The organism is Pelistega europaea (genome assembly GCF_013133775.1).
GTDB lineage: Bacteria > Pseudomonadota > Gammaproteobacteria > Burkholderiales > Burkholderiaceae_B > Taylorella > Taylorella europaea.
Window position 1 is genome coordinate 1 of sequence record NZ_JABGBO010000001.1, and the last position, 346,523, is coordinate 346,523.

Here is a 346,523-nt window from a genome sequence, read left to right on the forward strand (position 1 = left end):
TTAAGAATGTTGATGATTTGACTTTCGCTAGTGCGTTTGCTCATGGTAAAACTCCTTTGAAATAAGTTTACGGTAAAGTTCAAAAAAGTTCTACTTTCTTGTTGTCTTAATTTAGGGGATGGCTACACCCCCCTTTATCATTGATTTCAGCCATTCGGAAATAATGCGTTTTAAGATTATTGTTAGAGCCTAATGCAAAAAGGATGTGTTTATTATTCATCATCACAATATTATGAGGATGAATATATTTTTCTTTTTGCTGAAAAGCATATTCAATAATAGGAAATCCATGAAAAGTTAAATAATTTTCTTCTTCATCATAAGTTTCATCACTAGCGCCAATAGAAACTTGATGGTGATAAGTCAATTTAGAATTCATTGAAAAACCTTGACCATCACATGCCAAAGAAGGTGTTTGGGGTATATCAAGATGGTGACTTATATTTTTAGATTGTAAAATACGACATATTGGATTTTTCACTATATCGAAATTTTGAGTAATAATTTGCTGAACTTCTTGTTTAGTAGGCGGTGCCCATCCACCAACAGAGAAATTTTCTAGAGGATAAACCCCTTTTGGCACTGTATCAGGAATAGTATCAGCTTTGATATTTTTCGTATGTCCTACAGAACCTTTTATGGCTGTAGGAGGGTCCTTTTGTTTCCAATAGGGTATTGTTTCAGTAGTGGATGCTGTTTTGTATTTCCATATTCTATTATTATTTTCCGGATTAGGTATTATTGCATCTGCCCAACCAACAAGAGAAATTTTTCCTTCCTTATTTTCAAACTCCCAGTGAAAATTTTCTTTAAATTCAAAAGTTATTTCAGCCATACAGTTTTCATTTTTATGATTAAAAAAAATCTTCATCATGATTACCATTAGTCGTTTTATAGTATTGTTTATCAAGTAATCCAGTGATTTTCTTAATCATATTGGGAACGCTAGCTTCTGAGCTGTTTGGTCCCCCTTTGATATAGATATAAGAAGGGCCACAGTGCCAATTATCATAATAACCTGAAGCATAGATAGTTAAATCTTCTTTTTGAGAATTAGCGACTTTGGTTGGTTTTTCTATTTCAGCTAGAGCATTGGTTTGCAAAATAGGTAGTAAGCAAAGCCATAATGGAAATTTCATTTTTGTCTCCCTTTCATAATATTTTCAGATTGTAAATGATATTTTTGAATAAATCCTCGTAAAAAGAAAGAAGGTATTTTAAATATATTTAGCACGCATGATTGAGTGAAATAAATGAAATTGGTATAGTAGATGTAATCATTAACTTTAGAAGGTGAACATAATGACATATGATAATAACAACGTATTTGCGAAAATCTTACGTGGTGAACTTCCCTCTTTTAAAATCTATGAAGATGAAAAAACTTATGCCATGATGGATATCATGCCCCAGTCTAAAGGTCATCTGTTAGTTCTTACTAAAGAGCCTGCTCCGACTTTTTTTGACTTGTCTGAAGATGGTGCCAAGGCGTGTATTGCTACAGCTAAAAAGATTGCTCCTGTATTGATGAAAGTAACTGGGGCAGATGGTTTAGTAGTATCACAATTTAATTATGAATGTGCAGGTCAAACCGTATTTCATGTGCATTATCACTTAGTACCACATTATATTGGTCAAAAAGTGAGTGATCATGCACGTCAGCAAGGTAATATGGAAGAAATTAAAGCATTAGCAGAACAGCTGGCAAAAGCATTAGCAGATTAAAATTTTTAAAAGAAAAATATAATACAAAAATGCTCCTTGGCGAAAATAAAATTGTTTAACCAAGGAGCATTTGGTGAAGATTAAATGCACAAATAAGCATTTTCTAGCAATCAACCCCCACAGTACTAGCAATCAACCCCCACAGTACTAGCAATCAATCCTATAGTACTAACAATCAATCTCAGCAGTGCTAGCAATTAATCCCTATGGTTTAGCAAATTATTTTAGGGTTGTTTGTTGAGACATAGCTTGTTTGATTTTTTGATCTGTTTTGTATTGGCTTAATGCATAGACAGACCAAATAGCAGCCGGAATCCAACCAATTAATGTTATCTGTAGAATAAGGCAAATAATGCCAGAGAAAGGTTTGCCAATCGTAAAAAATTGAAGCCAAGGTAATAAAAGGGCTAAAATAAGTCGCATGATTATTCCCAAAAAAATTCAGTATTATCGAAAATAAATTAAATCACCGCAATTTTGCTTTTGGGTGAAAATGGGAGAGTTTATGAAAAAATTGCTCTCCCCTTTTATTAGAGGTTTTATTGTTTAGATTTTAAAACAAAAACAACTAATTCTAATTCAAAAGACATAGAATAGAGAAGATATTTTAGGAATAAGCATCCTGGGTAAAATTCTAACAAATTCTGTTCTGATCTATGCCTTTTAGGTTGTTATTAATATTACTTTCTAGAATTGCAAATAATCGTTTTTTAGCTTCTTCTGTTGCCCAGGCAATATGAGAGGTAATAATTAGATTGGGATGATTGAGTTGCAATAATGGGTGGTTTTCTGATGGGGGTTCTTCGCTGAGAACATCAGCCCCAAAACCGAATAATTTTTCTTTTTTTAGTGCCTCTATCAATGCTTCTTCATCGATAAGTCCACCGCGAGATACATTTACTAGAATGCTGGTAGGCTTCATCCAAGATAAGACTTCAGCATTAATAATTTTTTGGGTAGAGGGATTTAAATCACAGTGCAGGGAAAGAAAATCGGCTTGTCGAATAGATGTTTCAAAAGGAACAAACCCTTCTTGACATGTTTCACCCTTACGTGCACTAAAAATTACTTTCATACCAAATGCTTGTGCTTTTTTTGCAAGCGATTGTCCAATTTCTCCTTTCCCTATAATTGTTAAGGTTTTTCCTTGTAGTTCATACATAGGAGCAGTAAAAAAGCACACTTTTTGGCTGCGAGACCAATCTTTAGAAATCACATTTTTGTGTAGCACATTAAATTGACGGGCAAGATTTATCATCAACATAAAAGCATGTTCGGCAACGGCATCGCCAGCATAATGATGAATATTACATACTTTTACTCCTCTACTTTGTAATAAAGGAATATCAACATGGTTGTATCCTGTTGAGGATAGTGCAAGAAGTTTTAGATGAGGATTGTTATTTAGGACCTTTTCATTAACAATAAGACTACTAATAATTAATACATCTTGGTTATGTACTTTTTGTTCAAATTCTTCTTGTGTTAAGTTGTCGAATTCCGTGTAATTTGTTGGAAAATCAAAGTTAAAACGGAGTGGTAATAGCACAGATTTTTGTGCACATGTAATATTTAAAGTATGCATTATTTGCTCTCTTATAACACGCTACAATCAAACCTATTTTTGCATAAGATATTTCATCATACCTTGTAGATTGAAAAAATATTAATAAAAAAAAACCTAATTAATAACAAGGAAAATGAAAATTGCCTTAATACAGATTTGATTCATACTGTTAGCAATTAATTAGTTGAAGATTGGCCCATAAAAGCCGTTTTATCAAAAAAGGAATTGCTATGAAACATACTCGTATTCGTACATTTAATACAAAAGATACTTATCCAGAACAAAATCTAGATAACGACTTATGCCAAACTGTTGTGGCACAAGGAAAAATGGTTTTTTTAAGAGGTCAAATAGGCCAAAATTTAGACACTTCTGAAAGTGTATGTATAGGAGATGCAGAAGGGCAAGCTGAACAAGCTATGGCAAATATTAAAATGCTTTTAGAAGAAGCTGGAGGAGAGTTAGAGGATATTTGCAAAATTACTATTTATATCATTGATCCACGTTATCGTGAGAAAGTGTATCGCGTAGTGGGTAAATGGTTAAAAGGTGTTTATCCAGTATCAACAGGTATTGTTGTCTCTGCTTTAGCGAGACCAGAATGGCTAGTGGAAATTGATGCAACAGCAGTGATTCCAGGCTAATAAAATACCCATCTTACCTTACAAGATGGCATTATCTCTCATAAAAAGCGATTGATTGACTTATAGTTAGTCAACGAAATGGGGAAATTGTTCTTACTATAAAGGATAAGTTATGACTTTTTCTATTATTGCACGCTGTAAAAAAACAGGGCAATTCGGGGGTGCTATTTGCTCGTCATCTCCTGCGGTGGCGGCAAGATGCCTACAAGCTAAGGCAGGAGTTGGTGTAGCTGCCTCACAAAATATAACAGATCCGCATCTGGCTATTGTGATGTTGGATATGATAAAGTATGACATAACTCCTGAAGAAGCCATCAATGAATTAGTGAAAGATACAGAGTTTATTGAATATAGACAACTGTCTTTGATTAACTCAGATAAAAAACCCTCTGCTTTTAGTGGACAATATACCTTGGGGGTCCATGCCCAAAGTATAGGGGATAATGCCGTATGTGCAGGTAACTTACTTGCTAATGAGACAGTCCCTCAACAAATGTTGAGGGCTTTTGAAGCAGCAGAAGGTAGTCTTGCAGAAAAACTCATGCAGGCATTAAAAGCAGGTGCTGAAGCAGGAGGAGAAGCGGGACCTATTCATTCGGCAGGGTTAATGGTTGTTGATAAAGTACCATGGCCAGTGATTAATCTTAGAGTCGATTGGTCAGATAATCCCATAACAGATTTATATCAGTTATGGAAATTATATGAGCCACAGGTAGAAGATTATGTCATTAGAGCCTTGAATCCAGCTAATTCACCGAGTTATGGCGTCCCTGGTGATGAATAGTTGATAATTTAAGGATGTCCCGTGTTAAGCCGTATTTCATTGCGCCAAATGCAATATTTTGTTGCGACAGCAGAAAGTGGAAGTATTATTATTGCTTCTGAAAAAATACATGTTTCTTCGCCGTCTATTTCTGCGGCCATTGCGCATATTGAATCCGAGCTACAGGTACAACTCTTTATACGTCAACACGCAAAAGGACTTATTTTGACCCCGATTGGGGAAAAGGTCGTACAAGAATGTAAGTTAGTTTTGGATCAAGCCAACAAACTTTATTCTTTAGCAGCGGATTTTTCAGGATCTATTCAAGGTCCTTTAAGGTTAGGTTGTTTTACTGCTTTTTCTGCCATGGTATATGCTGAAATTATTCATGGTTTTAGTAATCTATATAAAAAAGTGACTTTAACCTTATGTGAGGATGATCAGCTAGTATTACTAACTAAACTCATCAATAATGAATTAGATGTGGCATTGACCTATGATTTAAATATTGATGAGGATTTAATACATTTTGAGCCATTGGCATCCTTACCTCCACATGTATTAGTGAGTGAAGCCCATCCATTAGCCAATAATGTAGCCGTTAGCTTAGAAGAGCTAGCAGAAATTCCCATGGTCTTGCTTGATATGCCTTATAGCAATGATTATTTTATTTCTCTTTTCCGTAAACATAAGTTAAGTCCACAGATAAAGTATTCTTCACGATATGTGGATGTTGTTCGGTCAATGGTAGCCAATAATTTGGGATATACCATATTGAATGTGCGACCAAGAAATAATTATTCATTAGATGGAAAAAGACTGGTTAGATTGCGTCTCTCAGGAGAGCATAGACCCATGCAGCTGGGACTTGCTACTGCAAAAAATGCCACACTGAATACAGTGACACAGGCCTTTATCAGCCGTTGTAGAGCTTTTATTTCTAACCAGTATATTCCGGGAATGGCTGACAGCAGATTTTATGACCCTCATATTAAACAAAAATTTGATGATGAAATTGATGAATGATAGCGTAGAGTTACTTAAACAACTCATACAGTATGACACAACCTCCTATAAGAGCAATTTGGATTTGATTCAGCATGTCAAAAACTTATTAGAGCAAAATGGTATTACTGTCACCCTAAATTTTAATGAGGCTAAAAATAAAGCGAATTTATTGGCAAGTATTGGTCCTTTACAAGAAGCTGGCATCTTACTCTCAGGTCATTCTGATGTAGTACCCGTAGAGGGGCAACAATGGGATACTCCACCTTTTCAAGCAGTTCTAAAAGATCAGAGAATATATGGCAGAGGTACTGCGGATATGAAAGGATTTTTGAGCTGTGCTATTGTTGCTATGCTAAAAGCAAAAGTTAAAAGGCTTACAAGACCATTACATTTATGTATTTCTTACGATGAAGAAATTGGTTGCATCGGTGTAAGAGGTATTTTAGATCATTTAACACAAACTTTAACTCCCCCATTATTTTGTGTTATTGGTGAACCTACAATGATGCAAATCGCTCTAGCTCACAAAGGAAAAGCTGTCTTTAAGGCTAGATGCTGTGGGCAGGAGGGGCATTCCGCCTTAGCGCCTCACTATACTAATGCTATTCATGTTGCTAGCAGTCTTGTACAAGCTATTCAACAAGTTCAGGCTTCTTTACAAACTCAAGGACATCAAGATCAAGGGTATGATGTGCCCTATTCTACGGTACATGTAGGAAAGATTGCAGGAGGTAGTGCCTTAAATATTGTGCCCAATGCTTGTACTGTTGATTATGAAATTCGCTATTTAGCACAAGATAATTACCAAGATATACAAAAGAATATTACTTCTCATATTGCAAAGGTATGGGAGAATTATGTTGACATTGAGGAAATCAATCAGTACCCAGGATTAGCAACATCAAGAACTATTCAAGCTGTAAAGTGGCTACAGGATGTTTTACCAAAAGATACCTCCCTAGGCAATATTTCTTTTGGTACAGAGGGAGGGCTATTTCAAGCAGCCCTAAACAGTCCCGTTGTTGTATGTGGGCCAGGAGATATTGCTGTAGCTCATAAGCCCAACGAATATGTGGATATTGAGCAGTTAGCACGTTGTGATGTGTTTTTAGAAAAATTGATAGCAAGTATTGCTGCTTAACATGATAGCCATGCTGAGTGGTGAAAAGTGTTGTTTTGAATAGCAAATATCGAATCATAGCTTAGATAGATTAAAAATTTATCTAAGCTATTTTTTATGGTGTAAGAAAAGCCTTTTGAAATCAGAAAATTATTCTTTCATAAAAGTGGTTTTGAAAAACTGCATCATTGCATCAAATCTTCAAACTTCATTATTCAGACGATTTCCGTTATAACAAAACTATTGACATATTAAAAAGGAGTTTTTTTATGGAAATGGATTGGGGCTATGCGCTAGGACTGTTGTGGGACAAAAATTTTTGGTCTGCTACATTAACAGTCATAGAGCTCAGTATACTGGTTTGGCTAATTGGTATCCTATTAGGTTTTTTATTGGCTTTAGCAAAGCAATCGAAATTTAAAGTACTAGCCTACTGTAGTGAGTTATATATCTGGTTTTTTAGAAGTTTGCCGCTATTAGTATTATTGGTATTTGTGTATAACTTACCACAGATTCTTCCATCAACAAGTGTAGTTCTAGCATCTCCTTTTATTGCAGGATTGATTGCCATGACATTAAGTGAAGCAGCATATATTGCGGAAATCCATCGAGGGGGCTTAAATTCTGTACCTAAGGGGCAAATTGAAGCAGGTAAAGCATTGGGGATGAAATATGCGGGTATTCAGCGGCTAATTGTTATTCCACAAGCTTTTCGTATTGCCTTGCCTTCTTTGGGTAATGAATATGTCTCTATTGTAAAACTCACTTCTTTAGTTTCTGTGATTTCATTAACAGAAATTCTTTTGGTAGGACAGAGGTTATACACACAAAATTTCTTGGTTTTAGAAACCATGTTAGCTGTGGCTTTTTATTATGTGCTTATTGTGACAGTATTTGGCTGGCTAATCCATTATTTTGAACAGCGCATTGATATTACCAAAAAAAATCCAGGGTTATTGAGCAAAACTGATCCTTTGCTTCATCTACCCAAAGCGGCTATAGGCATGCGTAAATTAATTAGCCCTGCGAAACAAGGGGAATATGCTTTGGAAGCTATAGACATTCATAAGTCTTATGGAAATCACGAAGTGCTTAAAGGCATTAATTTAAAAGTAAAATGGGGTGAGGTTATTTCCATTATTGGGCCGTCAGGATCAGGTAAAACAACTTTTATCCGTACGTTAAATGGCTTAGAGTCCTTGAATAAAGGAACGGTTAATTTGCTTGGGCAACCTTTCTTGAAAGATCAAGACATCACAGAGCGTTCCCCAGAGTATAAAAATCAAATTATCCATGTAGGTATGGTTTTCCAAGGATTTAATTTATTTCCCCATAAAACAATACTGGAAAATGTGATGTTGGCTCCTCTTTATCATCAACGAGGTTCCTTATTAGATTGCAAACTTAAAGCAATGGCGATGTTGGAGAAAGTCGGGCTAAAAATGCATGCTAATAAATATCCACATCAATTATCTGGAGGGCAACAACAAAGGGTTGCTATTGCACGAGCCCTGGCTATGGATCCTGATGTGGTGCTGTTTGATGAACCGACTTCAGCTTTGGATCCTGAGCTTGTCAATGAAGTCTTAAAAGTGATTGAAGAGTTGGCAAAGGAAGGACTAACAATGATTATTGTGACACATGAAATGCGATTTGCATTTCAAGTTTCTGATCGAGTTGTATTTATGGAAAATGGTCATGTGGTTGTAGATGATAAACCCGATGTTCTACAAAATATGGCACATGAACGTTTACAGCAATTTATTCATAATAATCAAAATTAAACCTGTTGTTTATTCATAATTTTATTTTTTAGATAAAATTTTCTTCAGAACCCTTCTTATGATTTGAATCAAAGAAGGGTTTTTATTTGACTTTAACAATATGCCAATTAGATAAGAAAGAGCAGAAAAACAGTGATATTGCCATTCTTACTAAAATATTAATTATTGATTAAAAAAATCCAAATTGGATTCTTTTTTCATAAGGTCTATAGTCAATCATAAGGAATTTTCCATTATTCACTCACTCTAAGAGGTGCACTTATGTTGACTTATGCCAAAACGCTATTTCCTATGCTGTTGCTGCCTTTTTTATTAACAGCTTGTAATGATGAACAGTCTTCTAAAGAAAAAGTTGCAGAGACAGCTCAGACTCAACCAGCAGCAGAGAAAAAGGTTATTAATGTGGGGTCTGATATGACTTTCCCTCCATATGAGTATCTAGAAGATGGAAAGCCTAGCGGTGTCGATATTGAAATTATGAATAAGATTGCTGCCTTGGATGGTTCAGAAGTGAACTGGATGGATACAAGATGGGCAAATTTAATTCCTGGATTGAAAGGTAAAAAATTTGATGTGCTATTTTCTTCTATGTATATCACTAAAGAGCGCCTAGAACAGATTGACATGATTCCTTATTATAAAACGGATATTTCTTTGTTAGTGAGGGGTGATGCAACAATCGCTCCTAAAGGACCGGGAGATCTTTGTGGTTTAACGGTAGGAACCATGAAGGGAACAGCTTTTGCTAATCAAGTACAAAAAATTTCAAAAGAAGTGTGTGTTGATAAAGGAAAACCTGGGTTGACAGTAAGAGAGTTTGAAACCTCTCCTCAAGTAACACAGGCGTTGCTCGCACATGCTGTAGAGGTGCAATATGATGATGCAGCTGTCATGATGTCAGCTGTGAAACGATTGGGTGATAAAGTCAAAATCACCTCTACTGAAGAGTTTTTCCCCATTGTAGGTGGTATTGGAATTCGTAAGGGCGATACTGCCACTTATACCTTATTAAATGACGGTATAAAAAAATTAAAAGCATCTGGAGAATTCCAAAAATTATTATCTAGTTATGGCTTAAAAGAGCCTACTGAAGACGATATTGCAAACCTTACTAAGTAATTATTTTTTAGACCTATACCCCCATCATTAGGAGTGCATATTATGTTAAGCCAACAACAAATTGATAGTTATCATAAAAACGGTTTTTTAGTGGTAGAAAATGTTTTTTCTGCTGATGAAGTAGCTATTTTGCTTAAACAATTAGAAGCCTGGGTAGATGAAAGTCGCCAACATACTCAAGCTTATGGAGAAACTATAGATGGTCGTCCAAGATTTGATGTTGATCCAGTAGATCATCGTGCAGATCACCCATCTCTTCGACGTATTAGCTCTCCAACAGAAATTTCAGAGGATTATGCAAAAGCTGCTTTGCAATCAAAAATGGCAGAAATGGCAGGTCAATTAATTGGAGGAAGCGGCACTCGTTTTCATCATAGTAAGATTAATGCCAAATTACCTCATACAGCAACAACTGTGAAATGGCACCAAGATTTTCCTTTTACTCCTCATACAAATGATGATTTAGTGACTTGCTTATTGATGCTAGGGGATGTCACTGCAGATAATGGTCCTTTGCAAGTGGTACCTGGAAGTCATCGAGGGGAACTATATTCTCACTGGCAAAACGGTCAATTCACTGGCATGATTGAAGATTCTGTTGAGAAAGCACAATGTCAGACATATGAGTCTTGCATAGGGAAAGCAGGGACTGTTTGCTTCATGCATACGCGAGTATTGCATTCTTCTGCTGCCAACAATTCAGAGTTGCCTCGCAATCTTTTCATTACTGTTTATGCTGCTGAAGATGCTATGCCACTTGCTTATAATCCTTTACCAAGCAAGCATGAGGGAACTCTTGTATATGGTAAGGAGAGTGGATTAGTCAGAATGTCTGCTAACACTCTTAAATTGCCTCCTAAACCAAAAGGAGCCTCTTTCTTTGTACAACAAGCTGGTATGGAGAATTAAAGAATGTTAGAGCATGCAAGGCAGGATTTTGCCAGAGATGGTGTGGTTGTTTTAAGAGGCTTCTTTAAAGATTGGATTACGTTACTAAGAGAAGGTGTTGCTTATAACGAAAAAAATCCAGGGAAATGGTTTAGAAACTACACTCCAGATGTAAAAGATGGTCAGTTTTGGGGTGATTATTGTAATTGGGCTTCTATTCCTGAATTTAAAGATTTTGTAGAAAACAGTCCTGCTGCAAATATTGCAAAAGCAGTAATGGGGTCACAGCATGCTCGTATTTTTCATGAACATGTATTGGTAAAAAATGCAGGCGCTACCAAAATTACCCCTTGGCATCATGATGGACCTTATTACCCTGTGGCGGCAAAACAAACCTTAAGTATGTGGATACCTCTAGATCCTGTTGCCAGAGATTCTACTATTGAATTTGTGGCTGGATCGCATTTATGGGGTAAAGAGTATACTCCACAGAGTTTTAATGGTGAGTACTTCCAGCAAAGAATGCAAACAGAGCGTTTGCCTGATATTGAAGCTGAACGTGATAAATATACTATTCTAGGATGGGAGCTTGAGCCTGGTGATGCAGTAGCTTTTGATTATCTCACAGTACATGGTGCTCCTGGTAATGCTTCTCAGCAAGTAGCACGACGGGTAGTCTCTTTTCGTTGGTTAGGAGACGATGCTGTCTATGTTAACCGTGGTGGTAGGACATCCCCACCCTACCCCCATTTGGTAGATAAACTCCAGACAGGAGACCCACTACCTGATGAGGATTTTCCTATCATCGTATAGTACATGTTTTAATGTACTGCTTTAAACACGTTATGTTATTCCCCTAGCATAGCGTGTTTTTATAGCGAACCATTTTTTTAAAGATGGTTCGTTTTTTTTGACGCAAGCATTTTGTATATATTATTTTCGTTATTCTTACAGACTCCTTATAGTGTTGGTATGGCTGATTTTTTCATTCAGCCACTTTCGCTGAAAATACATTGAATAGAAGGAATCGTATGAAGACATTCGACAACAATTTTTATGTAGATACTGTCGTGGTAGGTGCTGGTCAGGCAGGAGTGGCAATGAGTGAACACTTAACAACACTGGGTATCTCACATGTTGTGTTAGAGAAAAATAGAATTGCAGAGGCTTGGCGTACACGTCGTTGGGATTCTTTGGTTGCAAATGGACCTTGTTGGCATGATCGCTTTCCTAATATGGAGTTTGAGGCTAATCAGGACAGTTTTGTGCATCATAATGAAGTGGCAGATTATTTTGAAAAATATGCTGCTAAATTTAATGCCCCTATCCATACAGGGGTTGAAGTGTTGAAAGTCACCAAGCGTGAAGGTAAAACAGGATTTGTAGTAGAAACTTCTGCAGGTACGATTTTTTCGGAGAGGGTAGTGTCTGCAACAGGAGCTTTCCAGAAAGCAGTAATTCCTGCCATAGCCCCAAAAAATCCTTCGTTTTATCAAATCCACTCTGATCAGTATAAAAATCCCCAACAATTGCCTGAGGGTGCTGTGATTGTGATTGGTTCAGGTTCTTCGGGGGTACAAATTGCTGATGAATTAAATCGTGCAGGAAAAAAAGTATATCTATCTGTTGGACCACATGAGCGCCCTCCTCGCCGTTACCGCCAACGAGATAATGTGTGGTGGTTGGGTGTATTAGGAGGCTGGGACTATATGAAGACAGATAAAGGGCCACTTAAAGGCTTAGCTGTGAGTGGTGCTCATGGTGGTATTAATATTGATTTTCGTCGTCTTGCTGAACAAGGTATTACATTAATGGGCATGACCAAATCTTTTGATGGTCATAAAATTTATTTCCAAGACGATTTAAAGGCCAATTTAGAAGCGGGAGACAAGGCTTTACTGACATTTTTAGATGATGCGGATGCTTATGTTGTAAGAAATGGTTTGGATTTACCTGAAGAGCCAGAATTAAGAACGATGTTACCGAATCCCGCATGTGTCGAACAGCCATTGTTGGAATTGGATATTCAAAAGGATAATATTGCCGCGGTGATTTGGGCTTCCGGGTTTAGTTATGATTATAGCTGGTTGCAGGTAGATGCTTTTGATGAGCGAGGATTGCCCATCCATAAGCAAGGGATTTCTCCTGAAAGAGGGGTTTATTTTGTAGGTCTTCCTTATTTGACAGGACGAGGTTCTAGCTTTATTTGGGGTGTTTGGCATGATGCGAAGCACATTGCTGAACATATCGATATTCAAAGAAAATATTTGGAATATCGTCCCTCATCACAAGGATAATCAATACATGCAGGCGATATATGCATGGTCGGTTTATAAAAGAGGTATCGATTTCGATACCTCTACTGCCGATGATTTTCTGAAAGGAAAAAATAATAAAAATTTTAGATCTAATCAGTGAATAAGTGATAGTATTAAAGAAAGAGGGAATAGGCGAAAGAAATATATATTTTCTGCTTTCTTGAAAATGTTAATAGGTTCTGCTATGGGCAGAACCTATCGTTTTTAAGTATAAAAAATAATAATTATTTAGGCATATAGTTAGTAATATCTTCAGCCGTAGGAGCTTGTAGACGATATTTTTGGACAAGTTGCTCATATACCCCAGAGGATTTAATGGCTTCTAATCCTTTGGTAAGCTTCTCTAGCATAGCTGTATCACCTTTGCGAACCGCTATGCCTCCAAGAATAGGGAAAAAAGAATCTGTAGAGCTAATAACGACACGCCCGTGGAGTTTTTCTGCTAAGCTTTGTGCAACACTCGTGTCGTCATAATGAGCATCGACTGCTTTTGCCAAGACAGCTTGAATACCCTCGGCTGAGGTGGTGAATTCGCGCACAGAGATGGCAGGTTTTCCTGCAGGAACACAAGTTTCTGTAGATATTTTGGCAAGTTGCTCTGGAAATTTGGATCCCTTGATAGAAGCGACTGTTTTGCCACATAAATCCATTTTTCCTTTGGGTTGATAGGCACTGTCTTTGGCAACAAGAACAGATTCTGTCGTTTTATAATAAGGTACCATATCTACAATTTTCAAACGTTCTGGCGTGATATAAAGCCCAGAGATAAGAATATCGAATTTATTTGCTCTTAAGCCAGAAATAAGGTTTGAAAATCTTGTATCAATAAAGTTAGCCTCATCACCAGATTGCTCAAGAATTTTACTCAATATATCAATATCGAAACCAGCAGGTTTGTTATTCTCCATATACTCAAAAGGAGGAAAGGTTGCATCTGTTCCGATATTGTAGGTTTTTGCCTCTACTACACCTGTTGCCACAATACTGCATGTCATTAATAGAGATGCTAGCAAGTGTTTTTTAGTGACTTTACTATTGTGCATAATGAATCTCCAGAAAAATCATTAGTAATGTCCCTCGTATTGGTTCGATAGGTGAAATAATGAGCCAAGGGGGTGTAACGATTAATATACAGGAGCTTGCCAGGGAAAGTAATTTTGAATTTCCTAGCCAGTTCTCTAAAAAAAACGATGTAGATAATGCTTCAAAATAGCCTAAACTTTCAGAAATGATATTTTAGGAGAATATGTGATGAAGACAGAACAGGAATTGCGGATAGATTTAGCAGCTGCTTTTAGAATTTTTGCTAAGTTGGGTATGCATGAAGCAGTTGCCAACCACTTTAGTGCTGCTGTATCTGCCGATGGCAAAAAATTTTTGCTAAATCCCAAATGGGTACATTTTTCTCAAATCAAAGCCAGTGATTTGATTTTATTAGATGCAGATAATTTGAGCGAAGAGGATTTACAAAAAGTAGATCCTACAGCGTGGTCTATTCATGGACAAATTCATCGATTAAGACCAGATATTCGAGTGGTCATGCACTTACATCCTATTTATGCGACCAGTATTTCTTGTTTAAAGAATCCTACTATCCTGCCTATTGAACAAAATAGTGCCCGTTATTTTAATCGAGTCTCTTATGATTTCCATTATGGTGGTATGGCGGACTCTGTTGCTGAAGGGCAACGGTTGGCAGCTTTGCTAAAAGACAATAAACGTTTAATGATGGGCAACCACGGTGTGTTGGTGGCATCTAATCATATTGGGGTGGCATTTGATGATATGTATACGCTGGAGCGTGCTTGTCAGATTTTGATTAATGCTTATTCGACAGGACAAACTTTACATGTTCTGAGTGATGAAGTTGCAGAAAAAACGGCACAAGACTGGGAGAAAATTGATGATTTTTGCATTGCGCATTTTGAGCAAATGAAAGCAATTTTGGTAAAAGAAGATCCGAGTTTTATGGAGTGATTGCCTTGATCTTTAAACCATTGTAAGTCCTAATCTTGAAATAAGGAAAAATATTGTACTGGTGCAGTTTTTTGTGCCAGTGCAGGTTGGACAGTAAAAAAGCCCAGTTTATTCAAACTGGGCTTTTTAAATCGTCTAAAAGCAAAAGAGATGCTTACAACACATTGACTACTTATGCGTCAAAATTTGCTCATTAGCCGCTTGTCGTAAATGACGTGTAATCCATTGCTGTTGAGCGATAGAAAGTACGTTATTGACAATCCAGTAAAGGACAAGACCTGCTGGGAACCACAACATCATCACCCCAAATACAAGAGGCATAATCATCATAATGCGTGCTTGCATAGGATCAGGTGGTGTTGGGTTGAGCTTCATCTGAATAAACATCGTAGCAATCATAATGATTGGTAGAATGAAGTATGGGTCAGCAACAGAAAGGTCGTGAATCCAACCCAGCCATGGGGCACCACGCATTTCCACACTGGCTAATAATACGCGGTATAGTGTTAAGAACACTGGAATCTGCAACATGATTGGCAAGCAACCCCCAAGAGGATTAATTTTCTCGGTACGATACATTTCCATCATTGCAGCATTTAGTTTTTGACGGTCATCACCATATTGTTCACGTAGAGCTTGCATACGTGGAGCCGCCTCTTTCATCTTGGCCATAGAGCGATAGCTTGCGGCCGATAATGGATAGAGGATAATCTTGATGATGATAGTTAGGACAACAATTGTCCAACCCCAGTTACCAATCCAGCTATGTAACCAGCTCATCAATTTAAACATAGGTTTAGCAATTAAAGTAAGCCAACCGTAGTCCACAACTAAATCAAGAGTAGGATCAATTGCTGCAAGGGCTTTTTGATCTTGAGGGCCAACCCAAAGCGTTGCTTTAGTATCGACTGTTTGACCTGCTGCGACAGCTCCTAAAGGCTCCACAGAACTAATCGCATAAAGATCTTTACCCGCCTTACGGATTTGGATATTGTGTTCTTTACCTTGTTCTGGAATCCAAGCTGTTACAAAGAAGTGTTGAATAAAGCTAATCCAACCATCGGGAGCTTGTTTTACATACTCGGCTGTGTTTTTATCGATTTCTTCAAAGGTAACTTTTTGGAAGCGTTCGCTATCAGAATAAACTGCCCACCCTGTATAAGTGGGTGCCATGTATAAGCCACCTGCAGGTTTGTGGTTATCACGAGTAATTTGCAAGTATTGAGAAGGGTTTTGAGTCGTATCACTAATGTTTTTGATACTGTCCTTTACATCAATGCGATAACTACCTTTGTGTAATGTGTAAGTGCGAGTGACCTCAAGCCCCCCTGATTCAGCTCGGAACACCACATCTAGAGAATCACCAGTTAGTGTTTTTTCTGATGACACTAAAGTAAAAGGCGTATCTTGTTTAGGATAAGCAGTGCCTGCAGCCCCTACCAAGCCACTTTGAACAGTATAAGTATTGTCACCAGTGCTTAATAAGACAGTAGGTTGCGTTTTGTCTTCGGCATCATGGTGGTCTAGCAATTCAGCACGTACGATTTGGGCACCAAGTGTGTCAAAGGTGAGATTAAATACGTCTGTGCTGATTTGAACCTTTTCAGAGGGCTGGGTGGCTGCATTGCTCACAGCAGGAGCTGTCGTTGCAGTTGGTGTTGCTCCATTAGATTGTGTGGTAGTCGCAGTCTCTACATGCTTAGGGGCATTATAGGATTGCCAGTTGCTCCACACCATAAATACAGAAAACAGAAAAATCATCCAAAGGATGCCACGTCTAATATCCATGTAAGTGATTCTTATAAAATGGTTGAGAAAGCCATAAGTTTAACCTAGAAAACGTCGTAACGTGATGTTATTTAGTTTTTTTAATCACAGGAGGTATAGGATCATGACCACCCTGACACCAAGGATTACATCGGCAGATACGGCGAGCCCCTAAATACACTCCTTTAAAAGGGCCATGTGCCTCAATTGCCTGCATTGTGTAAATAGAGCAGCTAGGAGTAAAGCGACAGGAGTTTCCCGTCCAAGGGCTAATGAAGTACCGATAAAACTTTATGGGAGCGATAAATAATTTTTTCAGCATAATCCACCTATTTTTGCCAACGATCAAATAGAGGCTCTACATCTTGGCGTACTTTTTGTCGAAGTTCTCGCAATGAGCAAGGGACGACCACACGATGTAGACGGACAACAAAATCTTTAGGAGGAAGTTGATGTCGTCTCTGACGAAAAATCTCTCGAACAACACGTTTAATCGTGCTACGAGTAACGGCACGTGGCGCGTTTTTCTTAGCAATCACAAGCCCTAAACGAGCCGTTTCAAGAGGATGGGTACTTTGATGTAAAGTGAACAAAGCCCCTCGAGTTACGCGCTTGTTGGAAAATACTGCTGCGAATTCAGAGGGGCGATGTAGGCGCGCCTCTTTGGGATAGTTGGCGCTAGACATGCTGAAAACCTAGAGGAATTATCCTATAGGTATTAAAGGCTTAAACAGCTAGGCGTTTGCGACCTTTTGCACGACGTGCGTTAAGAACGGCACGACCGCCACGAGTTTTCATACGCACACGAAAACCATGTGTACGTTTACGACGAGTAACTGAAGGTTGGAAAGTACGTTTCATGATAATCCCAATAAAGAGCTAATTTTGTTAATCTTATGGTGCCATACTAAAAAATGACGCTGTATAGGACACATTCTCTAGTCAGAACACCGAATAATCTTGGCTTTTTGGCTAGGTAAATATCATTAAACTATTTTTAAGAAAATAGTCACCCGGCCAGACAAATTGTTTAGCAAGCCCTACATTTCAACAAAAAAATTGTATTTAGTCAATAGGTATTTGATTTTATGCTAAAAATTATTCGAAAAGTGTCTTTTTTTTGTGTCAAAACAAGAAAATAGCTTGTTGATAACTTCTAATAACTTTAGATAGATGTGGATAACTTTTTGTGTTAGAATGGCTGTCCACTCAAAAGTTATAGAACAAAAAATGACTGAATTTTGGCAACAATGTATTAATCATCTCTCAAAAGGACTGCCTCCAGCTCAAGTGAAACAGTGGATTATGCCACTGTCTCCCATTGGATTTAATGAGGACGAGACAGAATTCCATATTTCCGCTCCCAGTGTCTTAAAACAGAATTGGGCTATGCGGTATTACGCGCCAGAGATTCAAAAGTTGATTAAAGAGAATTTTAATCACGATGTTAAGGTCGTTGTACTTATCAATAAGGCAGGCGCGACTCCAGTAGTAGCTACCCCTAGTGCTTCTCCAGCAGTTACCACCGCTTTGCCAACTACACCAGAAGCACCATCAATTACGCCTACGACTGCTGCTGTGCCTAAAGTTGAGACGTCTATGGTAGGTAATATTGAGGTTACTATAGAAGAAGATGATACGATTACTACTCAAACGCCTACTGATATTGTGCCGCCTTCGCATACCGCAAAGGCGGCCAAGGTACCTGGCATAGAAGACAATGAGATTTTTATTAGTCAAGGTGTGTTAATAGTCCCAGAGACTAAGCGTGAAGCCTATGCGGCAACTAATCTTAACCCAGCACATACCTTTGCTAATCTAGTTGTGGGGCATTCTAACGAGTTAGCCTATGCTACAGCTAAAAATGTTATTCGTAATTTGGGTAAAGTGGGTTATAACCCTCTGTTCCTCTATGCAAGCACAGGTCTTGGTAAAACGCATCTTATGCACGCCATTGGGAATGAGCTATTTAGAACAGGGCGTATTAAGAGTGCACGGTATATTCACGCTAATGATTACTATACAGAAATTGCTCAAAAAATGCGTAAGGGGGAGTACCTAGACTATCGCATGCAAGAAATGAAAGAATATGCTAATCTTGACTTGTTGCTCATTGATGATATTCAGTTTTTTAAAAATAAGGAACGCACACAACAAGAATTTTTCCATTTGTACGACACTATGGTGCGCAAGGGCAAGCAAGTGGTTATTAGCTCTGATACCTATCCGCAAGAATTAGCAGATATTGATGAGCGTCTTATCTCTCGTTTTAGTTCTGGTTTGCCGATTCAGATTGAGCCCCCAGAGTTAGAGATGCGGGTAGCTATTCTCATGAAAAAGGCTGAAAGTAAGCCAAATATTGTTTTGACTGATGAGGCTGCCTTTTTCATTGCTAAGCATATTCGTAGTAATATTCGTGAGTTGGAAGGCGGTCTACAAAAAGTAATGGCGTTTGCTGAGTTCAAAAGTTTCAAAGAAATCACTGTTGATGTGTGTAAAGAGGCCCTGAAAGATTTACTTCGGGTAGTCAATGGTTTGATTACTGTTGAAAATATTCAGAAAACTGTCGCAGATTTTTATAAAATGAAGGTTTCGGATATATACTCTAAGAGTCGTAAAGCAGAAAATGTTCGCTTACGACATATTGCTATGTATCTAGCCAAAGAATTGACGCGTAAGAGCCTGCCAGAATTAGGAGAGGCTTTTGGTGGTCGTGACCATTCAACAGTACATCATGCTGTTGAAAAAATTATTGAGCTTCGTGCAACAGATAGTAAGTTAAACCATGAGTTGCATGTTTTAAAACAAACCTTAAAAGGATAATGATGCAATTATTCCAAGCAAGCACAGATGCGCTATTAAAGCCACTACTTACGGTGGTTGGTATTGTGGAGCGTAAGACGACGATGCAAATTTTATCGAATGTTCTTCTCAAGAAAGAAGGCGATAAAATGGCATTTGTGGCCAACGATATGCTTATTCAGATTACCACGCATGCCAATTTTGGCGTGGGTGATGATGTGGAGTCAGTAACCGTTGCTGCACGTAAACTTCAAGATATTCTTCGTGCACTGCCTGCGGCTGGTCAGGTGAGTGCAAGCGTGACAGATCAGAAGATGACTATCCAGTGTTCTGGTAGCCGCTTCTCATTGCAAACACTGCCTGGCAAGAATTTTCCATTATTACCTATAATCGAGCAATGGCAACACAACTTTACGATGACACAAAGCTCTTTGCGTCGTTTGTTTAATATGATTCATTATGCTATGGCACATCAGGATATCCGCTTCTACTTAAATGGTATGTTGATGGTGTTGGAGCCTGGTCTGGTGCGTGCTGTTGCTACTGATGGACACCGTTTAGCACATGCTGCAGAGGATGTGGCTAGCGTCACTAGTGAGGCTAGTGTGATTATTCCCCGCAAGACTGTAGATCAGATGCTACGCTTATTAGATGACAGTGATGCTGAGGTTCAGATTAGTATTGCTGAGGGTCAAATCCGTTTTGTGTTCGGTGATGTAGAGCTGATTTCTAAACTGGTGGAAGGTAAGTTCCCTGATTATAAGCGTGTGATTCCTACCGACTATACTGTGCATCTACGTATTAATCGTGAAGAACTACTCCAAAACCTTCAACGTGCAGCGATTCTGGTGTCAGAAGATAAGTTACGTACGATTAAATTGCATTTTGGTGAAAATGTACTCCGTATCTCTTCTTCTAACCTAGACCAAGAAGAAGCGAAGATGGAGCTTGCATTAGACTACAATGGTGAGCCTATTGATATTGGCTTTAATGTGACCTATTTGTTAGATGTTCTTAACACTGCCAAGACAGAAGATGTCATTGTGTCACTTAAGGGTGAGTCTAATTCTCCTGTGTTGATTTCATTACCTAACCACGAACATTTCCGTTATGTAGTGATGCCTTTGCGTATCTAGGTAGAGGTTTGGTGAGAGTTATCACTATACCGAGATAACTCTTGCCTTAGCGACTTGGGTATTCTTTCGTCATTATTTTTTGCCGTCGTGATATTCAACGACGGTCTCTCATTTTTAAAAAAGCGTATTCATTATGACCGATTCTACAAATCAAGCAAATTATGGCGCCGATTCCATTAAGATGCTCAAAGGCCTTGAAGCCGTCCGTAAACGTCCAGGGATGTATATTGGAGATACCTCTGATGGTACAGGATTGCACCACATGGTATTTGAGGTGGTTGACAATGCAATTGACGAAGCTTTGGCTGGTTATTGTGATGATATCGTTGTAACTATTCACACCGATAACTCCATCTCTGTTCGAGATAATGGTCGCGGTATTCCTACTGATATTCATAAAGACGACGAGTATGGACGTAGTGCTGCTGAGATTGTGATGACTGAGCTGCATGCTGGTGGTAAATTCGACCAAAACTCTTATAAAGTCTCTGGTGGTTTGCATGGTGTGGGTGTGTCATGTGTGAATGCTCTTTCTGAATGGTTGCGTTTGACAATTTACCGCGATGGTAAGACTCATCAAATGGAGTTTCGTCGCGGCGAACGTGTAGAGCCACTTAAGGTGACTGGTGAGACAGATAAACGCGGTACTGTAGTGCGTTATCTTGCTGATGCGGAGATTTTCGGTAAGATTGATTATAGCTACGATATTTTTGCTAAGCGTTTACGTGAGTTATCTTTCTTAAATAATGGCGTTAGTATTCGTTTGGTAGATGAGCGTCAAGGTAAAGAGGAAAACTTCTCTTTCTCTGGTGGTGTTAAGGGCTTTGTAGAATATATCAACAAGAATAAGACGGTTCTTCATCCTAATATTTTCTACGTGTCAGGTAGTTCTTCAGCTAGTGGTACTGAGGTTGGCGTGGATGTAGCGATGCAATGGAATGATAGCTATGGTGAGCAAGTCCTTTGCTTTACTAATAACATCCCTCAACGCGATGGTGGCACACACTTGACAGGGCTACGTGCGGCGATGACGCGGGTGATTAACAAATATATTGCAGACAATGAATTGGCCAAAAAAGCTAAGGTAGAAACCACGGGTGATGATATGCGTGAGGGCTTGAGCTGCGTATTATCGGTGAAAGTACCTGAGCCTAAGTTTAGCAGCCAAACCAAGGACAAACTGGTTTCTAGTGAAGTACGAGCTCCTGTCGAGGAAGTAGTGGCTAATGCACTTGAGACTTGGTTGCTAGAAAATCCACATGACGCTAAGAGTGTTTGCGGCAAGATTGTTGAGGCTGCACGTGCACGTGAGGCTGCACGTAAAGCCCGTGAACAAACTCGCCGTAAGGGTATTTTAGAAGGGGCTGGTTTACCAGGTAAACTGGCTGACTGCCAAGAACGAGACCCTGCAAAATGTGAACTTTACATTGTCGAGGGTGACTCTGCTGGAGGTTCAGCAAAACAAGGCCGCAATCGTAAGTTCCAAGCAATTTTACCGTTACGTGGTAAGGTGTTGAACGTAGAAAAAGCTCGTTTTGATAAGTTACTTGCGAGCGAAGCAATTACTACGTTGATTACTGCATTAGGAACCAGTATTGGGGAAGAATTTAACATTGAAAAATTGCGTTATCACCGCATCATTATCATGACCGATGCGGATGTGGATGGAGCACATATTCGTACATTATTACTCACCCTACTCTATCGTCAAATGCCAAAACTGGTTGAGGAGGGACATGTCTATATTGCCCAACCACCACTTTACAAGGTGAAAGTAAAAGGTAGCAAAGTAGAGCGTTATCTCAAAGATGAAAATGAAGAAGCAGTCTTTATGCAAGAAATTGCATTAAAAGATGCAGGTATTAAGCAAGGCGACCAAATCATTGCAGATGATGAGTTAAAACAATACTTTGATCTCTATCTTTCTGCGGATCGCGTCATTAAGCGTTTAGCTCGTGTGATGGATGAAAAAGCTCTTACGGCAATTAGCGAGGGAGTCTTATTAGATCTCTCTAGTGAGGATTCGGCTCGACGTTGTGCGGCAGCTTTACAGGAAACTTTATTCGATCCATTGAATCCTAAGGCGGTGTCTGTGGAAGTGGAGTTTGAAGCAGACAGCAATAGTCACCGTCTTGTTTTACGTCGAATTCATCATGGTAATATTCGCATCACTCTCTTTAATAAAGACTTCATTGAGAGCAATGATTATCGCGTGCTTTCGCAGGCTGCGACAACTTTCAAAGGTTTAATTAAAGAAGATGCTGTTGTGTTCCGTGGTAAGGGTGAACATCCTGATGATTTAGCTATTAGTAGTTTCCGTGAGGCTGTGGTGTGGTTACGTCAACAAGCAGAGAATGCAGTGACTAAACAACGCTACAAAGGTCTTGGAGAGATGAAGGCCGAACAATTATGGGAAACAACAATGGATCCGGAAGTTCGTCGCTTGCTCCGTGTGCGTATTGAGGATGCGATTGCGGCAGATCAAATCTTTGAAACCTTGATGGGTGACAAGGTTGAGCCTCGTCGAGAGTTCATTGAGAATAATGCACTCATGGTTAGTGATTTAGATATTTAGTCTTCATTTTGTAGACTATCTTGGTACTTTTGATGGTCGGTGCTTATAAAGCTTCTTTAAGCAATTATTAGCAATGAAGATATGGTAAGGCCGACCATCAAAATATTACAGCAAAAAAAGTTTCTTTAACATAAAAAGTAGAGATGGGAATGCTCTCCAAGTGGGCAAAGAAGACTCTTTAAGTATCAGACCAGCGACGTAATAAATTGTGGTAGACACCCGCTAAACTTACAATACGTGGATGATCTGGTGCCAACTGTACCAGCTCTTGAATTGACTGGTCTAATTCATATAACAAGGCTCGCTGCCCATCATCACGCACCAAACTTTGCAACCAGAAAAAACAACTAATCCTGGCCCCTTTAGTGACGGGTTTCACCATGTGTAGGCTTGTTGCTGGGTAAAGAATTAAATGTCCTGCTGGTAGTTTTACTTCTTTCCTACCGTAGGTGTCATCAATGACCAGCTCCCCTCCCTCATATTCCTCAGGATTGGTTAAAAACAATGTCCCAGAAACGTCTGTGCGAACTCGCTCCTTGGTATGTAAATTAAATCGTATTGCTCCATCAATATGCATTCCATATGTACCACCACCCTCATAACGATTAAATAAAGGTGGGTAAAAGCGATTGGGTAAGGCAGCTGACATGAACGTATTGTTTTGAGTAAAAAGTTGAATAATTTCTTGTCCTAGCTGTAGTGCAAAAGGGTCATCTTCAGCTAGTTGTTGGTTATTTTTGACATGTATAGAATGTGAGCCTGCAGTGGCCCTGCCATCAACCCAGTTGGCATTGACTAATTTGTTGCGAATATAGGCGGCTTGTTCTGCCGTCAGAATAGGAATGTCTAGTAGCACAATAATAGCCTGTCAAAGAAAAATGATAAAAGATAGTGTATCGGAAAATTCGAGTGAAAAAGAAAACATTTGATTATATTTGTTGAAGAATATGGTCAGCATGTAAGCAGAATATAGATTCCCTCCCCTTTTGAAAGAGAGAGGGAATCAAAGAGAGTTGCTTTGCGTTAGAACTTGATGTCTGTTGAAAGAATAAATGTGCGTCCAGAGCCAGGAATAGCGAATTTTTGAAATCCATCTCTACTGGTGCTGACTTTCGCAAAGTATTTCTTGTTAAAGACATTGTTGACGTTCAGACGTAAATCTACGTTCTTATTAACGCGATAGCTAACAGCGGCATCAACCACAAAGTAAGCTGGTGCTTGGGCTGTTAAGTCAAAGCCTTTGTTTGTGAAATTACCTGCGCTAAATTGACGTTTACCGACGTATTGAACACCGACACTGGCATTCAAAGCTTCAGTAAAGGCGTAGGTTGTCCATAGATTGAAAGCGTATTTAGGTACGTTTTTGAGACGACCACCTTCGTTTAATGGATTTTCCTGGTTGCGAATAACCTTGCCATTAAGGTAAGTAAATCCAGCGTAGGCAGACCAACGATCCGTGATATTACCAGCAGCAGAAAGTTCTAAACCGCGTACACGTTCTTTGGTAGCATGTTGGACAATTTTATCTGGATTGTCGGGGTCAGTGTCAGTAGAGTTGCTGCGCTCTGTTTGGAAGATGGCTGCAGTAACGGCAAGATTGTTATTAAACAAATCCCACTTAGTTCCTAGTTCCCATGTCTTGGCTTTCGTTGGCGAGTAGTCATTGCCGCCACCACTGCGAGAGGCTGCACCAGCTGCTGATGGTTGAGTAGCTTGGCTATAAGATAAGTAGATAGAGCCATTCTCTACAGGTTTGTAAACAAGTCCTAAACGACCACTCCATACCGTTTCTTTCTGCGTGATAGCACGACCTTTGCTGTCTACTGCTCGACTACCATCTGCTGCATACCATTTTGCATGATAACGATCCATGCGTAAGCCAGCATCAATTTCCCATTGTGGGCTGAGCTTGATATTATCGTAGACAAAAAGACCAATATCTTGAACTTCAGTACCTGCTTTACTTGTACCTACGTTAAGTTTAGTAGGACCACTCCAGTAATCGGTAGGATTACGTACATCAATGACCATACGCCCTTTAGATGTATCCGGTAATGTGCGAGAGTATGGGCGATTGCGGTAGGTTTCTTGATACCATTCTGCACCGACAAGCATATTATGTTGTACGCTACCTGTGTTGAACTTAATATTTAAGTTAGTTTGATTGGCATAAGTCTCTCCGCGGTACTGGCTAGCAATAGAAGGAATACGAGCGGTAGCGAGATAGCCACTAGGGTAGGTTTCGGTAGTAGAAGCATAGCCCCAATAATCGCTAGTGTTGAATTTTCCTTTTTGGTAGCCTGTTGCTTTGATTTTGCCGACATTGAGTAATCGTCCTCCAGTCGCATAGGTTCTAAAACGATCAACACGCGACCATGAGAATGTATTAGAGACACGTACGTTATCAGAAAAATCATGCTCTAGCTTTGCTGAGAATCGTTGAGTTTTGGTTTCTTCCGAGTCAAAATTTTTGTTACCTGCCCAGAAATCCCAGTCAACGCCATTCATACGCTTACCAGTATATGCACTGACAGGTAAACCAAAGTCAGGAATATTCTCGTCTTTTTGATAGAAATAAGAGAGGTTCAAGCGAGTAGGAGTACCTAAACCAAAGGTAATAGAAGGTGCTACACCCCAACGTTTAAATTCAGTAGGGCCACGTCCTGCTACATTGTTCTTATGACCCATGACATTTAAACGGAAAGCAATGGAATCCGTAATTTTGTGGTTAATATCGGCTGTAGCTCGTTGGTAGTTGTCGGTTCCTACACCTAGATGAATATGATTGAAATTATCTAATTTAGGCTTTTTGCTGCTGAGGTTAATACTGCCACCTACAGCGGCGACACCTGTTTCAAAAGAGCCTGTACCTTTGAATACCGTCACATCTTCAAGGTTAAACGTATCTGTGCGAGTACTTAAGGCACTTTCACGGGTTTCGTCTACGGTCACACTTTGCTCTGCACTGAAACCTCGGATATTAAACATATCCCCCCAACCAGCGCCACCTTCTCCCATAGTAAATGCTACACCGGGCACATTGCGTAATACTTCTTGTAAGGTTTGAACCCCTTGTTCTTCAAGGACTTTTTTAGGGATGACCTGAATAGATTGCGGGGTATCTAATAATGGCTGATCAAATTTAGAGTGATTGACTGAATCTGTTTTGTAATTCTCACTTACTGCAGTGATTTTTTCTAGTTGGGTTGCTGTTTTTTCTTGTGCTGTTGCTGGCATACCAGCCAATACGCCAACGGTAATAGCAACAGTAGGCACCCATTGAGGGGCTAGTGTCGGCAAAGACTTCTTCGGTGGCATAAAAATTTCTCCCTAATAAATGAATCATCAATAAAAGCAAATGAAAATAATAACAATTATCATTAATAATTTAAAGTATATTGCATTATTTTGGTGTTATCTTGTATTTAAATTGCAACAACTATAACTAAGCATTTTCAGGAGCTATAAATATTACAAAATGCAAATTGATAATATTATTCAATAAAACTTTATTTTTCATAATGTTAGGTGGTTTTTATAGGGGGCTTAAGGAAACTACTGATTTTCTATACAAGACAAAAAGACGACAATAACAATCATTTTTATTGCGATGCGGTATAAGGATTTAAGATGTATTTTCCTCTTTTTGTTTACGGTACATTAAAGAAAGGTTTTGCCAACTATGCTCGGCATTGTGCTGGGGCAGTTAAAGTAGAAACCGCTTGTTGCTGGGGAAGACTATACTCGTTAGATGCAGGCTACCCTGCGATGGAGGTTCCACCACATACAATACAAGCGATAGGTTCTACAGCTTATGTGCTAGATGGTAAGCACAAGGGTAAAATGTTAAGTTTTGAACAGCCAGAGGGAGATTGGGATCAGGTACAAGGGGAGTTGATGTACTTTGCCCATCCAGACAAAGAGATTCCTCTGATTGATGAGCTAGAAGAATACCACCCTGATAAAAAAGATAATCTTTATGAACGGGTGTTTATTACAGTAAAGACTGAAGACGCACTAGTCAATGCATGGACTTATGTGATGAAGGATGTCAAAATGCCTGGGCATCGGGTTTGTCTAAATCAAGAGGGGGTGGCAGAGTGGACCAATAGTGACTCTGGCTATATTGGAGAAACACAGACAGCAGCATCTCTTTTATAGTATGGGGCTAAACTAAAGAAAAGAGCCCTTACCTAATAAAGAAAGGAGCCCTTACCTAACAACAAGGTTATACTGGCATGTTGTTAGGAGTATTTTGTACAATAGTGTTTAGGTTCACTTTTTTATTCTACGTTCATGTCCAGTGCCAACGATATCCTTTTTTTTGGTGATACGCATGGTGGATTTGCTCATTGCTTACATATTGTGGAGCAATTCAAACCAAAAGCGATTATCTTTTTAGGTGATTTACAGGCGCCAGCACCTTTGCACGAGGTGTTGGCTGATGTGATGCACCTGACACAGGTATGGTGGATTCCTGGTAACCATGATACGGATAGTGCAGAAGTATATGATCACTTATTTGCTAGTCAGTTAGTAGATAGAAATCTACATGGTAGAGTAGAAAATATCGCTGGTTATCGCGTTGCTGGTTTAGGTGGTGTTTTCCGTGGGCGCATATGGTCTCCACATCAAGAAACTTGGAATTTTTTCTCTCCCGAAGACTTTATTCAGCAAGCTCCAGACTATTTGCGATTTAGGGATGGGTTGGCACTCAAACAACGAAGCTCTATCTTTCCTGAAACCTATATGACATTGCGTACTCAACAAAGTGATATTTTAGTCACACATGAGGCACCATCCTGTAATAAATTTGGTTTTGCTGTCCTAGATAGACTAGCGCGGCAAATGGGTGTGAGAAAGTTATTTCATGGACATCATCACGATACTTATGACTACAGTGAGCACTTCCCACGTATGGGTTTTGAAACTTATGCTGTAGGTTATCAAGGGGTGACAAACCTTGCAGGGGAAATCATTCGTCCTGGCAATAATGACGGTGAGTATGGAAATCGAGTAGCAACTTTAAAGATGAATAATACATAGTGTTCCATCATTAATAGATGGGATATATCTTTAAGCAATGTAATTGTCTATCCCTAAGATTATTAAGCAAAAAGCAGAATGCATCATAGAGCATGCGTAAAATATTGCTTTACCAAGTCTAGTGTTTGCATGCTTTCAAAATAGCGCTCTTGCCGTGTTACAGGATCAAGAAAACGTATTGAGCGAGCGAGTAACTGTAATGGTTTCTTAAAGTTATCTGTGGCGCGAGCAGGAAGCAATACAGGATAAAACTCATCATGACAGATTGGCATTCTCAAGCTGTTCATATGTACGCGTAGTTGATGCTTCTTACCTGTGTGAGGGATTAGTCGATAATGGGCATAACATTCATTATGTTGAATGACTTCAATCAGTGTTTCGCTATTAGGAGGGATTGATGGGTCACTAGCCTCTTGCATGGTGAAGTATTGAGGACTTTTTTCAATATGACTGCAATGGGTAAGTGGAAAAGTCAACTCCTGACGCCAAGGAGCTACACATTCATAAACTTTGTGAATGTCTCTTCCCTGAAAAAGACTCTGATAGGCTCCGCGATAATCAGGGTGCATGCAAAAGAGTAATACCCCTGCGGTATCTCTATCTAAACGGTGCAAGGGTGAAATGTGATAGTTGTTAAACATCTTGCGTAAGCGAATCAATGCGGTCTCTTGTAAATAACGACCACCTGGAATGCTGGCAAGAAAATGTGGCTTATCGACAGCAATAAGATAGTCGTCCTGAAAAAGAACAGTTAATTCAAAGGGAACGGGTACCTCGTCTTCTACTTCACGATAGTACCAAAGCCAGGAGTCAGCAGGATAGACGCTGTCGAGTTGATAAGCAACCCCATGTTGATTCACCATATCCCCACGTGCTAAACGCATTTTGATAATATCTACATCCATATGAGGGAATCGATGCAATAAGAAGTCTAGTAATGTTTTCCAGTCCCCTTTTGGGATGTAAAGACGACTAGCACTAATACCTGCACGCACGGGAAGGGGATTTTTTACCATTGTTGTATATGTAATCAGTTAGAATAATCTTTTTTATGAGTTAGTTATCAATTCACGATGTAATGTGAATTGCGTGATGCCTTTATGCCAAAACCTTTAGTTTCTGTTGAGCATGTAAGTAAAAACTTTACCGTAGGACATGGGAAAACGGTCAAAGCTGTCTGTCATTTTAACCTACAAATCTACCCTGGTGAAACAGTAGGATTGGTCGGTGAGTCGGGCTGTGGGAAGTCAACTATCGGCCGTGTGATATTAGGCTTGTATCAGGCAGACGAAGGGCAAGTATTGATAGATGGTCAAAATGTGCATCACTTAACAGGCGATGCAAAAAAAGCCATGATTCGTCAAGCTCAGATGATTTTCCAAGATCCTTATGCAAGTTTAAATCCTCGTGCTACTGTGATGGAAATTATTGCAGAACCATTAGAAATTCATCAGCTATATCGTGATAAAAATGAGTTAAAAAATAAGATTCATGCCTTGTTAGAAGAAGTGGGATTGCGAAAAGAGCATGCGGATCGCTATCCTCATGAATTCTCAGGGGGGCAACGGCAGCGGATAGGTATTGCTCGAGCATTGGCACTTAATCCCAGGTTTATTGTGGCAGATGAACCAATCTCTGCATTGGATGTTTCTATTCAGGCACAGATTGTATTGCTATTGCAACGATTGCAGCGGGAAAAAGGGCTGACCTACTTATTTATTGCACACGACTTATCCATGGTGAAGTATATCTCTGACCGAGTGGGTGTGATGTATTTAGGTCATTTAGTCGAGCTGGCAGAGAGTAAGGAACTATACGAACAACCACTACACCCTTATACACAAGCATTATTATCAGCAATCCCTATTCCAGATCCTGCACTAGAAGATAGCCGGCAACGCATTGTCTTACAAGGAGAGCTTCCTAGTGCAATGAACCCTCCCAGTGGTTGTGTCTTTCATACACGCTGTCCCAAAATGATGACAAAATGCCAGCAGGAAGAGCCACTGTTTAAATCCTATGCTCCTCAGCATTTTGTGGCCTGTCATTGGGTAGAGGAGCAATTCTCGGGGAGACAAAGAGAGGCAAGGAATAGGATAGAGGGGATAGATAATCATCGTACAGAGCAGCAAGAGGATACCAGTTTTAGTGGAGAAAACCCATGAAACAATATATTGTTAAACGGTTTTTGATGATGGTGCTGACGATATTGATTATCGCTTCATTGACTTTTTTCTTAATGCATTTCATTCCTGGCTCTCCCTTTGACCAAGATCGATCTTTTAATGAGGCGGTGGAGCAGAACTTGCGTAGTTTCTATCGACTAGATCAACCGTTATATGTGCAATATTTGCATTATATGCAGTCGATTTTTACGCTTGATTTTGGACCGTCAATTAGTCACCCAGATACAACTGTAGTACAGTTTTTGGAGCGAGGTTTTCCAGTGTCGTTTGAGCTGGGAATCTTTGCTGTTGTTGTCGCTGTAATATCGGGTATTGCGTTGGGGGTGTTTGCAGCCTTAAAGCATAATGGCGTGATTGATTATCTTGCTATGGGGTTTGCGGTGTTAGGGATTTCTATTCCTAATTTTATTTTGGCGACCTTGTTAATCCAGGAGTTTGCTGTGAATTTAGGTTGGTTTCCTGCTGCGACATGGCAAACGCCTATGCATATGGTGTTGCCCATTGTGGCATTGGCGACTTCTCCTTTAGCCATTATTGCTCGGCTAACACGTGCTAGTATGCTGGAGACGCTGACTCAAGATTATATACGTACTGCTAAAGCGAAGGGATTATCTCCCTGGAAAGTGGTTGTGAGGCACGCTTTACGTAACGCCTTAATGCCAGTGGTCACTCTTTTAGGGACATTACTTGCTTCTATCCTCACAGGGACTTTTATTATTGAGAAAATCTTTGCTATCCCTGGGATGGGACGCTATTTTATTGACTCTATTAGTAATCGTGATTACCCTGTCATTATGGGAACAACGGTGTTCTACAGCACTGTCTTGGTAGTATTACTTTTTTTGGTGGACATGGTGTATTGCTTGCTAGATCCACGAATTCGTTTGGATAAAAAAGGAGAGTAAGATGAGTACGCCGCTACCTGATAAAACCATTCCTATTCCTGATGAGTTATTTCAACCCTATATGCCCTCTTCTCAAGCAGCAGTAGCAGATATTGTTCGCCCCAGTTTGTCTTATTGGTCAGATGTATGGCGACGGCTATGCATGAATAAGCTGGCTATGTTTGGATTATTTTTACTATTGGTGATGCTGTTGATGGCAATTTTTGCTCCTATGCTTTCCTCTCACTCGGTAACGGACCAATCATTAAGTGCACAAAATATTCCTCCCTCAGCTGAGTATTGGTTTGGTACAGATGATTTAGGGCGGGATGTGTTTGTGCGAACTTGGTATGGGGCACGTATTTCTTTATTTGTAGGTTGTATGGCGGCATTGATTGATTTTGTCATAGGGGTAAGCTACGGAGGCTATAGCGGTTATAAAGGAGGGCGTACCGATGCCATTATGATGCGTATTGTAGAAATTCTTTATGGTTTGCCCTATTTGTTGATTGTAATTTTGCTGATGGTCGTCATGGGACCTAGTTTATTGACCATTGTGGCAGCACTTTCAGTGACAGGCTGGATTGGTATGGCACGTATAGTGAGAGGACAAATTCTTCAGTTAAAGAATTATGAGCATGTGACTGCATCACGTTCTTTTGGGGCAAGTCCTTGGCGTATTATCCGCAAGAATCTGCTGCCAAATACGATGGGACCTATTATTGTGCAAATGACGTTAACTGTACCTAGTGCCATTTTTGCAGAGGCTTTTCTTAGCTTTCTTGGTTTAGGTGTACAAGCACCTTATGCTTCTTGGGGAGTGATGTCTAATGATGCATTGCCAGTCATTCTCTCGGGAGAGTGGTGGCAGTTGTTTTTCCCTGCCTTGTGCATTTCATTGACTATGTTTGCCTTTAATGTGTTAGGTGATGGATTGCAAGATGCACTAGACCCAAAATTGAGGAAATAAGATGGGTAAAGACACGTTGCTTAGCATTCGACATTTGTCTGTGAATTTTACGGTTTATGGTGGTACGGTTCACGCTGTACGAGATTTAAGTTTGGATATTCGCCGAGGAGAGACTGTTGCCATTGTGGGAGAGTCTGGTTGTGGTAAGTCAGTCACCTGTGCCGCTGTCATGGGCTTAATTAGTAAACCAAGTGGACATATTGTAGGTGGGGAAATTATATTTGATGGTCAGAATTTATTGAATCTATCTCAGCAGCAATTACGCACGATTCAAGGCAACCGTATTGCCATGATTTTTCAAGACCCTATGACGGCGCTTAATCCTACCCTAACAATTGGAGAACAATTAACGGAGGGTGTTCGTAAGCACAAAGGAGTGGACAAAGAGGCTGCTTATGCAAAAGCAGTTGAGATGCTGGAATTGGTGGGTATAGCAGAGGCATCTTCGAGATTAGAGCAATATCCGCATCAATTCTCAGGGGGTATGAGGCAGCGGATTGTCATTGCTATGGCGTTGATGACTGAGCCAGACCTATTAATTGCGGATGAGCCCACTACGGCACTGGATGTGACCATTCAGGCACAAGTGCTAGAGTTATTTGAGCAGATTCAAGCCAAGACAGGGGTGGCCATTATTCTGATTACCCATGATTTAGGAGTGGTGGCCAAGATAGCCAATCGCATTGCTGTCATGTATGCAGGGCAATGTATAGAGGAGGGTGATAGAGAGGATATTTTCTACCATACTCAACATCCCTATACCAAGGGGTTGCTCGCTTGTGTTCCTCGTTTGGATATGCAGGATGGATATTTAAAACCTATCGAGGGTTCTCCCCCTGATTTGTTTGCCCCACCCTTGGGATGTGGTTTTTTTGCTCGTTGTCAGTACAGGTTAAGAGTATGTGAGCAGTATCCTCCCTCTAGTTATGTTGTGCAAGATTGCCATAAGGTGTTATGCTGGTTGCAAGATTCGCGTGCAGGGTGTACTTTATGCGAATCATAAGCTAATCAAATATTCACGTTAATAGTGAGAGCATACTGTAGTGTAGAGCTAATGTTATTTTTGAGGTCTTTATGAAATCGTTTCGTTTGACATTGTTATCTTGTCTTTTAGGGATGTCGCTATCTTCTGCTTATGCAGAGACTACTTTGTATTTAAATAATTTGGATGACCCTACTTCACTTAATCCATCGCAGGGGTTCAACACAGTGTCTTGGGAGCCTTTGAATAACTTGGTAGAAGGGTTGGTGCGTTTGGACGCCAATCATGTCGCAGCACCAGCAACAGCAGAAAGCTGGGTGGTGAGTGAAGATGGCAAGACGTATACTTTTAAGCTACGTCCTAATGCAAAATGGTCTAATGGAGACCCTGTGACGGCAGAGGATTTTGTCTTTGCATGGACGGAGATGCTTAAGCCTGAAACGGCCTCTCCTGCAGCATTTTTAGCTTATGACATTGTAGGAGCAAAGGCGTTTAATGAGGGCAAGGGTTCTGCAGATGCATTGGGCCTTAAAGCTATCGACAACCACACATTAGAGGTCAAATTAGCAAATCCAAGTATTGCCTTTTTAAATATTATTACGAACCCTAATTTTGCCCCTGTTGATAAGAAAGTGGCGCAGACAAATCCAAAGTGGCATACAGAAGCGGCTACATTTGTGGGCAATGGTCCTTTTGCACTTAAAGAGTGGAATCATGCAAAGAACCTTGTGATGGTGAAAAACCCTAATTATTGGGATGCTGCTGCTGTCAAGATTGATAAAGTGGAATTTGCAATGGTAAGCGATTTAAATACCTCATTCCAAATGTATCGGACAGGAGAGCTGGATGCCATTCCTTCACCAATCCCTGCCACGATGTATGATAAGGTCAAAAATGGTAAGGATTTCCACCAAGCAGCGACAGCCGGGAGTTATTTCTTCCGTTTGCATACAAAAATGCCTCCTTTCCAAAACAAAAATATTCGCAAGGCTTTTGCCTTAGCGATTAATCAAGCTGATATTGCTAATTATGTTGTCAAACAAGGGCGATTACCTGCCTATGGGTTTGTCTCTCCCGGGTTTACTGGTCCTGATGGTAAAGACTTTCGAGCTGAGAGTGGGGATTTACTTAAGACAGATATAAAAGAAGCTAAAGCACTATTAGCCAAGGGCATGGAAGAAGAGAAATATCAGAATTTACCTGAGGTGACTTTAACCTATATTAATGATCCTACTGATAAGCGTATCGCTGAAACCATCCAAAATATGCTAAAACAAAATTTAGGTGTGGATGTTAAGCTGCAAAGTTTAGAGCGTAAAGTGTTCTTTGCTAAACAACGGGGGTTAGAACTGCAATTCTCACGTAGCTCTTTCCTTAATGATTATGCAGACCCTTATAACTCATTAGAAAGCTTTACAACTGGTTCAGCCTCCAATCGTACAGGCTGGTCTAATGCAGAGTATGATAAGTTGATAAACCAAGCTAAAGTAGCGACTGATGCTCAAGCACGTTGGAAAGACTTGTTGGCCGCTGAAAAGATTTTGATGGATGAAGCGCCTATTATTCCGCTGTACTTCTATAATCAATCTTACTTGGAAAGTCCCAAAGTCAAAGGAATCCTCCGTCACCCTGTTGGCTTTATTGATTTAAAACACGCAACTAAAGAGTAAGGTGTGAAGAGGCTCATCGGATGATGAGCCTTTTTTTCAGCTGTTCCTTTATATGCTTTAGTTCTACCAGTGCTTGATGTTTTTGAGGGCTCATAGGTTGGCGTGTTTGTTGTGGTTTTTGTGAAGATAAAGAGGGAAAATCACTGTCGTGAAAGTGGGGAACAATAGAGCGAGAAGTTGCTGCTAGAGCCTTATCTTGCAATAGTGCTGGAGATGGCAAATATAGGCTGAGATGTTTCTTTGCACGGGTGATGGCTATATAGAATTGGTGTCTAGCCAATTCACTGTGAGCCTGGCCAAATCCTTGTTGGTCGGCATGGTAAACCAATACACTATCATATTCCCTCCCTTTGGATTGACTAACGGTTACAAAGCGGATGCCTTCTCGCTCACTCCAACGCTTATGTAGTGTATTGGCACGTTCATGCCATTGTGCCAGTGTGTATTGATGCACACGAGCATCTTCTTTTAAGGCATCCCATGCAGCACGATTAATGCGATCGTATATGCGTTGAGAAGTTGCTGACCATAGACGGGTGTTTTTTTCAAACCAGCACATAATGTCATAAATCGTCTCATGCTCCCGATTGGGACCATTTTTCCAGAGGATTAAGGCCTCATAAAAGTCGTGTTGGTAAGCAAGTTGAGACGTATTTTGTGGAGAAGGTTTGCTTGTATTGCTTTCTGATAAATGAATATCAAAATACATGCGAATGGTTTGTAAAGAAGGCTTTTTTAGCATCTCTTGCTTAGCTGACTCAGGCAGTAGGCATTGAGGCAACTGCAAAAATTGTGCTAAATCAAAGGCAATATTTTTGATAACTTTGCTTTTGGGATCAAGCAAATAATCATAGCGCAAGACACATAGAATATTGAGGATAGCCACGCCAACTGAATGGTGGATACCAAGGGCAATTTTGCTTTTGCTATGCGTAAAAAAACTAAAAGCTGCCTGTAGCTGTGCCGGAGTATCTTGACTGATAACAACTGTTTCTCGGTGTATTTTTGCTAAATCTTGTTGTGTCACTTGAGTAATAACACTCTTGTGTGATGCTCGTGATGTGATAGGTCGTTGGATAATGGTTTGGGCTAGATTGGCAATCTTTTGGTCGTAGCGGTAGCTATGATTAAGATAACGAGTCTCGGCGTTGAGCTGACGAGAAAATTGGTCGAATACAAAGGCCGTATTGGTTCCACGCCATGCAAAGATATTTTGAAACCTATCTCCTACCGCAACCACGTACTTGGCGGATTTTGCTAAACGCAATAAAAAGCGTAATTGTAATGGAGTGGTGTCATGAAATTCATCAATAAACTGCTGTGTGTAACGTTGCCCTATTTTCTCAATAATCTCGCCATCTTCCACATATTGCAGCAAATCATATACAGCCTCACCTGGAGAACGAAAACCTTGTTCTCCGTAAGGTGTTGTGTTGGGTTGAGGTCCATCTTCCCACTCAAAAATGCTGCTATCATAATTAGATAAGGCGGGGTGCCAAGTTTCTCTATAGTTTTCATAAGCAGAAAACAAGCGACGAATTAAACGCCAATCATGATTGAGTTTACCGGCAAGAACTTCTTCTAGAGCCTCGTCATCATCATAATCAAACGCACATGATGCACGATAAAAATCAATATCATCCATCAATTCTTGCATTAATACAGATGAAGGAGATGGGAGATTAATAAATTGATTAGTCGCCTGTGCATAACTAATAAGTTGCTCTGCCACTTGTTCGTAGAGCATAGGAAGCAATTCTTTTTGGATGACGTCTCGATTGAGTATAAAACGAGTGTCTCCTAATTGATGTAATAGACGACAAGCAAAGCCATCAATCGTCTGCACAACTGCATTACGTACTTGGCGTTGTTCTAAATAGAGATTCAGAACATCACGACCTGTCCTGCTGAAGGTGAGCATCAATGCGGCACCGGGAATCCAGTGATCCCGTACATCATCGGCAATATAGGTGGTTTTACCGCTTCCAGCGACACCTTCAACAAGAATGGCTTTCACAGAGATTTATTGGCTTACAAATGCACGTTCAATTACAAAATCGCCCGGTGTTGAGGTATTTCCCTCTTTCATACCGCGCTCTTCGCACATGCGTTTAAGATCTGCCAACATAGCCGGACTACCACAAATCATGACACGGTCTTCGGCTGGATTTAATTCTGGCACGCCCAAATCTTTGAATAATTTACCAGTTGCAATATGATCGGTGATACGGCCTTGCGTACGGAATGGTTCGCGAGTCACTGTAGGATAGTATTTAAGTTGCTTACTTACCATCTCACCAAGGAATTCATGCTGTGGTAATTCCTTAGTGAATAAATCGTAGTAAGCTAACTCATTGACCTGACGTACCCCGTGTACAAGGATAACTTCCTCAAAACGCTCATATGTTTCTGGATCACGGGTAATACTTAAAAATGGAGCAAGACCCGTACCTGTAGCGAATAAATAAAGACGTTTAGCTGGCAATAAATAATCTAGTAATAAAGTTCCAGTAGGCTTACGTCCAATAATGATAGAGTCACCTGGTTGGATATGTTGCAAGCGAGAAGTTAATGGACCATCTTGTACTTTAATACTAAGGAACTCTAAATGTTCTTCATAGTTAGGACTGGCAATACTATACGCACGAAGTAAAGGTTTGCCATCTACCATCAAACCAATCATGGTGAAATGGCCGTTTTTAAAACGCAAAGCCTGATCGCGAGTTGTAGTAAAGCTGAATAAACGATCAGTCCAGTGATGAACTGTGAGAACTTTTCCTTCTAAGAATGCAGATGACATAGTAAAAATTTCCCTTGTTGGGTCACAAAAAATATTGACTGTATTTTACCTAATAAATAGGAAATTAGGGGTTAATCTGGATTGTAAATTGGACAAAAAAGGAAGTGGATTTTTATGGATGAGCTTATTAGTACACATAGTGATAAGAAAAAAATGAGATGGTGTATATTTTTTAAAAGAAATGTTTATAGGAATACTGTATTGATAATGTGGTTGATAGTTGTTGCTAGGAAAACCTAAAGGGGTAGCGGTGTCATCAGGTAGTTTAAATGTGAAAATAATTAAGAGTATTTACATATTGATATAGAATGTTGGTTATAGTATAGGTTGTTTTTTTTTTTTTTTAGATGTGGAGAGACAGATGTACCGTCAACTCGTTTGTGCTTTACTAGGTGCTGCAGTGAGTGTTGGAGCCTATGCTAAAGAGGTGATTAAGGTTGGAGAAATTAATAGTTATAAGACTATTCCTGCCTTTTTGGACCCTTACCGTAAAGGGATTGAATTAGCCGTAGAGCAAGTGAATGCCGAGGGAGGCATTCATGGAAAAACATTAGAAGTGATTATGCGTGATGATGGAGGCACCCAAAGTAACGCTATTCGTGAGGCACAGACTCTTGTACAACGCGATAAAGTAGACCTATTAGCAGGTAGTTTCTTATCACATATCGCTTTAGCAATTTCAGACTTTGCACAAAAGAAGAATGTATTTTTCCTAGCGGGTGAACCTTTAACGGATAAGATGACATGGGAAAAAGGCAATGAAAACACCTTTCGTTTGCGTGATTCTACTTATATGAAAGTTGCTATGCTGATTGATGATGCTGTGGCGTTGAAAAAGAAACGCTGGGCATTGGTATATCCAAACTATGAATATGGCCAATCAGCAGCAGAAACCTTTAAGAAAATGATGAAGGCGCGTCAGCCTGATATTGAGTTTGTAACTGAGCAAGCAACGCCATTTAATAAAATCGATGCTGGTAGCGTTGTACAAGCTATTGCTGATGCAAAGCCAGAAGCTGTCTTTAATGCATTATTCAGCACTGACTTAACTAAATTTGTGCGTGCTGGTAATACGCGTGAGTTATTCAAAGATATTCAGGTGGTGAGTTTATTAACAGGTGAACCTGAATATTTAGATCCGCTAGGTGCTGATACGCCGAAAGGTTGGATTGTAACAGGCTATCCTTGGTATGCGATTCACACCCCAGAACATGAAGCCTTTTTGAAATCTTACCAAGCAAAATTTAATGACTATCCTCGCCTTGGTAGCTTGGTAGGTTATATGATGGTACAGTCGTTAGCCGCTGGTTTGAAAAAAGCACCATCTACTAAAACAGAGGATTTAGTAGCGGCTTTTAAAGGTTTGGAGCATATGAGTCCAGTTGGCAAGATTACTTATCGGGCTATTGACCATCAATCTACGATGGGGGCTTATGTAGGGCGACTTGATGTAAAAGATGGCAAGGGTGTGATGGTGGATATTCGTTATATAGACGGGGCGAGTGTACAGCCTCCAGATGAAGAAGTGCGCCGTCTACGTCCACAGCAATAGTTGTTATGTCAGCCTTATTTGTGCAATTACTTAATGGACTCGCAAGTGCGAGTTCATTGTTCATGGTGGCAGTGGGATTGTCATTGATTTTTGGTGTCACCCGTATTGTCAACTTTGCTCATGGCTCTCTTTATATGGTGGGACTTTATCTTGCCTATTCTCTAACTCACTTATTTGGTGTAGAGAGTATATGGAGCTATGGCTTAGGTGTATTGTGTGCTGCTTTGTTAACAGGTTTATTAGGAGCAGTGATTGAGATTGTTTTGCTGCGGCATATTTATAAAGCTCCTGAACTTTTTCAACTTCTGGCGACATTTGCATTGGTACTAATTATTAGTGATGCGGTGTTATGGATCTGGGGGGCAGAAGACTTGTTAGGTACTCCTGTACCAGGATTAGAGGGTTCCATCAGTGTTTTGGGACGAGCTATGCCTATGTACAGTTTGGTACAGATGTTGATAGGACCTACAGTTTGGTTGTTACTGTGGTTTTTATTAAACCGTACTCCTTGGGGGATATATGTACGAGCAGCACAACAAGACAAGGAGATGTTAGGTGCACTGGGGATTAATCAAGCATGGTTGTTTACCAGTGTATTTGCATTGGGAGCTTTTCTAGCAGGGCTGGGAGCAGCACTAGAATTACCTAATGAACCAGCCAGTTTAAGTCTGGATATGCGTTTGATAGGAGATGCATTTGCTGTCGTGGTGATTGGCGGTATGGGTTCTATTGGTGGAGCTTTTGTTGCAGCACTGTCTATTGCTGAAGTCAAAGCACTAGCGAATTGGCTAGGCACTATGCAAGTGGCAGGGATAGCAATTAATTTTAGCCAGTTTTCGCTAGTTGCAGAGTTTTTCTTGATGGCATTGGTGTTAGTGATTCGACCTTGGGGTCTGTTTGGCAAGCCTCAAGAGAAGTCACGCAATTCTGCACCGATTGAACGCCCTCTTCAACCAGCTACTTTACGTCTAAAGGGGGTTGTGTCTGTTGCAATCGTAGTGGCAGTTGTCTTGCCTTTTTTGGGTGATGACTATGGAGTGATTTTGCTACAGGATGCCTTAATTGCCATATTGTTTGCTGTGAGTCTGCATTTTATGGCAGGGTTGACAGGTATGCATACCTTTGGTCATGCAGCTTATTTTGGTGTGGGGGCTTATGCTGCTGCTGTTTTTTCTCTGCAGCTTGCTTTTCCGATGGAATTGAGCTTACCCTTGGCTGCGATTGTTGCAGGGCTTTTTGCAGCAGTCTTTGCTTGGTTTTGCATTCGTTTGTCTGGTATTTATCTGGCGATGTTGACTTTGGCGTTGGCACAACTGTTATGGTCTATAGTGTATCAATGGGATGGTTTCACAGGTGGCTCTAATGGTTTAGTTGGTATTTGGCCAAGCGATTGGTTAGGTGAAGGATACACTTATTATTACTTTACATTAGTGATTGTTGTCCTGAGCTTGATACTCATTCGATGGATAGCCTTTTCTTCTTTTGGGTATGCCATGCGAGCAAGTCGAGATGCGGAATGGCGAGCAAGAGCAATTGGTATCCCAGTGCGTAAGGTGCGGTGGCAGGTATTTGTCTTATCTGGCTTTTTTGCAGGGCTGGCAGGGGCTTTATATACTTTTTCAAAGGGAAGTATTTCCCCAGAGGAGTTAAGTGTAGCTCGTTCTGTAGATGGTTTAGTAATGGTCTTATTAGGAGGGATTCAATCCTTGTGGGGGCCGATTATTGGGGCATTAAGCTATACCTTCTTGCATGATTTTATGATTAACCTTACTGACTATTGGAAAGCCCTATTAGGCGGTATTATTATCGTACTGGTGTTAATTTTCCCCATGGGAATGACGGATTTGCCCAGTATTGTCCAGCGTATATTCGGCAGAGGTCGGACTGCTGCTGGGGAAAAGATGCATTTCTAGAAAGGGGTATGGATGAGCTTACTTCAAGTAGAAAATATCAGTAAATCTTATGGAAACTTCTGGGCAGTCAATCAGGTGAGTTTCAGTCTAGAAGCAGGTCAAATGTTGGCACTTATTGGTCCTAATGGTGCAGGTAAAAGTACTACATTTAACATGATAGGCGGACAAACCAGAGCAGATAATGGGTGTATATGGTTTGATGCAAACTCACTGTCTACCTCAAAGAGAGAAGGGGCATTAACAGGCAAGGTAGATTTACTGGGTTTGTCCAGTGAAGAGATTTGGTCCCTAGGTATTGGACGCACGTTTCAAATTGCAGAAATCTTTCCTTCTTTAACTGTGAGGGAAAATGTGCAGTTAGCTTTGCAGGTTGCTCATGGCAAAGGTCTTGTATGGTGGAATAAAAGTTATCAAGACTATCAAGATGAAGCGGAGTCTTTATTGATTGATTTAGCCATGCAGGAAAATATTAATCGGGCTGCGAGTGAAATCGCTTATGGTGATGTAAAGCGATTAGAACTTGCTATGGCATTGGCTAGTCAACCTAAGTTATTGCTGATGGACGAACCCACTGCAGGGATGTCCCCTACTGAGCGTATGGAGATGATGGCACTGACTAAACGTCTTTCTCAACAGCGTGATATGGCAGTGTTATTCACTGAACATAGTATGGATGTAGTATTTACCTACGCCGATTATATTATTGTGATGGCGGCTGGCAATATTGTCGCCGCTGGTACTCCTAATCAAATCAAAGATAATCCGGTAGTGAAAGAAGTGTATCTAGGGAGCGTGGTAGTTGAGGACAAAGCTATTGTCCAAGCCTGACAGCAAAGCAAGGTGTTGAATAACAGTATGGCAATGGTATTTGTGGGTTAGCAGTCATGATGAATCAAGCAGAGATGGTGATTGATAGCAACGATAAAAGAATAGAGAATACTCCCTCTTCTTTTTCTCCTTTATTAGACGTACAACACTTACATGCGTGGTATGGTGGAGCACACATTTTATTTGATGTGAATCTACAGGTGGGAAGAGGTGAAGTTGTTGCTCTTATGGGAAGAAATGGAGCAGGAAAATCCACTACTTTGAAATCCATCATGGGGTTAGTTGACAAGACCCAAGGAGCGGTATTATTTCGAGGTCAGTCGATTCAAGGATTAGCACCCTATAAAATTGCGCGTTTGGGTTTAGGGTATGTGCCTGAGGATAGACGTATCTTTGCTGCACTAAGTGTGGATGAAAATTTATTCACAGGTAGACAGGCTCCACGAATGTGGGAGGATGGTACACCAGCAGCAAGTTGGACGCCTGAGCAGTTATTTACGCTGTTTCCTAATCTAGCAAAGATGCGGCAACGGCCTGGTACAAAAATGAGTGGGGGCGAGCAACAAATGTTAAGTGTGGCACGTACGCTGATGGGAAATCCTTATCTAGTGCTATTAGATGAACCCAGCGAGGGAGTGGCGCCTGTGATTGTGGATCAGATGAAGACGATGGTTCTGCAACTTAAGGCACAGGGTGTTGGAGTGTTATTATCGGAGCAGAATTTAGACTTTGTGTTGGCAGTGGCAGATAGTGCTTATATTTTGGAAAAAGGTGAGGTGAAATACTACGGCTCTATTACGGCGCTGAAAGCAGATAGGACATTAGCACAGCAATATTTAGCTGTGTAATGGTTTGGTTATTTTTTCAACATATACAAGTGGATGTATCAATAAGGCAATGAATATTATTTTAGAAATAAATTAAAACGATATTGATGGTAAAGGGTATAGAGAGGATATTGATTTTTGATTAAAATGAAAAACGGTTAAGCAGGTTTTTACTGGATTTTAAGATACCTCTAAAAGGTTTTGAGATGAGAATGTGAAAGCGATGAAAAAACATCAATATGCCGTAACAGTAGACTATATTGCTGATGCAGAGGGGAATGAGGTCAATCAGACCCTTCGGTTTAATGCTCCTAACCATGATAATATTTTTCGTATTATTGAGTTAACGCAACAAAGAGAGGGATTTACGCCTGAAATGGCACAAAGGTTTGCAGTAGGATTGAAACTGATGAGTGAAGTGATGTTAGAGAATAAAGATAATCCTTTGTTTCAGCAGCTACGCCCTTTTATGATGGAGATGATGAAGGTCATTAAAGGCAAAAATTAGTCAGACCTTATGTGAAGTAAGACGTATTATTTTATAGGAGATTTTATATGGATTTCATTAAGACGCGTGCCGCAGTGGCTTGGGCACCTAATCAACCTTTATCGATTGAAGAATTAGATTTAATGCCTCCTCAAAAAGGAGAAGTATTGGTGCGTATTGTGGCAACGGGTGTTTGTCATACGGATGCTTATACTTTGTCTGGTCAGGATTCAGAGGGTGTTTTCCCTTGTGTGCTTGGTCATGAGGGTGCTGGTATTGTTGAAGCAGTGGGTGAGGGAGTGACTGATTTTAAAGTGGGCGATCACGTGATTCCTCTTTATACTGCTGAATGTGGTAAGTGTAAGTTCTGTTTATCAGGTAAAACCAATTTGTGTTCTGCGGTGAGAGCGACTCAAGGTAAAGGCTTAATGCCTGATGGCACTGTGCGCTTTTTTAAAGACGGTCAGCCTATTTACCACTATATGGGAACCTCCACTTTTTCTGAGTACACCGTTGTTTCTCAGTACTCATTAGCGAAAATTCAGGATGAAGCCCCATTAGAAGAAGTATGTTTACTGGGTTGCGGTGTGACCACCGGTATGGGGGCGGTATTGAAAACCGCGAAAGTGAAAAAAGGTGATACGGTTGCGATTTTTGGTTTAGGAGGTATTGGGTTAGCTGCTGTTATTGGGGCAAGAATGGCAGGAGCTAGTCGTATTATTGGTATTGATATTAATCCTGATAAATACGAAAAGGCAATGAAACTTGGTGCTACAGAATGCATTAATCCCAAAGATTATGATAAACCTATCCAAGAAGTGATTATCGACATGACGGATGGTGGTGTAGATTACTCTTTTGAGTGTATCGGTAATGTGGATGTTATGCGTTCTGCTTTAGAGTGCTGTCACAAAGGTTGGGGTGAAAGCATTATTATTGGTGTTGCTCCAGCAGGTGCAGAAATTCGTACAAGACCTTTCCAATTAGTGACTGGGCGAGTGTGGCGTGGCTCAGCTTTTGGTGGCGTGAAAGGTCGTTCAGAGCTCCCAGGCATTATTGATCAATATTTAAAAGGTGAATTTGCTTTGAGTGACTTTATTACCCACACAATGCCTTTGGAGCAAATCAATGAGGCGTTTGATTTAATGCATGAGGGTAAATCTATTCGTTCGGTTATTCATTTCTAAGCGACTATGTTGACATTACTTTCCAAAAATAAAATGTTTGGTGGCTATCACGAACGGTATAGCCACTATTCAGAGACAACGCAGTGTCAGATGACATTTGCGATTTATCTTCCCCCCCAGGCAGCCACAGAAAAAGTGCCTGTGTTGTACTTCTTATCTGGGCTTACTTGCACGGATGAAAACTTTTCTACTAAAGCCGGGGCGCAACAATATGCCGCTAAATATGGTATTGCCTTGGTGATGCCAGACACTTCTCCTCGTGGAGAAGAGGTAGCCAATGATGTAGGGTATGACTTAGGACAAGGTGCAGGTTTCTATGTGAATGCGACACAACAACCTTGGGCAAAGCATTATCAAATGTATAGCTATGTGGTGGAAGAGTTACCCAAGTTGATTGAGGCAAACTTTCCTGTGAGTGATAAACGCTCTATCTTCGGTCACAGTATGGGTGGTCATGGTGCATTACAGATTGCTTTAAAGAATCCCCAGCGTTATCGTTCTGTGTCGGCTTTTGCCCCTATTGTTAATCCAATGCAAACCCCATGGGGACAAAAGGCTTTTCTAGCTTATTTAGGAGAGGATAAAACACTTTGGTCTCAGTATGACAGTACACAGCTGGTTGCGACGGTGGCGAATGCTGTTCCTATCTTGATTGATCAAGGTGATGCAGATGCTTTTTATCCCAAGGAACTCCAACCAGAGCAGTTTGTCTCTGCTGCCAAGTCTAATCATATTGCAGTTGATTTTTCACTGCAGTCAGGTTATGACCATAGCTATTTCTTTATTGCTTCTTTTGTGGAAAAACATATTGCTTTTCATCAACAGTTTTTGAAATAAGTGGGACTGCTTAACCCCTAAATGCCTTGTGACTATGGATTATAAATGGATACTCCATATCTGTGGTCACAAGGCTTTTCTTATATGATTCTCAGTATTTTCTTTAGATATATCCTGAATATTTATTTTTGGAAGTGAAGGTCCGAAGTTATACATATTGCAACTGTTGGCATTATCTTCTGTTTGTACAATCAATGGTTTTATCTCTTATATGGCGTGGTGAGTTTTTTAGGTATTGGTGAGGGGATTTTCAGGGTCGCCTACCAAGCCATGATGGCAGATATCGTTGATGATGCTGATTTACTGTCTGCCAATGCGGTGAATACCTTAAGTATGCGGCTATCATTGACGGTGGTACCTTTATTAGGAACGATGGCTTTTGTATCTTTTGGTGGTGTAATGTCTATGTCGATTGTGGTGGATTTATGCGGCCTATTTTTTAGGTGGAGTGGGAGTTGAGATATTTAATATTCCCTGGTTTACCGCTATTCAGCGTGAAGTTCCCAAAGATAAAATTGGACGGATTTCTGCGTTAGATTTTCTGGTCTCTTATGGTATGAGTCCTCTTGCTTTGGCGATTTTGCCCTTTTTTATTCAGTCCTTTGGGCAAATGTCTGTGTTGCTTATATGTGGAGGATTAACCATAACGAGTGCTTTATTGGCTTTGCTTGTTCCGGGAGCATGGTATATGCGAGATCCACGCAGAGAGCAACCATTGGGTAAGTGGGGGGAAGTAAACTCCTGTCTAAGAAAATAGGTGTAAATTCTATTGAAATTACACCTATAGAATCAATTAAAGCAACTTAAACGGTTAGGGATTGGTGGGACCTTTAACACCAAAGCGTGCTAGGAATGTTAGTAGACGATTGCTGACATCACTTGCCTGAAGTAGTGCATTGGCTTTATCAGTTGACTGCCCTAGTTTTAATGCTAGTCCCCATACTGGGATTTCTTCCCCATTAAAAGTAACCGTCTTTGTTGTAATGATGGGTTTACCTTTTTCAGGGGTTGCTTTTAATGTAAACTGTAAAACCCCATCTTTATCAATGGCCAACTCAGAGGCTATTAATGCTTGTGCTACATCATCAATGATAGCAACAAGTTCTGGTTTATCTTGGTCCGAGGGTGCTGCTAGTTGATGCTTTTTAGCAGTGATGGTTGCTACATCCATCAAGGTTTGAACTGCCCATGCTTTGGTAGCACTTAACTGTATATCGACATCTGAAATACTGTTAAGGAGAGCCTCTTCTTGGCTAGAGGCACTCAGTGGAGGCATTAAAAGTCCGATGTCGGCTTTGATATTGGCAGTACCGCCTGCATTTGTATGGATGATGGGACCGAATGTCACAAGGGGACTATCATTAAGCAGAGCAATACCCGCACCACTTAATGGCAGAATGTGAGGAGACATAATTTGTTCAGCGATTTCATCGCTATTTTGCCAGTTGTTTTGTATGCCCTGGCGGATAAAATCTACCAAAATATTGGACATGACTTTTGTGAGTTGACCTAAGGCATCTGAGTTAACTCGTTGAAACCCTATAGCGGTTTCAAATTGTCCAACAGCTGTGTCTAAGATAGACAGATTCTGCGTACTTGCTTGTGAACGAATATTGGTGATGTTGCCATCGTTATCTAATGTAAACTGACTATCAATAGGTGTTGCTCGTAATGAGAATACATCATTAATATCAATGAAGTAATCTTTGATTTTGCTTTTTGAGTGAATAGACAGTTTTTTGTCCTGCTGTCGTATGTCTGAAGATGAGGCATATTCGCTGGCTTTAGTGAGTAAAGAGATGTCTTTGTCACTTAATCTAGATTCAGAGCCAGATGAAAAGTCTTGTAAGTGGATGTTCTTAAAATCTTTGTCTGCACTGAATTCAAGTGTATAAGGGTTAATAGTAGAAGACTCAGTCACCCCATTTTCTGTAGTTTGCATTTTAAAACGAGCCGTGCTGAGTTTCCCTTTGAGCTGTTGATCATAGCCTAGAGAATATTCTATGAGTAATGGTTGATCATCTTTGGTAGAAGTAAATAACTGCTCTGTGTATTGGTTGCGAACCAAAGTAACCTTGCTATTGTAGCTAATAGGGGCAAAGTGTCCTTCTTTTAGATTGCTCCAAGGAAATGGTCCATGCTCAACATCATGCTGAAGAAATGGGATGTCATTACCTTTTTCATCTTTGATAGATACTATGTAATGACTAGCAAAAATACCTGATTTTTCTAGTCTAGCATCAACAGAATAGTTAATCCCAAGGCTATCATGAAGATAATGATTAAGATCAGCAACTTTTTGGTCAATATGTTCGTGTAACTTTGAGCCATGATAATTGCTGGCAATGGGATAGATGGCAGCAAGGGCGATAATGAGACCGCCAAAGAATGTCTTTTTACGCATGGAATTCCAATGTGAGTGAACAAAACGCCATTATAACCGTAAATAACAGATGGGTATTTTGAACACTTCTTGTAGAGGAAAAGAGACGGTTCTTATAAAAAATGGAGAACAAAGATTTAATCTATCAATCTATAGCAATACAGCATAGACTGCCTTTAAATATAAGCATAGGCTGGATAGAGAATAATTTCCCGTATCCAGATGCCTTTAGATGTATTAGAAAGTGAAAGAGTCACCCCCTTTAGGGACAGCAACTCGCTTAGTTAAATGGTGTTTGGTCACAAATTTACGCATGTCGTCACTACTGACCACGCAATGGTTTACAGCATCCATGTGAACAGTGATGATATTTGCTTTGGGCATGACTTTATACGCCTTGGCAACATCCTCAGTTCCCATAATAATACTACCATCAAAACCCGTTAGTTGGGCATACCCTGTATTCATGACAATGACCTCAGGCTGATAGGTTTTTAGGGCATGATCCACTTGGTAGGTCCAGATGGTATCACCCATGAGGTACATGGTTTTCTCTCCTTTGGCTTGTAGTACAACCCCCATTGCTTCACCTGCCATTTCAGCTAATTGGGGTATGGCATACATCGCATCAGTACCATGCTGTCCACCAACCTTACTTAACTTGACTTGCTTAAATTCGGTATTTTTACCAACTACACGTACATCTTTAAATCCTTGAGAACGAATAATTGTCGCATCTCCTGCATTTTGTACAAAGATAGGTAAATCTTTAGGGAGTTGCTGTTGTGCTGCTTCATCCCAGTGGTCTGCATGTGTGTGAGTCACAATGATAGCATCGACACCTTCTAAAAGTTTGTCTACTGACATAGGAAGGTCTACCATTGGACTGAATTCTTTTCACTTTGCTATTCCCCAGATGGTATTTTCCATTGCTGTAGATGGTCAACCACTATTTGAGGTGAAGACAGTGTCAGAAACCGCATATGTAGAAGATCAACGAGTAATGACATCTGCTGGAACGGCTGCAGGGCTGGATTGCTGTTTGGCAGTTGTGCGTAGTTATTACGGTGTCAAAATTGCTAATAAGCTAGCTAGGCTGTTGGTGATTCCTCCACACCGGGAGGGAGGGCAGGCACAATTTATTGAACAACCTATAGCAAGGAAAACCACCCGAGAAAATATCAATCAGGTACTGTTATCAATGAGAAAGGATTTAGCCAAAAATTATACCTTGGATACTTTGGCTACTCGCTTAAAGATGAGTCGTAGCACATTTATACGTCATTTCAGAAAAGCAACAGGGGTGTCGCTTAATCAATGGTTAATTGATTCAAGGTTGCAACAAGGAAGGGACTTGCTAGAAAGTACTCATATGACGGTAGAGGAAATTGCGGAGCGGATAGGCTTTCACTCGGCGATCTCTTTTCGGCAGCATTTTAAAAGGAAACACCAAATGAGTCCAAAGCAATGGCAAAAACAGTTTACTAGTCAGGAGAATACCTAAGGGGGATTGTCCTCAATGCAAGCAGGGGACATTCACCAGAAAGTGCTTCTTGATGTTTATGCAATGAATGCCTTTTTTCAAGAAGCAGCTATCTATTAACAGTTTGTTATTTTAAGCCTTTTTTTACCCCAAAACAGTGATCTAGTGTAGGAAATGTGCCTCCACGCACTTCTTCTGCATACGCTTTAACCCCCTCTCGAATGACGGCTCCTACATCGGCAAATTGTTTAGCAAATTTAGGGATACGAGGGCCGCTCAAATTCAGAATATCCTCAGCAACGAGAATTTGTCCATCACATTGAGGTGAGGCTCCGATACCAATAGTAGGGATATTGACATTTTCGGTAATACGGCGGGCTAGACTTTCTGCACTACCCTCGATAACAATAGCAAATGCCCCTGCTTGTGCTTGGGCAATGGCATCATTATAAATACGCTCTGCCATTTCTTCACTCAATCCTTGAGCTTTAAACCCACCCATAGTATTAAAATATTGTGGCATCAAACCAACATGTGCCATCACAGGGATACCGCGTTCGGTCAGAAAACGAGTGGTATCTGCGAGAAAAGCTCCACCCTCCATTTTTACGGCTTGAACATTACTATGCTGGAGAATATGGGCTGCGTTACGGAAAGCTTGCTCTTTGGACTCCTGATAACTACCAAAAGGCATATCCACCACCACGGCTGCTTGTTGTGTTGAACGCATCACAGCGGCACCATGTGCTGCCATTTGCTCAACAGTGATGGCTAGAGTATTCTCCATGTTGTACCCTACCATCGCTGTGGAGTCACCAATCAGGATTAAGTCTACAAACTCATCCAGAATGCGAGCAAAAGGTGCTGAATAAGAGGTGAGACAGACAATTTTTTGTTGTCCTTTCATTGCTGTGATTTGTGGAATGGTAATACGTTTAATATCAACATGAGTGCTCATGGCAAAATGTCCTAAGAGTAAAACTAAAGAGAAATAGAATACCCCATTTTTTAAGGACTCATGCCTGAAAATACTTATATAGCGGATTTTTGTAGAGAACTGCGGGGAAAATGGCAGTATTTTTACTTAAACATGCCGTGTCTAGGCAAGGGTCGTGATGCTGTTATTTCAGAGGATATTTCAGTTACAATATACGGCAAAATTTATGTATAACACATTTCATTTTTGGATGATACTATGACACAAGAAACACCATTAACAGGCGCACAGGCTCTATTGAATACCTTAATTGAGCAGGGTGTAGATACGATTTTTGGTTATCCAGGCGGTGCGGTTTTACCGTTATATGATGCTTTATATTCTGAAAAACGCATTCGTCATATTCTTGTCCGTCATGAGCAAGCAGCAGTACATGCAGCAGAAGGATATGCACGTTCAACAGGGAAAACGGGGGTAGTATTAGTTACTTCTGGTCCTGGGATGGCTAATACGACATCTGGCTTATTGGATGCTATGTGTGATTCTATTCCTGTGTTGTGTATCAGTGGTCAAGTGGCTACCAGTGCGATTGGCACTGATGCTTTCCAAGAGTGTGATGCAGTCGGTATTTCTCGTCCAGTCACAAAGTGGAATGCACAGATTAAACGTGCAGAAGATGTGGTCGGTTTGGTATCTAAGGCTTTTCAACTAACCAAACAAGGTCGTCCTGGTCCTGTATTACTGGATTTCCCTAAAGATATTCAAATGGCAACCATTCCTGCAAATAGTAGTGAGGTGGTGCCTTTGGAAGAACCACCACAAGTTTCTCCTTCCGTATTACAAGCATCGATTAAACGGGCGGCCTCATTAATCGTGAATGCTAAACGTCCCGTATTTTATGGTGGTGGAGGCTTGATTAATTCAGGCAAAGACGCTTGCGAGGTGTTTAGTAATTTAGTGAGTTATACCGGTGCTCCATGTACATTAACGCTAATGGCGCTGGGGGCTTATCCTGCTACTGATAAACAGTTTCTTGGTATGTTGGGTATGCATGGTACATTAGAGGCAAACCTTGCGATGCATGAAGCTGATTTAATAGTGTGTATTGGTGCACGTTTTGATGACCGTATTACAGGGCGATTATCAGATTTCTGTCCTCATGCCGTGAAAATCCATCTTGATATTGATCCTGCCTCTATTGATAAAGTAGTGCGTGCTGATGTGGCTCTTGTGGGGGATTGTTATGCCGTGCTAAAAGACTTATTTAATGAAGTGAAGTCGTTAGAACAAGATCCTCGCCGTATGGATGACTGGTGGAAGCGTATTGAGAAATGGCGTAGTAAACAATGCTTAGCTTTTACACCTTCTGAGGAAGTGATTTTGCCACAAGCCTTGTTAAGTGAAGTAAATCGCTTGGTAGCAGATCGTGATGCCATTGTCAGTACGGATGTCGGACAACATCAAATGTGGGCAGCACAATATTTGCAATTCAAACGCCCTAATCGTTGGTTAACTTCAGGGGGGGCTGGAACTATGGGTTATGGTATGCCAGCGGCTATTGGTGCGCAAATTGGTAACCCTGATGAGCTTGTGGTGTGTATCACAGGTGATGCATCTATTCTCATGAATATTCAGGAGATGGCGACAACTATGCAGCACCAAGTGCCAATCAAGGTGATTTTATGTAATAACCAACACATGGGTATGGTGCGTCAATGGCAAGAGCTTATTCATAGCGAGCGTTATAGCCATAGTTATAATGCATGTATGCCTGACTTTGTGGCATTGGCAAAAGCGTTTGGCTGGCAAGCAGCCACTGTATCTAAACCAGACGAGTTAGAAGCGGCGCTCTTGCAGTGTTTAAATGCGGACGGTCCTTATTTCTTGGATGTACGTGTACAAGCCCAAGAAAACTGCTTCCCTATGATGCCAGCTGGCTATGGACATCAGCAAGTGATGTTGTCGGAAGATACGTGGTATGTAGAAGAATAAGGCGAGTCTGTTGAATGATGATAAAAAAGCTTAACATCTTAGAAAAATGTTAAGCTTTTTTTAAGGGCGGTTAAGTCCACCATTGAACTAACCATAATGTGATTCCTGGGAAAAAAACTAGAAGGATAATACGAATTAAATCTGAACATAAAAAAGGGAATATCCCTCTGTAAGTGTCTCCCATTGGAACGTCACGAGCTAGACTATTAATAATAAAGAGGTTCATACCAACAGGTGGTGTGATAAGGCCAATCTCCACCACCATAAGTGCTAGGACACCAAACCAAATTGATTTGTCAGTGGCGTTTAGTCCCCAGAAATCTAAGCCTAAAATGATAGGTAGGAACACAGGGATGGTTAACAATATCATGGATAGGCTATCCATAACACAACCAAGAACGATATAAATAAGAATAATCGTAAATAGGATAACAAGAGGAGGAAAACCACTGCCAAGAACCCATTGTGCCATATTTGATGGGAGTTGTGATAGTGCAAAGAAAGCGTTTAGTACATCAGCACCCAATAGAATTAGGAAAATCATTGCTGTGCCCGATGCTGTATCAAAAATAGCTCGTTGGAATTTTGCAAAGTCTAATTCTTTGGTCAGGATGGCGAGGATAGCGACAGCTAAAGTACCAATGGCCGCTGCTTCTGTTGGAGTGAATATCCCGCCATAAATACCTCCCAATACTAGTAAAAAGATGAGTAAAATAGGCCATACTTGCTTGAGTAAAGTGATACGTTGTGACCATGATATTTGTTGGATTGCAGGGCCACTGTTTGGGACTAGACGCACATACATGAGGATGGCAAGGATATATCCACTTAAGGCAATAAGCCCGGGAATCATCGCTGCCATAAACATGACAGAGATATTTTGTTCCGCCAATACAGCATAGATAACCAGAATTACAGAAGGAGGAATGAGAATACCCAATGTGCCTCCTGCAGCTAAAGCACCTGTAGCTAGTGCAGGCGAATAGTTTGCTTTTTTTAATTCAGGCAAGGCTACTTGCCCCATAGTAGCAGCAGTAGCCAGTGAAGAGCCACAGATCGCACCAAAACCGGCACAAGCTCCTACTGCACTCATCGCAACCCCTCCTCGAAAGTGCCCGATAAATGCGTTGGTTGCCATAAATAATCTAGATGCCAAACCACCTTGTGATGCCAGATTTCCCATCAGCAAAAACAAAGGAATGACAGATAAGTCATAGACAGAAAAACGAGCAAATGCCATAGTTTTTAGATAGTTAATAAGAGGTAGCCAACCTGCTAAGCTAATATACCCTACCGCCCCTGCTACAAACATGGCAACACCAATATGAATACGGATAACCAGAAGAATAATGGCTAATAGCCCAACTAGTAAACTAATTGTTAAGGCACTCATCTCTTAACCTCGCAGAGAGCGTAATTTGATATAGGCAGTATATAGTGCAGTGAGACACAGCAAAGCAAATCCTGGTGCTATCGTAATATGTGCAATCCATTCTGGCCAACCTAGAATCATGGTGGTCGTTTTCCATTTGTAGGTACTGATTGCTCCTTCTGCACTGCGCCAGGTTAATAGTGCACTTACTATGGCGAGCAAAAGCGCTGCGATTAAATCTAAAGAGTCTTTGATAAGCGGGGATGCTTTTACTGTGAAGAAGTCAACAATTATATGGGAGTTTTTCATCTGAGCATAGGGTAGGAAAGCCGATATAGCTAGAGCACAAGCAATTTGTACCAGCTCAACATCTCCTGTGACGGGTTGATTAAATAGCCAGCGGCTGACAACACTAATAGTTGAAGTAATACAAATTGCTATCAGTAAAATAACAGCGATGAATGCTGAAATCTGAGACCAGCGTAGTAGGAAAAGTCCCAGTTTGTCGCGAGGTACAGTAGCTTCCTGTACCTCTTTTTGGATAGGGTTAATATCAGCCATGATTATTGATATTGATTAACGAGTTCTTTGGCTCTATCAAGAATCTTTTGTCCATCATATCCTTTGGCAGAGACTTCTTTCACCCAGTCAGCGCTAACTGTTTCACCTGCTTTTAGGATAGATTGAAAGCCTGTATCAGAAATCTCATTGACAGTGTTGCCATGATCCAGTGCTTTTTGTTTGGCTGCAGGTGCAGAGTTGTCCCATGCTTTTCCAATAGATGCAGAAAATTCTTCTCCAGAATTATTATCAATCACTTTTTTGAGATTGTCAGGCAGACTGTCATAGCGTTGTTTATTCATAGCGATGGTAAACAAAGCACTGTAAAGTACTGGGTTAGGGGTATTTACCTCGGAGTGGAATTTAGTCATTTCGTGGAGTTTAACAGTAGGTACTACTTCCCAGGGCAGAATATAACCATCGATAACACCTTTAGATAGGGCATCCGCCATTGTTGGTAAAGGCATAGATACAGGAGTTGCTCCTAGTGCAGCAAGTAGCTTATTAGTTAAGCGAGTAGGGGCTCGCATCTTGAGTCCTTGTAAGTCTTCGACACTATTAATGGGATGCTTATTGTTGTGGAAATGACCTCTATCATGGACATTAAAGGCAAGAGGTTTCACATTCTCAAAGTCTTTTTGACCGAACTCCTCGTAAATTTTCCATGCGACACGGCTACCGTTTTCTCCATTTTTAATGAGGAAAGGTAGTTCCATTACCTCCATAGAAGGAAATCTTCCAGCTGTATAACCTGGCAATGTAAATACAATATCTGCAACACCATCAGCAACCTGTTCTATAAGTTGGGGTGGTGTACCTCCAAGTTGCATAGCAGGATAGAATTGACAACTAAGTTGTTGTTCTGACTCTTGTGAAATTTTTTCGCACCAAGGCTCTAACACTTGCTTTTGAGCAAGTGCAGATGGAGGCCAAAAATGAGCAACTTTCAAAATAATATGTTCTTTGGATTTTGCATTAGTTGTTTGATGGGTGCTGGGCGACTCTTGTGATGCAGATGTGTTTTTTTGCTGTTCTGTGCTTGATGTCGTTTGTTGTGAGGTTTTTGATTCGTGAGAATCATCAGAGCAAGCAACTAATAACACAGAGGCAAGAAGTGTAAGGGTAAATTTATACATAATGTCTCCTACAAATTAATCGTTATTGGTATACCTTTAATTTACAGTGGAATATGTAACTTAGACAATCAATATTTTCTGATTTATTAATCAGTTTTTCTTATAAATAATTTATTTCTGAAATGAAAAAACAGGTCGAAAAATTAGCTCAAGATAAATAAATTTATCTGTATATCCAATGCAGATGTTTTGTTAAAATCAATGCGTCTTTATGTATAAATACTATACAATGCTCGGTTGAGAAGATTGTTGCTGTTTAATAAGGAATTAGCGTGGAACAAAGAACACAGCAGTTAGGGCGGTATGCCATGCTATGGCGTTGGCATTTCTATGCTGCTATTTTTGTAGTGCCATTATTAGTCATATTATCCTTGACCGGGTTGGTGTATCTATATAAAGCACAAATAGAGGCTTATCTTTATGCAGAGCAACTTTATGTGACACCACAAGAGAGTGGTAAAAAATCGTTGCAAGAACTTTATGCTATTGCACAAACAGAGCGCCCCAATACCCATTTTACTGTAGAGGTCCATGAGGCAGCTGACCGTAGTGCACAGTTTATCTATGCAGATGGTCAGGGCGGTAAGGCAAGTATTTTTATCAATCCTTATACGGGAGAGATATTGGCTGATATGCCCACTTTAAAGCAAAATGCAACCTATCTAGTAGGGATGGCACGACAAATTCACCGTAATCTTTTATCAGGGTCAAATGGACATATTGTGATGGAGCTTGCTGCTTGCTGGACCTTGATAATGATGTTTACTGGTTGGGGACTTTGGTGGGCTCGTAAACGTCGAGAGGGTTGGAAAGATGGTTTGCTCCCTAAGAAAAACGCTAGAGGCAGACCTTTCTGGGTGCAATGGCATAGTTTTATAGGTGTAATACTGTCCATTGGTGTGGTGTTCTTTGTGATGACTGGGATGCCGTGGACATCAGTGTGGGGCAGCAAGTTTAAGGAAATGGTCGCTGCTGTGAATCTAGGCTTTCCTCCCATTCCCGCTGCGGTGAGTGGGCATGAAGATCATGTTTCTGCAGCAAATCAAGAGGCAAAAGGTCAAACCATCAATGATAAGAAGCATGATGTCTCTACGGGAGGGACCCATCAGCTTCCAGCATTAGGTGAGCATGCTAATCATGTAGCGGTTGCAGGGAATCAACATGAGGATCATAACAATCATGTTTTGCCTAAAAAGATTGATGATTTGACTTTAGAAAATAAGGCATGGTCAGCGGGATTATTACCTATTCCTGAAAGTGAACATGGACATCAGCAAACGATTAGTTTGGATGATGTGACGAAGATTGCCAATGCCAACAATATTCAAGAAGATTATTCTATTGTTCCTCCAAAGAATGAGAAAGGGGTATATACCGTCTCTTATTATCCGAGTGAGCCAACCCTAGAGAAAGTGCTGAATATTGATCAATACACAGGTAAGATTATTAACCAACTTGCTTACAAGGACTATGGTGCTATTGCCAAGGTGATTGAGCATGGTGTTTATTTACACATGGGAACTTACTTTGGTTGGTTAAATCAGTTGATTTGTGCTGTATTAACGTTGGGCCTGGTGTTTGTAAGTATCAGTGGTGTGATTATGTGGGCTAAACGCAAAATCAAAGGTCGTCTTAGCTCACCTCCCCTACCTGTTGAAGTGCCATCTATGACCAAGTGGGTAGTGGGATTTGTGATTTTTGGTATTATCTTTCCGCCAGCAGGGTTAAGTATGTTAATCGTGTATGGGTCGGATAGGCTTTATATGAAATTAAAGCAAAGATAACAAGCACTAGATTTGATAGAATTAAACAGGCTACTGATAAAAATGCATCGGTAGCCTGTTTAATTCAAAGTTATTTGGATGGATTGAGTAAATTATTAAAAGAGTTTTTAAGTTGATCCATATCTTTCATGCGGTGTAAGTACGCTGAGCAAGTTTTTTCCTGCATGTCTTCATCCATTTTTTCTAACTCAGCGACCATGGTTTCTTTTGAAGGCAACATACTAGCTATTACTGATGCTTCTTTAGAGTCAAGCAACTCCTCATAAGATGCCAACATCTTTTCGCATGATTCAGGCATGCTACCACCACAACCTGCTAATAAGGCAATTACACCTGCAGTTACAGTAAATTTTAGTGCTTTCATACTGGTCTCCCATATTAAAATTAAGCACCATATTGTAACTTTATTTTTATAAATTTACATAATGGGGAAATTTTTTGATAAATAAAAGTGAATGTGACTTTAATAAGCAAATCTATCTTTTAGGGAGGTTAAGCAATATTGTTCGAGAATTGCAAGTTGACGCTCACGAGCACTTTTTTTAAAGCCCCCTACTTTTTTGGCAATGATAAGCTCATTTTTCATTGAGTGCTCCCATCCCACTAACTCTGTGACAGTGACTTGATAGCCACGGGCCTCTAATTGCAAACAACGGAGTACATTGGTTAAATGAGAGCCAAATTCTCGGGTATGAATGGGATGGCGCCATAATTCAGAGAGTGGTGTTTTACCTAGTGTTTGACCTTTCTCTTTGCGTAAAACGGAAGCCACTTCTGCTTGATAACAAGGCACTAAGACCATGTAGCGAGCATTATGAGCCAGACCAAAGCGGATGGCATCATCTGTCGCAGTATTACACGCATGTAAAGCAGTGACAATATCGATTTTTTCAGGTAATTCTGTGGTTTGAATCGACTCTTCAACAGTCATTGCTTTAAACGTCATGCCATGACTAAATCCTAAGCGATTAGCAAGCTCCTCAGATTTTTTGACCAAATCAGTGCGTGTCTCAATACCATAGACATGAGCATGTTCAAATTTTTTTAAATACAAGTCATATAGAATGAAACCGAGATATGACTTCCCAGCACCATGATCTACGAGATTTAGACTCCCTTTATGCTCAAGAATATCTGCCATTAAAGGTTCGATAAATTGGTAGAGATGATAAACCTGTTTGAGCTTACGCCGAGTATCTTGATTGAGTTTGCCATCGCGAGTGAGTATATGGAGCTCTTTGAGTAATTCAATACTTTGTTCAGGTTTAATCTCAGGAATGAGAGGAGTATCTGTTTTAGCCATGATATATAGTGGTGGTTAAGCAAGCGGTGATACCAATATAAGTGGCGATGCTAGTATAAGTGGTGATGCCAGTATTATAGCGGTATGTCTTACATAATGAAAATGAATAAATAGGAGGTGGTACCCAGCGAATGAATACTCCTCCTTAAAGAATCACACCGTCATTGAGAAAATACGGGTCTGTGGTTGTTTTCTTAGCATACGTAGGTCAAATGCCATACAGATATTGCGTGAGAAAACACGCCCAGCGGAGGTGATTTTAAGTCCTTTATCGCTAATCTCAATTAATCCATCACTTTCCATTTCTTTAAGACGTTCTAATACCTCAGGAAGCTCTTTAAACTGTTGCTCTGGTTTATCCCATTGGGTTTCCAGTAAGCACATCAAGTTAAGAATGTGGCGACGAATGACCAAGTCCTCATCATTTAGGATATGCCCACGAAAAAGTGGGAACTCATCGCGTGCAAGGCGTTCATAGTAAGGTTCGATTTCTTTCTCGTTTTGAGCGAAACCATACCAAGAGTCACCAATGGCTGAAGCACCTAGCCCTACCATTACTTGAGTTGATGAGGAGGTATACCCCATAAAGTTACGGTGTATGGTTTTATTTTGCATGGCTTGGTAAAGGGTATCGCTAGGGAGTGAGAAATGGTCCATGCCAATTTCTACATAACCAAGCTCTTGCAATAAGGCTTTGCCATTTTCATACAAGGCACGTTTTTCTTCACCAGAAGGGAGGTCATTTTCATCAAAACCGCGTTGCCCTACCCCTTTAATCCAAGGTACATGTGCATAAGAATAAAATGCTAAACGATCGGGTTTTTGGGTAATGGTACGGCGAATGGTGTTTTCCATTGACTTCCAGGTCTGGAATGGTAAACCAAATACAAGGTCATGACTGACGCTGGTATAGCCAATTTCACGCGCAATATCGGTGACGTTTTGTACATTTTCATAGGGCTGAATGCGATGAATGGCCTTTTGTACAATCGGGTCGTAATCCTGTACGCCAAAACTCACTCGACGAAAACCTAAGTCGTAGAGCGTTTGTAAATGCTCTCGTTTAGTATTATTGGGGTGTCCTTCAAAACTTAATTCAGGGTGCGCATCAAGCTCGGATGAATCAAAAATAGTGGAGAGTAATCGCTGTAAATTCTCTGGTTTAAAGAAGGTGGGTGTGCCACCACCTAGATGCACTTCTTTGATATGAGGTTTACGCCCAAATAGCTTGAGATACATCCCCCATTCTTTAAGGACTGCATCAATATAAGGCTCCTCTACTGCATGTTTTTTGGTGATGCGCTTATGACAGGCACAGAAAGTACAGAGGCTTTCACAGAAAGGTAAATGAATATAAAGACTAATCCCCTCTTTATCATTAGACTCTTCAAAGCTACGTTTCAAAGTCTTGAGATAGTTTTCTGTAGTAAAACTTGATTTGTCCCAATAAGGAACAGTAGGGTAGCTAGTGTAGCGAGGACCAGGAATATTGTATTTTTGAATGAGAGAGTTGTTCATCTTCTTGCTGTCAATTAAATTGTATTTTGAGTGTTATTTTACCAAACCGTTTTTATTGTAGGAAGCATAGGCCGTTTTTTTAGTAGGGACAAAATTAGGAGCTCAATGACAAAGGGTGTCTTAAAAATTTAAGTAGGTTCAAGCAGCTAATAAGCTCTACTCGAAATTTCTAAAAAAGCAAGATGACAAAAATGTCCTAGGATAAAAAGGTCCTATTTTATTTTTGGTCAAAATGTCTTATGTTGAAGTTTTGTAGTACTGTTGAATTAAAACAATCTCAAGGAGCGAGACAATGACACATCCTACACCGACACAGCAGTCTTCATCGACTACCAACCAGGCTTTACAAGGGGTGAGCCCATCAACTCAGGGGGGTGATAAAGATACAGCCACTGAAAATACTCAAGATAATCTAGAGAGTAATGTATCGCAGGCATCAGCATCATCTGAATTATCTGTCAATTCGACAAAAGATAATTCATCGCTAATGAGCATGAACGAAAGAATAAAAGTAGTGTTTATGCTACTTTTAGCTGGTATGTTGCTGTTAATCCCAACGCCTCTAGGGCTTTTTGTAATGATCTTTATCACATTGCCTAGTTGGATGCTAAAACTAGAAACAAAGACCGACATTATGATGACCTCTCCTGCTACAGGGATAGGATGGTTATTAGGTATTGGTTTATTAGCGTTTGCATTGGGGCTAATTAGTTGGTTTTTGGCGGCTATTTGGCATGGACTGAAAGAGGCAAAATTGCAGGAACAGCAACGAGTCCGATTGAAAAATAAATGCTGATTTATGGGCCCCCCCTAATCATGAGGAGTTGTATTTTTTATTGACTCTCTGTCCGATATTTTCTGAAACCACATAGCTAATTTGGGATGGGAGACTCTCCAATCTTTATTTGAAAAACGGAAATCTAAATATCCAAGAGTTGCAGCAGTAGCTATACAACCTGCATGAAAATGTTGAGAGTCTAGTAGAGGAAACCATTTGTTTTCTAAATCATTAAGCCCGGAATCAATTTTCTCCATCTGAGCGTTGTACCAGGTCTCCCAGAATAAATCCTTAGGTCTTAGGATATTTTCATAGCGACAAAGAAGGCATGCATCAAGAATGGAATCGCCTAATGCTTCTAACGTTAGAATCTCAAAATATTGAGTTTCTGGATAAAGGGAGGGGCCCTCATTTGCTAGCACTTTATCAATGTATTGGCAAATCACTCGACTATCAAAGAGTGCTTGATTATTCGGCAAAATTGCACAAGGAACTTTTCCAGATGAATTCTGTTTAACAATTTCTAAATCTCTATGAATAGGATGAGCAGAAGAAGATAAAATTTTAATTTTGTTAATAACATGTCGCTCATACGCTGTGATGAGGACTTTTCGAACATATGGAGATGCAGGCGAAAAGAAGAGTTGCATAGTTGTTACCTCATAAAAGAGTGGTTAGAAGTGATTATTAGAAACTTGAAGAAAAGTTGCATAGTTAGATTCATTGATATGACTAATCATATATTCAATAGCAAACAAGACGTGTTCTCTCATAATATTTTGTGCCCGTGTACCATCATCATTTTTAATGGCTCTAACGATACGATGATGATCATCGTGCGATCTGATTAGAATGTCTCTATCATTAAATAAAATGATACGGTCGGAAATTAAAGGAACACTGTAAATTTTGTCTAATGTTTCTTTCAAAATAGGATTTCCTGCATAATCCATTAGACACGTATGAAATTCAATATTCATCTTTTTATAGTCATCTTTCTTTTCATAAAAAGACTCATCTTTTAAGATTGAGTCTCCTATAAAAAGTAAGTGCTCTAAATTGGATATCTGCTTACTCGAAATGTTTTTTGTTGCTAATTTGCATGCAAGACCTTCTAATTCACTTCGAACAATGACGGCATTTTTTATTTCTTCGATAGAAAATTCTCGAACTTTGAATCCTTTATTGCTTTGATAGGACACTAGTCCAGAATTAACCAGGGTTGTTAAAACTGTACGAAGTGGTGTTCTGGACACATTAAACATTTCAGCTACTTTATCTTGATTAATCTTTTCTCCTGGCTTGAGTACTCCAGTAAGAATAGCTTCTTTAATCTCTAGCAGTAGATTGTCTTCTGTGGTAGAGGTTTTTTTCATGTTTTCTCCCTGTTATGGAAAACCCTAGCTATGCAAAAATGTATACATTTAATTATTATATACTAAAAATAATTCTATATAAACACAAAAATGTATACAAAGGAGGATTTATGCATCATCATTATTGCTTGGTTACTGGAGCCAATGGGGGCATCGGAAAGGAAACAGTTAAGCGATTGTTACGAGATGGATTTAGGGTATTAGCCACTGGGTTATGTTCTGATTTGGCGATAGATGATATTCCGTCACAGTTTCATCATGCACTTGTTGTTGAGGAGCTAGATGTACGGAAAGAAGATAAAGTGGTTGAGCTTTTTCAACGTTACCAAATCAATCAAGTGGTGAATATTGCAGGCATCTTATTATTTAAAGAAGATGGAACAAGACCATTAATTACAGAGATTTCTATAGATGAGTGGAATATCACCCAGGAGGTGAATTCTACAGGTACTTTTTTGTTACTGAGAGAATACTTAAAACATGTAAAACAACGCAAAATAAGAGATGGTCGTTTTGTCGCCATTTCTTCTGTGGCCGCACAATTGGGAGGGTATCGATCAAGTGCTGCCTATATTGCTTCTAAATCTGCTGTATTAGGTCTAATTAAAGCAGCCGCCCGAGAAGTTGCAGAGTATGGAGTGACTGTTAATGGTGTTGCTCCAGGATTAATTGATGCACCGATGTTGCACCAATCACTAAACCCTGAGCAGTATGGTGAGGTTCAAGTAAGTATTCCCCTACAACGTATAGGAACTCCTTCAGACATCGCAGGAGCAATTTCTTTCTTGTTGAGTAAGGATGCCTCATATATCACGGGTGCAATTATTGATGTGAATGGTGGCTACCGTATGCAGTAATTTAGATTTTCTGAAGGAGTTGAATATGAGGAAGTTTTTAAGCATGGTTGCTAATTGCTTGTCAATATTTTCTGCTTTTTCTGTATTACTCATGATGTTTCATATATTGATTGATGTATTAGGGAAATATTTTTTCAAAATGCCAGTCCCTAGTACAGCAGAAATTGTAGCGAATTACTACATGATTTCTACAGTCTTTTTTTCTTTAGCATATGTTGAAATAAAGAAGTCACATATTGCAGTAGATCTGTTATATGACAGAGTAGCAAATTCAATAAAAAACTTATTCGACCTCTTAGCCATTTTTATGACAGTGTTATTTTATTTGGGGTTAGGATGGTTTTCCTACGAATCAGCAATGCGTTCATTTGATATGAATGAAACTATTGATGGAATTTGGAGTGTTACTGTATGGCCAGCTAAGTTTATGTTACCCATTGGTTTAATAGTAGCTGCCTTTATTGCTATTTCTAATGTTATGAATAAGTCAGAGGCATAAGATGGATAGATTAGAGATTGGATTCATAGGTATCAGTGTCTTAATTACTCTAATTGCTTGTAGAGTACCCATTGGGGTTGCCATGGGAGGAACTGCTTTTGCTGGTATTTGGAGTATGATGGGTTGGAAACCAGCAATGGGTATAGCTAAAGCCGTACCTTTTCATTTAATAGGTGACTGGAACTTGTCTGCTATTCCTATGTTCTTATTAATGGGGTTTATTAGTGTAGAGGCAGGGTTAACAAGGGGCTTATTTGGTTCTGCAAGAGTATTATTGGCATGGCTACCAGGTGGATTAGCAACTTCAACGGTTATTGCCTCTTCTCTGTTTGCTTCTGCTTCTGGTTCATCAGTTGCTACATCTGCAGCTTTCGCAAGAATTGCTGTTCCTGAAATGTTAAAGAATGGTTATCATGCTGGTCTAGCAACCGGTTCTGTGGCAGCATCTGGCACTTTGGGGGCATTAATACCTCCTTCCATATTAATGATTATTTATGGAATGATTATGGATATCCCTATTAGTTCCTTGTTCATTGCAGGAATCATTCCTGGAATCTTGACAGCTATTGCTTTTGTTTTGTTTATCACTATTCGTTGTGTGTTAAGACCAGAATTAGCCCCAAAAATTCATGAAAGTTTATCAAAAGAAGAAATAAGCAGTCTAAAAGCAGATTCTTGGCCACTACCTGTTATTATTTTATTGGTGATGGGGGGCATCTTTTCTGGGGTATTTACTGCTACAGAGGCTGGTGCAGTGGGTGCTTTCCTTGCTTTTATGATTGCATTATTTCGCAAGAAATTGAGCTCAAAGATTTTAAGAACTGCTTTAGCTGATACAGCTAAAGGTACGGCAGAAATCTTTATTGTGCTATTAGGAGCCGCTCTTTTTGCTCGATTTGTTGGATTTTCAACTATCCCCTCATGGGTAGTGGATGTCTTAAATGGTTTCTCTGGAATGCAAGTGATTTTGGTTATTTGTATCCTATTTTTGATTATGGGTGCATTCTTAGAGTCTATATCCGTCATGCTTCTATGCTTACCTATTTTGCACCCAGTATTAGTTTCTTTAGATATTAATCTAATTTGGTTTTGTGTCTTGACGATTAAGTTATTAGAGATTGGTTTAGTAACTCCCCCGATGGGCATGAATGTGTTTGTGATTAAGTCAGCCATGGGAGATCGGGTGTCCTTGAGTGAAATTTTTAAGGGAGCATTTGGTTTTGTGGTTGTAGACTTAATCACTTTAGGAATCTTAATCATCTTTCCTTCACTTTCATTGTGGTTGATTAGTGTTATACCTCAATAAGGTAATTACTTTAATAAATTAGGAGACAGAAATGAAAAAATATATGGCAACATTTTTTATGACTCTATCTATGGGTGCGACTCAAGCGGCTTCTTATCAGGCGACAAATTGGATGGCACCATCCCATATACTTAACGGAGTTGCTTTTGAGAAATTGGCTCAAGATTTGAAAAAATCAACGAATGGAGAGATTGATTTTGAAATTTTTTCATCAGGATCTTTGGTTCCTGCTCAGACCACACTTTCTGCTGTAGGTGATGGAGTAGCACAATTAGGTGTTGTAGCTGCATCATATACGCCTTCGGAATTACCTTTGTCAGGGATGATTAATGATTTGGCTTTTGTGGCGACGGATGATATGGCTACTGCATTTGCTTTCACGGAATTATTATTAAAGAATAAGCGTCTTATTGATGAATATAAGAAGCATAATACAGTTGTGCTAGGAGGATATTCAACACCGACATATGTATTCTTATGTATGAAAGATGTGAAAGACATAAATGATATTAAAGGTAAAAAGATACGAACAAATGGTACAGCACAAAATGAATGGATCACAAAATTAGGAGGGATCCCTGTAGCAGTTCCTATGACTGATGTTTATTCTGGTTTAGAGCGAGGTTCAATTGATTGTACACTCTCTGATCCAACTAATTTGGCCACGGGGTATCGTTTCTGGGAAATTGCAAAATCTATTACAACATTAGAACAGGGTACTGCTCTAGGGGTGACGTATGTAGTGAATAAAGATTTTTGGCAAGAGATAGGTAAAAAGAATCGCCAATTATTTTTAAATGATGTGGCAAGAAATTTAGCTCGCACACAGATTGCATATGCACAGACTGTAGATATTGGAATGAAAGGGGCTAAGGAAAGGAAAATTCGAATTATTCAACCTGATTCAGGGATGGTAACTGCACTAAAAGAGTTTAGATCTAATATCATTGATGTTTATCCTAAACGTACCCAAACAGAAAGAAAAGTAAAAGATCCTCAAGATGTTGCTCAAGAATTCTTGCAATTACAGGAAAAATGGGTTGCTCTTTTAAATAAGATTAACCGATATAGTGAGGATGAAGTAACTCAACTATTAAAAACTGAGTTATATGCCAAGTTGGCTGACTCTTATGGATTGTGAGAAATGCAAGAAAGCAGAGGGTGCAGAAATGGATAATCAACAGATAGCTGTGGTGACAGGAGCAGGTTCCGGTATTGGAAGGGCAATAGCCCTTCGACTAGGGGAAGAAGGATATATAGTTTGTATAGTTGATCTTAATTCCCAAGCAGCTAAGGAGACAGAACTTCTATTGCGGCAAAGAAATATCAACGTTTTTAGTCATGTATTGGACATAACTAGGGAAAATGAAATTTCTGCTTTTATAGAGCAATTAGAGCGAGTGGATGTTTTGGTTAATAATGCTGGAATTTTCTCAGTTAAATCTTTTGAGGAATTAACGAATAATGATTTCCAACGGATGTATGAAGTTAATCTCATCAGTATATTCTCCTTGAGCCGACAAGTACTATCTAAAATGCCTGAATATGGGCGGATAGTTAATATTGCATCTAGGGCAGCCTTGGGGGCGCGTAATTATGCTCATTATGTTGCTTCTAAAGCCGCTGTCGTGGGTTTAACAAGAGCAATGGCCTTAGATTTAGCAAAATATAAAATTAACGTAAATGCAGTGGCTCCAGGTGTTATTCAGACACCAATGCTTTTGCAGCGTTCAGATATAAAAGAACTAATGGCACAGCAACCGTTAGGAAACCTAGGGGAGGCAGATGATATTGCACATGCAGTAGCTTTTTTTGCGGATAAGCGTTCTAAATTTATAACAGGACAGGTTTTGTTAGTGGATGGAGGACGCTCCATTGGTGGGACAATGGCTTTTTAGAGAGATTGGGAAATGTTGACAGATACACAGAGTACAAATGTCGCTATAGTAACAGGTGCTGGGCAAGGAATTGGTCGAGCTATTGTAGATAGAATGATTAGGGCTGGTATAACAATTATTGCGGTTGATCAGAATGAGGATGGGTTAAAGCAATTGCAATGTGAGCACGATAATATTTTTGCTCTGCAAGGAGACATATCTGATAGTGCTCTATTAGATGCCTTAGAAACATTGTTAACTAGCAATGGTTTGTCAGTCGATATTCTTGTGAATAATGCAGGTATAGCACGAGGTAGTCATGCTTTGGATACTTCTTTAGATGACTTAAGTCGTTACTTTGAAATTAATATTAAAGGAACATTTCAACTTTCTAAATTTGTCTTACCCTATATGTTACGTTCAGGAGGAGGCTCTATTGTCAATATAGCTTCTGTATTTGGGTTGGTAGGGGCACAAAATTCTGCCGGTTATTCTATGTCAAAAGCTGCTGTTATAGGTATGACTAGACAAATGGCAACGGATTTTGGCCCATCAGGAGTAAGAATTAATGCTGTTGCACCAGGATTAATAGTGACACCATTAACGGAAGCAAGGATAAAAACTGAATTATGGCGTCGGCAAATTATGATTGAACAGTGTCCATTACAACGAGCAGGGACGGTAGAAGATATTGCGAATGCGGTTTTCTTTTTAAGTTCCAAGGAAGCCAGTTTTATCACGGGGCATACTTTGGTTGTAGATGGAGGGTGGACACTGGGGAGGTATCCGAGAAAGGAGGCTATTTATGGAGAATGAAACATTACCGGAGAAGGTAGATGTGTTAATTGTGGGTTCTGGTGTGGCAGGATTAGCGACAGCCATTTCAGCAAAATATTTTGGTGCTCACCCCATAGTTATTGAAAAATCTGAGTATTATGGAGGTTCATCAGCTTTATCAGGAGGGGCAATATGGTGTCCAGCCAATCATTTGATGTGTGAAGCAGGGATGGAGGATTCTATAGAGCAAGCGAAGTCCTATTTGAGGCATGAATGTGGAGAGCTGTTTAATGAAGAGTTGGTGGATAGCTTTTTAAGGAATGCCCCTGAGGCGATTAGATTTTTTCATGAGCAAACTCACGTAAAGCTAAAGCACAGACCATTCTCTCCTGATTATCATCCTAATGTCGATGGTGCATTACAAGGAGGACGTGTTTTAGATCCTGAAGAGTTTGATGGGAGATTGCTAATGGATCGGTTGCATCAGCTGCGTCCTCCCATAAAAGAATTTACAGTTTTAAATGGCTTGCAGTTGGGTAGGCAAGACCTAGTTCATTTTACTAGGATGACTCGTAATTTTCAGTCTTTGCTTTGGGTTGTGAAAACAGTAATGAGGTATTATTACGATATAGCAAGGTATGGACGTTATACTAAGATAAAAATGGGTGCTGCTTTGGTTGCTCGTCTTGCGTATACTGCTTTTCAGCAACATATTCCTATTTTAACCAGGCATCATTTATTGAGAATTAATGACTCTACTGAAGGTATTGTGTCTGTACAGATACAAACTCCTATGGGTGAGAAAGAAATTTTTGTCTCAAAAGGGGTTGTGTTGGCGGGAGGGGGCTATCCTCATAATCAAGCAAAAAAAAAGGAGACATATCGTCATTTACAACAAGGTTTCGAACATTATTCAATGGCACCATGTAGCTCAACAGGAGATACAATACAGGAGGCGGAAAGAATAGGTGCTAAATTTTTGTCAACCAATTTAAATCCTGTTAGCTGGACACCAATATCTAAAATACCTCAGAGAGAAGGATATCGATATTTTCCACATCTCTTTATGGATAGAGCAAAGCCGGGGGTGATAGCCATTTCGTCTTTAGGTAAGAGATTTGTTAATGAGGCAGTAAGCTATCATGATTTTGTTCAAGAAATGCTAAGGAATTGTCAGGAAGAGGGAAGTACTTATTGTTGGTTAGTGTGTGATGGCCCAGCTTTGAGAAAATATGGGCTGGGTGCAGTTCCTTGTTTTCCTGGAAGAGTATCTCCTTATATAGAGTCAGGCTATTTAGTTGAGGCAAATTCTATAAGGGAGTTAGCTGAAAAGTTAAAAATAAATTATGATAGTTTAAAAGCCACAATTGATTGCTATAACGAGCAAGCAAAAAAAGGAGTTGATTTAGATTTTGGAAAAGGAGGAGATTCCTATCAGCTTGCTTTGGGAGATGCTGAAAATAAACCGAATGCTTGTTTGAGGCCACTTAGAAATAAGTTGTATGCAGTGCAGTTATTCCCTGGTGATATTGGTACTACAATGGGATTAGATGTTAATGCTAAGGGTCAAGTCAAGAATGGTTTAGGAGAAGTTATTCCCAAACTCTATGCCGTGGGAAATGATGCAAACTCAGTTATGAGTGGATCTTATCCTGGTGCTGGAATTACTTTAGGGCCAGCCTTAACTTTTGGGTATGTAGTTGGTAAGAGTTTAGGTTCTGGCGAGATATAATTTAACGTGTGTGCGCCGTAAATACTGAGGGTTTATGGCGTAATCAGCAAAAGATTTTTGAAATGGCTTGCTTTGTATTCGATTAATTTATCTCTTTTCTAAAATGGCTATTATTAATGTATCTTTTTGTTTATAAAAGGGTTTAAATTATATTTAAATAAATATTATAAATAATAAAAATTTCAATTATATTTGAAAGTTTATATAAAACAAGATATTATTTTGAATATAATTAAAATTTTAAGGAGTCGGAGATGTTATCTCTTATCCCTCGCAAATACTATCTTGAGAAAATCCGCCCTTTTATGCGTAAGAGCCTGATTAAGGTGCTCGTAGGACAGCGTCGTGTGGGTAAAAGCTATGTGCTCCATCAACTTATGCAAGAGATACAAGAAACTGAACCGCATGCCCACATTATCTATATCAATAAAGAAGATTTTCGGTTCAGTCATATCAAAACGTACGAGGATTTGTATCATTACATCCAAACGCAGAAAAAAAATCAGCAAAATAACTACCTTTTCATTGATGAAATTCAGGAAATTCCGCAGTTTGAATTAGCCCTGCGTTCATTACAGCTCGATGCTACTATGGATATTTACTGTACAGGGAGCAATGCACACCTACTTTCGCGTGATATTGCGGGGTATTTAAGTGGTCGAGCGATTCAGATAGATATTTACGGTCTTTCCTATCCTGAGTTTCTGATTTTCATGCAGTTGGAAGATTCTTCATCTGCATTTGAGTTGTATTTGAAGTATGGAGGTTTGCCTTATCTGCATCAGCTACCACAGGATGATAATGTTATCTTTGAATATTTAAAGAACATCTACTCAACGATTTTAATGCGTGATGTGGTGAATCGATTTTCTATCCGTAACCCCTTATTTTTGGAGCAATTAGCTTTATTTCTTGCATCGAATATCGGTAGTCTTTTTTCTGCTAAAAAAATTAGTGATTATTTAAAGTCACAGCAGTTAACTTCTTCTCCTTCTCAAGTTCAAACCTATGTGGATTATCTGGTCAATGCAATGTTAATTCATCGAAGCCAGCGTTATGACATAGAGGGCCGTCGCTTTTTCGATAGTGGGGAAAAATACTATTTTGAAGATTTAGGTATTCGTCATGCCCTTATCGGTTATCGTCCACAAGATATGGGTAAAGTATTAGAAAATACAGTTTTTCATCATCTCCAAATTGCTGGGTATCAAGTAAGTACTGGAGGACTTAAAACACAAGAAATTGACTTTGTGGCTAATCGACAAAATGAGCGTATTTATGTACAAGTCGCTCTATCATTACAAGAGGAAAAAACACTAGAGCGTGAGTTTGGTAATTTACTTAAAATTGCTGATAACTACCCTAAATATGTCGTTACTAAAGAGGCTTTTCATGGCAATACTTATCAGGGAATTGAGTGTATTGGAGTGAGAGATTTTATTAAGGGTGTGTTGGGGTTGTAAACCATGTCTCAAGAGCCAAGGCGAGGAGGATTTGCACTGCCGAAGTGACGAGTGTCTTGCCGAAGAGTTAAGGTTCGAGTGGGCAAAGAATCAAATACCAAAACTCGTGAAAAAATGCACTTATCCGCAAGAATTTCACGAACTATTGAGCATAAAAAAGAGGATGAATCTGTACCCATCCTCCTTTTAATACAATTACAGAGCAGCAGAATACTCTTCCCCTGGATTTTAGCTACTGCGCCTCACGATGAATCTATGATTTCTTTGTGCTTGATGCCCGAGCCTTGCGAGGACTAGCTGTGCGCTCTTCAAACTCAAAGCCTATTTTGCCTTTTTTGTCTAAGACTAAGAAAGCCTTAAACTTGCGATTGGTGCGATTAGAGACAAAGCCCTCCAGTAAGTCCGTCTTACCAGTTGTCAATAATTTTGCCATTTGCTCTTGCGGAATCTCTTGTTGCAAGATGACTTTGCCTGATTTGAAATCGCAAGGATTAGTTTCATTGGCGGACTGATCGCACACATAGTTCATGCCTACATCATAGACTTTCCCATTGGCGCATTTAGGACATTTGCCAATAGGCGTGAGGCGTGAAAAATCGACTTCCTCTTTTTCTTCTTGTTCATTTTGACCAAAATCAAACTCTAGTTTGTTGTCATCAGTGAGGCGCAAAATAGCAGAGAATGGACGACCGAGCTTGCTAATAAAGCCTGATAATGGACCAATGGTACGGTCATGTAATAACTGCTCTACTTCCTCTGTTTCAAAATTACGTCCACCTGGGTTTTTGGTAATAGAGAAGTCGCAAGAAGTACACGCATAGCGACGATAGTTTTCTTTGACTATGCCACCACAAGCAGGGCAAGGTGTTCTGAGCGTGACATAATCGCCAGGAATAGTGTCATGCTCATATTCTTTGGCACGTTTGACAATCACTTGTGTATTTTGTGCAATTTCTTGCATAAAGCGGTCACGGTCTAAAGTTCCTTGCTCAATTTGTTTAAGTTTATGCTCCCACTCGCCAGTCAACTCTGGGGAGGTGAGTTCTTTGATATTTAAACCATTTAAGAGTGTCATTAGCTGACGAGTCTTGGTTGTGGGGATTAGGTCCCGTCCCTCACGACGCAAGTATTGATCGGCAATCAATCCCTCAATAATCGTTGCACGTGTCGCTGGTGTGCCTAAACCACGCTCTGACATCGCTTCACGTAATTCATCATCTTCCACGAGCTTACCAGCCCCTTCCATGGCGCTTAATAAGGTTGCCTCGGTATAGTGTGGAGGTGGTTTGGTTGCATTCTCTGCGATGCGAATATCGTCTGTTTTAACTTGTTCATTGGGTTGTACAGGCACAAGAGTATCTTCCCCCTCTTGTGCTGATTTGCCGTAGACTTCTAACCAACCTGGTGAGACAAGGACTTTCCCTTCTGTTTTGAAGTGATGACCACTAACCACCGTGATGCGTGTGGTCACGCGATATTCTGCGGCAGGATAGAAGATAGACATAAAGCGCTTAGTGATGAGGTCGTAAATTTTGGACTCGGCATCACTAAGTTCTTTGGGCACTTGCAATGTAGGAATAATAGCAAAGTGGTCAGAGACTTTTTTATCATCAAAAATACGTTTGTTTGGTTTTACCCAGTTTTTGCTAAGAATATTTTTAGCAAAAGGAATATGCGCCTTGTTCATGGCAGAGCCACTGTTAGCGATTTCATTCAGTGTTTGTTTAACTGTATTCACGTAATCCTCAGGCAAATAACGTGAATCGGTACGAGGATAGGTGATCACTTTATGGCGTTCATATAGCGTTTGTGCCAACGCTAATGTTGTCTTAGCTGAAAAACCAAAGCGCGCATTGGCCTCACGCTGTAATGTAGTTAAATCATACAAGGCCGGTGAGGATTGAGAGAGTGGTTTGGTTTCTTCGGTGACATTACCATGTTTGTTACGGCATGCCATGACGATGGTTTTAGCCGCAGCCTCCGACCATAAACGACTTTCTTTTTTCTCTGGGTCATTAGGGTCTTTCTTAAAGTCTTTGTCTATCCAACGTCCTTCGTAGATGCCTGCAGCAGATACGAAACTAGCATATACTTCCCAATAGTCTTTAGAAACGAATTGGCGAATTTTCTGTTCACGATCATACACAATGGCTAAGGTAGGTGTTTGTACACGACCGATAGGTGTTTTAAAGAACCCACCATCTTTACTATTGAAAGCAGTCATGGCACGAGTACCATTAATTCCTACTAGCCAGTCTGCCTCAGCACGAGAGCGTGCAGCCGCCTCAAGAGGTTTCATACTCTCATCAGAACGCAGATGGTTAAACGCATCCAAAATCGCCTGCTTGGTCATGGATTGCAACCATAGACGTTGGATGGGTTTGTCTACTTTCGCATATTGAATGATATAACGGAAAATTAACTCACCTTCACGCCCCGCATCGCAGGCATTGATAACCGCACTGACATCTTTGCGTTTGAGTAACTTGACTAAAAGTTTGAGACGCTCCTGGGACTTCTTGTCTGTTGGTTGAATATCAAACCCTTTTTTAGGAATAGCGGGTAAATGAGTAAACGACCATTTGCCACGCACTACGTCATCTGGGTTAAACAACGTTAATAGATGTCCAACACTTGAAGATAAAACGTATTGCCCGTTTTCAAAATACCCATCGTGACGTTCAAAGCCACCTAAGGCACGAGAAATATCCTGTGCGACAGAGGGTTTTTCGGCAATAATTAAGGTCTTACTCATTGCATTCCTTGTGTTTGTTTCTAATAAAAATGGAATTGTCAGAAAATGTATTTTTTGGATAATACGAGAGTGAAGCCGCTTTTGGCAAGTGAAAAACAATAAAGTTAAGAATTAATCTAACGCTGATGATGCTTGAGGTAACAAGGATTTTATTGAAAATAATGAATAAAATCAAAGGTTTTTCTGGGTGAAATAAGATGAAATGGTTGAGGGATAAATTTTATTGGTCGGTTGGTATGTAGGCGAATTTAGTCTATGTACTTGTTGCATAGATGTAGAATGGACTATGAAGGGGCGCCTGTCCAAGCAAAGAGATATTGTATATGGAATTTTTAGTTGATTTTATTTATCACCAGCCACCAATGGTGTTGTTGATTGCAATGCAAGCCCTTTGGGTGATTTGTGTGGTGATGGGCTTAGGGGGAATGTTGGTGCGTGTGAAGGATACCGTACCGACCACTAGTCGTCATTTATTTTTGTGAGTCTAAAAGGAGTGACAAATCGAGCGGTCATCTGTGTGGCTTTAGGTGTGGTGAGTGTTTTGTGGATGGTAAACCATAAAGTGTCTCAGTATGAGGAGGTGCTGAACACTGGAGAAACGCTGGTGTTGGAATTGGTATCTCCGCTCCAATCTGAGGGGGCGCGAACAGGTAGTTTGGTGCTGAATTATCAAGTTTTGACAGCGTTTTTGCAGTATAAACAAACCCATACCACAGAAGAACAACGTGCACAGTTAATAAGAGATAAGGAGGATAATCTAAAGATACTGCATCAACAAGAGTTGTATTTATTGTTGAAAACGGATGATAAGGGAATCGCTAGATTTTGTGGCGTGAGTGATAGCTCCCCCAATACTTCTTCATGTGACCGCTGGGTTCGGGTAGTACAAAATATGCAGGGATGGCAACTGTCAGGACCACATCACTATTTTATTCCTAATGGTGTGGAGATGCCCCTTTCTACGTGGGTTCGTTTTTTAGGGGCGCGTTATGCACAATTTCGACAAGGGAAGGATGGGGAATTGTTGTTGGTGCAGTTGTTGGATGGAGGTTTGCAGCCTATCGTTGTGGAAAATTCTACCTTCACTGATTTGGCTACCGAATAATCGCCTGCTGCCATTAAGAAAGTAAGAAGCAAGAAGATGACAGGTAGAGGCTGTGGTCAAATAGAGGAGGGAGATAATACAGTGTTTTTGTAGAATGAATTGCCTTAATAAGCCATTAGGTGAACATTAATATATGTATACTATAATATCCAAAAATAGGCTAAAATAATAATTTTAGATATTATAGTATCTATTATTATGAAACTACAGTTGCACTCTTCCTATGATATTCAATTAGCTATGGCACAATATTTACGCTATAAGCGTAAGGAGAAAAAACTCTCTCGTCGTCGCTTGGCTGAGGTTAGTCTTGTTCCTGAGGCGACCATTAAGAAATTTGAACTCACGGGTCAGATTTCTCTACGGCAATTGTTGATGTTATGGCAGATTTTGGATGATCTAGATAGATTGTATGCTCTTACGCACCCTGAGCCTCCTATGCCTACATCGATTGAGGAGGTGTTAATGGATTCTCGTCCTGCTCGTCGAGTGGTGATGCCGAGATTACCTAGGAGTAAAAAATGAATACGGTGAAATTGGAAGTTTGGCGTACTTTATCTACAGCAGAGCGGGTCAAAGTAGGAGTATTGGCAAAAAATCAACAGGGCATTTTCTTCCAGTATGATGAGAGTTATTTAAATCAGTTTCCTCAAGGGAATTTATCACCTTTTAAATTGGTGTTTAATCGCAGTGTTCAACTCGCTCCTCGACAACTATTTGAGGGCCTACATTCTGTTTTTGCTGATAGTCTTCCTGATGGTTGGGGACGACTACTGATGGATAGAGTGTTTACTCAGCATCAAATCCCTCTTTTTACTATTTCTCCCTTAGAACGGTTAGCTTATGTGGGAGATACAGCTATTGGGGCACTGTCGTATTACCCCATTTCTGATTTCTCGTCTCAAAGTGACGAAACAATATTATTGTCTACCCTAGGTTTGGAAGCGCAGGCTATTTTTGATGGTCAGACCGATGAAGTACTTGGTGCCTTGGCTCAGGTGGGTAGTTCAGGAGGGGCTAGACCTAAAGCACAGGTGTTTTTTACAAAAAATGATGATGCGCATTGTCATACTAAATATCGTCCTCATGATGAGCCTTGGCTCGTAAAATTTACCTCTAAAAATTTGCCCCTACAGTATGATGAAGGATTGTGTGAGGCAGTTTATCTTCGCTTGGCAGAAAAAGCAGGGATTGATGTTCCTGTATGGCGTTTATTAGACGCACCAAAAAAATCAGGTGCCACACAGTGGCTAGCGACGAAACGGTTTGATTGTGTGGCAACAGAGAATGCACAACTAGGTAGAAAACATACTTTAACGATTTGTGGCCTATTAGAGGCAAACTTCCGTGAGCCATGTTTTGACTATTTGGATTTGATAAAAGTAAGTAATTTGCTATGCCAAGATATGCGTGCCGGTCAAATGCAATTTAGGCGAGCGATGTTTAATCTATATGCTCTCAACCAGGATGATCATACTAAGAATTTTGCATTTTTGCAGAATGATAAAGGAGAGTGGCAGTTATCTCCTTGCTATGATGTGACATTCAGTCCGTCCCCTTATGGTGAACACATGACCTCCTATGCGGGGTTTGGTAAATCCCCTCCATTGGCTGCTATTCAAACACTTGCGTATCAGGCCAATCTTGAATGGAAAGATGCTCTACTCGTCATTGGTGAAGTGAAAGACGCGATTAGTCACTTTGCGGTGTTCGCCAATGAGATGGGAGTTAGTAAGAAAGTCCAGAAAATCATACAGACGCAATTAAACCAACAGGCAAAACTCACCTATAGATAGTCGTTGTTTTAGCATATGGATTATGTAAACCGTTTTGCCCACTTTGCTACCGCTTGCTGCCAAAAGTCCTCAATATTCTGACTACTAAACCGCTCAAATCCTAAAGCTACCCACGCTTTTTCCAAACTCGTTAGGGCGTTAGCTGTGCTAATTGTCGGGGCATGATTTTGTTTAGAAAGTTTACGTCCCTGCTCATCGAGGATTAGAGGGACGCACAGCAAAGAGAGTATTGGCTAGTACCGGACGAGGGAAAATAATAAGGCATAGGTTAATGAAAAATATTCCCTATTCATAATAGCAGGCAATAGCGACAACTTGTGTCGCATAAGCATGAAAAACCAACATAATACGCAAATAAAATAATTTAATTTTGAAATGTTCTTTATTGTAAAAAATTTCATTGACTTTATTTTTTTTATATTCTAGGAAAGTCTTTTTGAATTTCATCGAACTACATTAGGAGGTAAGAATATGCCTAAGATTGTTTTGGGTAATGGTTGGTTTTGTGACGGAAAAGAACTTAGACCTAAGGTTGGCGCTACATGGGCGAACACATGGGTGTATGATGGCAAGGAAATCAAAACTAAAAGAGACTCTACATGGGCGAACACATGGGTTTACAACGGTAAAGAACTGAAAACTAAAAGAGATTCTTCTATAGAGAATACATGGGTGATTCAAGGTGGTACCATCAAACCAAAAATTAGTGCAACTCACGACACCACATATCAGCTAAACGGGCAACCATTGCTGGTGGCATTTGGACAAGCAGTGCTGCGTCTTTGGTAATTTATCCAACAGTTTCTAAAGAGGAGAGATTATGTCTAATATAGACGAGGAAAATCTATTTTTTTCTACCGTTGAGGGTGTGGATGTAAAAGCCATATATACCGAAGAGGGTCTTTTGATTTTAAAAGGTTCAAAGTTTCCATACGGTAACATTAAAGAGGCTAAAAAATATCAAGAAGGTTTTATTAAAAAAAGACATGAATTGTTAATTTCCGGCGATCTCATCAGAGAGGGGGATTATTGCATCTTCCCTAGAGACTTTTTATGTCGTCCCGGCTTGGCTGTCAATGTTATTTTTCTAAGAAACCGCACAGATAAGTGGACAGGCTTTAAAAGAGCAGATGGTACACCATTGCACGCTGTATTAAAAAAAGTACGTGATGTTGATGACGAGGAAGAGGAAACAACCATCTCAGAAGATACAGAACCACTGAAATTATATATGTGTGGTTCTCACGTAGAATGTGGAGTTGAGGAATTATCAAAACAGGAATTCGAAGAGTTTTGTAAGACTGCAAAGGAGGTCGGAGAAGATTATTTACGGAATGTTGCATATGGCGGACGCTTCTATTATAACTATTACACTCCCGAAACGGTGGAATTATATTTACCTAGTGATGATAAAGGGAGGAAATATCTTAACTTACCCTTTTTAGTGATACCTGTTTTGCTCGATTGGGGTTGTCTACTTGATGGTGAGGACATCAAGTGGAATGTTGTATCCAAACTGAATTGGAAAAGAGAAGAGGTAGAGCTTACATTGCCTACTGGTGTCACAATAGAAAAATTCTCTCCAAGAAATTTAGTGTGTTTTCCATCTTTCAAGCGTTTAGAGGATGGCCTATTCCTAGGTGTAGATAATTATTACTATATTTCACCAGATAAATTGAAAGAGATTATGCATCAACATCTGGATGAAATTATAGAATGTGTCGCTCAACTCAAAGTAAAATCTGATTGGGGTAAATCTGCACCGACATTCAAGGAGCTGAAGGAGCTAGCAAAACAGTACATGGATCCTGAGTATCTTTTCTACGATAATGGCAATAAGGATGAAGGCAAAGAGAGGGTAAAAGCTCTCAGACAAGAAGTGATTGACAATATCGCAAAAGTTACAAGTGAACGACCAGATGATAGCTTGAAGGGCAAATATGTTGATTATGATAGAGACGTCCGGTATGATGATATTGATGACGACATTGATGATATTGATGACGACATTGATGATGATATCGATGACGATATTGATGATGATATTGTTAATATTGCTAGTGCTCCTAGCAAAGATTTTGTTGTCCCAGAATCTTTGCTTAGTGCCTTAGAACCATATCAGGCAGAGTCAGATATGTTGGGTGCTGTAGATTCATATTTCGGCGGAGCCAAGGTAATGACTTCATGGAAATTTTACGAAGGTTATTTTGAAGCCAATGACAGTGATGGATATGACTATATCCCTAATTAGTTTGTCGTATAAGTTCCTCGGGGGGGGATATTCCCCCCCCTTTTTTTTGAAAAGAAATTTTTGTGGTAGATTTTCTACTCGTATTGTAGAGTCTAGGATAAATTCCATCACAAACAAATGACTCATAAAAACAGTTATAAGAGGTATTTCAATGTCAGTAAATCAAGTTCATCAGTCGACTGAGGAAAGAGAGAATGTTACCCATAATCACATTCTTTTTGGTGCACCCGGGACAGGTAAAAGCTTTACGCTCAATAAAAATCTTGAGGTATTGCTGGGGGATGATAAGGATACACATTATGAGCGAGTTACTTTTCATCCAGACTATTCTTATGCACATTTTGTGGGAACTTATAAACCTGTTATGGTGGGTAAATCCTCCTCGCAACCATTGGACGAGGAGGTTTTACGAGTAGTGTCCATACTAAAGGATACAAAAGATGCTAAAACAAAATATGAGGAGCTATATAAACTTTTTGAGGCAGGAGAATTTGAGGATGGGTTGTGGAGAATTCCTCTATTGGTAGGCATCGCTATGGGTAAAGCTGATAACGATAAAGAGTCTAAGGTTACAGTTAAGAACAAAAATGGCGAGGACTCAAAAAGTACGGTAGAAATAAATCACGGCAAGGCCATCAGTAAATACGTTCAGTTCGTATCAGATCAGCCAGAGAATACCTCCAATATCGCCTATGAATATGTCCCCGGTCCTTTTATGCGAGTTTATGTGAAGGCATTGAAAAATCCTTCTAAACCTCATGTACTTGTTATCGAAGAGATTAATCGTGCTAATGTCGCTGCTGTTTTTGGCGATATTTTTCAGCTTCTTGATAGAAATGACGAGGGTGCGAGCGTATATCCTATACAGACTTCTGAGGATATTAAACAGTATCTTGCCAAAGAATTATATGGTCGTAATCCGGAGGCTTATAAGACGCTTTGTATTCCTAAGAATATGTATATCTGGGCGACGATGAATAGTGCCGATCAAGGGGTATTTCCAATGGATACGGCGTTTAAAAGACGATGGGATTTTACATATCTGGATATTGATAATGGAGAAGAGCAGATTGCAGGGAAATATGTGCAACTGTCAGAGTCTCAAAAGATTGAATGGAATAAACTTAGAAAGGCGATTAACCAGTTTTTGATAGAAGAAAAAATCAATGAGGACAAGTTACTGGGCCCCTATTTTTTATCAAAGAATATTGTTGCACCAGAAGGTAAAGACATCAACCGAGAAGATTTTATTCGCGTATTTAAGAATAAAGTATTGATGTATTTGTTTGAAGATGCGGCGAGACAAAAACGCCAAACTTTGTTTGCAGGATGTGGTGGAAAAGCACTTCAGTATTCGGCGATATGCAAAGCATTTGATGAGAAGGGAGTCCATATTTTCCACGATAGTATTAAGGCTGCGATGGGCTTGTCGTCGTTATAGTGTGTATTGCAGGATCACATAAGAGCAGTATCTAAGAGGATGTTAGTCATGATTTCTGTGTTTGTGAAAGAACAACGACGATATCGATTTGATGAGCTATGTCAGGTATTTCATCAAACGCAGGAAGAGGCTATTCGCTTGATTCACAAACTTAAAGCGTTTGGTATTCTGAAGATGGTTAGGCCATCTAATAATCAAAAGGATATGTCAGAGCTATTGGACGATGATTGCGAAATTATTGACACTGAGAACGAAAGAGATTGCTTTTATGTCTTTGCCTTTGTTGGGGTGGCGGTTATAGGGGGATGCGTTTTAAAGTGTTACCCTAAATATTTGTCTGATAATCTTCAGCCTCATGAAGCGTTAAGTCAAGTACTTCAAGTTTTAAGTAAATACAAATCAAGTAAATATCAGTCGTTAGAAAGTAGCGAGGAGTCGCAACACCTTAACTTTCTCGCTACTATGCTTTTTTTGTTGCAAGATTACTATGAATATGGACTGTATAGTAATACAGAAACCATTATCGAAAACAACGGAGAAGGGGAAATTGTTTGGGATAAGACAGTAAATGAGACCTTCCCTATGCTCCTTAACCAACGTCCTTATTATATGGATTTAAGAACGAAAAGAAAAAGGACAAATGAAGAAGATTTTCTAAGGCTGTTGCATTCATGTGTTTTAACAAAAATATCGAATAAGCTCCAAACGCTTGGATTACTGTCCTTATTTGGGCTAACGGCAGTGGAGTTGACGGATATAGACTTAGAAGATTTAGGTGACACAGAATATATCCTGCATCAGATAGAGAAAGAACGACAGATTCAATTCAATACTCGGAAACAAAGATTATTAAAAAAATTGCATCTGTACCTGAGCCATGGTAATAGCACTTACGGTGATGATGGTTTTTTTGTTTTTGGGACAAACAGCTTTCATATGGTATGGGAGCACGTTTGCTCTCAGGTGATGAATAATCTGCTAAATGCTAATGTCGAAGATTTAACACTGCCCTCTCCCTTGCAAGAGGATAGGTATAAAGGGCTTACACTTAAAGAAGTGATTGAGAAGCCCTACTGGAGTGCAACACAGAAAACAGCAACAAGTACATTAGTACCTGATTTAGTGACAATTAAGCAGAATCAATTTATTATTTTTGATGCGAAGTATTATAGGCCAATTCTTGAGTTGGGCGAGCCCCCCAAGGGACAACCCGGTATTGAGTCCATTACAAAACAGTATTGGTATCAGCTAGCCTATCAGGAATTTATCAAGAGACATCAGTTTTCTGACGTTAAAAACTGCTTTTTACTCCCTACAGATGGTGATGCTATACAGGATAAGGGAACGGTATCGTTAGATATGTTCCAATCTTTGGGTTTGGTGGACATTCAGGTGAGACTTTTACCCGCCAAAATGGTATATGAATACTATTTAAGTGGTCAGAAAATGGATATTGACTTACTCAAATTATGAAGTGTATCGTAAGAGCGATTTTGGGTAGGCTTATAAACTTTTGTTTTAATGTTTAGATTGCGATGTTTATGGTTCCAGTGGCTTTTAAGTTAGAACTTTTGAGAAAGTCACTATTTTATGTTTAGAAACCGTTTTGCCCACTTCGTTATCGCTTGCTGCCAAAAGTCCTCAATATTTTGACTACTAAACCGCTCAAATCCTAAAGCTACCCATGCTTTTTCCAAACTTGCTAGGGCGTTAGCTGTGCTAATTGCCGGGGCGTGATTTTGTTTAGAGAGTTTACGTCCCTGCTCATCGAGGATAAGGGGTACGTGCATATAACGCGGATAGCTGTGTTGTAGCGAAAAATGATATGGAGCTACTGTTGTGTTTCCCTGTGGTTGATGATGGTGAGATAAACCACTTTGATAAAGATAATCATACAAACACAACTGTCGCTGGGTGGAGTCGAGTAAGTCCTGTCCTCGCACAATATCGGTGACGCCTTGATCCATATCATCAATAACCACGACTAACTGATAGGCAAATAAACCATCTGCCCTTTTGATAATAATGTCACCGATAGCGTGTTGAGGGTTTTGCGTTTGCCTACCTAACCAACGATCTTCAAAAGTCACTTCTTTGTCTGGCATGATTAAACGCCATGCTCTAGGTGGTTTGTTTGTCCCATGGCGACAAGTACCTGGATAGGGATATTGTCCATTTTCATGGAGTCCCAAGGCTATCGCACTATCGGCAATTTCTTTGCGTGTACATGAGCAACCGTAGACTAACCCTCGTGCTATCAATGCTTGAAAACACTCTTCATAACGTGCTAATCGCTGAGACTGCCAAATCACCTCCCCATCCCAGTGCATACCTAGTGTCTGTAATTGCTGCATAATCGCAAGGTCAGCACCTTCTACAACACGAGGGGTATCAATATCCTCAATACGCAATAACCATTTCCCATGATGAGCTCTAGCATCTAGGAAACTCGCCATGGCAGCGACAAGTGAACCATCATGAAGAGGGCCACTGGGACTAGGGGCAAAACGACCGATGTAAGGATTGTTCATACAGAAAATGTTATCAATAGGTGTGCTTAAATTTTGAAATAAAAGATGTGCTCTGGGGTAAATGCACGATACAATTATAAGACAACAAGGTTCAGTAATAGCTTACAATGAATATTTGGGAAATTATAAAAGAGGAATTGTTTGTTAACGTTGATTTTTCGAAAAAGTACTATTTGAGTAATTTTTTGTGTAAAATAAATTACTCATTTTGATTGTCGGGTGTTCACATGGATGATATTGCTTACTATAAATTGGAAAAGCAACCGTTGTTATTTGTATTGGCGGAGTTCAGATTTCCTGACGTTCTCAAGATAGACAAGTTCGTCCCTGATGTTCAAGAGTGTTTACGAGAACAATTGCCGTATTTTGAAGAACAACAATCCCAAAAGCTAACATTACAGCCTGATGGGATTAATATCACTGCAGTGCCACGATATGTTTTTACAAACAAACTACAGCAACAAGCAGTAGTGCTTGAATCTAATCGACTGTTCTGCGTTTCTAGTGTCTATAATCGTTTTGATGGATTCAAGTCCTTTTGCTCAAAAACTTTGAGAATTATAGAGGACATCATTCATCCCTCTGCCTTGCAAAGACTGGGATTACGCTTTGCGGATCTTGTCATGGATGACACAACAGGTGCAGATATCACTTCATATGTGAATTTCGATATTTCTTATCATGCTCATTTAGAAAGCATTGGTACTCTAGTTCGTAAAGCTAGTGAATTTGTTTTTCAGACAACAGAAGGGCATATGACCATACGAACTCTATATGGTAGCCATAATTTAAGCGTGTTGCCTGATGTTGGTCAGCTGCCGATTAAGCTTCCTGAAGTGGCTTCTTTTGCTAGCAAACGCATTATTTTAGATTTTGATCATGTTTGGGAAAGCATGACCAGAGATGAGGATATTAATTTTAGTGCACCACACATTGTTGACAAATTAAATGGTTTACATGCTTTATCCAGAGAATGTTTTTGGAATATCGTCACCAAAGAGGGGCTCCAGTCATGGAAATAATGCCTTCTTTATCTAGCTCTGGTGCACTTATTTGCTCTCTTGTCGTAGGGATTAGTATGCATGTCGGTAGTGGAGGTAGTGTATATGTCGCATCTTTATTGGCAGTAAATACAAAAGTGCTTTCTCAGGCAACGTTTGAAACAAAAGTTGCTCAAATTAAATTGGATGTGGAAAAACAGGTAAACTTTATTGAGACTGTTTTTTCTTTGAGCGAAGAAAAGTTAGCAGAATGTTTACAAGTAGAAAGAAAAACGGTTTATAACTGGAAAAAGAATAACCACATCCCTAGAAATAAATCACGTGAGAAATTCTTTAAGTTATATACATTAGCTAATTCTTGGCATAATTTAGGTTATCCCAGCGGTAAGATGCTTTCACAACAAGGCATTAGTAATCAATTACTAGAGATACTACCATCGCTGGATGAGGAGCGAATCCTCTTTCTAGGAAGAGCATTGATGCGTCAATTACCTCAAAATACCCCTTTATTATAGGTATCCATCATGCGTTCATGGCTAGAAGAACATAATTGGAGACAAGGCTCTTTTGTTAAGAGAGAAGACTTGGCAAGATTGCGTCTATTACTACCAGAATATTTTGGGGAAGACAGTAATATTCTGTTAATTGTTGCCTCACAGTCTTGTGATGTATGTGCTTCACCTGATACAGAGAAGTTTATTGAGTTTATCATTGCCAGACAAATAGACACATTAAATGGTAATTTAATGTACAACAAGCATCCTAGGTACTTACATATTAAAGCGCTTAATAATGAGGGTGAAAATGTAGAGAACATTTATTTAGAGCTTCGGGCGCATGAAAAAATTAAATTAAGCAAAGACGCAATTTACCAAATGATTCAGGCAATCGCTCCTGATATAGATATGGCCTTGGATGCTAAGACCTGTCAACAATTTGCAGATTGGCTAGCTGCTAGATATAATCGCCCTGCTTTGCCGACAGTTTTTGAAAATCGTTTTAATCAACAGTGGCAGAAAAGAAAACGAGAGAAAGATACGGAGAAGCTTAATGAGGATATCTTGGGTATATATGTAGATATCTATCCAGATAAAGAGTTAGAAGATAATGAATCCTACCAAGTTCAATTGCTTTTTCTCATTTCTGACTTTGCAGAACAAGATGAAAGTCTCAAGAAGGAAATTCGTGAATTGATGAAAAAATATGAAAATACTTTGCTTGATGCTGGTTGCGTTGTTTTAGCCTCTCAGATGGCAACTGAACAGAAAATTTCCGTGGCAACTTTTAGAAATTATCGTCGTTTTTACCTGGATAGCATGTCTTATAAAAATGAAACTCTTCAACCATTACATTATGGATAATAGAGTGCAATTATTACTTAAGAACAGAGTGTAGTGAGATAACTTATCGTAAGAAAAATAATCGAAGGAGTGATAGCAGGGACAGAACAAGAAGTACTAATGGCAGAAGGATAGGTATTAATACATGGTTATTATTTGATTATTATTGCCAGTTATGGGTGGATAATTATTTAGCAATATATACTGTTGATGAGGGGAATAAAACAGTTTATATCTTAACCATTCAATGTCAAGCACGTCAGACTTAGTGATAACAAGCATCCTTACAAAAAAACGTATACAATAGTTTTTATTTTGTCGCCTATTTATAAGGAGCGCTGCCATGGCATTCAATTTCGCTGATACTCAGTCATTGATGGATATTACTTCTCGTCCTGAGCTTGTGTTTGTTAAAGGAGAAGGTTCTTGGTTAGAAGATCACAATGGCAAGCGATATTTGGATGTTATCCAAGGTTGGGCAGTAAATTGTTTGGGTCATAATCCTAAGCCTATTGTAGAGGCGTTGAATAAGCAATCTCATCTTTTAATTAATCCCTCCCCTGCTTTTTACAATCTCCCCTCTATTGAGTTAGCTAAACGCTTAACGGGAGCGTCTGTTTTTGACCGTGTATTTTTTGCAAATAGCGGAGCAGAAGCCAATGAGGGGGCTATTAAACTAGCCCGTAAATGGGGGCAGAAAAAACGCAATGGCGCTTATAAAATCATCACCATGGATCATGCTTTCCATGGTCGTACATTAGCGACAATGTCCGCCTCTGGTAAAGAGGGATGGGATAAAAAATTCCCTCCTCAAGTAGATGGTTTCCCTAAAGCGATTTTGAACGATTTGGACTCTGTTCGTGCCTTAATTGACGACCAAACCGTTGCGGTAATGCTTGAGCCAGTACAAGGTGAAGCAGGTGTTATTCCTGCAACTAAAGAGTTTATGCAAGGTTTGCAAGAGCTTACTCGTGAAAAAGGCATTCTCTTTATCGTCGATGAAGTACAAAGTGGTTATGGTCGTTGTGGTGAGTTATTTGCTTATCAACACTATGGGGTTACCCCAGATATTATGACCTTGGGTAAAGGTATCGGTGGTGGTGTGCCGCTATCTGCTTTACTCGCACGTGAGGAGGTGGCTGTATTTGACCATGGTGACCAAGGGGGTACTTATAATGGTAATCCGTTGATGACGGCGGTGGGGGTGGCTGTTTTTGATACCTTAATGGCTCCAGGGTTTATGGATAGCGTTAAAGCACGAGCGGCACAACTTTCGGCAGGATTGCTTAAACTGTCAGATAAGTATGGCATGAAAGGCGAACGAGGTTTAGGTTTATTGCGTGCCTTATTACTCGATGGTGACTATGGTAATGAGTTAGTCGCTGCTGCTCGTGATGCAGTGCCAGAGGGGTTATTATTAAACGCTCCTCGCCCTAATTTGCTTCGCTTTATGCCGGCATTAAATATCACTAGTGAAGAGGTGGATTTATTGCTGGCTCGTTTAGACGATTTAATTGCGAAAGTGCGTAAATAAAGATTGCCTGCAAGCTCTGTAGAATTTCATTTCAATAGCATTGCGTTGGCTGGTTAGATTACATAGTTTATGCAGTTGTAGTGGAGATAGCAGAGTGGTGGAATAAAAAAGACCGTGATTCATGTAAGTCATCAACATTGTGATGATTAAGAGAATACGGTCTTTTTGTTGCTAAGAATCTTACTGTGTTAGTTTGTTGGTACTGCATCTGGTAAGATGGCATCCACGGATTCTTTTGATAACTTTAATCCTAAGGGAATGTCTATGACAGAAGAACGCATTGCAGCTCTTGAAAATGAACTTGATGAGCTAAAAGATTTAGTGTTAACGTTGGTGGAGAGTAATAATCAGTTAATGCTAAAACAACTTGCAGCTCAACAAGTCATTATGAGTTTATCGACCTTGGTCGAAGATAAAGCACAATTAAAAAAGGCGATTGTGCTTTGTCGAGATGACTACCTCCAGTATGCCGAGGAATCAGGAGAAGAGTCTGAGCTGACAGATGTCTATGAGAGTGCTATAGATGAATATTTAGATTTGTTATAAGCACTCCTTGCTTAAACAAGCCTAAACCTTGCTTATTTTCCCCCAAATCTTGCTTAATAATAAATTTTTATTATAAATCAATGCATTATAAGAAAAATTGAACCTTGCTTAAACAAGCCTAAACCTTGCTTATTTTCTCTCAAATCTTGCTTAACAAAAAATAATGTTTATAAATCAATATGTTATAAAGAATGTTTAGCCTTGCTTAAACAAGCCTAAACCTTGCGTATTTCATCCTATCGCATTTAAGCAAGACTGCAATGGATCATTTTAAATACGATTTAATTACTTGCAAAATCACATCAGTATCTTGTTGTCGTTTTTCTAATTCTGGCTCGTTAATTAAATGGTCGGTAATATGCCCCTCTATAACGGCTCCCATCAGCCCATTAACAGCCCCTCGAATAGCAGCAATTTGCTGTAAGACGGCGGCACAGTCACCCTCATTCATTAACTGTTTTTCTAAAGCAGCAACCTGCCCTTGAATACGTCTTACACGGGTTAAGAACTTTGATTTATCTTTGATGGTATGCATAGTTCAACTCCTTATAACGTATAAATATACCATATTTTTGTATACTGGGGGGTTGTATATTTATACTAGGGGGGAGTATAATAAATTCACTAAAATTTTATAGTGAGAAAAGCATGACAGAGTTCGCAACCCTTTTACAACAAGGTAATGCGTGGTTATTCATTCCTAGTGCTATTCTATTAGGTGCTTTGCATGGGTTAGAGCCAGGGCATTCCAAAACCATGATGGCGGCTTTTATTGTGGCGGTGAGAGGTACGCCTACTCAAGCGGCGTTGTTGGGCTTATCAGCGACAATCTCTCATACAGCAGTGGTATGGATTATCGCTATGGCAGGGTTGTATTTTGGACAGCATTGGAATGCCGAGACTTCAGAGCCTTATTTTCAACTTATTTCTGCGGTAATCATTATTGGGGTAGCAATTTGGATGTTATGGCGGACATGGTATGGACAGCATATAGGGTGTCACCATCATGACCACGAACATCACCACCATCATGACCATGGACACCATTGCCCCCATGAGCACGGTCATACACCTTGTCATGGACATACGCATCATGAGCATTCACACCATGATGGGCAAATAGCTGTACATCAAACAGAACATACTCATGAGATCGAACATCATCATACACATAATGATTTAAATTTATTAACTGAGGGTGAATATCAAGATGCACATGAGCGAGCACATGCAGAAGATATTCAACGTCGCTTTGCGGGTAGAGAGGTGACTACAGGTCAAATTGTGATGTTTGGTTTGACTGGAGGATTAATTCCTTGCCCTGCTTCTATTACTATTTTGCTTCTATGTTTACAACTACAAAAAATCACACTTGGCGCAACGCTTGTTTTATGTTTTAGTATTGGATTAGCCATCACACTTGTTGCATCGGGATTAGTGGCAGCATTTGGGATGCGGTATGCGGCAAAACGCTGGAAAGGTTTTGGGGAATTTACCCGCAAAGCCCCTTATTTTTCAGGTCTATTGATTTTAGCTATAGGACTTTATGTGGGGTATCATAGTCTTACTGTGATTATTCAATAGTACAGCTACATTTAGACCGATTTCTGCTAACTAATCGGTCTAAGAAAGCATGGCTAGTTTTTGTAAAAAAAGACTTCTTGATTAGGCCCTTAATATGATTGAGTTTAGGTAAGCTTGGCGATTCCCTGTCTTTTCCAGCCGCTACTCATCCCTCACTCCTAGTGATTATTTTACTTCTTCAAGAAAAATAATTACTCCTTCGGTATAACTATAACCATAACCAAAACCGTAGCTACCGCCTCCGCTAACTTTTTCGGTATCGCTTAAAAATCTGGGGGAGCTTGTAATTTTAGAGTCATCGTACTGATAGTTATATGCACCAGAAATGACAGGAGTAATGCAGACGACCCTGTAGCCCTTTTCTAACCATTCGTTGACTGCTTTGTCAATATCCTCTGACAACCGTGCTCCGTCAACTTCAGTATCTGAATATCCTACGATTTCAGTGGAATAAGTGGTGGTGTAAACTTTTTTCTCATATCCTAACCAACTTTTTTTGGTCTCACCTGTATCCACTTTCTGAGAAACTTCTTTGAATATAGGTTTGAAATGGGCTTGTACAAAAATTGTCTTCATCATACGAATTACCTATTAGCCATAATGTGTGCAGTAGAGTAATCAACACATTATCAGTCCATTGAAATGATGAAGCATTGTAGCATAGGGAGGGTAGATTCGTGATTTAGGGACGAAGAAAACAACCCTCCGCTCAAATGTTTTTGGAGGAGGGTTGTCGATATTCAAAGAGAAAGGTTATTCTCCCAACTTAATCAACTCTACACCATCAGTGACTTGATCTCCTACAGCATAGAAAATTTCCTCTACCCTACCATCTTTCGGAGAGGTAATAGTATGCTCCATCTTCATAGCTTCCATCACTAAAAGAGTTTGTCCTGCTTTGACAATATCACCAGCACTGACTGCTAGCGAAATAATCTTGCCTGGCATAGGAGCTACTAAACTACCACCATGATCTTGTTCATCAGCTGAATGATGCAAATCATCAGGGAGTTGTAGATGGGTGACTTTACCTTGGTCAAATACATAAGCATTTTCACCAGTCAATACAACGGACATCATAGAATTTACACCATCTAGCGTGATATGCGTGATAAAACGTCCACCATCTATTTCTACTTTCCAGACAAAAGGTAGCGTTTGCTCGCCCAAAGTGAATGTCCAGTCGCCGCCTACTCGCTGTAGCAACACGGTTCGACACTCGTCACCATCTTGTAAGTGGATAGATTCATTGAATACAGAGGCAACACGCCAGGTATCGTTAAAATCCCATGGATCTGCAGCTTGTTGGTGAGTATGTTTTGTTGCAGATAGCTGCCCTCGTTGGGCTAATAATGCAGCGATTAGATGGGCTACGACAGTAGTAGTAGCGGGTTGAGCTTTTGGTAATAACTGCTCTGAATTTTTCTCAATTAACCCAGTATCTAAATCTGCACTCGTAAAGGCCTTATTCGCAAATAAACGCCCCAAAAATGCCACATTAGTACTAACGCCAACGACTTGGGTTTCGGCAAGTGCTTGTTGCATACGGGCAATGGCTTGCTCACGGTCTTCACCCCACACAATAAGTTTAGCAATCATAGGGTCATAGAAAGGAGAGATTGTATCCCCTTGTCTTACCCCTCCATCAACACGGATAGCACCACTACGCTCAAATTTCACATGTTCAGGTAAGCGGAAAAATTGTAATTGACCAATAGAGGGTAAAAAACCATTGTCAGGATTTTCTGCATAAATGCGTGATTCAATGGCATGCCCGTGAATGCGTAAATCTTCTTGACGAGCAGGTAGTGCTTCGCCTGCGGCTACACGTAGTTGCCACTCCACTAGGTCATAGCCAGTAATCATCTCAGTCACTGGGTGTTCTACCTGCAAGCGAGTGTTCATCTCCATGAAATAAAAGCGACCATCTGGCTCAGCAATAAACTCTACCGTCCCTGCACCAACATAACCAACGGCTTTAGCTGCAGCCACGGCAGCTTCTCCCATCTGTTGGCGACGCTCTGCTGTCATACCTGGTGCAGGTGCTTCCTCGATGACTTTTTGGTGACGACGCTGCACAGAACAATCGCGTTCAAATAGATATACTGCATTGCCATGACTATCTGCAAATACTTGAATTTCAATATGACGAGGCTTACTCAAATAGCGCTCTACTAGTACTTTATCATCACCAAAACTATTAATTGCTTCACGTTTGCAAGAACTCAATGCCTCTTTAAAATCAGCTTCAGATGGGACAATACGCATACCTTTACCGCCACCACCTGCACTGGCTTTAATTAGAACTGGGTAGCCAATACGATTAGCTTCTTGTTGCAGAAAATCTGGGTCTTGATTATCGCCATGATAGCCTGGTACGAGTGGCACACCAGCTTTTTCCATTAGAGCTTTGGCCGCAGATTTACTACCCATGGCAGAGATAGATGATGCAGGGGGGCCAATAAAGACAATACCGTTGTCTGCACAAGCTTGAGCAAAGGCCTCATTCTCAGATAAGAAACCATAACCAGGATGAATGGCTTGTGCACCTGTGCGTTTGGCAGCTTCCAGAATAATATCGGCACGTAAGTAGCTTTGGCGAGGTTCAGAACCACCGATATAAACGGACTCATCACAAGCAGCAACATGAGCAGCATTTGCATCGGCATCAGAATAAACTGCCACAGTACGAATACCCATTTTGCGAGCAGTAGCAGCGACACGGCAAGCAATCTCACCACGATTGGCAATAAGGATTTTGGTAAACATAATTCTGACCTCTCATTAAATACGGAATACGCCAAACTTGGTGTCTTCAATCGGAGCATTAAGTGCAGCAGATAAACTAAGCGCCAATACACGACGAGTGTCTGCAGGTTGAATAATGCCATCGTCCCATAGACGTGCAGAAGCGTAATAAGGATGACCTTCTACTTCATATTTGGCACGGATAGGGGCTTTAAATGCCTCTTCTTCCTCCGCCGACCATGTTTCACCTTTGGCTTCGTATTGATCGCGTTTAATGGTAGAAAGTACACTAGCTGCTTGCTCCCCACCCATTACAGAGATACGCGCATTAGGCCACATATAGAGCATCCGAGGACCAAAAGCACGACCACACATACCATAGTTACCTGCACCAAATGAACCACCAATCAACACGGTAAATTTAGGCACAGAGGCAGTAGATACAGCTGTCACCATTTTGGCTCCATGACGTGCAATCCCCTCATTTTCATATTTGCGACCTACCATAAAGCCAGTAATATTTTGCAAGAACACCAGAGGGATTTTACGTTGGCAACATAACTCAATGAAATGAGTGCCTTTTTGGGCGGCTTCAGAGAAGAGAATTCCATTGTTAGCGATAATACCCACTGGCATTCCATGAATGTGTGCAAAGCCAGTCACTAGTGTTGTACCAAAACGCGCTTTAAACTCGTCAAATTCAGAGCCGTCAACAATACGAGCAATCACCTCACGTACATCAAAAGGTTTGCGAGTATCCACAGGGATAATACCGTTAAGTTCTTCTGGATTATATAAAGGCTCACGTGAAGGAATGATATGCAGCGGATTGTTCTTTTTAAGGTTGAGACGTGCTACTGCTTGACGAGCAAGCTCTAAAGCGTGTAAATCATTATTGGCTAGATGATCCGCCACACCTGATAAACGAGTGTGCACATCACCACCGCCTAAGTCTTCTGCACTAACCACCTCGCCTGTTGCTGCTTTTACAAGAGGGGGACCACCTAAAAAAATTGTCCCTTGGTTCTTAACAATAATAGACTCATCACTCATCGCTGGTACATAAGCACCACCTGCAGTACATGAACCCATCACTACTGCGATTTGAGCGATGCCCATAGCTGACATTTGCGCTTGATTAAAGAAAATGCGTCCGAAATGCTCACGATCAGGGAAAACTTCATCTTGGCGTGGTAAGTTAGCACCACCAGAGTCTACAAGATAAATACAAGGTAGGCGATTTTGCTGCGCAATTTCCTGTGCACGTAGATGCTTTTTCACTGTCATGGGGTAGTAGGTCCCCCCCTTCACAGTCGGATCATTACACACAATCATACACTCCACTCCCGATACACGACCGATACCCGTAATGATACCTGCACCAGGCGCTTCATTATCGTACATATCATGAGCAGCTAATGGGGAAAGCTCTAGGAAAGCACTACCTGGGTCGAGCAGGCGCTCTACACGTTCGCGAGGCAATAACTTGCCACGAGCTGTGTGCTTGTCACGTGCAGCTTGACTGCCACCAAGCGCTGTTTTAAGGAGTTGTGCTTTAAGGTCATCGACCTGTGCTTGCATACTTGCTGCATTGTCCAAAAAGGCCTGCGAGCGAGTGTTAATTTTGGATTGAATGACTGGCATAATAGTTCCGTTTTTATTCTAAAAAGCGAGGTTTTTTGTGAAACCTCAATCTCCAAAGTTATAAACCCTATAGGTGTTTGTGGAATACCGTATCCGTATAGGTAGAGGGGCTATTCACTATCCACTTACTGAATTGAGTAAGCTATTTAACATACACCGTATAGACGCAGGGATGTGACTCACTATCTACAGTTCTATCGGGTCTGTTTGACACCGTACCCATATAGGGTTTACTTAGTTACCAACAGATATACACCCATTTATTATCTGTTAGTTGAGAGAGCTTGTTCACAGAAATCTTTTAGTTGAACAAGCTCCTTTCACTAGTGTGGTTAGAGCATCTCTACTGCTAGGGCAACTGCCTCACCGCCACCAATACATAGGGTAGCGATACCTTTTTTGCCACTAGTTTTACGTAGCGCACCCACTAAAGTAGTGAGAATACGAGCACCAGAAGCACCGATAGGATGCCCAAGAGCAGTCGCTCCACCGTGAATATTGACTTTAGCGTGATCAAGATCAAGCTCTTTCATCGCTGCCATAGTGACAACAGCAAAAGCTTCATTAATCTCAAATAAATCCACGTCTTGTTTAGACCAACCTGCTTTATCTAAGCACTTTTGAATCGCACCAACAGGAGCTGTTGTAAACCAGGCAGGCTCTTGTGAGTGTTGAGAGTGGGCAACGACACGAGCTAATGGTTTTACCCCAAGTTTTTCTGCAGTGGAGGCACGCATTAAGACTAATGCTGAAGCACCATCAGAGATAGAAGAGGCATTAGCTGCTGTCACAGTACCGTCTTTCTTAAATGCAGGACGAAGAGTAGGAATCTTCTCTGGTTTGGCTTTAAGAGGAGATTCGTCTTTATCCACTACGGTATCACCATTACGACCAGAAATAGTCACAGGTACGATTTCCCACTCAAAGCTGCCATTAGCAATGGCCTCATTCGCTCGACGTAAAGATTCGATAGCATAAGCGTCTTGTTGCTCGCGTGTAAAGCCAAATTTATCGGCACATAATTCAGCAAATACACCCATAGCAGTACCCTTTTGGTAAGCATCCTCAAGACCGTCCAATGCCATATGGTCATACATCATTGAGTGTCCATAACGATAGCCTTGGCGAGCTTTGGGTAATAAATAAGGGGCGTTAGACATGCTTTCTTGACCGCCCGCTACAATGACATCGGCACTACCTGCCAATAGCATATCATGTGCTAGCATCACTGCTTTTAGACCTGAGCCACATACTTTGTGAATGGTTAATGCCCCTACGCTTTGCGGTAGTCCAGCACCTAGTGTTGCTTGGCGTGCAGGTGCCTGACCTTGTCCTGCTTGTAGGACGTTACCCATAATAACGTCTTGAACATCTTCTCCTTTGATGCCAGCACGTTCAACAGCAGCTTTAATGGCAATAGCACCCAACTCATGTGCTGCCAAACCAGATAAGCTGCCTAACATAGCTCCCATAGGAGTACGGACAGCAGAAACAATAACAACAGGATCTGACATAATAAATTTCCTTTAAAATGTTTACCTATCAGAGATAGGGTTAAGTTTTCTGTAATACCAGCATCAAGTATGAGTAACTATCAAGTCGTTGTGAAAGACTTCAATGCATCTACTATGCTTTAAGTGATAACGATACATTAAGACAGGGTAGAGGTATTACTTCGTTTCATTAAATAATTCACGACCAATCAGCATACGGCGAATCTCGCTAGTACCAGCACCGATTTCATATAATTTTGCATCGCGCCAGAGGCGTCCCACAGGGAATTCATTGATATAGCCGTTACCGCCAAGAATCTGAATACCTTCTCCTGCCATCCAAGTTGCTTTTTCTGCACAATATAAAATCACTGCAGCGCAGTCTTTACGGACTGTACGAACATGGTCTGCACCTGCTCGGTCGAGATTCTTTCCTACGGTATAGCAGAATGCACGGCAGGCCTGCAATGCTGTGTACATATCAGCGATTTTGCCCTGAATAAGTTGGAATTCACCGATGGATTGGCCGAATTGTTTACGGTCATGAATATAAGGAACGACAACGTCCATCACGGCTTGCATAATCCCTAGAGGGCCACCAGATAATACGGCACGTTCATAATCCAAACCACTCATTAAGACTTTGACCCCACCATTGAGCTCTCCCAGGATATTTTCTTCAGGCACTTCGCAATCTTGGAATACTAGCTCACCCGTATGGCTACCACGCATACCCATTTTGTCGAGTTTTTGCGCAATGGAGAATCCTTTGAACCCTTTTTCAATAATAAAAGCAGTGATGCCTTTAGAATGTGCTTCTGGTTCTGTTTTGGCATAGACAACTAATGTATCCGCATCAGGGCCATTGGTAATCCACATTTTGCTACCGTTAAGAATGTATTTATCCCCTTTCTTTTCGGCACGTAATTTCATGCTAACGACATCAGAGCCTGCACCGGGTTCAGACATAGCCAAAGCACCAATATGCTCTCCAGAGACTAATTTGGGAAGGTATTTTTGTTTTTGTGCAGGAGTACCATTACGGTGGATTTGATTGACACAAAGATTAGAGTGTGCGCCATAAGACAAACCGACAGAGGCACTAGCACGAGAAATCTCTTCCATGGCAATCATATGTGCTAAGTAACCCAGATTGGTGCCGCCATATTCCTCTGAGACAGTTAAACCTAGTAAACCCATATCACCAAATTTACGCCATAAATCCATCGGGAATTGGTCAGAATGGTCAATCTCCTGGGCTCGAGGGGCAATTTCTGCTTGTGCAAATTGTTGAATAGCCTCGCGAAGCATATCTAAGTCTTCGCCTAACTCAAAATTTAAACCAGGTAAATTCATGTTATCTCCTTTGTGTGGACAGAAGACTCTGTACCAAGTGTGTTATGTGAGGGTGAAAATCAATGATGCCATTTCACCATACTATATTGACACTTATTTTACTTCGATGTTGACGTTAACGTAAACATGGGGTTTACCAGTAGAAAACGAAACGAGCAGCAGTGTAAAAGTGGTTAAACCAAGAATAAGTTTGTCTCTGAGGGAAAATAATGTTTATATAGGACAAAGATTGCTTAGGCTCTTTTCAGCTATTTGGTTTTCTCTTGAGGCAATTCCTGTAATAGCATTAGGCACTGCTTTTCTTGATATTCAATCTCAACTAATGTCTTTTCCAGATCCTCTTTTTGTTGAACAAGTTGTTTTTTGTGCTTTTGCAGGGCATCGAGGTAATTGCGCAACTGTGATGTAGTACCGCCAGGACCATCATACATATCAATTAGAGAACGGATTTCACTAAGATGGAATCCTAGACGCTTGCCACGTAAAGCCAGCTTTAAACGAGTGCGATCACGGTGTGTATAAATACGCCTTTGCCCCTCACGAATAGGCGATAGAATTTGATGGTTTTCGTAAAAACGCAATGTGCGAGGAGTGACTTCAAACTCCTTTGCTAGTTCTGAAATGGTCCAAGTTCTCTGATTCATAGTGTAAATAATAGTTGATGCAGTTCAGTGGATATAGGGTTTATTCTCAATTTAAATCGCCGTAAATTTTTCTTGACGCTTACGAAAAGTTTATATTATATTGACCACTAATGACTTGACGTATACGTAAAGTCTGTATTATTTTGAAAGATAAGTCAAGTGTGAGTTTCCCTGATACCGCACACTAAAGGAGTGAGACCATGAACGATAACGAACGCCAACTGAGTTATCCTTTTGATGGACAAGAGCCAGCTGCTGGTTATGCATTGACCGTGGCTGAAGGGGTAAAGTGGATTAAAATGCCCCTGCCTTTTGCGTTAAATCATATCAATTTATGGTTACTTAAAGATGTCTATGAGGGAAAAGAGGGTTGGGCTATAGTCGACTGTGGTATTGCCAAAGACCCTGTCAAATCTTTATGGGAAGAGGTTTTTACTCATGAGTTAGAGGAATTACCAGTAACCAGGGTGATTGTGACACACATGCACCCTGATCATGTAGGGTTGGCAGGTTGGCTTTGTGCCAAATGGCAAGTTCCCTTATTTATGAGTATGACAGACTATATGGTGTCTCGCTTGTGGACAGTGAATGCAGTGGCTGGAGCTGGTACTGGGGGTGATATGGCAGTTGCTCATTTTGCTCGACATGGTTTGACGGATCCTGAATCACAAGAGAAAATCCGTGCTCGCGCTACTTACTATCCAGGTTTAGTGTCTATCCCTCCGACCTCTTTTCATCGTCTTGTGGATGGGCAATCATTACAGATAGGCCCCCACTCTTGGGAGCTAATTTCAGGCTATGGACATGCTCCTGAGCATATGGCCTTATTTTGCAAAACATTGAATGTATTGATTTCTGGAGATATGATTTTGCCCAAAATCTCAACCAATATCAGTGTGTTCGATTATGAGCCAGAGGCCAATCCATTGCCACTATACCTTGATTCCTTGCATAAATATGCACATTTGCCTGAGGATGTGCTGGTATTGCCTTCACATGGGCGTCCTTTTGTTGGGGTCCACGAGCGAATTAGACAGCAGTTTCAGCACCATGACCAGAGGTTGGCAGAGGTGTTAGCAATGTGTACTAATCCAGTAACTGTGACAGAAATTGTGCCAATGATGTTCAAGCGTGAACTAGACTTGCATCAATTGACTTTTGCAATGGGAGAAGCACTGGCTCATCTGCATGCCTTGTACTTTGATGGAAAGCTGAAACGCGAGGTTAGTGCGGATGGAGTGTATAGGTTTGTAATACCTTGATAGTATTAACTTAATTTTTTCACCTATAAAAACTAGCGGGTTTTATTGGCAAGTGAGGAACTCTTGCAACAAATAAACATCAAAAAACGTTGATGCTCCTTTTCCCCTACAGCACCATCGCATGTGCTTCTAGGGGGAGGATTGATCAGATTTTCAAATTTTTTTAGCTAAACCTAGTAATTCAGCTCTAGACAGTTACTGCCAGAACAACTTCACTGCTAATCCCACAAACACCACAACAGTGATGATGTTTAGCACTTGCTGTGCCTTGACTGATTGTTTAAGCATACGCCCAAAATAACCACTAAAAACAGCAATGCTACCAAACGTCAACAAGGTAGCCAGCATAAAAATAGCTGCTAAGCTAATTAATTGTTGTGCCTGAGGGATGGTTTTAGAATAAAGAAATTGAGGTAAGAAAGCAAAGAAAAATAATGTGACTTTCGGATTAGTGGCATTCATAAAAATCCCACGACGATAATATTGCCATAAATTCATCTTGGGTTGAGTATTATCGTCCCCCTCTTGTACCTCAATTTGCATGGGTTTGGATTTTATCGTTAGGTATGCAAGATAGAGCAAATAGCAAGCACCTACAACTCGCAAGATTAAAAATGCAGTTTCAGACTTGCTGATGAATTCGGCAACTCCTACAGTTACCAAAAATGTGTGGAAAAACAGACCAGAACACAATCCTAATACTATGACTAGCCCCACACGTGTACCATAAAGAGCACTTTGCAACAACACAAAAATATTATCAGGTCCAGGAGCAAGTGCTAATAAAACACAAATACCAAAAAAACTGAGGAAAATATCAATAGGCATGATAAAAAATACTGGTATACTTGACAAACAAGTAGCATCATATCGTTAATTGAACAATTTTTAAATAGGGTTGGTCATGACTCAATCATTATTAACAAAACTAGCACATTTAGGCACTGCCGTTTGTGATGAAGAACACCCCCGTGTACCTGTTGCTATTCCTTCTATGCGCACCAGTACCATTCGTTTTAATACCTGGGCAGATTTACAGGAGACTTACCGTCGAAATGCTGCCGGTGAGCGTATTGTGGGCTATGGGCGTATGGGTATGGATACCCATGAGGCACTTGAGCAGATTATGTGTGAATTAGAAGGTGGGATACGTGCTTTTTTAGCCTCCTCAGGGTTAAATGCAATCTCAATGGCTTTGCTGAGCTTGTTAAGTGCGGGTGACCATATGCTAGTGGCTGATTGTGTCTATGGTCCTGTACGTCAGATGGATAAAACAGTGCTTAGACGCATGAATATCAGTAGCACTTTTTGCAGTATGCGACGTCCAGAAGAAATTGAGGCACATATCCAACCCAATACTAAACTCATCTACATAGAGAGTCCAGGATCAGTGCTATTTGAAACACTGGATGTCCCTGCTATTGCGGCTATTGCCAAAAAACACAATCTTCTATTAGTCATCGATAACACTTGGGGGTCAGGTATCGCTTACCGTCCACTTAATTTGGGGGCTGATGTGAGTATTGTGGCAATGACAAAGTATGTTGGTGGGCACTCTGATTTGTTGATGGGTGCTGTTGTTGCTAAAGATGATGCTGTTATTAAACGAATTAACGAGAGTCAATATGCATTAGGTTTTTCTGTTAGTGCTGATGATGCATGGCTCGCTATTCGTGGTGTACGAACTATTGATGTCCGCATGAAACGCCATGCAGAAAATGCCTTAATCTTCTGCGGATTTCTTGATAAACAACCAGAAACCTTACAAATTTACCATCCTGCTTTTGCTAAAGATCCAAACCATGCCTTGTGGAAGCGTGATGCATTAGGCTCTAATGGCATGGTATCTGTTGCATTGAATTTAACTAAGCAGCAAACACAAGTGCTTGTAGACTCACTAGAATTATTTAGCATAGGATTTTCTTGGGGGGGATATGAAAGCTTAGTGGAAATGGTTGATACAGACATCATGGGAGTCCACGGGTATTGGAACCCTGATTTCCCAAGTCTTTTACGTTTACATGTGGGGTTAGAAGCGATAGAAGATTTGATAGCGGATTTTGAGCAGGCTCTTGCTAAGGCTCGAAATGTTTAGTTATCTCGCTTCATGTGTTGCTTATTGCTACAGTGAAGCTTCAACCACTGAGATGTAACGTATCATAAGCAACGCCCAAGTGAAATGAAAGTACCTTGGGCGTTGTCGAAAATACACAAAAAACAGTGGATAGAGAAAAAAGCCGTAGCTTATTTCTTCATTTCTTTGGCAAGGAGTTCCTTAACTACAGTAATCGCCTTCTCGTAAGTGCCTGTCATACCAGGGGAAGTAAGGTATTTACCGGCAACAGTGAAAGAAGGAGTTGCTCCAATCTCATATTGATTAGTCAATTCAGTAGCACGACGGACTTGGGTATTTACGCCAAAAGAATCATAAGCATCTTCAAATGCCTTCTTATCAACCCCCTGTTCAACAACCCATTCAACAATGGCATCACGAGTAAATAGGCGTTTCTTTTCTTGATGAATTGCACTAAATACTTTTTCATGCAAGTCAGGACGATTTAATGCCATCAAAGAATAAAATAATTGTTGCATAGGTTGCATAGCGGCATTAAATGCAACAGGTACCTGTACAAGTACTGCCCCTTCTGGGAGTTCTTTGGACAATTTCTCTACCAGGGGTTCCATAGCAGCACAGTGAGGGCAGGCATAAGAGAAGAACTCCAACACCTCAACCTTATTAGGTGTATGTGAAGGGAAAGCGGTATCGTAAGTGGTATATTGGGCTTCCTGGGCCTGAGCTGTCAAAGATGCTGCAACAAGACCAAAAGCAGGGATAAGTTTTTTAAGTGTGTTGAGAAATGACATAGTATTGCTCTTTTGAAAATCAAATATTTTTTGCATGATGACACAAAAATAAGGGGGCTAATAGAGTATATCCCCTAAGTTTTCTTTGTTTTTACTTCAACGCGTTTCTTGATAAGTGAAATGTTGTGTTTTTACCAAGAGTTATCTTGTTGGCGTAGAGTTGATACTGTTTGCTTTGAGTTGCTCTTGCGCCTCTTTGAGTGCCTTATCTGAGGCAAAAGGACCTAAACGCACTCGAAAAAAGTCCGCATTATCTACTTTGGATTTGACAATAGTGATATTAGTGAATCCTTGGAGTAACAACTGGGCACGTTTAGCATTTGCTTCTTCAGAATTTTTAAATGCACCTACCTGTAAGTAGGTAGGGATATAATTTTTGGACGCCTCTGACTTGTTAATATCATGAATCAAAGCTCCAATACGGTCTGGTTCGGTCTTGTTTTGCTTTGGTTTTGCTTGTTGGGACACAACAGGAGTATTGGGTTGAGGAGGTGTCGCTTGTACTACAGGTGCTGGCGTCACAACAGCTGCTACTGGAGCGGTAGGGGAGACCGGAGTAGCTGCTGCAGGAGCAGGTGTGGCAGGTGTAGGTGTTACTGGAGCCGTAGGAGTGGCAAGGGGGGTGACAGGTTTTGTCGGCTCAGTTGCCACTGTAGGTGGTGTAGATAGACGGGTGCGGAAATAATACGCACCCGCAGCAGCAATACCTAATCCAATAACAATACCAAAAATAATATATCCCAAAGGAGATGGGGCATTTTGTTGAGATGAGGTTTTGCGGGCCATAATCTACATTTGCTCCGGAGAAGAAACACCTAATAAATCTAACGCGTTGGCAATAACTTGGCGAGTACTATCTGCTAATGCCAGACGGGCTAATTTGAGTGCCTGATCATCGACCATGATACGTTCAGCGTTATACCATGAATGGAAGTCTGCTGCTAAATCTAATAGCCAGAATGCAATATAGTGTGGTGCTAAATCTTTAGCAGCAAGAGTAATCATATTAGGCAATTCTGCTAGGCGCTTTAATAGTGTGATTTCAGAAGGTGCTGTTAATAAGCTAATGTCTGCCTGATTCACTTGTTGAGCCAGCTCTGCACTATCTCGCAAAATTTTGCAAATACGAGCATGAGCATATTGAATATAGTAAACAGGGTTTTCTTCACCTTTAGATAGAGCTAAATCAATATCAAAAGAGAATTCAGTATCCGCTTTACGTTGAATAAGGAAGAAACGTACAGCATCCTGACCTACCCAGTCGATTAAGTCTCGCATAGTGACATAGGAGCCAGCACGTTTGGAAATTTTTACCTCTTCACCATTACGCATTACACGAACCATTTTGTGTAACACATACGAGGGATAATCTTTAGGAATACCCATATTCAAACCCTGCAAACCAGCACGAACACGAGCAACAGTGCCGTGGTGGTCACTACCTTGGATATCAATGGCATGGTGATAACCACGTTTCCACTTTGTGCGGTGGTAAGCAATATCTGGTACAAAATAAGTGTATCCACCTTCTTTTTTACGCATGACACGATCTTTATCGTCACCAGTGCCTAATTCAGTGGTACGTAACCATAATGCCCCATCTTGCTCATAGGTATGACCATTTTTAGTGAGAATGTCCACTACCTCTTCGACATATCCATCCGTGTAGAGAGAACTTTCAAGATAGTATTGGTCAAATTGTAGGTTAAATGCTTTAAGGTCTAAGTCTTGTTCACGACGTAGATAAGCCACTGCAAAACGACGGATATCCTCAAGATTATCTAAATCTCCAGAGGCAACAATCTCTTGTCCATCTGCATGGACAGTTTTTTGGGCTATAAAGTCATTAGCAATGTCGACAATGTAATCGCCACGATAACCATCTGCTGGGTAGCTAGGGTCATCAGGAGAAATCCCACGAGCACGGGCTTGTACACTCACTGCCAGGTTATGGATTTGATTTCCAGCATCGTTATAGTAGAACTCTCGATGAACCTTGTAGCCAGCTGCTGAGAATAGACGACAAATACAGTCACCTAATGCAGCTTGACGAGCATGACCAACATGTAGAGGGCCAGTAGGATTAGCAGAAACGAATTCCACCATAAGTGACTCACCATTGCTGGGAGATTTGGCAAAATTACCCCCTTGCTCTTGAATCTTGTTAATCACTTCTTGGTGTACGGCGGTTGTGCAACGTAAATTAATAAAACCTGGGCCTGCAATTTCTGCTGAAGCAAGGATTTCTTTGGCGCTAGGATTACTCATTAGTGCATCAACAATATCCTGTGCAAGCTCTCTGGGATTTCGTTTAGCAGGTTTTGCTAGTTGCATAGCGATATTACTTGCCACATCACCGTGTTCAGCTTGTTTGGGACGTTCTAGTTTGATAGTAGGGTTCTGATTGGGAAGCAGAGTATCAACTGCTTCAGCTAATAATTGACTTAATTGATGTTGAAGCTCAGGGAGCATAAGATATAACCAGTTAATGCCCGTATGTTAGGGCTTGTTTTGAAAAAGAAATAATTGCAATAATACCACAAAGATAGTGGTATATTCAGTGAAAAAAGGGGGAAAAGAGATGCATTTTGTTGTCTTTAAGATATAATTCCACAAAAAGGTAGTAAAAATAAGTAAAACATCATACAATTGATGACAATTGTCACTCATAGGGGGCAATTATTGCCAGAAAGGAGAATTAAATGAAGAGTAAATTGCTAAGTGTGCTACTGACAGCAGCGTTTCTAACTGCATGCCAAAGTGGTCAAGTGATTAACCCACAAACCGTTGCTCAAATCCAACGTCATGTAACTACTCAAGATCAAATCGTGGCAACTTTCGGGGAGCCTGATGAGGTTTTTGTAAATACAAAAATGGGTACTCGTACACTTATTTATAGATACAAAGATAGTAACGAAGGTCTACGTACAGTAGCAGCTATCGCAGGCGGTGCCGCTGGTGCTTTATTGGGCTCTCAAATTGGTGGTGGTTCAGCACGCTACTATACCGGTGCAGCAGGTGGTGCAGCAGGTGCTGCAGCCGCAGGAGCAATGATAACCACTCGCGAGAAGAACCAAGCCTTGACTGTTGTTGTGTCACTTAGAACTGGTCGTGTAATTGACTATAACTATGTAGAACACAACACTAAGAAAGCTGGGTTGCGTCCAAGTTCTGGTCCATCAAGCACACTGAACTAATTTTATCTGATTGCGCCATAGGATTTCGTCATTTTCGATGAGACATAGGGCGTGGACTGTAAAGTGGTTCTCATAAAATTGTTCATAAAGCCTATTGTGTATTCAGTCCTGAATATGTAGTAGTTGCGGTGTGAAATGTTTAAAAAGGAGTGGTATTAATAGCCGCTCCTTTTTTATTGTGTTTGTAGGAGCAATAAAGACAGGTTATTTACATTGCATATAGAGTTCAAGAGATTAGACTTACTTTTCTTTTCTGTATTTGTACGCAGTTTGGAAAAAACTACTGAAAGTAGATGCGGAATAGAAATAGTTCATCATCAGGTCTAATTGCGGAATAGAAGTAGTTTATCATCAGGTCTAATACAGAGCTTCCTAAAAGTTGGATGGGCGAACAGCTTTCACGGGCGACTTCCAATTAAGCTCCTGTTCCAGCCAAGCGATATATTTTTCAGCATTGAGCTTGCCATAGATGCTCACATCAGCCATTGTTAACTCTTCTGTCTTTGCCCATAAAAACTCAACTTCAGCAGCTTTGATATGCTCTTGGCGTATACGGTCACCTATATGAGGATTTTCGCCTTGTTTCTGATGTGCAACATTGGTGTTGGGCATTTGTAACTCCCTGTCTCTGACACGTGTGTTGCTGGGAATATTATTTGTTACTCCAGTGTAGGGATTGTGGGTGATGGGTTTAGCATATTCCCCATAAGTGTTATGCATAAAAGGATAACGAACTTCATCTAAACGCCCTTTTTGAGGGTCTGACCAGGTACGCCCTGCAGTGACTTTGATACTGTCCAGTGGTCGAAGTGCTACACCTATTTGTTGGGCTTGTGTGTATATCCATGCCAGAGGAATATCTCCTAAATCCCCATAGGCTCTGTCATGCAAAGAGGTAAAACCAGAGGCTAAATCTTGTAAATCACGTTTAACTAATACTCCTCCCAAATCACTATGATTGCCTAGGAAACCTTGCTCAACCACGTTATCTGCCCCTTGGTAGACAGTCAAAGGTAGGACACTACGATACTCGTTTAGGGCAATAGCATGGGCAATAATCTGCCACTCAGGAGCTGCTGTGTAGTCAACACGATGGTTGTAGACACCATTTAAACCAAGTTGAGCAACGGTATCAAATAAGCCGATAAAGCGTAAATCTACACAGCTTCGTATATCTTGAATGTGCTCCCGCCCATCTTCAACAATGGTCTCTTGATAAGTAAATAAACCATCCTTGACCAGTGTTCTGACATAATTAGAAAAGACCATCCCCATCATGGCTCCTCGCGAGAAGCCTACAATATCAATGGGGGTAATATCGGTAAAGTTGTTGTGCATGGTGCGCATATAATTGATAAAGTTTTGCTTTTGTTTGTCAATAATAAGACTAGCTGTTGTCCCAAAAAGAGCACCACCATGAGCATCATGTACACTTTCTCCTGGTATAGCTCCTGGTCCCTCTGTATAGAATTTAGGTCCTTGATAAAGTTGATAGAATTTCCACACATTGGTCTCGGATGCGGGATTGTTTGTTGTACCATCAAAAGCGAATAATATTAAGCCAGTAGGGTCAATAAATTGACGCGGCTGTTGGGCTACATAACCATAAGGGTCGTTCCAGGCGAGAGGGCCTAGAGGATCTGGCTCTAAATAATGTCCTGCCTCTGGGTCATATGTACGTAAATAATTATCATGCCAACCTGTTTCTGCATCAAAATATTGTCCTGGTTGACGCAGATTAAACTCAATATCACCAGTAAATTGGGTTGCTTTACCTGTTGGAGAATAGTAGGCAGCCCAGCGAATATTTTGTTGTTCATCACTGACCATGATGGGTAAGCCAAGATGATCATTGTGGATAAAGAAAGTAGCAGTAGATAATGTTTTACCTTCCTTGTCTAATAGAGATTCTGTGAAGGCTACTGGCATGATGCCGCGGTAGATATAGTGGCGTTGTTTTTTCACATTGGTATCTATGGCAGAAAGAGTTTCTACATCTAATTGGTTTCCTTTGTATTGAAAGTCAATGCGTTTGGTTTTGGTTATTTTTTGAAGGCGACGACCATAAGTGTCATAACGGTATTGGGCAATGATTTGTTGCCCTTCTAGGATTGTTTCAATACGGTTTTGTTTACCATAAAAGAGTTTCTTTTTATCTACAGTGAGAGGAAGTCCTTGCTTATCACGCAGGATTCTGGGATGTATGTTAATGTGATTAAAAGCATAGGCTTTACTACTACCATCGTTATTCCATGCATAGTAAAACAAGGTTTCTTTGATTGATTTTATGCGATTGGTTGTGGCAGCATTATATTGATTTACGGATGATGGGGGGAGTGTTTTGGTATGGTGCTGTTTTCTTGAGGAGAGTATCATTGTACTTGTTGAGGAGTTATCTTGATATTCTTTTGAAAAATTGGAGGGTATTTCCCCCTCTTTTTGTAGGGCTCCAATCAGACGGAAATTTTTATCGTAGAGATAATGGTTCTCGATTTGTTTATCAAGCAATAGAAAAAGAAATTGCTCTTTTTCTAATAATCCCTTGGTATTGTAGGCACGTGTTTGTATCCATAAAGGTTTTCCCTCTTTCTCTAAAACCAGTAGTTTGTGTCTATCTCCCCTGCTCATCTGTTTTAGATGAAGTCCATTTTTAAAGACTAATTGATCTTGTTGAAAGTAGGCTAAATCAGTGTCCTGCTGCGGTTGAGGTAATGCAATTTTTACCAGAGCAGGAGGTCCTGGGAGACGAGTTCCTGTAATCTGTGTATGCCATTGCTTAGCATACCCTTGCTCATCATAATCAAGAGTGACTTTATCCCAGGCTGGATGTTGGAAATCAATACGTTGCACTCTGCCTTGTGCATCACGGTAAAGGTTAAATCCATTAATAGACTGAAGTTGCCCCTTGGCATTATAGGTTGCACGTGTTCCTGTTGGGGGGCAGAGATGACATCCCATGCCACTAACCTCTTTAAGCAGATAATTTCCCCCTTTGATAATGCCTGTGATGCGTGTTTGATGTCCATGCTGGTCACGGATAATAGTTAGGCTCTCATCGTTTTCATTGATGGCTTGGCGAGCATAATGAATATGTAATTCATGTTCGTCAGTTAGAGCCTGAGAGGAAATATTAGGTAGTGTAGGTGCTAGTGCTGTATTTTTTGAACGACTATAAATGGCTTTTCCATCTGCTTGATAATGCCATTCATTGATACGCAGGCGTTGTTGCTGAGGAGTAGTCAGTGTAATACCTGTTAACCGATAAGGATTCCCTGCCTGATGTTGTGGCTCATATAAATACTCTCGCTGCCAGCCATCAGCACGCAGTACTTTGGTTAAGCGATAGTTGGAGAAGCCTTGGGGTATATCATAGCTATAGCGAAATATACCTACTGGTGTTTCAATATGGCTGATAAGGGGGGTACGGGCAGAGCTATCGTAGTAAAAGCGGATTTCCTCTTGTCGGTTATATACACGTTGGATGACTAGATGAGATGTTGGTTGTAGCGTATTTGGTGATGAGTTAGAAACTATCTGTGTGGGTGATGTCTGAGAGGGTATATTTTGTGAATGTGAAGTATCTGTTAAGGGTGTTGATACATGATTGTCAGACAAATGATTAGGGTTGAGAGTTAGTGTTTGATAATCGATAGAAATAGTGGGAAACCCAGCAATGATAAGCTGACGCAAGTAACCCTCTTTGTTAAATGTCCGGATGGTGCCTTCGGGAGTATGCCATTCCCATTCTTGCAGAGAATTTTGTTGTAGATAGCCTTGCTGAGGTATACGTGCCATTAGGCGAAGTTTTTTCTCTTGCTTTATGCCAGTTGAGTATGCATCGGATGTTTGCGAGTCAGATGAAGTAGCCGTTGTATTAGGTGTTTCAAACATGATGCGTTGACCATCGTCCAGCAAGATTTGCCAAGCCCGAGGGAGATGAAATAACCGAGTGTTGTAAGCATGGCTCCAACCTATGCCCATGGTGGTGCTTATAGGTGCCATGGCATTGTAATAACGGCTAAATTCTAGACCAGATAGACGCAATAACAAGTCTTGTTCATGTTGGAATTTATTGCCACTTATGAGGTGAATAGGATTACCAGCCCCCAGATTGAGGGTAGGCGCACGAGAAGTGCTTGAGCAAGGGTTGCCTGTTTTGGCTGGGGTACATAGGGTATTGTTCTCTGAGGAGGGCGGGATATTTGAGAGAGTATGACTGGGTGTACTCATCTGTAGTGGCGTTGGTGTATCTGTGTGCAAAGGCGAGGTAGTGCCTAGGGCAACCAAAGGGATAAACAAGACCAAGAGGCTGATAATCTGTTTCATATGGGGTCTCCTTGTTGGTATTTTTTGTGAAACATATAAAAGCGATACAATAGAAATTGTCGTGTTTTATCTGCCCGTTGAAAATGGGGGGTGAATGAATTTATCCATTAGGAGTTTTACTTATGTTGATTACTTTTTCTTCAAACTCAAGTGCAGATGTATTGATGTTGGATAAACATGCATTGGCAGTGCTTAAAGCATTAGGACGTGATTATGACAAGATGCCAGCAGAAGGGGTTATTACTCATGAGCAGTTAGCAAGTAGTATTGACGCTTTGGCTAAAGCGATTGCCAAGGACAAAGAGACACGTGCAGATTTTTATGCTGAACAAGAAGAACGAGAAGAGCGAGGAGAAGAAAAAATACACCCTGTTCTTGAGCCTGTGGATTTGGCACGTCGTGCTTATCCCCTTATGGAAATGATGAAGGAAGCTCTTAAAAAAGAAAAAGACTATGTGGTCTGGCGTAGTGCAAATGCATGGTAAGTATAACGGAATACTGCTCCTACATAAGCTTGTTTCTAGGTTGGTTATAGCAACTCAATAATGAGACCTAATAAATTCGCCCCAAAGTATCCCCCCATATTTATGGGAAATACTTTAGGGCAAAAGGGAGTGGACTATAGATAACTGTCTTATCCAGACCTAAGCCTTCCTTTCAAACAGGACTAGGCATCACCGTTATTAATATGGCGGTTAACAGCACTAAGCACCGCTAAGAATGATGCAGTCACAATATCCTTGTGAATGCCTACCCCAAAGCCTGTTGCAGACTCACCAAGACGGAGTTCTACATAGCATACTGCATTAGTTTTCTCGCCAGAACCTAGTGCGTGTTCGTGGTAGTCCATAAATCGAATAGGCAAGTTGAGTGCATCTACGAAAGCAGAGATTGAGCCATCGCCCTGACCAGTGACTGTTTTGATTTCATCACCGTTTTTGAGGGTTGCTTCAATACTAAAAGTACTTGACCCATCAGCATTCTCTGTAGTGTGAATCTTATGACTTACCAAGCTCCAAGGGGTTTTTTGGTCAAGATATTCTTTCTTGAAAATTTCGTAAACAGCATTCCCGTTGACTTCAGTACCTGTTTCATCGGTAACGCGTTGGATGGCACGGCTAAACTCAATTTGAAGGCGACGTGGTAAGTTCAATCCATGTTCATGCTCAAGAAGATAAGAAATACCGCCTTTACCTGATTGACTATTAACACGAATCACCGCATCGTAGCTACGTCCCAAATCAGCTGGGTCAATAGGTAAGTAAGGTACTTCCCATGGTTGATCTGCTTTTTGTGCAGCAAAACCTTTTTTAATAGCATCTTGATGAGAGCCTGAGAATGCCGTAAATACTAAGTCACCTACATAAGGATGGCGAGGGTGTACAGGAAGTTGATTGCAATACTCTACGGTAAGACGTACAGCATCAATATCAGAGAAGTCCAAACCAGGATGTACGCCTTGAGTATAAAGGTTAAGTGCAAGTGTCACCAAATCTACATTACCAGTACGTTCACCGCTACCGAATAAACAACCTTCTACACGATCAGCGCCTGCCAATAATGCTAATTCAGCAGCAGCTACAGCTGTACCACGGTCGTTATGAGGGTGTACACTAACAATGATGCTCTCACGATTTTTTACGTTTTGGCAGAAGTATTCAATCTGATCAGCGTATAGGTTAGGAGTTGTAGCCTCAATAGTTGCAGGCAAGTTAAAGATAATCTTGCGTTCTGGTGTTGCTCCCCATTCCTCTGCAACGGCATTGCATACATCAAGGGCAAAATCAGGCTCGGTGGTACTAAACACTTCTGGTGAATACTCGTAACGCCAATTAACTTCTGGATGTTGTGCCATAGCTTCTTTTACCATACGAGTACCAGCGACAGCAAATTTAAGAATATCCTCTTTTTCCATTTTGAAAACAATCTTACGGAAAGAAGGAGCTGTGGCGTTATACATATGGATAATGACGTTTTTAGCACCTAAACAAGCTTCGATTGTACGGTTGATTAAATCTTGGCGCGCTTGGGTAAGTACGATAATGGTGACATCATCAGGGATTAAACCACCATCAATCAAAGAACGTACAAAGTCAAAATCAGTCTGAGAAGCGGAAGGGAAACCAATCTCAAGCTCTTTAAAGCCAATTTGAATGAGTTGTTTGAAAAAACGCATCTTGCGCTCAACACTCATTGGTTCGATAAGCGACTGATTGCCATCACGTAAATCTGTACTCATCCAAATAGGCGGTTTAGTAATAGATTTACTAGGCCATGTACGCTCAGAAAAATCACGGTTAAACGGCTTGAAAGGGATATATTTGGAAGCTGGGTTAGAAATCATTTTACACCTGTCTATTTCTTATCCCAGTACACTAAGGGCTAGCCTAATTACGACACTGGGATTTAATTTTAAGAATCTAAAAATCCAAAGTGGCTAATAAAAGGCTGACGAGCACCACCAAAGCTCTAGGCTCGGCAACCGATCACTAGGTCTAGCAGTAGCAGAGAAGAATACGCACAAAGAGACGCATCGCTGAGTAAGCGATGGCTAAAATCCAAAGAGAATGTGTTAGTTTGCGTATCCATAAATCTTATTATGGACCTAAAAATAGGAAAAAATCAAGAGGTAAAAACCCGAAATTGTGAATTTAGAAAATAAAACGTTGTTTTTTAAACAAGAAAAGCCAGGCTGGGTTGCCTGGCTTAAATGCTTTATTTTTTATTGTCTTCCATATCCAAAGAAATATCTGAAAGCAATTTTTGTACGTCATCCAGTTGCTTCTTATCTGCATCTGTGAGTGTAGTTGTGGAGTTTGCCGCAGGCACAGCGGTCTCAGAGGATTCTGATTGTGACACAGAAGAATCCGTCAATGTTGCTGGTACATGAGCAGAAGTCTCTATTGCGGATAATCCCAATAAAGCACGTTGTTGACGAATCTGATTAATACGATTAGCTCGGCCAGAACGCAGCTCATGACGTGTATCATAAAGGTTTTTAATGGTGATAGGCTCCTTTTGATCCCCCCATACCCAGATAAGTACTTCCTTGGCACTTTGTGAAAGTTGAGGAAGAAGGTTTTCCATTACAGTTTGTTTGGGTACAATAGAGCCTGCTTTGTTCATGCTTTCTTCTAGGTAACTAGAAAGAATAAAATAAAGTACGATAGTGCCAATAAGCACAATTCCCCACCAGATGTATTTATTAATACTGTTGAGGTATTCTGTGATTTGAGTACTGTAATTTTTTAAGAAAGCATAGTCTTGCTGTGCACCAAAGTCTAATATCCAGTGGGCAATCCACGCCCAGAGGGCAATGGCGATAATAATCACCACTGAACGCAGAATAATGCGTGGCAAGGCTAGACGAAATAACGTTTTACTTAGTAGTGAAATATCGGATTTTTTTGAAGCTGATGGTGTCATAGGGATAATGTCAGTAAGTTTACGCCAAGGAATCACCGCCACAGTTAGCCAACAAATGGTGATGACTGTTCAACAACAGCAGTCATTAAAACTGTTGCAATGCTCATCACAGGAACTTGAGGTAGAGCTGAAAAAAACTCTACAAGAGAATCCTTTGCTTGAAGTCGAATCTGCCTCTTTTGACGAAGCGGATGGTGTTGCTGCGTCTACAGAAGACAACTCAGAGCTTTCAGACGAAGTTTATTTCTCTTCCTCGGATGAGGAAGATTATATTCCTGAAATGACTGCTCCTATTAGTTTACAAGATTATTTGCTGGAACAGTTAGGAACAAGCCAAGCAAATGATTTTCAAAAAATGATTATTAGCTATCTCATTGGTGATTTAGATGACAATGGTTATTTAAGTACCTCATGGGATGAGTTGCTTGCTTTGTTGGAGCAGGCTCTAGGACAAGAGGTTGTAGATAAAGAACAATGGTCTTTAGCCTGTGAGGAGGCATTATCTATCCTACAAGGCTTTGAGCCGTTTGGTGTGGGGGCACGTTCTTTGTCTGAATGCCTGTTGTTGCAGTTGGATGCTAGTCGATTGGCGTTTGAAGTGGATGAAGAGGTGTTATTCATAGCACGTACTATCTGTGAACGCGGACTTGAAGCATTGGCTCAGGCAAATTTACTGTCATTGGAGGAAATGACACATACGGATATTGAGCATATTCGTCAGGCACATCAGTTGATTAGACGGCTAGATCCTCGCCCAGGTAAACGCTATAGCACGCCAGAGGCTGATTTAGCAATTCCTGATGTGTTGTGTCGTTTAAAAGATGGTCGTTGGGAGCTTACACTTAATCCACAGGTACTGCCACGTGTGCGTATTAATCCAGAGTATGAGCAATTGCTTAGCGTCATGGATAAAAAGACATTAGCACAAAGCCCTGAACTGAATGAGCAACTCAAGCAAGCACGTACTTTTCTTACCCAGTTAAACCAACGTTTCGGTACGATTCTAGCTGTTGCGCAGACCATTATGCAGGAGCAATATGATTTTTTTGCACAAGGCCTATCAGGCTTAAAACCTCTAACGCTCAAAAACATTGCAGAACAACTTTCTTTGCATGAATCCACTATTTCTCGTGCCATTAATCAGAAATTTATTGCTACACCCCATGGCGTGTTTGAATTAAAACGTTTTTTTAGCAGTGGTTTAGCAACTCAAGAGGGGGAGCAGACCTCATCCACCTCTATTCAGCAACGCATCAAATACTTAATTGAGCAGGAATCTAAAGAAAAACCGCTATCTGACAGCAAATTAACAGAACTCTTAGCAAAAGAGGGTGTGGAAATTGCTCGTCGGACAGTGGCTAAATATCGTGAAGCAATGGGTATTCCTACAGCTTCTTTACGTAAAGCACAAGCTGTATTGACAGGATAAATACTGCCAGATAAAGACTACGGGTTTTGTTGTGAGTATCGAACAAGCACTCGGCATTGTTGCAAAAAATTACAAATTGGTTAGTAGAAACCTTAATGAGAGTAATTATTAATTGACAAAAAAAGAAAATAGTATAATAATCGTTCTCATTAAGAATTATTTATGGATAGGTATAGCCATGTTCGTGTGTGTTTGTAATGCGATTAGTGATAAAGCGGTTCGTGAGGCCGTTGCTAATGGTGCTCGCACTCTTGCTGACTTGCAAGCCCAGCTTGGCGTTGCAACCTGTTGTGGCTGTTGTGCGAGCTGTGCTGAGTCTTTTTTAGAGCCTCAGGTGGATGCTTCTGTTTTGCAGGCAACTGAAGTTTCTCCTCCCTGGAAAAAAGCAGCTTAATTTTAGTTAAGCCCTTTTATTTCGTCTAATCTAAATTAGAATAGTTATTATTCGTTTGATAGCTTTTATTAGAGCCATTCTTGAGCATTTTTGATGACTTGAGAGTGGCTTTTTAGCATGCTAGAATGGGTACCATCAGATTTAAGAGGAGCTTAATATGAAAGCAGCAAATGATGTAAATAAATTGCTTAATAAAGTACTTAAAATCGAACTTACAGCGATTAACCAGTACTTCCTCCACGCTCGTATGTTGAAAAACTGGGGTCTAGAAGGTCTAGGTAAGCATGAATACAAGAAATCCATCGAAGAGATGAAACACTCTGATGCGATTATTGAACGTGTATTCCTACTTGAGGGACTTCCTAATTTACAAGACCTTGGCAAGATTCGTATAGGTGAAGATGTAGAAGATATTATTGCCTGTGACTTGGCACTAGAGCATGACCTACATGCAGAGCTTAAGGCAGCTATTACACAAATAGAGCAAGCAGAAGACTTTGTAACTCGTAAGTTATTGGTTCATTTGCTTGATGAAAATGAAGAACAAATTGACTGGTTAGAAACTCAACAAGACCTCATTAAATCCATGGGCTTGGAAAACTACATCCAAAGTCAAATGGAAGACTGATTCTTCTGATGTTTTACCCATCAAAAAGCCAGACCTTGTGTCTGGTTTTTTTGTGTTCAATAAAAATCTGAAGATTTTGTTTAAGGACGGGATGATTAGTATCAGACGGGTAAAAGCATCAATCTCTAGGGAAAATATTCACGCTTTGAAAATCACTAAAATGGTGAATCTGCACTATTTTGTATAGATAAAATCATCAGTTAAAGCTATCACTCTACTACACTTTTAGTCAAAATTATCAAAATCTTCTTAAAAAATATGATGTTGTCGTAAATTTGTCATATTTCTCCCCTATGCTAGCAAAAACGCTAATACGCTTTTTATGACGAATGTAATATATTCTGAAGATAACAAATATATTTACTCGTATTTGTAATGTAAAAAATATTACACACCTTTAATTTGCATAGGAGATGAATATGCGCATTCTTAATAAGACCCTTTTCGCTGCGCTAACAGCTACAGCCCTGTCGTTGTCTATTAATGTAGCTAAAGCTGCTGATATTAGTGCTCTGGAAGCAGCAGCCAAGCAAGAAGGCGAGGTAAATAGTCTTGGTATGCCTGATAGTTGGGCTAACTGGAAAGACACTTGGGAGGACCTAAATAAGAAATATGGTCTTAAACACGTAGATACGGACATGAGTTCAGCACAAGAGATTGCTAAGTTTGATGCAGAGAAGAAAAATGCAACGGCTGATATTGGTGACGTAGGTGCTTCATTTGGTCCTATTGCTAAGAAAAAAGGTGTGACACTTGCTTATAAGACAAGCTACTGGGATGATGTGCCAGCATGGGCAAAAGATGATGAAGGTCACTGGATGCTTGCTTATACAGGTACTATCGCTTTCATTGTTAATAAAGAAACAGTAAAAGACATTCCTCGCAGTTGGGCAGATTTGCTAAAAGGTACTTATAAAGTGACAGTGGGTGATGTGAGTGCTGCTGCACAAGCCGTCAATGGTATCTTGGCAGCTAACTTTGCTTTGGGTGGTGATGAAAAAGACTTAACTCCAGCCCTTGAATTCTTTGCAAAATTAGCAAAACAAGGCCGTGTGGGTAATGTAGACCCTAGTATCACTAACCTTGAAAAAGGTGAGGTGGATATGGCAATTCTTTGGGACTTCAATGGTCTAAACTATCGTGACAAGATTGACCCAAAACGTTTTGAAGTGTTGATTCCTTCAGATGGTTCTGTGATGTCTGGTTACTCAACCATTATCAATAAGTATGCTAAGCATCCTAATGCAGCGAAGTTAGCTCGCGAGTATATCTTCTCTGACGAGGGTCAAATCAATCTAGCACGTGGCTATGCACGTCCTATTCGTGCAGAAAAGATTAAATTACCTGAAGATGTTGTAAGCAAATTGCTTCCTGCTGAACAATATAAGAGTGCACGTCCTATCAAGGATCCTGTAGCTTGGGAGAAAACTTCTAAGAAACTTCCTCGTCAATGGCAAGAGCAAGTTATTATGAATATGAAGTAATTGCTTGATGGGGAAAGGTAATGAAAGTAGTACTCGTGTTATTGGATGGATTGAACTACGCCACAGCAGACCGCTGTTTGGGACATCTTAAAGCACTTTGTCGCAAGGGATTGGGGCAGAGCTATATTGTACGCAGTGAGCTTCCAGCTCTCTCACGACCGCTTTATGAATGTGTCCTGACGGGGGTTACGCCGGTGGACAGTGGTGTCGTCAATAACCGAGTAGTACGCCTTTCTTACGAAAAGAGCATTTTTCATTATGCAACGGCAGCTGGTTTAAAGACTGCAGCTGCCGCCTATCACTGGGTGAGTGAACTCTATAATCGCGCCCCATTTGTGGCTCCACGTGATCGTCATACTGATGATGAGAGTTTGCCTATTCAACATGGGCACTTTTATTATGCGGATCAATATCCTGATTCGCATTTATTTGCTGACGGCGAGAGTTTGCGCTTGCGTCACAATCCAGATTTTTTATTTATTCACTCAATGAATATTGATGATGCTGGCCATGTTTATGGTCAGGATACTCGTCAGTATCGTGATTCTGCACGTGCTGTGGACAATATCATGTCGGATTACATTGCAACTTGGTTGGCAGAAGGGTATCAAGTGATTATTACTGCAGATCATGGTATGGATGATGATGGCAACCACTGCGGAGACTCTGATGTTGAAACTTTGGTGCCTTTCTTTGTTTTTGGTAGTGGATTTAGTTTAGATAGCCAAGCGACAATTAAGCAGACAGAGATTTGCGGCACGGTTTGTCAGTTGCTCGGGGTTGCGCATGACAAGCCATTTAGCAGTACTTTACTAAAAGGATAAATATTCATGAAAGGCAAAGGCATCGCTCTTTTAGTCTGTATACCCTTTGTAGTGTTTTATCTACTTTTCCAAGTGGCTCCTCTTATTTGGGTAGTAATTAATGGGTTTCAACTAGAAGATGGTGGTTGGGGATTAGAGAATTTTGAGGAGATTTTAAGCTCAAAATTTTATCTACAATCTATTCAGTTTTCTCTTGAAATTTCTGTTTGGTCAAGTTTATTAGGGTTGGTAATTGCTTTTTTAGGCAGTTATTCTCTTAGTGCTTTACGACCCTCCAAGTTAGGCGATTTTATTCTATCGTTTAACAGTATGACAAGTAACTTTTCAGGGATTCCACTCGCTTTTGCTTTTATTATCTTGCTAGGTGTTAATGGGGCTGTAAATATTTTTCTACGCCAAAATGGTTTTGATATTATTGATATTTATGGTAAAGAGGGTGTCATTATTATCTACACCTATTTCCAAATCCCATTGGCTGTATTGCTGCTCTATCCTGCTTTTGAAGTGTTACAAAAAGAATGGCAAGAGGCGGCAGAATTACTTGGTGCCAGTGTACTGACTTATTGGCGCAAGGTTGCGATTCCTGTGTTGATGCCTGCCTTATTTGGTACTTTGGTGATTTTATTTGCCAATGCTATCGGAGCCTACTCTACAGTATATGCTTTGAGTAGCGGTAACTTTAATATCGTACCTATCCGTATTGGTTCGCTGATTTCGGGTGATTTATTCCTCAATCCGTATATGGCAAGTGCACTTGCCTTTATGTTGGTGATATTAATGCTATTAGTGACTCTAGTACATCGTGTGGTATTAAGTCGCTATAACTACCAAGGAAAATAACCATGAAGAAGTTTAGCTTAAAAACCTATTACCATCAGTTGGTTGTTATCCTATTATTTTTGATTCTGCTCTCGCCTATTTTTGCTACTTTCTTGTATTCCATATCAACCTCATGGGGGGCGACTTTGTTGCCCGATGGACTAACTCTAGATTGGTATTGGAAGTTATGGAGTGATGAGCGTTTCTTGGCGTCTTTATGGCGTTCATTGTGGATTTGTTTTGCCTCCGTTTTTATCGCCATCTTATTTACTTTTCCAGTGATTTTCGTGACGAACTATTATTTCCCTCGTCTCAAGTTGCTGATGAATTTGGTGATTATCCTACCATTTGCAGTGCCACCAGTGGTATCTTCAGTTGGCTTATTGCAGCTATATGCAGATGATCCTTTGCCGTTGACTGGGACTCCGTGGATTTTGATAGGGTGCTATTTTATGATTGCCCTTCCCTTTATCTACCGCTCTATTGAGAACAATATCCAAGCGCTTAATATACGTGATTTAGTAGATACTTCTCGTTTGCTTGGATCCAGTACAGTGATGGCAATTTTAAAGGTGATTCTACCAAACTTACGTGATGGTATGTTGTCAGCGATTTTCTTGTCATTCTCCTTTTTAATTGGTGAGTTCTTGTTTGCCAATATGTTGGTGGGAGGGCAATATGAAACACTACAAGTTTACCTTTTTAATATCCGTTTTAAAGGTGGTCATTATTCAAGTGCGCTTGTTATTTCTTATTTCTTGTTGATTTTATTTGCCACCTTGATTGCGAACCGCTTTAGTAAAAAGTAGAGGTACAAAATGTCTTATTTGCAAGTTGCGAATCTTAATAAACACTATGGTGATAATGTCATTTTTCAGAACATTAATTTTTATGCTGAAAAAGGCGAATTTGTGACTCTACTTGGTCCTAGTGGTTGCGGTAAATCAACCTTGTTGCGTTGCATTGCAGGTTTGACTGATATTGATAGTGGTTCTATCACATTAAATAGTCGTGATATTACTCATATGTCACCACAAAAACGTCATATCGCTATGGTATTCCAAAGTTATGCCCTGTTTCCTAATATGACAGTTCAGGAGAATGTGGCCTTTGGTCTTAAAATGAAAAAAGTGCCTGATGCAGAGATTAAGCAACGTGTGGCACACATCTTAGAACTGGTGGAATTAGGGGCTTATGCCGATCGTTATACACATCAGTTATCCGGAGGGCAAAGACAGCGTGTGGCTTTGGCTCGTTCGTTGGTGACTAATCCTGATTTGCTACTATTAGATGAGCCTTTATCGGCACTAGATGCCCGTATCCGTCGCCATTTACGTGAGCAGATTAAGGCTATCCAACAAGAACTTAATTTAACCACAATTTTTGTGACCCATGACCAAGAAGAAGCATTGGCCATGTCAGACCGTATTGTGCTGATGAACCAAGGAAAAATTGAGCAAAACTGTGATGCAGAGACTCTATACCTCGAACCTGTTAGCCATTTTAGTGCTGGGTTTATTGGTAACTATAACATTCTATCTGCTCAAGAAGCGGGGCGTTTATTAGCACGTCCGATGGGGCATGATATTGCAATCCGTCCAGAGTCCATCCAGTTGACTATGGCTAGTCAAGAAAGTTATGGCGTGGGTAAAGTTGTTGATCGTAGTCTGCTGGGTAATATCATCCGCTACCGTGTAGCAGTACATGATATGGAGTTGCAAGTTGACTTATTGAATCTTTCTAAAGAGTCTATGCTACCTATAGGAGCATTAGTGAATTTACAAATTCAACAAGAGCAGATTCGTGCGTTGTAACTGATTAGTGCTGCTATAACTCTATTCTTGTGTAAACTTGTTTTGATGCTATTCCCTTATCTAAAGGGGGTACTGCTGCAAAATAGATGGAAGGTTTATCAAGGCACAGACAATTAGTACTAACATCACGATTTGACGGACTTTTTTACAAGGGTTTATCATAATTATCCTCAATATAAATGATAATCATTCTCAATTATATAGAAGGAATATAATTTTGACAACCCTTTTTTTGGATTATGTACTTTGCCAACATGCAACTTTCTTGATGAAGGTTTTTTACTTAAAGCCTCTAGTTTGCATACTCGTACATAAAAAATAGCCTTGAACTCACAAACTCAAGGCTATTAAATCTTCACAAAGGGTTTTAAGTATTCAACTGCATTAAAAATCTACAATAGTATAGTCTTATCGTGCAGGACAATCATCTACGCGTCCCCATGCCTTATTGGCACCACAATAGTGCTCACGAGTCTCACCCACACATCTAGCCCTATCAAAGAATCCTAATTGACGGCAGGCGGCCATCTCGCGTTGGAAGTCTGCTTGCCAGCCTGACACATTGTTATTTGGAGCTGGTTGTATGGTTTGTCCGATAGGACGAGTATTTACAACACGACTTGCAGAATCAGCATTAATCACTGAGTCTAAGATAAATGGAATAGAGTCTGTTTTATCTTCAGAGAGGTTTTCTGCTTTGATATGCCAGTCAATCTCAGGCATGGCTTCTGGCAAACCTATACGACCACTCATTAGTAATTGTGGAGGTTGGCGCATCAAAGGTACTCCATTTGCATCAACAGGGGGTGCTGGGTCATTCTCATTAATATTTGGAAGGTTGGCCTGTTTAGGAGCGTGAGCAATCAGCCAATCGCCTGTGTATAGACCACCTGCGGTTGCAATGCCTGCCAACACCAATAGAGTAAAAAGGAGTATACGCCAACTCATGATACCGTCCTTATACGTTAATCGTTATCGCGAAATACCTGACCGCCATGTTCACGCATGGCATGGAATTTAATATCAGGATTAAGTTCTTCGGCTACTCTTAATTGTGCCATAGAACTAACTAAAAAAGCAGGAGCATCGACCACATCATAGGCAATATGTTGTGCATTGCTTGCCATAAATTTACGTAAAGCAGCAGGGTTATCGCTAGTAAACCAACGAGCCATCGTGTAGCGAGAAGGCATTAAGCGTGCATCTACCCCATATTCTGTCTTAAGGCGATGAACTACCACCTCAAATTGGAGTTGTCCTACCGCACCGAGTAATAAGGCTCCACCTGCTGCCTCTGGTCGGAACACTTGAATAGCTCCCTCTTCACCTAGCTGTGTAAGACCTGTACGAAGTTGCTTGCTACGCAGAGGGTCTTTTACCTCTACTGCTTGGAATAATTCAGGAGCAAAAAATGGTAATCCCGTGAATTGCAAGTTCTCACCTTCTGTCAAGACATCCCCTAAGTGTAGTACACCATGATTAGGGATACCAATAACATCTCCTGCATAAGCCTCATCTAACAGCTCTCGTCGTTGTGAAAGGAAAGACACTACGTTATTAGGTCGGATTTCCTTGTTGGTACGACTCACTTTAAGACGCATACCACGTTCAAATCGTCCGGAACTCACACGTACGAAAGCCACACGATCGCGATGTGCTGGGTCCATGTTGGCTTGTACTTTAAACACTACCCCAGTGAACTTAGGTTCATCAGGCTCTACTATGCGTTGCAACGCTTGGCGAGCCCCAGGTTTAGGAGCCCATTCAACAAGGGTGTCTAACACTTCTTGTACACCAAAATTATTGACTGCTGAACCAAAGAATACAGGAGTCTGCTTACCTGCTAAAAATTCTTGGTGAGAAAAGGACGGTGCGGCTTCTTGGATAAGTTCAATTTCTTCTAAGGCCTTATCATAGTAGGAGCCGAATTTCTCTTTGATAATAGGATTGTGAAGCCCTTTGATAAATTCGCTATTCCCATCCAGACGCTCTTGCCCAGCTTGGAATAAACGCATTTGGTCATTGCGTAGGTCGAACACGCCACCAAAGTGCTTACCCATACCAATAGGCCATGAAAAAGGAATCGCATCCATGCCAAGGTGAGATTCGATTTCACTTAATAGGTCAAGAGGCTCTTTTACCTCACGGTCTAGCTTGTTGACAAAAGTGATAATCGGAGTATTACGTGCACGACAAACTTGCAATAGACGGATAGTTTGAGGCTCAATACCGTTAGCAGCATCAATCACCATGATGGCAGAATCTACGGCTGTTAATACGCGATAGGTGTCTTCAGAGAAGTCTTGGTGCCCTGGAGTATCAAGTAAATTAATCACACAGTCTTTATATTCCATCTGCATGACCGAAGAGGCAACCGAAATACCACGTTGCTTTTCAATTTCCATCCAGTCAGAGGCAGCATGACGGCTGGCTTTACGCGCTTTTACGCTACCTGCAATCTGAATCGCTCCTGAAAAAAGAAGGAGTTTTTCAGTTAACGTAGTTTTACCCGCATCAGGGTGAGAAATAATGGCAAACGTGCGACGACGAGCAACTTCTTGTGCTATAGACAATGACGACATTGTGAGTTAATCAATCCTAAACTATAAACGCTCTATTTTAAACGTTTAATGAGGGATAAATCACAGTAAATAGCGATTAAGTGTAAAACTCTGTGATTAGTGAGGAGTTGTGTCTGGACTCATTAACCCCATAAATACAGCGGCAGTAATAAACAACACCCCAAAAATCTTATTGAGAGCTGCTGCCCGATGCGGTTGACGCATAAATTTCATAATACGTGAAGCTAAACCAGTATATCCTGCCATAATAATCATGTCCGCTGCGACCAAGGTGGCACAGATGATGATATATTGAGGAATATGAGGCGCGTGCAAATTGAGAAACTGAGGAGTTACAGCAATTAAAAACACGGCTCCTTTGGGGTTGGTGAGGTTAACTAAAATGCCTTGGGTGATTAATTGTAAGGGTGATAGTAACAGTGGTTGAGTCTCATCAATTTTAATAATGGCAACAGGCGAGCGGTATTGCTTGTAGCCAAGATACAGTAGATAAGCGACACCTGTCCATTTCACAATCTCAAATGCGATGGGTGAAGTAGCTAGAATAGCACCAACACCAATTACACTGATGACATATTGAGCCGCATAACCAATAGCCAGCCCTACTGCATTCCAATAGCCTCTTCCAAAACCAAAGCGTAAACCTGAAGCCATTGAAGAAACAGCCCCTGGACCAGGTGATAAAGAAATCGCAAAAGATGCAAAGCATAAATTCACCCAGACTGCCCAAGTCATGCTGAACTCCAGAAATAAAGATAAAGACATTCACTATATAGGAGAGCGACATCATTTGGCAAGTGGTGGTACTATGATTGTGGTGAAATAACAAATAGGGATGGTATAGAAGAGGTTTGTTATACAATCGACCTCTACTCCCATGTAATCATCATAGATTATTATGACCTTATCAAGTGGTTTAGCATTTGTGTAATTGAAAAAAACAGATTAGACTGAAAAGGTGTTTAATAAGTGGTGCATTTTGCATAATAGTCATTGGTAGAATCGGTCTATATAGGTTATATAGGCGGTTTATGGGTTGTTACGCACCTGATGTGCTAGTTCTTAAGGAAAATATATGAAATTTTTACGTGTGTTAATGATGCTATTTATCTCAGTGATTCTATCTGGTTGTGGTTATAACCAGATTCAAACCTTAGATGAAAGTGTTAAAACGGCTTGGTCTGAGGTGCTTAACCAATACCAACGTCGTGCCGACTTAGTGCCTCAAATCGTTGCTAGCGTTGATGCGTATATGACGCATGAAAAAGATGTTTTAACGCAAGTCACTGAAGCGCGAGCTAAAGTGGGTTCGTTACAAGTTTCCCCTAATCGTTTACCTACTGAAGAAGAAATGAAGCAATTCCAAGCTGCGCAAGGTCAAATGACCTCGGCATTGTCGCGTTTATTAGCAGTATCTGAGAATTATCCTGATTTAAAAGCGAGTGGTTTGTTTAGCGATTTAAACGTACAACTTGAAGGAACAGAAAATCGTATCGCGACAGCACGCACTCGCTATATTCGTGAGGTACAAGCTTATAACACTTATATTCGCCAATTCCCTCAAGTGATTATTGCGAAGATTTTTGGCTATTCAGTTAAGCCCAACTTTGGTGTGGAGAATCAAGCTGAAATTATGAAAGCACCTAAAGTGCAATTTAGTAATAGCCCAGCAAAAGCACAATGATGAAAAAGACTTTCTTTAAATGGATGGGTGCATGGTTAATCAGTCTGTTGTTAGGCTGGTGTCATTTGCTTTTTGCGGCAGATGAGGTCCCCATCCCAGCATTGACGGGCTATGTTGTCGATACTACAGGAACACTGACTGCGAGTGAGCAAAAGGAGCTTATTACTAAATTAAAAGCCTTTGAAGAAGAAACAGGCTCACAAATTTTTGTCCTTATGATTCCTACTGTGCAACCTGAAACCATAGAGACCTATGCGGTGCGAGCTTTTGAGTCATGGAAAGTGGGACGTAAAAAGGTGGATGATGGTGTGCTTTTTGTAATTGCAAAAAATGACCGCCGTAATCATATCGAGGTCGGCTATGGCTTGGAGGGAGTGATTCCTGACGTGACTGCCTCGCATATTCTTAAAGACTACGTAGCACCTTTTTTTCAACGAGGGGATTTTGCTGGGGGTATTGATAGTGCTGTTACACAACTCATGCATCTCATCAAAAAAGAGAATCTTCCCCCTCCAGTTGCCTCTGAAGATGAGTTTGAAAGCTGGGAAGAGTATATTCCCTTTGTAATGGCTGGTGTTGTTGCTTTACTTATACATCCTCTTTTTGGTGCTATTGTATGTATTGGTATGGGGTACCCTATTCTGGCTATTGTTGTGTTTGTTGTGACGTTAATTATTCGTCGTCTTTTCGGCTTATCATTGTTTGCAGTAGGAAGTCCAGCAAGTAGAGGTCGTCGTTTTTCTCGTCGCAACCCCTGGGATGATTTTGGTGGTCGTGGTGGCGGCGGTGGCTTTGGTGGCGGCTTTGGTGGCGGCTTTGGTGGCGGCGGCTCCAGCAGTGGGGGCGGTTTTGGTGGAGGAAAAGGCGGCTCCAGTGGTGGGGGTGGTGCTTCTGGAAGTTGGTAAAAATCCATTATTAGCATCTAGGATGAAAAGTAGGAGTCTATCATTAGTTACTTAAATGATAGAATGAAGAGGATAGAGGCGTAGGAACTGTTATTTGTCGGAGGAGGTAAGCCTATATGATACCCGAATTTAAAATAAACATGACTTTACAATTTAAGTCTCTTCTCCCCTCCACCTCCCCTGCCTTTAAGCGTCGTCTACTGCAATTAAAAAATGCGTATATCATCGCCGAAGAAGAATACCACCAAACCTTAACGTGGCTAGATAATACAGCACTGCCCTTATCAGAGGATATGGAGGCGTTACTATGTTATGCCTATCTCTCTTCTCCCGAGGTACAAGCTAAGGTTGATAAAAATGTTTTTACACCAATGCTAGGAGAAGAAATACTGGCTCACCTACAACACTTGGCGAATCAAGACGTGTCATCTGCCCAATATTATTTGGGGCGGTGTTACTACGAGGGTGCGTCTATCCCAGAGAATAAGCGGCAAGCCTTTCATTGTATGTCATTGTCAGCAGCGCAAGACGAAGCAAGAGCGCAAGATTTTCTAGGCAGTTTGTATAATACTGGTGAGGGTGTTGCCCAAGATAAAGCCAAGGCTATGCACTATTACACCTTATCAGCTAATCAAGGGTTTATAAAGGCTCAATATCATTTGGGCTATATGTACGATCAACGCAAAGGCATGGTGCATAATAAGGTCAAAGCGGTTCATTACTATACCTTGGCGGCTGAACAAGGATTTGCTGATGCACAATTTTACCTAGCCGAGATATATGCTGGAGGAAAGGGTGTCGAGCGGGATCGTGTTAAGGCGATAGAGTACTATACCTTGGCGGCGAAGCAATCACATTTTGGGGCGAGAGAGCTTCTAGCGTATTTATATGCAAAATATGATGACTTGCTGGGATTCAGAGGAGATGTAGACATAGAGCATCTTTTAAATCAGCAGAGTCAACTGAACACCTATGTCACCAAGGCTCGGCAAGGTGATGTGACGGCTCAATATAATCTAGGGTGGTATTTGAGTACGTACAAATCAGAGTATGGTAGCGATAATAAGCTGGCTATTGAATTCTTAACACTGGCAACTCACCAAGGCGATGAGCAGGCGCAATGTTTATTGGGACTTTTATATTGGCAACAAGAATGTCCTCAGGCGATTGCACTTCTCACACCTCTTGCAGATAAGGGGAATATTGTCGCCCTACAAGTGCTTGCCCAAATATACTACAACGGCAAGCTCTGTGTTAAAGATTGGAAAAAAGCTTTTGATTATTTCTCGCGACTTGCGCAGCAAAAGGATAATCCTCGACAAATGTTGATGACGCTTTTGGCAGATGACGATAGTGAACCTACCATATTACTTCGTAACTGTGCGCCTACTCCAGGCCTTGATTATGTGCATTATGCTTTAGGGGTGATGTGTGAAAAAGGGCAAGGTACTGTACCAGATATTGCCAAAGCTGAATATTACTATTTATTGGCGGCAGAACATAAAAATCCTTTTGCTTATCTCGCCCTTGCGCGCTTGTATGAGAAAGGTGCAGGCGTAGAGCAAGATCAAGCTAAGGCGCTGTACTACTACCTGGTTTATGAAAACCATTGCCAGACTTATGAATTTGATAAGGGAATGTGTGGCACTCTCATGTTAGAACTGACACGTTTGTTTTTTCAAGAACCACGCATTATGCGTCATCAGGAGCGTGCCTATCAATATTGTTCACGATATCCAACGTGGAATACGAGAGGTGATCGAGATAAAGAGAATTATGCGCTGATGGAGAGTTATCTCTGTGTGATGTATGAGCAAGGCTGGGGAATTGCCCAAGATAGGAAACGTGCGGCGAGTTTATTAACTCCTCTTTCTCTTGCGAATGTGCAGCGAATACATCAAGATGCACTTCAAGGTTGTGTTTTGTCATTAAGCTATATGCACTATGCGGCGAATAATGGTGTGAGTGCATTGGCATATCGTCTAGGATTGATGTATTTATATGGTAAAGGAGTGGCGCAGGATAATAAGCAAGCGCTGCACTATTTATCACTCGTGAATTTACAGGAGAAGGCAGTAGCGGCATGCTATTTGTGTTTGATGTATGCACGTGGTATGGGAGTTGAGCAGAATCTTGATAAAGCGATGGATTTTTATCGATTTATCCAACCTCAAGAAGTCGCTTTACAAGACCTTTATGATGAGGCGGCAAGAGGGGAGCATTTTGCTATCGCTTTTGTAGATTTTATGGCGCAGCAGCAGATACATCCCTCTCAAGGGGGTTCTCTTTCTGCAAGGGAACAAGCTTTTAGAGAAGAACCAGTGCTTGCCAAGGAATTAGTTATTGCAAAAGAGCAAACCTCGACAGAGAAACAATCCCTTGCAGAGGAGCAAATGCTTGCGGAAAAATTGAGTGAGAAAAATTCGCAGGGCGACCAATATTTTTATCTTCTTGATTCTGTTGCAGACCGCTTTGATGCTTTTGCAATCAAGTACCCTCGTTTTTATGAAGAACAATATAATCAACTATGGGATAAGGGTATTCTTTTTGTGGAGGATTGGGATGATGATGAGAGAATCTTCTGGCATGAGTTAGGTGAGTTCTGCAGTACGTCTAAAACACAGATGTACTACCAACTTCCTCTATATATGTATAATGGCTTAGCCATTGTCGCCTACATCTATTTGCTTTCTGAGGAAAAGGCTGAAGATAAAGATGTTATTTTGAGGTGGTTGCAGTTTATGGCAAAGGAAGGGGAGGCTTTCTCGCAGTTTTTCTTGGCATTATGCTACTGTCATGGCGTGCATATTGAGCAAAATGAGCACAAGGCTTTTTTCTGGATGGAGCAAGCAGCGACAAGAATCTACTTAGCTGTGCATGAGATAGCACGGTTTTATTATGAGGGAATTGGGCATGCAAAGGATGAAGAAAAGGCGATGGCTTTAATAGAAGAGCTCTCCAGTGTGTATGTATTAACTGCCTCATGGTTTAATGCAATTGAAGCTCACAAAAAGCAGTGGAGTCGTAATGAAGAGACAACAGTCCCTCATGATGCACATAACTTTTCTGCTTATTGGGCTACTCGTCAAAGTAAGTTTGCCAACGCGCTGAAAAAAGCTGAGTCGGGGAACTTAAACGCCCAAATGGATGTGGTTGGTTTTTATATCAGAGGAAGTGGTGTTGAAGCTGATTTTGAGCAAGCTATTTATTGGTTAACCAAAGCGCTAGAAGAGCGATGGCCAGATGCACTTGCGAAGGTTTCTTCTCGTATGCAACTTTATGAGCAATGTGGCTTGGTTATTTTGTATGGAATTGATGGTTTTTATAAAAGTCAACTTATTGCTGAGCAATGTTTTGAGAAAGCAGCAGAGCAAGGTTCGGCGATGGCAACAATGTATTTGGGTATGTTGTGCCAACAAACATATCCTTGGAAAGCAAAGCAATTATTTGAGCAAGCATGGGAGAGCTATCATGCTCAAGCACTTGAGGGTTCTGCAAAAGCGCAATACGCCTTAGGGTTTTTATACCTTAATGGTATGGGGTGCCAGAAAGATGTTGAGCAGGCGATGTCTTGGTGGAATAAGGCGATTGAACAAAATTTTGACCTCGCCAAAGCGGCGATGGCTGCTTTGTATAGCGTATCTAATGAAGTGGAGCACGACTATCTTAAAGCGCGGTTTGTTTATGAGGGTGATGTGGACTGCACGATTTCTTTGCAAGATCTGATTTATCACCGCCCTTTCGGATGGGCTGCTATGGAGGATAAGTTTGTGGGGCAAGATGAAGTCATTCCGTTTTAAACATTTCAAAAAGGGTCTATATACTCCTTTGGGATAATCTATTTGTACAGTACATGGCTTCTGCTAAATCACCTTGTTTTCCTAATTCATACCTTTTCGTAAATTCATCAGCTTCCACAAACATATTCGCATCTTTTAAAGAATGAATAATGTGTGGAACAAGAGAATCATCATTCTTATAGGCTTGCATATAATAATCTAATGCCTTTACCTTATCTTTTGTTATGTATTTGCCTGTGGAATACATCAAGCCCAGATTAAACTGTGCGGTTGCATTCCCTTGCTCAGCAGCCAATGCACAATAATGAAATACTTGTTACTTATCTCCTTTGACAAAATCTCCCTCATAATAACATCTACTTATATAATACTGAGCTGCGGCTAGCCCTTGCTCTGCCAGCTGGTTTAAATGCTCCCAGAGGGCTTGGTTATGCGCTGAGACATGATTATCTGCTACTTGATTCTCTTCAGTTTGACTAGTAGGAATAGATAAATAGGTATAGCAGAGGAGGGCTTCACCATGCTGAGATAATGCCGCATCCGGATGCTCTACCCACCCCATTACTTCCTGATATTCCAACTCCCCTATGTTCTTATCTTTATATAACGTTGATAGCCGCTGTTTAAGAGCTTCTGGTGAGACTGCACTTATCCAATTACGTAACTGTGACATAGTATATAACTCCCATTTTTAGGTATTTATATGATATTGGTTAAAACGGATATTATGATGACGTATCTTCTTTTTCTAATTCCTGTAAAAGAGAACGAGCTTCGTCATTACCTTGATTAGCGGCTAGGCTGAGATAGTGTTTTGCTTGGTGTTTGTCTTGTGCGATGCCGTCGCCTTTGAGATACATATTACCCAGATTAAACTGTGCTGTTGCCTCCCCTTGCTCAGCGGCGAGTTGAAAGTAATGAGCCGCTTGTTCTTTATTTTGCTCTACGCCTTCGCCATTGTAATACATATTGCCCAGATTAAGCTGCGCAATCGTGTCACCAATATTGGCTTCATATTCTACTTCGTCAGGACGCTCTACAGCTTGTCTAAACCACTCTTTGGCTTGCTGCTGATTACCTGCTTCTAAATTCTTCACAGACTGCATTAACTGCGCTAGGCGATAGGTTTGTTTTGCTGATTCTACTAAAAGTTTATCCGCTTCCTCTTTATTAGGATTTTTAACTTCTTTACCTACCTCATGTAGTAAAGATAAAACATATTTTGCAATAGCGTGAATCCGAGCTGATTTCTCCAGCCAATCCATCGCTTCTTCTTTTTTTCTCTGCTGCTCATTGAGAGGAAGTTGAGAGTTTAATTGTTCTTGATATGAAGACGCAAATAATTCAAATTGGGCAGTCACCTCACCTTTTTCTGCATTTTGTTGCCTTTCTTCTCTGGCTTGCTGTGGATAATCTTGCCAATACATTTTTTCGAATTCTTTGGCCTCTGCAAACATATTCGCTAATTTCAAATTACGAATAATTTTTGGAGTTAGAGAACCATCATTCTTATAGGCTTGCATATAATATTCGAAAGCCTTTTCTTTATCCTGTGCGACGCCTTCACCTAAGAAATACATACTACCTAAATTAAACTGTGCATGAGCTAAGTTTTGGTTGGTAGCAAGTTGATAATAATATACAGCCTTTTTCTTATCCTGAGCTATGCCTTCGCCTTTGGAATACATATTACCCAGATTAAACTGTGCTTTTGTGTGCCCTTGCTCTGCGGCAAGTTGGTAGTAATGAACTGCCTTTTCTTTATCTTGTACTACTCCATCACCATTGTCATACAGCACCCCTAGCAAGTATTGGGCATCTACATCTCCTTGCTTAGCGGCGAGTTGGAGGTAATGAGCAGCTTTTTCTTTATCTTGTGCTACTCCATAACCATTGGCATATATTTCTCCCAGAAAATATAGCGCATCCACATTTTCCTGCTCAGCGGCGAGTTGGAAGTAGTGAATCGCCTTGGCTGTATCCTGAACAACACCTTCACCCTTGAAATACATCCTTCCCAGACCAAGCTGGGCTGTTACGTCTCCTTGATTAGCAACAAGTTGGCAGTAATGCGCCGCCTTTTTTTTATCCTGTGCGATGCCTTCGCCATAGTAATACATATTGCACAGATTGTATTGTGCATCTACATTTCCTTGCTGGGCGGCAAGTTGGTAGTAGTAAGCAGCCTTTTCTTTATCCTCTGCTACACCTACGCCCCTTTCATACATCCAACCCAGCTGATACTGCGCTATTGCCAAACTTTGCTCTGCAGCAAGTCGGCAATAATGTGCAGCTTTGGTTTTGTCTTGTGAGAAAACCTCGCCATTATTATACATTGTACTTAGATTACATTGTGCATATGCATTTCCTTGCTCAGCGGCAAGCTGGTAGTAATAGAAAGCCTTTTCTTTATCCTGTGCGATGCCTTCGCCTACATGATATAAATACCCCAGAAAGCCTTGTGCTCTTGCATCACCTTGCTCCGCCGCTAAGGCAAAGTAATGAAACGCTTGCTGTTTATCTTCTTTGACAAACATCCCCTTGTAATAGCACATACCTATATAATACTGAGCTGTGGCTAGTCCTTGCGCTGCCAGCTGGTGTAAATGCTCCCAGAGGGCTTGGTGATACGCTGAGACACTATCATCTGTTACTTTGTTTTCTTCTGTCTGGCTAGTAGGAATAGATAAATAGGCATAGCAGAGGAGGGCTTCACCATGCTGAGATAATGCCGCATCAGGATGCTCTACCCACCCCAATACTTCCTGATATTCCAACTCCCCTATGTTTTTATCTTTATATAACGTTGATAGCCGCTGTTTAAGCTCTTCTGGTGAGATTGAGCTTATCAAATTGTGTAATTGCGGCATGGTATATCGCTCCTATCTTGAGTGTTTATCTGATATTGGTTAAAACGGATATTATGATGACGTATCTTCTTTTTCTAGTTCTTGTAGTATGGCCTTGGCTGTGTCACTACCCTGATTGGCGGCTAGGCTGAGATAGTGTTTTGCTGTGGTTTTGTCTTGTGCGACACCATCACCTTCAAAATACATCATTCCCAACGAATATTGGGCATCAGAAAAACCCAAATTCGCAGCAACTCTGTAGCACTCTTTAGCCTTTTCTTTATTTTGTGCTATACCATCTCCTTTGTAAAACATATTACCCAGATAAAATAGCGCTTTTACATCATTTTGCTTAGCGGCGAGGTGGTAGTAAAGGGCCGCCTTTTCTTTATCTTGTATCACGTTTTGTCCATGATAATATATATTGCCCAAAATAAACTGAGCTCTCACATCTCCTTGTTTTGCATCCGCGGCAAGATGAAAATAGTGTCTTGCTTTATCATGATCTTGCATAATGCCATCACCACTTTGGTATATATTTCCCAGATTAACCATAGCTTCGACATTGTTTTGAGCTGCAGCTAGAGTCCAGTAATATATTGCTCTTTCTTTATCCTGCACTACACCTTTACCTTTATCATACTGCTCACCTAAAGTAAGCTGTGCAATCGGATCTCCAATATTTGCTTCATATGCTATTATGGTGGGACGCTCCACGGATTGTCTAAACCATTCTTTGGCTTGCTGCTTATCGCCTTCTTCTAAATCCTTCACAGACTGCATCAACTGTGCTAAGCGATAGGTTTGTTTTGCCGATTCTGTTAAAAGCCTATCGGCTTCCACTTTATTAGGATTTTCAACTTCTTTACCAACCTCATGCAGTAGAGATAAAACATATTTTGCAATAGCATGAATTCGAGCCGATTTCTCTAACCAACTTATAGCATCCTCTCTGCTGTTCTGTGACTCCTGTGGATGAAGTTGAGAGCTTAGATGTTGTTGATATGAAGATACAAACAGTTCAAATTGAGCTATCACTTCTTCATTATCTGCTTTTCTTTGTCTTTCTTCTTTCGCACGTTCTGGATAATCTTGCCAATATAGTTCCTCAAATTCATTAGCTTCTGAAAACATATTCGTTTCTTTTAAAGCTTGAATAATTTTGGGAGCTAAAGAACTATCGCTCTTGTAGGCTTGAGTATAACAACTCCGGGCTTTTTCCTTATCACGCTTCACGCCATCCCCATTTGCATACATATACCCTAGATTAAATTGTGCTCCTACATGTCCTTGTTCGGCAATAAGTTGGTAATAATACGCAGCTTGGGTCTTATCTTGTGCAACTCCTTCTCCATTGAAATACATCTCACCTAGTCGAAACCGAGCACGGGTAGTTATTCTTTGCATTTCTGTACCTACGTCCTTATGCCTTGCAATGAGTTGGTAGTAGTGAAAAGCCTTAGCTTTATTTGGCATAATGAGTCCACCACCTTCATCATATAACTTGGCAAGCGTATCTTGAGCATAGATAACATGATTATATGTATCTCCTTTTCTATCTGCTACCACGTGAAGACAATACAAGGCCTTTTCAATATTTTGCGTTACTCCACCTTCTCCATATAAAAATGTATTGAAAAACCTCATCATTGTGGCATAAGGAAAAAAACGGTGCTTAGCAGCGAGTTGATAGTAATGAAGAGCTTTTTCATAATCCTGTTTTATTCGGTCGTTACCGTAAAGATAGGCAGAAGCCAACCACTCTAGTCCTATCTCATCACCTAACTCACCCAAATATATAAGTGAGTCGATATGGTTGCTCTTATGATATTCTAGCTTTAACGCGAACAATGCCTTCTCATATCCTTGCTTGGCAGCGAGGTAGTAGTAATGAGCCGCTTTAGCTTTATCCTGTGGAACGCCTTCGCCTTTGGAATACATATTACCCAGATTGAATTGTGCTGTTTTATGTCCCTGCTTAGCAGCGAGTTGGTAGTAATGTGCAGCCTTGGCTTTATCCTGCTCTACACCATCGCCATTGTCATACATCCAGCCCAGATTAACCTGTGCAGTTGCATATCCTTGCTCAGCAGCTTGTCGGTAGTAATGTGCAGCCTTGGCTTTATCCTGTGGAACGCCTTCGCCTTTGGAATACATATTACCCAGATTGAATTGTGCACTCGCATCCCCTTGCTCAGCAGCCTGTCGGTAGTAATGTGCAGCCTTGGCTTTACCCTGCTCTACACCATCGCCATTGTCATACATCCAGCCCAGATTGAATTGTGCACTCGCATCCCCTTGCTCGGCAGCGAGGTAGTAGTAATATGCAGCCTTTTCTTTATCTTGTGTGACACCATCGCCATTGTCATACATCCAGCCCAGATTGAATTGTGCCCTCGCGTATCCTTGCTCAGCAGCGAGTTGGTAGTAATGCACTGCTTTGACTTTATCCTGTGGAACGCCTTCGCCATTGTTATACATCCAGCCCAGATTGAATTGTGCCCTCGCGTATCCTTGCTCAGCAGCGAGTTGGTAGTAATGTACAGCCTTGGCTTTATCTTGCTCTACCCCTTCGCCATTGTCATACATCACGCCCAGGTTACACTGTGCTTCTTTCAATCCTTGCTCTGCGGCGAGGTAGTAGTAATACACTGCTTTGGCTTTATCCTGTGCTACGCCATCGCCATTGTCATACATTCCGCCCAGATTGCATTGTGCACTCGCATCCCCTTGCTCGGCAGCGAGGTAGTAGTAATATGCAGCCTTTTCTTTATCCTGTGTGACACCTTCACCATTGGCATACATCACGCCCAGATTAAACTGTGCAGTTGCATATCCTTGCTCAGCAGCGAGTTGGTAGTAATGTGCAGCCTTGGCTTTATCCTGCTCTACACCATTGCCGAAGTAATACATCACGCCCAGATTGCATAGTGAAACTGCATTTCCTTCCTCTGCCAGCCATTTAGATACATGCTGGATAAGAGTTTTTGAAGCAGATTGGCTTAAATTACGCAATAATTTCTGAATCATAGTGCCTTTTCCTCTCATTAAACAGCGTAAAGCATAAGCTGTAATAGGCTTTTTTGGAAGCGTTTTAAATCAAAGTCGGCAAATCGTGAGGTATCCTTTTTCTCTAATCGGAGATAAAGGTAAGTATGCAAATAAATCTCTGCTACTTTAAGGTAATGAGCCAACTCTTTACGAGAGAACCTTAACTCATTAAAGTGTACAAATTCTGTTTGTGTATCCAGCATGGTTTGGTGATAATATTCAACCGCCTTATAGAGCTTATCATCAACATGTGCAAAACTTGCAGCCCCAAAGGCGTCATTGTTATTCGCTTTATCCAATGGGTAGTTTTGGAAAGGCACTATAGATAAGGCAACACGTGATTTGTAATACTCATTAATCCAAACACGTTCATGCTGCCCATCTTCGGTTAAGGTATTACGCGCTTGGTCTTCTTCGGCTTTTTGCTTAAAGAGTGCTAATTTATCCTCTATAAAGGCAATGCTTCCGCTGTGATGCTCTTCTTCTGTGCGCTGTGCATAGTGAATGGCTTCTTTGTTATATAGTTTGAGCCATTGTTGTTTAATGGTTTGAAGCGCATTGTCTATATTGACTTCTTGCCCATCATAAAGTAGTGCGCTCAGGTAGTGGAAAATCATCTCCCAAGTACTGCGAAGATTCTCTTGATATTTCTTTTCGACGGCACTATTAAACTCGCGATGGAAAAAGTTTAATAACTCTGCTTGCTCAGATTGAACCCGTTTTAAGAAAGGCAGTAGTGCAAAGAATAAGCGACTCCAGTACACGTTGGGCATTTTCTGCACTTGATCTTTAATATTCTGAGAGCAAACACTATTAGCCAAACCAAGAACAAATGCATTATCTGTTCCAGCATACCTAAAAGGGACATCTAATAAGGTGCGTATTTGATACTCGCTTAGACCCTCTTTGGTTTTTGCAAACCAGCATAATACACGACGCACTAGTTCTTGCTCATGGTGATATTTCTTCGATAGATTATCAATAAAATGTTGAACCGCACTTTGATTGCTATCACCAAGTGCATCTTCAGGGGGGGCATACCAAGAAGGCCAGTTCTTCACTTCTTGATGAATAATCTTGATAAAGAATGGCGTATTGACGTGCTGGTATTTCCGTGCAATAAAGTCTTTTTGTGCTTTAGTTAAGGTGCGTTGCTTACCTAGCCATAAAGAATATCCACCTGGAGTTGCCTTTTCGTCAAGTAGTTTATCAAGTAAATCTTCCCAACCATCAAATGCTGGCATGGCAAACTGTTGAGTTCTGTTTTTTAGTTTTTCGTAGTACTTGGTATCCTCCTTATAATTTTCATCCTTTAAGGCACTGATAACAACCTTTACGTGGGCTGGCAATGATGCAGGGAAAATATCATCTAAATAGTGAAGAGTATCTTGGGATAGATTTAATTGGTCTAGGGCATCAATAAAAATAACGCATGGATTTTTAATTTGTCCAAAGGAGCCTGAAATATTTTTACACGCGTCTTTCATAGAGGTGTCAGATGACAATGTAAAAGGGATGCCTGCCTCCTGAAAAATTGACTCGAATAAACTAAAAAAAGAGGATGAGGAGGCAGAAGCACCTACAAAACGAGTAATAATTTTAAGCGAAGGTTCTTGTTCTGCGTGTGTTGTAGGCGATGCTTTATTGTCTTCAGAATTTTGGAGAGGGACTGTTTGAATTTTCCTTAACTCATTATCTCTCAAGGATGCATTCAGATTTTCTGAAATGAAAGCCATCAACGCGGATTTACCACTACCGGAGGAGCCGTAGAGAAGGATTGGCTTATCTGCATCAGAAGATTTAACTTTATCCTGAATTTTTTCTCGAAGATTTCTCAGATTATTTGTTTCTACATAGGAAGCTATTTTCTCTTTAGCAAACTTTTTATGGATGTCAGTCTCACTTTTAATATTTCGGGTGATAGATTCTCGTAATTGCTGCTTGATACGCTCTTGAATAAACTGTATTAAATCATCCTCTAAAATAGAAAGGTAATCAGTTTCTTGTATTGTTCCTACTGTATTGGTATTATTGACAACGGCCTCATGAAGAGTCATCCCTTCTTTTTTTATTTTCTCCAAAAATTGAGTAGTACCGCTATCTCTTTGAGCAGAAGAATGGCGACAAAAGATAAACACATTATCTTTATACTGTTTTCCTGGTACTCCATATAGGAATTCAGCTTCTGTTGCAGATGTGGTGTAATACTTTTTCTTTTCATCAGTAAAATCACTTGCATCCAGTGCAATAGTCAAAAGTGCCCGGAGTACACTTTCAATAAATCTCCAGCGCCCAAAAGAATCAGACGATTGATACTGTTTTGCTCTTTCTCGTAGTCGATAAGCCACAGGTATTTGGTTCTCATCTTTTTGATACCATGCGCGTAAAAAATCAACAGAATCCGTAAACGATTGCTGTGTATCCCTAAAAGCACGTTCTATTTCATCTAACATAGTCTGTGTTAAGCCAGGCTCTTGTCTTAAACTTTTCAAACTATCATTTAGTATTTGTTGAAACGATGACGGTTTAATCAAAGAAGAAAGTATCTCAAACTCATCCTCTTTGATAAATGTAGGTAAAGGAACCCAGCCGTACCTATCACCTATCATTAACATAAAATTAGGGTAGGGATATTCGATACACCGTTGCACTTCGCTTAAACAAATTGCCATTGTTTGATGGTCTTTCTGCGCTTCTTCATTAATCCCCCAACGCAAATCAATCGGTTGGAACTCTAGTTGTACTTGATTAGAACTGAATTGAATCGGGGGCTCCATCAAACGCTGACGTTTAAATTCATCTTGGAGTAGTTGATTTATTTCTTGCTTGAAATCCTCCAACTCAAAAACTCCTTGCTGGCAAAAATTATCAATGGCGGGAAAAACTTTTTCGTGCAATATACGCCGCTCATTCTCAAAATCACTAAATGTTGATGATACAAAAAAACGAAAAGTAAGGCGCATCGTTATCTCCTACATAACCTTAACAATCACCCAATTAGGCTTTAAATTTAGCTTTAAATTTATCAATTTGAATTTTCATAAACCCATTATTAAAGGGGGTTAGATTTTTCACCATGCTGTAGCAGCGTAGAATGGTTTGTGCATCGTGTCCTTTGTAGGGTTTCATGTGTTGTTCAGAAAGTTTTTCCAATCCGTCCCAATCCACCAAACATGGATGTTGCTTGGTAATTTCATTTTTCTTCTTACTACTTTCATCTTTTTCATCATAAGGAAGTAAAGACCAACCATGAAGGTAATGAAATGCGTTCCAGCGTTTCTTTTCTACTTTAGCAAGCTTCTCAAGGTGTGCTATTCCAAGGTGGTCATAAATTTCTTTACTGCCCTCAATGCTATTCCACGCATCTTGTTTGCCGTGGGTGTACCAGTTTTTAAGGGTACGTATCTGCTCGTCGGAATGCTCAATCACTGTATCTGACCATAACTGGTTAATCACGGCTAATTTAAGCAACTGGTGTTCAGCTTGGAAAAAATTTGAACTTTGCGTAAAAAAGCTCAATGTATTCCATTGCTCTTCGGGAGTTTTTTTATCATTGTTATACCCATTCACCTCGTTATAGTCTGCATTCGCTATCTTTGCCATTTCATTAATCGGCTCTTGTACGATAAATTCGTAGGACATAATTTCTGTGATATGTCCAAAGAAATGGACTTGATAAGATTGGCCTCCACTTAAACCAGTTGCTTTTTGATAAATATCTGAACAACCATTGGTAATCACATTAGGAGACAACTGATCGACATAGATAAAAATCTGCTGACCTTGGGTGGCTTCGGGTATCTGTTGATGTAATTCAAAAGCAAAATTTCGCAAAATGGCATTCGCGTAAAAAAGGTTTTGCTGTGCATCATCATGAGCAAAAATAATCTGATGATATTTCATTAATAATGTCTTATTGGTGTAAAACTCATCAATGGCTTTAAACTCAATAAGCCAGTAATCTTTTAGTGTTTCACCTGCTGGTGCGGCTCTGAATAATTTAGGATACTGAATATAGAAATCATCTTCTGATTGTTTAGGATCGGTGCTAAAAATCGTTAATTGCAATGGTTGTCCATTGTAAAAATGCCCTAAATTGAGAATTCTATGAATAATCTGTAAACCTAATTGATTAGCACCCACAACGCAAATACGTAATGAGTGTCTTTTTTCTTCATCTGGAGTATTCTCTGGATCAGAGGTAATCGTATCTACATTTCCTCCTAGCTGATGCGTTAAAAATAAACAACGCGCCACGTTGGTATAAATATTAAAAGGGCGGATAGTTAATTCTTTGCGTTGATTCTTAGAGGAAATTAACTGTAAGTTCTCGGTATGTTGTAGATGAATATGTGCCGTAATCGTTTTTTCGACAGGGCTAACTTGCAATGCGCTTAATCTTTCCAACATGGCTAAATTCTGCAAGTCGTTATCAGATAGTAAGAAAATACGGCTGACTTTTTTGTTTTTTAGGAATTGTGAGTGCAAGGGGTCTTCTTCAATAGCAATCACGTTCATAAAGCCTTTGCCTCGCACGGCTGACTCTTTGATTTGGTTAAGCAAGTGAGGCTGCTCATGCTCAAAAATAACGAGCAAGTCTACCCGATTGCCATCACTCACTTTTTTATCTGCATTTTTAGCAAAAATATCTTCGCATAGCGTTGTACCATGTTTGCCCAACCCACAAATCACCACGATATTAGGCTTTTTAGAGGGAGGGAAAAACGCAAGATGATAAGTAATCCAATCATGAAATGGTTTAATGATGATGGATAGAGCGGTCAATCCTAAGCCTAATGGCATTAACCATAAGCAGAGCAGTAATAAGCCATTAAAATCCTTGTTTTCAGTACCAAAGTTACCAAACATAAAGGCGACGGTTTCATAAAGTAAGCTCTGCGGTGAACTTTGGGATCGCAAAGACAAACCCAGCATCGCCATAAAGAAAATCTGCGCATTGATAAAAAGTAGCTTATGCTGCTTTAGTTTTGTCTTGAAGGGTTCGACAAAATAATACAGTAATACAACCAGTAATATTTCTAATACTAAAAGAACTAATGACACAATACCTATCCTCCAAAAATTAGGTGTGCTATTAACCGCACTATACTAGATAGATATTACAGGAAAGAGACAAATTAATGAAAAAAATGTAGGATTATCTAACAAATTGCTTGGTGATTATTAAATTGCAAACTCAACTTCTCTAGTTTCGTAGGATTATCTTAAATATTGAGCCACAAGTTCAGGCATATATCCCTTTTGCATAAGAGCTGGCTGATTTTCTAGACCCAAGCGCTCGTAAACCTCTCCACCTATCCCGTCTAGTACTATGCCATTCTTCTCTCTAGTAGAGTCAATCGCAAATGTTTGGAACTTGAATTTTTTCGATATAGCCTCAGGAAAGTTTCGCTTCAAATTTTCTTCACTTTCCTTGTACATGACAGGGGCAGCAATGATAATATCGGAAATGCTATCGATATTAAGAGAATCTAATAAAGCAATCAAATTAGTACGGATAACGCAACTACCTGACACAATAGATTTGAGAATGACGACTCGTGAGCAACCATCAAAGCCATTCTGGATAAACCTCTGAGTGATAGGAGCCACACTTGAGCCATTAGGTAATGAGTAGTGGTGATTCCAAAAAATGGCTAACTTATAGTCTATCCCATACTCTTTAAGAGCATTGATATAGCCTGTTACCAGATAATCTGCATCCTCAGACGTAGCGACGATAAGGACTTTTTCATGAGATGCTGTTGCAAAAGGCAATCGCTTTCCTAGCTCACAACCCAAATAAGTCATTATTCTTCGATAAGACTCTACAGATGTACTTCTATCTGCTATTTCCGATAACCACGTTTGAACATCATCAGTGGCAAACTCAGTGAACTCTCGCGGATATGTCATAGTGACCCCCTACTACCAGAGGATAAAATAGCCAATTCAGTCAAAACCTTTATGATGTCTGGCATAGTGCTCGACGCTTGCAGTTTTGCTAGATTGTCAGCTTCCTCTAACGCTTTAATCAAAGTAGCACTCAGGGTAACCATCATCTCACCACACACAATCACCCCATTAGCTATCTTGCAACCCCGTGCTTCCAAAACTTCAACAACTTCTGCAGACAAATCCACATCAGCAATACTTATTGAAAATATATCGGGTTTAGACGATTTTAACACGTCTTCCCACCATTCTGACAAATTCTTTCTAAATTCTATACCGTCGTTATAAGGAGCTAACAACAATCGACAAGCAGTCTCATGCTGTGCAGAATCTGGACAAACTTGTTGTATAAGCATTTCTAAATTAGATTCTGGATTTTTTAATGCACTAAACCAATTTTCATGGCTAGGATAGTACCTGCAATCAACCGATATATTAGCTGGAATTTTATGCTTATTTTTCTCTACCGTTGCTTTATCGCTGCATACTAATATACTTTTTCCTTCTACTTTATGATACTTCTCATCCAACTTTGCTTGCAAATCAAATCTAATTTCAAGTTCCTCATTCCATGCTCCCTTAGTTGATGAGTTTTTAAGTTGATAATTGATGCGTTTGCCTTCTAAGATGACAGTCAAATCATCTACTGTAGCCCCCTCACTGTTAGAAAAAATAATCCCTTCTTGTTCCTTTTGACTAAATTGAGTAGAGTAGCTCAACAATTCATGTAAAGTAAATGACTTCTCATAAAAGTCTCCTTTCTTATGATTGTGATCTCCTTGGCAAATATTACGCAACAAACGAATTTCATTATCAGAGAATCCGTGGTCTTCTAAATCTGTATCACTGTACATACCTTAGTCCTCATGTATTCTGCTCAGAGTTTAACAAAAGATTTGAATTCTCAAAAGACAAAAACATGACAAATACATCCCTAGCACGATTTTCACAATCCCCTACATCCTCAAAAACCTCATCAACTCCGTCAGGCTTTTTTCCCTCTCATTATCCTCTTCAAATGTTTTATTCAACTTTGACCATTCAGGATGAGCGCGTGCTTGATTAATCGGCTCTGGCATACTGCCTTCTTGCCATTGTTTAATAGTAGATTGCTCAAGACGCACTACTTCTTGTGCGGCATGGCCTCGATGCTCTAGGGCATCAATCAGTTGCAGACCTCTCAAACCTAGTAAGCGAATCACCGCGTCGTCTACACCTAATTCCTCATAACCTTGGATTTTGCCAAGCAGGCGTTTACCCCATTTATCCATGCCTTGCCATACACTGCCCACAACCCCTCCAAGCAAGGCGGCTGCACCTAAACTTAATCCCCCTGTAAACACATCCACAGCCGCACCAGCCATAGCACCTGCAGCAAAGCCTTTGCCCACATGAATACCCATGTCTACAAGTGCATCGGGATTAAATAAATCCATACCCCAACGCTCCCCTTCAATAGGTAAGGACTGTTCAGGGTAATCTGCCGCAGAAAAACGATAATGCTTAAGTAAATCTTTAATAAATTGATTCTCTCGACCTCTCACCTGATTTTGAACAGAGTGCCACTGACGTTGCAAAGCTTCACTTTCTGTCTGGCTACTTACCTTAAATGCTGCTATATCAATTAGCATATCTGCTAGTAAGTGTAACGCCATCTTTTTACGTAACTCACGTTGTTGGCGGATGTTTTGTGCTAACTGCTCAAGGGCTTGTGAATGCTTGTCTAAGACCAGAGCTAATTTTTGATATAACTGTGCCTGCCCATCAATGGCGGGTGCAACGGTATCAAATTCGATGCTCATGTGAATACCTAAACGAGCCAAGGTTTCTCGCCATTCTTGTAGATAGTTATTTTCGCTATGGATAAAATTTAAAATTGCAATCAAGGGCTTTCCACAACGAGCGAGAATTGCTAATTCATCTTTGTGTTTGGCTAATATAGGGTCACGAATGTCGACAACGTATAATCCAGCATCGCTCACCAACATTTGTCGTAACACTCTAGCCTCTTGTTCAAAACGCCCTTTACTCTCGGGCGAGTCTAAAAAAGCTTCAATGCTGTCAGGACCATCAAGGCGTTGCTGGTGATAGTGGCTAAGCTGATCAAGATAATCGTATAAGCCAATACCATCCTCTAAACCTGGAGTGTCATATAGTTCAATGGCGGATTGTGCATTGACTTGTATACGCGCTCCTTCTACATGGCGAGTTGTGCCAGGAGCGTTTTGAATCTCACCAAAAGACCTATCTTCCAGCAGTGTTCTTAATAAAGAGGTTTTCCCTGTATTAGTATGCCCCACCACGGCTAAGCGTAGGTTGGCATGAGGTTTTATAGACTCATGTATGCTCTTGGCAGCGGTGAGAAGGCTTTCTTGAGGAGTGTGACTGTTATTCATGAGTGATGGTTGCAATAATTTTTATTCAGTTATTGTACTGTATCAGAGGGTGGTTGTAACCATGCGCTTAGTTGTTGGGGGTGATACCAAACAATCTCAGATGGCATCCCCATATCCCTTAATGATTGTTGCCACAATGCCAAGCGATTATTGTGCTTATCGGCATTGAGCAGGTAGATAGCTGTTTGTTGGGCATATTGGCTAATATCACGAATAAAGTAGGCGACTCCTCTATCAGGTGTTTGAGTACTATCACAAATAATCAACAACTGATCAATAGGATGTTGATTGAGTCGGGCGAGTAAGTGGTGACGCTCTTCTCTGGATTCGATATGGGTGATGGTTTGCTGTGATAGGAGAGAAGGTAATAGCATCTCTGGCGGTAAATCAATACTGACTATCAGACTATCTTGTTGTGAGGACAACATGGCATCATTGCGTGTTTCTGCTGAAGAATGATTGGTTTGCTGGAGTTTAGGCAACACATAATCGGGTTGAGGACTGTCGGGTTGAATCATCTCATAGGGTTGTAAACGTTTTATCAGGGCAAGGTAGCTAGTACTGTGGGTATTTAACTGTGTTTTCGAAAGGGTAGTACGCGCTTTGAAGAAGCATCCTAAAAAAGCGATAAGGCGTACTAAAACTCCCCAGATAACTAATTGCCCAGTCAACCATACCGACCAGATTTTGTGAGCATCAGGATTGAGTGCAATATGGTTGCTACTCTGTGCTACTAGTTCAGCATCTGGCATAGGAAAGCCTAAAATAGCAGGGATAAAACCCAAAAAGTGGGTGATAGCAACAAAGGCATTGGTAGATAAAATCGTAGTTTCCCAGCTAAAACTAAACTGTTTACCTGCCAATAGGGCGAGCCATGTAATCGTGGCGACACATAAAGTAATTAACCAAAATCCATGTGAAATAGTGCTGACTATCCAACGCATTCCCCCTTGTTGATTGCTTGTGGTAATAAACGATTGCATTGCCAATAAGGCATCATCACTACGTGCCATTTTACGACTTAACCAGAGCCAGCTTTTGCCAAGTAGGCTTTGCTGTTGCCAAGAGGCAAAAAAAGATAGCAACCATAGCAAGAATGTTATTCCATGTAATCCGAGTAATGCCACTAGCGCTAATAAAATATTAACGTGCTTTTGTTGATTATCTAATGCGCCGAAAGCTAATCCACAGCCTGTACAGATTGCCAATAACGCTAATAACCACAGAGCTACACGGGCTGCTTGCCCCCACTGTTGAATAACAGGGAGTAAACCATCACGTTGCGCTAACATCTGTGCACGGCGGATAACTTGGTAGTCAGTATCGTTGTGATGTGCCTTATCTGCAAGCAAAGATGCCATTACAGCCTGATCTTCAATCGGCCCATAGTGTGTTTCTTTTTGTTCTATAGCGGTGGCGACCCATAGGTCTTTAAATGGAAATCTGGACATGAAAGATTATTTCTGGTGACGCAAAAATTTGAGAATTTTAAACCAGAATACATTAACACATAATGCTAATAATACAAAGGCTGCTCCTAACCACTGTACCCATGTGAAATGCTCGTCAAAAGCAATACTGTTAGAAGCAAAACCAATAATGGGAATTAATAGCGTTAGTGGGGCAATTAGGGATACAGGGCGACGAGAAAGTAATTTTCCCCACAACACATAACCTACAAAAGTAGAGATATAAGCACCGTAAGCAATACCAATCCAGGCTTTATATGTCATGTGTTCGTAGCCGTGGAGAATGTATTCAGGACCATCAATAATAAAGCTAGCTGCCGCAAAAGCTGGTAAAGAGAATAGACTTCCCCATACCACAAGGCTAATCATATTAACCCCAGGCATCATTTTGATGGTGATATTACCCGTTGCCCAGAAAAAAGCACCTGCAATGACAGATAAAATCCCTGCTATTGGGAGAGCTGTCTCTGTGCTGGCGCCTTCAATGATTAGCACGATTCCAATAGCCGCAATAATGAAGGCGACAAAGATACCAAAGGGAATTTTTTCTTTAAAGTACGATGCAGAGAGTATTACAGTAAAAAATACTTGGATTTGTAATAGCAACGAAGTCATACCTGCTGCTAACCCAAAAGCGATAGAGCTGAGCATAAAGCTAAATTGCAGAAAGTTAATCGTCAATCCATAAGCTAGTACTGTTTTCCAGGGAGCTTTGGGGAATTTAACAAAAAACACAGCAGGAAAGGCAACGAGCACAAAACGCCAAAAACCGAACAATAAGGGAGGAATCTCGAACAATGCAAGTTTACTCACCAAAAAATTCATGCCCCACGCAAAAATGGTAATCAGGGCAAGTATCCAGTCTAAGAGAGGCACGGCTTTTCCCTTTATTTATCAAAAAGACTTAATAAGAATCCTAACCAAAACGGAGCTATCAAACTTAATAATACCCCGATATATAAGGCTAAAGGGATATAGTGATTGCTGGCTGCTTTTTTAATAATGGGCAAAGTCGTATCCATCGCTGTTGCACCTGCCACGGCTACAGAAGCGTTGGGCGATTTGGCCCCCAAGAAAAACAGCACAATAATAGAAAATAGTTCACGGAATAAGTCAGTGAGCAGTGCAACAGCGCCGTAGTACTCATTGAGTTTGGCTGATACCATAACCCCAGAGAGTGAGAACCAGCCAAAGCCGCCAGAGAATACGAGTCCATGGCGGATATCCATACCCATTAGCCATGCGATAGCAACTCCTGCAACAGAGGACGCTAGCATAATAGGGATTGGCATTAGTAATATACTAGGTCTGAGGGCCTTAAAATTCATCGGGGCATTGATAATATCCACGCCGATAATAAATAGCAAGATATAAAGAAATACCGTGGTAGATGGCATAAATGAAGTGTTCCAGCCAAGGTAAATCAGTAATTGGGCACCACAAGCACCAAGGATAATAGCTAGAAAGGCACAGGCACACTCCATCAGTACATGGGCAATGCCTAGATTAGAGGCTTGTTCTTGTTGCTGTACACGGTGCTTGGTATCATAAAGAAAATGAATGACAATCCATACTGTGCAGCTAATGCCGATGGAAAAGATGGTGGCTAATTTAAGAACATCTGCGACGCTTTTTAGGTTATTAAGCTCTAAGCCAAAGAAATAACCAATTGCAAATAGAAGTACCCAGACAAATGGACCAAGGGTACGAGCAATCATTTGAGAGAAAGGTTTAGGGAGAAATCGTCCTGCTACCATACCAATTAATACTGCAAGACAAATGGGCAAGAGCGAAATAAGAATATCCATGAAACAACAATCAAAAGGAATACAATCGAAAAGAGTGGTATTTTTAACCGGTAAAGAATCAATATATTAATAGATAAGCACACTCTTTTGTTAGTTTTAGAAAAAAGCTCATCAGATAGGTGCTGGTGGTAAACACGGTTGAAATTTCGTGCTCTTGTGCGAGAGAAATCTAGTGTTTTATCACCAGCAAGACCAATTAGCTATGCGAGTGTTTAATCAGTCAACTATCCAACACTAAGTAGCTTGTCCAGCTTTTCCTTTAATTGACTTTTGCAACCGTTTAACCACTCTTCACGTGTCATGCTATAGACCACACTATCCCGCAATGTGCCATCTCTACGAAGCATATCCCCTCGAATTACTCCGTCTTTTTTGGCGCCTAAACGCTCAATGGCCGCTTGAGAGCGAGTATTAATAATGTCTGTACGCCAACCGATAGTTTGTGCTTTTAAACTCTCAAAAGCGTAAAACATCAATAGATATTTTGTTGCGGTATTTGCAAATGTACGTTGATAAGACTGTGCATACCAGGTGTAACCAATTTCTAAGCGAGCGCATTCGGGTACGATATCGTAATAACGCGTGGTGCCAATCACCTTTTTGGTGCATTCATCAATGATTGTAAAGACTAGGGATTTCCCTTGGTGTTGACTGTCTAATGCTGTTTTAATATACTCTGCCTCTTTACCAGGAGAGGGTACGGATGTGTAGACTAAATTCCATAGTTCTCCATCTGCTGCGGCACTTGCCAGTCCTGGCTCGTGGGCAGGTTTGAGGGGCTGCAATGTGATGCCAAAACCCTCTAGTTGAACAGGGTGTAATGGCATCAAAAAAGGGCTGATTTGGCTCATTGAATATCCTTTCAAATGAAATTTTAATTTTTCTAATGGTAAATCATAGTTGTGTAAAAATCTATAAGCTATATAATGAAACCTTTGGTTACCGGTAAAAAGGAGATCGGAAATATGCGTTCAGTATTATTGGCATTGGGTTTGTCATTGGGGTTTGCGGCAACAGCTTCTGCGGCAACTTATGATGAAATTAAGTTTGGCACAGAGTCTGCTTATGCTCCATTTGAGTATAAGAATGAGAAGGGTGAGTTAGTTGGTTTTGATGTGGATGTTGGTAATGCCATCTGCGAGAAACTTAAGGCTAAGTGTACTTGGGTAGAGTTGCCTTTTGACTCATTGATTCCAGCGCTAAATGCACGTAAGTTTGATATTATTCACGCCAGCCTAACACATAATAAAGAGCGTGAGAAAGTAATTAACTTCTCTGAAAATGTATACGCCATTCCTACACAGTTACTTGCTAAGAAAGGTAGTGGTGTACTCCCTACAGTAGAGTCTCTTAAAAATCTGAAAGTAGGTGTACTTCAAGGTTCTGCTCAAGAAGCCTATGCTCGTAAGATGTGGGGCAAGAAAGGTATCCGCATTGTGTCTTACCAAGAACAAGACCAAACTTTTGTTGATTTAGTGGCCGGTCGTGTGGACGTGGCTCTTCTTGAGAAACCTAACGGTATTGCCGGCTTTTTATCTAAGCCAGAAGGCAAGGACTATGAATTTGTAGGCGAGCCATTGGTCGATCCATTGCTAGCTAACGAAATTGGTATGGGTATGCGCAAGAAAGATAAACAACTCAAAGCGGATGTTGATGCAGCAATTTTGGAATTACGCAAAGAAGGTGTCATTGCTAAATTAGCTGAAAAATACTTCCAACCTGGTGAGTTAGATTTTTTAGATAAAAAATAATGCTTGCAAAGTTGTAGACAGCTTGATGCATTGCTTCTGAGCTTAATTGTTCTGAGGCAATGCATTGGGCATATTGAATAAGTCTCTGAATAGACGTCTGGGAGGGGGGTGCATGAGGAGTCTCATGTGCTTTTCGTTTGTTCTTGTCATTACCGCCTGGTAATGAGGAAGGAGCCTTTATGGGTTTTGATGGTTATACTGGACAGGTATTAGTAGGAACAGTAGAAACAGTCCAGTTGGCGGTGCTTTCTCTGTTAGTGGCTTTTTTATTAGGATTGCTAGCGGCTTTAGGCAAACTTTTTGGTAATCTATTTTTTCGTACATGGGCACAGCTTTACACGACAGTGATTCGCAGTATTCCTGATCTTGTGCTGATGTTGTTGGTCTTTTTCGGGATTCAAGAGTTTTTAAACCTTATTACAGATACTTTGGGATTAGATCAACTAGATTTAGACCCTTTTGTGACAGGGGTTCTGACGATTGGGTTTATTTACGGTGCTTATTTTGCAGAGACCTTTCGAGGGGCCTTTTTATCCGTACCACGTGGTCAATTAGAGGCGGGTAAAGCCTACGGATTTACAAATTTTCAAGTGTTTAGGCGAATTCTATTTCCGCAAATGATGCGTTTTGCATTGCCTGGAATTGGTAATAACTGGTTGGTCTTGCTCAAGGCAACGGCACTAGTGTCTATCATTGGTTTAAGCGATATTGTATTGGCAGCCCAGCAATCGGGCCGTGCGACCGGTCAGATGTTCTACTATATCCTGATGGCAGGTATGATTTATCTTGTCTTGACAAGTCTGTCTAATATCGTGTTGTGGTATCTAGAAAAGAAATACTCTGTGGGTGTTAGGGAGGCTGACCTATGAGTGAAATACTAGATAACATCCTTATGGTATTAAATGAATACTGGCAGCCATTTATTTTTTGGGATGGTACTGAGTATTCTGGTTTGGCAGTGACATTATGGGTGCTGACCTTATCATTGTTATTTGGGTTTGTTCTTGCTTTGCCACTATCTATTTTGCGTGTTTCCAAGAAGCGTTGGATTAGTGGTCCGGTTTGGGTCTTTACTTACGTGTTTAGAGGTACTCCACTTTATATTCAATTATTGCTGATTTATAGTGGGGTAATCAGTTTAGATTTTGTAAAACAAACTCCTAGCCTAAATGATTTCTTTATGAGTGGTTATAATTGCGTGGTATTGGCATTTACGCTCAATACATTGGCATACACCATAGAGATTTTTGCAGGTTATATTAAGGCGACACCACATGGAGAAATAGAAGCGGCTTATGCTTATGGTATGAGCAAGTTTACGGTTTATCGTCGTGTTGTGTTACCTTCAGCATTACGTCGTGCCCTGCCTGCCTACAGTAATGAGGTGATTTTAATGTTACATTCAACCTCTATTGCTTTTGCGGCAACGGTGCCTGATATTCTTAAGGTAGCACGTGATGCAAACTCAGCGACTTACCAAACTTTTATCTCTTACAGCATTGCTGCAGTTATTTATATGTGTGTAGCATTTATTTTGGTCGGTATTTTTAGATTAATCGAGCGTAGAGCTTTGGCTTTTTTAGCTTACGAAAAGAAATAGGGCGATTATATGTTTAAGCTAGATGTACAAGATATTCATAAATCATACGGTGACAATGAAGTACTTAAAGGGGTGTCCCTACAGGCCAAAGCGGGTGATGTTATCGCCATCATTGGTTCAAGTGGCTCTGGCAAGAGTACTTTCTTGCGTTGTATTAACTTTTTAGAGTTCCCTGACTCAGGGGTTATTACCTTGATGGGTGAGACTCTTGAGGTGCAGAAAACCCCTAAGGGTCGTGCCCGTGTGGATGAAAAGAAATTACAGTCTTTCCGTACCAAGTTAGCTATGGTATTTCAACACTTTAATCTGTGGGCACATATGACCGCACTAGAAAATGTGATTGAAGCTCCTATTCATGTTCTTGGTTTGAGCAAAGATGAGGCAGTTAAACGTGCGCGTCACTATCTGCAGAAAGTAGGTTTGCCAGAGACAGTAGAGAAGCAATATCCTTCACAGATGTCTGGCGGTCAACAGCAGCGTGTTGCGATTGCGCGTGCTTTGGCGATGGAGCCAGAAGTTATGTTGTTTGATGAGCCAACCTCTGCTCTTGACCCTGAACTGGTGGGCGAGGTGCTTAAGGTAATGCAACAGCTTGCAGAAGAAGGGCGTACTATGATTGTGGTAACTCATGAGATGGGGTTTGCCCGCAATATTGCTACTCAAGTGATGTTTTTGCATAAAGGTTGTGTGGAAGAGCAAGGTACACCTGACGAAGTGTTTAATAATACCAAGAGTCCGCGTCTACAGCAGTTCTTATCAGGAAATCTCAAGTAAGGTATTGTTTTTTTGCTTAGATTGGGAGGTTATCTCATCAGGAGAATCCTCCCAATTTTGTTTTGGCTGTTTTTTTGCAGATAAAATACAGCCAATATCTATCTAGTGCTAGTTGAGACGTATAATTGTCAATCGTACAAAGCATTGTTCCAATGCATTTCCCCCTATGATTTTAATTTAGGAAGTTCTCGATGAACCTCATTACCGTCCTTTCTTTGCTGTGTTTAGGTTGTTTTAGTGGCTTTATGGCGGGTCTACTTGGTGTGGGAGGAGGTATGATTATCGTGCCTTTTCTGACACTACTGTTTACTATGCAGCAACTCGTTGTGCCTGAATATGTTGTACACTCCGCAATTGCAACAGCGATGGCAACGATTATCTTCACCTCTATGTCCAGTATGCGTGCCCATCACAAGCGCGGAGGAGTGATTTGGTCTATCGTAGCACAATTTACGCCAGGTATTATTTTGGGAGGATTTTTATCTGGAACGGTGATTTTCCGTTGGTTGGATATGGCATGGTTATCATTGGTATTTGCCGTCTTTGTGCTTTATTCTTCCTATAACATGATGTCCAATAAGAAACCTAAACCTAGCCGCCAGCTACCTGGTTGGTTTGGTATGGTGTGTGTTGGTGTCGGCATTGGTCTTGTTTCAGGGCTAGTGGGTGCTGGTGGTGGATTCTTATCAGTCCCTTTTATGGTGTGGTCTAATGTACCTTTAAAGAAAGCGGTATCGACTTCTGCTGCGATTGGCTTTCCTATTGCAGTGGCTAATAGCATTGCTTATATTGTAGGTGGCTGGAATTTATTAGGGATGCGTGATGGCATGATTGGCTATTTATATTGGCCTGCGTTATTGGTGTTAATTGCCATGAGTATGATTTTTGCTCCGATTGGTGCGAAGTATGCGCATACACTTCCTGTGGATAAGTTAAAGAAAATTTTTGCTTGCTTGCTTTTCTTTATTGCATTGATGATGTTACGTCAATCATTACAAGAATTTGGTTTTCATTTGCCTATTTAGGGGCTGAAGAGGCGAGCGAAAAACAGTTTTGTCTTGATAGAAGTTAAGGTCTTGCACCTCTGACGACCATGTGGGAATACCGAAAATCTGTAGTGGGATATAAGGTTTTTCTTGTAAACTTTTCTCATTAAGCCAATGTGATAGATAATGGTCGAGGGCAGTAATGTCTTGAGGGGTATAGCTGTGCGGAGCATCATCAACCCCCAAAGGCATTGGTGCTACGACCTCTAGCGGAATACGAATAGCATGTGCTGTAATGGCTTTATAGGGGTTGACCAATTTTTCCAATAAAGCATGACCAAAGACCATTACTTTGCTTTGTTGCCAGAGATGGCGTAACTCTACAAAGGCCTGTAGCCAATTTTTCCGAACAAGAGCCTCCCATAAAGCATCTGGGCAGCTAATCAAGAATCCGTTTTCATCCATAATGGTGAGCCTATCACGAATTCGTCCACGCTGTGTTGAACCTAATTGCTGGATTTGTTGCTGATGCAGTTGATTAAAGACTTGCTTGGTACGGGGAAAAAGAAACCAGCATAACCCATTGAAGAAATCGTGTAGTCCATCACGGGTTGGAATTTTATGTTGCTCAAAAATAAAAGATTCATAAGCAAAATTGGTGGGTAGGCTCGACTGGGCTACAAATGATTTCCCTAACACTTGGGTGAAGTAAGCAGGGGCTATCTGGTTAAGAAAATAGGCAACTTTACCCTCGGCAGGGACATTGTGGTCATCTAGGGTTGGTTGCTTGTCTATGATAGTAAATACAGCTTGGTTGTCCGTTTGTGACGTATAGCTGGAGTGGTTTTGCTGGGTTATCTCATCTTGTGAAAGAGGCAGGCGACTGGAGGTGAGATAGGATGGTAAGTGAGTAAGGTAATCCAGCCAGCCATGCCAATAGGGGGCTTGTATATCAATGGTATGTAGTGCGGATAAGGGCATAAAGAGTTTACTTGTCTTTAAAAGGAACTAAAGGCTCTTGCCCACCCCATGAACGAATAGGTACAGTTGAGATGCTATTAAATGGGGAACCGTCAATAATCTTTTCGCTAATCACAAGATAGACAATCGTGTTATTGGGTTTATCTATCAAACGATGAACATTAAGACCTTTAAACAAAAAACTCATCTTTTGGGTGAAAATCTTTTCTTGACGAAGAGGAATGGCCTTGCCGGCTTTCAGTTGACCTGATTGGCTGCAAGATAGTGAAAAACGAGAAGGATTTTCTGCTATGCCAAACGCTCCAGAGACTCCCCCCGTTTTGGCATAGGAAAGATGGCATACCACACCATCAATATCAGGGTCCTTAAAGGATTGTACGCAAACCTTATCGTTGTTGATAACTCTCCATGTGGTGCTAACACACCCGACCTCATCAGCATGAGCTATCGGTGCTAATGAGAATAATAAAACACAAAGAGCAAAGCATTGTCGAATAAACTTCATTTTAATCCCTTAATAACTAACAATAATAATGACACTGAAATACCAGGGAGTGAAAGTCACTACTTAAGCTATCAGAAACTATACTAAATTAACCTGTAAATTTCAAAAGCATCTTAGACTGGTAAGGATAGCCAATCGTTATATGCTTCTAGTATAACCTTGATATGTTTGTTTTGTTGTTGTGTGCAAGAAAACAGTAAAGAATGGCGTGTGGTAATGAAGTTGGTCTACAATAGCACAGGTATTGGTTGAAATTTACTATGCCAGAGACTGTTGTGCTGTGCGTTATGCATGGTGTGATGGTGGTCGTTTGTTTAGTTGTAGTGTATCAAAATAAGATGAGCACATTGGAAAAAGTTCGTATTGATAAATGGTTATGGGCAGCACGTTTTTACAAAACACGTTCACTAGCAGCAGATGAAATTGGTAAGGGGCGTGTATGGATTAATGAACAGTTGTGTAAGCCAGCACGTGAAGTCAAAATTGGGGATATGGTGAAAATCCGTCAGGGATATAACGAAAAAATCGTAATTGTTCGTGGTATTAGTTCGGTACGAGGACCTGCTCCAGTAGCACAGACGCTTTATGAAGAAACACCAGAAAGTATTGCTAAGCGTGAGTTAATGCAAGAACAACGTCGACTGGCTTATGAACCAGCCGATGCTTATACCAAGGGTCGTCCAACCAAGCGAGATCGCCGTGCTTTGGAGAATTGGCGTAAGATGTTTTAAAAATGGATATGTTTTAATGAGGTTTTAGGTGAGAACATTACGATTTTCTGCAGTATTAACTGTTTTTTTCTTTACGATATTGCCTGCCGTGCTGGGGTTTATCGTAGGAGCTGTCTTTTTTGTCTATCATCTTTTGAGCCATTTGGGTGGCGAATTGAGTGTAGAGAATGCTTTTCAAACCTGGCTATTAACGGTGATGCATGGGCTTGTCATGTATGCTATCCCTAGCTTTGTATTGGGATTGGTGATGCTGTTTTTATTAGATAAGGGTATTGCCAAGGCTAGATTTTTGTTTATTAGTCTTGGTGTTGCCGTTATTATGACGATTTGGGCTATCACAACAGTGGGGTTTGTTGGGCCTGTATGGGTGGTATTTGTGGTGGCCTTTCTGGGATGGATGTTTTTCTTGCCTTGGGTGACTGTGCCAATGGAACAACGCAAAGTACCTAGGGTTTTTGATGGATTATATAAATAATAGGGATTTTTGAATAATCATAGGATATTGCCCCATTGTCAGGGAGCTATATTGATTAAGCCTTTGTTGCTTGGAAATTTTCTCTAATTTTGTGGATAGAGTAGCTATGTGGGAACATTTTCACAATGCGTTTGTTTTTGGGCTTGCAGTTACTTTGCCTAGTGTTTTGCTGTTGGTGCTTGGTTGGTATTTGCGTCGCACTAAGCAAGTGGATGTGGATTTCTGCGATAAAGCGTCAAAAATTGTTTTCCGATACTCCATGCCCGCTTTGTTATTTTTCAGTATTTACAGCAACAAATCTGATTTTGCTAGTCAATTTAAACTCGTGCTAGCTGGTGTAATAGCGAGTTTTATTTTGTTTATTGGTGCAGAAATTGTGGCTCGTTATACCATTCGCAATGCAAGCGATAAAGGGGTTTTTGTACAGGGCGTTTTCCGTGCCAATACTATGATTATGGGATTGGCGTTTATCTCCAGTGCTTATGGGCAGGAGGGGGTGGCAATGGGAGCGGTCTATGGTGGTGCTATGACATTATTGTTTAATGTCCTAGCCGTTCTGACGCTCAGTCATGGCAAAGGGGGACAGCTTTCCTTTACTTTTGTAATGAAGCAAATTTTTAAGAACCCTTTAATTTTGTCGATATTGGCTGCCCTATTGTGTAAGTTTTTAAAAGTACCTGTTTCACCTCTTTTGGCAGAAACAGGGCATTATCTTGCAGTGATTTCGCTTCCTATGGCCCTAATTTGTGCTGGGGCAACATTGAATGTCCGCACCCTACTCAAGGTCTCCGATATTGCGCTATGGTCTAGTATTGGACGTCTTGTGGTGGCACCTATTGTAGGGGTGCTATGTGGCTTAGCACTAGGGTTAGAGGGGACAGAAATGGGTGTGCTTTACCTGATGAGTGCTACTCCAGTGGCAGCAGCAAGTTATGTTATGGCCAAGGCTATGGGGAGTAACGATGTGGCAGCTGCTAATATACTTGGCATGACAACTGTTGGAGCCCTCCCTATGGCTGCACTAGGTATTACAGTGATGAGATTATTAGGCTGGATGTAGGGAAGAGGCTTAATCTATATTCAGTGAACTGCTTTATGAGTATCTTATCGTGTAGAGGTAGGTTCGCCACAGTGCTTGGTTGGTTATCTCATAATGTCATAAAGTGAATGATAAAAATGCACCAAAATAGTTCAAAACCGTATTAAATGAAATATTTTTTTGTTGCGTGGCAGCAAAAAAGACTGACAAAATACCTAGGTATTTCCCTAGTTTATGTATTTTATGGCCCTTTTTCGGACATTTCCCATCTTTTCAAAAAAATTTTCCTATGTATAATCTGAAGCAAAGAGTGCTTGTAATCATTTGAAAGCACATCTTCCGATTTTTCTTTAGGGAGCGGTTATGGAAGAAATTAATGAGTTAGTGAATATCGTTAATGGCTGGGTCTGGGGCCCGTACATGTTGGTATTCCTTGTAGGTACTGGTGTTTATTTAACATTACGTTTGGTATTTATCCAGGTGCGATTGTTGCCTTATGCCTTGAGACAGGCGTTTGGTAAACATGAAGATGGAGATGATCACGAGGGTGATGTTTCCCACTTTGGTGCCTTGATGACAGCATTATCAGCGACTATTGGTACTGGTAATATTGCCGGGGTAGCGACTGCTGTAGTGCTTGGCGGGCCTGGTGCTGTTTTCTGGATGTGGGCGAGTGCTTTCTTCGGTATGGCAACTAAGTACGCTGAAGGTATTCTTGCAGTGAAATACCGTGTCACTAACTCTAAAGGTGAGATGAGTGGTGGTCCTATGTACTACCTTGAGCGTGGTTGTAACCTTAAATGGTTAGCAATTGCTTTTGCAGTTTTTGGTACTGTGGCATCTTTTGGTATTGGTAGTTCTGTGCAATCTAACTCTGTAGCAGGTGCCTTACACGCTTCTCTTAATGTTGAGCCTTGGATTACTGGTGTAGTACTTACTATCTTCACTGGCTTGGTAGTACTTGGTGGTATTAAAGGAATTACCCGTGCAGCTTCTGTTATCGTTCCTGTGATGGCAGTAGTTTATGTACTAGGTGGTTTACTTGTCATTGGTGGTGATTTAAGTGCTGCTGGCGCAGCTGTTGAGCGTATTTTCCACGACGCTTTCACTTGGGAAGCTGGTCTTGGTGGTGCACTTGGCGGCATGATTCGTTATGGCGTGGCTCGTGGCGTGTTCTCTAATGAGGCAGGTATGGGTTCTGCTCCTATTGCGGCAGCTGCAGCAAAAACTGACCACCCTGGTCGTCAAGCGTTGGTGTCTATGACAGGTACATTCCTAGACACTATCGTGGTGTGCTCAATCACTGGTATTATTCTTGTGATGGCAATGAATAACCCTGGCTTCTTAGCAGGTGACTTGAAAGGTGCTGCATTAACTACAGCTTCTTTCAATTTCTTGTTGCCAGGTTTTGGTGGTTATATTGTGACTTTCGGTCTTGTGTTCTTTGCTTACTCTACCATTTTAGGTTGGTGCTACTATGGTGAAAAATGTGCAACTTATGTATTTGGTGAAGGCTTCTTGCACACCTACCGTATTGTATATGTAGCGACTGTAATGATGGGTACTGTGGTAAGCTTAGACTTTGTATGGAACTTGGCGGATACTTTTAATGGTCTCATGGCAATTCCTAACTTGATTGGTCTAGTATTGCTTGCTGGCGTTGTTGTAAAAGAAACTAAAGACTTCGCAGAAAAACGCAAAAAAGGTGAGCTACCCTAATGTGCTAAAATAGCATCCGCATAACCAAAACAAAAGCCAGAATTTATGTTCTGGCTTTTGGCATATTATCTATTTGTATTTTCTTAGGGAGATTACATATGAAAGTTAGTCAGTTTTTCGAGGCCTATCTTAATGGTAGCCTAGTTAAACAAGTACTTGTTGCTTTAATCGTGGGCGCTTTGTTGGGGACTTACGCACCTGAGTTTGCTCTTAAATTTGAGCTTTTGGGGAATTTCTTTGTCGGTGCATTAAAATCTGTGGCGCCGATTTTGGTATTTATTCTTGTGTTAGCGGCAATTGCTCGCCAAGAGATGGGTACCTCGTCAAATATGAAGTCCATTGTGGTGCTCTATTTATTTGGTACCTTTGCTGCTTCTGTTGTAGGTGTGGCAGCCAGTTTCTTATTTCCTACAGAATTGGCTTTACCAAACCCAGAGCAAGTAGGTAGTGCACCTACTGGGATTTTAGAAGTATTAAAAACCCTCGTTTTTAAGATGGTAGATAATCCTATCAATGCAATCGCGACAGCGAACTACATCGGTATTTTGACATGGGCTATTCTGATTGGTGCGGCTTTACGTGTGGCTTTGCCTCATACTAAGACAGCTTTTGACGATGTGGCTACTGCGATTACTAAAGTTGTTCAATGGGTGATTCGTCTTGCTCCTATTGGTGTATTTGGTATTGTTTGCTCTACTGTGGCGACTACTGGTGCAGAGGGTTTATTAAGCTATGGTCGCTTATTACTCGTGCTAGTGGGATCTATGGTATTTGTGGCTCTAGTAATGAATCCTATCATTGTATGGTTCAAGATTCGCCGCAATCCGTATCCATTAGTTTGGACTTGCTTGGCTGAGAGTGGTGTGATGGCATTCTTTACCCGTAGTTCAGCAGCTAATATCCCTGTCAATATGAATTTGGCAAAGAAATTAGGCTTATCAGAGGAAACTTACTCTGTGTCTATTCCTCTTGGAGCAACTATTAATATGGCAGGTGCAGCGATTACGATTGCAGTATTGACCTTGTCTGCCGTGCATACCTTGGGTATTCAAGTAGATTTTTCCACTGCATTATTGTTGAGTGCCTTAGCCGCATTAGGGGCATGCGGTGCGTCTGGTGTGCCAGGTGGATCTTTATTGTTGATTCCTATGGCATGCAGTCTTTTTGGTATTAGCAATGAGTATGCGTCACAAGTAGTGGCAGTAGGCTTTATTATTGGTGTGATTCAAGACTCATGCGAGACTGGGCTTAATTCATCTACCGACGTATTGTTTACCGCAGCAGCAGATATTGCTGCACGTGAACGTCGTGCCTAGTTTTTGACTTTTTGCCATTTGGGGAGGAAAGTTATTAAGTCCTTTGTGAGCATCATGCATAGCCTCTGATGCTCATCAAAGACAGAGAAATTAGAACACTCCTGCTAATGCCGCGATAACTAATAAAATGCCTGTATGAATATTGGCATTAAACAGCATATGGCTCTGTGCAGGATTGTGAATATCAAATACTTTTAACTGCCAGAACAAGTGTACAGTGACAGTTGCCATAACAAAGTAGTATGCCTTTGCCATATCCATTAACCAACCGGCAATGACCCATAGCAAAATACTGACTATATAAAAACCAATTAACCAATAAATCCCTTTATCTCCAAAACGACGGGCTGTCGATTTAAGGCCTAGACGCTCATCGTCTCGAATGTCGGTGTAGGCATACAATGTATCATAGCCAATTTGCCAGGTGAGTGCGCCTAGCCACATCAGGATGCCTGCTAGTGGCAAAGTATTGGTTGTATCTGTCCATGCCATAAGCATTCCCCAGTTAAATGCTGCACCAAGCACGGCTTGTGGCCAGTAGGTGAAACGCTTACAGAGTGGGTAAATAATGACAAGAGGTACCACCGCCAATGCTAACCAACGACTATAAGGGTTGATAAAAAATAGCAAGGATGCTGCTAAAAGTAGCTGCACAATTAAGAAAATAATTGCCTGTGAGAGTGAGACCTGCCCACTTGTCAATGGACGAAAGCGTGTACGCTCAACATGTTTATCAAAGTCTCTATCCCAAATATCATTAATCGTTGACCCGGCGCTACGCATAAGCAAAGCCCCGAGTGAAAATACAATTAAACGCCATATATTGGGCAATCCATCTGCTGCCTGAATTAATGCTGCGATACAAGGAAATAATGTCAACCACGTTCCTACGGGGCGATCTAAGCGTGCGAGACGAGCATAAGGGCCCCAAGATTTGGGTAAATAACGCTCTACCCAGTCATTGGGTTTAATATCACTTAAATCAGTGGTGTCTTGTGTCATTATCGCTCCAGTGTTTTGTGTTAATTAGTTTGATATTGTACTGATTTTTGGTGAATTTCATACCCCTTGAACGATTTTTACTGTTTAACGAGTGGAATATCCAAGAAGGTAGGGGTGTAATGGGTATTTTTAAGAGAGCTATAAAGAACCTTTGGGATATAAGAAGACATATGCCTTTAAGGTGAATTGTAAGGATGGTGAACTTCGAGTATATAATAGGGGGCGGCTTAAGGAGACCAGCTAGGCTACAAGCTGATTGTTATCGCGGTAGCCTGAGTAGGCGGAACTCCATAAATATTGATAAAACAATAGGGGATTTACGAATAGTCAATATCTTCAAAATAATGTACAGTAGACACTTGGTGTCTTAGAAATTATATTAGTGATGAGTTGACACCTTTTAGTAGGAAATTTTATGTTTGAAGTAAAACAAGCAGATGCTTCACTAAATAAAGTAGAAACTTACCAATTACTTGCCGAGCAATTGCAGGCCCTTTTGTCTGGTGAACATAACTTAATTGCTAATGCTGCCAATATGAGTGCACTGGTCTATCATCAGCTTCCTGATTTAAATTGGTGCGGCTTTTATCTCTTTGATGGAACCGAGTTGGTGTTGGGGCCTTTCCAAGGTAAGGTGGCTTGCGTGCGAATTGCTCTAAATCGTGGTGTATGTGGTACTGCTGCAAGTACCTGTCAGACACAACTAGTGCAGGATGTGCATAGCTTTCCAGGGCATATTGCTTGCGATGCAGCTTCTCAATCTGAGATTGTAGTGCCACTTATCAAGAATGGTCAACTCATTGGCGTTTGGGATGTTGATAGCCCTAAACTTGCCCGCTTTGACGAGGAAGACCGTAAAGGCATGCAAACCTTATGTGAGGTTTTTCTCGCATCGTTATAAATTGACTTACAAGAGGGAAAGAAATATGTCAAGTACCACCGAAATTATCGCTACGGTTCTGTTTTTTCTAGCGATTATCCACACTTTTTCTGTACCAGTATTTGCACGCCTGGCCCATAAAGGGGGGGTGCATGCAGGTATTTGGCATTTAATGTCGGAGGTGGAGGCTGTTTTTGGTGTATGGGCAACAGTACTTATTTTCTTCATGGCAGCGAGTTCGGGGGTAGAGTCTGCCGTCTCCTATATGGATTCGCGTAACTTTACTGAGCCACTATTTGTTTTTGTTATCATGGTGATTGCTGGAAGTCGCCCCATTATTGAACTTGTCAAGACAATTGTGCGATTGCTGGCCAAAGTGCTGCCCGTGCAAACTGAGGTGGCAACTTTTTTTATTACTTTAAGTCTTGTGCCCTTGTCTGGCTCTTTAATTACGGAGCCAGCTGCGATGACCTTGGCGGCTTTGATGCTCAAAGAGGCATTTTTTGAGCGTACAGGTAATTTGCGGTTTAAGTACCTTGTTGTAGGCGTATTGTTTGTAAATATCTCTATCGGAGGGGTGTTGACCTCATATGCAGCTCCTCCTGTCTTAATGGTGGCACAGACTTTTGGCTGGGATACTGCTTATATGGCAACCCATTTTGGGTGGCGAGCACTTCTTGCTGTGATGATTAACTCATTAGCCGTTACTTTTATCTGCCGTCGAGATTTAGTGACACATGCTGTAGGTACTGGTCATGGGATTAATGATGCTGATGGTGATGAGAGTGATATACGTCCTCCAGTGCCTTTTATTTTGATGGCAATTCATACCTTGTTCTTGGTGACTGTGGTTGTTTTTGCTCATCATGTATCTATTTTTCTGGGGGTGTTGATGCTGTTTATCGGCTTTTGTGGAGCTTATAGCCGCCATCAAGACCCTTTAATGATTAAAGAAGGGTTAATGGTAGGGTTCTTCCTCGCTGGACTCATCATTCTTGGTGGACTTCAAAAATGGTGGTTACAGGATTTATTAGCAGGTTTATCTCCTATGGCCTTGTTTTGGGGGGCGTTGTCATTGACGGCTGTGACTGATAATGCAGCATTGACTTATCTCGGTTCCTTGGTCGATGGCACAAGCGAAGTATGGCGTTATATGTTGGTTGCAGGGGCAGTGACTGGTGGTGGTTTGACGGTGATTGCTAATGCGCCTAACCCTGCTGGTTTTGCTATCTTACGCACAACTTTCCCAGCAGAGGCAATTTCCCCCAAGAATCTTATTCTTGCGGCAGCGATTCCTACTTTAGTTGCTGCTGGTCTGTTCTTGTTGCCTGTGTAGGTGTTGCTCAAATACCATGAGAAGGTCATTTTTCGTGTTTTTTAAGAATTTCTAAACGCAGATAGTATTAAAAGCGTTAAAATAATAGGTTAGATTTTATTTTGACGATTTTGAGACAATGATGTGTGCATGCATACATAATCGTCTTTTTTGTTTTAGAGAGAATTAACGTGCCTATCTACGTTTACAAATGTTCAAATTGTGGGTGCACCAAAGAGATTCTACAAAAAATGTCGGATCCCCCACTTACCCAATGTCCAGAATGTCATAAAGACACTATGGTGAAACAAGTTACTTCCGCAGGCTTTCAACTTAAAGGCACTGGCTGGTATGTGACAGATTTCCGTGGTGGCAATTCTGGTGGTAGCGGTAGTTCAGGTTCAGATAGTTAATTATTATTGGGCATTGTCTTGTTTTAATAGACAGTGCAGATGTCCTTATTCATGCGTGGGGTAGCCCACATCAAATATTCGGAGCATATTCATGACTCGTACGTGTTATACAGGTGATGTAAACCTAGAGCATTTAGACCAAACGGTAACTTTATACGGCTGGTGTCATCGCCGTCGTGACCACGGTGGTGTGATTTTCGTTGACTTGCGTGATCGCGAGGGTTTAGCACAAATTGTTTTTGACCCAGATAATCAAGAAGCGTTCAAAATTGCCGAAGGTATCCGTAATGAATACTGCTTGAAAGTTGTTGGTTTAGTACGCCGTCGTCCAGAGGGTACAGTAAACCCTGATCTTAAATCAGGTGAGATTGAGATTTTATGTCGCAGCGTAGAGGTGCTCAATCCATCTGTTACTCCTCCATTCCAATTAGATGATGAAAATCTTTCTGAGACGATTCGCCTCACACACCGTGTGATTGATTTACGTCGCCCTATGATGCAAAACAACCTCAAGTTGCGTTACCGTGTTTCTATGGCTGTGCGCAATTACTTGGATAAGTTAGGCTTCATTGATATTGAAACACCTATGTTAACTCGTTCAACACCAGAGGGTGCACGTGATTATCTTGTGCCTTCTCGAGTACATGATGGTCAGTTCTTTGCCTTACCTCAATCACCTCAATTATTTAAACAAATGTTGATGGTGGCTGGTTTTGATCGTTATTATCAAATCACAAAGTGTTTCCGTGATGAGGACTTGCGTGCAGACCGTCAACCAGAATTCACCCAAATCGACTGCGAAACCTCGTTCTTAAATGAAGTGCAAATCCGAGAAATCTTTGAAGGCATGATGCGTCATGTGTTTAAAGAGGTTAAAGGAGTGGATTTGGTTAACCCATTCCCTATTATGACTTGGGATGAGGCAATGGCTCGTTTTGGTTCTGATAAACCTGATTTACGCGTGAAGTTAGAGTTTACAGAGTTGACTGATGTGATGAAAGATGTTGAATTTAAAGTGTTCAACAGCGTTGCTAACATGGCAGGTGGCCGCATCGTGGGCTTACGTATTCCTGGTGGTGCTGAGCTTTCTCGTAAAGAAATTGACGATTACACACAATTCGTAGGTATTTATGGTGCCAAAGGTCTTGCTTACATCAAAGTTAATGATGTTGCCCAAGGGCGTGATGGTCTACAATCGCCTATTGTGAAGAATATTCATGACGCAGCTCTTGCTGAAGTAATTAAGCGTACAGGTGCTCAAAATGGCGATATTATCTTCTTTGGTGCAGATAAGGCTAAAATTGTGAATGATGCCATCGGTGCTTTACGTGTGAAACTTGGCCAAAGTGACTTTGCTAAAGCACGCAGTTTATTTGAAGAGGGATGGAAGCCTTTATGGGTAATTGATTTCCCAATGTTCGAATATGATGAGGAAGAAGGTCGCTATTCTGCTGCTCACCATCCATTCACTAGTCCAAAAGATGGTCATGAGGACTTGCTAGAGTCTCATCCAGAAAAAGCCTATGCTAAAGCCTATGATATGGTGCTTAATGGTTGGGAAGTTGGTGGCGGTTCAGTGCGTATCCACCGAGCAGATGTTCAAAGTAAGGTGTTTAGCGCATTAAATATTGGGCCAGAAGAGGCCAAAGCTAAGTTTGGTTTCTTGTTGGACGCTTTACAATATGGTGCACCTCCTCATGGCGGTCTTGCTTTTGGTCTTGACCGTATAGTAACCTTGATGACTGGTGCTGAGTCTATTCGTGATGTAATTGCTTTCCCTAAAACTCAACGTGCTCAAGACTTGCTCGTACAAGCACCATCACCAGTAGATGAGAAACAACTACGTGAGTTACATATCCGTTTGCGTAATCCAGTAGATGTGAAATAAACTTTACCTGGTTATAAAAAAGCCTTTGTAATTATTACAAAGGCTTTTTGTTTTTAAACACTCTGACTTAATTGCTCCATCACTTGAGGGTTTTCTAGGGTAGATACATCTTGTGTTACCACTTCACCCTTAGCCAGTGAGCGTAATAAACGACGCATAATTTTACCAGAGCGAGTCTTAGGTAAGTTCTCACCAAATCGAATATCATCAGGCTGGGCAATCTTGCCGATTTCCTTGGCCACCCACGCCTTAAGCTCGGCAGCAACTTTCTGAGCCTCTTCACCTACTGGGCGTTCGCCTTTAAGCATGACAAAAGCAACAACTGCTTCCCCTTTAATTTCATGTGGCTTGCCAACTACAGCAGCCTCGGCGACAAGAGGATGAGCAACAAGAGCAGATTCAATCTCCATAGTGCCTAGGCGGTGACCAGAGACGTTAAGTACGTCATCAATACGCCCCATGATGCGGATATATCCTTTTTCATCGCGAGAAGCAGAGTCTCCAGCTAGATAAAGTTTGCGACCAAACTCATCAGGGAAGTAAGTAGATACGAAGCGATCATCATTGTTATACACTGTACGCAATAATGAAGGGAATGGGCGACGAATCACTAATGAACCACCATGACCTGTTGGTACAGAGTGTCCAGTCTCATCGACCACATCAACCATAATACCAGGCAATGGTAGTGTGCAAGAACCTGGAGTGATAGGGAATGCACCAGGAAGTGGGGCAATCATATTAGAGCCTGTCTCTGTTTGCCACCAAGTGTCTACAATTGGGCAACGAGAGCCGCCGACTTTTTCGTAGTACCACATCCACGCTTCAGGATTGATTGGTTCACCAACAGAACCTAACAGACGTAGTGAAGATAAATCAAATTTTTCTGGTAAGTCTGCCCCTAATTTAATCAAAGAGCGAATAGCAGTTGGTGCTGTATAGAATGTGGTGACTTTATGCTTTTCAATCATTTGCCAGAAGCGAGAAGCGTCTGGGTAGGTAGGAACACCTTCAAAGACAATCTGAGTCGCGCCTACTGCCAGTGGACCATAGCAAATATAGGTATGGCCAGTAATCCAACCAACGTCTGCTGTGCACCAGTAAACATCGTTGGGTTTGTAATCAAATACCCACATCATAGAGACGATGGCTCCTAGCAAATAACCGCCAGTATGATGTTCTACTCCTTTAGGTTTACCAGTAGAGCCTGATGTATAGAGAATAAAGAGAGGATCTTCGGCATTCATGACGGTAGGTTCGCAAACATTACTTTGTCCAGCGATAACATCATTCCACCATATATCACGCCCTGCATCCCAAGGAACCTCGGTCTCTGTGCGCTTAAGTACAATGACTTTTTCGACTGAGGTACAATCTCCTTCGCTGAGAGCCTCATTTACTGTTGCTTTAAGAGGAGTACGCTTGCCACCACGAACACTTTCATTGGCCGTAATGACAATTTTAGCTTCTGCATCTTGGATACGGTCTTTAAGTGCTCCAGCAGAGAAGCCTCCAAATACAACAGAGTGTACAGCCCCGATACGTGCGCAGGCCTGCATTGCTACTACGGCCTCTGCCACCATTGGCATATAGATAATGACACGATCACCTTTAGTCACGCCAAGAGACTTTAACCCATTGGCAAATTCACACACACGGTGATAGAGTTGCTGGTAGGTAATATGCTCACTACTACCATCGTCACGTTCAAAAATAATTGCTGTCTTATCCCCCTTGTCTCCCAAATGGCGATCCAAGCAGTTATAAGAGGCGTTAAGTTCACCATCTGCAAACCATTTAAAGAAAGGTGCACGAGATTCATCTAATACTTGCGTAAAAGGTTTATGCCAAGAAATGTACTCATTAGCCAAGTCACGCCAAAATCCTTCATAATCAGTTTCAGCTTTTTTGCACAAATCCTGATAGGTTTGCCAGTTAATATTTGCTTGTTTGACAAACGCATCGCTGGGTGCAAAAACACGTTCCTCTTTGAGGACTGATTCAATCGTAGACATCGTTGCTCTCCTATTATTAGACTCAGAATGCAAATAAGATAGATACCCGACTATATTGCTTTAGAATTAAAGCATCTGTAAATGAGTAATTACGCTAATGCTGGTGTAATAACGTTAACAAATTGCTTCATAATCTGCATTTTTATCCTATAAAACGGTATCATATAGCGTTAATTCGTATTTAGGAGACATATTATGACAACTGAACTTCAAACCTCTCTCAAAGGCAAAGTTGCGCTCGTTACTGGTGCAGCAAGCGGTTTGGGTCGTGAAATTGCGGAAACTTATGCTAAAGCAGGGGCAGCTGTAGGTGTGGCAGACCTTAATATTGATGGAGCTAATGCTGTCGCCGAGCAAATTAAAGCGGCGGGTGGTCAGGCCATTGGTTTAGCCATGGATGTAAGTGATGAAACTCAAGTGAACCAAGGTGTTGCTCAGCTTGTGCAAGCCTTTGGGGGGGTGGATATTCTGGTATCCAATGCAGGCGTCCAAATTATTGATCCTATTCATAAGTTTGAGTTTTCTCAATGGAAAAAGATGCTGGCTATTCATCTAGATGGTGCATTCTTAACGACAAAAGCGGTGCTTGAACATATGTATAAAGACAATAAGGGCGGTGTTGTAATTTATATGGGTTCAGTGCATTCACATTTGGCATCTCCTCTCAAGGCTCCCTATGTGACAGCAAAACATGGATTGTTAGGATTGGCTCGTACATTGGCTAAAGAGGGGGCTCCTCATAATGTACGCTCTCATGTGATTTGTCCTGGTTTTGTAAAAACTCCTTTGGTGGAAAAACAAATTGCAGAGCAAGCCAAAGAGCTTAATATCAGTGAAGAAGATGTGGTGAAAAAGGTCATGCTTGGTGGTACTGTAGATGGTGAGTTTACGACACCGCAAGATATTGCTCAGACAGCTTTATTTTTGGCAGCATTCCCTAATAAGGCATTGACAGGGCAGTCTGTGGTGGTAAGCCATGGCTGGTTTATGCAATAATTCTTCCGCAAAGAAGTGATGTTGGTGTGGGCCTCTTTGGAGGCTAACGTCATTAGTAATGGTAACCCAAGGTGCTTATCGATTATCAAGTATAGTTATGAGCATCTTGTTGTATTTTTTTGAATTATTAGATATGCGTTTAGATGACTGGCGACAAAGCCAAAATATTGAAGACCGTCGAGGTGAAAGAGGGACTTCTCGTGGAGGAGTCTCTTTTGGTGGTGGGCGTAAAATAGGTGTTGGTACAGTGGTACTCGCTTTGGCTGCGTGGTACTTTTTAGGTGTTGATCCTATGACGTTATTAAGTGGTGATTTTTCACCAACGGCCACTTCTGTTTCTACTTCTCGCTCTTCTGATGGTACACAGCCAAGTGATGCAGAGGGTGTGTTTATCGCTAAAGTATTGAGTACTACAGAGACTGTTTGGGGGCGTATCTTTCAGCAACAGGGCTGGGGGCAGTATCCTCAACCTACATTAGTATTGTATACAGGTGCTACACATAGCGCTTGTGGTACTGGTCGAGCACAGATGGGGCCTTTTTACTGTCCTGCAGACCAAAAGGTCTATCTGGATTTAAGTTTCTTCCGTGAGACAGGACAGCGTCTTGGTGTTAAAGGTGACTTTTCTCAAGGATATGTATTGGCTCATGAGGTTGGGCACCATGTACAACAGCTTTTAGGTTTATTGGATCAGTACCAGCGTGCCAAACAAGCCCGTCCAGAGCAAGCCAATAAAATATCCATACAATCTGAATTACAGGCAGATTGTTTTGCTGGGCTATGGGCACATGAATTAGCCAAGCAAGGTAATGTGATTGAGCAAGGGGATATCGAAGAGGCTATTGAATCAGCACAGGCTGTAGGAGATGATCATATTCAACGTAGTACCCAAGGTTATGTTGTGCCTGATTCTTTCACTCATGGTAGTTCTGCTCAACGGGTGGCATCGTTTACACGAGGTTTTAAAACTGGCGATATTTACCAATGTGGTCTAAAGAGGTAATAAGAGGTTTTGCTGTAAAAAGCAAGGCTGATTCACTAAAATGAAGAATTGCATTGGATGGACTCAAATAGATTTATTTACTAGTAGTTGTTTATGTCATTAGATCAAATTCTTTTTTATATTAGTGTATATGTGCCACCACTGCTTTTTGCTATTACATTGCATGAAGCAGCCCATGGCTATGCTGCACGTTATTTTGGTGATAATTCAGCCTATGCTGCTGGACGCTTAAGTTTGAATCCAGTCCATCATATTGACCCCATCGGGACGATTGCCTTACCGCTCATTTTTATTGTTATGGGTACTCCATTTATCTTTGGATGGGCAAAACCTGTACCGGTAGATATTGGACGCTTACATAACCCCAAGAGAGATATGATGTATGTAGCAGCCGCAGGACCATTGGCTAATCTAATGATGGCATTCTTGTGGGCAGTGGTATTGCGCCTGTTGATTGCGCTAGAGTTTGACTCTGAAGTGCTGATGAGTATGTGTATTTTTGGTATCAAAATTAATATCATTCTCATGCTATTCAATCTTTTCCCTATTCCTCCTCTTGATGGAGGTCGGATTTTAGTGGGGTTATTACCTATGCGAGCAGCCATCAAGTTGGCAAGTTTAGAGCCATACGGTATGTTTATTGTGGTGGCTTTATTGGCAGTAGGGGCTTTTGAATTTTTATTTAAAGACCTGTTTATTGGTATTATCAAAGTCATTTTCTATTTGGTAGGGTTGTGATTTCGGTACAATAAGCGAAGGATAGTGTTTTTTGCTAGAGTAATAATGACTTAATGGAACCAAGATTAATTTGGTTCATTGCCAGCTTTTTGGAATACAGATGACAACAAAAATATTAATTGTACGCTCTTCATCGCTAGGGGATTTGGTGTTCATGCTACCTGCTATTTCGGATATTGCGAAGCATGTTCCTGATGCCCAAATTGATTGGGTGGTCGAAGACGTTTTTAAAGAAATCCCATCATGGCATCCAGCAGTTCATCGTGTGATTCCTATCTCTCATCGCAAGTGGCGTAAGTCTTGGTGGTCCAAACAAGCCAGAGAGGGACGAGCAGCGTTTAAGAAAGATCTTCAAACGACAGAATACGACGTCATTTTGGATATGCAGGCATTGATGAAATCTGTGTGGGTGGTACGTCAGGCAAAAGGCAAAGTGCGTCATGGCTTGGATTGGAAGTCTGCTCGCGAGTCGTTGGCTTCTCTATTTTATGATGTCAAACATAAGGTAGAATTTTGGCAACCTGCAGTGACTCGCCAACGCTTGTTAGCGAGTTTAGCTTTTGGATATACCTATGATGGTCCCCCTGATTTTGGTCTCCAAGCCTTTACTGATGGTGTAGAAATTCAACCTTATGCAGTGATTATGCCATCCGCCAGTCGTGATGATAAGTTATGGCCAGAAGCAGATTGGCACGCTGTTTTTGATAGATTGACACAAGCAGGCTTACATCTGAAATTGCTAGCGGGCAATGAAAAAGAGACTTTACGTGCGCAAGCACTAATTGCGAATTATACGAATGCACAAGTGTTGCCTAGGATGAGTTTGACAGAGGTAGCACAGGTATTGGCACCAGCTCGCATCATGGTGGGATTGGACAGTGGGTTGACTCATTTATCTGCAGCACTAGGTCGTCCAACCATAGGTATTTATTCTGCTTCAACCCCAGTGAGAACTCCTCTAGTGGGCTCGGGATTTACCGCTAGCTTAGGGGATAGAGGTGTTCCTCCCTCTAGAGAAATTGTGTTGAATAAGTTAGAGCAGGCATTAGCAGAATGAATCAATTTTTTTATACATTGTTATTGCGAACTCTTAAACCTCTTGCACTGAAAGTACTTGAACGTAAGGCACAAAAGGCAGGAGGAAGTTGGGATATTCGAGGTTCAGAACGATTTGGTATCTATCCTCAGACACCCACTACTTTGTTAGATAGCGAACAGGATGATTTTCCTATTCATGGACATAGGTTTGAGTTTAAGCGACCAGTCTGGGTTCATGCAGTTAGTTTGGGAGAGACAAGAGCCGCTCATACATTTATTCGTATTTTGTTGGATCAGGGCTATCCTGTATTGCTGACACATATGACAGCAACCGCCAGAGTGCAAGGAGCAAGATTATTCTCTGAGGATATAGGAGAGGGTAGATTAGTTCAATCATGGTTGCCCTATGATTTGCCAGAGGCGGTGAATGGTTTTTTAGAACATTGGAAACCTCGCTGCGGTATCTTGATTGAAAGAGAGGTCTGGCCTAATTTAATTGATGTGGCTAGCAAGAAAAATGTTCCGATGATTTTAGCCAGTGCACGTTTATCAGATAATTCAGTTAAACAAGTCAAAATGATGGGGAGTGTACTTCAAAAGGCTTATCAACGCTTGTCACTTATCTTGGCACAAAGTCACCAAGATGCAGAGCGATTTATGGAGATTGGCTTGCCCAAACCGCAGGTAATCGGTAATTTGAAGTTTGACCTGAATGTGTCCACACAGCAGCAAATGATGGGGGTGCAGTTGCGCCAGCATTTACAACGCCCAGTTATTGTGATTGCAAGCACCCGAGATGGCGAGGAGCAGGTATTTATTCAAAATATTATTGCTGAGAGAACGGTGGATATGGTTGCGTCAGATGATGCCCCACAGACTCCTCTTTACGTGATTATTCCACGTCATCCACAACGTTTTGCTCAAGTGGATAGTCTGCTGCAAAAGTCGAATTTACGTTATGTGCGTCGTTCTGATAATCCTACGGATGAACAAATTAAACAAGTAGATGTCTTATTTGGTGACACATTAGGAGAGATGTTCTTCTACTATGGCATGGCGGATGTCGCAATTATTGGAGGGAGCTTCGGAGATTTTGGAGGACAAAATCATATCGAGGCTTGTGCAGTAGGAGTGCCTGTGATTGTGGGTCCACATACAAAGAATTTTGAAAAGTCCGTTAATGACGCCATTATTGAGGGAGCTGCTCGACGGACAGATAATGAACAAAATGCACTATTGTTGGCTAACCAATTGCTCAAAGATAATGCATTGCGGTTACAGATGGGCAAGGCAGGTAAACAGTGGTTGCAACTACATCAAGGTGTAAGTCAACGACTATTTGATATGCTATTGCCCTATTTATCGTGAGAGAAGTATGGAGTCTTTGTTTTTACCCAGTCCAGACTTGATGCAGGCCAGTTTGCGTAATAGTTTGGCAGAGTTTGCTGATGTAGAATGGTTGAGTCAAATTAACTCGACTAATGTTTTTTTAGTGCAGTCTGCCAAAGATACTACCCAAGAAAGTTTTCGTCCTGCCTTAATTGGCGCCCATTATCAAACTTCAGGCAAGGGGCGTCTCGGACGTAAGTGGGCAGGGGAATCTGGGGGGACTCTAATGTTTTCTTGTGCTTATGATGTCTTTTTAGAAGATGCTAAACTGCCTATGTTAGCTCCTGTGGCAGGTATTGTAGCTTGTGAAGAATTACGCAAAACAGTTGGTGATGCATTTGCCCCACGTCTCAGTATGAAGTGGCCTAATGATATTCAATATAACGATGCGAAATTATCAGGATTGCTTGTTGAAACTGTAAAGCCTAGTTTGGGTAGGCGAGGTGAGCAACATCGTGTGGTGGTCGTAGGAATGGGAATGAACCTCGCACATGCACGAGAGTTAAGTCAAAGTTTAGGTCGAAAAGTCGCTGACTGGACATCTGTTTTGCAAGATATGCATAAAGATGTGCAGCAGATGAATCAGTCCATGGCACTATTAGTAGCTCGTATTGCTAGGGCTTGGTATGAGGCATTTGCGGTATATGAGCGAGAGGGTTTTGCTCCTTTTGTATCTCGTCATCAAGTGATGGATGCTCTGTATGACAAAGTGGTCGACGTGTGGCAAGACGATAAGTTTGTGATGCGAGGAATTGCCAAGGGTCTAGATGATAAGGCACATTTGATTTTAGAGTTGAGTAATGGCCAGTTATTACCACTGTTGACGGGTGATATTACAGTGCGTGCATTAGAAAGCGACGATATGGGAGTTTGCTCAGAGCAATGACCTGACGAGCTAGCTGAGTTTGGTCCAAGAAAGGCAATATAGAGCAGTGTAGGGGCATAGGATAGCATGAAAAAAGGTTTCTTCTTGCTAATGGATAGCGGCAATAGTCGCTTAAAGTGTCGTGCAGTGGATGCATTATGGTCTCCCTCAAAGAGAGATATACAGCAGAATACAAAGAGTGGGTCTGCTGTATCTCATCCTATTTCTCAAGAATCCCTAGCTCATGCAACCATCCCTAATGATCAGTTAGTTAGCTTACAGGAAATACTTAAGCATTGGATAAGCACATTTGGTGAGATTGTGCAGGTCTATGCTGTATCAGTAGCCTCAGAACAGATAAGGCAGATAATAGAAACCCAGATAAATGCAGTTGGGGGATGTGTGCAATGGTTGCAAGTTGCACGTAGTGAACTAGGATTGCAGAATGCTTATGATGTTCAACAGATGGGAAAAGATCGTTGGTATGGTGTGTTGGGTGCGTATGTTCATCATGTTCAGCATTCGATGGAAAACCATGCTGTTATCAACAGTAAAGAAAAAAACAAGCTTGCAGGGGCTAACAATGCCTTTCTCTATATCAGCTTTGGTACTGCTACTACCATTGATGTAGTTGTGGGGCAGCAGTACTTAGGCGGTGTGATTTTCCCAGGTGTGCAGCTGATGCAACATAGCCTTTTTCATGGTACAGCTCAACTGCCAGAAATTCATTTGCATGAGAAGAGGGCGGATGTTTTTCCTACCAATACAGAAAAAGCGATTGAAAGTGGCATTGTGATTGCACAAGCAGGGGCAGTGTTGCGTCAAATCCAACGTGTGTATGAGCAATACCAAGTAGTGCCAACGCTGTATGTCAGTGGCGGAGCACGTTATGCCGTAATGCAAGAAATTCGACAAGCATATGCACAGTGGGAGGCTATGAGCAGTGTAGATGCGTTGCCTGCGCTACAAATCATCGAGCTCGAAGCCCCTGTGTTGGATGGTATACAGGCGTGGGTAGTAAACCATATTGACTAGCTATTGCCTACCGACATTATTGAACTGGACGGATAATAATTTCTGTGTCATCAGGCAACTGATGCAAGTGCTCTAACCCTTGTTCAAATCTACCGAAATAAATTAGTCCTCTCGCTTCACCGACGTTAGAATTATCCGTAAAGATGGCGATATTCCCCCACGGTGCATAATAAGTGAGATCTCCTTTTCTACCTGCATAGCTGCGAGGTGCATCCTTTGTAGATAAGCGTGAATCGAGATTGCCAATTTTTTCTACCCCGGCATAATTACTCAGTTTGAGTTTTAGGGGTAGTAGTTTATAAAAATCACGTGCGGTGGGATTATCCGCCAAGCTGGCAATGATAGATTGTTGTTTATTATGAGTTTCAATATGAATTTTCATAATGCTACCTTGGGAAAAAATAGGAGTAGGAAAAAGCATACTAGCCAGTAAAAAAACGCAGACATTGTTTTTTCATCATTTTTCTCATGACTTATCCTCATTTAGGATGTGATACTTTTTACTCGTAAAAAGACAAAGCTAAAACTTAATACCAAAAAGAGTAATGCACCAAAAACAGAAGCATTAGATCCGAATGTGGTAATAATTGTGCCACTAATCGTTGTGCCAAACATTGTGCCAAGATTGGCTGAGGTTAGAAATAAACCGTTGGTAAATTCAGGGGCTTCAGGTGCAGACTGAGTAATCATGTATTGCATATTGTTGGCGGCTATTCCAGCCAAGACACCAAGTAATAAGGTGATGATGGTTGTCAAAATAAAATTTGCTCCAAAGAAATAGAGAGCAATATATGCTATGAGTAAGGCTAATGGAATGATAATAATAGAAAGCATTGGAACTTTTGATAGCATTTTTCCTGCCAATGCATTGCCGATAATATTGGCCCCCCCATACACAAACAGCAATATACTGATAGTGTTGTAAGATAAGTGAGTAATTTCCTTAAAGAAATCAGCCATATAACTGAAAAAACCAAAAATTGCCCCGTTAATCAGTACAGCACTTATTACAGAATACCAAAGAATATTTTTCTTTAAGACCCTAAGTTGCGAGCTGTAAGATAGCTGCTGGGTTGCAGGCAAAGAAGGAACAAAGCAGATGGTTGCCAAAAGTACTGCTGCATTGAGCAACGCAAAAAATAGCATAGCCATCGACAAAGAGGTATTACTAGCAATAAATGATGTCACTGGCACCCCTAACACCATTCCTGCAGAAACACCGATAAATACACGGGAAATTGCTGTTGGGGCTTCTTTAACGCTGACAGAACTAGCTGCTACAGAAAATGCCATAGCAACATAGACAGGATGTAGGAGTGCAGGCAGGATACGGCAGGCAAGCAACACATTAAAATTGTCCGTTAGCATGGCGACAATATTGCTTGCTGTAAATAGACCAAGGGTCAGCACCATCGCATATTTTTTATTTATTCTTGAGAATAATAGAGGCAACACAGGTGCCGAGACAGCAATTGTTAAGGCGAATACGCTGACTACCCAACCTGCTTGCGGTACAGTGACATGAAATTCTTCCGCAATCAGGGGAATAATTCCTACCACTCCCATTTCGGTATTGATAATACTGAAAACACCGAGCGTTAAAATAAGTACCACAATAGTGTTAGAAACAGGATGAGTGTTAGAAACTGGATGAATGTTTTGGCTCATATAGTATTCGGTGAGTTTAATTTAGTTTGATGGTTTGCCATTATGGGGGTGCAGGTTCAATAAGAGTTCCTTAATATGGCTTTCTATCAACGGCAGAATAATCGTAGAATGAGCATATTATAGGAATTGAATTATTTCCAGTAAATTTATAAAATATTATTTCATAATTTCTATAAATGAAATAATAAAATGAATAATCGCTTTGAGGCTTTAACCGTTTTTTGTTCGCTCGCTGAGACTTTGCAATTTAAGGAAACTGCCAGTCGGCTTGCCGTTTCACCGCCTGTGGTTACGCGGGTTATTGCGGAGTTGGAGGATTACCTAGGTGAACCACTCTTTCAGCGTAATACTCGGCAGGTACGATTGACGGATTTTGGTGAGCATTTTTTGCCTGAAGCCCAAGCGTTGTTAGCACAAAGTGAACGCCTGTTTGTTTCGGGGAAGCAGCGGCAGGAGCGTGAAATGTCGGGACTGGTGCGGATTACGGTGCCAAGCTGGCGGATTAACGACAATATCTTGGCGAAATTATTGACAGCACTTGCGCCTTATCCTGAGTTGATTATTGATTGGCGTGATACGATGAGTAAGCTGGATACCGTGACCCACCGCATTGACATCGGAGTGCGTATTGGTTTGCAGCCGGATGATAAATTTATCGTTAAAAAAATTACGGACATTGGGGATGTATTGGTAGCCTCTCCAGCACTTATCGCACAGCTAGGTAAGCCAAGCTCGTTAGATGATTTAGTAACACGTTACCCTTTCGCCGCCCAAATTAACCCTAGCACAGGGCGTGCATGGCCTTTCCCTCTTAATCCAAGCCAAATACTCAAACCACATCGGATTAACTTCCTCTGTACAGATACCTATACGGCTTTGCAAGCGGTGTTACAAGGAAAATCAGTGGGCTTATTAAGCGATTTTCTGTGTGAACCTTATTTGCAATCGGGGCAACTCGTGCGGTTATTTCCTAAGGTGGATATTCAAAAGTGGCAGCTATTTCTATACCGTCCATACGAAACAGTGACACCACCCAGAGTGTTGAAAGTGTTTGAGGTGTTGGAGGGGATTCTAAAAGAGGAGTTTGGGAGAGTGGTGAGGGGGTGAGATTTTTGCTGAAAGATGACGATATAAATAAACTATTGATTTTTATCTTTGATTTGTTTATGCTATAATAATGGAATTGATGATGAGTTTTTTGTGCATCAAGGCTAAATTATTTTTAATTTTATAACTGAGTAAAATCTGAACAATTGTTTTTCTTTATACTTAAATTTTTTATCTAAACCAGTTTCTGGTACAAAAGAAATAAAACATTTTGAAACCTATCGAATACAAGAAGATACTTTCATCTCTCCTTACGAAAGTGCAGTGTCAGAGGTTGTAGACCGGGCAGCTAGGGATACCCAATCATATGAGTTACAATGTCTAACCCTGCAAGCATTGCCAGCATCAAGTCTGGGTCGTATTACTCGCCGTACTATTGATGCAAATTTTCAAAGAATTCTGCGTAAATTACGACATATCTGTATCCAATATAGAATGCCATGGAAGATTGCAAAAGTTAGAGAAAGTTTAGTGATTTCTCCTGATATCATCATTTGTATTGACACAGGACTTGAACCATATTTTTCACGGTTACCTAATTTTGAAAGTAGAGCTTTATATTCTGATGCTATTTCTGATTTTGAGATAGGACGCATCGGCTGTATGAGAGTTTTCTCTATTTTGGATTTGCAAGATACCTTAGGATTTAGCGGTAAGAAGTATCCAATCCTAATTATCCATAAGGAAAGTTTCTCTTCTGGATTATCGAATAACTTAGCAAATCTTAAATCTCAGTTGCGATCAATGATTAGAAGCAATTTTGATGATTTTGCAGGGGAAGGAATTGTTTCACTTAAATGTCATGTGAGCGTTAAAAATAAAGTTTTAGGGCAATTGGTGTTGACAGATCTTACTGTGCATGAAGATTAATTTGTCATTAACTACCTTTGTGATGTGTAAAACCCAATGATTCCGATAATCTTAAGGAGAAAGATATGGTGAATAATATCGATTTGGATAGTTATGCCCTATTGATTAGTAAAGTTTCTAGGATATTGGAAGGTTTATCTATTAAGCGATGTGAACCTCAAGTCGTAGCAGATTTGGCCAAAGGTTTATCTGTACCTAGAAATACACATAATTAATTCATTTATGCTATGATTAAATAACTTCCAACTCTTGGAAATTATTTAATCATGATTTTTACTCGTTTAATTATTGATAACTACTACTGCTTTGACAATACGGAATTGGATTTAACGATTAAACGTGAGGTCAAGTACAGTACGATTGAGCATGAGTTTTTAGATCAATGCCCATCATTTCGCTATAAGCGTGTTTGTATTCTGTCTGGTGCAAATGCGAGTGGGAAAACGTCTTTAGGTAATATCATGAATAATCTTCAGCACGCTTTATGTGCTGGACATTTTTCGGCTTTATCGGATCATATTAGTGATAAGTCAAAAGTGGCTTCGCTAAGTATTGAGTTTGTCACAACAAGCCAGAAAGCGCCTCGCATACACTTATTGAAGCTCATCAAAGAACCCAAGCATACTATTCCTGCTTTCGAGTACGCCAGCGTTCCGATAGGAAAACGAGATAGCAGTGCTAAGGCACGCCAAAAGGTAGAAAGTATTTTTAACAATCCACCGACAACCTCGACTCTTACCGACAAATGCTCGTATCTGTCTAGTCAGCACACATCCTCAGTGACTTTAATGGAGGACTTTTTTCAATCATTGAGAGACGACCTAAACTGGGGGTATTTGCTATCGGACACCGATTCGACTTCACTAAGCTTGATTGATGACTATGCTTTTCTGAATAAAAACATCCTCAAAGCAGTTCTTCAAACTTTTGATTCCTCAATTACCGAAGTAACTGAAAGTCGAGACGATACTGGTGTCAATGGTTATAGTATTAAGTTCATGAATAAAGATAGTGTTCTTATTGATCGAGAAGGTAAAGCAATCAATATGAACCGTCTATCAAAAGGGACTTATGACGCTATTCAAGTAGCAGGTTTTGTATCTTGGGTGATTGAGCAGCAGCATAGTAAGGACTCTTTTTCTTTCTTCATGGATGAAAAAATGGCGTATAGTCACTCGGAAATAGAGCAGGCTATTGTGAATTTAATCATTCAGAAATTGGGAAGGAATAGCCAATTCTTTTATACGACACACAATTATGATGTGTTGGATATGAACTTACCTATTCATTCTTTTGTATTTCTGGCAAAACAGCAAGACAAGGCTATCTTTGTTCATCCTGAGCAACAATTCAAAAAGAATGATCGTTCTTTATTGAACTACATTAAGAATAATGTCTTTAACACAATCCCCAACACAGGGCTTATTGACGAGTTAATAGATTATGAGTAAATCCAATACACCATCTTCTACTATCAAAATTCCTCGTGATAAGCCACGGGTTTTTATTGCTGAGGGAGAGACAGAAATAAAATTATTAAGCAGTCTGTATGAGGGAAAGACACGCAAAATTAATTTATGGAATCAGAAAATCTTGAAATTTCTGGCTAATATGAAAGGGAGTATTCTAATTATTGTTTACGATACCGATCAAATAGGTAATATCAACCGATTTAAAGAAAACCTCAATTTCCTCGACAAAAATCATATTCCCTACTATTTACTACAGCAGACGCTGAATTTTGAAGATGAAATTTTAAGAGGGACAAACTGTCGTTCTGTTGATGTTTTCTTTAATACAAATAGTCAAGATGAATTTAAGACAAAGTTTAATAATTGTTCAAATCCGCTAGAAGTGCTATCCAAAAAACAGATTAACTATTACAAGTTATGGCAGGGAGAGCATTTGGCTGACCTAATCCCCTGGAAGTCTAAACGCATCAATCATGCTCATTTAGAACATTTGATGAAACGCTCATAATTGTTTGGAATTATCATATTCATAAAATTGTTTCTTGAAACTATTTGTCTTGTTGTTGCAGAGGAGAGAATAAAATCCAGCAACTAGCTTACCCCCTCATCAACCGCAACTGCTTTTGAATAATCGCTTTTAGCATCACTAACTTTCCATGAAAAAAGTGCCCTGAATCTGGAATTACAGTAATCGGGAGTTGTCGGTCTTTGAGCCATGTATAAGCATCCGCCAGAGGAATCACATCGTCTTTTTCCCCATGCACTAACAAGGTGTCGGAGGGGAGTGTCACTTCACGATAGGAGAAGCGCCAGACACCGGGGCCTAATAAGATAAGTTGTGTTGGTAAAGAAAGGGATTCTTGGTCATTTACCCTATCCTCAATCTCAGCATACAACTGTGCAGCAACGGCTGTTCCAAAAGAAAATCCACCTAATACCCAGGACATACCTTGAAACTCTGTATGTGTTGCCAGAAACTGCTCTACCAACGCCAACATATCTAGCGTCTCACCATGAGCGTGATCAAAATTTCCCTCAGATTGCCCAACACCTCGGAAATTGGGTCGTAAAGCCACTAAGCCATGTTGCACGCAAGCACGAGCAAGCGTAGTGACAACCTTGTTGGTGTTAGTCCCATCAAATAAAGGGTGTGGGTGTAAGCATAATGCCCAACCAATAGGGGATGTATCAGGCCAATCAATAGCACATTCTATTTTTCCTGCTAAACCATCGAAAAAAACATTTTCTGTGTGCATAAGGTGAGCTCCTATTAGTATCATCGTTGTGGCCTATGTGGGCTTTGCTATTATTTGGCGTAAGAAGAGGTGTTATTTGGGGAGCTATTTGTTGCTATTATTCAAGCAACTACCATTTACTCGTTGGTAAAACGAATGGCCTGAGGACGGAACTCCGTTGGTGCTTTAGTATGGGCACCAATTTCTACTTCGCTGGGCTTAAACCCAAACCAACCAGCTCCTAGACCAAAAAGGAAAAGGTTAATAATGACCAAACCAAGAAAGAATTTAAACACAATAACATCCCAAAAGTGTATGCGAATATTGCCAATCAGAAAGATGCTGACACTATTCAGAAACATCGCTATTTTACTCTAACCTGCTGTATTTGGCGTTGTGTTTTTAACGATAAAACTAAACACTTTGTAAATTATTGAGGGCTCATCTATCATAAACCCCCTTTGGGCTTTTATAATGTTAGCGGTTTGTTAACTTCATAATTTCTCTATTGTATGTCTCGTAAACTTCCTATTATTTTGATTGCTGCTGTAGTAGTAGCAGGTGGCGGATATGCTGCTTTTAATGCGTTTTCTAATAAAAATGAAGTGACAGTGCCTGCTGGGGGTGCTGTTGTGGGTGGTATGGTCAATGCCTCTGCTGGGAGTGTTGGCTCTCCTGCAAGTGCTGTTGCAGTAAATACACCTGCAAATGTTTCCCGTTCTAGTATTGCTGTCACTACACCTGAAACGCCAACCGTACAAAGTTTTTCTAATGTTATCGTTCCAGCGGTTAATTCTAAAGCCTGGATGGTGCTTGATGTCACTAGTGGTCAGATTATTGCTCAACAAAATGCAGATGAGCGTCTATCACCTGCTTCTTTGACTAAATTGATGACAGCTAGTTTGGTATTTTCTGCATTGGATAGTCAACGTCTTAAATTAGATCAACAAATTACAGTGTCTGAACGTGCATGGAAAACAGGTGGTTCGCGTACGTTTATTAAGGTCAATACTCCTGTGGCAGTTGGTGACTTACTTCAAGGCATGATTGTACAGTCAGGTAATGATGCTACTGTGCAACTTGCTGAGGCTGTATCAGGTAGTGTAGAGGTATTTGTTGACCAAATGAACAAAGAGGCACAAGCCTTTGGTATGGTGAATACTCATTTTGCAGACCCCACTGGTTTACCTTCACCAGAGACCTATACCACGGTACGAGATTTATCGGTATTAGCGCAACATATTATTAAAGATCACCCATCTTATTATCATTATTTCAGTCAACAGGAGTTTACCTATAACAATATTCGTCAGCAAAACCGCAATGGATTGCTTTCACGCAATATTGGTGTTGATGGGTTGAAAACAGGTCATACGGATGATGCTGGGTATTGCTTAATTTCTACAGCATTACGTGATGGTCGTCGTGTTCTTGCCATTGTTATGGGTACCAAGAGCATGAAAGAGCGTGAGCAAATCAGCCAACAGCTCCTAGATTGGTCGTATCAAAATTTCGTAGACAATGTAATCGCTCCAGTAGGGCAGCCTCTACTTGCTCCTCGCATTTATGAAGGTACTGTTAAAAATGTTCAGTTAAGCGCCAAAAACGGGGTAGTAGTGACGGTGCCACGTGGCCAAGAGCAGAATGTACAGATGTTAACTCAATTAAAGCCAGATCTTGTGGCTCCTATTGCTAAGGGTGAAGTTGTTGGTGTTGTGCAGTTTGCCCTTAATGGCAAAATCATTAAACAAGATGATTTAGTTGCTCTCAATGATGTACCACAGGCTGGTTTCTTTAGTCGTATGTGGGACAAGGTTGTACGCATGTTCTAGTCTATGGCCCTCTATTCAGGAGGGCTTTACTATGTAAGGGCAAGCGTTGAGTTTTGTGACGTTGTCCTTATATTAGTGGATGATAGTTTGTATGGGTGCGTGTACCCATAGTTTTTTGTGTGTTATTAAAATGACTGATTTTTTTATTCAAGGTATTACTCAAGATTCTATTGTTTACCTTAACGGGGAGTTTATTCCTTTAAGTGAGGCCAAAATTTCTGTACTTGACCGAGGCTTCATTTTTGGTGATGGTATTTATGAGGTTGTACCAGGGTATAACCGTAAACCTTTTCGTCTTAAAGAGCATGTGGCTCGCTTGATGCGTAGTTTGGATAAGGTGAGTATTCAAACAGGTAAGGATGCCTCTTTTTGGGAAGATTTAATGCGTGGTATGGTTGAGAAATCGCCGTGGGAAGACAACTATGTCTACTTGCAGGTGACTCGTGGTGTAGCAAAACGTGACCATGCTTTCCCTAATCCTCCTGTTGCTCCTACTATTTTTGCCATGACATCCCCATTCAAACGATTAACAGAACAAGAGCGTACCGTGGGTGTTAAAGCATTAAGTTTTCCTGATGAACGCTGGTTGCATTGCGATATTAAATCGGTTTCATTGCTTGGTAATGTATTGGCTAAGCAATATGCTGTATCTCATGGCGTTCAAGACGTTGTGCAATTCAGAGACGGTTTATTGACAGAGGGTGCTTCAGCAAATATTTGGGTTGTTAAGAATGGTGTCTTACTAGCCCCTAAACGCGATAATCGTATTCTAGAAGGGGTTCGTTATCCTTTCTTAATGGAGCTGGCAGCTAAAGTTGGTGTGCCTTTTGAAGAAAGAGATATTACAAAAGCGGAGGTTGATAATGCTGATGAGTTGCTATTGACAGCAGCTATGCGTGAGGTAGTGGCAATTACAACCTATGATAACAAACCAGTTGGTGAGGGTGTTCCTGGCCCTGTGTTCTGGAAACTACGCAAAGCGTATGATGAGGTGTTAGCAGCACTATGAGTGACTTAAAAAATATTGACATTAATAATCCTTTTGGACTTAAGGAGATTCCTCCTGAAGAGTCTCTTATAGAGTATCCATCTGATTTTCCTATTAAAGTGATGGCTCACTCTCATCCTGATATTTTGGATATGCTAGAGGCATTGGTGCTAGAGCATGACCCTGTTTTTAACCGTGAGGCAGTGGTAATGCGCCCTAGTTCTAAAGGAAACTATATCGGACTGACCTTGATTGTGCGTGCAACTTCCCGTGAACAACTCGACAATATTTATCGTGCGTTGCATGCGCATGAATTGGTGAAGATTGTTTTATAGTTTTTGGATGTATCATTGATACACATATCCTCCGTGTGCAATGTCAATTAAGAGGTTTTCCTATTAGGCGATAGTGCTTGTAAAGGATGCTTCTGTCGGTGCATAACGGAGGTTTTTTGTTAATATGCAGGAAAATCTTTATGGGTATGGTGCAAATTAAACGAATAGAAGGGCTGGCGGACTATCAAGAAGTGTTTGATGCTATGCGCCAGTTTACTGCGCAACGTACGTCTGATACGCCTGATGAAATTTGGCAGGTAGAGCATAAGCCTGTGTATACTCTAGGGCAGGCTGGCAAGGTTGAACATATTCTTAATCCTCATGGTATACCTGTAGTTCGTAGTAATCGTGGTGGTCAGGTGACGTATCATGGGCCTGGTCAGGTAGTGCTTTACCCATTAATTAATTTGCATCGTCGGCATTTATTTGTTCGAGAGTATGTACAAACTTTAGAAGAAGCGGTAATTCAGACATTGGCGCAATTTGGTATTATGAATGCCCAACGCACGGATGGGGCTCCAGGCGTGTATGTACCATTGAAAAATGCAGCCTCATTACAATCAGATAAAAATATTGTTCACTCACCTTTTTCTTCTTCTCAAGGCGAACTAGCTAAAATTGCTGCTTTAGGGGTTAAAGTGAGCAATGGTTGTACTTATCATGGGGTGGCACTCAATGTCAAAATGGATTTAAGCCCTTTTTATGGTATTAACCCTTGTGGGTATGCAGGACTACCTACAGTAGATATGAAGACTATGGGTGTAGAGGCAGATTGGCAAGATGTGGCGGATAAGTTAACTAACCGTCTAGAGGCGTTGTTGTATCTTCGTTAGATAAAGAATGTTTGCTCAGTACATTGATGAATAAACAGCTCAATTATTAATCAGTGATAGCTCTTTGATGATAAGCATAGAGATGAGGGCGATATGTCTAATGTAGTTCGTCTAATGTGGTTAGGTGAATACACTGAGAAATAAAAAAAGAGGTGAATAAGATTTCACCTCTTTTTGAACTAATCATACCTTGATTTAGGCGACGGCAGTCAACACTTCATCAAGAATAGAAAGACCTTTTTGCAATTCTTCTGCTGTAATGATAAGAGGAGGAGCTACATGAATACGGTTTTCTGCAATAAATGGCAATAAACCCTTTTCCATGCATAGTGCTTTTATTTGATTCATCTGTGCAGGAGTAAATTTGGTTTTCTTTGCTGGGTCACTAACTAATTCAATAGCCCAGAATAAGCCAAGACCACGCACTTCACCGATAGTTTTATGTTTCTCAGCAAGGGCTTTAAGACCAGGGCCAAGAACTTCACTGCCCATTTTAGCCGCATTTTCTACCATCCCCTCTTCACGCATTGCATCAATGGTGGCAACAATCGCCGCCATAGCTAATGGGTGTCCAGAGTAAGTCAAACCACCAGGGAACATCTTGTCATTGAAGAAGTCGTTAATCTTCTCAGAAATCATCACACCACCGGCAGGAACATAACCTGAGTTTACACCTTTAGCAAAAGTGATTAAATCAGGTACGACACCCTCGTAGTGTTCTTGGGCTAACCATTTACCTGTGCGACCAAAACCTGCCATTACTTCGTCAAGGATTAAGACAATACCGTATTCATCACACAGCTTACGAACCCCTTGCACATAACCTGCAGGAGGAACAAAAATACCTGCTGTACCAGGAACACTCTCTAAAAGAATGCAGGCCACATTAGCAGGGTTCTCGCATTCAACAATACGACGTAAGTGGTGTAAAGCACGTTCGCACTCTTCTGCTTCATTGGTTGCCCAGAATTCTGAACGATAGAGGTAGGGACCAAAAAAGTGAACATGGTCGGTAGCAAACTCGTTATTAAAACGACGTGCATCACCAGTTGCATTAATAGCTGCACCTGTATTACCGTGATATGAGCGGTATCTTGAGAGTACTTTGCGACGACCTGTGTAGAGGCGAGCCATACGAATAGCATTCTCAACAGCATCAGCACCTGCATTGGTGAAGAAAACTTTTTTGAAGCCTTTAGGAGCGATTTCAAGAATTTTCTTGGCAGCTAAGCCACGAGTTGCATTGGCATGAGCAGGTGCAATAGTGGTAAGTAATTCAGCTTGTTTTTTAATTGCCTCAACAACTTTAGGATGTTGATGTCCAATGTTGGTATTGACCAACTGACTGCTAAAATCAAGGTACTGTTTCCCCTCAAAATCTTCTAGGTAGCAACCATGCCCTGTTTTAAAAGCAGCTGGTTTTAATTGGCTTTGTACAGACCAAGAATGAAAAACATAGTCCAAATCATTTTGGGCAACACTTTGATTTGTCTCGTGAGTACTCATACTCCTAACTCCTGTTGGTAAAAATAAGTCGTAAAGAAATATACTACGCTGTTTGTATGGGGTTTGACAAGAGGGTAATCAAAAAATTCCTGTCCTATGTGAAATACTCTCCCCTTTATATTGTGGAATTACCTGTATTGGTGCAGTAATGTAACTTTTTTGTTTTAAAGTTTCTTTTAGTTTTAAAGTTTCCCTGATAGACAGGAATAGGGGAGCATGATGGGAAACACCATGCTCCGATGCTAGAGGTGGTTTATTCTACCGTTACACTCTTTGCCAAATTACGAGGTTTATCCACGTCAGTACCACGTGATACGGCAGTGTGATAAGCCAGTAATTGCAAGGTTACGGTATGGAGAATAGGTGAGAGCTTGCCATAGTGTTCAGGCATACGGATGACGTGCATATTAGGACTGTTCACAATATGAGTATCTGCATCCGCAAATACATATAACTCACCGCCACGAGCACGCACCTCTTGCATATTGGACTTGAGTTTCTCAAGCAATTCATCGTTGGGTGCAATCACCACAACAGGCATTGCCTCTGTGACGAGCGCCAACGGCCCGTGTTTTAACTCACCGGCCGGATAGGCTTCGGCGTGAATATAACTGATTTCTTTGAGCTTTAAAGCGCCTTCTAAGGCGATAGGGTAATGCATACCACGTCCGAGGAAAAGTGCATTTTCTTTACTCACAAAACGATCCGCCCACGCCATGATTTGTGGCTCTAATGCGAGAGTAGCACTAATTGCTGTAGGTAGATGGCGTAATTGTTTAAGATAAGAATCCTCTTTTTCAGGTGCTAACGTCCCTTTGACTTTGGCTAAGCACATGGTGAGGATAAATAAGCCTACTAATTGTGTCGTGAATGCTTTGGTAGAGGCAACACCCACCTCAACACCTGCACGAGTGATATAGTTCAACTTACACTCTCGCACCATCGCACTACTGGCGACATTACAAATAGTGAGAGTGTTTTCCATGCCGAGACTGCGAGCGTGTTTAAGTGCTGCTAAGGTATCGGCCGTTTCCCCTGATTGTGAAATAGTGACAACAAGGGTTTTAGGATTAGGTACACTGTCACGATAGCGATATTCACTTGCAATCTCAACATTGACAGGGATTTTAGCGATAGATTCAATCCAATAGCGAGCCGTCATCCCTGCGTAGAATGAAGTGCCGCAAGCAAGAATAAGCACATTGTCAATGTCTTTAAACACTTGTTCAGCTTCTTTGCCAAATAAAGCTGGCACGATATTGTCAACATCTTGTAAAGTATCAGAAACTGCACGAGGTTGCTCGAAAATTTCCTTTTGCATATAGTGGCGATAAGGACCTAGCTCAGCGGCAGAAGTGTAAGCACTAACAGTATGTACAGCACGTTCAACGGGTTGCAAATCGGAATTCACAATCCATACTTTAGAGACTTGTAAGTCAGCAATATCACCATCTTCAAGGTAGATGATTTGATCAGTAGTACCAGCTAGTGCAAGCGCATCAGAGGCAAGGAAGTTTTCGTTGTTACCAAGACCAATCACGAGAGGAGAGCCTTGGCGAGCACAAATCACACGGTGAGGCTCTTCACGAGCAATCACGGCAATGGCATAAGCACCTGTCAAACGAGCGACTGCTTGTTGTACAGTGTCAAATAAATCACCATTGTAGAGGTGATTGATAAGGTGGGCAATGACCTCGGTATCGGTTTGACTTTCAAAAACAAAACCCTGCGCTGTCAATTCAGCACGTAGTTCCTCGTAGTTTTCAATAATACCGTTGTGTACTAGGCCGATACGTGGAGAACCCTTGTCTTGACCAGAAAAGTGCGGATGAGCGTTGTAGGTCGCAGGGGCACCATGAGTCGCCCAACGAGTATGGGCAATACCAGCAAAACCATGAATACCCTCTTGTTTTACTTGAGCTTCCAGTTCTGCAACACGCTTAGTACTACGTGTGCGACGGAGCTCTCCGTCCATATGTACAGCGACCCCACAAGAGTCATAACCACGGTACTCAAGACGCTTTAGACCCTCAACAAGAATAGGGGTAATATCTCTTTGTGCAATCGCACCAACAATTCCACACATAAATAACTCCTTACAGGAAAAACTTTCTGCTTATTGTGCATGAAAGCAGTGAAAAATAAAATCAAAAATCATGCATTTTCTTTTTAAATATTGCATTCGATTTCTTTGTGGAATATTATTTAAAATATAATTATTTTTATGAAATTAAATTTCATTATTGGGAAGAGGGAAAGGATGGGGCACGTTCAAGGTTGAGGCGTTTGCGTGTATGGTACGAACAAGGAAAAAAGATAGTGCCATGATTGTATGCGATTGATTTTCTAAGTTTTCATCTTGTGGAATGATGAGCGTATTAGGTATTTATCCTACTAGCGAGTAGGAAGTGTTTGCATAATTAAGAAAGTGTTGATGAAAATAGTTTGGTGAACAATAAGTCGATGAAAGGGGCGTGTTTGTTGTGTGCATGAGGAATGAGTAATGGATTTAGATGAATTAGATAAACGTATTTTGGAGCAATTACAAAAAGATGCTTCCTTGACTAATCAAGAGTTGGCGGAAAAAGTATTTGCTTCTGCCCCCACTTGCTTGCGTAGAGTGAGGCAACTTGAGCAAAAAGGGATTATTCAAAAACGTGTTGCTCTACTCGATGCCGGTAAACTTGCCCCTAGTTTGACGGCGATTGTGGAAATCAATTTGTTGCAACAATCGTCAGAGGTGTTTAGTGCCTTTGAAAAACTGTTGGTGAACGAAGCCGCCATATTGCAATGTTATCGAGTATCTAGTGGTCCAGATTTTATGGTGATATTACAAGTACCTGATATGAATGCTTACCATGAGTTGGCTAATCGTCTTTTTACCGCACAACATCAGGTACGAAATGTGAGGACGTTTTTTGCGACCCACCGCAGTAAGTTTGAGACGAGAGTGAGGGTGTAGGGTTACTCATTGATGGGATTTGTGTACTAGGTTTATTTATTGTGTGTCTATTGAACAAGATGAGTAAGGTGTAATATACATTATTTATTGGTCATTTTTTCAATCGGTAAGGCTACTCAGCCTGAATCTGTTGCAGGAAATCAAGAAATTCAGGTGCTAAAGCGTAGGCAACATTAACGCGTAAAGCAGCAGGATGGTTACCTTTTTTGTCTGGATAAAAAAGGCTTCCCGGAGCAAGGAAAATACTACGATCTGCTGCTTTTTGTGCTATATCGACATCATTTTGTGCACGAAGCTCTACCCATACATAATATGATCCTTCCGACCTGAAAGGGATATGTAATCCCAACTGGGTAAATTGGTGTACGGCTCTTTGTGTGGAATCTTCGACAAGTGATCTTAATCGCCTGATATGACGTAAATATTGACCATTTGTCATAATATTGTGTAGCCATCTTTCAAGGTAGTCTGAAGAGTTTACGATAGTCAACATTTTTATGTTGGCGATGGAGTTAATGATTTTTTCGCTACCGGCAATAAAACCGATACGAAAATTTGCCGACAGGGTTTTAGAGTATGTACCAATATAAATTACTCTATCAAGCTGATCTAGGGCACTCATTCTCGGGGAGTTGGCAGGAGAGAGGTCTGCAAAGGCATCATTTTCTACACAATAAAAATTAAATTTTTCTGCAATTTTTAGAATTTGATACTGTGTGGGAATATTTATTGCCCCTCCTGTTGGGTTATGTCCTAGAGTTTGTGTAAAAAATAATTTAGGTCGGTATTGAATGGCTTTTTCCTCTAATTCTTCTATATCAGGACCTGTCGTTAGACGGTTAATCCCAATATAACGGATATTGTATAAGCGCAGTTTAGCGAACAAAGGATAATAGCCGGGACTATCTACAAAGACGGTATCCCCTGCAGAGAGAAAGTTCTTAATAATGAGATCCATCGCATGGTTAGCTCCATAAGTGGTGATAATTTGGCATGGGGAGGCTTGAATGTTTCTTTCATAAAGGTGTTGAGAAAAAACTTCTCTAAGGGGTAAGAATCCCATGGGAGGTGTATAAGAGAACTTACTGTTGGTGGGAATTTTGATTCGCATGTCAAAATCAATTTGATCTATCCATTGTACAGGAGGGCGACCGTCTCCGACACGGATGTTTAGTGTGGGGTTGATTTGTTCTTTCAAAAGAGAGGCGGAATCCAGAGCTTGACGAATTCGAGGATGACTTTTCTCTTGAGAGATGATACGGTTTACTGGATAATTCACAAAATAACCAGATCCCGGCTTGGCTCTAATTACCCCTGAAGAAACGAGACGATCGTAGGCATCAACGACAGTGTTTTTGGATACGTTGAAGAAATCGCTAGCTGCACGAATAGACATAAGTTTTTGGTTGGGTTTGAACCGTTCTTGTTTTATTGCATCTTCAAAAAAGTTAACTAATTGATTTACCTTATTCATTATCTAAAAATGTCGCTTTGCACAAAACTGTACCTATAAATAAATAGGTACAGTAACTATTAAAAACATTATAACTGTACCTTTTCTATCAAGGTAAAACAAGTAAATATTCTAGTTATAACAAAGAATTCGAGACGAATTCTTTTGTTTTGAATATAAATTATTATGGAGACAGTTATGAAGCAAAATCGACGTTCCTTTCTAAAAAAAGTGGCTAGTACTTCTGTAGTGGGGGCTGGTGCATTAGCGTTTCCAGCTATAGCACAAGCACAAGATGCCGTGAAGTGGAAAATGCAATCGTTGTGGGATGGAGGAACTACACCACAAAAATTTGAGGAAATTTTTGTAAAGCGGGTAGCTGAGTTGACGGATAATAAATTTCAAATTCAGTTATATTCAGCAGGGCAATTGGTACCAGCTAATCAGGCATTTGATGCGGTGAGGGGTGGAGCATTTCAAATGATGAAAACCTTTGATGGTTACGAAGCAGGGAAAATTCCAGCCTTAGCCTTTACAAGTACAGTACCTTTTGGTTTTCCTGAATCGGATCAATACGAAGCTTGGTTTTATGAAAAGGGAGGTCTAGACTTAGCACGACAAGCTTATGCTCCTGCAGGACTTTTTTATATTGCCCCTACCGTCTATGGAGCAGAGCCTATTCATTCTAAGGTACCCATTAACTCCTTAGATGACTTCAAGAATAAGAAAGGTCGTTTTGTCGGACTAGCATCAGCGGTCATGGGTAAGTTAGGTGTATCGGTAACGCCGCTAGTGACTGCAGAAGTCTACTCAGCCCTAGATAAAGGGGTAATTGATTTGGCAGACCGGGGAGACTTGATGGCTAATTACGAATCCGGTCTAGCCGATGTTGCTAAGTATATTATTATGCCGGGTCCTCACCAGCCAACAACAGCAACAAGTTATGTTGCAAATAAACGAGCCTATGATGCATTACCTGCCTCTTTCAAAGCAGCGCTTGCTGTTGCTGCCAGAGAGGTTTCTTCAGCCTTACGTCAACATTATCTTGTCTCTAATAATGAAGCGTTAAAAGGTTTTAAAGAAAAAGGGGTAACTGTTAGTTCTCTGTCCATTGAAGATATTACAAAGGGCCGTGCTGTAGCAATTGAAGCATGGAAGGATGCAACCAAAAACAATCCTTTGGCGGTCAAAATGATGGAAAGCCAAATTGCCTTTATGAAAGAACTGGGTTTGCTGTAATCCTCAATAGGGTTTCTTGTTTGTCTTGAGGTGGACATGAGAAACCCTTTATTTCTAAGCAGATATTTTTATTGTATTGAGGGCAAAATGCTGGCATTAGTACATGGGTTTGTAAAAGTTGTGACGATGATAAATAAGAGCTTATTCTATTTATCGACAAGTTTGATTTTTGTTATTGTTTTTTCAATGATGTATGAGGTAGTTAGTCGCTATGTTTTTAATGCTCCAACTGTTTGGGGGTTGGAGTTAGCGACCCTTTTGTTTGGACCTTATTTTTTGTTAGGTGGGGCATACTTATTACACATAAAAGGTCATGTCAATCTGGATATTATTAAAAATAAGCTATCCCTCAGATTGCAAAAATGGTTAGATTTTTTCTCGTATGTAGTAGTGATTATCTTTTGCTCTATTTTATTCTATTACGCCTATCCTGCTGCATTAGACTCATTCCAATATGGAGAAACGAGTTTTTCGGCATGGAATCCTATTATTTGGCCAACAAAGTTTGCAATTCCTCTGGCATTAATCATGTTAGGGCTACAAAGTCTTGCTGAAATGATTCGATTATGTGTGGGGGATGAGGTATGAGTTCAAATGAAATTCTGATTGTCATGTTTTTAGGTTTAACCCTATTTATGTTCACAGGGCTTCCTATTGCCTTTGTGTTAGGTGGGTTATCATTACTTATTACCGTGACATTATGGAATGCGGATGCTGTAGTCATTTTGCTTTTACAGATTTTTGATACGATGAGATCAGAGTCCTTGCTGGGCATCCCCTTGTATATTCTAATGGCGGGTATTTTACAGCGCACGGGAATCATCGAAGAACTTTATCATGTGATGGAAATATGGTTCGGTAGGTTGAGAGGTGGGCTAGCAATTGGTACAGTGGTTATTTGTGTTCTAATGGCAGCAATGACAGGGGTTGTGGGGGCAGCAGTTACGGCTATGGCACTACTCGCAATGCCGGAAATGTTAAAGCGAGGTTATAACCCGGAACTTGTTACAGGGACTATTTGTGCCTCAGGAACATTGGGAGTTCTTATTCCTCCTTCTGTACTAACGATTGTATATGCGGTTACTGCACAGGTCTCTATTGGGAAAATGCTAATAGCGGGAATTACTCCCGGAATTGTATTGGCAGCATTGTACATTCTCTATATTTTGTATATGGCTTATTTTAAGCCCGGACATATTCCTGCCTCAGTACAGGGGGCTGTTCCCTTTTCACAAAAGATGAAAAGTCTTAAAGGTATTATTCTGCCTGCCTTATTGATTGCTTTGATTTTAGGATCTATTTTTACAGGGGCTGCGACTCCGACTGATGCTGCCGCTGTGGGAGTAGTGGGTGCATTACTGATTGGCTTATTTAAGCGCAAGTTAAGTTTCAAAAGTCTACAAGATGCATCTGTGGAAACACTTAAAGCCAGTGCTATGATTCTTTGGATCACGATAGGAGCAAAGGCTTATGTAGCCATCTTTACCGGATTAGGTGGGGCGGACACGCTACTAGAAATGATTAAGGAGCTTAATGTACATCCCTATGTAATTTTGGCATGCATGATGCTGATATTAATTTTTCTGGGAACGGTATTGGATGAAATTGGCATCATCTTACTGACTGTTCCTGTTTTTCTTCCTATTGTAAGAATGCTTGGATTTGATGAAATCTGGTTTGGAGTGCTGTTTGCAATCACAATTCAAACAGGATACATTAGCCCTCCTTTTGGTTATACCTTATTCTATATCAAAGGACCATTACCATCTCATCTTAATATGGGGGTTGTTTATCGTGGTGTTGTGCCTTTCTTACTGCTACAGATTTTGGCATTAATTCTTTTCGCGATGTTCCCCAACTTAGTCACATGGTTACCTAATCTAATGGAACTTAATTAAATATTCAGGAGACAATAAATGGATAAAAATTCACGTATTTCTGGTTTTCATAAATTGGGAATTAAAGGTCGATTAGCTGCAGTTCAGTCTTTTAGTCAACTTGATGAACAAACTGTGACCCTATATGAGAATACAGGTAATTTACCTGCTGAGTTAGCTGATCATCTGATTGAGAATGTGATTGGGACAATGAATATCCCAGTAGGAATTGCCACAAATATGAAAATTGATGGAGAGGACTACTTAATCCCCATGGCAACAGAAGAGTCTTCTGTTGTTGCTGCTGTGTGTAATGCTGCTCGTCAATGTTATGACAGTGGAGGATTTACCACATCAATGTCTGGGTCTTTGATGATTGCACAAATTCAGTTGGTTGATATACCTAATCCAGAGTATTGTAGGACGATTATTTTAGAGAGCAAAGAAAAGATTAAAGCCATATGTGATGAATGCGATCCTATCCTTGTGAAATTTGGAGGGGGATTCCAAGATGTTGAGGTTCGGGTGATTGATACACCATCAGGAGTGATGGTAGTTACCCATATAATCGTGGACACCAAAGATGCGATGGGAGCTAATGCGGTGAATACGATGGCAGAGAAATTAGCCCCTCATATTGAAAGTTGGACTGGAGGTAAAGTATATCTACGAATTTTGTCTAATTTAGCAGATAAACGTGTCGCTCGAGCACGAGCTATCTGGACCTGCGAAGCAATTGGAGGAGAATCAGTGAGAGATGGCATTATCAGCGCCTACCACTTTGCTAATTTTGATCCTTATCGTGCGGCCACACATAATAAAGGAATTATGAATGGGGTTTCTGCTGTGGTACTGGCAACAGGTAATGATACGCGAGCAGTTGAGGCAGGGGCACATGCTTATGCTGCTCGTAAAGGTTGTTACCGTAGTTTGACACATTGGGAGATGGATAAGCAAGGTAATTTGGTGGGTTCTATTGAAATTCCTCTGGCAGTGGGTTTGATTGGGGGAGCGACTAAATTACATCCTATGGCAAAAGCGAACTTAACTATTCTTGGTGTTAAAACAGCCAATCATTTAGCGCGGATTATTGCGGCTGTCGGGTTGGCACAGAATTTTTCCGCTATTAAATCCCTAGCAACGGTAGGTATTCAAAAAGGGCATATGTCACTTCATGCACAAAATATTGCTATGATGGCAGGGGCAGTAGGTGACGAAATTGACAAAATTGCACAAATATTGGTCACAAAATCGCTTGTACGTATTGATGTTGCCCAAGAAGAATTGACAAAATTGCGTGCTCTAGGTTAAACAACGTATTGAAAATAATTTTTCTTTAAATAAGCTCAAAGGTAAATTTTATAAATGCTATTTCCTACCAATGAGCTTTTTTCAATATGGAGGTTGTATGTTCACTCAAGAGGAAATTCAATATGCAATACACTTGCGTCATGATATTCACCAACATCCTGAATTAAAGTATGAGGAAAACCGTACTTCTAAGTTGGTGGAGAAAGAACTTCGGATGTTGGGATTTCAGGTTCAAACAGGTATCGCAGGGACAGGGGTTGTAGGACTTTTGCAGAGCGATATTCCCGGCCCTTGTATTGCTTTTCGCGCAGATATGGACGCCTTGCCTATTTTAGAGAAAACGGGCTTGGAGTATGCCTCTCAACATGATGGTAAGATGCACGCTTGCGGTCATGATGGTCACACAGCAACCTTGTTGTTGGCTGCTCGTTGGTTAGCAAACCATAGGGCAGAATTGAAGGGAACGATTAAACTCATTTTCCAACCAGCAGAAGAGGGAGGGAATGGGGCAGAAAAGATGGTTAAAGAGGGAGTGCTTGATAACCCTAGAGTAGAAGCAATTTTTGGTTATCATAATCGTCCCGGATTTCCAGCAAAATTAGTTTTTGTTAAGCCAAATAGTGCAATGGGGGGGAATGATACGTTTGATGTGACTATCAAGGGAAAGGCAGGACATTCAGCTATGCCAAGTTTGGCGATTGACCCCATCTATGTGGCGGCCAATATTGTGCAACAAACTCAGGGTTTAGTTGGACGAAGTAAGTCCCCCTTGAAACATGGTGTGATTACGGTAAGTCAGTTTCATGCAGGGAGTGCTGATAATATCATCCCTGAACAGGCAAATATTGTGATTAATATTCGAAGCGATTCCCCTGAAAGTCGGGAACAGTTGGCGGGACGTTTAGAGAATCTCATTAAAGGGAATTGTCTGGCTTTTGGAGCTGAGTACAGTATGGTAGCTAAACATTCTGTTCCTCCTTTGTGTAATCCTCCAGCATATGCAGATGTGGTGCTTGAGGCGACAAAAAAGGTGATGCCAGACCATCCTCTACAGAGACTTGATTATATGCCGACAATGGGAGCAGAGGATTTTGCGTTTTATTTGGAGCAAGTACCGGGTTGTTTCTTCTTCGTTGGTAATGGGGAGGATTGTGCCTATTTGCATAATGAAAAATATAATTTTAATGATGAAATTTTAAGTACAGCTGCGGGCGTTTTTGTTGGTTTGGCAAAACATTATTGCGGCATATCTGAGAGATAAGATATAGGGAGTTTTTATGGATAAATTTTTGAATTTTGTCGAAAGAGTTGGTAATCGACTGCCGCATCCATTCTTTTTGTTTGTCAGCTTATCAATTATAGTGATTATTGTTACTGCCATCTTGTCTTCTTTGGGGGTTTCTGCAGTGAATCCCAAAACAGGGGCTGAAGTCGTTATTAAAAGTTTACTGTCTACACAAGGTATTCAGTTTATTTTTACTAGCATGGTAACTAACTTTGTGAAATTTCCTCCCCTAGGTGTGGTGATTATTGCTATGTTTGGTATTGGCTTAGCTGATAAAGTGGGATTGTTGCCAGTTCTAATCCGTACTAGTGTGAGTAAGGTTCCCCGTTCTTTTCTGACTTTTACGGTATTTATTGTTGGGATTACCGGAAGTATTGCTTCTGATGCAAATTACATCATTCTTATTCCATTAGTAGCAATGATTTATCATTCGCTTGGTCGTCATCCTATCGCAGGAGCTGCTGCGGCTTATGGAGCAGCAGGGGCAGGATTTGATGTGAGTTTATTGGTTACTACAGGAGACGCCTTATTTGCGGGGTTGACAACAGAGGCAGCGAGACTTGTAGACCCTAATTTTTATGTCAGTCCATTGGACAATTACTTTTTCTCTGTAGCCTCCGTTATTTCTTTGGCCATTGTAGGTACTTTAATCGTTGATAAGTTGATTGAGCCCCGTTTAACACGGACGCTGACGATTGATCCTGATATTACAGTGGAAGCGCCAAGGGATTTGACTGATCTCGAGAAAAGGGGTCTAAGAAATACACTATGGGCAATGATTATTTTTTTTGCTTTAATTTTACTCATTGTATTACCTAGCTCCTCACCGTTACGTAATCCTCAAGGTGGTTTGGTGCCTTCTCCATTTTTAAAAGCTTTTGTGCCTATTTTATTTGGCTTTTTTATGACACTAGGCATCACTTACGGTAAGACTGTAGGGAAAATTACAAAGTTGTCTGATATTCCAGCGCTAATGCGAGATGCAGTTAAAGAGATGGCATCAACGCTAGTTCTATTCTTTGTGATTTCTCAATTTATTGCTTATTTTAATTGGTCAAGTTTGGGGCAGTATATCGCCATTCAAGGTTCAATCTTTTTGGAGCATACGCAGTTTACTGGTTACTCAATGATGGTTGCTTTTATCCTAATGAGTGCTGCGTTGAATATTTTTATGACCAGTGGCTCCGCGCAATGGTCATTGATGGCGCCTATTTTTGTTCCTATGTTGATGTTGGTGGATTACCATCCTGCATTTACTTTAGCCATGTTTAAAATAGGTGACTCTACAACCAACATTATTTCACCGATGAGCCCCTATTTCTCTGTGTGCTTAGTGTGTATGCAGAAATATAAGAAAGACTTAGGTATTGGATCATTAATGTCCATCATGTTACCGATTTCGATGGGCTTTTTGTCTATTTGGATTTTAGTGTTGCTGGCATGGGTATTCTTTGGTTTGCCATTAGGTCCGGGAATTTATCCGCAGTTATGATACTTATAATGTAGGAGGATAAGGGCAGTGCAAAAATAGCGAAAAATTTTTGACACTGCCCTGCGAGAAAGAAACTGTATTTCTGTGTTGCTCAATGGCTTATTGGTTTTTCTGTTGATATTTTTTGCTATTTAGTTTTGACTGCGTATCGGACAAGAACTTCTGCTTTAAACAAGCGCATTTTACCATTCAAAGCGAATTGTTGGATTAATAGGTAGAGTATTTTATGCACCTACTGTGGTGCAGTGCAGTAAGCCTGTCTCTTATGTCTGCGATGATGTGGATATGCCAATAGCAAAGCTTTCTTTTTAAGCAATCCACTTAGGTATTGCTGACGCAATGAATCCTCTCTACGATTAAGGAGTTCTGATAAGGCACTCAATGAAACGTACTGCTGTGAGCAGATGCTTAGGATGATTTTTTCCATGTCTACAGCAGACAGGCGTGTTTTCTCTCGAGCAGGTTGTGCGATAGAGAGAAGTTCTTTTTTGTATGCTGGAGTTAAATCTTCTAATTGATCTATAAGATAAGCATGATGTTGTAATGAGGTATCAATAGTACGTCCTAGGCTATCCCTAGGTACTTCCTTATCCCCTATCAAGGGGGTATTGTTATCCCCTATCAAAGCTACTTTTTGCTCTGTTTTTGGGGTGTTATCCCCTATCAAAAGTGCTTTTTTATGTTCCTTGTGTTGTTTTGTATAGCGTTGACTGGAGCCGTTCTTCTTTGTTAAAGATGTGTTATCCCCTATGCTCGGGTTGTTATCCCCTATCAAGGGGGTATTGTTATCCCCTATGCTCGAGCTATTATCCCCTATCATTGGGAGTGTATAAATCGCATAACGCCCTCCAGTGCTATTGAGTAGCTTTTGTCGAGTTAAGCGTTGAAGCATTTTCGATAAATCCGCTGGATGGCAAGAGAGATAATTCGCCAAGTAAGCGTGATCTACACCATGCTCTAGGGAGCTGAGTGCCAAAATTATACGTTCATCAGCACTGAGTCGTTGAAATTTTTCTCCTAGGAGCTCTTGTAAGTGAGACATCACCTCTTGGGGGAGATAGTCCGTCATTTTGAGTGTGAGTATAGTATGAAAACCAGGTTGGACTAATTCTTTAAATTCAGGCACTTGCCAGTGCTGATTTTTCCAGCTGTTAATGACTTTAGGAATCCCTGAACCGATTTGCTCGCCAATCCGAATCAGACGGAACATTTGATGCAAGGTTCGATTTCTGCAATCCGAATAACCTCCCTGCGTGGCAATCTCTAAAGGAATTCTCATCAATCCAGGATTACGGAATACAAAACGGTTGGGATATTTGGTGATAAGTACAGAGAGCCTATCATTGTAATCCGCATGAACCAATGTGTTGACCAAAGCCTCTCGTATCGCTTGATGCACAGGGGTATCATCTCTACGAAAGATACCATCCAACACAAAAGGTACTTTTAAATCTGCCGTTAGTTTACGAATCACCTTAAAGAAAAAGTCAAAGAGGTTGCCACTCCATGTTAAGTCGGGAACAACGCGATCTAGCCAACGAGCTTCATTGTTATCGTCTTTTTCATGGTAGTCCACACAATAATAGGGGAACACCTCCCAAATATGGTGGTGTTTACCAAACATAAGTAACCCAGCTTTGGTCAGTCCTAATTGCCCAGTAGCTCTATCATGACGGAAAGCATTGATACTGGTAAGAAACTCTTGGTCATCTAAGAGATTGCTAGGAGCATCAGGGTTGGCGTTTTTATAGTGTTGGCGGTAGCCTTTAATTGTTTGAGGGTCTAAATCGTTTAGACCAAAATTTACCAGAATTTCATCATCAAAACTCTCATAGCTTTGGTCGGCTAACAGACGCTTAATTTGGTAATCTGGAATTTTGTAGTCCCCACCGTGTTGACGAGCAAAAGTATTCCCTAGTGGATTACCGTTAATAAACACGGGTCTATCTTCTCGTCTGGCACGTTCGACACCGATAAAGAGCACCGTTTTCCCATTGATGTTTTTGGAGATAACATCGCTATCCTGAATAAGATTAACGCTGACTTTTTGAGGGTTGTTGACGAGATTAAAGAAGTCTTGTTTAAGTTGCTCTGAATTAGGAATGCCTTGAACTGTAAATGAACCGTCAGGGTTTTCTTTAACTCCGAGGACAATAATTCCACCGTTAGTATTAGCAAATGCACTGTAGCTTTCCCATAGGCTACGAGGTAGCTCCCCTTTGCCATTGAAGCCAAGAGCTAGTTTGCACTCAATATCAATGCTTTCTCGAAGAGAATCTAAATCCATCTCGTCAATAGCGTGGAGTAATTGTTTCACATGACTAGGCATTATTATTTGGAGTATAAAGAAAGTTATCTCCCGCTCTATTGGAGCGGTTTACTCACCATCGTTTGTATAGGGACAACATAAATAATCAACAAACGGGACTATCATAACACGATTATTGCTGTTCCAACTTCACCTAAGAGTAGTATTAGAAGAACGATAGTTTTGTTTTTTTACTCATCCGCCTCTTCCTTTTCCTCCGCCTCAGGTTCTTCGACTTTTACCAATAGTCGGTCGATACGGTGTTTATCCATATCCACCACTTCGATATAGAAATTCTGCCATGTGATGGATTCTGCTTCTTTGGGGATATGTCCTAACTGGTGCATCACAAACCCTGCAAGGGTATGGTAATGTTCCAACTCCTCATCAGGGAAATACAACTTGCTATTAAATACTTCACGGAAACGGTCTAGTGTCATAGTACCGTCAATCAACCATGAGCCATCTTTACGTTGAATCGCATCAGAATGTTGGTCTTCATTGATAGGAATACTATTGCCGACAAGCACTTTGAGAATATCACGGAGGGTAACAACACCCTCAACCTCACCATATTCATTGATCACAATGGCGATTTCTGAGCGATGTTGTTGTAAGGTCTCTAATAAGTCCATCGCACTGATGGTTTCTGGGACAAAGCGAGCAGGTTTCATCACCGCACGGATATCCGTAGGTTCTCCTCGGATTTGTTGCTCAAAAAGACTGCCTGCGTCAACAAGACCAATGATATTGTCTAATTCATTTTCGACAACAGGAAAGCGTGAATAAGGGCTATCTGCAATGACCGCTAACGTTTCTTCTAGTGGTGCATTAATATCAATGTAGTGTACTTCACTACGAGGGGTCATGATAGCCGCAATCGGTTTGTCATCAAGGCTTAATGCACGTGCTACGATTTCATGTTCGGTTTTTTCAAATAAGCCTGCTGTTGCACCTTCATTGAGAATGCCGCTAATGTCTTCTTCGGTGAGGGTATCGCTTTTCTGTCCTGACATCCCAAATAGACGTAGGATAAAGTCCGTACTGATGGACAGTATCCATACAAAAGGAGATACAATGCGTGATAGCCATGTCATGGGCAACGCAATAAACATCGCCACTCTTTCGGGGTAGTGCATGGCAATACGCTTGGGGACTAACTCACCAAGAATTAAGGAGGCGAGTGTAATACCAATGACCACAATCGCTAAGGATACTTGATATGCCGCATTGCCAAATACAGGCTCTAGCATGACCACGAGGCGAGAAACTAATGAGGCCTCACCAAACGCACCATTAAAAATACCGATTAAGGTAATGCCAATTTGTACCGTTGATAAGAAGCGACTAGGCTCGTCGGCTAGATTTAGTGCCGCTTTTGCTGCTTTGCTTCCTTCATCAGCGAGTTTTTGTAAACGCAAACGCTTGGAAGAAACGACCGCAATTTCTGACATAGCAAACAAGCCATTAATAAAAATCAGAAATAAAATGACAAATAAATCTAGCATGATGAGTAATGATTCTCCAGAATAATACCAGTAATATAAACCAATCAGTAGGGGCTTTTTTCCAAAAATGCGTAATTTTGGATTAAAAATATCAAAGCTAATTTTGTGACTAAAGGCATAAATTATTTATGTCAATATCAAGTATTGTCCCCATCAAATGCCCTAAATAGGCTGCTTACAAATCAGAGGAAATGTGTTGATTAAGGCATCAAAGGAATACTTACATTAACTGCTTGGTGTTGCTAATGAAAGCAAGGTGCTTATTTACCAGCAAACCGCGAAGTATTACGAATTAACCCCTCTTGTGCAGTACTTGCCAGCAATTCACCTCTTTGGTTATATACCTTACCAAAACAAAGGCCTCGGCCCCCATAGGCATTAGGGGACTCTAAAACATAAACATTCCATTCATTTAAGTTAATAGGGCGATGGAACCAAAGAGAGTGGTCTAGACTTGCCATTTGCAGTTTAGGGTCAAATGCACTTTGTTTATGCGGAAGTAAACTTGTAAAAATTAGGTAAAAGTCGCTGACATAAGCCAGAGCTGCCTTATGTAGTAAGGTGTTGTCTAAAGGAATTTCACCATTGGCTTTAAACCAGCAATAATTTTGGGCAGGATACTCCCCCGCCTTAATCAGACGGTCAGGATAGGCTGCACGGATTTCAATAGCATCACCATCAATGATATGACGTTTGACAATCGATTTGGGCAAAATATCCTGATATTTTTGGGCAAGCTCTGCTTCGCTAGGGAAACTATCAGGACCAAGCAGCCCCTCGGGCATTGCATCTTGGTGCTCAAAACCTTTTTCTGGTACTTGGTGGCTAGTTGCCATAGTAAAAATATGTTTATCGTTTTGGTAGGCAACAACACGACGGTTAGAGAAAGTACCGCCATCGCGCACGCGTTCTACTTCAAAACGAATAGGAATATCTACATCCCCAGGGCGGATAAAATAGCTATGTAATGAATGCACTTCGCGGCTAGGATCTACAGTAAGTGAACTGGCCATGAGGGCTTGTCCAAGGACTTGACCACCAAAAATTCGTCCAGAATTTAGTATATCTGTACTTTCACCTAAATAGATATCGGTGGAAACAGGCTTCAGTGATAATTGAGCCACTAATTTTTCAAAAGCTGTTGTCATTGTTGAGTAAGTAACAAAAATAAAAAGAATAGTTTGATTTTAATGTTTTTTGATGACAGACAATAGTATTGCTTCTTATTTTTACAAAACGAGAACAATTTTAAAACGAGTATTGCGTACTTGTGTAATACGGCAAGGTGTTTTGCAAGGCTTATACTGGCTACAACACAGATAACTTGTTTGGTAAGCTTAAAATAGGGGGAGAAAGATTTAGGTATCAGATAAGTATTGGGCATAGGGGATTTGGGTAGAGAAGCAATAATGATGGGCCAATGAGTAATCATCAAAGTTGGTAGAAATAGTTTTGCCAGAAAAGGTTTGTTTTTAAAGTCGGTCAGTAGATAGCTGTACAATAGACGTATAGCCTTACAGGAGTTTATTATGCTGGCAGAGAATTTTAAAAACATCCAAGAAAAATTGGCATTGGCTTGTCAGAAAGTTGGTCGAGACCCTGCGTCGGTGAGTTTGCTTCCTGTGAGTAAGACCTTTCCTCCAGAAGTCATTGCGGAGGCTGCTGCATTAGGCTATAGGCGCTTTGGGGAGAATAAGGCACAAGAGATGAAGCAAAAGGCAGAGGTGTTGCATGACTTGCATCTTAGCTGGGTTATTATTGGTCATCTTCAAACCAATAAAGCAAAAGAAGTAGCCAAATATGCGGATGAGATTCAATCGCTTGACCGTATAGACCTAGCAGTAGCTCTTGATAAACGTCTTCAAAAAGAAGGTCGTGCAATAGATGCGTTAATTCAGATTAAAAGTAGTACTGAAGAGACGAAAACAGGCATGCTAGCAGAGGAAGTCCCTGCGTTTTTACAATCTCTAAAAACTTTTGATACCTTACGCATTAAGGGGTTTATGACGATTGCAGAAAATAGTCCCGACCCTGAAGTAGTGCGATGCTGTTTCAGAGGAGTGAGTCAACTTGCAGAGAAAATGCGTCAACAAACTGGTATGGCATTACCTGTACTCTCTATGGGTATGAGTGGTGATTTTGAGCTAGCGATTGCAGAAGGTGCAACAGAGGTGCGTATTGGCAGCGCTATTTTTGGAGCAAGACATTATTCTGTTACTACTTAGAGTATGGTTAGGTAGTAGTCTTATTCTGTCTTGCATACTACTCGTCACGATACATACTCTTAAGTCGATTTAAGTCTAGCACTTGAATAGCCCCGTATTCCACACGGATAACACCTAACTCACCTAATTTTCTTAGTGCTTTGTTGGCTCGTTGACGAGATACACGTGCTAGGTAACCGATTTCTTCTTGGGTAATAGCTAGGCGTAAATCGGTGTTGGGATAGAGTTTCTGGTTAAACAGCTCTGCTAGGCAAGTGGTAACACGTCCATCGGCATCAAGCAGACGATCATTTTCAGTTCGCCCAATAAATTGGCTAACACGCTCATTGAGTAACTCAAGTAAGAAACGGTTAAATGGGATGCTATTGTCTAGTAACCATTCAAATGTTGCCAGAGGGAGTTTTGCAATTTTAGAATCTCTTAAGGCAAAAATATCGTAGCGACGAGTTTCTTTCTTGAGAAGGCTGCCTTCGCCTAACCAACCACCTGCAGGAATGCCTGTTAGAGAGGTGATTCGCCCCTCTGAATTACCAACAGATACCTTAATTAGCCCTTCTAAAACTCCTATCCAGTGCTGTGCTTTTTCTCCTTTTTTAGCAATCATCGTACCGGCAGGTGCTTGGATGATGTGCATGTCTTGACAGACTCTTTGTTGATGCTCAGGGGCTAGTAAATCAAACCATTGGGCGTGGTAATTAGTGAAAATACTCATAAGGACTTACCCTAAAAATAAAGTTAAATGTCATGCCTATGACATTTAGACTACATTTAATGGTTTAGTTTTGCAATTAGTATAAAAACTAATATTTAGGCAATAATTGGATACGACTAAAAAATGATTTTGTATCCATTGCTAGAAAAGGAGACAACACATGGCGAATGCTATGGAGAAAGACACTTTTCCAACATTGTTGTTAAAACACGCTACAGAGCGACCCAACCAAGCTGCAATGCGAGAAAAGGATTTAGGTATTTGGCAGATTTTTACATGGGCTGATGTAGCGGCACAAGTAAAGTCTGTTGCTAATGCATTTCTAGAGCTTGGGGTCAAAAAAGGTGAGCATATTGGTATTGTAGGTGAGAATCGACCTCGCTTATATATGGCGATGATGGCGGCACAAGCTGTTGGTGGTATTCCTGTTCCTATGTACCAAGATGCTGTAGCACAAGAGATGGTGCACGTGCTCAGAGATGCGGACTTGCGCATTGTTATCGTAGAAAACCAAGAACAAGTCGATAAGATGCTAGAAGTGCGTGAGCAAGTGCCAGCATTAAAACTTGTTGTTTACGATGATCCACGTGGTTTGCGCAACTATAAAGATGCGATGATTTGTTCTTTCGATGCGCTAATTAATCATGGTGATTTATATGCTCAAAAACATCCTGATGCGTATATGAATGCGGTTAACAGTGTGCAGCCAGAGGATGCTGCAGCGATGTTTTATACCTCAGGGACGACAGGTAAGCCTAAGGGTGTAGTATTGACACATGCTTCTTTGATTGACCGTGCACGTGTGATTGAGCGTATGGAGGGATTAACCAATAAAGAAGAGGTCTTGGCTTATTTGCCTCCTGCTTGGATAGGTCAAAATATGTTTTCTTATGCGCAGGCATTGACGACAGGATTTACTGTTAATCATCCAGAGTCACCAAGTACAGTTTCTATTGATATGCATGATGTGGGTCCGACTTACTATTTTTCTCCTCCTCGCGTGTTAGAAGAGTTGCTGACCCAAGTGACTATTCGCATGGAGGATGCAGGTAAGTTCAAAAAGTGGCTTTATAAAAACTGCATGGAATTGGCAAAGCGTGTAGGTACGCGAATTTTAGACAAGGAGGCAGTTAGTGTATGGGATCGCTTCAAATATATGATTGGTGATTTCATGATGTATGCCCCTTTGCGTAATGCTTTAGGTATGAGTCGTGTACGTGTGGCCTATACTGCAGGTGAGGCTATTGGTCCTGATTTGTTTACTTTTTACCGTTCTATTGGTATCAATCTGAAGCAGCTTTATGGCTCAACAGAAACATCAGTATTTGTATGTGTACAAAAGGATGGGCAGGTGCGTGCTGATACTGTCGGTGCACCTGTGGAAGGAGTACAAATCCGTATTGCAGATAATGGTGAGGTGCAGGTTAAAAGTCCTGGTTTATTCCGCGAATACTACCGTAATCCAGAGTCTACTGCAGAATCATTTACTGAGGATGGTTGGTATCATACAGGGGATGCTGGTTTTTTGGATACGCATGGGGATTTGAAAATTATTGACCGTGCTAAGGATGTCGGTCGTTTGGTGGATGGTCGCTTGTTTGCACCAAAGTATGTTGAGAATAAGCTCAAATTTTTCCCCTTTATCAAAGAGGCTGTGGCTTTTGGAGCCAACAAAGAATTCGTGACTGCATTCATTAATATTGATTTAGAAGCAGTAGCTAACTGGGCGGAGCGTCGAGGTTTGGCTTATGCAGGTTATACCGATTTAGCCTCCAAACCCGAGGTTTATCAATTAATTGGTGAATGTATTGATCAAGTTAATGAGGATGTATCTCAGGATGAGCAACTGGCAGGATTACAAATTCATCGGTTCTTAATTTTGCATAAAGAGTTGGATCCAGACGATGATGAGTTAACTCGTACTCGTAAGGTGCGTCGTAACTTTATCGCTGAGAAATATAAAGTGCTGATTGATGCCCTTTTCGAAGGAAAATCATCACAATATATTGAAACAGAAGTGAAGTATGAAGATGGTCGTAAAGGTAAGATTAGTGCGGATTTGAAGATTATGTCCGCTAAAGTGATTAACACAACAAAGGCAGCCTAATATGCAGCAAGTCAATGAAAAGAAAATCGGTGACGTTATCCTAGATATGCAGAGTATTTCGTTGTCATTTGGCGGTGTTAAAGCCTTAACGAATATCTCTTTTAATGTCAAAGAACATGAAATCCGTTCGATTATTGGTCCTAATGGAGCGGGTAAGAGTTCAATGTTAAATGTAATCAATGGGGTGTATACACCTCAAGAGGGTTCTATTGTTTTTGATGGGAAAACTTTTGAAAAAATGAGTCCGCGTCGTGCTGCTGAAATGGGTATCGCACGCACTTTCCAGAACTTGGCTTTGTTTAAAGGTATGAGTGTACTGGATAACATCATGAGTGGACGTAATTTACGCATGAAAAGCAGTTTGTTATCGCAGGCATTCCGTATTTTTGGTGCAGAGAAAGAGGAAATCGCCCATCGTGAATATGTTGAAAATATTATTGATTTTCTTGAAATCCAGGCCTATCGCAAAACACCTGTAGGGCGTTTGCCTTATGGTTTACAAAAGCGTGTGGATTTAGGGCGTGCCTTAGCAATGGAGCCTCGTCTGTTGTTGTTAGACGAACCTATGGCAGGGATGAATATCGAAGAGAAACAGGATATGAGTCGGTTTATCCTCGATGTAAATGACGAGTTTGGTACTACGATTGTACTTATTGAACATGATATGGGTGTGGTCATGGACATTTCAGACCGTGTAGTGGTATTGGACTATGGTAAGAAAATTGGTGATGGAACACCAGATGAAGTGCGTACGAATGAAGAAGTTATTCGTGCCTATTTAGGTGTAGAGCATTGAGGTCAATCATGGGATATTTTTTAGAAACATTATTTGGTGGTCTCATGAGCGGCATGTTATATGCGCTCGTTGGTTTGGGATTTGTACTAATCTTTAAAGCATCGGGTGTTTTTAACTTTGCTCAAGGGGCGATGGTATTAGTAGCTGCTTTGTCTATGGCGCGTTTTTCGGCATGGATTCCAGAGTGGCTAGGTATAGAGAGTTTGTTGCTTGCTAATATACTCGCATTTATCGTATCCGCCGTTTTGATGGTATTGATTGCGATACTGGTCGAGCGATTTGTTCTTCGCCACTTGGTTAACCAAGAAGCGACAACTTTATTAATGGCAACCCTTGGTATTAGCTATTTCTTGGATGGGGCAGGGCAGACCTTATTTGGTAGCTCAGTTTATTCCATTGATGTAGGTATGCCCAAAGACCCAGCCTTTGTATTAGAAAGTATGTTTGAAGGAGGGGTTCTTATTAGTTTAGAAGACTTAACTGCTGCTGCAATTTCAGCTATCTTAGTTTTGGTATTGGCTCTTTTCTTCCAATACACCACAACAGGGCGTGCATTGCGTGCTGTAGCAGATGACCACCAAGCTGCACAGTCTATAGGGATTCCTCTAAATCGTATCTGGGTTATTGTATGGGCAGTGGCTGGGATTGTGGCATTGGTAGCAGGCATTATTTGGGGTTCTAAATTTGGTGTGCAATTTACGTTGTCTACAGCTGCTTTGCGAGCCTTGCCGGTGGTAATTCTTGGAGGATTAACTTCTGTACCAGGAGCGATTATTGGGGGGTTGATTATCGGTGTTGGTGAAAAACTTTCTGAGGCTTACCTCGGTCCTTATTTTGGTGGTGGTATCGAAATTTGGTTTGCCTATGTATTGGCATTGGTGTTCTTGCTATTTAGACCCCAAGGCCTTTTTGGTGAAAAAATTATTGACCGTGTATAACCCATTCAAAAAGGAAAAGAGCTATGTTTTATCGTGAAAATGGTCAATTCAAAACAAGTTATCGCAGTGATCAACAGATTTTCCCTATCCTGCAGGACCGCGTTGCCATCCTCTTATTGATTGCAGTCGCCTTATTTGTAGTGCCTTTTGTGGCAACTGATTATTTCTTAAGTGGCATTTTGATTCCGTTTTTGATTTTATCGTTAGCTGCACTAGGGCTTAATGTACTCGTTGGCTATTGTGGACAAATTTCTATGGGTACAGGAGCCTTTATGGCGGTGGGTGCTTATGCGGCTTGGAATATTGGTGTGCGTATCCCTGAGATGCCTTTGATTCTTCAGATTCTGTTGGGGGGCTTCTTTGCTATGTTGGTGGGTGTAGTGTTTGGTATTCCAAGTTTACGCATCCGTGGACTGTATTTAGCAGTTGCTACACTTGCGGCACAGTTCTTTGTCGACTGGACATTCTTGCGAGTGCCCTTTTTTACCAATTACTCCACTTCAGGTAGTGTATCAGTGCCATTGTTAGATTTCTTTGGTTTGCCTATCCAAACACCGACACAGAAATATGTTTTTGTGTTGGTAATTGTGATGATTTTTGCACTGCTTATTAAGAATCTTGTACGTAGTGCTATCGGTCGTGAGTGGATGGCAATTCGTGATATGGACGTGGCTGCTGCTGTAATTGGTATTCGTCCTATGTATGCAAAACTAACAGCATTTGCAGTAAGTTCTTTTGTAGTTGGTGTGTCAGGTGCTTTATGGGGATATATCCATCTAGGTTCATGGGAGCCATTAGCCTTTGACCTTAACCGTTCATTCCAGTTGTTGTTTATGGTTATTATTGGTGGTTTAGGATCTATTGCGGGTAGCTTTTTTGGAGCAGCATTTATTGTGTTAGTGCCAATTCTACTCAATCGTATCCCTGCTCTGTTGGGGATACCATTGGCGGTAGATACAGTAGATCATATTCAACATATGGTATTTGGGTCACTTATCGTGTTTTTCCTAATTGTAGAACCGCATGGATTAGCTAAATTATGGAGTATTGCACGGGAGAAGTTACGTATTTGGCCGTTCCCACACTAGTAAGAGTTCATAACATAAACTGAATGAGTTGTATGGAGGCAGTTTGGTGAAAATGATTAACACTCTACAGCAGTAAATAGAGCAGTACTAAGTCAACATAATTGACAAAACCATTTAATTTTTAACAACCGAAATTGATTTCGGAGGAGACGATGATGAAAAAACATATTAAAGCCTTAGTTAGCGCTGTTGCTTTTACCACTTTATGGGGCGGTGTTGCTGTACAAGCACAAGCTGAAGAGATGGAACAATTTATTCCATTATTTACTTATCGTACTGGTTCTTTTGCTCCTTTGGGTATTCCTTGGGCTGACGGTAAGATTGACTACTTGCGTTTAGTTAATGCACGCGATGGTGGTATTAATGGTGTGAAATTGCGTTTTGAAGAGTGTGAAACAGGGTATGCAACAGACCGTGGTGTAGAGTGTTATGAACGCTTAAAGAATGCTTACGGTGGTGCCTCTGGTTTTGACTCTCAATCAACCGGTATTACATTTGCCGTTTCTGATAAAGCTCCACACGACAAGGTGGCAATTGAAACTGTGGGTTATGGTTTGTCTCAATCAGCAGATGGTCGTGTGTTTAAATGGAATTTCCCATTGTTGGGTAACTATTGGACAGCAGCTGATGTGATGATTCAGGATATTGCTAAGCGTGAGGGTGGTTTAGACAAGTTGAAAGGCAAGAAAATTGCTTTAGTACACCATGATTCACCTTATGGTAAAGAGCCTATCCCTCTTCTTAAAGCACGTGCTGAAGCCAATGGCTTTAAATTCCTAATTTACCCTGTAACAGCACCTGGTGTAGAGCAAAAATCAACTTGGTTAAATATTCGTAAAGAGCGTCCTGACTATGTCTTGCTATGGAGTGCAGGTATCATGACACCAACAGCGATTCGTGAGGCTCAAGCAACTGGTTATTCACGTGAAAAGATTTACGGTATTTGGTGGGCCGGTTCTGAGAGTGATGTACGCGATTTGGGAGCAGTAGCCAAAGGCTATAACATCATTACTATTCACAACACAGGAGACTCCAGTGGCAAAGTATATGATGATTTGAAAACACATCTCTTTGACAAAGGGCAAGCAAAAACCGATAGTGTAGGCACAATTGCTTACAACCGAGGCATGGTGATTTCTATGTTGCAAGTAGAAGCTATTCGTACAGCACAAGAGAAATTTGGTAAGGGTAAGCATATGACCCCAGAGCAAGTGCGTTGGGGATTTGAGAACCTTAACTTAACTGAGGAACGTCTCAAAGAGTTAGGGTTTGACAAGATGCTACGCCCAGTAAAAACAACTTGCGAAAATCATATGGGTGATGACTGGGCACGTATCATGCGTTGGGATGGAGCCAAGTTTGTCGAAACTTCTGACCAATGGTACCAAGCTGATAAATCTTTCGTAGATCCTATTATCAAGGCGGAAGCTGAGAAATATGCGAAAGAAAAACAAATCGAAATCCGTGATTGTTCTAAAGAACAATCATAGCCAAAGTGCCTAGAGTGGAATAGGGAGAGTGCTGTTATACCATGATAAATGGGGCAACTCTCCTTTTTCAGAGATTTTTTAGTTGTTTTCTCAGGAGGGGCGAGCTTGAGTGAAAATCGTCCCCCCAGGAATGTTTACCCTAAAAAATCCCCACCCTGGCAAATAGTGACAAATAAGGAAGTATTATGGAAAACACACAGACAGCCAATAATGTCCTATTAGATGTAAACGGTATTGAGGTAATTTATAACCATGTTATCTTGGTGCTGCGAGGCGTCTCTTTGGTGGTGCCTGAGGGCAAAATCGTGGCGTTGCTGGGAGCAAATGGTGCAGGTAAAACAACGACACTTCGTGCAATTTCAAATCTATTACGAAGTGAACGTGGTCAAGTGACTAAGGGAAATATTCTTTATCGAGGAGAACGAGTAGAGGATATGACACCTGCAGACCTTGTGAAACGAGGAGTAATTCAGGTCATGGAAGGGCGTCATTGTTTTGGGCACTTAAGTATTGAAGAAAACTTACTCACAGGGGCCTATACACGTAATGCTAGTAAAGGAGATATTGCAGCTTCCTTGGATATGGTTTACCAATACTTTCCACGTCTTAAACAACGTCGCAATAGTCAGGCTGGTTATACCTCTGGAGGTGAACAGCAAATGGCGGCGATTGGGCGTGCTTTGATGGCTAATCCTAATATGATTTTATTAGATGAGCCATCTATGGGTTTGGCACCACAGATTGTGGAAGAAATTTTTGAAATTGTGCGTGATTTGAATACACGCGAAAAAGTGAGTTTCTTATTAGCTGAGCAAAATACTAATATTGCACTGCGTTATGCAGATTATGGCTATATCCTGGAAAGTGGTCGTGTCATGATGGACGGTACTGCTGAAGAATTAGCAAACAATGAAGATGTAAAAGAGTTCTATCTTGGTTTGGATAGCGGTAATCGTAAGAGCTTTAGAGATACGAAGTTTTATCGTCGTCGTAAGCGTTGGTTAGCATAAAAGAGGGGTGATATGGCTAAAGATTTTTATGATGCTCAAGAGACACAATCTCTTGAGGCTAGAGAGCTGCATTTGTTTAGTGCTTTACGAGATAATTTGCGTCAATTATCAGAGAGGGTGCCTGCTTTATCCAAACAGGTGGAAGGAATTAATATCAGCACATTAAACAGTCGAGAGGATCTTGCTCAAATTCCAGTGATACGTAAATCTGAATTGTTGGCTGCACAGACCTCTCAGCGAAAGGCTTTGCAAAAAGCCGAGCAAGGTGATGAGATTAATCGTATTTTTGGTGGATTCTCTGCAGTTGGTTGGGGACAGGCTGCTAGAGTGTTTTCCTCTCCTGGTCCTATTTTTGAACCTGAAGTAGCACGTACAGATTATTGGCGTATGGCAAGAGCGGTATATGCAGCAGGTATTCGCAAGGGTATGTTAGTGCATAATGCGTTTGCGTACCACTTTACCCCAGCAGGTTCCATGTTTGAGAGTGCGGCTTTGGCAGTGGGAGCTACAGTATTTCCTGCGGGCGTGGGTCAGACAGAAATGCAGGTCAGTGCTATTCATGATTTAAAACCAAATGCTTATATTGGCACCCCGAGTTTTTTGCGAATTATTGTGGAAAAGGCTGCAGAGTTGGGGGTGGATATTTCTTCTATTAAGCACGCTTTATTTTCAGCAGAGGCATTCCCTCCTTCCTTACAAAAATGGTTTGCAGAAAGAGGGATTGATGGTTATCAAGCATATGGTACTGCAGATTTGGGATTGATTGCTTATGAGACTAAAGCTCGAGAAGGCCTAGTTATCGCTGAAGATATTATTTTAGAGATTGTTAAACCTGGTACCAATGACCCAGTGCCTGATGGTGAGGTGGGTGAAGTGGTGGTGACAACACTGAATCCAGACTATCCATTGTTGCGTTTTGGGACAGGAGATTTGTCAGTTATTATGCCAGGCACATCCCCGTGTGGGCGTACCAATAGACGTATTAAAGGCTGGATGGGTCGAGCAGACCAGTCTGTAAAAGTACGGGGAGCTATGGTACATCCTAGTTTAGTGGATAAGGTGGTAAAACGGCACCCTGAAATAAAACGTGCACGTTTAGTCGTGACAGGGGCAATGGGCAAGGATGAATTGAGTCTTTGGGTGGCAATGCATCAACCCCTGACAGAAGCATTGATACAAGAAATACAAGTCTCTATCAAGGAGTTTATCAAGCTACGCACTGATATTGTGCAAAAAACAGAGAATGAACTAAAAAATGACGGTATTGTGATTGAGGACGCAAGGTCTTATGAAGAAAGAGTTTTATCGGCAGAATGACACTTTTTGTTTACTCGCATGATATGGTCTAACACTTCTTTAGAAAAAACAGTTAGTATGAGCATTCATGGGCCTGATATATAGGTGCTGTGTAAATATAGAGAAATGGATTGCTGTTATACCAAAGGAGAGTTGGAATGCAATTAACCACAAAGGCTTTAGTATTATGTATTAGTGCTGCTTTAATGAGTGCTACACCAGTGTGGGCAGCCCCTGATTTAAGTGTATCGGATATACACAAATCTTCTGTTAACCAAGAAAATGCAAATGCATGGCTTGAGGTTGATGTAGCTGCTTATGCACGCAACCTAGAAGCCATGAAAAAACATCTTGCGGGTAAGGCGCAAATTTGTGCTATTCTAAAAGCTGATGCTTATGGCAATGGTATTGATTTATTGATGCCTGCCGTGATAGCACAGAATATTCCTTGCATTGGCATCGCGAGTAATGAAGAAGCACGTATAGCTCGCAAACATGGTTATAAGGGACGTATTGTCCGTGTTCGTACAGCAACGCTAGGTGAGATTCGGGATGGATTTAAATATCACATGGAAGAAATGTTTGGTAATCTCTCTCAAGCAAAAGCAGTAGACGCTTTGGCAGCCAAACAAGGTAAGAAACTTAAATTCCATTTGGCATTGAATTCAGGAGGGATGAATCGCAATGGTTTAGATTTGTCGATTCCTGGAGCCAAGGAGGACGCAATTGCTATGACACAATTGCCACATCTACAAATTGTTGGCATCATGACACATTTCCCGGTGGAAGACAAAGAAGATGTTAAAAAAGGATTGGCTATTTTTGACCAAGATTGGAAATGGGTAATCGACAATGCTAAGTTAGACCGTAGCAAAATCACGATTCATGCAGCTAACTCTTTTGTTTCGCTAGAAGAGCCTAATGGTTGGTATGATATGGTACGCCCAGGAGGTATTTTATTTGGTGAAACTGCTTATAACCGACCAGAGTATGAATATATCATGTCCTTTAAAACGAAAGTAGCAAGTGTGAATAGCTACAAAAAAGGGACTACAGTTGGTTATGATCGTACGTTTACATTGACGCGAGACTCGCGCTTGGCTAATTTGCCGTTTGGGTATTCTGATGGTTATCGACGAGTCTTTACCAACAAAGGGCATGTGTTAATTAGAGGACATAAAGTGCCAGTGGTAGGTAAAGTATCCATGAATACTACGATGGTAGATGTGACAGATTACCCTGATATTCAGGCTGATGATGAAGTGGTGATTTTTGGTAAACAGGCAGGTGCTGAAATTACACAATCAGAGGTAGAGGAAATTAATGGGGCTTTATTAGCTGACTTGTATACGGTGTGGGGAAATTCTAATCCTAAATTCCCTAAAATCAATAAAGGTATTCAACAAAAATAAGGTACATGATGATACGGTGAATGGACTTTCAAGAGTCCATTCACGTGTTTGGATATAGGTAATAAGGAGTATTGATGCATCCTCTTGTGTTATACCTAGAAAAAACTTATGTTAGCCCTTATGCGATGTCGGTGTATGTTGCGTTAAAGGAAAAAGAAATAGACTTTACAATTCATACGATTGATTTAGAAAAAGAAGAGAACAGACAGGATTTTTATATAGCAGTTTGTCCCACGGAAAAGATTCCCTGCTTGGAGTTGGCAACAGGGGAGTTTCTTTTTGAGTCTATGGCAATAACTGAATTTTTAGAAGATTATTACAACGATTCTAATCGGTGTCATCTTTACCCTAAAAATATCATAGATAAGGCGAAATGTAGAAGTGTGCAATCACTAGTAAAAAGTGATTTTCTCACGATAAAAAAAGAAATGCCTTCGACCACAGTGTTTGGCATTGACAAGCCAAACTTTAAGCACTCTGATGAGTTGGAAAGAGAAATCCAGAAGTTGATTCGGGTTGCTCAGTCTACCATTCAGCATGAATGGCTTACGGAAGTATGGAGCATTGCGGATTTTGATCTGGCTTTTATGCTTAATAGGTTAGCGAAGAACGGCATTCCACTAGACCAGAAACTATCAGATTATATTGAGAAAAACTGGTCTCTATCTTCTGTTCAAAGTTGGTTGACTCTTCAGAAAACTGCTCATTGATTTATTTTGTATTCTTTTTGCCTAGTAACTTATAAGCCTCAAACCAATCTTGCATAGGTGATAAGCCCATGCCTTTGGTTAAAGTACTATAACCAAGGCAAGCAACGGGATACTGAGCTTCTGGTTCTGTTTGAAAGAATAGTTGGAGAGAGTAATCTGCCATACGAGAGAAAGCACAAAAGATAGGGCTTTCTCCTACTTTCAAATGAGGCATGGCATGGATTGTTTTAGTGACACAACTGAGCTGATTGCCACAGGCCACTTTAATGTAGCGCAGAAGTTCGGAATGTTTAATTCCTTTTTCTTTCATTGACAAGCTCATACTCACCAAAGAATCCAAGGTTTGAGCTAAATCATCAGTTGTTTTAGTCTGTGCTGCAACCTGTAATGCGGTTAAATAGGGATTGGTAATCTCTTGTGAATGCATCGACATTTTATTTGGACAGCTTGAAGGCATTTCTAGTTTAGTCGTGCCATTGATGAGTTGCTCTCCTACAGTGACGAGTTGCTGAAATTGCTCTTCGGTGACTTGTTCAGGCGGTTGACAGACTATATCTGCGGGAGTAGTTGCAGTAGCAACAGAAGTGAATAGGCTGCTTCCCAGTAGGGTAAGGATGAAGAAAATCACTTTCATAAGGTGCATATACCATCTCAAAAAGTAGCAACCTAGATATTTTGCTTGGCTTGTTTTTTGATTTTGGTCTTTATCCGACTCTGTTTGAGTTGAGAAAGACGCTCGACAAATACTTTGCCCATCAAGTGGTCAAGCTCATGTTGGACACAGATAGCTAGCAAACCATCTGCATGAAATTCGTATTCTTCACCGTTTTCATTTAGGGCTTTGACTTTAACTTCAGCATGACGAGTGACTTTATCATAAATACCAGGCACAGATAAGCACCCCTCTTCATATACGGTCATCTCTTCACTGGTCCAAGTGATTTCTGGGTTAATCAACACACGCAGTTCATTACGCTCTTCGGATACATCAATGACTACTACACGCTCGTGAATATTGACTTGGGTGGCGGCCAAACCTACACCTTCTGCTTCATACATTGTCTCAGCCATATCTTTAACAAGTTGACGGATGCGATCATCAATTTGTGCAACAGGTTTAGCCACGGTATGTAAGCGAGCATCAGGATAATGAAGAATCGGTAATAAAGCCATAGTTGTTTTAATAAAATCAATAAGATGAAAACAGATTATAGCGGAATTGGTGGATAGATGGAATAAGCTGTGAGATTACTTCTTACAGAAGCAAACAGTTTTTCCATGTAGCTGTATAGTGTTTTCTGCAATTTAAAACTTTTTAGTGAGGTGCTGCTTGCCACTGAATTAATTGAAAAGGCTATAACGTCTAGGAAAAGAGAAATGGGGATTATAGAGTGAAATTTCAAAGCAAAGAGGAGGTCCTCAATGAGAAATGGGGAATACTCATATAAAGTGAGGAGGATGCTTTCATCCTTTCCTTGCTTGCTCAAAACAAATTGCTACGTATAATAGAGGACATTACCTTACAGAGGATAGTTATGCCTATTACATCACCCAATCTTTCTGAGTTACATGCATGGTTGCGGTTGACACTAGAGCCTGGCTTGGGTGCGGTGTCTGCTAAAAATCTTTTGATGCGTTTTGGTCTACCAGAGGCAATTTTTGAGGCCAAGATGGTAGATTTAGGGAGTATTGTTGGTGAAAAAATGGCATTGCAGCTCAAAGCACCTTGTAGTGAGCAAATTCAGTCCCATATTGATAAGACGCTTGTATGGTTAGAACAAGATGATCATCACATTCTTACGCTAGCTGATCAGTACTATCCTAAGCCGTTGTTAGATACCCATGACCCTCCTGTTTTGCTTTATGTAGATGGGCAATTAGCTGTTTTTGAGAAACTTGCTATGGCGATTGTAGGGACGCGTAATGCCACACTGGGAGGGGAGCAGAATGCGCGGGCATTTGGTAAATATATCGCACAACAGGATTGGTGTGTGGTGAGTGGTCTGGCTCAAGGAATCGATGGTGCTGCGCATGAGGGTGCTTTATCATCAGGCAAGGAGGCTGCTACTGTTGCGGTAATGGGGACTGGAATTAATCGAATCTACCCAGCACATCATCGAGATTTAGCGCTACGTATTAAGCATCAGGGGGCTTTGGTGACAGAATATCCATTAGATACCCGTGCACAGCCCTTTCAATTTCCTGCCCGTAATCGTATTGTTGCTGGACTTTCTAAAGGAGTAGTGGTTGTAGAGGCTGCTCAGCAGAGTGGTTCATTGATTACGGCACGTATGGCAGGAGAGATTGGCCGAGAGGTTTTTGCAATTCCAGGCTCAATTCACTCACCAGTTTCTCGAGGCTGTCATCAGCTTATTCGGCAGGGAGCAAAGCTTGTTGAAACAGGGCAGGATATTATCGAAGAGTTGGGCTATTTGGTGAGCAATAAAGCACCGCAACCAGATGAGCTTTCAAAAAAAGGGAATATCCCTATTGAGTTTCGACGTATATTAGATATGATAGGGTTTGATGCGACACCACTTACAGTCATCCAGCAGTCCTTGGGTCTTAGCGATGCTGAGTTAAGTACTACTTTAATGAATATGGAATTGCAAGGGTTGCTGGTACGCTTAGCTGATGGGCGTTATCAGCAGGTGCATGGGGAATAGTGTCAATACAGGAGTGCTTGTAATACTTATTCCTCCTCAACAGATATGGATTGGGTGCTGAGCAATGACTGCCTAGAGTATACCTTGTATTGTTGCCCTGAAGAGGGGTATTTTTGCACTCATAGCATATGTTGTTAATAGATTTTTAGTATACAGAAGAAAATAGGAGACTAAATGCAGGTTTCAAAAGTAAAAATTGTTGAAGTTGGTCCTCGTGATGGACTTCAAAATGAAAAAGAATTTGTTCCTACCGAGGTCAAAGTTGAACTTATTAATCGTTTAACAGATGCTGGCTTTTCTAATATTGAGTCTGCTTCTTTTGTTTCCCCTAAATGGGTGCCTCAGATGGCTGATGGTAGCGAAGTGATGGCACAGATTCAGCGTAAACCAGGGGTGATTTACTCCGCACTAACTCCCAATATGAAAGGACTAGAGGCAGCGATAGCAGCAAAAGCAGATGAAGTGGTGATTTTTGGGGCTGCCAGCGAGGCTTTTTCTCAGAAAAATATTAACTGTTCCATCGCTGAATCCATCGCTCGTTTTGCTCCTGTGGCTGAGGTAGCATTAGCCAATGGTATTCGTTTACGTGGAAGCATTAGCACATCATTTGGTTGTCCATATCAAGGAGAGGTTCCTGTGGAGTCTGTATTAGATGTCGTGAAGCGTATGCAGGACTTGGGAGTGCAGGAGTTTGATATTGCCGATACTATAGGGGTTGGTACTGCCAAACAAGTTTATGAAGTGATGTCACGGGTAACAGAGATTGTTTCCCCAGAACGTGTAGCAGGGCATTTTCACGATACTTATGGGCAAGCATTAGCCAATATTCTTTCATCGCTACAAGCAGGTATTCATATTTTCCACTCTTCTGTAGCTGGGTTGGGTGGTTGTCCTTATGCCAAAGGAGCTACAGGCAATGTAGCCACTGAAGATGTGTTGTATATGTTGCACGGCATGGGGATAGAGACTGGTATTGATTTAGACAAAGTGATTGAGGCAGGAGATTTTATTTCTCGTCATTTAAATCGCCTCAATGCTAGCCGAGTAGGGCGTGCAATTCTTAATAAACGTGCGAACTCTTCATGTAACTAGTTATTTACAGCTTTGTTTATAAAGGTTTTTGGCGTTTTGGTTGCTTATTTTGTCGTTGCGGTGAGGATACATCTAGTTTAACGATAAGTTTGAGGATTTTCTCAATCCGCATCGCAACTCACATTTAATACAGCCCGACGAGCTTTGAAATCAGAAGGTGATACTCCAAGCACTTGTTTAAACTGTCTTGTAAAGGCACTATGGTCACTATATCCACAGCGATTGGATATATCGGTAATGGAGTAATGCTTGCCCAGCAAATCTATGGCTCGTTCAATTCGTTTCTTTTGGATATACTGTGATGGAGTAATGCCAAAGAGTTTCTTGAATGAGCGTTCAATTTGTGCTGTGGACAGACCAGAGACACATTCTAAGTCTTGCATTTTAATAATATTTTCTAGATTGTTCTGAATGTACTGATTAATAAGGATAATTTTTTTATTCAGTGCAGGCTTATTATGATTATTAGTATCTATATCAATAGATGCTCCCATCATAGCAATAATATGGTTATTGACATCGTAGATGGGCATTTTATTTGTGATGCACCAACCAAGTTCCCCTGAAGTATAGATGTGAAGTTCAAGTTGATTGACGATACTTTTGCCTGTAGATAATACTGTTTCGTCTTGCTGGGTATATATTTTTCCCCATTCAGAGGAGAAAACACTTTCAGAGGTTTTTCCTTCAAGCTCTTGTGCCGATAGTTGTAGTCTACATAATAAGGTTTCATTGGCGAAGCAATACTCTGCTTGTGTATTTTTAACAAAAAATACAACATTAGTCAGGGTCTGGAGCATCGGAGCGAACAGGCGCAGACTTCGCAACAAGTCTTGTAAGTCTTTGGGGCGTTCAATTTGTTGGAAAGTGGACAAAGCATCAATTTTGGCTATATTCATGATAATTTCAGAGAAGAAACCAAAGCATCATTGTAGGCAAAGGAAAGTAAAATCTTTATACCTATATGGAAAGTATGACAATTTATCAAAGGAAGAATGAGTTTTGACAGTTCTGCTACTAAATTCTAAATAAAAGTATAAGAAACGGGAATTGCATAGCTTGCCACAAGGTAACGGAAAAATCATATGCTTTTTTATGGTGCAAATCAAACATTTTTCACTTGGCCTTCTGTCTTTACTTGCTCTTATTAGGGAAATCGATAATATCTGAATCCCCTTATAGATGGTGATTTTGAGAGTATTGGGCTGATTTCTACATTTATTTATCGAAAATTATCAAGACGATTAGAAAGTATTTTTGTATTGTTGCTCTATTGTTTTGCAAGGAGTGCATATGCTTTCTCATTATCAAAAACTTAAATTGATTGATTCCCATACGGGAGGAGAGCCTACCCGCGTTGTGTATGAGGGTTTTCCTACTCTGGAGGGGAAGACATTAAAAGAGAAACGAGACGATTTTGAAAAACGTTTTGATTATTTGAGGAAGTCTCTAATCTTGGAACCTAGAGGTGCAGATGTGCTGGTAGGGGCTTTGCTGTGTGAGCCAGAGCATGATGATTCTGTAGCAGGGGTGATTTTCTTTAACAACGCTGGCTATTTAGGCATGTGTGGGCATGGCACTATTGGTGTAATTGAGACTTTGCGTTATCTTGGCAGAATAGAGCCTGGCGTGCATCGGATTGATACACCTGTAGGAACCGTTGAGTGTACTTTACATGAAAATAATGAAGTCAGTGTGCGAAATGTTCCAGCTTATCGCTACAAGAAAGATGTTGTAGTCAATGTGGACGGTATTGGTGCTGTGACTGGTGATGTGGCATGGGGAGGCAATTGGTTTTTCCTTGTTAGTAATCATGGGCAACGTGTTGCTGCTGATAATCTTGAAGAGTTGACACACTACGCATGGAAGGTTCGTCAGGCACTAGATACACAAAAAATCCGGGGGGCCAACAATGGTCTAATTGATCATATTGAACTGTTTGCGGAAACTGAAACTGCGGATAGTCGTAGCTTTGTTCTTTGTCCTGGTAAAGCCTATGATCGCTCCCCTTGTGGTACTGGCACTAGTGCTAAATTAGCCTGTTTAGCAGCGGATAAAAAACTTGCCCCACAGACACAGTGGATACAAGAAAGTGTTATCGGTAGTCATTTCAAAGCATCTTATCAGTTAATGGAAGGAGACAATCAGCATATTGTCCCAACTATTACTGGTCGTGCTTATATCCATGCAGATAGCACCTTATTGCTAGATGACGAAGATCCATTTAAACATGGGATTGTGACGGCATGAATGAAACACAAACCTTCTCAGTAGCTGTTGTTGGTGGTGGTATTGTTGGTTTAAGCATTGCACTGACATTACAGCAAGCAGGTGAGCGAGTGGTTATTTTTGACAAAGATGCTTTAACCTCTGGAGCTTCTTGGGGGAATGCAGGACATATAGCCACTGAGCAAGTTTTTCCAATTGCCTCGTTGGCAACATTAAAACAAGTTCCCAAGATGCTGATGGATCCTTTAAGTCCTTTGCGTTTAGATTGGAAGTATTTGCCAACAATTTTCCCTTGGTTAATGCGGTTGGTGTGGAATATGCGACCATCTAAAGCATATGCCATTCATCAAGCCCTGAAAGTATTAAATGATAGAAGCCTTGAGGCTTGGCAACAGTTTGTACAACAGTGGGAATGCAAGGATTACTTGGCAGTCAAGGGGTCTTTACTTGTTACTGAAAAAACAGAAAATGTCCAAGTACTGCAATCTGAGGTGGATAAGTTCCAATCTATCGGAATAGACGCTCGGTGGCTTAACAAAGTAGAGTTACACGATAAAGAGCCTAATCTTCATGACAATTTATTGGGGGGTATTTTCTTTCCTCAGACTGGGCATGTGCACAATATTCCTCAACTTATGCAGATTTTAAAGAACAAGTTTTTGCAACTGGGGGGTACAGTAAGGGAACATACTGAGGTTTTGGATATACAGAATCGGAGTAATGGTTTAGCGGTGGTGGTGCAAGGAGACTCTATCCAGACAAAACGTATCATTATTGCCGCTGGGGCATTTTCCAAGAAATGGGCAAAGCTATTGACAGGTATTGATGTACCATTGGATACAGAGCGTGGTTATCACTTGATGCTTCCTTCTGCCCAAAATCTGCTTTCTATTCCTGTCACTAGTTATGAACGTCGCTTTATCATGACCCCCATGGATCAGGGCTTGCGTTTAGCTGGTACTGTGGAGTATGCAGGACTTGATGCTGCTCCAAATATGCCAAGGGCAACACAACTCTATACCTTGGCAAAACCATTATTGAAGATTCCGTTAAGTGCTGAAAATAGCCAACCCTGGATGGGTTTTCGACCTTCCATCTCAGATTCTTTACCCGTGATTGATAAAAAAGAGCAAGTGATTTTTGCATTTGGACATCAACATTTGGGTCTAACACAAGCACCACTAACAGCGCAGTTAGTGAAACAACTTTACTTTAACGAACCAACAGCTTTTGATCTTAATGCTTATCGTCTAGATCGATTCTAACACTAGGAGAATGATATGAATATTGAAGGTATTTTAGTGCCTATCGTAACGCCATTTACAGCTGACAACAAAATTGATGTGGTCAAATTAGAACAGCTTGTCAATGAGTTTATCGCTCGCAAGGTTACTGGTATCGTTGCTTGCGGTACAACAGGTGAGTATTATTCTTTCTCACCAGAAGAGCGTGAGATGGTACTTAAAACTATCCATAAAGCTGCTGCCGGTCGTTGTACCTTAATTGCAGGTATCAGTGATATGTCCACAGAGCTTGCAGCCAAGCGTGCAGTAGAAGCCAAGGAGTTGGGCTATGATGGATTGATGTTATCAGCACCTCCTTATAGCCTCCCATCACAACAAGGCATTATTGAACACTTTGAGTATGTTGCCTCTAAGACAGATCTTCCTATCATTATGTATAACTTTCCTGCTCGTGTGGGGGTTGCAATTGAATTTGAAACAGTAGAGTACCTTGCTAAGCATCCTAATATTGTGGGTATTAAAGAAAGTACAGGTAATTTTTCTAATGCCTTACGTATGTTGCAAGCAAAATTTGAGAACTTTGAGGTGGTATGTGGTTGTGATGATCAACCTCTAGATTTTTTCTTTTGGGGTGCAAAGAGTTGGATTGCAGGGGCTGCCAACGTATTTCCTGATGAACAAGTAGCTCTTTATAATGCTGCTAAAGCTAAGGATTGGGATAAAGCCAAAGCTATCCTTACTTCTATTTATCCTGCTTTACATTCTATGGAGTCTGGTGATTACAACCAAAAAGCAAAAATTGGTTGCCTACGAGGTGAGCTTTCTGCAGGAAAAGTAAGACTGCCTTTACATAATTTATCAGAGCAAGAAGCAAAAGAGTTTTTAGCATTGTTAAAGTAAGGAAGATATGATGAGTAAAACACAAGAAATTTTTGATTTAGCTGCCAAGGGTCAACTTTGGGCAGGACATCTAATTCCTGGTTATGTCACATCAGAGTCTAAACTCGAAACACGCACTCCCATTGATGATTCCTTAATTGGCTATATTGCTGATGGTGATGCTCATACAGTAGATGCGGCAGTCAAGGTGGCCAGACAGACTTTTGAAAGTGAAGTATGGTCTGGTTTGTCTCCAGTGGCTAGACGTGAAGTGATGATGCGTTGGGCAGATTTGATTAAAGAAAATGCAGAGGAGTTAGCTGCTTTAGATTGTATTGATGCTGGAAAACCTATCTCTGAATGTCAGAATACTGATATGCCAGCTACGATAGAAACATTTTATTTTTATGCGGAGTGTATTGATAAGCAGTTTGGCAAAGTAGCTCCTACAGATGATAGTGCTTTAGGTCTTATTGTATATGAGCCTATAGGGGTTGTAGGTACAGTATTGCCTTGGAATTTCCCTGCACAAATGTTTGCATGGAAAGTTGTGCCTGCTCTTGCCGCTGGTAATAGTGTGATAGTAAAACCAGCAGAGTTAACCTCATTGAGTGCCTATCGTATGGTCCAACTCGCTCATCAAGCAGGTGTTCCAGAAGGTGCCTTGACTTTGGTATGTGGTCTTGGTGAGAAGGTTGGTAAGGCTATCGGGTTACACAGCGATGTAGATATGGTGGCATTTACAGGTTCCACAGAGGTAGGCCGTTATTTTCTTGAGTATTCGGCCAAGAGCAACATGAAAGAAATTGTCTTGGAGTGTGGCGGTAAAAGTCCTCAAGTTGTTTTTGATGATGCGGATTTAGATAAAGCAGCGCCTTCTATTCTTGCTGCAGCATTTTGGAATATGAGTGAGAATTGTAGTTGTGGCTCTCGCCTTATTGTTGATGCCAAGATTAAAGATGCTTTACTTGAAAAATTAAAAGTAGGTTTATCAGCATGGAAATTGGGAGATCCTCGTCAGGCAGATGTTAACTTAGGCCCTATGGTTGAAAAAGCACATTTTGAGAAAGTGATGGGTTATCTTGATGTGAGTCAAAAAGAGGGTGGTAAGGTTGTTGTGGGAGGTAAAGTTCACACTGAATTAGGTAGTGGTTGGTATATTGAACCAACTATTATTGATGGAGTAACTGCAGATATGACCCTGTTCAAAGAGGAGGTTTTCGGCCCCTTACTTGCAGTGACTACTTTCACAACAGAACAAGAAGCGATTCAGTTGGCAAATGATTCTTCTTATGGTTTGGCAGCTTCTTTTTATACGCAGAATATTCACCGTGCTCATAAAGTTGCCAAGAAAATCCGAGCAGGCACTGTGTCTGTTAATGGGTTCTCAGAGGGTAGCATTGCTACTCCATTTGGTGGGTATAAACAATCAGGTTTTGGTGGTCGTGATAAAGGTATTGAGGCCCTAGAACAATATCTACAACCTAAAACAATTTGGTTTGTTGAATAAGCATAAATACTAAACAGGAGTACAACAATGGAATCAATTGTTAATAATATTGCAGGTTATATTTGGAGTGATGCACTGGTCTACTTAGCATTACTGGTAGGTTTATACTTTACAGTGGTGACTCGGGGTGTGCAATTTCGTTATTTTTCTGAAATGATTCGCTTATTAAAAGAGAAAAATACCTCTCACACGGGTATATCCTCTTTTCAAGCGTTTTGTATGTCACTTTCTGGCCGTATTGGTGTGGGTAATATTGCGGGGGTGGCAACAGCGATTGCAACTGGGGGACCAGGGGCGGTATTTTGGATGAATGTGATGGCATTACTAGGAGGTGCTAGTGCATTTATCGAATCTACTTTGGCACAAGTGTATAAAGAGAAAACAGGGTCAGAATATCGTGGGGGGTCGCCTTTTTATATTGAAAAAGGCTTGAAGTTAAAAGCCTTTGCGATATTTGTTGCTTTTGTAGTGTGCTTAAGTTATGGTGTCCTTGTTCCTGGTGTACAAGCCAATACCATTGCTGCCTCTTTTGAAAATGCTTTTAATCTACCAACGTGGGTAACCGGTGCTATTATTGTTGTTCTATTGGCATTCCTAATCTTTGGTGGTATTAAGCGTATTGCACGTGCTGCTGATTTAATGGTGCCTTTCATGGCTTTTGGCTATGTTATTTTCATGTTAATTGTGCTTGTTACGCATGTGGGTAACTTACCTGATGTGATTGCTGTAATCTTTAAGAGTGCCTTTGGGATTGATGCTGTTTTTGGAGGTATCGTGGGAACTGCTATTTCTTGGGGTGTTCGTCGAGCGGTATTCTCTAATGTGGCAGGCGCTGGTGAGGCGACTTTCAGCTCTGCTGCTGCAGAAGTTTCACATCCAGTCAAACAAGGTCTTGTACAAGGATTCTCTGTGTACATTGACACTGTAGTGGTATGTACAGCAACAGCGATTATGATTCTTTTAACTGGTATGTACAACGTGATTCCTCCTGGAGCAACTACACCATTGGTAGAAAATATGCCAGGTGTGGCGGCGGGTACAGCCTTTACACAAGCAGCGTTGGCGACAGTATTTGGTAATTTAGGTCCAATCTTTGTTTCTATTGCAATTTTCTTCTTTGCTTTCACTTGCTTGATGGCGTACTACTATATTGCAGAGACTACATTGGTCTACCTTAATAAGAAAATGGAAAGTAATGTGCTTTCATTGATTTTAAAAGTAGTATTCCTTGTCGTCGTATACATGGGGAGTGTGAAGTCTGCAGGGCTTATGTGGGGGCTTGGTGACATTGGTTTTGGTAGTATGTGCTACCTTAATTTAATTGCTATTGTGCTATTAACCAAACCAGCATTAGCAACCTTGAAGGATTATGATTATCAAAAATCACAAGGTATTGATCCTGTTTTTGATCCTCGCAAAGCTGGGGTGGATAATGCGGATTTTTGGATTGAGTATGCAGACAAAGCTGCTAAAAAGTAAGAAGATATATGAATGCCATTATATGTGATGGCACTGTCTATATAATGCAAAAGCGTGGTAGTTAAGGCTATCACGCTTTTTAAGTTTGTCGGCTTGTTGTTCTGAGGGCATAACTTCCCTTTAGTCGTTTTAACCAACAAGGGTGAAAGAAAGCGTGCCTCTTTCTAGGTAGATGGAGGCATGGGACGAATAGTCAGGATTTGTTCACTGCGTCCAAATGGTCCATGTATATCATGCAAGATTGAGCTTGTTAGACCTATACCATCATCGCCGAATTGTTGGACGGTTTCAAGTCCTAGCCAGGACCCTTTGGGAATACGATACATATGGATTTGTAAATCAAGGTTAGGAAAAGCCCAGTCAAAAGGAACTTGCTGTCGGGTTACGATACCATTTGCTGTGTCAACAAGTCCCATGAGTTTAGCAAAATCGCTAGTTTGCTCCCCCTCTACTAAAGTCTTATCTGTTGATAGCCAGACTAACCCTTTTCCCGGACGTCTATCAGGTGCTGCTCTGGGGCTTATTGATTGGATATAACCGCCTGGCCATATACGAATCCCATCCCATGGTTGTAGCTCAGAAGGGGAAGTGACAACCTTATCTTCTATTCCCATAATAGCACGTGTATCATGCATCACAATGCGCCATGCTCTTGCTACAATGCAAATTTTTCCCTGTGCACGTAATGTAGCCTCAATGAGTTCAATAGTTTTGCCGGGACGAATGGCTTTGGTTTCAATAGTAAATTGATCTAGATGGATTAAACCAAAAATATCAAAGCTAATGCGTCCAATGCGTAAATGAGGTTTGTGTTGAAACAGTTCTAATTCTCTGGCCAGAATACCACTAGCTGGCGCCATGTGCTGTTCATGAGGGTTCCAAGCCCCTTGTGCATGGACAGTGGGTTCATAAGTAGTGATGGTAGAGCCATCTGCTAGTACCTCATGAGAGAGGCGGCGATAGTAAGCATCTGTCATATAAAAAGTCTCCTGTGGGTTATTACTTTACGTTAACGTTAAGAGAAAAACAAGTAAGGGAAAACCTTAGGGGATAAGGGGGGTTATAAACCCGCCTATTAGGATTTTTTACAACAATTCAAAAATCTTTATTTATAAGAAAATTTTTCAGTCTATAAGTAAATGCGACTGTTATTTGTGATGAATATGACTTTTATGTCATGAACACATGCGAGTCATCAAAAAAATATAAATAGGTTTAACTATCTATCCATTAACCATATAGAAATGGTGCATTTGTTGAAAAAAGGAAAGTATAAATCTCGTAGAAATCCGCATATAAATTCCACTGATGTAGTAGAAAGAGTGGCATTTGTTAGCATACATTTCCTTACAAAAGAGGAGCGTTTGTATATGTTTTAGGAGAGTGTTATGCGAGACAAAATTGAGTGCGGTATCTTTTCTTTAGGATTGTTTGGTGAGTGGATTGACACTTTTATTGAACAAATACACCAACAAACAGATAAAATCAGGTTATTTAAAATTGATGTTGGCGTGTTTGTCCCATTAGATGCTTTTCAGGTGGGAGGCATGAGTTTTCCTCATCCCCAAGTGTTTCATGAACTATCTCTGGTTTTTGAACGCTATGATTGTATTATCATACCCATCACACCTGAAACCCTGATATGGACTCGGATTGTACTATCACAGCTACAGTCTCCATTGAAGTTTCCTCTCGTTGCTTTGTCGCATCGAGTGCAGCCAATTGCGTTTGTGGATATGGCAGGCAAGGGTATTAGTGATTATATCTTTGAGGGGGATAGTGCAATCGTATTGAGAGTTAGATTACTCAATGCATTGGGTAGACAGAAAACATTGCTGGCTCAAGAAAGATTAGTTACAACAGACAGAATAGGGGATGAACCTAGGCAAGAGGTTTCTAGTCGAGTTTTATCGTTCTTCGCTAATTTGCTTCAGGAAGAAAAAGAACGTAAACGGCGCAGAAGTATAGGATCTTCCCAGAGCAATAAAATTGAAAATGTAGATTATGCAGAAACATTTCAAGTGGCCAAAGCGAGGGTGGTGACAGAGTTCGAGAGAAAATATGTGGTAAATGCGTTGCGAGCAGCTAATGGTAATATTGCTGTTGCAGCACAGCGTGCTAATAAACACCGGCGAGCCTTTTGGGAGTTGCTGCGTAAATATCAAATTGATCCAGATGATTACCGCTAATAGGGTAAAATATGCCATTACACCCCAATGGTGACTATAGATGGTCAGCAAAGGGATTTATGTTACTTAACCGTTTTAGAAAATAAGGTTTTTATGTTTGCTCCACTAAAAAATGATACTTTCCTTCGTTCTTTGCAGCGTCAAAAAGTTGACTACACTCCTGTGTGGTTAATGCGTCAGGCAGGACGCTATCTCGCCGAATATAATGCGACACGTGCCAAGGCAGGGTCATTTTTGGGCTTAGCAAAAAATCCTGAGTTTGCTTGCGAGGTAACATTGCAACCTATTGATCGTTATCCGCTTGATGCAGCAATTTTGTTCTCCGATATATTGATGATTCCAGACGCCATGGGTCTGGGATTGGAATTCGTGGCTGGAGAAGGTCCTCAATTCGCTCATCCATTACGTAGTGAGGCTGATGTAGCCAAACTTGCTGTGCCAGATATGAATAAACTTAGGTTCGTATTTGATGCAGTAACCTTAATTCGCAAGGAGTTAAATGGGCGTGTACCATTGATTGGTTTTGCTGGTAGTCCTTGGACAATTAGCTGCTATATGGTTGAAGGGCAAGGATCTAAAGAATATCGCACCATCAAGACGATGCTATATTCACAACCTGATTTATTAAAACAGATTTTATCGGTGGCAGCACAATCTACTGCTCTTTACCTGAATGAGCAAATCAAAGCAGGTGCACAAGCCGTAATGATTTTTGATAGCTGGGGTGGTGTATTGGCTGATGGTAAGTACCAAGAATTCTCACTACACTACATTAAGCAAGTAGTTGATAGTCTTATTCGTACGCATAATGGTGAGCGTATTCCTGCTATTGTCTTTACAAAGGGCGGGGGTCTATGGGTAGAAGAGATTGCTGATATTGGTTGTGATGCAGTGGGTTTAGACTGGACAATGAGTCTAGGCAAAGCACGTCGCTTAACGGGGGACAAAGTGGCATTACAAGGGAATATCGATCCTATGGCTTTATTTGGTAGTTCAGAAGCTATTCGAGCAGAGGTTCGTCGAGTGATAGATGATTTCGGTCCTGTTGGCACTGGTGGTCATGTATTTAACCTAGGTCATGGTATTTCTCAGTTCACAAATCCTGACCATGTGGCGATATTGATTGATGAAGTGCATAACTACAGTAAAGCTATGCACAGATGATGAATAACGTTTGGGTTCGTGTTGCACTAGATGTACCTTTGGAGGCGGAGTTTGATTACCGTGTTCCCGAAGGTATGTCTGTCGCGCGAGGCCAGCGTGTCATAGTGCCTTTTGGTACTCAGAAGCATATCATTGGGGTGGTCACACACCTATTGTCACAGACAGATATTCCAGCAGATAAACAAAAGGACATCATTCAGGTACTAGATGACTTGCCTGCATTTTCTGAAAATTGGCTTGCCTTATGTGAATTTTCAGCACGATATTACTTGCGTCCTGTAGGAGAGGTGATATTGCCCGTGTTGCCTCCTCCGTTGCGTAAAGTGAGTGCTTATATGGGTAAGTCTGCTACTAGCCCTGTCGAGCGACTTGATAAAAAAATTCATCAGCAGCAACTTAAAGCTGAGCGTATAAAGCAAAAAGAAGAGCAAAAAGCAAAGAAGGAAAAATCTAGCATTGCCGATATTCTGTCTGCAGAGATGACGCATGCTACAAATATTCAGCTTAATGTAGAGCAACAGGTGGCGGTTGATACTATTAGTCAGACCCAAGGATACAAGACTTTTTTACTACATGGTATCACGGGTAGTGGTAAGACCGAAGTCTACCTCCATGTGATGCAACAAAAACTCTCTGAGGGTAAACAAGTCATTTTCTTGGTGCCTGAAATTAATCTTACTCCTCAGTTTGAGCAAATTCTACGTCAGCGATTTGAACCACTTTATGGAGAGCAAGCGATTGCTATTATGCACAGTGGACTTTCTGATGGAGAGCGTTTGCAGGCATGGGTTAATATGCAGCGTGGTGTTACAAAGGTTATTCTCGGGACGCGAATGTCTATTTTTGCCCCATTAGATAACCTTGGGTTGATTGTTGTAGATGAAGAGCATGATGCCTCGTACAAGCAGCAAGATGGGCTTCGTTATTCTGCTCGAGATTTGGCAGTATGGCGAGCACACCAGTTGGGCATTCCTGTCGTATTGGGTTCTGCGACTCCTTCATTAGAGTCATGGCAACAAGTGTTTACCCATAGATATACTAAGATTGCTCTAACACAACGTGCAAGTAGTTCAAGCTTGCCGCAGATTCGTCTTATCAATACGAAAAAAATGCGACTGAATCAGGGACTGTCACCTGATTTAATCAGTGCAATTGATGAACGCCTACAGCGTGGCGAACAGGCTATGGTGTATTTAAATCGCCGAGGGTTTGCTCCGGTATTGCGTTGTACTGCTTGTTCCTGGACCAGTGTTTGTCTGCGGTGTTCAGCTCATATGGTAATACATCAATCTGCAGGGCAAGTGCCAACTCTGCAATGTCACCACTGTGGATATACTGCACGTATACCTTTAAAATGTCCAGAGTGTGGTAATCAGGATTTGAGTGCCTTGGGTTATGGGACACAACGTGTCGAAGAAGTATTAGCCCAGACATTTCCACAAGCAAGGATTCAACGTATTGATGCGGATAGTACACGTCTTAAAGGAAGTGCAGCAAAATTATTTGAGCAAGTACATACTGGTGATGTTGATATTATCGTTGGTACGCAGATGCTAGCTAAAGGGCATGATTTCAAACGTTTAAGTCTTGTGGGTGTTTTGAACGCGGATATGATGCTGTTTAGTGGTGATTTCCGTGCTCCAGAGCGACTATTTGCCCAGTTGATGCAGGTGTCGGGGCGAGCAGGGCGGCATTTACGTGATGCAGAGGTATTAATCCAAACAGAGTATCCAGAGCATCATCTATATCAGTCCCTGATTCGACATGACTATGAGCAGTTTGTGGCGGATGCATTAGGTGAGCGTAAGGCTGCAGGACTGCCTCCTTTTGGACATCATGTGTTGATTGTGGCTCAAGCTCGTGCATTAGATGAGGCACTGGAGTTTTTGCGTGTGATTATTGATGTGGCTAAGGCACAGTTTGCTAATTATTTGGAGGGTGTTCAGCTTTACGATCCTGTACCCTTACGGATTGTGCGTGTGGCTAATATCGAGCGAGCCCAGCTACTAGTGGAGGGCTCCTCTCGCTCCGCATTGCATAGGTTTATGTCTCTTTGGTTAGCTGAAATTTATCAACACTATCGTTCACACAAGGTACGGTATTTTGTTGAAGTGGACCCATTAGAAATATAGTAATTATTATGATAGAGCATTTAGGTCTTAATCCTACACAAAAAGAGGCTGTTTTATATCTAGACGGTCCCTGCCTTGTATTAGCTGGTGCAGGAAGTGGTAAAACACGTGTTATTACCCAGAAAATAGCTTACTTAATTAACCAATGTGGTTATGATGCACGCTCTATTATCGCACTGACATTTACTAATAAAGCAGCCAAAGAGATGGTTGAGCGAGTTAGTCAGATTGTGGAGAAAAAGTCGGCTAAAGGTCTTACCGTCTGCACCTTTCACGCATTAGGGGTGCGATTTTTGCGTCAAGAAGCCAAGCATTTAGGCCTGAAAGAAAGTTTTTCGATTTTAGATTCAACTGATGCAGGACAGATTATCCAAGAAATGTTAGCGACTACGGATAAAGTGCGTATTCGTATTATCCAGCAACAAATTTCTTTATGGAAAAATGACTTGCTTTCCCCTGACGATGTTATCCCTGTGACCCCTGATGAGCGGGAAGCTCAGCGAATTTACCGCAATTATGAGGCGACGTTGAAAGCTTATCAATCCGTTGATTTTGATGATTTGATTCGTTTGCCTGTATTGTTAATGAGGGATAATGAGGAGGTAAGAGATCGTTGGCAAAAGCGAGTGAAGTACTTGCTAGTTGATGAGTATCAAGATACGAATGTGTGCCAATACGAGTGGGTAAAACTGTTGACAGGTTGGCATAATCGCTTTACCGCCGTGGGAGATGATGACCAGGCTATTTATGCTTGGCGAGGGGCGACAATAGAGAATCTTGCTAAACTCACAAAAGAGTACCCTAATCTTAAAGTGATCAAGTTAGAGCAGAATTATCGTTCAGTGGATACGATTCTGACAGCAGCAAATAGGGTGATTTCACATAACCCCAATCTTTTTAAGAAAACACTTTGGTCTACCTTGGGTAAGGGGGAGCCTATTCAAGTTATCAGTATGGAAAATGAAGAGGCAGAAGCAGAAACTGTGGGTATGCGTATTTCAGCAGCTCATTTTAATAAAAAAGCACAGTGGAAAGACTTTGCAGTACTTTATCGTGGCAACCATCAGGCACGTATCTTTGAGCAAGCATTTCGTCAATTACGTATCCCTTACAGTATTTCTGGCGGTCAAAGTTTTTTCGATAAAGCAGAAATTCGTGATATTTTGGCGTATATGCGTCTGATTGCGAATGAAGATGATGATCCTGCTTTTATCCGTTCTGTGACAACGCCTCGCCGTGGGGTAGGACAGACAACACTAACTCATTTAGGGGAGTTTGCAGTACGCAAACAATGCGGACTTTTTGCAGCAATTTTTGAGCCTGATGTCATTGAAGTCATTGCTGAGCGACAACTTAAGCCATTGATGGCATTTGCACAATTTATTCAGAATATCCAAGTAAGAGCCTCTAAGCCAGTTGAGCAGCAATTAGCCAGTGAGTTGCTTGATGAGATGATGGATTATATACGTTATGAGGATTATCTTTATGAGCATCATGATGATAGAGCAGCACAGTCACGCTGGCAAAATGTACTTGACCTTATTGAGTGGCTAAAACGTAAGGCGCAGGAGGAAGATATGCGCTTTATTGATTTAGTGCAACATATTGCATTGATTACCATGTTAGAACGCAATGAGCAAGAGCAGGAGCAAGATGCGGTGACGCTAAGCACACTACATGCCTCTAAAGGATTGGAGTTTCCTTATGTACATATGGTGGGAGTAGAAGAGGGCCTTTTGCCTCATATGGGGAAAGAAGACGAGTATGGAGATCCCAATAAAGACAATGAAGAAATGTATGTGCAACGTATCCAAGAAGAACGTCGTTTAATGTATGTAGGCATTACACGGGCTCAGTATGAATTAACCCTTACTTGGTGTAAGAAACGCAAGAAAAATCGAGAGGAATTAATCCGCGAGCCATCTCGTTTTATTGCAGAAATGGGGCTAGAAGATGGTAAGCAGACCATGAGTGACCCGTTTAAGGGAATGAGTGTAAAAGAGCGGTTGGCTCAACTTAAACAGATGCTAAAGTCATAATCTGCTTAACGCTTATTCATATGGCTAGTGATAAGGTTTGCTCAACAAATATTGAGTGACTGCACTTTAAAGGATGGGGGCTTGTTTGTCATGGACCCAGTTAAGTAGACTGTGTTGTAGAGATGAGCTTTAGTGTAGATGAGCAAAAACTACAGCTCTGCTACAATAGCATTTCTATTTTGATAAGGATATATGATGTCATTAAAAGCTTACCCATCTCCTAGTTACCTCCAACGACTCAAAATTGCTTTGCATTATGTGCTACCACAGCTAGCAATTACACGGGTGGCAGGATGGTTTGCCGAAAAAGAGTGGGGAGTAGTGACACATGCTGTTATTCGTCTTTTTGTGAAATGCTATAAAGTCAATCTATCCGAGGCGGAATATGAGCATCCGCAGGATTATGCTAGTTTTAATCAGTTTTTTATTCGTCCACTTAAGGCGAATGCACGTCCTATCGTAGCAGATGAAAAATCACTTTGCTTGCCTGCAGATGGTTGTGTGAGTGAGGTGGGCAAGATTGAGCAAAATCGTCTTATCCAAGCCAAAGGGCATCCATTTACGTTGGAAGCCCTACTTGCGGGTGATGAGGAGCTGGCTCAACTATTTATCAATGGACAGTTTTTGACAACATATCTTTCTCCTCGCGACTACCACCGTGTGCATATGCCATGTGATGGCACATTACGTAAAATGATTTATGTTCCAGGAGAATTGTTTTCTGTAAATCCGTTTCTCGCTCATCATATTCCTGATTTGTTTGCTCGTAATGAGCGTGTAGTTTGCATGTTTGATACAGCTTTTGGGCCTATGGTGCAAATTCTTGTGGGGGCAACCGTGACCGCCAGCATGAGTACAGTTTGGGCAGGGGTGATTAATCCGCCTCGGCTACAGCAAATTGTAGTACGCGAATATCCTAGCTCTGGGGATAGTGCTGTGAGGTTAAAAAAAGGTGAGGAGATGGGAGCCTTTCGTTTAGGATCAACAGTCATTAATCTCTTTCCAGAGGGGGTGATTGATTTAAATCTGAATTTACAGGCGGGAGAGCCTACAGTGATGGGAACGCTGTTGGGGAATATTAAAGAATAATAATGATACTAATAAAGCGAGGCAATTTTACTGCTTGTGAATAGTTGTGCATTTGCCCTGTTGTGGATGAAAGCAGTGAAATATATAAATCCAAAGGTATGCTTGATTAAGCATGCCATCGCATTATCAAGATATTCTGGTTATTAGTCCTATTTAGTGTTGTTTAGCATATGGGATTGTAAATGAACAATCGCTACACTCACTACAAAACCAACTACCGCAGGCATTACCCAACCCATACCAATATCATACCAAGACAAATAAGTATTTAAGTAGTCTAGCATAGTGCTAGGTAAGCCAAATGCCGTTTTCCATCCCTCAAGAATGCCTACAATCAAGGTCAACCCCATGGTGACTTGGTAGACGAGTTTATGCCCTTTAAACAATGAATGTAAAAAGCTAAGAAGAATAATCACCATGGTTAATGGGTAAAGTAACACTAATACAGGGACAGAAAATTGGATAATGCCGCTCAATCCCTTGTTGGCAAGTACACACGAAATTAGTGTAAATAAAATGGCAAAACCGCGGTAGGACAGGCGCGGATAAATACGATGAAAATACTCTGAGCAAGCGGCAATTAGACCTACAGAAGTACTTAAGCACGCTAGTAGGACAATCACTAATAACAGGACATTGCCTGCCGTACCCCAATAAAAAGCTGCTACTTGTGATAATACTGCTGCACCATTATTGAGAATACCAATCTGAGCAACACTACTGGCTCCCATATAGGTAACCATAGCATACACAATACCCAAGCATACTGCTGCTAATAGGCCAGCACCAATGGTCATGCGTAACAAAGGTTCTACTTGAGTGACGCCAGCTTGTTGCAAGGCTTCAATGACGATAATAGCAAAAACAAGTGAAGCTAATGCATCCATGGTTTGATAACCATCAACAAAACCTTGAATAAAAGGATGTGTTTGATAGCTTTGCTGGGCAGCTTGTAAGTCCCCCATGGGTTGAATGAAGGAGGTAATTGTTAAGATGGCAATGCTTAACAACAAGACTGGAGTTAATACTTTACCAATGCGATCAATGAGTTTCCCAGGGGACATGGCTAACCAATAAGCAATGGCAAAGAAAACCACTGAAAATAGTGCTAATGCCCACTCTTTTGACCATGACTCTCCAAGAAAGGGAACTACACCGATTTCAAAAGACACTGTTGCGGTCCTGGGCATGGCGAACAAAGGGCCAATGGATAAATACAATGCTATGGCAAAAAGTAGGCCAAAAGTAGGACTGACGCGTGATGCTAAGGTTTGTACATCTTTGGTACCAGAATAAGCCATAGCAACAATACCTAATAAAGGTAAACCAGCTCCTGTAGTGACAAAGCCCAAAATAGCAGGCAACAGCTTATCCCCAACTAGTTGCCCCATATTAGCAGGAAAGATTAAATTTCCAGCCCCAAAAAACAAGGCAAAGAGCATTAAGCCAGTTGCCACAAACAAAGATTGAATAGATTGTGTGGTTTTCATTTTTTAATCATTAGAAAAAGTTTCTAGTAGTGTTTTGCAACCACTTGCCTGTGTCTGCATTATTTTCGATGCATAGCATTGGTTAATGAGTTATTAGTCTGTCTAGTGCTTATCACCACAGCACATCTTTTTATTTTACCAAAAGGGTAGTTGTTGTGAACTATTTTACAAAAATGTTGTGCAGGTAAATCTCTCATTTCATCTTCTACAAAGCGTGGGTGCAAGTAGTATATTTTTACTTTAACTTGTACAAACAAAAGGAATTTTCTGTTGAAACGGCTTCGTGCTAAAATAGCCCCATCAGTCAAAATGGTTTGATTGACTTGCTTATAGAATTTATCACTATGAAATCTCCAGAACTACTCTTACCCGCAGGTGGTTTAGAGCGTATGCGTGCTGCTTTTGATTTTGGGGCAGATGCGGTTTATGCTGGCCAACCTCGTTATTCTCTCCGTGCTCGTAACAATGAATTCGTTCGCTTTGAGAAGATGAAAGAAGCGATTGATGAGGCTCATGCACGTGGCAAAAAATTCTTTGTGGCGAGTAATATTCTCCCACATAACTCTAAGCTCAAAACTTATCTTGATGACCTTGCTCCAGTGATGGAAATGAAGCCTGATGCATTGATTATGGCAGATCCAGGCTTAATTATGAAAACTAAAGAGCGTTGGCCTGATGCGGTAATTCACCTTTCTGTCCAGGCGAATACAACCAACTACTGGGGTGTACAATTCTGGCAAAAGATGGGTGTTGAGCGTATCATCTTATCACGTGAGTTATCACTAGATGAGATTGAAGAAATCCGTCAAGAGTGTCCAGATATTGAGTTAGAAGTATTTGTGCATGGTGCCTTATGTATTGCTTACTCAGGACGTTGTTTGTTATCAGGCTATTTTAATCAGCGTGACCCAAACCAAGGAACCTGTACAAATTCCTGCCGCTGGGACTATAGATTACACAATACTAAAGAAAGTGATGCTGGTGATGCACAGTTATTAGAGGGCTTTGATTTTAACCGTATGCAAGAAGAGGCAAATGCAAGTTTTGCTGCTTGTGGCGGTGCACCTCGTCATCCACTAGCTGACCAAGTGTACTTGCTCGAAGAGGGTAATCGCCCTGGTCAATATATGCCGATTATGGAAGATGAGCATGGTACCTACATCATGAACTCTAAGGATTTGCGAGCAATTGAGCAGGTTGAGCGTCTTGTTAAAATTGGTGTGGATTCTCTGAAAGTTGAGGGTCGTACGAAGTCAGTTTATTATGTGGCGCGTGTAGCTCAAGCTTATCGTCGAGCTATTGATGACGCTGTGGCTGGACGTCCGTTTAATCCAGAGCTGTTGGCTGATTTAGAGGGGTTGGCTAACCGTGGTTATACACCAGGCTTTCTAGAGCGTCACCAGACCCAAGAGTATCAGAACTACCTGCATGGTTATTCTGTATCAAAGCAAAGTCAGTTTGCCGGTATTGTGACTGATGTTGATGCCGAAGGTTGGGCGACTGTTGATGTGAAGAACCGCTTTGCGGTGGGTGACACACTCGAAATTATTCACCCTAAAGGAAACCAACTGCTAAAAGTAGATGTCATTGAAAAAGAGGGAGAGAATATTGATGTAGCTCCTGGTAATGGTATCCAAGTACGCATTCCACATATGCAGGGCAAAGAAAAAGCTATTCTTGCTCGCTTATTAGATGAACCTGCTAAAGCAAAAATCCAAGAGATGATTGCTGGACGTGCATAATCAAAATCTTAACCTGCTTTGTAAATGAACTGCCCCCCATAAGTTGGATACCAGCTATGGGGGGCACCTTATCAGAAAATATATTGCACAATATAAGATAAACACTGTATGGCACAGTCTGAATAGCCAGGGTAGCTAGTAGGTAACGATAAAGATTGAAGTAGTCTGTACCCATATTAGACAATGGGTATTTTTAAATCATTTATATGGCGAATAATGACCAATAAATCGTCGTTCTGGCTAAAGATATTATTCAACCTTTACTGGTTGGGTCAGAACCCAAATCTTGCGAGTGACAAACCAAAAAAACAGCAACGCTGCAAATACAAAAGCGGCCCCCACTTGTGCCGTGTGTAGAACCCCTAAATGGTCGAGCACTAGACTTCCCACAAAAGCGCCACCACCGATGCCGATATTAAAAGTAGCTGAGTAGGTTGCGGTGGCTAAATCTGCCGCATCTGCTGCAGCTTCTAAAATCTTGGACTGTAAGCTCATATAAATAAGGGTAATGGCAATTCCCCAGCAGAGAGCGACAAATATCACAGTAAAACTATGGTGCTGTGCTGGTTCAAAAAGCATCAGGCAAGCGGTCATCAGAGTGGCACCAATGGTATAGGTATGTGTGTTGGTTATACGCGATAGTCGGGTAAAAATAATGCTGCCGATAATACCTGCAATCCCCATCGTAAAGAGGACGATAATAGAGAATTCTTCACTAAAGCCCCCCACCTCACGCAAATAAGGAGTAATGTAGGTGTAAGCACAGAAATAGCCAGTAATTGTCACCATGGTAAGTAAAAATGCTTGCATCAAGGTGGGACGCTTAAGGAATAATGGTAACGAAGATAAATCCCCTGAATTACGGCTGGGTAATTTAGGTAAGCGACTTAATAATAGTATGGTGACGATAGTGGCAATGACTGCAATCAATGCAAAAGTAACGCGCCATCCAACATGTTGTCCGATTGCAGTCCCGAGAGGCACTCCTAAAACTGTCGCAAGGGAAGAACCTGTCACCATAAAGGCCAATGCTTTTGCTCGATTGCCCAAGGGAGCAAGACGTACGGCTAATGGAATCGTGATGGACCAAAACACAGCATGAGAACAAGCAATCATCAGACGGCTCGCCATGAGTGAATAATAAGACCAAGCAAACGCCGATAAAATATGTGCTGCAATAAATAGTACAAACAAACAAATGAGGAGCTTTTTGCGTTCCATCTTAGCTGTGGCAAGGGTAAGGGGTAGACATAAGACTGTCACAGACCATGCGTAAATAGTCATCAGGCGTCCTGTTTGTGATTCAGGGACGTGAAGTGATTCGGCGATATTAGGGAGCAAGCCGATAGGAATAAATTCTGTTGTATTAAAAATAAATGCTGCGAATGCGAATAACGCAATCACGAGCCAAGAGTCGTTTTCTGAAGTACGTGTAGCTGTTGGAGACATGGGTGATTGATTTATGTGAAATTGGCAGTTATAACGAAATTCCCTGAGGAGGACGCTCTATGGCGGCAAGGTGGTTATATGCCATGACAAAACAATGCAATTGGTCGCTATTATACTCCTGTTTTTTCAAGGTAAATGTTATAAATTTTTGCAGTGCATCAATTTGTGAATGATTGTCTCAGAAAGGGGATTTGTTGCATGCTGGCAATCCATTTGTGTTCACAAAATAGAAACGGCCATTTGTCCGAGTACTTTGTAAAACTTGTTGTTTATGGTGGAGGATGAGGGGCAGGCAGTATTCGTCACCAAGGGAAGCTGATTGTTTTTTAAGGGGCGAGAGTTAAAGTGGGTAGGATGGTGATAAACAAAGACGATAAAAAACGACGGAAATTCATTAAAGAAAAGGCGGTAGGCATTACAATAGTAGAATCAATGTATAAAGTTGTTAGGAGAAAAAGAATGAGTAATCCAAATTTACAAGTTTCTGCTGAAGTGAGAGCATTATTCCCTGATGTATTTAAAGCACGCCCTGTAGATAGTCATAAAGGTACATTTGGTTCCTTAGGGGTGATTGGTGGTGCGTCAGGCATGAGTGGAGCAGCTGTACTTGCTGGAACTGCTGCAGCTTATATGGGGGCAGGTAAGGTGTGGGTAGGTTTTAATCAAGATAGTCTGCCTATGCCTATTATTCCTGGACAACCTGAAATTCTGCTTGCTACTGCCAAAGAATTGATGCAGCGTAAAGATATTGATGCATGGGTAATTGGGTGTGGTTTTGGCTTGTCTGATAGCTCTGCTGAGTTATTGCGTCGTATTTTGTTGTTAGGTATCGAACGTGCTGAGCATAATGTTCCCATGTTATTAGATGCCGATGCGTTAACGCTATTATCTTTACATGAAGATTTGGCAGCATTGGCTAGACAATGTCCCTCTATCATCATCACGCCTCACGCTGCAGAGGCTGCACGATTGCTTCATGTGAGTACGGAATTGGTTGCAGCAGATAGAAAAACAGCTGTGAGTGCTTTATCTGATCAATATGGTGGTATTGCTGTACTCAAAGGTTATCAAACTTTGGTGGCAGATGGTGCTGCCGTTTATCAAAATAATAGCGGTAACCCAGGATTATCAACTGGTGGTAGTGGAGATGTATTAAGCGGTATTATCGGTGCTTTGCTTGCTCAAGGTATCTCGGCATGGCAGGCAACACGTGCAGGGGTATGGTTACATGGTGCTGCTGCAGACTATCTACGCGATTTACATGGTGGTGAGATTGGTATGCTAGCAGGTGAGTTGCCAGTTGCGGCACGTGCCGTAAGAAATGCAGGTGTGATACGAGTGAAGGGATAGTTGGTAAGGGGGATGTCTAACACCCTCCCAAAGATTGAAAGCTCCATACCGAGGGATAATTTTGGGTTGGGCAAAAATAAGACTGGTGGCCTCTCCGACAGGAATCGAACCTGTATCAAGAGCTTCGGAAACTCTTATTCTATCCATTGAACTACGGAGAGAAGAGGCTCTAATGTATCAAGAATGTGCCACTGATGCAACAAACTTGCCCCCTTTTCACTAAAAATTAGGCTATTTTTTAAGGATATACTCAAGAGAGCTTACCTATCACCTTGAGTAAAGTTATAATGCCAGCATTCTCTATTATTTTCTTATTTAATTAGGATTTTTTATGAGCGCTAACAAACCATGCCAAGCTTTAACTAAATTGGTCGTTGCTTTACTCGTTCCTGTATTTGCAATTATTGCTTTGGTGCATACTTTTAGTTCTAATGGTTCCGATCCTGCACAACTGACAGCAGAAGCGACAGACGAACGTATTGCTCCAGTCGCTTTATACAATACTGGTGCACCTGCTTTGGTGCTTGGTGGCGAGAAAAAAGGCCCTCTTACTGGCGAGGAAGTGTATAAAAAAGTCTGTATGACCTGTCATGAGGCTGGCCTTGCTGGTGCTCCCAAGAAAGGTGACAATGGTGCATGGGCTCCTCGTATTGCTCAAGGCGAAGATACTATCTTTAATCATGCTCTTCATGGTCTTAATGGTATGCCTGCCAAAGGTGGTGACCCAGGTCTTAGTGACTTAGAAGTTAAGCGTGCTGCTGTGTTCATGATGAACTCATCTGGCGGTAGCTTTGAAGAGCCCAAGGATGAAGCAGCGAAGTAATTAAGCTATATTGTGTGCTGTGGCTGGATGAGAGCTTCTATAGCACACCATAGCATTTGCTCCATGGGCAACCGATTTTGCCCTCTGCTTATAAAATAAGTCCTGCTAGTGTATTACGAGCAGGACTATTTTTTTACTAGGTAAAACATAGACTGGTCAGCATAGTTGCAAATCTCATTGTTCAAGAGTGATGCCAACCTATATCAATTTGCAAGGTATTAACATTCAGGATGTAAAGTCAACGCCTTTGTGAAACATTGTAGATACTCTTCAAAACTTATGCTATCAGCAGCCTCAATCGCTGCTTGTTTGATAAAACTATCGACGCTTTGTTGTTCAAAAGCACGCGTTGTTTCAGAACTCAATGTGTACTCACGAATTTTCTGGGCATTTTGAGTGCTAATTTGCTGGAAATAAGCATTAAAGTCAGTCCCTGTTTCTTGTAGTGCCTTAATAACACGATGGGATGGGCAAAGTGTACTTTCTTGTAGTTTTGCCTGCTGCTGTGCTAGGGCTGATAAGTAGCCGTCATCATTTGTTTCTGCTGCGAGTAATTCAGCATAAGGGCGGATTTGCTCAATAAGTTCTAATCCCCATTGAGTCATTAAGACATTCCCTTTGTCGTTTTGTAATACTAACTCAGGGTTAAGGCCATTGTTAACAACAGCGTTAAAATTAGCCTCACTGATAGGGCATTCTCCTCCATGAGCAAATAGTGGGCTATCATGGATTGCGCAGAATAATAAGAATGAGTCAAGAAAATAGCAGGTGGTAGGGGTAATCCCAAGTGGGGCAAAGGGGTCAATATCAATACAACGTACCTCAATATATTGAATCCCATTTTTCATGAGTGCAGTGACTGGACGCTCACAACGCCCATGACTACGTTTGGGGCGGATGGTGGCATAGAACTCGTTTTCAATCTGGAGAATATTAGTATTGAGTTGAATCCACTTGCCATCTTTTTGGGTGCCGATTTTCTCATAAGCAGGCCATGATGTGGTCACTGCTGTATAAATCTGTTTGGCGAACGATTCCAAATCATTAAAGCAGGACTTTAAATTGGACTGTGCATCGTTGTGATAGCCTAAATCACTCATGCGTAGGCTGGTTGCCCATGGTTGGTAGTAGGTATTAGCAGTGGATGCCATGTCACTGTGTTCGTCAATGGTCGCCGCCCTTTCAGATGTGACTGCTTTATTAGGCATCATACCAGTTGTCATGTTGGCTCCACAATGAACCAAGGGCTTTAGCAATGCCTTTTGCTTATCATCTAGAAAACTAGCATTAACAGCTGGAGAGGCACCAAATAAGTACATTAATAACCATGAGTAGCGTTTGAAATTACGAATCAACGCCATATAACCGTTGTTTTGGCGCTCTTTAGGCGTATTTCCAGCAAAAGGTAATGCTTGCCATAAAGCATCAGGCAAGGAAAAGTTGTAGTGTAACCCAGCAATACATTGCATTTTCTTGCCATAGCGTACAGCTAACCCTTCACGGTAGATATGGCGCAACTTACCAGAGTTAGATTTACCATATTCAGCAATAGGGATGTCCGCTTCAGCAGGCAACTCGCAGGGCATGGATTGGCTCCAGAGACTTTGTTCAGGAAGTTGTTGGAGCGTAAATGCGTGTACTTCTTGTAGTTGTTTAAATAGGGCAGGTACTGAGGTATGTGGGTCAGTAATAAGCTCTATTAAGGATTCAGAATAATCTGTGGTAATGTTTGGATGTGTCAATGCAGACCCTAGTACATGAGGGTGTGCATCATGGGCGAATTGCAGTGAGTCATCTAAGCGAAGTGCTTCGCGTTCAATTCCGCGACGAATATCCTTAAGTAAAGCACGATGGGTGAGTAATTGAGAAAATTGTGGCACGGATATGTCCTTTTTAGAAAGCAACGCAAGGTGTTAGGAATCTGATGTGCCAGAATAACTACTCAAGCTAGCACAATATTATGTCATTGTTATAGCTCAAAGAGTGTTGTGCCTGATTGCTACACAACCACATCATATTAATCCACTGTTAACCTATACAAAGGTGATAGTCTTTGATAAAACTGTATAAAGACCCTATTAACACCTTTTAAAACATATTGAATTTGAATGCCTTATTGTATGATAGAAAACCTAATTTGTGATTAAAAAGCCTACGATTTATCAGCTTAAAATGGTAAAATCCTCCGATTATTATCTCTAGTAATATTATGACGCAATCTTCTGTTGGCGTAGTTCAGCCGATATATTTGGACTTTGACGAGCCACTCGCCCTTTCAAGTGGACAGGTGCTGCCTCGTTATACTCTTGCTATAGAGACCTATGGCAAACTGAATGCAGACGCTTCTAATGCAGTTCTCATTTGTCATGCACTAAATGCTTCGCATCATGTAGCGGGTGTTTATGCAGGTACCAATGAGGTTGGCTGGTGGGACAATATGGTAGGTCCTGGTAAACCACTTGATACTGATAAATTTTTTGTTATTGGAGTCAATAATCTCGGCTCTTGTTTTGGTTCTACTGGTCCTGCGAGCATTAATCCTGATACAGGTAAACCTTGGGGGTCTAGCTTCCCTGTTGTGACAGTAGAAGATTGGGTAAATGCACAGGCACGGGTTGCTGACCACTATGGTATCAAGAAGTTTGCTGCTGTGATGGGGGGGTCTTTAGGAGGGATGCAGGCATTGAGCTGGGCTATCCAATGGCCTGACCGCTTGGCAAATTGCATTGTGATTGCTAGTACTCCTGGACTATCGGCTCAAAATATCGCTTTTAATGAAGTAGCTCGTCGAGCTGTTATTACAGATCCCGACTTCCATGATGGCAACTACTATGAATATGGTGTTGTGCCTAAACGTGGTTTATCAGTGGCTCGCATGATTGGTCATATCACATATCTATCTGATGATGATATGGCTGAGAAATTCGGGCGTGATCGTCGCAATAAAGCAGAGGATGGACGCTATCGCTATGGTTATGACGTCGAGTTTGAGGTAGAGTCATACCTGCGTTATCAAGGGGAAAAATTCTCTAATTATTTTGATGCTAATACCTACTTGTTAATTACACGAGCCTTGGATTATTTTGACCCTGCTCGTCAGTATGGTGATGGAGATTTAAGTCGTGCTGTTGCACAAGTCAAAGCAAACTTTTTAACTGTATCATTTACTACTGATTGGCGTTTCCCTCCAGAACGCTCTCGAGAATTGGTAGAAGCCTTATTAAAGAATAAACATCATGTCACTTACGCAGAGATTGATGCCCCTCATGGGCATGATGCGTTTTTGCTGACAGATCCAACTTATCACAGCGTGGTGCGTGCCTACTTTGAACGTATTGCATCGCAGCTAACAGGAGAAGTAGCATGAGACCCGCTCAAAATGTAATGCGTCCCGACCTACAACGAATTGCTACATGGGTTGAACCTGGTATGCGAGTACTTGACTTGGGCTGTGGTACTGGTACTTTGTTGCAACATTTGCAACTCCAGAAACAAGTAGATGGGGTAGGCGTGGAGATTGACAACGATTGTGTTATTGCTTGTGTGACCAAGGGAGTAAACGTTATTCAGCAAAACTTAGAAGATGGTTTGGCCCTTTTTGCAGACAAGCAATTTGATGTTGTTGTGTTATCCCAAACTTTACAAGCTATGTTGAATACTGAACATATTCTCAAGGAAATGGCTCGTGTGGCTAAACGAGGGGTAGTCTCTTTTCCTAACTTTGGACATTGGACACATTGGTGGTCGATTTTTAATGGACGCATGCCAGTTACTGGTCAGATGCCTTATGAGTGGTACAACACTCCGAATATCCACTTATGTACACTTAATGACTTTGAGGCTTTGGCAAATCGTTTGGGATTGAGTATCTTAGAGCGTTGTACATTTAAAGAGGGTAAAGAAATTGCGTTTCTTCCTAGCTGGCGTAGTTCATTAGCACTTTACCATTTCCAATCTTAATGACTAGTTTCTTATGTTATTTAAAGAGTATCTTAGCCCTCGTGTGTTGCCGTTACTGGTGCTAGGCATGGCAAGTGGCTTGCCGTTGGCGTTGACAGGTGGGACATTGCAGACATGGGCGACGGTGGAAAATGTTGACCTTAAAAGTATTGGCTTTTTAACACTCGTTGGCATGGCATATCGGTTTAAATTTTTGTGGGCACCATTTGTTGATCGCTATGCCCCTCCCTTTTTGGGGCGTCGACGTAGTTGGATGGTCATCTCCCAGATATTGCTAGGCCTCACCATGATTGTAATGGGCATGTTTAAACCCTCTCAAGATTATGTGATTCTTGCGGGTTTAGCCGTGTTGCTGGCGTTTCTTTCTGCTACCCAAGACATTGCTTTTGATGCGTATAGTACTGAATTGCTTAATAGTGATGAGCGTGCTGCAGGCTCAGCGATTCGCACTTTAGGTTATCGCATCGCTATGATTATTTCTGGTGGATTGGCGGTAACAATGGCAGAGCGCTGGTTTGGTTGGGGAGGTATGTACATGGTGATGGGAGGCTTGATGTTTATCTTTGCCTTTATCAGTATTTTATCTCCTGAGCCTCAAGAGGTTCAGGCGCCTCGCAGTTTAGAAGAGGCTTTTCTTTTGCCTTTTAAGGAATTTTTCTCTCGCCCTGAAGCATGGACGATTTTGCTACTTATTGTCCTTTATAAGTTAGGAGATGCTTTTGCCAGTGCCTTGTCGTCTACTTTCCTGATTCGCGGGGCTGGATTTTCTGCAGAAACAGTGGCTTGGGCCAACAAGACTCTCGGTGTTATATCCACTATTGTGGGAGCCTTGTTTGGTGGTGCTTTAATGACTAAATTAGGACTTTATCGATCACTTATGTTATTTGGTATTTTACAAGGAGTCTCTAATTTAGGCTATTGGCTAGTCGCTGTTGTTCCTGAGAGTTTACCTGTGATGGTGTTGGCTATTGGCACCGAAAATATTTGCGGAGGAATGGGTACAGCGACATTTGTCGCTTTATTAATGGGATTGTGTAATATTAAATATACTGCGACGCAATATGCGCTTTTGACCGCCTTAGCAGGGATTGGTAGCACTTTTGTGGCAGGACCAATCTCTCCCTATATTGTGGAGGCAGTAGGCTGGCCAGTATTTTTCTTGATGACGGTAGTTATTGCTATACCAGGACTGATTTTATTGTATTTTCAACGAAATCGTATTAGTGCTATCCAGTAAACTTTTCATTTATATATGCTTTAATGATTTACAAAAAACATCTAATGAAAGGCTGCTGATATAACAATTTGCTAGTGCAAAATTAGGTGTTTTTTGTGCGTTGCAAAATGAAAAATCCCCTTATAAAGACCTCACAAATAGTCACATAAATGACATTTCTCTTGTGTCTTGCCTTATAATACGGTAGAAATTTTTGTTAGAAAGAAAGTATTCTTTTTGGAGAGAATACACTTTCAGATGATGAATAATAAAAGAGGCATTTATGGCAGACAACTTTGAGTCACTTTCCCGTATTAAATGTAAAGCACTTCTTGATAAAGTGATGTCACCTGAAGAGGCAGCAGCACTTATTCCTTCTGGTGTGACTGTTGGGATGAGTGGTTTTACTGGATCGGGTTATCCAAAACGTGTCCCTGCTGCATTAGCTAAACGCATTCTTGAAGAGCATGCAAAGGGGAAACCTTTTAAAATTAATGTATGGACAGGAGCTTCTACTGCTCCAGAGCTAGATGGTGTGCTGGCAGAGGCTGATGGTATTAATATGCGTCTACCATATCAGTCAGATCCTACCTGTCGTCAAAAGATTAATTCTGGTCAAATGCACTACATGGATATTCACTTATCTCATGTGGCACAGTATGCATGGTTTGGGTTCTTGGGCAAGTTGAATATTGCGGTGATTGAGGTAGTAGGTATCCGTGAAGATGGAACCTTGATTCCTGCTGCCTCAGTTGGTAATAACAAAACATGGATTGACCAAGCAGACCAAGTGATTATTGAGGTGAACTACGCCCTAAGTGAGAAGCTAGAGGGGATGCATGATATTTACTATGGTACGGCATTACCACCGCATCGCAAACCTGTCTTGATTAATGAACCAGATGATCGTATTGGTACACCTTATTATCACTGTCCTCCAGAGAAAATTATTGCAGTTGTAGAGACATATGATAAGGATCGTGTTAATCGTTTCAGTGAACCAGATGAAGTATCTAAGAAAATTGCAACACATATCCTAAACTTCCTCAAGGAAGAAGTACGTAAGGGCGTATTACCTCCTAATTTACTACCTCTACAATCTGGTGTGGGTGATGTATCCAATGCTGTAATTTCTGGCCTTGAGCATGGCGACTTTGATAACCTTACAGCTTATACTGAGGTGATTCAAGATGGTATGTTGGGTTTGATTAAGTCAGGTAAGCTCAAGATGGTATCGGCAACCTCTTTGTCTTTGAGTCCAGAGGGCGTGGAAGAACTGAATGCCAATATTGATTTCTATCGTGAACGTATTATTCTACGTACGCAGGAAATCAGTAACCATCCTGAGGTTATCCGTCGTCTAGGCACTATTGCGATTAATGGGATGATTGAGGCTGACATTTACGGTAATGTGAACTCTACTCATATCATGGGCAGCGCTATCATGAATGGTATTGGTGGTTCAGGTGACTTTGCTCGTAATAGCTTCTTATCATTCTTTGTGCGTCCTTCCATTGCTAAGGATGGTGATGTGTCGGCTATTGTGCCAATGGTATCTCATGTAGACCATACTGAGCATGATGTGCAAATTATTGTGACTGAACAAGGTCTAGCAGATTTACGGGGATTGTCACCTCGTCAGCGAGCAGAGAAAATTATTGAAAATTGTGCTCACCCTGACTATAAAGAAAAGTTGCGAGATTATTTCACACGTGCTCAGCAGCATGGAGCTCAACATACTCCCCATATCCTGTCAGAGGCACTTAGCTGGCATGATAAGTACCTTAAAACAGGCTCAATGAAGTAGTTTTGCAGTATAGCCAGTGAAGTACTGATTAAGTCAAGGGCCTGTGCATGCTGATTTGCTGCCACTGTCGTGAAAGGGCAGTGGCTCAGGCTCTACCTTGTGGTTTTAAGATGCTTGGCTATAGGGAGAGTGTCTGCCCAGCTAATACCGAACAAACTATGCTAATTTGCTCATTGAGTGTAGGAGCATTTTCGCGGGTATTGACCCACTGTCCATCAACAAAACGATAATGAAATGCACCACTAGGGGCTGCTAACCACATTTCTTGTAAAGGTGTCTGTGCGTTGACCACAACATGGCTTTTTGCATTAAAGATTAAGGTCACCACGTAACCTTCGCGATTCACATCGACATCAACATCCAACTTTTCAAACCAGTTGTCTGCTGCTTCTTGAACATGGCGTAACACCGCATCTGCTTGGACAAGAAATTCTGTTTCTGTCATAATAAAACCCTTTGAATATGTAAATATAGGAACTGGTCAATATCATGCTGCCTAAAAAGCCTATTGTAACGCTCATTTTAGCTAGTGTGGGCATGAGCGCTTGTGGTTACAAAGCTCCTGTTTATCTGCCCACGCCAGAACAACAGCAAGAGTTAGATGCTAAAGCTGCTCGTATCAAAGCACGGCAAGAGGCAGCCAAGCAGAAACCTGCTATTACTGTTCAACAGTCTGAACAAGAAAATGCTCCATCTACTAAACAGGTCAAGCCAGAATCTTCAGAGGCTATGCAGCCTTAAGGCTTTACTGCACCCCTTAAGGATCTGTGCTAGTCATTAGTGGCATGGCATGTTATGATGTTCCAGTTAAACTTTGAGCCGAGAGATTATATCGCTTGGCTTTTATTTGTATTATTTTACCGCTCTATTTGAATTATGATGCATTTACCCACACCCGTAGGTAGCCCTTTCTTCCATTATCAAGATGGACAGTTGTTTATTGAAGGTTGTGCCGTGAGTGAGTTAGCACAACAATTTGGAACCCCCTTATATCTTTATTCCAAAGCAGCACTTACTACCTATTGGCAGGCTTATCAGGAAGTAATTGATCACTATAAAAACGTATTGGTTTGCTATGCTATTAAAGCCAACTCCAATTTGGCTATATTGAATACGTTTGCCAAGCTAGGGGCAGGCTTTGATTTAGTGTCTGGTGGAGAGCTAATGCGGGCTCTAAAGGCAGGAGCTAATCCTAGAAAAATTATTTTTTCTGGAGTGGGTAAGCAGGCGTGGGAAATTGAAGCGGCATTAAATGCAGGGATTAAATGCTTTAATGTGGAGTCTATTCCCGAATTAACAGCGATTTCCATGATTGCACAGCGACTTGGCAAAACAGCACCAATTTCTTTGCGAGTCAATCCTGATGTGGATGCCAAGACCCATCCTTATATCTCTACGGGGTTGCGTGAAAATAAATTTGGTATTGATATTAGTCTTGCTAGAGATATTTTTAAACAAGCATATAGCCTACCAAATATCGAGGTTGTGGGTGTGGATTGCCATATTGGGTCACAAATCACTGACATCTCGTCTTATGGTGATGCAGCAGACCGTCTAATCCATCTCTTAAATCAATTAAAGATCGAGGGTATAGCATTACATCATATTGATATTGGAGGGGGGCTAGGCATTCGCTATACTGATGAGATTGTTCCTGACCCTATCATTCTTGCACAGTTAGTAAAGACGAAGTTTGATGCAGCAGGATTTGGGGATTTAGAGTTGGTTATGGAACCCGGACGTTCACTTGTGGGTAACGCAGGCATATTACTTACTCAAGTTCAATTTGTTAAACCAACTGAGGCTCGTAACTTTGCGATTGTGGATGCAGCGATGAATGACCTTATTCGCCCAACGCTATACGACGCCTATCATGGGGTGTTGCCAGTACAAGTTTCTAGTGAAGCAACTGCTTTGTATGATATTGTGGGTCCTATTTGTGAAAGTGGGGACTGGTTGGCAAAACAACGAGAATTAGCGATTAAAGCAGGTGATTATCTTGCTATCGAATCGGCTGGGGCTTATGGTTTTACGATGTCCAGTCAATATAATACCCGTCCACGAGCAGCTGAGGTATTGGTTGATGGGGCTCAGGCACATCTGATTCGGGAGCGAGAGACCGTTGAGCAGCTTTATGCTTTAGAGAAGATGGTATAGACTTTTCTGGAAAAAATCTCTTGCATGACATAGGGCTAAACCCATGTCGTGCAAGAGAGCTATCCCCCAATCCCACACAAGGAATAGCCGTAGATGGCTATTACCTCATGATCCCTTTTGCTGGGGTCTTCATGTAAAGTTTGGCTTAGTGTGAGGATTAGATATTACCTCACTAAAAATTGACTTGTTGCCCACCATTCATAGATTGAATAAGATTTCCAATGGAGTCACCTGATGCAGGTTTAGCTGCACCTCCAGGCTGTCCAATAGGGATAGGTGTACCCACTGGCATATTGGGGTCAATAGAACTATTACGCAATCCAATAGAGGTAATGGCTTTACCAGGAGGGAATTCGTCAAAGTAGAAGTTATCCCCTATCTTGCTTAGCCCTTTGGGCATCTTGCCTGGAGTTGCCACAGGGATATTTTTAAGAGCTTGGGACATAAAATCAATCCAAATAGGAAGTGCTGCACCACCACCAGTTTCTCGGTCACCTAATGATGTAGGTCGGTCAAATCCCAGCCAAGTGACAGCGACTAACTTAGGTGTATAACCAGCAAACCATGCGTCTACTGCTTTGTTGGTTGTACCTGTCTTGCCTGCTAAATCTGTGCGTTTTAATGTAGCAGAAGCACGTGCAGCAGTACCAAAGCGGGCAACTCCACGGAGTAAATCATTTATCACATAGGCTGTGCGAGGATCTATTACACGGTTTTTCTCATCACCAGCACGCTGAGGATTAGTCTTCATAATAGTGATGACATTGCCATTTTGGACATTAATATCATCTACATGGTCGATTAGGTATGGATTTACACGATAGCCTCCATTGGCAAATACTGCGTAGGCTGTTGCCATCTGAAGAGGGGTTACACTACCAGTCCCTAATGCCATTGTGAGATAAGCCCCTTTGGGTGGCTGACGGCTCATATCAAAACCGAGGCGTTGAATGAAGTTGGCCGCATAGTCGGATCCTACCGTTTCAAGGACACGAATAGAGACCATATTCTTGGATTTGTATAACCCTTGACGAACTGTTTGGCTAACAGTATAGCTATTACCATAGTTCTTGGGTGTCCAAGGCTTGCTACCTGTCTTGCTCGCATCTAACACAAACGGTTGATCAGAGACAACGGTTTCAGGTGTCACACCACGCTCCAAGCTAGCAGCATAGATGAAAGGTTTGAAAGTGGATCCTGGTTGACGCCATGCTTGGGTTGCTCTATTAAAATCCCCAAAGTTGAAATCAAACCCACCCATCATAGCTTTAATTGCCCCGTCTTGAGGGTCAAGTGCCACCAATGCGGCTTGTACAATAGGTAGATTAATAATACTCCAATAAGGTTGTTTTTTGCTGTCTACTAATTGCTCAATATAGACAACTGAACCACGGCGAATTTTGCGAGTAGGACTAACATTGTCTGCTAAAGAACGTTTGGCGTTGTTAAGAGACACGCCAGTTAATTCAATTACATTGTCAATATCACGCATCACGACCACTTTGTTCTTGTCTGCTGACAATACCACAGCGGATAAAATATCATCACTATCAGGATACTTTTCATGAACCTCTTGAATAATGTCATCCATTGCTTCAGGATTGTTTTCAATATTAGCTGGTAAGTCTAGCTGCGCTGCTGGACCAGTATAAGGCTTACGTCGAGTATAGGTTAATAATCCTTCACGGACTGCACGATAAGCTGCCTGCTGATCCGCTGAATTTACAGTGGTGTAGACTTTTAGTCCACGACTATAAAGACCATTACCATATTGGGTGTACATTAGTTGGCGAGCCAATTCAGCGATATATTGGCCATTACGGGCTACTTTTTCAGAATCATCGATAGATTGACTATTTCGAACGACAAGTTTTTCAGCTATGGCTTGATCGTATTGTTCTTTTGTAATGTACTTTAACTCCAACATGCGGTTAAGTACATAGTGTTGACGTATCAAGGTGGCTTTAAGATTGGTACGTGGATTGGTTCGAGAGGGGGATTTAGGAATGCTGGCTAGTGCAGCCGCTTCTGCCAAGGTAATCTCTGATAAGGGTTTTCCAAAATATGTGCGAGCAGCAGCGGCAAATCCATAAGAACGATGCCCTAGATAAATTTGGTTCATGTATAGCTCTAGAATCTGATCCTTAGTAAGGTTATGCTCAATTTTGTAAGTGAGCAATAATTCATAGAACTTACGAGTGAATTTCTTCTCAGAGGATAAGTAGAAATTACGTGCTACTTGCATGGTGATTGTACTAGCCCCTTGCGTTTTGGCTCCAGAGACAATATTGGCAAGAGCTGCACGTGCAACACCCATCCAATCTACACCACCATGAGAGTAAAAACTATCATCTTCTGCAGCAAGAATAGCATGACGCATGACCTCGGGAATTTCTTGTAAGTGCAAAACATTACGACGTTCATCACCATATTCTGCAAGCAGTGCATTATCGGCAGTGTAAATATAAAGTGGCAAACGAGGTCTATAATCTGTCATTGCATTGAGATCAGGTAAAGATGACCATGTTAAACGAATGGACAGAATAGCAAGCATAGCCATACATACACCGATACCTGCTAAAAAAACGAGAGGCTTAAGGATAAAACGGCCAATAAATGAGCCTTGTGATTTTTTTGAAGAAGTTTTTTTAGTCATGAGTTTTTTCTTTGTCCATAAGACAACAACATCGTAACATATCAATAGCAGAACAACGAAATTTACATCATTGAGCTGATTTCATGATGAATATTCTTGTAAATGTTAATATGCCACTTAGTATAAGAGATTTTTAAGGCTTTCATGGTAGAAATAGTTAAAAAAGTTGATAACAACTCGTGTCCAATTATTGTGATTGGTATGATGGGGGCAGGTAAAACCACCATAGGGAGGGCATTAGCCCGAGAAATGGGATTAAATTTTGTTGACTTGGATCATGAAATTGTACGCCGTAGTGGAGTGGCAATCCCAACAATTTTTGATATTGAGGGTGAGGAAGGATTCCGGCGACGAGAGACACAAGCCTTGTCTGATACGATAAATCAGCCTAATATTGTTCTTGCCACCGGAGGTGGTGCTATTTTGCGCGAGGAAAATAGAGCATTATTGCGGCAAGGAATTGTAATTTATTTGAAAGCATCGGTAGATGAACTTTATGCACGTGTGGCAAAAGATGCTAATCGCCCGTTGTTACAAACAGAAAATCCTCGGGAGCGCATTGCACAATTGCTAGAAATACGACATCCAATTTATGAGATGCTAGCAGATATCACTTTAGAAACAAAAGATGGCTCTATTCCATCGGCAGTCAAAAGGTTAAAACAGGCATTGACAGAATTATAGGAGGCTACATGAGTATCGTACACGTTAATACAGAAGGTGGTCGTTATGCCATTCATATCGCTCCACGTATTCTTCAACAGCTGGCGACTTCTATCCCAGAAAATACAACCAGTATTGTGTTAATCAGCAATACCACGGTGATGCCATTATACGGTGAGATTGTTAAACGCTCTCTATCAGTGACGGCCAAACCCTTGCATGTTCTTGAGTTGCCTGATGGGGAGGCCTTTAAAAACTTGGAAACCTTAAATACGATTTACACTTTTTTACTGAGTAAAGGCGTAGATCGTAAATCCGTTATCGTTGCTCTGGGGGGCGGGGTAATTGGAGATATTAGTGGTTATGCTGCTGCAACCTATATGCGAGGTATTCGTTTTATCCAAGTACCTACGACATTATTAGCACAGGTGGACTCATCCGTGGGAGGCAAGACAGCCGTCAATCACACATTGGGTAAAAATATGATAGGGGCATTTTATCAGCCTATCGCCGTAGATATTGATGTCGATGTATTAAAAACTCTACCTGAGCGTGAAATATCAGCAGGGCTTGCTGAAGTGATTAAATATGGAATGATTTTAGATGCAGATTTTTTTGCTTGGTGTGAAGAGAATGTGCAAAAACTTCGTGCCTTAGACCCAGATGCTTTGTCCTATGCGATTCATCGCTCATGTGAACTTAAAGCTCAAGTAGTTAGTGAGGATGAAAAAGAGACTGGTCTGCGAGCAATTTTGAATCTAGGACATACCTTTGGTCATGCAATTGAGACAGCCCTTGGGTATGGCACATGGTTACATGGTGAGGCCGTTGGTTGTGGTATGGTGCAAGCGGCAGAGTTGTCTGCCCAGGTGTTGGGCTTGCCACGTGAAGATGTGGAGCGTATTCGTAACCTAGTCACTGCAATAGGTTGCCCTGTTGTGGCCCCCAATCTGGGGACGAATAAATGGATTGAGCTGATGAAGATTGATAAAAAATCCGAAGGAGGCAAGATTAAATTTGTGCTATTGCCCAAGATTGGGGAAGCTGTTGTGCGTACTGTGCCTAATGAGGATTTGGGATTGGTATTGAGTAAAACGGTGAAATAAATGATGTCATTAGCCAGTTATGCGAGTCATAGTCAAGCCACAAAAGGACGCGTACATAAAGAGGATGAAGACCCCAAGCGTAATCCCTATCAACGAGATAAAGATCGTATTATCCATTGTGGAGCATTTCGACGGTTGGAGTACAAGACACAGGTGTTTGTGAATCATGAGGGGGATTTATTCCGTACTCGTTTAACTCACAGTCTAGAAGTGGCTCAGATTGGGCGTGCTATTGCTCGAAATTTGTCGCTTAACGAGGATTTGGTAGAGGCGATAGCTTTGGCACATGATTTGGGGCATACCCCCTTTGGGCATGCAGGACAAGATGCATTAAATGCTTGTATGCAAGAGTTTGCCCCAGAGATAGGAGGTTTTGAACATAATCTGCAGAGCTTGCGTATTGTGGATGAACTGGAAGAGCGATATGCAAGCTTTAATGGGCTCAATCTTTGTTTTGAAACACGAGCAGGCATTTTAAAACATTGCTCAGCCCGGAATGCACGTTTGCTAGGAGAAGTGGCACAACGATTCTTGGATAAACAGCAGCCCAGTTTAGAGGCTCAGATTACGAATTTTGCAGACGGTATTGCTTATAACAACCATGATATTGATGATGGTATTCGCTCAGGATTATTGACCTTGGAGCAAATGCGGGAAGTGCCGATTTTTAATGAACATTACGAAAGTGTCATGTGGCTTTATCCTGATGTGCATGGACGTCGTGTAATTTCAGAGACAATTCGTCGTATGATTAATACGCTTATTGTAGATTTGACACAGACGACGATAGCAAATATTCAGAAACATGGGGTGGAGACAATACAAGATGTGCATAACGCTCCAATGTTGGTTGGTTTTTCACCTGATATTCAAGAACAAGAGGAAGAGTTAAGACGCTTTTTGATGAAGAATCTTTATCGTCATTATAAAGTGATGCGGATGTCAGGCAAAGCGACTATGATTATTCGAGATTTGTTCAAAGCGTTTCTTGATGACGCACGCTTGTTGCCATCGGATTATCAGCGTGAAGATGAAGTGGAGCAACAGCGTGCAATCGCTGACTATATTGCAGGTATGACAGATCGTTTTGCAATGCGAGAGCATAAGAATCTTTTTGCCGTCTAGTGTATAGATGTTGGCAGTGGTTATTAAGTAGCCTAATCTAGGAAATTAGCGCAGGAGAAGGGGAGCAAGATATTGCCCTGTCACGCTCTCTGGCACCTGACATATCGTCTCTGGTGTGCCTGTAGCTATAATTTTTCCTCCACCTTGTCCTCCTTCAGGACCTAAATCAACCACCCAATCTGCCGTTTTAATCACATCAAGGTTATGTTCAATAATGACGACGGTATTGCCAGCATCCACCAGTTTATTTACAACAGTTAACAGCAACTGAATATCCGCGAAATGTAAGCCAGTGGTAGGTTCATCAAGGATATATAAGGTTTTGCCAGTACTTCGTTTAGACAATTCTAGAGACAGCTTAATTCGCTGAGCTTCCCCTCCAGATAAAGTTGTAGCACTCTGACCTAAGCGAATATAACCCAATCCCACATCGACTAAAGTTTGTAAGCGACGAGCAATCGCAGGTACGGCTGAGAAATAGTCTAGGGCTTGTGTAACAGTCATATTAAGCACTTCGCTAATGTTATACCCACGATAGCGAATATCTAGCGTTTCACGGTTATATCGTTCTCCATGACAAACATCGCAAGGGACATACACATCAGGAAGAAAGTGCATTTCTACCTTAATGACACCATCTCCTTGACAGATTTCACAGCGACCACCTTTGACATTAAATGAAAAGCGGCCTGCATCATAACCTCTGGCACGTGCTTCAGGGGTACTGGCGAATAATTCACGAATAGGAGTGAATAGTCCAGTGTAAGTAGCAGGGTTACTGCGAGGAGTGCGGCCTATAGGGCTTTGGTCTACGTTAATCATCTTATCCAGAAACTCCACCCCAGTAATGCTTTCATAAGGAGCAGGTTCTGCATTACCTTTGTTTAAATCCCGCATGAGAATAGCTCCCAGAGTCTCATTCACTAGGGTCGACTTCCCAGACCCAGATACTCCCGTGATGCAGACAAGTTTGCCAAGAGGAATATCTAAATTGGCTTGTTTAAGGTTATTTCCAGTACATCCATGTAGTTTTAACCATTGCGTTTCTTCTGTTACTACACGTCGTTTGCCTGCTGTGATTTGTTTGCGTCCACTTAAATATTCGCCTGTAATAGAGGCAGGTTGTTGCGTTAAGTCCTCTGCTGTGCCTTGGGCAATAACTTGCCCCCCGTTTTCACCAGCACCAGGTCCCATATCGACTACCCAGTCCGCTGCACGAATCATATCTTCATCATGTTCGACCACAATGACGCTATTGCCTAGATTACGTAAATGTTGTAGTGTCTGAATTAAGCGATCGTTATCACGTTGATGTAATCCGATAGAAGGTTCATCCAGTACATACATAACCCCTGTTAATCCTGAGCCAATTTGAGAAGCAAGACGGATGCGTTGAGCCTCTCCTCCAGAAATCGTATCAGCACTCCTATCTAAAGACAAATAAGTCAATCCAACATTATTTAGAAAATGTAGCCGAGATTGAATTTCTCGGATAATACGTTCGGCGATTTCTTGCTTGACCCCAGTTAATTTTAACTGATCAAACCATGCCAGGCAGTCGGCTAATGACATGGCTTCAACCTCGTAAATGCCTAGGCCTTTTTTGACATCATTAGGACGAATATCATCGCCAATCATCACATTACGGGCATCTTCTTTTAGGCGTGAACCATGACAACTTGGACAAGTCACTGTTGAACGTAATTTAGCGAGCTCTTCTTTGATGTGAGGCTCCTCTGTTTCACGCCAACGTCGTTCAAGATTTGGCAAAATACCCTCAAAAGGATGCTTTCTAAATGAAGTTTGACCTTTGTCATTTAAATAAAGAAAATTTATCTCTTCATCCCCAGAACCATAAAGCAAACATTGCTGAATCTCAGACGGAAGTTGGTTAAAGGGGGTTTCTAAGTCAAAACCGTAATGAAGTGCAAGGCTATTGAGTGTGGCATGAGTAAAACGATTACGTGAGTCCCAACCCTGAATAGCCCCGCTTGCTAGACTTAAATCTGGGAAAGCAACGACACGATGTGGGTCAAATACTTGAGTTACACCAAGACCATCACAAGTTTGACATGCCCCCACGGGGTTATTAAAACTAAATAGGCGAGGCTCTAATCCACTAAGACTATAACCACATACAGGACAAGCATAGTGTGTTGAATAGGCTATCTCCTGTGCTGTATCCATATCTAGCACGAGCACACGACCGTTGCTTAATTTCACAGCAGTTTCGATACTGTCGGCCAGACGTTGTTTATTTTCTAGGCGTACTTTTAAACGGTCTATGACTACATCAATATCGTGTTTTTCATTTTTATTGAGAGTAGGGGCATAATCCAATTCAGTCATTTCCCCATCAATTCTTACACGAATAAAGCCTTGAGCTTGAAATTGGGCAAATTTATCTTCAAACGACCCCTTGTTTCCTCTAGCCACTGGGGCCAATAAACTAATACGCGTTCCCTCTGGCATGGATAGAATGGTATCCACTATTTGTGATACGCTTTGGGCTTGTAATGGCTCCCCATGGATAGGGCAATGAGGAGTGCCAATCCGTGCATATAACAAACGTAAATAGTCGTGAATTTCTGTGATAGTACCTACAGTAGATCGAGGGTTATGACCAGCAGTTTTTTGTTCAATAGCAATGGCCGGTGATAAACCCTCAATAAGATCCACATCGGGCTTGTCCATTAATTGTAAAAATTGTCTTGCATAGGCAGAAAGACTTTCTACATAACGGCGTTGCCCCTCTGCATAGAGAGTATCAAAAGCAAGGGATGACTTACCAGAACCTGATAAGCCAGTAAGCACGACAAGTTTATGGCGTGGTAAATCAACAGAAATATTCTTTAAGTTATGTGTGCGAGCACCACGGATGCGAATGGCTTCTTGTAAGGAAATGCCAGTCTCTAGGGAGCTTGTCTTGTTGGCTGATTTTTTGGCTGTTTTGATAACAGTTTTAGAGGTCGATGTAGTTGCCATAGAAATAATAAGCAAAATTCTGAATAACCTATTACTATAACTTACCTTTTAAGTAAGGTAAAATACAAAACCACTTAAGACACATTTCTAAACATTAAATTATGGTTAATTCCTCTGCTCAATCTTCAACAACACAACAACAAGCTCGTCGTATTCCATTGACATCACAAGAGCGCAAGGTAAGTACTAATCTAGCTTTGCTATTTGCTGTACGGATGTTAGGTTTGTTTTTACTTACCCCAGTTTTTGCTGAGGCTGCTAAGCAGTTATCAGGTGGGGACAATTTACAAATGGTTGGTATGGCTATCGGTGCTTATGGTCTAACACAAGCTATTATGCAGATTCCTTTTGGTATGCTATCGGATAAGTTTGGTCGCCGTCCCATCATTATTATTGGTATGTTGCTGTTTATTATTGGGGGGGTGATATGTGCTTTGGCCAATTCTGTGACTGGTGTAGCAATAGGGCGTGCAATTCAAGGGTTTGGAGCCGTATCTGCTGCAATTACTGCGTGGATTGCTGATTCTACTCGTCCAGAAGTGCGGGCACGGGCTATGGCAATGGTAGGGGGGTCAATCGGTTTATCATTTGCAGCCTCATTAGTATTATCACCTCTATTAGTAGAGTATGTGGGACTTAGCGGCTTATTTTGGGTGATTAGTTTATTAGGTTTTGTCTGTTTATTATTGGCAACATTTTTTGTGCCAGTAGTGCCTATGCACGACCAAGCAATGGCGGATGTTCCCATCACACAGGTGTTGAAAAACGATAGTTTATTACGTTTAAATGGTGGCGTATTCTGTCTGCATTTTACCTTGATGTCCTTATTTGTTGTATTGCCCTCATTATTTGTTCAGCTAGGAGGGCTAACACTGGGCGCCTTGTGGAAAGTGTATCTCCCTGTTATTGTGGTTGCTTTGGTTTTAATGGTGCCAGCTGTCTTTTATATTGAGACCCGCCAACATCATAAATCGGGTTTTGTCATAAGTCTTGGTGTATTAGTGGTATTGATGCTTGCATGGTTGGGATTAAGTCAGTCTTATTGGGGCAGTATTACTGCTTTGTTGGTATTTTTTGTATTATTTAATGTGCTTGAGGCACTTATTCCTTCTATGGTGTCGCGTGTGACTCCTCCTCAACATAAAGGCTTGGCATTAGGACTTTACAACATGTTCCAAGCCTTTGGGGTTGCTACAGGGGGGGCTGTTGGTGGGATATTGGCTCGCCATGCTTCCGTACATCTTGTATTTTTGATGGCTGCTTTGTTGCTCTTGTTATGTAGCATTGCGGCTTATCGTATGAAAGCCATCGCTTATGTGGCATAAACAATGTATGAAGGCAAATTCTTATATTGCCTAAAAGTTTTAGGGAGAACCCTTTTTTGTACTGATAGTGATTGTTTCATCTAAGCATAGAAGTCAGCTAGCTATGTGGGCACTCAAAATTAACTCTTTTTTGAGAGATATGTTAGCAGTTTTAGAGATTTTTTGATTGCCTGCTTTACGCCTGTAAACCTTGTTTTTGGGGGAGCTGTTGAGTCAAAACAAGGTACTAAAATAGGATGTTTTTGTCCATAGGGGCTAGGCAAACATCACAATTTAGGAAACAATGAGGTTCGATTTTTTAAGGAGACAACTATGGCATCAGTAAATAAAGTCATTCTCATTGGGAATTTAGGTCGTGACCCTGAAGTGCGTTATAACGCAAATGGTATAGGGGTTGCCAATTTTAGCTTGGCAACGACATATGGTTGGACAGACAAACAGACCGGTGAACGCAAAGAGGAAACAGAGTGGCATCGAGTGGTCACTTTCGGGGCATTGAGTGATATTGTAGAGCGTTTTTTGCGAAAAGGAAGTCAGGTTTACATTGAGGGACGCTTGAAAACTCGTAAATGGCAAGATAAAAGTGGTAAAGATCAATACACAACAGAGGTGATTGCAGAGCAAATGCAGATGTTGGGTAAGCCCATTAGCTCTACAGAATCTCAGGAATCTGCAGAGGCTACATCAGACTTGAATATGGATGAGGAGGAAATGCCACCGTTTTAGCTGATAAGAGTAGCATATACACCCTGATGACAGGTATAATGCACTTTAATCATTGAATTTAGGAACCGACATGGCATCAGTCAATAAAGTAATTTTAGTGGGTAATCTTGGTCGTGACCCTGAAGTCCGTTATAACCCAGACGGCTTTACCGTGGCCAATGTGAGTATTGCAACAACTTTTGCGTGGAATGATAGAAATACAGGTACTCGCCGTGAAGAAACAGAGTGGCACCGGGTAGTGTTCTATAACCGTCAAGCCGAGGTTGTGGGTCAATATCTTAAAAAAGGTAGCCAAATTTACGTTGAGGGGCGTTTACGCACTCGCAAATATATGGGTAAAGATGGCATCGAACGTTATACCACTGAAGTGATTGCTGACTCTATGCAAATGTTAGGTGGCCGTAATGCAGGTGATGCAAGTGCTGATGAGGGTATGGCACAATATGGAAGCGGAGCGACTGCTGGTTATGGTGCAGGTGCTCCTGGCTATGGAGCTAGTGGTGCAGCAGCAGGCGGTTATGGTGCCTCACGTCAGCCTATGGATGGTGGTTTTGCATCTCAAGGTACTCCACCATCTCGAGCAGCTTCTGGCAACCATAATGCTCCTACACAACAAGCAGCAACAGGTGTCAATCCCCCAACCCCTGGAATGAGTCGCCCTAATGCCCCTAAGTCACTAGAAGCTGATAATTTTACTGGCATGGATGAGGATATTCCGTTCTAGTATGCCTTTTATTAATCAAGGAGACTGATATGAAAAACGTACTGTTAATGGGCTTGTTATTGGCTGTTGCCTCTACTGCTTCGGCAACAGAGTATAAGATTGATCCACATCACACGAATGTGCGTTTTGAGGTCGATCACTTTGGTACAAGTACCAATACGGGAGGCTTTAATGAGATTAATGGTACTGTGCAATTAGATGTGGCTAAGAAGGCGGGTAGCGTGGATATTGTTATTCCAGTCAAAACTATTGCAACGACCTCAGAAGCTTTTAAAGGTCATTTATTGGCGGCTGACTTGTTTAATGAAGCTCAACACCCAGAGATTCATTTCACCTCGACTCAGTTCCATTTTGATGGTGATAAGGTGACTTCTGTAGATGGCAATTTAACTTTATTGGGTAAAACAGCACCAGTGACACTAACAGCGGATCGTTTTAACTGCTATGATAGTCCTCGATTTAAGGCACAAGTCTGCGGAGGTGATTTCTCGGCGACTATTGACCGCACTCAATGGGGTATGAATTTTGCTGCTCGCACAGAGAAGGCAAAACAGGTGAAATTACTCATTCAAGTCGAGGCTGTGAAACAGTAGACCTATACGGCCAAAGATTGTTTGGCGGAGCGTCTTTTACTATTTGATTAAGTGGTGTCTAATGCTTTAGACGCCACTTTTTGTATGGTTAGCTAATAGACCTGCTTCAGTTAAATTAACCTGCTTCGGTTTAAATTAAACATGCTCATCTATAGGGTCAAAGTGGGTGAGCACTTCAATGACTTTGCCAGATTCTCTCAATCGTTGACTTACTTTAAAGGCAATACTGTGCGCTTCTTTTACAGTCATTTCTGAAGGGAAATTTAAATCCACTTCCACAAGGATAAAGTCCCCTGATTTACGAGTACGCAGTTTGTGAAACCCCATTACTCCAGGAGTAGAGCTGATAATCTCCTTGATATGTGCGATTTCTTGTTTGTTGGCAGCTTGGTCGCTTAATTCTTGAATAGCATCCCATGTAAATCTGATGCCTACTTTGCTAATCATAGCACCTACGATGATGGATGCCGCAATGTCTGCCCATGTAATCCCCGCCAAATGTGCCAAAATAGCAATAAATACAATCAATGATGAGAGCGAGTCAGAGCGAGCATGCCACGCGTTGACAATAAGCATAGTGGACTCTACTTTCTTGCCAATAGCGAGGAGGTAGCGGAATAGACACTCTTTGGCAATCAGTACCACACCTGCAGTTACCAAGGCAATATAGTGTACATTAGGTAGATGGGAGCTTCCTTCGAGGAGGATATTGGCACCATGCCAAATCATACTTGTGCCGATACCAATAAGTAATAGTCCAATAAAAAGACTTGCTACGTTTTCAAAACGATAGTGACCATATGGATGTTCCTCATCAGGAGGAGCATCGGAGAATTTATTAGCAATTAATACAATAGTGTCTGATACAAGGTCTGACAGAGAATGAATGGCATCAGCAATTAATGCAGCTGATGCAGCCCATACCCCTGTTAGAAATTGCATCATGCAGAGTAGAAAATTTACAAGAACACTCACCCATGTAGAGCGAGAAGCCGCCTGTTTACGTTCAAGAGCGGAGATAGAGGGGGAGTTCGATTGACGCATGATGGAAATCTACTAGTTAAAAAAGAGCAGAAAATCACTGGCAGGATATGTGCATAGGTGATTCTTTAAGCCTTGTTGTTTTAACCTCAATTCTAGCACAGAGCATCATTGCCCTAGTAGTGGGTCTATGTCATTTTAAGCATATCAATCACTACACGTAAAGCAGGGGATACCTTGCGATGAGGGTGATAACAAATCACTTGTAATCGTACCAGGTGCCAACCATACAGACTTATACGATGGAGGCGTGCAGCACGATAAGATTCCATTTGATAAGATTGTAGCGTTCTTCCATCAGTATTTAGTAGTTTAAAAAACCAGTGGCTATCCTTGTCCTGCTTGATATATCGTGAATCACTCAGGTAGAATGATGGCATTCAATAAGGATAGTCATGAAAGATTTAAAAATTGTTTTTGCAGGCACACCGGAGTTTGCACGATTAGCCTATAAAGCTATTGTTGATGCTGGTTTTAGTGTGCCACTAGTATTAACTCAGCCAGATCGTCCTGCTGGGCGTGGTATGAAATTACAGGCCAGTGCAGTTAAGCAAGAAGCCTTGGCACAAGAGGCAGAAATATTACAACCCTTAAGCCTGCGTTTGGATGGTAAGTACCCAGAAGAGGCCTCCTATGCCAAAGAGGTCTTAGAGCAGCTTCAACCTGATGTAATAGTGGTTGCTGCCTATGGTTTGATTCTACCTCAATGGGTTTTGGATTTGCCAAAGTATGGTTGTCTTAATATCCATGCAAGTTTATTACCTCGTTGGCGTGGTGCTGCTCCCATCCAACGAGCGATTGAGGCTGGAGATGCCAAGACGGGCATAGGTATTATGCAGATGGCAATCGGTTTAGACACAGGCGATGTATTGCTTGAAAAATCTATTGCTATTGAGGAGCAAACAGCAGCACAGCTTCACGATCAGTTGGCTGCACTTGGGGCAGAAGCCATTGTAGAAGTACTGAATCAACTAGGCACAGGCTCTCTAAAAGCAGTTCCTCAGTCGGAGCAAGGGGTTACTTATGCGAGCAAGTTAGAGAAGTCAGAGGGGCATCTATCCTGGGATATGGATACACAGACTTTATGGCGTAAAATTCGTGCATTTAACCCAGTACCAGGTGTCGTGCTCCCATTAGCAGGACTAAAGGATTCCGTCAAAGTGTGGCAGGCTACGGTGGTGAGTTCAGAGGTTAAAGCCGCTCCTGGTACGATTTTGGCAGCGACTACCGCAGGGATTGATGTCGCTACGTTGAATGGTGTTCTGCGTATTTTGGAGTTGCAAAAAGCAGGCGGTAAGCGACAAAGCGTGCGTGATTTCTTGAATGGGAACAAGGTGGGGTAATCCCCACCATCAACGCTATTTGTGCATAGTTTATTAATGAGCACCGCCTCCGCCACCTTTACTGCTAAAAGGAGGCTTTGCAAACCATACCATCACAATAAGTGTGGCAAACACTGCCCCACATAACCAAAAAATATCATTGCTTCCCATAATTTGGGTTTGTTGGTTAATAGTGCGTTCTAGCACACTGAATTGTCTTCCATCCCCAATACCAGCTGCCGCCATGCCCTGAATGGTTTGTACTGCATGATTATTGTATGGATTAATAACCTCGCTTAACTGACTGTGGTGCAAAGCATTACGGCGATCCCACATTGTCATCACAAGTGAGGTACCAATACCGCCAGCAAGGATACGAATAAAATTGGAAATACTTGAGGCTGCTGCAATGCTATGTCCAGGAATCTTGGACAAGGTAATCTGTGTTAAAGGCATAAAGAACATAGCCATCCCAATTCCTTGTACGAATTGAGGCCAGAATACATCCATGAAGTCCATTTGAGCATTGAAGTCTGTACGCCAGAAAAAACAACTGGCATAGACCAGGAAGCTGATAGTGACTAGCACACGCATATCAAGTTTATTGCTGTACTTACCAATGATGGGAGAAAGAAGGACAGGAAAAATACCAATGGGGGCTGTTGCAAAACCTGCCCAAGTGGCGGTGTAGCCTAATTGAGTTTGTAATACGAGTGGCAATAACACAATGGCACCCATATAAACTAAAAACGCTGTACTTAATGTCACCACACCTACGGTAAAATTACGATCTAGGAATAACTTTAAGTTCACAATAGGGTGTTCAGCATACCATTCCCAAATAATAAAGTAGCTTAAACTCACCACGGCTACGACACAAAGAACAATAATTTCTGTTGAGCTAAACCAATCTAGCTCACGACCACGATCTAGCATCATTTGTAAAGCACCGACACCGATGACCATTAGTGCTAATCCCATACGGTCAATAGGTTGTTGTACTGTGGGGGTTTCGCGATGTTTGAGTTCACGCCAAGCCACCCAACCACCAATAAATCCGATAGGAATATTGATAAAGAAAATCCACCCCCAGTGCCAGTTATCGCTAATAATCCCCCCTAAGATAGGACCAAAGATTGGTGCCACAATAATCACCATAGACCAAAGTGCTAGTGCTAATGGGCGTTTCTCTGGTGGGTAGGCTGCCATCAGTAGACTTTGCGAGAGAGGAATCATAGGACCCGCCACTGCCCCCTGCACAATGCGGAAAAAAACCAGTAAACCTAGACTTGGAGCAATACCGCATAAAAAAGAGGCGAGTACAAATAAGAACACCGCAGAGACAAAGACTCGTACCTCACCATAACGGCGTGCGAGCCACCCCGTCAATGGTACTGAAATTGCATTAGACACAGCAAATGAAGTAATCACCCATGTGCCTTGACTAGTAGCTGCGCCTAGGTTACCAGCAATAGTTGGTAGGGCAACGTTAGCAATGGTAGAGTCTAACACTTGCATAAACACTGCCAAAGACAGAGCAATGGTGACAAGAATCAGTGACGAACCTTGTAATGGAGATACTCGCATCTACTGCTCCTTATTGAGCATAACTGGCAAAGATATTGTCAATAACTGTGTTTACAGGAGTCCAATCCTCATCGGGGAGGCTTTGAACATCTTTAGCATTGTCTGTTGTTGCAACAGGCTGACCATCTTTGTTGGAGGTATCTACCTCTACACTCATGGAAAGTCCCACACGTAGCGGATGTTCAGCCACTTCTTTGGCATCTAGGGCTATGCGTACAGGTAAGCGTTGGACTACTTTAATCCAGTTCCCAGTTGCATTTTGTGCCGGTAATAAGGCGAAAGCTGAACCTGTGCCTGCGGATAAACCAACAACGGTACCGTGATAAGTTACCTTGCTACCATAAATATCTGCAGTGATTTCTGCCGGTTGACCAATACGTAGATTAGCTAGTTGGGTTTCTTTAAAATTGGCATCAACCCATACATTATGTAATGGTACTACCGCCATAAGCGCCGCTCCAGGGGCAACTTTTTGACCTACTTGGACATTACGCTTGGCGACTTGTCCATCGATAGGGGCTTTAATCTGTGTGCGTTGTAGATTAAGCCATGCTTCTTTGACATGACTAATTGCCATCAGAACCGCAGGTTGTTGGCGTAGGGGGACATCATGTCCAAGAGCTGCTTGAGCTGCTCGGTCTTGTGCTTCAGCGGCTGATAAAGCTGCTTCTGCTTCTGTTACTGCGGCTCGTGCATGAGTAAGCTCTTCTGTGGAAATAGCATCTGTACCTGCTAAAACTTCACGACGTTTTAAGTCCGCTTTGATACGGTCAAGCTGAACTTTTTTGGCATTCACCTGTGCTTGTGCTTGGTGTCTGGCTGCGATTTGTTGTTGATTTTGACGGATGGCATTAATCAACTCACTTTGGGCTCGTTCGTAGGCTAATTGCATATCGCTATCATCAAGACGGACTAGCAACTGACCTGCTTTTACCATATCTGTATCGTCTACAGCTACTGCTTGTACTGTACCGGTAACCTGTGGAGTAATTTGCACAGTATGTCCGTTGATATAGGCGTCATCAGTGCTTTCCTCATGTTGCCATACTAAGAAATACATGGCGGCAAAACATAGGCCGATAATAAGGAAAAAGAGAGTTAACAATACTAAATGACGCTTGCGACGGTTTTGTCGGCGTAGAGTTTGTAAGGATTCTGCTGAGGTAGCAGGTGAAGAAGTATTTTCTGAACTCATGATTCTACCCTTTAAAAAATATTGTTGTTATTGTTGGTTTGAGGTCTGAGCAGCTGATGCAATTTGTGTAGAGGATCCTAAATGCCCAGAGGTTGCTTGTTGAGTGATACCCCCTCCTAATGCAACTTGAAGGTTGTTCCAGCTCTGTTGCTGCCAAGCATAAGTTTGCCAATATGTACTCTGTGCACTGAGTGCAGCATCTTCAGCTTGCAGACGGCTTAAACCATTTTCTAGCCCAGCTTGTTGACGTAATGAGCCAGCATTGGCAGCCTTTTGTGCAACCTGCCATGCTTGTTTTTGAAGAACAACTGCATCATAACTTTGCTGATAGTCGCTGATGGCATCAGCAGCTTGTTGCAAGGCGGTCAACACCGTTTTGTTATACACGGCCACTTGTTCATTGTACTGTGCCTGTTTGCTAGACAAATTTGCTTGTAGTTGTCCAGAAGTGAAGATAGGTAAGGTAATGGCAGGCATAAAGCCTAATATACGAGACGTAGAAGTTAAAACATCAAAGGCATCAATATGAGATAAGCCAGCCAAGCCTTTTAACTCAATATTGGGATAAAATTCCGCTTTTGCTGCTTGAATACCAAAATAGCGTGACTGTAATAGAGCTCGTTGAGCTGCAATATCAGGGCGTTGACCGAGGATGTCGGCACGTAGACCATTGATGGTAACAGAGGGTATAGCGGAGAATTGTATTGAGGTTGGTGAAAGTACTGTAGGTGATTGTCCAGTGAGAATGGCAATGCTGTGCAGAACACGTTCACGCTCGGCAGTTAGTTGGCGTTGTAAGGCTTGTAGTGCCAAGATAGCTTGGCTTTGGGCGTAAGTAGCACTAGCAGGTAATAGACCTGTCTTTACACGACTGGCGAGTAAGCGTTGTAGCTGTTCATTTACAGAGATGCGTTTGGTAGTGATAGCCAGTTGTGTGTCTAGCAACTGCCACTGCGTATACTGAGCCACGATGGCTTGTGAAAGAATAAGTTGGGACTGTGCAAGTTGCCATTGAGCCGCTTCTTTTTGTCCTAGTGCCGATTGGATTAAACTGCGGTGTTTACCCCAAAAATCTAGAGAGTAGTTCACTGCAGCTGCCACCATACCGTTTTGTAGAACATGGTTAGTTGCATGAGAGGGGATGGCAGGGGCAGGGTCTATGTAAATAGCATTACCACTCGCTTGTAGGCCTACTTGTATCCCTGCTTGCCCCTCGGTTCCTTGCCATTGAGCCTCTGCCTGTTGGAGTCTTGCTTGGGCAATTTGCAAGTCAGGGGCATGTTGTAGGGCAGTATCGATGAGATGGTTAAGCACTGGTTGTTGTAGTGCTTGCCACCAACTAGCATAGATTAAGGCTGTTTGACCTGCTGGTAGGTTGAGTGTCTCCGCTGTAACAGTGTCTTTGAGCGGAATCTGTTGACCTACGGGGGCACACGCACTAATGACCAGTGTACCCCCCAATGTCAGTACAAACCTGGCGTATTGGGAGAGTGTGTTTTTCATAAACTGCCTTTTGTATGAAATCAACGAGTTGATTTTTTTACCATTAGCGTTTTTAGCAATAAACGTTTTAACTCTTGTAGTTCATTTACCTCAAGTTCCGACCAGATTTTGTTGCGAATATCCGAGACTACAGGCAATGTTTCTTTAAGAAGCTTTTCTGCAGTATGAGTTAACTTTAAAGTAACCTTACGTCTATCTTCAGGCTGTGCATAACGAATTAACCAGCCTTTCTCAACCATTTCATCAGAAAGGCGTGTAATGCTAGTGCGTGAAAGATTGAGAATTTTGCTCATCTCAGAAGGTTGAAGCTCATTTTCTGGACGGGAGTAAATAGCCCATAATCCGTACCATGAACTAATAGATAAACCATATTTCTTAAGATATCCATCAATGGAAGAGTTGATTTTAGTCTGTAATAGGTGGATTAAATTACCTAATAGTACTAGGTCTGGATTCAATTCAGGTACTTTTGTACAAATTCCTTCTAAAGCCTCTTCTAAAGCAGAGATAGATATAGGTTCAGGTGCAGTGATTGACATAGTCAGTAGAAAATTATCAAAAAATTAGTTGTGGGTGAAAATAAAGAAGAGCTGAATAATACCATAAGAAATTATTTCTATTAAAATTATTTTGTATAAATAAATTTCTATTTCTTATAAATGGCAAATAAGCAATCAGGTGTTGGTTATTTAAAAATGGAGTATTTTAGGGAGAGGGCAACGGCTTATGGTATCCAATATTTCAGTAAAATACGGGGGTTAGAGCAGAGGAGCATTTTCCAAAAGTAGAAAATGCTCCTTTGGATAGAGCAGAAAAAGTAGTTAGGATTGGATACGAATAATATCAGCGTATAAATCGTATTCATCAGCATCTGTGACAAGTGCACGGACCATATCACCTACTTTGACAGGAGTTTCCTTGTCTAGATAGACTAAGCCATCAATTTCTGGTGCGTCGGCACTAGAGCGTCCGATAGGAAAGCCTTCCTCGTCAATTTCATCAACAAGAACAGAAATTTCTTTACCAATTTTACCTTGTAAGCGTGCCGCAGAAATTGCTTGTTGATGTGCCATAAAGCGTTCCCAACGATCTTGTTTAATCTTTTCAGGAACTTGGTCAGGTAAATCATTGGCTGAAGCACCGTCAACATCAGAGTATTTAAAACAGCCCACGCGGTCAAGTTGTGCTTCACTTAACCAGTCTAACAGGTATTGAAAGTCTTCTTCTGTTTCGCCAGGGAAGCCAACAATAAAAGTGGATCGAATGGTTAAATCAGGGCAAATTTCACGCCATTTCTTAATACGTGCCAGAGTTTTATCCTCAAAAGCAGGACGTTTCATGAGTTTAAGGATTTTGGGGCTTGCGTGTTGGAATGGAATGTCTAAATATGGGAGCACCTTGCCTTCTGCCATGAGAGGAATGATGTCATCAACATTAGGATAAGGATAAACATAATGTAAACGCACCCAAACGCCCAGTGTGCTTAAGGCCTCTGCTAGTGAAATCATCTGTGTTTTTAGTGGCCGACCGCCCCAGAAACCACTACGATATTTGATGTCTACACCATATGCACTGGTGTCCTGAGAAATAACAAGAAGTTCCTTGACTCCTGCTTTCACAAGACGCTGGGCCTCGTCCATTACCTCACCAATAGGGCGACTCACTAGAACCCCTCGCATAGAGGGGATAATACAGAAACTACAATGGTGATTACAGCCTTCAGAAATCTTGAGATAGGCGTAATGACGAGGGGTTAGCTTAATTCCTTGAGGAGGAACTAAGTCCACAAAAGGATCATGATCTACTTTGGGAGGAACAACTTCATGTACAGCACGTACCACTTCTTCATATTGCTGTGGCCCACTGACAGATAAAACGCTAGGGTGAACCTGGCGAATGACACTCTCATCAACACCCATACAGCCTGTGACAATAACTTTCCCATTTTCGGAAATTGCCTCACCAATGGCATCAAGCGATTCTGCTTTGGCACTATCAATAAAACCACAGGTATTGACGACTACTACATCAGCTCCCTCATAGGAAGAGGAGATTTGATAACCCTCAGTGCGTAACTGTGTCAAAATGCGTTCAGAATCCACTAATGCCTTGGGACAGCCAAGGCTTACAAAACCAACTTTAGGTGTTGTCATAAAAAACCTTTTTAGAAATTTCCATTGCACGCTATTTTAGCAGATGTGTTTTTATGAGTGACAAGGACAAGAATGTAGATGCTCTTTCTATAAGTTTGGTTAAATTTGGTAAACTAGAACCATTCTTGCGATTGGAAACTTATATGAGTACAGTAAAGCCGCTCAAACCGACTACACCTAAATCAGAGATGCCAAAACTATCAACGGTTCTTTTTGATGCAGCCCAGGCTGTTCGTCAAGTGTTGGCTGGGCAGTCTCTGACCGAGGTTTTGGATGCAATCTCTCGTGAGCGTAAAGCAGCTGTGCAGGCGATTAGTTTTTATAGCATGCGATATTTAGGAACTGCTCAGGCATTAAGTCAATTATTACTAAGCAAAAAGGTTCCTAACCCCTTGGTGCAAGCCTTGTTATTAGTGGGACTGTGTTTGTTGACTGTCAAAAAGCGTGATGAGATGGCTTGTGCCATAGAGAATCCAGCAGAGGAAGAGTTATCTCAGCAGCATATTCCGCGTTACCAAGATTTTACAGTAGTAGATGAGACGCTCAAAGCAGCACAGATGCATAAAAAATCTGCACCTTTTAAGGGGCTTTTAAATGCTTGTTTACGTCGTTATCTCCGTGAGCAAGACAGTCTGTGGGAAAAGGTGCAGCAACAAGAAGAAGCACGGTTTAACTACCCCCAGTGGTGGATTGACCTGATTCGGCGAGCGTATCCGCAGCAATGGCAGGAAGTGTTAAATGCTGCGAATACCCCTGGGCCATTGACATTACGCGTGAATCGTCGCCGAGTAACAAGGGATGATTTCGCAGCAGAATTGACGCAAGCAGGATTGTCTCATCTCCTTTATGGGGAAGATGCTATTATTCTCAAAAAAGCGGTGCCTGTACAGCAAATCCCCGGTTTTGATGCCGGTTTGTGTGCTGTACAGGATGCGGGAGCACAGTTGGCTGCCAGTATATTACCTCTAGCCAATGGGTTGCATGTGTTGGATGCATGTGCGGCTCCTGGGGGCAAGACTGCTCATGTACTAGAGAGGGCAGATGTGGAGATGACAGCACTTGATATTGATGCAAAACGTCTAGCACGAGTGCAAGAAAACCTACAAAACTTGGGGCTGTATAGTGATAAAGTCCACTTATATACCGCTGATGCTTCTCAATCTACTTGGTGGGATGGACGGCTCTTTGATATTATTATGGCAGATGTACCTTGTACTGCGTCGGGGATTGTGCGACGCCATCCGGATATTAAGTGGCTACGTAAGCAGTCAGATGTATCGAAAACAGCAGCACTGCAGCGTCTTATTGTTAAAAATCTCTGGTCTCTATTAAAACCAGGAGGGTATTTTCTCTACATCACCTGCTCTGTTTTTCCGCAAGAGGGAGTAGAACAGGCGGCGTTTATTGAGCAATCCTTCTCCGATGCTCAGCGTTTAGCAGCTCCAGGACAGCTGCTTCCTATTCATCCTCAAGGAGGAGTATCTTTACACGATGGTTTCTTTTATGCACTATTTAAAAAGCAAGAGAAATAGCATGGTGATGCACTACTTTGGTAGGATGATTATCGGCTTATTGCTGATAGTAGGAAGCCAAGCCGTGGCACAAACTGTCTCACAAGCTACATTTAAAGAAGTGAAAATTAGCGAGGTGAATAAGCAAAAGTTAAATGTAGCAGTAGATATTGACTTGTCGTTAAGCCAAGAGCTGCAAGCAGCATTGGACAAGGGAATGCCACTGTTTTTTACACTAGATATGAAGTTGTATAAACCTCATCAATTTTGGTGGGATAGTTTGGTATATGAAGAATCTCGTACAATTGGTATTCGTTACAATATGCTTTTAAGAGAGTGGAGAGTCTCTCAGAATAATACTGAATTTAGGGAGTTTTCTTTGGATGATGCGATTCGACGTATCACCCGTTTGAGTAACTGGTCGATTACCTTAACATCACCACTTGAACCCAATACCGTTTATGAGGGTAAAATTCGCCTGCGATTAGATACATCCTTGTTGGCACGACCTTTTCAAATTACGGCATTGAATAATAGTAGCGCTTGGTCATTTTCATCATCATGGCAAAATTTCATTTTTTCGAGTCAAAGGCCCAATTAGTCTTAAAGTGGATTCTGCGTATAAGTCTTTTTGTGGCGGTTATTGCGGTATTTTTCTTGTTGGCATTGTTAATTGGTTCGGCAGGAAATACTTCGCGTTTTGCAGAGCAGTTTGATATTTTGCTCTTGCTTAATGGGGTGCTTGCACTTGCCCTTTTTATTTGGGTTTTTTCACTTGTTGTGGGGTTAGTCAAACAAGTGAGACGCAAAAAATTTGGGGCTAAGCTGACATCTAGATTCGCGTTTTTCTTTGCTATGATTGCCATTGTTCCAGGGGTGATTATTTATCTATTATCTGTGCAGTTTATGTCTCGCTCTGTGGAGTCTTGGTTTAATGTAAAGGTGGACAGTGCACTGGAATCTGGGTTGACGCTAGGGCAAGCCTCTTTAGACTCCATGCTGGATGATTTGGTTGCCTCTTCCCGTCGTGTGGCATTTAGTTTAGGCAATGTAACTGATTCAGATATGCCAGCTGCTTTGGCTAGGTTGAGAGATGATAATCAAAACACAGATATGTTGGTGTTTTCCTCTAATGGATCCAAAGTGATTGCGTTTGCTTCGTCTACATTTGGTTCACTATTACCCCAAATTCCCTCTGCCAACCTACTTGGTCAACTACGTTTATCTCGTCAATATGCTAGTGCAGAAGAAGTTTTTGTACCAGGAGGTGATAAAGACCGACCTAAATACCAATTAAGAGTGATTGTGCCACTGTTTTCTACTTTGAATCGTTTGGATACGAGTTTAAGTGGTAATTCAGAGCCTCATTGGCTACAGCTGACTCGCATGGTGCCAGAGAGCTTTTCTAACAACTTAAATGAAATTCAACTAGGTTATCGCAACTACGAAGAGTTGGCTTTATCGCGTGGTGGGTTGAGGCAGTTGTTCTCTATTACGTTGACTATGGCATTGTTATTGACGGTATTTGTTTCTCTAGGGATTGCATTGTGGCTAGCAAAACGTTTAGTTGAACCGTTATTAACCCTTGCTGAAGGGACGCAAGCAGTAGCAGCAGGCGATTATTGTCAAATTCCCGAACCAAAGCAAAGTGATGAAGTGGGACAATTAAGTCGTTCATTTAATATGATGACCAGTCAGCTGGAAGAAGCACGTAGGCAAGTGCAAAACAATAGGATTAAACTGGAACGCTCTAACCTATATCTGGAGAGTATTCTTGCCAGTTTAACTACAGGGGTAATGGTGCTTGACCAGTTATTTTATGTACAAAGGGTGAATAAGGGTGCTCAAGCTATTTTGCATAAATCACTAGCGGACTTTATTGGACAACCTTTGGATACATTACCTCATTTGCAAGAGTTTGCTCAAGTTATTCGTCGTGCTTTTGCATCTCATGCCGCGGTAGGTTCATCAAGGCTGTATTGGCAAGAGCAGATTGAATTGCGATTAGATGAAGATGATGGGCAGGCACGGGATTTAACCTTGTTACTGCGTGGGACACATTTAACGAGTGAGGATAATAAACATCATTACTTGTTGGTTTTTGATGATATTTCCGATATTATTTCGGCCAACCGTGCTGTCGCTTGGGGTGAAGTAGCCAGACGGTTAGCTCATGAGATTAAGAACCCACTTACCCCTATTCAATTATCAGCTGAGCGCATTCAGATGAAATTATCGCCTAAACTAGACGAGCAAGATGCACAGTTCTTGGAACGCTTGACCAATACTATTGTCAATCAAGTGTTTTCACTAAAAACCATGGTGGATGATTTCCGTGAATATGCACGTACACCACCAGCTCAATTTCAAGCTGTGAATGTCAATGAGTTAATTATGGATTTGGCCTTGTTATATGGTTGGACACCAGAGGGGAATCATGAAGAGCTCTTGTATCGACAGTTGAGATTAGAGCTGGATGACAATTTACCTCTAGTCGAAGCTGATGCGACACAGTTGCGACAAGTTTTGAATAATCTTCTCTCTAATGCTCGTGATGCGATGGAGGGGATGGAGCTGACAGGAGATGAGCCTGGGGTGACAATTCAAACACAATGCACTCATATTGAGGGTGGTTTGACAGATGATAATTGTGCTGTTCGTATTACCATTCGTGATAGAGGACCTGGATTCCCTAGTAATATTTTACAAAAGGCGTTTGAGCCTTATGTGACGACCAAGCCTCATGGTACTGGTTTGGGGTTGGCGATTGTACGTAAGATAGTTGAGGAGCATCATGGTAAAATTGAGATTGCTAATACTCCAGAGGGAGGAGCGAAGATTTCGATTCTGTTATCGCGAATAGTCAAAACCTAAGGTGCTTTTGTTATAATCAAGTAGACAAAAAACAACAGAACTTAAAGTTGCTTTTTTGAAAACATAAAAATTTTATTTTTACGATGTGTTTCACTCTGAATAGGCGGGTAATTTATGGCCAGAATTCTGGTAGTAGATGATGAGATTGGTATTCGTGAGCTTTTACAAGAAATTTTGTATGAGCAAGGTCACAGCGTTGAGTTAGCTGAAAACGTTGCTCAAGCGCGTGCTGCGCGTTTGGCTAGTCGTCCAGATTTAGTTTTGCTTGATATTTGGATGCCGGATGCTGATGGAGTAAGTCTACTCAAAGAGTGGAGTTCTCAAGGTTTATTAGATATGCCTGTCGTAATGATGAGTGGTCATGCCACATTAGATACGGCAGTAGAGGCAACGCGTATTGGTGCTGCAGATTTTCTTGAGAAACCGATTACACTAAATAAGCTATTGACTACTGTGCAACAGGTTTTGCAAAGACCTGCAACACGTGTAGCACAACCAGCAGCAGCTTCTTCTGCTTATGCCACTCCCTCAGCAGCAGCCACAGCTCCAGTAGCGTCTCGCCCTGTAGCGGCAGTGCCTCCAGCAGCCCCTACGACATCAGCTGCCAATGTGCTAGAGAGTAATAGCAGTCGGCAAGGGTACCTAGGTAGTGTTTCCCTAGATCAGCCATTACGAGATGCTCGAGATGAGTTTGAAAGAGTTTATTTTGAGTATCATCTGATGCGAGAGAATCATAGCATGACACGTGTTTCTGAGAAAACAGGGCTTGAGCGTACGCATCTGTATCGTAAACTTCGCCAGTTAGGTATTGATTCTTCTCGTAAGCGTGGCGCTTAATTGCTATTATGAAAATCTTGCTAATCGGAGCAGGGCGTGTTGGCTCTAGCGTGGCGGAGAACTTGGTCTCCGAGAAAAACGACATCACTATTGTTGATACCAATAAAATTGTATTGGGTTATTTGCAAGAGCGTTTTGATTTGCAGACCATTTGCGGTGATGGTTCATCGCCAGATGTATTAGCCCAGGCAGGAGCTGAAGACTGCGATTTAATTGTTGCCTGTGCAGCTACCGATGCCACAAACTTAGTCGTATGTAAACTTGCTAAAGATATGTTTAATGTCCCTCGACGTATTGCACGTATTCGAGGGCATTATTATGCACAACATCCTGACATTTTACAGGAGCAGTTTGGTGTTGATTCTATCATTAGCCCCGAAAGTAGTGTGACTCAGTATTTGCAGGGTTTGATTGAATTTCCTGATGCCTTGCAAGTCGTTAATTTTGCTGATGGTAAGATTAGTATTGCCATTATTAAAATCAGTAAACGTAGTACGTTGTTGGACTATCAAATCGACGAGAATCACCTTAATCTGCCTCATGGTCGCGGACGTATTTTAGAGTTGGTACGTGATGGTGAGTCTCTACCACTAGATAGATTGTTTAACCTTAAAGTTGGTGACGAGCTGGTATTGGCGATGGATACTACTGAAGCAATGAAAGCCATTGCTAGTCTGAATCGTGCCAATAAACGAGCCCGTTCAGTGATGATTGCAGGTGGTGGTAATATTGGTGCTCGTCTGGCACTAGCATTATCTAATGCAGGCTATAACGTACGTATCATTGAGCAAGATAGGGAGCGTTGTAAACAGTTAGCTTCTTTGCTGCCTGAAGATGTGTTGGTGCTTCATGGAAATGGTACTGATGAGTCACTTTTACTTAGTGAAAATGTGGATGAGATGGATACCTGGGTTGCTGTAACCAATGATGACGAGGACAATATTATGTCTTCGCTATTGGCGAAGCGTCTGGGGGCCCATAAAGTGATTGCATTGATTGCCCGTCGTGCATATGGCGAGTTGATGCAAGGTAGTATGATTGATGTGGCTGTCTCACCATCTCAAGCGACAATTGGTGCGTTATTGCATGAAGTACGCCAAGGCTCTATTGTGCGAGGTCACCGTCTACGTCGTGGTGATGCTGAAGTAATTGAGTTTGAGGTAGTAGGAGATGAGAAAAGCTCTAACGTGGTTGGGCGCTCTGTAGAGGATATCCGGTTACCTTCTTCTGCTCAAATCGCTGCGATTTTGCGTGGCGATCAGATTGTGATCCCACAAAATGATACTGTGATAGAAAAAGGCGATCATGTGATTGTTTATGCTGGTAATCGTAATGTGATGAAGCGTATTGAGAAGTTGTTCCAAGTTTCATTGCTGTTCTTCTAAAGGATGGACCGGTGAAGCGCTTTTTATACATTGCTCATGCTTTAGGACTGGTAACCATGTTCTGGTCCATTATCTTGCTGTTACCATACAGCTTCTCCATTTATTATCAAGATGGCTGGGATAAGAACTTCCTTTATGCAATTGTAATTACCGCCATGGTAGGACTCGCATTGTTTCTTATCGGCTTGCCCTTCAAACGAGAGTTGCGTCTACGAGATGGATTGTTATTGGTATTCTGTGTTTGGCTATTGTTCCCTGCGATAGGGACAATTCCTTTCATGTTGCCTTATCATACAGGCGATTTTTCACTCAGTTTTACTAAAGCCTATTATGAAGTAATGTCAGGACTAACTACCACAGGGTCTACTGTTATTGCTGATGTGACTCATTTGCCACGTTCTATTAATGCATGGCGACACTCGCTTATCTGGTTTGGTGGCATGGGTATTTTGGTGCTGGCAGTAGCCATCCTACCACTCTTAGGTGTGGGAGGGCACCAAGTGGTGCGTGGAGAGGCTGCTGGTCCTATGAAAGAGGAAAAACTTACACCTCGTATAGCTGGTACTGCTAAGGCACTCTACAGCATTTATATTGGTACAAGTTTATTATGTGTGCTTTGCTATCGTTGGGCAGGGTTGGAGTGGTTTGATGCATGGTGTCATGCAGGCTCAACAATGGGATTAGGGGGCTTCTCAACCTATACTAATGGGTATGCTGATATTAATAACCCCATAGTAGAGTTAGTAGCATGTATTTTTATGCTGTTTTCAGGAATCAACTTTGCTACTCACTTTACCGCCTTACGCCTGCGCAGCCTCAAGGCTTACATTTATTGTCCCGAGGCACTCCCTTTTCTGACCATCGTGTTAAGTAGTGCTTTGCTCATCAGTGTATATTTATTCTTGTCTGGTTATTATACAAGTTTAGAAAGTGCTTTTCGTTACGGATTTTTTAATACGATTTCTATAGCGACCACGACAGGGTTTGCTAATACTGACTATTCTTTGTGGCCTATTGCCATCCCTATTTGGATGTTAATGCTGGCTAACTTTGTGAGTTCGGCAGGCTCGACTGGTGGTGGTGTCAAGCTAATCCGTATGATTATTCTGTTTAAGCAAATAGGCATTGAATTGCGTAAATTAATCCATCCTCATGGGGTGTTCCCATTAAGAGTGAAAAAGCGCACAATTAATCGCTCCGTTATCTCAGCTATTCTATTGTTCTTAATTATCTATGCAGGGGCGGTGATGTTGTTTACTATTTTACTGCTTATTAGTGGTGTTGATTACGACACGGCGATTTCCGCCATTGTGGCAAGCGTCAGCAATCTCGGTCCTGGGCTAGGAGCTGTGGGGCCAATGGGGAATTATGGTGTATTGAATGACTTCGCTATTTGGGTCTGCACCGTTGCTATGTTGGTTGGGCGTCTCGAGTTGTTCACCGTGATGATTATTTTTGCTCCTGTATACTGGCGTAAGTAGTCTTACACACCACCCTCAAACCCAATCTGGCGCCATGCTTCATAAATGGTGATTGCCACTGCATTGGAAAGATTTAGACTACGTGAGTTAGGTTGCATAGGGAGGCGAATTGCTGCATCTAAACCGATAATTTCCCATTCTTCTGGTTTTAACCCCGCTGTTTCTCTTCCAAAAACAAAGCAGTCGCCTTTTTGAAAGGGTGTCTCACCAATACGTTTTTTGCCTTTAGTAGAAATGGCAAACACACGCTCAGGACTGGCTCCAGTCGACTGAATTGCCTCAGTTAGCGAATCGTGTACTTTTAATGAAGCATATTCATGATAATCCAGTCCAGCACGACGCAAACGCTTATCATCTAGTGAAAAAATAAAGGGGCGAACAAGGTGAAGGTGTGCACCAGTATTGGCAGAGAGTCGGATAATATTGCCAGTATTGGCAGGCATTTCAGGAGAAACAAGAATAATGTGAAACATAATAAAGACAAACCCAGCAGGGATAAATGAAATATGGGGTGAGAAATTTGCTTAAAAAACTTGGTAAAAGTCAGTTATGCCAGTGCGACATACACAGATACAAGTAAAGCAGTTTGCTCAGGGTTCTATTGTAATGTTTTTGTGGCTAGACGAAAAGTTTTCATCCTATTGAGGCTGAATCGATTTGGCTTTTACCAATACTAGGTATATTGATTACTAGAGGAGCAGTTCCTACGTGGTTTATAAATTTACGGGTTGCTTTAATGAGCTGAGCTACTGTCAAAGGAATTATCTTTAAAATTTATGCGAGGGGGCTAGCAGTGCGGGCAATCACCATTGCATCTACTTGTCGGACTCCTGCCGCTATCAACGCCCGTGCGGCACTATCCATTGTACTGCCAGTGGTCAGAATATCATCAACCAAAATCACGTGTGGGACATCTAATCGATAAGCACAGTAATACAACTGACTACTGTGTAGGAAACGATTTTGACGTGAGAGTGTCTTTTGCATCTGCTGTGAATCATGACAACGCAACACACTTAAATTGAGTGGGCAGTGAAGCATTCTAGCAAGGTGCTTAGCGAATAAGGTTGCTGGATTAAAACCTCTTTTATGTAAACTTGCCGTACGACTAGGAATGGGAATGAGAATAGCATCTTTTGATGGTAGTTGCTGTTTTTGTCGAAGTTGCTCATAGAGTAGATGAGCAAATGGGCGTGCTAAGTGCGGTTGCTGGGCATTTTTAAACTGTAGTACTAGACTATCCAGAGGGGGGATATAGTCAAAAGCAGTATAAATATGTGAGAGTATGAGTCGGTGTTCATAGCAGTTTGGACAATGTTGATTCTCAGAGAGAGCAAGTTGACAATGAGGGCAACGGTGAGCATAAAAGCGGCTGGAGAGAATATCTTCTTGACAGGTAGGACAGAATCTACCAATCGAAGCCTCAGAGTGACAGAGGGGACATTGACTTGTTAATAATGAAGTAAATAAACGCATGAAGAGTTTCTCTTGGCATAAGTAGGTGGGCGTCTTTAAATTGATTCCATGACAGCCCACTTCCGTTAGGACATTGAACAAGAATTTACAACTAAACTGATAACAAATTTCATGCAACTAGGCAGAAAAATTTACAATAAAGCCTATCGTAAATTTTGTTTTGGTACTAGTACACTAGGATAAAAATGTCCCATACACACTCATCTTCACCCCAATACTTACCGATTGATTCTCGCCATGTTGCTTTGCAGTTTGCTCGCCGTCATTCGTTAGCAGGTATACGTTTTATCTTGGATGAAATAGCTCAACGCATGATAGACCGTTTGCAATATATTCGCATTGAGCCTAGTGCCTTAATTGATATGGGGTGTGGCCCAGGGTTGCGTGTAGAGGTCTTGCAACAACGGTATCCCAAGGCACATTACATTGGGATTGATAGTTGTGAAGTTTTTATTCAAGAAGCACAACAACATTTCTCGGCAAAAGGATTAAGTGCCTTATTAAAAAAAATGACTGCTCAAAAAACGCCGGAATTCCTGCTAAAAGATATGGCGGATACGGGTTTAGCACCAGAGAGTGTGGAACTCATTTGGTCAAATTTAGCATTGCATTGGCACCCATCTCCTGAACAGGTGATGCACGAATGGCGACGTTTACTAAAAGTGGGTGGATTATGTATGTTTTCTTGTTTTGGTCCGCATACATTTATTGAGCTGAGAGAGGCAGTACAGCGAGCAGGAATCCACACTCATATGATGGAGTTTGTGGATATGCATGATTTTGGCGATATTATGCTGGAACATGGTTTTGTTGACCCTGTAATGGATCAAGAAATGATTACCTTAACCTATAAAACCCCAGAAAAATTGCTGGCGGATGTGTATCAATTTGGGGGTAATCCTTGTATTGGGCGATCAGATGGTTTACGTGGTAGAAACTGGTATCAATCTTTATTAAATGCTTTGGAACAAGGCCGCAAGGCAGATGGTTTATTGCATTTAACACTTGAAGTGGTCTATGGCCATGCATGGCGTAGTGGTATAACCAAAGGAGTTACTTCAGGTGAGACGTATATTTCTATTGATAGTATTGGAAGAAAGAAATAATTTCTTAAAATCTAATGTAATAAGAAAGGCTTTTGGAAAAATAAATTAAAACTTCTAGGGAAAACCACTATTTATTAGAAAAACTTATAGATAATTCATAAAAAACCGTTTGTTTGTTGACTCTGGTTTGATTAATATAAACCTACATGGGGAGGAGGACTCTTTTAAGTATGGAAATCAATTCTAACAACCGTGCTTAATTGAGTCCTTCGATATTTTTAGCCAACAAAGGAGTTTGCTATGTCTATCTTAAAAGGTGTGCATCATGTTGCTTATCGTTGTAAGGATGCCAAGGAAACGGTTGAATGGTATCAGAAACACCTAGGGGCAGATTTCGTGCTGGCCATTGCTGAGGATCAGGTACCATCTACCAAAGAGCCAGACCCTTATATGCATATTTTTCTTAATGTGGGCGGCAACAATATCCTTGCTTTTTTTGAGTTACCTACAAAACCTGAGATGGGGCGCGACGAAAATACCCCTGTATGGACACAGCATTTAGCATTGCGTGTGGAGTCTATGGATACGTTACTCGCTACCAAAGAGAAATTAATTGCAGGGGGTGTTGATGTACTTGGACCAGTCAACCATACTTTATTCCAATCTATTTATTTCTTTGACCCTAGCGGACATCGTATTGAATTAGCGTGTGATACTAGTACTCCTAAAATGGATCGTGCAATTGATAAGGTGAAGTGGGATATGCTTAATGAGTGGGCACAGACTAAGCGAGCTCCACAACATGCACGTTGGATTCATGATGGTAGTGAGCCGCCTGAGGTATAAATTTCTTGCTTGCAAGTATTGTCAATGCTTCGGATATTGATAATTTTGAATGGATAAACATTGCCTATTAAGACGGTGCTACACGCTGTGTTTATATCGTTAATCAATGGGTTTAGTAAATTAGAAAAGAATATATAGAGGATACAATGAAACTAGCTACACTAAAAAATAATACACGAGATGGTCGTTTGGTTGTAGTAAGTCGTGATTTGACGCGCTATATTGAGGCAGGTACAGTTAAAACCATGCAAGAGGCATTGGACAACTGGGATGATATTGTTTTGAGCTTACAACAGCAATATGAAGCCTTAAATGCAGATGCGACAATAGGAGCCATTTTTGATCCTGCCAAGGCACATTCTCCGCTACCTCGGGCTTATCAATGGGCAGATGGTTCCGCTTATTTAAATCATGTAGAACTTGTGCGTAAGGCACGTAACTCTGAGGTTCCAGCGTCCTTTTATGATGATCCATTGATGTATCAAGGTGGGTCAGATAGCTTTATTGGCCCACGAGATGAAATTTTAGCTCAACCAGAGTGGGGGATTGATTTTGAAGCTGAGGTGGTTGTCGTTAGCGGAGACCTGAAGCAAGGTGCTTCACTTGAAGAAGCAGCAAAGGCGATTCGTCTGGTTATGTTGGTTAATGATGTCTCTTTGCGTAATTTAATTCCAGCTGAATTGGCTAAAGGGTTTGGTTTTTTTCAAAGCAAGCCTGCCAGTGCGTTTAGTCCTGTTGCCGTGACACCCGATGAATTGGGGGATGCATGGCGTGATACCAAGGTACATTTACCACTTCGTGTGACTTTAAATGATAAATTATTCGGTTTTCCAAATGCAGGGCAGGATATGACATTTAGCTTTGCACGTTTACTGACACATGTGACCAAGACCCGTGATGCAGAAGCAGGGACGATAGTAGGCTCTGGTACAGTGTCTAATAAGCAGGATAATCTTTTCGGTTCTTCTGTAGAGCATGGGGGTGTAGGATATTGTTGTCTTGCAGAAGTGCGTATGTATGAAACCATTGAGACGGGCAAGCCTCAAACTGAATTTATGCAGCATGGTGATGTTGTGCGTATTGAGATGTTAGACAAAGAAGGCAACAATATTTTTGGTTCGATTATTAATCAAGTCAATACACAATATTAAGAGCAGTGCAGGTGATTCTTTCAATCTCATTGTTGATGATTCACGTATTTCCGTAATCACAGTAGTGATAGGAGAGGTGATACAACTTTCTAGCAGTATTTTTTAAAGGTACCATGAATGAAACTTTATTCTTATTATCGTAGTTCAGCTGCTTATAGAGTGCGTATTGCATTGGCTCTGAAAAATATCCCTTATGATATTGAGGCAGTTAGCCTAGTGAATAATGGGGGGGAGCATCGTACAGAGGCCTATGCTGCCTTGAATCCACAGAGACTTGTTCCCTCCTTGGAAGATGGGGGAAAGGTCTTTGGCCAATCGTTGGCAATGCTAGAATACCTAGAAGAAAAATATCCAGAGCCCCCCTTATTACCAACCGATGCATTAGGCAGAGCGAGAGTGAGATCGATTGCGTTACTTATTGCTGCAGACACTCACCCACTGAATAATATGCGAGTGTTGAAGTATTTAGTGAATCAATTTGGTTTTAGTGAGGAGCAGAAATTACAGTGGTATCATCATTGGATTCGTGAGAGTTTTGGTGCATTAGAGCGTATGTTGCAATCACCAGAGACGGGGCTATTCTGCCACGGAGACACACCGACATTAGCAGATTGTTGTCTAGTGCCACAGGTTTATAATGCTTATCGTTTTAACTGTGATATTAGTGATTTTCCCACCATTGTAAGTATTGCCAAACGATGTAATCAATTAGATGCGTTTAGGGAGGCAGCACCTGAGCAGCAACAAGATAAATAGTTTTAGGAGGATGAATAATGGCAGATTTATTTGACAACCCTATGGGGTTATGCGGTTTTGAGTTTGTTGAGTTTGCTTCACCTGAAGCCAATGTATTAGAGCCACTATTTGAGAAAATGGGGTTTACTTTGGTAGCTAACCATCGCTCTAAGGATGTCTCTTTATATCGCCAAGGAGACATCAATTTTATTGTAAATCGTGAGCCCCGTAGTGAAGCAATGTATTTTGCCAAGGAACATGGTCCTTCAGCATGTGGTATGGCTTTCCGTGTGCGTAATGCCCATGATGCTTACGCAAAAGCTTTGGAGCTGGGTGCTCAAGCTATTGATATTCCTACTGGTCCGATGGAGCTACGTCTTCCAGCTATTAAAGGTATTGGTGGGGCTCCACTGTATCTGATTGACCGTTTTGAAGACGGTAAGTCAATTTATGATATTGACTTTGAGTTTTTGCCAGGAGTAGACCCGCATCCTGTTGGGCATGGTCTTAAGCTGATTGACCACTTGACCCATAATGTTTACCGTGGTCGTATGGATTTCTGGGCAGGTTTTTATGAGCGTTTGTTTAATTTCAAAGAAATTCGTTATTTTGATATTAAAGGGGAGTATACTGGGTTGGCGAGTCGTGCGATGACTGCTCCTGATGGTTTAATTCGTATTCCGCTCAATGAAGAGTCTAAACAAGGTGGTGGTCAAATCGAAGAGTTCCTCATGCAGTTTGGTGGCGAGGGAATTCAGCATATTGCACTATTAAGTGATAATCTGCTTGATACTATTGATAAACTACGTGCATCCGGCATTCCATTAATGACAGCACCTAATGATGCTTATTATGAAATGCTAGACGAACGTTTGCCAGGACATGGAGAACCTGTTAAAGAGTTACAAGCACGCGGTCTGTTGTTAGATGGGACTACTGAGGGAGGGCAACCGCGCTTGTTGCTACAAATCTTCTCAGAAACTTTATTAGGCCCAGTATTCTTTGAGTTTATCCAACGCAAAGGGGATTATCGTGAAGGCTTTGGAGAAGGTAATTTCAAAGCGTTATTTGAGTCTTTGGAACGTGATCAGATTAGGCGTGGTGTGTTAGAAACAGCTCAGTAATCATTAAGCAGATTAAGAGTAAGCATCCCAGTGATACTGTGTCAATAAGGTGGGATGCTTGCAGTGAAAAAGAGGATGGGTAATTCCATCCTCTTTTTCATGAGTAGTAGTGAGCATAAGTATCACTTGCCATGAGAGAGGGGATTACTCATCCCCTATCCTGATTGATAATTATGCTAATACTTGGGCAAAAGCCTCTGCCACTTGATCAATGTTAGATTCATTTAGTCCTGCAACACACATACGTCCAGACCCCACAAGATAAACAGCGAATTCATCCTGCAAACGTTGCACCTGTTCAGGGTTAAGCCCTGTATAGCTAAACATACCGCGTTGTTTAATAAAGTAATCAAAATTACGATGAGGCACTTTGGCTGTTAGCGCTTCGTAGAGTCGCTGACGCATCGCTTTGATACGATCCCGCATTTGGGCCACTTCGTCTGTCCATTGTGCAAACAAGGTGGTGTCATTCATCACATTTGCCACGATATAACCGCCATGAGCAGGAGGACTAGAGTAAACACGACGTACACCAGCTTTAAGTTGACCAAGCACTAATTTTGCCTCTTCAGCATTAGGGCATACAACACTAAGACCTCCTACACGTTCGCCATAAAGCGAGAGATTTTTAGAGAAGGAGTTACTGACAAAGAATGATAACCCCATCTCTACTGCTTTACGAATAGCGTAAGTGTCTTTGTCCAAGTCATCTCCAAAGCCTTGGTATGCAATATCCATAAATGGAATAAGTTGACGTGTTTGCATAATATCAAGCAGTACATCCCATTGGGCAGGCATTAAATCAACCCCTGTTGGATTGTGGCAGCAAGGATGTAGGATAAGCACACTGTTTTTCGGTAAGGTTTTCACAAATGCGAGCATTTCATCGAATTTCACATCAATTTTGCTGGCATCATAATAAGGGTAGGTACCCACTTTGAAACCAGAGCCTTCAAAAATACTCTTGTGATTATCCCAAGTGGGATCACTGACATAGACTTGTGCATCAGGGAACCATTTTTTTAGAAAGTCTGCCCCGATTTTAAGAGCACCAGATCCACCAAGTGTTTGAATAGTTGCAATACGTTGTTCAGCAAGAGCAGGATTATCTTTGCCAAAAAGTAGGTTTTGCACTGCCTGACGGTATTCCGCTAGACCCTCCATCGGTAGATAACCACGAGGACGAGCTTCCTTGGCACGTTCAACCTCTGCGTTACGTACACTACCTAGGACAGGCAATTTGCCATTTTCATCGAAATAAATACCAATAGAAAGATTGACTTTGTTTGGTCTAGGATCTGCGATAAATTTTTCGACCAGACTGAGGATGGGATCTCCCGGGTAGTAGTCAATATGTTGGAACATAAATAATCTCCTAAGTTAGCAGTTCTGTGTTGATGCGGCAAAAACACAGAGCGGTTAGTGTAATTATACGTGTTCTTGCTTGGCTTCGCGAGTGAGGAGTTGTTGCACGGCATTGCGAGGAGATAAATCATCAAAAAGCACACGGCATACTACCTCTGTGATAGGCATATCAATGGACAAAGAATGTGCTCTTTTTAGAATATCTTGGGCACTACGAACTCCCTCGGCAGTAATACCAGAGTTTAGAATATCGCTTAAAGAGACTCCTTTGGCAATGGCTAATCCCACTTGACGGTTGCGTGATAAATCACCAGTAGAAGTAAGCACTAAATCTCCCAATCCAGTGAGGCCAGCAAACGTCCTTGCTTGTCCTTGCATGGCAACTCCAAGACGAGTCATCTCTGCCAATCCACGGGTTATCAAAGCAGCTCGTGCATTATTGCCCAACGCAAGACCATCTGCAATACCGCAGGCAATAGCAATGACGTTTTTTAGGGCTCCACCAACTTCAACACCGTTGACATCATCACTTTGGTAGATGCGGCAGAAATTATTGTGTAGTACTTCTGTCGTGCGTTGCAATACCACTGTGCTATCACTAGCGACAGTAAGAGCAACAGGCAAACCTTGAACAACCTCTCGGGCGAAAGAAGGTCCAGATAACACACCAATATGAGGAAAGCCACTGGACTCACGTACAATCTCGTGTGGCAGTTGTCCAGTCGATTGCTCAAAGCCCTTGCATGTCCAAACTATAGGAATATTGGATAAGTGTTCTTTGTCTAGCATAGAGAACCAGAAAGAGACAGTCTCGCGCATAGCTTTGACAGGAACACCAAGAATAATGAGGGCCTGGGAAGGGGATGACTTGAGATGGGTGATAGCTTCTGAGAAAGAAGCGGTCGCATGCAGCGCTTTAGGCAAAGCACAGTCGTGAAGGTAGCGAGGGTTATGGTGTTGGAGACAAATAGCCTGCGCCTGTTCAGCATGTCGGCACCACAATAATGTATGGCTATTCTGTGTCGCTGTTGCAGCTAGGGCCGTGCCCCAGCTGCCCGCACCAATAACGAGAGTTCGTAGATTAGGTGCGGCGGTCTTCATCATTATTGCTTAGTTTCTGAAGCCGCTGCCGCTAAATTTTGCTCATAAAGCGTTTGGAAGTTTACTTCAGCCAAATGTAATGGAGGCAATGAAGCACGAGTAATCAAATCAGCTACATTGGCGCGTAAGTACGGGAAAAGCATAGATGGGCAAACAATACCGAGTAAAGGGTCAATTTGTGCATCTTCAAAATTAGCGATTTCAAAAATGCCAGCTTGAGTAGCTTCAACCAAATAAACGACTTGGTCCTCGACTTTAGTGGTTACTGTTACACGTACGGTAGACTCAAACACGGTATCAGCTAGACGTTGTCCACCAACATTTAGGGCGATTTCTACAGCAGGGCCTTGTGGCTCTAGGAAAATGTGGGGTGCATTAGGCATCTCTAATGAAACATCTTTAAGATATACACGTTGTAGAGCGAAAGACTGTTCTGCTGCGTTCTCAGTAACTTCAGTAGTTTCAACGGTTGCTTCGGTTTCTGGGGCTTGGTTTTCTTCAGCCATGTTATTTCCTTAGGTAAAAATAATGAAACTATGCCGCGAGCATAGGAACTAATTTGCCTTCCGCATCCAAAGCATGAAGGTCATCACAACCACCAACATGATGGTCGTTAATAAAGATTTGAGGCACTGTCGTACGACCAGATCGTTGAATCATCTCATCACGAGCACCAGCAACCGCTTCAATATTGATTTTGTTAATATCTGTCACGCCTCTGGCAATAAGTAATTGCTCTGCTTTTTTGCAGTAAGGGCAGGTGGTTTTGTAGTACATAGTAACTTTACTCATATTTGACTCCTTATTATTTTTTCGATGAGGGACTCTTAACAGGGTATCCCTCGCTTGTCCATTCGTTAATACCGCCTTTAATCCAATAGACCTGTTCAACTTTGTTTTTAATCAACTGTTGAGCGACCTTAGCAGCGGTACGACCACTATCACAAACAAGAATGAGAGGCTTTTTAGGAAGTGCACCTATCTTCTCTAGGATAGTTTCTTGGGGAAAATGTTTAGATTGGGGCACAGACGCTTTTTTAAAGGCCTCTTCTGATCGAATATCAATAAATTGTGCATGCTCAGTATTGCTAAGTTGTACGGCCTCTTTGGCACTGATTGCCCCTTTGCCAGAGCCACCTTTTTTGGCCCCCCAGAGTAACATAGCACCAGAGACAGCAGCAAATAAGGCAAAGTAAATCGTGTTTTGATAGTATAAAAATTCCACAATAAGTCCTATTTAAGAGTGTTTTTTAAACTTAATTTAGTGATTATAAATTAGCCAAAGACTTATAGAGGATAGTTAGCTAAAATATAGGAAAAATTGTTTTTATTTTGTGGGTATTGATATGTATAAACTCGTACTTATGCGTCATGGCGAGAGCCAATGGAATCTAGAAAACCGTTTTACTGGCTGGGCAGATGTTGATATTACCGAAACAGGGCGCCAGCAAGCGTGGGCTGCAGGTAAGTTACTTCAAAAAGAAGGCTACAAGTTTGATGTGGCTTATGTTTCTGTGTTGAAGCGTGCGATTCGTACCTTATGGACGGCACTGGACGCGATGGACATGATGTACCTACCAGTGAATAAGAGTTGGCGTCTTAATGAGCGACATTACGGTGCTTTGCAGGGTTTAAATAAAGCAGAAACTGCTGCAAAATACGGTGAAGAACAAGTGCTTATTTGGCGTCGTGCCTATTCAGTAGCACCTAATCCATTATCTTTGGATGATGAGCGTCATCCCCGTTTTGACCCTCGGTACTCAGATCTCAAGCCAGAGGAGTTGCCTGCGACAGAGTGTCTCAAGGATACCGTTGCGCGTGTAATCCCTATCTGGGAAAATGCTATTGCTCCTGATATTAAGGCTGGTAAGCGGGTATTAATCACTGCTCATGGTAATAGTTTGCGTGCATTGATTAAGTACCTTGAAAACATGAGTGAAGATGAAGTTCTTAAGTTGAACATTCCTACTGGCCAACCGTTGGTATATGAGTTGGATGACAATCTTAAACCAATTCGCCACTACTATTTAGGTAACCAAGAAGAGATTGAGGCTGCATTAGCAGCGGTCGCAGCACAAGGTAAAGCAAAGTAAGTGAAAACCTGTATTTTTCTCTTATCCATGATGATGACTGCCACAGTGAGTGCGCAGTCATTGTCCACATTGAATGCGCAACAAACACAGGTTGCTAAGCAGAGGGCTGCTTTGCAATCACAAATTGATCAGTTAAGTGCACAAATTGCCAAACAAGAGTCCAATCGTAAAGATGTATTGGATGATTTAAGACAATCTGAAAAAGCAATTTCTGATACCAGCCGCAAGCTGGATCGTTTGCTGGATAGCGAACAAAAGGCCAAGGATGACTTATTGTTGGTGCAACAAGAAGAAGAGACTCAAAAGCAAATTCTAGCCGCTCAGATAGATGAATTTTCCGAGCAGCTGTTTACTCAATATGTCAGCGGTATGTCGCCATGGAAAGCGATGTTATCTGGTAAAGATGTGCAGAAAATTAGCCGAGATTTAAGCTACCTTGGCTATATTTCTCAAGCTAGAGCCAAGACCGTGAAGTCACTAAACAAAGAGATTGATCGACTCAATGAGGTCAAAAAGAAAACTCAACAACGAAAAGAGCGTCTAGCTAAGCTCACGAAGGAGGCTCAACAGGCTAAGTCTGACCTAGAAAAAGAACAAAAAGACTATCAAGTTAAATTGGGTAAAATTGAGTCTGATTTGAAAAAACGCCGTCAGCAGGCAGGTCAATTAAAAGCAGATGAGGAAAGACTTAACAGTGTTATTGCAGGAATTGAAAATAATATTCGGGCTCAACGAGAGGCACTAAGGCAAGCAGAGCTACTACGCCAAAAACAAGCTGAAGAACGTCGTAAAGCATTAGCTTTAGAGCGACAACGTAAGGCTGAACAGGCTCAGGCTCAAGCACGAGCAGCACAAGAGCAACTGGCCCGAGCAAAGGAATTACGTGAACAAGCACGACAAGCTCAAATGCAAGCTATTGCTCAACAACGTGCAGCAATGATTGATGTGCAGAAAGCACAAGAAGTGGTGAATATTGGCGGTTTGACAGCAGAGCAAGAAGAAGTCGCCAAAGCAAAGTTACAACAAGCCTTGGTGCAGCAAGCACAGACAGAAAAAGTGTTGAGTAGTGCTAAGGAGCAGGCTGAAAATGCAGAAATTGAGCGAGCCAAGGCACGGTTGGCCCAAGAAAAAGCTCGCGAAGCACAGCAATTATTGCAACAAGCCAAAGAAGATGAGCGTCGGGTACAACAAGAGGCTGATGCGGATATGAGTCGGGGATTAACAAAAGGGGCTCCATGGCCTCTACGTGGGCGTCTCTTGGGGCGGTTTGGTCAGACGAGACCAGATACAGGTGATGTTTGGCGTGGTATTTTGATTAATGCAACAGAAGGAGCTCCGGTTAAAGCGGTGGCTTCAGGCCATGTGGTTTTTGCCGATTGGATGAGAGGTTTTGGGAACTTAATCATCATAGACCACGGTAATAATTATTTGAGTGTTTATGGTTATAACCAGAGTGTGACTCGTCGGGTAGGGGATAGTGTAAGAACGGGGGCAGTGATTGCACGTGCAGGATCTACTGGCGGACAGGTAGAACCAGCACTTTATTTTGAAATTAGACAAGGCTCCAGCCCAGTTAACCCTTTGCAATGGCTGGCTCAATAAATAGGAATCAGAGATGTTGAAAGTATGGCGTACCCTACTATTTATCACAGGTTTATCGGTTGGTCTGACATATGCCCAAGACGATTCACCAAGTGGCACACAGATTCCAGAGAGTGTGCAGTCCATGCATGCCGAATCTGTTGAAGAGACGTTTTCTTACGAACAGTTGCGTCGGTTTGCTCGAGCCTTTGCTTTAGTCAAGAACCAGTATGTTGAGCCAATCAGCGATGAAAAACTCGTGGATGCTGCGATTGCTGGCATGATGAATGAGCTTGATCCGCACTCCTCTTATCTAAATAAAGATGACATGATTGATTTACAAGAAGAGACAGAGGGTGAGTTTGGTGGTTTAGGTATTGAAGTTGGTGAGGATAATGGCTTTGTCAAAATCATTTCTCCTATTGAGGGGACGCCAGCAGCCAAAGCCGGTGTATTGCCAGGAGATGTTATTGTCAAAATCAATGGCGAAGAAATGAAAGGCAAACAAATGAGCGAAGTGATTAAATTACTTCGAGGAGACCCTGGTACGACAATTACTTTGACTTTGCGCCGTGCCAAAAGTCCAACACTAGTGGATTTAGAAATTAAAAGAGAACTTATTAAAGGGCGCAGTGTACGTAGCAAGATGATTGATGATACTGCGTATTTCCGTATTTCGCAGTTCCAAACCAATACTGTCAATGATTTGGTGCATCAAATCAGAGCTATTAAAACCACTCCTAACAGCATTGTTTTAGACTTGCGTAACGATCCTGGAGGGCTGCTTAATGTTTCTGTTGGTGTGGTGCAAATCTTCTCGGATACAAAACGAACTATTGTGAGTACTAAAGCACGTAATCATGTTGTAGAAGAGTTTTCTCGCTATACGCCAGATAATATTTTACAAACCAGTGCGGTATTAAAAGACTTGCCCAACTGGTTGCACTCAGTCCCTATGGTGGTATTGCTTAATGTGGGGTCAGCATCAGCTTCTGAAATCGTGGCAGGTGCTTTGCAAGATTTTAAGCGAGCAACGATTATGGGGAATCGCAGCTTTGGTAAAGGTTCTGTGCAAGTGGTGCTAGCTATTGATGAGGATACTGGCATTAAGCTGACTACAGCCCGTTACTACACTCCTAATGGACGCTCTATTCAAGCTAAAGGCATCAAGCCAGATATCGTGGTATCTGACACTGCCAAAGGTGATTTATTTCGTACGCCTCGAGAGGCAGATTTAGCAGATCATCTCAAAAACGAAAATGCAGAAGACGACACAGCGGTGGACAAGGATAATGCGGTCAAAGAAGATACTAAACAAGAGACAGAAGCAGGGGGTAGCAAAGATGAGACTATGTATGAATTTGGCTCAGATCAAGATTTCCAATTACAACAGGCATTGAATTATCTACATGGCAAACCAGTTAATCAAGGAGTAGTTGCTGATGCCGTGAAGATAAATAAGTCAGCAGAGGGGGATAGTGGTAATAAAACCCTTGAAGAGTCTGAATCAAATACCAAGGAAGTAGCGGAGCCAGCTAAAAAAGCTCCTAATGATGCTACTCAAGATAGTCCTTCATCAACTGTTGGAGATGCCACTAAAACTGAGACGACCTCATCAAAAGGTACGACAACCAAGGATAATCATGCCGACAAAGAATCTAGCAAGTCTTTAAATGGAGACAAAGAGCCTACTAAAGCCCTAGATAAAGCATTAGATAAAGTTTTAGAGAAAAAATGAACGACAATCAGATGCTTCGTTATGCTCGACATATTATGCTGGAGGATTTCGGCTTTGAAGGGCAAGAACAGTTAAACCAAAGCAGGGTATTTATTCTTGGTATGGGAGGGCTAGGTTCCCCTGCTGCTATGTACCTTGCCGCTGCTGGTGTAGGGCATCTTATCATTGCGGATGATGATACGGTAGAATTAAGTAATTTACAACGCCAGATTATCCACCGCACCGAGGGGGTAGGGCAATTAAAAGTGGACTCTGCTGCACAAACATTACGAGCATTAAACCCTGACGTTCATGTGGAAACCATTGATTACCGGCTATCACCAGAACAAGCCGCAGAGATTATTCAGCAAGTTGATGTTGTGCTAGATTGTAGTGATAACTATACGACTAGACAGGTTTTGAATCAGCTTTGTTTTTTACATAAAAAACCATTAGTAACTGCTGCAGCGATACGTTGGCAGGGCATGATAAGTAGTTTTGATTTCCGTACGGATTACAGTCCTTGTTATGCCTGCATGTTTGACCCAGAGGATAATCTAGGTGTGGATAATTGTGCTACCTTGGGTGTGATTTCTCCATTGTTGGGGGTGATGGGAAGTATGCAGGCATTAGAAGCCATGAAATTACTTCTTGGTTTAGCAGATACACTGGTGGGTAAGTTAGCGATTTTTGATGCAAAAACTAGCCAGTGGCGTTATGTGACACTGGCCAAGAGTCCTTATTGTAGAGTATGCCACACAGTATAAAAGTGAGGGCTGTGCTTTGCTATAGGAGCCTAGCGGTTAAGCATATTTTGGCGTATCCCTTGTCCTATGTGAATAGGTGGTTAACAGCTATTGATAGCATTAAAACTGATTAGTGAAACAGTCTAAATGTCATTAATCCTAAATAAGTCATCAACAAACACCCTGCAACATGACTAACAATTCCCACCATAAAAGAGGTGTATTGCTGCTGTTGTAGTAGAGTTACCATCTCTGCACTGAATGTAGAGAAAGTGGTAAGTGCCCCTAGAAAACCCGTAATTAGTAATAAACGCCATTCTGGATTTGAGGCATGATGTGCAAAAAATGCCATCAAGAATCCAATCAAATAGCCTCCTAATAGATTGGCTACGAGCGTCCCTAGGGGTAAGTTGGGGAGTAGATGGTTAAGTTTCATGCTTAAAAACCACCGGCATAGGGCACCGCAAGAAGCCCCAATCATAATGGCGAGAATAGAATTAAGCATGATATTTACCTGCGTTTTAACAAGAATTTCGTTTCTTTAGAATGCAATTTCACTTTAAAACTTCTTAATTCATCACGCCGGAAAACATGTATGGTCACTTTGTCTTTAACACGATAACGACTTAACACAGTATCCAGATTTTTGCTGTCTACACGGATATTATCTATTGCCACCAGTACATCACCAGCTGATAAACCACCTTGATGTGCAGCCCCTTGTTCATAGGCGATAGCAATAACACAATCACCGTTAATAACTTTGGTTTTAATATTGAGACCAGCCTCTTTACTTGGTTCTGTGGTTAGTGTAATGCCGTGGCTTGCCCATAGCTTGGCAAGTGGGACATCCTCAACGCCTAATGCGTACCGCTCGACAAACTCAGCAGTATCAACGCCTGTAGCTTCTTTGATGAGGGATATAACTTGCTCGTCGCGTAGACCTCTGTGAGGATGTTTGGTGTAAAAATCACGACCAAATTTTTTCCAGAATAACCGCATCACATCGTCCAATGACTTTTTGCCAGAAGATTTTTGTTGAATTAATAAATCTAGTCCAAGAGCAACAAGAGAGCCTTTGGTGTAGTAGCTGACAATAGCGTTGGGAGAGTTCTCGTCTTGTTTATAGTATTTGTTCCATGCATCAAAAGAACTGTCTGCCACACTTTGCTTGAAACGACCAGGGGCGTTGCATACATTATTGAGGGTTTTTTCAATAAGCGATAAGTATTTTTCTTCAGTGATTAAGCCTGTCCGATACAACACTTGATCATCATAGTAAGAGGTGAAACCCTCAAAAATCCAAAGCAAAGAAGTAGGAGTTGCTTGAGTTAAATCATAAGGGGCAAATGTCTGTGGTTTAATGCGTTTGACATTCCAGGTGTGGAAGTATTCGTGACTGATTAAACCGAGAAACTGACAATAGCCATCTGTCATCTCAGTCTGCCCAATGACAGGTATATCAGAACGAGATGCCATGAGGGCTGTGCTAGCACGATGCTCAAGACCACCATAATCAGAACCTGTGACCATTGTCATAAATACATATCTGTCGCTACTATCTAAGAATGGTGCCTTATGTGTTTTTGGCTCAAAAAGCTTAATCTGATATTCGCAAATTTTAGCAGTATCCCGAGCAATGCGTTCTAAATCAATATTGGGTATAAGGCCTGTAAATACCATCTCATGGCGTGCTCCACATGCCTCAAAGCTAATAAAAGCCGGCGTCCCCATTTCTACTGGATGGTCGACCAGAGCATCATAATTAGGAGCTTTATAAAGTCCAAAACCGTGGCGTTTAGCAGCCCCTTTTTTTCCAATGGCTTCGGGTAAGCTAGTGTAAACCTTCCAAGTAGAGTAGTTGTCTGGGGCTTGGATGTCGACATAGCAAGGATGGTTTTCTTGTTTATGGACTTTTAGAAAGACGCTAGTACCATTGAAAAAACCGTGCGTTTCATCAAGATGGGCAGCACGTACTGACAAGTCCCATGCATATACAAGATACGATAACTTAATAGGTTTTGTGCTGGCTTGTATTTGCCAAGAATGATTATCTAGCTTGGTTAATGTGAGTGGTTTATTGCCGCTACTTGCGCGCAGTTGTTGAATATGACGAGAAAAGTCCCGTATTAGATAAGAGCCTGGAATCCAAGTGGGTAAACTAACGATTTGCCCTCTTGGGTCTGGGCGTCGGATGTGAAGTTCTACTGCAAATAAATGACCAGCTAAATCAGCTGGCTTAATATGATAAAGAATGTCGCTCATGAGATAGTTATATAAAAAATAAATAAGTAGATTGTCTAATGTTAGGACTTTTTGTGGGTGATGTGAAGTTTTTTATCTAATTGCATCGCAAATAAAGTCGGGATAATTAATTTGTTAGAGCAAGGTCAAGCAGAACATTTGCTAAAGAGTGGCTGACACATTCTTATGCAACGGAGGGGGCTGCTTAGTGGTATGGTGCGGAGAACTTATGTTTTTGGGATAATGCAAGACTGCTCTCATGATTTTTACTAATTGCAAGGCTCTCATGTAGCAGGGCATAATGAGACAATTATTTTAAATTTAAAAGGAGATAATGATGTCAGAAGAAAAATTGGTGTTGGCCGAAGTGCACGGTAAAGTAGGGTTGTTGACCTTAAACCGTCCCAAGGCATTAAATGCACTCAACAACGAAATTATGCAGCAGCTTAGTGATGCACTATTAGCATTTGAAAAAAATGACAATATCCATGTGATTGTATTGACGGGTAGTGAAAAAGCATTTGCAGCAGGTGCTGATATTAAAGCTATGCAGAACTGGACATATATGGATGTGTATAAATCTGATTATATTGGTGGTTTCTGGGAGACAATGAAGACCAGCATTCGTAAACCAGTAATCGCGGCTGTATCAGGTTTTGCGCTTGGTGGAGGTTGTGAATTGGCAATGATGTGTGACATGATTATTGCAGCAGAGAATGCAAAATTTGGTCAGCCAGAGATTAAGTTGGGTACCATTCCTGGCTTAGGAGGGACGCAGCGTCTCACTCGAGCCATAGGCAAGGCAAAAGCGATGGATTTGGTATTGAGCGGTCGTTTTATGGACGTGGCTGAAGCAGAGAGTGCAGGATTGGTTGCACGAGTGTTGCCTGTAGAGGGGTTTATCCAGGAGGTACTCAAAATTGCCGAGGGTATGGCAGCATTTTCTTCCCCTGTGCTTATGATGGCTAAGCAATGTGTAAATGCAGCCCTTGAGACAACATTAGAACAAGGTCTTGCGTATGAGCGCCGTGTGTTCCATGCAACATTTGCACTAGAGGATCAGAAAGAGGGAATGGCTGCATTCGTTGAAAAGCGCCCACCAAACTTCAAAAATATGTAAGAAACCAATCGTAATAATTGATTTAAATCTTAAAACAGGCTATACTTAGCAGGATTTAGTAGATTTAACCGATATGCAATGTACTTAGCTTTATTTGACCGCAAGTTGTATATAGTTTGTATATAATTTGCGGTTTTTTAAGCAAGATGCAATAGGAATCTTTAATTGGAAGCCGTTAAACTTAGTCCAGAGGAACGTGCGTTACTAGATGCGCAGGCTGCGAGAGGACTAGTGCATATACTGGTTGCTCAGTTCGCTGTGTTGATGGTGGTTGTGCTGCTGACAGGTCTAGTGTCGGGAGTTATGCCGATGGTATCGGCACTGGCGGGCGGTATGACGTATTTTATCCCTACTTTTGTTGTGGTTTTGCGGATGTTGATACGTCTTTCTTCGGGTAAGCCTGGCTCTGCAGGGACGTTGTTTATTGCAGAGGGTATTAAGATTGTTGGTACCATTGCGTTATTGATTCTACTGGTAAAGTTTATGGGAAGCATGATTGTGTGGCCAGCTTTGTTGCTGGGGCTTATCGCAGTCATGAAAAGTTATTTTTTTCTGCTTATCTTTAAAAAAGTTTAAGCGGTTTTTTGGAAAGTTGATTTCTAGTCGATGGACTAGCATTTGGGAGTATAGGTCAAATGTCTGCACCAGAAGGCGTGTCACCACAGCAGTATTACATCCAGCACCATTTGGTTCATTTTAATAACCTTGGTGAGAAGCAGCAGTCAATTGCTGATTTTAGCGTTATCAACTATGACTCATTATTTTGGTCTATTGCTATGGGGCTCATCGTTATTGGTGTGCTTTATTTGGCAGCTCGCAAAGCTACCAGTGGCGTACCAGGTCGCTTCCAAGCGGCTGTCGAAATGATGGTCGAGATGGTGGCGGATCAGGCCAAAGGTATTGTGCATAATGCTCAATCACGTTTGTTTGTAGCGCCGTTGGCGTTGACTGTGTTCTTATGGATTACTCTTATGAATACATTGGACTTGGTGCCAGTGGATTTATTGGGTTGGGTCTTTCAGCAACTTGGTCTTGCTCACGATCATCATGACCCACTTTACTATCATCGTATTCTTCCAACCGCCGATTTAAATATCCCTATGGGTATGTCTATGTGCGTGTTGTTGCTTTCTCTTTATTATGGTATCAAGATTAAAGGCGGTGGCCATTTTGTGGCTGAGTTGTTTACGGCGCCTTTCCATGCTCACGGTGTAGGTGCGATTCTGTTGGCTCCAGCGAACTTCGCTCTTAACCTTATTGAGTATGGTGCCAAGACTGTGTCATTAGGTATGCGACTTTTCGGTAATATGTTTGCCGGTGAATTGGTGTTCATGCTTATTGCTCTGTTGGGCGGTGCTTGGTCTGGTTTCAATGCTCTCAGCATTGCATTAGGTGCTGGTCATGTGGTGGCTGGTGCAATTTGGGCGATTTTCCATATTATGGTGATTTTGCTTCAAGCGTTTATTTTCATGATGTTGACATTGGTTTACATCGGTCAAGCGCACGAGGGTCACTAGTAAGGTTTCAGAGTATCGACTCTGGTCGGTACTCTCTTTAGGTCTTTTGGACCGTTTGTTTAACTTAAGTAGTTTTTTAATCCATCTTTTTAATTTTTGGTTCATTACCACAAGGAGTTGTTATGGCCACATCAGCTTTCGTAGCTCTTGCTTGCGCATTTATTATTGGTTTAGGTGCTATCGGTGCTTGCTTAGGTATCGGTATCATGGGCGGTAAATACCTAGAGGCATCTGCTCGTCAACCTGAGTTGATGAATGCTTTGCAAACTAAAATGTTCTTGTTAGCTGGTCTTATCGATGCGGCGTTCCTTATCGGTGTTGGTATTGCGATGTTGTTCGCATTTGCTAGCCCATTTGGTGCTTAATCAAGAGACATTTTTACCATCACTTGATGGTTAGTGAACTGGATGGAATGATGTAGGGTGTAGGACCCTACATCCGAAAATTCAGTAAAGAATTCCGGGTGATGCGATTATCTCGCCGCCTTAACATATAGAAGGGAAACGACCGTGAATTTAAACGCGACGCTCTTTTTCCAGATGATTGTCTTCTTTGTGTTGGCATGGTTTACGATGAAATTCATCTGGCCGCCACTTATCAAAGCCATTGACGATCGTCGTCAAAAAATTGCCGAAGGCTTAGCTGCCGCTGACAAAGGTAAGACAGACTTGGCTCAAGCTCAAGCTCGTATTACTCAAATTGAGCAAACAGCAAAAGCTGACAATCAACTTCGTCTTGCTGAAGCTGAAAAACAAGCGACTTCTATTGTGAACGCCGCTCGTGAAGAGGCAGAAGTTGAACGTGCTCGCATCATTGCACAAGCAAAACAAGATGCAGAGCTAGAAGTTGAACGCTTACGTGGTAGCTTACGTGATGAAGTGGCTGCTCTTGCCGTAAAAGGCGCTGAGCAAATTCTTCGTCGTGAAGTCGATGCTAAAACCCATGCTGAGTTGTTAGAACAACTTAAGGCACAGCTTTAATCTAGGACTATCATGGCTGAATTATCAACAATTGCTCGTCCATATGCAGAGGCTCTTTATGCTGCGGCTCGTGATAAGAACGCAGTAGCACAGTGGTCTACTGTTTTGGGTGAACTAGCTCAAATTTCTTCTAATGAAGACGTTAGAGAAGTGATGACTGATCCACGATTGTCTAAGGCTCAGCGCAAAGAGTTATTGCTTGGTTTAGTTAAGAGTACTTTACCAGCAGATGCCACAAACTTTATCGATCTCTTAGTTGAAAATGATCGAGTAGTCACTCTCCCCGAAATTGCAGAGCAATTTGAAGGTTTAAAAAATCGCCATGAAGGTTCTGCTATTGCTAAGATAGTGAGTGCTTATGAACTCACTGATGCACAAGTGCAAGAATTATTAGCGGGTTTGGAGAGAAAGTTTGGTGTCAAACTCAAGCCCGAGGTTACAGTCGATAACTCAATTATCGGTGGCATTCGTGTCACTGTGGGTGATCAGGTATTAGATACTTCCGTGCAAGCACAATTAACTCGCTTGCGTGATACATTGGCTGCTCAATAAGCGCCATAGAATAACAGGATTTCAGGAGTCTGAATATGCAACTCAATCCGTCAGAAATCAGCGAATTGCTAAAAAGCCGTATTGAAGGCTTGGGTGCTTCTGCCGATGTTCGTACACAGGGTACTGTCGTTTCAGTAACCGACGGTATTACACGTATCCACGGTTTATCCGATGTGATGCAAGGTGAAATGCTTGAATTTCCGAACAATGTATATGGTCTAGCTCTTAACTTGGAGCGCGACTCAGTTGGTGCGGTAATTCTTGGTAACTATACTGGTATTTCAGAGGGTGACTCTGTTAAGACAACAGGTCGCATTTTGGAAGTGCCTGTTGGTCCAGAACTATTAGGTCGTGTTGTTAACACACTAGGTCAACCAATCGATGGTAAAGGTCCTATCAACGCAAAAGAAACAGACATCATCGAGAAAGTGGCTCCAGGTGTGATTGCACGTAAATCTGTGGATCAACCATTACAAACAGGTATCAAAGCGATTGACTCAATGGTACCTATCGGTCGTGGTCAACGTGAGTTGATTATTGGTGACCGTCAAACAGGTAAAACAGCGGTTGCTGTGGATGCTATTATTAACCAAAAAGGCACTGGCGTTAAGTGTGTGTATGTGGCTATTGGTCAAAAAGCATCTACTATCAACAACGTTGTCCGTAAATTAGAAGAACATGGTGCGTTAGAGTACACTATCGTTGTTGCAGCATCTGCCTCTGATTCAGCAGCAATGCAATACCTTGCTCCTTATGCTGGTTGTACAATGGGTGAATACTTCCGTGACCGTGGTGAAGATGCTCTTATCGTTTATGATGACTTGACTAAACAAGCTTGGGCTTACCGTCAAGTGTCATTGCTATTGCGCCGTCCACCTGGACGTGAAGCATATCCTGGTGACGTATTCTACTTACACTCTCGCTTGCTAGAGCGTGCTGCTCGTGTAAATGCTGAGTATGTTGAGAAGTTTACTAAAGGCGCAGTTACTGGCAAGACAGGTTCATTGACTGCATTGCCAATCATTGAAACACAAGCTGGTGACGTATCAGCGTTCGTACCAACTAACGTGATTTCTATTACTGACGGTCAAATCTTCCTAGAAACTGACTTGTTTAACGCAGGTGTTCGTCCAGCGATTAACGCGGGTATTTCGGTATCTCGTGTGGGTGGTGCAGCACAAACTAAAGTTGTTAAGAAGCTTTCTGGTGGTATCCGTACTGACTTAGCTCAATATCGTGAGTTGGCTGCATTTGCGCAGTTTGCTTCTGATCTTGATGATGCTACTCGTCGTCAGTTAGAGCGTGGTAAACGTGTGGTTGAGTTATTGAAACAACCACAATATGAACCTCAAAAAGTTTGGGAATTAGCTGTTTCACTTTATGCCGTGAATAACGGTTACATTGATGATGTAGAAGTGTCTCAAGTATTGGCTTTCGAGAAAGCGCTTAAAGACGAAATCAGACATAACCATGCTGATTTAGTTGATAGCATCGAGAGCAAAAAAGAACTTACCAAAGAAGATGAAGCAAAACTGAAAGATGTTATTGCTAACTTCAAAAAAGTAGCTTCTTTCTAAAACTCAAGGTGGAGCATACCTAGGTAGCTAGGTATGCTTTTGTAAGCAATCTCCTAGGAAAGCGACATGGCTGGAATTAAGGAAATCCGTACTAAGATCAAGAGTGTACAAAACACTCGCAAGATCACCAAGGCGATGGAAATGGTGGCGGCTTCTAAAATGCGTAAAGCGCAAGATAGAATGCGTGCGAGCCGTCCATACACAAAGAAAGTACGTGAGATTGCCATGCACATGATGATGACGAACCCTGGTTATTCTCATCCATTTTTGGAGGAGCGTAAAGAGGTGAAGGCAGTCGGTATTGTGATGGTAACGACAGACAAAGGTCTATGCGGTGGTTTAAATACCAATATTTCGCGCTTAGTGTTAAGCCGCCTCAAGGAATTTGAATCACAAGGTATTAAGGTTCAGGCAACAGCTTTTGGTAACAAGGGCTTAGGCTTCCTTACTCGTTTAGGGGTGAACCTAGTATCACAACAGGTTAATCTTGGTGATAAACCTAATCTTGAAGCACTTGTGGGTGCACTCAAAGTACAATTAGACGACTACGTTAATGGTAAAATTGATGCAGTTTATATTGCAACGAGTGATTTTGTGAATACAATGCGTCAGGTACCTACATTTGTACGTATTCTGCCATTGCCAGATGGTCTTGCTGACCCATTCACAACCGAAGAAGGTAGCATTACAGCTGATGATAGTGCAAAATCTAGCTATCATTGGGATTATATCTTCGAGCCGGGTGCAAAAGAGGTGATTGATGACCTTCTTCAACGTTATGTTGAAGGGGTGGTTTATCAAGCAGTAGCAGAAAATATGGCGTCTGAGCAGTCTGCACGTATGGTTGCGATGAAGGCCGCATCAGATAATGCGAAAAAGGTTATTGGTGATTTGCAATTGGTGTATAACAAGACACGTCAAGCAGCAATTACCAAAGAAATTTCAGAAATCGTGGGAGGAGCCGCTGCAGTTTAAGCGGTTACTTTCAAGCGTTAAAGGTAAGGAAATAACATGAGTAACGGAACCATCGTTCAGTGCATCGGCGCCGTGGTAGATATTCAGTTCCCACGCGACAATATGCCTCATATCTATGAAGCTCTTGTTCTTGCAGATAGCAACGACTCTGCTTTTGCAGAAAAAGGTTTAACTCTCGAAGTACAACAACAACTTGGTGATGGTGTTGTACGTACAATTGCATTAGGTTCTAGTGACGGTTTACGTCGCGGTATGGCTGTTGAGCGTACTAATGCACCTATCTCTGTACCTGTTGGTAACGGTACATTAGGTCGTATTATGGACGTTTTAGGTCGTCCTATCGATGAAGCAGGTCCTATCGCTTGCGACGAAAAACGTGGTATTCACCAAGCAGCACCTAAGTTTGATGAATTGTCTCCATCAGTTGAATTGCTCGAAACTGGTATTAAAGTGATTGACTTGGTTTGCCCATTCGCTAAGGGTGGTAAAGTAGGTCTATTCGGTGGTGCGGGTGTAGGTAAAACCGTTAACATGATGGAATTGATTAACAACATCGCTAAGCAACACTCAGGTCTTTCTGTGTTTGCTGGTGTGGGTGAGCGTACTCGTGAGGGTAACGACTTCTACCACGAGATGGAAGAGTCTAACGTACTTGACAAAGTAGCGATGGTGTTTGGTCAAATGAACGAACCTCCAGGAAACCGTCTACGCGTAGCGTTGACTGGTTTGACCATGGCGGAAAAATTCCGTGATGAAGGTCGTGATATCCTCTTCTTCGTGGATAACATTTATCGTTATACACTTGCAGGTACTGAGGTATCAGCACTTTTAGGTCGTATGCCTTCTGCGGTGGGTTACCAACCAACCCTAGCAGAAGAAATGGGTGTATTACAAGAGCGTATTACTTCTACTAAGACAGGTTCTATTACATCTATCCAAGCGGTATACGTACCAGCGGATGACTTGACTGACCCATCTCCTGCAACGACATTCTTACACTTAGACTCTACAGTGGTATTGTCTCGTGACATTGCTTCTTTAGGTATTTATCCTGCAGTGGACCCACTTGACTCAACTAGCCGTCAATTAGACCCACACATCGTTGGTGAAGAGCACTATACAGTGGCTCGTGCAGTTCAACAAACACTCCAACGCTATAAAGAACTTCGTGATATTATTGCGATTCTTGGTATGGATGAGTTGTCTCCTGAAGACAAACAAGTGGTGGCACGTGCTCGTAAGATTCAACGTTTCTTGTCTCAACCATTCCACGTAGCAGAAGTATTTACTGGTTCTCCTGGTAAGTATGTTCCATTATCTGAAACTATTCGTGGCTTCAAGATGATTGTGGAAGGTGAGTGCGATGCATTACCAGAACAAGCGTTCTACATGGTAGGTTCTATCGACGAAGCCTTTGAGAAAGCGAAAACCTTATAATAAGGATTGAATATGTCAAACACACTTCATGTTGACGTGGTAAGTCAGGAAGAGTCTATCTACTCTGGAGAAGCCAAGATGGTGGTCCTTCCTGGTGAATCTGGGGAATTAGGTATTCTCCCAGGTCATACCCCACTGATTTCTCGTATCCGTCCAGGACAAGTTAAAATCGTTCGTGAAGATGGTAGCGAGGAGTATGTGTTTGTCGCAGGTGGTCTTCTAGAAGTTCAACCTAAAGCAGTCACTGTATTATCTGATACAGCTATCCGAGCAGCAGATCTTGATGAAGCCCGTGCATTGGCGGCTCGCGAGAAAGCTGAAGAATCTCTTCGCAATGCGAAGACTAAGGAAGAGATTGCTGTGGTTGAGGCTGAGCTTGCTATGTTGGCAGCACAAGCTCATGTGGCTCGCCAGTATGCTGAGCGCAGTAAAAATCGCCACTAACCTGCGATAGCGATACATAACCACATTTGAGCAAACTCTACGGAGTTTGCTCAGTGAAGTGGTATAAAGGACTGGTTGCAAGACAATCAGTCCTTTTGTATTTATAGACCATCCGTATTTTTACACTACCCTCTCATAGAGGAGGTTATTCTCTTTTAGCTGCTTATAATCGTGCTTCTGAGTTACTGACATAGCTGTTATAATGGCTTCCTATCAAATAATAATGATGAAATCGGTATGCAATAATAAGCAGGAGACAGCATGGATTTAGTCTATCTCATCATATCAGATTGTTTGCTCATCCTTATTGGGTGGCTACTACATAATAAATGGCATTTTTCAGGTGAGTTTTTTACGGGTTTGGAAAAGTTAGTTTATTTTTTGTTATTTCCTGCCCTCATGATTCGTTCACTGACATTATCACCTATTTCTCTTAGCAGTGCCGGCAATTTACTCATCATTTCTTTTTTATTGTCATTCGCTGGCTTATGGATGGGCAGTCAGGTCAAGCGTTTTTTTCCTGTTGAGGCGAAATCTTTGGCTTCTAGCATACAATGCGCCTATCGATTTAATACTTTTATGGGGTTGTCTCTAGCTTCGGCGATTGCTGGTAAAGAAAGCTTTTTAGTGATGACAGTTTTGGTGGGATTCTGTGTGCCAATTATGAATGTGTTGGCAGTTAATACGCTGGCTAAGCATCAGAATAACAGTAATGTATTACTTGAAATTTTGAAAAATCCTCTGGTTATCTCAACTTTTATTGGTCTGACATTAAATTTTAGTGGTTGGAGTATCCCAGATCCTTTTGCGGGTACTTTGGAAAAGCTTTCTCAGGGAACTATCTCGTTGGGGCTTATGTGTGTGGGAGCTGCTCTGATGTTACGCTCAGGAGCACAGAATATCCAATTATTATCTTGGATTGTTTGTGTCCGATTATTGGTTATGCCTATTGTAGGTATCGTGCTTGCTTTGCTTTTCCAATTATCAGCGGTGAGTGCGCAAACACTTGTATTGTTTACCTCGCTACCGACAGCTTCTGCAGCCTATATCTTGGCGGTACGGATGGGAGGGGATGGGCGGACTGTGGCAAGTATTATTTCAGTTGGTACTATGTTTGCCATGTTAACCATGCCTATGTGGATGAGTTTGGCAGCATGGTTATTTCCTTTAGGTCAATGAGACAGACCTGTAGAGGCTGTGCAATGATACGAGTATAATCTGCACACACCCCATCACGAAGATAGCTGTTTATCGGTAGCCTGCTAAGTCAAGTTTTTTGTAAGTGTAATAGCTCACAAATAAGAAGGCACATAGACTCATAGTGATACCAATGACACCTAATACACGGACAAGATTGTAGTGGGTGAAACTGCTTGAGATCATCATGCCTACAGCCCCAAATGCTACGTTAGTAAAGCTAATTACGGAGGCGGATGCGCCTGCATTCATTTTTGGTTGACTAAGTAAAATATCGGTTGAGAATGAACGAGCAAAGCTGTTGCTTAGGGTTACAGGGGCAAAACAAATCAGAAAGATGGTTGGAGACCATGAACCAATCGTGGCGGTTAGCACGCAAGCAATAAAGATAAAACCTAGCATGCTACGTAAAATGACCGAAGGACGTAAATGTGGTTTCACTATCAGATAAAATTTAGGCGCAAAAATCAGTAGGGTTGCATTGATGGCAAAATAAATACTGAATGTGGTTTCGCTTAAACCAAATTGTTTGATATAAATATAGGAGCTAACAGCGAGGTATGCCATAAAAGTGACAGAATTCATGGCGGTAGAGCAAAGAAAACTCATAAACCCTTTGTGTTTAAGCACCAGACCGAGAGATAAGATAGATTGAAAAGTATTGCCTTGTAGGCGTTTATTTTTGCGTAGGGTCTCTCTTAGTAAGCAAGCCATAATAAAGCTAGTGGCAGAAATAGCGGAAAGCACGACAAAACTGGCCTCCCAAGCAAAATGTTTAATCAGTTGTGCTCCGATAATAGGAGCTAGGGTTGGGCCTAATACAGTAAACATTTGCAATGTAGCAATTACTTTAGTGCGCTCATGGTCAGCAAAGCTATCCTTGACGATGGCCATAGGTACAGCAATCATCCCACCAGCCCCAAATGCTTGAATCATCCGAGCGATAATAAATAATTCAATATTGGGAGTAAAGACACAGCCTAATGAGCCTAAAAAATACAAGGCAATGCAGCTGAGTAACACTGGTTTACGACCGAATTTATCACTGATAGTACCATTTAATAACATACCAATGGCCATAAAAAGAGTAAAACCACTCAAGGTGAAACTTAGCATTTCTGGAGTGGTTTTCAGGTCTTCTAAAATGATAGGAAAAGCAGCTAAATACATATCAATGGATAGCGGTCCTGTCATGCCAAGGATAAGCAACAATAGGAAGAATCCATTGCTTTTAAGAATGGGTTGGCTAAAAGAGCTAGTCATTATTGTTGTCCTACAAAAAATGGATAATCACAGAGGTGTGATGTGCAACAGGAGGGGATAAGTGAAATTTTTTTTGTAATAACAAAATCCCAAGCTCTCCGTATCACGTGATTATCAGAAATGAAAATTTGGGTATTTGAACACTATTATATCGTTTAATAATTTATAGATTAATACCCAAATTGTTGAAGCATCTTTTCGTAAGAGGAAATAATTTTATCTTTTGGACTTCCTATACTTCCACCTTATCCATTAACTCTTTTTGTACTTTGAGACGAGCTTCTTTACGATGCTTACCTGCCTCAAAACGCTGCTTTTTCAATGGAGTATCAATAGTTAATTCTGGTACACGGCGTGGTTTTCCGTTTTCATCGACAGCTACCATAGTGAAATAGCAACTATTGGTGTGACGCACTGTACGCTTTTGAATATTCTGTGCTTCTACGCGGATACCAACTTCCATAGATGTTTTACCGACATAGTTCACCATAGAAAGAAATTGAACCAACTCACCCACAAAAATCGGCTCTTTAAACAACACTTGGTCTACAGACAAGGTCACCACATAACCGCCTGAAAAACGGCTAGCACAGGCATAGGCTACCTGGTCAAGTAATTTAAGAATGACACCACCATGGACATTGCCTGAGAAATTTGCGGTGTCTGGTGTCATGAGGACGCTCATAGTGAGCTCAGCTTGCTCGGTAGGAGCAATATGTCGTTCTTCGTCAAGCATAGGCATACCTAATTTCCTTTATGTGGAGAGAAGAGGGCTTGCTAGCCCTCTGCAATTTCCGCAGCAGGATCTTCTTTCTTGGGTGTCTTAATCATGTCTTCGCGTTTAACCCCTAACCACATGGCAATCGCGGCAGCAACAAACACTGAAGAATAAATACCGAACCAAATACCGATAGTCAATGCAAGGGCAAAGTAATGTAGTGTAGGACCACCAAAGAACAACATTGATAACACCATCATCTGAGTCGAACCGTGAGTAATCACTGTACGAGAGATAGTTTGGGTAATGGAGCTGTTGATAATCTCAACCACTGTAGCCTTGCGTTGTTTACGGAAGTTTTCACGGATACGGTCCATAATCACCACGGATTCATTGACTGAGTAGCCCAGCACTGCCAGCACACCAGCCAGAACTGATAATGAGAACTCCCACTGAAAGAAAGCAAAGAAACCGAGGATAATTACCACGTCATGTAGGTTAGCAATTACCCCAGAGACTGAGAACTTCCATTCAAAACGGAATGCTAAATACACACAGATACCGATTACCACAAAGATAAAAGCGTGTAACCCGTTTTTGTAAAGCTCATTACCGATTTGTGGACCAACAAACTCCACACGAGTAAGAGATACACTCGCATCTTGTGCTTGCAATGCCTTAAGAATTATCTGACTTTGTTCAGCAGAGCTAATGCCTTCTTTCAGCGGTAGGCGAATCAATACATCTTCTGCAGTACCAAAGTTTTGAACCTGGAAGTCAGAGTAATTGAGCGAACTAATGGCATTACGCACTTTTTCAATATCTGCAGCATGCTGATATTTTGCCTCAATAATCGTACCGCCTGTAAACTCAATAGAGAGGTTAAAGCCACGTGTAACAATGAAGAATACCGCAAGCAAGAAAGTCACTGCACTGATGATATTAAGCACCAGTGCATACTTCATAAACGGTATAGTTTTGTGAATTTTAAATAATTCCATGTTGTTTTCCTAAATTTATTTATCTGTACCTAGTAAGAGCAACCCCAAGGCTTATTTGCTCGTATCGGGTTTCCATACAGTACCGATAGAAATAGATTTAAGTTTACGTTTACGACCGTACCAAAGGTTTACGATAGCACGTACGCCAACTACTGCAGAGAACATTGAGGTGAGAATCCCCAAACAATGCACTACTGCAAAACCACGAATAGGACCAGGTCCACTAAAGGCTAAGAGAGCAAGACCTACAATCAAAGACGTGATGTTGGAGTCAAGAATGGTCCCCCATGCTTTATCAAAACCGATATTAATGGCTTGTTGTGGTGATAGGCCTGCACGAAGCTCCTCGCGGATACGTTCATTAATCAGTACGTTGGCGTCAATCGCCATACCCAATGTCAACGCAATCGCAGCGATACCAGGTAATGTTAAAGTTGCTTGTAGCAATGATAGAGAAGCCAATAGCAAGAGAATGTTAAACAACAAACCGATAGTCGAAAAAATGCCAAATAGATGGTAGTAAATAATCATAAATACTGCCACCATGATGAAACCATATAAAGTAGAGTCGAACCCTTTTTTAATGTTTTCTTCACCTAGGCTAGGACCAATCGTGCGCTCTTCAATAATCGACATAGGTGCAGCGAGTGAACCGGCACGGAGCAATAAGGCGGTATCTGCAGCTTGTTCTGGTGTCATTGCCCCCGAGATTTCCACTTGACCATTAGGAATTTCTGAGCGGATAACAGGGGCAGTAATTACTTGCCCTTTGCCATTTTCAAATAATACAATCGCCATGCGTTTGCCGATATTATCGCGAGTGACATCGCGGAAAATACGGGAACCTTTGCTGTCCAATGTCAGATTAACTGTAGGCTGTTGTGTTTGTTGGTTACGACCTGATTGTGCATTTTCAAGATTTTCACCTGTTAATAATACTTGGCGACGGAGGAGTAATTGATGACCATCAGTATCTTTAAAGGCTTCTAGACCAAAAGGTACAGTACCTGATGCCAATGCAGTCAATGCTGCAGGTGAATCATCCACCATGCGTAATTGTAAAGTAGCTGTACGACCAAGAATGTCTTTGGCCTTTGCTACATCTTGTACACCAGGAAGTTGTACAACAATGCGATCGGTACCCTGTTGCTGAATTACAGGCTCAGCCACACCAAGTTCGTTAATACGATTATGGAGCGTTACGATATTTTGGTGAAGAGCTGTTTCCTGTACGCGAGCAATCTCTGTAGGGCTAATGGTGCTGTTAAGGATAAATTTTCCGTCTACGTTGCTGATAGTAGAAACTAGCTCGGGTAGACGAGTGCGAATAATATCATTGGCCTGTTGGGCGAGTGCTTCAGTACTAAAGGTCGAGCTAATGACATCACCATTACGATTAATACTGTCAACAGTGATTTTTTGATCACGATATAGTGTACGTAATTCTGTTGCAAGAGACTCATAGCGGGTTTCTAATGCACCTTTCATATCCACTTGGAGTAAGAAATGTACGCCACCACGTAAGTCCAGACCAAGGAACATTGGATGAGCCCCAATCTCTGTGAGCCAATCCGGTGTCGCTGAAAGAAGGTTTAAAGCAATAACATAATCAGGCTCGGCAGGGTTGGGATTAAGAGCCTTTTCGAGCACTGTTTTCACTTTAAGCTGGGTGTTGGGGGTATCTACACGTACACGAATAGTACCAACATTGTTGTTAGACTGAAATTGAGTGCTAGTGTAGGGAATATTGTTTTGTTTGAGAATTTGCTCTACTGTATTTAATGTAGACTGGTCAATTTTGCGTGCAACATTGGCACTAGAAACCTGTACTGCTGGAGTCTGACCGAAAATGTTGGGAACGGTATACAGTGCCCCGATTACGAGGGCGACAAGAACAATTAGATATTTCCAGAGAGGATAACGATTCATATCTGGCCGTCAATGAAAAAATGGTTGTTAACAACCACTTATTAAACAATCAATAAATGAGCCAGACGTGTGGAACTCATGGCGTCTGGCTGCGAAAGTTGCTATCTCTTTAACAAGTGAGAAATCCTTTATTATACATATAAGGAGGAGAATCTCTCTTTCTTTGATGTTATGTCTTGCAGTGAAAGTGCTTGTCGGATTACAAAGATGATAAAGAGATAACGATACTCATCCATCATTAAAGGTCTTTAATAGTGCCTTTAGGTAATACAGAAGTCACCGCAACGCGTTGGCACAAGATTTCTACTGATTTGCCATCTTGTTGAGCGATTTCTAAGGCAATGTAGTTGTCAGTTACACGAGATACCTTGCCTAATAAGCCACCAGCCGTGATGACTTCGTCACCTTTGGCAAGGGCTTCTACCATGGCTTTATGTTCTTTTTGGCGTTTCATTTGAGGACGAATCATCAAGAAATAAAGTACCACGAACATGAGGATAATAGGCAAGAACTGCATCAATCCTCCTGCTGCACCTGCTGGTGCTCCTTCAGCGGCTTGGTTAAGAGTAACTTGTACTAAACTAGTAAGTGACATATAAAGCTCCATAGTTATTTATTGTCGGTTAATCGTATATTGTAGCGATTTTTCGAAGAATTAATGTTATTTAATACATATTTGTAAAAGGTTTTTTTCCATATCCCTGTTTTTTTGCTTAAGACTATTCGATTCCTCTTGCTCTATCGCGATGAAATTGCTCTTTCCACTTCTCAAAACGACCTTGCTCTAGTGCTTCACGAATTTCTTTCATCAAGTTCAGATAGTAAGCAAGATTATGTAGTGTATTTAAACGTGCACCAGTAATTTCATTGGCTTTTTGCATATGATGCAAATAAGCACGCGAGAAATGGCGACAAGTATGACAAGTACAAGTAGGGTCTAATGGACGTGTATCATCTTTATAACGTGCATTGCGAATCTTAATATCACCAAAACGAGTAAACAACCAGCCATTACGTGCATTACGAGAAGGCATCACGCAGTCAAACATATCTACACCTTGTGATACGGCAAACACAAGGTCTTCTGGTGTACCCACTCCCATTAGGTAACGCGGGGCATCATCAGGCAATTTATGGGCAAGATGGGTGAGAATACGCTCCATATCTTCCTTGGGTTCGCCAACAGATAAGCCACCAATGGCATATCCATGAAAACCAATGTCTTTTAGCCCTTCTAGCGATTCCATACGTAGGTCTTCATACATACCCCCTTGAACAATACCAAAGAGGGCATTTTGATTACCCAGAGCAGTAAAAGCCTCTTTAGAACGACGTGCCCAACGCAGCGACATACGCATGGATTTCGCCGCCTCTTCATGTCTTGCTGGGCGGCCATCAATTTCATAGGGGGTGCATTCATCAAAGACCATGACAATATCGGAATTAAGAGAATATTGAATACGCATGGATTCCTCGGGAGTGAGAAATAATTTCGCCCCATCAATAGGGGATGAAAATCTCACCCCCTCCTCGGTGATTTTGCTGCGTAAATCACTGAGGCTAAATACCTGAAAACCGCCAGAATCAGTGAGAATAGGCTTATTCCATTGCATAAAACCATGTAAGCCACCATGTTTCTCTATCACATTAGTGCCAGGGCGTAACCAAAGATGGAATGTATTGCCGAGAATGACTTGGGAGCCGATTTCTTCGAGCTCATGAGGAAGCATGGCTTTGACACTGCCATAGGTGCCTACAGGCATAAACATAGGCGTTTGTACTGTACCGTGGTTTAGAGTCATGGTGGCACGACGTGCTTTACCTTCGGTCTTTAATACTTTAAATGATAATCCTGACATTATTATCCTTAACTGATTTGACAACCGTATGCTGTTGTTTATGGTTGCTGGGTTATTGAGATTTTGAGCTAATCATGTACATTAGGTGTGTATTGACCTAATGTACTTAAGTAGTTATGCAAAAGTCTAACGCTCACGAGGTTCAATCAACATGGCATCACCATAGCTGAAAAAACGATAACGTTGCTTAATCGCATGTGCATAAGCATCACGCATCGCATCAATACCAATAAAAGATGATACTAGCATTAGTAGAGTTGATTGAGGAAGGTGAAAGTTCGTTAATAAGCCGTCAACGACTTTAATTTCGTAACCTGGGGTCATAAATAAACGGGTGTCACCACTATGGGCAACAGGTACACGATTATGTACCCCGTGATTCGCAGCAGACTCTAATGCACGTACACTAGTCGTGCCTACTGCAAATACCCGACCGCCTTGTTCTCGGCAGTGCTTAATGGATTGCACAGTATCTGCAGATACTTCATACCATTCAGAGTGCATCACATGATCGCTGATTTTATCAACTCGGACTGGCTGAAAAGTACCTGCTCCAACATGTAGAGTGACAAAAGCCGTAGCTACCCCTTGTTGCTTGAGGGTTTCTAACATGGCTTGGTCAAAGTGTAGCCCTGCAGTAGGGGCGGCAACTGCACCAAGATGGTCTGCATAGACAGTTTGATAACGCTCACTATCCTCTGCATCTGCTTGGTGTTCAATATAAGGGGGAAGAGGTAGTGAGCCAATTTGATCGAGCACTGTGAGTACTTCTTGGGCAAACTCTACTTCAAAGAGGTCATCTTGTCGACCAAGTACAGTGGCTTTTATAGGTTGTGTGAAAACCAAGGTCTCTGAAGAGAGTAAAGGGGGATGTAATGCCTCTGATGCAGTCTGTACCTCTTGTGTACAGGTGGGTTGGCAAGGAGGCAGCTGTGAAGTGTTGTTATCTGTTGATGTGTCCTTTGGGGCAAAGAACAGGACTGTACCAGCCTTGGGGGATTTGCTGGATTTAATATGCATTAATGCCTTTGTGGGTGTAATAATGCGTTCAACAAGCCCCTCAATTTTGCCTCCGCTCCCTTTAGCTCCATAAAGGCGTGCTTTAATGACCTTGGTATTGTTAAATACAAGGAGGTCATGAGGGCGTAGGAACTGGGGTAAATCGGTGAAAACATGATCGTGTAGTGAATTATCTGCACTCACACGAAGTAGGCGACTTTGATTGCGTTGCGCCGCAGGTTTTTGAGCAATTAACTCTGGTGGCAAGTAATAATCAAAATCGCTAAGAAGTAACTCAGCATTAATCATAATGAAAATGGCAGGAAAACAGCCCACCTAATATATTGGATAAAGTTGGTATTATACCGAAAATATATCTTATGCAAATGGGGATGAGTGTTACGGTTATGGTAATCTATTTGGAAAAAAGGAGGGTTGTTATAGAGGGTAATAAATTGGCTAGTTTTTTCAGGAATAATTCGCTGCAGTAAATTCACTCTGTGTTAGAATGAAGGTGTTTATTCTGAATTTATTTTGACCTTATCTTGGGGAATGCAGTATGGCAATTTATGAAATTCAACACCCTCTTATTAAGCACAAAATGGGGCTTATGCGTAAAGCAGACTTAAGCACTAAGAGCTTTCGTGAGTTAGCTAGAGAGGTGACCAATCTACTCACTTATGAGGCGACAAAGGATTTTGAATTAGAACATTCCTCTGTTGATGGTTGGTGTGGACGTGTTGTGGTACAGAAAATTGCTGGTAAAAAGGTTACTGTCGTACCTATTCTACGTGCCGGTATTGGTATGCTTGAAGGTGTGCTTGATTTAATTCCTGGTGCCAAGGTTAGTGCTGTTGGTATTGCACGCAATGAAGAAACCCTTGAGGCAGGTACTTATTTAGAAAAGTTGGTGGGGGATTTGGATCAACGTATGGCGATGATTATCGATCCGATGTTGGCAACAGGTGGATCTCTTGTGGCAACGATTGATATGTTGAAACGTGCCGGATGTAAAGATATTCGTGCCTTGACACTTGTTTCTGCCCCCGAAGGTATTGCTCGTGTAACTAATACTCATCCTGATGTTGATGTTTATACTGCTTCGATTGACCAGGGGCTTAATGAAGATGGTTATATTATTCCTGGGTTAGGAGATGCAGGCGACCGTTTGTTTGGTACTAAACAAAAGGAAGAGTAATTTTTTAAAAGGAGAAGTATTATGGCAAATAAGACTGTCACTGAAGAAGAACTTTTGGCTCAATTGCGTAAGACAGTAGATGAAGCTGAAGAGCTATTGAATAAAGCATCTAAAGCCAGTGATGAAAAAGCAGATGAGTTGCGTGCGAAAGCAAAAAACTTATTGGCTTCAATGCAAACACGTGTTGAGCAAGGGGCGCAAGAGGCTCTAGAGCAAGGCAAGACACTGTTGGCTGCTGCTCAAGACAAAATTGATCATGGTAAAGAAGAAGTCGTGGCACAGACCAAGGCGGCAGCACAAGCAGCCGATGATTACGTGACAAGCAATCCCTGGAAAGCAATCGGCGCTGTGGGGGTCGCGGCATTATTGTTGGGCGTAATTATTGGTCGTAAATAGTTGCTCTTAAGGTGGCTTTGTTGGAAAAGTACAATAAAGCCGCTTCTTATAGAATGATGTTCCTCTATAGTAGTTATCTGGATAGAAGTAGGATGTAGGGGAAGCGTCAGCCAGTAATTCTGTTGGAATAAAAGGTGGTAAGTAGGCATGGGTATCCGCAGTGATTTATCTCAGTTGTTGTCTAGTGCGATGAGTTTTTTATCTACTCGTGCGGATATAGCAAGTCTAGAGTGGTCAATGGCAAAAGCACATTGGTTGCAAGTGGCTATTGGGTTGGGTGTGGCGTGTATATTGCTCTTGTCCGCGTGGTTGCTAGCAAATGTCATGTTAATCGCTTATCTGTGGGATACTGATTATCGTTATTGGTCGATTGGGGGATTGTTTATTGTCTATGCTGTACTCGCTTTTCTATTGTTAAAACGAGCACTGCGACTAGCTCAACAACCAGTTTTCCCTTATACAAGTGCCACTATCAAGGCCGATATGGCGTATTTTGCCCAGTCACAAGCCACAGTCTCTCCTGAAGCCTCTCAGGACGGTAAATCCCAGAGTTCAGATTCTATAGAGAGTACTCGTTCAACAGCAATAGCGACAAAACCTCCCATTGAGGCGGAGTAGCATATGAGTGAGAAAGCAATAAAGAAAGAGCAGCAAATGTTGCAACTACAGGCGTTGGTGTTGAATGCTCAATTAGAGCGTATTCAGCTTAAGAAAGACTTGCAGAAACTAGCACGGCATGCCTCGCCAGAAGCCCTGTCATCACGTTTAGTGGGGGTAGGCTCACAAGCATTGGCTGATGTGTTGCCCAGCATGCCTACGTTTTTTAATTTTTTACGTAAATACCCTGGATTGAGTGTCAGTATTGCCAAAACCTTATTGCGTACCGCTTCTTCGTCTAATAAGTGGGTAGCAGCTATTGCTTTGGGCTTGTCTTCTTGGTTTGTTTATCATCGATTTCAAGAGAATAAGGATTTATAAATGCAGTGTACAGTAGAGTGGAATGGTCCCGAAGGGATGCTTTTCGTATCAAAAACAGGTAGTGGTCATGTTGTTGCAATGGATGGGGCTCCTGCTGGTGGGGGTAATAATCTCGCCCCTCGTCCTATGGAAATGGTGTTAACGGGTGCTGGCGGTTGTTCTGCCTACGATGTTGTATTGATTCTCAAAAAAGGACGGCATCAAATTACTCAATGTACTGTGGATATTGATGCAGAACGAGCAGAGACTGATCCTAAAGTCTTTACCAAGATTCACTTTCATTTTAAAGTGATTGGTAAAGGGCTTAATCGTGAAGCTGTAGAGCGTGCAGTGCAACTGACGCACGAAAAATATTGCTCAGTGATTGCGATGCTAGAAAAAACGGCTGAGATTACATGCGAGACAAGTGTGATAGAAGCGTAAGGTGGCATCTTTTATTTTACTTATAGCTGAGACGAGAGAATATGCGACAATATGAAGATTTTATGCGTCATGTATATACACATGGCGTTACTAAGACAGACCGAACAGGAACAGGGACACGCTCTGTATTTGGTTATCAAATGCGTTTTAACCTACAAGAAGGTTTTCCTCTTGTCACTACGAAAAAACTCCACACCAAGAGTATTTTTATTGAGTTGTTGTGGTTTCTTCGTGGTGATTCCAATGTGCGATGGTTACAAGAGCGTGGTGTGACTATTTGGGATGAATGGGCAGATAAGGATGGCAATTTAGGCCCTGTTTATGGTGTGCAGTGGCGTAGTTGGCCAACTCCAGATGGGCAACATATTGATCAAATCAGTCAAGTGATTGATCAAATTAAAAATAATCCTGATTCTCGTCGCCTTATTGTATCAGCATGGAATGTTGCAGAAATTTCAAAGATGAAACTACCTCCATGTCATGCCTTTTTCCAATTTTATGTGGCTGATGGTAAATTGTCTTGCCAACTTTATCAGCGTAGTGCAGATATTTTCCTCGGCGTGCCTTTTAATATTGCTAGCTATGCCTTGTTGACCCATATGGTGGCACAACAATGCGGTTTGGAAGTAGGGGATTTTATTTGGACTGGAGGGGATTGTCACCTGTATAGCAACCACTTTGAACAGGTCGAATTACAGCTTTCTCGTGAGCCCTACCCTTATCCTAAACTCAATATCAAGCGTAAACCTGCATCGATTTTTGAGTATGAATATGAGGATTTTGAGATTGAGGGGTATCAATGTCATCCTCATATCAAAGCACCAGTAGCTGTGTAATTGGTGAGCATATTATTATGGCTTGATGCGGTTGTGTTAGTTGAATAAAGGTTTCTTTCCCTTATTTGATGCATCAAAAAATAATAAGAGAGATTATGTCTACTTTTGATATTGAGTATTGGTTATGTTGGTGAATAAAGGGCAAACATAACAGTAGAGGAATAAGCAATGAGCATTAATATTATCGTGGCCTATAACCAAAAGCATGTGATTGGCAAAGAGGGGGATATGCCTTGGCATTTACCAGCTGATTTGGCCTATTTTAAAAAAACAACTATGGGTTGCCCTATTGTGATGGGACGTAAGACACGAGAGTCTTTGGGGAGACCTTTACCAGGACGACTTAATATTGCCATTACTAGAGATACTTCCTACCAAGCTGATGGTACTAAAGTTGTATATTCTTTGTCTGATGCATTAGCAATGGCACGTGCTGCACATGACACTGTGTTTGTGATTGGAGGGGGGGAAATTTATCGACAAAGTTTAGCATTTGCTCATCGTGTATATGCCACAGAAATTCACAATGACATGGAGGGGGATACACATTTCCCTGTGCTTGATACGTCTGAGTGGAGAGAAGTATCTCGTGAGCCACAGCCAGAGCAAAACGGTATGACATTTGATTTTGTGGTGTATGAGCGTAAGTAATGTTCCTTGCTTGCTAGATGTAATTTGAGTAAGTCCGTTAACATAAAGCAAGGTATAAGAAGTAGAATGCCCTCATTTCTTGTATAGAAGTGAGGGCATTGGTTTACTGTATGTAGACATTATCAATCAAAGATAAGTTCTCAGCTAATAAAAACCCCACTTGGTAACCCAAGTGGGGTTTGTAAAAGAACAGTGAGTGTACTGCCAGGGTGATGATTAGAAGCCCATACCACCCATACCGCCCATGCCACCCATATCAGGCATTGCAGGAGCTGGTTTATCTTCTACGATTTCAGTAACTGCAGCTTCAGTAGTCAATAACAAGCTGGCAACAGACGCTGCGTTTTGAAGTGCTGTACGAGTTACTTTAGTTGGGTCAAGAACACCTTGCTCTACTAAATCACCGTATTCACCTGTTGCGGCGTTGTAACCGTAGTTACCTTTACCGTTAACAACATTGTTAACAACAACACTTGGTTCTTCGCCAGCGTTAGCCACAATAGTGCGTAAAGGAGCTTCAATCGCACGAAGAATTAATTTGATACCTGCGTCTTGGTCAGCATTAGCACCTTTAAGGGCTGCAATGGCTTCTTTAGTGCGAAGTAATGCAACACCACCACCAGGAACAATACCTTCTTCAACCGCTGCACGAGTAGCGTGTAAAGCGTCTTCTACACGAGCTTTTTTCTCTTTCATTTCAACTTCAGTAGCAGCACCTACACGGATAACAGCCACACCACCAGCCAATTTGGCTACGCGCTCTTGAAGTTTCTCACGGTCGTAATCAGAAGTTGCTTCTTCGATTTGTTTGCGAATTAATTTAACACGTGCTTCGATAGCTTCAGCAGCACCGAATCCGTCAATGATAGTTGTATTTTCTTTAGCGACTTCAATGCGTTTAGCTTGACCTAATTGATCTAAAGTTGCTTTTTCTAAAGAAAGACCAGTTTCTTCAGAGATAACAGTACCGTTAGTTAGTACAGCAATATCTTCTAACATTGCTTTGCGGCGGTCACCAAAACCAGGAGCTTTAACAGCAGTTGTTTTAAGAATGCCACGGATATTGTTTACAACAAGTGTTGCCAATGCTTCGCCTTCTACATCTTCAGCGATGATTAATAATGGACGGCTAGTCTTAGCAACTTGCTCTAATACAGGCAACAAGTCACGGATATTGCTGATTTTCTTGTCGTAGATAAGAACAAATGGATCGTCTAATGCAGCGATTTGTTTGTCTTGGTTGTTGATGAAGTATGGAGACAAGTAACCACGGTCAAATTGCATACCTTCAACAACGTCAAGCTCGTTGTCTAAAGATTTACCATCTTCAACAGTGATAACACCTTCTTTACCTACTTTGTCCATAGCATTAGCGATGATTTCACCAATAGAAGTATCGCTGTTAGCAGAAATAGAAGCTACTTGAGCGATTTCTTTAGAAGTAGAGCTTGGACGAGAAAGTTTGTGTAGCTCATCAACAGCAGTAGCAACTGCCTTGTCAATACCACGTTTTAAATCCATAGGATTGATACCAGCAGCTACATATTTTAAGCCCTCTTCTACAATAGCTTGTGCTAATACAGTTGCTGTAGTAGTACCGTCACCAGCATTGTCAGAAGTTTTTGCAGCAACTTCTTTAACTAATTGAGCACCAATATTTTCAAATTTATCTTTAAGTTCGATTTCTTTAGCAACAGATACACCGTCTTTAGTTACCGTTGGGGCACCGAAAGAACGCTCTAAAACAACGTTACGACCTTTAGGACCTAATGTTGTTTTAACAGCGTTAGCTAATACATTAACACCGCGCACGATGCGTGCACGAGCGTCATCACCAAATAATACTTGCTTTGCAGCCATGTTAAATTCCTTTATCTAAATGGGTTTTGTTCAAAACGAAAAGTGCAAAACAAAACCAAATAATCATTGAAATGAGTGGATATTGGGAAGTGGTTTGGGTGACTATTCAAGAGGATTTCACCTGTGAAGAATCACTGCATTGCTGTATAAACCATCCCGTTATAAATCATTAAGCAAATACCGCTAAGATTTCGTCTTCACGAATTACTAATAACTCTTCACCGTCAACCTTAACTGATTGACCTGCGTATTTACCAAACAATACTTTGTCGCCTACTTTAAGGTCAACAGGGATGATTTGACCGTTGTCTGCTTTCTTGCCAGGACCTACAGCTAATACTTCACCTAAGTCTTGTTTTTCTTCCGCACTACCAGCAAGGATAATGCCTGATTCAGTTGTTTTTTTGTTGTCAACACGTTTGATAATCACGCGGTCTTGTAATGGACGTAATGACATGAAATGCTCCTGATTTTCTGAAATTGGAAAAAATTCTATTGAGTTGAAGAGTGATTTTAGCACTCTCACCCTACGAGTGCTAATTATATGGGCGAAAAAAAGGATTTCAAGAGGGAGTTTTGGGTTTGTTACATTTTAGTGGGATTTGGGTAGAAATCTTTTTAGTGAAGAGTGCTTCGCTCATAGTGCAATAGCTTCCTTTAATACGGTGGTTTTGAATTGTTGGTAAGACATTACCCTCAATTAAATGTAGCAATAGTAGGTGCTATTGCTTATTAATAAAAATAAAGTCGACAGTCCCTGTTAAAGCAAGAGAATTTCTACTGAGCAATTAGCTGGTTTTGTAATTATATTTCCACCATAGATAGCATTTGTTGTAAATATACATATAATCCGTATAATTTGTAACAAATATACAATATTTTAAAAGGTTGTTTTATACTTAACGGTAGTGTTAGTAGATTATTTTTATCAATTTTTGGGAAATTTCTAATGAGTAAACATACTTTATCTCGTGTATCAGCATCAAGGATACAGTCATTTAAACTTAACTCTCTCTCTCTCTCTCTCTCTCTCTCTCTCTCTCTCTCTCTCTCTCTCTCTCTCTCTCTCTCTAGTTGCGACCCAAACGGCATATGCGAATGACGTAACCGTGGATAATGATAGGGGAAATACAAGTGTATATGCTGAGAGAGTTTTTCTAAATTCAAATACAGAATCAGAAAGTATCACATTAGAAAACAATAGTGTAAATGTTACCGCATCTGGAAAGGCTCCAAATATCTATGGGGGTTATGTGGTGCAGTGGGTAAATGACAAAAAAACATCTACTTATACGAGTCAAGATAATACAGTAAATATTTCAGGAGGTAGTGTTAGTGAGAAGGCACTAGGGGCTTTTCTTCGAACAGATCAGGTTGTGAATAAGCTTGTCGGCAATTCAGGCATGCAAACATATAACGCTTACCGTAACCAAGTGAAAGTGACTGGAGGTTCTATCTCTGGATGGAGCTTGGAGCAGAATCAATATATCCTGCCCAGTTTTGTTATTTCAGCAGCAGGTGCTTTTGCATGGGGGTATGGAGCATCTTTGAGTCCCATCAATACAGTATTAGAGAATAATGATGTCTCTGTCAGTAATGCGGATATGGGCTCAGGAGGTGTCTATGGGGCTTTATCTATCATGGAGAACTCTAGTGCTACTGCTGCGGGCTTACGAGGAGGAGAACGTCTTGCAGTCATCCAACGTCTCACAGGGAATAGTGTCACCGTTGAAGCAGGTAGTAAAATTAAAGCCCTTCCGCAAACAGGTGGTTTTGCTTCTGTCGTAGGTGCGATGGTTATAGCTGATGCCTCAAATGATAATACTAGATCGCTTTATATAGAGTCTTCTGTAAATGAGAATACAGTCACTATTAATGGTGGAGAGTTAGGTGAGGTGTATGGTGCGCTCGCCTACACAAGACCAGAGGATGAGCGCAAGAATCCTGATCCACTAGTATCTCGAGGTCATATTGATGTTCAGGTACTTCGAAATAACGTCACCGTTAATGGGGGAACAATGTCCTCCATTGTCGGAGGGTACTTGATGTTAGCGCAAGGTGGAGCAAAATCGCTCATGGAGTACGCTAAGATGTATTCTACTCATAACACGGTGACTTTAAACACATCAGACTTTGTTGATGCTAGTGTGGGTGTGGATCGTTTTACCTTAGCGGGGGGGATACTGTTAAATATACCTAAGAAGCTATCTACCAGTGCTAGTGTTGACGTAACTCCTTCTGTTTTGGATGTGTTCACAGGCAATACGCTCAATATCAATACATCAGGGGTTAAAGTAGGTGAAGTTGGTAATTTCCAATACTACAATTTCCTTTTACCAGAGTCTTTTAAAGTTAATCAAGATATTGCTTTAAGTACACAGTCCATTACCCTTAACAGTGAAGATAACATGGGTACGCCAGACATGAGTGCAGAAATCAAAAGTGTTGCGCTCAAAGGTGAGGCTGTTTTAAATAAAGGCGATAAAATCAACCTTATTCACGCAGAAACCATTAACGGTACACTAGCTAATAAAGACCAAACCCTTACTCTTAAAGTTGGGGCCACTCGTGAGGTGGATGCCATCATTAAACAAGAGGAAAAAGATATTTATTTAAGTGTTGGCACAGATAGTTCACCTGATACCCTTGATACTCCAGATATACCTGACACCCCTGATATTCCAGATACATCTGATACCCCTGATATTCCAGATACATCTGATACCCCCGTCATACCAGTGCCTTCTGTAACCCCCGATACGCCTGCTGTGCGTGTCCTTCCTTCTACTAAAGTCTTTAGCGAGAGCAACCTTGCACCTACCTTGATGAGCATTCAAGCAGGTGACTTAGTAGCAGACCAAGGCTTACTAGAAGCCAAAGCAGTCTCTGAAAAAACAGCTTCATGGAAACCTTTTGTTGCGGTTTCTGGTAGTCACGGACGCTATGATACAGGTTCTTGGGTCAAGAGTAATGCTGCTTCTTATATGTTTGGGATTGCTCGCCATGTCGGTTTTGACCGTAGTGATTTAACAGTGGGTGCTTTTGTAGAAGCAGGGCGCAGTTCTTATGAAACGCATAATAACTTTGAGGTACTAACTGTAAAAGGTAGTGGTAAAACACACTATGAGGGTGGGGGTTTATTAGCTCGCTTTGATGCTCATAATGGAATTTATGCCGAGGCTAGTGTGCGTTTGGGTCGTACACATAACGACTTTAACAGTGATTTATTAGATGCAATGGGTACCACAGCCTCTTATAAACTCTCTACGCCTTATGCTGGTTTTCACCTCGGTCTAGGTTATCTTTGGAACGCTTCCGATAAATTAATGGTAGATGCCTATGCCAAGTACCTTTTTACTCGTCAAGGAGCGAAAAACGTACGCCTCACCACGGGAGATGATATTCACTTTAATGCTATCACCTCGCAACGTGTACGTGTAGGGACTCGCTTGAATTGGATCTTAAGTGATACTGTTAAACCTTATGTCGGTGCTGGGTTTGAACAAGAGCTTAGTGGCAAGGCCAAGGCTTCTGTGCAAGGGCTTCCTATTGATGCTCCAAGTTTAAAGGGTAGCATTGGTATGGTGGAAGCTGGTGTGCGTGTATTACCCGCTAAAGAATCTGGTTGGCACGTGAATTTAGGTGCTAAAGCTTATGTTGGCAAACGTAAAGAAGTGGTGGGTAATCTACGAGTAGCTTACCAATTCTAAGTATGACATCATATTAAATTGCGTCTTATCTATCCGTCATGAGTGACAAAGTTTTATGGCGCAAATTTGATAAAAACTTCCCCTATTGGTGGATGATGTGAGTCATCACGAATAGGGGAAATAATTTTGCTGATGTTTAAGTCAGTATTAAATCGGTATATCTATCCACAGATTAGCGAATAGGCAAACCGTAGTGTAACCCACCATTGGTCCACAGATTATTTAAACCACGAGGAATTTGTAGAGGACTGCCTTTACCCACATTGCGTTCAAAACTCTCACCGTAGTTACCTACTTGCTTAACGATGTTGTAAGCCCATTTTTCATCAAGACCTAGGTTTTTACCTGCACCAGGAGTAACGCCTAACAAGCGTTGAATATTAGGGTTGGTACTTTTGAGTTGCTCATCCACATTAGCACTGGTTACGCCTAATTCTTCAGCATTAAACTGTGCTTGTAGTACCCATTTAACGATGTTGTACCATTGATCGTCGCCTTGACGCACGAATGGACCAAGAGGCTCTTTAGAAATCAACTCTGGTAAAACCTCGTAGTCGTTAGGATTAGATAAGCGAGAAATGCGAATAGAAGCCAAGCCAGATGCGTCAGTAGAGTAAACATCACAACGACCTGAAGCAAAGGCACTCACCACTTCATTAAATTGATCAAACACTACAGGGGTATACTTAATATTGTTAGCACGTGCCCAGTCAGCCATAGTGTTTTCATTAGAGGTACCTGTTTGCATACATATAGTGGCTCCGTTTAATTCCTTGGCACTTTTAACACCGAGTTTTTTAGATACCAAGAAGCCTTGACCGTCGTAGAAGTTAACCCCAGGAGATTGTAAACCTAGTGCAGTATCGCGCTGTTGGGTCACGGTTGTGTTGCGGGTCAAAATGTCAATCTCACCTGATTGCAGCGCCGTAAAGCGTTGTTGAGAGTTAAGAGGAACGGTTTTGAATTTGCTAGCATCACCAAAAATAGCAGCAGCAACTGATTTACATAAGTCGACATCTAAACCTTTCCATTCACCTTTGTCATCTGGTGCCGAAAATCCAGCAAACCCAGTTGTTGTTCCGCAAACCACATGCCCACGTTGTTTTACTGTATCCAAAGTAGAGGCTTGTGCTGTAGAACCGATAGCAGCAAGCACAAGACCAGCCAAAAGCGTGTTGAATTTGTTCATAAAAACTCCTAGAAGAAAGGGCAAACTCGCCCGTAGATAGGAAAAGCAAAAAACGCGAGCACGTCTTATGCTTGCATCGTATTTGATAAATCTAGTCTACTATAACAAAAAAGTGTCAGAGGGGAAATACCTTATCTTAATAAGATTTTGTTATATAGGAAAGTGAGGATTTTCAATCTTCCCGAGCATTTCATGCGAAAGTGTGCAAAAAGAGGAGGTTAATGAAGCCTTGGTGTGTTGGAAAATATACCAAGGCAAAAAACCCTTGATAATCATGAGACTACCAAGGGCATTTGCTTTTCTTAGGAACTACTGGAGAATCATTGCATCTACATTGGAGAGACTATAGATGCAGAGGAAGTTTTAAATTGTTTTCTTAACGGCTTTTTTAGGGGGGGCTTTGTGGGCTACCATTTTTTTATGTTTCACGTGTGCACTTTTGGATGCTGTTTTTTGAGAGTGCATTTTGTGTGCTACATGGGCTTTTTGTGTTTGGATTTGGGGGCCAGCGGGAGCTTCTGGATGAGCAGAAGACATAGTCGCTGCACTAGCGGTACCAACAAAAGTAAGGCTTAACAAAGAGGATAAAACCAAAGATGTTTTCATGATAAAACTCCGAAGAGATAATATAACTGACAAAGGATTACATCAATCCTTTGTGACTCTTACACAGAAATTTAAGTTTTTACGACCGCTGTTGTCTGTGAGTTAGCGATACTTTATGCCGGTTTAATAGTGATTTCAATAGTTAAAAATAGGGAAAAGCTAGAGACGAAATGACTTGAAACTGAGTAAAATTGACTGTAATAACTGACAATTATTTTTCCCATTTAGACAACCATTTATAGCAGGGTTGAGCGAGCAATAAAATAAAAATCATGCGGGAAACGTGAAAAGCAGCCATAATAGGTACGCCCAGCATCAGCACTTTAGCTGTAATTGTCATTTCAGCAATACCTCCAGGACTTAGACCCAAAATAAGAGTGCTTAAAATGATATTACATAGGCAAAACATGTGCAGATAATAAGACCAACTATACTTAACTAAAGCACTAATACTCAGATAGCGTGGAGCTCGACTAAAAAAATCGGGTCCATATTATTACCAAGAGACCAGCCGATACAAAGTGGTTCTGGTGTTTTACTAGGGAAAACCCTTATATTGTTGCCTTGCTTTTGTTACAATAGACACCTTGCTACTTTAGATAGAGTTTGCGATGAAAGCAATGACAATACGTACCAGCTACATTACCAATATCCCAATGTTTATTAGTATGACGCTAGCAGCAATATGGGTTTGGTATTTCCATGCCACAGCAGAAAGTGCAGCCTTATTTCTTGGGATTATTGCAGGAGGACTGGTCGATTTGGATAATCGTCTGACAGGGCGGTTACGCAATATTTTCTTTACGCTTATTCATTTCTCTATGGCCTCTATTGCTGTGCAATGGACTTATGGGCATTCCTGGCTGTTCTCCCTATTGATGATGTTTGCAGCATTTTCAGTGACATTAGTAGGAAGTATTGATGTACGTTATCGAACTATTGCCTTTGGTACTTTATTGGTCATGTTATACACTGTACTGACCTATATGCCTAATATTGCATGGTATACCAATCCTATGATGCTTATTTGTGGTACGGTGTTATACAGCACTTGTACTATTGTCTTGCACTTGGTATTTCCTCACCGTCCGGTGCAGGATAGCGTAGCACAATCTTATCGTAAACTCGCTGATTATATGAGGGTAAAAGCACGCTTTTTTGACCCTGATGAGGCTGCCTTTTTAGATGAAAAAGAAATCCGACTAGCGATGTCAAATACAGCCGTGATTAATGTCTTTAATCAATGTCGTAGTGCTTTGTTTTATCGTTTGCGCAGCCAATCACGTCATCCTCGTACGATACGCATGTTGAATTATTATTTTGCCGCTCAAAATATCCATGAGCGTATTAGCTCCCGACATGTGGAGTATCACGAGTTTGCACAGAAATTAGAGCATAGTGATTTGATTTTTCGTATTCAGCGTTTGATTGTTTTGCAGGCAGATGCTTGTCAAGCTATGAGTGATGCACTGATGCAGGACAAGGATTATATTTTTGACGAGATTTTAAGTCGGGCAGGTAAAGGGGTAAGACAAGCCTTTAATCTTTACCGTGAGACTCACCCTGCTGATAAAGGGATTCCTCATGTACAACAACTTATTGATAATGTGTTGGCAATCAGTGATCAGATTCAACGTTTACCTTTAATCAAAGAGGAATCTGCCGCTTATGTCAACAGCGATGAGACCAGGATTGCCGGTCAAGATGTGGATAGCATTCGTGATATTATCGCTGCGGTACGTAGTCATCTAACTTTTGAATCTTCTGTTTTTCGTCACGCTGTGCGCCTATCCATATTGACAGCAATATCTTGCCTGATTGTAGAGTTTTTCCATCTTAAAATGGGGTATTGGATTTTATTGACAGGCGTGATTGTGTGCCAACCTAACTATTCAGCAACTACTACGCGACTCAAACAACGGATTTTGGGGACTTTATTAGGGGTAATTGTGGGGTCTACAGTACCTTATTTTGTACCGAATTTGCCTGGACAGTTATTAGTTGTGGTAGCGAGTGCTACGCTGTTTTTTGTGTTCCGCACAAGTCGTTATAGCTTTTCAACATTCTTTATTACTATTCAGGTATTGGCGGGGTTTGCAATCCTTGGGATGGATACTCCTTCTGCTTTAGTGTCACGTTTCTTGGATACGCTTATTGGCTCGGCATTAGCCTGGTGTGCCGTCTCTTATTTATGGCCTGATTGGCATTATTTAACTTTGAGTAAAACAGCACGACGTGCTTTATCAGGCAATGCCCAATATCTGCGTCAGGTGATGAATCAACTTTGGGGAGAACATTCTGATGATGTGGTATATCGCACAGCTCGTCGAGTGGCTCATGAGCGTGCAGTGGCATTAAGCAATACTGTATCGGATATGTCGATTGAACCCAAGAAATATGGTCTGCGTTTGACAGATGCATTAACCTTATTGCAATTAAACTATACATTGATTAGTAGTATTTCTGCATTAGGCTCCATACGTGTACAGGTGGCAGCTCGCAAAGCATCAGGGGAAGATGCTGAGTTTATGCAACAAGTAAAGTCACTAGCACAGCAAATTGCTGATCTAATGAGTGAGATGCCTAGTGTGGCTCATATGGAGAAATTATCACTGCTGCAACAAACCATACAGGCCATTCAACCCTCTGATGCCGAAAAAGATGTCTCTAAACATGTGTTGTGGCTACAATTACAACGGATAACCAATCGACTATCTCTTTATTTCGAAACTCTGCAACATGATATTGATAAGGTCAATGCGCATAGCAATCTTGGTGTGAAATAGGCTTGTCATTGAATAATTGAATAAGATAAGAATTACTAGTTGACTGGTAGTTTGCTCAATGTGAGAGTTGGCATGAGTGGTGTGATTGTCTGTTATATAATAGAGGGGCAGTTTTTATTTTTAAAAGGAAAGACTTATGTCTAAGATGCAACATCTCCTCTCTATAGGACTCTTGGTTTTAAGCAGTAGTGCTTTGGCAACTTCACATGAGGCACATAGTCATGGAATGCATGATCATGCAGGACAGGCACATGCAGCCCATACGCATCACAACGCAATGGTTAAAAAAGAGAGTGCGACAAATCTTGCTTTATCTCAATGCTGGGGGCGTTTTCGTGAGGATAATGTATCAGCTTTATTTGTTGATGTGCATAACAAAGACACTCACCAAGCTGCATATATTGTGGGGGTGTCGTCTCCAGCTTTTGCAGACTTGATGATTCATGAAACCTATGAGAAGGATGGCATGAAAGGGATGCGTCATATTAATGAGGTGGAAATACCTGCTGGCGGTCATGTGATGCTTAAACCAGGAGGCTATCATGTGATGGCAAGTCAGCCTAAGCAAGTGAAAGTAGGTGACAATATCGAGGTGGCTTTCAAACTAAGTAATGGGCATGAAGTTAAAACACAGTGTGTGATGAAGCCATTTTCTGCACAGTCTTACAGTAATTAGTGGATTAGCAAGATTGCTGATTATTGTCGCTTAAAACTATTTTTCTGATAACCATTTTCTTACTAGCCTTAATCCCGATGTTGGGGCAATTTAGCTAGTGAGAAAGTGGTTTTTTAATTTACTGTTTCTGAATATGCTGTAAGACAATATGATTAAACTCATGGGGCAATGCTAAGTTCATCCCATGAGAAGCAGGGGAGAGTGTGAAGGAGCTTGCATGAGGCCATAGACGAGCTAATGCACGATTAATATCGGGAAAAGGAGCAGGACTATCAGAGCCTCCAATTAAGGTGATAGGCATATCCTTTAGGGAATTAAGCGAATCATTAATCAAGAAAGGGGCTTCAAAGCGTTGAAGAAATAAGGTATGGGCATTGTCTCTTACCATTTCCTTAAACCACCGCACCATACGCTTAAAAGTACCAGCACCACTCACACTATCAATAAATAAGGATAAACCCTCATCCATCTGCCCCTCTTGGATAAGTCGTAGTGCTTCTTTCTTAAATTCTACACTGTCATGCAGTTGCTCAGAATTGCGAATCCCAGGATCTGCCAGTATTAAGGATTGTACCTTGTCTTTGTGATGCAAAGCCATGTCCAGAGCGACAGCCGCACCTCGTGAATGACCTAACACATGGGCTTTATCAATATTTAACCAGTCAAGTAAATCTGCCATGTCTTGTGCATGCTGGCTAAACGAAAATCCCTCCTTACTATCTAATGGAATAGGAGCATAGTGACGTAAACTTGGGGCAATGACACGATAGTGTTGAGCAAGTTCTGGTACTTGCCATTTCCAGTAACGATAGTCACAAAGAGAACCGTGGATAAGTAGTAAAGCAGGACCTTGTCCTTCATCTACAAAAGCATAAGGTGTTTGTCCAAGGAGGATTTCTTTGAATGACATAACAAGACAGGGGTATAAAAATGCGAGCTTCGTAAAGCTGCCTTATTTTTTGACTGCAGCTAAACGAAGCGTGATTAGCTTAATAAGCCAATTAGTAAAGTTTTAAGCGTTCTTTGGCGGTGTCTGCAGCAGGGGTACCAGGATAGTCTTTAATGGTACGCTGTAGTGTTGCTTTAGAGGCTTTAATATTGTTAAGTTCGAGTTGGCTACCCGCAATCACTAGCAAAGCATCTCCAGCTTTCTCATCTTTAGAGTAAGCACGAACCATCTTATCAAGTGTTTGGATAGCACCCTTAAAGTCACGGCTGGCATAACGACTGCTACCTTCATAGAATAAGGCACTAGGAGCAAGCACACTGTTAGGGTAAACTGAAGAGAAGTTAGCGAGTGCTTTAGCTGCGGCAGTGTAATTACCAGCACGGAATAAATCTAGAGCTGAATCATATGCTCGTTGTTCAACAGGGTCTCCTACTTGAGCAGATGGACCGATATCATCATTGGCACGAGCATCCAATTGTTGGGTGTTATTACCCAAGGTTTCTAATTGTCCACGAATTTGACGAAGTTCATTTTGGAGTTGTTGAACTTGGGAGGCTAAATTGTTACGCAACATATCGCTTTGTTTGAGCTGAGAGCGTAACTCTAAAATAGCACGGCGAGCATCTTCATCTTCAGCGGCCATGGCAGGATGAGTGGCTCCAAGTAAAAGAGTAGAGAGTACTAAAGCAATAGTCTTTTTATTTAGCGTCATAGGTTATCTCACAAAAATGAAACGCCGCAATAAGGTCTATTGCGGCGTAGACAATCAAAGTCGCTTAAAAAACCGCAAGCGATTAACGTAAGTAGTTAATGTCTGCACGACGGTTTTCAGCGTATGCTTCTTCAGTAGTACCAGATGCACGTGGACGCTCTTTACCAAAGCTTACTGCTTCGATTTGAGCAGAGTTAACACCTTGTTGTTCTAATTGACGAGCAACGGCTACTGAACGGCGTTGACCTAATGCTAAGTTGTACTCAGCACTACCGCGTGCGTCGGTATTACCTTCGATGCGGATACGTTGAGCGTTGTTAGCAGTTAAGTATTGAGCGTGCATTTGAACCAATGGTTGGTATTGTGATTCAACAACATAGCTGTCAAATGCGAAGTATACAGAGCGTTGTTGAGCTAATGGGCTATTTGGGTTAAATGGATCCATTACAACACCACCGTTGCCAGCACCAGCACCTGTATCAGAAGGTGTTGAAGAGCACGCAGCTAAAGTTGCAGCAATCGCCGCTACAGATAAGATTTTTGCTAAGTTAGACATAGCAGTTCCTTGAATTTACAAAACAAAAACAAAAACAAAAATTACTCTATATTTTTACTGTCTGAAAGGTCCCCAAGCTGCTGCTGTAACACCACCGCCACTTGGCAAGGTAGTGCTAAAAGAGCCATCAGCATTAACTAAGCCTAAACGACCACCAGATACGTAAAGCACCTGCATGCCATTAGGGGCAAAGCTAGGAGACAAATCATTAGGGCCGGAAGTCAATAATTGATCAGATCCTGAACCCAAACCGGTAATGGCGATAGAGTATCCGCCACCACGCATGCTAGTATATACCAATTTGGAGCCATCGGGGGATATCTTACCTGAAACATTTTGTGAACCGTTAAAGGTAATTCGACTTGCTTCACCTCCGCCGAGCCCAGTTCGGTAAATTTGAGGACTACCTCCACGGTCAGAAGTAAAGATTAAACCACTGCCGTTGGGAAAGAAAAATGGTTCGGTATCAATCTCTGGTGAGTTCGTTACTTTACGAGGAGAACCACCATTACTGTTGATAATATAAATGTTAGATAAAGCATCCATACTTAACGCAATTGCAAGCTGGGAGCCATCGGGAGACCATGCAGGGGCACTGTTATTACCCTTGAAATTAGCAATAGTTTGACGTGCACCAGTGCTCAAATTTTGCACATAAACAACAGGTTTGCCTGTTTCAAAACTCACATAAGCAATGCGTGAACCATCGGGTGACCATGCAGGGGAAATGATGGATGAGCCAGATGCAACAGCTTGTGCATTCTCTCCATCTGCATCCGCTACAAAAAGTGTACTGCCTGTTACATAAGCAATTTTTGTGGCAAAAATGCCACGAACACCTGTCGATTGTTCATAAACAGCATCAGCGACTTTATGTGCCTGACGGCGCATATTTTCATCCGATACGTCCAAAGACTGAAGATTCGTTTGTTGTGCTGTATCACCTAGGTTGTAGTGAACAGTTGTACCAGATACAGATCCGTAGACCACGTTTTGTCCACCACCAGCTTCTGCAAGTGCTGCCCAGTTAGGGGTACCGCTTGAATCTGTACTCATCACACCAACACGTTTAACATCAAACTGACCTGAGCGAGTGAGGTCTGCGGCGATAATATTGGCGATTTCGGTGCCGTTAATACCGGCAAAATCAGCCACTACGATAGGGAATTTGTTGCTCATTGAGCCAAAACCAGACAGATTAACATTAACCTGTGCTTGAGCAGTAGGCGCAAATGACAGCGTTACCCCTATGCATAGGGCACCTATATAGGCTAAACCACGTCTAAATGGTCGAGTACTTAAAAACGACATCATTTATTCTCCTAAATTGCAATCCATTATTGAGGGCGGAATTCATAATTACCTTCCACAAACCTATTGCCCGATGGAGGTTTAGGGAAGGGGTTACATTGTTTAAGTGCATTAAGTGCAGCAATATCAAATGCCTTATTACCAGAAGTGCGAGTAATAGCAGCACTAGTCACTTTGTATGCACTATCAAATTCTACCTTATAACGCACCTTAAGGCGTTGATTACCACTAAAGCGTAGGCGAGGCTCTACACAAGCCTTAACCAGGCGGGCATAACCATCAGTACCACCACCGCCACCTATTTGATTGCGGTCATTGATACCACCTTTGATGCCTGCAATACTATTGATATCACCTCGCATTGCCGCGCGTAGAGCATCACCTTTAGTATTGGCTTTTGCTTTTGCTTGGGCTGCTAGGCGAGCATCTGCTTTAGCCTTGGCGGCTGCTTTCTCTTTTGCCTCTTTTTCAGCTTTTTCCTTGGCTGCCTTTTCAGCCTTAGCCTTGGCTTCTTTTTCAGCTTTTTCCTTGGCTTCTTTTTCCGCTTTTTCCTTGGCTTCTTTTTCAGCTTTTTCCTTGGCTGCCTTTTCAGCCTTAGCCTTGGCTTCTTTTTCAGCTTTTTCCTTCGCCGCTTTTTCAGCTTTAGCCTTGGCCTCAGCTTTTTCTTTTGCCTCTTGTGCTTCGCGTTCTGCCTTTTCTTTGGCTTCTTGTTGACGTTTCTTCTCTAGTGCAATGTCAGGATTTTCCTCATTGCTGGCAGTTGCAGCTTTGGGAGGCGGAGGGGGAGGGGCTTGCTCCTCTGGGGGCGAAACTTTAGGCTCTTCCGGTTCTGCTGCTGGTTCGGGCTCAGGAGGCTCTTCCTGCTCCGTACGAGTGTCTTCATCTGCTGGGTCTGGAGTGCGAGTCTCTGCAGGAGGTGCCACAATTTGTTGGGTGCCTTCTGTCCAGAGTTCCAGCTGCATAGGCCCAGCGGCTGCATTATCTTTATCCAATGCATTTACGATAACCCCTGCTAGTAGCAATAGGTGTAACACCACAGAAGAGATAATGCCCTTCTTGTCGTCTTTTTGCTCGTAATAGTCATTAGGGTTTTTAAATTTACTCATGGGTTCAACCGTGTCTTAATTAGACTTCCTCGCCTTACTTCTTAGCAGGGGTTGATTTAGTCTGGTTTACCATCAAACCAAGGCGTGTAAGACCATTAGAACGCAGGGTGTCCATAATCTTCATGACATCCTCGTAAGGAACCTTGCCGTCAGCAGAAATCACTACAGGTGTATCTGCTTGCGTCATGGATTGGATACGATTAAGAACTTCTTCTTTGGGAATTTTCTCAAACTCCTCTCCGGGTTTACGAAAACGCACGGAAATATCGCCGTTTTCTTCGATTTGCACTTCCACTGGGGTGGAAGGCACTTCAGCAGCTTGTCCCACAGAAGGAAGGTTAATCAGTCCTGGGGTAATCATAGGAGCTGTTACCATAAAGATAACTAGCAATACGAGCATCACGTCAATGTAAGGGACGACGTTCATCTCATTTTTCATGCGCCGTATACCACGGCCTTTTCTTACTCTAGCCATAATGACTACTTAGCCTGACGTTGTAAAATATTTAAAAACTCATCCATAAAGCTATCAAAGCGACTAGCTGCCTTATCAATAGCATTTGAAAAATAGTTATAGGCCAATACAGCAGGAATTGCAGCAAATAGACCAATGGCTGTTGCAATCAATGCTTCTGCAATACCAGGGGCTACGGCAGCTAGTGTGGCTGTAGCATTGGTAGATAAGCCTAAGAAAGAGTGCATAATCCCCCATACAGTACCAAGTAGACCAACATAGGGGCTAACAGAACCAGCAGATGCAAGAAAACTGAGTTTGGCATCAAGAGCATCGATTTCACGCTGATACGTCGCTTGCATAGCACGCTCAGCCCCTTCAATCTGAGCTTCGGGAGATGCTGCTTTACTACGAGATTTGAGAAATTCATTCATCCCAGCATCAAAAATACGTGCCAATGCCCCAGATTGATCTGGGTTACGAGAAACGCTTTGGTGTAAAGCACTAAGGTCACCACCACGCCAGAAGTTTTGTTCAAACTCTCGTGTTTGTTTCATAGTGCGAGAGATGGTGAGGTACTTGCTAATAATAAACGCCCATGATGTGATAGACACAATTACAAGTATCAACATCACGAGTTGAGCAGGTAAGCTCGCATCAGAAATAAGAGTGAGGACAGACATATCCTCGGGAACTGGTGTAACAGGAGGTGTCATAGCCGCAGAATTCATCGCTGCAGGTGCTGATGTGACGGGATCCATAGTATTAAATATCCTGAACAGAAAGTAAAATAGAACGAATAGAGTCCGGAATAGGACAAGCTTTAAAAGAATCTAAACTAACACAACAGATTTGAAAGTGACTGTGAACGAGGAGTTTACCGTCACGCTCGCAAATCTGTTCGAAATCAATAGAGGCATTACCAATCTTTGCAATCCGAGTCTTAATGGTTAGCAAATCATCTAGACGGGCAGGACTCTTATATTGGACTTGGGTACCTACCACGACAAATATGACCCGTAACTTCTCAGCAAGCTCAGATTGGTGGAAGCCAAGTCGGCGTAACCACTCTGTACGAGCTCGCTCAAAGAATTTAAGGTAATTAGCATAAAAGACAACGCCTCCCGCATCCGTGTCTTCATAATAAACTCGGATAGGGAGGGTGAATTCGGTAGGAGTGTCTGAATTCATTGTTGAATACGCTAGAATGTGTTAAACCTCAAATTATATCTCACTTTTGAGGTGCTTATACAAGTCTAATACGTAATTATTTGCTTCAGATAATGACAACTTCACAGCCTCTTCTTTGCGACGTTCTTGTACCTCGATGATTCCGTCTTTAATCCCGCGTTCACCAATGGTCACTCGGAGAGGAATGCCGATGAGTTCCCATTCAGAGAACATTACACCTGGGCGTATGTCACGATCATCTAGAATTACATCAACACCTTGTTCGTTGAGGAAATTGTGTAGTTCAAGTGCTTTTTGGCGAACCTCTTCGTTTTTGTGAAAGCCAATAGGGCAGATAACCACTTCAAAAGGAGCCATTGGCATTGGCCAGATAATGCCTTTGTTATCATTATTTTGCTCGATGGCAGCTGCCATAATACGACTGATGCCAATACCATAACATCCCATTTGGATAACTTCAGGTTTGCCTTGTTCATTAAGATAGGTTGCTTTTAGCTTTTCAGAGTATTTGTCACCTAAGAAGAACACATGACCGACTTCGATACCATGCTCAATGGCAAGGGTACCAGGCTCACCAACGGCAGGGTCTCCAGCAACGACATTGCGGATGTCTGCTATCACTGGTTCAGGTAAGTCACGACCCCAGTTCACACCAATCCAGTGTGTATTTTCTAGGTTGCCACCGCACACAAAGTCACTCATATTGGCTACGGTCTTATCAGCAATAATGGTGATAGATTTAAGCGTATTGACAGGGCCAAGATAACCCGGTTTAGATCCGAAATATTCAAGGATTTGCTCCTCACTTGCTAGCTCAAAGCCATATTTTAGTTGGGGTAGTTTAGAGATTTTAACTTCATTGACCTCATGGTCCCCACGGACAAGCAATAAGCAGATAAATTTGTTGCCCTCTGCATCATTGACACTATAGACAACAGATTTCACTGTGCGCTCAATAGGAAGTCCGAGTTGTTGTGCTACGATTTCACATTTGTTGGCACCTGGTGTTGGTACTCGTTCAAGAGCTTGGGTAGGTGCTGCTCGCTCAGCAACTAAACAAGGTGCTTCAGCAAGCTCAATATTGGCGGCATAATCAGACTCTGGGTTATAGACAATTAAATCCTCTCCAGTATCTGCAATGACTTGAAACTCATGACTGCGAGAGCCTCCAATAGAGCCTGTGTCCGCATTAACAGCACGGAATTTTAAGCCTAGTGCTGTGAAGATACGTTTATAGGCATTGAACATCGTATCATAGCTTTTTAATGCACCAGCTTCATCGCGATCAAAAGAGTAAGCATCTTTCATGGTGAATTCGCGTCCACGCATTAGACCAAAACGAGGGCGGCGTTCATCGCGGAATTTAGTCTGAATGTGATACAAGTTAAGTGGTAATTGGCGCCAGCTTTGGACCTCGTTGGCGATAATGTCAGTCACCATTTCTTCTGATGTGGGTTGGAGTATGAAGTCACGTCCGTGGCGATCCTTGAGGCGGAGTAATTCAGGACCGTAAGCATCCCAACGACCAGATTGCATCCATAATTCAGCTGGTTGTACCATAGGCATAAGAATCTCAATCGCACCAGCACGATTCATCTCGGTGCGGACGATATTTTCTACCTTGCGTAATACCTTAAGTGCCAAAGGCATATAGGTGTAGATACCTCCAGCATGTTTGCGAATCATACCAGAACGCATCATTAATTGATGGCTAATGACTTCTGCATCTGCAGGAGCCTCTTTAGAAGTATTTAAATGAAAATGTGAAGCTAACATGGTTACTTGCTCAATAGAAAGTATAATTACATTATTGTATTTGAATTTAAGGGGCGGTGCATGCTAGATCGCGAAGGTTACCGTCCTAATGTTGGTATTATCCTTGTAAATCACAAAAATGAGGTATTTTGGGGCAAAAGAATTCGAGAAAAATCATGGCAATTCCCTCAGGGTGGCATAAAGTATGGCGAAAATCCAACACAAGCCATGTATCGGGAGCTATATGAAGAGCTCGGTCTTAGGTCCGAACATGTACAAATATTAGGGCGAACGCGTAATTGGTTACGGTACAACGTACCAGAAAATTTTGTGCGACGAGAGTCGAGAGGTCATTATAAAGGACAAAAGCAGATTTGGTTTTTATTAAAATTACTTGGCAAAGATAAAGACATCAGTTTGCGAGCAACAAACCATCCTGAATTTGATGCTTGGCGCTGGAGTCGGTATTGGGTTCAGTTGGATCAAGTGATTGAATTTAAACGAGATGTTTATGTAGAAGCACTAAAAGAATTGTCGACTTTGCTTTTTCCTGTTAAACAGGAGACGCGTTTCTTGCGTAAGAGACGGCATAAACAAAACAAATCTGCAGAGCGTGATGTTGTCATACAGCAGCAACACTTGGTGCTTGCTGATGATGAAAGTGTGGTGCAGCAGCATCAATTATTGGTTCAGATTAGTGATAAGTCATAGCATTAAGCGTCTTGTATATTGAATATGCTCAATATCAGGGATAAGGCTTTGGGTCACAGTATTAAGCGTCTTGTATGTCGAATATGAGATGCTTAGTTTTTCAATATTTAGTATGGTGATGGAACATACAGCAACAATAGCAGCGATAGCAACAGCTCCTGGGCGTGGGGGCGTGGGTGTGATTCGCTTATCAGGTAAAAATTTGCTGCCTTTGGCGGTGACACTTAGTGGTGGTAAGACTCCCAAGCCTAGAGTGGCATTGTATACAGACTTCCTAGATGAGCAAGGTCAAGCGATTGATAATGGATTGATGCTTTATTTTGCTGCTCCTGCTAGTTTTACTGGTGAGGATGTTATTGAACTACAAGGTCATGGAGGCCCTGTAGTAATGAATATGCTGCTTTCTCGTTGTCTAGCATTAGGGGCTAGATTGGCAGAGCCTGGTGAGTTTACCAAACGAGCTTTTCTGAATAATAAACTTGATTTGGCGCAGGCGGAAAGTGTGGCGGACCTAATTGATGCTTCTAGTCAATCAGCAGCACGGATGGCATTGCGTAGCTTGAAAGGGAGTTTCTCGTCACATATTCATCAATTGGTGGATAATCTTATTAACCTTCGTATGTTGGTTGAGGCTACATTAGACTTTCCCGAGGAAGAAATTGATTTTCTTGAGGCTGCCAATGCTCGTGGCAAACTGGCGAAGTTGCGTGCTGAATTAGATAATGTGCTGGCACAAGCGACACAGGGTGCTATTTTGCGAGAAGGGATGACAGTGGTATTAATCGGTGCACCGAATGTAGGTAAGTCTTCCCTGCTAAATGCGTTGGCTGGAGATGATATAGCCATTGTCACTGATATTGCAGGTACGACACGAGATACTGTGCGAGAACAAATTACATTAGATGGGGTGCCAGTACATATTGTGGATACAGCAGGGTTGAGAGAAACTGATGATGTGGTTGAAAAAATTGGTATTGAGCGTAGCCATAAGGCTTTACAAGAAGCAGACGTTGCATTGATTCTTGTTGATGTGCGTGAGGGAATTAACGAGAAAACACGTGCAATTTTATCGTCTATCCCTGCTGGGCTTAAAAAAATAGAAGTGCAAAATAAAATTGACTTGTTAATGGGCTCTAATACTGCTCCACATGGTAATAAGCCCCCTGCCGCAGTGTATGATGAAGAACAAAGGTCACAGATGGGTAGTTCTACTGTATGCCAGGCAGGAGTGCTGTATGGGGAGGATGCTCAGCGTGTAAGTGTAAGTGGTGTATCAACGCTGGTGCGTCTTTCTGCCAAGAGTGGTGAGGGGTTGGAGTTGCTAAAGCAAGAGTTGCTTCGCATTGTGGGTTGGCAAGGTGAGAGTGAAGGGCTATTTTTAGCTCGCACACGTCATTTAAATTCTTTACAAAATGCACAGCATGAATTAGAAAATGCTGCAATTAATGGCTACGATAATATTGAATTGTTGGCGGAGCATCTGCGTCTTGCACAGGAAGCACTTAATGAAATTACAGGGGAGTTTACTGCAGATGATTTACTCGGGGTGATTTTTAGTCGTTTTTGTATTGGGAAATAAGTGCGAAAAACCATAATGGACTTGTTTTTCTCTCAAAATTTCCCCTCTATCTTTTTGAGCTAAGTGCTATGCTGACAAGCGTAGCATTGAGTGCTTTAGTTTAGTAGCCAGTACTGCAATGCAATAATCGTTTTAGAATCGCGAATTTTACCTGACTGTAGTGCTTCTTGCACTTCATCTCTGGATAAGTATACCGTACGTACAAATTCGTCTTCATCGGTTGATGCTTGACTATCAGCCGTTAAACCATGAGCCTGGTAGAGATACATCAACTCATCACAAAATCCTGCTGCTGTGTAGAATGTATATAGCAAGGTCATGTCTTTAGCCGTATAAGGTGTTTCCTCTGCAAGCTCACGAAATGCACATTGCACAGGTGGTTCCCCATGTACATCTAGCTTGCCAGCAGGAATCTCTAATAATACCTCACCACAAGGGTAGCGGTATTGCTCGACAAGAATCACTTTTTGCTCGTCCGTCACTGCTAAGATAGCGACAGCTCCTGGATGACGTACAACCTCTCGACTGGCGGTCTTGCCATTTGGTAACTGTGCTTGGTCAAGAGAAACACTAATAATCCGACCTTTAAAAATGGCTTGTGAACTGAGGGTGGTTTCTGTGAGATTTTGGGGTGTTTTATCCATGATAGCAATGCCTGAAAACTTGAGAAAATAGTGAATAATGCTCTTCCCATATTCTACACTGATAAACGGTTGCTTTTTTATTTTCAAAATTCCTGAATATAATTACCTATTTTGTAGTTAATATAGATGGTATTACTTATACTGGTAAGGATTTTGTAGACGGTTTACATGCTAAATAGCAATTCAGTAGTCATTCAATGATACTGTATGGCAAAGTAGTAGCAAAAAGCCCCATCACTTATGCAGTAATGGGGCTGTTATCCCTATCTCCTGGGCTACGATTATCACCTGTCAAGGCATTAGATAACCATAGCTAAGGTATGCCTTGAATAACCTACAGTGTTGGCATAGAGAATTGAGCGCCTTCACGTACTGAAGAACTTGGCCAGCGTTGTGTGATAGTTTTGCGACGAGTAAAGAAGCGCACTCCATCAGGACCATACATAAATAAGTCACCGAATAAAGAGCGTTTCCAGCCACCAAAACTTTGATAAGCAACAGGTACAGGTAATGGGATATTAATGCCCACCATACCGACTTTAATATTGTCTGCAAAGTAGCGAGCAGCTTCACCGTCTCGAGTATAGATGCAAGTGCCGTTGCCGTATTCGTGATCATTAATCAGCTGCATTGCTTCTTCCATAGTTTTCACTCGAATTACTTGTAATACAGGACCAAAGATTTCCGCTTTGTAGCTAGACATATCTTTGTTAACGTTATCAATTAATGTTGCACCAACAAAGAAACCGTTTTCATAACCAGCAGGAGCAGCATCAGAGCCATCAACAAGGATTTTAGCCCCTTGTTCTTGAGCACTCTTGATATGCCCAAGGATTTTTGCTTTGTGTTCAGCAGTAATCACAGGACCAAAGTCATTGTTCTTATCAGAGTGGACACCAAATTTAAGGTTGCCCATAGCTTTTTGAAGGGCGGCAATTAACTTGTCTGCAATTTCATCACCTACAGCTACTGCTACTGATAATGCCATGCAACGCTCACCAGAGGAGCCGAAAGCAGCGCCAAGTAATGAATTAACTACATTGTCTAAATCTGCATCAGGCATCACGATAGCATGGTTTTTAGCTCCCCCTAATGCTTGGCAACGTTTGCCATTGGCGGCAGCAGTTTTGTAGATGTACTCTGCGATGGGAGTTGAACCAACAAAGCTCACAGCCTCAATATCTTTATGCTCAAGAATGGCATCAACGGTCTCCTTGCCACCCATTACCACATTAAGAACACCATCAGGTAAGCCAGCTTCTTTCAATAATTGTGCTACATAAAGTGTAGAGCTAGGATCACGCTCGGATGGTTTTAAGACAAATGTGTTGCCACACACGATAGCCATTGGATACATCCATAATGGTACCATCACAGGGAAGTTAAATGGTGTAATACCTGCGACAACACCAAGAGGGTGGAACTCACTCCAAGAGTCAATATCTGGACCTACGTTACGGCTATGCTCACCTTTTAATAGCTCTGGTGCACCGCAAGCATACTCAACATTTTCAATGCCACGTTGCAATTCTCCTGCCGCATCATGCACAATTTTGCCATGTTCTTCACCGATAAGACGGCAAATTTCATCAGCATGTTGTTCTAGTAGCTCTTTGAACTTAAACATAATGCGAGCACGTTTAAGTGGAGGAGTCTTACGCCATGCGGGAAAGGCTGCTTTAGCAGCTGCCACAGCCTCATCAATGGTTTTTGCGTTACCTAATAAGACTTCTTTACTGATTTGGCCTGTAGATGGGTTATAAACCGGCTGAGTGCGGTCTCCTTCGGTGATAATTTGGCCGTTAATAAAATGACCGATTTTATCCATAATATTTTCTCCAATTAAAATTAAGACCATAAAGAACGATAAAGGCTAAGCATTTCGTCCTTTGTGGGGATTCGAGGGTTGTTGTTGGGTGATCCAGAAGCAAATGCTTGATCACACATGGTTTCAACAATGCTGTCAAAGTATGCCTTATCTACCCCAAATTCTGCTAGGGTAGGAACTTTAAGCTCATCATTAAGCTGCTTTAAGAAAGCAATAAGTTTTTGATTCGCTTGATTATCATCATCAGAGGTTGTGGCTACACCTAATGCACGTGCACAATCTGCATAACGAGAAGGTGCTGCTGGGATAGAAAATTCAGTTACTGCAGGTAATAGCATTGCATTAGATAAGCCATGAGGTACATGGAAAAATGCCCCGATAGGACGACTCATACCATGTACAAGAGCAACAGAAGAGTTATTAAAAGCGACGCCGGCAAGTGTAGAGCCCAACATCATGGCTTCACGTGCTTTTTCGTCTTTGCCATCATGGTATACCTTTTGTAGGTTGGGGCCAATGAGACGCAAAGCGGAAAGAGCTTGTTGCTCGCTATAGGGGTTTTGTTTTTGGCTTACATAAGCCTCAATTGCGTGAGTCATCGCATCAATCCCCGTATCTGCAGTGGTGCGAGGAGGGACACTGATGGTTAGCGTGTAGTCAATAATCGCAGCAACAGGCATAAAACCCACGCCCACACAGAGTAGTTTTTCATTGCTGGCCTCATCGGTGATGATAGTGAATTTAGTCGCTTCTGAACCTGTACCTGCGGTTGTAGGAATAGCAATAATAGGTAAGCCTGTTTCATTGACTAAGCGAGGAAATTTATAGTCACGGATAACACCGCCGAATTTACCCAGAATGGAAATTGCTTTGGCGCTATCAATCGGGCTGCCTCCGCCAAGAGCTATGATAGAGTCGTAACCTCCTGTGCGAACCTTATCAACACCTGATGCAATGGAGCTATCTGTGGGTTCTGGGATAGTGTCGTCATGCACATCTGAGGAAATGCTTTGTGCCGATAAAATCTCTTGAACTTGTTTAGCATAGCCTAGCTGCACCATCATCTTGTCAGTAATGATAAGAGGTTTACTGACACCTAACGAACTTAAAATTTGAGGGAGTTTTTGGCAGGCATTTTTACCTATCTCCATGATGCGAGGCAAGACAATAGCGTGTGACATAGCGACTCCTAAATACTATTTATTATCATATAACGAGACATATTGTATCGTTATATGTATTTTTGTGCAAGTAAGGTATAATACTTAAGTCGTCCATTAAAATATGGCAACAGGGGTACGGGTATCAGACACTATTAAGACATCCGTGAGGTTGTGATGAAAAGTCAGATGGATAGCATAATGATGAATGAAACTATGGGGTGAGAAATATGATGAATGAAGAACAACAAGTCCATGACGACAGTCATACCGAGCGTAGAAAAGGGTCGAGTATTGAGCGTGTTTTACAAATTATTGAAGAAGTGGCGAAAGCTGAGCGTCCTATCAGTCCTAGCGATTTGTCAGATATTCTTAAAATTCCTAAGCCTAGTATTCATCGCTTATTGCAGCAACTACAGGACATTGGTTTTTTGCAATTAGAGGCAAATGGACGAGTGGTATGTGGGCACCGTACCAAGAAATTGGTTTTACATATTTGGCAAAATAGTGCCTATAAATACGAACGCCAACTTATTTTGCAAAAGCTCTCTGAAACCATTGGTGAGAGCGTGGGCATCGCCATCTTAGATGGTTTCTCTGTTGTATACATTGACAGAGTATTGGCAAATTGGCCATTACAGATTCATCTGCCAGAGGGTATTAATGTACCTGTGTGGGCAAGTGCAAGCGGTAAATTATTATTATCACAACTGTCGCCGTCACAAGTAAGACGTATGTTAGAGCATTGTTCTATCTATCCTCTCACCAAAAACACCATTATTGATAAGCAAATATTATTAGATGAAATTAAACGGATTAGAAAAGTAGAGGTATCTACAGATAACGAAGAATTTATTCCTGGGATGGTAGCTTGTGCGGTGCCTATTCCTTGTTTGGATAGTCAGAATCGGGTGTTTGCTACAGTGTTTACACATGCCCCAGCAGTTAGAAAATCACTAGATGCTTTACTGGAGTATGTGCCGGTTATGAAAGAGGCTGCAGCAGAAATGTCAGTGATTTTTAGGCATCTGTCCTAGAGTCTCTAATTATGACAAGATGCTAATATGCATATGCGATAAAAACAGTATCTGGGAGCAGTGTTATTCAAGTTTAGAGTTGTGAAAAAAATCGGACAATCTGCATTAATTATGACTTAATGTATGTTATCTTGGTGTAAATGGTTTTTTCTCTGTTCTTTTATGGTAAGATGAGAGTTCGACAAGAAATAGGTTGAGGATTTGAAATGAAAAGTCATAAGTTGGTTACGTCTATGCTGACATTATCACTGATGTTAACAGGATGTGTAACGATGGATAATTTTTTGGGGAATTTAGGTCTTAGCCCAAATAGCCATGTGCAACAGATGGGGCTTAGTTCTATGGGGGTTGGTTCTGGTACTGTTTTAGAGGTGACTCGAGGTGCTAATGTACGAGCTGCTCCAGATATTAATTCTCTTGTTGTTGGCACATTGTCTGCAGGACAGCGCTTCTGGGCTGCAGGAAGTTATGGTGAGTGGATTGCTATTGGCGATCAGACTACAGGGCAGATTCTTGGTTATATTCACCAGTCTTTAGTAGGAGGAGAAGGTAGTGCAGCTGCATATCGTAAATCCTCTAAGGCTTCTAGTAAATCAAATAGCTCTAGTACCGACAAGGAAACTAGCCAGGCAGAACAGGCTAAGAAATCCGAAGTTATTGATTTGGATGCTATTCCAACTGATAAATCGACGGCACCAGCCTCGTCGTCACCGGCTGCTCCATCTGTGGTGCCTTCAGCCACGACTCCGTCACAACCAGCGTCATCTAGTCCTGGTAGTGTAGATTTAGATTCATTGTAATTTGAGTAAGTGCAGAAAGAGATTTTCATTCTGCACTTATTTTTTCAGGATAGTAGAGAGGAACACATGCAACAAAAATTGTTATGCGTTTTATTGGGCGTATTAAGTTCCGCGGCTATGGCGGATACTTATCAATTAGCTCATTCTAAAGCAGAGGATTTAAGTATCATTGTGGACAATGCGAATGAGCAGAACTGGTGCCAATCGCAGGTTCATTTCCGTTTTCAAGGAGGCCCCCAGTCCACAGAGCAAGGGTTAGCACAGTTATTTCCTAAGTTGGGCCGTGTATTCTCACAAAAATGTGGGCAGCTAACCTCTTTTTCTTGGGCATATCATGATGCAAACCATGAAATGCAGCTTTTTGGGGAAAGTAGCAAAGCAAATGGTTGGGCGTACGCACCACAGCGTGTAGGATCATCAGGGCAAGCTGCAGTTGCTGCACAGCCAGCGGCTTCGGCACAACCAGCCACTTCTGATGCTGCCGCTGCCTCTGTGAGTGCAGCACAGCCTGCAACTGCCCCTTCTCAACCCACTGCTCCAGCGGTAGCAGCTCAACCATCCACACCTGCTCAACCAGCTACTCCAGCGGTAGCGAACCAACCAGCTGATTCTGCTATGCATAAGCACGGTTATTTTCTCCCTGCTGAATTTGCTGTGGCAGGTTGGACACCAGCCCCTCTAGAAGAGCGCAAGAAAACCTTGATGAGTAACTTAAAGACATTTACTGATCAGCAAGGTTGTAAAATGACAACGGTAACAGGTTTTGGAGACCAAGAGCAGTATATTCAGTTTAAGACAGGAGGCATTAGTTGTGATGCTGATGGTTTCCTTGATGGGGTTGGCTCTCTTAGTATCGAGCGTTCAGATGGTGCAGTACTCGCCAATATAGATCGTATCTGGTTTAATCATGGGCTTCCATTTATTAATCGTGAACCTAAAATTGGTCCTGATGGATTTACCTACAAAAATGATGATTATTACTATTTTGCAGCAGGATCTAGTCCAGTACTAAAGGCACAATACTTCCATGTTTTCTCACTCCGATCTTTGGATGGTTTTGGTGTATTTCAGGGAGAAAACTTTTTTGCTTTAGTAGATGGGTTTGAAGACTTCAAAAAAGCTGATCGTATTAAGCTGCAGACGGATGTGGCCATGAATACTGTGAACCAAGTATTAGATACAAAATTTGATGAATTCATTATTTATTTTGTGGATAACTTAGAGAAAGGTTTCCGTACTTATGGTCTAGATGGCAAGGTTTATCAAGGTCTTTTTTCTCGTAAAGTTAAGTGGAATGGTAATGCACAACAATATGAAGTATTAGGTCCTTGGAAATTAAATGAAAAATCTTATCAAACCAAGAACTTTGCTTTTGAGCGTGCCAAAGTAGTTGATGAAGAGAATCGCCGTAAGGAGCAAGAGAAACGTATTGCGGCACAGAGGGCTGCGGAATTGATATTAGAGAGTAAGCGCAAACAAGCAGTCAAGGAAGCAGAGAATCTTGAGCTTTACCAAGAAATCGCCAAGAAAAAATTATCGTCACCAGACGATTTTCAAAAAGAGTATTACGCCTTGGGGGCAAATGGGTATACTTTTGACGATTTGTTGTCAGGTCAGCAAATGTGGATTAATAGTCTCATCAAACTAGGTAAACGGGATGACGATACGCTAATGGTGGAATGGCCCTACGAAATGGATGTGAAATTTAACTCTGCAGCAACAGAGAGTGCAATAGAGCCAGGGTGGTATTTTGTGAAAAGGGGATCATTCTCTATTGACAATACTCGTCAGGATAAAGATGGTTTGCCTATGGCTGTATTGAGTTTTCCTGATGCTACTTACCATTGTAAAGAAGAGCAATGTGAAGAGTTACTTGACCCTCTTACATTGACTCGAGTATTTATCGGTGATTATTTTGAGAAGTGGACGCCAGAGTCCGCACAAAAACTCATTGATGAAGTGAATAAGGCAAACTAAGGGGATGTGAACATGGAAGAAGTAAAAGGAAAGACTAGCAAAAAGACGATGATTTTTGCAATAGTTGGTGTGGTTGTCGTTGTATTACTGGCTGCTATATGGCTTGGCAGTAGTTGGTACGCTACTACACAAGCAAAAAAGAAAGTTGATGATTTCTTGTTTGACAACAAAATGGAAGATTATATCCATTGGAAGGATTTAAGTGCGTCTCCTGCTGGTGATATAACACTGTCGGGGGTGACTTTAGGCAAGAAGGAAGATTGGATGGCTGATGAAATTGTTATCCGTGAATTTAATAGAGATCGTGATGGTGTTGCATTAGATATGTCAATCCGCAAACTGTCTGATGACTCGCAAGAGTTTGCCCCAAGCGTTATGCTGCCTAGTGTACTGCGCTCTTACATCATTGCTTCAGGACGTGCGTCAGCTAAGCCATTGGATATTGATGTGAATTTAAATATCAATTTTGAGGATAATGAGGGAGACTTCTTTTTGAGACTAGAGAGTGATGATTTTGCCGAAGTGGAGTTCGAGGCAAAATTGGATAAAGTCAAAGGGCTACGCAATTCTAGAGAGAAAACTTCTAATCCTTTAAGTGTATTTGATGAAACTTTTGAATTAAATGTACAGAGTTTACGTGTTAAGTACAATGATGACGGGATGTTGAAGCGAATGGGTATGCTAGAGAAGCGATATCTTTCAATACCAATGCCTAGTGGTAAGGAAGAGAAATTAGTAACTGGTATTAGCAAGGACAGTTTTGTGCGAAAGTGTTCTTCTCTTAAATTCATACTAGAAGATCCTCAGGATGCTTGCTCTAAGATATATGATGCTCATGCAGGAGAGGCTAGCGGTATCTCTTTTGAGGCCACAGCTAAACGCTCTGTTCCTTGGGATGAAATTGTAGATACACTCAGTAATTTGCGTTTCCGAGATTTGACAACCTCAGCAGCAGCAGATAGTCTGCAGGAAAAATTTGGTCGCAACGTATCTATTACAGTGGATTAATCTCTCTAGCGGAGAGTTCCATTTTAAGCCTCATCGTTTTAACACTGATGAGGCTTTTTCATGTGATGTCTGTTTGAGCTATTTTCAACCTCATCTTTGGTAAACATTGGTGAGGTTTTTCTTTATTGAGGAAATATCAGGTTGATAGTTAGATAGGGACTTTTATTTACAATGAATGAAGGTGATTGTATATGGCTAGAGAGCATAGAGTGGCAGATGAGGCGGTATAACAGATGCTGCAGAGAGATGGATGAGGAAAAGTATATCTGTACTGGTATGGTTTTTTTGGACAGTCAAAAAGGTCAATAGACCTGACTAGATTGATAATATTGTTGATTAAATTCCATCGGAGTCAAATTCTTTAACACAGAACTTGGTCTTCGATGGTTATAGA

At 41.4% G+C, this 346,523-nt stretch carries 311 protein-coding genes, 1 tRNA gene and 1 pseudogene; 189 read left to right on the forward strand and 124 right to left on the reverse strand.

Going from position 1 to position 346,523, the window contains the following annotated elements:
* Positions 1 to 106 precede the first annotated feature (106 nt).
* Both HKX40_RS00005 and HKX40_RS00010 read right to left on the reverse strand, forming a co-directional pair.
* The gene (locus tag HKX40_RS00005; protein WP_171587518.1) at positions 107 to 874 is read right to left on the reverse strand and encodes a hypothetical protein; all 768 of its coding nucleotides are present in this window, start codon (positions 872 to 874) and stop codon (positions 107 to 109) included.
* Complete coding sequence (locus HKX40_RS00010) at positions 855 to 1,139, reverse strand: hypothetical protein (protein ID WP_171587519.1); 285 nt, start codon at positions 1,137 to 1,139, stop codon at positions 855 to 857. Before HKX40_RS00010 ends, HKX40_RS00005 begins: the two co-directional genes overlap by 20 nt.
* Before the next feature lie 163 nt (positions 1,140 to 1,302).
* Between HKX40_RS00010 and HKX40_RS00015 the strand changes: the two genes are divergently transcribed.
* On the forward strand, positions 1,303 to 1,725 hold the full coding sequence (locus tag HKX40_RS00015; RefSeq protein ID WP_171587520.1) for an HIT family protein: 423 nt from the start codon (positions 1,303 to 1,305) through the stop codon (positions 1,723 to 1,725).
* 219 nt (positions 1,726 to 1,944) lie between these two features.
* On the opposite strand, the gene HKX40_RS00020 is transcribed toward HKX40_RS00015, so the two are convergent.
* A complete protein-coding gene (locus HKX40_RS00020) occupies positions 1,945 to 2,148 on the reverse strand; it encodes a YqaE/Pmp3 family membrane protein (RefSeq protein ID WP_171587521.1) in 204 nt (67 codons plus the stop codon).
* Positions 2,149 to 2,359: 211 nt separating this feature from the next.
* Positions 2,360 to 3,310, reverse strand: coding sequence for an NAD(P)-dependent oxidoreductase (locus tag HKX40_RS00025; protein ID WP_171587522.1), 951 nt, complete (start codon positions 3,308 to 3,310; stop codon positions 2,360 to 2,362).
* A 212-nt stretch (positions 3,311 to 3,522) separates the two neighbouring features.
* Between HKX40_RS00025 and HKX40_RS00030 the strand changes: the two genes are divergently transcribed.
* From HKX40_RS00030 to HKX40_RS00070, 9 genes are all read left to right on the forward strand, one after another.
* Positions 3,523 to 3,936: a RidA family protein gene (locus HKX40_RS00030; protein WP_171587523.1), complete on the forward strand. Its 414-nt coding sequence runs from the start codon at positions 3,523 to 3,525 to the stop codon at positions 3,934 to 3,936.
* Positions 3,937 to 4,048: 112 nt separating this feature from the next.
* On the forward strand, positions 4,049 to 4,720 hold the full coding sequence (locus HKX40_RS00035; protein WP_171587524.1) for a DUF1028 domain-containing protein: 672 nt from the start codon (positions 4,049 to 4,051) through the stop codon (positions 4,718 to 4,720).
* A 21-nt stretch (positions 4,721 to 4,741) separates the two neighbouring features.
* Positions 4,742 to 5,725, forward strand: coding sequence for a LysR substrate-binding domain-containing protein (locus HKX40_RS00040; RefSeq protein ID WP_171587525.1), 984 nt, complete (start codon positions 4,742 to 4,744; stop codon positions 5,723 to 5,725).
* A complete protein-coding gene (gene argE / locus HKX40_RS00045) occupies positions 5,706 to 6,848 on the forward strand; it encodes an acetylornithine deacetylase (protein WP_246233490.1) in 1,143 nt (380 codons plus the stop codon). Before HKX40_RS00040 ends, argE begins: the two co-directional genes overlap by 20 nt.
* Positions 6,849 to 7,096: 248 nt before the next feature.
* On the forward strand, positions 7,097 to 8,611 hold the full coding sequence (locus HKX40_RS00050) for an amino acid ABC transporter permease/ATP-binding protein (RefSeq protein ID WP_171587526.1): 1,515 nt from the start codon (positions 7,097 to 7,099) through the stop codon (positions 8,609 to 8,611).
* Between the two features lie 261 nt (positions 8,612 to 8,872).
* On the forward strand, positions 8,873 to 9,730 hold the full coding sequence (locus HKX40_RS00055) for an ABC transporter substrate-binding protein (protein ID WP_216605111.1): 858 nt from the start codon (positions 8,873 to 8,875) through the stop codon (positions 9,728 to 9,730).
* 42 nt (positions 9,731 to 9,772) lie between these two features.
* Positions 9,773 to 10,639: a phytanoyl-CoA dioxygenase family protein gene (locus HKX40_RS00060; protein WP_171587527.1), complete on the forward strand. Its 867-nt coding sequence runs from the start codon at positions 9,773 to 9,775 to the stop codon at positions 10,637 to 10,639.
* 3 nt (positions 10,640 to 10,642) lie between these two features.
* Positions 10,643 to 11,431 carry a phytanoyl-CoA dioxygenase family protein gene (locus HKX40_RS00065; protein WP_171587528.1) on the forward strand — a complete coding sequence of 263 codons (789 nt, stop codon included), beginning with the start codon at positions 10,643 to 10,645 and terminating at the stop codon, positions 11,429 to 11,431.
* Between the two features lie 218 nt (positions 11,432 to 11,649).
* On the forward strand, positions 11,650 to 12,915 hold the full coding sequence (locus HKX40_RS00070) for a flavin-containing monooxygenase (protein ID WP_171587529.1): 1,266 nt from the start codon (positions 11,650 to 11,652) through the stop codon (positions 12,913 to 12,915).
* Positions 12,916 to 13,160: 245 nt separating this feature from the next.
* On the opposite strand, the gene HKX40_RS00075 is transcribed toward HKX40_RS00070, so the two are convergent.
* On the reverse strand, positions 13,161 to 13,979 hold the full coding sequence (locus HKX40_RS00075; protein WP_171587530.1) for an ABC transporter substrate-binding protein: 819 nt from the start codon (positions 13,977 to 13,979) through the stop codon (positions 13,161 to 13,163).
* A 208-nt stretch (positions 13,980 to 14,187) separates the two neighbouring features.
* Here HKX40_RS00075 and HKX40_RS00080 point away from each other — a divergent pair, with 208 nt between their 5' ends.
* Complete coding sequence (locus tag HKX40_RS00080) at positions 14,188 to 14,913, forward strand: class II aldolase and adducin N-terminal domain-containing protein (protein ID WP_171587531.1); 726 nt, start codon at positions 14,188 to 14,190, stop codon at positions 14,911 to 14,913.
* 168 nt (positions 14,914 to 15,081) lie between these two features.
* On the opposite strand, the gene yidC is transcribed toward HKX40_RS00080, so the two are convergent.
* The 4 genes from yidC to rpmH form a co-directional block, all read right to left on the reverse strand.
* Positions 15,082 to 16,701 carry a membrane protein insertase YidC gene (gene yidC, locus HKX40_RS00085; protein ID WP_171587532.1) on the reverse strand — a complete coding sequence of 540 codons (1,620 nt, stop codon included), beginning with the start codon at positions 16,699 to 16,701 and terminating at the stop codon, positions 15,082 to 15,084.
* A gap of 67 nt (positions 16,702 to 16,768) precedes the next feature.
* The gene (gene yidD, locus HKX40_RS00090; RefSeq protein WP_171587533.1) at positions 16,769 to 17,002 is read right to left on the reverse strand and encodes a membrane protein insertion efficiency factor YidD; all 234 of its coding nucleotides are present in this window, start codon (positions 17,000 to 17,002) and stop codon (positions 16,769 to 16,771) included.
* A 7-nt stretch (positions 17,003 to 17,009) separates the two neighbouring features.
* Positions 17,010 to 17,366 carry a ribonuclease P protein component gene (gene rnpA / locus HKX40_RS00095; protein ID WP_171587534.1) on the reverse strand — a complete coding sequence of 119 codons (357 nt, stop codon included), beginning with the start codon at positions 17,364 to 17,366 and terminating at the stop codon, positions 17,010 to 17,012.
* Between the two features lie 40 nt (positions 17,367 to 17,406).
* A complete protein-coding gene (rpmH, locus tag HKX40_RS00100) occupies positions 17,407 to 17,541 on the reverse strand; it encodes a 50S ribosomal protein L34 (protein WP_057654304.1) in 135 nt (44 codons plus the stop codon).
* Positions 17,542 to 17,910: 369 nt separating this feature from the next.
* On the opposite strand from rpmH, the gene dnaA reads away from it, so the two are divergent.
* The 3 genes from dnaA (at position 17,911) to gyrB (ending at position 23,193) form a co-directional block, all read left to right on the forward strand.
* Complete coding sequence (gene dnaA, locus HKX40_RS00105) at positions 17,911 to 19,503, forward strand: chromosomal replication initiator protein DnaA (RefSeq protein WP_171587535.1); 1,593 nt, start codon at positions 17,911 to 17,913, stop codon at positions 19,501 to 19,503.
* A 2-nt stretch (positions 19,504 to 19,505) separates the two neighbouring features.
* The gene (gene dnaN, locus HKX40_RS00110) at positions 19,506 to 20,618 is read left to right on the forward strand and encodes a DNA polymerase III subunit beta (RefSeq protein ID WP_171587806.1); all 1,113 of its coding nucleotides are present in this window, start codon (positions 19,506 to 19,508) and stop codon (positions 20,616 to 20,618) included.
* 133 nt (positions 20,619 to 20,751) lie between these two features.
* Positions 20,752 to 23,193 (forward strand): DNA topoisomerase (ATP-hydrolyzing) subunit B, encoded by a 2,442-nt coding sequence (gene gyrB / locus HKX40_RS00115; RefSeq protein ID WP_171587536.1) that lies wholly within the window; start codon positions 20,752 to 20,754, stop codon positions 23,191 to 23,193.
* Between the two features lie 178 nt (positions 23,194 to 23,371).
* Here the strand turns inward: gyrB and HKX40_RS00120 are convergent, their stop codons facing one another.
* Together HKX40_RS00120 and HKX40_RS00125 are read right to left on the reverse strand one after the other, a co-directional pair.
* Positions 23,372 to 24,049, reverse strand: a complete 678-nt coding sequence (locus HKX40_RS00120) for a Fe2+-dependent dioxygenase (protein ID WP_171587537.1) — start codon at positions 24,047 to 24,049, stop codon at positions 23,372 to 23,374.
* Between the two features lie 167 nt (positions 24,050 to 24,216).
* Positions 24,217 to 26,511, reverse strand: a complete 2,295-nt coding sequence (locus HKX40_RS00125) for a TonB-dependent receptor (RefSeq protein WP_171587538.1) — start codon at positions 26,509 to 26,511, stop codon at positions 24,217 to 24,219.
* Between the two features lie 312 nt (positions 26,512 to 26,823).
* Here HKX40_RS00125 and HKX40_RS00130 point away from each other — a divergent pair, with 312 nt between their 5' ends.
* A complete protein-coding gene (locus HKX40_RS00130; protein WP_171587539.1) occupies positions 26,824 to 27,354 on the forward strand; it encodes a gamma-glutamylcyclotransferase family protein in 531 nt (176 codons plus the stop codon).
* A gap of 135 nt (positions 27,355 to 27,489) precedes the next feature.
* Positions 27,490 to 28,239 (forward strand): metallophosphoesterase family protein, encoded by a 750-nt coding sequence (locus HKX40_RS00135; protein ID WP_171587540.1) that lies wholly within the window; start codon positions 27,490 to 27,492, stop codon positions 28,237 to 28,239.
* Between the two features lie 83 nt (positions 28,240 to 28,322).
* On the opposite strand, the gene HKX40_RS00140 is transcribed toward HKX40_RS00135, so the two are convergent.
* Positions 28,323 to 29,255, reverse strand: a complete 933-nt coding sequence (locus tag HKX40_RS00140; RefSeq protein ID WP_171587541.1) for a pseudouridine synthase — start codon at positions 29,253 to 29,255, stop codon at positions 28,323 to 28,325.
* Between the two features lie 84 nt (positions 29,256 to 29,339).
* On the opposite strand from HKX40_RS00140, the gene HKX40_RS00145 reads away from it, so the two are divergent.
* The 5 genes from HKX40_RS00145 to HKX40_RS00165 all read left to right on the forward strand — a co-directional run bounded on the left by HKX40_RS00145 (position 29,340) and on the right by HKX40_RS00165 (position 34,931).
* The gene (locus HKX40_RS00145) at positions 29,340 to 30,404 is read left to right on the forward strand and encodes an ABC transporter ATP-binding protein (protein ID WP_171587542.1); all 1,065 of its coding nucleotides are present in this window, start codon (positions 29,340 to 29,342) and stop codon (positions 30,402 to 30,404) included.
* Complete coding sequence (locus HKX40_RS00150; RefSeq protein WP_171587543.1) at positions 30,401 to 31,330, forward strand: ABC transporter permease; 930 nt, start codon at positions 30,401 to 30,403, stop codon at positions 31,328 to 31,330. The genes HKX40_RS00145 and HKX40_RS00150 overlap by 4 nt, the downstream gene beginning before the upstream one ends.
* 1 nt (position 31,331) lies before the next feature.
* Positions 31,332 to 32,279, forward strand: a complete 948-nt coding sequence (locus HKX40_RS00155; protein ID WP_171587544.1) for an ABC transporter permease — start codon at positions 31,332 to 31,334, stop codon at positions 32,277 to 32,279.
* A gap of 1 nt (position 32,280) precedes the next feature.
* The gene (locus tag HKX40_RS00160; protein ID WP_171587545.1) at positions 32,281 to 33,282 is read left to right on the forward strand and encodes an ABC transporter ATP-binding protein; all 1,002 of its coding nucleotides are present in this window, start codon (positions 32,281 to 32,283) and stop codon (positions 33,280 to 33,282) included.
* 71 nt (positions 33,283 to 33,353) lie between these two features.
* Positions 33,354 to 34,931: a peptide ABC transporter substrate-binding protein gene (locus HKX40_RS00165; RefSeq protein WP_171587546.1), complete on the forward strand. Its 1,578-nt coding sequence runs from the start codon at positions 33,354 to 33,356 to the stop codon at positions 34,929 to 34,931.
* A 13-nt stretch (positions 34,932 to 34,944) separates the two neighbouring features.
* Here HKX40_RS00165 and HKX40_RS10820 read toward each other — a convergent pair whose 3' ends face one another.
* Both HKX40_RS10820 and HKX40_RS00175 read right to left on the reverse strand, forming a co-directional pair.
* Positions 34,945 to 36,948: a UvrD-helicase domain-containing protein gene (locus tag HKX40_RS10820; protein WP_171587547.1), complete on the reverse strand. Its 2,004-nt coding sequence runs from the start codon at positions 36,946 to 36,948 to the stop codon at positions 34,945 to 34,947.
* 6 nt (positions 36,949 to 36,954) lie between these two features.
* The gene (locus HKX40_RS00175) at positions 36,955 to 37,731 is read right to left on the reverse strand and encodes a ferredoxin--NADP reductase (RefSeq protein WP_171587548.1); all 777 of its coding nucleotides are present in this window, start codon (positions 37,729 to 37,731) and stop codon (positions 36,955 to 36,957) included.
* A 361-nt stretch (positions 37,732 to 38,092) separates the two neighbouring features.
* Between HKX40_RS00175 and HKX40_RS00180 the strand changes: the two genes are divergently transcribed.
* From HKX40_RS00180 to HKX40_RS00220, 9 genes are all read left to right on the forward strand, one after another.
* Positions 38,093 to 39,283 carry an ABC transporter substrate-binding protein gene (locus tag HKX40_RS00180; RefSeq protein ID WP_171587549.1) on the forward strand — a complete coding sequence of 397 codons (1,191 nt, stop codon included), beginning with the start codon at positions 38,093 to 38,095 and terminating at the stop codon, positions 39,281 to 39,283.
* Positions 39,284 to 39,288: 5 nt separating this feature from the next.
* Positions 39,289 to 41,196, forward strand: a complete 1,908-nt coding sequence (locus tag HKX40_RS00185; RefSeq protein ID WP_171587550.1) for an ABC transporter permease — start codon at positions 39,289 to 39,291, stop codon at positions 41,194 to 41,196.
* 12 nt (positions 41,197 to 41,208) lie between these two features.
* Positions 41,209 to 42,024: an ABC transporter ATP-binding protein gene (locus HKX40_RS00190; RefSeq protein ID WP_171587551.1), complete on the forward strand. Its 816-nt coding sequence runs from the start codon at positions 41,209 to 41,211 to the stop codon at positions 42,022 to 42,024.
* 74 nt (positions 42,025 to 42,098) lie between these two features.
* Entirely contained in the window at positions 42,099 to 42,872 is a 774-nt protein-coding gene (locus tag HKX40_RS00195) for an ABC transporter ATP-binding protein (protein WP_171587807.1), read from the forward strand.
* A gap of 202 nt (positions 42,873 to 43,074) precedes the next feature.
* Positions 43,075 to 43,359 carry a DUF3861 domain-containing protein gene (locus tag HKX40_RS00200; RefSeq protein ID WP_171587552.1) on the forward strand — a complete coding sequence of 95 codons (285 nt, stop codon included), beginning with the start codon at positions 43,075 to 43,077 and terminating at the stop codon, positions 43,357 to 43,359.
* A 56-nt stretch (positions 43,360 to 43,415) separates the two neighbouring features.
* Positions 43,416 to 44,525 (forward strand): S-(hydroxymethyl)glutathione dehydrogenase/class III alcohol dehydrogenase, encoded by a 1,110-nt coding sequence (locus tag HKX40_RS00205; RefSeq protein WP_343042910.1) that lies wholly within the window; start codon positions 43,416 to 43,418, stop codon positions 44,523 to 44,525.
* A 9-nt stretch (positions 44,526 to 44,534) separates the two neighbouring features.
* The gene (fghA, locus tag HKX40_RS00210; protein WP_171587808.1) at positions 44,535 to 45,362 is read left to right on the forward strand and encodes an S-formylglutathione hydrolase; all 828 of its coding nucleotides are present in this window, start codon (positions 44,535 to 44,537) and stop codon (positions 45,360 to 45,362) included.
* Between the two features lie 216 nt (positions 45,363 to 45,578).
* Positions 45,579 to 45,821: a hypothetical protein gene (locus tag HKX40_RS00215; RefSeq protein WP_171587554.1), complete on the forward strand. Its 243-nt coding sequence runs from the start codon at positions 45,579 to 45,581 to the stop codon at positions 45,819 to 45,821.
* The gene (locus HKX40_RS00220) at positions 45,811 to 46,119 is read left to right on the forward strand and encodes a hypothetical protein (protein ID WP_171587555.1); all 309 of its coding nucleotides are present in this window, start codon (positions 45,811 to 45,813) and stop codon (positions 46,117 to 46,119) included. Before HKX40_RS00215 ends, HKX40_RS00220 begins: the two co-directional genes overlap by 11 nt.
* A 54-nt stretch (positions 46,120 to 46,173) precedes the next feature.
* On the opposite strand, the gene HKX40_RS00225 is transcribed toward HKX40_RS00220, so the two are convergent.
* Complete coding sequence (locus HKX40_RS00225; RefSeq protein ID WP_171587556.1) at positions 46,174 to 47,766, reverse strand: DUF945 family protein; 1,593 nt, start codon at positions 47,764 to 47,766, stop codon at positions 46,174 to 46,176.
* A 216-nt stretch (positions 47,767 to 47,982) separates the two neighbouring features.
* Complete coding sequence (locus HKX40_RS00230) at positions 47,983 to 48,612, reverse strand: MBL fold metallo-hydrolase (RefSeq protein WP_216605112.1); 630 nt, start codon at positions 48,610 to 48,612, stop codon at positions 47,983 to 47,985.
* Positions 48,613 to 48,661: 49 nt separating this feature from the next.
* On the opposite strand from HKX40_RS00230, the gene HKX40_RS00235 reads away from it, so the two are divergent.
* Positions 48,662 to 49,249 (forward strand): GlxA family transcriptional regulator, encoded by a 588-nt coding sequence (locus HKX40_RS00235; protein ID WP_216605113.1) that lies wholly within the window; start codon positions 48,662 to 48,664, stop codon positions 49,247 to 49,249.
* Between the two features lie 106 nt (positions 49,250 to 49,355).
* Here the strand turns inward: HKX40_RS00235 and panB are convergent, their stop codons facing one another.
* Complete coding sequence (gene panB / locus HKX40_RS00240) at positions 49,356 to 50,186, reverse strand: 3-methyl-2-oxobutanoate hydroxymethyltransferase (RefSeq protein ID WP_171587559.1); 831 nt, start codon at positions 50,184 to 50,186, stop codon at positions 49,356 to 49,358.
* Between the two features lie 237 nt (positions 50,187 to 50,423).
* Here panB and ilvB point away from each other — a divergent pair, with 237 nt between their 5' ends.
* Positions 50,424 to 52,157 (forward strand): biosynthetic-type acetolactate synthase large subunit, encoded by a 1,734-nt coding sequence (ilvB, locus tag HKX40_RS00245; protein ID WP_171587560.1) that lies wholly within the window; start codon positions 50,424 to 50,426, stop codon positions 52,155 to 52,157.
* A gap of 70 nt (positions 52,158 to 52,227) precedes the next feature.
* Here ilvB and HKX40_RS00250 read toward each other — a convergent pair whose 3' ends face one another.
* From HKX40_RS00250 to HKX40_RS00260, 3 genes are read right to left on the reverse strand one after another with little or no spacing between them, the layout of a single operon-like run.
* Entirely contained in the window at positions 52,228 to 53,550 is a 1,323-nt protein-coding gene (locus HKX40_RS00250; RefSeq protein ID WP_171587561.1) for a TRAP transporter large permease, read from the reverse strand.
* Between the two features lie 3 nt (positions 53,551 to 53,553).
* The gene (locus HKX40_RS00255; RefSeq protein ID WP_171587562.1) at positions 53,554 to 54,090 is read right to left on the reverse strand and encodes a TRAP transporter small permease; all 537 of its coding nucleotides are present in this window, start codon (positions 54,088 to 54,090) and stop codon (positions 53,554 to 53,556) included.
* A 2-nt stretch (positions 54,091 to 54,092) separates the two neighbouring features.
* The gene (locus tag HKX40_RS00260) at positions 54,093 to 55,226 is read right to left on the reverse strand and encodes a TRAP transporter substrate-binding protein (protein WP_171587563.1); all 1,134 of its coding nucleotides are present in this window, start codon (positions 55,224 to 55,226) and stop codon (positions 54,093 to 54,095) included.
* A 272-nt stretch (positions 55,227 to 55,498) separates the two neighbouring features.
* Between HKX40_RS00260 and HKX40_RS00265 the strand changes: the two genes are divergently transcribed.
* The gene (locus tag HKX40_RS00265; protein ID WP_171587564.1) at positions 55,499 to 57,010 is read left to right on the forward strand and encodes a PepSY domain-containing protein; all 1,512 of its coding nucleotides are present in this window, start codon (positions 55,499 to 55,501) and stop codon (positions 57,008 to 57,010) included.
* A gap of 70 nt (positions 57,011 to 57,080) precedes the next feature.
* Here the strand turns inward: HKX40_RS00265 and HKX40_RS00270 are convergent, their stop codons facing one another.
* From HKX40_RS00270 to hemN, 3 genes are all read right to left on the reverse strand, one after another.
* The gene (locus HKX40_RS00270; RefSeq protein WP_171587565.1) at positions 57,081 to 57,374 is read right to left on the reverse strand and encodes a hypothetical protein; all 294 of its coding nucleotides are present in this window, start codon (positions 57,372 to 57,374) and stop codon (positions 57,081 to 57,083) included.
* A 99-nt stretch (positions 57,375 to 57,473) separates the two neighbouring features.
* The gene (locus HKX40_RS00275) at positions 57,474 to 58,313 is read right to left on the reverse strand and encodes a class I SAM-dependent methyltransferase (protein ID WP_171587566.1); all 840 of its coding nucleotides are present in this window, start codon (positions 58,311 to 58,313) and stop codon (positions 57,474 to 57,476) included.
* Between the two features lie 153 nt (positions 58,314 to 58,466).
* On the reverse strand, positions 58,467 to 59,831 hold the full coding sequence (gene hemN / locus HKX40_RS00280) for an oxygen-independent coproporphyrinogen III oxidase (protein WP_171587567.1): 1,365 nt from the start codon (positions 59,829 to 59,831) through the stop codon (positions 58,467 to 58,469).
* Positions 59,832 to 60,123: 292 nt separating this feature from the next.
* On the opposite strand from hemN, the gene HKX40_RS00285 reads away from it, so the two are divergent.
* Positions 60,124 to 60,627 carry a hypothetical protein gene (locus HKX40_RS00285; RefSeq protein WP_171587568.1) on the forward strand — a complete coding sequence of 168 codons (504 nt, stop codon included), beginning with the start codon at positions 60,124 to 60,126 and terminating at the stop codon, positions 60,625 to 60,627.
* A 14-nt stretch (positions 60,628 to 60,641) separates the two neighbouring features.
* On the opposite strand, the gene HKX40_RS00290 is transcribed toward HKX40_RS00285, so the two are convergent.
* Complete coding sequence (locus HKX40_RS00290) at positions 60,642 to 61,259, reverse strand: glutathione S-transferase family protein (RefSeq protein ID WP_171587569.1); 618 nt, start codon at positions 61,257 to 61,259, stop codon at positions 60,642 to 60,644.
* Between the two features lie 24 nt (positions 61,260 to 61,283).
* On the reverse strand, positions 61,284 to 61,985 hold the full coding sequence (locus tag HKX40_RS00295; protein WP_171587570.1) for a GntR family transcriptional regulator: 702 nt from the start codon (positions 61,983 to 61,985) through the stop codon (positions 61,284 to 61,286).
* 110 nt (positions 61,986 to 62,095) lie between these two features.
* Between HKX40_RS00295 and HKX40_RS00300 the strand changes: the two genes are divergently transcribed.
* The 8 genes from HKX40_RS00300 to HKX40_RS00335 all read left to right on the forward strand — a co-directional run bounded on the left by HKX40_RS00300 (position 62,096) and on the right by HKX40_RS00335 (position 70,496).
* Positions 62,096 to 62,842, forward strand: coding sequence for an SDR family NAD(P)-dependent oxidoreductase (locus HKX40_RS00300; RefSeq protein WP_171587571.1), 747 nt, complete (start codon positions 62,096 to 62,098; stop codon positions 62,840 to 62,842).
* A 25-nt stretch (positions 62,843 to 62,867) separates the two neighbouring features.
* Complete coding sequence (locus tag HKX40_RS00305) at positions 62,868 to 63,341, forward strand: TRAP transporter small permease subunit (RefSeq protein WP_171587572.1); 474 nt, start codon at positions 62,868 to 62,870, stop codon at positions 63,339 to 63,341.
* A 1-nt stretch (position 63,342) separates the two neighbouring features.
* Positions 63,343 to 64,647: a TRAP transporter large permease gene (locus tag HKX40_RS00310; protein WP_171587573.1), complete on the forward strand. Its 1,305-nt coding sequence runs from the start codon at positions 63,343 to 63,345 to the stop codon at positions 64,645 to 64,647.
* 31 nt (positions 64,648 to 64,678) lie between these two features.
* Positions 64,679 to 65,788 (forward strand): C4-dicarboxylate TRAP transporter substrate-binding protein, encoded by a 1,110-nt coding sequence (locus tag HKX40_RS00315; RefSeq protein WP_216605114.1) that lies wholly within the window; start codon positions 64,679 to 64,681, stop codon positions 65,786 to 65,788.
* Positions 65,789 to 65,816: 28 nt separating this feature from the next.
* A complete protein-coding gene (locus HKX40_RS00320) occupies positions 65,817 to 66,545 on the forward strand; it encodes an SDR family NAD(P)-dependent oxidoreductase (RefSeq protein ID WP_171587574.1) in 729 nt (242 codons plus the stop codon).
* Positions 66,546 to 66,557: 12 nt separating this feature from the next.
* The gene (locus tag HKX40_RS00325; protein ID WP_171587575.1) at positions 66,558 to 67,340 is read left to right on the forward strand and encodes an SDR family NAD(P)-dependent oxidoreductase; all 783 of its coding nucleotides are present in this window, start codon (positions 66,558 to 66,560) and stop codon (positions 67,338 to 67,340) included.
* Complete coding sequence (locus tag HKX40_RS00330) at positions 67,330 to 69,033, forward strand: FAD-dependent oxidoreductase (protein WP_171587576.1); 1,704 nt, start codon at positions 67,330 to 67,332, stop codon at positions 69,031 to 69,033. Before HKX40_RS00325 ends, HKX40_RS00330 begins: the two co-directional genes overlap by 11 nt.
* A gap of 254 nt (positions 69,034 to 69,287) precedes the next feature.
* Positions 69,288 to 70,496, forward strand: a complete 1,209-nt coding sequence (locus HKX40_RS00335) for an ATP-binding protein (protein ID WP_171587577.1) — start codon at positions 69,288 to 69,290, stop codon at positions 70,494 to 70,496.
* Between the two features lie 253 nt (positions 70,497 to 70,749).
* Here HKX40_RS00335 and HKX40_RS00340 read toward each other — a convergent pair whose 3' ends face one another.
* The gene (locus tag HKX40_RS00340) at positions 70,750 to 73,251 is read right to left on the reverse strand and encodes a DNA topoisomerase III (protein ID WP_171587578.1); all 2,502 of its coding nucleotides are present in this window, start codon (positions 73,249 to 73,251) and stop codon (positions 70,750 to 70,752) included.
* A 323-nt stretch (positions 73,252 to 73,574) separates the two neighbouring features.
* Between HKX40_RS00340 and HKX40_RS00345 the strand changes: the two genes are divergently transcribed.
* From HKX40_RS00345 to HKX40_RS00360, 4 genes are all read left to right on the forward strand, one after another.
* The gene (locus tag HKX40_RS00345) at positions 73,575 to 73,733 is read left to right on the forward strand and encodes a hypothetical protein (protein ID WP_171587579.1); all 159 of its coding nucleotides are present in this window, start codon (positions 73,575 to 73,577) and stop codon (positions 73,731 to 73,733) included.
* A gap of 11 nt (positions 73,734 to 73,744) precedes the next feature.
* Positions 73,745 to 74,356, forward strand: a complete 612-nt coding sequence (locus HKX40_RS00350) for a GDYXXLXY domain-containing protein (protein WP_171587580.1) — start codon at positions 73,745 to 73,747, stop codon at positions 74,354 to 74,356.
* 198 nt (positions 74,357 to 74,554) lie between these two features.
* Positions 74,555 to 74,881, forward strand: coding sequence for an XRE family transcriptional regulator (locus HKX40_RS00355; RefSeq protein ID WP_171587581.1), 327 nt, complete (start codon positions 74,555 to 74,557; stop codon positions 74,879 to 74,881).
* Complete coding sequence (locus HKX40_RS00360) at positions 74,878 to 76,152, forward strand: type II toxin-antitoxin system HipA family toxin (protein ID WP_171587582.1); 1,275 nt, start codon at positions 74,878 to 74,880, stop codon at positions 76,150 to 76,152. Before HKX40_RS00355 ends, HKX40_RS00360 begins: the two co-directional genes overlap by 4 nt.
* Positions 76,153 to 76,172: 20 nt before the next feature.
* On the opposite strand, the gene HKX40_RS00365 is transcribed toward HKX40_RS00360, so the two are convergent.
* A complete protein-coding gene (locus tag HKX40_RS00365; protein WP_171587583.1) occupies positions 76,173 to 76,373 on the reverse strand; it encodes a nucleotidyl transferase family protein in 201 nt (66 codons plus the stop codon).
* 250 nt (positions 76,374 to 76,623) lie between these two features.
* On the opposite strand from HKX40_RS00365, the gene HKX40_RS00370 reads away from it, so the two are divergent.
* The 4 genes from HKX40_RS00370 to HKX40_RS00385 all read left to right on the forward strand — a co-directional run bounded on the left by HKX40_RS00370 (position 76,624) and on the right by HKX40_RS00385 (position 81,317).
* Complete coding sequence (locus tag HKX40_RS00370) at positions 76,624 to 76,941, forward strand: hypothetical protein (RefSeq protein WP_171587584.1); 318 nt, start codon at positions 76,624 to 76,626, stop codon at positions 76,939 to 76,941.
* Positions 76,942 to 76,972: 31 nt separating this feature from the next.
* The gene (locus HKX40_RS10575; RefSeq protein WP_216605115.1) at positions 76,973 to 78,403 is read left to right on the forward strand and encodes a hypothetical protein; all 1,431 of its coding nucleotides are present in this window, start codon (positions 76,973 to 76,975) and stop codon (positions 78,401 to 78,403) included.
* 151 nt (positions 78,404 to 78,554) lie between these two features.
* Positions 78,555 to 79,844: an AAA family ATPase gene (locus tag HKX40_RS00380; RefSeq protein WP_171587585.1), complete on the forward strand. Its 1,290-nt coding sequence runs from the start codon at positions 78,555 to 78,557 to the stop codon at positions 79,842 to 79,844.
* A 48-nt stretch (positions 79,845 to 79,892) separates the two neighbouring features.
* Entirely contained in the window at positions 79,893 to 81,317 is a 1,425-nt protein-coding gene (locus HKX40_RS00385; RefSeq protein ID WP_216605116.1) for an LlaJI family restriction endonuclease, read from the forward strand.
* A 110-nt stretch (positions 81,318 to 81,427) separates the two neighbouring features.
* On the opposite strand, the gene gluQRS is transcribed toward HKX40_RS00385, so the two are convergent.
* Positions 81,428 to 82,375 carry a tRNA glutamyl-Q(34) synthetase GluQRS gene (gene gluQRS / locus HKX40_RS00390; RefSeq protein WP_171587587.1) on the reverse strand — a complete coding sequence of 316 codons (948 nt, stop codon included), beginning with the start codon at positions 82,373 to 82,375 and terminating at the stop codon, positions 81,428 to 81,430.
* Between the two features lie 227 nt (positions 82,376 to 82,602).
* Between gluQRS and HKX40_RS00395 the strand changes: the two genes are divergently transcribed.
* From HKX40_RS00395 to HKX40_RS00415, 5 genes are all read left to right on the forward strand, one after another.
* The gene (locus HKX40_RS00395) at positions 82,603 to 83,397 is read left to right on the forward strand and encodes a TIGR04255 family protein (RefSeq protein ID WP_171587588.1); all 795 of its coding nucleotides are present in this window, start codon (positions 82,603 to 82,605) and stop codon (positions 83,395 to 83,397) included.
* Positions 83,388 to 83,891 (forward strand): hypothetical protein, encoded by a 504-nt coding sequence (locus HKX40_RS00400; protein WP_171587589.1) that lies wholly within the window; start codon positions 83,388 to 83,390, stop codon positions 83,889 to 83,891. Before HKX40_RS00395 ends, HKX40_RS00400 begins: the two co-directional genes overlap by 10 nt.
* Positions 83,892 to 83,900: 9 nt before the next feature.
* Positions 83,901 to 84,737, forward strand: a complete 837-nt coding sequence (locus HKX40_RS00405; protein WP_171587590.1) for a hypothetical protein — start codon at positions 83,901 to 83,903, stop codon at positions 84,735 to 84,737.
* Positions 84,738 to 85,059: 322 nt separating this feature from the next.
* Positions 85,060 to 86,250 carry an acetylornithine transaminase gene (locus tag HKX40_RS00410; protein WP_171587591.1) on the forward strand — a complete coding sequence of 397 codons (1,191 nt, stop codon included), beginning with the start codon at positions 85,060 to 85,062 and terminating at the stop codon, positions 86,248 to 86,250.
* Positions 86,251 to 86,514: 264 nt separating this feature from the next.
* The gene (locus HKX40_RS00415; protein ID WP_171587592.1) at positions 86,515 to 86,796 is read left to right on the forward strand and encodes a hypothetical protein; all 282 of its coding nucleotides are present in this window, start codon (positions 86,515 to 86,517) and stop codon (positions 86,794 to 86,796) included.
* A gap of 265 nt (positions 86,797 to 87,061) precedes the next feature.
* Here the strand turns inward: HKX40_RS00415 and HKX40_RS00420 are convergent, their stop codons facing one another.
* Positions 87,062 to 87,331: a metal/formaldehyde-sensitive transcriptional repressor gene (locus tag HKX40_RS00420; RefSeq protein WP_171587593.1), complete on the reverse strand. Its 270-nt coding sequence runs from the start codon at positions 87,329 to 87,331 to the stop codon at positions 87,062 to 87,064.
* A gap of 113 nt (positions 87,332 to 87,444) precedes the next feature.
* On the opposite strand from HKX40_RS00420, the gene HKX40_RS00425 reads away from it, so the two are divergent.
* A complete protein-coding gene (locus tag HKX40_RS00425) occupies positions 87,445 to 88,380 on the forward strand; it encodes a nickel/cobalt efflux protein RcnA (protein ID WP_171587594.1) in 936 nt (311 codons plus the stop codon).
* 165 nt (positions 88,381 to 88,545) lie between these two features.
* Here HKX40_RS00425 and HKX40_RS00430 read toward each other — a convergent pair whose 3' ends face one another.
* The 6 genes from HKX40_RS00430 to HKX40_RS00455 all read right to left on the reverse strand — a co-directional run bounded on the left by HKX40_RS00430 (position 88,546) and on the right by HKX40_RS00455 (position 96,265).
* Positions 88,546 to 88,959 (reverse strand): hypothetical protein, encoded by a 414-nt coding sequence (locus HKX40_RS00430; RefSeq protein ID WP_171587595.1) that lies wholly within the window; start codon positions 88,957 to 88,959, stop codon positions 88,546 to 88,548.
* A gap of 174 nt (positions 88,960 to 89,133) precedes the next feature.
* Positions 89,134 to 91,149 carry an acetyl-CoA carboxylase biotin carboxylase subunit gene (locus HKX40_RS00435; protein WP_171587596.1) on the reverse strand — a complete coding sequence of 672 codons (2,016 nt, stop codon included), beginning with the start codon at positions 91,147 to 91,149 and terminating at the stop codon, positions 89,134 to 89,136.
* Positions 91,150 to 91,164: 15 nt separating this feature from the next.
* Positions 91,165 to 92,772, reverse strand: coding sequence for a carboxyl transferase domain-containing protein (locus HKX40_RS00440; protein WP_171587597.1), 1,608 nt, complete (start codon positions 92,770 to 92,772; stop codon positions 91,165 to 91,167).
* Between the two features lie 332 nt (positions 92,773 to 93,104).
* On the reverse strand, positions 93,105 to 94,286 hold the full coding sequence (locus tag HKX40_RS00445) for an acetyl-CoA C-acyltransferase (protein ID WP_171587598.1): 1,182 nt from the start codon (positions 94,284 to 94,286) through the stop codon (positions 93,105 to 93,107).
* A 156-nt stretch (positions 94,287 to 94,442) separates the two neighbouring features.
* Positions 94,443 to 95,621, reverse strand: coding sequence for an isovaleryl-CoA dehydrogenase (locus tag HKX40_RS00450; protein ID WP_171587599.1), 1,179 nt, complete (start codon positions 95,619 to 95,621; stop codon positions 94,443 to 94,445).
* Positions 95,622 to 95,869: 248 nt separating this feature from the next.
* Positions 95,870 to 96,265: a MerR family transcriptional regulator gene (locus HKX40_RS00455; RefSeq protein ID WP_171587600.1), complete on the reverse strand. Its 396-nt coding sequence runs from the start codon at positions 96,263 to 96,265 to the stop codon at positions 95,870 to 95,872.
* A 200-nt stretch (positions 96,266 to 96,465) separates the two neighbouring features.
* Here HKX40_RS00455 and HKX40_RS00460 point away from each other — a divergent pair, with 200 nt between their 5' ends.
* On the forward strand, positions 96,466 to 97,527 hold the full coding sequence (locus tag HKX40_RS00460; protein ID WP_171587601.1) for an MBL fold metallo-hydrolase: 1,062 nt from the start codon (positions 96,466 to 96,468) through the stop codon (positions 97,525 to 97,527).
* A 195-nt stretch (positions 97,528 to 97,722) separates the two neighbouring features.
* Here HKX40_RS00460 and HKX40_RS00465 read toward each other — a convergent pair whose 3' ends face one another.
* Positions 97,723 to 98,358: a LysE family transporter gene (locus HKX40_RS00465; RefSeq protein ID WP_171587810.1), complete on the reverse strand. Its 636-nt coding sequence runs from the start codon at positions 98,356 to 98,358 to the stop codon at positions 97,723 to 97,725.
* Between the two features lie 73 nt (positions 98,359 to 98,431).
* Between HKX40_RS00465 and HKX40_RS00470 the strand changes: the two genes are divergently transcribed.
* Positions 98,432 to 99,622, forward strand: a complete 1,191-nt coding sequence (locus HKX40_RS00470) for a trans-sulfuration enzyme family protein (RefSeq protein ID WP_171587602.1) — start codon at positions 98,432 to 98,434, stop codon at positions 99,620 to 99,622.
* A gap of 149 nt (positions 99,623 to 99,771) precedes the next feature.
* On the opposite strand, the gene HKX40_RS00475 is transcribed toward HKX40_RS00470, so the two are convergent.
* The 3 genes from HKX40_RS00475 to argS all read right to left on the reverse strand — a co-directional run bounded on the left by HKX40_RS00475 (position 99,772) and on the right by argS (position 102,864).
* The gene (locus tag HKX40_RS00475) at positions 99,772 to 100,392 is read right to left on the reverse strand and encodes a thiol:disulfide interchange protein DsbA/DsbL (RefSeq protein ID WP_171587603.1); all 621 of its coding nucleotides are present in this window, start codon (positions 100,390 to 100,392) and stop codon (positions 99,772 to 99,774) included.
* A 141-nt stretch (positions 100,393 to 100,533) separates the two neighbouring features.
* Positions 100,534 to 101,178, reverse strand: coding sequence for an SPOR domain-containing protein (locus HKX40_RS00480; RefSeq protein WP_171587604.1), 645 nt, complete (start codon positions 101,176 to 101,178; stop codon positions 100,534 to 100,536).
* Between the two features lie 3 nt (positions 101,179 to 101,181).
* Positions 101,182 to 102,864, reverse strand: a complete 1,683-nt coding sequence (gene argS, locus HKX40_RS00485) for an arginine--tRNA ligase (RefSeq protein ID WP_171587605.1) — start codon at positions 102,862 to 102,864, stop codon at positions 101,182 to 101,184.
* A 230-nt stretch (positions 102,865 to 103,094) separates the two neighbouring features.
* Between argS and HKX40_RS00490 the strand changes: the two genes are divergently transcribed.
* A complete protein-coding gene (locus HKX40_RS00490; protein ID WP_171587606.1) occupies positions 103,095 to 103,589 on the forward strand; it encodes a hypothetical protein in 495 nt (164 codons plus the stop codon).
* 372 nt (positions 103,590 to 103,961) lie between these two features.
* Here the strand turns inward: HKX40_RS00490 and HKX40_RS00495 are convergent, their stop codons facing one another.
* Complete coding sequence (locus HKX40_RS00495) at positions 103,962 to 107,915, reverse strand: phospholipase effector Tle1 domain-containing protein (RefSeq protein WP_171587607.1); 3,954 nt, start codon at positions 107,913 to 107,915, stop codon at positions 103,962 to 103,964.
* A gap of 122 nt (positions 107,916 to 108,037) precedes the next feature.
* Between HKX40_RS00495 and HKX40_RS00500 the strand changes: the two genes are divergently transcribed.
* Positions 108,038 to 108,400, forward strand: coding sequence for a DUF1840 domain-containing protein (locus HKX40_RS00500; protein ID WP_171587608.1), 363 nt, complete (start codon positions 108,038 to 108,040; stop codon positions 108,398 to 108,400).
* Positions 108,401 to 108,582: 182 nt separating this feature from the next.
* Here HKX40_RS00500 and leuA read toward each other — a convergent pair whose 3' ends face one another.
* On the reverse strand, positions 108,583 to 110,259 hold the full coding sequence (leuA, locus tag HKX40_RS00505) for a 2-isopropylmalate synthase (protein ID WP_171587609.1): 1,677 nt from the start codon (positions 110,257 to 110,259) through the stop codon (positions 108,583 to 108,585).
* A gap of 371 nt (positions 110,260 to 110,630) precedes the next feature.
* Positions 110,631 to 111,341, reverse strand: coding sequence for a hypothetical protein (locus tag HKX40_RS00510; protein ID WP_171587610.1), 711 nt, complete (start codon positions 111,339 to 111,341; stop codon positions 110,631 to 110,633).
* A 7-nt stretch (positions 111,342 to 111,348) separates the two neighbouring features.
* Between HKX40_RS00510 and rpoN the strand changes: the two genes are divergently transcribed.
* The 8 genes from rpoN (at position 111,349) to HKX40_RS00550 (ending at position 118,733) form a co-directional block, all read left to right on the forward strand.
* On the forward strand, positions 111,349 to 112,770 hold the full coding sequence (rpoN, locus tag HKX40_RS00515; protein ID WP_171587611.1) for an RNA polymerase factor sigma-54: 1,422 nt from the start codon (positions 111,349 to 111,351) through the stop codon (positions 112,768 to 112,770).
* Between the two features lie 178 nt (positions 112,771 to 112,948).
* Complete coding sequence (locus HKX40_RS00520; RefSeq protein WP_171587612.1) at positions 112,949 to 113,164, forward strand: (2Fe-2S)-binding protein; 216 nt, start codon at positions 112,949 to 112,951, stop codon at positions 113,162 to 113,164.
* 157 nt (positions 113,165 to 113,321) lie between these two features.
* Entirely contained in the window at positions 113,322 to 113,792 is a 471-nt protein-coding gene (bfr, locus tag HKX40_RS00525) for a bacterioferritin (RefSeq protein ID WP_171587613.1), read from the forward strand.
* 419 nt (positions 113,793 to 114,211) lie between these two features.
* Positions 114,212 to 115,276, forward strand: a complete 1,065-nt coding sequence (locus HKX40_RS00530) for an ABC transporter substrate-binding protein (RefSeq protein WP_171587614.1) — start codon at positions 114,212 to 114,214, stop codon at positions 115,274 to 115,276.
* Positions 115,277 to 115,296: 20 nt separating this feature from the next.
* A complete protein-coding gene (locus HKX40_RS00535) occupies positions 115,297 to 116,100 on the forward strand; it encodes an alkaline phosphatase family protein (protein WP_171587615.1) in 804 nt (267 codons plus the stop codon).
* Positions 116,101 to 116,106: 6 nt separating this feature from the next.
* Positions 116,107 to 116,940 (forward strand): ABC transporter permease, encoded by an 834-nt coding sequence (locus tag HKX40_RS00540; protein WP_171587616.1) that lies wholly within the window; start codon positions 116,107 to 116,109, stop codon positions 116,938 to 116,940.
* 2 nt (positions 116,941 to 116,942) lie between these two features.
* On the forward strand, positions 116,943 to 117,728 hold the full coding sequence (locus HKX40_RS00545; protein WP_171587617.1) for an ABC transporter permease: 786 nt from the start codon (positions 116,943 to 116,945) through the stop codon (positions 117,726 to 117,728).
* A 9-nt stretch (positions 117,729 to 117,737) separates the two neighbouring features.
* Positions 117,738 to 118,733 (forward strand): ABC transporter ATP-binding protein, encoded by a 996-nt coding sequence (locus HKX40_RS00550; RefSeq protein ID WP_171587618.1) that lies wholly within the window; start codon positions 117,738 to 117,740, stop codon positions 118,731 to 118,733.
* Positions 118,734 to 119,141: 408 nt separating this feature from the next.
* Here the strand turns inward: HKX40_RS00550 and HKX40_RS00555 are convergent, their stop codons facing one another.
* The 3 genes from HKX40_RS00555 to HKX40_RS00565 form a co-directional block, all read right to left on the reverse strand.
* Positions 119,142 to 119,681 (reverse strand): hypothetical protein, encoded by a 540-nt coding sequence (locus HKX40_RS00555; RefSeq protein ID WP_171587619.1) that lies wholly within the window; start codon positions 119,679 to 119,681, stop codon positions 119,142 to 119,144.
* A 17-nt stretch (positions 119,682 to 119,698) separates the two neighbouring features.
* On the reverse strand, positions 119,699 to 121,306 hold the full coding sequence (locus tag HKX40_RS00560) for a peptide chain release factor 3 (RefSeq protein WP_171587811.1): 1,608 nt from the start codon (positions 121,304 to 121,306) through the stop codon (positions 119,699 to 119,701).
* 105 nt (positions 121,307 to 121,411) lie between these two features.
* Positions 121,412 to 122,050 carry a LysE family transporter gene (locus tag HKX40_RS00565; protein ID WP_171587620.1) on the reverse strand — a complete coding sequence of 213 codons (639 nt, stop codon included), beginning with the start codon at positions 122,048 to 122,050 and terminating at the stop codon, positions 121,412 to 121,414.
* A gap of 340 nt (positions 122,051 to 122,390) precedes the next feature.
* On the opposite strand from HKX40_RS00565, the gene HKX40_RS00570 reads away from it, so the two are divergent.
* The 3 genes from HKX40_RS00570 (at position 122,391) to HKX40_RS00580 (ending at position 127,704) form a co-directional block, all read left to right on the forward strand.
* Complete coding sequence (locus HKX40_RS00570; protein ID WP_171587621.1) at positions 122,391 to 122,999, forward strand: LemA family protein; 609 nt, start codon at positions 122,391 to 122,393, stop codon at positions 122,997 to 122,999.
* On the forward strand, positions 122,996 to 123,904 hold the full coding sequence (locus tag HKX40_RS00575; RefSeq protein WP_171587622.1) for a TPM domain-containing protein: 909 nt from the start codon (positions 122,996 to 122,998) through the stop codon (positions 123,902 to 123,904). Before HKX40_RS00570 ends, HKX40_RS00575 begins: the two co-directional genes overlap by 4 nt.
* A gap of 140 nt (positions 123,905 to 124,044) precedes the next feature.
* Positions 124,045 to 127,704, forward strand: a complete 3,660-nt coding sequence (locus HKX40_RS00580) for an SEL1-like repeat protein (protein ID WP_171587623.1) — start codon at positions 124,045 to 124,047, stop codon at positions 127,702 to 127,704.
* Positions 127,705 to 127,720: 16 nt separating this feature from the next.
* On the opposite strand, the gene HKX40_RS00585 is transcribed toward HKX40_RS00580, so the two are convergent.
* The 13 genes from HKX40_RS00585 to HKX40_RS00645 all read right to left on the reverse strand — a co-directional run bounded on the left by HKX40_RS00585 (position 127,721) and on the right by HKX40_RS00645 (position 146,083).
* Positions 127,721 to 127,999 (reverse strand): SEL1-like repeat protein, encoded by a 279-nt coding sequence (locus HKX40_RS00585; protein ID WP_171587624.1) that lies wholly within the window; start codon positions 127,997 to 127,999, stop codon positions 127,721 to 127,723.
* A gap of 21 nt (positions 128,000 to 128,020) precedes the next feature.
* On the reverse strand, positions 128,021 to 128,377 hold the full coding sequence (locus HKX40_RS00590; RefSeq protein WP_171587625.1) for a hypothetical protein: 357 nt from the start codon (positions 128,375 to 128,377) through the stop codon (positions 128,021 to 128,023).
* 52 nt (positions 128,378 to 128,429) lie between these two features.
* Positions 128,430 to 130,574 (reverse strand): tetratricopeptide repeat protein, encoded by a 2,145-nt coding sequence (locus HKX40_RS00595; protein ID WP_171587626.1) that lies wholly within the window; start codon positions 130,572 to 130,574, stop codon positions 128,430 to 128,432.
* 51 nt (positions 130,575 to 130,625) lie between these two features.
* Positions 130,626 to 133,583 (reverse strand): SEL1-like repeat protein, encoded by a 2,958-nt coding sequence (locus tag HKX40_RS00600; protein ID WP_216605119.1) that lies wholly within the window; start codon positions 133,581 to 133,583, stop codon positions 130,626 to 130,628.
* A gap of 17 nt (positions 133,584 to 133,600) precedes the next feature.
* On the reverse strand, positions 133,601 to 136,567 hold the full coding sequence (locus HKX40_RS00605; protein ID WP_171587628.1) for a DUF4062 domain-containing protein: 2,967 nt from the start codon (positions 136,565 to 136,567) through the stop codon (positions 133,601 to 133,603).
* A 34-nt stretch (positions 136,568 to 136,601) separates the two neighbouring features.
* Positions 136,602 to 138,668, reverse strand: coding sequence for a hypothetical protein (locus HKX40_RS00610; protein WP_171587629.1), 2,067 nt, complete (start codon positions 138,666 to 138,668; stop codon positions 136,602 to 136,604).
* 156 nt (positions 138,669 to 138,824) lie between these two features.
* Positions 138,825 to 139,520, reverse strand: a complete 696-nt coding sequence (locus HKX40_RS00615; RefSeq protein WP_171587630.1) for a hypothetical protein — start codon at positions 139,518 to 139,520, stop codon at positions 138,825 to 138,827.
* Positions 139,517 to 140,413 (reverse strand): hypothetical protein, encoded by an 897-nt coding sequence (locus HKX40_RS00620; RefSeq protein WP_171587631.1) that lies wholly within the window; start codon positions 140,411 to 140,413, stop codon positions 139,517 to 139,519. The genes HKX40_RS00615 and HKX40_RS00620 overlap by 4 nt, the downstream gene beginning before the upstream one ends.
* Before the next feature lie 102 nt (positions 140,414 to 140,515).
* On the reverse strand, positions 140,516 to 141,955 hold the full coding sequence (locus HKX40_RS00625; protein WP_171587632.1) for a GTPase/DUF3482 domain-containing protein: 1,440 nt from the start codon (positions 141,953 to 141,955) through the stop codon (positions 140,516 to 140,518).
* 29 nt (positions 141,956 to 141,984) lie between these two features.
* A complete protein-coding gene (locus HKX40_RS00630; RefSeq protein ID WP_171587633.1) occupies positions 141,985 to 143,406 on the reverse strand; it encodes a DUF2868 domain-containing protein in 1,422 nt (473 codons plus the stop codon).
* 6 nt (positions 143,407 to 143,412) lie between these two features.
* Positions 143,413 to 144,300, reverse strand: a complete 888-nt coding sequence (locus HKX40_RS00635) for an EamA family transporter (protein ID WP_171587634.1) — start codon at positions 144,298 to 144,300, stop codon at positions 143,413 to 143,415.
* A gap of 11 nt (positions 144,301 to 144,311) precedes the next feature.
* Positions 144,312 to 145,232 (reverse strand): LysO family transporter, encoded by a 921-nt coding sequence (locus HKX40_RS00640; RefSeq protein ID WP_171587635.1) that lies wholly within the window; start codon positions 145,230 to 145,232, stop codon positions 144,312 to 144,314.
* A 224-nt stretch (positions 145,233 to 145,456) separates the two neighbouring features.
* A complete protein-coding gene (locus HKX40_RS00645; RefSeq protein ID WP_216605120.1) occupies positions 145,457 to 146,083 on the reverse strand; it encodes a GNAT family N-acetyltransferase in 627 nt (208 codons plus the stop codon).
* Between the two features lie 114 nt (positions 146,084 to 146,197).
* Between HKX40_RS00645 and HKX40_RS00650 the strand changes: the two genes are divergently transcribed.
* From HKX40_RS00650 to HKX40_RS00670, 5 genes are all read left to right on the forward strand, one after another.
* Positions 146,198 to 146,983 (forward strand): transporter substrate-binding domain-containing protein, encoded by a 786-nt coding sequence (locus HKX40_RS00650; RefSeq protein ID WP_246233492.1) that lies wholly within the window; start codon positions 146,198 to 146,200, stop codon positions 146,981 to 146,983.
* A 179-nt stretch (positions 146,984 to 147,162) separates the two neighbouring features.
* The gene (locus HKX40_RS00655; protein ID WP_171587637.1) at positions 147,163 to 147,852 is read left to right on the forward strand and encodes an ABC transporter permease; all 690 of its coding nucleotides are present in this window, start codon (positions 147,163 to 147,165) and stop codon (positions 147,850 to 147,852) included.
* A gap of 17 nt (positions 147,853 to 147,869) precedes the next feature.
* Positions 147,870 to 148,583, forward strand: coding sequence for a histidine ABC transporter permease HisM (hisM, locus tag HKX40_RS00660; RefSeq protein ID WP_171587813.1), 714 nt, complete (start codon positions 147,870 to 147,872; stop codon positions 148,581 to 148,583).
* 9 nt (positions 148,584 to 148,592) lie between these two features.
* A complete protein-coding gene (locus tag HKX40_RS00665; RefSeq protein WP_171587638.1) occupies positions 148,593 to 149,357 on the forward strand; it encodes an ABC transporter ATP-binding protein in 765 nt (254 codons plus the stop codon).
* A gap of 191 nt (positions 149,358 to 149,548) precedes the next feature.
* Positions 149,549 to 150,382: a sulfite exporter TauE/SafE family protein gene (locus HKX40_RS00670; protein WP_171587639.1), complete on the forward strand. Its 834-nt coding sequence runs from the start codon at positions 149,549 to 149,551 to the stop codon at positions 150,380 to 150,382.
* On the opposite strand, the gene HKX40_RS00675 is transcribed toward HKX40_RS00670, so the two are convergent.
* Complete coding sequence (locus HKX40_RS00675) at positions 150,350 to 151,324, reverse strand: DUF3025 domain-containing protein (protein ID WP_171587640.1); 975 nt, start codon at positions 151,322 to 151,324, stop codon at positions 150,350 to 150,352. The two genes, HKX40_RS00670 and HKX40_RS00675, sit on opposite strands and share 33 nt — an antisense overlap.
* Before the next feature lie 7 nt (positions 151,325 to 151,331).
* Entirely contained in the window at positions 151,332 to 151,829 is a 498-nt protein-coding gene (locus tag HKX40_RS00680; RefSeq protein WP_171587641.1) for a CreA family protein, read from the reverse strand.
* A 338-nt stretch (positions 151,830 to 152,167) separates the two neighbouring features.
* On the opposite strand from HKX40_RS00680, the gene HKX40_RS00685 reads away from it, so the two are divergent.
* The 5 genes from HKX40_RS00685 (at position 152,168) to sstT (ending at position 157,109) form a co-directional block, all read left to right on the forward strand.
* Positions 152,168 to 152,560, forward strand: coding sequence for an RNA-binding S4 domain-containing protein (locus tag HKX40_RS00685; RefSeq protein ID WP_171587814.1), 393 nt, complete (start codon positions 152,168 to 152,170; stop codon positions 152,558 to 152,560).
* A 28-nt stretch (positions 152,561 to 152,588) separates the two neighbouring features.
* The gene (locus tag HKX40_RS00690) at positions 152,589 to 153,035 is read left to right on the forward strand and encodes a hypothetical protein (RefSeq protein WP_171587642.1); all 447 of its coding nucleotides are present in this window, start codon (positions 152,589 to 152,591) and stop codon (positions 153,033 to 153,035) included.
* Between the two features lie 106 nt (positions 153,036 to 153,141).
* Positions 153,142 to 154,095, forward strand: coding sequence for an AEC family transporter (locus HKX40_RS00695; RefSeq protein ID WP_171587643.1), 954 nt, complete (start codon positions 153,142 to 153,144; stop codon positions 154,093 to 154,095).
* Positions 154,096 to 154,437: 342 nt separating this feature from the next.
* Positions 154,438 to 155,793: an alanine/glycine:cation symporter family protein gene (locus tag HKX40_RS00700; RefSeq protein ID WP_171587644.1), complete on the forward strand. Its 1,356-nt coding sequence runs from the start codon at positions 154,438 to 154,440 to the stop codon at positions 155,791 to 155,793.
* Between the two features lie 98 nt (positions 155,794 to 155,891).
* Complete coding sequence (gene sstT / locus HKX40_RS00705) at positions 155,892 to 157,109, forward strand: serine/threonine transporter SstT (protein ID WP_171587645.1); 1,218 nt, start codon at positions 155,892 to 155,894, stop codon at positions 157,107 to 157,109.
* A gap of 90 nt (positions 157,110 to 157,199) precedes the next feature.
* Here the strand turns inward: sstT and ubiA are convergent, their stop codons facing one another.
* Positions 157,200 to 158,111: a 4-hydroxybenzoate octaprenyltransferase gene (gene ubiA / locus HKX40_RS00710; RefSeq protein ID WP_171587646.1), complete on the reverse strand. Its 912-nt coding sequence runs from the start codon at positions 158,109 to 158,111 to the stop codon at positions 157,200 to 157,202.
* Between the two features lie 415 nt (positions 158,112 to 158,526).
* On the opposite strand from ubiA, the gene HKX40_RS00715 reads away from it, so the two are divergent.
* The 4 genes and pseudogenes from HKX40_RS00715 (at position 158,527) to aspS (ending at position 162,607) form a co-directional block, all read left to right on the forward strand.
* Positions 158,527 to 159,012 carry a GAF domain-containing protein gene (locus tag HKX40_RS00715; protein WP_171587647.1) on the forward strand — a complete coding sequence of 162 codons (486 nt, stop codon included), beginning with the start codon at positions 158,527 to 158,529 and terminating at the stop codon, positions 159,010 to 159,012.
* 25 nt (positions 159,013 to 159,037) lie between these two features.
* On the forward strand, positions 159,038 to 160,327 hold the full coding sequence (locus HKX40_RS00720; RefSeq protein WP_171587648.1) for a putative Na+/H+ antiporter: 1,290 nt from the start codon (positions 159,038 to 159,040) through the stop codon (positions 160,325 to 160,327).
* Positions 160,328 to 160,497: 170 nt separating this feature from the next.
* Positions 160,498 to 160,716, forward strand: a pseudogene (locus HKX40_RS00725) (FmdB family zinc ribbon protein); the annotation flags it as partial.
* A gap of 94 nt (positions 160,717 to 160,810) precedes the next feature.
* Positions 160,811 to 162,607 (forward strand): aspartate--tRNA ligase, encoded by a 1,797-nt coding sequence (gene aspS, locus HKX40_RS00730; protein WP_171587650.1) that lies wholly within the window; start codon positions 160,811 to 160,813, stop codon positions 162,605 to 162,607.
* Positions 162,608 to 162,660: 53 nt separating this feature from the next.
* On the opposite strand, the gene acs is transcribed toward aspS, so the two are convergent.
* Positions 162,661 to 164,622, reverse strand: coding sequence for an acetate--CoA ligase (gene acs / locus HKX40_RS00735; RefSeq protein ID WP_171587651.1), 1,962 nt, complete (start codon positions 164,620 to 164,622; stop codon positions 162,661 to 162,663).
* Positions 164,623 to 164,817: 195 nt separating this feature from the next.
* Here acs and HKX40_RS00740 point away from each other — a divergent pair, with 195 nt between their 5' ends.
* The 7 genes from HKX40_RS00740 to HKX40_RS00770 all read left to right on the forward strand — a co-directional run bounded on the left by HKX40_RS00740 (position 164,818) and on the right by HKX40_RS00770 (position 171,686).
* Positions 164,818 to 165,618, forward strand: coding sequence for a 3-hydroxybutyrate dehydrogenase (locus HKX40_RS00740; RefSeq protein WP_171587652.1), 801 nt, complete (start codon positions 164,818 to 164,820; stop codon positions 165,616 to 165,618).
* 133 nt (positions 165,619 to 165,751) lie between these two features.
* The gene (gene ypfJ, locus HKX40_RS00745; protein ID WP_171587815.1) at positions 165,752 to 166,621 is read left to right on the forward strand and encodes a KPN_02809 family neutral zinc metallopeptidase; all 870 of its coding nucleotides are present in this window, start codon (positions 165,752 to 165,754) and stop codon (positions 166,619 to 166,621) included.
* Positions 166,622 to 166,714: 93 nt separating this feature from the next.
* Positions 166,715 to 167,359 carry a site-2 protease family protein gene (locus HKX40_RS00750; protein WP_171587653.1) on the forward strand — a complete coding sequence of 215 codons (645 nt, stop codon included), beginning with the start codon at positions 166,715 to 166,717 and terminating at the stop codon, positions 167,357 to 167,359.
* A gap of 100 nt (positions 167,360 to 167,459) precedes the next feature.
* A complete protein-coding gene (gene waaC, locus HKX40_RS00755; RefSeq protein ID WP_171587654.1) occupies positions 167,460 to 168,416 on the forward strand; it encodes a lipopolysaccharide heptosyltransferase I in 957 nt (318 codons plus the stop codon).
* Complete coding sequence (locus HKX40_RS00760) at positions 168,413 to 169,765, forward strand: 3-deoxy-D-manno-octulosonic acid transferase (RefSeq protein WP_171587655.1); 1,353 nt, start codon at positions 168,413 to 168,415, stop codon at positions 169,763 to 169,765. The genes waaC and HKX40_RS00760 overlap by 4 nt, the downstream gene beginning before the upstream one ends.
* A gap of 7 nt (positions 169,766 to 169,772) precedes the next feature.
* Positions 169,773 to 170,672, forward strand: coding sequence for a biotin--[acetyl-CoA-carboxylase] ligase (locus HKX40_RS00765; protein ID WP_171587656.1), 900 nt, complete (start codon positions 169,773 to 169,775; stop codon positions 170,670 to 170,672).
* 66 nt (positions 170,673 to 170,738) lie between these two features.
* Positions 170,739 to 171,686 (forward strand): type III pantothenate kinase, encoded by a 948-nt coding sequence (locus tag HKX40_RS00770; protein WP_171587657.1) that lies wholly within the window; start codon positions 170,739 to 170,741, stop codon positions 171,684 to 171,686.
* 16 nt (positions 171,687 to 171,702) lie between these two features.
* Here HKX40_RS00770 and HKX40_RS00775 read toward each other — a convergent pair whose 3' ends face one another.
* Together HKX40_RS00775 and HKX40_RS00780 are read right to left on the reverse strand one after the other, a co-directional pair.
* Positions 171,703 to 172,068 carry a cyclophilin-like fold protein gene (locus tag HKX40_RS00775; protein ID WP_216605122.1) on the reverse strand — a complete coding sequence of 122 codons (366 nt, stop codon included), beginning with the start codon at positions 172,066 to 172,068 and terminating at the stop codon, positions 171,703 to 171,705.
* A gap of 101 nt (positions 172,069 to 172,169) precedes the next feature.
* Positions 172,170 to 173,354 (reverse strand): MFS transporter, encoded by a 1,185-nt coding sequence (locus tag HKX40_RS00780; protein WP_171587659.1) that lies wholly within the window; start codon positions 173,352 to 173,354, stop codon positions 172,170 to 172,172.
* 189 nt (positions 173,355 to 173,543) lie between these two features.
* Here HKX40_RS00780 and HKX40_RS00785 point away from each other — a divergent pair, with 189 nt between their 5' ends.
* From HKX40_RS00785 to HKX40_RS00805, 5 genes are all read left to right on the forward strand, one after another.
* On the forward strand, positions 173,544 to 174,461 hold the full coding sequence (locus tag HKX40_RS00785) for a LysR family transcriptional regulator (protein ID WP_171587660.1): 918 nt from the start codon (positions 173,544 to 173,546) through the stop codon (positions 174,459 to 174,461).
* A gap of 264 nt (positions 174,462 to 174,725) precedes the next feature.
* On the forward strand, positions 174,726 to 175,331 hold the full coding sequence (locus tag HKX40_RS00790; protein WP_171587661.1) for a hypothetical protein: 606 nt from the start codon (positions 174,726 to 174,728) through the stop codon (positions 175,329 to 175,331).
* A gap of 65 nt (positions 175,332 to 175,396) precedes the next feature.
* Complete coding sequence (locus tag HKX40_RS00795) at positions 175,397 to 175,546, forward strand: hypothetical protein (RefSeq protein ID WP_171587662.1); 150 nt, start codon at positions 175,397 to 175,399, stop codon at positions 175,544 to 175,546.
* A gap of 51 nt (positions 175,547 to 175,597) precedes the next feature.
* The gene (locus HKX40_RS00800; protein ID WP_171587663.1) at positions 175,598 to 176,782 is read left to right on the forward strand and encodes an ATP-binding protein; all 1,185 of its coding nucleotides are present in this window, start codon (positions 175,598 to 175,600) and stop codon (positions 176,780 to 176,782) included.
* Entirely contained in the window at positions 176,775 to 177,311 is a 537-nt protein-coding gene (locus HKX40_RS00805) for a hypothetical protein (protein ID WP_171587664.1), read from the forward strand. Before HKX40_RS00800 ends, HKX40_RS00805 begins: the two co-directional genes overlap by 8 nt.
* Before the next feature lie 88 nt (positions 177,312 to 177,399).
* Here HKX40_RS00805 and HKX40_RS00810 read toward each other — a convergent pair whose 3' ends face one another.
* Both HKX40_RS00810 and HKX40_RS00815 read right to left on the reverse strand, forming a co-directional pair.
* On the reverse strand, positions 177,400 to 178,059 hold the full coding sequence (locus HKX40_RS00810) for an alpha/beta hydrolase (RefSeq protein ID WP_171587665.1): 660 nt from the start codon (positions 178,057 to 178,059) through the stop codon (positions 177,400 to 177,402).
* 116 nt (positions 178,060 to 178,175) lie between these two features.
* Entirely contained in the window at positions 178,176 to 178,400 is a 225-nt protein-coding gene (locus tag HKX40_RS00815) for a hypothetical protein (RefSeq protein WP_171587666.1), read from the reverse strand.
* Between the two features lie 150 nt (positions 178,401 to 178,550).
* Between HKX40_RS00815 and HKX40_RS00820 the strand changes: the two genes are divergently transcribed.
* The 4 genes from HKX40_RS00820 (at position 178,551) to lipB (ending at position 182,026) form a co-directional block, all read left to right on the forward strand.
* Positions 178,551 to 179,870, forward strand: coding sequence for a D-alanyl-D-alanine carboxypeptidase family protein (locus HKX40_RS00820; protein WP_246233494.1), 1,320 nt, complete (start codon positions 178,551 to 178,553; stop codon positions 179,868 to 179,870).
* 130 nt (positions 179,871 to 180,000) lie between these two features.
* The gene (locus HKX40_RS00825; RefSeq protein ID WP_171587667.1) at positions 180,001 to 180,879 is read left to right on the forward strand and encodes an aminotransferase class IV; all 879 of its coding nucleotides are present in this window, start codon (positions 180,001 to 180,003) and stop codon (positions 180,877 to 180,879) included.
* Positions 180,876 to 181,193: a DUF493 family protein gene (locus HKX40_RS00830; RefSeq protein WP_171587668.1), complete on the forward strand. Its 318-nt coding sequence runs from the start codon at positions 180,876 to 180,878 to the stop codon at positions 181,191 to 181,193. The genes HKX40_RS00825 and HKX40_RS00830 overlap by 4 nt, the downstream gene beginning before the upstream one ends.
* A 146-nt stretch (positions 181,194 to 181,339) precedes the next feature.
* Positions 181,340 to 182,026, forward strand: coding sequence for a lipoyl(octanoyl) transferase LipB (lipB, locus tag HKX40_RS00835; protein ID WP_171587817.1), 687 nt, complete (start codon positions 181,340 to 181,342; stop codon positions 182,024 to 182,026).
* Positions 182,027 to 182,221: 195 nt separating this feature from the next.
* Here the strand turns inward: lipB and HKX40_RS00840 are convergent, their stop codons facing one another.
* A complete protein-coding gene (locus tag HKX40_RS00840) occupies positions 182,222 to 183,532 on the reverse strand; it encodes an aspartate aminotransferase family protein (RefSeq protein ID WP_171587669.1) in 1,311 nt (436 codons plus the stop codon).
* Between the two features lie 253 nt (positions 183,533 to 183,785).
* A complete protein-coding gene (gene glmS / locus HKX40_RS00845; RefSeq protein WP_171587670.1) occupies positions 183,786 to 185,618 on the reverse strand; it encodes a glutamine--fructose-6-phosphate transaminase (isomerizing) in 1,833 nt (610 codons plus the stop codon).
* 417 nt (positions 185,619 to 186,035) lie between these two features.
* Between glmS and HKX40_RS00850 the strand changes: the two genes are divergently transcribed.
* Positions 186,036 to 186,494 carry an Lrp/AsnC family transcriptional regulator gene (locus tag HKX40_RS00850; protein WP_171587671.1) on the forward strand — a complete coding sequence of 153 codons (459 nt, stop codon included), beginning with the start codon at positions 186,036 to 186,038 and terminating at the stop codon, positions 186,492 to 186,494.
* A 112-nt stretch (positions 186,495 to 186,606) separates the two neighbouring features.
* Here HKX40_RS00850 and HKX40_RS00855 read toward each other — a convergent pair whose 3' ends face one another.
* Positions 186,607 to 187,968 carry an aminotransferase-like domain-containing protein gene (locus HKX40_RS00855; RefSeq protein ID WP_171587672.1) on the reverse strand — a complete coding sequence of 454 codons (1,362 nt, stop codon included), beginning with the start codon at positions 187,966 to 187,968 and terminating at the stop codon, positions 186,607 to 186,609.
* A 177-nt stretch (positions 187,969 to 188,145) separates the two neighbouring features.
* On the opposite strand from HKX40_RS00855, the gene dctP reads away from it, so the two are divergent.
* From dctP to HKX40_RS00885, 6 genes are all read left to right on the forward strand, one after another.
* Entirely contained in the window at positions 188,146 to 189,186 is a 1,041-nt protein-coding gene (dctP, locus tag HKX40_RS00860) for a TRAP transporter substrate-binding protein DctP (RefSeq protein ID WP_246233495.1), read from the forward strand.
* A 126-nt stretch (positions 189,187 to 189,312) separates the two neighbouring features.
* Complete coding sequence (locus tag HKX40_RS00865; protein ID WP_246233497.1) at positions 189,313 to 189,774, forward strand: TRAP transporter small permease subunit; 462 nt, start codon at positions 189,313 to 189,315, stop codon at positions 189,772 to 189,774.
* Positions 189,771 to 191,084 (forward strand): TRAP transporter large permease, encoded by a 1,314-nt coding sequence (locus HKX40_RS00870; RefSeq protein ID WP_171587675.1) that lies wholly within the window; start codon positions 189,771 to 189,773, stop codon positions 191,082 to 191,084. Before HKX40_RS00865 ends, HKX40_RS00870 begins: the two co-directional genes overlap by 4 nt.
* An 18-nt stretch (positions 191,085 to 191,102) precedes the next feature.
* A complete protein-coding gene (locus tag HKX40_RS00875) occupies positions 191,103 to 192,374 on the forward strand; it encodes a hydroxymethylglutaryl-CoA reductase, degradative (RefSeq protein ID WP_171587676.1) in 1,272 nt (423 codons plus the stop codon).
* A 97-nt stretch (positions 192,375 to 192,471) separates the two neighbouring features.
* The gene (locus tag HKX40_RS00880; RefSeq protein WP_171587677.1) at positions 192,472 to 193,635 is read left to right on the forward strand and encodes a M20 metallopeptidase family protein; all 1,164 of its coding nucleotides are present in this window, start codon (positions 192,472 to 192,474) and stop codon (positions 193,633 to 193,635) included.
* Positions 193,636 to 193,651: 16 nt separating this feature from the next.
* The gene (locus HKX40_RS00885; protein ID WP_171587678.1) at positions 193,652 to 195,151 is read left to right on the forward strand and encodes an AbgT family transporter; all 1,500 of its coding nucleotides are present in this window, start codon (positions 193,652 to 193,654) and stop codon (positions 195,149 to 195,151) included.
* A 232-nt stretch (positions 195,152 to 195,383) separates the two neighbouring features.
* On the opposite strand, the gene HKX40_RS00890 is transcribed toward HKX40_RS00885, so the two are convergent.
* The 3 genes from HKX40_RS00890 to HKX40_RS00900 form a co-directional block, all read right to left on the reverse strand.
* The gene (locus tag HKX40_RS00890) at positions 195,384 to 197,468 is read right to left on the reverse strand and encodes an ATP-binding protein (RefSeq protein WP_216605123.1); all 2,085 of its coding nucleotides are present in this window, start codon (positions 197,466 to 197,468) and stop codon (positions 195,384 to 195,386) included.
* A 182-nt stretch (positions 197,469 to 197,650) separates the two neighbouring features.
* The gene (locus tag HKX40_RS00895) at positions 197,651 to 198,967 is read right to left on the reverse strand and encodes a hemolysin family protein (RefSeq protein WP_171587680.1); all 1,317 of its coding nucleotides are present in this window, start codon (positions 198,965 to 198,967) and stop codon (positions 197,651 to 197,653) included.
* Between the two features lie 260 nt (positions 198,968 to 199,227).
* Positions 199,228 to 200,115, reverse strand: a complete 888-nt coding sequence (locus HKX40_RS00900) for an acyl-CoA thioesterase (RefSeq protein ID WP_171587681.1) — start codon at positions 200,113 to 200,115, stop codon at positions 199,228 to 199,230.
* A gap of 381 nt (positions 200,116 to 200,496) precedes the next feature.
* Here HKX40_RS00900 and HKX40_RS00905 point away from each other — a divergent pair, with 381 nt between their 5' ends.
* Positions 200,497 to 201,192 (forward strand): YggS family pyridoxal phosphate-dependent enzyme, encoded by a 696-nt coding sequence (locus HKX40_RS00905; protein ID WP_171587682.1) that lies wholly within the window; start codon positions 200,497 to 200,499, stop codon positions 201,190 to 201,192.
* A 37-nt stretch (positions 201,193 to 201,229) separates the two neighbouring features.
* Here the strand turns inward: HKX40_RS00905 and HKX40_RS00910 are convergent, their stop codons facing one another.
* Positions 201,230 to 201,904, reverse strand: a complete 675-nt coding sequence (locus tag HKX40_RS00910; RefSeq protein ID WP_171587683.1) for a Crp/Fnr family transcriptional regulator — start codon at positions 201,902 to 201,904, stop codon at positions 201,230 to 201,232.
* A 160-nt stretch (positions 201,905 to 202,064) separates the two neighbouring features.
* Between HKX40_RS00910 and HKX40_RS00915 the strand changes: the two genes are divergently transcribed.
* The 9 genes from HKX40_RS00915 (at position 202,065) to yfcF (ending at position 212,751) form a co-directional block, all read left to right on the forward strand.
* Entirely contained in the window at positions 202,065 to 204,011 is a 1,947-nt protein-coding gene (locus tag HKX40_RS00915) for an AMP-dependent synthetase/ligase (protein ID WP_171587684.1), read from the forward strand.
* 1 nt (position 204,012) lies between these two features.
* A complete protein-coding gene (locus tag HKX40_RS00920; RefSeq protein WP_171587685.1) occupies positions 204,013 to 204,807 on the forward strand; it encodes an ABC transporter ATP-binding protein in 795 nt (264 codons plus the stop codon).
* An 8-nt stretch (positions 204,808 to 204,815) separates the two neighbouring features.
* On the forward strand, positions 204,816 to 205,745 hold the full coding sequence (locus tag HKX40_RS00925) for a branched-chain amino acid ABC transporter permease (RefSeq protein WP_171587686.1): 930 nt from the start codon (positions 204,816 to 204,818) through the stop codon (positions 205,743 to 205,745).
* A 23-nt stretch (positions 205,746 to 205,768) separates the two neighbouring features.
* Positions 205,769 to 206,833, forward strand: a complete 1,065-nt coding sequence (locus tag HKX40_RS00930) for a branched-chain amino acid ABC transporter permease (RefSeq protein ID WP_171587687.1) — start codon at positions 205,769 to 205,771, stop codon at positions 206,831 to 206,833.
* A gap of 242 nt (positions 206,834 to 207,075) precedes the next feature.
* A complete protein-coding gene (locus HKX40_RS00935; protein WP_246233514.1) occupies positions 207,076 to 208,323 on the forward strand; it encodes an ABC transporter substrate-binding protein in 1,248 nt (415 codons plus the stop codon).
* Positions 208,324 to 208,508: 185 nt separating this feature from the next.
* Positions 208,509 to 209,333: an ABC transporter ATP-binding protein gene (locus tag HKX40_RS00940; protein ID WP_171587689.1), complete on the forward strand. Its 825-nt coding sequence runs from the start codon at positions 208,509 to 208,511 to the stop codon at positions 209,331 to 209,333.
* 12 nt (positions 209,334 to 209,345) lie between these two features.
* Positions 209,346 to 210,650: a phenylacetate--CoA ligase family protein gene (locus tag HKX40_RS00945; protein WP_171587690.1), complete on the forward strand. Its 1,305-nt coding sequence runs from the start codon at positions 209,346 to 209,348 to the stop codon at positions 210,648 to 210,650.
* Between the two features lie 137 nt (positions 210,651 to 210,787).
* Positions 210,788 to 212,041: an alanine racemase gene (alr, locus tag HKX40_RS00950; protein WP_171587691.1), complete on the forward strand. Its 1,254-nt coding sequence runs from the start codon at positions 210,788 to 210,790 to the stop codon at positions 212,039 to 212,041.
* A 74-nt stretch (positions 212,042 to 212,115) separates the two neighbouring features.
* Positions 212,116 to 212,751, forward strand: coding sequence for a glutathione transferase (yfcF, locus tag HKX40_RS00955; protein WP_171587692.1), 636 nt, complete (start codon positions 212,116 to 212,118; stop codon positions 212,749 to 212,751).
* Between the two features lies 1 nt (position 212,752).
* Here yfcF and HKX40_RS00960 read toward each other — a convergent pair whose 3' ends face one another.
* Positions 212,753 to 213,385 (reverse strand): hypothetical protein, encoded by a 633-nt coding sequence (locus HKX40_RS00960; protein WP_171587693.1) that lies wholly within the window; start codon positions 213,383 to 213,385, stop codon positions 212,753 to 212,755.
* Positions 213,386 to 213,417: 32 nt separating this feature from the next.
* The gene (gene def / locus HKX40_RS00965; RefSeq protein WP_171587694.1) at positions 213,418 to 213,924 is read right to left on the reverse strand and encodes a peptide deformylase; all 507 of its coding nucleotides are present in this window, start codon (positions 213,922 to 213,924) and stop codon (positions 213,418 to 213,420) included.
* 362 nt (positions 213,925 to 214,286) lie between these two features.
* Between def and dprA the strand changes: the two genes are divergently transcribed.
* Both dprA and HKX40_RS00975 read left to right on the forward strand, forming a co-directional pair.
* A complete protein-coding gene (gene dprA, locus HKX40_RS00970; protein WP_171587695.1) occupies positions 214,287 to 215,417 on the forward strand; it encodes a DNA-processing protein DprA in 1,131 nt (376 codons plus the stop codon).
* Between the two features lie 174 nt (positions 215,418 to 215,591).
* Positions 215,592 to 216,509, forward strand: a complete 918-nt coding sequence (locus HKX40_RS00975) for a hydroxymethylglutaryl-CoA lyase (RefSeq protein WP_171587696.1) — start codon at positions 215,592 to 215,594, stop codon at positions 216,507 to 216,509.
* A 101-nt stretch (positions 216,510 to 216,610) separates the two neighbouring features.
* Here HKX40_RS00975 and HKX40_RS00980 read toward each other — a convergent pair whose 3' ends face one another.
* On the reverse strand, positions 216,611 to 217,408 hold the full coding sequence (locus HKX40_RS00980) for an AraC family transcriptional regulator (RefSeq protein WP_171587697.1): 798 nt from the start codon (positions 217,406 to 217,408) through the stop codon (positions 216,611 to 216,613).
* A 394-nt stretch (positions 217,409 to 217,802) separates the two neighbouring features.
* Here HKX40_RS00980 and HKX40_RS00985 point away from each other — a divergent pair, with 394 nt between their 5' ends.
* From HKX40_RS00985 to HKX40_RS01005, 5 genes are read left to right on the forward strand one after another with little or no spacing between them, the layout of a single operon-like run.
* Positions 217,803 to 218,759 (forward strand): 4-hydroxyproline epimerase, encoded by a 957-nt coding sequence (locus tag HKX40_RS00985; RefSeq protein ID WP_171587698.1) that lies wholly within the window; start codon positions 217,803 to 217,805, stop codon positions 218,757 to 218,759.
* On the forward strand, positions 218,756 to 220,003 hold the full coding sequence (locus HKX40_RS00990; RefSeq protein WP_171587699.1) for an NAD(P)/FAD-dependent oxidoreductase: 1,248 nt from the start codon (positions 218,756 to 218,758) through the stop codon (positions 220,001 to 220,003). The genes HKX40_RS00985 and HKX40_RS00990 overlap by 4 nt, the downstream gene beginning before the upstream one ends.
* A gap of 15 nt (positions 220,004 to 220,018) precedes the next feature.
* A complete protein-coding gene (gene dapA / locus HKX40_RS00995) occupies positions 220,019 to 220,882 on the forward strand; it encodes a 4-hydroxy-tetrahydrodipicolinate synthase (RefSeq protein ID WP_171587700.1) in 864 nt (287 codons plus the stop codon).
* 7 nt (positions 220,883 to 220,889) lie between these two features.
* Complete coding sequence (locus tag HKX40_RS01000; RefSeq protein ID WP_216605124.1) at positions 220,890 to 222,371, forward strand: aldehyde dehydrogenase; 1,482 nt, start codon at positions 220,890 to 220,892, stop codon at positions 222,369 to 222,371.
* A 27-nt stretch (positions 222,372 to 222,398) separates the two neighbouring features.
* Entirely contained in the window at positions 222,399 to 223,850 is a 1,452-nt protein-coding gene (locus tag HKX40_RS01005) for an alanine/glycine:cation symporter family protein (protein ID WP_171587701.1), read from the forward strand.
* A gap of 164 nt (positions 223,851 to 224,014) precedes the next feature.
* Here the strand turns inward: HKX40_RS01005 and HKX40_RS01010 are convergent, their stop codons facing one another.
* Complete coding sequence (locus tag HKX40_RS01010; RefSeq protein ID WP_171587702.1) at positions 224,015 to 224,827, reverse strand: thioesterase family protein; 813 nt, start codon at positions 224,825 to 224,827, stop codon at positions 224,015 to 224,017.
* Between the two features lie 411 nt (positions 224,828 to 225,238).
* Here HKX40_RS01010 and HKX40_RS01015 point away from each other — a divergent pair, with 411 nt between their 5' ends.
* The 5 genes from HKX40_RS01015 (at position 225,239) to asd (ending at position 232,463) form a co-directional block, all read left to right on the forward strand.
* Positions 225,239 to 226,039: a hypothetical protein gene (locus HKX40_RS01015; RefSeq protein WP_171587703.1), complete on the forward strand. Its 801-nt coding sequence runs from the start codon at positions 225,239 to 225,241 to the stop codon at positions 226,037 to 226,039.
* A 93-nt stretch (positions 226,040 to 226,132) separates the two neighbouring features.
* Positions 226,133 to 227,203: a uroporphyrinogen decarboxylase gene (hemE, locus tag HKX40_RS01020; protein ID WP_171587704.1), complete on the forward strand. Its 1,071-nt coding sequence runs from the start codon at positions 226,133 to 226,135 to the stop codon at positions 227,201 to 227,203.
* Positions 227,203 to 229,335, forward strand: a complete 2,133-nt coding sequence (locus HKX40_RS01025) for a primosomal protein N' (RefSeq protein ID WP_171587819.1) — start codon at positions 227,203 to 227,205, stop codon at positions 229,333 to 229,335. Before hemE ends, HKX40_RS01025 begins: the two co-directional genes overlap by 1 nt.
* Before the next feature lie 8 nt (positions 229,336 to 229,343).
* Positions 229,344 to 231,374: a UvrD-helicase domain-containing protein gene (locus tag HKX40_RS01030; RefSeq protein ID WP_171587705.1), complete on the forward strand. Its 2,031-nt coding sequence runs from the start codon at positions 229,344 to 229,346 to the stop codon at positions 231,372 to 231,374.
* Positions 231,375 to 231,566: 192 nt separating this feature from the next.
* Positions 231,567 to 232,463, forward strand: a complete 897-nt coding sequence (asd, locus tag HKX40_RS01035) for an archaetidylserine decarboxylase (RefSeq protein ID WP_216605125.1) — start codon at positions 231,567 to 231,569, stop codon at positions 232,461 to 232,463.
* Between the two features lie 149 nt (positions 232,464 to 232,612).
* On the opposite strand, the gene brnQ is transcribed toward asd, so the two are convergent.
* On the reverse strand, positions 232,613 to 233,953 hold the full coding sequence (brnQ, locus tag HKX40_RS01040; RefSeq protein ID WP_171587706.1) for a branched-chain amino acid transport system II carrier protein: 1,341 nt from the start codon (positions 233,951 to 233,953) through the stop codon (positions 232,613 to 232,615).
* Positions 233,954 to 234,297: 344 nt separating this feature from the next.
* On the opposite strand from brnQ, the gene trhP reads away from it, so the two are divergent.
* A complete protein-coding gene (gene trhP / locus HKX40_RS01045) occupies positions 234,298 to 235,695 on the forward strand; it encodes a prephenate-dependent tRNA uridine(34) hydroxylase TrhP (RefSeq protein WP_171587707.1) in 1,398 nt (465 codons plus the stop codon).
* 249 nt (positions 235,696 to 235,944) lie between these two features.
* Here the strand turns inward: trhP and HKX40_RS01050 are convergent, their stop codons facing one another.
* Positions 235,945 to 237,144 carry a sugar transporter gene (locus tag HKX40_RS01050; protein ID WP_171587708.1) on the reverse strand — a complete coding sequence of 400 codons (1,200 nt, stop codon included), beginning with the start codon at positions 237,142 to 237,144 and terminating at the stop codon, positions 235,945 to 235,947.
* A 459-nt stretch (positions 237,145 to 237,603) separates the two neighbouring features.
* Here HKX40_RS01050 and HKX40_RS01055 point away from each other — a divergent pair, with 459 nt between their 5' ends.
* Entirely contained in the window at positions 237,604 to 238,494 is an 891-nt protein-coding gene (locus HKX40_RS01055; RefSeq protein WP_171587709.1) for an NAD(P)H-hydrate dehydratase, read from the forward strand.
* An 86-nt stretch (positions 238,495 to 238,580) separates the two neighbouring features.
* Here the strand turns inward: HKX40_RS01055 and HKX40_RS01060 are convergent.
* Positions 238,581 to 238,655 (reverse strand) — tRNA-Arg (locus HKX40_RS01060).
* Between the two features lie 170 nt (positions 238,656 to 238,825).
* Between HKX40_RS01060 and HKX40_RS01065 the strand changes: the two genes are divergently transcribed.
* Positions 238,826 to 239,317 carry a c-type cytochrome gene (locus HKX40_RS01065; RefSeq protein ID WP_171587710.1) on the forward strand — a complete coding sequence of 164 codons (492 nt, stop codon included), beginning with the start codon at positions 238,826 to 238,828 and terminating at the stop codon, positions 239,315 to 239,317.
* Between the two features lie 218 nt (positions 239,318 to 239,535).
* Here HKX40_RS01065 and HKX40_RS01070 read toward each other — a convergent pair whose 3' ends face one another.
* Complete coding sequence (locus HKX40_RS01070; RefSeq protein ID WP_171587711.1) at positions 239,536 to 241,197, reverse strand: glutamate--cysteine ligase; 1,662 nt, start codon at positions 241,195 to 241,197, stop codon at positions 239,536 to 239,538.
* A gap of 329 nt (positions 241,198 to 241,526) precedes the next feature.
* Here HKX40_RS01070 and metX point away from each other — a divergent pair, with 329 nt between their 5' ends.
* The 4 genes from metX to scpC all read left to right on the forward strand — a co-directional run bounded on the left by metX (position 241,527) and on the right by scpC (position 246,300).
* Positions 241,527 to 242,684 (forward strand): homoserine O-succinyltransferase MetX, encoded by a 1,158-nt coding sequence (gene metX / locus HKX40_RS01075; RefSeq protein ID WP_171587712.1) that lies wholly within the window; start codon positions 241,527 to 241,529, stop codon positions 242,682 to 242,684.
* Positions 242,681 to 243,277: a methionine biosynthesis protein MetW gene (metW, locus tag HKX40_RS01080; protein ID WP_171587713.1), complete on the forward strand. Its 597-nt coding sequence runs from the start codon at positions 242,681 to 242,683 to the stop codon at positions 243,275 to 243,277. The genes metX and metW overlap by 4 nt, the downstream gene beginning before the upstream one ends.
* Positions 243,278 to 243,290: 13 nt before the next feature.
* The gene (locus HKX40_RS01085) at positions 243,291 to 244,514 is read left to right on the forward strand and encodes an AmpG family muropeptide MFS transporter (protein WP_171587714.1); all 1,224 of its coding nucleotides are present in this window, start codon (positions 243,291 to 243,293) and stop codon (positions 244,512 to 244,514) included.
* Between the two features lie 262 nt (positions 244,515 to 244,776).
* Positions 244,777 to 246,300: a succinyl-CoA:acetate CoA-transferase ScpC gene (scpC, locus tag HKX40_RS01090; protein WP_171587715.1), complete on the forward strand. Its 1,524-nt coding sequence runs from the start codon at positions 244,777 to 244,779 to the stop codon at positions 246,298 to 246,300.
* A 118-nt stretch (positions 246,301 to 246,418) separates the two neighbouring features.
* Here scpC and cyaY read toward each other — a convergent pair whose 3' ends face one another.
* A complete protein-coding gene (gene cyaY, locus HKX40_RS01095; RefSeq protein WP_171587716.1) occupies positions 246,419 to 246,745 on the reverse strand; it encodes an iron donor protein CyaY in 327 nt (108 codons plus the stop codon).
* Positions 246,746 to 246,789: 44 nt separating this feature from the next.
* On the opposite strand from cyaY, the gene HKX40_RS01100 reads away from it, so the two are divergent.
* Positions 246,790 to 247,041 carry a lipoprotein gene (locus HKX40_RS01100; protein WP_171587717.1) on the forward strand — a complete coding sequence of 84 codons (252 nt, stop codon included), beginning with the start codon at positions 246,790 to 246,792 and terminating at the stop codon, positions 247,039 to 247,041.
* 135 nt (positions 247,042 to 247,176) lie between these two features.
* Positions 247,177 to 248,457 carry a diaminopimelate decarboxylase gene (gene lysA, locus HKX40_RS01105; protein ID WP_171587718.1) on the forward strand — a complete coding sequence of 427 codons (1,281 nt, stop codon included), beginning with the start codon at positions 247,177 to 247,179 and terminating at the stop codon, positions 248,455 to 248,457.
* A 172-nt stretch (positions 248,458 to 248,629) separates the two neighbouring features.
* On the opposite strand, the gene HKX40_RS01110 is transcribed toward lysA, so the two are convergent.
* Positions 248,630 to 251,113 (reverse strand): penicillin-binding protein 1A, encoded by a 2,484-nt coding sequence (locus tag HKX40_RS01110; protein ID WP_171587719.1) that lies wholly within the window; start codon positions 251,111 to 251,113, stop codon positions 248,630 to 248,632.
* Positions 251,114 to 251,257: 144 nt separating this feature from the next.
* Here HKX40_RS01110 and HKX40_RS01115 point away from each other — a divergent pair, with 144 nt between their 5' ends.
* The 3 genes from HKX40_RS01115 to HKX40_RS01125 are packed head-to-tail and all read left to right on the forward strand — an operon-like array spanning position 251,258 to position 254,007.
* Entirely contained in the window at positions 251,258 to 251,797 is a 540-nt protein-coding gene (locus HKX40_RS01115) for a shikimate kinase (RefSeq protein ID WP_246233498.1), read from the forward strand.
* A gap of 8 nt (positions 251,798 to 251,805) precedes the next feature.
* A complete protein-coding gene (aroB, locus tag HKX40_RS01120) occupies positions 251,806 to 252,882 on the forward strand; it encodes a 3-dehydroquinate synthase (RefSeq protein WP_171587720.1) in 1,077 nt (358 codons plus the stop codon).
* A complete protein-coding gene (locus HKX40_RS01125) occupies positions 252,883 to 254,007 on the forward strand; it encodes a deoxyguanosinetriphosphate triphosphohydrolase (RefSeq protein WP_171587721.1) in 1,125 nt (374 codons plus the stop codon). It abuts the gene before it with no gap.
* A 45-nt stretch (positions 254,008 to 254,052) separates the two neighbouring features.
* Here the strand turns inward: HKX40_RS01125 and uvrA are convergent, their stop codons facing one another.
* Positions 254,053 to 256,992, reverse strand: coding sequence for an excinuclease ABC subunit UvrA (uvrA, locus tag HKX40_RS01130; RefSeq protein WP_171587722.1), 2,940 nt, complete (start codon positions 256,990 to 256,992; stop codon positions 254,053 to 254,055).
* 101 nt (positions 256,993 to 257,093) lie between these two features.
* Between uvrA and HKX40_RS01135 the strand changes: the two genes are divergently transcribed.
* The 4 genes from HKX40_RS01135 to HKX40_RS01150 all read left to right on the forward strand — a co-directional run bounded on the left by HKX40_RS01135 (position 257,094) and on the right by HKX40_RS01150 (position 260,360).
* Positions 257,094 to 258,317, forward strand: a complete 1,224-nt coding sequence (locus HKX40_RS01135) for an MFS transporter (RefSeq protein WP_171587723.1) — start codon at positions 257,094 to 257,096, stop codon at positions 258,315 to 258,317.
* A gap of 312 nt (positions 258,318 to 258,629) precedes the next feature.
* Complete coding sequence (gene ssb / locus HKX40_RS01140; RefSeq protein ID WP_171587724.1) at positions 258,630 to 259,043, forward strand: single-stranded DNA-binding protein; 414 nt, start codon at positions 258,630 to 258,632, stop codon at positions 259,041 to 259,043.
* 70 nt (positions 259,044 to 259,113) lie between these two features.
* A complete protein-coding gene (gene ssb, locus HKX40_RS01145) occupies positions 259,114 to 259,767 on the forward strand; it encodes a single-stranded DNA-binding protein (protein WP_171587725.1) in 654 nt (217 codons plus the stop codon).
* Between the two features lie 29 nt (positions 259,768 to 259,796).
* A complete protein-coding gene (locus tag HKX40_RS01150) occupies positions 259,797 to 260,360 on the forward strand; it encodes a YceI family protein (RefSeq protein ID WP_171587726.1) in 564 nt (187 codons plus the stop codon).
* A gap of 135 nt (positions 260,361 to 260,495) precedes the next feature.
* Here the strand turns inward: HKX40_RS01150 and HKX40_RS01155 are convergent, their stop codons facing one another.
* The gene (locus HKX40_RS01155; protein ID WP_171587727.1) at positions 260,496 to 261,404 is read right to left on the reverse strand and encodes a cation diffusion facilitator family transporter; all 909 of its coding nucleotides are present in this window, start codon (positions 261,402 to 261,404) and stop codon (positions 260,496 to 260,498) included.
* A gap of 125 nt (positions 261,405 to 261,529) precedes the next feature.
* A complete protein-coding gene (locus HKX40_RS01160; protein WP_171587728.1) occupies positions 261,530 to 261,673 on the reverse strand; it encodes a hypothetical protein in 144 nt (47 codons plus the stop codon).
* Positions 261,674 to 261,796: 123 nt separating this feature from the next.
* On the opposite strand from HKX40_RS01160, the gene fmt reads away from it, so the two are divergent.
* Entirely contained in the window at positions 261,797 to 262,744 is a 948-nt protein-coding gene (gene fmt / locus HKX40_RS01165) for a methionyl-tRNA formyltransferase (protein WP_171587729.1), read from the forward strand.
* A gap of 33 nt (positions 262,745 to 262,777) precedes the next feature.
* On the opposite strand, the gene HKX40_RS01170 is transcribed toward fmt, so the two are convergent.
* From HKX40_RS01170 to rimO, 5 genes are all read right to left on the reverse strand, one after another.
* Positions 262,778 to 264,310 carry a DHA2 family efflux MFS transporter permease subunit gene (locus HKX40_RS01170; RefSeq protein WP_171587730.1) on the reverse strand — a complete coding sequence of 511 codons (1,533 nt, stop codon included), beginning with the start codon at positions 264,308 to 264,310 and terminating at the stop codon, positions 262,778 to 262,780.
* A 10-nt stretch (positions 264,311 to 264,320) separates the two neighbouring features.
* Positions 264,321 to 265,505, reverse strand: coding sequence for an HlyD/EmrA/EmrK family protein (locus tag HKX40_RS01175; protein WP_171587731.1), 1,185 nt, complete (start codon positions 265,503 to 265,505; stop codon positions 264,321 to 264,323).
* A 27-nt stretch (positions 265,506 to 265,532) separates the two neighbouring features.
* Positions 265,533 to 267,008: an efflux transporter outer membrane subunit gene (locus HKX40_RS01180; RefSeq protein WP_171587732.1), complete on the reverse strand. Its 1,476-nt coding sequence runs from the start codon at positions 267,006 to 267,008 to the stop codon at positions 265,533 to 265,535.
* Between the two features lie 20 nt (positions 267,009 to 267,028).
* Complete coding sequence (locus HKX40_RS01185) at positions 267,029 to 267,547, reverse strand: MarR family winged helix-turn-helix transcriptional regulator (protein WP_171587733.1); 519 nt, start codon at positions 267,545 to 267,547, stop codon at positions 267,029 to 267,031.
* 282 nt (positions 267,548 to 267,829) lie between these two features.
* A complete protein-coding gene (gene rimO, locus HKX40_RS01190) occupies positions 267,830 to 269,161 on the reverse strand; it encodes a 30S ribosomal protein S12 methylthiotransferase RimO (RefSeq protein WP_171587734.1) in 1,332 nt (443 codons plus the stop codon).
* A 143-nt stretch (positions 269,162 to 269,304) separates the two neighbouring features.
* Between rimO and rsmB the strand changes: the two genes are divergently transcribed.
* The 6 genes from rsmB to HKX40_RS01220 all read left to right on the forward strand — a co-directional run bounded on the left by rsmB (position 269,305) and on the right by HKX40_RS01220 (position 277,249).
* Positions 269,305 to 270,693, forward strand: a complete 1,389-nt coding sequence (gene rsmB / locus HKX40_RS01195) for a 16S rRNA (cytosine(967)-C(5))-methyltransferase RsmB (RefSeq protein ID WP_171587735.1) — start codon at positions 269,305 to 269,307, stop codon at positions 270,691 to 270,693.
* Positions 270,665 to 271,273, forward strand: a complete 609-nt coding sequence (locus tag HKX40_RS01200) for a DUF4390 domain-containing protein (RefSeq protein WP_171587736.1) — start codon at positions 270,665 to 270,667, stop codon at positions 271,271 to 271,273. Before rsmB ends, HKX40_RS01200 begins: the two co-directional genes overlap by 29 nt.
* The gene (locus HKX40_RS01205; RefSeq protein WP_171587737.1) at positions 271,234 to 273,546 is read left to right on the forward strand and encodes a sensor histidine kinase; all 2,313 of its coding nucleotides are present in this window, start codon (positions 271,234 to 271,236) and stop codon (positions 273,544 to 273,546) included. Before HKX40_RS01200 ends, HKX40_RS01205 begins: the two co-directional genes overlap by 40 nt.
* A 114-nt stretch (positions 273,547 to 273,660) precedes the next feature.
* The gene (locus HKX40_RS01210) at positions 273,661 to 274,383 is read left to right on the forward strand and encodes a response regulator (protein WP_171587738.1); all 723 of its coding nucleotides are present in this window, start codon (positions 273,661 to 273,663) and stop codon (positions 274,381 to 274,383) included.
* A gap of 8 nt (positions 274,384 to 274,391) precedes the next feature.
* Positions 274,392 to 275,768: a Trk system potassium transporter TrkA gene (trkA, locus tag HKX40_RS01215; protein ID WP_171587739.1), complete on the forward strand. Its 1,377-nt coding sequence runs from the start codon at positions 274,392 to 274,394 to the stop codon at positions 275,766 to 275,768.
* 11 nt (positions 275,769 to 275,779) lie between these two features.
* Positions 275,780 to 277,249, forward strand: coding sequence for a potassium transporter TrkG (locus HKX40_RS01220; RefSeq protein ID WP_171587740.1), 1,470 nt, complete (start codon positions 275,780 to 275,782; stop codon positions 277,247 to 277,249).
* A gap of 2 nt (positions 277,250 to 277,251) precedes the next feature.
* Here the strand turns inward: HKX40_RS01220 and HKX40_RS01225 are convergent, their stop codons facing one another.
* On the reverse strand, positions 277,252 to 277,722 hold the full coding sequence (locus tag HKX40_RS01225) for a tRNA (cytidine(34)-2'-O)-methyltransferase (RefSeq protein WP_171587741.1): 471 nt from the start codon (positions 277,720 to 277,722) through the stop codon (positions 277,252 to 277,254).
* A gap of 301 nt (positions 277,723 to 278,023) precedes the next feature.
* Positions 278,024 to 278,725: a ComF family protein gene (locus HKX40_RS01230; protein ID WP_171587742.1), complete on the reverse strand. Its 702-nt coding sequence runs from the start codon at positions 278,723 to 278,725 to the stop codon at positions 278,024 to 278,026.
* Positions 278,726 to 278,910: 185 nt separating this feature from the next.
* Here HKX40_RS01230 and HKX40_RS01235 point away from each other — a divergent pair, with 185 nt between their 5' ends.
* The 5 genes from HKX40_RS01235 (at position 278,911) to hppD (ending at position 283,627) form a co-directional block, all read left to right on the forward strand.
* Positions 278,911 to 279,831, forward strand: a complete 921-nt coding sequence (locus tag HKX40_RS01235; protein ID WP_171587743.1) for a methyltransferase domain-containing protein — start codon at positions 278,911 to 278,913, stop codon at positions 279,829 to 279,831.
* Positions 279,832 to 280,071: 240 nt separating this feature from the next.
* A complete protein-coding gene (locus HKX40_RS01240) occupies positions 280,072 to 280,617 on the forward strand; it encodes a VOC family protein (protein ID WP_171587744.1) in 546 nt (181 codons plus the stop codon).
* A gap of 146 nt (positions 280,618 to 280,763) precedes the next feature.
* Positions 280,764 to 281,768, forward strand: coding sequence for a fumarylacetoacetate hydrolase family protein (locus HKX40_RS01245; protein WP_171587745.1), 1,005 nt, complete (start codon positions 280,764 to 280,766; stop codon positions 281,766 to 281,768).
* A 117-nt stretch (positions 281,769 to 281,885) separates the two neighbouring features.
* Positions 281,886 to 282,524, forward strand: a complete 639-nt coding sequence (maiA, locus tag HKX40_RS01250; protein WP_171587746.1) for a maleylacetoacetate isomerase — start codon at positions 281,886 to 281,888, stop codon at positions 282,522 to 282,524.
* A gap of 17 nt (positions 282,525 to 282,541) precedes the next feature.
* Positions 282,542 to 283,627, forward strand: a complete 1,086-nt coding sequence (gene hppD, locus HKX40_RS01255; RefSeq protein ID WP_171587747.1) for a 4-hydroxyphenylpyruvate dioxygenase — start codon at positions 282,542 to 282,544, stop codon at positions 283,625 to 283,627.
* Positions 283,628 to 283,798: 171 nt separating this feature from the next.
* Here hppD and HKX40_RS01260 read toward each other — a convergent pair whose 3' ends face one another.
* The 5 genes from HKX40_RS01260 to HKX40_RS01280 all read right to left on the reverse strand — a co-directional run bounded on the left by HKX40_RS01260 (position 283,799) and on the right by HKX40_RS01280 (position 287,318).
* Positions 283,799 to 284,992 carry an amino acid aminotransferase gene (locus HKX40_RS01260; protein ID WP_171587748.1) on the reverse strand — a complete coding sequence of 398 codons (1,194 nt, stop codon included), beginning with the start codon at positions 284,990 to 284,992 and terminating at the stop codon, positions 283,799 to 283,801.
* A 63-nt stretch (positions 284,993 to 285,055) separates the two neighbouring features.
* The gene (locus HKX40_RS01265; RefSeq protein WP_171587823.1) at positions 285,056 to 286,093 is read right to left on the reverse strand and encodes an NAD(P)H-dependent glycerol-3-phosphate dehydrogenase; all 1,038 of its coding nucleotides are present in this window, start codon (positions 286,091 to 286,093) and stop codon (positions 285,056 to 285,058) included.
* Positions 286,094 to 286,095: 2 nt separating this feature from the next.
* A complete protein-coding gene (secB, locus tag HKX40_RS01270) occupies positions 286,096 to 286,599 on the reverse strand; it encodes a protein-export chaperone SecB (protein WP_171587749.1) in 504 nt (167 codons plus the stop codon).
* A 28-nt stretch (positions 286,600 to 286,627) separates the two neighbouring features.
* The gene (grxC, locus tag HKX40_RS01275; RefSeq protein ID WP_171587750.1) at positions 286,628 to 286,885 is read right to left on the reverse strand and encodes a glutaredoxin 3; all 258 of its coding nucleotides are present in this window, start codon (positions 286,883 to 286,885) and stop codon (positions 286,628 to 286,630) included.
* Between the two features lie 13 nt (positions 286,886 to 286,898).
* A complete protein-coding gene (locus HKX40_RS01280; RefSeq protein ID WP_171587751.1) occupies positions 286,899 to 287,318 on the reverse strand; it encodes a rhodanese-like domain-containing protein in 420 nt (139 codons plus the stop codon).
* 121 nt (positions 287,319 to 287,439) lie between these two features.
* Between HKX40_RS01280 and gpmA the strand changes: the two genes are divergently transcribed.
* The 4 genes from gpmA to HKX40_RS01300 are packed head-to-tail and all read left to right on the forward strand — an operon-like array spanning position 287,440 to position 292,251.
* Complete coding sequence (gene gpmA / locus HKX40_RS01285) at positions 287,440 to 288,186, forward strand: 2,3-diphosphoglycerate-dependent phosphoglycerate mutase (protein WP_171587752.1); 747 nt, start codon at positions 287,440 to 287,442, stop codon at positions 288,184 to 288,186.
* 27 nt (positions 288,187 to 288,213) lie between these two features.
* Entirely contained in the window at positions 288,214 to 289,788 is a 1,575-nt protein-coding gene (locus tag HKX40_RS01290) for a peptidoglycan DD-metalloendopeptidase family protein (RefSeq protein WP_171587753.1), read from the forward strand.
* Positions 289,789 to 289,801: 13 nt separating this feature from the next.
* Positions 289,802 to 291,505, forward strand: a complete 1,704-nt coding sequence (locus tag HKX40_RS01295; RefSeq protein ID WP_171587754.1) for a S41 family peptidase — start codon at positions 289,802 to 289,804, stop codon at positions 291,503 to 291,505.
* Positions 291,502 to 292,251, forward strand: a complete 750-nt coding sequence (locus HKX40_RS01300) for a HesA/MoeB/ThiF family protein (protein WP_171587755.1) — start codon at positions 291,502 to 291,504, stop codon at positions 292,249 to 292,251. Before HKX40_RS01295 ends, HKX40_RS01300 begins: the two co-directional genes overlap by 4 nt.
* A gap of 109 nt (positions 292,252 to 292,360) precedes the next feature.
* Here HKX40_RS01300 and crcB read toward each other — a convergent pair whose 3' ends face one another.
* Both crcB and HKX40_RS01310 read right to left on the reverse strand, forming a co-directional pair.
* Positions 292,361 to 292,735, reverse strand: coding sequence for a fluoride efflux transporter CrcB (gene crcB / locus HKX40_RS01305; RefSeq protein ID WP_171587756.1), 375 nt, complete (start codon positions 292,733 to 292,735; stop codon positions 292,361 to 292,363).
* 5 nt (positions 292,736 to 292,740) lie between these two features.
* Positions 292,741 to 294,495 carry a M61 family metallopeptidase gene (locus HKX40_RS01310; protein WP_171587757.1) on the reverse strand — a complete coding sequence of 585 codons (1,755 nt, stop codon included), beginning with the start codon at positions 294,493 to 294,495 and terminating at the stop codon, positions 292,741 to 292,743.
* Between the two features lie 316 nt (positions 294,496 to 294,811).
* On the opposite strand from HKX40_RS01310, the gene HKX40_RS01315 reads away from it, so the two are divergent.
* From HKX40_RS01315 to HKX40_RS01365, 11 genes are all read left to right on the forward strand, one after another.
* On the forward strand, positions 294,812 to 295,594 hold the full coding sequence (locus HKX40_RS01315; RefSeq protein WP_171587824.1) for an enoyl-CoA hydratase: 783 nt from the start codon (positions 294,812 to 294,814) through the stop codon (positions 295,592 to 295,594).
* A 165-nt stretch (positions 295,595 to 295,759) separates the two neighbouring features.
* Positions 295,760 to 296,170 (forward strand): ATP synthase subunit I, encoded by a 411-nt coding sequence (locus HKX40_RS01320; RefSeq protein WP_171587758.1) that lies wholly within the window; start codon positions 295,760 to 295,762, stop codon positions 296,168 to 296,170.
* A 59-nt stretch (positions 296,171 to 296,229) separates the two neighbouring features.
* Positions 296,230 to 297,111, forward strand: a complete 882-nt coding sequence (atpB, locus tag HKX40_RS01325; protein ID WP_171587759.1) for a F0F1 ATP synthase subunit A — start codon at positions 296,230 to 296,232, stop codon at positions 297,109 to 297,111.
* A gap of 122 nt (positions 297,112 to 297,233) precedes the next feature.
* The gene (gene atpE / locus HKX40_RS01330) at positions 297,234 to 297,476 is read left to right on the forward strand and encodes a F0F1 ATP synthase subunit C (RefSeq protein ID WP_171587760.1); all 243 of its coding nucleotides are present in this window, start codon (positions 297,234 to 297,236) and stop codon (positions 297,474 to 297,476) included.
* Positions 297,477 to 297,620: 144 nt separating this feature from the next.
* Positions 297,621 to 298,091, forward strand: coding sequence for a F0F1 ATP synthase subunit B (locus HKX40_RS01335; protein ID WP_171587761.1), 471 nt, complete (start codon positions 297,621 to 297,623; stop codon positions 298,089 to 298,091).
* 12 nt (positions 298,092 to 298,103) lie between these two features.
* Entirely contained in the window at positions 298,104 to 298,643 is a 540-nt protein-coding gene (locus HKX40_RS01340; protein WP_171587762.1) for a F0F1 ATP synthase subunit delta, read from the forward strand.
* Positions 298,644 to 298,678: 35 nt separating this feature from the next.
* Entirely contained in the window at positions 298,679 to 300,220 is a 1,542-nt protein-coding gene (gene atpA / locus HKX40_RS01345) for a F0F1 ATP synthase subunit alpha (protein WP_171587763.1), read from the forward strand.
* A gap of 66 nt (positions 300,221 to 300,286) precedes the next feature.
* Complete coding sequence (atpG, locus tag HKX40_RS01350) at positions 300,287 to 301,195, forward strand: F0F1 ATP synthase subunit gamma (RefSeq protein ID WP_171587764.1); 909 nt, start codon at positions 300,287 to 300,289, stop codon at positions 301,193 to 301,195.
* Between the two features lie 36 nt (positions 301,196 to 301,231).
* Positions 301,232 to 302,632 carry a F0F1 ATP synthase subunit beta gene (gene atpD, locus HKX40_RS01355; RefSeq protein WP_171587765.1) on the forward strand — a complete coding sequence of 467 codons (1,401 nt, stop codon included), beginning with the start codon at positions 301,232 to 301,234 and terminating at the stop codon, positions 302,630 to 302,632.
* A gap of 12 nt (positions 302,633 to 302,644) precedes the next feature.
* Positions 302,645 to 303,076 carry a F0F1 ATP synthase subunit epsilon gene (locus HKX40_RS01360; protein ID WP_171587766.1) on the forward strand — a complete coding sequence of 144 codons (432 nt, stop codon included), beginning with the start codon at positions 302,645 to 302,647 and terminating at the stop codon, positions 303,074 to 303,076.
* Positions 303,077 to 303,337: 261 nt separating this feature from the next.
* Positions 303,338 to 304,255 carry an AEC family transporter gene (locus HKX40_RS01365; protein WP_171587767.1) on the forward strand — a complete coding sequence of 306 codons (918 nt, stop codon included), beginning with the start codon at positions 303,338 to 303,340 and terminating at the stop codon, positions 304,253 to 304,255.
* Positions 304,256 to 304,324: 69 nt separating this feature from the next.
* On the opposite strand, the gene HKX40_RS01370 is transcribed toward HKX40_RS01365, so the two are convergent.
* The 7 genes from HKX40_RS01370 to queA all read right to left on the reverse strand — a co-directional run bounded on the left by HKX40_RS01370 (position 304,325) and on the right by queA (position 312,351).
* Complete coding sequence (locus HKX40_RS01370; RefSeq protein WP_171587768.1) at positions 304,325 to 305,536, reverse strand: Bcr/CflA family efflux MFS transporter; 1,212 nt, start codon at positions 305,534 to 305,536, stop codon at positions 304,325 to 304,327.
* 232 nt (positions 305,537 to 305,768) lie between these two features.
* Positions 305,769 to 306,278 (reverse strand): acyl-CoA thioesterase, encoded by a 510-nt coding sequence (locus HKX40_RS01375; protein WP_246233500.1) that lies wholly within the window; start codon positions 306,276 to 306,278, stop codon positions 305,769 to 305,771.
* A 35-nt stretch (positions 306,279 to 306,313) separates the two neighbouring features.
* A complete protein-coding gene (gene secF / locus HKX40_RS01380; RefSeq protein ID WP_171587769.1) occupies positions 306,314 to 307,255 on the reverse strand; it encodes a protein translocase subunit SecF in 942 nt (313 codons plus the stop codon).
* Between the two features lie 51 nt (positions 307,256 to 307,306).
* Positions 307,307 to 309,184: a protein translocase subunit SecD gene (gene secD / locus HKX40_RS01385; RefSeq protein ID WP_171587770.1), complete on the reverse strand. Its 1,878-nt coding sequence runs from the start codon at positions 309,182 to 309,184 to the stop codon at positions 307,307 to 307,309.
* Positions 309,185 to 309,422: 238 nt separating this feature from the next.
* Entirely contained in the window at positions 309,423 to 309,779 is a 357-nt protein-coding gene (gene yajC, locus HKX40_RS01390) for a preprotein translocase subunit YajC (protein ID WP_171587771.1), read from the reverse strand.
* Between the two features lie 124 nt (positions 309,780 to 309,903).
* Positions 309,904 to 311,043 (reverse strand): tRNA guanosine(34) transglycosylase Tgt, encoded by a 1,140-nt coding sequence (gene tgt / locus HKX40_RS01395; RefSeq protein ID WP_171587772.1) that lies wholly within the window; start codon positions 311,041 to 311,043, stop codon positions 309,904 to 309,906.
* 126 nt (positions 311,044 to 311,169) lie between these two features.
* Positions 311,170 to 312,351, reverse strand: coding sequence for a tRNA preQ1(34) S-adenosylmethionine ribosyltransferase-isomerase QueA (gene queA, locus HKX40_RS01400; protein ID WP_171587773.1), 1,182 nt, complete (start codon positions 312,349 to 312,351; stop codon positions 311,170 to 311,172).
* A 250-nt stretch (positions 312,352 to 312,601) separates the two neighbouring features.
* Between queA and upp the strand changes: the two genes are divergently transcribed.
* From upp to HKX40_RS01435, 7 genes are all read left to right on the forward strand, one after another.
* Positions 312,602 to 313,240: a uracil phosphoribosyltransferase gene (gene upp / locus HKX40_RS01405; protein ID WP_171587774.1), complete on the forward strand. Its 639-nt coding sequence runs from the start codon at positions 312,602 to 312,604 to the stop codon at positions 313,238 to 313,240.
* Between the two features lie 21 nt (positions 313,241 to 313,261).
* Positions 313,262 to 313,636 (forward strand): ElaB/YgaM/YqjD family protein, encoded by a 375-nt coding sequence (locus HKX40_RS01410; RefSeq protein ID WP_171587775.1) that lies wholly within the window; start codon positions 313,262 to 313,264, stop codon positions 313,634 to 313,636.
* A 147-nt stretch (positions 313,637 to 313,783) separates the two neighbouring features.
* Positions 313,784 to 314,254: a phage holin family protein gene (locus HKX40_RS01415; RefSeq protein WP_171587776.1), complete on the forward strand. Its 471-nt coding sequence runs from the start codon at positions 313,784 to 313,786 to the stop codon at positions 314,252 to 314,254.
* Positions 314,255 to 314,257: 3 nt separating this feature from the next.
* The gene (locus tag HKX40_RS01420) at positions 314,258 to 314,614 is read left to right on the forward strand and encodes a hypothetical protein (RefSeq protein ID WP_171587777.1); all 357 of its coding nucleotides are present in this window, start codon (positions 314,258 to 314,260) and stop codon (positions 314,612 to 314,614) included.
* Positions 314,615 to 315,037 (forward strand): OsmC family protein, encoded by a 423-nt coding sequence (locus tag HKX40_RS01425; protein WP_171587778.1) that lies wholly within the window; start codon positions 314,615 to 314,617, stop codon positions 315,035 to 315,037.
* A gap of 41 nt (positions 315,038 to 315,078) precedes the next feature.
* The gene (locus HKX40_RS01430) at positions 315,079 to 315,873 is read left to right on the forward strand and encodes a thymidylate synthase (protein WP_171587779.1); all 795 of its coding nucleotides are present in this window, start codon (positions 315,079 to 315,081) and stop codon (positions 315,871 to 315,873) included.
* A 168-nt stretch (positions 315,874 to 316,041) separates the two neighbouring features.
* Positions 316,042 to 316,524, forward strand: a complete 483-nt coding sequence (locus tag HKX40_RS01435) for a dihydrofolate reductase (RefSeq protein ID WP_171587780.1) — start codon at positions 316,042 to 316,044, stop codon at positions 316,522 to 316,524.
* A 216-nt stretch (positions 316,525 to 316,740) separates the two neighbouring features.
* On the opposite strand, the gene groL is transcribed toward HKX40_RS01435, so the two are convergent.
* On the reverse strand, positions 316,741 to 318,384 hold the full coding sequence (gene groL, locus HKX40_RS01440) for a chaperonin GroEL (protein WP_171587781.1): 1,644 nt from the start codon (positions 318,382 to 318,384) through the stop codon (positions 316,741 to 316,743).
* Between the two features lie 169 nt (positions 318,385 to 318,553).
* Positions 318,554 to 318,841, reverse strand: a complete 288-nt coding sequence (locus HKX40_RS01445) for a co-chaperone GroES (RefSeq protein WP_171587782.1) — start codon at positions 318,839 to 318,841, stop codon at positions 318,554 to 318,556.
* A gap of 946 nt (positions 318,842 to 319,787) precedes the next feature.
* Here HKX40_RS01445 and HKX40_RS01450 point away from each other — a divergent pair.
* A complete protein-coding gene (locus HKX40_RS01450) occupies positions 319,788 to 322,094 on the forward strand; it encodes an autotransporter outer membrane beta-barrel domain-containing protein (protein WP_171587783.1) in 2,307 nt (768 codons plus the stop codon).
* A gap of 172 nt (positions 322,095 to 322,266) precedes the next feature.
* Here the strand turns inward: HKX40_RS01450 and HKX40_RS01455 are convergent, their stop codons facing one another.
* The 3 genes from HKX40_RS01455 to HKX40_RS01465 all read right to left on the reverse strand — a co-directional run bounded on the left by HKX40_RS01455 (position 322,267) and on the right by HKX40_RS01465 (position 324,298).
* Positions 322,267 to 323,283 carry an amino acid ABC transporter substrate-binding protein gene (locus HKX40_RS01455; protein WP_171587784.1) on the reverse strand — a complete coding sequence of 339 codons (1,017 nt, stop codon included), beginning with the start codon at positions 323,281 to 323,283 and terminating at the stop codon, positions 322,267 to 322,269.
* A gap of 363 nt (positions 323,284 to 323,646) precedes the next feature.
* Positions 323,647 to 323,889: a hypothetical protein gene (locus tag HKX40_RS01460; protein ID WP_171587785.1), complete on the reverse strand. Its 243-nt coding sequence runs from the start codon at positions 323,887 to 323,889 to the stop codon at positions 323,647 to 323,649.
* Between the two features lie 211 nt (positions 323,890 to 324,100).
* Complete coding sequence (locus HKX40_RS01465) at positions 324,101 to 324,298, reverse strand: AbrB family transcriptional regulator (RefSeq protein WP_171587786.1); 198 nt, start codon at positions 324,296 to 324,298, stop codon at positions 324,101 to 324,103.
* A gap of 211 nt (positions 324,299 to 324,509) precedes the next feature.
* Here HKX40_RS01465 and yccS point away from each other — a divergent pair, with 211 nt between their 5' ends.
* A complete protein-coding gene (yccS, locus tag HKX40_RS01470) occupies positions 324,510 to 326,675 on the forward strand; it encodes a YccS family putative transporter (RefSeq protein WP_171587787.1) in 2,166 nt (721 codons plus the stop codon).
* 136 nt (positions 326,676 to 326,811) lie between these two features.
* Positions 326,812 to 327,351 carry a copper chaperone PCu(A)C gene (locus HKX40_RS01475; RefSeq protein ID WP_246233501.1) on the forward strand — a complete coding sequence of 180 codons (540 nt, stop codon included), beginning with the start codon at positions 326,812 to 326,814 and terminating at the stop codon, positions 327,349 to 327,351.
* 118 nt (positions 327,352 to 327,469) lie between these two features.
* Here the strand turns inward: HKX40_RS01475 and HKX40_RS01480 are convergent, their stop codons facing one another.
* The 9 genes from HKX40_RS01480 to HKX40_RS01520 all read right to left on the reverse strand — a co-directional run bounded on the left by HKX40_RS01480 (position 327,470) and on the right by HKX40_RS01520 (position 335,406).
* Positions 327,470 to 328,261, reverse strand: coding sequence for an alpha/beta fold hydrolase (locus tag HKX40_RS01480; protein WP_171587788.1), 792 nt, complete (start codon positions 328,259 to 328,261; stop codon positions 327,470 to 327,472).
* Positions 328,262 to 328,352: 91 nt separating this feature from the next.
* Positions 328,353 to 329,012, reverse strand: a complete 660-nt coding sequence (gene ybgF / locus HKX40_RS01485; protein WP_171587789.1) for a tol-pal system protein YbgF — start codon at positions 329,010 to 329,012, stop codon at positions 328,353 to 328,355.
* Between the two features lie 82 nt (positions 329,013 to 329,094).
* Entirely contained in the window at positions 329,095 to 329,568 is a 474-nt protein-coding gene (gene pal, locus HKX40_RS01490; RefSeq protein ID WP_171587790.1) for a peptidoglycan-associated lipoprotein Pal, read from the reverse strand.
* A 54-nt stretch (positions 329,569 to 329,622) separates the two neighbouring features.
* Positions 329,623 to 330,882 (reverse strand): Tol-Pal system beta propeller repeat protein TolB, encoded by a 1,260-nt coding sequence (gene tolB / locus HKX40_RS01495; RefSeq protein WP_171587791.1) that lies wholly within the window; start codon positions 330,880 to 330,882, stop codon positions 329,623 to 329,625.
* Positions 330,883 to 330,905: 23 nt separating this feature from the next.
* Positions 330,906 to 331,985 (reverse strand): cell envelope integrity protein TolA, encoded by a 1,080-nt coding sequence (gene tolA / locus HKX40_RS01500; RefSeq protein WP_171587792.1) that lies wholly within the window; start codon positions 331,983 to 331,985, stop codon positions 330,906 to 330,908.
* A 34-nt stretch (positions 331,986 to 332,019) separates the two neighbouring features.
* Positions 332,020 to 332,460, reverse strand: a complete 441-nt coding sequence (locus HKX40_RS01505; protein ID WP_171587793.1) for an ExbD/TolR family protein — start codon at positions 332,458 to 332,460, stop codon at positions 332,020 to 332,022.
* 5 nt (positions 332,461 to 332,465) lie between these two features.
* Positions 332,466 to 333,155, reverse strand: a complete 690-nt coding sequence (tolQ, locus tag HKX40_RS01510) for a protein TolQ (protein WP_171587827.1) — start codon at positions 333,153 to 333,155, stop codon at positions 332,466 to 332,468.
* A gap of 49 nt (positions 333,156 to 333,204) precedes the next feature.
* On the reverse strand, positions 333,205 to 333,630 hold the full coding sequence (gene ybgC, locus HKX40_RS01515; protein ID WP_171587794.1) for a tol-pal system-associated acyl-CoA thioesterase: 426 nt from the start codon (positions 333,628 to 333,630) through the stop codon (positions 333,205 to 333,207).
* A 33-nt stretch (positions 333,631 to 333,663) separates the two neighbouring features.
* Positions 333,664 to 335,406, reverse strand: a complete 1,743-nt coding sequence (locus tag HKX40_RS01520) for a proline--tRNA ligase (protein WP_171587795.1) — start codon at positions 335,404 to 335,406, stop codon at positions 333,664 to 333,666.
* Positions 335,407 to 335,466: 60 nt separating this feature from the next.
* On the opposite strand from HKX40_RS01520, the gene HKX40_RS01525 reads away from it, so the two are divergent.
* Both HKX40_RS01525 and mnmE read left to right on the forward strand, forming a co-directional pair.
* On the forward strand, positions 335,467 to 336,096 hold the full coding sequence (locus tag HKX40_RS01525; protein WP_171587796.1) for an RNA pyrophosphohydrolase: 630 nt from the start codon (positions 335,467 to 335,469) through the stop codon (positions 336,094 to 336,096).
* Positions 336,097 to 336,208: 112 nt separating this feature from the next.
* A complete protein-coding gene (gene mnmE / locus HKX40_RS01530; protein ID WP_216605133.1) occupies positions 336,209 to 337,675 on the forward strand; it encodes a tRNA uridine-5-carboxymethylaminomethyl(34) synthesis GTPase MnmE in 1,467 nt (488 codons plus the stop codon).
* 95 nt (positions 337,676 to 337,770) lie between these two features.
* Here mnmE and HKX40_RS01535 read toward each other — a convergent pair whose 3' ends face one another.
* From HKX40_RS01535 to HKX40_RS01545, 3 genes are all read right to left on the reverse strand, one after another.
* A complete protein-coding gene (locus HKX40_RS01535) occupies positions 337,771 to 338,319 on the reverse strand; it encodes an NUDIX hydrolase (protein ID WP_171587798.1) in 549 nt (182 codons plus the stop codon).
* A gap of 334 nt (positions 338,320 to 338,653) precedes the next feature.
* The gene (locus HKX40_RS01540) at positions 338,654 to 340,147 is read right to left on the reverse strand and encodes a CoA-acylating methylmalonate-semialdehyde dehydrogenase (protein WP_171587799.1); all 1,494 of its coding nucleotides are present in this window, start codon (positions 340,145 to 340,147) and stop codon (positions 338,654 to 338,656) included.
* A 20-nt stretch (positions 340,148 to 340,167) separates the two neighbouring features.
* A complete protein-coding gene (locus HKX40_RS01545) occupies positions 340,168 to 341,328 on the reverse strand; it encodes an iron-containing alcohol dehydrogenase (protein ID WP_171587800.1) in 1,161 nt (386 codons plus the stop codon).
* Between the two features lie 209 nt (positions 341,329 to 341,537).
* On the opposite strand from HKX40_RS01545, the gene HKX40_RS01550 reads away from it, so the two are divergent.
* From HKX40_RS01550 to HKX40_RS01565, 4 genes are all read left to right on the forward strand, one after another.
* Positions 341,538 to 342,344 carry an IclR family transcriptional regulator gene (locus tag HKX40_RS01550; RefSeq protein ID WP_246233503.1) on the forward strand — a complete coding sequence of 269 codons (807 nt, stop codon included), beginning with the start codon at positions 341,538 to 341,540 and terminating at the stop codon, positions 342,342 to 342,344.
* A gap of 206 nt (positions 342,345 to 342,550) precedes the next feature.
* On the forward strand, positions 342,551 to 343,144 hold the full coding sequence (locus HKX40_RS01555) for an SH3 domain-containing protein (RefSeq protein WP_171587801.1): 594 nt from the start codon (positions 342,551 to 342,553) through the stop codon (positions 343,142 to 343,144).
* Positions 343,145 to 343,210: 66 nt separating this feature from the next.
* Positions 343,211 to 345,121: a hypothetical protein gene (locus HKX40_RS01560; protein ID WP_171587802.1), complete on the forward strand. Its 1,911-nt coding sequence runs from the start codon at positions 343,211 to 343,213 to the stop codon at positions 345,119 to 345,121.
* Between the two features lie 12 nt (positions 345,122 to 345,133).
* Entirely contained in the window at positions 345,134 to 346,129 is a 996-nt protein-coding gene (locus HKX40_RS01565; protein WP_171587803.1) for a hypothetical protein, read from the forward strand.
* Positions 346,130 to 346,523: the final 394 nt, after the last annotated feature.

Coding starts and splice junctions, on each gene's coding strand:
- fmt (WP_171587729.1), top strand. CDS start 261,797: ATGAAAGATTTAAAAATTGTTTTTGCAGGCACACCGGAGTTTGCACGA.
- HKX40_RS00600 (WP_216605119.1), bottom strand. CDS start 133,583: ATGATTCAGAAATTATTGCGTAATTTAAGCCAATCTGCTTCAAAAACT.
- HKX40_RS01245 (WP_171587745.1), top strand. CDS start 280,764: ATGAAACTAGCTACACTAAAAAATAATACACGAGATGGTCGTTTGGTT.
- atpD (WP_171587765.1), top strand. CDS start 301,232: ATGAGTAACGGAACCATCGTTCAGTGCATCGGCGCCGTGGTAGATATT.
- HKX40_RS00620 (WP_171587631.1), bottom strand. CDS start 140,413: ATGTACAGTGATACAGATTTAGAAGACCACGGATTCTCTGATAATGAA.
- HKX40_RS00920 (WP_171587685.1), top strand. CDS start 204,013: ATGCAGCAAGTCAATGAAAAGAAAATCGGTGACGTTATCCTAGATATG.
- HKX40_RS01125 (WP_171587721.1), top strand. CDS start 252,883: ATGATGTCATTAGCCAGTTATGCGAGTCATAGTCAAGCCACAAAAGGA.
- brnQ (WP_171587706.1), bottom strand. CDS start 233,953: ATGAAAACCACACAATCTATTCAATCTTTGTTTGTGGCAACTGGCTTA.
- HKX40_RS00070 (WP_171587529.1), top strand. CDS start 11,650: ATGAAGACATTCGACAACAATTTTTATGTAGATACTGTCGTGGTAGGT.
- HKX40_RS00640 (WP_171587635.1), bottom strand. CDS start 145,232: ATGGATATTCTTATTTCGCTCTTGCCCATTTGTCTTGCAGTATTAATT.
- rimO (WP_171587734.1), bottom strand. CDS start 269,161: ATGACAACACCTAAAGTTGGTTTTGTAAGCCTTGGCTGTCCCAAGGCA.
- HKX40_RS00490 (WP_171587606.1), top strand. CDS start 103,095: ATGAAGAGTAAATTGCTAAGTGTGCTACTGACAGCAGCGTTTCTAACT.
- HKX40_RS00305 (WP_171587572.1), top strand. CDS start 62,868: ATGAGGAAGTTTTTAAGCATGGTTGCTAATTGCTTGTCAATATTTTCT.
- secB (WP_171587749.1), bottom strand. CDS start 286,599: ATGGCTGAAGAAAACCAAGCCCCAGAAACCGAAGCAACCGTTGAAACT.
- HKX40_RS00605 (WP_171587628.1), bottom strand. CDS start 136,567: ATGCGCCTTACTTTTCGTTTTTTTGTATCATCAACATTTAGTGATTTT.
- HKX40_RS01360 (WP_171587766.1), top strand. CDS start 302,645: ATGTCAAACACACTTCATGTTGACGTGGTAAGTCAGGAAGAGTCTATC.
- groL (WP_171587781.1), bottom strand. CDS start 318,384: ATGGCTGCAAAGCAAGTATTATTTGGTGATGACGCTCGTGCACGCATC.
- HKX40_RS00435 (WP_171587596.1), bottom strand. CDS start 91,149: ATGTTTACCAAAATCCTTATTGCCAATCGTGGTGAGATTGCTTGCCGT.
- HKX40_RS00275 (WP_171587566.1), bottom strand. CDS start 58,313: ATGGCTAAAACAGATACTCCTCTCATTCCTGAGATTAAACCTGAACAA.
- HKX40_RS00415 (WP_171587592.1), top strand. CDS start 86,515: ATGACAGAAGAACGCATTGCAGCTCTTGAAAATGAACTTGATGAGCTA.
- ubiA (WP_171587646.1), bottom strand. CDS start 158,111: ATGACACAAGACACCACTGATTTAAGTGATATTAAACCCAATGACTGG.
- acs (WP_171587651.1), bottom strand. CDS start 164,622: ATGTCTACGATTGAATCAGTCCTCAAAGAGGAACGTGTTTTTGCACCC.
- HKX40_RS01170 (WP_171587730.1), bottom strand. CDS start 264,310: ATGCGAGTATCTCCATTACAAGGTTCGTCACTGATTCTTGTCACCATT.
- HKX40_RS00915 (WP_171587684.1), top strand. CDS start 202,065: ATGGCGAATGCTATGGAGAAAGACACTTTTCCAACATTGTTGTTAAAA.
- yidD (WP_171587533.1), bottom strand. CDS start 17,002: ATGCTGAAAAAATTATTTATCGCTCCCATAAAGTTTTATCGGTACTTC.
- HKX40_RS00395 (WP_171587588.1), top strand. CDS start 82,603: ATGGATGATATTGCTTACTATAAATTGGAAAAGCAACCGTTGTTATTT.
- HKX40_RS00455 (WP_171587600.1), bottom strand. CDS start 96,265: ATGAATCAGAGAACTTGGACCATTTCAGAACTAGCAAAGGAGTTTGAA.
- HKX40_RS00520 (WP_171587612.1), top strand. CDS start 112,949: ATGTTCGTGTGTGTTTGTAATGCGATTAGTGATAAAGCGGTTCGTGAG.
- HKX40_RS01175 (WP_171587731.1), bottom strand. CDS start 265,505: ATGAGTTCAGAAAATACTTCTTCACCTGCTACCTCAGCAGAATCCTTA.
- HKX40_RS00770 (WP_171587657.1), top strand. CDS start 170,739: ATGAAAAAAGGTTTCTTCTTGCTAATGGATAGCGGCAATAGTCGCTTA.
- HKX40_RS00865 (WP_246233497.1), top strand. CDS start 189,313: ATGATAAATAAGAGCTTATTCTATTTATCGACAAGTTTGATTTTTGTT.
- grxC (WP_171587750.1), bottom strand. CDS start 286,885: ATGAGTAAAGTTACTATGTACTACAAAACCACCTGCCCTTACTGCAAA.
- HKX40_RS00225 (WP_171587556.1), bottom strand. CDS start 47,766: ATGCGTAAAAAGACATTCTTTGGCGGTCTCATTATCGCCCTTGCTGCC.
- tolB (WP_171587791.1), bottom strand. CDS start 330,882: ATGATGTCGTTTTTAAGTACTCGACCATTTAGACGTGGTTTAGCCTAT.
- HKX40_RS00005 (WP_171587518.1), bottom strand. CDS start 874: ATGATGAAGATTTTTTTTAATCATAAAAATGAAAACTGTATGGCTGAA.
- HKX40_RS00780 (WP_171587659.1), bottom strand. CDS start 173,354: ATGAGCCAAAACATTCATCCAGTTTCTAACACTCATCCTGTTTCTAAC.
- ilvB (WP_171587560.1), top strand. CDS start 50,424: ATGACACAAGAAACACCATTAACAGGCGCACAGGCTCTATTGAATACC.
- HKX40_RS00805 (WP_171587664.1), top strand. CDS start 176,775: ATGAGTAAATCCAATACACCATCTTCTACTATCAAAATTCCTCGTGAT.
- HKX40_RS00470 (WP_171587602.1), top strand. CDS start 98,432: ATGACTCAATCATTATTAACAAAACTAGCACATTTAGGCACTGCCGTT.
- aroB (WP_171587720.1), top strand. CDS start 251,806: ATGAGTATCGTACACGTTAATACAGAAGGTGGTCGTTATGCCATTCAT.
- HKX40_RS01260 (WP_171587748.1), bottom strand. CDS start 284,992: ATGTTCCAACATATTGACTACTACCCGGGAGATCCCATCCTCAGTCTG.
- ssb (WP_171587725.1), top strand. CDS start 259,114: ATGGCATCAGTCAATAAAGTAATTTTAGTGGGTAATCTTGGTCGTGAC.
- HKX40_RS01155 (WP_171587727.1), bottom strand. CDS start 261,404: ATGCGTCAATCGAACTCCCCCTCTATCTCCGCTCTTGAACGTAAACAG.
- yajC (WP_171587771.1), bottom strand. CDS start 309,779: ATGTCACTTACTAGTTTAGTACAAGTTACTCTTAACCAAGCCGCTGAA.
- HKX40_RS01225 (WP_171587741.1), bottom strand. CDS start 277,722: ATGTTTCACATTATTCTTGTTTCTCCTGAAATGCCTGCCAATACTGGC.
- HKX40_RS00570 (WP_171587621.1), top strand. CDS start 122,391: ATGAAATTTTTACGTGTGTTAATGATGCTATTTATCTCAGTGATTCTA.
- HKX40_RS01505 (WP_171587793.1), bottom strand. CDS start 332,460: ATGGCTAGAGTAAGAAAAGGCCGTGGTATACGGCGCATGAAAAATGAG.
- HKX40_RS01025 (WP_171587819.1), top strand. CDS start 227,203: ATGAATAACGTTTGGGTTCGTGTTGCACTAGATGTACCTTTGGAGGCG.
- HKX40_RS00990 (WP_171587699.1), top strand. CDS start 218,756: ATGAATGAAACACAAACCTTCTCAGTAGCTGTTGTTGGTGGTGGTATT.
- HKX40_RS00830 (WP_171587668.1), top strand. CDS start 180,876: ATGAGTGACTTAAAAAATATTGACATTAATAATCCTTTTGGACTTAAG.
- tgt (WP_171587772.1), bottom strand. CDS start 311,043: ATGTCAGGATTATCATTTAAAGTATTAAAGACCGAAGGTAAAGCACGT.
- pal (WP_171587790.1), bottom strand. CDS start 329,568: ATGTCTAACTTAGCAAAAATCTTATCTGTAGCGGCGATTGCTGCAACT.
- HKX40_RS00140 (WP_171587541.1), bottom strand. CDS start 29,255: ATGGTAAAAAATCCCCTTCCCGTGCGTGCAGGTATTAGTGCTAGTCGT.
- argS (WP_171587605.1), bottom strand. CDS start 102,864: ATGCTCCCTGAGCTTCAACATCAATTAAGTCAATTATTAGCTGAAGCA.
- HKX40_RS00155 (WP_171587544.1), top strand. CDS start 31,332: ATGAGTACGCCGCTACCTGATAAAACCATTCCTATTCCTGATGAGTTA.
- HKX40_RS10575 (WP_216605115.1), top strand. CDS start 76,973: ATGTCTAATATAGACGAGGAAAATCTATTTTTTTCTACCGTTGAGGGT.
- HKX40_RS01185 (WP_171587733.1), bottom strand. CDS start 267,547: ATGTCAATCACTGCACCTGAACCTATATCTATCTCTGCTTTAGAAGAG.
- HKX40_RS01555 (WP_171587801.1), top strand. CDS start 342,551: ATGAAAAGTCATAAGTTGGTTACGTCTATGCTGACATTATCACTGATG.
- HKX40_RS00625 (WP_171587632.1), bottom strand. CDS start 141,955: ATGAATAACAGTCACACTCCTCAAGAAAGCCTTCTCACCGCTGCCAAG.
- scpC (WP_171587715.1), top strand. CDS start 244,777: ATGGCAGACAACTTTGAGTCACTTTCCCGTATTAAATGTAAAGCACTT.
- HKX40_RS00875 (WP_171587676.1), top strand. CDS start 191,103: ATGGATAAAAATTCACGTATTTCTGGTTTTCATAAATTGGGAATTAAA.
- atpA (WP_171587763.1), top strand. CDS start 298,679: ATGCAACTCAATCCGTCAGAAATCAGCGAATTGCTAAAAAGCCGTATT.
- HKX40_RS00925 (WP_171587686.1), top strand. CDS start 204,816: ATGGGATATTTTTTAGAAACATTATTTGGTGGTCTCATGAGCGGCATG.
- HKX40_RS01450 (WP_171587783.1), top strand. CDS start 319,788: ATGCAAACATATAACGCTTACCGTAACCAAGTGAAAGTGACTGGAGGT.
- aspS (WP_171587650.1), top strand. CDS start 160,811: ATGACTCGTACGTGTTATACAGGTGATGTAAACCTAGAGCATTTAGAC.
- HKX40_RS00680 (WP_171587641.1), bottom strand. CDS start 151,829: ATGAAGTTTATTCGACAATGCTTTGCTCTTTGTGTTTTATTATTCTCA.
- HKX40_RS00320 (WP_171587574.1), top strand. CDS start 65,817: ATGGATAATCAACAGATAGCTGTGGTGACAGGAGCAGGTTCCGGTATT.
- HKX40_RS00400 (WP_171587589.1), top strand. CDS start 83,388: ATGGAAATAATGCCTTCTTTATCTAGCTCTGGTGCACTTATTTGCTCT.
- HKX40_RS01205 (WP_171587737.1), top strand. CDS start 271,234: ATGGCAAAATTTCATTTTTTCGAGTCAAAGGCCCAATTAGTCTTAAAG.
- HKX40_RS00325 (WP_171587575.1), top strand. CDS start 66,558: ATGTTGACAGATACACAGAGTACAAATGTCGCTATAGTAACAGGTGCT.
- HKX40_RS01315 (WP_171587824.1), top strand. CDS start 294,812: ATGTCAGAAGAAAAATTGGTGTTGGCCGAAGTGCACGGTAAAGTAGGG.
- HKX40_RS00260 (WP_171587563.1), bottom strand. CDS start 55,226: ATGTATAAATTTACCCTTACACTTCTTGCCTCTGTGTTATTAGTTGCT.
- HKX40_RS00020 (WP_171587521.1), bottom strand. CDS start 2,148: ATGCGACTTATTTTAGCCCTTTTATTACCTTGGCTTCAATTTTTTACG.
- HKX40_RS00450 (WP_171587599.1), bottom strand. CDS start 95,621: ATGAATTTACCTGGTTTAAATTTTGAGTTAGGCGAAGACTTAGATATG.
- HKX40_RS01565 (WP_171587803.1), top strand. CDS start 345,134: ATGGAAGAAGTAAAAGGAAAGACTAGCAAAAAGACGATGATTTTTGCA.
- HKX40_RS00580 (WP_171587623.1), top strand. CDS start 124,045: ATGACTTTACAATTTAAGTCTCTTCTCCCCTCCACCTCCCCTGCCTTT.
- HKX40_RS00370 (WP_171587584.1), top strand. CDS start 76,624: ATGCCTAAGATTGTTTTGGGTAATGGTTGGTTTTGTGACGGAAAAGAA.
- HKX40_RS00190 (WP_171587551.1), top strand. CDS start 41,209: ATGAGCTTACTTCAAGTAGAAAATATCAGTAAATCTTATGGAAACTTC.
- ybgF (WP_171587789.1), bottom strand. CDS start 329,012: ATGACGCTAAATAAAAAGACTATTGCTTTAGTACTCTCTACTCTTTTA.
- waaC (WP_171587654.1), top strand. CDS start 167,460: ATGACAACAAAAATATTAATTGTACGCTCTTCATCGCTAGGGGATTTG.
- hppD (WP_171587747.1), top strand. CDS start 282,542: ATGGCAGATTTATTTGACAACCCTATGGGGTTATGCGGTTTTGAGTTT.
- tolQ (WP_171587827.1), bottom strand. CDS start 333,155: ATGACACCTCCTGTTACACCAGTTCCCGAGGATATGTCTGTCCTCACT.
- HKX40_RS01235 (WP_171587743.1), top strand. CDS start 278,911: ATGTCCCATACACACTCATCTTCACCCCAATACTTACCGATTGATTCT.
- HKX40_RS01425 (WP_171587778.1), top strand. CDS start 314,615: ATGCAGTGTACAGTAGAGTGGAATGGTCCCGAAGGGATGCTTTTCGTA.
- HKX40_RS00590 (WP_171587625.1), bottom strand. CDS start 128,377: ATGTCACAGTTACGTAATTGGATAAGTGCAGTCTCACCAGAAGCTCTT.
- HKX40_RS00195 (WP_171587807.1), top strand. CDS start 42,099: ATGGTGATTGATAGCAACGATAAAAGAATAGAGAATACTCCCTCTTCT.
- HKX40_RS00405 (WP_171587590.1), top strand. CDS start 83,901: ATGCGTTCATGGCTAGAAGAACATAATTGGAGACAAGGCTCTTTTGTT.
- HKX40_RS00535 (WP_171587615.1), top strand. CDS start 115,297: ATGAAAGTAGTACTCGTGTTATTGGATGGATTGAACTACGCCACAGCA.
- ssb (WP_171587724.1), top strand. CDS start 258,630: ATGGCATCAGTAAATAAAGTCATTCTCATTGGGAATTTAGGTCGTGAC.
- ypfJ (WP_171587815.1), top strand. CDS start 165,752: ATGCGTTTAGATGACTGGCGACAAAGCCAAAATATTGAAGACCGTCGA.
- queA (WP_171587773.1), bottom strand. CDS start 312,351: ATGATTAATGCTGAGTTACTTCTTAGCGATTTTGATTATTACTTGCCA.
- HKX40_RS00700 (WP_171587644.1), top strand. CDS start 154,438: ATGGAAGAAATTAATGAGTTAGTGAATATCGTTAATGGCTGGGTCTGG.
- HKX40_RS00530 (WP_171587614.1), top strand. CDS start 114,212: ATGCGCATTCTTAATAAGACCCTTTTCGCTGCGCTAACAGCTACAGCC.
- HKX40_RS00575 (WP_171587622.1), top strand. CDS start 122,996: ATGATGAAAAAGACTTTCTTTAAATGGATGGGTGCATGGTTAATCAGT.
- panB (WP_171587559.1), bottom strand. CDS start 50,186: ATGAGCACTCATGTTGATATTAAACGTATTACCATTCCACAAATCACA.
- HKX40_RS00900 (WP_171587681.1), bottom strand. CDS start 200,115: ATGACAACAGCTTTTGAAAAATTAGTGGCTCAATTATCACTGAAGCCT.
- HKX40_RS00565 (WP_171587620.1), bottom strand. CDS start 122,050: ATGACTTGGGCAGTCTGGGTGAATTTATGCTTTGCATCTTTTGCGATT.
- HKX40_RS00885 (WP_171587678.1), top strand. CDS start 193,652: ATGGATAAATTTTTGAATTTTGTCGAAAGAGTTGGTAATCGACTGCCG.
- HKX40_RS00290 (WP_171587569.1), bottom strand. CDS start 61,259: ATGCAACTCTTCTTTTCGCCTGCATCTCCATATGTTCGAAAAGTCCTC.
- HKX40_RS00230 (WP_216605112.1), bottom strand. CDS start 48,612: ATGTCAGTAGACAAACTTTTAGAAGGTGTCGATGCTATCATTGTGACT.
- HKX40_RS00440 (WP_171587597.1), bottom strand. CDS start 92,772: ATGCCAGTCATTCAATCCAAAATTAACACTCGCTCGCAGGCCTTTTTG.
- argE (WP_246233490.1), top strand. CDS start 5,706: ATGATGAAATTGATGAATGATAGCGTAGAGTTACTTAAACAACTCATA.
- HKX40_RS01435 (WP_171587780.1), top strand. CDS start 316,042: ATGAGCATTAATATTATCGTGGCCTATAACCAAAAGCATGTGATTGGC.
- HKX40_RS01010 (WP_171587702.1), bottom strand. CDS start 224,827: ATGACAGATGCTTACTATCGCCGCCTCTCTCATGAGGTACTAGCAGAT.
- HKX40_RS00820 (WP_246233494.1), top strand. CDS start 178,551: ATGTCTCGTAAACTTCCTATTATTTTGATTGCTGCTGTAGTAGTAGCA.
- HKX40_RS01135 (WP_171587723.1), top strand. CDS start 257,094: ATGGTTAATTCCTCTGCTCAATCTTCAACAACACAACAACAAGCTCGT.
- secD (WP_171587770.1), bottom strand. CDS start 309,184: ATGAATCGTTATCCTCTCTGGAAATATCTAATTGTTCTTGTCGCCCTC.
- HKX40_RS00075 (WP_171587530.1), bottom strand. CDS start 13,979: ATGCACAATAGTAAAGTCACTAAAAAACACTTGCTAGCATCTCTATTA.
- maiA (WP_171587746.1), top strand. CDS start 281,886: ATGAAACTTTATTCTTATTATCGTAGTTCAGCTGCTTATAGAGTGCGT.
- HKX40_RS01540 (WP_171587799.1), bottom strand. CDS start 340,147: ATGGATAAAATCGGTCATTTTATTAACGGCCAAATTATCACCGAAGGA.
- HKX40_RS00630 (WP_171587633.1), bottom strand. CDS start 143,406: ATGTCCAGATTTCCATTTAAAGACCTATGGGTCGCCACCGCTATAGAA.
- HKX40_RS01240 (WP_171587744.1), top strand. CDS start 280,072: ATGTCTATCTTAAAAGGTGTGCATCATGTTGCTTATCGTTGTAAGGAT.
- rnpA (WP_171587534.1), bottom strand. CDS start 17,366: ATGTCTAGCGCCAACTATCCCAAAGAGGCGCGCCTACATCGCCCCTCT.
- HKX40_RS01525 (WP_171587796.1), top strand. CDS start 335,467: ATGCTAGATCGCGAAGGTTACCGTCCTAATGTTGGTATTATCCTTGTA.
- HKX40_RS00345 (WP_171587579.1), top strand. CDS start 73,575: ATGGAATTTTTAGTTGATTTTATTTATCACCAGCCACCAATGGTGTTG.
- HKX40_RS01410 (WP_171587775.1), top strand. CDS start 313,262: ATGGCAAATAAGACTGTCACTGAAGAAGAACTTTTGGCTCAATTGCGT.
- HKX40_RS01115 (WP_246233498.1), top strand. CDS start 251,258: ATGGTAGAAATAGTTAAAAAAGTTGATAACAACTCGTGTCCAATTATT.
- HKX40_RS00810 (WP_171587665.1), bottom strand. CDS start 178,059: ATGCACACAGAAAATGTTTTTTTCGATGGTTTAGCAGGAAAAATAGAA.
- HKX40_RS01535 (WP_171587798.1), bottom strand. CDS start 338,319: ATGGATAAAACACCCCAAAATCTCACAGAAACCACCCTCAGTTCACAA.
- HKX40_RS00425 (WP_171587594.1), top strand. CDS start 87,445: ATGACAGAGTTCGCAACCCTTTTACAACAAGGTAATGCGTGGTTATTC.
- HKX40_RS01455 (WP_171587784.1), bottom strand. CDS start 323,283: ATGAACAAATTCAACACGCTTTTGGCTGGTCTTGTGCTTGCTGCTATC.
- HKX40_RS00540 (WP_171587616.1), top strand. CDS start 116,107: ATGAAAGGCAAAGGCATCGCTCTTTTAGTCTGTATACCCTTTGTAGTG.
- HKX40_RS00010 (WP_171587519.1), bottom strand. CDS start 1,139: ATGAAATTTCCATTATGGCTTTGCTTACTACCTATTTTGCAAACCAAT.
- HKX40_RS00715 (WP_171587647.1), top strand. CDS start 158,527: ATGTTTGAAGTAAAACAAGCAGATGCTTCACTAAATAAAGTAGAAACT.
- metW (WP_171587713.1), top strand. CDS start 242,681: ATGAGACCCGCTCAAAATGTAATGCGTCCCGACCTACAACGAATTGCT.
- dnaA (WP_171587535.1), top strand. CDS start 17,911: ATGACTGAATTTTGGCAACAATGTATTAATCATCTCTCAAAAGGACTG.
- HKX40_RS00775 (WP_216605122.1), bottom strand. CDS start 172,068: ATGAAAATTCATATTGAAACTCATAATAAACAACAATCTATCATTGCC.
- HKX40_RS00255 (WP_171587562.1), bottom strand. CDS start 54,090: ATGGCTGATATTAACCCTATCCAAAAAGAGGTACAGGAAGCTACTGTA.
- alr (WP_171587691.1), top strand. CDS start 210,788: ATGCAATTAACCACAAAGGCTTTAGTATTATGTATTAGTGCTGCTTTA.
- HKX40_RS00930 (WP_171587687.1), top strand. CDS start 205,769: ATGTTTTATCGTGAAAATGGTCAATTCAAAACAAGTTATCGCAGTGAT.
- HKX40_RS01340 (WP_171587762.1), top strand. CDS start 298,104: ATGGCTGAATTATCAACAATTGCTCGTCCATATGCAGAGGCTCTTTAT.
- HKX40_RS00480 (WP_171587604.1), bottom strand. CDS start 101,178: ATGGCCCGCAAAACCTCATCTCAACAAAATGCCCCATCTCCTTTGGGA.
- HKX40_RS01085 (WP_171587714.1), top strand. CDS start 243,291: ATGTTATTTAAAGAGTATCTTAGCCCTCGTGTGTTGCCGTTACTGGTG.
- tolA (WP_171587792.1), bottom strand. CDS start 331,985: ATGAGTAAATTTAAAAACCCTAATGACTATTACGAGCAAAAAGACGAC.
- HKX40_RS01465 (WP_171587786.1), bottom strand. CDS start 324,298: ATGTTTTGCCTATGTAATATCATTTTAAGCACTCTTATTTTGGGTCTA.
- HKX40_RS01100 (WP_171587717.1), top strand. CDS start 246,790: ATGCTGCCTAAAAAGCCTATTGTAACGCTCATTTTAGCTAGTGTGGGC.
- HKX40_RS01375 (WP_246233500.1), bottom strand. CDS start 306,278: ATGCCTATGCTTGACGAAGAACGACATATTGCTCCTACCGAGCAAGCT.
- HKX40_RS00800 (WP_171587663.1), top strand. CDS start 175,598: ATGATTTTTACTCGTTTAATTATTGATAACTACTACTGCTTTGACAAT.
- HKX40_RS00815 (WP_171587666.1), bottom strand. CDS start 178,400: ATGTTTCTGAATAGTGTCAGCATCTTTCTGATTGGCAATATTCGCATA.
- HKX40_RS00595 (WP_171587626.1), bottom strand. CDS start 130,574: ATGCCGCAATTACACAATTTGATAAGCTCAATCTCACCAGAAGAGCTT.
- gluQRS (WP_171587587.1), bottom strand. CDS start 82,375: ATGAACAATCCTTACATCGGTCGTTTTGCCCCTAGTCCCAGTGGCCCT.
- HKX40_RS00720 (WP_171587648.1), top strand. CDS start 159,038: ATGTCAAGTACCACCGAAATTATCGCTACGGTTCTGTTTTTTCTAGCG.
- hemN (WP_171587567.1), bottom strand. CDS start 59,831: ATGAACAACTCTCTCATTCAAAAATACAATATTCCTGGTCCTCGCTAC.
- HKX40_RS00675 (WP_171587640.1), bottom strand. CDS start 151,324: ATGCCCTTATCCGCACTACATACCATTGATATACAAGCCCCCTATTGG.
- HKX40_RS00250 (WP_171587561.1), bottom strand. CDS start 53,550: ATGAGTGCCTTAACAATTAGTTTACTAGTTGGGCTATTAGCCATTATT.
- HKX40_RS01370 (WP_171587768.1), bottom strand. CDS start 305,536: ATGACTAGCTCTTTTAGCCAACCCATTCTTAAAAGCAATGGATTCTTC.
- HKX40_RS00510 (WP_171587610.1), bottom strand. CDS start 111,341: ATGACACCATCAGCTTCAAAAAAATCCGATATTTCACTACTAAGTAAA.
- HKX40_RS01065 (WP_171587710.1), top strand. CDS start 238,826: ATGAGCGCTAACAAACCATGCCAAGCTTTAACTAAATTGGTCGTTGCT.
- HKX40_RS01055 (WP_171587709.1), top strand. CDS start 237,604: ATGAGTAATCCAAATTTACAAGTTTCTGCTGAAGTGAGAGCATTATTC.
- HKX40_RS00905 (WP_171587682.1), top strand. CDS start 200,497: ATGCTGGCAGAGAATTTTAAAAACATCCAAGAAAAATTGGCATTGGCT.
- HKX40_RS00870 (WP_171587675.1), top strand. CDS start 189,771: ATGAGTTCAAATGAAATTCTGATTGTCATGTTTTTAGGTTTAACCCTA.
- HKX40_RS00015 (WP_171587520.1), top strand. CDS start 1,303: ATGACATATGATAATAACAACGTATTTGCGAAAATCTTACGTGGTGAA.
- HKX40_RS00685 (WP_171587814.1), top strand. CDS start 152,168: ATGAGCACATTGGAAAAAGTTCGTATTGATAAATGGTTATGGGCAGCA.
- HKX40_RS00945 (WP_171587690.1), top strand. CDS start 209,346: ATGGCTAAAGATTTTTATGATGCTCAAGAGACACAATCTCTTGAGGCT.
- atpE (WP_171587760.1), top strand. CDS start 297,234: ATGGCCACATCAGCTTTCGTAGCTCTTGCTTGCGCATTTATTATTGGT.
- lipB (WP_171587817.1), top strand. CDS start 181,340: ATGGTGCAAATTAAACGAATAGAAGGGCTGGCGGACTATCAAGAAGTG.
- HKX40_RS01295 (WP_171587754.1), top strand. CDS start 289,802: ATGTTGAAAGTATGGCGTACCCTACTATTTATCACAGGTTTATCGGTT.
- HKX40_RS00060 (WP_171587527.1), top strand. CDS start 9,773: ATGTTAAGCCAACAACAAATTGATAGTTATCATAAAAACGGTTTTTTA.
- HKX40_RS00655 (WP_171587637.1), top strand. CDS start 147,163: ATGGGTTTTGATGGTTATACTGGACAGGTATTAGTAGGAACAGTAGAA.
- gpmA (WP_171587752.1), top strand. CDS start 287,440: ATGTATAAACTCGTACTTATGCGTCATGGCGAGAGCCAATGGAATCTA.
- HKX40_RS00975 (WP_171587696.1), top strand. CDS start 215,592: ATGCAGGTTTCAAAAGTAAAAATTGTTGAAGTTGGTCCTCGTGATGGA.
- HKX40_RS00310 (WP_171587573.1), top strand. CDS start 63,343: ATGGATAGATTAGAGATTGGATTCATAGGTATCAGTGTCTTAATTACT.
- HKX40_RS01545 (WP_171587800.1), bottom strand. CDS start 341,328: ATGTCACACGCTATTGTCTTGCCTCGCATCATGGAGATAGGTAAAAAT.
- atpB (WP_171587759.1), top strand. CDS start 296,230: ATGTCTGCACCAGAAGGCGTGTCACCACAGCAGTATTACATCCAGCAC.
- gyrB (WP_171587536.1), top strand. CDS start 20,752: ATGACCGATTCTACAAATCAAGCAAATTATGGCGCCGATTCCATTAAG.
- HKX40_RS00840 (WP_171587669.1), bottom strand. CDS start 183,532: ATGAGTACTCACGAGACAAATCAAAGTGTTGCCCAAAATGATTTGGAC.
- upp (WP_171587774.1), top strand. CDS start 312,602: ATGGCAATTTATGAAATTCAACACCCTCTTATTAAGCACAAAATGGGG.
- HKX40_RS00850 (WP_171587671.1), top strand. CDS start 186,036: ATGGATTTAGATGAATTAGATAAACGTATTTTGGAGCAATTACAAAAA.
- HKX40_RS00980 (WP_171587697.1), bottom strand. CDS start 217,408: ATGAATATAGCCAAAATTGATGCTTTGTCCACTTTCCAACAAATTGAA.
- HKX40_RS00670 (WP_171587639.1), top strand. CDS start 149,549: ATGAACCTCATTACCGTCCTTTCTTTGCTGTGTTTAGGTTGTTTTAGT.
- HKX40_RS00235 (WP_216605113.1), top strand. CDS start 48,662: ATGGTATTTTCCATTGCTGTAGATGGTCAACCACTATTTGAGGTGAAG.
- rsmB (WP_171587735.1), top strand. CDS start 269,305: ATGAGTACAGTAAAGCCGCTCAAACCGACTACACCTAAATCAGAGATG.
- HKX40_RS00410 (WP_171587591.1), top strand. CDS start 85,060: ATGGCATTCAATTTCGCTGATACTCAGTCATTGATGGATATTACTTCT.
- HKX40_RS01050 (WP_171587708.1), bottom strand. CDS start 237,144: ATGTCTCCAACAGCTACACGTACTTCAGAAAACGACTCTTGGCTCGTG.
- HKX40_RS01110 (WP_171587719.1), bottom strand. CDS start 251,113: ATGACTAAAAAAACTTCTTCAAAAAAATCACAAGGCTCATTTATTGGC.
- HKX40_RS00175 (WP_171587548.1), bottom strand. CDS start 37,731: ATGTCATCTGCATTCTTAGAAGGAAAAGTTCTCACAGTTCATCACTGG.
- HKX40_RS00550 (WP_171587618.1), top strand. CDS start 117,738: ATGTCTTATTTGCAAGTTGCGAATCTTAATAAACACTATGGTGATAAT.
- HKX40_RS01005 (WP_171587701.1), top strand. CDS start 222,399: ATGGAATCAATTGTTAATAATATTGCAGGTTATATTTGGAGTGATGCA.
- def (WP_171587694.1), bottom strand. CDS start 213,924: ATGGCTTTATTACCGATTCTTCATTATCCTGATGCTCGCTTACATACC.
- HKX40_RS00500 (WP_171587608.1), top strand. CDS start 108,038: ATGTTGATTACTTTTTCTTCAAACTCAAGTGCAGATGTATTGATGTTG.
- HKX40_RS01015 (WP_171587703.1), top strand. CDS start 225,239: ATGCGAGACAAAATTGAGTGCGGTATCTTTTCTTTAGGATTGTTTGGT.
- HKX40_RS00985 (WP_171587698.1), top strand. CDS start 217,803: ATGCTTTCTCATTATCAAAAACTTAAATTGATTGATTCCCATACGGGA.
- HKX40_RS00430 (WP_171587595.1), bottom strand. CDS start 88,959: ATGATGAAGACAATTTTTGTACAAGCCCATTTCAAACCTATATTCAAA.
- HKX40_RS00030 (WP_171587523.1), top strand. CDS start 3,523: ATGAAACATACTCGTATTCGTACATTTAATACAAAAGATACTTATCCA.
- dnaN (WP_171587806.1), top strand. CDS start 19,506: ATGCAATTATTCCAAGCAAGCACAGATGCGCTATTAAAGCCACTACTT.
- HKX40_RS00545 (WP_171587617.1), top strand. CDS start 116,943: ATGAAGAAGTTTAGCTTAAAAACCTATTACCATCAGTTGGTTGTTATC.
- crcB (WP_171587756.1), bottom strand. CDS start 292,735: ATGCTTAATTCTATTCTCGCCATTATGATTGGGGCTTCTTGCGGTGCC.
- HKX40_RS00495 (WP_171587607.1), bottom strand. CDS start 107,915: ATGAAACAGATTATCAGCCTCTTGGTCTTGTTTATCCCTTTGGTTGCC.
- HKX40_RS00035 (WP_171587524.1), top strand. CDS start 4,049: ATGACTTTTTCTATTATTGCACGCTGTAAAAAAACAGGGCAATTCGGG.
- HKX40_RS01310 (WP_171587757.1), bottom strand. CDS start 294,495: ATGAGCGACATTCTTTATCATATTAAGCCAGCTGATTTAGCTGGTCAT.
- HKX40_RS01290 (WP_171587753.1), top strand. CDS start 288,214: ATGATGATGACTGCCACAGTGAGTGCGCAGTCATTGTCCACATTGAAT.
- atpG (WP_171587764.1), top strand. CDS start 300,287: ATGGCTGGAATTAAGGAAATCCGTACTAAGATCAAGAGTGTACAAAAC.
- lysA (WP_171587718.1), top strand. CDS start 247,177: ATGATGCATTTACCCACACCCGTAGGTAGCCCTTTCTTCCATTATCAA.
- HKX40_RS00740 (WP_171587652.1), top strand. CDS start 164,818: ATGACAACTGAACTTCAAACCTCTCTCAAAGGCAAAGTTGCGCTCGTT.
- HKX40_RS01200 (WP_171587736.1), top strand. CDS start 270,665: ATGCACTATTTAAAAAGCAAGAGAAATAGCATGGTGATGCACTACTTT.
- HKX40_RS00145 (WP_171587542.1), top strand. CDS start 29,340: ATGCCAAAACCTTTAGTTTCTGTTGAGCATGTAAGTAAAAACTTTACC.
- HKX40_RS01460 (WP_171587785.1), bottom strand. CDS start 323,889: ATGAAAACATCTTTGGTTTTATCCTCTTTGTTAAGCCTTACTTTTGTT.
- HKX40_RS00130 (WP_171587539.1), top strand. CDS start 26,824: ATGTATTTTCCTCTTTTTGTTTACGGTACATTAAAGAAAGGTTTTGCC.
- HKX40_RS00880 (WP_171587677.1), top strand. CDS start 192,472: ATGTTCACTCAAGAGGAAATTCAATATGCAATACACTTGCGTCATGAT.
- HKX40_RS00300 (WP_171587571.1), top strand. CDS start 62,096: ATGCATCATCATTATTGCTTGGTTACTGGAGCCAATGGGGGCATCGGA.
- HKX40_RS01300 (WP_171587755.1), top strand. CDS start 291,502: ATGAACGACAATCAGATGCTTCGTTATGCTCGACATATTATGCTGGAG.
- HKX40_RS00940 (WP_171587689.1), top strand. CDS start 208,509: ATGGAAAACACACAGACAGCCAATAATGTCCTATTAGATGTAAACGGT.
- HKX40_RS00050 (WP_171587526.1), top strand. CDS start 7,097: ATGGAAATGGATTGGGGCTATGCGCTAGGACTGTTGTGGGACAAAAAT.
- trhP (WP_171587707.1), top strand. CDS start 234,298: ATGAAATCTCCAGAACTACTCTTACCCGCAGGTGGTTTAGAGCGTATG.
- HKX40_RS00180 (WP_171587549.1), top strand. CDS start 38,093: ATGTACCGTCAACTCGTTTGTGCTTTACTAGGTGCTGCAGTGAGTGTT.
- HKX40_RS00665 (WP_171587638.1), top strand. CDS start 148,593: ATGTTTAAGCTAGATGTACAAGATATTCATAAATCATACGGTGACAAT.
- HKX40_RS00910 (WP_171587683.1), bottom strand. CDS start 201,904: ATGAGTATTTTCACTAATTACCACGCCCAATGGTTTGATTTACTAGCC.
- HKX40_RS01000 (WP_216605124.1), top strand. CDS start 220,890: ATGATGAGTAAAACACAAGAAATTTTTGATTTAGCTGCCAAGGGTCAA.
- HKX40_RS00935 (WP_246233514.1), top strand. CDS start 207,076: ATGGAACAATTTATTCCATTATTTACTTATCGTACTGGTTCTTTTGCT.
- rpmH (WP_057654304.1), bottom strand. CDS start 17,541: ATGAAACGTACTTTCCAACCTTCAGTTACTCGTCGTAAACGTACACAT.
- yfcF (WP_171587692.1), top strand. CDS start 212,116: ATGCATCCTCTTGTGTTATACCTAGAAAAAACTTATGTTAGCCCTTAT.
- HKX40_RS01365 (WP_171587767.1), top strand. CDS start 303,338: ATGGATTTAGTCTATCTCATCATATCAGATTGTTTGCTCATCCTTATT.
- HKX40_RS00380 (WP_171587585.1), top strand. CDS start 78,555: ATGTCAGTAAATCAAGTTCATCAGTCGACTGAGGAAAGAGAGAATGTT.
- HKX40_RS00080 (WP_171587531.1), top strand. CDS start 14,188: ATGAAGACAGAACAGGAATTGCGGATAGATTTAGCAGCTGCTTTTAGA.
- HKX40_RS00150 (WP_171587543.1), top strand. CDS start 30,401: ATGAAACAATATATTGTTAAACGGTTTTTGATGATGGTGCTGACGATA.
- HKX40_RS01030 (WP_171587705.1), top strand. CDS start 229,344: ATGATAGAGCATTTAGGTCTTAATCCTACACAAAAAGAGGCTGTTTTA.
- HKX40_RS01415 (WP_171587776.1), top strand. CDS start 313,784: ATGGGTATCCGCAGTGATTTATCTCAGTTGTTGTCTAGTGCGATGAGT.
- HKX40_RS00330 (WP_171587576.1), top strand. CDS start 67,330: ATGGAGAATGAAACATTACCGGAGAAGGTAGATGTGTTAATTGTGGGT.
- HKX40_RS00555 (WP_171587619.1), bottom strand. CDS start 119,681: ATGAGTTGGCGTATACTCCTTTTTACTCTATTGGTGTTGGCAGGCATT.
- HKX40_RS00185 (WP_171587550.1), top strand. CDS start 39,289: ATGTCAGCCTTATTTGTGCAATTACTTAATGGACTCGCAAGTGCGAGT.
- HKX40_RS00340 (WP_171587578.1), bottom strand. CDS start 73,251: ATGAGTAAGACCTTAATTATTGCCGAAAAACCCTCTGTCGCACAGGAT.
- uvrA (WP_171587722.1), bottom strand. CDS start 256,992: ATGGCAACTACATCGACCTCTAAAACTGTTATCAAAACAGCCAAAAAA.
- HKX40_RS01180 (WP_171587732.1), bottom strand. CDS start 267,008: ATGAAAAACACACTCTCCCAATACGCCAGGTTTGTACTGACATTGGGG.
- HKX40_RS01160 (WP_171587728.1), bottom strand. CDS start 261,673: ATGGAATCTTATCGTGCTGCACGCCTCCATCGTATAAGTCTGTATGGT.
- HKX40_RS00315 (WP_216605114.1), top strand. CDS start 64,679: ATGAAAAAATATATGGCAACATTTTTTATGACTCTATCTATGGGTGCG.
- dprA (WP_171587695.1), top strand. CDS start 214,287: ATGCCTATTACATCACCCAATCTTTCTGAGTTACATGCATGGTTGCGG.
- HKX40_RS00285 (WP_171587568.1), top strand. CDS start 60,124: ATGACACATCCTACACCGACACAGCAGTCTTCATCGACTACCAACCAG.
- hemE (WP_171587704.1), top strand. CDS start 226,133: ATGTTTGCTCCACTAAAAAATGATACTTTCCTTCGTTCTTTGCAGCGT.
- mnmE (WP_216605133.1), top strand. CDS start 336,209: ATGGTGATGGAACATACAGCAACAATAGCAGCGATAGCAACAGCTCCT.
- glmS (WP_171587670.1), bottom strand. CDS start 185,618: ATGTGTGGAATTGTTGGTGCGATTGCACAAAGAGATATTACCCCTATT.
- HKX40_RS01420 (WP_171587777.1), top strand. CDS start 314,258: ATGAGTGAGAAAGCAATAAAGAAAGAGCAGCAAATGTTGCAACTACAG.
- HKX40_RS00055 (WP_216605111.1), top strand. CDS start 8,873: ATGTTGACTTATGCCAAAACGCTATTTCCTATGCTGTTGCTGCCTTTT.
- dctP (WP_246233495.1), top strand. CDS start 188,146: ATGAAGCAAAATCGACGTTCCTTTCTAAAAAAAGTGGCTAGTACTTCT.
- HKX40_RS00165 (WP_171587546.1), top strand. CDS start 33,354: ATGAAATCGTTTCGTTTGACATTGTTATCTTGTCTTTTAGGGATGTCG.
- HKX40_RS00385 (WP_216605116.1), top strand. CDS start 79,893: ATGATTTCTGTGTTTGTGAAAGAACAACGACGATATCGATTTGATGAG.
- yidC (WP_171587532.1), bottom strand. CDS start 16,701: ATGGATATTAGACGTGGCATCCTTTGGATGATTTTTCTGTTTTCTGTA.
- HKX40_RS00160 (WP_171587545.1), top strand. CDS start 32,281: ATGGGTAAAGACACGTTGCTTAGCATTCGACATTTGTCTGTGAATTTT.
- HKX40_RS00645 (WP_216605120.1), bottom strand. CDS start 146,083: ATGAGCCAAATCAGCCCTTTTTTGATGCCATTACACCCTGTTCAACTA.
- HKX40_RS00895 (WP_171587680.1), bottom strand. CDS start 198,967: ATGCTAGATTTATTTGTCATTTTATTTCTGATTTTTATTAATGGCTTG.
- HKX40_RS00750 (WP_171587653.1), top strand. CDS start 166,715: ATGTCATTAGATCAAATTCTTTTTTATATTAGTGTATATGTGCCACCA.
- HKX40_RS00615 (WP_171587630.1), bottom strand. CDS start 139,520: ATGACATATCCGCGAGAGTTCACTGAGTTTGCCACTGATGATGTTCAA.
- ybgC (WP_171587794.1), bottom strand. CDS start 333,630: ATGAATTCAGACACTCCTACCGAATTCACCCTCCCTATCCGAGTTTAT.
- HKX40_RS00825 (WP_171587667.1), top strand. CDS start 180,001: ATGACTGATTTTTTTATTCAAGGTATTACTCAAGATTCTATTGTTTAC.
- bfr (WP_171587613.1), top strand. CDS start 113,322: ATGAAAGCAGCAAATGATGTAAATAAATTGCTTAATAAAGTACTTAAA.
- HKX40_RS01520 (WP_171587795.1), bottom strand. CDS start 335,406: ATGTTAGCTTCACATTTTCATTTAAATACTTCTAAAGAGGCTCCTGCA.
- HKX40_RS00420 (WP_171587593.1), bottom strand. CDS start 87,331: ATGCATACCATCAAAGATAAATCAAAGTTCTTAACCCGTGTAAGACGT.
- HKX40_RS01430 (WP_171587779.1), top strand. CDS start 315,079: ATGCGACAATATGAAGATTTTATGCGTCATGTATATACACATGGCGTT.
- HKX40_RS00785 (WP_171587660.1), top strand. CDS start 173,544: ATGAATAATCGCTTTGAGGCTTTAACCGTTTTTTGTTCGCTCGCTGAG.
- HKX40_RS00295 (WP_171587570.1), bottom strand. CDS start 61,985: ATGAAAAAAACCTCTACCACAGAAGACAATCTACTGCTAGAGATTAAA.
- HKX40_RS01150 (WP_171587726.1), top strand. CDS start 259,797: ATGAAAAACGTACTGTTAATGGGCTTGTTATTGGCTGTTGCCTCTACT.
- dapA (WP_171587700.1), top strand. CDS start 220,019: ATGAATATTGAAGGTATTTTAGTGCCTATCGTAACGCCATTTACAGCT.
- HKX40_RS00360 (WP_171587582.1), top strand. CDS start 74,878: ATGAATACGGTGAAATTGGAAGTTTGGCGTACTTTATCTACAGCAGAG.
- HKX40_RS01475 (WP_246233501.1), top strand. CDS start 326,812: ATGTCTAAGATGCAACATCTCCTCTCTATAGGACTCTTGGTTTTAAGC.
- HKX40_RS00025 (WP_171587522.1), bottom strand. CDS start 3,310: ATGCATACTTTAAATATTACATGTGCACAAAAATCTGTGCTATTACCA.
- secF (WP_171587769.1), bottom strand. CDS start 307,255: ATGGAATTATTTAAAATTCACAAAACTATACCGTTTATGAAGTATGCA.
- yccS (WP_171587787.1), top strand. CDS start 324,510: ATGACAATACGTACCAGCTACATTACCAATATCCCAATGTTTATTAGT.
- HKX40_RS00270 (WP_171587565.1), bottom strand. CDS start 57,374: ATGAAAGCACTAAAATTTACTGTAACTGCAGGTGTAATTGCCTTATTA.
- HKX40_RS00335 (WP_171587577.1), top strand. CDS start 69,288: ATGTTATCTCTTATCCCTCGCAAATACTATCTTGAGAAAATCCGCCCT.
- rpoN (WP_171587611.1), top strand. CDS start 111,349: ATGTCAGTAAGTTTACGCCAAGGAATCACCGCCACAGTTAGCCAACAA.
- asd (WP_216605125.1), top strand. CDS start 231,567: ATGATGTCATTAAAAGCTTACCCATCTCCTAGTTACCTCCAACGACTC.
- HKX40_RS00855 (WP_171587672.1), bottom strand. CDS start 187,968: ATGAATAAGGTAAATCAATTAGTTAACTTTTTTGAAGATGCAATAAAA.
- cyaY (WP_171587716.1), bottom strand. CDS start 246,745: ATGACAGAAACAGAATTTCTTGTCCAAGCAGATGCGGTGTTACGCCAT.
- HKX40_RS01480 (WP_171587788.1), bottom strand. CDS start 328,261: ATGTCATTCAAAGAAATCCTCCTTGGACAAACACCTTATGCTTTTGTA.
- leuA (WP_171587609.1), bottom strand. CDS start 110,259: ATGATTTCTAACCCAGCTTCCAAATATATCCCTTTCAAGCCGTTTAAC.
- HKX40_RS00125 (WP_171587538.1), bottom strand. CDS start 26,511: ATGCCACCGAAGAAGTCTTTGCCGACACTAGCCCCTCAATGGGTGCCT.
- HKX40_RS01230 (WP_171587742.1), bottom strand. CDS start 278,725: ATGCGTTTATTTACTTCATTATTAACAAGTCAATGTCCCCTCTGTCAC.
- HKX40_RS00445 (WP_171587598.1), bottom strand. CDS start 94,286: ATGTCAGATCCTGTTGTTATTGTTTCTGCTGTCCGTACTCCTATGGGA.
- HKX40_RS00475 (WP_171587603.1), bottom strand. CDS start 100,392: ATGTCATTTCTCAACACACTTAAAAAACTTATCCCTGCTTTTGGTCTT.
- HKX40_RS00135 (WP_171587540.1), top strand. CDS start 27,490: ATGTCCAGTGCCAACGATATCCTTTTTTTTGGTGATACGCATGGTGGA.
- HKX40_RS01445 (WP_171587782.1), bottom strand. CDS start 318,841: ATGTCATTACGTCCATTACAAGACCGCGTGATTATCAAACGTGTTGAC.
- HKX40_RS00650 (WP_246233492.1), top strand. CDS start 146,198: ATGCGTTCAGTATTATTGGCATTGGGTTTGTCATTGGGGTTTGCGGCA.
- HKX40_RS01560 (WP_171587802.1), top strand. CDS start 343,211: ATGCAACAAAAATTGTTATGCGTTTTATTGGGCGTATTAAGTTCCGCG.
- HKX40_RS01550 (WP_246233503.1), top strand. CDS start 341,538: ATGATGAATGAAGAACAACAAGTCCATGACGACAGTCATACCGAGCGT.
- HKX40_RS00200 (WP_171587552.1), top strand. CDS start 43,075: ATGAAAAAACATCAATATGCCGTAACAGTAGACTATATTGCTGATGCA.
- HKX40_RS00760 (WP_171587655.1), top strand. CDS start 168,413: ATGAATCAATTTTTTTATACATTGTTATTGCGAACTCTTAAACCTCTT.
- HKX40_RS00960 (WP_171587693.1), bottom strand. CDS start 213,385: ATGAAAGTGATTTTCTTCATCCTTACCCTACTGGGAAGCAGCCTATTC.
- HKX40_RS00065 (WP_171587528.1), top strand. CDS start 10,643: ATGTTAGAGCATGCAAGGCAGGATTTTGCCAGAGATGGTGTGGTTGTT.
- trkA (WP_171587739.1), top strand. CDS start 274,392: ATGAAAATCTTGCTAATCGGAGCAGGGCGTGTTGGCTCTAGCGTGGCG.
- metX (WP_171587712.1), top strand. CDS start 241,527: ATGACGCAATCTTCTGTTGGCGTAGTTCAGCCGATATATTTGGACTTT.
- HKX40_RS00460 (WP_171587601.1), top strand. CDS start 96,466: ATGAACGATAACGAACGCCAACTGAGTTATCCTTTTGATGGACAAGAG.
- sstT (WP_171587645.1), top strand. CDS start 155,892: ATGAAAGTTAGTCAGTTTTTCGAGGCCTATCTTAATGGTAGCCTAGTT.
- HKX40_RS01210 (WP_171587738.1), top strand. CDS start 273,661: ATGGCCAGAATTCTGGTAGTAGATGATGAGATTGGTATTCGTGAGCTT.
- HKX40_RS00695 (WP_171587643.1), top strand. CDS start 153,142: ATGTGGGAACATTTTCACAATGCGTTTGTTTTTGGGCTTGCAGTTACT.
- HKX40_RS00765 (WP_171587656.1), top strand. CDS start 169,773: ATGGAGTCTTTGTTTTTACCCAGTCCAGACTTGATGCAGGCCAGTTTG.
- HKX40_RS00795 (WP_171587662.1), top strand. CDS start 175,397: ATGGTGAATAATATCGATTTGGATAGTTATGCCCTATTGATTAGTAAA.
- HKX40_RS00355 (WP_171587581.1), top strand. CDS start 74,555: ATGAAACTACAGTTGCACTCTTCCTATGATATTCAATTAGCTATGGCA.
- HKX40_RS01265 (WP_171587823.1), bottom strand. CDS start 286,093: ATGAAGACCGCCGCACCTAATCTACGAACTCTCGTTATTGGTGCGGGC.